Source organism: Arthrobacter saudimassiliensis, assembly GCF_059090665.1.
Genome location: NZ_JBNHFX010000002.1, coordinates 170,297 through 626,722, shown reverse-complemented (window position 1 = coordinate 626,722; position 456,426 = coordinate 170,297). Strand labels below are relative to the sequence as shown.

Genomic DNA, 456,426 nt, shown 5'->3' with positions numbered 1-456,426 from the left:
TGAGACTTTGGCATCCACGCGCTGATCTTCCCACGACCGGGCGGCACCGGGGCGGGTGGCGCCGAAATGTTGCGGCGGGTTTTCCCGCCGGATCCGCGCCGCCTCGGCGTGAATCGGTTGACGCAGCAGGCGGTACGGGGCTCTGCTGGAAGCACGGCACCGCCATGACAAGTCCACGGCCACGACAAGGGCGGCTCAGCATGACGGATTCCCCCTCCGCACCGCACGGCTCCGATCCAGCCCGCAACACCCCGCATGGGGCCTCGTCCCATCCGGCAGCTGCCACCGCGCAGCGCAGCCGCGTGCCGCGGTGGCTGCGGATCCTGCTGCCGGCGCTGCTGATCGTCGCCTGGGTGGGCATCGGCGGCTTCGGCGGCCCCTATTTCGGCCGGATCAGCGAGGTCGCGGACAACGACCAGACCTCCTATCTGCCGGCCAGTTCGCCGTCCACCCGGGTGGCAGACCTGCAGGAGAAGTTCACCGAGTCCAATGCCCTGCCCGCCGTCGTCGTATTCGTGAACGACGGCGGCCTCACCGAAACCGACCGCAGCTTCATCGAGGGCCGGGCCGGGGCGCTGGCGGAGGTGCCCGGCGTCGCGGAGGGCACTTCGCCGCCGCAGTTCTCCGAGGACGGCAAAGCTGCCGAGCTCTTCGTTCCGGTCCAGGACACCGAGGAGCTGAGCACCGCCGTGGACGAGCTGCGCAGCACGGGCGGCGAGGGCATCCCCGAAGGCCTGACGGTCTACGTCACCGGTCCGGCGGGACAGCTGGCCGACATCAGCGAGGCGTTCGGCGGCATCGACACCTCGCTGCTGCTGGTCGCGGTCATTGCGGTGCTCGTCATCCTGGTGGTGGTCTACCGATCCCCGCTGCTGCCGTTCCTGGTCCTGCTGACCTCCATCTTCGCCCTCTCGGCGGCAATCCTGGTGGTCTACAACCTGGCCCGCGCCGGTGTCGTGACCCTCAACGGGCAGGTGCAGGGCATCCTGTTCATCCTCGGCATCGGCGCAGCCACCGACTATTCGCTGCTGTACGTCGCCCGCTACCGGGAGGCGCTGCGTGACCACCAGGACCGCTGGGGCGCCACCTGGGCTGCCCTGCGCGGCACGTTTGAACCGGTGCTGGCCTCCGCCGGAACCGTGGTGGCGGGGCTGCTCTGCCTGCTGCTCAGCGACCTGAACTCCAACAAGGCACTCGGTCCGGTGGCCGCAATCGGCATCGGCTTCGCGTTCCTGGCCGCAATGACGCTGCTGCCGGCCCTGCTGCTGGTCGCCGGGCGCGCCGCGTTCTGGCCGCGCCGGCCGATGTTCGGTTCCGCGCATCCGGAGCAGGACGGCGGGGGCCGGGGCTTCTGGCCCCGGGTGGCCCGCACCGTGGAGTTCCACCCGCGGCGCACCTGGGTCATCTGCGCCGGGGTGCTGCTGGCGGCCTGTTTCGGGCTCACCCAGCTGCGGGCCGAGGGCGTGCCGCAGAGCGACTTCGTCACCGGACAGTCCGATGCCCGCGAGGGCCAGCAGGTGCTCAGCGAGCATTTCCCCTCCGGATCCGGGGCCCCGGTGCTGATCGCCGTGCCCGAGGGTGAACTGCAGCGGGCGGCGGACACCGTGCTGGGCGCCTCCGGCGTCGACTCGCTCACCGTCGCCGCTTCAGGCGGCCCCTCCGGCCAGCTGCCGGTCACGCGCGACGGCGTCCAGCAGTCCCCGATTCCCGGCGCCCCGCCGTCCACGCCCAAGGTGGTGGACGGCGTCGTGCTCCTGGAGGCGACCCTGAGCGAGGACGCCGAGTCCGACGCCGCCGAACAGACGGTGCGGGACCTGCGCAGCGACCTGTCCCCGGTGCCGGGCGCCCTGGTGGGAGGGACGACGGCGACCACCATCGACACCAACGACGCCGCCATCCATGACCGGAACCTGATCATTCCGGTGGTGCTGCTGGTCATCTGGATCCTGCTGATGCTGCTGCTGCGCTCCATCCTGGCCCCGGCACTGCTCATCGGCACCGTGATGCTCTCGTTCTTCGCAACCCTGGGCATTTCCGCCCTGGTCTTCGACTACGTGCTGGACTATCCGGGCGCGGATCCGGCCGTGCCGCTGTACGGATTCATCTTCCTGGTGGCGCTGGGCGTGGACTACAACATCTTCCTGATGACCCGGGTACGGGAGGAGTCTCTGCACCACGGCACCCGGGCCGGGGTGATCCGCGGCCTGATGATCACCGGCGGGGTCATCACCTCGGCCGGGATCGTGCTGGCGGCGACCTTCGCGGCGCTGGGCGTCATCCCCATCCTGTTCCTGGCCCAGATCGCGTTCATCGTGTCCTTCGGTGTTCTCCTGGACACGCTGGTGGTGCGCTCGCTGCTGGTTCCGGCCCTCTCCTACGACATCGGTCCGCCGATCTGGTGGCCCTCGAAGCTGGCCCGTTTCCGCCGCGAACCGGATGCCCCGCTGACGGGCCCGAAAGCCGGTTCGGTACCCTGAATGTCATGGACACAGACCAAAGCCATCAGCTTGAAGACGTCCGGACCGCCATTGATGAGATCGACGAGGAGATTGTCGGACTGATGTGGCGCCGCCAGCGCCTGGTCCGCCTGGCCGGGGGACTGAAGGACAGCGACGACGCGGTGCGTGCCCCGCAGCGCACGGCCGAAGTGCTCGAGCACGTCTGCTCAGCGGCCGAAAGCCACGACGGTGACCGGACCGTCGTCGAGCGCACCTACCGGGCCATGCTCGATGCGTTCGTCGACTACGAGCTGAAGGTCCGCCGCGAAGACGAGGCGCAGGCCCGGCTCGACGCGTTCAGCCGCAGCTGAGCGGCTGATCCCTTCAGCGCAGGCTGTCCCACTCCGGGACGTCGCGCCCCAGCGGCCCGGCGGGCACCCGCCACGCCAGGGCCGGAACGGGAACGCCCTGCGGCGCCGTGAAGCGCAGCGGCGCCGGCAGCCGGCGGCCCGGGCCCAGGTCCGTCTGCTCCGGCACCGGCGTGCGGTCCAGCTCCACGGACGCCGCCGGATCCAGTTCCCAGTGGCCGACGGCGGCGCGCCGCAGCGCCGTCGCGGTGCGGGCCAGGGACAGCCGGCCCGCAGCCGTACCGCCGGCCAGGCGCCGCCGCCACCCCTGCAGGGCCGCGGCCGCCGCCAGATAGCCGGTGGCATGGTCCAGCGCCTGCACCGGAAGCGGAACCGGCTTCTGGGCTGAGGCGGCGGCCATCCCGGCGTCGGCGATCCCTGCACTCATCTGCACCACGGAATCAAACCCGCGACGCCGCGCCCAGGGCCCGCTCCAGCCGTACGCATTGAGGCCGATGTCCACGATGCCCGGACGCCGCTCCTGCAGCTCCCGCTGGGACAGGCCCAGGCGGGCCAGGGCTCCCGGCCGGTAGCCGTGGACCACGATGTCGGCCTGCGCGGCGAGGTCCCGGAGCCTGCTGCCTCCCGCCGTCGAGGCTGCGTCAAGCCTGGCGGTGCGCTTGCCCAGGGTCATCTCCGGCTCCAGCGCCGGTTCGTTCCAGCCCGGCGGATCAATCCGCAGCACCTCGGCGCCCAGCCCGGCGAGGAACCGGGTGGCGGCGGGGCCGGCGATCACCCGGGTCAGGTCCAGTACCCGCACTCCGGCCAGCGGCTGCTGCGGCGTCGCGGAGAACGGAAGCGGGCCGACGTCGGGCACCTCCCGCCCGACGCCCAGCCAGGCCACCAGCGGCTCCGCGGCCACCGCGGCGCCCTGCGGATGCCGGTCCCATTCGGCGCCGGACCGCATGGCCGCGGCGCTTCCGCCGGCGGACACCACGGCTGTCTCCAGCTGCCCGGCATTCCAGCCGGCCACCTGGACGGACACCGCTTCCCGGGTGGCTTCGCCCTGCTGCCCTTCGTCCAGGCCGAGCACGGAGAGGGCCGCCCGGCGATGATGCGGCGCGTTGGTGTGCAGCCGGATCCACCCGTCGCGGGCCCGATAATCCCCGGCCACCGGGTCCCAGGGCGAGGGCAGCTGCCACCCGTCCGGGGCAAAGGACACCCCGAACCAGCCGTAGGCGAGGACCGGATCGACCTCGACCTCGATGTCCGTGCCGGTCATTGCGGAGACCAGGGCTGCGGCCGCCTGTCCGGCTGCCGCCACTGCCCGTGCAGCAAACTCCTCGACCGGGTAGGGGGAAAGGGCAGTCATGCAGCGAGGTTACCGCCGGTCCCGGCGCTGCCATAGCAGCAGAAGCAGCACTGGGCCGGTTGATGAACATGCGGCGGAGTCCGCACCCGGGGGAGGACCCAACCGCGCGGCGGGACGGCCACCGTTTGCCCCGGGCCTTGACTGGCCCGGCGCGCAGCCGTGCCATGGGAGATGACTGCGTCTGACTCCAACCCCCGCAGGAGGAGCGCATGGCCGAGCGGTTCACCGCCCACGGAACGAACGCCGCCCACCCGATAGCGGGCATGACCGGAGCCATGGGCGCTCCCGTCAGCACCGTCGCCCTCGCCGCCCACCCTCCGGCCGCCCCCGCCCACCCTCCGGCCGCGGGTCCTGATGCGGCGGAGCATGCTCCCGGCCGTCCGGCTCCCGGCCGTGTCGCGGCCCGCGGCGCTTCGGCGGAAGGACGCGGCGGGTCCGGGCGGCAGCCGTCCCCGCCGCACCCGCCTCACCGCGTTGCCCTGGTCTTCACCGGATTGATGCTGGCCGTGCTCGTGGCCGCCCTGGACCAGACCATCGTGGCCACCGCGCTGCCCACCATCGTCGGAGACCTGCGCGGGCTGGATCACCTGTCCTGGGTGATCACCGCGTACCTGCTCACCTCCACCATCGGCCTGCCCATCTATGGCAAGCTTGGGGACCTGCTCGGCCGCAGGAACATCTTCATCTTCGCCATCGTGGTCTTCCTCGCCGGCTCGGCCCTCTCCGGGCAGTCCCACAGCATGGCCGAGCTGATCACCTACCGCGCGATCCAGGGCGTGGGCGGCGGCGGGCTGATCATCGGCGCGCAGGCCATCATCGGGGACATCGTTCCGGCCCGCGAGCGCGGCAGATACATGGGCCTGATCGGAGCCGCCTTCGGCCTGGCCTCCGTGAGCGGGCCCCTGCTGGGCGGCTGGCTCACCGACTCCTGGTCCTGGCGGTGGGTCTTCTACATCAACCTGCCCATCGGGGCGGTTGCGCTCGCCGTCATCATCGGCGCCCTGCACCTGCCACGGAACAGTTCCAAGGGGATCCGCCTGGACTACGCCGGCGCCGCGCTGCTGGCCGTCGGCAGCGCCGCCCTGGTGCTGCTGACCAGCTGGGGCGGCAACAACTACGCCTGGACCTCACCGACCATTCTGGGCCTGGCCGCCGTCGCCGCCGTCTGCGTCGCCGTGTTCATTCCGGTGGAGCTGCGCGCGTCCGAACCCATGCTCCCGCTGCGCCTGTTCGGCATCCGGAACTTCCTCATCTGCACCCTGGTGGGACTCGCCGTCGGCCTGGCCATGTTCGGTTCCATCGCCTACCTGCCCACCTTCCTGCAGATCGTCAATGAGGCGACGCCGACCATGTCCGGCCTGATGATGCTGCCCATGACCGCCGGGCTGCTGATCACCTCGATCGGCACGGGCCAGCTGATCTCGCGGACGGGCAGGTACAAGATCTGGCCGATCCTGGGTTCGGCGACCATGATCGCGGGCCTGGTGCTGCTGTCCCGGATCTCCAGCACGACGCCGTACCTGCTTACCGCCGTCGGCATGCTGGTGCTGGGCCTGGGCATCGGGGCGCTGATGCAGAACGTGGTGCTGATCGTGCAGAACAGCGTGCCGCCCGAGGACATGGGCACCGGGGTGTCCACCGCCAACTATTTCCGGCAGATGGGCGGCTCGCTCGGGATCGCCGTATTCGGGTCATTGTTCATCCGGCGGCTCAACGACCAGCTGGCCTCGGCGCCGCCCGGTGCCGGGGACGCCGCCTCCGGGGGTGCGAACTCCATCAGCCCGGAATCCATCAGGGCGCTGCCGCCCGGCGCCCAGGAATTCATCAAGACCGCCTTCGGCGAGGCGCTGCCGCCGATTTTCCTGCTGGGCGTGCCGATCCTGGGCATGGCTTTTATCCTCACCCTGTTCATCGTCCAGAAACCCCTGTCCACAACGGCGCGGGTCACCGTGGACGAAGACGCCAGGAGCTGAGACCGGGACACAGGACCGGAACCACTCACCATCCGGAGCCGCCGAAGCGGGCTCCGCAGAAGGGATGTCGGCATGTCGCATCGGAAATTCCTGCCCCGGGCCGCTGCAGGGGCCGCCGCGGGGGCCGTACCGGCCGCTGCGCCCCGGACCGTGCCCCGCGCGCCGAGACACCGGGAGCGGACGGCTGAACCGCCCCGGCAGCGCCGCAGTCTCCGGGTCATCCTGGTCGGGCTGCTGCTCTCGGTCCTGCTCGCCGCCCTGGACCAGACCATCGTGGCCACCGCCCTGCCCACCATTGTCGGGGACCTGAACGGCCTGGAGCATCTGTCCTGGGTCGTCACCGCCTACATTCTGGCCGCCACCATCGGCCTGCCGATCTACGGCAAGCTGGGAGACCTGTACGGGCGGCGCAACATCTTCGTCTTCGCGATCGGGGTCTTCCTGCTGGGGTCCATGCTGTCGGGGCTGGCGCAGGACATGGGCCAGCTGATTGCCTTCCGCGCGCTGCAGGGCATCGGCGGCGGCGGGCTGATGATCGGTGCGCAGGCCATCCTGGGCGATCTGGTCTCGCCCCGGGACCGGGGACGCTACATGGGCCTGATCGGGGCCGCCTTCGGCCTGGCCTCAGTGGCCGGGCCCCTGCTGGGCGGCTGGATCACCGATGCCTGGTCCTGGCGGTGGGTCTTCTACATCAACCTGCCCATCGGCGCCGTCGCGCTCGCCGTCGTCATTTCCTCCCTCCACCTGCCCAGGCCCGGCGGTCCGCGGCCGCGGCTGGACTACCGCGGTGCGGCGCTGCTCGCCGTCGCCAGCGCCGCCCTGGTGATGCTCACCAGCTGGGGCGGGACCACCTATCCATGGGCCAGCTGGCAGATCCTCGGCCTCGCCGCCGTCGCCCTGGCTGCGACCGCCGCCTTCATTCCGGTGGAGCTGCGGGCCGCGGAGCCGGTGGTGCCGCTGACCCTGTTCCGGATGCGAAACTTCGTGCTCCCCGTGGCAGCCGGCATTGCGGTAGGCGTGGCGATGTTCTCCACCATCTCCTACCTGCCGACCTTCCTGCAGATGGTCAACGGGGCCACCGCCACCGGATCGGGGCTGATGATGCTGCCCATGATGGGCGGAGTGCTGGTCTCCTCCATCGGAACCGGGCAGCTGATCTCGCGGACCGGACGGTACAAGGCCTATCCGATCGCCGGCTGCGCGGTGGTGATCATCGGTTTGGTGATGCTCTCGCGGATCTCCGCCGACTCGCCGTACGCCTTCACCGCCGCAGGGATGGCCGTGCTGGGCCTGGGCATCGGGGCGCTGATGCAGAACCTGGTGCTGATCGTGCAGAACAGCGTGCCGCCCCGGGTGATGGGCACCGCCATCTCCTCCGCCAACTACTTCCGGCAGATCGGCGCCTCGTTCGGCATCGCCCTGTTCGGCTCCATCTTCATCACCCGGCTGGATGACCAGCTCGCCGACGCCCCGCCCGCGCTCGCCGGCACGGTGACCGGCGAATCCATCAATTCCCTGACCCCGCAGCTGCGGGCCGGCCTGCCGGCGCCGGTGCAGGACTTCATCGCCTCGGCCTTTGGCCAGGCGCTGCCGCCGATCTTCCTGGTCAGCGTGCCGCTGGTCGCCGCGGCACTGGTGCTGTGCCTGTTCATCAGGGAGGTGCCGCTGTCGACGACGGCGCGGGCGGAGGCGGCGGAGGAGGGGCGTGCGGGTTAGTTGAAAGCGGCGGTCAGAAGCATGAAGAACACGACCACCAGAGCCCCCAACAGCACCACCCAGGCAAGGGCCGCCCAGTTGTACAGCCGGGCCGCCAGCCTGCGGTTGCCCCGGCTGAAGGCCACGATGAACCCGACCACTCCGACGGCACATGCGGCGATACCGAAGAAGGGCACCAGCTCCAGCGCTCCGCTGCGGACGCTGTCCCTCAGGAAAAGGTCGAGGAGTTCAAACACCACAGGCGCTGACAACACCCACACGACGGTGGACAGGACGAGTCCGACAATGGCGCCGGGCCCGATCCGGCGCCGATCCGGTGCCGCCTGTTCGGAACCGGCGTGTTCGGAACCGGCCTGCCCGGAACCGGCAGGGGCGGCGCCGCCGTCGGGCCCGGGGGCCTGCCGATACGGATTGACATAGGAACCGGGATCGGGCGGGATGGGCTGGCTGTTTTCGGGCACGGGCTGTTCCTGTCCTTGAATCCAAGTCCCTGGGCGGAGTCCGGGGCGGGTGGGTCGTTTGCACCAGTGTGCCTCATGGGGTCTGCTCTTACCTGCCTGCGGGCGGGTGATGTGAATGCAGGCGCTGGTTCACGGGCCAAAGCAGCTGATCCCCGGGAGGGGTGTCCCGTTTGTCCGTAGGCGGTCGTACACTGGAATTCGAACATGTGTTCGAAGACAGGGCGTTGTGTTCGGCGTCCAATGGAAGTGTCACGTACGTATCCGAAGCCTGCGGGCCTCAGATGCATTGGACGCTGCCGGGAGGTGTCCCGACAGCGGGGCTGGAAGGAAACCGGCATGGGAGTCTTCAGCGAGGCGATAGAGGTGGTGTGCTCGCCGGCCGGCGTGCCCCTGCGGCTGCTCTGGGGCGGGCGCACCTACCGGCTGGCGGCGGATCCGGTGCGCTGGTACGAGCGCCGGAAATGGTGGGAGGAGGAAACCCGGGCAGAGCGCGGGCACGGCCCCGGGCTGGTGGACCACGAGATCTGGCGGGTGCAGGCCCGCCTGAACGGACGCTCCGCGCTGCGTACCCTGGACATCTCCCATCAGGTGGACACCGGGCGCTGGCGGCTGATCCGGGTCCATGACGCCCTGCGGGAAAGCGCCTAGGCCGAGCCCTTCATGCCCTTTACCCACCTGCACGTTGCCAGCGCCTTCAGCGCCCACTACGGAGTGTCCTGGCCCGAGGAGCTCGCCGCCGCCGCTGCCGCCGACGGAGCCGATGCGCTCGCCGTCACCGACCGGGACGGCCTTTACGGGGCGGTGAAACACCTGCGTGCCTGCCTGGACACCGGCCTTGACGCCGTCATCGGCGTCGACCTGGCGGTGCTCGACGACGGCGGAACCACCGGGCGGGTGGTCGTGCTCGCCCATGGCGGGAACCACGGGCGGGGGTACGCGGCCCTGTGCCGGCTGGTGTCCGACGCCCACGCCGGCACCTCCCCCTCCAAGGGAAGACAGGGGCCGCCGGTGGGGGTAACCCGTGAGCAGCTGGCAGCCCGCGCCGTCGGCCCGGAGGGGGAGCCGCTGCTCACCGTCCTGGTGGGCCCGTACTCCGATGTCGGGCAGGCCATGCGCAGCCGCAGCTATGCCGTGGCGCGCACCCTGTTTGCGCGTTGGCGCCGGATCCTGCCCGCCGGGGTGCTCGCCGTCGAGGTCGCCACGCATCTGAGTGCCCCGGGGGAGAACCTGTGCCTGGCCCATGCGGTGCGCATGTTCCGGCTGGCCGATGAGATGCACCTGCCCGCCGTGCTGACCAACGCGGTGCGGTATGTCGATGAGGACGGCGCCGCCACCGCCGATGTGCTCGACGCCGCGCGCTCGCTGACCGCCCTGTCCCGCCTGCAGGACCTGCAGCCCAACGGGCAGGGCTGGCTGAAGAACGCCCGGACCATGGCCGCCCTGGCCCGGGAGATCAGCGCCGAAGCCGGTTACGGGGGAGCCGGGGCCGCCCGGCTGCTCGCCGATACCGAGGCGGTGGCCGACCGCTGCCGGATGAATCCGGCGGAGGACATGGGCTGGAAACGCCCCGTGGTGCCCGAGGCCTCGGTGATCGGCATCAGCGGCGAACCGATGGCGGAGCTGCGGGCCCGCTGCGAGGCCGGCATCACCCGCCGCTTCCCGTCCCCGGACTCCGCGGGGGAGGCGGCGATCCGCACCCGGCTGGAGCATGAGCTGGGCATCATCGGCCGGCTGGGCTTCGCGTCCTACTTCCTGACCGTCGCCGAGGTCTCCGCCATGATCACCGGCATGGGGGTCCGCGCCGCGGCCCGGGGCAGCGGTGCCTCCTCGCTGGTGAACTACCTGCTGGGCGTCAGCCACGTGAATCCGCTGGCGCACGACCTGATCTTCGAACGCTTCCTCTCCCGCGACCGCTCCACACTGCCGGACATCGACATTGACGTGGAAAGCGCCGAACGCCACCACGTCTACGAGCGCATCTTCGAACGTTTCGGCGCCGAACGCGTGACCCTGATGAGCATGCAGAACGGCTACCGTGCCCGCGGGGCGGTGCGCGACGCCGGCCTGGCCCTGGGGCTGGAGGACGAGGAGATCGGAGCGGTCGCCAAACAGCTGTGGCGCTTCTCGGCGAGCAGGTTCCGTGAGGCGCTCGCCGAGAAGCCCGAGCTGCGGGAGATCTCCGGCCGGGTGGAGAAGAACAAGCAGCTGGACCTGCTGGTGGACCTCACCGAACGCCTGGACCGGCTGCCCCGGCACATCTCCATGCACCCCTGTGGGGTGATCCTGGGCGACACCACCCTGCTGGACCGCACCCCGGTCCAGCCCAGCGGCCTGGGCCTGCCGATGTCCCAGTTCGACAAGCACGACATGGATCCGATGGGCATGCTCAAGCTCGATGTGCTCGGGGTGCGCATGCAGTCCGCCATGGCCTTCGCGGTCCGGGAAATCGTCCGCATCCACGACGGGGCCCAGGACGTCGCCGACGCCGGCCGGCACCGACCCGACGCCGACGCCGGGGTTCCGGACTGGATCGGCGACGACGGGCGGATCGACCTCGATGCCGTGCCGCTGGACGATGAACCCACCTACGAGCTGATCCGCAGCACCCACACCCTGGGCTGCTTCCAGATCGAATCTCCGGGCCAGCGCGAGCTGATCGGCAAGCTCGCCCCGCGGGAATTCAACGACCTGATCATCGACATCTCCCTGTTCCGTCCCGGGCCGATGAAATCCGACATGGTCCGCCCCTACCTGGAGCACCGCCACGGCTGGTCCCCGGATGAATACCCGCACGAAGCGCTGCGTCCCGTACTGGCCGAAACCCACGGGGTGACCGTCTTCCACGAACAGGTGCTGCGCACCTTCGACGTCTTCACCGGCTGCGGGCTGGCCAAGGCCGACGAACTGCGGCGGCTGCTCGGAAACGAAGACGCCGAACCCGGCGTCGAGGCGTACTTCCGGGCCCGGTCCGCCGAACGCGGCTACACGGCCGAGGTGATCGACCGGGTCTGGGAAACCCTGAAGGCCTTCGGCAGCTTCGGCTTCTGCAAGGCGCACGGCGCGGCGTTCGCGGTGCCCACCTACCAGTCCGCCTGGCTGAAGGCACACCACCCCGAGGCGTTCCTGGCCGGAATCTTCGAACACGACCCCGGCATGTACCCGCGCCGGCTGCTGGTCGCCGAGGCCCGGCGGATGGGCATCCCCATCCTGCCGCTGGACATCAACCGCAGCGGCGAGCAGTACCGGGTGGAACGGGTTTCCGCCGAGCCCGGCCGGCCAGGACATCCGGCCCGGCCCGAACGGCTGGGCATCCGGCTCAGCTTCGCCGGCATCTACGGGCTCTCCGCCGCCGAGGTCCGCCGGATCACCGCCGGGCAGCCCTACGATTCCCTCGCCGATCTGCGGGCCCGGGCGAAGCTCAGCCGGCCCTCGCTGCAGCGGCTGGCCCAGCTCGGAGCCTTCGACTCGCTCACCCGCGAGACCGGTTCCCGCGGCAGCCGGGCGGACCTGGTGGCGCACCTGGCCGCCCAGCCGGCCCGCACGCCGTCGGCCCGCTACGCCCCGATCCCCGGCCAGCTGGCCCTGCCGCTGGGAGACACCGAGCTGGAGAACCTGGATCCGGAGCTGCCCGAGCCCAGCCTGCCCGAGAAGGTCCGCACCGAACTGGACCTGCTCGCCGTCGACGTCAGCGCGCACCTGATGGACAGCTACCGGCCGCTGCTGGAGCAGCTGGGCGTGACCCGCGCCGAGCAGCTGCTGGCGCTGCGCAACGGCACCGAGGTGCTGGTGGCCGGCATCCGCGTGGCCACCCAGACCCCGCCCATGCGCGGAGGCCGGCGGGTGGTGTTCATCAGCATCGACGACGGCACCGGCTGCATCGACTGCACCTTCTTCCACGAGGCGCAGGAACAGGCCGGCCCGCTGCTCTTCGGCACCGAACTGCTGCTGATCCGAGGGCTGACCCGGCGCACCGGTGCCCGCGGCATCAGCCTGCAGGCCACCGCCGCCTGGAACCTCGCGGACCTCACCCCCGACGACCTCCCCGCGGACCTGGCCGCGGCGATGCCCGCCGCCGAACCTGCCGGCACATCCGCCGGCGTCGTGCCCCGCCGCTCCGGCAGGCGCGGCAGGTTGGTTGGCCTTGGCGACAGCGGATAACATCGTAGGGGCGCGACCGCGGCTGACTCTGCCGCGGTATCGAAGGGAGCGATCCCACGCGCCGGACAAGCAAATCTAGGAGACAACGTGTCAGTGCCGGAACAGTTCACCCTCATCGTCGACGGCGAAGAGACCACGGTGGATACCGGCACCACCGGCGCCGCCCTGTTCTTCGAACGCCGCGACGTCGTCGTGATGCGCGTTGACGGGGTGCTGAAGGACCTGGACACCCCGCTGGTTCCCGGCTCCTCCGTGGAGGCCGTGACCATTGATTCCGAAGACGGCCTTAACGTGCTGCGCCACTCCACCGCGCACGTCATGGCCCAGGCGGTGCAGCAGCTGCGCCCCGACGCCAAGCTGGGCATCGGGCCGTACATCAAGGACGGCTTCTACTTCGACTTCGACGTCGCCGAGCCGTTCACCCCTGAGGACCTGAAGACCCTCGAGAAGATGATGCAGAAGATCGTCAACTCGAACCAGAGATTCGTCCGCCGCGTGGTGTCCGAAGACGAAGCCCGCGAGGCCATGGCCAATGAGCCGTACAAGCTCGAACTGCTGGGCACGAAGGACGGCGCCGAGGAAGCCGGCGAAGGCGCGAACATCGAGGTCGGCGCCGGCGAGATCACCATCTACGACAATGTGGACCGCAAGTCCGGCGAGACCGTCTGGTGCGACCTGTGCCGCGGCCCGCACCTGCCGAACACCAAGCTGATCTCCAACGCCTTCGCGCTGACCCGCTCCGCCGCCGCCTACTGGCTGGGCAACCAGAACAACCAGCAGCTGCAGCGCATTTACGGCACCGCCTGGCCCACCAAGGACGCGCTGAAGGCCTACCAGGAGCGCCTGGCCGAGGCCGAGCGCCGCGACCACCGCAAGCTGGGCACCGAACTGGACCTGTTCTCCTTCCCGGATGAGCTGGGTTCCGGCCTGCCGGTGTTCCACCCCAAGGGCGGCATCATCCGCAAGGCCATGGAGGACTACTCCCGCCAGCGCCACACCGAGGCCGGCTACGAGTTTGTCTACACCCCGCACATCACCAAGGGCCACCTGTACGAGGTTTCCGGCCACCTGGACTGGTACCGCGACGGCATGTTCCCTCCCATGCACGTGGACGAGGCCACCGATCCCGAGACCGGCGAGGTCACCAAGCCCGGCCAGGACTACTACCTGAAGCCGATGAACTGCCCCATGCACAACCTGATCTTCCGCTCCCGCGGACGGTCCTACCGCGAGCTGCCGCTGCGGCTGTTCGAGTTCGGTTCGGTGTACCGCTACGAGAAGTCCGGCGTGATCCACGGCCTGACCCGCGTGCGGGGCATGACCCAGGACGACGCGCACATCTACTGCACCCGTGAGCAGATGAAGGATGAGCTGACCAACACCCTGCAGTTCGTGCTCGATCTGCTCAAGGACTACGGCCTGGACGACTTCTACCTCGAGCTCTCCACCAAGGACCCCGAGAAGTACGTCGGCTCCGACGAGGTCTGGGAGGAAGCCACCCGCACCCTCGCCGAAGTCGCCGAAGCCTCCGGCCTGGACCTCGTGCCGGATCCCGGGGGAGCGGCCTTCTACGGCCCGAAGATCTCCGTGCAGGCCCGCGACGCCATCGGCCGCACCTGGCAGATGTCCACGATCCAGCTGGACTTCAACCTGCCCGAGCGCTTCGAACTCGAATACCAGGCCGCCGACGGCACCCGTCAGCGCCCGGTCATGATCCACCGCGCCCTGTTCGGCTCGGTTGAACGCTTCATGGCAGTGCTCACCGAGCACTACGCCGGCGCGTTCCCGGCCTGGCTGGCGCCGGTGCAGGTCGTCGGCATTCCCGTGGCCGAGGCGTTCAACGACTACATGTACGACGTCATCGACAAGCTCAAGGCCGAGGGCATCCGCGCCGAGGTCGACGCCGGCAGCGACCGTTTCCCGAAGAAGATCCGCACAGCGTCCAAGGACAAGATTCCGTTTGTGCTCATCGCCGGGGGTGACGACGCCGAAGCGGGAGCCGTCTCGTTCCGTTTCCGCGACGGCAGCCAGGACAACGGCGTGCCCGTCGACGAGGCTGTCAAGCGCATCGTTGACGCCGTCCGGTCCCGGGCCAAGTAGCCGGCGGGGGAGCGCAGCCATGGCGGAACAGGACCAGGATCCGGACAGTCGGCAGGAGCCGGGCGGAGCGGTGCCGTACCCGGAGGACCAGGGCCTCACCGACGGCTTCCGGCTGGCCGGCGTGCCCGATTCCTTCCAGCGTCTCTGGACGCCCCATCGCCTGGCCTACGTGAAAGGCGGGCAGGAGCAGGTGACCTCCGAGGACACCTGCCCCTTCTGCGCGGCACCGGCGCGCAGCGATGAGGAAGCGCTGATCGTGCACCGGGGCCGGCGTGCCTTCGTGATCCTGAACCTGTTTCCCTACAACGCCGGGCATCTGCTCGTGTGCCCGTACCGGCACGTGCCCGACTACACCGACATCGACCCGGAGGAGACGGCCGAAATCGCCGCGCTGACGCAGACCGCCATGCGGGTGCTGCGCAAGGTGGCGAACCCGTCCGGCTTCAACCTGGGGATGAACCAGGGCGTGGCCGGCGGCGCCGGCATCGCGGCCCATCTGCACCAGCACGTCGTGCCGCGCTGGGGCGGGGACGGCAACTTCCTGCCGATCATCGCCCAGACCAAGGCCATCACCCAGACCCTGGCCGACGTGCGGGCCCAGGTGGCCCGGGCCTGGCCGCAGGACTCCGGGAAAGAGCCCGGCGACAGTCCGGCAGCCGCCGGCGTCGCCGCTCCCGAGCCCACGGACGGCGAGGGCTGATCCGGTGCTGAACAAATACGCACGCGGGTTCTTTACCCGGCTCTTCACCCCGCTGGCGGCCTGGCTGCTGCGGCGCGGTGTGACACCCGATGCCGTCACCATCGTCGGCACCCTCGGCGTGGTGGTCGGCGGACTGGTCTTCTATCCGCTGGGCCAGCTGTTCTGGGGCACCCTGTTCATTACCGCGTTCGTGTTCTCCGACGTCATCGACGGGATCATGGCCCGCAGGATGGAACGCAAGGGCCGCTGGGGCGGATTCCTGGACTCCACCCTGGACCGGTTCGCCGACGGCGCCCTGTTCGCCGGCGTCGGCATCTGGTTCTTCACCGGCGGCGGCAATGACGCGATCGGTGTCGCGGCGGTGATCTGCCTGGTCCTGGGCATGCTGGTCTCCTACATCCGGGCCAAGGCGGAGTCGCTGGGCTTTGACGCCAACGTCGGGATTGCCGAGCGTGCGGAGCGGCTGGTGTCGCTGCTGGTCACCACCGGCCTGGTTGGCCTGGGCCTGCCGCCCGTGGTGCTCCTGGTCGTACTGGTCCTGCTGTGCGCGGCAAGCTGCGTCACCATCTTCCAGCGGATGCGGACGGTGCGCCGGCAGGCGCAGGAACAGCCGGAGGGAAACCAGGCGTAGCGGATGCCGGGCCGCAGTGATCTCCGGCATAGACTTGGCCTTTCCGTCCGCTTGTGAGGAAAGAACCAGGAATGTCAAACGCTGCAGAAACCACCCCCACCGCTGCCCCCGCCGTCGGCGGCAGCCGAGTCAAGCGCGGCATGGCCGAAATGCTGAAGGGCGGCGTCATCATGGACGTCGTCACCGCTGAGCAGGCCCGCATCGCCGAGGACGCCGGCGCCGTCGCCGTCATGGCCCTGGAACGAGTGCCGGCCGATATCCGCGCCCAGGGCGGCGTGTCCCGCATGAGCGATCCCGACATGATCGACTCCATCATCGACGCGGTCTCCATCCCGGTGATGGCCAAGGCCCGGATCGGGCACTTCGTGGAGGCACAGGTGCTGCAGTCCCTCGGCGTGGACTACATCGACGAATCCGAGGTGCTGACCCCGGCGGACTACGTCAACCACATCGACAAGTGGCAGTTCACCGTCCCCTTCGTCTGCGGCGCCACCAACCTCGGTGAGGCCCTGCGGCGCATCAACGAGGGTGCGGCGATGATCCGCTCCAAGGGTGAGGCCGGCACCGGCGACGTTTCCAACGCCACCGGGCACATGCGGGCGATCCGCACGGAAATCGCCCGGCTCTCCGCCCTTCCCGAGGATGAGCTGTACGTGGCCGCGAAGGAGCTGCAGGCCCCGTACGAGCTGGTCCGTGAGGTCGCCGCGACCGGCAAGCTGCCGGTGGTCCTGTTCACCGCCGGAGGCATCGCCACCCCGGCGGACGCCGCGATGATGATGCAGCTCGGCGCGGACGGTGTGTTCGTCGGCTCCGGCATCTTCAAGTCAGGCAACCCCGCCCAGCGGGCCGCCGCCATCGTGAAGGCCACCACCTTCTTCGACGACGCCGACGAGATCGCCAAGGCCTCCCGTGGCCTGGGCGAGGCCATGGTCGGCATCAACGTCGAGGAGCTGCCGCAGCCGCACCGCCTCGCCGAGCGCGGCTGGTAAGCACGGCGCGACGTCGTCCGCGGCGCGGCTGACAGGAAGAGGTCCCCGGAATCGCACCGGTTCCGGGGACCTCTTGCGTGTCGGGATCAGTCCAGCCCGCGGCGCTTGAGCAGCGGCTCGATCCGTGCCTCGCGGCCGCGGAAGTCCCGGAAGGCCTCCAGCGGATCCACGGAGTTGCCGCGGCTGAGCAGCAGCGACCGGAACCGGTCCCCGTTTTCCCGCAGCAGCCCGCCGTTCTCCGTGAACCACTCGACCGTGTCGGCGTCGAGCACCTCGCTCCAAATGTAGGCGTAGTAGGCCGCGGCGTAGCCGCTGGCGAAGATGTGCTTGAAGTAGCCGGTCCGGTAACGCGGCGGCACCAGATCCAGCCCCAGCCCGGCCTCCTTCAGCGCGTTTGCTTCGAAGGCCGCGGCGTCCTCCACCTGAGTGCCGGGCTCCAGGGTGTGCCAGGCCAGGTCGAGCAGCGTGGCGCCGAGGTACTCGGTGGTGCGGAACCCTTCACCCCACAGCTGCGCGGCCCGCACCTTGTCCACCGCTTCCTGGGGCAGCGGTTCGTCGGTGCGGTAGTGGCGGGCGAAGCCGGCCAGGATCTCCGGATCCAGCATCCACATCTCGTTGACCTGCGACGGATACTCGACAAAGTCACGGGGCACCGAGGTTCCGGAGAACCGCGGATAGCGGACATCCGAGAACAGGCCGTGCAGGGCGTGGCCGAACTCGTGGAACAGGGTGTTGACCTCGTCGAAGGTCAGCAGGGTCGGCTCGCCGTCGGCGGGCTTGGAGATGTTCAGGTTGTTCGCGACGACCACGGGGGACTCCAGCAGCCCGGACTGCTCCACCACCGGATTCATCCACGCGCCGCCGTTCTTGGTGCCGCGGGCATAGTAGTCGCCCAGGAACAGGCCAAGTGCCGAGCCGTCCTCGTTGCGTACCTCCCACACCCGGACGTCCGGGTGGTAGCCGGGAAGGCCGGTCCGTTCCTCGAAGGTGATGCCGTAGAGGCGGGTGGCTGCGCGGAAGACGCCGTCGTGCAGCACCCGCTCCAGCTCAAAGTAGGGGCGCAGCTCCGACAGGTCGACGTCGTACTTTTCACGCCGGACCTGCTCCGAGCACCAGGACCAGTCCCAGGGCTCCAGCTCGAAGCCCTCCCGCCGGGCCACCTGGCGCAGCTGTTCCGCCTCCTCCTCGGCGTTGCGGACGGCGGGCGGCACCAGCCGGTCCAGCATGCTGCGGACGGCGTCCAGGGACGGCGCGGTCTGGCTGTCCAGCACGTACTCGGCATGCGTTGCGAAGCCCAGCAGCCGGGCGCGTTCGGCGCGCAGGGAAGCAATTTCAGCGGCGGTGCTCAGCGTCTCGTTCCCGCCGGTGAATCCGCGGCCCGTGCTGGCCTCGAACAGGCGACGGCGGGTGTCGCGGTTGGTCAGGCGGGCAAGTGCGGGCTGCGGGGTCGGCAGGACCAGGGGAAGCAGGTAGCCCTCCTCGTGGCCCGCCGCCCGGGCGGCCGCGGCGGCGGCGGCGATGTCGTCGTCGCCCAGTCCCGCCAGATCCGCGCGATCGGCGACGTGGAGCGCCCGGTCATTGGTGTCCGCCAGCAGCCGCTGGGAGAAGGTGGTGGAGAGTTCGGAAAGCCGACGGTTGTATTCGCGCATCCGCTCCTGCCCGGCGTCGTCCAGGTCCGCACCGGCCCGCAGGAACGCCTTGCGGTATTCCGAGAGCAGCCGCAGCGCCTCCGGGTCCAGGCCGGCGTCCGGAACGGCCTGGACCCGCTCCCAGAGCGCCCGGTCCAGATAGATCGCGTCCTGGTGCTCGGCCATGAGCGGCATGACCTGCTGTTCGATCTGCTGCACGGCCTCGGTGGCGTGCGCGGCCGAGACGGTGAAGAAGGCGATGGCTGTCCTGTGCAGCACCCGGCCCGAGCGTTCCAGGGCCTCGATGGTGTTCGCGAAGTCCGCCGGCTCCGGATTGGCGGTGATCGCCCGGATTTCCTCCAGCTGCTCCTGGAAGCCGGCGTTGAAGGCCGGCAGGTAATCCTCGTCGCGGATCTCGGCGAACGGCGGCAGCTGATACGGAAGGGTGCTCTGCGTCAGGAAGGCATTGGTCATCCAGCCACCCTCGCATATGCGCCGCGCGTCACACCATTGGCCGCGCCGTGTACGATCAGCGCCGAGTGTGCAGCCGGCCCGCCCGGGTGCGGAAGGTGCTGCCTGATGCTGGAGCGGCCCCGCCCGGCACCGGAGGCGTCACCGTGGCAGGAGCTGCCACGAAAACACGAGCCGGGGCGGAAACGCCGGGGGCAGGGGGAACCGACCGTGAGGAGACAGGGCGCAGCCGAAAGGGCGCACGGCGCAGCCGCAGCCGCAGGCGCAGCCGAAAGCGCACCCGGCGCAGCCGCAGGGGACATCGAAAAGAACCCCGCCGCACCGGCCCCTGCCCGGCACGGCTTCCCGCTCTTCTCCGGTCCCGCGCGCCCCGTAGGGCCCGGCCACCGGCGGCTCGCGGCAGTGCTGGCCGCAGCCGCGCTGGTGCTTGCCGGCTGCAGCGGCGGCGACGGTTCCTCCTCAGGCGGTGGCACGTCGGCGGCTGCAGGCGCTTCGTCGTCGGCCGCTCCGGCCGGCGACGAACCGGCGCCGGCGGATTCGCCGTCGGCCACGCCCGTGATTACCCCCGGGCTCGGTGTTGCCTGCCCGGTGCCCCAGGCCGAGCGCTGCATGACCCTGATGGTTTCCGGAGACCTGCTCGTGCATCCGCAGCTGTGGGACCAGGCCGCCGCCGACGCCGCAGCAGCCGGAACCCCCGGCCTGGACTTCACCCCGCTCCTCGAGGGGCAGCGCAGGTACATCGAAGCCGCGGACACGGCCGTCTGCCACATGGAAACCCCGGTGGCCGGGGCCGAAGGGCCCTTTGCCGGATACCCGATGTTCAACGTCCCGCCGCAGATCCTGGAAGCAGCCGCAAACGTGGGCTTCGACGGCTGCACGACGGCGAGCAATCACACCGTGGATGCCGGAACAGCAGGGCTGGAACGGACTCTTTCGACCCTGGATTCACTGGGACTGCAGCACACCGGCTCGTACGCCGCTGAGGATCAGGCGGGGCAGCCGATGCTGCTGGAAACCGGCAGCGGCACCGTCGGCGTCGTCCAGGCCACGTACGGGCTGAACGGGCTCACTCCGGAACATCCTTGGCAGGTCGACATGCTGGACCCTGCCGACATGATCGAACGGGCCCGCAGCGCCCGCTCCCAGGGAGCCGACGTCGTCGTCGCCTCGATCCATGCCGGCGACGAGTACGCGTCCGCCCCCAACACGCAGCAGATCGAGACGGCACACGCCCTCGCCGACAGCGGGGAATTCGACTTCATCTACGGCCACCACACGCACTCGGTCCTGCCCATTGAGAACTACAACGGGACCTGGATCGTCTACGGCCTCGGCAACTCGGTCACCGAGCTCTCGCCCTGGTACGACGTGAACAACGAGGGGCTGATTGTGCGGGTGCAGTTCCGGCAGGACGGGGCAGGGGAGTGGAGCGTGGGCGACCTGGCCTGGGCGCCGTCGGTGATCGTGCGCGATCCGTACCGTTGGTGCTCGGTGGCGTCGGACCTGCCGCAGGGTGAGTGTGCTCCCGCCGCCCAGCGGGAGGCGGTGCGGGCGCGGACCATTTCGGTGGTCGAATCGATGGGGGCCGCCGACGCTGGGGCCCGGGAATGGCTGGTCACCCGGTATCCGGGAGCAGTGGAAGGAAAGTAAGGAAGCTCCTGGCCGGAGCGGGCCGATCGTTTTCCTGCTTAGCCCAAAACGGCTACGGGTGTGCTGATATGCGGCGGGCCATTCCACTGCAGGTGATTGTGCACAGGCGGAAAAACACCCGTTGAGAAGCCATCCCTGCAGCCATAGCATCGAACACATGTTCGAAGAATCTATGGCTCCGGTGCCGGCGTTTTCCGGCAACCCTTCTCCGCCCCGCGACGGGGCGGGGCATTGGGCGCTGACCGAGCCGAGAAGGAGGATCAGCGCCTGGATCGCCGAGCTGTCGGATGCGCGGACCCTGCGCGCCGTCGCCCTGGCTGATGACACGGAACTGATAGACCGGCTGCGTGAGCTGGAGGAGCTTAAGGCGGCGGCTTCGGCGCTGCAGGCCCGTGCAGCGGCCGCCCTGGACCGTTCCGTTCGGGAGGCGCATGCGGCCGCCGGGCTGCCGCCCGAACAGCAGGGCCGGGGCGTCGCGGCGCAGGTCGCCCTGGCGCGGCGCGAGTCGCCGGCCCGGGGCGGTCGTATTCTCGGTTTCGCCAAGGCCCTGACCAAGGAGATGCCCTGCACCCTCACCGCCCTGTCGCAGGGGAGGATCAGTGAATGGCGGGCAACCCTGCTGGTGCGCGAGACAGCGTGCCTGACGGTGGAAGACCGCGGAATCGTTGATGAAGAGGTCGCCGGAAACCTGCGCGATCTGGAGGGGCTGGGCGACGGCCGGCTGATGGCGCGCATTCGAAAGATCACGTGTCGCCTCGACCAGCAGGCCCTGGTCCGGCGCGCTGCCAAGGCGCAGGCCGACCGTTATGTTTCCTGCAGGCCCGCCCCCGACACCATGACCTGGGTGACCGGCCTGCTCCCGGTCGCCCAGGGGGTGGCCGTCTACGCGGCACTGAGCCGTGCCGCCGACTCCCTCCGGGCGAACGGTGACGCGCGCACCCGTGGACAGATCATGGCCGACACCATGGTGGAGCGCATCACCGGCCTGGCCCGGGCGGACAGGGTTCCGCTCGAAGTCCAGCTCGTGATGACCGACCGGACCCTCCTGGCCGCCGACGACGAACCGGCCTACCTCAACGGATACGGCGTGGTGCCTTCAACGTGGGCCCGGGAAGCAGTGCGGAAGGCCGGAGCAGCATCTCCGAAACCAGGGGAGGCGGCAAGCCCACCGTCATCGGCAGGGGACAGAGCATCAGGACCAGCTCGAGCGGAATGGCTTCCGGCCCCCGCTGAATGCGCAGGAGCCGGTGTCGATGACCCGGACAAATCAGTCCTGTGGCTGCGTCGGCTTTATACGGAACCCTCCACGGGTGAGCTTGTTGCCATGGAGTCCAGGGCCCGCTTCGTCCCACCCGCTCTCGCACGATTCATCGTCGCCCGGGACAGGACCTGCAGGACGCCGTGGTGCGATGCGCCCATCCGCCACCAGGACCACATCCTGCCGCACCGAAGCGGCGGGACCACCCGGGCGGACAACCTGCAGGGGCTGTGCGAGGCGTGCAATCAGGCCAAGGAAGCGCCGGGATGGAAAGCGGAAGCCGGGCTGGAGGAATCGTTCGGCGCGGATGACACATTCGGCGGGAAGCAGGAACCCGGCAACCGACACACGGTCACCATGACGACGCCGACCGGCCACAGCTACCGTTCCACCGCGCCGCCCCTGCCCGGCTATCCGCCGCCGCTGCCCGGCTATCCACCGCCGCTGTCCGGCAGTCCAAAATCCGGCGGGTAAGGGGCTAGCGGGGACGCAGGCCGGCGTGCTCGCGGGCCAACTGCGCGAGCCGCTCCAGATCGGCGAAATCCTCCTCGGAGGGCACCGGATCGAAGCTGCCGTAGCGCCGCTCGGCGGCCTTGGCGATCAGGAAGTCTGCGATCGCAGGGTTCTTGGGCAGCAGCGATCCGTGCAGGTAGCTGGCCACCACGTTGTTGTAACGGGCGCCCTCGGTGTCGTCCTTGGTGTTGTTGCCCTCGCCCTTGCGCACACGGGCCAGCGGCTCGACGCCGTCGCCCAGGAAGGTCTGTCCGCTGTGGTTCTCGTAGCCGTGGATCTCGCCGAATTCGGCGCTTTCGGACAGCACGTTGCCGATCAGCCGGTCGCTTCCGCCATGCGTCTCGATGTCCAGCACCCCGATGCCCGGAATGACGGTGCCCTCATGCGTCTTGAAGAAGCGTCCGAACAACTGGTAGAGCCCGCAGATGACCAGCATGGGCACCCCGTCGTCGGCCAGCTGCCGCAGCGTGGGAGCCAGCTGCTGAAGGTCCTGCTGGATGACCACCTGCCCGCTGTCCTGCCCGCCGCCGCCGACGACGATGTCCACGTCGGCCGGGAACGCATCACCCGGGTTGTACTCGGTCACCACGGGGGAGTAGCCGTACCACTTGAGCCGCTGCTTCAGGACCAGCACGTTGCCGAAGTCCCCGTAGATGTTCATGTCCCGGGGATAGAGCTGGACGACGTGGATCCGGCGGCCGTCCCGGTTTTCGTGTTCGCCGCTCATGAGACAACCTCCACGGTGGTGATTCGGGACAGCTCGCGGCGGATCGCGAGCATGGCGGTGTAGGTGCAGAAAATGCGCATCGGGCCGGACGACGCATCCTTGATGAAACGCTGCAGCGCGTCCGGCAGGTCCGGCTCGATGTGCCGGACCTCGACGTCGTCGTACTTCAGGCGCAGCGCCATGTCATACGCGCGGACGCCGGACACTACGTCCACACCGCCGGCGGCGAGCGAGTCGAACTCCACGTCCCAGAGCCAGGACATGTCCCGGCCGTCGGCATAGTTGTCGTTGATGGCGATCATGGTGGACCAGCCGTGCGCGGCGAACGACTTCAGGCCCAGCCGGAAGCCGCTGGGGTTCTTGACCAGCACCAGTTCCAGCGGCTGGCCGTTCACGGTCAGCGACTCGCCGCGCCCGAAGGCCGGCTCCACCTGGGACAACGACTCGATCAGAGCCGCCTGGTCAGTGTCGGCGCCGGTGATCACGCGCGCCAGCGTCAGCGCCGCAGCCGCGTTGAAGATGTTGTACACGCCGCGCAGCTTGAGTCCGGTGGTCACCAGGTCATCCCCGATGCGGAAATCGGCATCCGCCTCCGCGACCCGCTCCAGCACGACGTCGGCCTCCCGCCGCGCGTCCAGCGCGCGCTGCGCCGCCCCGGTTCCGTCGCCGCGCATCTCGTCGTCGCTGGGGAAGGTGCTGCGCAGCGATTCGTCCAGCCCGAACCAGCGGACCGCCTGCCCGCCCGTGAGCGTCTCGGCGATGCCGGCCACCCGCGGGTCCTCCCGGTTCAGCACCACCGTTTCAGTGGTCGCCGCAGCGATCTGCTCCAGCAGCCGGGTGGTCCGGTCGATCTCGCCGAACCGGTCCAGCTGGTCCCGCAGCACGTTCAGCAGCAGTGAATACCGCGGGCGGATCAGCTTCACGAAGTGCACCGCGTGCGCCTCGTCCAGCTCCAGGACGGCAATGTCCGCATCGAGCCGCCCGCGCAGGTCCACCTCGCCCAGCAGGGCCGCGGCCACGCCGCGGGTGAAGTTGCTGCCGGTGCGGTTGGTGAAGACCTTCAGCCCTTGCCCTTCCAGCAGCTCGACGACCATCTTGGTGGTGGTGGTCTTGCCGTTGGTGCCGGACACCACGGCAACGCCGAGCGGGAGGGTGGAGAGGGTGCGGCGGATGAAGTTCGGATCGATCTTCTCCACCACCAGGCCGGGAAGGGCCGATCCTCCGCCGCGAAGCCGGGAGGCTCCGCGGACTGTCTTGCCCACGAGGACGGAGAAGAAACTCATGGGTTCGAATATATCGCAGGGGCGTCATCCTCCCGCGGCCATGGGGCCGACGCCGGGGCCCGCGGGTAAGCTGTCCCGGTGACTTCAAGGGTGGGCGTGCTCGCGCTGCAGGGCGGGGTACGCGAACACATGGCGGCCCTGCAGGCCAGCGGTGTGCAGCCGGTTCCTGTACGGCGTCCCGCTGATCTCGACGGGCTCGAAGGAATCGTGCTGCCCGGCGGAGAATCGACCACCATCGGCAAGCTGCTCGGAATCTTCGGCCTCCTGGAGCCGCTGCGGGAGGCACTTGCGGCGGGACTGCCCGCCTACGGCTCCTGCGCCGGAATGATCCTGCTGGCGGACCGGCTTACCGATCCGGCGACCGACCTGTCCGGCAACCCGCAGCCCACCCTCGGCGGCCTGGACATCCTGGTCCGCCGCAATGCCTTCGGCCGGCAGCGGGAGTCCTTTGAAGCGGACCTGCACTTTAAAGGGATCGCCGATCTGCCCTCATCTGCGGGCCTGGCGCGGCCGGACACCCTGCGGGCAGTGTTCATCCGCGCCCCGCTCGTGGAGAAAACCGGTGCCGACGTGCAGGTCCTCGCCGAAGTTCCCGGACCGGTCGCTAGAATTGTGGCAGTGCGTTCGGGACAGCTGCTGGCCACCTCGTTCCACCCGGAGGTGACGGGCGAGCGGCGGGTCCACGAACTTTTTATATCGATGATCAGAGGAGAAGCGTAGAGCATGTCGGGCCACTCCAAATGGGCAACCACCAAGCACAAGAAGGCCGTGATCGATGCGAAGCGCGCCAAGGCGTTCGCCAAGCTGATCAAGAACATCGAAGTTGCCGCCCGCGCCGGCGGCGCCGACATGGCCGGCAACCCGGCCCTGGAACTGGCCGTACAGAAGGCCAAGAAGACTTCGGTGCCCAACGACAACATCGACCGCGCCATCAAGCGCGGCGCCGGGCTGACCGGCGAAGTCGTTGACTACTCCGAAATCATCTATGAAGCGCGCGGACCGCAGGGCTCCGCCCTCCTGATCGAGTGCCTCACCGACAACAAGAACCGCGCCGCCTCCGAGGTGCGCCTGGCCATCACCCGCAACGGCGGCACCGTGGCGGACCCGGGCTCCGTCTCCTACATGTTCTCCCGCAAAGGTGTGGTGAACCTGCCCAAGAACGGGCTCACCGAAGATGACCTGCTGATGGCTGTGCTCGACGCCGGCGCCGACGAGGTCAAGGAATCCGGAGACAGCTTCGAGATCATCTCCGAGCCGCAGGATCTGCGGGCCGTCGTGGCCGCGCTTGAGGAAGCCGGCATCGAGTACGAGACCGACGAAGCCGAGTTCGTACCCTCCATGCACGTGGAGCTGGACGCCGACGCCGCCCGGAAGTTCCTGAAGCTCGCCGACGCCCTCGAGGACCTCGACGACGTGCAGAACGTCTACTCGAACGCCGACATCTCGCCCGAGGTCCTGGCCCAGCTCGAGGACGACTGACCCCGTGCGGGTCCTGGGCGTTGATCCGGGCCTGACGCGGTGCGGGCTCGGCGTCGTCGACGTCGAGCCCAGCCGCCGCGCCCACCTGGTCGCGGTGGGCGTGGTGGGTACCGACTCCGCGACTGCCCTGGACGGGCGGCTGCTGACCATCGCCACCTCGATCGATGCCTGGCTCGATGAACACGCCCCGGACGTGCTGGCCGTGGAGCGGGTGTTCAGCCACACCAACGTCAGCACCGTGATGGGCACCGCCCAGGCCAGCGGCATCGTTATTGCGGCCGCCGCCCGCCGGGGCATCCCGGTGGCGCTGCACACCCCCACCGAGGTGAAGGCCGCGGTGACCGGTTCCGGCTCCGCCAACAAGGACGCCGTCGGCAAGATGGTCACCAAGATCCTGCGCCTGGCCGCGCCGCCGCGCCCGGCCGACGCCGCCGACGCCCTTGCGCTGGCCATCACGCACGCGTGGCGGCGCACGGCACTCGGACCCGGCCGTTCCACCGCGGGATCCGCCACGAAAGCCCCCGCCCGCGCCGCGGCCGGAGCGGGCGGCGGAACGGGCCTGACGGCGGCGCAGCGGCTCTGGGCCGAAGCCGAAGCCAAGGCACGGCGCACAGGTCGCTGAGCGTCCAGCCGCCGGCGAAACGCGGGCCGACGGCGTCCGGTGCGGAATCGGGGTCGGACCCAAGTAGGGTATTCGTAGCTATGTTCTATGAATCCGTTGGAGTCCTCCCATGATCAGTTCCCTTCGCGGCACCGTGGCCCACGTCGGGCTGCACGCAGCCGTCATCGAGGTGGGCGGCGTCGGCATGTCCGTCCAGGCCACGCCGCAGACCCTCAGCGGCCTGCATGTGGGCCGTGAAGCGCAGGTGTTCACGTCGCTGATCGTGCGCGAGGACTCACTGACGCTCTTCGGCTTCGCCGACGCCGAGCAGAAGGAGGTCTTCGAGACCCTGCTCGGGGTCAGCGGCGTCGGACCCCGCCTCGCCCTGGCCGTGCTGGCGGTGCACTCCCCGGAGGACGTGCGGCGGGCGGCGTCCACCGAAGACGTGAAGGCCTTCACCAAGGTCCCCGGCATCGGCCCGAAGGGTGCCCGGAAGATCCTGCTGGAACTGGCCGACAAGCTCGTTCCCCTCGACACGCCCGGCACGTCGCCGGCCGCACCGGCCTGGCAGGACCAGGTGCTGGCCGCCATGACCGGCCTCGGCTGGAACGAGAAGGACGCGACGGCGGCGATCGACGCGGCCATGGCCGAGGATCCGGAGGTCGCCGCGTCCGGGCAGGTCGCTGAAATCCTGCGCGTGACCCTGCGCCGGCTGGGCCAGGACGGCCGCCGGCCCGCGGCCCGCAGCGGGAAGGCCGGCTGATGGCGCCAGGCGCCGATCCGCTGGTCGCCGCCACCGGCGACCCCGACGACAAAGCCATCGAAGCGGCGCTGCGGCCCAAGAACCTGGACGACTTCGTCGGCCAGAAACGGGTGCGCGAGCAGCTGGCGTTGGTGCTGGAGGCCTCGAAGCTCCGCGGGCGCAGCGCGGACCACGTCCTGCTCTCCGGCCCGCCCGGGCTGGGCAAGACCACCCTCTCGATGATCATCGCAGCCGAGATGAACGCGCCGCTGCGGATCAGCTCCGGCCCCGCCATCCAGCACGCCGGTGACCTCGCCGCCATCCTGTCCTCACTGACCGAGGGCGAAGTGCTGTTCCTTGACGAGATCCACCGCATGTCCCGCCCCGCCGAGGAGATGCTCTACATGGCGATGGAGGACTTCCGGGTCGACATCGTCGTCGGCAAGGGTGCCGGTGCCACCGCCATTCCGCTGGAGCTGCCGCCCTTCACCCTGGTCGGAGCCACCACCCGCGCCGGGCTGCTGCCCGGGCCGCTGCGGGACCGGTTCGGGTTCACCGGCCACCTCGAGTTCTACTCCGCGGAGGAGCTGGAGCTGGTGCTGCGCCGCTCGGCCATGCTGATGGACATGAAGGTGAACTCGGCCGGATTCGCCGAGGTCGCCGGCCGGTCCCGCGGCACGCCGCGCATCGCCAACCGGCTGCTCCGCCGGGTCCGGGACTGGGCGCTGGTGCACGGCGTCGAGCAGATCGACTCGAGGGCGGCCTCCGCCGCGCTGGACATGTACGAGGTCGACGCCCGCGGCCTGGACCGCCTCGACCGTTCCGTGCTGCACGCGCTGGTGACCAAGTTCAACGGCGGCCCGGTCGGCCTCAGCACGCTGGCCATCGCCGTGGGGGAGGAGCCGGAAACCGTGGAAACGGTGGCCGAACCCTTCCTCGTCCGTGAGGGCCTGCTGGGCCGCACCCCGCGCGGGCGGATCGCCACGCGCGCGGCCTGGGAACACCTGGGCCTGCAGATGCCGGAAGGCGCCGCCGGCCTGGCCGCCGGAGCCTTCACCGGCGCCGCCCCGCTGCCGTTGTTTGACGACGGCGACGCCGGGACGCGGCCGGACGGGGAGCAGGGCTGATCCTGCCCGACCTGCCCGGTTCAGGAGCAGCGGGGAACAGGGCATGCCCGGGGGCCGCAGCGGATTCGCAGCAGAAAAGCCGGAAACTTAACCTCCGCCGCGTCCGTTGTCCCATAGACTGGGCACGCCCGGCCGTGTGCAGCGTGCCCGGAAGCGGTCCGTGGCCCTTGCGCCGCGGGCGTGGCCGAAGAGCCAATCATCAGCTGTCAACAAGATCGGAAATTCCTCAGTGTTCGTGAACATTCTGGCCCAGACCAACGGCGAGCAGGCCACCGGCGGCGGCCTTATCAACCTCATGCTGCCCGTGCTGCTGATCCTGCTGGTCTTCATGATGTTCCGCAAGAACAAGAAGACGCAGCAGCAGATGGCGCAGCAGCGCACCCAGATGGTCCCCGGCACCGAGGTGATGACCAACTCCGGCATCTTCGGCACCATCGTCTCCATCGACGCCGAGGAGAACAAGGCCGTCCTGGAGCTCTCGCCCGGCAACACCGCCACCGTGCACCTCCAGGCGCTGACCAAGGTCGTCACCCCGGTCGCCGAAGAGGAGCAGCCGCAGGTTCCCGACGACGCCTCCGCCCTGACCGGCGATGCCCCGGCACCTGAGCGCCCGGTCGACGTCGACCCCGCCGATCAGGCGGACCGCGACAAGAACAAAGAGAACTAGACTCTTCCGAAAGCCGCGGGCCCGGTCGGGTCCGCGGCTCCCGGCGGCCCGCCGCGGTCCGCCGGTTTCTCACGCCTGAAGGAATAACCATGTCTCGTACCGGTCCCGGATCGGCGGCGAAGAGGACACTCACCTGGCTGGGTGTCCTTTGTGCTGCGCTGGCCATGCTGCTCGGAGGTGCCTCGCTGTGGGGCGGAGCCTCCTGGACCCCCAAGCTCGCCCTTGACCTGGAGGGCGGAACGCAGATGATCCTCTCGCCCAAGGTCCAGGGCGGGGACAGCAACATCAGCGAGGAACAGCTCGACCAGGCGGTGGAGATCATCCGCCAGCGGGTCGACGGCAGCGGCGTCTCCGAGGCCGAAATCAGCACCCAGGGCAACACCTCGGGCAACCGCAACGTAGTGGTGTCCCTTCCCGGCGCCCCCGACGCCGAGACCCGAGAACTGATCCAGGCCTCGGCCTACATGGAGTTCCGCCCGGTGCTCTACGGCGGCGCGGGCATGGCCCCGGCAGCGGAAACCCCGACGCCGGATGACCAGCTTCCGCAGCCCGCGGGAGAACCCGCGGATGCCTCCGACACCAACTGGATCACCCCGGAGATCTTCCGCGAGTTCGAGGCCCTGGACTGCACCGACCCGGCGGTCCTGGAAGCAGCCACCGAACCGGCGCCGACCGACCAGCCGATGGTGGCCTGCGAGCCGGACACGATGGGCAAGTACATCCTCGGCCCCGTCGAGGTGCCCGGATCCCAGATCTCCACCGCCAGCTTCGGCATGGCCCAGGGCGGCAACGGCGCCTCCCTGAACCAGTGGGCCGTGAACATCGAGTTCAACAGCGAGGGCAGCGAGACCTTCCGCAGCGTCACCGAGCGGCTCTTCAGCCTCACCGGAGCGCAGAACCAGTTCGCGATCGTGCTGGACGGGCAGATCATCAGCGCCCCAACGGTCAACGCCGTGATCACCGACGGCAAGCCGCAGATCACCGGCAACTTCACCGAGGAAACCGCGCGCAACCTCTCCGAGCAGCTGAAGTACGGCGCGCTGCCGATCAGCTTCGACATCCAGTCCGAGCAGCAGGTCTCCGCCACCCTGGGCGCCGACCAGCTTCGGATGGGCATGATCGCGGGCCTGATCGGCCTGGTCCTGGTCGCCGTGTACTCGCTGTTCCAGTACCGCGCCCTGGGCCTGGTGACCATCGCCTCGCTCGTCGTCGCCGGCGTGCTCAGCTACCTGGCGATCACCATCCTCGGCTGGTCCCACAACTACCGGCTCTCGCTGGCCGGCGTGGCCGGCCTGATTGTGGCCATCGGCCAGACCGCCGACTCCTTCATCGTGTACTTCGAACGCATCAGGGACGAACTGCGGGACGGCCGCGGACTGGTCTCCGCCGTGGACAACGGCTGGAAACGGGCCAAGCGGACGGTCCTGGCCTCCAAGGCCGTCAACCTGCTGGCCGCCGTCGTGCTCTACTTCGTGGCGGTGGGCAACGTCCGCGGCTTCGCATTCACCCTCGGCCTGACCGCGATCGCGGACCTGATCGTCGTGTTCATGTTCACGCACCCGACCATGGTGCTGCTGGCCCGCACGAAGTTCTTCGGCCGCGGCCACAAGTGGTCCGGGCTGGACGCGAGCCGGCTCGGCGCCGTTCCGCTCTACCGCGGAGCCGGACGCCTGCGTGAACCCGGAACGGCTGCGCCCAAACAGGTCAAGGCCCGCAACAAGGGGGCACTGAAGGAAGCCGAGCGGCGCATGACGATTGCCGAACGCAGGGCCGCCGAAAGGGCGGCAGAGCAGGACAGCAGCAAGACGGATTCCATGGCCGGCAGCGGCCGCACCGGCTCCCAGGAGGACGCCAAGTGAGCAGGTTCAGCTTCTCGACCTTCGGCAACGAGCTCTATTCCGGCAAACGGTCCTACAACTTCGTCGGCAAGGCGCGGCTGTGGTTCCTGATCGCCGCCGTCGCCATGGTGATTTCGATCCTGATCCCGGTGGCGAAGGGCGGCTTCAACCTCGGCATCGACTTCCGCGGCGGCAGCGAGTTCACCATCTCCGGCGTCGAAAAGACCGACGTCGCAGCCGGTGAGGAGGCCGTCTCCTCCATCGTCGGCGGCGCCGAGGCCCGGGTGACCAACATTGCGCCCGGCACCATGCGGGTGCAGACCGAAACCCTCAGCGACGACCAGACCCTGGAGGTCAAGGACGCCCTCGGCGAGGCCTACGACGTCTCCGACGAGGAAGTGACGTCCACCTTCATCGGCCCGGTGTGGGGCGAGGGGGTGAGCCGCCAGGCGCTGATCGGCCTCATTGTTTTCGTTGCCCTGGCCGCCGTCCTGATGGCGATCTACTTCCGCACCTGGAAGATGTCGCTGGCGGCGATCACCGCCCTCGTCACCGTCATGGTGGTCACGGCCGGCGTGTACTCGCTCAGCGGGTTCGAGGTCACGCCGTCGGCGATCATCGGCTTCCTGACCGTGCTGAGCTACTCGCTCTACGACACGGTGGTGGTCTTCGACAAGGTGAGGGAAAACACGGCCGACCTCGCGAACCGCACCAAACGCACCTTCGCCGAGGAGGTCAACCTCGCCGTCAACCAGACCCTGGTCCGCTCGATCAACACCTCGGTGGTGGCGGTGCTGCCGGTGGCCTCCATCCTGTTCATCGGTGCGTACCTGCTGGGTGCCGGCACCCTGAAGGACCTTTCGCTGGCCCTGTTCATCGGCATCATCCTGGGCACCGTTGCCACGGTCTTCATTGCCGCACCCATGTACGCCTGGCTGCGCCGCAACGAACCGGCAATCGTGAAGCAGGCGAAGAAGGTGGCCCAGCGCCGCAAGCTCGAAGCCCGCGAGCAGGGCGGGCAGGCCCGGGACGGGGAGCCCGACGGCGCCCGCGCCGCCGGCGACGCGGCGGCGTCCTCCGCCTGACCCGCCTTCCCGCCCGCCGAAGCCCGGCCGGAACCCTCATCCGCGTCTGAGCGACGCGGCAGGCCGTGCACCCGCACCGGGTGCACGGCCTGTTTCGTCGCCGGCGCCGCACCGGCGGCCGCGGAGCTGCCGGGTCCGCCGGCCGCCAGGGTGACAGAATCCGCGGCATCGGAAGGTACTGGTGCGGGCCGGGGGAGGCATAGACTGGACGCTAAAGGTTTTTGCTGGCAACGAAAGGGCGGCAGTGGCCGAGAGCGCACGATCGGCGTCAAGCACGCAGAAGGTCAAGGCACCGGAGAAAGACGGTGCGGGTCCTGTTGCGCCCCCGAACGGCGCTTTGGAATCGTCCCGGCCCGGCGGCGGGGTGCCCTCTCCCGCGCCTGCCGGCGGCGGCACGTCCGACAAGGTCGTCGCCGTCCCCGCACCCGTGCCGGCCCCGACTCCTCCTCCTGCGGTCCGGCCCGGCCGGCGCACCGGTACCAGGGCGCGCCTGGCGCGCCTGGCCGGACGCAGCCAGCCCGGCTACTCACCGATGCTGGAGCCGCTGCTGCGCACCGTGCGCGCGAACAATCCGCGCGAGGACCTCGACCTGATCCAGCGGGCCTACCTGGTGGCCGAACGCAGCCACCAGGGCCAGACCCGCAAGAGCGGGGACCCGTACATCACCCACCCGGTGGCCGTGGCGACGATCCTGGCCGAACTGGGCATGAGCGGGACAACGCTCGCCGCAGCCCTGCTCCACGACACCGTGGAGGACACCAGCTACACGCTCGATGAGCTGCGGCGGGACTTCGGCCCCGAGGTCGCCATGCTGGTGGACGGCGTCACCAAGCTGGACAAGGTCACCTTCGGCGACGCGGCGCAGGCCGAAACCGTGCGGAAGATGGTCGTGGCCATGGCGAAGGACATCCGCGTCCTCGTCATCAAGCTGGCCGACCGGCTGCACAACGCCCGCACCTGGCGGTTCGTCTCGCCCCAGTCCTCGGCCCGCAAGGCCCGCGAGACGCTGGAGATCTTTGCTCCGCTGGCCCACCGGCTCGGCATGAACACGATCAAGTGGGAGCTCGAGGACCTGTCCTTCGCGGCGCTGCACCCGAAGGTGTACGAAGAGATTGTCCGCATGGTGGGGGACCGGACGCCCGAACGGGAGAAGTACCTCTCCACCGTCCGCTCCCAGATCGCCGAAGACCTGCACACGGTGAAGATCAAGGCGACCATCACCGGCCGCCCGAAGCACTACTACTCGATCTACCAAAAGATGATCGTGCGCGGCAAGGACTTCGACGACATCCATGACCTGATGGGCGTGCGGGTGCTCGTCGACTCGGTCCGTGACTGCTATGCCACCCTCGGTGCCCTGCACGCGCGCTGGAACCCCCTGCCCGGGCGGTTCAAGGACTACATCGCGATGCCGAAGTTCAACATGTACCAGTCGCTGCACACCACGGTGATCGGTCCGGGCGGCAAGCCGGTGGAAATCCAGATCCGCACCCATGACATGCACCGCCGTGCCGAGTACGGCGTGGCCGCGCACTGGAAGTACAAGGACGGCGCCCGCCGCCAGGGCGGCGCGGACCCGGCCCCGGACAACAACGACATGGGCTGGCTGCGCTCCCTCGTGGACTGGCAGCAGGAAACCTCCGACCCCGACGAGTTCCTCGACTCGCTGCGCTTCGAGATCAACGCGCAGGAAGTCTTCGTCTTCACCCCCAAGGGCGAGGTCATGGCCCTGCCCGCCGGGTCCACGCCGGTGGACTTCGCCTACGCCGTCCACACGGAGGTGGGGCACCGGACCATCGGCGCCCGGGTCAACGGCAAGCTGGTGCCGCTGAACAGCGAACTGCAGCACGGTGACTGGGTGGAGATCTTCACCTCCAAGGCCGAAGGCGCCGGGCCGAGCCAGGACTGGCAGGGGTTCGTCAAGAGCCCGCGGGCCCGGAACAAGATCCGCCAGTGGTTCTCCAAGGAGCGCCGCGAAGAGGCGATCGAAAAGGGCAAGGACCTGCTGACGCGCGGCATGCGCAAGCAGAACCTGCCGCTGCAGCGGCTCATGACGCACGACGCGCTGACCGCCGTCGCGCAGGAGCTGCATCACCAGGACATTTCGGGCCTGTACGCGGCGGTCGGTGACGGCCACACCTCCGCGCAGAACGTGATCGAACACCTGGTCTCGCTCATGGGCGGGCACCAGGGCGCCGAGGAGGACCTGGAGGAGGCGCCGATCTCCTCGCAGGTCCGCCGTCCCAAGTTCTCCGACTCCGGCGTCACGGTGCGCGGCGTCGGCGACGTGTGGGTCAAGCTCGCCCGCTGCTGCACTCCGGTGCCGCCGGATCCCATCGTCGGTTTCGTCACCCGCGGTTCGGGCGTGTCGGTGCACCGCAGTGACTGCCGCAACGTCCACGACCTGCGGGACCAGCCCGACCGCATGGTCGACGTGGAATGGGCACCGACCCAGTCCAGCGTCTTCCTGGTGGAGATCCAGGTCGAGGCACTGGACCGCAAGAGCCTGCTCTCCGACGTCACCCGGGTCCTGGCCGAGAATCACGTGAACATCCTCTCGGCGAGCGTGAACACCTCCAGCGACCGGGTGGCCATGTCCAAGTTCGTTTTCGAAATGGGCGACCCGAAGTACCTGAACCACATCCTCAACGCCGTCCGCCGGATCGACGGCGTCTACGACGTGTACCGCACCACCGGATCCCAGCGACGGCCCTGAGCCTCATCCTCCGGGCGGCATGGCCTGCCGCAGGCTGCGCAGCGCATGCTCCCGCCCGGGAGCGTGCCTGCGGGCCAGCACGACGGCGAGGACGTGCGCCAGCGGGCAGGCCAGGTCCGGATCGGTGCCCAGGAGCGCCAGGGCGGGCACCGCGCGGGCGGCCGGCTCGTGATAGGCCAGGTCCAGCGCCGTCCGCAGCGGCGAGGTGACGCGTGCCGCCCCCAGCGTCACGACGTCGGCCGGGCCGAGCCGCACCTCGTGCAGGACAGCTCCGGGCATCCACGTACTGCGGCGGGACCTGTCGGCCAGGAGGACCGGCCGTCCCGGCGCGTCGGCGCAGCCGTGGACCCAGGCAGCGCTCATCCGCCCCAGGACCGCCCGCGCCCTCACCGCGTCCGAGAGCCGCCACATCGCAGCTGCTGCACGTTCCGCAGGACCGGGCAGGGTGTGTGCCTCCGCGTAGGCGCCCGCGTAGACATACCGCAGGAGCCCGTCCCGGCGCATTCCGGCCAGCTCCACCGCTGTGAAGGGCGCGCCGGGCAGGAACAGCCGGACGCCCGGCGGCGTGCTGCGGGCATCCGGCGCGGGCGGGGGCATACCGCCCAGCGTGCCCACTGCCGCCGGGAAGCGCAAAGCCCCGGCGGCTTCCTGTGGAAACCGCCGGGGCTTAAGCGGCGGACGGCGAAAAGCCGGCCGCCGTCGGCGCGGGTTAGGAGAAGTCCTGCGCGGACTTCTGCAGCATGTCCAGCCACTGGCGGCGGGCGTCCAGCGCTTCGCGCGCCGCGGCAATCCGCCGTGCGTCACCGTTGCTCTCGGCCGCTGCCAGGTCCTCCTCGAGGGAGGCGATCACGGCCTCGAGCTGGCTCAGCGCGCTGTTGGTCCGGGCCTTGGTCTCAGGGTTGGAACGCTGCCAGTGCTCGTCCTCGGCGGCCTTCACGGCCTCCTCGACGCGGCGCAGCCCGGATTCCATCCGGCCCATGTCGGCACGGGGCACCTTGCCAGCGGCCTCCCAGCGGTCCTGGATCTCGGTCAGGGCACGCCGTGCCGCCCGGTGGTCCTTCACCGGCAGCAGGGCCTGGGCCTCCTTGAGGATCTCCTCCTTGACCAGCAGGTTCGCGGCGAACTGCTCATCAATGACCTCGTTGGCGGCCTGGCGGGCCGCGAAGAACCGGTCCTGCGCAGCCCGGAAACGGGCCCACAGTGCGTCGTCGTCCTTGCGGCTGGCCCGCTTGGAGGCCTTCCACTCGTCCATCAGGCGCCGGTACTCGGCGGCCGTGGCACCCCAGTCGGTGGAGTCGGCAAGCTCCTCGGCCCGGGCAATCAGGGCCTCCTTGGCCTTCTTGGCCGCAGCGTTCTCGTTGTCCAGCTGGGAGAAGTAGGCGCGGCGGTGGCGGTCGAAGACGGTCCGGGCGGAGCGGAACCGCTTCCAGAGGGCGTCCTCGGTGCTGCGGCCCAACCGCGGGCCGTTCTTCTGCGAGGTCTTCCAGGCGTCGAAGAGCTCGTTCATGCGGTTGCTGCTGGTCTTCCACTGCACGGTGGCGGGATCCTTGGCGGCAATTTCCTCCGCCTCGGCGACGATCGCCTCGCGGGCGGCGAGCTCGCGGGCCTTCGCTGCGTCCTGCTCGGCACGCTCGGCGGCCTCGGCCTCGGCAATGCTTGCCGACAGGGCCTCGATGCGCGCGTCCAGGGCGGCGACGTCGCCCACGAACTTCCGCTCGGCAACCTGCTCGGCGAGGTGCTTGAGGGTCTTGCCCATATCCGCGGCGGGCGCCTTGGCGGCCAGGCGCTGTTCCAGCAGCGCTGCCTGCGCGACCAGGTCGTCGTACTTGCGCACGAAGTAGGCCAGCGCCTCCTCCCGGGTGGCGTCAGGGTACTGGCCGACCGGGTGTTCGGCGCCGTCGACCAGGAGGAAGACGTGGCCGTCCTCTTCGACGCGGGCGAAGGCGGCAGCCTCCTCCAGCGTGGTCTGGTGCAGGGCAGGCGCAGCCACCACGGGCTGCGGCGCCGCAGCTGCGGCCGGGGCCGGAGCGGGATGGCGCGCAGCGAAGGCGGCGGGGCTGGGCGTGCCGGGCCGGGGTGCGGCCGGCCGGCCCGTCGTGTCGTCGGATTTCTGACTGTCTGTCACCGCAAAAAGTCTTTCGCTCGGGATAATCGGAAGCGCCCGGTTGCCCGGCCGTTTTCCGTTTAGTTCAGGGTAAACGAATCTATCGCCACCGCTGTCTTGGGCCGACCGTCCTGCAGGTCCGCCTCAATGCCGCCGGCGGCCACTGATTCCAGGACGTCCAGCCCTGACGTTACCTTACCCATTATCGTGTAGCCGCCGCCGTCCTGGGTGATGCGCGAATCCTTATATGTAATGAAGAACTGGGTGCCGTGGCTGTCCGGCGTCCCGCCCCGGGCCACCGCGATGGTGCCGGCCGGATACACGCCGTCGGCCGGGGCATTCTCGATCGGGCCCCACTGGAAATCCGGGTCGCCGCTGCCTTCTCCGTCTTCGGAGCCGCACTGCAGCACACCCATGTCCGGGGTGGCCGTCAGCCGGTGGCAGCTGCGCCCGGCCAGAGTGCCGTCGTCGGCGAGCTGCTTGAACACCGCGACGGCCTGCGGAGCGGCGCTGCCGTCCAGCTCGACGCCCAGCTCACCCACGTTCAGGTCCAGGGTGCCGGTGAAGACCCTGCCCCGGGCGGTGTCCGGGTCCGGAACGCCGGCGGCGGTCCGGGCATCGCGTTCCTGCTGGTCACGGATCAGCGCCATGTCGTCGGGCGCGGGGTCGTTGGAGAACCAGAAAGCCTGCAGGGCGACGGCGAGCACCAGGGCCAGAAGCCCCGCCAGGCCAGCGAACAGGTTGTCCCGCCGACGGCGGCGGACCTGCGCCGCCGCCAGGGCACGGCGGGCCTCCATGCGGGCGATCCGGCGTCGGGTTTCGCGGTCAACGCGTTTGGTGGGCACGCTCTCCTCCTGGTCTGCCGGGCCGCCCGGGCAGGGCGGCGGGGACGACGGCGCCTTCCGCGGCACGGGGAGCCGCCGTAGGGCTAAAATGAGTGCCGCACACAGTGTAAGCACCGTCTGCAGCACCCACCCTCCACGGAAACGGCCCCGGCCTGCCCGCGGAGGCCTCACCGATTTTCCCAAGGAGCTTCCCCGCATGGCACGCAAGGCCTCTCTGTCCGGTTTCCCTGAATGGCTGCCGCAGGAGCGCCTGGTGGAGCTGCATGTGCTCGACGTGCTGCGCCGCACCTTTGAACTGCACGGCTTCACCAACATCGAGACCCGGGCCGTGGAGACGGTGGGCCAGCTGCTGCGCAAGGGCGAGATCGACAAGGAGGTCTACGCCCTGAGCCGGCTGCAGGCCGAGGAGGGCGGGACCGGCGGCCGCCAGGACCCGAACCAGCTGGCGCTGCACTTCGACCTGACCGTGCCCTTCGCCCGGTACGTGGTGGAAAACGCCGGGCACCTGTCCTTCCCGTTCCGCCGCTACCAGATCCAGAAGGTCTGGCGCGGAGAGCGTCCCCAGGAGGGCCGTGCGCGGGAGTTCACCCAGGCCGACATCGATGTGGTGGGCGACGGCGAGCTGCCGTTCCGGTACGACGTGGAGCTGGCGCTCGTCATTGCCGAGGCGCTGGGTGCGCTGCCGATTCCTGAGTTTCGGATCCGGGTGAACAACCGCAAGCTGGCGGAGGGCTTCTACCGCGGCATCGGCCTCACCGACACCGCCGGGGTGCTGCGCAGCATCGACAAGCTGGAGAAGATCGGCCCCGAGCGGGTGGCTGAGCTGCTCCGCGACGAGCTCGGCGCCACCGATGAGCAGGCGCAGGCTGCCCTGGCGCTGGCCTCCATCCGTACGGAAGACACCTCCTTCGTGGAGCAGGTGCGTGCCCTGGGCGTCCAGGACGATCTGCTGGAGGAAGGCCTGGCCGAGCTGGCCGAGGTCATCGCCGAAGCCGGCCGCCGCGCCCCCGGCCGGGTCCTGGCGGACCTGAGCATCGCCCGCGGCCTGGACTACTACACCGGCACCGTCTACGAGACCGTGCTGGTGGGCCACGAGCAGCTCGGCTCCATCTGCTCCGGCGGCCGCTACGATGCGCTGGCCGCGAAGGGCAGCCGGACCTTCCCCGGCGTCGGGCTGTCCATCGGCGTCACCCGCCTGGTCTCGCGGATCCTCAGCCAGGGCTTCGCCGAGGCCAGCCGCAGCGTGCCGACGGCCGTGCTGGTCACCCTGACCGACGACGGGTCATGGTCGGCGGCGCAGGACGTCGCAGCGCAGCTGCGGGCACGGGGGATCAGCGTGGAGGTCGCCGCCAAGGCCGAGAAGTTCGGCAAGCAGATCAAGTACGCCGACCGCCGCGGGATCCCCTTCGTCTGGTTCACGTCCGAAGACGGCACGCACGAGGTCAAGGACATCCGCTCCGGAGACCAGGTTCCCGCCGATCCCGCCGCCTGGATGCCGCCCGCGGAGGACCTGGCGCCGCAGGTGCGCGCAGCCGCCGCCACGCCGGCACCGTAGCCGCTGAGCCGGCGCCGGCGGGGCTGGGGTCAGGCACCCCGGTAGAGCAGGGCCGCCTGCACCCGTGACGCGACGCCCAGCTTGGCCAGGACGCGGGAGACGTGCGTCTTGACGGTCGTCTCCGCGATCCCGAGCCGGGCGGAAATGTCCTGGTTGGACAGCCCGTCGGCCAGGCAGTCCAGAACGGCCTGCTCACGGGCGGTCAGTGTATCCACGGGCGCGGCCGGGCCGGTGCCGGCTGCACGGCCTGCACTACCCGCGCCGCCCGCGCCGGCGGCACCGGCCGCTGGTCCTCCGCCCAGCGCTGCGGCGATCAGCGTTCCGGTGACCTCGGGGGAGAGGACGCTGTCGCCGTCGGCCACCCGGCGGACGGCGCGGACCAGCTCCGCCGGTTCCGCGGTCTTGAGCAGGAAACCGGCCGCGCCGGCCCGCAGCGCCCGGAAGACGTAGTCGTCGATGTCGAACGTGGTGAGCACCAGCACCGCCGCATGTCCTGCCGCGATGATGGCTTCCGTGGCGTCGATGCCGTCCATGCCGGGCATCTGCACGTCCATCAGCACCAGATCCGGCCGCAGGGCGCGCGCCATTGACACTGCAGTGGCGCCGTCGGCCGCTTCGCCGACCACTTCGAGGCCGTCGGCGGCGTCGAGGATCATGCGCAGCCCGCCGCGCACCGCGAAGTGGTCGTCGGCCAGCAGTATCCGTACGCTCATTGGGGTCCTTCCGTGAGGGGGAGGCGCGCCGCGACGCGCCAGAGGCCGTCCTCGGCACCCGCCGTCAGGGTGCCGCCGAGCCGGACGGCCCGCAGCTTCATGTTCCGGATTCCGGAGCCGGCATTGATGCCGACGGCGGCGGCATCCGCACCGGCAGCGTCCGCACCGGCAGCGTCCGCACCGCCCGGGGCGGCACCGTTTGCCGGCTCCGGCGTCAGGCTGTTGGCCACCTCGAGGAGCAGCGCGCCGCCGTCGTCGGTGCCAAGGCGGACCAGCACCTCCCGGCCGGGAGCGTGCCGGATGCAGTTGGTGAGGGCCTCCTGCACGATCCGGAAGACCCCGGAGCGGAGGGCGGCGGGCGCTTCGTCAGGCAGGAGCTCTCCGCCGGTGATCCGCACCGGGGTGCCCGCAGCGGCGGCGGAGCCGGCGAGGTCTGCGAGGTCGGCCTGCCCGGAGACGGGCAGCCCGCGGCCGTCGCGGGACTCGAGCACATCGATCATGCTGCGCATCTGCTCGAGGGCGCGCAGGCTTTCGGCGCGGACCTGGCTGAGCACCCGGGAGGTCAGCGCGGGATCCGCGGCCGCCGCAGCGGCTCCGCTCTGCAGCGCGATCGCCGACAGGTGCCCCGCAATCGAATCATGCAGCTCCCGCGCCATCCGGGCCCGCTCCTCGGTGACGGCCAGCTCCAGCTGGAGGGCGGCCACCTCGCGGGCGTGGAGCGCGTCCCGGCGCTCGGCTTCGGCCCGGGCTCGGGCATCCTCGGTGCGGTCCCGCTGGGCCCGGAGGTCCCCGGCCCACCAGACCGGCATCAGGAAGACCACCAGCGCCTGGACCGTCGCCAGCACGGTCGTTTCCACGTCGCGGTAGGTCGCGGTGACGACCACCACCATGACGGCTGCGAGGGCCTGTGCCACGCGGGCCACCACCCGGCTCAGCCGCGGGCGGCCGTACAGGATGCCGGAGTAGATGGCCTCGAAGGTGAGCAGGAAACCGGCCACGCCCGCGTCGGCCAGCAGGCACAGCACCGCCGCCGGGGCGGTCAGCGCGAGCATGAGCGGGACGTTGGCGCTGCGGAAGAGCAGCCCCGCGCAGCCGAGGAGCAGATAGGCGAACCAGTCCCAGGGTGGACCGGGCAGCCCGGAACCGGGCAGGAAGGTCGCGACGTTGGCCTGCATCAGCATCAGCACCGACCCGGCGGCGAAATAGCCGACGGCGGCAACCACGCCGCCGGGCCAGATCCGGGGAGCGGGGCTGCCGGCGGTGGGCTCGGAACTGACGGAGGGCATGCCTTCACCCTAGCCAGACCCGGCACCCGGCACGTCCCCCGAACGGAGGACATGCCGAAGCCGGGCCCGGAGGACGCGGGCCGGCCGGCGCCGGTGGCCGGAGGATGGGCCGGAGCGGCGGCCCGGAGGCGCCGGCGGTACCGCTTAGTCAGGCGGCGGGAGCAGGCCCGGGGCGTCCTGCCCGCGCCGGAAGCTCAGCCGCACCACCAGCCCGAACAGCAGCACGATCCCCATCCACGCGATCACCAGCGGCGGCAGCGCCAGGGCCAGCAGCAGCGCCCCGGCCAGGCCGAGGAAGTTGAGCAGCCGCGGGGCGAACCACGGGCGGGTCCGCAGGGCGAAGGCACCCATCGCCGTCACCGCCGCATACAGGAGCAGTCCGAAGGACGCGGCTGCGAGGAGGGTGGTCAGCTCCGTGCTCAAACACAGCAGCACGACGACGGCGCCGGCCGCCGCCTCCGCCGCCCACGGCTGGGCCTGGACCCGGGCTGCCAGCGCCGACCCGGGCAGGGCCCGCCGGTTGCCTGCCGGATGCCCGGAGCCGGGGACGCTGCCGGATTCCGAACCGGCGCTGCGGAACAGCCGCGGCAGGTCGCCGTCGTCCGCCATCGACGCCGCAGTGCGTCCGATGGCCCCGATCAGTGCCCACGCGCCGCCCAGCCCGGCGACCGCGGCGGCGGCGGTGACCGCTCCCGTGCCGACCGTGCTCTGCACCGACTGGACCGGGACCAGCAGAGGGGCCTCGGCGACCGCGAGGGCGGACGGGCCGAAGAAGGCCAGCAGCGACTCGCCCACCGCCAGGTACAGGGCGAGGACGACGGCGACGGCGGCCGGCAGCGCCCGCGGAATGTTGACGCCGCTGCGCCTCACCTGCGGCCCCATGGACGCCAGCCGCGAGTAGCCTGCGAACGCAAAGAACACCACCCCCGCGGCCTGCAGCACCCCGGCGGCGGTGGGTTCCTCGGGTGCCGGCAGTCCCGCCGTCGGCCGCTCCGGGACGCTGAACGCGGCGATGGCCGCGAACCCGGCCACCGCAATCACGAAGGCCACGATGAACCTCGACGCCCAGGTGCCGCGGACGGCACCGAGGATGTTGGCCACGGTGAGGGCCGCAACGGCCGCCGCGGCGGCGATTCCGGCACGGTCACCGAAGACGTAGGTGCCGAAGGTCAGCGCCGCGGTTCCCGCGGCCGCGAGCAGCGCGCAGATCAGCAGCCAGCCGGTGAGGAAGCCGGCGTAGGGTCCCAGCAGCATGCGTGCCGCGGTGCGCGCGGCTCCGCCGTCGCGCAGCCAGCCGCGGTCCGTGCCGGGCAGCCGGTCATCGACCGCGCCGGCGAGCTGGTAGGTGGACACCGCACAGCAGTAGGCCACCAGGGCCGCGATGAGGCAGGGCGCCAGCAGCAGGCCGCCCGAGGCGGCGACGGCCGGCGGGAACACGACGAACAGCCCGGTCCCGATCATGGATCCCAGCCCGGCCATGGTGGCATCGAAGCCGCCGAGGGGACGCACGGGCTTGCTGCTGGGCATGGACCTCCTGCCGGGCCGCAGGCGGCGGCGGGGAAACGGAGCGAACACCGGTAAACTCTTGTGGAGATCTCTATTCACCTTGAGCGGGAACCGTGTTTTCCGCAAGCAATCTTTGAGAGGACTGCTTTGCTGCGCACACATGCGCTTGGCACCCTGAGGGCCGAGCATATTGGTCAGACCGTCACCCTTGCAGGCTGGGTGGCCCGGCGCAGGGACCACGGCGGCGTCGCCTTCCTCGACCTGCGTGATGCCTCCGGCGTGGCGCAGGTGGTGGTGCGGGAGGAGGAGGTCTTCCACGGGCTGCGCAACGAATACGTCCTGCAGATCACCGGCAAGGTGGAAAAGCGGCCCGAGGGCAACGAGAACCCGGCGCTGGCCACCGGCGAGGTGGAGGTCATCGCCGACGAGGTGGTCATCCTCAACACCTCCGATCCGCTGCCCTTCCAGATCGACGAGCATGTGGAGGTCGGCGAGGAAGCCCGCCTGAAGCACCGCTACCTCGACCTGCGCCGCCCGGCCCCGGCCGCCGCGCTGCGCCTGCGCTCCGAAGCGAACCGGGTGGCCCGCGAGCTGCTGCACGATGAGGGCTTCGTCGAGATCGAAACCCCCACCCTGACCCGCTCGACGCCTGAAGGCGCCCGCGACTTCGTCGTTCCGGCCCGCCTGGCCCCGGGCTCCTGGTACGCCCTGCCGCAGTCCCCGCAGCTGTTCAAGCAGCTGCTGCAGGTCGGCGGGTTCGAGAAGTACTACCAGATCGCCCGCTGCTACCGCGACGAGGACTTCCGCGCCGACCGGCAGCCGGAATTCACCCAGCTGGACATCGAGGCCAGCTTCGTCGAGGAAAACGACATCATCGCCCTGGGCGAGCAGATCGTGAAGTCGCTGTGGAAGCTGATCGGCGTCGAGATCGAAACCCCGATCCGCCGCATGACCTACGCCGAGGCCATGGCGAAGTACGGCTCCGACAAGCCCGACCTGCGGTTCGGTCTGGAACTGACCGAACTCACCGAGTTCTTCAAGGACACCACCTTCCGCGTCTTCCAGGCCCCGTACGTCGGCGCCGTCGTGATGCCCGGCGGCGCCTCGCAGGCCCGCCGCACCCTCGACGCCTGGCAGGAATGGGCGAAGCAGCGCGGCGCCAAGGGCCTGGCCTACGTGCTGGTCCAGGAGGACGGCAGCCTGACCGGCCCGGTGGCCAAGAACCTCACCGACTTCGAGCGCGAGAACCTGGCCGGCACCGTCGGTGCCAAGCCCGGCGACTGCATCTTCTTCGCCGCCGGTGACCAGTCCTCGGCCCGGGCGCTGCTCGGAGCCGCCCGCGTGGAGATCGGCCACCGCACCGGACTCATCAATCCCGGCGACTGGGCCTTCGTGTGGGTTGTCGACGCGCCCATGTTCGAGCCCGCGGCAGCGGCCGTGGCAGCCGGTGACGTCGCCGCAGGAGCGGGCGAGTGGACGGCCGTGCACCACGCGTTCACCTCGCCGAAGCCCGAGTTCCTCGACACGTTCGACACCGACCCCGGTTCCGCGCTGGCCTACGCCTACGACATCGTCTGCAACGGCAACGAAATCGGCGGCGGGTCCATCCGTATCCACCGCCGTGACGTGCAGGAGCGCGTGTTCAAGGTGATGGGCATCTCCGAGGAAACCGCGCAGGAGCAGTTCGGGTTCCTCCTGGAGGGCTTCAAGTACGGCGCCCCGCCGCACGGCGGCATCGCCTTCGGCTGGGACCGGGTGGTGGCCCTGCTGGCCGGCGCGGAGTCCATCCGCGACGTCATCGCGTTCCCGAAGTCCGGCGGCGGCTACGACCCGCTGACCAACGCTCCGGCTCCGATCAGCGCGCAGCAGCGCAAGGAAGCCGGCGTCGACTTCAAGCCGGAGAAGAAGCAGGACAAGCCTGCCGACGCTCCCGCTTCCCCGTCCGGCCGGTAACGAAGCCGGGCCTCTACCCAGGTCCGGTCTGCGACGAAGCCCGGCTGCCGTGTTGGCAGCCGGGCTTCGTGCGCTCCCGCCCCGAGGCGGCCCGGCCCGCAGGCGGGGTCAGGCGAACGCCGGCACGCTCAGGTTCCGGAACGCGGACCCGTGGAAGACCAGCGGTTCGTGCCGTTCCTCGTGCGTGGAGTAGCCGTGTACCCGCAGCAGCACCACGGCGTGGTCTCCGGCCGGGACCTCATTCTCCACCGAGCATTCAAGCCAGAGCGCAGCCTCGTCGAGGAACAGTGCGCCGGTGTCCGCCTGGTGCAGGCTGAGGCCGGCGAAACGGTCCCCGTCGCGGGAGGCGATCTGGCGGCAGACGCCGTCGTGCCCGGTGCCGAGGACCGAGACGCCGATCCGCCCGGCCCGCTTCAGGACCGGCCAGGTGCGGGAGGAGTTCTGCACGGCGAACATCACCAGCGGCGGATCGAGGGAGACCCCGACGGTGAAGGACGACGCAACGATGCCCTGCGGGCCGCCGTCGACCTCTGCGCAGAGAGCGGCGATGCCGGAGGGGAAGCGCCCGAAGGCACGGCGCAGGGCGGTCGGCTGGAGATCGGTAACAAGTGTCATGGGACGTCCTCTGCCTGAGGCGTCCTCCGCGCTGCTGCATGCGAAGGGACGCTGTACTTGCCGCAGCGGGAAATCCACCGGAGCGGCCGAATCGTCACCTGGAGCACCCCGCTACGGCGAGAGGGTTGCCGTCCAGCCGGCCAGGGCCTCTGGCTGGAACTCTTGATTCTGGCTCCCAATCTAGGGCCGGCACGGTCGAGGGGCAAACGGCCCGGCCGACGGCGGGCCCGGGCCGCAACAGTTTGTAACGCCGCCTGAACGCAGGGCGCGCGCCGTCGGCGCAGCCGCCCGGCAGCCCGGTAGTAGGGTGTGGGCATGAGAGAGCGCTGGTTCAAGCAGGTGGACGTGTTCGGCAGCAGCCCGTATCTGGGCAACCCCGTGGCCGTGGTGCTGGAGGGCCAGGACATCTCCGACCAGGCCATGCAGCAGTTCGCCCGCTGGACCAATCTCTCGGAGACCACGTTCCTGATGCCGCCGACCATCGCCGGCGCCGACTACCGCGTCCGGATCTTCACGCCGAACGGGGAGATCCCGTTCGCCGGGCATCCCACGCTGGGCAGCTGCCACGCCTGGCTGGAGGCGGGCAACCGGCCCCGCACTCCCGGCACGGTGCTCCAGGAGTGCGAAATCGGCATCGTCACCCTGCACGCCAACGCGGGCCTCGCCGCCTTCGAAGCCCCCCGGCTGCGGCGCAGCGGCCCGCTCGACGACCCCACCCTCACCCAGGCGGTGACGGCCCTGGGCCTGCGCATCGACCAGGTCCGCGGCCATGCCTGGGTGGACAACGGGCCCGGCTGGCTCGGCCTGCTGCTGGCCGACGCCGAGACGGTCCTCTCGCTCAAGCCCGACAACGCCGCCCTCGGCAGCCTGCGGGTGGGCGTCATCGGCCCCTACGAGGACACCTCGGAGGCCGATTTCGAGGTCCGCGCCTTCGTGCCGGCCCTCGGCATCGCCGAAGACCCCGTCACGGGCAGCCTCAACGCCGGCCTGGCCGTCTGGCTGATCGGCGCGGGCCTGGCGCCCGACCGCTACGTGGTGAGCCAGGGCACCGCCGTCGGGCGGAAGGGCCGGGTGCGGATCTTCCAGCGCGACGGCGGCATCTGGGTCGGCGGCGAGTCCGTCACCTGCGTCGACGGCTCCGTCCGCCTCTGACCGACCGATGACCCGAGGAGCCCGCTGTGTTCAGCCTCTATGACCTGCCGCGGCGGATCATCGCCGCCCCCATGGCCGGCGGCCCGTCCACGCCCGAACTCGCAGCCGCCGTGTCCGACGCCGGCGGCCTGGGTTTCCTGGCCGGAGGCTACCTGGCCGCCGATGTGCTGGAAGGCCGGATCGCACGCCTGCAGGACCTGACGCGGCGCCCGTTCGGAGTGAACCTTTTCGTCCCGGACGCGGCCAACACGCAGGAGACGGCGTCCACCTCCGGCACCGGCCCGGACGCGTACGAGGCGGCCGCACAGTACCGCGGCCAGCTGCTCGACGAGCAGGCCACGGGTGCCCTGCCGCCCACGCGGCAGCCGCTGCCGCTGCCTGACGCCGCCGACGACGACGGCTGGGAGGCGAAGCTGGGCCTGGTCCTGGAGATGTCGGTACCGGTGGTGTCCTTCACCTTCGGGGCGCCCACCGCCGAGGTGGTGGGGCAGCTGCACGAGGCGGGAACCGCCGTCGTCATCACCGTCACCGACCCCGAGGAGGCGGAAGCCGCCGTCGGATCCGGGGCGCGGATCCTCTGCGTCCAGGGCCCCGACGCCGGCGGCCACCGCGGCACGCTGCGCACCGCCGCCGAGCCGGGCACCGATGCGCTTCCGGACCTGCTCGAGGGTGTGCGCACCGTCCTCGGGGACGTCCTGCCCGGACCGCGCGAAACAGTGGAGCTGATCGCCGCGGGCGGGATCAGCGGGCCGGGGCAGGTGGCGGAGCTGCTGACGGCCGGGGCGGACGCCGTCCAGGTGGGCACGGCCCTGCTGCTGGCGCCTGAAGCCGGAACGCACCCGCTGCACCGCCAGGCCCTGGCGGGGGAGCGGTTCGCCGATACGTCGCTGACCCGGGCCTTCTCCGGCCGGTGGGCACGCGGCCTGACCAATGACTTCATGCGCCGGCACCGTGACGCGCCGGCCGCCTACCCGCTGGTCAACCAGATCACCCGGCCGCTGCGGGCGGAAGCCGCCGAGCGGGGAGACGCCGACCTGATGAGCCTGTGGGCCGGGCGGGGCTTCCGTGAGGCCCGCCCGCTGCCGGCTGCCGGGATTGTCGAGGAGCTCTGGGCCGGAGTGCGCTGAGCGTCAGTCCGGCAGATGGATGGTGACGGCTACGGAACACGCGTCGGATGCAGCTCTGCGTAGCGACGCGAGGTTCGGGTCCTGCACATCGACCGGGCGCAGCAGCGGCAGCCGGCTCCATGGCTGCAGGGCCCTCGCCTCCCGCAGCTGGCTGATCAGCAGCCGGTCACCGCCGGCGGCCAGATACTGGGGCGCGGCGTCCCCGGCCGATGCTGCGGCAAAGAGCACAGCGGCCGCTGATGCCGCCGCCTCCACCAGTGCATCGGCCTGTTTGGCGCGTCGTCGGGCGTAGCGCTGCTGGGAGCCGCCGCCTGCGGCGGTCCGGCCCTGCACATACCGGCTGCCCGTCTTGGAACGCAGCAGCCGTCCCTCCCTGGCCACGCCCACGGCCCAGCCGCCGCGGCGCACCAGCACCAGCCCGACGGTGCGCGACTGGCCGGCCAGCGCAGCGAGGCGCCCGACGTCGTCCGCACCGCGTCCGGGACGTCCGTCCTCGGGCCAGGGCGCAGCCAGCACGGCCCGGGCACCGTTCGCCGCTGCCGCCTCCAGTCCCTCATCGGTGGCCGTGACCGTCAGCGGCCCTTGGGCGGCGGCGAAACGGTCGAGCCAGCCGGCCAGCCGGGGGCCGGGCACGCTCGTCCGACGGGTTACGGTCATGATCAGGTCCTTGCGGTGCTGGGAGGGTCGGGGCCGGTGCTGGGAGGGTCGGGGCCGGTGCTGGGTGGATCGGTGGCGGTACGGGGTGGATCGCTGGCGGTGCGGATGCTCTGTCGAGTCTGCCAGACCCCGCCGGCCGGACCCGGCCTCGGCACTTCCGGGGGTGCCGCGCGGCCGGCGCCGCGGACTGTCCGCGGGCACCAGTAGGCTGGAACGGTGAGCGATTTGTTCAGCAGCGCCTTCGATGAGGACCGGGACGACGCCGACGAGGCACCTGCGGGAAGTGCGGCGCGGCGCCCGCGCAGTCCGCTGGCGGTCCGGATGCGGCCCCGCAGCCTGGACGAGGTGGTCGGGCAGCAGCATCTGCTCGGACCCGGCTCGCCGCTGCGGACCCTGGCTGAGTCCGCCGATGACCGGAACCCCGCAGGCCCCACCTCGGTCATGCTCTGGGGCCCGCCGGGCACCGGCAAAACCACCCTTGCCCATGTCGTGGCGCGCGGCGCCGGGCGCAAGTTCGTGGAGCTGTCCGCCATTACCGCCGGCGTGAAGGACGTCCGCCGGGTCATGGAGGAAGCCCTCACCAACCGGGACCTGCACGGCATCACCACCGTGCTGTTCCTCGACGAGATCCACCGCTTCAACAAGGCCCAGCAGGACGCCCTGCTGCCCGGCGTGGAAAACCGCTGGGTGGTCCTGATCGCTGCCACCACGGAGAATCCGTCGTTCTCCGTGGTCTCCCCGCTGCTGTCCCGGTCCCTGCTGCTGACGCTCCGGCCGCTGACGGAACAGGACATCGCCGGACTGCTCAACCGGGCGGTGGCGGACGAACGCGGACTCGCCGGCCGGGTCACGTTGAGCGACGAGGCCCTCGAACACCTGGTCCGGCTTGCCGCCGGCGACGCCCGGCGGGGCCTCACCGCCCTGGAGGCGGCCGCCGGCGTCGCGTTCTCGGAACGCGGATCCGACGACGGCGGGGTGCCGGTGATCCTGCTGCCGCACGCCGAGAAAGCTCTCGACGTGGCGGCGCTGCGCTACGACCGGGCGGGAGACCAGCATTACGACGTCGCCAGCGCCTTCATCAAATCCGTCCGCGGCTCCGACGTCGACGCCTCGCTGCACTATCTTGCACGAATGCTGGAAGCGGGGGAGGACCCGCGCTTCGTCTCCCGGCGGATCATGATCTCCGCCGCCGAAGACATCGGCATGGCTGACCCCACCGCCCTGCAGACCGCCGTCGCCGCGGCGCAGGCCGTGCAGCTGGTCGGCATGCCGGAGGCCCGGATCATCCTGGCCGAGGCCGTGGTGCACCTGGCGACGGCACCTAAGTCCAACGCCGCCTACGCGGGAATCAACGCCGCGATCGCCGATGTCCGCGCCGGCCGGGGCCAGGGGATCCCCGCGCATCTGCGCGACGCGCACTACCCCGGAGCCAAACAGCTCGGCCACGGCCGCGGGTACGTCTATTCGCATGACGCCCCGCACTCGGTGGCGCGGCAGCAGTATCCGCCGGACGACCTCGTGGGGCGGAACTACTACGAGCCCACCGGCAACGGCGTGGAGCGGGAGATCGGACCGCGTCTGGAGCGGCTGCGCGGCATCATCCGCGGCACCCCGATGCCCCCGCGGCCGGCGGCTGCGGCCCCGGCACCGGGAGCGGCTGCTCCGGAGGCGGTTGCTCCGGAGGCGGTTGCTCCGACGGCGGCCGCGCCGGCTGCTGCCGGAGACGAGGGTCCGGCAGCGGACACGGCGGCCGAGCCGGCGCCCGCCGCACCCGCACCTGAGGCAGAGAAGCCCCGGTCCAAGACCAGGACCCAGCCCGAGTCGAAGACCAAGGCCGCGCCCAAGCCCAGGGCTCAGGCAAAGTCCAAGGCTCAGCCCAAGCCCTAGGCTGCCTCTGTTCCCGCAGGCGAGGCCGCCGTCGGGCCGGATTTCCGGCGGTGCAGGCCGTGCTAACATTGACGGTTGACTGGCAAGCCCGTGCCGGACGCCTTCGTGCGCCTCGGCTCAGGACTGTAGCAGACGGCAGCGGTTGACCGGAGCTCTCCCTAATGGAGGCCAGCATGCACTCAGCAGTCGCAGATTTCGGGACCTGGTCCCGTCCTGCGGCCAAACCGCCGAAACAGTGAAAGGTTAACGTGGCTAACAACACACGTGCCCGCCGTCAGGCCCGCGCTTCGCGTGCCCTCGGCATTGCCCTGACTCCCAAGGCAGCCAAGTACTTCGAGCGTCGCCCGTACCCCCCGGGTGAGCACGGCCGTGCACGCCGCAAGCAGGACAGCGACTACGCCGTCCGCCTGCGCGAGAAGCAGCGCCTGCGCGCCCAGTACGGCATCCGCGAGGCCCAGATGGGACGCCTCTTCGAGGAAGCCCGCCGCACCGCCGGCCTGACCGGTGAGAACCTGGTCGAGCTGCTGGAAATGCGCCTCGACGCCCTGGTCCTGCGTGCCGGCTTCGCCCGCACCATCGCCCAGGCCCGCCAGCTGGTTGTGCACCGCCACATCATGGTTGACGGCCAGCGCGTGGACCGCCCGTCGTTCCGCGTCTCCGAAGGCCAGCTCATCCACGTGCACCAGCGCAGCGAGACCATGGCTCCGTTCCAGGTCGCCGCAGCCGGCGCGCACCGCGATGTCCTGCCGCAGGTTCCGGGCTACCTGGACGTGCAGCTGGAGAAGCTGCAGGCCCGCCTGGTCCGCCGCCCGAAGCGCTCCGAGATCCCCGTGACCTGCGAAGAGCAGCTCGTCGTGGAATACTACGCGCGCTAATCGCGGATCCTGGTTTCATAACCCGGCACAGCCCGCGGCCCTCTGTGGGCCGCGGGCTGTGTGGTTAACCCGGCCCCGGGCCCTGCCGCAGCAGGCCCGCCCGGCCAAAAGTAAGTGCCGGCGGCCCGCAGTAGGTAAGGTACATAGCGGAAAGCCAACAATCTTCAACTCCAAAGGAGAGCCATGTCAGGTGGAGATATCGCCGGACTGATCGCCGCCGGCGTCTTCGCCGTTCTGGTCGCCCTGCTGGCCGTACCGGTCTGGAAGCTGGGCAAGGTCTTCGACGAACTGCGCGGTGCGATCCGCACGCTCAGCGACGGCACCACCCCGCTGATCGACGAAGTCACCACCACGGTCTCGACCACCAACGCGCAGCTGCAGAAGGTGGACGGCATCTCCTCGAACGTCTCCGACGCCTCGGCCAACATTTCGGCGCTCAGCTCGCTGGTGGCAGCCACCGTCGGGCAGCCGCTGATCAAGGTCTCGGCGTTCACCTACGGCGTGCGTTCGGCCCTGGCCGCGTCCGGCAAGGGCTCGGGCCGCCGCAGGCGGAGCCGCTGACCCAGGCCGGCCACCCAGGTGCGGCTGCCCGCCGGCAGCACACCAGCCACGCACCCCCAACCGCGAGCACAGGAGCAGCAATGATCAAGCGGGTTTTCTGGATGTCAGTCGGCGTCACGATCGGCGTCATCGCCGTCCGGCGCCTTTCCGACGCACGCGCGGCCGTCGGCCCCGCCGGCCTGAACCGCGCCATCGGCAGCGCCGCCGACGCGGTGCAGAACTTCACCGAAGCCATGCGCGAGGCGATGGACCAGCGCGAAACCGACCTGCGCGCCGCCCTGGGCATGGACGACGGCGAGTCCGTCACCCGGTCCATGACCGCCGCCCGGCGCTGAGCCGCCCCACCATCTTCCGCGCGCCGCCCACACGCCGGGCGCCGCGCACACCATACGAAGGGTAAGAAAGAGCACCATGAAGTCCCACGAGATCGCCCGCCGCTGGCTGGAATTCTTCAGCGCGAAGGGACACACCGTGGTCCCGTCCGCCTCCCTGGTCACGGGGGATCCCTCCCTGCTGTTCACCGTTGCCGGCATGGTGCCCTTCATCCCGTACCTCACCGCCCGCGAGACCCCGCCCTACAGCCGCGCCACCAGCGTGCAGAAGTGCATCCGCACCGCGGACATCGAAGAGGTCGGCAAGACCGCACGGCACGGAACGTTCTTCCAGATGGCCGGCAACTTCTCCTTCGGCGACTACTTCAAGGAAGATGCGATCACCTTCGCCTGGGAGCTGCTGACCTCCCCGGTGGAGAAGGGCGGCTACGGCCTGGATCCCGAACGGCTCTGGGTCACCGTCTATGAGGACGGCGACGAGCGCGACGACGAGGCCCGCGCCATCTGGCGGGACAAGGTCGGCGTGCCGAACGAGCGCATCATCGGCACCGGCAAGGCCGACAACTACTGGAACACCGGCCAGGCCGGCCCCGGCGGGCCCTGCTCGGAGATCTACTACGACCGTGGACCGGCCTACGGCCTCGAAGGCGGCCCCGCCGTCGACGAGACCCGCTACATCGAGATCTGGAACCTGGTCTTCATGCAGTACCAGCTCTCCGCGGTCCGCTCGAAGACCGACTTCGACGTCGCCGGGGAACTGCCGCAGAAGAACATCGACACCGGCCTCGGCCTGGAGCGCCTGGCGATGATCCTCCAGGGCGTCGAGAACATGTACGAGACCGACCAGGTCCGCCCCGTCCTCGACAAGGCCGCGGAGCTGTCCGGCAAGGAGTACACCTCCGCCGAGGATCCGAAGGACCCGCACCACGCCGACGACGTGCGGATGCGCGTGGTCGCCGACCACATCCGCTCCGCCCTGATGCTGATCAGCGACGGCGTGACCCCCTCCAACGAAGGCCGCGGCTACGTGCTGCGCCGCCTGATCCGCCGGGCCGTGCGCGCCATGCGCCTGCTCGGCGTCGAAACCGCCGTGCTGCCCGAGCTGCTGCCCGTCTCCCGCGACGCGATGAAGGGCACCTACCCCGAGGTGGAGGCCGACTTCGAGCGCATCGCCCGGATCGCCTACGCCGAGGAGAAGGCGTTCCTGCGCACCATCGCCTCCGGCACCGAGCGGCTCGAGGAAGCCGTGAAGGTCTCCAAGGCCGCCGGGCGCCCGCTGTCCGGCGAGGACGCCTTCACCCTGCACGACACCTACGGCTTCCCGATCGACCTGACCCTGGAAATGGCCGAAGAGGCCGGGCTGAAGGTCGACGAAGCCGGGTTCCGCTCGCTCATGTCCGAGCAGCGCCGCCGCGCCCAGGCCGACGCCCGCGGCAAGAAGCAGGGCCACGCGGACGTGTCCGTGTTCAACGAACTGCTCAAGGCCGGCGAGACCGTCTTCACCGGCTACACCGAGCTGACCAGCGAATCCAAGGTCCGCGGCATCGTGCAGGGCGGCGCCGCCGTCACGCATGCCGGCCCGGGCACCGAGATCTCCCTGGTCCTCGACGAGACCCCGTTCTACGCCGAGGCCGGCGGCCAGGCCGCCGACACCGGCCTGATCACCGGCGACGGCTTTGTGGTCGAGGTTGCCGACGTGCAGCGCCCGGTCAAGGGCCTGAGCGTGCACAAGGCGATCGTGCGCGAGGGTGAAATCTCCACCGGCGCCCTGGTGCAGGCCGCCGTCGACGCCCAGCGCCGCCACGCCGCGGAGCAGGCCCACACCGGCACGCACATCGTGCACGCGGCCCTGCACCAGATCCTCGGCCCCGAGGCCCTGCAGCGCGGCTCCTTCAACAAGGCCGGCTACCTCCGCTTCGACTTCGCCTGGGGCGAGGGCCTCTCCGACACGGCCAAGTCCGAAATCGAGGAAGTCTCCAACCTGGCCATCCGGTCCAACTACGACGTGGTCACCCGGGTCATGCCGCTCGAGCAGGCCAAGGCGCTCGGCGCCACCGCCCTCTTCGGCGAGGCCTACGGCGACACCGTCCGCGTGGTGGAGATGAACGGCGACTGGTCCCGCGAGCTCTGCGGCGGCACCCACGTCGACGCCACCTCCCGCATCGGCTCCCTGACCCTGCTCGGGGAACAGTCCGTGGGGTCCGGCAACCGCCGGGTTGAGGCGTTCGTGGGTATGGACGCGTTCCGCCACCTCGCCGCGGAACGTGCACTGGTCACCGAGCTGTCCGAAATGCTCAAGGTGCCCTCGGCCCAGGTGCCGGAGCGCGTCGCCGCGACCCTGGCCAAGCTGAAGGCCGCCGAAAAGGAGCTCGAGCGGCTGCGCCGCGAGCAGCTCGCCGCCTCGGCCGCTGCCCTGGTCTCCAGCGCCGTGGACGTCAACGGCGTCCGCGTGCTGGCACACAACGCCGGCGAGGTCGGCGGTGCCGATGACCTGCGCACCCTCGCCCTGGACCTGCGCCAGCGGCTCAGCAGCGGCGCGGCCGTCACCGCCGTGGCCGGTGTGGCCAACAACCGACCGGTGATCATCGCCGCCACGAACGAGGCCGCCCGGGCCGCCGGCGTGAAGGCCGGCGCGCTGGTCCGCCTGGCCGCCGGGATCCTCGGCGGCGGCGGCGGCGGCAAGGACGACGTCGCCCAGGGCGGCGGCGCCGATGCGGCCCGGATCGATGAGGCGCTCACCGCGGTGCGCTCCGCCGTGGCGGCCGGGAGCTGACCTTGGGGTCCCCGGCGGCGGACATTCCCCGCGGCGTTCGGCTCGGTCTGGACGTCGGCCAGGTCCGGGTGGGCCTGGCCGCGTCGGACCCCGAGGGCCTGCTGGCCGTCCCGGTCCGGACCCTGCGCCGGGACGCCAAGAAGGACCGTGACATTGCCCTCGTGGTCCGGGAGGCCGCGGAGCGTGATGCGGTGCAGGTCTTCGTGGGCCTGCCCCGCAGCCTCAGCGGCAACGAAACGGCGTCCACGCAGATGGCCCGGGACTACGCGGACCGGCTGGCAGGCGCCCTTGCGGATGCCGGAATGGACGTTCCGGTACGGCTGGTCGATGAGCGCCTGAGCACCGTCAGCGCCCACCAGGCCCTGCGCCAAGCTGGAATGGACACCCGTGACCACCGTAGAGTGGTAGATCAGGCTGCCGCAGTGGGAATCCTGCAGCATGCCCTTGAAATGCAGCGTTCGCTTGGACGCGAAGTGGGGGAACCGGTACAACTTCGTCGGCTGCCGCGCCCGGAAGGCGCGGCTCCGGCCCCGAACCAGGAGCCAGCTATTTCCCAGCAGACCGACACCGAAGGCGGGTCCGGCCGTGAGTCATAGGTATCCGGACCACCGCCCCGCCGAAGCCGACTACGACGGCACCGGTTACCGCCGGCGTCCGTACGACGAGGACCCGCAGGGCCATGAGGAGCCCGCGTACGACCGGTACGGGTACGACGCCGGCGGGTATGAGGCGGACGACGGATACACCGACCGCGGCTATGCCCGGGGACATGCCGAAGATGAGCCGGTGGCGGCACTGTTCGAGGAGCAGCAGCTGCCCTCCCGCCGCAGCCGGCGGCCCTCCCGCGAGAAGATGCTGCGCCGGCGCCGGCGCACGATCGTGGTGGGCGGCGTCCTGCTCTTCTTCGTCGTGGTGCTGATCGGCCTCATCCTGTTCCTGCGTGACCTGCTGGGCATGAACGAGCCCAAGGACTACGAGGGCGCCGGCACCGGCAGCGTCGTGTTCACCGTGAACCCCGGAGACGGGCCCATGGTCATCGGCGGGAACCTGGTGAACCAGGACATCATCGCCAACAGCGACCGGTTCATGGAAGTGGTCGCAGCCGAAGCCGACGGGCGGGAAATCCAGCCCGGCGAATACGAAATGCGCTACCAGATGTCCGCCTCCGCCGCCTTCGACGCCCTGATCGGCGAGCAGGGCGGACTGGTGCATTACGCCGCCGTCGCCCGCGACCTGCGCCAGGGCGAGGTGTTCGAGATCCTCTCCACCTCCACGGGCATCGCCGTCTCCGAGTTCGAGGCCCTTGCCGCGTCGCCGCAGCAGTTCGGGCTGCCTGAGCAGGCACGAAGCCTGGAAGGCTACCTGCACCCGGGGGAGTACCGGTTCGACGTCAACCTCACCGCCTCCGACATCGTGTCGGAAATGGTGGCCCAGACCTTCGCGGTGCTGGAGGAGGACGGCATCACCGATCCGTCGGAGCAGTACCGGATCCTGACCAAGGCCAGCATCATCCAGGCCGAGGCAGGCGAGGCGGACTACGCCACCGTGGCGGGCTCCATCGAGAACCGGCTGAAGCCGGACAACACGGAGACGAACGGGCTGATCCAGTCCGACGCGACCGTCACCTACGGCCTGGACCGCAAGAGCTACAACCTCACCCCCGAGGAAAAGGCCGACAAGTCCAACCCGTACAACACCTACGCCAACCCCGGCCTGCCGGTGGGACCCATCGGCTCCCCGAGCCGCGAGGCGATCGACGCCGCCGCCAACCCGGCCGACGTGCCCTACTACTACTGGGTCACCGTCAACCTGGACAGCGGCGAGACGAAGTTCTCCTCCACGCTGGCCGAGCACGCCCGCTACGTGGCCGAGTACCAGGAATGGTGCTCCGGGCAGGAACCGGGCAGGTGCGACTAGGTGTCCGCCGCGCCCCTGCGGGCGGCGGTGCTGGGCCATCCCGTGGCCCATTCCCGCTCGCCCCAGCTGCACCGTGCCGCCTATGAGCTGATCGGCTTCGACTGCTCCTATGAGCGGATCGACGTGCCCGAGGCGGAGGCCGGGGCGTTTATCCGCCGGCTGCGCACCGAGCCCGGCTGGGCCGGCGTCTCGGTCACCATGCCGCTGAAGGCCGCCATGGTGCCGTACATGGATGAGGTGACCGCCGGCGTGCAGTCCGTCGGTGTGCTGAACACTGTCGTCGTCACCCCGGGCGGCGACGGCGGCCCGCGGCTCACCGGCCACAACACCGACGTCGCCGGGCTGGTGGGCGCGCTCCGGCACGCCGGAGCGGCTCCCGGCGCGCATGCCGTCGTGCTGGGCGCAGGCGGCACGGCGCAGGCGGCCGTCGCCGCCCTGGCCCGGCTTGAGGCCGCCCGCGTGGACGTACACGCCCGCAGCTTCCGGGCTGACGCCGGCGGCGCCGTCGGGGTGGCCGCCACCGCCGACCGGGCCGGAATCACCGTCAATCTGCAGCCCTGGGAATCCGCCGCCGCCGCGTGCGCCGCCGCCGACATCGTGATCTGCACCCTGCCTCCGCGCGGCGCCGACGCCCTCGCCGGCGAGTTCGCCGCCGCCGGCGCGGACCGGACCGGTGCCGTGCTGCTGGACGCCGCCTACGACCCCTGGCCCTCGGCCATCGCCGCGGCCTGGCAGGATGCCGGCGGGAGAATTGTGCCCGGACTGGAGATGCTGCTCTACCAGGCCGTGGAGCAGGTGCGGCTCTTCACCGGAGGGGCACCTGCGGACGAAGCATCCGTCATAAACGTGATGTGTGACGCAGTCGGACTCCCGCGGCGCTGAGGGCCCCGGGCGGGCATGGCAGTATGGAAACCATGTTGCGTTGGTTGACCGCCGGCGAGTCCCACGGACCTGCGCTGGTTGGAATTGTTGAGGGTGTCCCCGCCGGTGTCGAAGTCGCGACCGGCATGATCCAGGAAGCCCTGGCCCGGCGCCGGCTCGGCTACGGCCGCGGCGCCCGGATGAAGTTCGAGCAGGACCAGGTGCGGATCATCGGCGGCGTCCGCCACGGCCGCACCCTGGGCAGCCCCGTCGCCATCGAGGTCGGCAACACCGAATGGCCCAAGTGGGAGCAGGTCATGTCCGCTGATCCCGTGCCCGCCGACGCGCTGGCCGGCTCGGCCCGCAACGCGCCCCTGACCCGCCCGCGGCCCGGCCACGCCGACCTGACCGGGATGCAGAAGTACGGCTTTGACGAGGCCCGCCCGGTGCTGGAACGCGCCAGCGCCCGCGAGACGGCCGCCCGGGTCGCGCTGGGAACGGTTGCGGCGAGCTTCCTGAAGTCCCTGGGCATCGAACTGGTCTCCCACACCGTCTCCATCGCCTCCGTCAGCGTCCCCGAGGCCGCCGCGCTGCCGCTGCCGGCGGACGTCGCGGCCCTCGACGCCGATCCGCTGCGCTGCTTCGATCCGGCCACCTCCGTGGCCATGGTCGAAGAGGTGGACGCTGCCCACAAGGACGGCGAGACCCTCGGCGGAGTGGTCGAGGTCCTCGCCTACGGGCTGCCGCCGGGACTGGGCAGCTACGTGCACTGGGACCGCCGCCTCGATGCCCGCCTGGCCGCCGCCCTGATGGGCATCCAGGCGATCAAGGGTGTCGAGGTCGGCGACGGTTTCCTCACCGCGGCCCGCCGCGGCTCCCTGGCCCACGACGAGATCGTGCGCGACGCCGACGGCGCCATGATCCGCTCCGGCAACCGCGCCGGCGGCATTGAGGGCGGCATGAGCATCGGTGAGGTGCTGCGCGTCCGCGCCGCGATGAAGCCGATCGCCACCGTGCCGCGCGCCCTGCAGACCGTGGACGTGGCCACCGGCGAGCCGGCCCGAGCCCACCACCAGCGTTCCGACGTCTGCGCCGTACCGGCCGCCGGCGTCGTCGCCGAGGCCATGGTCGCCCTGGTCCTGGCCGAAGCGGTCACCGAGAAGTTCGGCGGCGACTCGGTCGCCGAAACCCGGCGCAACCTCGCCGCGTACCTGGAGAACATCCCGGCCGCGCTCACCACCGCCTCCGGCGATGCCGCTTCCCGCTGAGCAGCCGGTTGTCCTGATCGGACTCATGGCCGCCGGCAAATCCGCCGTCGGCCGTGAGCTGGCCGCCCGCCACGGCCGTCCGTTCGTGGACACCGACCAGCTGGTCGTGGACCGTTACGGGCCGATCGCCGAGCTGTTCGTCTCCCGCGGCGAGCGGTTCTTCCGTGAGGTCGAGGCGCGGGCCGTCGCCGAGGCGCTGGCCGCCCCGGGCGGCAGCATCGTCTCCCTCGGCGGCGGCGCCATCCTGGACCCCGGCACCCGGCAGCTGCTGGCCCGCGGCCCGCGCGTCGTGTTCCTGGACACCGACCTGGCCACCGTCCTGCCCCGCATCACCCGAGCCGGGCACCGGCCGCTGCTGGCCGAGGACCCGGCCGGCCGCTGGCAGGCCCTGGCCGACGCCCGCCGCCCCATCTACGAAGCCCTGGCCGAGATCACCATCGACGCCAGGGGATCCTCCGTGCCCGAGATCGCCGACCGCATCACGCGCACGCTCACTGAAGGAGAAGCCCCCGATGCCCGCTGAACCCACCGTCATCAAGGTGACCGGCGCAGCCCCCGAAGAGAACTACGACGTGGTGGTCGGCAACGGGCTGCTGCCCCGCCTGCCCGCCATGCTGGGGGAGCGGGTGCGCCGCGTGCTCGTGATCCACCCGCGGGCCCTGCGGGCCACCGGCGACGCGGTGCGCGAAGACCTGGAGGCCAACGGCTTCACCGCCCTCACGGCGGAGATCCCGGACGCCGAGGAAGGCAAGCACATCCAGGTCGCCGCGTTCTGCTGGCAGGTGCTGGGCCAGAATGACTTCACCCGCTCCGACGCCGTCGTCTCCGTCGGCGGGGGAGCGGTGACCGACGTGGCCGGCTTCGTGGCCGCCACCTGGCTGCGCGGCGTCAAGGTCGTGCACCTGCCCACCAGCCTGCTGGGCATGGTCGACGCCGCGGTCGGCGGCAAAACCGGCATCAACACCGCCGAGGGCAAGAACCTGGTGGGCGCCTTCCATCCGCCGGCCGGGGTGCTGGTGGACCTCGACGCCCTGGGCACCCTGCCGCGCAACGAGCTGATCAGCGGCATGGCCGAAGTGGTCAAGTGCGGCTTCATCGCCGACCCGGCCATCCTGGACCTGATCGAAGCGAACCCGGAGGCCGTGGCCGACGGCGGCTCCGACGTCGTGCGTGAACTGGTGGAGCGGGCCATCCGGGTGAAGGCCGAGATCGTCTCCGGCGACCTGCGCGAAGCGGGCAGGCGGGAGTTCCTCAACTACGGACACACCCTGGGTCACGCCATCGAGCTGGCAGAGCGTTACCAGTGGCGGCACGGCGCCGCGGTTTCGGTGGGCCTGGTCTTCGCTGCCGAACTCGGCCGCATGGTCGGCCGCCTGGACGACGCGACCGCGGACCGGCACAAGCGGATCCTGGAAATGCTGGGGCTGCCCGTGACCTACCGCCACGACCGCTGGTCCGCGCTGCTGGACGGCATGCGCCGGGACAAGAAGTCCCGCGGCGACCTGCTGCGCTTCGTGGTCCTGGAGGGCCCCGGCCGGCCCACCATGCTGGAGGTCCCGGACACCTCGCTGCTCTTCGCCACCTATCAGGAAATCGCCTCGGAACCGCAGGGCGGGATGAAGCTCAGCCTCTAGGCGAAGCCGTGCCGCCGGCGGCGGGGTAGAATAATCGACGGATTTGACGACGAACGACGCTAACCGACGAAAGAAGAACTGTGGCGACGACCAACGACATCAAGAACGGCACTGTGCTGAAGCTTGAAGGCAACCTCTGGAGCATCATCGAGTTCCAGCACGTGAAGCCGGGCAAGGGTGGCGCGTTTGTCCGCACGAAGATGCGCAACGTGACCTCCGGCAAGGTCGTGGACAAGACCTTCAACGCCGGCCTCAAGATCGAGACCGCCACGGTGGACCGCCGCGACTACCAGTACCTGTACCAGGACGGCGACGACTACGTCTTCATGGACACCTCCGACTACGACCAGCTGACCGTATCGGCCGCCGTCGTCGGCAACGCCGCGAACTTCATGCTCGAGGGCCAGATGGTCACCATCGCCATGCACGAGGGCTCCCCGCTGTACATGGAAATGCCGGCATCCGTGGTCCTGGAGATCACCTACACCGAGCCCGGCCTGCAGGGCGACCGCTCCACCGGCGGCACCAAGCCGGCCACCGTGGAGACCGGCTACGAAATCCAGGTTCCGCTGTTCCTGGAAGCCGGCACCAAGGTCAAGGTCGACACCCGCAACGGCGACTACCTGGGACGCGTCAACGAGTGAGTGCCCGCACCAAGGCCCGCACCCGGGCGATGGAAGTGCTCTTCGAGGCCGAGCAGCGCTCGGTCCCGGCGCACGACGTCATCCGCGCCCGACGCGAGCAGACGGACCAGACCATCAATCCCTACACGCTCGACCTGGTGGAGGGGGTCCTGGCCAAGCAGGATCAGATCGACGAATTCCTCAGCACCTATTCGCAGGGCTGGCCGCTGGAGCGCATGCCCTCCGTGGACCGCATGATCCTGCGCCTGGGCACCTGGGAGCTGCTGTACAACGATGAGATTCCCGACCGCGTTGCGGTCAGCGAGGCCATCGAACTGGCGCGCACGCACTCCACCGACGAGTCCCCGGGCTTCGTCGGCGGCCTGCTCAACCGCCTCCAGGAGCTGAAGCCCACGCTCCTGGCCTAGCGCCCTCCGCAGGCCAAAGGGGCCCGGTGCGCCGTCCACGGACGGCGCGCCGGGCCCCTCTGCCGTGCGGGCGTAGGTCAGCGCGGCGCTGCCGCCGACAGCATGTAGCCGCGGGTCCGGACCAGGTCGGCCAGCAGTGCCTGCTCGGTCTGTGCGCTGCGCTGCAGGTCCTGCCCGGCACAGATCCGCTGGCGCACCATCGCCAGCCGGGTGGAATCGCGGATGAAGCGCTTCATCGGGGCGCGGGCGCCCACACGGGAGGCCCAGGCCAGGGCGCGCCGCCGCCCCGGATGGGTGCTGAGCATGTACACCTCCTCGCCGGTGAACCAGCCGGCCCGGGCATATTCGCCCAGGCGCAGGGCGATCTGCCGGCCCTCCGCACGGCGCAGCAGCCACACGGTGACGACGACGGCGGCGAACAGCGGCACCTGCAGCAGGAAGTAGAACGTGAAGAAGTCGTTGTAGACCAGCGCCATGCCGCCGTTCCAGAACATGTGCCCCGCGATGGCCGGAACCAGCCCGGCGGCGAAGCCGAGCAGGATCCGGCCCGCCCCGCCGGCGCGGGCACCCAGCCCCACCCCGACGCCGATGCAGATGGTGAACATGACATGCGCGAACGGGGAGAACAGTCCGCGCAGCACAAAGACCATGCCCAGCTGCAGCCCGACGCCGCCGGCCTCGATGAACGCGGACCCGAAATAGAGGATGTTCTCGGTGAACGCGAAGCCGGCCGCCACCGTTCCGGCGTACACGATGCCGTCCACCGGGCCGTCATAGTGGCTGCGCCCGGTGAACACCAGGATCAGCACGCCCAGGCCCTTGGCGAACTCCTCTACCAGCGGCGCCTGGACCACCGTGCCCAGCACATCCGCGGAGGCCATCGGCAGGGCGGCGGCCAGCATGTCGGAGACCGCGGTGCCGAGCAGCAGGGTGATCGCCACGGACGCGCCGGCTCCCCAGAGGAAGGCAAAGAGCAGCGCACCCCTCGGCTCCGGCTCCCACCGGTCCACCCAGTGCAGGCCCAGCAGGCAGATGCCCAACGGCACCAGCGCCAGCACGCCGCACACGATAAACGCGGAGGCGCCCAGCGAGACGAGGAGGAACAGGCCCACCAGGACCAGCGCGAGGGCGGCGGCGACGATGAGCACGATGTTGCCCGCCGTCGTCCACCCGCGCCGGACCGGCCGCGGCGGAAAGGGGTGGTGCCACATCGGCTGCGCCGGGTGCGGCGCGGTTCCGGGCGGGGCTTGGCCGGCGTAACGGCCGGGCGCTGGTCCAGTCATAGCCCCAACAATAGGAGACAGCCGCGCTGTGATAGTTTTGACACTGCATTCAACCTTTAAGTCCGTCCTGTGAGGCGGGGAAGGAGGAAGGCAGACACATGGTCTCTCCAGGCCCGCACGGCACCGCCGTGCCCGCCCGCACCGTTCTGGCTTCAGCTGACATTGACCGCGCCCTGACGCGCATTGCCCACGAGATCCTCGAGGCGAACAAGGGAGCGCAGGACCTCGTCCTGCTCGGCATCCCCCGCCGCGGATATCCCCTCGCGCGACGGCTCGGCGACCGGATCGCCGCCGCGGACCCGTCCTTTGACACCGCCAACGTCGGCCAGCTCGACGTCACCATGTTCCGTGACGACCTCGCGCACCAGCCCACCCGGCCGCCGCACGCCACCGAACTGCCGGCCGCCGGCATCGACGGCAAGGTGGTGGTCCTGGTGGACGACGTCCTCTACTCCGGGCGCACCATCCGCTCCGCGCTCGACGCGCTGGTCGACCTCGGCCGGCCCCGGGTTGTCCGCCTCGCCGTCCTGGTCGACCGCGGGCACCGGGAACTGCCGATCCGCGCGGACCACGTGGGCAAGAACCTGCCCACCGCCGCCGCGGAAAAGGTCCGGGTCCAGGTCATGGAAGTCGACGGCGCCGACGGCGTGGTCATCGAGGCCGCCTAAGTGAAGCACCTGCTCTCGACCCTGGACCTGTCCCGATCCGACGCACTGGCCATCCTCGACACCGCCGAGCAGATGGCCGCCGTCGGGCAGCGCGAAGTCAAGAAGCTGCCCGCCCTGCGCGGACGCACCGTGGTGAACCTCTTCTTCGAGGATTCCACCCGCACCCGCACCTCCTTCGAGGCCGCCGCGAAGCGGCTCTCCGCTGACGTCATCAACTTCTCGGCCAAGGGCTCCTCAGTGTCCAAGGGCGAATCCCTCAAGGACACGGCGCAGACCCTGGCCGCCATGGGAGCCGACGCCGTGGTCATCCGGCACGGCGCCTCCGGTGCGCCCGCGCGGCTCGCCGGCTCCGGCTGGATCGACGCCGCGGTGGTCAACGCCGGCGACGGCACGCACGAACATCCCACCCAGGCCCTGCTGGACGCGTTCACGATGCGCCGGCACCGGGCCGCCCTGGCCGGCGTGCCCTCCACCGGCACCGACCTGGCCGGACTCAAGGTCGCGATCGTGGGGGACATCCTGCACTCCCGCGTGGCCCGCTCGAACCTGTGGCTGCTGAAGACCCTCGGCGCCGAGGTGACGCTGGTCGCCCCGCCCACGCTGCTGCCGTTCGGCGCCGACGCCTGGCCGTGCACCATCAGCTACGACCTGGACGAGGCGCTGGCCGCCGGCCCCGACGTCGTGATGATGCTGCGCATCCAGGCCGAACGCATGCACTCGGCGTTCTTCCCCTCCGTGCAGGAGTACTCCCGCCGCTGGGGCTTCGGCGACGAACGGCTGGCCAGGCTGGACGCCCTCGGCCTGCCGCACACCATCCTGATGCACCCGGGCCCGATGAACCGCGGCCTGGAGATCAGTTCGGCCGCCGCGGACTCGCCGCGCTCCACCGTCCTCGAGCAGGTCAGCAACGGCGTCGCCGTCCGCATGGCCAGCCTCTACCTGCTGCTCTCCGGCGAGAGCACCGCCCGCACCGCCCAGGAGACCGCCTCATGACCGCCTACCTCATCCGCTCCGCCAGCCTGCTCGGCGACGAACGCGCGGACCTGCTGATCCGCAACGGCCGCATCGACGCCGTCGGCGCGCGCCTCGACGTCCCGGCAGGCACCGAAGTGATCGACGCCGACGGCCTGGTCGCGCTGCCCGGGCTCGTGGACCTGCACACCCACCTGCGCGAACCCGGCCGCGAAGACGCCGAAACCGTCGAAACCGGCACCCGGGCGGCAGCCCTCGGCGGTTTCACCGCCGTGCACGCCATGGCCAACTCCAACCCGGTGGCGGACTCCGCCGGCGTCGTCGAACAGGTCTGGAGCCTGGGCCGCCGCGCCGGCTGGGTGGACGTCCGCCCGGTGGGGGCGGTTACCGTCGGCCTGGCGGGGGAGCGGCTGGCCGAACTCGGTGCGATGGCCGATTCCCGGGCGCAGGTCCGCGTGTTCTCCGACGACGGCATGTGCGTCCACGATCCGGTGCTGATGCGCCGCGCCTTGGAATACGTGAAGGCGTTCGACGGCGTCGTCGCCCAGCACGCGCAGGAGCCGCGCCTGACCGCCGGAGCCCAGATGAACGAGGGCGAGGTCTCCGCGGTGCTCGGGCTGCCCGGCTGGCCTGCCGTCGCCGAAGAGGCGATCATCGCCCGCGACGTGCTGCTTGCCCGGCACACCGGATCGCGGCTGCACGTCTGCCACGTCTCCACCGCCGGCAGCGTCGAAATCATCCGCTGGGCCAAGGCGGCCGGCATCCGCGTCACCGCCGAGGTGACCCCGCACCACCTGCTGCTGACCGAGGACAAGGTCACCACCTGGAACCCGGTCTACAAGGTCAACCCGCCGCTGCGCACCGCCGACGACGTGCACGCCCTGCGCGCGGCGCTGGCGGACGGCACCATCGACATCGTCGGCACCGACCACGCCCCGCACCCCAGCCAGGACAAGGAATGTGAATGGGCGCAGGCGGCCATGGGCATGACCGGCCTGGAAACCGCCCTTCCGGTGATCCAGCACACCATGGTGGAGACCGGACTGATGGACTGGACGCAGGTTGCCCGGGTGATGTCGGCCACGCCCGCCGCCATCGGCCGCACGCCGGATCAGGGCCGTCCCCTGATGGCAGGCGAGCCCGCGCATGTCACATTGATCGACCCGTCTGCGCGGCGCATCGTGGACCCCCATAAGATGGCTACGAAGGGACGCAACAGCCCCTACGCCGGGCTCGAGCTGCCCGGTGCGGTCGAGGCAGTGTTTTACGCCGGGCACCCCACGGTCCTGGGCGGCGCCCTGAACTCACCCCATCCGAGTGCAGCAGAGGAGCCCCGGTCCGCATGGACGTCGTGATCTTTGTCCTGGCCTTCATCGCGGCCGCCGCCGTCTTCCTGGCGGTGTTCGCGATCGGATGGCGGGGACGACGACGACGACAGCAGGAGATACCCGCGCCCCCCGAGCTGCCCGGGGAGCTGGCGGAACCGCTGTTCGAGTCCACCGGACAGTACGTGGTCACCACCGTTGCCGGGGACTGGCTGGACCGGATCGCCCGCCACGGACTCGGGTTCAAGTCCGAGGCGACGGCCGCGGTGTTCGACGAAGGCCTGCTCTTCGCCCGGCGGGGCGCCCCCGACCTGTGGATTCCCCGGTCCCGGCTGCGGGCGGTCCGGCTTGAACGCGGCATGGCCGGCAAGTTCGTCGAGAAGGACGGGCTGGTCACGGTGACATGGCGGCTCGGAGCCGCCGACGTCGACACCGGATTCCGCAACCGCGCAGCCAACGAAAAGACCATGCTGGTCGACGCCATTACCCAACTGCTGCCTGCTGACCAGGCAGCGCCAAGCGAGGAACAACAGTGACAGTGCACGAGAAGACCACCCCCGCCGTCCTGGTGCTGGAGGACGGTCGAACTTTCCGCGGCCGCAGCTACGGCGCCCAGGGCACGGCACTGGGCGAGGCCGTGTTCACCACCGGAATGACCGGTTACCAGGAGACGATCACCGATCCCTCCTACGCCCGCCAGCTCGTCGTCCAGACCGCGCCGCACATCGGCAATACGGGCGTCAACGACGAGGATCCCGAGTCGCGCCGCATCTGGGTTGCCGGGTACATCGTCCGCGACCCGGCCCGACGCGCCTCCAACTGGCGCTCCGAGCGCAGCCTCGACGATGAACTGACCGCGCAGGGCGTGGTCGGCATCAGCGGCGTCGACACCCGCGCCGTCACCCGCCACCTGCGCGAACGCGGCGCCATGAAGGCCGGCATCTTCTCCGGCGACGCCGCGCAGCGTCCCGAGGCGGAGCTGCTCGCCGAGGTTCAGGCCCAGGAGTCCATGGCCGGCGCCCGGCTGGCCGAAGAGGTCAGCATCGCGGAGCGCTACGTCATCGAGCCGGCCGACCACGGCTGGACCGGCGAGCCGGTCGCCACGGTCGCCGCGCTGGACCTGGGCATCAAGTCGATGACCCCGGTCCGGTTTGCGGAGCGCGGGGTGCGCACCTTCGTGCTGCCGGCGTCGGCGACCCTCGGGGACGTCCTCGCCGTGAACCCCGACGGCGTGTTCATGTCCAACGGCCCCGGCGACCCCGCCACCGCCGACGCGCAGGTCGAACTGCTGCGCGGGGTCCTGGACGCCGGCATCCCGTTCTTCGGCATCTGCTTCGGCAACCAGATCCTGGGCCGCGCCCTGGGCTTCGGCACCTACAAGCTGGGCTACGGCCACCGCGGAATCAACGTGCCGGTCCTGGACCGGCGCACCGGCAAGGTGGAGATCACCAGCCAGAACCACGGGTTCGCCGTCGACGCCCCGCTCGAAGGCCCCACCACCGCGCCGGTGGAACGCTACGGGCGGGTCGAGGTCAGCCACGTGTGCCTCAACGACGACGTCGTGGAGGGCCTCGCCTGCCTCGACATCCCCGCCTTCTCGGTCCAGTACCACCCCGAAGCGGCCGCGGGTCCGCACGACTCCGCGTACCTCTTTGACCGCTTCGTCGGCCTCATGGAAGACGCCAGGGCCGGCCGCCCGGTCGACGCCGCCGACGTCTCCAAGGCTCCCGCATCCGCTCCCGCAGTCCAGGAAGAAATCTAATGCCCCGCAGAACCGACCTTAACTCCGTCCTGGTGATCGGCTCCGGGCCGATCGTCATCGGCCAGGCCGCAGAGTTCGACTACTCCGGCACGCAGGCGCTGCGGGTGCTGAAGGAGGAGGGCCTGCGGGTCATCCTCGTGAACTCCAACCCGGCCACCATCATGACCGACCCCGAGTTCGCCGACGCCACCTACGTCGAGCCCATCACCCCCGAGGTGGTGGAGAAGATCATCGCCAAGGAGCGTCCCGACGCGATCCTGCCGACCCTGGGCGGGCAGACGGCGCTGAACACCGCGATCGCCCTGGACAAGAACGGCGTCCTGGAGAAGTACAACGTCGAACTGATCGGCGCGAACATCGCCGCCATCGAGCTCGGCGAGGACCGCGAGAAGTTCAAGGGCGTCGTCGAGCGCTGCGGTGCCGAGTCCGCGAAGTCGATCATCGTGCACAGCATGGACGAGGCCTTCGCCGCCGCCGAGGAGCTCGGCTACCCGATGGTCGTCCGGCCGTCCTTCACCATGGGTGGACTCGGCTCCGGCCTGGCCTACAACGCCGAGGACCTGCGGCGCATCGCCGGCGCCGGCATCCAGTACAGCCCCACCAGCGAGGTCCTGCTCGAGGAGTCCATCCTCGGGTGGAAGGAATACGAGCTGGAGATGATGCGGGACCGCAACGACAACGTCGTGGTGGTCTGCTCCATCGAGAACTTCGACCCGGTGGGCGTGCACACCGGCGACTCGATCACCGTCGCTCCGGCCATGACGCTGACCGACCGCGAGTACCAGAAGCTGCGCAACATCGCGATCGCGGTCATCCGCGAGGTCGGCGTCGACACCGGCGGCTGCAACATCCAGTTCGCCATCGAGCCGGACACCGGCCGCGTCGTCGTCATCGAAATGAACCCGCGCGTCTCCCGCTCCTCGGCGCTGGCCTCCAAGGCGACCGGCTTCGCGATCGCCAAGATCGCCACCAAGCTGTCACTGGGCTACACGCTGGACGAGATTCCCAACGACATCACGCAGAAGACCCCGGCCTCCTTCGAGCCGACCCTGGACTACGTGGTCGTCAAGGTGCCCCGGTTCGCGTTCGAGAAGTTCCCGGCCGCCGACCCGACCCTGACGACCACCATGAAGTCGGTGGGCGAGGCGATGGCGATCGGCCGTTCCTTCACCGAGGCGCTGCAGAAGGCCCTGCGCTCCCTGGAACAGAAGGACGCCTGGTTCTCCTTCGACCCGGTGGATCCGGCCGACGTGCCGGCCCTCGTGGAGGCGGCGAAGCGGCCCACCACCGCCCGGCTGAAGCAGGTCCAGCAGGCCCTGCTCGGCGGCGCCTCCATCGAGGAGCTGTACGAGGCCACCGGCATCGACCCCTGGTACCTGGACCAGCTGGTGCTGATCAACGAGACCGCGGAGCAGCTGCGCGGCGCCCAGCCCACCCCGGAGCTGCTGCGCCTGGCCAAGCGGCACGGCTTCTCCGACGAGCAGATCGGCCGGCTCACCAACACCCCCGAGGCGGTGGTGCGCGGCATCCGCCACGCCCTGGGCATCCGCCCGGTCTACAAGACGGTGGACACCTGCGCCGCGGAGTTCGCCGCGTACACCCCGTACCACTACTCGTCCTACGACGAGGAGGACGAGGTCGGGCAGCACGCCAAGCCCTCGGTGATCATCCTCGGCTCCGGCCCGAACCGCATCGGCCAGGGCATCGAGTTCGACTACTCCTGCGTCCACGCCACCATGGCGCTGCGCGAGGCCGGACACGAGACCGTGATGATCAACTGCAACCCGGAGACGGTCTCCACCGACTACGACATCTCCGACCGCCTGTACTTCGAGCCGCTGACCCTCGAGGATGTGCTGGAGGTCATCCACGCCGAGCAGCGCACCGGCGGCGTCCTGGGCGTCTTCGTCCAGCTCGGCGGGCAGACCCCGCTGAAGCTGGCGCAGGCGCTGGCCGACGCCGGGGTGCCCATCCTGGGCACCTCCCCGGAGGCCATCGACCTCGCCGAGCACCGCGGCGCCTTCCAGCGGGTGCTCGACGGCGCCGGGCTGGTGGCCCCGAAGAACGGCACCGCCGTGTCCTTCGAGGACGCCAAGCGGGTCGCCGACGAAATCGGCTACCCGGTCCTGGTGCGCCCGTCCTACGTGCTCGGCGGCCGCGGCATGGAGATCGTCTACGACGAGGCGAACCTCTCCCGCTACATCGCCAACGCCACCGAGATCACCCCGGACCACCCGGTCCTGGTCGACCGGTTCCTCGAGGACGCGATCGAGATCGACGTCGACGCCCTGTTCGACGGCACCGACCTCTACGTGGGCGGCATCATGGAGCACATCGAGGAGGCCGGCATCCACTCCGGCGACTCGGCCTGCGTGCTTCCGCCGATCACCCTCGGCGCCGACGTCATCGAGCGGGTCCGCGAGGCCACCCGCGCGATCGCCGCCGGCGTGGGCGTGCGCGGCCTGATCAACATCCAGTTCGCGCTGGCCAGCGACATCCTCTACGTGATCGAAGCCAACCCGCGCGCCTCGCGCACCGTGCCGTTCGTCTCCAAGGCCACCGGCGTGCAGCTGGCCAAGGCCGCGGCGCTGATCGGCACCGGCGTCACCATCGCCGAACTGCGCGCCGCCGGAAAGCTCGCGGCCGACGGCGACGGTTCGGCGCTGCCGCTGGACGCCCCGGTCGCGGTGAAGGAGGCCGTGCTGCCCTTCAGCCGGTTCCGCACCCCCGAAGGCACCGTCGTCGACTCCCTGCTCGGCCCGGAGATGCGCTCCACCGGCGAGGTCATGGGCATCGACAAGTACTTCGACACCGCGTTCGCCAAGTCGCAGGCCGCCGCGAACAGCGCCCTGCCCACCTCGGGCAAGGTCTTCGTCTCGGTCGCCAACCGGGACAAGCGCGCGATCATCATGCCCGTGAAGCTGATGAGCGACCTCGGCTTCGAGATCCTCTCCACCGGCGGCACCGCCGAGGTGCTGCGCCGCAACGGCATCGCCGCCACCGTCGTCCGCAAGGTCGCCGAGGGCGCTGGCCCCGACGGCGAGGGCACCATCGTGGACCTGGTCACCGACGGCACCGTGGACCTGATCATCAACACGCCCTCCGGCGGACAGGCCCGCGGCGACGGCTACGAGATCCGCGCCGCGGCCACCTCGGTCGGCTGCCCGATCGTCACCACCGTGTCCGAGTTCACCGCCGCCGTCCAGGCCATCGAGGCGATGCGCTCCTACCAGTGGGACGTCAACTCGCTGCAGGAGCACGCCGCCCGGCTCAAGGCCGCCGGTGCCTGAGCAGGTTTCCGCTTCCGGCGCGCACCGGGCTCCGTTCGGAGCCCGGCTGCGCGCCGCCATGGACGCCCGGGGCCCGCTCTGCGTGGGCATCGATCCGCATCCCGGGCTGCTGGCGGACTGGGGACTGGACGACGACGCCGCCGGGCTGGAGCGGTTCAGCCGCACGGCGCTCGAAGCGGTCGCCGGCACGGCCGCCGCGGTCAAACCGCAGGTGGCCCTGTTCGAACGCCACGGCTCCGCCGGCATGGCGGTGCTGGAGCGGCTGCTCGCCGACTGCCGCGACGCCGGCGTGCTGAGCATCGCCGACGCCAAGCGCGGGGACATCGGCTCCACCATGGCCGCCTACGCCGACGCCTGGCTGCGGGACGGCTCGCCGCTGGCCGCCGACGCGGTCACGCTGAGCCCCTACCTGGGCTTCGAATCGCTGCGGCCGGCACTGGACCTGGCGGCGGCCACGGGGCGCGGCACCTTCGTGCTGGCCCTGACGTCGAACCCCGAGGGGGCAGCCGTGCAGCACGTCGGCGCCGGATCCCGGGGCTCCGGCGGCTCGGTGGCGCAGCGGATCGCAGCCGCCGCAGCCGTCGAGAACGCCCGCGAACGCGGCAGGCATCCGGGGGAGGCCGCCGGGGCGTTCCTGGGCTCCACCGGGCTGGTCGTCGGCGCGACGGTGGGCACCGCCATCGAGGACCTCGGCCTGGAGCTGGCCGGGGCGGCCGCTCCGCTGCTGGCTCCGGGGCTCGGCGCCCAGGGCGCCACCGCGGCGGACCTGCGGGTCACCTTCGGCCCGGCAGCAGCCAACGTGCTGGCCACCTCCAGCCGTGACATCCTGCGGGCCGGCCCGTCGCCGTCGGCGCTGCGGGACGCGGCGGAGCGCACCGGAGCCGAACTTGCTGCGGAGCTGACGGCCTGACCGGCGGCAACCGGGCCGGGGTGCCCGGTCGGGTAACGGCGTGCATTGCATTGCGCAGCAGGTGCGGTTAGGTTCAAGACCTAAGCCAAGCAGCCGCATACGGGGGCGCCTTTCACGGCGGCCCGATGCTCGTCGTCGATGCCGGGAGTGTTGCCTTGAAACTGAAGCCGCTGACCGAAGAGGAACGCAGCCGGGCGCGGGAGAAGGCCACCGCGGCCCGGAGCGCCCGGGCCGACATCAAGGCCAGGATCAAATCCGGCGAGCTGACCGTCGAGGAAGTGATCGTCACCCACGCCTCCGACGAGGCGATCGGGCGGCTCAAGGTCGTCGACCTGCTCCGGGCGCTGCCCGGAGTGGGGGAGCGGCGGGCAGCTGGAATAATGGCTACGGTAGGTATCGCCCCCACCCGCCGCGTGCGGGGGCTGGGCGTGCACCAGCGCAAGGCGCTGATAGAACTTTTGGAATCGAGCTAGCGCTCCCGCCGGGACCGCCGCAGCCGGTTCCGCAACGAGAGCAAGCGAGGTCCACGTGTCGCAACCGCGGCTGACAGTACTGGCAGGTCCGACAGCCGTCGGCAAGGGCACTGTTTCCACCTTTATCCGTGACAACTACCCCGATGTGTGGCTGTCCGTCTCCGCCACCACCCGCGCGCCGAGGCCGGGGGAGGAGGACGGCGTCCACTATTTCTTCGTCAGCCCCGAGGAGTTCGACGAGCTGGTGGCCGGCGGACAGATGCTGGAGTGGGCCGTGGTCCACGGGCATAACCGCTACGGCACCCTGCGCCGCACCGTGGAGCAGGCCATGGCCGAAGGCCGCTCGGTGCTGCTGGAAATCGACCTGCAGGGTGCACGGCAGGTGAAGAAGTCCATGCCGGAGGCGAATTTCGTGTTCCTGGCCCCGCCCAGCTGGGACGAAATGGTCCGCCGCTTGGTCGGCCGCGGCACGGAAACACCCGAAGAGCAGCAGCGGAGGCTGGAAACCGCTAAACTGGAGCTTGCCGCCGAGCCCGAGTTCGATCACACCGTCATTAACGACGACGTGCAGCGGGCTGCGGCTGAGCTTGTTTCACTCATGGGGATCCGTCCTCGCCAGCACTGAGCCCCGGCATCCCGTACCAAGAGCTTTGGAGAATTCCTTGACGACTTCCAACGAAGGCATCATCAACCCGCCCATCGACGACCTGCTGCAGGCCGCCGATTCCAAGTACGCGCTGGTCATCTACGGTGCCAAGCGTGCCCGCCAGATCAACGCCTACTACTCGCAGCTGCACGAGGGCCTGTTCGAGTACGTCGGCCCGCTGGTGGAGACCAAGCTGAACGAAAAGCCGCTGTCGATCGCGCTGCGCGAGATCAACGAGGGCCAGCTGGTCGTCCGCGCCAACGAGTCCGCCGAGTAGCAGCCGGTTTCGGCGGGCGCGGAAGGGGCAGGTCCGGTGCGGATCGTTCTGGGGGTGGGCGGCGGCATCGCCGCGTATAAGGCCGCGCTTCTGCTGCGCCTGTTCACTGAGGCCGGCCACGACGTGACCGTCGTGCCGACCGAAGCCTCGCTGCGGTTCGTGGGGGTGGCGACCTGGGAGGCCCTGTCCGGCCACCCGGTGACCACCACCGTCTTCGACGCCGTCGAGACGGTCAACCACGTCCGGCTCGGCCACGAGGCCGACCTGGTGGTGGTGGCCCCGGCCACCGCCGACCTGCTCGCCAAAGCCGCCACGGGCCAGGCCCCGGACCTGCTGACCAACACCCTGCTGATGGCCCGCGGGCCGGTGGTCTTCGCTCCGGCCATGCATACCGAAATGTGGGCCCACCCCGCCACCCGGGCCAACGTGGAGCTGCTGCGTTCCCGCGGGGCAGTGGTGATGGAGCCCGGCGTCGGGCGCCTTACCGGCTCTGACTCCGGTCCGGGCCGGCTGCGCGAACCCGAAGAGATCTTCGCCGCCGCCCTGGACGCGGCCCGGCAGCAGTCCTCCGGGTCCTCCCAGGCCGACGCGGCGGGGCCGCTGGCCGGCCGCACGGTCGTGATCAGTGCCGGCGGCACCCGCGAACCGCTGGATCCCGTCCGGTTCCTGGGCAACCGTTCCTCCGGCAAGCAGGGCGCAGCCCTGGCCGAGGCGGCCCTCGCCGCAGGCGCACAGGTGCGGTTCGTCGCCGCCCACATGGATGTACCTCCTCCGACGGGCGCCGAGACCACCCGGGTGGAGACCGCCCTGGAACTGCGCGACGCGATGCTGAAGGCCGCCGACGGCGCCGACGTGGTGATCATGTCCGCCGCCGTCGCCGACTTCCGTCCCGCCGCGGCCTCGGACACCAAGATCAAGAAGCGCGACGACGGGCAGGACCCGGTCATCGAACTCGTCCGCAACCCCGACATCCTCCGCGAGCTGGTGATCCGGCGCGACGAACAGCGCCCCGAAGGCGGCACAGGACCGGGCTCCGGCCCGCTGATCGTCGGCTTTGCCGCGGAAACCGGCGACGACGGCTCCGATGTGCTGGCCTACGGGCGGCACAAACTCGCCCGGAAGGGCTGCGACCTGCTGGTGCTGAACCGTGTGGGCCGGAACCTGGTCTTCGGACAGGACAGCACCGAGGTCATGTTCCTCACGCCCGGAATGGACCCCGAGGCCCCGGTCCCCTCGCTGGCCGGAACCAAGGCTGACATCGCCGCAGGCATTGTCGGCCGGGTGGCTGCCGCCCTGCGCTGATCCACGCGCCCGCGCGGCCGTTCGGCCGGGTCCGGAAGGTCAGGGCCAACCGGTAGAGTTGGATCCGTGAGTCTTACTTCCCCCGTTTCCACGCCCGGGTCCGGGCTGCGCCTGTTCACGTCCGAATCGGTCACCGAAGGCCACCCGGACAAAATCTGTGACCAGATCAGCGATGCCATCCTCGACGGCATGCTCAAGGCCGACCCAGAGTCCCGCGTCGCCGTCGAGACCCTGGTGACCACCGGACTGGTCCACGTCGCCGGCGAGGTGACCACCGAAGCGTACGTGGAGATTCCCCAGCTGGTCCGCGACACGATCCTGGGCATCGGCTACGACTCCTCCGCAAACGGGTTCGACGGCGCCCGCTGCGGGGTATCCGTGTCCATCGGCCAGCAGTCCCCGGAAATCGCCTCGGGCGTGTTCAACTCCGTGGAGAACCGCTCCGGCTCCCCGGCGGACCCCAACGACGTGCAGGGCGCCGGCGACCAGGGCATCATGTTCGGCTTCGCCAGCGATGAAACGGGCGTGTACATGCCCACCCCCATCTGGCTGGCGCACCGGCTTTCCGAGCAGCTGTCCACCGTGCGCAAGAACGGTACCCTGCCCTACCTGCGCCCCGACGGCAAGACCCAGGTCACCATCGGCTACGACGGCGACCGCCCGGTATCCGTCGACTCCGTGGTGATCTCCTCCCAGCACGCGGCCAACGTCGACCTGGGGCAGCTGCGCGCCGACCTTGCCGAGCACGTCATCGCCCCGGTGCTGGCGGACACCGAACTGGACACCTCCGACGTCCGGCACATCCTGAACCCCGGCGGGCCGTTCGTCATCGGCGGTCCGGTCGGTGACGCGGGCCTGACCGGCCGCAAGATCATCGTCGACACCTACGGCGGCTTCGCCCGCCACGGCGGCGGCGCCTTCAGCGGCAAGGACCCGTCCAAGGTGGACCGGTCCGCCGCCTACGCCATGCGCTGGGTGGCCAAGAACGTCGTCGCCGCGGGTTTGGCACGCCGGGCCGAGATCCAGATCGCCTACGCGATCGGCATGGCCCACCCGGTCGGCATCTATGTGGAGACCTTCGGCACCGAGACCGTCGACCCGGCAAAGATCGCCCTCGCCATCGAGGACGTCTTTGACCTGCGGCCGCTGGGCATCATCAACGCCCTCGACCTCAAGCGCCCGATCTACCAGAAGACCGCCGCCCACGGCCACTTCGGCCGGGAGGATCCGGACTTCACCTGGGAGCGCACCGACAAGGCAGCGGACCTGCGCAGCTGGTTCAACGCCTAGGCCCGGCAATGGGAGCGCAGCCCGGACCGGATGCCGCAGGCACCCGCAACGGTGCCGCCGCCCCCGATGAGCAGCCCCGCCAGCTGAGCCTGCTGCACGGGTTCGCCGCCCCGGCCGCCCCGCCGGGCAAGGCGCGGCCCGCCGCACGGCTGCCGATTGCCCGCGTCCTGCTGGACTCGCCGCTGCCGCACCTGGACCGCCCGTTCGACTACCAGGTGCCCGCTGAGCTCGATGCCGACGCAGCGGCCGGTGCCCGGGTCAAGGTGCGGTTCGGCGGCCAGGAGCTGCCCGGCTTCATCACCGAACGCCGGGCCGAGCCCGAGCCCGGCGTCCGGCTGATCAACCTCGGCAAGGTGGTCTCCCCGCAGCCGGTGCTCAGCCCGGAGATCCTGGCCCTGGCCCAGGCCGTGGCCAGGCGCTATGCCGGAACGGTGCACGACGTCCTCCGCGTTGCCATCCCGCCCCGGGTGGCGAAGGTCGACAAGGAATACGCAGCGGCTTCCGCGGCCCCAGCGGAGCCGGACGCGGGGATCCCTGCCGCCGATGAACCTGCCGCCGCTGAACGTGCTGCAGATGAGCCTGCCGCCGGCGCCGGCCCTGACCCGGACAACCCCCAGCCGGTCCCGGCGCCTCCGGGCGGCCTGGACCGCTATCCCAGCGGTCCGGCCTTCCTGGCCCACCTGGCCGCGGGGGACAGCCCCCGCGCGGTGCTGTCCTCCCTCGGCGGCTTCGGACCGGCCGACTGGCCCCGTGAGATTGCCGCAGCCGTGCACGCCACCGTACGCTCGGGCCGCGGCGCCCTGGTCGTGGTGCCCGACCGCAAGGACCTCGACCGGGTGGTGGAGGCCCTCGACGAGGTCCTGGAGCCCGGCCAGGCCGTCCGGCTCAGCGCCGACGACGGACCGACGCCGCGCTACCGGAACTTCCTCCGGTTGCTCCACGGCGAGGCCCGGGTCGCCGTCGGCACCCGGTCCGCCGCCTACGCTCCGGTGGCGGACCTGGGCCTGGTGTGCATCTGGGACGACGGTGACGAACTGCACGCGGAGCTCCGCGCGCCGTATCAGCACGCCCGCGAGGTGCTGCTGCTGCGGGCGGGGGCGGAAGGGGCCGGACTGCTGATCGCCGGCATTACCCGCACTCCCGAGGCCCAGCGGCTGGTGGAGACCGGATGGGCCGCGTCCATCAGTGCGGACCGCACGGCGGTCCGCCGGCTGGCCCCCCGGGTGACCGCGACGGCGGACTCCTTCAACCTGGAGCGGGATCCCCTGGCCGCCCGTGCCCGGATTCCGCATGCGGCATGGAAAGCGGCCCAGGACGGGCTCTCCCGCGGCCCGGTGCTGGTGCAGGTGGCGCGGACCGGATTCTCGCCGGCCCTGTCCTGCCAGGACTGCAGGGAGCCGGCGCGCTGCCCGGACTGCGGGGGGCCGCTGGCCGCCGCCGGGCGCAACGCGGTACCCGCCTGCCGCTGGTGCGGCCATCCCCAGCCCCGCTGGCAGTGCCCCAACTGCGGCAGCGGGCGGCTGCGCGCCGCGGCCGTCGGCGCCGGACGGACCGCCGAAGAACTGGGACGGGCCTTTCCCTCCGTGCCCGTGATCTCCTCCGCCGGCGACCACATCCGCACCCACGTCTCCGCCGACCCGGCACTGGTGGTGGCCACACCGGGCGCGGAACCCGTCGCGGCGGACGGTTACGCCTCGGCCCTGCTGCTTGACGGCACGGCCATGCTGTCCCGGGAATCACTGCGGGCGGCCGAAGACACCCTCCGCCGCTGGTTCAACGCCGCGGCGCTGGTCCGCCCGGCCACCGAAGGCGGTCAGGTGGTGGTCACCGCCGAAGATACGGCCACGGTGGGACACCTGCTGCGCTGGGACCCCGTGGGTGCAGCGGAGCGGGAACTGCAGCAGCGCCGCGAGCTCGGCCTGCCGCCGGCGTTCCGCTTCGCCTCGCTGACCGGCTCCCGGGACGCCGTCGCCGCCTTCCTGGCCCACGCCGAACTGCCGGACACCGTGCGCGTCGTGGGGCCCGCCCCGGTGGCGGAGGAGCAGGACGGCGAAGGCGGAGCGCCTGAGGGCCTGAGCTGGCGCACGCTGGTCTTCTTTCCGTATTCCGTCGCGGCGGCCGTCACCGCGTCCCTGCGGGCAACCCGTGCGGCGTTCTCCGCCAGGCGGACGGGACAGCCGGTGTATGTGCGGGTCGACGGCCTGGACGTTCTCTAGGCGGACGGCGGGCAGCCCGGCACAACCCGTCCGCCGGAGCGCACCCGGACCGGCCCGCCCACCGGCCCGCCGGGGCCTGCCGGCGCGGACGTGCACGGGGGCGGCAGGTAATGGTAGACAGGCTGCTGACGACAACCATCTGCAGGAAGGCCTCCCATGACCCGTCCGGACACCGCCCGCGAGATCCACCTTGCCTCCCGCCCGGACGGCTGGCCGGGGCAGGAGAACTTCCGCTTCACCGAGGTTCCGCTGCCCGAGCTCGAGGACGGACAGGTGCTGGTGCGCAACCACTTCATGTCCGTGGACCCCTATATGCGCGGCCGGATGAACGACGTGAAGTCCTACGTGCCGCCCTTCCGGCTGGACGAGCCGCTCGAGGGCGGCGCCGTGGGCGAAGTGGTCGAGTCCCGGTCCGAGCGGCACAGGGCCGGCGACATGGTGCTGCACAACGCCGGCTGGCGGGACTGGACCGTGCTGCCCGGCAAGGCGGCCCGGGGCGTCGACACCGCAGCGGCGCCCGCATCGGCCTACCTCGGCGCCCTTGGCCTGACCGGGCTCACCGCCTACGCAGGGCTGACGAAGGTGGCTGAGTTCCGGGAGGGCGACGTCGTTTTCGTCTCCGGGGCGGCGGGGGCCGTCGGCTCCCTGGTGGGCCAGATCGCCAAGGCGCTCGGGGCCTCCCGGGTGATCGGCAGTGCCGGCAGCGCCGAGAAGGTCGCCAAGCTGCTCGACTACGGCTTCGACGCGGCGTTCAACTACCACGACGGCCCGGTGCACCGGCAGCTGCGCGACGCCGCGCCGGACGGCATCGACGTCTACTTCGACAACGTGGGCGGCGACCACCTGGAAGCGGCGATCGGCGCCATGAACCGGGGCGGCCGGATCGCGCTCTGCGGCGCCATCTCGCAGTACAACGAGACCGAGCCCTCGCCGGCCCCGCGCAACCTGGCGCTGGCCATCGGCAAGGAACTCACCCTGCGCGGCTTTATCGTGCGCAGCTACAACCAGTACGCGGCCGAATTCGCCGAGCTGATGGGCCGGTGGCTGCAGGACGGCACCGTCCGGTTCGACGAAACCGTGGTGACCGGGCTCGACAACGCGCCGCAGGCATTCATTGACCTCATGCGCGGGACCAACACCGGAAAAATGCTGGTCGATCTGCGCTGACCGGCGGCGGGCCGCCGGCTTCAGCGGTTCCGGTGCGCCTGGACGGCTTCGGCGGCGGCGGCGAGCAGCTGCTGCGCCGAGTCCTCCCAGGAGTATTCGGCCGCGCGCCGTCGGCCCGCTTCGGAGGCCTTCCTCCATTGCTCCGGGGCGGCGAGCTCCTGCACCGCGGCTGCGAACTCCGCCGGGCTGTCAGGGTCGACGAGTGCCGCCGCCCCTGCCGTGACCTCTCGGAAGATGGGTACGTCGCTGGCGATCACCGGGGTCCCCGCGGCCATGGCCTCGATCAGCGGCAGCCCGTAGCCTTCGGCCCGGGAAAGGCTCACCAGCGCCGTGGCCCGCGACAGCAGATCGGCATACTCCTCGTCGGTGACACCGTTGTGGAAGACGACGCGGCCGCCGTCGGGCACCAGCGCCTCGAGTTCGGCCCTGCGGGCATCGGTGATCCGGCTCAGCAGGTGCAGGGTCCAGCCCGGCAGCTCCCGCATGCCGCGCACCGCGGTCTCCACGTTCTTGTACGGCATGAACGAGCCCATGTAGAGCAGGCTCCGCTCCGGTTCGGCGTCGCCGCGCGGCTGCGCCCCCGGCTGCGGTGCGTTGCCGACGATCCGCACGGGCCGCCGGGTCAGCCGGTGCGTCCGGATCAGGCCGCGCGTGGTTTCGCTGATGGTGGCCACGACGTCGGCCCGGTTCAGCAGCACCCGCTGCGGCCAGTACGCCAGGTGGTACAGCCGCCAGAGCAGGCGCACCGGCGCCGGCAGGAAGCCCGGCGGTTCCGGGTTCTGGTAGTAGATCAGGTCGTGCAGGGTGAGGATCAGCGGGTACTTCCGGCCCCAGCTGCCCATGGTCTGCATCGGGCAGACGACGACGTCGCCGCGCAGCCGGTTGACCCGGGCCGCCACGAACAGCTCGGCGGGGGAGAGGGGCGAGTTGATCCGCACATGCGGCAGAGCCGGCAGCAGCTCCAGCTGCCGCTCGTCGCTGATGAGCATCAGCACCTCGGCGTGCCGGGAGACCGCCTCCATGAGGCTCGCGCCGTACCGGCTGATGCCGTCGTGCTGGCCGATCCGGGTGAACCGGGCGTCGAAAACGATCCTCATGCCGCAGCTCCCGGGCCGCGCCGCGCCAGGAACGCCTCGATCAGCGCGGCGGCCTCGGCGGGCCGCTCGTAGTGCACCAGGTGCCCGACGCCGGGCAGCACGTGCAGCTCGGCGTCCGGCATGGCCGCGGCGAGCTTCCGCTGGCCGGGAACCGAGCCGAGGTCGTCCCGTTCCGCCGCAATCAGCAGCACCGGCAGCTCCAGCTGCGGGGCGACGTCGCGCACGGTCGCCGAGATGGAGGCCTGGAACGCTTCCAGCACCACCCGCCGGCTGGTGAAGGCGCTGAAGTACGCGTCGTGCTGGCCGTGGATCCAGCGGCGCAGCCCGCGGTCCCGGGTCTTGGCCATCATGATGCTGCTGCCGCGGACCACCGCCCGGTTCCGCAGCAGCGCCAGGCCGGCGGGTTCGGGCAAAGCGGCACCGGCCCGGTAGTACAGCTCGGCCGCCTTGCTGGCCAGGCCGCGCGGCCCCTCCAGCGCCGGCTCGCAGATCGGGTTGATCAGGATCAGGGCACCGACCCGCCAGGGATCCCGCGCGGTCAGGGCGGAGGCGATGATGGAGCCGAAGGAATGCCCGAGCAGCACCGTCTCCGGCCCCAGGCCCAGGCTGTCCAGGGCGGCGGCAACGAAGTCGGCGTAGGCCGCCACGTCGTGCCGGCCGGGCAGTGCCTCCGAGCTGCCGAAGCCCGGCAGGTCGGGGATCAGCACGCGCCGGTGCGGCAGGGCCTGGGCAATGCGCAGCAGGCCGTGGTGGTCCCCGCGGAAGCCGTGGACCATGAAGACGGGAGCGGAAGCCGCCCCGGGGCCGGCCGGCGCGGCGTCGGGAGCGGCGGCCAGGGGCGCGAAGTCCCAGCAGCGCTGCAGCGTTCCCTGCACCTCGAAGGTGCGGACGGAGACCTCGCGGCCGTCAGCCGCGGGGAGCAGGGGAGCGGGCATCAGTTCACCGCATCCGGATGCGAACCGGTACGGCGGCCCGAGTCGAGGGCCGCCAGGGCCTCCCGGTGTCCCTCGGCCAGCTCAAACGAGTACACGTCGAGGTTTCCGCGGATCCGTTCCTCCGTACTGGCCTTGGGCAGGACCACGACGTCGTTCTCCACGTGCCAGCGCAGCACCACCTGCGCGGCCGTGCGGCCCAGTTCGGCTGCGATCTCCTGCACCACCGGATCCTCCAGCAGGGCGCCGCGGCCCAGCGGGCTCCATGCGGCGGTACGGATCCCGGCGTCGGCGTGGAACCGGCGCAGCTCATGCTGCTGCAGCCAGGGGTGCAGCTCCACCTGGTTGACGGCGGGGACGACGTCGACGGCGTCGAGCAGCTGCTCCAGATGTGCGGGCTGGAAGTTGGAGACGCCGATGGCGCGGATGCGGCCTTCGCGGTAAAGCTCCTCCAGCACCCGGTACGTTTCAATGAACAGGCCCCGCTCCGGGCAGGGCCAGTGGATCAGGTACAGGTCCACCTGCTCCAGGCCCAGGCGGGAAAGCGAGGCTTCGAAGGCCGGCCGGACGGCGTCGCGCCCCTGGTCCGTGTTCCACAGCTTGGTGGTGATGAAGACGTCGTCGCGGACCACGTGCCCGGCGTCGGTGAATGCCCGCAGCGCGGCCCCGACGCCCGCCTCGTTGCCGTACAGGGATGCGGTGTCGAGGTGCCGGTAACCCGCTTCGAGGGCCAGGGTGCACAGCGCCTCGGTGTCCTCGGGCGGGATCTTGTACGTGCCGAAGCCGACCTGGTCGATCTGCACGCCGTTGTTGAGCAGGAGTCTGGGCGCCGGTTGCATGCCTACGACTCTACCGAACCGGTGCCCTGCGCCGACCGCCGGCAGCCGGCCCGGGGGCGCTCCCGGGGGCTCCCGGGCAGCGCCCGGGTGGGCAGGTTCGTGCCCGGAGGGGCCAAAACCCCTAGCACAGCCGATTGCTGATGGCGAAACTGTTAATTTGCTGGTTGCATGGTTTCTGCGCAGGCCCCCGGGTTGCGCAGGACACGTCAGAGCCGGCTCGGGAAGCCTCCCGCGGCCGGCTGGGATTCCACGGATCGGAGAAGTCGATGGAGACGGTGCCTTTAGGAGAGGTTTTCGTCAGTGAGCTGGCGGGAACCGCCATCCTGCTCATTCTTGGCTGCGGCGTCGTCGCAAACGTCGCCCTGGCACGCACCAAGGGCAACGGCGGCGGTTTCCTGATGGTCAACTGGGGCTGGGGAATCGGCGTGTTCGCAGGCGTCTACGCCTCGGCCATGTCCGGCGCCCACATCAACCCGGCGGTGACCATCGGGTTCGTCGCGTCCGGCGCCGAGGAACTCGCACCCGGGGTGCCGATGGGCTTCGGAGCCGTCATGACGTACTTCGCCGCCCAGCTGGCCGGTGCGATCATCGGCGCGTTCATCGTCTGGCTTGCGTATAAGAAGCAGTTCGACGACGAGGCCGATCCGGCGAACATCCTGGGCGTGTTCTCCACCGGACCGGCCATCCGCTCCTACGGCTGGAACCTGGTCACCGAGATCGTCGGCACCTTCGTGCTGGTCTTCATCATCTTCGCCTTCGCCGGAACGGTCACCGGCCTGGGGCCGCTGGCCGTGGCCCTGCTGGTCGTCGGCATCGGCGCCTCCCTCGGCGGGCCGACCGGCTACGCCATCAACCCGGCCCGTGACCTCGGCCCGCGCATCGTGCACGCCCTGCTGCCGATCAAGAACAAGGGCGCCTCCGACTGGTCCTACGCGTGGGTCCCGGTCGTCGGCCCGCTCATCGGCGGTGCGCTGGGCGCCATCGTGGCCGGCTGGATTCCGCTGCCCGAGGTCTAGCCGTCCCCTTCACCGTCCGCCGTCCGCCGCATTTCGAGGAGCAGAACCGTGTCAGAGAACACACCCCAGTACGTCATCGCCATCGACCAGGGCACTACCAGCAGCCGGGCAATCGTCTTCGACCACGACGGCAACATCGTCTCCGTGGGCCAGCTCGAGCACGAGCAGATCTTCCCGCGCCCCGGCTGGGTCGAACACGACCCTGAGGAGATCTGGACCAACGTCCGCGAGGTCGTCGGCACCGCCCTGTCCAAGGCGAACCTCACCCGCCACGACATTGCCGCCGTCGGCATCACCAACCAGCGCGAAACCGCGGTGGTCTGGGACCGGACCACCGGCAAGCCGGTGTACAACGCCATCGTCTGGCAGGACACCCGCACCCAGCCGATGGTCAACGAGCTGGCGGCCGAGGGCGGCCTGGACCGGTTCAAGGACAAGACCGGGCTGCCGCTGGCGACCTACTTCTCCGGTACCAAGATCAAGTGGATCCTCGACAACGTCGAGGGCGCCCGTGAGAAGGCCGAGCGGGGAGACCTGCTGTTCGGCAACACCGATTCCTGGGTGATCTGGAACCTGACCGGCGGCACCAACGGGGGAGTGCACGTCACCGACGTCACCAACGCCTCCCGAACCCTGTTCATGGACCTCGAGACGCTGCAGTGGGACGACGAGATCCTCGGGATCTTCGGCGTGCCGCGGTCGATGATGCCCGAGATCAAGTCCTCCTCCGAGGTCTACGGCACCGTCGCCGGTTCGCAGCTGCTGCGCGAGACGCCGGTCGCCGGCATCCTGGGCGACCAGCAGGCCGCCACCTTCGGCCAGGCGGCGTTCGGCAAGGGCGCAGCCAAGAACACCTACGGCACCGGCTGCTTCCTGATCTTCAACACCGGCGAAGAGATCGTGAAGTCCGAGAACGGACTGATCACCACCGTCGCGTACAAGCTGGGCGACGCCGCCCCGGTCTACGCGCTGGAGGGATCCATCGCCGTGACCGGCTCGCTGGTGCAGTGGCTGCGCGACAACCTCGGCATGATCAACAGCGCACCGGAAATCGAGGACCTGGCGAGCAAGGTCGAGGACAACGGCGGCGTGTACATCGTCCCCGCGTTCTCCGGCCTCTTCGCACCCTACTGGCGCTCCGACGCCCGCGGCGCGATCGTCGGCCTCACCCGGTTCGTCAACAGAAACCACATCGCCCGGGCCGCCCTGGAGGCCACCGCCTTCCAGACCCGCGAGGTGCTCGACGCCGTGAACGCAGACTCCGGCGTTCCGCTGACCGAGCTGCGGGTCGACGGCGGCATGGTCGCCAACGACGCGCTCATGCAGTTCCAGGCCGACATCCTCGGCGTGGACGTCGTGCGCCCGGAGGTCATTGAAACCACGTCCCTCGGCGCGGCGTACGCCGCAGGGCTTGCCGTCGGCTACTGGAACGACACCGAAGAGCTCGGCCGCAACTGGAACGAAGACAAGCGGTGGACGCCGCAGATGGACCAGGCCGAGCAGGACCGGCAGATGCGGCAGTGGAAGAAGGCCGTCACCAAGACCTTCGACTGGGTCGACGACGACGTGAAGTAGGGCCGCGGAGCAGGCGGCACCTGCAGACGGCGGGCCCCGGCGCATCAGCGCCGGGGCCCGCCGTGTTTCATTCCGGCCGCCCGCGTCATGTTCGTGCCGGTGCGGCGCGTTCCTTGACCCGGTTCGCGGACTGCCGGTAGCGTCTGCGCAGCGTCAACGGTGACGCGCATCACAGAAGTGGAACCACGTGCACCTCCCAACTGCATCCCTGCCGGTGGCCGTCATCGGCGCCGGTCCCTCCGGCCTGGCCGCCATGCGCAGCCTCGACCGGCGCGGCCTGGCCTTCACGGGCTTCGAAAAGCACACCGACGTCGGCGGCCTGTGGAACATCGGGAACCCGGCCAGCACGGTCTACGAATCCGCGCATCTGATCTCCTCGCGCACCACCACGGAGTTCACGGAATTCCCGATGCCCGACGGCACACCCGACTATCCCGGACACCGCCACCTGCACCGCTACTTCCACAGCTACGCCGAGACGTTCCGGCTCCGGGAGCGGATCCGTTTCTCGGCCGAGGTGCTCTCCGCCCTCCCCGACGCCGACGGCGGCTGGCAGCTGACCTGGCGTGACCACGGCGGTGAGCACACCGAACGGTTCCGCGCCGTCGTCGCCGCCTCCGGAACCCTGCACGAACCGGCGCTGCCCGCCTTCGCCGGCAGCTTCGACGGCGACATCCGGCACGCCGCGGGGTACCGGTCCGGCACCGAACTGGCCGGCAAGCGCGTCCTGATCGTCGGGGCCGGCAACAGCGGCTGCGACATCGCCGTCGACGCAGTGCACCACGCCGCGGCCGTGGACATCAGTGTCCGGCGCGGCTACTACTTCGTGCCCAAGTACGTCTTCGGCCGGCCCACCGACACCCTGAACCAGGGGCGGCCGCTGCCCCGCCCGCTCAAGCAGTTCCTGGACAAGCGGCTGCTGCGCCTGTTCACGGGCGACCCCGCACGCTTCGGCTTCCCCAAGCCGGACTACCGCATCTACGAATCCCACCCGGTGGTCAATTCATTGATCCTCCAGCACCTGGGCCAGGGGGACCTGCGGGTGCGCGCCGACGTCGCACGCCTCGACGGATCCACCGTGCACTTCACCGACGGCGGCAGCGGCGACTACGACCTGATCCTCTGCGCCACCGGCTACCGGCTGCACTATCCGTACCTGGACTCCAAGCTGCTGGACTGGCGGGGCGCTTCGCCGCAGCTGTACCTGAACATCTTCAGCCGCTCCGCGCCCGGCCTGTTCGTGGTCGGCATGGTCGAGGCCTCCGGGCTGGGCTGGCAGGGCCGGGCCGCCCAGGCGGACCTGGTGGCCGCCTACCTCGCCGCGCAGGACGCCGAGCCGGCGGCCGCCGCCGACTTCAGCCGGCGGCTCGCCGGACCCGGCCCCGACGTCACCGGCGGCTACCGCTACCTCGGCCTCGACCGCATGAGCTACTACGTGAACAAGGACGCCTACCGCGCCGAGCTGGCCCGGCACCAGGACCTCCTGGACGAGTCCCGGGAGCACGCCGATGCCCATTGATTCCGTGGTCCTGAGCTTCAGCCCGCTGTCGCTGGTGGTGCTGAACGTCGTCCTGGGCATCATCATCCTGGGCATCGCGCTTGAGGTGAGGGCGGAGGACTTCCGCCAGGTGATCCGCCAGCCGCGCGCCATGGTGCTGGGCGTCTGCGCCCAGTACCTGCTGCTTCCCGCCGTGACCGTCGGCCTGGCCCTGGCCGTACGCCCGCCGGACTCCGTGGCGCTGGGCATGATCCTGGTGGCCTGCTGCCCGCCCGGCGGGATCTCCAACGTGCTCACCTACCGGGCCCGGGGCAACGTGGCGCTGTCGGCCTCCATGACCGCCGTATCCAACCTGGTGGCCATCGCCGTGATGCCGCTGAACGTGGCCTTCTGGGCCTCGCTGCTGCCGGGCACCGCGGCCCTGCTGCGCGACTTCGAACTCGACCGGTGGGAGCTGCTGGTCCAGGTGCTGCTGATCATCGGGCTGCCGTTCGCCCTCGGCATGCCGCTGGCCCGCCGCTTTCCGGACCTCGTGGTCCGCCTGCGCCCGTGGGTCCAGCGCATCGGGATGGTCGCCCTGCTCGCCTTCATCATCGCCGGCACCGCCTCCAACCTCCCGGCCCTCGGCGAACACTTCGGCATCATCTTCCTGGTGGTGCTGCTGCACGACGCCGTGGCCCTGGCCGTCGGCTACTTCGCCGCGGCCCTGGTCCGGCTGCCCGAGGACAGCCGCCGCGCCGTGACGTTCGAGGTGGGGGCCCGCAACACCGGACTCGGCCTGGGCATCACGCTCACGTTCTTCGCCGGGCTGGGCGGGATGGCGATGGTCACCGCCTGGTGGGGCATCTGGGACATCATCGCCGGGCTCGTGCTCGCCTCGCTCTGGCGGCGGCGCCGGCCCGCCGGCACCGAAGCGGCGGAGCCCGCCGCAGCGGAGCCGGGAAGCGCGAATCCCGGCACATCGGGAAGCACAGGGGAGAGGGCATGATGAGCAACGGACGCCGGATCTGCGTCACCGGAGGCAACGGGTTCCTCGGCAGCGCGGTGATCGCCCGGCTGGCGGCTTCCGCCGGCGTCGACCACATCCTCAGCCTGGACCTGCGCCCGCCGGCCGATGAACGGCGCCTGGCCGGCGTCGCCTACGCGGCCGCCGACGTCTGCGACCCGCAGGTCGGCGCCATCCTCGCCGAGCACCGGATCGACACGGTCGTCCACCTGGCGGCCATCGTCAACCCCGGCAAAAACACCAGCCGTGAACAGGAGTACCGGGTCGACGTCGGCGGAACCGCCAACGTCCTGGCCGGGTGTGTCGCAGCCGGCGTCGGGCGCATCATCGTCTCCTCGTCCGGCGCGGCCTACGGCTACCATCCGGACAACCCGGTGCCGCTGCGCGAGACGGACCCGCTGCGCGGCAACGACGAATTCGCCTACAGCCGGCACAAGCGCCTGGTCGAGGAGGAGCTTGCCCGGTACCGCGCTGCACACCCGGAGCTGGAGCAGACGGTCTTCCGGATCGGCACCATCCTGGGCACCGGCGTGCGGAACCAGATCACCGCCCTGTTCGACGCACCCCGGCTGCTGAAGGTCGCCGGCAGCGACTCGCCCTTCGTCTTCATCTGGGACGAAGACGTCGCCGCGTGCATGGTGCGCGCCGCGGTCGAAGGCATCAGCGGCACCTACAACGTCGCCGGCGACGGGTGGCTCGGCGTCGACGAACTGGCCAGGCTGCTGGGCAAACGCACCGTCACCGTTCCGCCGCGCCTGCTCGGCACGGCCCTGCGGATCGGCCGGCGGCTCGGCCTGACCGTCCACGGGCCCGAGCAGGTGCGGTTCCTGCGCTGGCGGCCGGTTCTGGACAACACCGCGCTCAAGGAACAGTTTGGCTACATACCCCGCTACACGTCCCGCGAGGCCTTCCTGGCCTTCCGCGACGCCCGCCGGTCATCCCCGCCCGCCACCGGCCAGGCTGCGGTACAGTGGAAAGATGACCGCACTGCTTCTCCTTAGCTAGCCGCGCACGTTCCGTGCGCGGCCGCCCCTTGCTCAGTCGAGGGGCTTTTGTGTGTCTGGGGAGGCCCGGCAACGCCCCGAGAGGGCGGCGCCGGTGCGCCAGGAGCGGTACCTGAGGATTTTCATAGAGGACAAGGGCGAAGCAACAGTGAGCACGCAGTCACGAACTGAGCAGTCGGAAGAAGCCGCATACAGCTTTGCGGCCATGGAGCGGAAGTGGCCGGCCGTCTGGGACGAGCTTGAGGTCTTCAAGCCCGCCGACGACGGTTCGCGCGAGCGCCGCTACGTCCTGGACATGTTCCCCTACCCGTCCGGGGACCTGCACATGGGCCACGCGGAGGCCTTCGCCATGGGCGACGTCGTTGCCCGCTACTGGCGTCAGCGCGGCTTCGACGTGCTGCACCCGATCGGCTGGGACTCCTTCGGCCTGCCCGCCGAGAACGCGGCCATCAAGCGCAACGCCCACCCCAGCGAGTGGACCTACCGCAATATTGACACCCAGGCGGCCTCGTTCAAGCGGTACGCGATCTCAGCCGACTGGTCCCGCCGGCTGCACACCTCCGACCCGGAGTACTACCGCTGGACCCAGTGGCTGTTCAAGCGCTTCTACGAGCGGGGCCTGGCCTACCGCAAGGACTCGCCGGTCAACTGGTGCCCGAAGGACCAGACCGTGCTGGCCAATGAGCAGGTGGTCAACGGGGCCTGCGAACGCTGCGGCACCCAGGTCACCAAGAAGTCCCTGAACCAGTGGTACTTCAAGATCACCGACTACGCGGACCGTCTGCTGGACGACATGGCCGCGCTGGAGGGCCGCTGGCCCGAGCGCGTGCTGGCCATGCAGCGCAACTGGATCGGCCGCTCCGAGGGCGCCCACGTCCGCTTCGTCATCGGCGCCGCGGGCGGCCGGGAGGAGCAGCAGGTCACCGTCTTCACAACCCGCCCGGACACCCTGGCCGGCGCCACCTTCTTCGTGGTGGCCGCCGACGCGCAGCTGGCCCTGGACCTGGTCACCGACGAACGCCGCGAGGAGCTGCTGGCCTACCGCGAGCAGGTCAAGACCCTCTCCGAGATCGAACGCCAGTCCACCGAACGCCCGAAGACCGGCGTCTTTACGGGCCGGTACGCGATCAACCCGCTCAACGGGGAGAAGCTGCCGGTCTGGGCCGCCGACTACGTGCTGGCCGACTACGGCACCGGTGCCATCATGGCCGTGCCCGCCCATGACCAGCGCGACCTGGACTTCGCCAAGGCCTTCGACCTGCCCGTCCGGGCCGTGCTCGACACCGGCGAGGAAGACCCCGCCGTCAGCGGCACCGCCACCGCCGGTGAAGGCACCCTGATCAACTCGGGCGAGCTGGACGGCCTCACCAAGGCCGAAGCCATTCCCGCGGCGATCGCCATGCTGGAACGCCAGGGCACCGGCGAGAAGTTCGTCAACTTCCGCCTGCGTGACTGGCTGGTCTCCCGCCAGCGGTTCTGGGGCGCCCCGATCCCGATCATCCACTGCCCCGACTGCGGCGAGGTCCCGGTGCCGGACGACCAGCTGCCCGTGCGGCTGCCGGACAACCTGCGCGGCGAGGCGCTGGCTCCGAAGGGCACCAGCCCGTTGGCCTCCGCCGAGGACTGGGTCAACGTCTCCTGCCCGTCCTGCTCCGGCCCGGCCCGGCGCGACACCGACACCATGGACACCTTCGTGGACTCGTCCTGGTACTTCATGCGCTTCGTCTCCCCGCACTACACCGAGGGGCCCTTCGACATCGAAGAAGCCCGCAAGTGGATGCCGGTGGACCAGTACGTGGGCGGCGTGGAGCACGCCATCCTGCACCTGCTCTACTCGCGGTTCTTCACCAAGGTGCTGCACGACATGGGCCTGCTGGAGGCCACCGAACCCTTCAGCCGGCTGCTGAACCAGGGCCAGGTGCTCAACGGCGGCAAGGCCATGTCCAAGTCCCTGGGCAACGGCGTGGACCTGGGCGAACAGCTGGACAAGTACGGCGTCGACGCCGTGCGGCTGACCATGATCTTTGCCTCCCCGCCGGAGGACGACGTCGACTGGGCCGACGTCTCGCCGTCGGGCTCGGCGAAGTTCCTCGCCCGCGCCTGGCGCCTGGGCCAGGACGTGACCAGCGAACCCGGCGTCGACTACGCGGCCGGTGACCGCAAGCTGCGCTCCGTGGTCCACCGCACCGTGGCAGACGCCGCCGAACTGCTGGACGGCGGCAAGTTCAACGTCGTCATCGCCCGCCTGATGGAGCTGGTCAACGCCACCCGCAAGGCCATCGACGGCGGCGTCGGCGGTGCGGATCCCGCCGTCCGCGAGGCGGCGGAAGCCGTGGCGATCATCCTCAGCCTGTTCGCCCCGTACACCGCCGAGGACCTGTGGAACGCGCTGGGCCGTCCGGCATCCGTCGCCAACGCCGGCTGGCCCGAGGTGGATCCTGCGCTGCTGGTGCAGGACACCGTCACCGCCGTCGTCCAGGTCAAGGGCAAGGTCCGGGACCGGCTGGAGGTCCCCGCCGGCATCAGCGAAGACGAACTGCGCGAGCTGGCCCTGGCCTCCGAGCAGGTGCAGCGCACCCTCGACGGCGCGGAGATCCGCACCGTCATCGTGAAGGCACCCAAGCTCGTCAACATCGTGCCGGCCTGATTCACCGACAATGGACTGGCGCGAACGGCTGACCTTCCCGCGAAGGTCCCGTGCGCGGGGCGCCGGAGCAGTTCCGGCGCCCCGCGTCGCCGTCGTGACCGATTCCTCCTGCGCGCTGCCGGACGGGTGGGCGCCGACCCCGGCCCTTGCCCGGCTGGTGCGGATCGTCCCGATGCCGGTGACCATCGGCGAGCAGGTGCTTTCCGAGGGCAGCGACGACGCGACGCCGGCCCTCGCGCTGGCCCTCGCGCAGGGCTCGCCCGTGCAGACCTCCCGGCCTGCGCCGGGACGGTTCGAAGCCGCCTATCGGCAGCTGGCCGATGAAGGCTTCGACGCGGTGGTCTCACTGCACCTCTCGGCGCGCCTGTCCGGGACCGCCGACGCCGCGCGCCTGGCGGCGCGGCTGGTGGACATCCCCGTCACGGTGGTCGATACCGCCAGCGTGGCCATGGGCCTCGGCTTCGCGGTCCGCGAAGCGGCTCTGGCGGCGGCGGCGGGCGGCACCGCCGTGGACATCGCGGAAGCTGCCGGGCTGACCGCCGGCAGCTGCCGCATCCTGTTCTACGTTCCCAGCCTTGAACAGCTGCGCCGCGGCGGGCGGATCGGAGCGGCCGCCGGCTGGCTCGGCACGCTCCTTGCGGTCAAGCCGATCCTGACCATCCGGGACGGCGCCGTGGTCCCGCTGGAACGGATCCGCACCGCGCCCCGGGCCCTGGCCCGGCTGCAGGAACTCGTCGTGGCCGACATCCGCGGACGGTCCGGAGGGGTCCAGGCAGCCGTGCACCACTTCGGCAACGAGCCGGAGGCGGACCGGCTGGCGGCAGCCCTGCGCGCCGCCGCGCCGGGAACCGAGGTGCTCTCGTCCCGGCTGCCGGCCGTGCTTGCCGCACACGCGGGACTCGGCGTGCTGGCCGTCGTCGTGGCCGATGGAGCCAAGGGCGGGGCAGGCCGGACCGGGCGGAGCGGGGCCGACACCCCCGCCGGCGGCGGCGCCTCCTAGCGAGGCTGCTCCTCCACAGCAGGCACGCGGGCCCGGGCAACGCGTCCGGACACCCACATCCCGAACAGCCCGCCGGGGACAAGACGGCTCTCCGGCCTACCGTCGCCTCCATGCACGAACTGCCCCGAACGCAGCCGGATCCACCCCCGCCGACGCCGTCTCCACAGTCCTCGGCCGGAACGCCAGGCCGGGCAGCGCACCGCTGGCCGACGGAGACGGAGGCTCCCCGGCGCCGCTGGGGCATCCCGCTGCGTGCCGCCGTCCTGGCCCTGATCCTGGTCGCCGGCTTCGTGCTCGGCCGGAGCCTGCTGGCCGAACCGGCAGCACGGGAGGTTGCCTCGGTGGAGCTGTCGGCCGACGCCGCGCCCGGGCCGGCAGCGGGCACAGCCTCGGCCGGCTCTGCATCGGACGCACCGGACGCAACGGCCGCTCCGCACGACGGAGGGCGCGGCGGGACCGGGCGGGACCAGGCAGCCGCCGTCGAGGACTACGTCGTGCACGTCGCCGGTGCGGTGGCCAGCCCCGGCGTGGTGCGGGTTCCCGCCGGTGCCCGGGCTGCCGAGGCCGTGGCTGCAGCCGGCGGACTGACCGGTGACGCTCATCCCCAGGGCGTGAACCTGGCGGCCCCGCTGCAGGACGGCATGATGCTCCTCGTGCCGACCAGGGACCAGCCGCCCGGACCCCAGGTCCATCCGGCGCCGGATACCGGGAGTCCACCGTCCGGCGGGAGCGGCCCGGATACCGCAGCCGGTGATACGTCCGGCGGGCCGATCAACCTGAATACAGCGGACGCGGCGCGCCTGCAGGATCTTCCCCGGGTGGGGCCGGTGCTCGCCGAACGGATTATCCAGTGGCGCGCCGAGCACGGAGGGTTCGCCTCGGTGGAGGATCTGGACGCCGTACCCGGAATCGGGGAAGCGATGATGGCGGCCCTGCGGCCGCTGGTGACGGTGTAGGCCGTGCCGCGCCGGCCGGCCTGGAGCACCTACGCGGAGGCCGCCCGGCGGAATCCCTTCCTCCGCCCCGGAGGGGAGGACGCGCCTACGCAGCCGATGCCGCTGGGAGGACACTCCCACCGGACCGGAGGCCGGCGGGCGGTTGAACGGCTGCAGCCGGCGCTTCGACGCCTGCTGGGCGCGGATGCGGTGCCCGGGATTCCCCAGGCCGTTGTCGAACTGCGCCTGGTGCCGGTGGCAGCCGCCGCCTGGGCCGCGTCGTGGGTTGCGGTCCGGGCCGCACCGGATGCAGGTGCGGCCGCTGCCTGGACGCTGCTCGGGCTGGCGGCCGGCTGCCTTGCCGCGGGGCTGGTCCCTGCGCGCAGGAGCAGGGCCGGTCCGGCCGGCCGCGGGGCCGTTGCGGCGCGGCTGCTGCTTTCGCTGGCTGTTCCGCTGGGGCTGGCCGCCGCCGTCTTCGCCGCAGCGTCGGTGCAGGCCGCGGCCCGGGCACCGGAACGCCTGCGTTCGGCGGACGGTCCGGTGAGCGCCGTGGCGGAGCTGAGCATCGGCTCAGCACCCAGGCCCGCCGGAAGGGACCGGTTTTCGGACGAGCCGCGCTGGCTGCTCGAGGCGCGGGCCGAGCGGATCATCGTTGCCGGCGAGGTCTTCGAGGAGCAGGTGCCGCTGCTGGTAGGCGGCGGAGAGGAGCTGGCAGGCCTGCGCGAGGGCCAGCAGATCCGGGCGGTCGGGCAGCTGCGGCCCGGTGCCGCCGGTGCGCGTGAGGCCTTCATCCTGGAACTGGATGCTCCGCCCGGCGCGATCGGTGGCGCGGGGGAGAACCCGGTACCACGCGCCGGGGGAGGACCGGACGAGAACGCGATCCGGCCGGCCAGCGACAGCTCCGGCAGCGGCATCACACAGTGGGCGGAGGACGTGCGCTCCCGTTTCCACACCCGTGCCACCGGTCACGCGCCGTTCGGGGAGCGGGCAGCCGGGCTGCTGCCCGGGATGGTGCTGGGGGACCGCAGCAGCCTCGACCCGGTACTGGAACAACAGATGAAGGACACAGGGCTGACCCACCTCACTGCGGTGTCCGGCAGCAACTGCGGCTATGTCCTCGCCGCAGGCTACCTGCTGGCCCGGCTGATACGCCTGCCCCGGGCGTTGGCGACCCTGGCCGCCCTGACGCTGCTGGCCGCCTTTACCCTTGTCGTGGGGCCCGACCCGAGCGTGCTGCGCGCCGCCGTCATGGGATCCCTCGGCGCCGTGGCCCTGCTGGCCGGCCGGGGCAGGGCGGTGCTGTCCCTGCTCTGCCTCGCAGTCGCCGTCCTGCTCGTCGCTGACCCGTGGCTGGGGGAGGACTACGGCTTCATTCTGTCCGTCACGGCCACGGCATCATTGATCCTGCTGGGCCCGCGGATGGCCCGGTCGCTGTCGGCCCACATGCCCTATCCGGCGGCCGTGGTCCTTTCAGTGCCGCTGGCCGCGCAGCTCGGCTGCGCTCCCGTCCTGGTCCTGCTGCAGCCCGAGGTGCCGGTCTACTCGGTTGCGGCCAACCTGCTGGCCGGGCCGGCGGTACCGGTGGTCACTCTGGCGGGCATGGCCGGCCTCGTCCTGGCGCCCCTGCCGCTGCTGCCCGACCTGCTGCTCGGCGTCGCCTCGGCCGCGGCGGCCTGGGTGGCGGCGGTGGCCGGGGTCCTGGCCGCCGCACCCGGGGCCCTGCTGCCCTGGCCGGGCGGCGCCCCGGGCGCGCTGCTGATGGCAGCGGCAAGCGCGGGTGCAACAGCCCTCCTGATGATGGTGGGCCGACGCCCGGCGCCGGCGGCGGGGGCAGGGGCCGGACCCCGCCTGACCGCGCCCGGCCGTCCGTCTGCCCGGTCCGCTGCACGCACCCGTTTTGGGAGCCTCGTGCAGTCAGGCGCCGTGCTGCTGGCGGGAATTCTCGCCGCGGCCATGCCCACGCCGTGGCCCGGGGACCCAGCAGGGGCCGTACCCGGGGACTGGGTGGCCGCGGCCTGCGACGTCGGCCAGGGAGACGCCGTCGTCCTGCGCAGCGGACCCGATGCCGCTGTCCTGGTCGATGCCGGCCCTGAACCGGAACCCGTGAACCGGTGCCTGGACCGCCTCGGCATCCGCCGGCTCGACCTGCTGGTGCTGACACACGGGCACGCAGACCATTACGGCGGCCTTGACGGCGCCCTTGACGGGCGGCCGGTGCAGCGCGTCCTCTGGTCCTCCGCCGACGGGACTCCGCCGGGAACCGTCAGCGGCCGGCCGGCTCCGCCAGAACTGGCGGTGCCGCCTGCCGCAGCGGGCGAGCAGGGCACGGCAGGGAGCGTGCGCTGGCAGGTTCTGTGGCCGCCGGCCGGGCAGGGCGGACCGGAGGAGAACGACGCCAGCCTGGTCCTGCTGGCGGAGCTGGACGCCGGCTCCGGCCCGGGCATCTCGATCCTGCTGACCGGAGACCTTGAAGAGGAGGCCGCCCGCCGGATGCTGGCCCGGCACCACGGCCTTTCCGACGGCGTCGACATCCTTAAAGTCGCGCACCACGGCGCGCGCAACGGGGGCACGGCGACCATCGACGCCGTGGACCCCGTCCTGGCACTGGTGTCGGTCGGAGCTGACAACACCTACGGGCATCCCGCCCCCGAAATCCTCGCCGGGCTGGCACGCGCCGGATCCCGGGTGGCGCGCACCGATGAGCTCGGCACGGTGGTCCTCGTGCCCGGCAGCGGAGAGGAACCGGGCTCCGCGCTTCGGGTGCTGGCGCTGGACTCCGGTTAAGCTTGGAGGGACCGGCACCCCGCCCGGCCAGGCGTCCGCCTTCGAAGCAAGTTCCAGGAGCGATGTACCCCGTGAGTCCGGCAGCCCCCTCCAAACGACGCCCCGCCGCGAAGACCGCCGGCCTTTCCTGGCGTGAGGTCGAGCCGGCCCCGGTCGTGCTGCTCACCGGGCCCGAGGACTATCTGGCGGGCCGGGCCATGGAACGCATCCGGCTCGCGCTGCGGCAGGAACGCCCGGAAACCGAGACCGTCCGGGTGGACGCTGCCGCCTACGCCGCCGGAGAGCTGACCCTCATGGCCAGTCCCTCCCTGTTCGGTGAAGCCAAGCTCATCGAGGTGCAGAACCTGGCCCAGATGAACGAGGACTTCCTGAAGGACATGCTGGCGTACCTGGGCGACACCGCCGAGGACACCACCGTGGTCCTGCACCACAGCGGAGGTAACCGCGGCAGGAAGCTGCTGGATCCCGTCAAGGCCTCGGGCGCCCCCGTGGTCGACTGCCAGCCCTTCAAGAAGGACAGCGACAAACTGGACTTCGTGCGGGGCGAGTTCAAGGCCGCCCGCCGGCGGATCGAACCGGCCGCCGCCACCGCGCTGGTAAACGCCGTCGGCTCCAAGCTGGCCGACCTGGCCGCGGCCTGCAGCCAGCTCATCAGCGACTCCAGCGGCGAAGTCACCGAGGAACTGGTCGAGCGGTACTACGGGGGCAGGGTGGAGGCCACGGCGTTCAAGGTGGCCGACGCCGCGCTGGCCGGACGCGGAGCCCAGGCCCTGACCATGCTCCGGCACGCCCTCGACACCGGTGTCGACCCGGTTCCCCTCGTGGCCGCCCTGGCCATGAAGCTCCGGTCCGTGGCACGCGTAGCAGGCCGGCAGGGATCCGCCGCCGCGCTGGCGAAGGAGTTCGGCATGGCGCCCTGGCAGGTGGACCAGGCGCGCCGCGAGGCCCAGCGCTGGGACGCCGAAGGCCTGATCCGCGCGGTGAAGGTACTCGCCGAAGCCGATGCCCAGGTCAAGGGCGCCGGCCGGGACCCCGTCTACGCCGTGGAACGCGCCGTCACCGTCATTGCCCTCGGCGGGCGCGGCTGAGCCAACGCCTGCACCCGCCGACGCCTGCACCCGGGGCAGGTCCGGACAGACGACAGGAGCCGGCCCCCAAGGGGACCGGCTCCTGTCGGTAAAGCTTTGTTTCGCTGCTGCTTAGAGCGCGTTGACCTTCTTGGAGATGGCCGACTTGCGGTTGGCAGCGTTGTTCTTGTGGATAACGCCCTTGCTGACGGCCTTGTCCAGCTTGCGGCTGGCGGTCCGCAGCGCTTCGGTGGCGGCATCCTTGTCGTTCGCCTTGAGAGCGCCCTCGACGGAGCGGATCGCAGTCTTCAGCTCGGACTTAACCGAGTTGTTGCGCTGGCGAGCCTTCTCGTTGGTGAGAATGCGCTTCTTCTGGGACTTGATATTTGCCACTTAGAGTCTTTCTTTGTAATGCGGACATGGTCGGTGAGGGAAGTTCAGGCCGGGCATTGACTGAGCGGCGTGGGGATACCGAATGGCGCCCGTCCTGAAGTGCCCGTCGACCTGCGCGGACACACAGCAGTAAATATTAGCAGAGTCCGCACCGTGGTGCGCCATTGGCGGCTGACCTTCCGCCGGCAGGGGGGGGGAGCGGCTGTGTCTTTCCGCCGGCAGGGGGGAGCGGCTGTGTCTTTCCGCCGGCGGGCAGCGGCCGGGCCGTCCCGGCTAGCCGCGCCTGCGGGCCAGGGTATCGGCGACCCGGGCAAACATGGCTTCGTCCAGGACGGCGCCGTCGCGGCGGATGTCTTCGGGGCGTATCCGCAGCACCCGATCCACCCTGACCTCGCTGGGCCTGCCCTGGCGGTCCCAGGCACCCGAGCCGACGTCGACATAATCGGGGTCGGTGCGTCGGGCGTTGCTGCGGTCCCGGGTGGTCATCATCAACGCCAGCAGGTGCTCCCCGCTGCGCCCGATCAGCAGGACCGGCCGGTCCTTGCCCTGCGTGGGGTCCTCCTCATAGGGCACCCAGGTCCAGACCACCTCGCCGGGATCGGGGAGCCCGTCCGGGTGCGGGCTGTAGACCGGGCGGACCGTGCCCCGGTAATCCCCGGGGTAGCCGGCGGTGTCTCCGTGCCCGACCCCGGCGCCGGCCGTGCCCGACCCGGGCGCGCGGGAGCCCGCACGCGGGGGAGCGGGCCGCAGGCCGGCTGGATGCCGGGGACCGGGCGCAGCTGCGCCGCGGCGGGACCCCGACCGCGGAGGCGCCTCCTGCGGCGCGGAACCGAGCAGGCGGACAGCGGACCGGGCGAGGGAAAGGAGCGAGCGGGCGTTAAAGCGCATGGCTCCACGCTAGCGGGTCGACGCCGGGCGCCGCCGGGTGATGCCGGGCGGGCGGCAGGCCGGCAGCGGGACGACGCCGGCCGGAGCCGCGGGCGGCCCTGCGGGTTCCTGTCCGGGGCCGCAAACGTGGGACACTGTTAATTCAGTATGCCCACCATCGGGTCGACCCCTGCCGGGTGGATCCGGACACCAAGCCCGTTGCGCCCGTCGCCGGTCCTCCGGCCGCCGGCGTCAACACAGTAAAGGAACCGCCCAGTGTCACCTCTGGCCCGCTTCTCACCGGTGCCTGCCGCGACGGATCCGGCGATCATTCGCAACTTCTGCATCATCGCCCACATCGACCACGGCAAGTCCACCCTGGCCGACCGCATGCTCCAGCTGACCGGCGTCGTCCAGCCCCGGGACATGAAGGCCCAGTACCTGGACCGCATGGACATCGAGCGTGAGCGCGGCATCACGATCAAGTCCCAGGCCGTGCGCATGCCGTGGGAACTCGACGGCGAGTCCTACGCGCTGAACATGATCGACACCCCGGGGCACGTTGACTTCACCTACGAGGTGTCCCGGTCCCTGGCCGCCTGCGAGGGTGCGATCCTGCTGGTCGACGCCGCCCAGGGCATCGAGGCGCAGACGCTGGCCAACCTGTACCTGGCCATGGAGAACGACCTGACCATCATCCCGGTGCTGAACAAGATCGACCTGCCGGCCGCCCAGCCGGAGAAGTACGCCGAGGAGCTGGCGAACCTCATCGGCGGCGACCCGGCGGACGTGCTGAAGGTCTCGGGCAAGACCGGCATGGGCGTCGAGGCCCTGCTGGACAAGATCGTCGCCGAAATCCCCGCTCCCGTCGGTGATGCCAACGCACCGGCCCGGGCCATGATCTTCGACTCCGTCTATGACACCTACCGCGGCGTGGTCACCTACGTCCGCGTGGTGGACGGCAAGCTCTCGCCGCGCGAACGCGTGCAGATGATGTCCACCCGCGCCAGCCACGAACTCCTGGAGATCGGCGTCAGCTCGCCCGAACCCACCCCGTCCAAGGGCCTGGGCGTCGGCGAGGTCGGCTACCTCATCACCGGCGTGAAGGACGTCCGGCTCTCCAAGGTCGGCGACACCGTCACCAACCTGGCCAAGCCGGCCGCCGAGTCCCTGCCCGGCTACGCGGATCCCAAGCCCATGGTCTTCTCCGGCCTGTACCCCATCGACGGCGCCGACTATCCGGTGCTGCGCGATGCGCTGGAAAAGCTGATGCTCAACGACGCCGCGCTGGTGTACGAGCCGGAAACGTCGGCGGCGCTGGGCTTCGGCTTCCGCGTGGGCTTCCTGGGCCTGCTGCACCTGGAAATCACCCGTGAACGCCTCGAACGCGAATACAACCTGGACCTGATCTCCACCGCACCCAACGTCGAGTACGAGGTCACGCTGGAGGACAACAAGGTGGTCACGGTGACCAACCCCAGCGAGTACCCCTCAGGCAAGATCAAAGAGGTCCGCGAACCGATGGTCTCGGCCACGATCCTGGCGCCGAGCGAGTTCGTCGGCGCCATCATGGAGCTGTGCCAGTCCCGCCGCGGCGTCCTGGGCGGCATGGACTACCTCTCCGAGGACCGGGTGGAAATCCGGTACCGCCTGCCGCTGGCCGAGATCGTGTTCGACTTCTTCGATGTGCTCAAGTCCAAGACCCGCGGCTACGCCTCGCTGGACTGGAAGGCCGACGGCGAGCAGGTGGCCGACCTGGTCAAGGTCGACATCCTGCTCCAGGGCGAGCAGGTGGACGCCTTCAGCTCCATCACGCACAAGGACAAGGCCTACAGCTACGGCGTGATGATGACCGGCAAGCTGCGCGAGCTGATCCCGCGGCAGCAGTTCGAGGTCCCCATCCAGGCCGCCATCGGCTCGCGCATCATTGCCCGCGAATCCATCCGCGCCATCCGCAAGGACGTGCTGGCCAAGTGCTACGGCGGCGACATCTCCCGTAAGCGCAAGCTGCTGGAGAAGCAGAAGGAGGGCAAGAAGCGCATGAAGATGGTCGGCCGCGTGGAGGTGCCCCAGGAGGCCTTCGTGGCCGCCCTGTCCTCCGACGAATCCGCCGCGAAGGACAAAGCCAAGAAGTGACACCCAGCGCTCTTCCCCTGGGTGATCCGGCACCGTCGGACGGCCTGCTTCCGGCTCAGGCCGCCGACGGCGCCGCGGAGCGCGGGTTCGGCCTCTACGTCCACATCCCGTTCTGCGCGGTGCGCTGCGGCTACTGCGACTTCAACACCTACACCGCCCGCGAGCTCGGCGGCGGGGCGTCGCAGGATGAATACGGCGGCACCGCGCAGCAGGAGGTCGCCTTCGCGGCCCGTGCGCTGCGCGGCTCCGGCGTGCCGGACCGGCAGCTCGGAACGGTGTTCTTCGGCGGCGGCACGCCCACCCTGCTGCCGGCCCGGGACCTCGCGGACATTCTCGGGGCTGCCGTCGCCGAGTGGGGCCTGGCCCCCGGCGCGGAGGTCACCACCGAGGCCAACCCCGACTCGGTGACCCCGGAATCGCTGCGCCTGCTGGCCGACGCCGGTTTCACCCGGGTCTCCTTCGGCATGCAGTCCGCCGTGCCGCACGTGCTGAAGGTGCTGGACCGCACGCATAATCCGGCACGGGTGCCCGATGCGGTGCGCTGGGCCCGTGACGCGGGCCTGCACGTCAGCGTCGACCTGATCTACGGCACGCCGGGGGAGTCGATGGCGGACTGGCGGCGCTCCGTGGAGGAGGCGCTCAGCTACGAGCCGGACCACATCTCCGCCTACGCCCTGATCGTGGAGGACGGCACGCGCCTGGCCCGGCAGATCCGCCGCGGCGAGGTCCCGCCGGTGGATGACGACGACCACGCGGACAAGTACCAGCTGGCGGATGAACTGATGTCCGCCGCCGGGCTGCAGTGGTACGAGGTGAGCAACTGGGCGCGCACTCCGGCCGATGAGTGCCGGCACAACCTGGCGTACTGGCGCAGCGACGACTGGTGGGGCATCGGTCCCGGGGCCCACTCGCACATGGGCGGGGTGCGCTGGTGGAACGTGAAGCACCCGGCCGCCTATGCGGCGCGGCTGCAGTCCGGGCAGTCCCCTGCGGCGGGGCGGGAAACCCTGGACGAGGACACGCGGTACCTGGAGGACGTCATGCTCCGCGCCCGGCTGGCCGAAGGCCTTCCGGTGGCGTCCCTGCGCGGCTCGGGACGGCAGGCGGTGGCCGGGCTGATCGCCGACGGACTCGTGGAGCCCGCGGCGGCTTTTGCGGGAATCCTGCGGCTGACCCTGCGCGGGCGGCTGCTGGCCGACGCCGTGGTCCGCAGGCTGCTGCCGGACTAGGCCCGCACGGCGGGCCGGCGACGGGCTGGCCCTGGCCGGGGAAGCCGGCTGGGCCGGCGTCGGGCCGTCAGCGGATCCGGCGCAGGTTCCAGCGGTAACGGTGGGGCCGGCCGCGGTTGACTTCAATGCCGGCGCGGACCGAGGCGACGGCCACGAAGATCCAGATGGCCGCGTTCAGCACGGCGAACAGGCCGCCCACGCCGGGCAGGAACGCCAGCAGCCAGGCCACCAGCGCCAGGATGGTCGGCGGGAGGGTGAAGTTCAGCGCTTCCTTGGATTCCTGGGCCGTGAACGGGCCCCGGTCACGGAAGACCAGATAGATGACCAGGGAAGGGACAAAGCCCAGGATGCCGCCGAAATGGGCCAGGGTTGCCCACTGGCGGTCCTCCGAGGCAGTGAGCGGCAGAGCGTTCGCGGGCGCGCCCTGGTACTCCGGCCGTGTTCCCGCGCCGCGCTCGTCGGGCTGCCGGGGCGGGTGGTTGGGGCGTGTGTTGGACACGGTCTGCATTCCTCCGAGCTCGTGACGCCTTGGTTCAGTGCACGATGGTTCTGATCTTACAAGGGTACTGGCTGCCGGCCGGCCGGCTCACGCTCCCGGGGCGGTCAGGAAGTCGATGACCTCCTCGACCCGGCCCAGCAGCGACGGCTCCAGGTCGGCATAGGAGCGCACGCCGGCCAGGATCCGCTTCCAGCCCGCCGCGACGTCGGCGTGGTCGGCGTGCGGCCAGCCGAGGCCGCGGAGGATGCCGGTCTTCCAGTCCTGCCCGCGGGGAACCTCCGGCCAGGCGGCCAGGCCGAGCGCGGCGGGCTTGACCGCCTGCCACACGTCCACGTAGGGATGCCCGACGATCAGCACGTTGCCCGCCGCACCCTTGGACGCCATGACCCCGGCGGCGATCCGGGACTCCTTGGAGCCGGGCACCAGATGGTCCACCAGCACCCCCAGGCGGCGCTGCGGGCCGGGCTGGAAGTCGCGGACCGCGCCGGCCAGGTCGTCGATGCCGTGCAGGGGCTCGACGACGATGCCTTCGACCCGCAGATCATCGCCCCACACCTTCTCCACCAGCTCGGCGTCGTGCTTGCCTTCGACCCAGATGCGGCTGGCACGGGCCGTGCGGGCGCGCATCCCTTCGACCTTCACGGAGCCGGAGGCGGTCCGGGCGGGCCTGGCGGGGGCCTGCGCCTGCGTCGGCGGCACCACCTCCACCGGCTGCCCGTCCACCAGGAAGCCGAATCCGAGCTCGAACGAGCGGCGCTTGCCGTGCCGGTCCTCCAGCACCACCAGGTGCATGCCGCCGGATTTCTCCACCCGCACGACGGCGCCCACCCACCCGGTCTGCACGTCTTCGAGGACCAGGCCGGGGACGGCCTGTTCCTGCGGCAGCTTCCGGCGGGCCGGGGCGGCGAGGTCCTGTGGTCCCCATTGGGAATAGTCGGGCACGGGCGTCCTTCTGTCGCAGCGGTTCACGGAGCCTGCCGGCGCAGTCGCTTCCGGGCCCTTCCGGGCGGGGCGATTCAATGCTAGCAACGGGGCCGATTCATATTAGACTTAGCACTTGAAGACTGCGAGTGCTAAAGCAGCCGGCGGCCGGCCCACGGCCCCGCCGGCCCGAGCGGACGAAGGAGGTAACGCATGAGCGAGCCGCGCCGGCTCGAGGTGCTCCGGGCCATCGTCGAGGACTACGTCCATTCCCGGGAGCCCGTCGGTTCCAAGGCCCTCGTCGAGCGCCACCACCTCGGCGTTTCGTCCGCCACCATCCGCAACGACATGGCCGCCCTCGAGGAGGACGGGCTGATCGTCGCCCCGCACACCTCCGCCGGACGGATCCCCACCGACAAGGGCTACCGGCTCTTCGTCGACCGGATCTCCGACGTCAAGCCCCTCTCGGGAGCCGAGCGCAGGGCCATCCAGACACTGCTGGAAGGCGCCACCGACCTCGACGACGTCATGGACCGCACGGTGCGGCTGCTCGCCCAGCTCACCAGCCAGGTCGCCGTCGTGCAGTATCCGCACCTGGGCGACGCCAAGGTGCGGCACATCGAATTCGTGCTGCTGGCCCCCGCCCAGGTGCTCGTGGTGCTCATCTCCACGACCGGCCGGGTGGAGCAGCGGGTGCTTGCCGTGCCGGAGACCGCCGAACCCGACCTGCTGGACCTGCGGCGGCACTTCCTCACCGCCCTCGCCGGGGCGCCGCTGAACAGCCTCGCGGCCCCGCTCAACGAATGCCTGCACACCGTTCCCGAGCGGCTGCGCCGGACCGCCGCCGCCCTGGCCCGGTGCCTGGAGCAGCTGGCGGGCAACAACCGCGAGGACCGGATCGTCATGGCCGGCACCGCCAACCTGGCCCGCTCCACCGTGGACTTCCCGCTCAGCATCGGCCCGATCCTCGAAGCGCTCGAGGAACAGGTGGTCATGCTGCGGCTGCTCTCGGAAATGCAGCAGGACGCCCGCGGCGTGTCGGTCCGCATCGGCAGCGAGAATGAGCACGGGAGCCTGGCGGAGGCCTCCGTGGTGGCAACCGGCTACACACCGGACGCCTCGGCCAAGGTGGGCGTGCTCGGCCCCACCCGGATGGACTATCCCAACACCATGGCGGCGGTGCGCGCCGTCGCCCGCTATCTGTCCAGGATCCTGAACAACTAGGTTTTGAACAATCACAGCGTCCGTGCACACCATGGAGACCGGTCAGCACCACCCAGCCGACGTGCGGGTGCCGGCAGCCGCGCCGCATGGACGCGGGCTATACAGGAAGCGATGTAACGAGTGAGCGACCACTACCAGGTCCTCGGGGTGTCCCGGGACGCCACCGGAGAAGAAATCAAGAAGGCCTACCGGAAACTGGCCCGCAAGCTGCACCCGGACGTGAACACCGCGCCCGGCGCCGCGGACGAGTTCAAGGCCGTCACCCACGCCTATGAGGTCCTCTCCGACCCCGAGAAGCGTCGGATCTACGACACCACCGGCAACGAAAACGGCACCGACAACGGGTTCGGCGGAGGCTTCGGCGGCCAGGGCTTCGGGTTCCAGGACATCTTCGACACCTTCTTCGGCGGCGCCGGCGGCGGCGGGCGCGGCCCGGCGTCGCGCACCCGCCGCGGACAGGACGCGCTGATCAACGTCCGCATCGACCTGCGTGACGCCGTGTTCGGCACCGACAAGAAGATCGACGTCGAAACGGCCGTCGTCTGCCCCACCTGTGACGGCAGCTGCTGCCAGCCCGGAACCTCCCCGCGCACCTGCGACATCTGCCACGGCACCGGCCAGGTCCAGCGCTCCGTGCGCTCCATCCTGGGCCAGGTCATGACCACCGCTCCCTGCGGCACCTGCCAGGGCTACGGCACCGTCATTCCCGATCCCTGCCACGAATGCGCGGGGGAGGGACGGGTGCGCAGCCGCCGCACGCTGACCATCCGGGTGCCCGCAGGCGTTGCCACCGGCACCCGCATCCAGCTTTCCGGCCAGGGCGAGGCCGGCACCGCCGGCGGCCCGCAGGGCGACCTGTACGTGGAGATCCGGGTCAGCCCCGACCCCACCTTCACCCGCGACGGCGACGACCTGCACGCGACCCTGACCGTGCCGATGACCGCCGCCGCGCTGGGCACCACCGTCACGCTGGCCACCTTCGACGGCGACCGGGAGGTCACCGTCAAGCCCGGCACCCAGTCCGGCGAGGTCACCGTGCTGCGCGGCCTGGGCGTGACCCACCTGCGCGGAGCCGGCCGGGGAGACCTGCACGTGCATCTGCAGGTGGAGACCCCCACCAAGGTCGACGCCGAGCAGGAGGAGCTGCTGCGCCGGCTGGCCGAGCTGCGCGGCGAGCAGTACGCCGAAGGCCGGCTCTCGACGTCCGGCTCCGGTGTCTTCGCCAAGCTGCGCGACCGCCTCGGCAACCACTGATTCATGACCAGCCCGATCTTCTACGGCGACCCCGACGCCGTCGCCGCCGCAGCGCCGGGGACGACGTTCGTCCTTGACGGACCCGAGGCCCGGCACGCGGTCTCGGTGAAGCGGCTGGCTGCCGGCGAGGACGTGGACATCGCGGACGGCCGGGGCCTGCGCCTGGCCGGACGGGTGCTTGCCGCCGCGCCGGCGCGCCTGGAGGTGGAGGTCCTCGCCCGGGTCCAGGAACCGGAACCGGAGGGCCGGTTCATCCTCGTGCAGGCCCTGGCCAAGGGGGACCGGGACCTGCAGGCGGTGGAATCCGCCGTCGAGCTGGGCGTGGACGAGGTGGTTCCGTGGCAGGCGGACCGCAGCATCGTCCGCTGGAACGCCGACAAGGCGGCGAAGGCCCGGGCCAAGTGGCAGGCCCTTGCCGCGGCCGCGGCCAAGCAGTCGCGGCGGGCACGGATCCCCGAGGTCGCGGAGGTCGCCTCCTCCCGGGCGCTGCCCGGGCGCCTGGCCGACGTCGGCCAGGTCCTGGTCCTGCACGAAGAGGCGGACGCGCCGCTGGCCACCGTGCTGGCGGCCGCCGCCGAGCGCTACAGCCGCGGGATCGCCGTCGTGGTGGGCCCGGAGGGCGGTATCTCGCCCGCGGAGCTCCAGGCGCTGCGGGAGGCGGGCGGCGTCGTCGTGCGCCTCGGCCCGCACGTGCTGCGCTCCTCCACCGCAGGCCCTGCGGCGCTGGCAGTCCTGGCCTACGAGCTGGGGCGCTGGGAAACGGCCTGAGCGCGCCATGGTGCCCTGCCCGGCGGCAGCCCGTGTGCCGGCACCCTAGCCGCCGGCTACCCGGATCAGCTTGGAATCCTCATTGGTGCCGTCCTCGCCGTGGTGGACCCGCAGCTGGTAATCGCCGGGGGGCAGCTCCACCTCGAAGCTGAAGCTGCCGGTGTCGCCGGTTTCGGCGTCCAGGTCCGCAAAGCCCTCGGCCGCCGGCTCCGGGGCGGGCCTGCCGTCCGCCGCCAGCCGGTCCACCCGCCAGGCCAGCGGCGCGCCCTGGGACACGGCGGTGCCGCTGACCTGGACGGTCCCGGCGGATCGGTCCCCGTGCTGGGGTTCGATGATCCAGATGGGTGCCGTCAGGCTGGGGTCGCGGGTCAGGGCGCCGTCCAGCGGCTCGTGCCCGAAGGCCACGTAGTCGGCCTTGCCGTCCACGAGGACCACCACGCTGGACTCCTGCCCGTAGGTGGTCAGGCCCGCATTGTGCGCCGCCGCCGTGGCGGTGTACACGAGCTGCTGCACCGCACGGTGGGCGACGCCGGCGTCCAGCGGGGCCTTGAAGGCATCCGAGGAGATGTCCACGGTGATCACGTTGCGGCCCGAGATGGAGGCGCTGACCTTCTCGGCCGGCTGCCAGGGCGTGAAGTAGTCGCTGTCCAGCGGAACCTGGCGCGTCATGGCCGCCACGGCCTCGCCGATCGGGTCCGCGGAATGCTCCGACGGGAGGAACTCCCGGTACAGCTGGATGTCGGAGCCGTTGCGGCCCAGCCAGTACACGGGGTTCAGATGCCGGGTCCGGCTGTCGTCGGCAGGGGCAGTGACGGCCATGGTCGAATCCTGGACCGCCGCGGTGCTGAAGGAGGTGGGCATGGAGGTGGTGGCGTTCTCGGCCACGACTCCGCAGGCACACAGGCCGGACAGGGCTGCTGCGGCGACGGCTGCGCGCAGCCGCCGGGCGGCGGTTCTTCCGCGGTGGGCGCCCATCGTCCTCCTCACGGATCCAGCGTTCCCTCATACGTTGTGCTGCGCCCGGCACCGGGCACGCCTTACAGCTTCGCACGGCCCGGGACGCCGGATGCCGGGATTTATCCCCCTGCGTCCGGACTGCAACACGATTGAGACAGAGCCGATGCCGGGGTGAGACCTGCCGCCGCAGGGGGAGGGGCGGTCCGTTGGCATATCCAGTAACATTAACCACGAGGCTTCGCCGCCGGACCGGCGCCGGACGCCGACCCCGCCGGCAGCCACCGGCATCCATACTTCCTAAGGGGCGATGAAAGGCCTTCCCGGGCCGCATTTATGACCGAATCTTCAGCTGGAACGCGAATTCCTGGTACGGAAACCCGCACCATTGTCTTTGACTCCACCGAACAGATGGTCCAGTCTCTGGGCGCCAACGACGAGGCGCTGAAAACGATCGAGGCCGCCTTCCCGCAGATGAGCCTGCATGTGCGCGGCAACGAGCTTTCCCTCACCGGCCCCGCCGCCGACGTCGGGCAGGCCGACCGCCTGGTCAACGAAATCCGCGTGCTCGCGCGCAGCGGAACCCGCGTCAGCCCCCAGGTGCTCGAGCAGCTGGTCATCATGCTGCGGGAACAGAGCGCCGAGCGGCCCGCCGAGGTGCTGACCCAGAACATCCTCTCCACACGCGGCAAGACGATCCGGCCCAAGACGCTCAACCAGAAAAACTACGTTGACGCGATCGACCGCAACACGGTCGTCTTCGGCATCGGACCGGCCGGCACGGGCAAGACCTACCTGGCCATGGCCAAGGCGGTCCAGGCGCTGCAGCAGAAGGAAGTGAACCGGATCATCCTCACCCGCCCCGCGGTGGAGGCCGGAGAACGGCTCGGCTTCCTGCCGGGCACGCTGAGCGACAAGATCGATCCGTACCTGCGCCCGCTCTACGACGCGCTGCACGACATGATGGACCCGGAGTCCATTCCGCGCCTGATGGCGGCCGGGACCATCGAGGTCGCCCCGCTGGCGTACATGCGCGGCCGCACCCTCAACGACGCGTTCATCATCCTCGACGAGGCGCAGAACACCACGCCCGAACAGATGAAGATGTTCCTGACCCGCCTGGGCTTCGGCTCGAAGATGGTGGTCACCGGAGACGTGACGCAGGTGGACCTGCCCGGGAACACGGTCTCCGGCCTGCGCGTGGTGCAGCAGATCCTGGAGGGCGTCGACGACGTCGCGTTCCCCCAGCTGAGCGCCGCCGACGTCGTCCGCCACCGGCTGGTCAGCGACATCGTCACCGCCTACGGAACCTGGGACGAGGAAAACCGGAAGGCACGGCAGGAAGCCGCCGCGCCGCGCAGCGGACGTGACCGCAGGCCGGCGCCCCGCGACGGCAGGGAGCTGCGATGAGCATCGAGGTCAACAACGAGTCCGCCGTTCCCGCCGACGAGGAGGAGCTCGCCCGGCTGGGCCGCTACCTGCTCGAGGCGCTGTACGTGCATCCGGAAGCCGACCTGTCCATCATCCTGGTGGACGAACCGGCCATGGAACGGCTGCACATTGAATGGATGGACCTGCCCGGGCCCACCGACGTGATGTCCTTCCCCATGGACGAGCTGCGCCCCGGCACCCCGGGACGGCCCGCCGCCGCCGGGATGCTCGGCGACATCGTCCTCTGCCCGCAGGTTGCCGCCGAACAGGCGAAGGCCGCAGGTCACGGCCTGCGGGAGGAACTGCTGCTGCTGACCACCCACGGACTGCTGCACCTGCTCGGCTACGACCACGCGGAGCCGGAGGAGGAACGGGAAATGTTCGCGCTGCAGCGGCGGCTGCTCGGGGACTACCTGGGCACCGAGGCACCCCGGGAGACCCGAAGTTGAGTATCGGCGTTCTGATCGCCATGGCGGTGGTGTTCGTGGTCCTTGCGGGCCTGCTCACCGCCGCCGAATCCGCCTACAGCTACCTGCCCCGGCATGACGCCGAAGCCCTGCTCGAGGGCCGCTCCGGCGGGTCCCTGCGACGCATCCTCGACGCGCCGGTGGCGCATATGCAGGCGCTGCGGTTCTGGCGGGTCTGGTTCGAGATGGCCACCGCCGTCTCCGTGGCCACCGTCTTCCAGCTGCTGCTCGACAACATCTGGCTGGCCGGACTGCTGGCGACGGTCACCATGGCCGCCGTCGGGTTCGTCCTGGTCGGGGTATCGCCCCGCCAGATCGGCCGCCGGCACGTGTCCGGCGTCGTAGTCCTCACCGCGGGCCTGGTGCGCGTGCTGCGCAGTGTGCTGGGCCCCGTGCCGGGCTGGCTGGTCCGGGTGGGCACCGCCGTCGCACCGGGCGCGCAGGGCCAGGACGCGGCCTTCCTCACCGAGGACGAGTTCCGTGAACTGGTCGACCGCGCCTCCGAGGCCGACATGATCGAAGACGCCGAAGCCGAGTTCATCCACTCCGTCTTTGAACTGGGCGACACCAAGGTGCGTTCGGTCATGGTCCCGCGCACCGACATGGTCTGCATCCAGTCCGGCAGCACGCTGCGCAAGGCGATGTCGCTCTTCCTGCGTTCGGGCTACTCCCGGGTCCCCGTGATCCAGGACAGCGCCGACAAGATCCTGGGCATCCTCTACCTCAAGGACGTTGCCGCCCAGCTGCACGGACACCCGCCCGAAGCGCTCGACCGCAAGGTCGACGAGGTCCTGCGCGAGGTGCGCTACGTGCCCGAATCCAAGGCGGTCAGCGAACTGCTGCAGGAGCTGCAGCGCGAATCGACCCACGTGGCGATCGTGATCGACGAGTACGGCGGAACCGCCGGCCTCGTCACGCTCGAGGACCTGATCGAAGAGATCGTCGGCGAAATCGTCGATGAATACGACTCCGAACGCCCGGAGATCGAAGACCTCGGCGACGGCCGGTTCCGGCTCTCCTCGAGGACCGGCATCGATGACCTGGGTGAGATCTTCGGGGTGGAGCTGGAAGACGACGAAGTGGACACGGTGGGCGGGCTGCTCGCCAAGTCCCTGGGCCGGGTGCCCATCGTCGGCAGCGAAACCGATATCCACGGCATCCGGCTTCATGCCGAACGGCTGGAAGGGCGCCGCAACCGGGTGTCCCACGTCCTGGCCTGGCGCGCGCCGCAGGCAGCCGACGACAACCGCGGAACCGACGCCGAGGCCGGCGCCGGTGACCGCTCCCACACGACAGAACTGGTACCACGCAATGACTGAGCAGAAGCACCGAGCCGGATTCGTCTCCCTGGTGGGCAGGCCCAACGCGGGCAAATCGACCCTGACCAACGCCCTGGTGGGGCAGAAGGTCGCCATCACCTCCGCCAAGCCGCAGACCACGCGGCACACCATCCGCGGCATCGTCCACCGTCCCGACGCCCAGCTGATCCTGGTCGACACGCCGGGACTGCACCGTCCGCGTACGCTGCTCGGCCAGCGGCTGAACGACCTCGTCGCCGACACGCTGTCCGAGGTGGACGCGATCGGATTCTGCCTGCCGGCGAACGAGCCGGTCGGACCCGGTGACCGGTTCATCGCGAACCAGCTGGCCGCCCTGCGGGGCAGGCCGGTCATCGCATTGGTGACCAAGACGGACCTGGTTGACCGTGCGGCCCTGGCGAAGCAGCTGATGGCCGTCACCGCCCTCGGCACCGAGGTGCTGGGGGAGGGCGGCTGGGCGGACGTCGTGCCGGTGTCGGCCGCCGACGGCTTCCAGGTCGACACGGTCTCGGACGTCCTGGTCTCGCACATGCCCGAGTCCCCGCCCCTGTACCCCGACGGGGAACTCACCGACGAGCCCGAAGCCGTCATGGTGGCCGAACTGGTGCGCGAGGCGGCCCTCGAAGGCGTCCGCGACGAGCTGCCGCACTCGCTCGCCGTCGTGGTCGAGGAGATCGTTCCGCGCGAAGGCCGTTCCGAGGACAACCCGCTCCTCGACGTCCGGGTGAACCTGTACGTGGAGCGGCCCTCGCAGAAGGCCATCATCATCGGCCGCGGCGGCTCCCGCCTGCGCGAAGTGGGCAGCAACGCCCGGCGCAGCATCGAGGCCCTGCTCGGCACCCGCATCTACCTGGATCTGCACGTCAAGGTGGCCAAGGACTGGCAGCGGGACCCCAAGCAGCTCGTCAAACTGGGGTTCTGACCTCCCGCGCGCTGAGATCTGCGACACAAACGTCCGCCGCCGGTGTCCCCGGCGGCGGACTTCTGCGGGCGTGGTTCCGTACGTTCTCCCAGATTCGCGCCGTACACTGTCCTCCGTTCAGCATTAGTTTCTCCGAGTGAAGGGATCGGCCATGTCCTCGCGCCGTGCCTCATCGGCAGCCGGTTCCTCCACACGGTCCGCGCAGCCTTCAGTCCGCCGGGCCCGCGTGTCCGGCGGCCGCCACCTGGGCCGGGGCGGCGGTTCCGGCCACCCTGCGCTGAAGGCCGTCGCCGCCGCCCTGTCCCTGGTGCTCGTTGCCGGCCTGGCATTCGTGGGCATCCAGCTGATCCGGCTGCAGAACAACTTCGACACCCGGCCCCTGGACCTCAGCGGCAATGACAACGCAGCCCCTGCCGCCGCAGCCAGCGACCCGCTGCAGATCCTGGTCCTGGGCACGGACAACCGTGAAGGCCAGGAGTCCAACAACTCCGACGTCATGATGCTTGTGCACCTGGGGGCCAACCGGGAGCACGTCACCGTTGTCAGCTTCCCCCGCGACCTGCTCGTACCGCTGCCGGCCTGCACCGATCCCGAAACCCAGACCGTCTATCCCGCCATGGAGCTGGGCCAGCTGAACGGCGCTTTGGGCAACGGCGGGCCGGGCTGCACCGTTGCGGCGATCAACGAGCTCACCGGACTGAGCATCGATCACTTCATGATGGCCGACTTCAATGCGGTCGAGGAGCTTTCGAACACCCTGGGCGGAGTGGAGGTCTGCGTGAACCAGGCCGTGGACGATCCGCTGTCCGGACTGAACATTCCCGCCGGCGTCAGCACCGTCCAGGGCCAGCAGGCCCTTGCCTTCCTCCGTACCCGCCACGGCTTCGGCAACGGCGGCGATGAAGGGCGCATCCGTGCCCAGCAGAGCTTCCTCTCCTCGATGGCCCGCAAGATCCAGTCTGAGGACACGCTGAACAACCTCCCGAAGCTGTACTCGATCGCCGAGACGATCACCCGGAACCTCACCGTCGACGAACAGCTCACCGACATTCCCACCCTCGTCGGCCTGGCCGGGCGGCTCAAGGACGTCGACCTGGGCCGGGTGGCCTTCGTGACGGCCCCGGTGGTGCCCTACGATCTCGATCCCAACCGCCTGGTGCTCAACGAACCTGCGTCGCAGGAACTCTTCGACGCCCTGGTCAACGATGAGGACATCACCGCCGGCGCCGAACCGGAGCCTGCGGAGACCGCCACCGCCGCGCCCACCGAGGAGGCGCCCGCCGTCGACCGCGCCGCCGTGCCCGTCTCGCTGCTGGACGCCTCCGCCGTCGGGAACCGCGACGCCGAGCTGGCCGGGTTCCTCCTCGGTGAAGGGTTCACCCAGGCCGTGGCCGGCGGCAGCACCGCCCTGGCCAACCCGGCGACGCAGGTCTTCTTCAGCCCCGGCTATGAGGAGGCAGCGGCCGAGGTCGCGGCCGCCCTGAACCTCCCGGCAGTGCAGGTTGCGGCCGGGACCGGATTCACCGGCGTGCTGGTCCAGGTGGGCCAGGACTTCGCCGAAGGCGACCGGCTTGCCGACGGCGGTACCGGCGGGCTGGGGGACCTCAGCGGCCAGACCGCCGATCAGGTTACGTGCCAGACTGCGTTTGGTTACTAGCGGTTCTGCACCCCGCGCGGACTGCGTGTTAGTCTGACGACGTGCGCGCAGAGCTCCTTCTTCTTAGCTGCCGCGGCGAGGCCTGAAGCGAACCACGCAGAGGCCGAACCCTCGTCGCGGAGTTTGTGTTGCCCGGCCGCAGTACCCCAGCTCCAAGAGAAAAGGCCGGCAGATCCATGCGCAACGCACAGCAGCCCTCCCAGATGCCCTTCCACCGGTACGTGCCCTTCCAGGACCAGATCACCGTCGAGCTGCCGGACCGCACCTGGCCCGACAAGGTCATCACCCAGGCGCCGCGCTGGTGCGCGGTGGACCTGCGCGACGGCAACCAGGCCCTGATCGACCCGATGAGCCCGGAGCGCAAGCACCGCATGTTCGACCTGCTGGTCGGCATGGGCTTCAAGGAGATCGAGGTGGGCTTTCCCTCCGCCTCGCAGACGGACTTCGACTTCGTCCGCCAGCTGATCGAGGGGGACCGGATCCCCGATGACGTCACCATCCAGGTGCTCACCCAGTCCCGCGAGCACCTGATCGAACGCACCTATGACGCCCTTGAGGGCGCTGACCGGGCCATTGTCCATCTCTACAACTCCACCTCGGTGCTCCAGCGCAAGGTCGTGTTCAACACCGACCAGGACGGCATCGTCGACATTGCCCTCACCGGTGCACGGCTGTGCCGAAAGTACGAGGAGCAGCTGCGCGGAACCGAGATCACCTACGAATACTCCCCGGAGTCCTACACCGGCACCGAGCTGGATTTTGCCCTGCGCATCTCCAACGCCGTCGCCGATGTCCTCGAGGCCTCCCCGGACCGGCAGATGATCCTGAACCTGCCGGCCACCGTAGAAATGGCGACCCCCAACGTCTACGCGGACTCGATCGAGTGGATGCACCGCAACCTCGCCAACCGGGACTCGATCATCCTGTCCCTGCACCCGCACAACGACCGCGGCACCGGCGTGGCCGCCGCCGAGCTGGGCTACCTCGCCGGCGCCGACCGGATCGAAGGCTGCCTGTTCGGCAACGGTGAGCGCACCGGCAACGTGGACCTGGTCACGCTGGGCATGAACCTGTTCAGCCAGGGCATCGACCCGCAGATCGACTTCTCCAACATGGACGAAATCCGCCGCACGGTCGAATACTGCAACCAGCTGCCCGTCCCCGAACGCTCGCCCTACGGCGGCGACCTGGTCTTCACCGCCTTCTCCGGCTCCCACCAGGACGCCATCAAGAAGGGCTTCGAATCGATGGAACGCGACGCCGCGGCGCAGGGCACCCCGGTGGAGGAAATGCAGTGGGGCGTGCCCTACCTGCCCATCGACCCGAAGGACATCGGCCGCAGCTACGAGGCCGTCATCCGGGTCAACTCGCAGTCCGGCAAGGGCGGTGTCGCCTACCTGCTCAAGAGCGAGCACAACCTGGACCTGCCCCGCCGGGCCCAGATCGAATTCTCCGGCGTCATCCAGCGGCGCACCGACACCGCCGGCGGCGAAATCACCGGAGCGGAGCTGTGGAAGGTGTTCCAGGACGAGTACCTGCCGGTCACCGAGGACTCCGACGGCGAGCCGTGGGGCCACTACCGGCTGGCCGCCGCCAATGCTGACACCGCCGAGGATGGCAGCTTCCGGCTGAACGCGACCCTCGTGGCGGACGGCGCCGCCCACCGCCGCACCGCCTTCGGCACCGGCCCGATCGACGCGCTGCTGCAGATGCTCGCCGAGGACGGCGTCGACGTGCGCCTGCTCGACTACACCGAGCATGCCCTGTCCGCAGCCGGCAACGCGCAGGCTGCCGCCTACGTGGAACTGGCGGTGGGGGAGCGCGTCCTGTGGGGCGTCGGCCTGGACGCCAACACCACCATGGCGGCGCTGAAGGCCGTCATCTCCTCGGTCAACCGGGCCATCCGCGACCGGGCCTAGAATAGCGAGAGTGGCCCCCAAATCCTTTGCCTCCCGGACCTACCGGGATGAAGCAGTGGTCCTGCGCACCCACAAGCTGGGTGAGGCGGACCGCATCGTCATCCTGCTCACCCGAGCCCACGGGCAGGTCCGGGCGGTGGCCAAGGGGGTCCGCCGGACCTCGAGCAAGTTCGGCGCCCGCCTGGAACCGTTCATGGCCGTGGACCTGCAGCTCACGCACGGCCGGACCCTGGACATCGTGACGCAGGTCCAGACCCGCGGGGCCTACGCCGGGCCGATCGCCGCCGACTACGCCCGCTACACCGCGGCCGCGGCCATCGCCGAGACCGCCGAGCGGCTCACCGACGTCGACGGCGAGTCAGCCACCGCGCACTATCACCTGGTCCTGGGCGCCATGGCCGCCCTCAGCCGCGGGGCCCACGCCCCGGAGCTGATCCTGGATTCCTACCTCCTGCGCGCCCTGGCCACCGCCGGCTGGGCTCCCAGCTTCACCGACTGCGCCCGCTGCTCAGCGCCCGGCCCGCACAGCGCGTTCGCGCCCGCACTGGGCGGCGCGGTCTGCGCTGCGTGCCGGCCCCCGGGAGCGGCGTCGCCGTCGGGTGAGACCATGGCGCTGCTGGCGGCCCTGCTCACGGGCGACTGGGCGGCCGCCGACGCCGCGGACGCCCAGCCGCGGCGCGAATCCGCCGGCCTGGTCGCCGCGTACCTGCAGTGGCACCTTGAGCGGGTCATCAAGTCCCTACAACATGTGGAGCGTGTCTAGCGTGCACCCGAAGAAGTCCGCCCCGGTCCGGCCCTGGCCCCATCCCTCCGGCGCCGTCCCTCCGTCGGTGCCCCCTGCCCTGGTGCCGAACCACGTGGCGATCGTCATGGACGGCAACGGCCGCTGGGCCAACCAGCGCGGCCTGCCCCGCACCGAAGGCCACAGGGCCGGCGAAGCCGCCCTGCTGGACGTGATGGCCGGCGCCGTGGAGATCGGCATCCGGCACGTGTCCGTGTACGCCTTCTCCACCGAGAACTGGAAGCGCTCCCCGGAGGAGGTGCGCTTCCTGATGGGCTTCAGCCGCGATGTGCTGCGCCGCCAGCGTGACCAGCTGGACGCCTGGGGGGTGCGGATCCGCTGGTCCGGCCGCCGTCCCCGGCTCTGGCAGTCGGTGGTGAAGGAACTGGAGGTCGCCGAGGAGCAGACCAGGGGGAACACCACCTGCACCCTGAACATGTGCGTGAACTACGGGGGCCGGGCGGAGATCGCCGACGCCGCCGCGGCCATCGCCGCCGACGTCCAGCGCGGCAAGCTGCGCGCCGGCTCGATCAGCGAAAAGACCATCCAGCGCTACCTCGACGAACCGGACCTGCCCGACGTCGACCTCTTCCTGCGCACCTCCGGCGAGCAGCGCTTCTCCAACTTCATGCTCTGGCAGTCGGCCTACGCGGAGATGGTGTTCATGGACACCCTCTGGCCCGACGTCGACCGGCGCACCCTCTGGGAAGCGGTGGAGATCTACGCCCGCCGGGACCGGCGGTACGGGGGCGCGGTGGACAAGGCCGCCACCGCCTGACCTCGGTGCGCGCCGGGGGAGGGGCGGCCCGGTCCGCGGTTTCTCAGGGCCGCGGAATGAAGCCGTCCAGCCACCGGCCCATCCGGGTGTAGACGAGACCGCGGACCGGCCGGGCGGAGAGGAGCACATCGTGCAGCGCCCCGTCGAAGCGGAACACCGTGACCTCGGGGCCCAGCAGCAGGCCGCGCTGGACCATCGCCGACACGTCGAGGACGGAATCCGTCTCGGTCATGTCCGGGGTCCACTTCGCGGCGATGGTGGAGCGGGCGGAGGCCAGCAGCAGGATCGGCACCCGGATGTCCAGGCCCTTGGCCACCTGCGCATGCCCGGCCAGGACGGCGGAGATCCAGCCCGCCCGCACCGGGAAGCTCATCCGCGGTTTCCACACCGGATGCGGATCCCACTCGCCGTCGGCCTCGCGGCTGATGCTGCGCCAGTAGAAGTCCAGCTCCGGCAGCACCAGGCGCGCCTTGGGCCGCATCCGCGCCAGCGGCTCCAGCAGCCCGGCGGCGGCACCGCGGACCATCGAGCTGCCCCGCAGTTCCAGCCACGGGCTGTTGAGGATCAGAGCCTCGATCCGGCCGGGATTGCGGTGTGCCCACAGGCTCGCCACCAGGCCCCCCGTGGAGTGGGCCATCAGGCTGATCCGCACCGGCACCTGCGGGCCCAGCCGGTCATGCAGGTCCAGGCGGACGGCGGCCATCGCAGCCTCGAGGTCGGCGTCATACTCGGCCAGGTCGTTCACGAAGCCCTCGGTCTGCCCCTCACGCAGCGAACGGCCGTACTTGCGCAGGTCCAGGGCGTAAAAGGACATCCCGTGTCCGGCAAAGAACTCGGCAAGCTCCGTGTGGAAAAAGTAGTCCGCCCAGCCGTGCACATAGATGACGGCATGGACCGGCTCGGGATCCCGGCGCGTGCCGGGCAGGAGGGAGCGCAGCGTCCGGCGCAGCCGTTCACCCGGGCGCTCCGCCACGGGTTCCGGCGTGAAGCTGACGAGCGTGGCCGCCAGCGGCCCCTCGTCGTCTTCGCCGAGGTCCAGCGTCAGGCACCGGTAGCCCTCGCCAAGAATGTCGGGCTCCCAGTTCAGACCCATGTCACCGAGCATATCCGACCAAAATCCGACCTCGGTGACGCGCCGGATTTGGCCCCGGACCGGGGGCGTGGAATCGTTTTAACCATGCGCGTTTATCCCGCTTTCTTCCGCCTTGTCTTCTCCGGGATGGACCCCGAGCTGGCCCATCGGATCGGTTTCACCGCCATCCGGGCCGCGGCGCTGACACCGGCCGGCCCCGCGCTGCGGCGGCTGACACGCCCGTCGCGTTCCCTGAAGACCGAGGCCCTGGGGCTCGAGTTCCCCTCACCTTTCGGACTGGCCGCCGGATTCGACAAGGAAGGCTCCGGCGTCGCCGCCCTGGCCAATCTTGGGTTCGGCCACGTCGAGGTCGGCACCGTGACCGGCCGCGCGCAGCCCGGCAACCCCAAGCCGCGGCTCTTCCGCCTCGTGGAGGACCGGGCCGTGATCAACCGGATGGGCTTCAACAACGACGGCGCCGCCGCCGTGGCGCCCCGCCTGGCCAAGGCACGGGACGTGCTGGCCCGCCGGGCCGGCCGGCCGCGGCCCGTGGTGGGCGCCAACATCGGCAAGACCAAGGCGGTGGACCTGGCCGACGCCGTGGCGGACTACGAGACCAGCGCCCGGCTGCTCGCGCCCCAGGCGGATTACCTGGTGGTCAACGTCAGCTCGCCGAACACTCCCGGCCTGCGGTTGCTGCAGGACGTGGAGGCCCTCCGCCCGCTGCTGACGGCCGTACGCGCCGCCGCGGACGAGGCTGCGGGGCGGCGGGTGCCGCTCTGCGTGAAGATCGCCCCCGACCTGGCCGACGAAGATATTGACGCGGTGGCGCGGCTGGCCCTGGACCTGGGCCTGGACGGCGTCATCGCCACCAACACGACGATCACCCGTCAGGGCCTTGCCTCGGACCCGGAGCAGGTCATGGCCTGCGGGGTGGGCGGGCTGAGCGGGGCTCCGCTGAAGCAGCGGTCCCTGGAGGTGCTGCGCAGGCTCCGCGCGGCGCTGGGGGAGGGCGGTCCCGACATCATTTCCGTCGGCGGCGTGGAGTCCGCCGACGACGTGCGCGAACGGCTGGCAGCCGGCGCCAAGCTGGTGCAGGGCTACACGGCCTTCCTCTACGAGGGGCCCTTCTGGGCGGCGCGGATCAACCGGGGCCTGGCCCGGGGCCGCTGACCCGGAGGGAATCCGATGCATGGAGAAGGGGACGCCGTACGGCGTCCCCTTCTCCATGCATCGGGCCTGAGGTGTCCGCGCCTCAGCTCGGGTACTGGCCCCGGCGGACCTGGGGCTTGGGCAGGCGGAGCCGGCGCATCTGCAGGGCCCGCGAGATGCCGTACCAGACATCGCCCCGGTCCGGGCCGCCGAACTTGTCGGTGAGCCGGCGGCGCAGGCTCCGGCGCAGCAGCAGGCTATCGGCGATGACCACCAGCAGCAGCAGCCAGAAGACCATCATGACCAGGCTCTGCAGCGTGAGGTTCGGAATGAAGGTGAGCACCACGAAGAGCAGGGCCGCGATCATGAGGAACTCGCCCACGTTCCACCGGGCATCCACCACGTCACGCACGAAGCGCCGCTTGGGTCCCTTGTCACGCAGGGGAAGGTAGCGCTCGTCGCCCGTCTCCAGGGCCTGGCGGGTCTTCAGCCGCTCCTGGCGCATGGCTTCCCGGGAGGCGTCCTTGGCCGCCTTGCGGTCGTTGGGAACCAGCGGGCGCTTCCGGGCGGCAACCTGGTCCTTGCGGCGCGGCGTGGGGGCTCCCTTGCCCGCGGCCTTGCCTGCCGCCGGCTCCGCCTCGGCAGCTCGCTGGTCTACGGTTTCCTGCGCGGTGGGCGCTTCCTTGTTTCGTCCGAACACCCATCAAGAATACCCGAGTAGGGTGCTGCTATGACTTCACACGCCGAAGAACACCCCGTGCGTCGTGACGCGGACACCCTCCGCGCCCGGATCGACGCTGATTTTGCCCGCACGGTGGAGGAGCTCAAGGCCCTGGTGGCCATCCCCGGGATCGCCTGGGACTCCTTCGACCCCGCCCGGCTGGACGACAGTGCCGCCGCCGTCGCCGACCTGGTCCGGGGCCTTGGCCTGGACGACGTCCGCGTCCTGCGCGTGGACAACGACGGCCGGCCCGGCGGCCCCGCCGTCGTGGCGCGCCGCCCCGCGGCACCCGGCAGGCCCACCGTGCTGCTCTACGCCCACCACGACGTCCAGCCGCCCGGCGATCCCGACCTGTGGGAGACCGAACCGTTCAAGGCCGTCGAGCGGGACGGCCGGCTGTACGGCCGTGGCGCCGCCGACGACAAGGCCGGGATCATGGTCCACGTCGCTGCGCTGCGTGCCCTGGCGGACGCCGGGACCGACGTCGGCGTGACCCTGTTCATCGAAGGCGAGGAGGAGGCCGGGTCCCCGACCTTCCGCACCTTCCTGGAAACGCACCGCGACCTGCTCGCTGCGGACGTCATCGTGGTCGCCGACTCCTCGAACTGGAAGGTCGGGGTGCCGGCCTTGACCACCAGCCTGCGCGGGTTGGTGGACGGCACGATCGAGCTGCGGGTGCTGGACCACGCAGTGCACTCCGGGATGTTCGGCGGACCGGTGCTGGACGCGCCCACGCTGCTCGCACGGCTGATCGCCACGCTGCATGACGATCAGGGCAATGTCGCCATCGACGGGCTGGTGGCCTACGACGACGCCGAGGTGGATTACCCCGAGGCGGACTTCCGGGCCGATGCGTCCGTGCTCGACGGCGTGCAGCTGGCCGGGTCCGGTTCCCTGGCCTCACGGCTGTGGACCAAGCCGGCGCTGTCCATCATCGGGATCGACGTACCGTCGGTGGCGATGTCCTCCAACACCATCCAGCCGTCGGCCCGGGCCAAGTTCAGCCTGCGCCTGGCGCCCGGGCAGGACCCCGCCGAAGCGATGGCCGCCGTCGAACGCCACCTCGCCGCCCACGCCCCGTTCGGCGCCCGGGTCCGGCTCCTGCCGGGGGAGCAGGGCAACGCCTTCGCCGCAGACACCACGGCGCCCGCCGCGCAGGCCGCGCTGGAGGCTTTCCGGACCGCGTGGGGCACGGAGCCGGTGGAAGCCGGCATGGGCGGTTCCATCCCGTTCATCGCCGACCTGACCGAGGTGTTCCCGCAGGCGCAGATCCTCATCACCGGCGTGGAGGACCCGGATTCGCGGGCCCACAGCGCCAACGAGTCGCTGCATCTGGGTGATTTCCGCAACGCCATCCTCGCCGAGGCGCTGCTGCTGGCCTCCCTCTAGGAGGGGCCGGCGGGACTGCCGGGGGGAAATGAAAGGACGCGCCGAACGGTTATACCGGCGGGTACCCCCCGGCGTACCATGGAGGGGACTTAGCCCCGGCGGCTTGTGCGCCGGGGCGAAGCACACCAGGAAAGAGAGAAGCCAATGAGCATTTCCAGCGAAGCGTCCGTCACCGAAACCGAGAACGAGCTGCCCACCCACGAGGTCCTGCTCAGCGACGTCGCCGCCGACAAGGTGCGGAGCCTGCTGGAGCAGGAAGGCCGCACCGATCTGCGCCTGCGCGTGGCCGTGCAGCCCGGCGGCTGCTCGGGCCTGATCTACCAGCTCTACTTCGACGAGCGGGTGCTGGACGGCGACGCCGTCCGCGACTTCGACGGCGTCGAGGTCATCGTGGACAAGATGAGCGTCCCGTACCTGAGCGGCGCGTCCATCGACTTCGAGGACACCATCTCGAAGCAGGGTTTCACCATCGACAACCCGAACGCCGGCGGTTCCTGCGCCTGCGGCGACTCGTTCCACTGACGGGCGCCGCGGCTCGGCCCGGCACGTAACATCAAAGCTGAATAACGCCCGACGCGGTGCGGTCTGTCACTGGACCGCTCCGCGTACGGGTAAGCTCTACAGGTAGTAGTAAAACTATTAGGTGCGCAGCGGGGGATGCTTTTCTGCTGCGCAGCACTTGCACGTAACAAGAGGAAGGGCCGTCTGTGAGTTCGCAGGAACGAACCAGCAGCCGACGCGCCAGGATCGTCAAGATCTCAGCCGTTTCGTCGGCCGGCGCGCTGTTTTTATCGGGTTGTTCAGAAGAGGTCCAGAAGGGCTGGCTGCCCACTGAACGGGACATGACCAACCACACCGGCCGCATCATGGACCTGTGGGTCAACTCATGGATCGCCGCGCTGGCCGTGGGCATCCTGACCTGGGGCCTGGTCATCTGGTGCATCGTTGCCTACCGGCGCCGGAAGAACGAGACCGGCTACCCGCGGCAGCTGAGCTACAACCTTCCCCTGGAAATCTTCTACACCGTGATCCCGCTGTTCATGGTGCTGGTGCTGTTCTTCTTCACCGAGCAGGACATCCGGGCCATCGAGGAACGCGATGAGAATCCCGACGTCATCGTCGACGTCCGCGGCAAGCAGTGGTCCTGGGACTTCAACTACGTGAACGAGGACAAGTACTTCTCGGGAACCCAGGTCAACCTGGACGGAACAGAGAAGAGCGAGGACGAGTTCCCCACGCTGTACCTGCCGGTCGACCAGACCGTGGAGCTGCAGCTGAACACCCGCGACGTGCAGCACTCCTTCTGGGTGCCCGCCTTCCTGCAGAAGATGGACCTTTACCCGGGACGCACGAACTACATCACCCTGACCCCGCAGGTCGAGGGCACCTATGACGGCAAGTGCGCCGAGCTCTGCGGCGAATACCACTCCGAAATGCTGTTCAACGTCAAGGTTGTCTCCGAGCGGGAGTACAACGACTACATCGCGACCCTGCCTGACGGCCAGCTCGGTGATGAGTACGACCGCAGCTACAGCTACAACGAAGCCCGACCCGAATCGATCGACGAGTAAGTAAGGAGGCAGGAAGAGCACCGTGACTACTCTCGAATACACTTCGGACGATCTCGAAACCCGGGTCGCGCCTCGAGTAACACCGGTATCCAAGGGACGCATCGTCGTCGACTGGATCACTTCCACCGACCACAAGAAGATCGGGTACATGTACCTGATCTCCAGCTTCATCTTCTTCTGCCTCGGCGGCGTGATGGCCCTGGTCATCCGGGCCGAGCTGTTTGAGCCCGGTATGCAGATCCTGCAGACCAAGGAGCAGTACAACCAGCTGTTCACCATGCACGGCACGGTGATGCTGCTGATGTTCGCCACCCCGCTGTTCGCCGGCTTCGCCAACGTCATGATGCCGCTGCAGATCGGCGCTCCCGACGTGGCGTTCCCGCGCCTGAACGCCCTCGCGTTCTGGTTCTTCCTGCTGGGCTCCACCATCGCGGTGGCCGGCTTCATCACCCCGCAGGGTGCGGCCTCCTTCGGCTGGTTCGCGTACGCGCCGCTGTCGAACACGACGTTCTCGCCCGGTGTGGGCGGTGACCTCTGGGTCTTCGGCCTGGCACTGTCCGGCTTTGGCACCATCCTGGGTGCGGTCAACTTCATCACCACCATCGTCTGCATGCGTGCCCCGGGCATGACCATGTGGCGCATGCCGATCTTCACCTGGAATACCCTCGTCACCGGCATCCTGGTCCTGATGGCGTTCCCGCCCCTGGCGGCCGCACTGTTCGCCCTCGGCGCCGACCGGCGCTTCGGAGCGCACATCTTCAACCCGGACAACGGCGGTGCCATCCTGTGGCAGCACCTGTTCTGGTTCTTCGGCCACCCCGAGGTGTACATCATCGCGCTGCCGTTCTTCGGCATCGTTTCCGAGATCATCCCGGTCTTCAGCCGCAAGCCGATCTTCGGCTACAAGGGCCTGGTCTACGCGACCATCGCCATTGCCGCCCTCTCCGTGACCGTGTGGGCACACCACATGTACGTCACCGGCGCGGTCATGCTCCCGTTCTTCGCGTTCATGACCATGCTGATCGCGGTGCCCACCGGCGTGAAGTTCTTCAACTGGATCGGCACCATGTGGCGCGGCTCGATCACCTTCGAGACGCCCATGCTCTGGAGCATCGGCTTCCTGATCACCTTCCTGTTCGGCGGCCTGACCGGCATCATCCTGTCCGCACCGCCGCTCGACTTCCACGTCTCCGACACCTACTTCGTGGTGGCGCACTTCCACTACGTCGTGTTCGGCACCGTGGTGTTCGCGATGTTCGCCGGCTTCTACTTCTGGTGGCCGAAGTGGACGGGCAAGATGCTCAACGAGCGCCTCGGCAAGATCCACTTCTGGCTCCTGTTCGTCGGCTTCCACGGCACCTTCATGGTCCAGCACTGGCTGGGCGTCATGGGCATGCCCCGCCGTTACGCGGACTACCTGGTGGAGGACAACTTCACCGCCATGAACCAGTTCTCCACCATCGCCTCCTTCGTCCTCGGCGCCTCCCTGATTCCGTTCTTCTGGAACGTGTACATCACCTGGCGCCGCGGCAAGAAGGTTGAGGTCGACGATCCCTGGGGCTTCGGCGCCTCCCTCGAGTGGGCTACCTCCTGCCCGCCGCCGCGGCACAACTTCACCTCGCTGCCGCGGATCCGGTCCGAGCGCCCCGCGCTGGACCTGCACCACCCCGAGCTCCAGCAGACGGTCACCGATGAATCGGCCGCTGCCAAGGTCTTCGGCCCCGGCGACCGGAAGGAAAAGGTCAAGTGAAGGTAGAGACAAAGCTCTTCATGTACATGGCCCCGTTCTTCGCGGTCGTGGGCGTGGTGTACGGCTTCCTGGTCGAATGGAAGGAGCCGGTGGGCTACCTGGCGCTGTTCCTCACCGCCGGCATGTCCCTGATGGTCGGGTTCTACTTCGGCTTCACCGGACGCCGGATCGGTCCCCGCCCGGAGGACCGCCTCGACGGCGAAATCCACGAGGGCTCGGGCGAACAGGGCTTCTTCAGCCCCTGGAGCTGGTGGCCGCTGGTACTGGCCACCGCCTGCGCGGGCGCCTTCCTGGGCCTCGCAGTCGGCTGGTGGGTCCTGTTCATCTCCGCCGGACTGGCCGTCATCGCCCTGATCGGCTGGGTGTACGAGTACAGCCGCGGAGCACACGCCCACTAAGGCAACAGCCCGCTTTTCACGGCAGGGGCCCTGCAGACACTCTCGTCTGCAGGGCCCCTGCCGTCTGCGTTCCACTCCCGGCGCTAATCTGGAGGTGCAGCCGCTGGCTGCCGCTGCCGTCGCCGCCGGCGTCAGTGAATCGGGAAAGGGCAGCCTACGTGTTGGACAGCAAGGTCCTCCTGCGCGCAGCGAGCGTGCGGAAATGATCAGCAGGGCACTGCGGGCCTATCCGGAGCGGATCGAGAAGATCCCCGGGAAAGCCAAGTACGTCCAGCTGCAGGAAATCCTCCGCCGTTTCGTGGAGCAGCACGCCCCGGCCGGGGCCTGCATACCCTCCGAGCGGGAGCTGGCGGAGCACTTCGGCGTCGCCCGGATGACCGTGCGCCAGGCGATCGACGCGCTGGTCGACGACGGCACGCTGGAACGCGTGGTGGGCCTGGGCACCTTCGTGGCCCGGCAGAAAATGGACCTCCAGGTGAAGCTGACCTCCTACAGCGAGGAAATGCATCGCCGCGGCATGGTGCCGGACGCACACGTCCTGAGCTTCGAACAGATCGGCGCCTCCCAGCTGGTCGCGCGGGAGCTCCAGATCGACCCGGGCCAGCCGGTGATCCGGTTCCGGCGGCAGCTGCTGGCCGACGGCGAGCCGATGAGCGTGGACGAGAACTTCATCCCGGCCCACTACGTTCCTGGCTTCCTGGACGAGGAGCCGCCGACGTCGCTCTACCGGGTACTGAGCGAGCGGTACGGGCTGGTCATGGAGTGGGGCGAGGACACCATAGAGGCGACGGCGGCATCAGCCTCCATCGCGCGCCTGCTCAACGTCGAGCTGGGTGCCCCGCTGCTGAAGATCCAGCGGCACGCCTACGTCTCCCGGTCCATGGTGGACTATTCGGTGTCGTACTACCGGGCAGACCGCTACAAGCTCTGGGTGCCCCTCCAGCGGCCGGGCGTCCGCGGGCCCCGCTCGTATCAGCCGCGCCTGCCTCCAGGCGCTTAGGCGGCCCCTCAGAGGCCCCGTCAGGGTTTCCAAGGCCTGCGCCCGAACGGACCGGCCTCCTGGTAGGGGGTACTACGGCCTGTTCGGCGGGGGAGTGCGTCTGGCCCGGAGGGGGACACGCTCCCAGGACCGGCGGGACTCCTGCACGGGAACTCAGCCGACGCGGTGAAGAAGCAGGCTGCAGCAAAGAAAAAGGAAGGCCCCCACCGGCATGCTGCCGGTGGGGGCCTTCCTTTTCAGTCCTGCAGGATCAGCGCTCCACGATGGAGGCCTGGTCCGTGCGCTCGGCTTCAACTTCAGCCGGGGACTCGTGGTGATGTGCTTCCTCGAGCTCGGCCGGGGTGACCGGAGCCACGCGGTCTTCGAAGAAGAACCGGGACAGTGCCCCGCGGCGCTTCTCCGAGCCGGTGATCTTGCCGCGTGCATTCGGCTGGGCCGGAATGTACTCGGGGGACTCGAAGTCCACCAGGCGGTAGCGCTTGTACTCGTCGAGGGGCTGGTGCACCTCGATGTACTCGCCGTGCGGCAGGCGGACGATACGGCCGCTCTCCACGCCGTGGAGGACGATCTCCCGGTCCTTGCGCTGCAGGCCGAGGGCGATGCGGCGGGTCACCATGAAGGCGATGATCGGACCGAAGAAGAACAGGAAGCGCAGCCAGTACGTCACATCGTTCAGCGACACATCGAAGTGCGTGGCGATGAGGTCGGAGGAGGCCGCGGCCCACATGACGCAGTAGAATACGACGCCGGCGGCACCGACCGCGGTGCGGAACGGAGCGTTGCGCGGACGGTCGAGCAGGTTGTGGGACCGCTTGTCCTTGGTGATCCAGGCTTCGATCCAGGGCCACGCGAACAGCAGGGTGAACACCAGACCGGCCGGGCCCAGTGCCGGGAGCAGCACGTTCAGCGAAAGCGTGTTGTCGCCCCACGGGAACGGAATGACCCACTCGAAGGGGAAGCCGAACAGCCAGCCCGGCATCAGCCGGAGCGCGCCGTCGACCCAGCCGATGTACCAGTCAGGCTGGGTGCCTGCGGACACGGGGGAGGGGTCGTACGGGCCGTAGTTCCAGATCGGGTTGATCGTGAAGGCTGCCGCCATGAAGGCCACGATGCCGAACACGATGAAGAAGAATCCACCGGCCTTGGCCGCGTAGACCGGACCGACCGGGTAGCCGACCACGTTGTTCTCGGTACGGCCGGGGCCGCGGTACTGCGTGTGCTTGTGGATCACGACCATGAACAGGTGGAGGGCGATCATCAGCAGGATCAGGGCCGGCACGAGCAGGATGTGCAGCACGTACAGGCGGCCGATGATCACGGTGCCGGGGAACTCGCCCCCGAACAGGAAGAAGCTGATGTAGGTGCCGACGACCGGGACGGCCTTGATGACGCCGTCGATGATGCGCAGGCCGTTGCCCGAGAGCAGGTCATCCGGCAGCGAGTAGCCGGTGAAGCCGGCAGCCAGGGCCAGGATCAGCAGCACGCCGCCGACAACCCAGTTCAGCTCACGCGGCTTGCGGAACGCACCGGTGAAGAACACACGCAGCATGTGGATCGAGACCGAGGCCACGAACAGCAGTGCGGACCAGTGGTGCACCTGGCGCATGAACAGGCCGCCGCGCACGTCGAAGGAGATGTCCAGCGACGAGGCGTAGGCGACCGACATCTCCACGCCCTTGAGCGGCGCGTAGGAGCCCTCGTAGTGCGTCTCCGCCATGGACGGATCGAAGAAGAAGGTCAGGAACGTGCCCGAGAGCAGCAGGATGACGAAGGTGTACAGCGCCACCTCGCCGAACATGAAGGACCAGTGGTCGGGGAAGACCTTGCGGCCGAACTCCTTGACCGCGGCGGATCCGTTGACCCGGCTGTCGACGTAGTTGGTGATGCGTCCCAGCCGCGTCTTGGGCTGGAACTGCTCGGTAGCGGTAGACATATCAGCCACGCTCCCAGTAGCTAGGTCCGACAGGTTCGTGGAAATCGCTGGTGGCGATCAGGTAACCCTCATCGTCCACCGCAATCGGCAGCTGCGGAAGCGGGTGCACGGCCGGACCGAAAATGACCTTGCATTCCTGGGTCACATCGAACGTCGACTGGTGGCACGGGCACAGCAGGTGGTGGGTGTGCTGTTCGTACAGGGCCACCGGGCAGCCGACGTGGGTGCAGATCTTGGAGTAGGCAACGATGCCGTCCACGGACCAGTCCTCGCGGCCGGGGGAGACCTGCAGCTCTTCCGGATCCAGGCGCATCAGCAGGACGACGGCCTTGGCCTTCTCCTCCAGCTTGTGCTCAGCCTCGTTGAGGCCTTCCGGAATGACGTGGAACGCCGAGCCGAGGGTCACGTCGGACGCCTTGATCGGGGTGCCGCTGGGGTCGCGGGTGAGGCGGACGCCGGCGTCCCACATGGTGTGGCGCAGGACGTCGCCGGGCAGCGGGCCCAGGTCGCGGAAGATCGCAATTGCGGGCAGGGGAGCCAGGGCCACAGCACCCAGCAGGGTGTTGCGGATCAGGGGACGGCGCTTGATGCCCGTCTCCTCCACGATGTCGCCGACCATCTTTTCGGCGACGGCGCGGCTCTCCTCGGAGCGGATCTCATGCCGCTCCTCGACGATCTCGTGGTCGGGCATCAGGGTCTTCGCCCAGTGGACGATGCCCACGCCGATGCCGAGCATGGCGAACGCGGTACCCAGGCCGAGCAGGAGGTTCTGCAGGCGGATATCCGCAATGGTGTGTTCACCTTCGAGCTTGATCCCGAAGTAGCCGAAGAAAAACAGCAGGGTGCCGATGATGGAGATGGTGAAAAGGATCGCCACCTGCCGCTCGGAACGCTTCTCGGCCCGGGGATCCGTGTCAGCCAGGCGAGGGCGGTGCGGGGGAAGCCCCGGATCCGGGAACTTCTCCTCGCTGCCCTGGCCAGCCGTAGCTACGGTGCCCGAGGTGTTCGGACTGCCGTGACTATGGTCGCCCATGATCCCCCTCATCCTTACGTTGAAACTGCATTGAATAGACCTATGTGTAACTGTGAGTCACCCGGGTGGGTGAAGTGAGTGCGGTGATTAGGATGACCGGGAGGTCAGCCAGATGGTGAAAGCGATGATCATGCCCAGACCGGCGGTCCAGACGAACAGGCCCTCGGACACGGGACCCAGCGAGCCCAGCTGCGCTCCACCGGGGGAACCGTTGGCTTCGATGTTCTTGAGGAACGAGATGATGTTCTGCTTGTCCTCGGGGGAGATGTTCGCATCGCTGAAGACAGGCATGTTCTGCGGGCCGGTGATCATGGCCTCGTAGATGTGCTTCTCGCTCACGCCGTCCAGGCTCGGTGCGAACTTGCCGCGGGTCAGCGCACCGCCGGCGGCGGCGGCGTTGTGGCACATGGCGCAGTTCACGCGGAACAGCTCGCCGCCCTCGGCGGGGTCGCCGGCGGAGGCATCGAGGTACTCGGAATCCGGAACGGAGGGGCCGGCGCCGAGGCTGGCGACGTAGGCGGCCATCTGCGCGGTCTGCTCATCGTTGAACTGGACCGGCTTCTGCTGGGCCTGCGGACCCTGCATCTGCATCGGCATACGGCCGGTGCCGACCTGGAAGTCGACCGACGCGGCGCCGACGCCGATCAGCGAGGGGGCGTTCTCCGTGCCGGAGGCATCCATGCCGTGGCAGGAGGCGCAGTTGGAGATGAACAGCTTCTCGCCCTCGGTGACGTCCTCCGCCGTGTAGGTGGGGGTTTCAGCCTTGGCCTCGTTTGCGCCGTTTGCGACTGCGTAGAGGCCACCGGTAACGAGCAGGGCCATCAGCAGCAGCGCCAGCACTGCCATGGGATGACGTCGCTTTTGCGATAGTGCCTTCACTTGGTGGTTCCTAACTTATGGGGTCTTCAGGGGTACGCGTACCACTGGCGGTTCTGGGGGTCCTGCCTGCCGGCAGGTCTACTTCAGGAAGTAGATGACGACGAACAGGCCGATCCACACCACATCGACGAAGTGCCAGTAGTAGGACGTGACGATCGCCGAGGTCGCCTCGAAGTGGCCGAAACGCTTGGCGGCGTAGGCACGGCCGATGATGAGGAGGAAGGCGATCAGTCCGCCTGCCACGTGCAGGCCGTGGAAGCCGGTGGTGATGTAGAACGCGGAGCCGTAGGCGTTGGAGGAGAGCGAGACTCCCTCCGACACGAGCACTGCGTACTCGTAGCCCTGGACGGCAACGAAGATCGCACCCAGGAGGAACGTCAGGTAGAACCACTCCACCATTCCCCAGCGGGAGAGCTGGAAGATGCCGCCGGTGCGGCGGGGCTGGAGGCGCTCGGCGGCAAAGACGCCGAACTGGCAGGTGAAGGAACTGGAAACAAGGATCACCGTGTTGACGAACGCGAACGGGACGTTCAGCTTCTCCGTCTCCATGGCCCAGAGGTCGCCGGAAGTCGACCGGAGGGTGAAGTACATGGCGAAGAGGGCGGCGAAGAACATCAGTTCGCTGGACAGCCAGACCACGGTTCCGACGGAAACCATGTTCGGCCGGTTCAGCGCAGGGTGAGCCGGGGTACTGGGGGCATGGGTCGCTGTTGTCACAGAGTCATTATGCCGGTAAATCAGGCCGGTTCACCAACAGCTGAGCGACAACGGCGCGTCCGGATGGCCGGTCACGGGCGCGGATCCCAGTAACGGCGCGGAAGTCCGCCACCGGAAACAAATCCGCTTTTTCTACCAAACGTAGATAACCTAGGGGGCGTGACTACGATCCAGAGCCCGAAGTACACCTGGCCGCAGCTGCTTTCCGTCCTGATTGCGGGCGGTGACCTGGGGGCAGAACAGACCCGGTGGGCCATGAACACGATCATGGCCGGGGAGGCCACGGACGCCCAGATCGCCGGCTTCCTGGTGGCACTGCGGGCGAAGGGCGAGACGGTGAGCGAGCTCACCGGCCTGGTCGAGGCCATGCTGGAGAACGCGCGGCCGATCGACGTTCCCGGCGACTGCCTCGACATCGTGGGCACCGGCGGCGACCGGCACAACACCGTGAACATTTCGTCGATGGCGGCCATGGTCTGCGCGGGGGCCGGCGCCAAGGTGGTCAAGCACGGGAACCGCGCGGCGTCGTCGTCCTCCGGATCGGCGGACGTGATCGAGGCCCTGGGGGTCCGGCTGGACCTGCCGGTCGAGCGCGTGGCCCGCGCGGCCGTGGAGGCCGGCATCACCTTCTGCTTCGCCCAGGTGTTCCACCCCTCCATGCGCTACGCCGCCGTGCCCCGCCGCGAGATGGGCGTGGCGACGGCCTTCAACTTCATGGGCCCGCTGACCAATCCGGCCCGTCCCGCCGCCTCCGCCATCGGCGTCGCCGACGCCCGGCTCGCCCCGCTGATGGCCGGCGTGCTGGCCGCCCGCGGTGTCCGGGCCCTGGTCTTCCGCGGCGGTGACGGGCTGGACGAGATGACGACGACGGGCCCCTCCGACGTGTGGGAGGTCCGCGGCGGCGAGGTTCGGCGCACCACGGTGGACCCGCTGGACCTGGGCATCCCCAGGGCCGGGCTTGAGGACCTGCGCGGCGGCGACGCCGAGGCCAACGCCGCCGTCGTGCGCGACGTCCTCGCCGGACAGGCCGGGCCGGTGCGCGACGCCGTCGTCCTGAACGCGGCCGCCGGACTTGTGGCGCTGGACCCGGACGCGGAAGGGCCGCTGGAAGCCCGCCTGGCGGCCGCAATCGAGCGGGCGGCGGCGGCCATCGACGGCGGCGCCGCGGCGGCCGCCCTGGCCCGCTGGGTGGCTGTTACGCAGTAAGGCAGGACGGCGCCGCGGCGCCGCTGCCGCGGACACGGTGAAGGAGGCGGCCCGGCGGGCCGCCTCCTTCAGTGTTGGAACAGGCTACTCGTCGAAGCCGAGGGAGAACGCGGCGTCGAGGTCGTGCTTGGAATAGGCGCGGAAGGCGATCTGGGTGGTGGTGCCGATGACGCCCTCCACCTTGGAGAGCCGGTTCGCGATGGTCTCCGCCAGGTCCTCATGGCGGCGGACCCGCGCAACAGCGATGAGGTCCCACTCGCCGGTCACCGAGTACACCTCGCTGATGCCCTGCAGTTCGGAGATCTCCTCGGCGCATTCGGGGATGCGGGCGGAATCGGTCTGGATGAGTACGAACGCGGTGATCATGGCGTGCCTTTCGAAGAGCTGCGGGCCGAAGTCCTGTCTCCGAGCCTATCTGAACCGTGCCGGGCCCGCCCACGGATGACGGCGGCGGCCAGCAGCCGCCAGCCCAGCAGGAAGGCGCCCAGCACGCCCAGGGTGACCAGCTGGAAGCTCAGGGCCGTCCCGCCGCCGCCCAGCCACCGCAGGCCCATGCCGAGAAGGCTGGTGACCAGCCACAGCACCACCGCGTGCGGCCAGAGGCGCAGCGGGCCGCGCTGGAGCCGCAGTCCCGCCCAGGCCAGGGCCGCCGCGGCCAGGAACGGCCAGGCCGTGCCGAGCAGCCCGCCGACATCGAGGCCGCGGGCATGCGTGTCGCGGCCGAGGCCGGCAAAGAGGAGGATCAGGGCCGCATCGGCGGCTGCGGCGGCGGGCCAGAACCGTGCGGTACGGGAGGGGGCGGGAGAGGTCATGCGGTTGCCGTCTTTCCGTCGGTGCCGCCGCGGGCCTTGAGGTCCTCGACGAACGGGCCAAGCAGTTCGGTCAGCCGGGCGCTGACCTCGCTGCGCGGTGCCCCGCCGTCGAGCAGCCGGGTGGCGGAGTGGACGATGGTGTTGATCAGCTCAGCCGTCATCGCCGGATCCGGTACCGCCAGCTCCGCCAGCGTCTCCACCAGCGGGGTCAGCAGCTGCTGGTGCATCTTGGTGCTCTCCGCGTTCAGCTCCTCGCTGGGCGCGACGTTGACCAGGGCGGTCGCGACGGCGTGTTCGCCCTCATCGACGAGGTCCACGTTGGTGAGCACGTAGGCGAGGATCCGGTCTGCGGGATGGCTGCAGGCGTCCATGGCCGCGCGGACCCGCTGCGTCCAGCGCGGGAAGGTGTCCAGGACCAGGGCATGGAGGAGATCCTGCCGTGACTTGTAGTACTGGTAGGCGCTGGGCCGGGCCAGTCCGGCAAGCGCCGCGACGTCGGCCATGCTCGGTGCGGCGCCGGTCTGCGCGAGCAGGGTGCGCGCGGCGTCGAGGAGGGCCCGTTGCTGCGCCGCCCTGTGCTCTGCCACGGTAGGGGCGGTAATGCGGGGCACGGGCCCTCCTCTTCACTGCGGATCTAGCTCATCAGACGCCCGTCCACCATCTCCACGACCCGGTCGCAGTGGTGCAGGACGTCATGATCATGGGTCACCATTACTGTAGCAACGCCCATCTCGTGGGTCTCCCGGGCCAGCAGCTCGACGACCTCCTGGCTGCGCCGGCGGTCCAGCGCGGCGGTCGGCTCGTCGACCAGCAGCAGCCTGGGCCGGTTGACCAGTGCGCGGGCAATGCCCACCCGCTGCCGTTCGCCGCCGGAGAGCTGGTCGGGCCGGCTGCTGGCCTTGTGGTCCATGCCGACGGCGGCCAGCAGCGGCAGCGGATCGAAACCGCCCTCGCCTCCGACCATCCGGTGCATCAGCACCAGCTGTTCGGCGGCCTTCAGCGACGGGATCAGGTTCCCCGACTGGAAGACGAAGCCGATGTTCTCCAGGCGGAACCGTGCCGCGGCCGAGCGGCTCAGCGAGTTCACGTCGGTGCCGTTGACGGTGACGGTGCCGGCGTCGGGGGTGGTGAGGGCACCGGCCACGGCCAGCAGGCTCGACTTGCCCGCTCCCGAGGGGCCGACGACGGCGACCAGTTCCCCGGCGCCGACCCTGAGGCTGACGTCGTCCAGCGCCTTGACGGTGTTTTCGCCGTCGCCGAGGCTCAGGTGGGCGTGGCTGATGGCCAGCCCGGTGGTGGTGAGCGTGGATGCGGTGGTGCTCATCGCTGTCCTCCAAGGGCTGTGAGCGGGTCCACCCGGGAAATCCGGATGATGGCGAGGGCGGCGCCGATCAGGCCCAGGCCGATGGTCAGGGCGGTGGCGACGGCGATCGGCCCGGTTTCCAGGGCGAACGGCGCGGCGGCGGGCATTGCGGCACCCAGGCCAAGGCCGACGGCGACGCCGACGACTGTGGAGAGCACCAGAATAATGACGGCCTGGGCCAGGCCGTCGCGCAGCAGGTAGCCCGTGGAGGCTCCCACGGCGCGCAGCACGGCGATCTCGTGGGAGCGCTGGATCGTCCACACCGTGAAGAACGCACCCACCACGAGCGCGCAGATGGCGTAGAGGAAGACCTGGATCATCTGCAGGGTCAGGGTCTCGGCGGTGTAGCCCGGGGAGGCGTCGAAGGATTCCTGGAGGGTGGAGGTCACGGTGCCGGCGGCGGCGTCGCCGGCCGCGAAGTCGAGTTCGGCGCCGTCTTCGGCCAGGATGGCGACCGTGCTGGCCGTCTCGAAGCCGACGGCGGCGATCCGCTCCTCGGTGGGCGCGCCGGCTTCGGCGAGGCCGCTGGCGATGTACTGCCAGGTCTCCAGGGGCAGGAAGCCGATGGTCACGTGCCCGAAGGTGGCCTGCTCGGCGGTGACGCCGACAATGGTCAGTTCGGTTTCGATCCGGTCCAGGGTGACGACGTCGCCGATCTGCATTCCCTCATCGAGTCCGGTGGGGGAGATGACCACCTCATCGGGCGCCTGGGCGTCGCGGCCTTCGCCGATCTCGGGCGAGACGAATGAGTCCGTCTCGACGCCGAACAGGGACAGGTCGACCTGGGTGCCGTCGTCGACGGCTCCGTTGACGATCGTGGAGCCCATCAGGGAGACCGCGTCGACGCCGGGCTGGGCGGCCCAGGCAGCGGCCTGGTCCCGGTCGACGATGCTGCGGGAGAAGGCATTGTCGGTCTTGGTGCCTTCGTTGAAGGCGAACGCGGTGACCGGCATGTTCTTGAGGCCGGAGACGCCGTCGTTGACCAGGCCAGAGGAGAGGCCGGAGAGCAGGACCACGAGGACGCTGATGAGCGCGATGACGCCGCCCATAAGGCCGAATCGGGCCCGCGCGAATCGAAGCTCGCGCAGTGCTAGGTACATGGGAAACCTCGGAGGTTGTCGGAGCAGGCATGCCGACATGATGTCAGCAAGATACTGACATCGTGTCAGACATACTCTGCGTCCGACAAAACGCCCGTCCCGTCAGGACTCCGGGCCCCACCAGACTTCCTTGGCGGCGTCATAGGTGCCGTCGGCGTCGGCCATGACGAGCCACTGGTTCACGTACTCCTGGAAAACCGTGTCGCCGAGCGGCAGCAGGTAGGCCTTCTGGGAGAAGTTGAAGGGATTATCCGGATGGACGGCGCACAGCTCCGGATACTCGTTGGCCACCCAGCGGGTCTCCGACGCATCGGTGGTCATGACATCCGCCCGGCCGGCCACGATTTCATCGAAGATCGTGTTGTTGTCCTCGAACTTGATCAGGTCGCCGTTGGGGTAGTGCTCCTCGGCGAAGACTTCATTGGTGCCGCCGATCGGCATGATGGAGCGCACGCCGGGCTGGTTGATCTCCTCCACGGTGTCGTACAGCTCTTCGTTGCCGCAGAGCGTGATCGGGGTCTTGCCCTCGGTGAGCACGGGATCGCTGTAGAAAGCCTGCTCGGCGCGGGCCAGCGAGATCGATACTCCACCGACGCCGATGTCGCATCCGGCCAGGAAGTCGGGCATCAGGTCCTTCCAGGTGGTCTGCACGAATTCCGGCTCCACGTCCAGGCGGTCGGCCAGGTCGCGGACCATGTCGACGTCGATGCCGGTCCATTCGCCGCTCTCGGGGTCCAGATAGGTAAAGGGGCGATAGTCACCCGTGGTGCACACGCGGAGCACGCCCTCGGCCTTGATGCTCTCCAGGCGGCTGTCGGCGCCCGGCCCGGCGGCCGGGGGCGCGGACTGCCCGCTGTCGGCGCCGTCCGCCTGGGCGCTGCAGGCCGTGAGGCCCGCCAGCAGGACACCGCCGGATGCCAGGACGGCAAGCCGGCGGGCGGCGGTGCGGAGGCCGGCTTTCCCGCGAGCCGGGGTGAGGGGGGTGTGGTTCTTCATGGGTGGTTCTCCTTGCGTCGTACAGGGCCGGGGTGGCCCGGGCGCGTCGTTGCGCCCATCGAGCGACGCTAGGCGCACGAGGCCGTGGCCGTCACGCAGGTAGAACGGAAATTGGATCCACTTGGTGGAAACTGCAGCCTTAGTCGTGGCGTGCAGGGCCCAATGTGTCCTGCACTGCTAAGCTATGCGGCCCGCCGGACGCCGAAAGCTGCTGCGCCGGACCCGATAACGGATCCGGCGCAGCTCCGGCGGAAGCCAGGTCTTGGTGCGGCTCCGGCCTGGACGGTACTCAGGCCTGGATATGCCTCAGGCCTGGACAGCGCTCCAGATGTCGTCGCCGCGCAGGGTGGCGTCCGCACCGCCGTCGGCGTAGATGGTCTGGCCCGCAAGGTGCGTGTTCTCCTCGCCGGCCAGCCAGGCGAGCAGGCGGGCGATGACCACGGGTTCGGAGTGACCGTTCAGCGGCATCGGCACGGAGGCGTCGACCATGGCCACGCCCTCGGGGGTGGCCAGCAGCTCGCGGGTCATGGCAGTGAGCACGGTGCCCGGGGCAACGGCGTTCAGCGGAATGCCGTTCCCGGCGTAGAGGTCGCTGATCGAGGCGCGGCGCACCCAGCGGCTGAGGGCGCGCTTGCTGGACGGGTAGTTAAGGTATCCGACCTGCGGCCCCTGGTCCGCCAGCTCCTGGCCGATCCGCCGGGCCTCGGCCTCGTCGCCGTCCAGCATGGCCTGGACGAGTTCCGGGCTGTTGGGCTGCAGCGAAGCCATGGAGGAGACGACGACGGCGCGCGGCGCGGAGCTGCGGGCCAGCACCGGGGCCAGCCTGTCGAGGAACTCGGTGACGCCGAAGTAGTTGACGGAGACGGTCAGCGGCACCGGAGCGGAGATGCCGGCGCACGCGATGACCGCGTCCACCGTGCCGCCCGCGAGTTCGACGGCCCGGTCGGCGGCGTCGCGCCGGCCCTCCGGTGTGCTCAGGTCGGCCTCGATGTCTGCGTTCCGCAGGTCGACGCCGATCACCTTTTCGCCGCGCTCCCGCAGGAGCTCGGCGGTGGCCGCTCCAATGCCGGAAGCGGACCCTGTGACGATATATGTACGTGTCATAGTTCCAGCCTAGACCCGGCCCGGCGCGCGGCCGGATGCCGCCGCTGGAAACGGCTGAGGCGTTGCCCACTTCGCCCCGGGCGGGGCCTTGTGCGGTGAGGCGGCGTCGTGTGCCGGCGCGCCCGGCAGCCCCGTTAGTGCAGGTGCTGCTGCCAATCGGCCGGCACGCGTCCGGCGGGGCCGGGCACCGGCTGGTCGAGCGGATGGTACTCCGGCGGCGCCAGCCGCGGGCCCTCGAAGACCGAGGAGTCCGCATAGCTCCAGAACCAGTCCTCACCGGGCTCGTAGCTGCGGATGACGGGGTGGCCGGTCTGCTGCTCATGCGCGGTGGCATGCCGGTTGGGGGAGGAGTCGCAGCAGCCGATGTGTCCGCATTCGGCGCATCGGCGCAGGTGGAACCACCACCCGCCGGATTGGGTGCACTCCGCACAGCCGGGGCCGCTGGGCGGTGCGGCGGGGTTGATGCCGGGAAGGGGTTCCATAACGCTCCCATACTCACATTGATGCTCATTGCCCAGGCCACCCCGTGGGCTCCACGGTAACGGCCGGGGGCGGCAGCCAACAGCCCTGCGTCGCTGCCGCCTCCGGCGTCGGCCCTGCCCGGGTCGGGGTGGGACGAACCTGGTCCGGCCTGGCCCGGTTCCGACCCGCCCGGTTAGTTCTGGCTCCGTCCGCGGCGGGGGAGCAGCATGCCCGCCGCGGCCAGGCCGACGGCGAGCGCTCCTGCCAGCGGAAGCGCCGCATCGGCCGGGTGTCCCGTATCGGATGACGTGGTGATGCCGGCGTCGGCCGCTCCGGCGGGAAGGCCGGAAACCTGCGACGGCATCAGGGTGCCGCAGGCCGCCGGCAGGGTGGCTGCCAGCGGAAGCGACGGATCCTCGGGGCTGGGCTTGGCCTGTGCAGCGGACGAGAGGAGAGCCGGGTCCACGCCGTGGACCTCAAAGGTGGCGGTGCCGGCCTGCAGCGCCTGCAGGGTGGCGGCGTCGAGAGGGACGGTGCGCTCGTAGCTGTAGGCGGGCCCTGCGGGGAAGCGGTCGACGGCGGTGGAGGACGTCGGGCCGGTGTCTCCGGAGAGCGTGAGGGAGGTGCTGATGGAGCCCGTCAGGGGCATGCCTTCCATGGAGCTGACGGCACCGTCTCCGTCGGCGTCGGCTTCCGGGCCGGCGCAGAGGCCCGCCCCGCCGATGTGGATGTGCTGGGCATGCGGGAACGGGGCGCCCTGCCATTGGGCGGCAGCCCCGCTGACGTGGACGGTCACGGTCGCTTCGGAACCGTGCACTGCCACGGAGGCGTGGCCGCTGGTACCGCTGTTGTTGGCCGGCGCGAGGTCCGCCTGCCAGACGCCTTCGTCGGCTACGGCGGGCATGGATCCTGCGGCGAGGAAGCCAAGCGTGATGACGGGCAATGCAAGGAAACGTGATGCTCTCATGGGACAGGCCTTCCGGGTGGAAACGGTCAGTTGATGAAGCACCCCCGAGAAGTGTAGGAAGCGGCGGAGGGCCTGCGGAACAGTCCGGCCCGCAGGTGCCCGGCCCGCTCCCGCTTTCAGGCCCCGCCGGCGGCGGGCAGGGACCAGGCGCCCGCCGCTGCTGCGGCGGCGGCGAATTCCGGGAAGCTGATTCCGGGGCGCCCGGTCAGGTCCCGCAGCGTCGCGGTGGGCCTGGTTCCCGCGGACAGGGCGGAGAAGGCGGTGACCGCGGCTTCGACGGCTTCGACCGGGACACCGGCGGACAGCAGCCCGCGGCGGTACGCGTCGGCGGACCCGTCGAAGGCGACCGGGCGGTCCGACGCCGCTGCGAGGACCGCGCAGGCCTGATCGAAGGACAGGGCCTCGGGGCCGGTGATCTCCAGCGTTCCCTCCGCGCCGCCGTCGGGATCCAGTGCGGCGGCTCCGGCCTCGCCCACATCCGCCGTGTCGATGAACGCGAACGGAGCTGCGCCGACGGGCAGGCTGAGGATGCCGGCGCGGATGGAGTCGGCGAAGATCCCCTCGGAAAAGTTCTGGCTCAGCCAGTCCGGACGCAGGATGGCCCAGGAACGGGCGGCGCCTCGGACCAGCTCTTCTGCCTCCAGCAGGCGCCGGTCGCCCATTTCCTCGACGCCGCGGCTGGAAAGCAGCACCAGCCGCCTGCCGTCGGCCGCCTGCTCGACGAAGCGGGGATCAGCACCCACACCCTCGGGCAGCAGAAGGAAGACGGCATCGGCGCCGTCGAGCAGCGGATGCCAGCTGACCGGATCTGTCAGGTCCAAGGCGGGGCGGCCCTGCCGCGATCCTTCCCGGACCCGCCAGCCCCGGGCACGCGCCGCAGTCGCAACCTGCCGGCCGATCTTTCCGCTGGCGCCGGTGACCAGCACGGTGAAATCGCTCATATTTCGAGGGTAGGAGGCACAGCGGTCGGATCCGGTCCTGATCGGCGTTGGATCCGGGGGCCGGCAGGGGAGAGGCGGGTCGCCGCGCATGTCCCTTCCGGCACACCCGGCCGTGAGGTTCCGCACGGCGTTCCCCATGATTCGGCGGCGTCGGCTGGAAGTGCCAAAAAAGCCGGCCGTCCCGCCGTCCTAACCTGAAAAAATGAAGTTCCTGCCCTGGGTGGCAGCGGGTTTCATGGGTGCTGCCGCGGCAGCCGGAACCCTGGCTGCCACAGTCATCGCCAACGATCCCCGACCCTCGGCCTTCTTTATCCGCAGCGTGTTCTCCAGCGGCGGCAAGCTGCAGCTTCGCAAGCTGAGGCGGCACGTTGCCGTGGGACATTCCGTGGCGCACCGCAGCCTGCCCTACCTCGATGACTCGGCCGGACCCTCCCTGGACATCTTCCTGCCGGCGGACACCGAGCCGGGGGAGTTGCTGCCCGTGGTGGTCTGGGTGCACGGCGGAGCGTGGATCTCCGGCTGCAAGGAGAACGTCGCCCCGTATCTGGAAATTCTCGCGGCCCACGGGTACGCCGTCGTCGGTGTTGGGTACTCGATCTCCCCGGAAGCCAGCTATCCGCAGGCGCTCATCGAACTGAACAGCGCCCTGGGCTACCTGCGGGAACGTGCGGGGGAGTTCGGCTTCGATCCGGAGCGGATCGTGCTGGCCGGAGATTCGGCCGGAGCCCAGCTGGCGGCCCAGCTGGCGCTCACCATCACCGACCCGGACTACGCCGAGCTGACCGGACTCGTTCCCGCGGCGGCGCCCAGGCACCTGCGGGGGATGCTGTTGTTCTGCGGCGTGTACGACCTGCAGGCGATGGCCCTGCTGACCGGCCCGCTCGGATGGGGCTTCCGCACGGTGCTCTGGGCCTACACGGGCGCGAAGGACTGGACCGCAACGGCGGCTGCCGATCACATGTCGATCCTGGACCACGTGGGCCCAAACTTCCCGCCGACCTATATATCCGGAGGTAACGGAGACTACCTGACCGAGCATCAGTCGATTCCGCTGGCGGACCGGCTGCGGGAGCTGGGTGTTCCGGTCATCGGCCGGTTCTGGCCCAAGGACCACCGGCCGTCCCTCGAACATGAGTACCAGTTCAAGCTGCAGCTGCCTGATGCCCGGTCCGTCCTGGCGGAGACGGTGGACTTCGTGGACGCCGTGACCGGCCGTCCTATGCAGTCGGACCGGACGGATCCGCAGCGGATGCAGCCGGAGCTGCCGGAGCCGCACCAGCGAGCATGGATCCGTCCGGAGCAGGTGCAGCTGGAAGGGACGCAGGCGGAGCGGACGCACCCGGAGCTGCAGGAAGCCGCCTGACCCCAGGGGGAAGGATGAGGGGGAGCCCCTTCCAGCCTTTAGTTGACATAATGTGGATTATCGGCACATAAGGCAGGGGCCAGTAGGGGTATCTGTGTGCACCCACGCGTGTCCCCCTGCGCGTGTGTGTTTTCCTGCCGTTCCGTGGCTTGCTTGGCCGCCGTCGCTCTCTTTCTTCCTTCCTCCGCCGGCGCCGCTCGTTCCGCTGCGCGCTGGACCTGATGGGTCTGCCCGGTCGACGATGCGCCGGGGCTCCGGTTCCTCGTCCAGGCCCGCCGGGTAATTGACATAATCCCCTGATCCGTAGGCCGGTGCCCGACGTCGGTCACCTTGCAGTTGACATAATCCCCCGGCGGCGGCAGCCCCAGGCTCCGGACTGCTCCGGCAGATTGACATAATCATCACGTGAAGATCAGCGCGTGAAGATCAGCACGTGCTGGCTGCCGCGGGGCCGGCACGCCGGGCTGGTTGACATAACCACGGCGGGTTCGGCGACCGGGCGTTACGTCCCGGCTTTCTTCAGGCTTTCTTCAGGCTTTCCTCCGGCCCGGAGAACCCCTGCCGTCCTCCTCCCGGCCAGGCGCAGGTGACCTCCCCCGGCCGCTCGATCCGACCGCTCGGCGACGAACCTCACAGTACTCTTGCCAAAAACCCGCGTGGCGGTTCACAATTCGCGTCCGTTTGGTGTCCCGGTGTTCCTGACGTATATGATCTACGCTCAAAACCCCCCACACATTCAGGAGACCAGTAGTTCATGGCTACCGATTACGATGCCCCGCGCGTCAAAGAAGAAGACCAGCCGACAGACTCCCTCGAGGGCCTGAAGGCGCAGCAGCGCGGCGGTGCGATGACGGCTGTCATCGACGTCGAGGAGTCCGATGCCATTGACGGCTTCGACCTCCCGGGCGCGGACCTCTCCGGCGAGGAGCTGCTGATCAAGGTCGTCCCGCCGCAGGCGGACGAGTTCACCTGCATGTCCTGCTTCCTCGTGCGTCACCGTTCGCAGATTGCGCGGGAAAAGAACGGCCAGAAGTACTGCCTGGACTGCGAAGGCTGATCTTTCCGGCAGAGCACAGGGTTCGGTGCCCAGGAACATCCTGCGGCACCGGGCCCTTTTTGCTGTCCGGAGTCCGCCGCTGTCCGGGGTCCACAGCGCTTCCCAGGCCGGCCGTCAGCGTCCCGCCGGCGCGATGTCCACGACCACTTCCGCGCGTCGTCGGCCTCTCCTGAACCGCGCTTCGGGCCGCGGCTCGAACCGGGCGAACCGCGGTGCGCCTGCGGGGCGCAGGCCCTCTCCGGCCACTTCCACCGCGAGCCGGCGGCCTGCGGCCCGGAACCCCTCATCGGTCCACTTGCCGCCCAGCCTGGCGGCGGCGCCGAGTCTGTCCGGCACCCCCCTCAGGACGACAGCGGGGTCCCTGGGAAGCGGTGCCGTGTCGAGGTCGTAGTCGGCCGGAAGTGCGAAGCCGACCAGATGGACGCCGGGCAGGCCGCCGCCACGCAGCATCAGCGGCGAGGTCATCTCCACGGCCACCGGAAGGTTCGCCACCAGGCAGTCGCGCCTGCCCGCCCGGCTGCGGTTGCCCCCGTGCAGATATCCGTGCAGGAAGCCGTAGGCGACCGTGGCGGCATCGGTGAAGGACGCGTGCACTGCCACTTCAGCCATGACATGGGCGGGATAGTGGCGAAGTTCGAATCTGCTGAACTCTTCAAGCACCGTGTAAAGCTGCTCCTTGCCCATTCTTCGAAGCGTACGGTCAGCTGCCGTCGCTGCCCAGAGTGATGCGGCACTCCGGGGCTAGGATGATCCGGTGACTCCGGAAACCGCCGCCCTGCGCCTGCTGGTGCTCTCCCTCCTGGAAAGCGCCGATGACGGCGCCCTCCCGCCGATCGTGCAGCTGGGCCATCCTGCGCTGCGGCGGCCTGCCGTGGACTTCGAGGGACAGCTCGACGACGCCGAGCTCGCAGCGTTCCTCACGCTCATGCGCAGGGTGATGCACGAGGCTCCGGGGGTTGGCCTGGCAGCGCCGCAGCTGGGGGTGCCGCTGCGCCTGGCTGTGCTGGAGGACACCTTCCCGGTCGATGAGGCGGTGGCGGAGGTGCGGGAAAGGGCACCGCTCCCCTATTTTGCGGTGATCAATCCGCGGTGGCGGGCGCTGGGGGAACAGACCGCGTCCTTCTACGAGGGGTGTCTTTCCTTTGACGGGTACCAGGGCGTGGTGGAGCGGTACCGGCGGGTCGCCCTGGACTGGACCGGCGACGACGGCGCCGCCCGCTCCGCCGAATTCGCCGGCTGGCAGGCGCGGATCGTCCAGCATGAGTGCGACCATCTGGACGGCACCGTCTACGTGGACCGCGTCGTGACCCGTTCGCTGGCCGGCACCGCGGAGTACCAGAGCCGCTGGGCCCGCCCGGATATCACCGAAGCCCGGGCCGGGCTGGGATTCTAGCCCGGCGCACGGCCGGGCCGCCGGCAGGCCCGATCCGTCAGTCCACCGGCGTCGTGCCGCCCGGCCGCTGACGCGCCCGGCCGGTCCGCCGCCGTCGAGCGTCCCGGGCGGCTCAGCCGGCCGCCGCACCCAGCGGCGCGTCCAGCTGATCGGCGCCGGTCACCGGCAGATGGGTCCGCCACCAGCGCAGGATGTGCTCGAACCGCTGCCGTCGGTGCCAGGGCGTCCCGGAACGGGAGAGCTCGTGGTTCTCGCCCGGAAAGAGCAGCAGCTCGGCAGGAACCCCGTTCCTTCGCAGCGCGGCAAAATACCGCTGCGCCTGCTCGACGGGGCATCGCAGGTCCTCCTCGGAGTGCAGCACCAGCGTGGGCGTGCGAACCTGGCCGACCTTCGCCATCGGGCTCTGACCGGCCACGCGTTCGGGGTCGGTGCCGGTGTACTGGCCGCCGAAGAACCAGCCGATGTCCGCCGAGCCGGTGAAGCTGACCGGGTCGAGGAAACCGCGCTCGACGACGGCGGCCGCGAAGCGGTGCTCGTGCGCCGTGATCCACGCGGTCAGGTAGCCGCCGTAGGAGCCGCCCATGATGCCGACCCGTCCGCGGTCCAGGACCTCCGGGTACAGCCCGAGGCCGCCGTCGAGGAAGGCCAGGACATCGGTCATGTCCACGGTGCCCATGGCCTCCTTGATGATCCGGCCATGCTGCTGTCCGTACCCGGCGGAGCCGCGGGGGTTGCACATCAGCACTGCGTAGCCTGCTGCGGCGTAAATCTGGGCCTCGTCAAAGAGGGCACCGGTGTACTGGGCGAAAGGCCCGCCGTGGATGTTCAGCAGCACCGGATGCGGGCCCTCCCCGGCGGGGCGGACCAGCCAGCCATGCACGGGGTATCCGTCCGGTCCCTCTATCACCAGCTCCTCCGGGGAAAGCACGGTGGTCCGTTCATGGAGGGCGTTGGAGAAGTCCGCCAGCACCCGCTCGGCGCTGGGTAGGTCGCTGGCCGCGCCGTCGTCGGCCGCACCGTGTCGGTTCGCTGCGCCGTCGTTATCCGCCGCAGGGAGGGGCGCGCCGACAGCGGCAACTGCTCCGGCGGTCCCGGCGTCCGTGTAGGCCAGGGCAACCATGTCTCCGATCGCCGCCGCCCCGGTAATGACGCGGTCGCCTCCGGCCAGGCACCGGACGGCGCCGTCGGCAGTGACGTGGAGCAGTTCGACCCGGCCCCGGGTGCGGTTGAACACGAGTGCGCCGTCATCCACCGGGACGACCGGCCCTTCGGCGAGGTCGATGGTCTCCACATCCGTGAGCCGCCGCAGCAGCTCGGGCTGGGCGGCAGGGGCCGTGTAAAGGGCGGTGTTCCGGGCGACGAAGTCCACGCCGCTCTCCCCCAGCTCGCCCGCCAGGCAGTAGAGCTGCGACCCGTCCGGGCTCTCCACGGGATGGGAGACGCTCAGCCGGGGGCTGCCGTCCGCGCTGGTGAGGCGCTGCAGTCCCCCGTCGGCTGGGTTCAGCGACCAGGCGTCGGTGACCAGGTCGCCGTCGTGCCCGGCCGGAAGGGACGCGGCGAACAGGATCCGGGACCCGTCCGCTGAGAACACCGGTGTGGAATGGTCGGTGGGCTCGTGGGTGAGCTGACGGACGGCGGGCAGGCCGTTGCCGGCGCCCGGGATGTGCTCGGCGGTATCTGCAGCCGGGGTGCGTCCGGCGACGTCGGCCGCCGAGATCAGCTCTGCGGCACGCCCGACGGCGGGGACCCACGGTTCGTCCTGCAGGCCCGGAAGGTCCAGCAGGAAGATCTGCAGCGGTTTGTCGGCGAGGTACCCGACGCCGTTCATGCGGTAGTTCAGGCGGGTGATCAGCCGGGGATCTTCGGCCGGGGCGGGGACACCGTCCATCGTGCCGTATCTGCCGGATTCCGGCACCCGGGCTGCGAAAACCACCTGGCGCGAGTCGGGCGAGAACCGGAACCAGGACACGCCCAGCGGCTGATCTGTCAGCTGGACCGGTTCGCCGCCGGAGGCGTCGACGACGTACAGCTGAGCGCGGCCGCCCGGCGCGGCCCGAAGAAAGCCGAGCAGCGCCCCGTCCGGGGAGAACAGGGGCTCGGTATCCCGGAAACCGCGCGTGATCCTGCGCGGCCCGCCGCTCTCCAGCGGCAGGCTCCACAGCTGTCCCACATATGCGTCCGCGCGGAAGTCGGGGCGCGTCACGGAGACAACGCACCGGTCACCGGCAGGGTGCAGGGTGGGTGTGGAAACGGAGTTGAGGAGATCCAGGTCACGTGGCTGCATGCACCCGAGCCTAGCGGCTGGCGGGAGGCGTCCGGTCGGATCCTGCAGGCGTATGGAAAGCCAGTTGCCTGCTGGTGCCATACCTAAAGGGTGCGCTCGAGTACTTGCTGTGGCTCTTTCCGCCGCCCTTGCAGGTGCCTGCTCGGGGGCATAGATTCGAACACATGTTCGAGGATAATGGCCCGCGGGTGGCCCCCTTAGCCAGCACCGGCACCGGCGGCTTCGTCCGAGCTGGCTCTGCCGCAGGCAACGGGGTCGGAGCCGCGTCTGGTGGCCGTGGCGGTCGGGCCCCGTCGGAGGTTGGGGTGTTGGTGGGGGCGGCCGGAGCCGCGGTGGCGGAGCTGATCGAGGTGCTGGGCCGGGCCTCGGTTCCTGACGTGGTGCTGGTGGATGTGCTGCGCGGGCTGGAGGACTTGAAGGCTTCCGCCGCCGCCGGGCAGGCGCTGGCAGCGGTCCGGCTGGACATCTCGCAGCGGCGGGCGCAGGAAGCAGCCGGGGTGCCGCGCGGTCAGCTGGGCCGGGGCGTGGGAGCGCAGGTCGCCTTGGCGCGCCGCGACTCCCCCGCCCGCGGCGGACGGCACCTCGGATTGGCCAAAGCCCTGGTCACGGAGCTGCCCTGCACCCTTGCCGGGCTCGCCGCGGGGCGGATCAGTGAGTGGCGGGCCACGCTGATCGCCCGCGAGACCGCCTGCCTTGACCCCGCTGACCGGGCGGAGGTGGACCGGCTGGTCGCCGGGAACCTGGACGAGGTCGAACGCCTCGGAGACCGGCAGCTCATCGGGCAGCTGCGCCGCCACACCTACCGGCTGGACCCGCGCTCGGTGGTGAACCGGTCACGCAAAGCCGAGGCCGAACGCTACGTTTCCCTCCGCCCGGCTCCGGACACCATGTGCTGGCTCACCGCCCTGCTGCCCGTCGCCCAAGGCGTCGCCGTCTACGCCGCGCTCTCCCGGGCCGCTGACACCGCCCGCACAACAGGTGCCGCCGGTACCGGTGCGGGCGGCTCGGCCGGCGCCCCTAGGGGTGGCTCGGCGGGTGCCGGCGGACAACCCCGCAGCCGAGGCCAGGTCATGGCGGACACGCTCATCGAACGCATCACCGGCCGCGACCCGTCCCAACCGCCCCGGCTGGAAGTGCAGCTGGTCATCACCGACCGCGCCCTGCTCCACGGAGACAACGAACCGGCCCTGCTGCACGGCTACGACACCGTACCCGCCCCCTGGGCCAAAGACCTCATCAACCGCGCCCTCACCGGCACGGGGACGGATACCGGTGCCTGCACCGGAACAGGCGCCGGGACAGTCATGGGAACAGGCCTCGGTGCAGGCGCAGGGGCGGGGCAGGCGGCGCCCGGGCAGCGGCGACCCTCGGACCTGACCCTGCGTCGGCTCTACACCGCGCCCGGGACCGGGGAACTGATCGCCATGGACTCCCGTGCCCGCGCCTTTCCACCCGGTCTGGCCCGCTTCATCACCACCCGCGACCAGCACTGCCGCACCCCCTGGTGCGGGGCACCCATCCGCCACATCGACCACGCGACACCCCACGCACGGGGCGGCAGCACTGCAGCGTTCAACGGCCAGGGCCTGTGCGAAAACTGCAACTACGCCAAACAGGCACCCGGCTGGACCACCACCACCCCGACCACAACCCCCACCACAACCCCCACCCACCGAACCCCGCCCGGCACCGAACCACCCGATCAGGCGGCACCCATCGGACAGCCGACACCCGAACCCACCGCCCCACCCGACCCTTCGATGCCCAGCGCCCACGGAACGATCATCACGACCCCGACCGGACACACCTACACCTCGACACCACCCGCGCTACCCGGCTCGGGCACCGCAGAAGGCCCTGTTGCGACGGCCACGACTGAGTCCGGCAGCGCCACCGCTTCGGTGACCGCGGCGTGAAGGGGGTATCTCGCCCCTTGAGGCTGCCTGCGTTCGGGGCCCTGAAGGGTCCGCGAAGGGGCAGCGAAGGGCGAGGCGGAAAGCGCGGGGTGTCCGAGGAGCTTCTGAAGTGGTCGGCAGCCTGGTCCGACTGCGTGGGCGAATGTGCCCACGCCTAGGATGGATGTATGCCTTCCTCCCGCCCTCTTCTGCTCTGCCCGGTCTGCGGAGAGGCAATCCCGGACACCCGCCGCGCGCGTGAGCTGGTCTGCCCGGCCGGCCACCGCTTCGACGCCGCCAAACAGGGGTACTTCAACCTCCTGACCGGGCAGGGCACCCGCTTCCAGGCGGACACCGCCGAAATGGTGCAGGCCCGGGTGGATTTCCTCGCGGCCGGACACTACGCCCCGCTGGCGGCAGCCCTCGCCGCCGCAGCCGGGAGAGCCGTTCCCGGCGCGGAAAGGGTGCTCGACGCCGGGGCCGGCACGGGCTACTACCTCGCGGAGGTTGCCTCCGGCCTGCAGGCGGACGGCATCGGCCTCGACATCTCGAAGTATGCCCTCCGACGCGCCGCGCGCGCACTGCCGGACGGCATCCACCTGGTCTGGGATGTGTGGCGCACCCTGCCGCTGGCCGACGGATCAGTTGACGTGGTGCTGAACGTCTTCGCTCCGCGCAACCCCGCCGAGTTCCACCGCGTGCTCTCCCCCGGCGGAGTTCTCCTCGTGGTCACCCCGCGCGCCGAGCACCTCGAGGAACTGCGCACCCTGGCCGGAATGCTCGACGTGGCAGGCGGCAAAGACGAGCAGGTCGCCGAAGCCCTGGCAGACCGTTTCCGCCTCGAGTCCAGCGAGGAGATCATCGGGCAGCCCGAACTCTCCGCTGCGGACCTGCGCAACGCGGCTCTCATGGGCCCCTCGGCGCATCACCTCAACGCGTCCCGGCTCGACGAGGCGCTGGCAGCCGCGAAGCCGCCTGTACGGGTCACCACGGCCTTCACCCTGCAGGTCTTCCGGGCCCTCTAGGCGCCGGCGCGGAAAAACGTTACCAACCCGGTTCCTCCCGCCCTGTGCCGGGCGCCGCAGGTACGGCAGAATGGTCGGACAGCAGCCTCCCGCAGCATCACCCCCTCGCATCCGCGAGGCAGCAGCAACAAAAGGAGTACGCCGAAGATGGAAGAGCTTTACCAGTGGTTGGGAACCTACGGCTGGGCAGTGTGGCTCGTGCTGTTCCTTGGACTCGCCGCGGTTGAAACGCTCACGCTGGACCTGATCTTCGCGATGCTCTCCGTGGGAGCCCTGGCCGCGATGCTCGGGGCCCTGTTCGGCGCCCCGCTCTTCCTCCAGGTCGTGATTTTCTGCCTGGTGGCGCTGCTGATGATCCTGCTGGTTCGGCCCGTGGCCCTTCGCCACCTCAAAGGCAACAGCGCGGAAACCCGCAGCAACGTGGACCGGCTCATCGGCGAGTCCGCCGTCGCGCTGGATACGGTCGGCGGCTCCGCGGGAACCGTCCGGCTGGCCGGCGAGGTATGGACTGCGCGCACCGCTGACGGTTCGACCGTGGCCGCCGGAACCCTGATGAATGTCGCCCGCATCGAGGGCGCGACCGCCGTCGTCCAGCCCGCCCACGGCGGCCACGCGGCCGACGACGGCGGTGCCGCCGCCGCCGGCGGCGAAGCCTGAACCAGGCCTGATTCAGGCCTGACCGACGGAGCGCACGCTCCAGCCACGCCGGAGGACGGCGTGCAACCACAACCCGAGGGGGGAAATGGAAACCGCAACAACCGTCACGCTCGTGATCCTGGCGATCCTGGTGATCTTCGTGCTGGTGGTGATCTCCAAAGCCATCAGGATCATCCCGCAGGCGCGGGCCGGCGTGGTGGAACGCCTGGGCAAGTACCAGCGCACGCTGACCCCGGGCCTGACCATCCTTATTCCGTTCGTCGACCGGCTGCTGCCGCTGCTGGACCTCCGCGAACAGGTCGTGTCCTTCCCGCCCCAGCAGGTCATCACCGAGGACAGCCTGGTCGTCTCGATCGACACCGTGGTCTATTTCCAGGTCACCGACGCGCGGGCCGCCACCTACGAAATCGCCGACTACATCCAGGCGGTGGAGCAGCTGACGACCACCACTCTGCGCAACGTGGTCGGCGGCCTGAACCTCGAAGAGGCCCTGACCTCCCGCGACCGGATCAACGGGCAGCTGCGCGGTGTGCTGGACGAAGCGACCGGGCGCTGGGGCATCCGGGTATCCCGGGTCGAGCTGAAGGCCATCGAGCCGCCCGCAAGCATTCAGGATTCGATGGAAAAGCAGATGCGGGCCGAGCGCGAACGCCGCGCCACCATCCTCACCGCGGAAGGCACCAAGCAGGCACAGATCCTCACCGCGGAGGGACGCCGCCAGGCGGAGATCCTCAGCGCCGAGGGCGACGCCAAGGCCGCCATCCTGCGGGCCGACGGTGAAGCGCAGGCCATCCAGAAGGTGTTCGACGCGGTCCACCGCGGCGATCCGGATCCGAAGCTGCTGGCCTACCAGTACCTGCAGACCCTGCCCAAGCTGGCCGAGGGAAGCTCGAACAAGGTCTGGATCATCCCCAGCGAGCTCGGCGATGCCCTGCGCACCATGAAGGGCGGGTTCACCGACCTGCTGCCCGACGGCATGCGCAGCGCAGCGGGCAACGGGAACGGCAGTGCCGCCGGCGCCGAAGCGGGCACCGCCGCGGCCTCCGACGCCGGTGCTTCCGCAGCCGCAGGCACCCTGCCGGCAGCAGCCGCCACCGACGGAACGGTCCGGCCCTCCTAGGCTCCGGACGCACCGGGCTTTGCCCCTGCACCGCCGGAAAGCGGGCAGGGGCGCAGCCCGTCCCGGGTATAATGGGTTGTTTGCCGGGTACTGCGCCCAGGCGGCCCGCTGCGGGAACACCTGACGGACCGCCCGCGTTATACAAACGCCGCGTCCGGGCCGGCACCACAAGCACTACACCGGAGTCCGGGCGGGACTTCGAAGCGAAGAGGGAGAAAAGATGAGCGATCGTAGCCTGCGGGGCATGCGCCTTGGCGCGCAGAGCATGGAGACCGAATCCGGCGTCGAGCCGGCTCCTCGCCAGCGTGTCGAGTACCGCTGCGAGGACGGCGAGCGAGTCTTCGTGACCTTCGCCGCCGAGGCTGAGGTGCCCCCGGTATGGGTCTCCAAGTCGGGCAAGGAAGCGGTCCTCGTGGACGGCGAACGCCCCGAGAACGCCAACGAGAAGCCGGTCCGCACGCACTGGGACATGCTCCTGGAGCGCCGCAGCATCGAGGAGCTGGAGCAGATCCTTCAGGACCGCCTGAAGCTCCTGCGCGAACGGCGCGGAGAGCGCGCCAGCGCCTGACGACGGCGCGAACAACGAGGGGCGGATCCGAACGTATTCGGATCCGCCCCTCGTTTTTGCCGTTAACGGCGGCCGGTCAGCTTCTTCCAGCGGGCGGACAGGCCCCACTTGGTGACGTTGACGATGGCTTCGACGACGATGTTGCCGCTCATCTTGGAAGCGCCGAGCTCCCGCTCCACGAAGGTGATGGGGACTTCGACGATCTTCAGGCCCATGCGTGCGACGCGGAAGGTCATGTCGACCTGGAAGCCGTAGCCCACCGACTCGACGGCGTCCAGATCCAGCTTCTCCAGGGTCGTGCGGCGGAAGGCGCGGTATCCCGCGGTGATGTCACGGGTGGAGATGCCGAGCATGAAACGCGAGTAGGTGCTGCCGGCGCGGGAGAGCAGCTTGCGGTGCAGCGGCCAGTTCACCACCGAGCCGCCCTGCACCCAGCGGGATCCGATGACCAGGTCGGCGCCGGCTTCGGCGGCCTCCAGCAGCAGGGGCAGCTGTTCGGGCTTGTGCGAGCCGTCGGCGTCCATCTCGACCAGGACGTCGTATCCGCGTTCCAGCCCCCAGCGGAAGCCTGCGATGTAGGCGGCGCCGAGGCCCTCCTTGCCCTTGCGGTGCAGGACGTGAACGGCCGGGTCCTTGGCGGCGATCTCGTCCGCGTAGGCACCGGTCCCGTCCGGGCTGTTGTCATCCGCGACCAGCACATCGGAATCGGGAACCGCCGCCCGCAGCCGCTGGAGCGTACCGGGCAGGGATTCGATCTCGTTGTAGGTGGGAATGATGGTCAGGACGCGCACGCAGGATGCCTTTCATCGGACTGAGACCCGTGGGTCCGAGGACCCGTGGGCACGCGAAGAACCGTCTTCGCGTCGGCCTTCCAGTATATGGGACCTGTTCGTGCGCCCCCGGACCGGGCGGCGGCCGAAACCGGAGCGCCGCCTTCGTGCCAGCCCTGAGGCTGTTTTCTAGTGACGGTGCCCGGCTCCGGCCTCCCGGCCCTCCTCCGGACCATGCCGGTGACGGCAGGCTCCGGAGGCGGGTCCATGTCCCCCTGAACGGTCAGGTGACGGCGGGCACTCCCCTGGGGGGCGTCCGCGCTGGCTACAGCCTAGGGCGCACCCGTGAAGCCTCCAAGCATCACCCCGAGTGTGACGCACATCTCTTCGGGCTCAGGCGCCGAAGTCCCCGGCCCGGTACAGCTCGGTGCCGTGGTGAACCGTCTGCAGGCAGCGCGGCGCGTGGTCGGTGTCCAGGGCCGGAAGCAGGGGGGTCCGGGCCCGGGGGTCGGTGCTCCAGGCCTGGACCGTCGGATCGGCGGCCTGGACCATCAGCTCCTCAACCTCCCACACAGCGAACGACGCCGGGGTTCCCGGACCGAGCTGGCCCAGCATCGGGTTGGACGAGCCGGCGGCACGCCACCCGGCGCGGGTGGACGCGATGAACGCGGCACGCGCGGAGACGCGCTCGGACCGGTTGTGGTGCATTACCGCGGCCCGCACCGCCGACCAGGGGTCCAGGGGCGTGACGGGGCTGTCCGAACCGAAGGCCACCGGAACGCCGGCGGAGAGCAGCGACGCCGTGCGGTTCATGCCGGCGGCCCGATCAGCTCCCAGCCGCTGGCCGTAGAGGCCGTCCGGTGCGCCCCACAGGGCATCAAAGACCGGCTGCAGGCCTGCCGTAACGCCGAACCTGACCAGCTCGGCGATCGCGGCGTCGTCGGCCATCTCCACGTGCTCAAACCGGTGGTGCCGGGCCCGGACCGCCTCCTCCCCCTGCAGCTTCGCAGCGATCCGGAGCGCCTCGAGGGCGACGTCGAGGCCGCCGTCACCGATGACGTGGAAGCCGCCCTGCAGGCCTGCAGCGGTGGCCGCGGCCAGATGCGCGCCGGCCTCATCGGCGCTCAGGAAGAGGGTCCCGAGCTCGTTCGGGGCGTCGGCGTAGGGTGCTCGGAGGCGGGCGGTGCGCGCGCCGATGGAGCCGTCAATGTTCAGGTCCCCGGCGAGCCCGCGCAGCCTGCCCTCGAAGAGGGCGGCGACGTCGCGTGCCTCCTGCTCGGTGGCCACGGCCTGCCCCCAGTAGCCCAGGACCTGCGGAAGCGGAGCCTCACCAAGGCTGCCCTCCAGGCCAAGCAGCTGACGCAGGTCCTCGACCGTGCCGATATGCGGTGCGGCCATTTCCGCCACGGCGACGATACCCGCAGCGGCGGCGGCCCGCAGGGCCGCCTGCTGGTATGCGGCGCGCTCGGGAAGGCTGAACTCGCGGGCGGCCCGCCGGGCAGCGGTATGCGCGTCGCGGACGACGAAACCGTCCTCCCACCCGTCATGGCCGGCCAGGCCAAGGTCCGCCGCCAGGGCGCCGGAAACGACGGCGCAGTGCACGTCGGTCCGGGCCAGGTACACCCGGCGCCCGCCGGAGGCGGCATCCAGTTCCGCAGCGGAAGGCACGCGGCGCTCGGGCCACTCGGATTCGTCCCAGCCGTGGCCGAGGATGATCCCCGCCGGCTCCGCCGCCGCCGCGGCCGCCACGGCGTCGAGCAGTTCAGTCAGGCTGCGGACCGCGGAGAGGTCCAGGGAGGACAGGCCGATCCCGGTCTCGGTCAGGTGGACGTGGGAATCCACGAACCCCGGAGCGACAAGGGCGCCCTGCAGGTCCACCACCTGCATCTTGGAGTCGAGGATGGAAGTGGCCGCGTGTTCCGAACCCACCCAGGCGACGGTGTCGCCGTCGACCAGCATGGCCGTCGCGAGGGGGTCCGCGGTGCTGTAGACCGACCCGTTGCGGTACATGGTCAGGGCGCGGTCGGAGGAAGTACTGCCGTTCAAGGAGTCACCGTGGTCTTTCTGTGCAGGAAGGGCTGGGCTATTCGCCCACGTTGGAGTAAGCGACGACGCCGCGGCGCACCAGGGCGATGGCGTCCAGGCAGCGGCGGCGGAGGCCGGCGGGGAGGTCGGGAACCTTGGCGAGCTGGTCGAGGAGGTCGATGAGCTGCTTGGCCCAGCGGACGAAGTCGCCGGCGGCCAGCTCCGTGCCGTGCAGTGCCGCCTGCAGGTGCCGCCCGGAGGCCCACTTGTACATCGGCCAGACGAGTCCAAGCTCGGGTTCGGCGGTGACGCCGATCTTCTCGGATTCCTCGACGTCCGTCAGGTTCGACCACTGGCGGACGATGATGTCCATCGACTCCTCCAGGGCGGCGGTGGGCAGCCGCGGCCGCAGGCCGCGCTCGTCGCGCTTGGCCTGGTACACCAGCACGGTCGCCAGGGACGCCAGCTCCACGGCGCTGAGATCCTCGAATGCCCCGTCCTGCAGGGAGAGGGCGACCAGGAGGTCCTTCTCGCCGTAGATCCGCCGCAGCTTCTGGCCGTCGTCGGTGACCACGAGGCGGCCTTCGGCGTCCTCCGCGACGTAGCCGTAACGTTCGAGGACGCCGCTGACCCGGTCGAAGGTCCGGGCGATGGTGTTGGTCCTGCCCCGGATCTGGGCCACGAGGGCGTCGGTTTCGCGGCGCAGCTTCCACCACCGCTCCGCCCAGCGGGCATGGTTTTCGCGGTCGCTGCAGCCGTGGCACGGGTGCGCCCGCAGCTGGCGCCGCAGGTCGGCGATGGCCTGCTCCTGCCGCTCGGTGCCTTCGGCGTGCATCGCGTCGGTTCGCCGGCCTCCCGAACGGGGCGGCCGGTGGTCGTGGATCGCGTTGCGCATCGACGAGGCGAGGTCGCGGCGGTCCTTCGGCGTGCGGGCGTTGAACTGCTTCGGAATCCGGATATGCGAGACCACCTCCACCGGTCCGGCAAGGTCCTGCACGCTGAGCCGGCGGATCTGCTTCTCATCGGTGAGGATCGTGGGCCGCGGCTCGCGCGCACCCTGGTCCGGGCTGAGCACCACTGCGTGGCCGGCGAGCCGGCCGCCGGGAAGCTGGACCACGTCGCCCGGGCGCAGCGATTCCAGTGAGGCGGACATGGCGGACCGCTGGTTCCTGGCCCGGGTTTTGGACGCCTGGGACTCCAGGTCCGACAGGCGGCGGCGCAGCGCGGCGTACTCGGTGAAGTCGCCCAGATGGCAGGTCATCGACTTCTCGTATCCGGCCAGGGACTCCTCGCGTGAACGGACCTGGCGGGCCAGGCCCACCACGGACCGGTCGGCCTGGAACTGGGCGAAGGAGGACTCCAGGATCTCCCGTGCCCGCTCCTGCCCGAACTGGGCGATGAGGTTGATGCTCATGTTGTACGTCGGGCTGAAGCTGGAGTTCAGCGGATAGGTGCGGCGCGAGGCCAGCCCGGCCACCGCCGCCGGATCGGTGCCCGGCTGCCAGAGCACGACGGCATGGCCCTCGACGTCGATTCCGCGGCGTCCTGCCCGCCCGGTCAGCTGGGTGTACTCCCCCGCCGTGATGTCGACGTGCGCCTCGCCGTTGAACTTGTCCAGCTTCTCCAGCACGACGGTGCGGGCCGGCATGTTCACGCCCAGAGCAAGGGTTTCCGTGGCGAAGACGGCGCGGACCAGCCCGGCGGCGAACAGCTTCTCCACGACCTCCTTGAACGTCGGCAGCAGGCCGGCGTGATGGGCGGCGAATCCGCGGACCAGGCCTTCCCGCCAGGTCCAGAAGTCCAGCACCTCCAGGTCATCCTGCGGAATGTCGGCGGTCGCTGCGTCGACCACCGCGGCGATGGCGCTGCGTTCGGCTTCGGTGGTGAGCCAGAACCCGGAATCGATGCACTGCCGCACCGCGGCGTCGCAGCCGTTGCGGGAGAAGATGAAGGTGATGGCCGGCAGCAGGCCGTTACGGTCCAGCTGGGCGATCACCTGGGGGCGCGAGGCCCGCTGGGTGCGGGCGAGCGGGTTGCCGTGCCGGGGCGGTCCGGCCGGCTGGCGGCCGCCGCGTCCCCGGCCCCGCGGGCCGCTGCGGGGCCCGCCCCAGTGTCCGCGCTGGCTGGTGCGGGTCTCCGCCCGGGCCAGTTCAAGCAGCTCAGGATTCACGGAGTAGCGTTCCTGCACCCCGCCGGTGGTGTCGACGGCTTCGTCGAACGCGACATCGGAGGCGAACAGGTCGAAGATCTCCCGGCCCACCATCACGTGCTGCCACAGCGGCACGGGGCGGTGTTCGGAGACCACGACGTCGGTGTCGCCGCGGACTGTGTCCAGCCAGGCCCCGAACTCCTCGGCGTTGGAGACGGTGGCGCTGAGCGAAATGACCTGCACATCCTGGTGCAGGTGGATGATGACCTCTTCCCACACCGCGCCGCGGAACCGGTCGGCGAGGTAGTGGACCTCGTCCATGACGACGTAGCCCAGGGCGTCCAAGGTGGAGGAATTTGCGTACAGCATGTTGCGCAGCACTTCGGTGGTCATGACCACTACGTCGGCTTCGGGGTTGATGCTGGTGTCACCGGTGAGCAGGCCCACCCGGTCGGCGCCGTAGGAGGCGGCGAGCTCCGTGTACTTCTGGTTGCTCAGGGCCTTGATGGGGGTGGTGTAGAAGGCCTTGAGTCCCCGCTGCAGCGCCATGTAGACGGCGAACTCGCCCACCACGGTCTTGCCGGCGCCGGTGGGAGCCGCCACCAGGACGCCGCGGCCGGCCTCCACCGCGCGGCAGGCCTCGATCTGGAACGGGTCGAGGTCGAAACCCAGGGACTGCTCGAAGACCCCCAGCGGGCTCTTGGCGTGCTCGGCCCGTTGCTTGGCGGCCAGATACCGTTCCGAGGGAGAACTCATAGCTCCCAGCCTAGTCGGTGGCTCCGGGCGGGAAGACGCGTTCACTCAGGGCCGAGCGGTCAGAGCCCGTCGATGCTGCTGGCGGTGTCCGCCGAAGCGCCCACCTCCGCCTCCCGTGCGGCTTCCCGGCGCGCCCGACGGCGGTCGTTGAGCAGGCACAGGCCCAGCGCTATGCCGAACAGCGCCAACAGCGGGATGGCGAGGTAGAACATGCTCAGCGCGTCGGCGCCCGGGGCGGCCATTGCGGCGAAGAGGCAGATCACGAAGACGGTGATCCGCCAGCCTTTGAGGATGGTCCGCCCGGGCAGGATGCCGAGGAGGTTCAAGCCCACCATGATGACCGGCAGCAGGAAGGCGATGCCGAAGGCCAGCAGCAGCCGCAGCACGAACGCCAGGTAGACCGAGGCCGTGATGACGTTGGAGCCGCCTTCGGGGGTGAAGTCGGTCAGGACGCGGACGGCGTTCGGCAGCACCAGCCATGCCAGGGCCACTCCGCCGATGAACATCGGCACGGAGATGGCCATGAACACGAGCGCCACCCGGCGTTCCCTGCGCTTGAGTCCGGGCGTGATGAACGCCCACAGCTGATACAGCCAAACGGGGCTGGAGACGATCAGGCCGATGAAGACGGAGACCTGGACCATCAGGTCGAACGAGGTGGCGACGCCGTCGAAGTTGATGGTGGCAAGCCGGCCGTCCGAGTTCCCCACCTCCAGGACGGGGTCCGTCAGCGCTTCGAATACCGGAGTGTAGAGGAAGAACCCGCCGACGGTGCCGGCAATGACGGCCAGGGCCGCCTTGAAGAGCCGGTTGCGCAGTTCCTTCAGGTGCTCCTTGAGCGCCATCCGCCCTTCGGGGTTGGCCCTGCGCTTTTTGCTCAGCGCCACTTACTCAGGCGCCGGAGGAGGGACTGTTCGTACCGCCGGTGCTGCCGGGAGTGCCCGGGGCGCCCGGGCGGGGCGGCTGGCCTGCGGTTCCGGGGGCGCCGGCGTCGTTCGGAACGATGCGGCCCTCGACCGGCTCCTCGGCGGACGCCTTGGGCTTGTCATCATCCTTCATCTGCTTCACTTCGGACTTGAAGATGCGCAGGGACTGGCCGAGGCTGCGGGCCAGGCCCGGAAGCTTGGGTGCTCCGAAAAGCAGGATTGCGATCACGATGATGATGACGATGTGCCATCCTTCTAGCCTCATGCCGGGGTCCTTTCGTTTGGTGCAATTCTACGTCAGAGGTCCGGCAGGTCGCGCAGTGCGCGCGGCTGTCCGTTGGCCCGCCGCCGTTCGACGCGCCGGGCCCGGCGCGCCTCGCGCCGGGCTGCCTTGCCCGCCTCCCAGTGGGCGCGGGCTGCGGTCGGGTCCTGGAAAACGCCCGGCAGGGGCTGCGGATGCAGCGGCAGCTCGGCTGAGCCGAAGCCGCCTTCGGGCACGAGCTGGTCCGCGGACTGCCGGGCCTGGCGCATCAGTGCCATGAAGGACTTCACAAGCCGCCACCCCACGAAGACGTAGAAAAGCAGCGCCGTCGCCGCGAGGGCAACCCACAGCAGGATCCAGAACCACCAAGGCATGCCTCCAGCATAGAGGAGCGGACGGCGAAGGCGCCTACCCGGCGTCGGCGGCGGCGCGGAGCCAGGCCAGCGTCGCCTCCCGCACCTCCGCCGGCCCGGCGACGGTGACCTCCCCGGCGAAGCGCGCGGCGAAGCCCGGCACCCAGGCCGTGTCACCGGTCGCGATCCGGGCGGCAGTGCGCCCGTCCGGCAGTTCCAGGGTCTCCTGGGCGCCGTAGGCGACCGCTATCCACGCCGCCGAGGGAGACAGGATGAGATCAACCACGACGTCGGCACCCGCCTCACCGGCTTCCGGAACGGCTGCGCCCGGCCCGGCGGTGTCGGTTCCGGTGATGCCGGACGCCGGGCCCTCGGTGCCTTCCCCTCCGGCGGGCTCGGCGTCGGACACGGAGGTAATGCGGTCCAGCCGGAAGCTGCGGCGGTCCTGGGCGCGGTGGCACCAGGCCTCCAGGTACCAGAGGTCGCCGAGGCTGTGCACGCGCAGCGGATCCACCACCCGCTCCGTGGCGCCCTCCCGGCCGGGGGTCCGGTAGCCCAGCAGCACGCTGCGGCCGGTCTCGGCGGCGGTACGCAGGCGCTCGAGCAGCTCCGGTGCGGACGGCGGTTCGGCAAGCCGGACCGACACCGAGGAGGCCGCTGCGACGGCCTCGCCGGCGGCGTCCTCGAGCTTGCGCAGCGCCGAGGCAACCGCGTCGGCGTCGGCCGCGCCGGGCAGCTCCCGGAGCGCGTGCAGCCCGACGGTCAAGGCGGCCGCCTCGTCGGCGGAAAGCCGCATCGGCTGCGAGAGGCTGTCGGCGTTGCCGATGTAGATCTGCCCGCTTTCGAAGTCCACGTCCATGAGCGCGGTCGGATAGAAGCGCGGTCCGCTGACGAAGAGCATCGACAGGTCCTTGGCCAGCTGCTCCTCCGAGACGCCGAAGCGGGCGGCCGTCTCGGCTACGGCGGCGCCCTGGTTGCGCAGCACATACGGCACCAGGTCCAGCAGCCGGGCCAGATGCGCCTGCGCCGTGTCCTGCGGAACGCGCCGGGAGGCTCCGAAGCGCAGCGCCGGCGGTTCGGCGGCATGGGCCTGCAGCGTGCGGGTCAGCGCCCGGCGCACCAGCGCGGCGAGCTCCGGAGGGCTGACCACCCTCGCGTCGGTGCCCAGGGCGGCCACTTCAGCCGCCAGGGCCTCGATGTCGCCGGTGCGGACGGTGAGCCGCTCCCATCCGCCGCTGCCCTCGACGGCGGCCGCCGCCGCAGGCAGCCGGAGCGCGGCTCCGCGCCCCGGCCGGGCCTCGAGCACCGCGGTGACCGGTTCCACGGCGTCATCCAGCCCGGCCAGCGACGCGTCGATGCTGAAGCCGGCCGGAACCTCGTACGGGGCACCCGGCAGCAGGCGGACCGGCGTCGTCATGCGGGAGAGCCGGAAGAAGCGCTCGGCCTGCCGGTCCAGGTCGAAGCCGACGAGGTACCAGCGGCCGAAGCGGCTGCCCATTCCCCACGGCTGGACCCGGCGCTCGGTCTCTTCCGCCCAGCCGGCGGCGCGGTAGCCGAACGCTACCGCCCGCCGGGTGGTGACGGCCCGCCACAGGTCCGGGAACTGCGGCTCGTCGGTGCGCAGGGCGGGACGGAACGCGTCGGAGGAGACGGCCTCGGGCGCCGCTCCCCCGTCGTGCAGCCGGCGCAGCGCGCGGGAGGCAGGGCCGCCCAGGGCCGCCCGCTCCCACAGCCTTGCAGCAAGCGACAGGGCGGCGGACTCGGCGGCGGTGAAGCGCACCTCCGGCAGGCGGTAGGCGGAGCTGCTGATGCGGTAACGGACCGTCTCCGCCTCGGCCCCGGGCTCTTCGACTGCTTCCACCGGGATACCTTCCTCCCGGAGGAAGGCCTTGTCCCGGTCGAACAGCTTCTCGCATGCCTGGGGCGTGCTCGCGAGCCGGTACGCGTCAACCTCCTCGAAGAGTTCTTGCTTCGTGAAGCCACGCTCGGAGGACATCAGGACCAGGACCAGGGTGAGCAGGCGCTCGGTTCGTTTCGCGGACACGACGCCTAATCTACCGGGCGCACGGCTGCGGACGCGGCCTCCGCCGCGGACGCCGTCACTGCGGACAACGCAGCGGCGCCCGTCCCCGGGTGGGGACGGGCGCCGTCGGCGGGAATGCGGAGGCTGCTAGCGGACGCCGAGCAGGTCGACCACGAAGATCAGGGACTCGCCCGGAGCGACGGCCGAGCCGGCGCCGCGGTCGCCGTACGCCAGGTGCGCCGGAATTTCCAGCCGGCGGCGTCCGCCGACCTTCATGCCGAGCAGGCCCTGGTCCCAGCCCTGAATGACCTGGCCGACGCCGACCCGGAAGTCCAGCGGCGTGCCGCGGTTCCAGGAGGCGTCGAACTCCTCGCCGGTGGAGAAGGCCACGCCCACGTAGTGGGTGGAGACGGTGTCGCCGGGCTTCGCCTCACGGCCGTCGCCGACGATGATGTCCTCGATCACCAGCTCGCTGGGCGCCCCGTGCTCGGGGAAGTCGATTTCGGGCTTCTGGCGGTCGTATTCACGCTTGCCGAAGGACATGGTGCTCCTTAAGGGGATGAAATGTGTCGAAACCCAACGCTACTTGACTTCCTTCAGGTCCACGACAAAGGCCAGCGGGCCGGAGACGCCGCCCGACGCCGGATCGCCGTAGGCCAGCTCGGCGGGGATGACCAGCAGCACCTTCGCGCCGGCCTTCTGGCCGCTCAGGCCGTAGGTCCACCCGGAGATGACCTGGTTGAGGCCGAACTCGGAAGGCTCGCCGCGCTCGTAGCTGGAGTCGAAGGTTTCGCCGTCGGCCAGGCCCACGCCGAGGTAGTCGGCGCTCACGGTGCTGGAGGTGTTGACCTCGGCGCCGTCGCCCTCCTCAAGCACCTTGACGATGAGCTTCTCGGGATCGACCACGTTCTCCGGAAGTTCGACGGCGGGAACGCCGTCCTCGCCGAACGTGACGGTGGGCAGCCGGCCCTCCTCCTCGAGCTTGTTCACCTCGTCATCGGACATGCGCAGATCGCCTGCGGAGTCCCGCTCGGCGGCCTCCTCCGGGCTGAGCGGGGTCACGACGTTCTCGCTGCGCAGGACGTTGATCAGCATGATGGTGACGGGCTGCTCTTCCTGTCCCTCGGTCAGCTGCTGCTGGGCCTCCGGGTAGGCGTAGGCGATCTGGGAGCCCACCTTGGCGCCGAGCAGCACGTCGTAGAGGACCGGATCCTGTTCCTTCAGCTGGTCGTTGACCGGCAGGGCGGTCGCTTCCTGGGCATAGGTGTCACCCACGGAGGTGCCGTCCTCGGAGTTGAGGGCAACGAACTTGAAGCTGACGCTCTGGCCTTCGGCGACCTCGTCGCCGTCGCCTTCGTAGACCACCTTGGCTGCGGTCTCGGTGATGTCCAGCGGGCTGTCGAAGGTCACTTCGGGAGCTTCCTCGGCATTCTCGACGCGGACCTCCATGGAGTCAAAGACGCCTTCCTGCCCGGCGGCCTTGCCGTGGGAGCCGACGTCGGAGCCGCCGCAGGCGGTCAGCAGCAACAGGAGCGGCAGGAAGATTGCCAGTACTTTTCGCACAGTGCTTCTTTCGGGGTGGTGGATACGCGGGCGCAGTGCCGGCCGCGGCCAGGCACCAGGGACCACCCTAACGCCTCCGCCTGAACGCCGCCTCGGAAAAGCCGGCCGCCGGCGGGGACGGCTGCCGTGGCGGCTGAGCCGCTACAGGGCTGCCAGCAGAGCGTCCACCCGTTCATCGACGGAAACGAAGGGGTCCTTGCACAGGACCGTCTGCTGGGCGCGGTCGTTGAGCTTCAGGTGCACCCAGTCCACCGTGAAGTCGCGGTTGGCGGCCTTGGCCCGGCGGACGAAGTCGCCGCGCAGCCGGGCCCGGGTGGTCTGCGGAGGAGTGTCGACAGCCTCCTTGATGTCGCTGTCCTCGACCACCCGCGCGGTTTCGCCCCGGGACTGCAGGAGGAAGAACAGGCCGCGGGAGCGGGAGATGTCGTGGTAGGTCAGATCCAGCTGGGCCAGCCGTGCGCTGGTCAGGTCCAGGCCGTGCCGGTCCCGGTAACGGTCCACCAGTTTCTTCTTGATGGCCCAGTCGATCTCGGTGTCGATGGTGCTGTGGTCTCCGCTTTCCACCGCGTCGAGGGTCCGCTCCCACAGGTCGAGGATCCGCTCCACATGCCGGGTGTGCGCCCCGTTGACGGCCACGAAGTCCTTCAGCCGGGCCAGGTAGAGGCGCTGGAGGTCCAGCGCGGTCACCGTGGAGCCGTTGGCGAGCTTCAGCGGGTGCCGGCCGGTCAGGTCGTGCGAGATTTCCCGGATGCTCCGGATCGGGTTCTCCAGCCGCAGGTCCCGCATGACGACCCCGGCCTCGATCATGCGCAGCATCAGGTCCACGGAGCCGGCCTTGAGCAGGGTCGTCGTCTCGGACATGTTGGAGTCCCCGGCGATCACATGCAGGCGGCGGTAGTGCTCGGCGTCGGCGTGCGGTTCGTCGCGGGTGTTGATGATGGGCCGGGACCGCGTCGTCGCGGACGAGACGCCTTCCCAGATGTGGTCGGCCCGCTGGGAGAACGCGAACAGCGCACCGGACTGGGTCTTGAGTACCTTGCCGGCGCCCACCAGCAGCTGGCGGGTGACCAGGAAGGGAATCAGGATGTCCGCCAGCCGGGAGAATTCCAGCCGCCGCGGAATCAGGTAGTTCTCATGGCTGCCGTAGGAGTTTCCCGCGGAGTCCGTGTTGTTCTTGAAGAGGTAGACGCTGCCGTTGAAGCCTTCCGCCCGAAGGCGCTCCTCCGCCTCGAGGACCAGGTCATCGAGGATCAGCTCCCCGGCGCGGTCATGGGCCACCAGCTGCGCCATGTCGTCGCACTCCGCCGTTGCGTACTCGGGGTGGGAACCGACGTCGAGGTAGAGCCGGGAGCCGTTGGTCAGGAAGACGTTCGAGGACCTGCCCCAGCTGACGACCTTCCGGAACAGGTAGCGGGCCACTTCCTCGGGGGAAAGCGGGCGCGAATCGGGGCCGGAGTAGGCGATGCCGAATTCAGTTTCAAGGCCGAAGATCCTGCGGTCCACTATTCTCCTTCCGCGCCGGACAGCAAACGGTCCAGCTCAACCGTGGTGATTCTGCGGAACGCCCGGGCGGAGCCGCGCAGGGCGGCCGGATCCCGGTCAAGCACGGCCACTTCAAGCAGCCCGGCACCCAGCGGGTCCGGCCGGGCCGACTCCCCGCCGTTGCCCCGGCGGGTCGCGGACAGGGCCTCGACGGCGGTGCGGATGGCGGCGGGGAAGTCCGCGTCCTGGGTCCAGGTCCGGGCCAGGACTTCGTTGACGACGTCGGCCTGCCCGCCCATGACGACGTAGTTGGTTTCATCGGCGATGGAGCCGTCGAAGGTCAGCCGGTACAGATGGTCGCCGTAGGGGTCGGTGCCGACCTCCGCCACCGCGAGCTCCACCTCGAACGGCTTGCCCTCGGTGGTGAACACGGAGCCCAGGCTCTGGGCGTAGACACTGGCCAGCCCGCGGGCCGAGACATCCTCCCGGGCATACGAGTACCCGCGGACGTCCGCGAACCGGATCCCGGCCTGCCGCAGCGATTCGAACTCGTTGTACTTGCCGACCGCCGCGAAGCCGATGCGGTCATAGATCTCGCTGAGCTTGTGCAGCGACGGCGAGGGATTCTCGGCGACGAGCGCGATTCCGTCCCGGCAGGTGAGGACCACGACCGAGCGGCCGCGGGCAATTCCCTTCCGGGCGAAGTCCGCCCGGTCCTTCATCAGCTGCTCGGGCGAGACGTAGAACTGCTGCGTCATGGCTCAGGCCTCCGATCCTGCAGCGGACCGGCGGGAGAGCATCTGCTCCACCAGGGTGCGCAGCTCGTGCTCGCGGACCTGCCGGGCCCCGGCGCGCGTGACGACGTAGACCACGGGCCACAGCTGGCGGACCAGGTCCGGGCCCCCGGTGGCCGAGTCGTCGTCCGCCGCGTCATACAGCGCCTCCACCGCGATCTGCACCGCCTCGTCCTCCTCGAGGCCGGGATGCCAGAGCTTCTTGAGCGCTCCCCTGGCGAAGGCGGAGCCGGACCCCACGCTGTGGTGCTCATACTCTTCGTAGCGCCCGCCCGTAATGTCGTACGAGAAGAGCCGGCCCTTGTTCCGCAGCGTGTCGTATCCCGCCAGGAGCGGGACGACGGCCAGGCCCTGCAGGGCGAGCGGGAGGTTCTGCCGCACCATGGCCGCGAGCCGGTTGGACTTCGCGTCCAGGCTCATCGGGGTGCCTTCGATCTTGTCGTAGTGTTCCAGCTCGACCTGGAAGAGCCGGATCATGTCGAGCGCCAGCCCGGCCGTGCCGGCAATGCCGAGCACGGAGTAGCTGTCGGCGGGATAGACCTTCCGGATGTGGCGGCTGGCGATGAGGTTTCCGGAGGTGGCCCGCCGGTCGCCGGCCATCACCACTCCCCCGGTGAACGTGAGCGAAACGATGGTCGTGGCCTGCGGCGAGGCCGCACCGGCTCCGCCCGGTGCCGGGCCCAGGGACCGCGCGGAGGGCAGCAGCTCCGGATGGTGCCGCCCCAGGTGGTCGCTGAAGGATGACGTTGCGGCCGCGCTCAGTGCCGCCGCGGGGTCCCTGTCCGGCATCCGCTACTGCCCGCCCTTCTGGATGAATCCCCGGACGAACTCCTCGGCGTTGCTTTCCAGCACACCGTCGATTTCGTCCAGCAGATCGTCGATGCCTTCGGTCTGTGCGCTTCCGGCGTCCTGCTCGGACGCCGCCGGCGGTGTCTGGTCCTCAAGCTCCTCGTCCTGCGGACGCGAGCCGGTGTTCCTGCGGTCCTGGGTTGCCATGATGCCTTCCCTTTCCCCGACCCGTCCCGGGCCGTGCTCCTATGGTGCCACCGTGGGTCCGCCCCCGTTGAGGAGGCGGGCGACAAAATCTTCGGCGTCGGCTGCAATATCGAACAGCTCCTGCGTCAGGGCCCTGGTTCCGCGCAGCGGTTCCCGGGTGGGAATGCGCTGCAGGCGCCGGCGCGAAGGCAGCTCGAAGATGATCGAGTCCCAGCTGGCGCCCACCACCTCCCCCGGGAACCGGGTGACGCAGCGTCCGCGGAAGTACGCCCGGGTGTCCTCCGGAGGGCTGGTCATCGCCGCGCGGATCTGCGCGTCCGTGACCACCCGTTCCATCTGGCCGTGCTGGGCGAGCCGATAGTACAGTCCCTTCTCCGGCCGCATATCCGAGTACTGCAGGTCGACCAGGTGCAGCCGGGCATCGGACCAGGCCAGCCCGTCCCGATCGCGGTAGGCCTGCAGCAGTTTGAGCTTGGCCACCCAGTCCACCTGCGCCGCCGCTTCCATCGGGTCGCGCTTGAGGGTGCCGACCAGGGCGGTCCACCGGGTGAGGATGTCCTCGGTCTCGGGATCGGCGCCGCCGGCGGACCGGCAGTGCGCGGCTGCTGCCTCAAGGTAGATCTCCTGCAGGTCCAGCCCGGTGACCCGCCGCCCGTCCTTCAGCTCCACCAGTGCCTGCAGCCCGGGATCGTGGCTGATCGCCTGCAGCGCGCCCACCGGGTCCCGCAGCTCGATCCGCGGTTCGGTGCCGGCCTCGATCATGGACAGCACCAGGGACGCGGTGCCCGTCTTGAGCAGGATGGAGACCTCGCTCAGGTTCGCGTCTCCGATGATCACGTGCAGCCGCCGGTACTTCTCGGCCACGGCGTGCGGTTCGTCGCGGGTGTTGATGATGGGGCGGCGGATGGTGGTTTCGAGTCCGATTTCGGTCTCGAAGAAGTCCGCCCGCTGGCTCAGCTGGTAGCCCGGCCGCTGGTTGCCGGGGCCCAGCCCCACCCGGCCGGAGCCGCAGACCACCTGCCGGGAGACGAAGAACGGGATGAGCCCGGTGGCCAGCCGCGCAAACGGCACCGAGCGCGGCACCAGGTAGTTCTCGTGGGATCCGTAGGAGACGCCCTTGTTGTCGGTGTTGTTCTTGTAGAGGTGCACCGGCGAGAAGCCGGGCGTGGCGGCGATGTGCCGCATGGCCGCCAGCACGACGGCGTCGCCGGCCTTGTCATACAGGACGGCCGCCTGCGGCGAGGTCACCTCCGGCGAGGAGTACTCCGGATGCGCGTGGTCCACGTACAGCCGCGCCCCGTTGCCGAGGACCAGGTTCATCAGGACCGCGGCGTCCTCTCCCGTGTCGCTGTAGAGCGCGGCCGGACCTCCGCCCTCCATCGCCACGGATTCCGTGTCCAGGCCGGGCTGGACGTCGGTCAGCTGGGAGGGTTCGGCGGCGGCGCGGGGAACCGTGAAGCCCCGGGCATCGTTCAGCGGAGCCTCGTCGGTGTAGTCCCAGCGGGTGCCGGAGAGGTTGCCCATGCCCGAGCGCACCGTCGCGGCGTAGGCGTTGACGATCTGGCTGGACAGCACGGTGGCGTTGGCGTTCGGCAGCGCCGGTGCCAGGACTCCGTATTCGGTTTCGGTGCCCATCACCCGCCTGACCGTCACAGATACTGTCCCGGGTTGGCCGTGGTTTCAATGGTCCGGCCCGGCTCCTGCCCGGCCTTGCCCTGCACGATGGTGCGGATGTAGGTGATGCGTTCGCCCTTCTTTCCGGAGATGCGGGCCCAGTCGTCGGGGTTCGTGGTGTTGGGCATATCCTCGTGTTCCCGGAACTCGTCGACGACGGCGCGCATCAGGTGATCGATCCGCAGGCCGCGCTGCCGGTTGGTCAGCAGGTCCTTGATGGCGTATTTCTTGGCCCGGTCCACGACGTTCTGGATGACGGCGCCGGAGTTGAAGTCCTTGAAGTAGAGCATTTCGGTGTCGCCGTTGGCATAGGTGACTTCCAGGTACTCGTTGGACTTGTCCTCGGCGTACATCTTCTCCACCGTCCGGCGGATCATCTCCCGGACCGTCATGCCCGGGTCGTAGCCGTGCTCGGCCAGGTCGTCTCGGTGCAGCGGCAGGTCCGCGGTGAGGTACTTCGCGAAGATCTCCCCCGCGCCCTCGGCGTCGGGCCGCTGGATCTTGATCTTCACGTCGAGCCGGCCCGGGCGCAGGATGGCCGGGTCGATCATGTCCTCGCGGTTCGAGGCACCGATGACGATGACGTTTTCCAGCTTCTCGACGCCGTCGATCTCGCTGAGCAGCTGCGGCACGATGGTGGTCTCGACGTCGGAGGAGACGCCGCTGCCACGGGTGCGGAAGAGCGAGTCCATCTCGTCGAAGAACACCACCACCGGGCTGCCGTCGGAGGCCTTCTCCCGGGCGCGGGCGAAGATCAGCCGGATGTGCCTCTCGGTCTCGCCCACGTACTTGTCCAGCAGCTCCGGACCCTTGATGTTCAGGAAGTAGCTCTTGGTGCCCAGCGAGCCGGTCTGCTCCATCACGCGGGCGGCCAGGGAGTGCGCCACCGCCTTGGCGATCAGCGTCTTGCCGCAGCCCGGAGGCCCGTACAGCAGGATGCCCTTGGGCGGCTTCAGCCCGTGTTCGCGGTACAGGTCCGGGTGCAGGAACGGCAGTTCCACGGCGTCGCGGATCTGCTCGATCTGCGGGCCGAGCCCGCCGATGTCGGAGTAGGAGATGTCCGGAACCTCCTCCAGGACCAGGTTCTCCACCTCGGAGCGCGGCACCTTTTCCAGCGCGAAGCCGATCCGCGTGTCAACCGTCAGCGCATCGCCGACGCGCACCCGTTCGGCGGCGAGGGGGCCGGTGAGGCGGATGACCCGCTCGTCGTCGGCGCGGCCCACCACCAGCGCCCGGTCCGGGCCCAGCAGCTCCTTGACCGTGAACAGTTCGCCGGAGCGTTCGAAGCCGAGGCCGGCGATCACGGTCAGGGACTCGTTGAGCAGCACCTCCTGGCCGGGCACGATGCGCTCCATGTCCAGCAGGGGGCTGACGGCCACGCGCAGCTTGCGCCCGGACTGCATGATGTCGAGGCTTTCCTGCACCGCGGCCGCGGTGGTGACGCCGGGCGCCGGCGAGGTGCGCTGGTTGACCCCGATCACCGTCCCGAAGCTGAACGGCGTGGCGCCTTCCTTCTCCAGGGCCTCCTTGAGCCGGACAATCTCCGCCCGGGCCGTTTCCAGCATCGCCACCAGGCGTGCGTTGTTATGCGTCAGCGCCGCCAGCTGCCGGTCCAGGTTGCGCAGCTTCTCCCGAAGCACGTGCAGCTGGCGGGCCTGGGCGGCGGGAACGGAAGCCATGGCCTCCGCGCCCTCGCCGGTCCCGCTGGTGTTTTCCGATCCCGCCATGCTGACCCACCGTCCTTCGCCGGTTCACGATCCAGCTCTGACGATAACCCAGCACGCTGTCCAATACATCGGCTCGGACGTCTTGTGTTTTGCGCCGCGGTGACTATGGGTGCGGGTGCTCCTGCGCGAGCCGTTCGGCACTTTCCAGGGCGCCCCGCTGGACGGTGGAGCTGGCGTCGCGCGCGGCCCGGCGGAGCTTCTTTTCGGAGACCTCGCGTTCCCCCACGGCGGCGGGCGTCCAGGCGTTGAGGTCCTCCTCGGAGAAACCGGTCTTGGAGGCCCGGCGCTTGGGCACCAGGCCGGTGGCGCCTTCGGCCAGCCGCCGCGCGGAGAGCAGGAAGCCGGTGTGCGCGACCATGCGGTGGTCCGGGCGCACGGCCAGGCCCTCCAGGTGCCAGCCGCGGACCATCGATTCCCAGCCCTCGGGCTCGGTGAACCGGCCGTCGGCACGGATCGCCTCGGCCGTGCGGGAGAGCTGGGTGACGGTGGCGACGTAGGAGATCCAGACGCCGCCGGGGGCCAGGACCGTGGCCACCGCGTCGGTGCACTCCCAGGGCGCCAGCATGTCCAGAACCACCCGGTCCACGCTGCCGGGCTCCTCGGTGCGGACCACTTCGTCCTGGAAGTCGCCCAGGCTGATCCGCCACGCCGGATGCGGGCCGCCGAAGAAGGTCTCGACGTTGCCGCGGGCGATGTCGGCGAACTCCTCGCGGCGTTCGAAGGAATGCAGGCTGCCGGAGTCCCCCACGGCGCGCAGCAGCGAGATGCTCAGCGCGCCGGAGCCGACGCCGGCCTCCACCACGCGGGCGCCGGGATAGATGTCGGCCATGGTGACGATCTGGGCGGCGTCCTTGGGGTAGACGACCGCCGCGCCCCGGGGCATGGACAGCACGAAGTCGGAGAGCAGCGGGCGCAGCACCTGGTAGGGATGGCCGGTGGTGTTCGCCACGACGCTGCCCTCGGGCAGGCCGATCACTTCGTCGTGGGGCAGGTAGCCGCGGTGGGTGTGGAAGGCCCCGCCTTCGGTGAGGGTGATCGTGTTGCGGCGGCCCTTCTCATCGGTCAGCTGCACCCGCTCGCCGGGGCGCAGCGGTCCACGGCGCCGTTCGGCTCCGTGCGGGCTGGTGGACTCGGCAGCGGCCGGGGTCTGGGGGTCCATGGTGTTCCTTCTTGTTCCGGTGCGGACTGCGGGGGCAGTCGTCGTGCAGGTAGGGGGTGGATCGTGAAAAGCGGGGGCCGGCCGGCGTATAGCCGGCCGGGGTCAGCGCGGCGCCCGTCCGGTTACAGCGCGGACGACGTCGGCCTCATGCAGCAGGCCCACGACGGCGCCGTCGCGGTTGATGACGGCATATTCGCCTCCCGCGAGGCGGGAGAGGTACTGGACGAGTTCTTCACCGCAGGCGACGTCGGGAACGTAGGCGCCCGGGGCCAGCGCGCGGGCGGCGGCGTTCACGGGCGTGCCGGCGGCCAGGTGGTCGGGAACCTGGGCCAGGGCTCCGGGATCCACCACGGCCTCGGGCTGGCCGGTGGGGGCGGTGACCACCAGTGCGGTGCCGGGCCGGGCCCGCAGCGTTTCCTGTGCCTGCCGGACGGGCGCGCCGCTGGGGATGCCAAGCGCCGGGCGCATGAGGGCCGCCGCGGTGACCGAAGGCAGCCGCCGGCGCAGCCGGGCGTTCTGGATGGCGGCGCCGGCCCCCATCCACAGGAAGCCGGAGACCAGCGCCGCCACGAGCACCAGCTGCAGGCTGGGTGACTCGCCGCGGCGCAGCGACGGCGCGAAGACCGCCGCCAGCAGGACGACGACGACGACGCGGCCGGCCCAGCCCGCCGCGATGGTGCCCTTCTCCTGGGAGCCGGTGGCCTTCCACACGATGGTCTCCACGATCCGGCCGCCGTCAAGGGGCATTCCGGGCAGGATGTTGAAGATGCCGACCAAAAGGTTCGCCCAGATGAAGATGGCGGACAGCAGGCCGGCCACGGTGCCCGGTGCGAACGCCTCCGGCGCCGCGAACACCAGGGCCCAGGCCAGTCCGGCCAGCAGGAAGTTCGCCGCGGGGCCCGCCAGGGCCACCGCGAGCGAACGCCAGGGCGTGGTGTTCACGGCTCCGAACTGGGTGTGCCCGCCCCAGAGGGTCAGGACGATGCCGGTGGTGGGCCAGCCGTAGGCGCGCGCGGACAGTGCGTGGGCCAGCTCGTGGACCAGCACGGAGAGCAGCAGCAGGACGGCGTAGCCCAGGGCGACCGCATACGCGCCGCCGCCGATGCCGGGCAGGATGGCCGCCACCTGCGGGCCGAACAGCAGCACGATGGCTGCCGCGATGATGAACCAGGACCAGGCCAGGGTGATGGGCACGCCGGCGATCCTGCCCAGCGGAATGCCGGGGCGGGTGGGCCGGTCGGGTCCGCCTGCGGTCATCGGATGGCATCCGTTTCCGCCGCCGCGAGGCCGGCCAGGTCCTCGGCGCTGCGTCCGGCGAGGGTGTCCCAGGTGTGGTGGGCGAGCTCGGGGGGCAGCGGCACGAAATGGGGCACGGCCAGGGTCAGCAGCCCCGCGGCGCGCGCCGAGCGCACCCCGGGAAGCGAGTCCTCGATGCCGATGCAGCGCTGCGGATCGAGCCCCGGCACGAGCTCCGCCATCCGGTCCATGGCCGCCAGGTAGGGTTCGGGGTCCGGCTTGCCGGCCCGGACCTGGTCGCCGGTGACGGTGAACTCAAAGGTGCCGGCCGGCAGCGCCGCGGCGACGACGTCGGCGAGGCCGGGTTCGGACATGGTCACCATGGCACAGGGAATGCCGCGGGCGCGCAGGTCCGCGAGCAGTTCCCGGGCGCCCGGCCGCCAGGGCACCGCGCGGCGCACCTTTTCGGCCACCTGCGCGGTCATGCGGTCGATGATGGCCCGGACGGGCAGGTCGACGCCGGCCTGCTGCAGGAGGCCGGCTCCCACGGGCAGTGCCTGTCCCACCATGGCCCTGGCGTCCTCATCGGTCCAGGTGCCGCCGAACTCCGCGACCAGTTCCTTCTCCGAGGCGATCCAATAGGGTTCGGTGTCGACGATGGTGCCGTCCATGTCCCAGAACACGGCCTGGAGACCGGTGGTGCTCTTCAACGGGACAGCGGCAGGGGTGACGGACATGCCTTCCAGTCTAAGGGCCGCCGGCCCGGCTGCGGCGCTGGGCCGTCTGCACCCGGGTCCGCTCTTGGCGAAGGCCCGCGGTGCGGTCCTGACACCCGGCAGCGGTCGGCATAGGGTAGGCCTGTGAGTGAGAGCGAAAAGACACCCGGGCTGCAGGATGTCCTCGGCGGCCAGGCCGGCGGCAGAGTCACCGTCATGGTGGCTGCCTTCGAGGGGTGGAACGACGCCGGCGAGGCGGCCAGCGACGCCGTGAAGCACCTGGTGCGGCTCTGGGACGCGGAGAAGGCGGCAGCCCTCGACGCCGACGAATACTACGACTTCCAGTTCACCCGCCCCGTGGTGGAACGCACATCCCGCGGCGACCGGCGCATTAAGTGGCCGGCCACCCGGATCTTCCGCGCCGGGATTCCCGGCGCCGAGCTTGATGTGGTTCTGGTCACCGGCGTGGAGCCGAGCTACAAATGGCGGGCCTACACCGCCGAGCTGCTGGCGCTGGCGCGCGAGCTCGACGTGGACTGCCTGCTGCTGGTGGGAGCCCTGCTGGCGGATGTTCCGCACACCCGGCCCATTCCGGTCACCGCCACCACGGAGGATCCGGAGCTGCGGGCCTGCCTGGGACTGGAAGCCTCGCAGTATGAGGGTCCCGTGGGCATCGTCGGGGTGCTGGCCGAAATGGCGGCGCTGGCCGACATTCCGGCGCTCTCGCTCTGGGCGGCCGTCCCCCATTACGTCGGCCAGGCGCCCTCGCCCAAGGCCGAGCTTGCCCTGCTCTACCGCATCGAGGACCTGCTGCAGGTTCCGGTCGACGTCGAGCTGCTCACCGAGGAGGCCGAGGCGTGGGAGCGCGGCGTCGACGAGCTCTCCACGGAGGACCCCGAGGTGGCCGCCTACGTGCGCCAGCTCGAGGAGGCCAAGGATACCGCCGAGCTTCCCGAGGCCAGCGGCGAGTCCATCGCCCGCGAGTTCGAGCGCTACCTCAAGCGGCGCCGACGGGACTGATTTCCCGTGGGGCCCTGCCGCCCCGCTGTGCGCCGTTGCCGAAGGGCCCCGGCGCGCGCCTGACGAGCCGGAGCCGGACGGTCTAGAGCCGGACGCCGAGCAGTGCGTCGAGTGCCGCGTGCGCCAGGTCGGTTCCGGTTCCGTTGTCGGGTGCCTGCCGGGCGTCCTCGGCCCACGCATCGGCCGCCGCCAGGGCCGCGGGCGCGTCAAGGTCGTTGGCCAGCGCCGAGCGCAGCTCGTCGAGCAGGCGCTGTGACCGGGCCTCGCCGGCCAGGGGCAGGGCGCTGCGCCAGCGCGAGAGCCGGGTCTGGGCCTGCTGCAGCACGGAGTCCGTCCAGAACCAGTCGCTGCGGTAGTGGTGCGCCAGGATGGCCAGGCGGATCGCGGCGGGCTCGACGCCCTGGCCGCGCAGCCGGGAGACCAGGACCAGGTTGCCGAGCGACTTGCTCATCTTTTCGCCGTCCAGGCCGACCATGCCGGCGTGGGCGTAGTGGCGGGCCAGCGGGTGTCCGGTGCAGGCCCAGGCGTGGGCGGCGCTCATCTCGTGGTGCGGGTAGATCAGGTCCGAGCCGCCGCCCTGTACGGTGAACGGCTGCGGAAGGAAACGCTGGGCGATGACCGAACACTCGATGTGCCAGCCGGGACGGCCGCGCCCCAGCGTGCCGCCGTCCCAGTCCGGCTCGCCCTCGCGGGCCATGCGCCACAGGAGCGCGTCCAGGGGATTGCGCTTGCCCGGCCGTTCGGGATCACCGCCGCGCTCGGCAAACAGCGGGAGCATGCCGGCGGGATCCAGGTGGCTGATCTGGCCGGGGTGCCAGGCGCCCGGATCCTGCGGGTCCAGGTCCGCTGCGGCGTCGACGGAGAAATAGACGTCGCCGTCGGGCTCGCCGCCGGTGCCCGGCACCCGGTAGGCGATGCCGCGGGCGAGCAGGTCCTCGACCGCCGGCACGATCCATTCGACGGATTCGACGGCGCCCACGTAGTGGTCCGGGGCCAGCACGCCCAGTGCCTCCATGTCCTCACGGAACAGCTGGGTCTGCGCGGCGGCCAGCTCCCGCCAGTCCACTCCGGTCTCGTTGGCCCGGACCAGCAGGGGGTCGTCCACGTCGGTGACGTTCTGCACGTACCGGACCGTGTTGCCGGCGTCGCGCCACTGCCGGTTGAGCAGGTCGAAGGCGACGTAGGTCGCGGCGTGCCCCATGTGGGTGGCGTCGTAGGGGGTGATGCCGCAGACGTAGAGTCCGGCCTCTCCCGTGGTGCGCACCGGAACGGGCGCCCCGGCGGCGGTGTCGTGCAGGACCAGTTCCGGAGAGTGTCCGGGCAGGGCGGGAACCGAGGGGGATTTCCAGGCAATCACCGTTCCACTCTACCGGGCGGGCGAAGTGGATTCCGCGCCGGGGCCTCCGGCGGGACAGGTCAGGGGGTCAGTACGCCCAGGCCCAGCATCAGGTAGATCGCCAGGCCCAGCCCGATCCGGTACCACACGAAGAGGCGGTAGCTGCGGGTGGAGACGTAGCGCAGGAACCAGCCGATGATGATGAAGCCCACGACGAAGGCGACCAGGGTGGCAAGGGCGGTCTCCGCCGGGCCGAACGGACCGGGCTCGCCGATCGACTTGAACAGCTGGAAGAAGCCGGAGCCGAAGACGGCGGGAATCGCCAGCAGGAAGGCGTAGCGTGCCGCCGCTTCACGGTTGTAGCCCATCAGCAGGCCCGCGGTGATCGTGCCGCCGGAGCGCGACACGCCCGGAATGAGGGCCAGTGCCTGCGCGAAGCCGTACAGGATGCCGTGCTTGTAGGTGAGCCTGCTCAGGTCACGGTCCTGGCGGCCGACCGCGTCGGCGACGGCCAGGATGATGCCGAAGACGATGAGCATGGTCGCCACGATCCACAGGCTGCGGAAGGTGGTTTCGATCTGGTCTTCGAAGAGCAGCCCCAGGATGACGATCGGCAGGGTGCCGACGATGATCAGCCAGCCCATCCTGGCGTCCGGATCGCTGCGGGGAACCCGCCCCGCGAGGGAGCCGAACCAGGCCTTGACGATCCGGACGATGTCCTTCCAGAAGTACACCGCGACGGCGGTCTCGGTGCCGAGCTGGGTGATGGCGGTAAACGCGGCCCCCGGATCCTGGGCGCCGGGGAGCAGCTCGCCGACGATGCGCAGGTGGGCGCTGGAGGAAATGGGGAGGAATTCGGTCAGGCCCTGCACCAGGCCCAGGAGGACAGCTTCAAACCAGTTCACGCTAACGACTCTAGGGCACGCCGAAGGGTGTGCCGGTCAGGGCCCCGGCCCGTCAGCCCCGGGCGCGGTCCTCAGCCGCGGCCGCGCAGCGACGCTCCCCCGTCGTCCTCGAGCGGCTCCTCGACGATGTCCTCGGTGCCGTAGCCCAGGGGATCAGCCGCGTCGTCGTCAATGTCCTCGTCTTCGTCGTCATAGATCTCCAGCGGGGTCACCTCGCCGTAGGCGTCGTAGAGGACTTCCTCGTAGACTTCGAAGGCATCGGCGATGGCCAGATAGGCGTTCTCCACCACAGGGTCCTTCTCGCCCCGGCGGGCCGCCGCCGCGGCCAGATGCTCCTCGAGGGCGGTCACCAGTGACTGGAGCGCGATACGCGGATCTATGCTCATGACCTAGACGTTATCGGGAAAGCGGGCAAAATTGGAGACAAATGCGTGAACAACTTCTGCAGCCGGAAGTCCGGCCACATGGTGGAGCCGTCCGTACGTATGAATACCTTGTGATCTCCGTGAGTCCTGACGAATCGCTGCCGGAGGCACGTGCCCGGGTGGCCGAACACGCCGAATACGGCAAGTGGGAGCTGCACCGCAGCTGCATCTACCAGGGCGGCGGACGCCGGTTCTGGCTCCGCCGCCGGGTGATGCGCGTGGTGCGCACCGCCTGAGGTCCCGGAAGCGGGGTCTTCCGCGCAGCCGGGTGCTACCGCCCCGCTTCCTCCACCGGCCCGAGCAGGGCCGTGGCCATCGAGGCGTGCGCCGCGTCCTCGTTGGTGGGATGGAAGATGCCCGCGAGCACGTCGCGGTAGAGGCGCTCCAGCTCGTGCCCGCGCGAGTAGGCCTGCCCGCCGGCCACCTTCACCGCCTGCTCGACGACGCCGCGCGCGGCCTCCACGGTCCGCAGCTTCAGGGCGGACAGCCGGGGAAACCAGAGTGCGCCGTGGTCGGCCCCCTCCTCCAGGTCCCGCGCAACGGCGTCGACCTGGGGCCGGACGCCGTCCATGACGATCGCCGCATCGGCCACCCGCCAGCGGATGTAGGGGTCGGCTGCGGCGGACGCGCCGCCCCTGCGCCGGGTCAGCGCGGCGTCGGCCGCCAGCTCCGCCGCACGGTCTCCGACGCCGTTGTAGACGGCGGAGAGCAGGGTCGAGAAGAGCGCGAAGATCCCGAACACAAACTGGTCCCCGTGCGGGCCGACCGGGGTCTTCCGCACGATCCGTTCCGCGGGAACGGCCGCCGAGTCCAGGATCGTGCTGCGCGACTGGCTGGCCCGCATGCCCATGGTGTTCCAGTCCTGCGGTGACTGGATGCCTGCGGTGCCGCGGTCGGCGAACCCGAAGACCAGCCGGGGCTCCTCGGGCACGGAATCGTCACGGCCGAAGATGCCCAGCCTGGTCCACGCCGGTGCCAGGCTGGTGAAGATCTTCCGTCCCGTGAAGGCATAGCCCCCATCCTCCTGTGGCACGGCGGCGGTGGCGGAGTCGAAGAGGACCGCGCTGTTGCCCGGTTCGGAGATGCCGAAGGCGAACAGCTCGCCCGCAGCTGCCTCACGCAGGATGAAGGACAGCGAGTCGTCGCCGCGCAGCGAGAGCAGATGGGCGACGCCGCACCACACCAGGTGCATGTTGACCGCCAGGGCGGTGGCCGGCGCCGCCGAGGCCAGGAGCCGCTGGCAGGCCACCACCTCAGGGATGCCGAGGCCGTGCCCGCCCCCGCTCCGCGGGGTGAACAGGGCCAGGTAGCCGGCCTCGCGCAGGTCCTGCAGGTCCTCGTCGAAGAAGGCGTTGGCGTCGTCGTAGCCGGCGGCACGGGAACGGATGCGTTCCAGCAGCGCCGGCGTCAGGATGTCAGCGGCGGGCATGGGTCCTCCTGCTTGGAGTCGATGGCGGTCAGGTGGCGGTCAGATGGCGGTCCGACGGCGGTCAGTAGGTCCTCAGCAGGCGGGAGAGGACCCGGGTGCCGAACTGCAGGGCCTCCACGGGGACCCGCTCGTCCACCCCGTGGAACATGCCGGTGAAGTCCAGGTCCGCCGGCAGCCGCAGGGGTGCGAACCCGTAGCCGGTGATGCCCAGCCGGCTCAGCGATTTGTTGTCGGTGCCGCCGGAAAGCGTGTAGGGCAGGACCGGAGCGCCGGGGTCTTCGGCCTGGAGGGCACCCACCATGGCGTCCACCAGCGACCCGCTGAAGGGAACTTCGAGGGCGATGTCCGCGTGGTCGACGCTGACCTCCACGCGGGAACCGGCGAGGGATCGGATGGTTTCCAGCACGGCCTCCTCCTGCCCGGGCAGGGTCCTGGCGTCGATCAGCGCCTCGGCGGAGCCGGGGATGACGTTGTGCTTGTAGCCGGCGGACAGGACTGTGGGGTTCGCCGTATTCTGCAGCGTCGCGCCCACGAAGCGGGCAACGGTGCCCAGTTCGGCCAGCAGGCGCTCGGGATTGTCGGGATCGAACTCGACGCCGGTCAGGTCGGTGACGCCGTCCAGGAAAGCGCGGGTGGTGTCGGTGAGTTCAATGGGCCAGGGGTGGGTGCCGATCCGGGCCACGGCCTCCGCCAGGGCGGTGACGGCGTTGTCCGTGTTGATCTGCGACCCGTGGCCGGCCCGTCCGGCCGCCCTGAGGCGGAGCCACGCGATGCCCTTTTCCGCCGTCTGCAGCAGATAGGTCCGCCGGCCGCCGATCGTGGCGGAGAAGCCGCCCACCTCGGAGATGGCCTCGCCTGCCCCTTCGAACAGCTCGGGCCGGTGCTCGACCGCCCAGCCGGCACCCTGCCGGCCGCCCGCCTCCTCGTCGGCGAACATGGCCACGATCAGGTCGCGCCGGGGTCGGACACCGGAGGAGGCCATCTCACGGACCACGGAGAGGATCATGGCGTCCATGTCCTTCATGTCCACCGCGCCGCGGCCCCAGATCAGCCCGTCCTGCAGTTCTCCGGAGAAGGGGTCGAGCGTCCAGTCCTGCTTTAGTGCGGGCACGACGTCGAGGTGCCCGTGGACCACCAGCGCAGGCAGGGACGGGTCGGAGCCCGCGAGGCGGGTCACCAGGGAGGTCCGCCGCGGGGCTGCTTCGAAGAGCGTGACGTCCAGCCCGACGTCGGCCAGCAGCGCCGCGGTGTACTCGGCCGCTTCGCGCTCCCCCGGGCCGCTGCCGTCCCCGTAGTTGGACGTGTCGATGCGGATCAGGTCGCGGCAGATGCGCGCCACCTCGTCTTCGGCCCGGTACGGCTCCACGCTGCTCCTCCTTGGTCGGTCTGCTGCCAGCCTAGCGGCCCGCCGTCGTCGACGGTCCGGACGGCGCGTCACGGTGGCTCCCGGTGACGCGCCGTCCGGCGCCTCCGGAGGCCGATTTCCACTTGGCGGATAAACCGTGTTAGAGTTTTACCCGTTGCTTTCGAGGCGCCGGGAACACCGGAGGCCGAGAAATCCACCCTGCGCGGGTGGCGGAATGGCAGACGCGCTAGCTTGAGGTGCTAGTCCTCTTATTGAGGGTGGGGGTTCAAGTCCCCCTCCGCGCACGGCGAAGGCCCTGGAACCGGTTCGGTTCCGGGGCCTTGTTCGTTGTGCCGTCCCTTTGGCTGCCGCACCCGGCCTAGGTACCCTCAGGCTATGGCCACCAACCTGCTGCTGGTGTTGTTCTTCCTCCTGCTCGGCGGGGTGTTCGCCGCCGCGGAAATGGCCCTGGTGTCCCTCTCCGAGGGACAGATCAGCGCCATCGAGCGCAGCGGGGGCCGCAGCGGAGCCAAAATCGCCGCACTGGCCCGGAACCCCAACCGGTTCCTCTCCGCCATCCAGATCGGCGTCACGCTCTCCGGCTTCTTCTCCGCCGCCTACGGCGCCTCCGCGCTGGCGCCCTCCGTCTCCCCCGTTCTGGCCGGGTGGGGCGTACCCGCGGCCACGGCGGAGGTGATCGCCCTTGTCTTCATGACGCTGCTGATCGCCTACCTCTCCCTGGTCTTCAGCGAGCTGGTACCGAAGCGGCTGGCGATGCAGAACGCTGCCTCCTTCACCCGGATCCTTGCCCCCGCGCTGAACGCCTTCGCCGTCGTCATGCGGCCGGTCATCGCCCTGCTCTCGGCTTCGACCAACGCCGTGGTCCGCCTGCTGGGAGGCAACCCGTCCCTGCGCAGCCAGCCGATGACCAGCGAAGAGCTCTATGACATCGTCAGCGCCAGCCCGGTGCTCGCGGAGGAGAGCAGGCGCATCCTCTCCGACGTGTTCGGGGCCGGAAGCCGGCTGCTCCAGGAGGTCATGCGCCCGCGCCCCCAGGTGCTGTTCCTGCGTGCGGACCTGTCGATGGAGGAGGCCCGGCGCCGGGTGCTCGAGCTGCCCTACTCGCGCTATCCGGTGATCGGGACCTCGACGGACGACGTCCTCGGCTTCATCCACGTCCGGGACCTCATGCCGGTGCGCGACGCCGGGACGCCCGCGGCCCGCGAGGGCACCCTGCGCTCGATCACCCGCCCCATCCTCTTCCTGCCGGGAACCGCCGAGGTGCTGCCGTCCCTGTCCCGGATGCGGCGGGAACAGAGCCACATCGCGGTGGTCGCGGACGAATACGGAGGCACGGACGGGATCGTCACGCTGGAGGACCTGGTCGAGGAGCTGGTCGGGGAAATCTATGACGAATTCGACGCCGGACGGGACCCGGAGGACCGCTCCCGGCGGGAGGCGGGCACCCTGGTCGTCGACGGAGCGCTGATCCTGCAGGAGTTCGGCCGGCTGTCCGGCATTGAACTGCCCGAGGGCCAGTACGAAACGGTCGCCGGCTACATCCTGGAGCGGCTGGGCAGGATGGCCCGCCCCGGCGACGAGGTCGAGGCGCCCGGCTGCGTGCTCAAGGTCGTCTCGGTGCAGGGCCACCGCATCGGCAGCGTCCGGGTCCTCCCGGTGCAGTGATCCGCGGCCCCCATTGCACCCCGCACCGGGCGGCGAGCAGAATACCCGCAGGACGGGGCACACCGATCAGCGGGAGGCCAGGACATGAGCGAGACCGCACCCACCCCCGCACCCGAGCTGAAACGGGTCATCGGCACCCGGCTGCTGCTGCTGTTCATCATCGGCGACATCCTGGGCACCGGCGTGTACGCCCTGACCGGGCAGATCGCCGGCGAAGTCGGCGGCGCGGCCTGGGCGCCGGTGCTGCTGGCCTTCGGAGTGGCCGCGGTGACGGCGCTGTCCTACCTGGAACTGGTCACCAAGTATCCGCAGGCCGCCGGGGCCGCGCTGTACACCCACAAGGCGTTCGGGCTGCACTTCCTGACCTTCCTGGTCACCTTCGCCGTGCTGTGCTCAGGCATCACCTCCGCGACCACGGCCTCCAAATTCCTCGCGGAGAACTTCATCGTCGGATTCAACCTGGACTGGGACCAGACGGGGGTGACACTGGTCGCCGTGGCCTTCCTCCTGCTGCTGGCGCTGATCAACCTGCGCGGCGTGGGCGAGAGCATCAAGCTCAACGTCGTGCTGACGCTGATCGAGCTGACCGGCCTGCTGATCGTGATCGGCATCGGCTTCTGGGCGATGGGCCAGGGCAACGTGGACTTCTCACGGGTCACCGTCTTCGAAACGGCGGAGGGCAAGGGGGTCTTCCTGTCCCTGACCGCGGCCACCTCGCTGGCCTTCTTCTCCATGGTCGGGTTCGAGGACTCGGTCAACATGGCGGAGGAGACGAGGGAGCCGGCGCGGATCTTCCCCAAGGTCATGCTGACCGGGCTGGGGATCACCGCGTTCATCTACGTGCTGGTCTCCATTGCCGCCGTCGCGGTGGTTCCGGTCGGGCAGCTCGCGGACAGCGCCACTCCCCTGCTCGAGGTGGTCCAGGCCGGCGCGCCGAACTTCCCGATCGACGTGATCTATCCGTTCCTGTCGATCTTCGCCGTCGCCAACACCGCCCTGATCAACATGCTGATGGCCTCCCGCCTGCTCTACGGCATGGCCCGGCAGGAGGTCCTGCCGCCGTTCCTCTCGAAGGTGCTGCGCGGGCGCCGCACCCCCTGGGCCGCCATCGTCTTCACGACGATCATCGCCCTCGGGCTGATCGTCTTCGTGACCAACTTCGTGGGACGCGAAACGGTCAGCGCGCTGGGCGGCACCACGGCGCTGCTGCTGCTGGCCGTGTTCACGGTGGTCAACATCGCCGCCCTGGTGCTGCGCCGCGACCCCCGGCCGGAGGGCTCCTTCCGCTCCCCCGGGATCACCCCCTACGTGGGGGTGGCCACCTGCGCGTTCCTCCTCGGCCCGTGGGCGCAGGACGCGATCGAATACCGGATAGCCGGCCTGCTGCTCGCGCTGGGGGTTTTCCTGTGGGCGCTCACCTGGCTGTGGAACCGGGGAGCACGGGCGCGCCGGACCCGGTTCAGCGATCCCGAGGAGCTGCACGGATGAGGGCGCCGGTACTGCAGGAACAGAAGGAAAGGGGAAGGCCGTGAGCGTCGTCGTCGGCTACATCGATACCCCGGAGGGACAGGCGGCGCTCCAGGCCGGCCGGGCCGCCGCGGTGCTGCTGCGGGAGCAGCTGGTCATCATCAACGTCAGCGGCCCGCACCACGGGCTGCGGCACCTGCCGACGCCGGAAGATGAGGAGCAGGCGCTGGCCGCCGTTGACCGCGCCCTGGCCGCGGAAGGGCTGGCCCACGCCATCGTCCATCCCGTCGGGGACTATGACCCGGCCGAGGAGATCCTCCGCGCCGCCGCCGACCATGCGGCGTCGCTCCTGGTGCTGGGCATCCGCCGGCGCACCCCGGTGGGCAAGCTCATCATGGGCAGCACCGCGCAGCGGGTGCTGCTGGAGGCGGACTGCCCCGTCCTCACCGTCAAGCCCGGAGACTGAGCGGGCGGCGGGCCGGAAGCCCGCCGCCCTGACTCAGTCCGCTTCAGCGGGTCCGGTGCAGTCCGTCCGGCTCAGGCCGTGCCGCCGGCGCCGAGCTGCTCCGCCCGGATTTCCGCCGGGCCGAGCGGGGCGACCGAGCCCGAGAAATGCCGACGCTGGGACCGCGGGTTCCAGCCGGTGAAGGACGATCCGGCCCAGCCGGCGTCCGTCTCCTCGTCCTGGATGGCGAGGGCGACGGTCGCGGGCAGGAACACGGGAGCTTCGAACCGGATGTCCCAGGCGAACGCGTCGGTGTGCGGGGGCACGGCCTCCTCCACCACACGCGAGGCCAGGTACATGCCGTGGGCGAGTGAGCGCTTCATGCCGAGCGCCTTGGCCGAGAGCCGGCTCAGGTGGATCGGGTTGAAGTCACCCGAGACCTTCGCATAGCTGCGGCCGGCGTCCAGGCCCAGCCGCCACTGCGCCGTCGGCGTGGGCGGCAGGAAGTCCCGGCGTTCCTGCGCCCCGGGACGGTCCAGCTCGGGCAGGAACACCCCCTTGGCCAGGTAGGTGGACCGTCCCTGCCAGACGAGCCCGCCGTCTGCGCTGACCTCGGAGACCAGCTCCACCTGGGTGCCGGCCCGGTGGCCGGCGAGGTTCTCCGCCCAGGCGGCGACGCTCAGCGGCTCGGACCAATGGACCGGACGCAGGTGGCGCACCTCGTTGCGCAGGTGCACCATGCCCAGCAGCGGCAGCGGGAAGTCCTCGCGGGCCATCACGCTCATGGCCACCGGAAAGGCGAAGGTGTGCACGTAACCCGAGGGCAGCACGTCCTGGGCGCTGTGCGCCACCAGGCGCTGGAACTCGGTCAGTTTGTCAAGGTCGACGGCCGCGTCGGCCACCTCGTGGCGCACCGCCGGAAGCGAGGTTCCGCCGTCGCCCCTGGTCAGCCGGCTGCGCGCCGCGCTGCCCAGCGCGGACAGGTAGAGCTTGCCGAGGGCGGGTATTTCGGGAAGCTGCTGCTGCCTCATGCCCCCACCATATTCTGGCCGCAGACGCGCAGCACCTGGCCGTTGACCCCGGCTGCGGCGTCGGAGGCCAGGAAGGCGATGGTCTCGGCGACGTCGAGCGGCAGCCCGCCCTGCTGCAGGCTGGACAGCCGGCGCGCCACCTGGCGGGTCAGCGGCGGAATCGCGGCGGTCATGTCGGTCTCGATGAACCCTGGCGCGACCGCGTTGATGGATCCGCCGCGCGGGCCGATCAGCGGCGCGGTGGCCCGCACCATGCCGATGACACCGCCCTTGGAGGCGGCGTAGTTGGTCTGCCCGCGGTTGCCCGCGATGCCGCTGGTGGAGGCCAGGGACACGATCCGGCCGTCGGGGCTGAACCCCTCGGAGGCCAGGAAGGCCTCGTTCATGCGCAGCTGGGAGGCGATGTTGACCGCGATGACCGAACCCCAGCGGGCCTCGTCCATGTTGGCCAGCAGCTTGTCACGGGTGATGCCGGCATTGTGGATGACGATGTCCAGCCGGCCGTAGCGCTCGACCGCGTGCGCCAGGATCCGCTCGGCGGCGTCGTCGCGGGTGATGTCCACCTGCAGCGCCGTGCCGCCGATGGAGTTCGCCACCTTCGCCAGCTGCTCGCCCGCGGCCGGGACGTCGACCACGATGACGCGGGCGCCGTCGCGGTGCAGCACCCGGGCGATGGCGGCGCCGATGCCCCGGGCGGCGCCGGTCACGACGGCGACCTTGCCGGCCAGCGGGGCGTTCCAGTCCGCCGGCAGGGTGCCGGCATCGGAGCCGACGGTGATGAACTGGCCGCTGACATATGCGCTCCTGCCCGAAAGCAGGAACCGCAGGGCGGCGGCGACCGACGGCGCTGTGGGCCGGACCCCGTTGGCCAGCACGATGCCGTTGGCGGTGGCACCGCCGCGCAGTTCATGGGCAATGGAGCGCAGCGCCCCGTCCACGCCCTGGCGCGCGGCGGCGGCCGCGGGGTCCTGGGCCTCGGCCGCCGGACGGGAGACCGTGACGACGCGCCCGCCCGCAGCCAGGTCGCGCAGCGACGCGCCGGCCGCCAGCGTCGGCTCACCGAGGTCGGCGGGCGAGGCGGCGTCGTCGAGCACAATCAGGATCGCGCCGAGCTTCTCCTTCGGGGTGGCGTGGCGCCGCACGTCCTGGTCCCAGGAGAGCAGCAGCTGCGCGAGGTCATCTGCGCTCTCGCCCTTGCCGAGCACCAGCACCGGCCCGGGGACCAGCGGCTTGGCCGGATCGAAGCGGCGCAGGATGGCCGGACGGGGCAGGCCCAGCCGCTTGGCGAGTTCCTTGGTGATGCCGGTGTTGACCAGCTTCAGATATGCATCCGCCATCTCAGCGTCCTTCCAGGATGGCGACGAGGCCCTGTCCGCCGGCGGCGCAGATCGAGATGAGGCCGCGGCTGCCCGGTCCCTTTTCGTGCAGCATCTTGGCCAGGCTGGCCACGATGCGGCCGCCGGTGGCGGCAAACGGGTGGCCGGCGGCCAGCGAGGAGCCGTTGACGTTGAGCCTGCTGCGGTCGATGCTGCCCAGCGGCCCGTCCAGGCCCAGCCGGGTGCGGCAGAACTCGTCGTCCTCCCAGGCGGCCAGGGTGGAGAGCACGGTGCCGGCGAAGGCCTCATGGATCTCGAAGTAGTCGAAGTCGTCGAAGCCCAGGCCGTTGCGCTCCAGCAGGCGCGGCACGGCGAAGGCCGGGGCCATCAGCAGCCCGTCCTTGCCGTGCACGAAGTCCACTGCGCCGGCTTCGGCGTCGATGACGTTCGCGAGCATCGGCAGGTCGTGCTCCCGGGCCCACTCCTCGGAGCCGAGCAGCACCACGGAGGCGCCGTCGGTCAGCGGGGTGGAGTTGCCGGCGGTCATGGTGGCCTCGTCGCCCAGGCTGCGGCCGAACACGGGCTTCAGCTTCCCGAGCTTCTCCATCGTGGTGTCCGGGCGCAGATTGGCGTCCCTGGACAGGCCGCGGTACGGGGTCAGCAGGTCGTCGAAGAAGCCCCGCTCATAGGCGGCGGCCAGGTTGCGGTGGCTGTTGTAGGCCAGTTCGTCCTGCGCCTCGCGGGTGATCTTCCACTGCGCCGTCGTCAGCGCCTGGTGTTCGCCCATGGACAGGCCCGTACGCGGCTCGCCCGTGGTGGGCGCGTTGGGTGAGAGGTCCTTGGGACGCAGCTTGGCCACGGCCGCCAGCTTCTGCTTGGCGGTCCGGGCGCGGGACAGGTCCAGCAGCACCCGGCGCAGCCCCTCGCTGACGGCGATGGGGGCGTCGGAGGCGGAGTCGACGCCGCCGGCGATGGCGGACTCCAGCTGGCCCAGCTTGATCTTGTTGGCCAGGGAAATGACGGTTTCGAGGCCGGTCGCGCAGGCCTGCTGCACGTCGTAGGCCGGAGTTTCCGGCGCCAGCGCCGACCCGAGGACGGCTTCCCGGGTGAGGTTGAAGTCGCGGGAGTGCTTAAGGACCGCGCCGCCGGCGACTTCGCCGACGCGCTCGCCCTGCAGGCCGAAGCGGGCCACCAGTCCATCCAGGGCAGCGGTCAGCATGTCCTGGTTGGAGCTGTAGGCATACTTGCCGCCGCTGCGGGCAAACGGAATCCGGTTGCCGCCGATGACGACTGCCTGGCGGGCCACGGTGCCCGGCCGCCCGCCCGCGGCGGTGTCGGCTTGCTGCTTCTCAGCCATGGGGTTCTTCTCCTTGGATCTGCGTCTGGGGGGATCCGCCGCAAATGTGACGGTAGTTACCGATACCCAGCGTACCTGATACGCTGGGTATCGTGAACATCGCAGTCAGGGAAACAACGGGGCCCTCCCCCGACGGCCGGTCCGCCCGCTGGGAGGCGCACCGCGCCGAGCGGCGGACCGCGCTGATCAGCATGGCGCGCCGGGCCGTGCACACGCTCGGCTACGCGGCCTCCATGGAGGAGATCGCAGCCGCCTCCGGAACCTCGAAGTCAGTCTTCTACCGCTACTTCGGCGACAAGTCCGGCCTGCAGCAGGCGATGGGCGAGGTGGTCATCAGCCAGATGCAGGAGAAGATCCTCGCCGCCGGGCGCACCGCGGCCTCTCCGCGCGCCGGGCTGCGGGCCATGGTCTCGGCCTATCTGCAGATGGCCCAGACCTCGCCGAATGTCTATGCGTTCGTCACCGGACGGGTGATCAGCGACTCCCCGGGCGCGCCGTCGGGGGCCCTCGAGAACACCCTGTCCAACTTCTTCGAATCCATCACCGCCATGATGGACCGCGCCATGCGCAGTTTCCTCGCCGGACGCACCGTCTCCCAGCAGCAGGACCTCGCAGCCGCGTTCTGGCCCACGGCGGCCCTCGGCATGGTCCGCGCCGCCGGTGAACGCTGGCTGGCCGCCGGTGACGCCCGGCCCACCGAGGAGGAAATGACGGACCAGATCACCGCCTGGCTGTTCGACGGCATCGAGCACAATCTCGTCCCCGACGCCGGCCTCTCCCCCGATTCCCGTTCCACCGCAAACCGTAAGGAACCGAAATGACGCAAACCGCCTCCCCCTCCGCGCGCCAGCTTCCCGCCAGCGCCGCCGTGGCCGACAACGACAGCGCCGTCGTCGACGTCACCGCCCTCGGCGAGGTCCTGCTCGGCCGCTGGGCCGACATCCGCCGCACCGCACGCGACCTGGCCGGCCACGACGAGCTGCACACCCCCGCCGGACTGACCCACCACGAGCACCGCGAACGGGTGCTCAAGCAGCTGCACTACCTGGTCGACGCCGGTGCGGTGCACCGTGCCTTCCCCGAATACCTGGGCGGGCAGGACAACCACGGCGGCAACGTCGCCGGCTTCGAGGAGTTGGTCATGGCCGACCCCTCGCTGCAGATCAAGGCCGGCGTGCAGTGGGGCCTGTTCGGCTCCGCCGTCATGCATCTGGGCAACCGGGAGCACCACGAAAAGTGGCTGCCGGGCATCATGAGCCTGGAGATCCCCGGCTGCTTCGCCATGACCGAGACCGGCCACGGTTCCGACGTCGCCTCCATCGCCACGACGGCCACGTATGAGCCGGAGACCGAGGAGTTCATCCTCCACACCCCCTTCCGCGCGGCCTGGAAGGACTACATCGGCAACGCCGCCCTGCACGGCAAGGCGGCCGTCGTCTTCGCCCACCTGATCACCCAGGGCGTGGACCACGGCGTGCACGCCTTCTATGTGCCGCTGCGCGGTGAGGACGGGAACTTCCTGCCCGGCATCGGCGGCGAGGACGACGGCGTCAAGGGCGGCCTCAACGGGATCGACAACGGCCGGCTGCACTTCACGCATGTGCGGATTCCGCGGACCAACCTGCTCAACCGCTACGGCGACGTGGCGGCCGACGGCACCTACACCTCCTCTATCGACAGCCCCGGGCGCCGCTTCTTCACCATGATCGGAACCCTGGTGCAGGGCCGGGTCTCCCTCGACGGCGCCGCCGTCGCGGCCAGCAAGATGGCCCTCAAGACCGCCATCCAGTACGGCGTCGAACGGCGCCAGTTCAACGCCTCCTCGGACATCCGCGAAGAGGTGCTGCTGGACTACCAGCAGCACCAGCGCCGCCTGCTGCCGCGCCTGGCCACCACCTACGCCGCTGCCTTCGCCCACGAGGAGCTGCTGCAGAAGTTCGACGACGTCTTCTCGGGCGCGCACGACACCGACGAGGACCGGCAGGACCTGGAGACCCTGGCCGCCGGCTTCAAGGCCCTGTCGACCTGGCACGCGCTGGACACCCTCCAGGAGGCCCGCGAGGCCTGCGGCGGAGCCGGCTTCCTTGCCGAGAACCGGCTGCCGCTGCTGCGGGCGGACCTGGACATCTACGCCACATTCGAGGGTGACAACACCGTGCTGCTCCAGCTGGTCGCCAAGCGCCTGCTGGCCGACTACGCGAACGAATTCGCCGGGGCCGACTTCGGCGTGCTGGCCCGGTACGTCGTCGGGCAGGCCACGGAACGCACGCTGGTGCGGTCCGGCCTGCGGCAGATGGTCCAGACGGTGGCCGACACCGGCTCCGAGAAGAAGTCCGCCGTCGCGCTGCGGGACCCGAAGACCCAGCATGACCTGCTGGCCGACCGGGTCGGCACCATGGTCGCCGAGGTCGGCGGGGCGCTGCGGGAAGCCCGCAGGCTGCCCAAGGAGAAGGCCGCGGCAGTGTTCAACGAGAACCAGCATGCGCTGATCGAAGCGGCGCGGGCGCACACCGAGCTGCTGCAGTGGGAGGCCTTCACCCGGGGCCTGGACCGGATCACCGACGAAGGCACCCGCCAGGTCATGACCCGCCTGCGGGATCTGTTCGGCCTCTGCCTGATCGAGAAGAACCTGGCCTGGTACCTGATGAACGGCCGGCTGTCGGCCCAGCGTGCCCGGACCCTGGGCGACTACATCAACCGCCTGCTGGCCAAACTGCGCCCCCACGCCGTGGACCTGGTGGACGCGTTCGGCTACGGGCCCGCGCAGCTGCGCACCAGCCTCGCCGCTGGCGAGGAGAAGGCCCGGCAGGACGAGGCGATGGAATACGCCCGGCTGATGCGCGCCAGCGGCGCCGCTCCCCTGGATGAGAAGATCCTGATTCAGCGCCGCCGCCAGCAGGAACGCGCGGCGGCGAAGGCCAAGGGCCGCAGCTGACGCACTGCCGCCTGCCTGGGCGGGGGTGGCAAGCTTTCTCTCACCCCCGCTCTGCTCAGCGCCAGGGCCCCAGGACTGGTCTCCTCAGCCCTGGGGCCCTGCCCTTTCCCACACGATGACGACTGCGCCGGCGTCTGCGTTTCCGTCCGGTCGTCGGCCTTATGAAGCCACAGGCCCGTCGCTATGCCGACCCGTCCTCGGCGCCACGACGGAAGCGCTCCCACGCGGACTGACGCGTCATGCCCAGGGCCGCCCCGATGCTCGCCCAGCTGACGTTTCGGGCGCGGGCGGCTGCGACCCACTGCCGCAAGCTCGCTTCCACCTGGTCGCGGGCCCGTGCGACCTGTGGAAGCCTGAGCAGCAACTGGGCATCGCTCAGGCGGTCCCACGGATTCCTCGCAGCAGGCACGAACGATGCTTCGGGGTGCTGATCGAACAGAGTCAGGGCGCCTGTTGCGCACTTGCGGCAGATCGAGGCGGTCGGTGCGCCTACCAGAAGCCCCGTCTCCTCCTTGGGGCGCATGCAGAAGGAGCACATGAACACCGGCTCGCCGCCGTCGTCACCGGGCTTCGCTTCGGGGGCAGCAGTCATGGCGCCAGTCTAGGTCCCCCTTGTCCTGTCAGGCATATCCTGACAGACTCGGGGTCGTTCAACTGCGGCTCAAGGGGGGAAGTCAGCATGACTGCGGACAAGGCAACCGAGGGACCGACTGCTCCGATCGACCTCCGAAACGGGAACCGGCTAAGGGCCCTGCTGGCGACAAGCGCGGCCGAAGGGTTCGGTGACGCACTGACGCGCACGGTCCTGCCCATTCTTGCCGTGTCGGCCCTGGGTCTGGGGACGGGCTACGTCGGATTGCTCAATGCGACAAGCCTGATTGCCTTTCTGCTCCTTGGCGTCCCCATCGGCCTCGCAGTGGACCGGCTCAGAAGCCGGAAGCAGGCGATGGGTGCAGCGTCCATCCTGCGCGTCCTCGTTCTCACTGCTCTGGTGGGAGCCTTCGCCTTCGAATGGCTTTCCGCCCCGGCCCTGATGACTGCAGCCGTGCTGATAGGAGTGGCGGACGTGGTGTTCACGACCGCCCAAGGGGCGATTATCCCCGCGCTTGTGGGACCGGAGCGCCTCAAAGCCGCTTTCTCGCGTCTTGCCGTTGTCAACCAGTCGACATCCACGGCGGCGGCGGCCGCGGCCAGCGCGCTGATCGGACTGATCGGTCTGCCCGGACTGCTCCTGGCTGCCGCTGCCGCCTATCTTGCCTCCTGCTGGAGTCAGATCCTGATCCGGGTCGCACCCATGGCGCCTTCGCCGGTTCAGCGGACGGCCAGGAATGGACAGCTCACCAATGGGTTCCGGACCCTGCGGTCGGTTCCCGCACTTTGGGCGCTGACAATGTCCGCTTGTCTCACCAACGCCGGGGCCATGCTCGGAAATACCCTGCTGCCGGTGTACGTCTTGCGGGACTTGTCGATTGACCCTGCCGTCTTTGCCGCCCTGGGTGTCCTCGCGGCGGCGGGAGCAATCGCCGGTTCAGCTGTTTCGCCGCGGCTGAGCGGCCTGCTGGGGTTGCGAAAACTCAGGATCCTGACGGCGCTGCTGTCGGTACCGGCCGTTTTCCTGGTTGCGGCGTGTACCTGGCTTCCGGGGGCGGAGGTCATCTGGCTGAGCCTGGAAGCCTTTGCCTGGAGTTTCCTCGTATCGGTGGCGGCTGTTGCCGGAGCGGAAGTCCTGCCGACAACTGTTGCCCGGCACGAACTGGCATCCGTCGGCTCTGCGCAACGCATGATCACTCTTGGCGTGATGCCCGTGGCGGCACTTGCCGGGGGCCTGGTTGGCGCGGTGGTTGGAACAATCCCGCTTGTGTTCGCCTGGATGATGCTGGCGGGCCTGGCGTCTGTTCCGATCCTTAGGAACAAGACCCTGTCCCGGTTCCGCTGAGCTTTGTGCCTGGCGGACCGGTAGCGGGCCACGTATCAAAGCGTTGCGGCCGACGGCGGCCGTCAGGAAAGGACCGAGCGGTAGACCTCGAGGGTCGCCTGGCCGATGGAGTCCCAGGAGAAATGGTCTCGGGCCCGCTCACGGCCGGCCCGGCCCATGCGCTCCGCCAGGGACGGGTCGGTGACCACCTCGGTAAGCGCCGCGGCGAAGTCCGCCACGAACACGTCGGGCTCCAGCGGTGTGCCGGTGCCGTCGTCGATCTGCTCCAGGGGGACCAGGAGTCCGGTGACCCCGGGATCCACGACCTCCGGTATGCCTCCGGTGGCGCTCGCGACGACGGCGGTGCCGCAGGCCATCGCCTCCAGGTTCACGATCCCGAGGGGCTCGTAGACGGACGGGCAGGCGAAGACCGTGGCGCAGCTGAGGATGCTGATCACCTCGGCCCGGGGCAGCATGCGCTCAATGACGATGACGCCGCGGCGCGTGCGCTGCAGGTCCTCGATCAGCGCCGCCGTCTCCGCTGCCAGCTCGGGCGTATCCGCCGCGCCCAGGCAGAGCACCAGCTGCACGTCCGGCGGCAGCATGGCCGCGGCACGGAGCAGGTAGGGCACACCCTTCTGCCGGGTGTTGCGGCCTAGGAACACCACCGACGGCGCCTCCGGGTCGATTCCGAAGGCGCGCACGGCCGCGGCGTCGGGGTCCGGGCGCCAGAGCTCGACGTCGATGCCGTTGTGCACCACGCGCACCTTGGCGGGATCGACTTCCGGGTAGCTGCGCAGGATATCCCGCCGCATGCCTTCGGACACCGCGATGATGGCTGCGGCGGCGTCATACGCCGTCTTCTCCACCCACGAGGACACCGCGTATCCGCCGCCCAGCTGCTCGGCCTTCCAGGGCCGCAGCGGTTCCAGGCTGTGCGCGCTGAGCACGTGGGGAATCCCGTGCAGCAGGGAGCCAAGGTGGCCGGCCATGTTCGCGTACCAGGTGTGCGAATGCACGAGGTCCGCGCCGGCCAGGTCGCCGAGCATCTGCAGGTCGGTGCCCAGGGTCTGCACCGCAGGGTTGGCCCCGGCCAGGCCGGCAGGCGTCTGGTAGGTGCTCACCTTCGCGCCGTGGAAGTCCTCCTCCCGGGGCGCCCCGAAACAGTGCACCCGCAGGTCCACCTGCCGGGCCAGGACGCGGCTGAGCTCGGCCACATGCACACCTGCGCCGCCGTAAATCTCGGGCGGGAATTCCTTGGAGACCATATCTACTCGCACTTCTCCAACGTAGTGCACGGGGTGCATGTGATCTAGTGTGATTATCAGCAGACTGACGGCGTGCGGCCCCCAACGACGCCCGAGGCCCTGCCCCGGGGCGGGGGAACCGCCCCGGACGGACGGAAGAGGACGGGATCAATGGCGTTGAAGAAGGTTCTGGCGGTCGTGCTGGCCGGCGGAGAAGGCAAGCGGCTGATGCCGCTGACCGCGGACCGGGCCAAGCCCGCGGTTCCGTTCGCCGGCCGCTACCGGCTCATCGATTTCGCACTCTCCAACCTGGTGAACTCGGGCTACCTGCAGGTCGTGGTGCTGACCCAGTACAAGTCCCACAGCCTGGACCGGCACATCTCCGAAACCTGGCGGCTGTCCACCCAGCTGCAGAACTACGTCGCTTCGGTGCCCGCGCAGCAGCGGGTGGGCAAGAGCTGGTTCCTGGGCAGCGCCAACGCCATTTACCAGTCCATGAACCTGATCGACGACGCCCGGCCCGACATCGTCGTCGTCATCGGCGCCGACCACGTCTACCGGATGGACTTCTCGCAGATGGTGGAGGCGCACATCGCCTCCGGCGCCCCGGCAACCGTCGCCGCCGTCCGGCAGCCGCTCTCGCTTGCTGATCAGTTCGGCGTGATCGAAACCGACCCCGAGGATCCGGCCCGCATTGCGGCGTTCGTGGAGAAACCGGACTCGACGCCGGGGCTGCCGGACGATCCGGGCTCGTTCCTGGCCTCCATGGGCAACTATGTGTTCACCACTGAAGCCCTCCTGGAGGCGCTGCGGGTGGACGCCGAGCGTCTGGTCAGCAAGCACGACATGGGCGGGGACATCATTCCCTGGTTCGTGGAGCGCGGCGAGGCCGGTGTCTACGACTTCACCCGGAACCGGATACCGGGCGCCACCGAGCAGGACCACAAGTACTGGCGCGACGTCGGTACCCTCGACTCCTACTACGACGCGAACATGGACCTGATCTCGCCGGTGCCGGCCTTCAACCTCTACAACCGGCAGTGGCCGATCTACACCCGGCAGAGCATTTCCCCGCCCGCCAAATTCGTGCGCGGCGCCGGCAGCGAACCGGGCACCACCTTCGATTCGATCATTTCCAACGGCGTCGTGATCAGCGGCGGCACGGTCACCGGTTCGGTCCTCGCTCCCGATGTGTACGTTGACTCGGACGCAGTGGTGGAGGGCTCGGTCATCATGGACAACGTCCATGTCGGTCCCGGGGCCGTGGTGACCCGCGCGATCCTGGACAAGAACGTCCAGGTGCCGGCCGGCGCGACGATCGGCGTCGACCGTGAGCTCGACCTGGCACGCGGGTTCACGGTGACGCCGTCGGGCCTGACCGTGCTCAGCAAGGGCCAGCACGTGGCAATGCCCTGACGAGCGGCGCCATCTGCCCGGAAGGCAGGGGCGGCGGTGTGAGATTCACCGTCCCCCTGCCCCGGATACGGGCGGACAGCGGCTTCTCCGGTAGTCTCAGGGGGCGCACCAGATGCGCCGGCGCCGTGTGTCCACCGGCACCGATGAGCAGAAGGCCCCCATGAACAACGCACGCCCGGAGCTGAGCCCGGAAGACATCCAGACCACCCTGAAGGTCCTGGACTCCATCCACACCCTGGATGAGGAACACCCCGACTACGTGGCCGTCCGGCGGGCCACCGCCAAGATGTTCAAGTCCGTGAAGAAGCACCGGAAGAACGAGAAGCGGTCCGCGGTGGCCGAGGCCGACCGCGCCGTCGTCGCCTTGACCGCCACCGGTGCCGCCGACCGCATCGACGATGAGACCCGCGGCGCCCAGCTGAGGAGCGCCGCGCACGGTCCCTCCGCCGGGACGCTGATCCGCCCGCGCAACTGCTACATCTGCAAGCAGCCCTACACGGTGGTCGATGCCTTCTACCACCAGCTGTGCCCCGAATGCGCCGCGTTCAGCCATGCGAAGCGGGACGCGCGCACCGACCTGTCCGGCAGGCGCGCCCTGCTCACCGGCGGCCGGGCGAAGATCGGCATGTACATTGCCCTGCGGCTGCTGCGCGACGGCGCGCACACCACCATCACCACCCGGTTCCCCAAGGATGCCGCCCGGCGGTTCGCCGCGATGGAGGACTCGGCCGACTGGCTGCACCGGCTGCGCATCGTCGGCATCGACCTCCGGGATCCGGCCCAGGTGCTGTCCCTCGCCGAGTCGGTCGCCGACGCCGGCCCGCTGGACATCCTGATCAACAACGCCGCACAGACCGTGCGCCGGTCCGCCAATGCCTACCGTCCCCTGGCCGACGCCGAGCTGGCACCGCTGCCGGACGGGCCCCTGCCGGAGCTGGTCACCTTCGGCCACACCTACGATGCGCACCCCACTGCGCTGGCCGGATCGGTGGCGGCGCACCCGGTGCTGGCCGCCGACGCCGTCACCTCCCTGGCGCTGACCGCAGGCTCCTCCTCGCTGGCCCGCATGGAGGCGGGAACGGCGATCGACGCCGGCGGACTGGTGCCGGACACCGCCGCGATCAACAGCTGGACCCAGGTGGTGGACCAGGTGGATCCGCTGGAGATGCTCGAGGTGCAGCTGTGCAATGTCACGGCTCCCTTCCTGCTGGTCAACCGGCTCCGCCCGGCGATGGCCGCCTCCCCCGCCCGCCGGAAGTACATCGTGAACGTCTCGGCCATGGAGGGGCAGTTCGCCCGCCGCTACAAGGGCCCGGGACATCCGCACACCAACATGGCCAAGGCGTCACTGAACATGCTCACCCGGACCAGCGCCGGTGAGATGCTGGAGACCGACGGCATCCTGATGACCGCGGTGGACACCGGGTGGATCACCGACGAGCGTCCGCATCCGACCAAGGTGCGGCTGGCCGAGGAGGGCTTCCACGCTCCCCTGGACCTCGTGGACGGAGCGGCCCGCGTCTACGATCCGATCGTGATGGGCGAATCCGGCGTGGACCAGTACGGCGTCTTCCTCAAGGACTACAAGCCCTCGCCCTGGTAGGAACGGCTACCCGGGCAGGGCCGGCGTCCGAGCCGGCCGCGGGGCTTCGCGCTGCCGTCGGCTCCGCCGTGCGGCAGCGCGCTGCACGGCCTTGCCGATCTCCGAGACCACCAGCACCGTGGAGCCGACCGCCAGGCACAGGAACCACTGGGTGGAGGTCAGCGGAACCGTATCGAAGAAGTCCTCGAAGAAGCTCAGCTGCACGACCAGGATCTGCAGCACCACCACCGCGGCCAGGGACACCCAGATCGCCCGGTTGGTGAAGGTGCGCAACGAGAAGACGCTGCCGGTTTCGGACCGGACGTTGAGCAGGTTGAAGACCTGGTAGAAGACGAACGTGGTGAACGCCATGGTGGTGGCGAACTTCGGATTGTCCGCGCTCTCCGGAAACATCTGCGGTGCGTTGACCAGCACGGCGCAGGTGCCGGCGGCCATGACGATGCCCAGCATCGCCAGCACGGCGATCCTGCGGCCGGTGAGCAGCGGCTCGCCGGCCCGCCGCGGCGGCCGTTTCATCACGTCCGGATCGGTCCGGTCCACGCCGAGCGCCAGGGCGGGCGGGCCGTCCATGATGATGTTCACCCACAGGATCTGCAGTGCCGTGAAGGGCGCTCCGCCGGCGAAGCCGAAGGTTGCCGCCGCCAGGAAGATGAGCACGAAGCCCCAGGCGGTGGTCAGCTGGAACCGGACGAACTTCACGATGTTGTCGTAGATGCCGCGGCCCTCCCGGACCGCGGCCACGATCGTCGCGAAGTTGTCGTCGGTCAGGATCATCTTGGCCGCGCCCTTGGAGACGTCGGTTCCGGTGATGCCCATCGCGATGCCGATGTCGGCGCGTTTCAGTGCGGGGGCGTCGTTGACACCGTCGCCGGTCATGGCCACCACGTAGCCGTCCGCCTGCAGCGCCTTGACGATGCGGATTTTGTGCTCGGGCGAGACCCGGGCCAGCACCCCCAGGTCCGGTACCTCGCCGCGGAGCTGGTCGTCGTCCATCCGGTCCAGCGCCGCCCCGGCGGCCGCCCGGCCCGGAATGCCCAGGTCGCGGGCGATCGCGGAGGCCGTGACCAAGTGGTCCCCGGTGATCATGTGCACATCGATGCCGGCGGCCAGCGCGGTGGCGATGGCCTCCCCCGCCTCCTGCCGGGGCGGATCCATGATGCCGACCACGGCGTACAGGACCAGGTCCGCCGCCTCGGCGAAGAGCGCCTCGGGGCTGCCCGGGGGCGGGCCGTCCAGCACCCTGCCGGCCACCGCCATGGTGCGCAGGCCGGCCTCGGCCAGGGAATCGACGTCGGCCCGGATGCGCTCCCGGTCCTCCGGAGTCATGGGGACCGCTCCGTCTTCGGTGAGCAGGAACCCGGCGCGTTCGAGCACGACGCCGGGGGCCCCCTTAACGTTGCAGTGGACCCGGCCGCTGCGTTCGGAGCGGTTGAAGGTGGCCATGAACTTGTAGTCGGAGTCGAACGGCACCTCGGCAACCCGCGGATGGGAGGCGCGGGCGCCGGCCACGTCGATGCCGCCCTTTTCGGCAAGCACCGCCAGGGCTCCCTCGGTCGGATCGCCGGTCAGCCGGCCATCCTCCACCGAGGCGTCGTTGCACAGGGCCATGGTCAGGTAGGCCTCGGTGAGGCCGGGGACGGGCTGCTCGTCGGGGCTGAGGATCTTCCCGTCGGAGGAGTAGCCGGATCCGGTGACCCGGAAGCGGCGTCCCGCGGGAGTGTACAGCCGCCGGACCGTCATCTCGTTCAGGGTGAGGGTGCCGGTCTTGTCGGTGCAGATCTGCGAGGTGCTGCCCAGGGTCTCCACGGCCGCCAGCTGCTTGATGATGGCCCCACGCGCCGCCAGCCGCGAGGCGCCCATCGCCAGGGTGAAGGCGACGACGGCGGTGAGCCCCTCCGGGATGGTGGCGACGGCCAGGGAGACGGCGGTCAGGAACAACGTCTCCCAGCTGTCCCCGCGGAGCAGCCCAAGCACGAACACCAGCGTGACCACGGCCAGGGCAATCCAGGTGAGCAGCCTGGCCAGCTGGTCGATGCTGCGCTGCAGGGTGGTCTTCTCCTCGGCGGTGCTTCCGAGCAGATGCGCGATGGTGCCGATCTGGGTGTCCATGCCCGTGCCGGTGACCAGGAGCACAGCCCGGCCCCGCGTCACGTCGGTGTCCATGAACAGCAGGTTCGTCCGGTCCGCCACGGGCAGCTGCGGATCCGGCAGCGGCCCGGCCACCTTGTTGGTCGGCTTCGACTCGCCGGTCAGCGCGGCCTCGGCCACCTGCAGCCGGACGGCCTCCAGGATCCGCCCGTCCGCCGGGACGGTGTCGCCGGCCTCCAGCAGCACGACGTCGCCCGGAACCAGCCCGGTGCGTTCCACGGTGCAGGGTGCGCCTGAACGCAGCGCCCTGCAGTCGTCGACGGACGCTTTGCGCAGCGCCTCGAGGCTGGATTCCGCCCGCTGCTCCTGCACATAGTTCAGGGCCGTGTTCAGGATAATGACCAGCAGGATCACCACGGGCGTCTCCCATTCACGGGACACGACGGCGCTGACGACCGCGGCAATGATCAGGACGATGGTCAGCCGGTCCGAGAGCAGCCGCAGGATCTTCCGCCAGGCGGGCGCGGGCTTCGCCTCCGCCAGCTGGTTGGGGCCGTACCGCTGCAGCCGGGCCTGGATGTCGTCAGCCGCCAGGCCGACGGAAGGGTCGGTGCCCAGGGCGGCCGCCACCTCGGCGGCCGGGACAAGCCAGGGAGCGGCGAGGACCTGTTCCCGGGTGGACGTGCCTGCGCCTGAACCTTCGGCCTGTGAACTCATCGGCAACTTTCCCTGGTCCGCGGATCGTCCACCCATGGTAGCAACGCGCCCGGTCAACCGGCGTGGCTGCTTCGGAATAACGCCGGGCCTGGGGCAGGGTGGAACCGTGCCCGACTCCCCCGCAACGCCCGAGCCCGCCACGCCGGAGCCGGCGCCGCCCGGAGGTGCCTCCCGCGGGTCCCGGCTGCCGCGGCCGGTTGCCGGGCTGCTGGCCGCCGCCGTCGCCGTCGGGCTGTCCCACCTCCTCCACGCCCTGCTGCCGGCGGTACCCGTCCTCACGGCCGCCGTCGTGCTGGGCCTGCTCGCCGCCAACCTTCCGGGAACCGGGAGGGCCGCCGCGGGGCCCTGGAAGCCGGGACTGGCCCTCGCGGCCCGCCGCTTCCTGCGGATCGGCATCGTGCTGCTGGGGCTCAAGGTGTCCGTGGTGGACATCGCCGGGCTCGGCTGGGCCGCACTGGGGCTGATCACCGCCCTGGTGCTGCTGGCCTTCGCGGGGACCTACGCCATCTGCCGGCTCTTCCGGCTCCCGGGTGATGAACCGCTGCTGATCGCGGCCGGGTTCTCCATCTGCGGCGTCTCGGCAATCGGTGCGATGGCCGCCGTCCGCCGCACCAGGCCAGAGGACACGGTGGTGCCGATCGCCCTCGTGACCCTCTGCGGCACGCTGGCCATCGCCGCCCTCCCCCTGGCCGGGGCGCTGCTGGGCCTGGGCCCCGAAACCTTCGGCATCTGGGCCGGGGCCTCGGTGCACGACGTCGGGCAGGTCGTGGCCACCGCCCAGACCGCCGGGGCGGCCGCCCTGGCGGCGGCCGTGGTCGTCAAGCTGGCCCGCGTGGTGCTCCTGGCGCCGATGACGGCGGCCGCCGGGCTTGCCGCGCGCCGCGCCTGGGCCCGGGAGGCCGGCGGCACGGCGGACGGGGGCCGGGGCGGCGGAAGGCCTGCGCTGGTGCCGCTGTTCGTGCTGGGCTTCCTGGCGATGATCCTGGTGCGCAGCACGGGCCTGGTGCCCCCGGCGGTGCTGGAGGGCGCAGCGGTGCTCCAGGACCTCCTGTTCGCCGCCGCCCTGTTCGCCCTTGGCGCCGGCGTGCGGATCCGCGCCCTGTTCGCCTCCGGGGTGCGGGCCGTCGCCGCCGCCCTGTCCGCCTGGGCGCTGGTCGCCGGCCTTGGGCTGGCAGTGGCCCTGCTGCTGGTGCCCGGGGCGGGCTGACCGCCCGCCGCAGCCGCCCCGCCGCCCGCCCCGCTGCCCGGCGTTGCGGCCCGGCCGGGATCCGGACGGCGGAGGAGCACGGAAGTGGTTGAATGAAATGGTGTCGAACCAGAACCTGTCCCGCGCCGAGGCGGCTGAGCGCTCCCGCCTGATCACCGTCCGCTCCTACGACGTCGAGCTGGACCTGTCCACCGCCCCGGACCTGTCGGAGCCGGCCTTCCGCTCCCGCACCACCATCCGGTTTGAGTGCGCCGAACCCGGCGCCGCAACCTTCCTCGACTTCATCCACGGCGGCGTCCATGCGGTCGAGCTCAACGGTGCGCCGCTTCCCGTAAACCAGGTGGTGGACGGCTCCAGGATCCACCTTCCGGGACTGGCGGCCGCCAACACCGTGACGGTGGACGGCGCAGCCCTCTACAGCCGCAGCGGCGAGGGCATGCACCGCTTCCAGGATCCGGCCGACGGGCAGGTGTACTTGTACACCCAGTACGAGCCGGCGGACGCACGGCGCGTGTTCGCCGACTTCGAGCAGCCGGACCTGAAGGCCTCCTTCACTTTCCACGTCACGGCGCCCGACGACTGGCAGATCCGGTCCAATGCCCCGGAGACCGCACGGACCCCCGCGCCCGGCGGGATGGTGCACGTCGACTTCGCGCCCACCGAACGGATCTCCACCTACATCACCTCGGTACTCGCCGGCCCCTATCACCGGGAGGATTCCATCTGGCGGCGGGACCGGGCCGACGGCGGCGTCCAGGAGGTTCCGCTGGCCGTCTTCTGCCGGGCCTCCCTGGCCGGGCATCTGGACGCGGACGCCGTCTTCGACGTCACCCGGCGCGGCCTGGATTTCTTCGACGACCTCTTCGACTATCCGTACCCCTTTGGCAAGTACGATCAGGCGTTCGTGCCCGAGTACAACCTCGGTGCCATGGAGAACCCGGGACTGGTCACCTTCACCGAGGCGTACGTCTTCCGCTCGCAGGCGACCGAGGCGCAGTATGAACGCCGCGCCAACACCATCCTGCATGAGATGGCGCATATGTGGTTCGGCGACCTGGTGACCATGCGCTGGTGGGACGACCTCTGGCTGAAGGAATCGTTCGCGGACTTCATGGGCGCCCTGGCCGTGGACGAGGCCACGGATTTCACCGCCTCCTGGGTGAGCTTCGCGAACCGCCGGAAGGCCTGGGCGTACGTCCAGGACCAGCTGCCGACCACCCACCCCATCACGGCGGACATCCCGGACCTGGAGGCCGCCAAGCAGAACTTTGACGGCATCACCTACGCCAAGGGCGCCTCGGTGCTCAAGCAGCTGGTCGCCTATGTGGGCTTCGAGGCCTTCCGCGACGCGGCCCGCGCCTACTTCCGCCGGCATGCCTTCGGGAACACGACCCTCGCGGACCTGCTGCAGGCGCTGGAGGAGTCCTCGGGCCGGAACATGGGCGCGTGGGCCCGGCTGTGGCTGCAGACCGCCGGCGTGCCGGTCCTGGCCATGGAACTCGACACTGACGAGAACGGCGTTCTCACCCGGGCCGCGATCCGCCAGGAGGCCGTCGATCCGGTGACCGGGCAGCAGGTGCACCGCCCGCATCGCATGCGGATCGGCCTCTACGACGCCGGAGCGGACGGCACGCTGCAGCGGACCGAGCTCATCGAACTCGACGTCGACGGCCCGCGCACCGACGTGCCGGAGCTGGTCGGCCGCCGGCGCCCGGAGTTCGTCCTGCCCAATGACGGCGACCTGACGTATGCCTCGGTCCGCTTCGACCCGGAATCGCAGCAGGCCTTCCTCGCCGCGCCGCAGCGCCTGGCCGACCCGCTGGCCCGCGCGGTGACCCTGTCCGCGCTCTGGAACGCGGTCCGGGACGGGCTGCTGCCGGCGGCCGATTATGTGCGGATGGCCCTGGCGGCCGCAGCCGCCGAATCCGGCTCCGGCGTGCTGCAGGTGCTGCTCGACAACGCCCGGCACGCCGTCGCCCGGTTCGTTCCGGCCGAGGATCGCGGGACACTGCGCGGTGAACTGTATGACGGCGTCGTGCGGCTGCTGACAGAGGCGGCCCCGGGAAGTGACCGGCAGCTGATCCTGGCCCGCGCCGCCGCCGCGCTCGGCCGCTCCTCCCGGGCCCACGACGATCTGTTGACGGCCCTGCTGCAGGATGCGCAGGAAGCGGTGCCCGGGCTGCCCGTGGCCGCGGAGCTGCGCTGGCTGCTGCTGCAGGCCCTGGCCGCCGGCGGCGTCGTCGACCGCCCCGAACTGGACGCCGAGCTGGAACGGGACCGCACCGCCGCCGGCAGGGTGGGATGGACCACGGCGATGGCCGCGCGGCCGACGCAGGAGGCGAAGGCGGAGGCATGGCAGCAGGCGGTCGCCGCCGGCGGGCTGTCGAATGAACTGCTCAGAGCCGTGCTCGAGGGCTTCTCCATCGGCGACCGCTCCCTGCGGCAGGCCTGGACGGAACCCTACTTCACGGCCCTGGACGCCTTCTGGACAGAGCACAGCATCGAGCTGGCCTCACGCCTGGTGCACGGGCTCTTCCCGGGCGACCAGGATGCGGCGGCAGGGGAAGAACCCGAGGAGAATCCGGTCGCCGTGCGGACCGCAGCCTGGCTCGCGGGGAACACGGACGCCCCGCGGGCGCTGCGCAGGATCATCATCGAGGAGCAGGACCAGCTGCTGCGCGCCCTGCGGGTCCAGCAGGCGGCCCGCAGGCGGTAAGGCCCGCAGCGGGCCGTTCCGTCGCCCTGCTCAGCGGGGCAGGGCGACGGTCAGCAGGAAGGCCGCGTCCTCCAGCGCCTCCACCGCGTGCCGTCGGTCCGGAATGACCAGGAGGTCACCGGCCATGGCATCCCAGCCGTCGCCCTCGCTGAGCAGGCGCACCCGACCGTGCAGCACGTGCAGCGTCGCCTCGCCCTGCCGGTCGTGCTCGTCCAGGGCGTAGCCCTCCTTGAGCGCAATCAGGGTCTGCCGGAGCATGTGCCCGTGGCCGCCGTGGATGGTCTGCGCGCTGCGGCCGCTGGTCGCGTGCCGTGCGCTTTCGAGCTGACGCCGCATGAGCGCGGTCAGGGATGTCTTTTCCATGGGCGCAGTCTAGGACAGGCCCGGGGCCCGGCCCGGCACACCGGCCTGCCGGTGCGCCGGGCCGGGCGCGGAGGTCAGCTGTCCCGGCCAGGTCCCTGGTAGACGTCGGGAATGCCGTCGCCGTCATCATCCACGCGCTCGGCTGCGGCAACCGCACGGTAGTGCCGGTTCCGGGCCGTGAGGACGACGGACGCCAGCAGGGCGGCCCCCACGGATGCGGCGAGGATGCCGACCTTCGCGTGGTCGTTGTGCAGGCTTTCCATCCCGAAGCTCAGCTCGGCGACCAGCAGGGAGACCGTGAAGCCGATGCCGGCCAGGAGGGCGACGCCGAAGATGTCGATCCACTTGAAGGAACTGTCCAGGCGGGCGCGGGTCACCTTGGTGACCAGCCAGGTCGTGCCGAGGATGCCGATCGGCTTGCCCAGGATCAGCCCGGCGATGATGCCCAGGGTCACCGGATCCGTAAACGCGGATCCCAGCCCGGACCAGCCGCCCACATCGACGCCCGCGGAGAAGAACGCGAAGAGCGGCACGGCGATGCCGGTGGACAGCGGGCGGAAGCGGTGCTCGAAGACCTCGGACAGGCCGGGGCCTGCTGCGGGCCCGCCCGAGGCGGCGCTGCGGGCCACGGGAATCATGAAGCCGAGCAGCACGCCGGCCACGGTGGCGTGGATGCCGGAGGCGTGCACCAGCGCCCAGGTCAGGATGCCCAGCGGCAGCAGGATCAGCCACGCGGCCGGGGCCTTCATGCCGAAGAAGCGGCGGTGGCGGTGGGCGAGGACGGCGTAGAGCAGCAGCGGAACCAGGGCCAGCAGCAGCGGAGCGGCCGCAAGGTCGCTGGTGTAGAAGATGGCGATGATCGCGATGGCGATCAGGTCGTCCACCACGGCCAGCGTGAGCAGGAAGATGCGCAGCGCCGAGGGCAGGTGCGAGCCGATGATGGCCAGGACGGCCACGGCGAACGCGATGTCGGTGGCGGTCGGTATCGCCCAGCCGCCCAGTGCCTCCGGTGAGCCGCGGTTGATGAGCACATAGATCAGCGCCGGGACCGCGACGCCGCCCACGGCCGCGGCCACGGGTACGACGGCACGAGCCGGGTTGCGCAGGTCGCCGGCGACGAATTCACGCTTGAGCTCCAGGCCGACCAGGAAGAAGAAGACGGCCAGCAGCCCGTCGGCGGCCCAGGCGCCGAGGCTGAGCTTCAGGTGCCAGGGCTCGTAGCCGATTTCGAAGTCCCGCAGGGAAAAATAGGAGGCCGAGGCCGGAGAGTTGGCCCAGATCAGCGCGACCAGCGCGGCGACGACGAGCACTGCTCCGCCGACGGTCTCGCGGCGCAGGATATCTCCGATGCGCAGCGCCTCGCGGTAGCTGCCGCGGCCCAGCACGGTGGGAGCGGAGTCCTTCTCCTGATGCCCCGAACCGGGCACGGGGGCGTTGTGGGGGTCGTGGTTCATGGTGCCTTTCAGAGGTCGACGAACGTACGTTTCGCCGACCAGACTTCCCGGCACACCATCCCCAACAGTACCTGCTGCCGGACCCGGGCGGGGAATCTGCCCGGGTCCGCCGGTTCCGTTACGGAACCCGGTTCAGCCACTCGGGAGTGGCGAACTTCTGCTGAACCTTTTCCTCGGCACGCCGCATTTCGTCCTCGGTGATGGTGCCGATCTTTGCGGAGTACCGGTCTGCGAAGGTCTGCTGCATGACGTCGATGATCTCCTCGCGGCTGATGCCGGTCTGGCGGCGGAGCGGATCGACCCGCTTCTTCGCGCTGGTCGTGCCCTTGTCGGAGAGCTTCTCCTTGCCGATCCGCAGCACCTCGACCATCTTGTCCGCGTCGATGTCATAGGACATGGTGACGTGGTGCAGCATGCCGCCGTTGGCCAGGCGCTTCTGCGCCGCGCCGCCGATCTTGCCCTGGTCGGTGGCGATGTCGTTCAGCGGCACGTACCAGGCCTTGATGCCCAGCTTCTCGAGGGAGGCCATCACCCAGGCATCCAGGAACGGGTAGGACTCGGCGAAGCTGAGGCCGTCGACCAGGGACTGCGGAACGTAGAGCGAGTAGGTGATGGCGTTGCCGTGTTCCATGAACATCGCGCCGCCGCCGCTGATCCTGCGGACCACGGTCACGCCGTGGCGGCGTGCGCCCTGGGGGTCAACCTCGTTCTTCAGGGACTGGAAGCTGCCGATCACCACCGACGGCGACTCCTGCCATTCCCAGAACCGCAGAGTGGGCCGCCGCCGGCCCGCGCCGACCTCTTCGGTGAGGACCTCATCCATGGCCACATGCAGGTGGGTGGGCAGCGGCGTCGGCGGGATGATCTCCCACTCGTGGTCCGCCCAGCCGGTGGCCTTGGCCAGCGCCCGGCGCACGGTCGTGGCCACGGCCTCCGGAGAGAAGCCGAACAGGACGGCGTCAGGACGCAGCCGGGCACGGATGGCCGCTGCGATATCGGCGGCGGATGAGTCCGCCGGCAGGCCCTCCAGGGCCGCGTTGATGTCGGCGAGGGCCTCGTCGGGCTCCAGGAAGAAGTCTCCGCCGAGGGAGACGTCGGCGAGCCGCCCGTTGACGACGTCGAGGTCGACGACGACCAGTTTGCCCCCGGAGACCTTGTATTCGCCGTGCCGGCGCGTGCTCTCTTCAGCTGTGCTGCTCAATGTCGCTGTTCCTTCTCTCTGGGAGGGAAAGGCCCCGGGTGCTGAAAGGGTCCGTCCGGCAAACCGGACGGACCCTTCCTTCATGCCATGGGCGGCGGAGCCTACTTCTTGCCGCCGAAGCCCTTGAACCGGGCGTTGAAGCGCTCGACGCGGCCGGCGGAGTCCATGATGCGCTGCTTGCCCGTGTAGAACGGGTGCGATGCGGAGGAAATTTCCACCTCGATGAGCGGGTAGGTGTTGCCGTCTTCCCACTCGATGGTCTTGGACGAGGTCGCGGTGGACTTCGTCAGGAAGGAGGTGTTGGACGCCAGGTCACGGAAGACGACCGGTGCATAAGTGGGGTGGATATCAGACTTCACAGTTGTACCTTCTCTTGGTGCCTGGATTTTGCCAGCCACAGGTGGTTTGAAAGCTTCAGGGCGGCCCCGCAGGGCCAGCAATCAAGCATACCCCACCGTCCGGATTCGCTGCCACTTCGCCGCGGCGGCGTGTCAGGGCAGCCGCCAGGCGGTGTTGACGGCGGTCAACCCGAAGTCGATGCCCTGCCGCGCCCCGCTCAGCTCGATGCGGACGGGCCGGTAGAAGTCGTCGAGCCAGAGGACCGCGTTGCGGGCCGGCGCCGCCGCCCCGTCCGCAGGCAGCCGCGCGGACAGGCGCACTGCCGGCACGCCTTGGGTTTCGACGTCGTACTGGACCGCCACCTCCTCCGCGGTGCCGAGGAAGGCGGCGAGGCGGTCGGGGCTGGTGGTCGTTTCAGCGGCGGCGACGAGCACTTCGGCGTACGCCTCCTCCGGGCTCCCGCCTGAGGAGGCGGGGACCGCCTCGCCGTCGATGATGAGTTCGCGCCGCTCCTCGTCCACCCGCACTTCGAGGTTGCCGTCGTCGGCGCCGAGCCGGAGGGAAAAGCTGCCGGAGGTCGTGAAGTCGATGCTGTACACGCCGGGGGGAAGGAGGCTGGTCCTGCTGTCCAGCTGCTGGCGCGCCCCTCCCCCGGCCGTGGCGGCGGCGGCCACGCAGGCGGCCGCTTCCGTGGCGGGCATCGGGTCCGTCTCCCGGCGCAGCAGCCACTGGCAGGCGCTCTGGACCGGCTCGGCCATGCCGGTCTGGCGGCCGCTCACGCCCACCTTCAGCGGAGCGGGCGCGGCGGTGGGGGTGGGCGTGGGAGCGGCCGGAACGGTCTGGACGGCCTCGGGTGCGGGCTGCGGGGCCGGGGCGGCCGTTGCCGTCGCGCGTTCCTTCACCTGCTCAGCGGTCGGCCCGCAGGCGGTCAACGCCAGCCCGCACCCCAAGGCGCAGATCAAGGCACCGGCGAGGCGGCGGAGTCCCGGCAGGCGGGTGTGCTCGGGCAGATCGGCGGAAATGGCTCGCTCCCGGACCGAAGGGGTGGCTGACCCGCCCGATTGTGGCATTGCAGGGCCCGCCGCAACAGGGCACAGGCCAAACCGTCAGTTCCGCGGCCGGCATTCCCAGAACGCCACCGCACTCGCCGCGGCCACGTTGAGCGAATCGACGCCGCCGCTCATCGGAATCCGTACGGTCAGATCCACCTCGGCCAGGGTGGAGGGCGCGAGCCCGTCACCCTCGGTGCCCAGGACCAGCGCGAGCCGTTCGTCCCGGCGGGCGCTGAGCTCGTCCAGCGTCAGCGAATCCGGCTTCAGGGCCAGGGCGGCGGTAACGAATCCGGCCGCACGCAGCTGCCCGAGCTGGCCCGGCCAGTCGATGAGCCGGACCCAGGGCACCTGGAAAACCGTGCCCATGCTGACCCGGATGGCCCGGCGGTACAGCGGATCGGCGCAGCGGGGGCTGACCAGCACGGCATCCACCTCCAGGGCCGCGGCGGATCGGAAGATCGCCCCGACGTTGGTGTGGTCGACGATGTCCTCCAGGACGGCGACCCGCCGGGCGCCGGCCAGCAGCGGCTCCAGGGCCAGCGGGGCCGGCCGCTCCATGGCGGCCAGGGCGCCGCGGTGCAGGTGGAAGCCGGTGATCGCCTCGAGCAGGGCCGGCTCGCCGACATACGCGGGCACCTCGGGGAAGCGCTCGAGGATGTCGGCCAGTTCCGCCACCCACTTTTCGGCGAGGAAGAAGGACCGGGGCCGGTGTCCGGCGTCGACGGCGCGGCGGAGCACCTTGGAGGACTCGGCGATGTACATGCCTTCGGCAGGCTCGCGGCGCCGGCGCAGGGCCGTATCGGTGAGGTTGGTGTAGTCGAGCACGCGGGGATCGTCGGCGCTGGCCAGGTACTGCAGGTTCACTGCTCCAACATTACTCACGGCGCGAGCATGTTCCACAGCGCGATCAGGCCCAGGACGACGATGACGGCACGGAGCACCCCGGGGCGCATCCGGCGTCCGATGGCGGCCCCGGCGAAGCCGCCGATCAGGGAACCGACGGCGATCAGCGCGACGGCGGGCCAGGCGATGCGGTCGAAGGCGAAGAGCATGTAGGAGCACGCGGCGACCAGGTTCACCGCCAGCACCAGGATGTTCTTCATGGCATTGGCCGCCTGCAGGGTCCCCTGCAGGAAGACCCCGAGGATCCCGACCAGCAGGATCCCCTGCGCGGCGACGAAGTAGCCTCCGTACACGCCGGCGAAGTAGATGAGTCCGACGAGAAGCCAGGGGCGCCCGCCGGGAGCGTCGGTGCGCTCCCGCCGCGCGCGCACCCAGGACTGCAGGCGGGGCTGGAGCAGCACGAAGAGCAGGGCCACCACGATCAGGGCCGGCGCCACGGCTTCGAAGACGCTCTCGGGCAGGTGCAGCAGCAGGGCGGCTCCGGTGATCCCGCCGAGGATCGACGCCGGCAGCAGCTGCAGCAGGGTCCGGCCCAGGCCGGCCAGTTCCCGCCGGTAGCCCCAGGAGCCGGCCAGGTTGCCGGCGATCAGGCCCATGGCGTTGCTGATCGTCGCGGTGACCGGAGCGAAGCCGACGGCCACCAGGATGGGGAACGTGACCAGGGTGCCGGAGCCCACGACGGCGTTGATGGCACCGGCCCAGAGGCCGCCCAGGCCTACCAGGGCGGCTTGCAGCGCGTCCAAGTCCTAGCTGCGGGCGGCGGCGACGGCGGCGTACCGGCCGGCGTCGCGGCGCAGGGAAAGCGGCAGATCGAAGGCGGCGGAGAGGTTCTCCTCGGTGAAGACCTCGTCAATCGGTCCGGCCGCCACGACGCCGCCCTCGCGCAGGAGCAGGGCATGGGTGAAGCCCGGGGGCACCTCCTCCAGATGATGCGTGACCAGCACCATGGCGGGGGCGTCCTCGTCGCGGGCCAGCTGCCCGAGCCGGTGGAGCAGGTCCTCCCGGCCGGCGAGGTCGAGGCCGGCGGCGGGCTCGTCGAGGAGCAGCAGCTCGGGGTCGGTCATCAGGGCGCGGGCGATTTGCACGCGCTTGCGTTCGCCTTCGCTGAGCGAGGAGAAGCGGCGGTTCATCAGCGTGGAGACGCCCCAGGTGTCCAGCAGCCGGAACGCGCGCCGCTCGTCCATTTTTTCGTACTTCTCCCGCCAGCGGCCGGTCATGCCGTAGGAGGCGGTGAGGACCACGTTCAGGACGGTTTCGTCCTCCGGGATCTGGTTCGCCAGCGCCGCGGAGGCCAGGCCGATGCGCGGGCGCAGCTCAAAGACGTCGACGGCGCCGAGCACTTCGTCCAGGATTCCCGCGGTGCCGCGGGTGGGGTGCATCCTGCCGGACGCGATCTGCAGGAGCGTGGTCTTGCCTGCACCGTTGGGGCCCATGACGACCCAGCGCTGCCCTTCTCGGACCTGCCAGTCCACGCCGTCCAACAGGGCCTTGCCGCCGCGGATCACGCTGACGCCGGCAAATTCAAGAACATCGCTCATAGCCTTAGAGACTAGGCCACCGGCGCCGCAGTTGGCGAAACGGAGGCCCGGTGGGGTACGCATATAACGGCGCCCGCGCACTTCCCGCGGCCGGGACCGCACACGGTTGCCCTCGGGCCCGCGCGGCACCCTGCGCCTGCCCTGTCGCTCCAGCCCAGAACGGACCCCCATGCCTTCGACCGATTCCCGCGAATATGCGCTCGTGAGCTACGGCGTCCGCCTTCCGGACGTGTACCTGGCCACCGTGCAGCGCGCCGTCGCCGACGCCGGGGCGCAGATCGTGGAGCTGGAGAATGCCGGCGGTCCGGGCTGGGAGGCCAGCCGCCTCCTGGTCCGCTGGGAAGGTTCCCTGGACTCGCTCCGGCTGTGCGTCCGGGCTGCGGCCGCCGCGCTGTCGGACGGAACGGGTGCCCCCGCCGCACAGACCGCCGTCGTGCCGCCGGCCCTGCTCGCCCCCGGGCGGAAACTGCTGGTCATGGATGTCGATTCGACGCTGATCCGCCAGGAGGTCATTGAGCTGCTGGCCGCACACGCGGGCAGGGAAGCCGAAGTCGCCGCCGTGACGGAAGCGGCCATGCGCGGGGAACTGGACTTCGCGCAGAGCCTGCACGCCCGGGTGGCGACCCTGGCCGGGCTTCCGGAGACCGTCATCGACGAGGTCGGCGGTCGGATCGAGCTGACGGCGGGCGCCGAGGAGCTGTTGGGCGCGTTCCTTGACGCGGGCCACGCCGTCGCCGTGGTCTCGGGCGGGTTCAACCAGGTCCTGGCCCCGCTGGCGCAGCGGCTGCGGTTGACGCGTGCGCGGGCCAACCAGCTCGGCATCGAGGCCGGTGCGCTCACGGGTACCGTGGTCGGGGATGTGGTGGACCGGGCGGCGAAGGCCGCGTCGCTGCGGGCCTGGGCCGCCGAGCTGGGCATCGACGAAGCGCAGACCATCGCCGTGGGCGACGGCGCGAACGACCTGGACATGCTGGCCGCGGCGGGCCTGGGTGTGGCCTTCAACGCCAAGCCCGCGGTGGCCGCGGCCGCCGACGCCGTCCTGGACCTGCCCAGCCTCGCCGTCATCCGGCACTTCGCGAACCTCGCCTAGGCCCGGCCCGGTACGGCAAAGGGCCCGCCGCGCACGGTTCGTGTGCGGCGGGCCCTTTGCCGTATCCGGTTGCGGGCCGGTCAGGCCTGCGGTCCGGAAGCGGCCAGGTAGTCTTCGCCGCCGATGTATTCGGTGTGCCCGCCGGGCACGTCGGCGACGGCCATGCGTGCCACCTCGGCGGCGAACTCCTCCACGGACCAGAGCTTTCCGGCCTCCTCGCGGCGGGCCTCGATGGCGCCCGGGTTGGCACGGTCCAGCAGGGTGGCGGTGACGGTTCCCTCGATCATGTCTCCGGAGACCACCACCAGCGTGATGCCGCGCTCGGCGAGTTCGGGCTCCAGGGCGCGCAGGGCGTCCTCGCCGGCGCGCTTGCTGCGCGCCACCGGCTCGTATTCGGGCATCGTGGGCACCGTCTTGATGAAATGCGCCTGGTGGCTGGTCACGAAGACGATCCGCGAGCCGGCCGGCATGGCCTCGGCCGCAGCCCGGGCCATGGCCACCTGGGCGTCGCGGTTCAGGCGCAGCGCATAGTCCTCGCCGAAGCCGGTCTCCATTCCACCCGAGGCGTTCAGGACCAGCAGGTCCAGGCCGCCGAAGTTCTCCTTCGCCGCCGCCACCAACGCCTCCGGGCCCTCCGGAGTGGTCAGGTCGGCGCCGACGGCCACCGCACGGCCGCCGGCCGCCTCGATGGCAGCCACCACCTTGTTGGCCCGGGGCGCCTTCTGCCGATAGTTCACCACCACGGCCGCGCCCTGGCCGGCGAGCAGCTTCGCGGTCTCGGCGCCGATGCCGCGCGAGGATCCGGTAACGATGGCGGTCTTTCCCTCCAGCTGGGCCATGGGAACTCCTTCAGGTCGGTGAGCTTGCGAAATCTGTCCGGCGCGCTTGTGGGAACTGTCCAGGGCGCTGGAAGCACTGTTCCCATCCTGCCAGCCGGTGCCGGTCCCGGCAGTGGAGGATTCCTCCAAGGAACCTGCGCCGAAGCTGGCAGGGCCGGGGATGCCCGGCCCTGCCGGCGCCGCGGAGCGCAGGGGCGGCGTCAGTGCCCCATGCCGAGCCCGCCGTCCACCGGAATCACGGCGCCGGAAATGTAGGCGGCCTCGTCGCCGGCGATCCAGCGGACCACCTTGGCGACCTCCTCAGGCTCGGCGAACCTGCCGGCCGGAATGGAGCCGAGGTAGTCCTTCTGGGTCTGCTCCGGCAGCGCCCGGGTCATGTCGGTGTTGATGAAGCCGGGAGCGACGACGTTGGCGGTGATGCCGCGCGAGCCCAGCTCCCGGGTCAGGGAGCGGGCGATGCCGATGAGGCCGGCCTTGGACGCGGCGTAGTTGATCTGGCCCGGCGATCCGTACAGGCCGACGACGGAGCTGATCAGCACCACCCGGCCCCTGCGCAGCCGGATCATGCCCTTCGACGCCCGCTTGATCACGCGGAAGGCGCCGGTGAGGTTGGTGTCGACGACGTCGGTGAAGTCCTCTTCGCTCATCCGCAGCAGCAGGGTGTCGCGGGTGATGCCGGCGTTGGCGACGAGGACCTCCACCGGCCCGTGGGCTGCCTCGACCTCGGTGAAGGCGGCATCGATGGACGCGGCATCGGTCACATCCGCCTTCACGCCGAGCATGCCCTCGGGCACCTCTCCGGAGCGGTAGGTGACCGCCACCCGGTCTCCGGCCGCGAGGAATTCGCGGGCAATGGCGAGGCCGATTCCTCGGGTTCCTCCCGTCACCAGTACGCTGCGGCCCTGCACGGCATCGGGCTGGGTCTGCTGGGTGTTCTGCACGAAAGAATCCTCCATGGGGGTAGGGGGCCGGGTCCGGTTCGATCCTAGCCGCGCCGAAACCGGGTTCTGCAACGCACCGGGCAGTGAGAGAATGGTCGAACGTGTTTGGAGGGTGATGAACAGGCAATCCAGCGAATCCGGCGACGTCGGGGGGATCCCCCGGATCACCGGAGCCAGGGCGGCGCACTCGGACGAGATGCGCTCCCGCATGATCAAGTACACGGTGTCGATGAGCATCCGCATGGTGTGCCTCTTCCTGCTCTTTTTCGTCCATGGCTGGATGATCTGGGTAGTGGTGGTGGGCGCCGTCGTGCTCCCCTGGTTCGCCGTGGTGATCGCCAACGGGGGAAGCGACACCCGGACCATGGACACGGGCGCCATGATCGACGCCCCGCCGATGCAGGCCCTGGGTTCGCCCGCTCCCCCGCAGCCGGCGGACGAGCGGCCCGAAACCACCGTGCTGCACGGTGAGATCATTGATGACCAGCGCAACGACGACAACGACAAGGCCTGACGGACGCTCCATGAACCTCCTCGACTCGCTCTCCGGCCCTGCCGGCCCCGGCCCCGATGAGGGCGCGCCCGTGTGCTCCCGGCGCGGCTGCCGCGCCGACGCCGCGTGGCGCCTGCTGTGGAACAACCCGCGGATCCACACCCCGGAGCGCCGCAAGACCTGGCTGGCCTGCGCCGACCACCGCGGGTGGCTGGAGGAGTACCTGCGCGAGCGGAGCCTCTGGCGCGAGACCCTCCCCCTGGACGCCGGCGTGGAGCCGGCCGAGGCGGAGGGCAGCAGGTAGATGTACCGGTTCCTGTTGTCGGGCAAGTGGCTCGGCTGGTTCCTGCTGGTGTGCCTGCTCGCCGCGGTCTGCAGCGCGCTGGGAATGTGGCAGCTGGACCGCCGCGATGCGGTGCGCGCCGACATCGGCGTCGTCGAAGACAACTACGACGCCGATCCGCTGGCCTACGACCCGGCCCTGTTCACCGGTTACGACCCGGCGAACGAGTGGCTGCCGGTGACGCTGACCGGCACCTACGACGCCGCCGAACAGCGCGTGGTGCGCAACCGCCCGCTGAACGGCCGGCCCGGCTACGAAGTGCTGGTGCCCCTGCGGCTGTCCGACGGCACGGCGGTGGCCGTGAACCGGGGCTGGCTGCCGATCGGCAATGACGAGGCCGGCCATCCGGACTCCGTGCCGGCCCCGCCGGAGGGCGAGGTCGAGGTGACCGCGCGCATCCGGCCGTCGGAGCCCGCCGTCGAGCGCGGCGCCCCGGACGGGCAGCTGGCCTCCATCGACCTGGCCGCCTATGCGGCGGAACTCGACTATCCCCTCGCCACCGGCTCCTATGGGGTGATGGCTGCGGAGAGCCCCTCAGCGGCGGAGGTTCCCCAGCCGCTGGCCGTACCTGAGCGAAGCGAGGGCACCCATCTTTCGTACGCGATGCAGTGGTTCGCCTTCGGGGTGCTGCTGTTCGTGGGCCTGGGCTACGCCGCCTACCAGGAGGCGCAGAACCGCCGCTGGGCCGCGGCCGGCCTGGACCGGGACGACGACGGGGACGGGATGCACTCCGCCGTACCGCGCGCCCGTCCCAAGCCGCAGCGTGCCCGACGCCGGCCCACCCAGGAGGAGGAAGAGGACGCCATCCTCGACGCGCAGGAGGATCTTGACGCGCGGTAAGGCCGGATAGGCCGTTCCCGGCGGCCTGCCCGCCACAGCAGCTGCCGGATCAGCGGTAGCCTCGGGAGATGGCACGATACTTTGACATCCATCCGGACAACCCGCCGCGGCGCGCCGTCGACCAGGTTGCCGCCATCCTTCGCTCCGGCGGCCTGATCGCCTACCCGACGGATTCCTGCTACGCCCTGGGCGCCCAGCTCAACAACAAGGACGCCCTGGACCGGATCCGCTCCATCCGTCATTTGGATGACAAGCACCACTTCACGCTGATGTGCAGGGACTTTGCGCAGCTGGGCCGGTTCGTCACGATGGACAATGACGTTTTCCGCGCCATCAAGGCCTCCACCCCCGGCAGCTACACCTTTATCCTGCCGGCGGTGAAGGAGGTGCCGCGCTGGCTGTCGCAGCCGAAGAAGAAGACGGTGGGCGTGCGCATTCCGGACAGCAGGGTGGTGGGTGCGCTGCTGGAGGAACTGGGTGAACCGATGATCTCCAGCACCCTGCTGCTGCCCGGCGAGGAGGATCCCCTGACCGAAGGCTGGGACATCAAGGAGCGGCTGGACCACCAGCTGGACGCCGTCCTGGACGCCGGGTTCTGCCCGCCGGACCTCACGACCGTCGTCGACTTCTCCAGCGGCAGGCCGGAGATCCTCAGGCGCGGCGCAGGAGATCCGTCCCGCTTCGAGTAGCCGGGCCGGCTCCGTGCTCAGGCGAGGGTGACGAGCTCCAGGTAATCGGAATTCCACAGGTCCTCGACGCCGTCGGGCAGCAGGACCACGCGCTCGGGGTTCAGCGCTTCGACGGCGCCTTCATCGTGGCTGACCATCACCACGGCGCCCTTGTAGTTGCTCAGGGCGCCGAGGATCTCCGCGCGGCTGGCCGGGTCCAGGTTGTTGGTGGGCTCATCGAGCAGCAGGACGTTCGCGGAGGACGCCACGATGGTGGCCAGCGCCAGGCGCGTCTTCTCGCCGCCGGAGAGCACGCCTGCCGGCTTGTTCACGTCGTCGCCCGAGAACAGGAATGACCCGAGGATGCCGCGGACCTCGGCATCGGCCATGTCCGGGGCGGCGCTGCGCATGTTCTCCAGGATGGTCCGCTCGGTGTCCAGGGTCTCGTGCTCCTGGGCGTAGTAGCCGATCTTCAGGCCGTGCCCGGCCACGACCTGGCCGGTGTCGGGCCTGTCCACGCCGGCGAGCATGCGCAGCAGGGTGGTCTTGCCCGCGCCGTTCAGGCCCAGGATGACCACGCGCGAGCCGCGGTCGATGGCCAGGTCCACGTCGGTGAAGATCTCCAGCGACCCGTAACTCTTGCTTAGGCCCTCGGCGGTCAGCGGGGTGCGTCCGCACGGCGCCGGCTCCGGGAAGCGCAGCGCGGCGACCTTGTCCGAGGTGCGTTCGGCCTCAAGCCCGCCGAGCAGCCGCTCGGCCCGCTTGAGCATGTTCTGGGCGGCCACCGCCTTGGTGGCCTTGGCACGCATCTTGTTCGCCTGGTCAATGAGAACCTGGGCCTTCTTTTCGGCGTTGGCGCGTTCACGCTTCCGCGCGCGCTCATCAGTCTCCCGCTGGACCTTGTACCGCTTCCAGTCCAGGTTGTAGATGTCGATGGTGGCGCGGTTCGCGTCGAGGCTGAAGACCTTGTTGACGGTGGCCTCCAGCAGCTCGGTGTCGTGGCTGATCACGATCAGCCCGCCGGAGTGGTTCTTCAGGAACTCGCGCAGCCAGGCGATCGAGTCGGCGTCGAGGTGGTTGGTCGGCTCGTCGAGCAGCATGGTGTCGGCCCCGGAGTACAGGATGCGCGCCAGCTCGACGCGGCGCCGCTGGCCGCCGGAGAGGGTCTTCAGCGGCTGGTTCAGCAGCCGGTCCGGCAGTGCCAGGTTGGAGCAGATGGCCGCGGCCTCCGCTTCGGCGGCATAGCCTCCGCCGGCGAGGAACTCCGCCTCGAGCCGGTCGTAGCGGTTCATGGCCTTGCGGGCGACGGCGTCGTCGTCGCTGGCCATCTCCTCCTGGCTCTTGCGCAGGTTGCGCACCACGGTGTCCAGGCCCCGCACGGAGAGGATCCGGTCCCGCGCCAGCTGGTCCATGTCCGGGGTGCGCGGGTCCTGGGGCAGGTAGCCGATCAGTCCGCTGCGGGTGATGGTGCCGGCCGCGGGCAGCGCCTCTCCGGCCAGGACCTTCGTCAGGGTGGTCTTGCCGGCGCCGTTGCGGCCCACCAACCCGATCTTGTCTCCCTTGTCCACCCGGAACGTGACTTCGTCCATCAGCAGACGGGCGCCGGCACGCAGTTCGAGTCCGGATACGGATATCACCAGGTAAAACCTTTCGGGGGTGGGGAGGGGCAGCTATCCAGTCTAGCGCTGCGGGCCGGTTTGTAGAAAACCTCCAATGGCAGGGCCGCAACCCGCCACTAGGGTCGGAAGTGCGGCGGCTGGCGCCGCACTTCGCACCGGAGGCACCGTGACCCGTTTTTCCGATGACCCCGTCCACCCGTCGGACGCGCAGACCGCGCTCCGCGCCGCCACCGCAGGTTCAGCCGCGGGTCCGGGCGGGCGGGGCAGGCAGCTCCGTTCCCGGAACCGCGGTGCGGATCTTGCCCTGACGGCGGTCTTCGCAGCCCTGATCGCGGCGCTGTCGGTGCTGCCGGGCGTCCCCGTCGGGGCCCTGGGCGTGCCGATCTCGCTGCAGACCCTCGGCGTGCTGCTGGCCGGCCTGATCCTGGGTCCGGCCCGCGCGGCGGCGGCGGTGGGGCTGTATCTGCTCGTCGGGCTTGCCGGCCTGCCGGTGTTCAGCGGTTTCCGGGGCGGGCTCGGCGTCCTGGCGCTGCCGTCCGCCGGGTTCCTGCTCGGTTTCCTGCCGGGTGCGGCAGTGGCCGGGGCCCTCTCCCGGCTGGCCTGGCGGCAGGGTGCGGGGCGCCCGGCAGGGCGAAGGGCCGGGCTGCGGACCGTGCTCCTGGTCGCTGCGGCCGCCGTCGCCTCCTTCCTGGTCATTCATCCGCTCGGCATCGCCGGCATGATGATCAATGGCCGACTCAGCCTCGAGGCCGCCCTGCTGGCGGACCTGCTGTTCGTCCCCGGTGACGTCATCAAGTGCGTGGTCGCCGGGCTGCTCGCTGCGGCGGTCTTCCGGGCGTTCCCCCGGATGGGAACCGGCGCCGAATGAGCCTGTTCCGACGCCGTACGGCTGTCCCGGGAGACGGTGCCGCAGGCGCCGCCGCAGAACGGGCGGGCGAACCTGCTTCGGGCGACCGGCCCGTGCCGGGCCCGGTGCCCGGAACGTCGCCTGCAGACGGGAGCATTGTCTTCGACTCGGTCGGCGTCAGCGTGCCCGGGCCCGACGGCGGTCCGCGGCACCTCCTGCAGGACGTGAACCTGGTACTCACCGAGCAGCGCATCGCCGTGATCGGTGCCAACGGCTCCGGCAAGTCCACGCTGCTCAAGCTGATCAACGGGCTGGTCCGCCCGACGTCGGGCGCTGTGCGCGTGCGGGGGCTCGACGTCGCCGAGTCCACCGCCGCCGTCCGGCGTGCGGTCGGGTTCGTCTTCACCGACCCGTTGTCGCAGCTGGTGCTGTCCACCGGGCGGGACGACGTCGACCTCTCCCTGCGCCGCAGCATCCCGGACCGCCGGCAGCGGGAGGCGGCGGTGGAGGCCCGGCTGGACCGGCTGGGCCTGCTGCCGCTGGCGGACCAGAGCATCTACGACCTCTCCGGCGGTGAACGCCAGCTCGTGGCCCTGGCCGGGGTGCTCGCCGTCGACCCGGCGGTCCTCCTGGCCGACGAGCCGTCCACGCTGCTGGACCTGCGCAACACCGAGCGGCTCCGGTCGCTCTTCGCCGCACTCCCCCAGCAGGTCCTCTGGACCACCCACGACCTGGATTTCGCCGCGGACGCCGACCGGGTCCTGGTGGTGGAGGCAGGACGGATTGCGTTCGACGGCGCGCCCGGACCTGCGATTGCCGAGTACCGCGCCCGCTCCGCGCAGGCCGGGGCGGTCCGCTGATGCGCAGGTTGGCCCTGTCGGTGCCGTTGCCGGCCAAGGCACTGGCCGTCGCGGCGCTGACAGCCTGGGTGCTGGCGGTCCGCACTCCCCCGGCCGCCGCGCTGGCCCTGCTGCTGGTGTACGCCGGATTCGCGGTGTCCGGGCATCTTCGGGAGCTGGTGCGCACCACGCTGCAGACACTGCCGGTGCTGGTCCTGCTCGGCGGGTTCCAGTTCTTTTCCTCCGGCTGGGAGGCAGCGGTGGCGGTGCCGGTCGGGATCCTTGCCTGCGTGGGCGCCGCCCAGCTGCTGGTCTCCACCACGCCGGTACCGGTGCTGCTGGACGGGCTGGCCGCGCTGGTGCGTCCGCTGCGGCGGTTCGGCGCCGATCCGGAACGGTTTGCCCTCGCCGTCGGCCTGATGCTGCGCAGCCTGCCGTGGCTGTCGGCTGCCCTGCGGGATGCCCGGCAGGCGGCAGCGGCACGGGGAGTGGGCCGCAGCCCGCGGGCGCTGCTGGTGCCCGCCGTCGTCGGCACCGTTGCCTACGCCCGGCGCACCGGCGACGCCCTGGCCGCCCGGGGGCTGGGCGAACGGCAGGACTGAGCGCGCGAAGCCGGCGTGCCCGGCCGTGCCCGGACGCGCAGAAGGGCCGCTCCCCTTTACAGGGAAGCGGCCCTTCGTGCTCAGCAATGCTGCAGGCGAGGCGCCCGGATCAGATGTTGAAGCCCAGGGCCCGCATCTGGTCGCGGCCGTCGTCGGTGATCTTTTCCGGACCCCACGGCGGCATCCACACCCAGTTCAGCCGCCACTCGTCGACGACGCCGTCCAGCGCCTGGCCGGTCTGCTCCTCGATGACATCGGTGAGCGGGCACGCGGCGGTGGTGAGGGTCATGTCGATGAGCAGGGCGCCGTCGTCGGCGTACTTCAGCCCGTAGAGCAGACCGAGGTCGACGACGTTCACCCCCAGCTCGGGGTCGATGACGTCCTTGAGGGCTTCCTCGACGTCCTCCAGCGATGTGCGCGCGTCAGCGGTTTCGCTCATCATCTGCTCCTTAAGTAATCGGGACGGGACGGATCAGGCTCCGACGCCCACGAAGCGGTCGTAGCCTTCTTCTTCGAGGCGGTCGGCCAGCTCGGGGCCGCCCTGCTCGGCAATCCGGCCGTCAACGAAGACGTGCACGAAGTCCGGCTTGATGTAGCGCAGGATGCGCGTGTAGTGGGTGATGAGCAGGGTGCCCATGCCGCCCTTGGCGTGCTCGCGGTTCACACCCTCGGAGACGACCTTCAGCGCGTCGACGTCCAGGCCGGAGTCCGTCTCGTCCAGGATGGCGAACTTCGGGTGGAAGAGTTCCAGCTGCAGGATCTCCACGCGCTTCTTCTCACCGCCGGAGAAGCCCTCGTTGACGTTGCGGGCGGCGAAGTCGGCGTCGATGCGCAGGTCGCTCATGGCGGCCTTGACGTCCTTGGTCCAGGTGCGCAGCGAGGGGGCCTCGCCGTCGAGGGCGGTCTTGGCGGTGCGCAGGAAGTTGGTCATGGTCACGCCGGGGACCTCGACCGGGTACTGCATGGCCAGGAAGAGGCCAGCACGGGCACGCTCGTCGACGCTCATCTCCAGGACGTCTTCGCCGTCCAGGGTGATGGAACCGCTGTCGACGGTGTAGCGGGGGTGGCCGGCGATGGTGGCGGCCAGCGTGGACTTGCCGGAGCCGTTCGGGCCCATGATGGCGTGGGTTTCGCCGGTGTTGATCGTCAGGGTCACGCCCTTCAGGATCTGCTTCGAGCCCTGTTCGGTCTCGATGCTGACGTGGAGGTCCTTGATCTCAAGAGTAGACATGCGGTCTGCTTTCTCCTTTGCACCCTCTGGCGGATGCGTCTCTAAGCTGTGGGGTTCCGCGGACCGGGTGCGGGACCGGAGGGCCCGCACCCGGCGCGGAGGGTTCTGCGTGGCGCCGATCAGTTCTCGGAAGCGGCGAGCTCGCGCTCGACGGCCTCGGTGAGCCGCTCCTCGAGGGCGGGCACCTTGATCTGCTGGATGATCTCGTTGAGGAAGCCGCGGACCACCAGGCGGCGGGCAGCCTCCTCCGGGATGCCGCGGGCCATCAGGTAGAACAGGTGCTCGTCGTCGAAGCGGCCGGTGGCGCTGGCGTGGCCGGCACCCTCGATCAGGCCGGTCTCGATCTCCAGGTTCGGCACGGAGTCGGCGCGGCAGCCGTCGGTGAGCAGCAGGTTCCGGTTCACCTCGTAGGTGTCGGTCCCTTCGGCTTCCTTGCGGATCAGCACGTCGCCTACCCAGACGGTGTGCGCGTCCTTGCCCTGCAGGGCGCCCTTGTACAGGACGTTGGACTTGCAGTTGGGAACTGCGTGGTCCACGAACAGGCGCTGCTCCAGGTGCTGGCCGGCGTCGGCGTAGTACAGGCCGTAGAGCTCCACCTCGCCGCCGGGAGCGGTGAACCGCGCCGACGGAGTGATGCGGACCAGGTCGCCGCCCAGGCTGACGGCAACGTGCTTGAAGCGGGCGTCACGGCCCACCACGGCGTACTGCGCCGAGGCGTGCACGGCGTCGTCGGCCCAGTCCTGGACGGACACGACGGTCAGCTCGGCGTTGTCGCCGACGACGACCTCGACGTTCTGCGAGAGCACGCCGGTGCCGTTGTGGTCCAGGACCACGACGGCGCGCGAGTTGGCGCGGGCGTCGATCACCAGGTGCTGGGCGGCCGGGTCGGTGCCGGCGCCGGTCACCGTGAGGGTGACGCCGCCGTCGGCCGATACGCCTTCGGGGATGGTGATGACGGTGGCCTCGGTGAAGGCCTCCCACGCTGCGGCTGCGACCAGGTCCTCGGGGATGCCGGCGGAACCGATGCGGGCGTCGTCGCGTCCCACATGCTCCACCAGCACACCGTCGGGAGCGACGACGGCCAGCTCGGGCGCGGCGCCGTCGAGCGCCTTGGTGTGCAGGCCGCGCAGGCGCTTGAGCGGGGTGAACCGCCAGTCCTCCTCGCGGCCGGTCAGCTTGCCGAAGTCCGCCCGGTTGAAGGACGTCATCCGGCCGGCGCGGGAGCTGTCGGCCAGCCCCTCGCCGCCGCCGTGGCTGTGCGCCTTGGCGCTGTCGCCGCCCAGGACCTGGCGGGTTTCGTTCAGCGGCGAGAGGTCCTCGCCTTCCTCGGTGAATCCGTCAATGAGGACGCGGCGGTCCTGTCCGTCGGCTCCGATCCGTGCCTTGACGTCTTCCACTGCATTGGCGACCTTCTCGGTCACCGTTTCCACGACGTCGTTAAGCTTCGACATTAACCGACGGCTCCTTCCATCTGGAGTTCGATAAGGCGGTTCAGTTCAAGGGCGTATTCCATCGGCAGCTCGCGGGCGATCGGCTCGATGAAGCCGCGCACGATCATGGCCATGGCCTCGTCCTCGGGCATGCCGCGGGACATCAGGTAGAACAGCTGCTCCTCGCTGACGCGCGACACCGTGGCCTCGTGGCCCATGGTGACGTCATCCTCGCGGATGTCGACGTACGGGTACGTGTCGGAGCGGGAGATGTTGTCCACCAGCAGGGCGTCGCAGCGCACGGTGTTGGCCGAGTGCTTGGCGCCTTCGCGGACCTGGACCAGGCCGCGGTACGCGGCGCGGCCGCCGCCGCGGGCGACGGACTTGGAAATGATCGAGCTCTTGGTGTTCGGCGCGATGTGCACCATCTTCGAGCCGGTGTCCTGGTGCTGGCCCTCGCCGGCGAAGGCGATGGACAGGGTCTCGCCCCGGGCCTCCTCGCCGACCAGGTAGACGGCCGGGTACTTCATGGTGACCTTGGAGCCGATGTTGCCGTCGATCCATTCCATGGTGCCGCCGGCCTCGACCACGGCGCGCTTGGTCACCAGGTTGTAGACGTTGTTGGACCAGTTCTGGATGGTCGTGTAGCGGACGCGGGCGTTCTTCTTCACGACGATCTCGACGACGGCGGAGTGCAGCGAGTCCGAGGTGTAGATCGGCGCGGTGCAGCCTTCGATGTAGTGGACGTAGGAGTCCTCGTCGGCGATGATCAGCGTGCGCTCGAACTGGCCCATGTTTTCCGTGTTGATGCGGAAGTAGGCCTGCAGCGGGATCTCGACGTGAACGCCCTTGGGGACGTACACGAAGGAGCCGCCGGACCAAACGGCGGTGTTCAGCGAGCCGAACTTGTTGTCGCCGACCGGGATCACGGTGCCGAAGTACTCGCGGAAGATGTCCTCGTGTTCCTTCAGCGCGGTGTCGGTGTCCAGGAAGATGACACCCTGCGCCTCCAGGTCCTCGCGGATCTGGTGGTAGACGACCTCGGACTCGTACTGGGCGGCGACGCCGGCGACGAGGCGGTTCCGCTCAGCCTCCGGGATGCCCAGCTTCTCGTAGGTGTTGCGGATGTCCTCGGGCAGTTCCTCCCAGGAAGCGGCCTGCTTCTCGGTGGAGCGCACGAAGTACTTGATGTTGTCGAAGTCGATGCCGGAGAGGTCTGCACCCCAGGTCGGCATGGGCTTGCGGTCGAAGTACTTCAGGCCCTTCAGGCGCAGGTCGAGCATCCATTCCGGCTCGCTCTTCTTGGCCGAGATGTCCCGGACAACGTCCTCGCTGAGCCCGCGGCGGGCGGAGGAGCCGGCGACGTCGGAGTCGGCCCAGCCGTACTCGTAGGTGCCGATCCCCTCAAGTTCGGGGTTCCTTTCGAGGATGTCCGAAATCACTGTCTGGGGCACCGACTCCGGCACCGCTGACTTTCGGGTTACTTGATCCGTCATCACGGCCTTTCTTGCTGATGAGTGGATGAGGCTGTTATCGCTTCGGCCGGTGCCGGCGCGGGGGGCGCCGTGCGGGTGCGGCCGACGGGAATGTGGGTGGTGCAGACATGTCCGCCGCGGGAGAGCGTGGACAGGCGGCGGACGTCGACTCCCAGCAGGCGGGAGAACACCTCCGTCTCCTTGTCGCAGAACACGGGGTAGGAACTGGCCAGCGCCTGGATGGGGCAGTGCCCCTGGCACAGCTGCACGCTCAGCAGGGTGCTGGGAGTGCGGGCCGTGCCGATCATCGTGGTGGATCCCACGAAGCCGTCCTTGGTCAGTTCAGCGGCCAGCGCCTCCGCGCGGTCCTCGACTGCCGGGCCGGCGGCCTCCACCGCCGGGCGGTACTTCTCCTCCAGGGCCTCGAAGCGGTCGGCGGCGAAACGCGCCACCGCTTCCGGGCCCAGGGCATCCCCCAGCTGGCGGAGCGCTTCAACCGCGATGTCCAGGTAGTCGTTGCCCAGATACGCCTGGCCCTGGGGGCTCAGCACGTATCGGCGCGCGGGCCGGCCCGCACCGGAGGAGGTGCCGCCTACGCGCTTGACCTGGATCAGTCCCGTCCCGGACAGCGCGTCCAGGTGGCGGCGGACCGCTGCGGGCGTGAAGCCCAGCAGTTCACCGAGTTCCGCGGCGCTGACCGGGCCGTGCTCCAGTACGGCACCCAGGACACGGTCTCGGGTGCGCTGCTCTGATTCGCGGGCGGTCACGGTCTTGTTCACCGCCTTCTTCTGGCCGGTTTTGCTCACGGAATACACAACACAATCATGACCTAATCTGTTCCGGCGATCTACTAAGGTCAGGCTTCCCACCTGTTTCGGCGCGGTTTGCGGCCACCCGGAACCGGGTACTACGTAACGTAGAATATCCGGGTGTCCACTGCTGATTACTGCCTGACCATCGAGGGCCTGGTCAAAGACCTGGGCCCCGTGAACGGGCTCGACGGGAAGATGATACGTGTCATCGCCGACGTCGACTTCGCCGCCCGCCCCGGCCAGGTGACCGCCCTTCTGGGCACCAACGGAGCCGGCAAGACCACCACCCTGGCCTGCGCGCAGGGCCTCATGCCGGCCGACGGCGGCACCGTGCGCCTGCTGGGCGAGGATCCCTGGAACGCGGGCGCCGACCTGCGCGCCCGCGTGGGAGTCATGCTGCAGGACGGCGGCCTCCCGCCGTCGGCGCGCCCGGTCGCCCTGCTGAAGCACCTCTCGCGGATGTACGTCTCCCCCCGGCCCGTTGAGGAGCTGGTCGAGCGGCTGGGCATCGGCAGCTTCGCCTCCACGGGCATCCGCCGGCTCTCCGGCGGGCAGAAGCAGCGTCTGGCGCTGGCCTGCGCGCTGGTGGGCAACCCGGAGGTCCTCTTCCTGGACGAGCCGAGCGCCGGACTGGACCCGCAGTCCCGCCAGATCGTCTTCGAGCTGATCCAGGAACTGCGCGACGAGGGCCTGGGCATCATCCTCACCACCCACCTGCTTGACGACGCGCAGCGGCTGGCCGACTACGTGTACATCATCGACGACGGCCGGACCGTGGCCCGCGGAACAGTGGCCGAACTCACGGCCGCCAGCGACGAAACCGCGCGCAGCCGCGTCCTGACCTTCACCGCCGAGCCCGGACTGGACCTGGCCGACGCCGGCCTCCCGCATCTTGAGTGCGGCGAAACGGCCGCCGGCCACTACACCGTTGCCGGCGGCATCCTCCCCGCCGACCTGGCCCGGCTCACCGCCTGGTGGGAACGCCGCGGCATCATGCCCCACTCGGTGCACCTGGCGTCCCGCACCCTTGAGGACGTGTTCCTCGAACTGTCCGGAAGGGACATCCGATGAGCGCCCCCGCTCCCCTTGCCACCAGGATCCTGCAGCAGGGCCGCTACGAGGCCATCACCATGCTGCGCAACGGCGAGCAGCTGATCCTCGCCGTCGTCCTGCCCATCCTTGCGCTGATCGGGCTCACCGTCACGCCGCTGCTGGACGGCTACGGCGCGTCCCGCATCGATATGGCCGTTCCGGGCGTGCTCGCCCTGTGCGCCATGTCCACCGCGTTCACCGGCCAGGGCATCGCCACCGGGTTCGACCGCCGCTACGGCGTCCTGCGCTACCTCTCCACCACGCCGCTGGGGCGCGGCGGGCTCATCGCGGGGAAGGCCATCGCCGTCGTCGCGGTCCTGATGATCCAGGTCGCGGTGATCACCGGCCTGGCCCTGTTCCTGAGCTGGCGGCCGGAACCGGCCGGCCTGCTGCCCGGCCTTGCGCTGCTGCTGCTCGGAGCGTTCGCCTTCACCGCCCTTGGGCTGCTGGTCGCCGGTACGGCCCGGCCGGAGGCTACGCTGGCGATCACCAACCTGCTGTGGATCCTGCTCGCCGCCGTCGGCGGGATCCTGATTCCGACCACCAACATGACCTCCGCCTGGACTCCCCTGGTGGAGCTGCTGCCCTCGGCGGCGCTGGGCGATGCACTGCGCAGCGCCCTGGTCGAGGCGCAGTTCAACCTGTCCGCCACGCTGATCCTGCTGGCGTGGGCAATCCTGGGCGGCCTGGCAGCCGTCCGCTGGTTCAAATGGAGTTAGTTCCCGTGTCCCAAACCCTGACCGGCCCAGCCGCCCGCCCCTCCGTCGCCGGCCGGCTCGTCATCGCCATGGCCGTTGCGTCGCTGGTGGCCAACATCGGCATCGTCGTCACCGGCGGCGCCGTCCGCCTGACCGCCTCCGGCCTGGGCTGCCCGGAGTGGCCGCTGTGCACCGCGGACTCGCTGGTCGCCACCCCCGAGATGGGCGTCCACGGCATCATCGAGTTCGGCAACCGCCTCCTGACCTTCGTGCTGACCGCCATCGCCTTCGGCACCGTGGCCTCCGTCTGGAAGCTCCGGCACGCGCGCCGGGACCTCTGGTGGCTGTCCATCGGCCTGCTGGCCGGCATCCCGGCCCAGGCCTTCATCGGCGGCATTACGGTGTGGACCGGGCTGAACCCGTGGGTGGTGGGCCTGCACTTCATCGTGTCGATGATCCTGATCGTGTCCGCCACGGTGATGGTCAACCGTGCACGGCTCGGCGAAGCACAGCTGGCGGCACAGGACGGGCCGCTGGCGCCGTCCGCCATGCGTCCGCTGCTCTGGGCGATCGGCGTGCTGTCGGCGATCGCAGTGGTGCTCGGCGTGATCGTCACCGGCTCCGGCCCGCACGCGGGTGACCACGGCGCGGCCCGGAACGGACTGGATCCCGATCTGTGGACGCGCATCCACGTGGTTCCCGTCTACCTGCTGGTCTTCGCGATCGCCGTGGCCCTGTACCTTGCCTGGCGGCGGCCGGCGGACGCGCGCCTGCGCCGTGCGCTGGTGCTGATGACGGCCGTGACGCTGCTGCAGGCCGTCATCGGCTACGTGCAGCACTTCCTCGCGCTGCCGATCGTCCTGGTGGCCCTGCACATGCTGGGCGCGTCGCTGCTGACCGCCGCCGCCGCGCACCTGGTGTTCACCGGGGTCGCGCGCCGGATCCCGGACCGGGCCGGGGCGGAAGCCGGGAAGGCAGCCGCCCGGTAGCCGCCGGACCGCTGCTGCGGAGTTTTTTGGCAGGAGGGCCGGCCCCCGAGGGGGCGGCCCTCCTGCCGTTTAAGTTAAGGCCGGCTTCCGCATCCGCCGATGGAAAGTCCTTGCCAGTCTGGAAAGTAGTTGCTTCACCGGAACCCGGCGTCCGGGCCCCGGATCCCGCCGTTCCCACCTTCCCAGGAGCATCGATGGCATTCACCGATCCGCCCCCGACCCCGAACCAGGCGCGAAACCAGCTGGCCGCAGCCGGTTCCCGAACTCCCGCCAGACCGCAGGACCGGCGCATCTACGCTGCAGCCACCGCCGTGCTCGGCTTGGTCATGGGCGTCAACGCGGTGGCGAGGCCGACCCTGGGGGTCGGCATGTTCCTGACCTGGACGGCCTTCACCTTCCTGCTCTTCCTCGCCGGAATCTGGCTTGTGCAGCGCCGGACCCGCTCGGTGCCCCGCCATGCCTGGAGGTGGGTCGGGGCCGGATACCTCACATCGTTCCTGGTGGGCCTCTGGGTGGTGTCACCCATGCTGAACCGGGTGCTGCTGGATGCGTCGGAGATCGGACCGGCGCTGGCGACGGGGGCCTGGGCCCTGACGGCAGCCCCCTGCATCCTGGCGGCTCTGATGATCCTGCGACCCGTACGGTGAGCGAAAACCCCGGCACCGGTGCACGCATCAGCCTTGATGAAGTCATCCATGCTCCGGTCCGGCTCAGCATCGCCGCGGCGCTGGCGCAGGTGGACGAGTCGGAGTTCGGACACCTGCGCGACCTCCTCGAGGTCTCGGACTCCGTGCTGTCCAAGCAGGCGGGACAGCTGGAAGCCGCCGGGTATCTGCGCATCCGCAAGGGGTACATCGGAAAGCGGCCGCGGACCTGGCTGTCCCTCACGCCGGACGGCCGGCGTGCCCTCACCCGGCACATCGCGGCGCTGCGTGCCATCGCCGAGGGGCTTGAGAACGGGCCCTGAGAAGCTGCCGCTTACCCGGCCCGCGCCATCGGCGGGGCGGGCGGTGACCCGGAAGGCCGGAAGCGGATCAGGCCAGGACGGCCGGGCCGATGAACGGATCGACCGCAAGGGCCAGGAACAGCACCGTGAGGTAGCTGATCGAAAGGTGGAAGACCTTCATGGCGGACTTGTCCGTCACCTCTTCGCGCTGGGCGCGGGCATGCAGCTTGTGCGACTCGGCGATAAACCAGATGCCGCTGAGCAGGGCGCCGAGGGTGTAGACCCAGCCGGCTCCGCCGACGGGAACCAGCAGAAGGGAGCAGGCCACGGTCGCGTAGGCATAGAGCACGACCTGCACGGACACCGTCTTGGCGCCGGCCACGGCGCCGAGCATCGGCACGCTGGCGTTGCGGTAGTCCTCGCCGTACTTCATGGACAGCGGCCAGTAATGCGGCGGCGTCCAAAGGAAGATGATCAGGAACAGGATGACGGCGGGCCACTCGACGCTGTTGGTGACCGCGGCCCAGGCGATCAGCACCGGCATGCAGCCGGCGATGCCGCCCCAGACGATGTTCTGGGTGGTGCGCCGCTTCAGGATCAGCGTGTAGAAGACCACGTAGAGCAGGATCGCGCCCAAACCGAGGGCGGCCGTCAGGAGGTTCGCTCCGGCCCAGAGAATGGCGATGGAGACCGCGCCGAGCGCCCAGGCGAAGACCAGCGCCTCGCGGGGAGTGACCTCCCCGGTCACCAGCGGGCGGTTCTTGGTGCGCCGCATCAGCCGGTCCATGTCCCGGTCCAGGTAGCAGTTGAACGCTCCGGCGCTGCCGGCGGCCAGGGCGCCGCCGACCATCGTCGCCAGGATCAGCATCAGCGGGGGCATCCCCCGCTCGGCGAAGATCATGGTCGGAAGGGTGGTCACCAGCAGGAGCTCGATGACGCGCGGCTTGGTCAGCGCAACATAGGCCCGCAGCTTACGGCCGGCCGTCATCTTCCCGGTGTACACCGGAATTTCGGCGGGGGCGTGCTGGGTAGTCACGGAGCTATCACTTGATCCTGTCTGGGCATGGGAAAGTCCGGAGTAATCATAACCTCTATCTCCTGTAGAAATCGAAGCCGCGCACGGCCCGGGCCCGGTCCGCCTCTTCCTTTGGCTTCGCATCGGGTAACCGGGGCTCCATTAGCGGTGCGGAATTGGCCCACGGCGGTGTGCTGCGGGATAAAGTGGGTAGCGATCCGCACCCCGGCCGCCGCTGTTCCGCGGCTGCCGGAACCGGCGCTGTCGCCGGCAAGCCACTACAGAGAGGGGCCCGGTCAACGTGCCGCAGATGGATGAGCAAGAACTGAGCTGGACCGAGCTGGACCGAAAAGCCGTGGACACCGTCCGCGTTCTCGCCGCCGATGCGGTGGAAAAGGTCGGCAACGGCCACCCCGGCACCGCCATGAGCCTGGCCCCCGCGGCCTATCTGCTGTTCCAGAAGCTCATGCGCCACGACCCCTCCGACCCGCAGTGGATCGGGCGTGACCGCTTCGTCCTCTCCCCCGGACACACCTCGCTCACCCTTTACGCACAGCTGTTCCTCTCGGGTTACGGCCTGGAGCTGGAGGACCTGAAGGCCCTGCGCACCTGGGGCTCCAAGACCCCCGGGCATCCTGAGTACCGCCACACCGACGGCGTGGAGATCACCACCGGGCCGCTGGGCCAGGGCCTGGCGACCTCGGTGGGCTTCGCCTACGCCCAGCGCCGGCTGCGCGGGCTGCTGGATCCCGAGGCTCCCGCGGGAACCAGCCCCTTCGACCACACCATCTGGGTGATCGCCTCCGACGGCGACCTGCAGGAGGGCGTCACCGCCGAGGCCTCCTCGCTGGCCGGACACCAGGAGCTGGGCAACCTCGTCGTCATCTACGACGAGAACCACATCTCCATCGAAGACGACACCGACATTGCCTTCACCGAGGACGTCCTGAAGCGCTACGAGGCTTACGGCTGGCACACCCAGCGCGTGGACTGGACCCGGACCGGGAACTACGTCGAGGACGTCGAAGAGCTCCACCGCGCCCTGAAGGCCGCCCAGGCCGAGACCAGCCGGCCCTCCATCATTTCCCTGCGCACCATCATCGGCTGGCCGGCGCCGAACAAGCAGAACACCGGCAAGATCCACGGCTCCGCCCTCGGCGGCAGCGAGGTGGCCGCGCTAAAGGAGGCGCTCGGCTTCGACCCGGAGCAGACCTTCGAAGTGGACGAGGCCGTGCTCGCGCACGCCCGCCAGGTGGCCGAACGGGGCCGCAGCGCCCGCCGGGCCTGGGAGGAAAGCTTCACCCGCTGGCGCGACGCCAACCCGGAAGGCGCAGCCATCCTGGACCGGCTGCAGAACCGCACCCTGCCCGAGGGCTGGGAGCAGGCGCTGCCCGCCTTCGAGGCCGGCAAGGACATGTCCACCCGCGCGGCCTCCGGCAAGGTCCTCAACGCCATCGGCCCGGTGCTGCCGGAACTGTGGGGCGGCTCCGCCGACCTCGCCGAGTCGAACAACACCACGATCGAAGGTGCTCCCTCCTTCGTGCCCGCGGGGAAGCAGACGTCCGCCTGGTCCGGCAACCCCTACGGACGGGTCCTGCACTTCGGCATCCGCGAACACGCGGCCGCGGCCATCGTCAACGGCATCACGATGCACAGCAACACCCGCGCCTTCGCCGGCACCTTCCTCATCTTCAGCGACTACCAGCGCCCGGCCATCCGCCTCGGCGCCCTGATGGGCGTGCCCTCCATCTACGTGTGGACGCACGACTCCATCGGCCTCGGTGAAGACGGCCCGACCCACCAGCCGGTCGAGCAGCTGGCCTCCCTGCGCGCCATCCCGGGGCTCGACGTCGTCCGCCCGGCCGACGCGAACGAGGTCGCCGCCGCCTGGCAGGCCATCCTGGAGAACACCGAGCACCCGGCCGGCATCGTGCTGACCCGCCAGAACGTGCCCACCTTCGCCCGCGGCGAAGGCGGCGCCACGGCCGACGCCTTCGGCTCCGCGGCCGGCACCGCCCGAGGCGGATACGTCCTCGCGGAGGCCGTCCGCGACGGCGCCGTCGTGAGCCCGGACGTCATCCTCATCGGCACCGGCTCCGAGGTGCAGCTGGCCGTCGAGGCCCGCTCCGAGCTCATGGCCGAGGGCATCGCCGCCCGCGTCGTGTCGATGCCCAGCATCGAATGGTTCAACCGCCAGGACGACGCCTACCGCGAGTCCGTGCTGCCCGGCGGGGTGAAGGCCCGCGTTTCGGTCGAGGCCGGCATCGCGCAGAGCTGGCGCGAACTCGTCGGCGACGCCGGCCGGACGATCTCCCTCGAGCACTACGGCGCGTCCGCCGACTACCGCACCCTGTTCCGCGAGTTCGGCATCACCTCGGAGGCGGTCGCCGCGGCCGCCCGCGAATCGCTCAGCGCCGTCCGCGGCGGTGACACGGCCCCCGACGCCACCCAGGCTGCCACCGGGGCCGAATCCACCCGCACCGGCGACCAGCAGTAAAGCCCATCAGAAGGAGCTGTCCCATGACTTCCAACACCGCCCGGCTCGCCGAAGCCGGCGTGTCCATCTGGCTCGATGACCTTTCCCGGGAACGCATTGTCTCCGGGTCCCTGAAGCAGCTGATCGAAGAGCGCAACGTGGTTGGCGTGACCACCAATCCGAGCATCTTCGCCGCGGCCCTGGCCAACGGCGAGTCCTACGCGCCGCAGGTGCAGCAGCTCGCCGCCGGCGGCGCCGACGTCGACAAGGCGGTCTTCGAGATCACCACCGACGACGTCATCCAGGCCTGCGACATCTTCGCCCCCGTGTTCCAGGCAAGCGGCGGCGAAGACGGGCGCGTCTCCATCGAGGTCGACCCGCGGCTCTCCCGGGACACCCAGGGCACCGTCAATGAGGCCAAGGAGCTGGCCCAGAAGATCGGCCGCAGCAACGTGCTGATCAAGATTCCCGCGACGCAGGAAGGCCTGCCCGCCATTGCCGCGGTCCTGGCCGAAGGCATCAGCGTCAACGTGACGCTGATCTTCTCCCTGGAGCGCTACCGCGAGGTCATCAACGCGTTTATGACCGGCCTGGAGCAGGCCCGCGACAACGGGCACGACCTGCGCACCATCCACTCCGTCGCTTCGTTCTTCGTCTCCCGGGTGGACACCGAGGTGGACCGCCGGCTTGACGCCATCGGCACCGACGAGGCCAAGGCGCTCAAGGGCCAGGCCGGGCTGGCGAACGCCCGCCTGGCCTACCAGGTGTTCGAGGAGCAGTTCGACACCGAGCGCTGGCAGGTGCTGGCCGCCGCCGGCGGCAACGCACAGCGGCCGCTCTGGGCCTCCACCGGCGTCAAGGACCCGAATCTGCCGGATACCCTCTACGTCACCGGACTCGTGGCCGGCTCCGTCGTCAACACCATGCCGGAGAAGACGCTGGAGGCCGTGTTCGACCACGGCGAGGTCACCGGCGACACCATCACCGGCACCTACGAGGAATCCGCGGCCCTGCTGGACCGGCTTGAGACCGTGGGCGTGTCCTATGCGGACGTGGTTGAGCTGCTGGAAACCGAGGGCCTGGACAAGTTCGTCGTCAGCTGGGGCGAACTGCTCGAAACCGTGCAGGGCGCCCTCGACGCCGCCGCCGAACCGAAGGAGGGCTAGCACCCGATGGGCACCCTGTCGTTCGAAGCCGCCGGAGCTGCGGCCGCCGCCGTCGAGGCGCACGTACCCGCGCTGGTGCGCGACCAGGTCGCCGGGCGCCTGATGTCCGCCGATGCCACCCTCTGGGGTCCCGACGCCGAGCCGGAGGCCTCGATCCGCCTCGGCTGGACGGATCCGGGCCCTGCCTCGCGGCCGCTGCTCGCGCAGATCACCGAACTGCGCGGCGCTCTGGCCGCCGAGGGGATCACCCGCGTGGTCCTGGCCGGCATGGGCGGTTCGTCCCTGGCGCCGGAGGTCATCACCCGGGCCGCCGGGGTGCCGCTGACCGTGCTGGACTCCACTGATCCCGACGCCGTGCGTGCCGCCCTGGCCGACAACCTGGCAGGGACCGTCATCGTGGTGTCCTCCAAGTCGGGTTCCACCGTGGAGACCGACTCCCAGCGCCGGGTTTTTGAGCAGGCCTTTACGGATGCCGGCCTCGACGCTGCCTCCCGCATCGTGGTCGTGACCGACCCCGGTTCTCCGCTGGACGAGGCCGCGCGCGCCGCCGGCTACCGTGCCGTCTTTAACGCCGACCCCAACGTGGGCGGCCGCTACTCGGCCCTCACCGCCTTCGGGCTGGTCCCCGCCGGGCTCGCCGGCGCCGACATCGAGGGGCTGCTGGACGACGCCGAGGAAGCAGGAGAGGTGCTGCGCGACGACGCCGAGGACAACATCGGGCTGCAGCTCGGTGCCGCCCTGGGCGGCACCGATCCGCTGCGCAACAAGATCGTCATCGTCGATGACGGCTCCGGCCTGCCCGGGTTCGGCGACTGGGCCGAACAGCTCATCGCCGAGTCCACCGGCAAGCTGGGCCGCGGGCTGCTGCCCGTGGTGGTGGAGCCGGGGGCCCCCGAGCTGGCCGCCGACGCCGCCGATGTGCTGGCGGTGCGGCTCGCCCCCGTGGACGCCGATACCGCCCTGACGGGCAACGCCGTCCAGGTGGCCGGCAGCCTCGGCGGCCAGATGATGCTCTGGGAGTTCGCCACCGCGGTCGCAGGCCGGCTGCTGGGCATCAACCCGTTCGACCAGCCCGACGTCGAAGCGGCAAAGAAGGCTGCCCGCGGCCTGCTGGACGCGCAGCCGGCACCGGAGCTGCCCACCTTCGTGGACGGCGCCGTCGAGGTCCGGGCCGACGCCGGCCTGCTCAACGGAACCACCACGCTGCGCGGCGCCCTGCAGGCGCTGCTGGCCGCGCTGCCTGAGGACGGCTACCTCAGCGTCCAGGCCTACCTGGACCGCGCAGAGCAGGCAGGGCTGGAAGCGGTCCGTCCGCTGCTCGCCGGCCTGTGCGGCCGCCCGGTGACCTTTGGCTGGGGCCCGCGCTTCCTGCACTCCACCGGCCAGTTCCACAAGGGCGGCCCGGCGCAGGGCGTGTTCCTGCAGATCACCGGCACGCCGGCGGAGGACCAGGCCATTCCCGGCCGGCCGTTCACCTTCGGTGAGCTCATCCAGGCCCAGGCCGCCGGCGACGCCCAGGTGCTCGCCGACCACGGGCGCCCGGTGCTGCGCCTGAACCTCATCAACCGGGCCGACGGCTCCTCCGAACTGGAGAACGTCGTTCGGGCCATGGCACGGGACGGCAAGCGGTAGATGGCGGCATCGACAGGCGGCGGGTCCAACCCGCTGCGGGACCCCCGCGACCGGCGGCTGAGCCGGATCGCGGGGCCCTCGGCCCTGGTGATCTTCGGCGTGACCGGAGACCTGGCCCGCAAGAAGCTCATTCCGGCGGTCTACGACCTCGCCAACCGCGGCCTGCTGCCGCCCAGCTTCTCGCTGGTCGGTTTCGGCCGCCGCGACTGGGACGATGAACGCTTCGTGGCCGAGGTGCGCGCCGCCGTCGAGGACGGCGCCCGCACCGAGTTCAACGAGGGCGTCTGGGAGCAGCTGGCCGACGGCATCCGCTTTGTCCGCGGCGGGTTCGACGACGGCGCGGCGTTCGAACAGCTGCGGCGCACCCTCGAGGACCTGGACGAAACCCGGGGCACCTGCGGCAACTACGCGTTCTACCTTTCGGTCCCCCCGAAGAGCTTTGAGCAGGTCTGCCAGCAGCTCTCCGAGCACGGGCTGGCCCAGGCCGACGACGACGCGTGGCGGCGGGTGGTCATCGAGAAGCCCTTCGGCCACGACCTGCGCTCGGCACGGGAGCTGAACGCCGTGGTCGAGTCCGTCTTCCCCGCGGATTCGGTCTTCCGCATCGACCACTACCTGGGCAAGGAGACGGTCCAGAACATCCTGGCCCTGCGGTTCGCGAACCAGCTGTTCGAACCGATCTGGAACGCCAACTACGTGGACCACGTGCAGATCACCATGGCCGAGGACATCGGCATCGGCGGCCGCGCGGGCTACTACGACGGCGTGGGCGCGGCCCGCGACGTCATCCAGAACCATCTGCTGCAGCTGCTCGCGCTCACCGCGATGGAGGAGCCGATTTCCTTCGACGCCGAGCACCTGCGGGCGGAGAAGGAAAAGGTGCTGGCCGCCGTCCGGCTCCCCGAGGACCTGTCCACCCATTCGGCACGCGGGCAGTACGCCGGAGGCTGGCAGGGCGGCGAGAAGGTCAGCGGCTTCCTGGAGGAGGAAGGGTTCAACCCCGATTCCACCACCGAGACGTTCGCCGCGCTGCGCCTGGACATCAACACCCGCCGCTGGGCCGGGGCCCCGTTCTACCTGCGGGCCGGCAAACGGCTGGGGCGGCGCGTGACGGAGATCGCCGTGGTCTTCAAGCGCACGCCCAACCTGCTGTTCCGGGACCACAACGGAGACGACTTCGGCCAGAACGCCGTCGTCATCCGGGTCCAGCCGGATGAGGGCGCCACCATCCGGTTCGGGTCCAAGGTGCCCGGCACGCAGATGGAGGTCCGGGACGTGTCGATGGACTTCGGGTACGGACATGCGTTCACCGAATCCAGCCCGGAGGCCTACGAGCGGCTGATCCTCGACGTCCTGCTCGGCGAGCCCCCGCTGTTCCCGCGCCACCAGGAGGTGGAGCTGTCCTGGAAGATCCTGGATCCGTTCGAGGAGTACTGGGCCTCGCTCGACACCCGGCCCGAGCCCTACGCCCCGGGCAGCTGGGGCCCCAAGTCGGCGCATGATCTGCTGGCGCGTGACGGAAGGACCTGGAGAAGGCCGTGATTGTCGAACTGCCCGATACGACGACCTCGAAGGTCTCGAAGAAGATCGTCGCCATGCGCGAACAGGGCGGCGTGGTCACCCTCGGCCGCGTGCTGACCCTGGTGGTGTCCACCAAGCCGGACTTCGTGGAGGAGGCCATCGCCGCCGCCAACGAAGCCAGCCGTGAGCATCCCTGCCGGATCATTGTCCTGGCCGAGGGCTCCCCTGAGGAAGCCACCCGGCTCGACGCCGAAATCCGGGTCGGCGGCGACGCCGGCGCGTCCGAGGTGATCGTCCTCAGCGGCCAGGGGGAACTGGCCGGAGAGAGCGAATCGATGGTCTCCGCCCTGCTGCTCCCGGACGCCCCGATCGTGGCCTGGTGGCCGCACGGCATCCCGGACAACCCGTCGCTGACGCCCCTGGGCCGGATCGCCCACCGCCGCATCACCGACGCCGGCAATGAACCGGATCCCCGGCAGGCCCTGCTCTCGCTCAGCGACAGCTACACGGCCGGGGACACCGACCTCAGCTGGACCCGCCTGACCAGCTGGCGCGGCCAGCTGGCCGCGGTGCTGGACCAGGCCGGCATGCCGCCGGTGACCGGCGCCCTTGTGGAAGGTGCCCCGGATTCGGCCAGCACCTATCTGATGGCCGCCTGGCTGGAGCATGCCCTGCAGGTTCCGGTGGAGATCGTCGCCGACCCCGAGGTGACCGGCCTGCGCCGGGTGCGGCTGCTCCACGCCGACGGCAGCGTGGAGCTGCACCGCCCCGGCGACACCATGGCCTTCCTGCACCAGCCGGGCCAGCCGAGGCAGCGGATTGCGCTGCCGCGGCGCAGCCTGCGGGACTGCCTGGCGGAGGAACTGCGCCGGCTGGACCCGGACGAGGTTTTCGGAGAAGTACTCACTGAGGGGCTGGCGAAGTGCCTGTCCCGGGAAGGGGCCACGCCGTGAGGAACACCCCCAAGGGCGTCAGCATCCACCCGGACTTCGACGCGCTGGCCGCAGCCGTCGCGGCACGGCTGATCACCAAGCTCATCGACGTCCAGAGCCGGCGCGGTGAGGCCACCGTGGTCCTGACCGGCGGGTCGCTGGGCATCGCCACGCTCGCAGCCGTGGCCTCGGCCCCGGCCCGCACCGCCGTCGACTGGCAGCGCGTGAACTTCTGGTGGGGTGATGAACGCTTCGTGCCCGCCGACGATCCCCAGCGTAACGCCCGCCAGGCGCAGGAGGCCATGCTCGGCCTGCTTCCGGTGGATCCGGCCCGGGTCCACCCGGTTCCCGCCGCCGGTGAGGCCGCCGACGTCGACGCCGCGGCGCAGGACTATGCGCGGGCGCTGTCCGCCGCCGCTGCCGCGGAGGAGCTCGCGCCTGGCTTCGACGAGGTGGATCCGCGGCTGCCGCGGTTCGACGTGCTGCTGCTGGGCGTCGGTCCCGACGCCCACGTGGCCTCCCTGTTTCCCGAGACCGCCGGCGCCCGCACCGTCGGTGCCACCACCGTCGCGGTGCACAACGCCCCCAAGCCGCCGCCGGAGCGGGTCTCCCTCACCATGGAGGCGATCAACACGGCCGACGAGGTGTGGCTGGCCGTGGCGGGAGAGGACAAGGCCGGTGCCGTCGGCCTGGCGCTGGCCGGGGCCGGGCCCGTGCAGGTACCGGCGGCCGGGCCCTCCGGCCGCAGCCGGACCCGCTGGCTGATTGACCAGGCCGCAGCCTCGAAGCTGCCTGAGCGGCTGTTCGAGCAGCACCAGCTGGAAGGCTGAGCTGCCCGGTCCCCCGCGCTGCGCCGCAGGCTTAAACAGGAAATCCCGCTCCGATCCGGAGCGGGATTTCCTGTATCCGCGGGCCCTGGTGCCGCCGCGGCAGGGCGGCTAGGACTCCACGGCGAAGCGCTGGATGAGGCCGAGGGCGATGATCACCAGGCCCCAGGAGATGCCGAGGACAACGGTGATGCGGTTGAGGTTCTTCTCGGCCACGCCGGAGGAGCCCAGGCTGGTGGTCATGCCGCCGCCGAACATGTCGGACATACCGCCGCCGCGTCCCTTGTGCAGCAGGATCAGCAGCGTCAGGAGCACGCTTGTGATCGCCAGCAGCACCAGCAGGATGATCTTGAGAATTTCCACTTACGGCCTTTCAGATGGCACGGTTCTTCACGGCCGGGGCAGCGGCGCCCCGGGCCGGTCACTCGGTGACCAGGTGCTGTTCAAACCTGACAATATTAGCAAACTCGGCTACGTCCAAACTGGCGCCGCCCACCAGCACGCCGTCGACGTCGCGCTCCCGGAGGATGGCGGCGGCGTTGCCGGCCTTCACCGATCCGCCGTAGAGCAGCCGGACCTTCGCGGCGGTGGCGTCGTCGTAGAGGTCCGCCAGTTCCATCCGGATGGTGTTGCACATTTCCTGGGCATCCTGGGGTCCCGCCACCTCGCCGGTGCCGATGGCCCAGATCGGCTCATACGCGATGACCAGGCGGGAAACCTGCTCGGCGTCGAGCCCGGCCAGGTCGGCGCGGACCTGCTCAAGGGTGTGCAGGAGGTGCTCCCCCGCCTGCCGGACCTCCAGTCCCTCGCCCACGCAGAGGATGGGCGTGAGGCCGTTGCGGTAGGCGGCCTTCAGCTTGCGGTTGAGCAGCTCGTCGGTTTCGCCGTGGACGGTGCGGCGTTCGCTGTGGCCCACCAGGACGTACGCGCAGCCGAGCCGGGACAGGAACTGCCCCGAGATGTCGCCGGTGTAGGCGCCCGAATCCTCCGGCGAGAGGTCCTGCGCACCGTAGGCGATCTTCAGCTTGTCGCCCTGCACCAGGGTCTGCACGCTGCGCAGGTCGGTGAACGGCGGGAAGACGGCAACTTCGACCCGTTCGAAGTCGTGGTCGGCGTCCTTGAGGGTCCAGGCCAGTTTCTGCAGCAGGGTGATGGCCTGGACATGGTCCATGTTCATCTTCCAGTTGCCCGCAATCAGTGGCGTGCGGTCGTACTTGCCGTTGGTCGAGCTGGTCATTTCTGCTCCGGAATCTACTCGGGCGGCCGGGGCCGCGACAGGCGCTGCGGCCGCCGCCCACGATCAGGCGGCGGCCGCAGCGGTGGGGAATACTAGCGGTCCAGGACGGTGAGGCCCGGCAGGTCCTTGCCTTCCAGGTACTCCAGCGACGCACCGCCGCCGGTGGAGATGTGGCCGAAGTCGCGGTCCGCGAAGCCCAGGCGGCGCACGGCCGCGGCGGAATCCCCGCCGCCGACGACGGTGAGGCCGGCGCAGTCCTTCAGCGCCTGCGCCACGGCCCGGGTGCCTTCGGCGAAGGCGGGGAACTCGAAGACGCCCATCGGCCCGTTCCAGAAGACGGTCTCGCCGCCGCGGATGCGCTCAGCGAACGCCGCACCGGATTCGGGGCCGATGTCCAGGCCGATGGCCTTGTCGCCAAAGCGGCCCGACTCCATGGCGTCCGCCGGAACGACCTCATGTTCGGCGTCGGCCGCGAAGCGGTCCGCCACCACGATGTCGGTGGGCAGCACGAACTCGCAGCCGACCTCGGCCGCCCGGGCAAGGTAGCCCTTGACGGTCTCGATCTGGTCCTCTTCCAGCAGGCTGGCTCCGACCTTGTGGCCCTGCGCCGCCAGGAAGGTATAGACCATCCCGCCGCCGATTAGCAGGCTGTCGGCCCGGGTCATCAGGTTCTCGATCACGGCCAGCTTGTCGGACACCTTCGAGCCGCCGAGCACCACGACGTAGGGCTTCGCCGGATCCCGGGTGAGGCGGGTCAGGACCTGCACCTCCTCCTTCACCAGGTCGCCCTGGTAGGCGGGCAGGATTTCGGCGATGTCGTAGACGCTGGCGTGCCGGCGGTGCACCGCACCGAACGCATCGTCGACGTAGGCGCCGTTGCCGCCGGTCAGGGCGGCGAGTTCGCGGGCGAAGGCCTGCCGCTCGGCGTCGTCCTTGGAGGTTTCCCGCGGGTCGAACCGCACGTTCTCGAGGACCAGGACGCTGCCGGCCGCCAGGGACCCGGCGAGACGCTTCGCGTCCTCACCGACGGTGTCGGCGGCGAACTCGACGGAGAACGGTGCAAGCTCGTTGAGTTCGTCCGCCGCCGGCCGCAGGGAGTACTTTTCGTCGGGCTTGCCCTTGGGGCGGCCCAGGTGCGCCATGACCATCACCTTGGCACCGTGGCCCACCAGACGCTGGATGGTGGGGATGGAGGCGCGGATGCGGCCGTTGTCGGTCACCCGGCCCTCCTCCAGCGGAACGTTGAGGTCGGAACGCACGAGCACGTAGCGGCCGTCGACGCCCTCGTTGATCAGTTCATCCAGTGTCTTGACTGTCATAGCTACCTTTGGTCGGTCGGTGGTCTGGTAGGTTGGTTGGGTTGGATCCGGGTCAGAGCTTGGAGGCCACCAGCGAGGTCAGGTCGACCAGGCGGCAGGAGTAGCCCCACTCATTGTCGTACCAGCCCACGACCTTCACTTCGTTGCCCATGACCCGGGTCAGTCCGGAGTCGAAAATGCAGGAGGCCGGGTCGGTGACGATGTCGGAGGAGACCAGGGGCTCGTCCGTGTAGCGCAGGATGCCGGCCAGCGCGCCGTCGGCCGCGGCCTGATAGGCGTCGTTGATCTGCTCGACGGTCGCTTCGCGGCTGACCTGCACGGTGAGGTCGGTGATTGAGCCGGTGGGCACCGGCACGCGGAGCGCGAATCCGTCGAGCTTGCCGTCCAGTTCGGGCAGCACCTGGCCGATGGCCTTGGCGGCGCCGGTGGTGGTCGGCACGATGTTCAGGGCGGCCGCCCGGGCGCGGCGCAGGTCGCGGTGCGGTCCGTCCTGCAGGTTCTGATCGGCGGTGTAGGCGTGCACGGTGGTCATCAGGCCCCGCTCGATGCCGAACGCCTCGTGCAGCACCTTGGCCAGCGGGCCCAGGCAGTTGGTGGTGCAGGAGGCATTGGAGATGATGTTGTGCTCGGCGGGGTTGTAATCGCCGTCGTTCACCCCCATCACGATGGTGATGTCGGCGCCCTTGCCCGGCGCGGAGATGAGCACCTTCTTCGCGCCTGCGTCGATGTGCTTCTTCGCGTCGTCGGCCTTGGTGAAGAACCCGGTGGACTCGATGACGATGTCCACCCCGAGGTCCTTCCAGGGCAGGTTCGCGGGGTCGCGTTCGGCGAGGACCTTCAGCGTGCGCCCGCCCACCACGATGTTGCCCTCGTTGACCTCGATGTCGGCCGGAATGCGGCCGGTGACGGAGTCGTACTTCAGCAGATGGGCGAGCGTCTCGGGGCTGGTCAGGTCGTTCACGGCGACAATGTCCAGATCCGCGTTCTGCTCCAGCGCGGCCCGGAAGTAGTTGCGTCCGATGCGTCCGAAGCCGTTGATGCCAACTCGAGTAGTCACTGTCCGTCTCCTTGATAGCTGGTCAATCGAAGATCACGTGACCCCGGTTGTCTGAAGGCCACCTGGGAGCTGCTTCGCCAGGGCCCGCCCGGCCGGTGGGCCGGGCGGGCAGCTGACGGTCTCATCTTACGCGTCGGGCTCCCGCGGGGTACCGGGCAGGGGCGGTTTTTGTCCCGTTCCGGGCCCCTCCGGTGCGGTGCCTAGGCCTCGTTCGGCAGGATCAGCGCCGGGGCGCCGGAGCGGGCGGCGTCGAAGCGCTGCGCGACGTCGGCCCAGTTGATGATGTTCCAGAACGCCTTGACGTAGTCGGCCTTGACGTTGACGTAGTCCAGGTAGAAGGCGTGCTCCCACATGTCCAGCATCAGCAGCGGGATGGTGCCCACCGGGATGTTGCCCTGCTGGTCGTAGAGCTGCTCGATGACCATGTTCTTACCCAGCGGATCGTAGGCCAGGATGGCCCAGCCGGAGCCCTGCAGCGAGGTCGCCGCGGCGGTGAACTGGCCGCGGAAGCCGTCGAAGGAGCCGAAGAACTCGTCAATCGCGGCTGCGAGCTCGCCCTCGGGCTTGTCGCCGCCGTCCGGGCTCATGTTGTTCCAGAAGATGCTGTGGTTGGTGTGCCCGCCCAGGTGGAAGGCCAGGTCCTTGGACAGCTTCGGGATGGAGCCGAACTCGCCCTTATCGCGGGCCTCGGCCATCTGCTCCAGGGCGGTGTTCGCGCCGGCCACGTAGGTGGCGTGGTGCTTGTCGTGGTGCAGCTCCATGATCCGCGCGGAGATGTGCGGCTCCAGGGCGGCGTAATCGTAGGGCAGCTCAGGCAGGGTGTACTTATTGTTCACAGCTTCTCCTTCATGCTCGGCGGCAGCGCCCGACCGGGCCGCTGCGGGAGTGGCCGGTGATGCCGGTGGGAAAGCCGGCGGGCTGCCTCCATCCTATGCAAAGGACCTAGCCGTCGAGCATTTCGGCCGTCACGCTCGCCTCGGTTCCCGGGATGCCCAGCTCCGCGGCACGCTTGTCCGCCATGGCCAGCAGCCGTCGGATGCGCCCGGCCACCGCGTCCTTGGTCATCGCCGGCTCAGCAAGGCGGCCCAGTTCGTCGAGGCTGGCCTGCTTATGCGCCAGGCGCAGTTCGCCCGCGTAGCGCAGATGCGGCGGCACGTCTTCGCCGAGGATTTCGAGGGCGCGCTCGACCCTGGCGCCGGCGGCGACTGCGGCCTGGGCGGAGCGGCGCAGGTTCGCGTCGTCGAAGTTCGCCAGGCGGTTGGCCGTTGCGCGGACCTCCTTGCGCATCCGCCGTTCCTCCCAGACCATCAGCGCGTCGTGGGCGCCCATGCGGGTCAGCAGTGCGGCGATCGCGTCGCCGTCGCGGATCACCACCCGGTCCACCCCGCGCACCTCGCGGGCCTTGGCGGAGATGCCGATGCGCCGGGCAGCGCCCACCAGCGCCAGCGCGGCTTCGGGGCCCGGGCAGGTGACCTCCAGCGCGCAGGAGCGGCCCGGCTCCGTCAGGGAGCCGTGGGCGAGGAAGGCCCCGCGCCAGACCGCCTCGGCGTCGGCGGCGGAACCGTTCACGACCGCGGAGGGCAGGCCGCGGACCGGCCGTCCACGGGAGTCGAGCAGGCCCGTCTGCCGGGCCAGGGACTCACCGTCCCGCACCACGCGGACGACGTACCGGTTGCCGCGGCGCAGGCCGCCGCCGGAGACGACGACGATCTCGCTGCCGTGGCCGTACACCTCGGAGATGGCCGTGCGCAGCCGGCGGGCCGTCGAGGCAAGGTCCACCTCGGCCTCAATGACGATCCGGCCGGAGATGATGTGCAGCCCCCCTGCGAAGCGCAGCAACGCCGAAACCTCGGCCTTGCGGACGGAGGACTTCAACACGTCCAGACGTGAGAGTTCCTCCTTGACGGCGGTGGTGAGGGCCACGGACACACTCCTGTTTCCTGGTGCTAGTTCTCGAAAATGTCCTGGTAGGCGGTGGCGAGCCGCAGCGGATCATGCACTGCACGGCTTCCCGCAGCCCCCACCTTACCGAAGACCGCGCGGGCACCCAGCGCGGCTGCCGCCTCCTCGAAGGCCTCGCGGTCGCCGGCCACGGCCGGGTCCGCCAGCACCGCGTCGACCTTGAAGCCGGGCGCATAGCGGCGGATCACATCCAGATGGTCCGCCGCGGTCATGCCCGCGGTCTCGGTGGTGTCCATGTTCAGGTTCATGGTCAGCAGGCGGCGGGCGTTGGTGGAGCACAGGGCGTCGCGCAGCTGCGGCAGCAGCAGGTGCGGCAGCAGCGAGGTGTACCAGGACCCGGGGCCCAGGATCACCCAGTCCGCCCGCTCGACCGCCTCCAGGGCCTGCGGGCACGCCGGAGCGTCCGCCGGTTCGAGGCGGACGTCCGTGACGTTGCTGCGGGCTCCCGCCGCGGCGAGCCGGGCCTGCCCGCGCACGGTCTCGTGCTGCAGGCCGGACACCGTTTCGCGCAGGACGTCGCCTTCAATGGTCAGCGGAACCGTCGACATCGGCAGCACCTGCCCGCGGGCGCCCAGCAGGGCGCCGGCCCACTGCAGGCCCGCCACCGGGTCCTGCAGCAGCTCCCACAAAGTGACGATGAGCAGGTTGCCCATGGCATGCCCGTCGAGGGTCCCCTCGACCCCGTCCATCGACTTGAAGCGGTGCTGCATGACATCGCGCCAGGTGCGTCCCCAGTCGGTGTCGTCGCACAGCGCGGCCAACGCCATCCGCAGGTCCCCCGGCGGGAGTACGCCCAGGTCCCGCCGGAGCCTGCCGGAGGACCCGCCGTCGTCGGCCACGGTGACCACGGCGGTGAGGTCGGTGGTCAGCAGCCGCAGGGCCGAAAGCGAAGCCGACAGCCCATGCCCGCCGCCCAGCGCGACGACCGCAGGAGCGGCCGACCGGCCGCCGGTGCCCGGACGGGCAGCCGACGTATCGGGAATCAGCGGCAGGGGGCCGGTGAGGAAGCTCACTCCCGCCCCAGGTCGCGGTGATGGGCGCTGACGGTGACGTGCGGCAGCTGGGCCAGCCGCTTCGCGAGCTCCTCGGTCACGGCGACGGACCGGTGCTTGCCGCCGGTGCAGCCGACGGCGATGGTCGCGTAGTGCTTGTTTTCCCGACGGTAGCCGTCGATCACCGGTTCCAGGGCCTCGACGTAGCGGTCCAGGAACTCCTTGGTTCCCTCGGCGTCGAGCACGAAGTCGCGGACATCGCCGTCCTGCCCGGTGTGCGGGCGCAGCTGGGGAATCCAGTGCGGATTGGGAATGAAGCGCACGTCGGCCACGAAGTTGGCGTCCACCGGCAGCCCGTACTTGAAGCCGAAGCTCATCACGTTGAGGCGGAGCACGATCGGCCCGGACTCGGTGAACAGTTCGGTGATGGTTGTCGCCAGCGCGTGGACGTTGAAGCGCGAGGTGTCGACGACGATGTCGGACGAGCGGCGCAGTTCGGCCAGCACGTCCCGTTCGGCGGCGATGCCGTCAAGGATGGAGCCGTCCTCCTGCAGCGGGTGGGGCCGGCGGCCCTGTTCGAAGCGGCGGACCAGGGTGGCGTCGTCGGCGTCGAGGAAGAGCACCCGGTAGCTGACGCCGGCGGCGCGCAGGTTCCGCAGGGCCTCCCGGATGTCCTGGAAGAGCTCCTTGCTGCGGACATCGATCACCACGGCCAGCTTCGGAATCGAATGCGGCATCCGGGACACGAGCTCGGTGAGCGTGCCGAGCATCAGCGGGGGCAGGTTCTCCACGACGTACCAGCCGTGGTCCTCCAGGGCGTTGGCGGCGGTGCTGCGCCCGGCGCCGGACATGCCGGTGACCACGAGCAGCTCGGATTCGGCCGGTTTGACGCTGGTCAGCCCGTCCACTTCAGTCATCGTCGTATTGTCCTGTCGTTGTGGCGTAGACACCGGGTTCCCAGCGTAGCTAAGATTCCACGATTTCGCCGGTGGTCATGTTTACCGCCGGGGCCGCCGCGGTGGACGCTGCGTCCAGCTGGCGGCGGATCGAGGCGGCCAGTGCGGGGCCGATGCCGGGCACCGAACGCAGCTCCTCCTCCCCTGCGCTCCGCAGCTTCTTCACTGAACCGAAGTGCTTCAGCAGGGCGGCGCGTTTGGCCGGACCCAGGCCCTGGATGTCGTCGAGCAGCGACGCGGTCATCGACTTGCCCCGCTTCTGCCGGTGGAAGGTGATGGCGAAGCGGTGGGCCTCGTCGCGGATCCGCTGCAGCAGGAACAGCGCCGGGGAGGACCTGGGCAGGATCACCGGGAATTCGCTGTCCGGCACCCAGACCTCCTCCAGCCTCTTGGCCAGGCCCACCACCTGCACGTCGGTGATGCCCAGGTCGGCCAGGGCCCGGCAGGCTGCATCCACCTGGGGCCGCCCGCCGTCGACCACCACCAGGTTCGGCGGATAGGCGAACTTCGGCCGGGCGACCGGGGTGAGGGTGTTCGCCCGGGGTGCGGCGGATCGGGCGGGCGCCTGCCGCTCCGCGCCGGCGTCGCCCGCCTGCTCCCCTGCCTCCGCCGGACCGGTTGCCTCGGCTGCCTCAACGGCTGCGGCGACTTCGTCCGGGTGGGCGTTGGGATCGAAGTTCTCCGACAGGTAGTGGCGGAAGCGGCGGCTGATCACGTCGTACATGGCCGAGGTGTCGTCGCGGGCGGCGTCGCCGGTGATGGCGAACCGGCGGTAGTCGGACTTCTTGGCCAGGCCGTCCTCGGCGACGACCATGGAGGCGACCACGTTGGTGCCCTGGACGTGGGAGATGTCGTAGCACTCGATCCGCAGCGGCGAGACCGGCAGGTCCAGGGCGTCCTGGAGCTCCTGGAGGGCAGCGGAGCGGGCGGTGAGGTCCGAGGCGCGGCGGCTCTTGTGCAGGCGCAGCGCGTCCTCGGCGTTCTGTTCCACCGTTTCCATCAGGGCGCGCTTGTCGCCGCGCCTCGGGACCCGGATCTTGACCTTGGAGCCGCGCAGTCCCGACAGCCAGGCCTCCAGGTCCTCCACGTTGGCCGGCAGCCGGGGCACCAGGACCTTGCGCGGGATGCGGTCGGTGGAGGCGGCTTCGCCGTACACCTGCTGGAGCAGGTGCTCGATGAGGTCCTCGTCTCCGGTGTCCTCGACCTTCTCGACCACCCAGCCGCGCTGGCCGCGGATCCGGCCGCCGCGGACGTGGAACACCTGGGCCGATGCCTCGAGCTCGTCCTCGCGCAGGCCGAAGATGTCTGCGTCGGTGTCCTCGCTGAGCACCACGGCGTTCCGCTCGAAGACCTTCTTCAGGGCGGAGATGTCGTCGCGGATACGGGCGGCGGACTCGTAGTCCAGCTCCGCGACGGCCTCGCGCATCCGGGCCTCGAGGTCCTGGATGAAACGCCTGCTGTCCCCTGCCATGAAGTCGCACAGGGAGGCGGCGATGTCGCGGTGCTCCTCGGCGGTCACGCGGCCCACGCACGGCGCGGCGCACTTGTCGATGTAGCCGAGCAGGCAGGGGCGGCCGGTGCGCTCGGCACGGCGGAAGACGCCGGTGCTGCAGGTCCGCACCGGAAACACGCGCAGCAGGGTGTCGAGGGTCTCGCGGATGGCCTTTGCCGGATAGAAGGGACCGAAGTACCGGGTGTCCTTCCGGCGGTCACCGCGCATCACCTGGGCACGCGGGTACTTCTCCCCCATCGTGACGGCCAGGTAGGGGTAGGACTTGTCGTCCCGGAACATGATGTTGAACCGCGGATCGTATTCCTTGATCCACGTGTACTCGAGCTGCAGAGCCTCGAGCTCGGTGCCGACGACGGTCCATTCCACCCCGGCGGCGGTATGGACCATGGTGCGGGTCTTGGGCATCAGGCCGGCCGGATTGGCGAAGTAGGAGTTCAGGCGGGAGCGTAGGTTCTTCGCCTTGCCCACGTAGATGACCCGGCCCTGGGCGTCGCGGAAACGGTAGACGCCCGGCTGGGTGGGGATTTCGCCGGTCTTGGGCCGGTAGCTTGCTGGATCTGCCACTGTTCCATCCTACGGTCGGCCCGCCGGCCGCCCGGGAGCTTTCGCGGACGGCGGAGGCGGCCCGGCCGGGCGTCAGCCTTCGGGCTTGTGCTGGTTGTAGGTGCCGGCGCGTTCCTGGCCGCTGAGTTCGGCGATGGCGTCCATCACCCGGTCGGTGGCCTGCCGCCGGGCAGGGAGGGCATGGTCCGGCCCGGTCTTTTGGAAGTACAGCGGCCGGCCTACCTTCATCGTGAAGTGCTGGGGCCGGACCATCCGGGCGCCTGCGGGCTGGAGCCGTTCCGTCCCGATCAGTCCGACCGGCACCACGGGGGCGCCGGAGGTCAGCGCCAGCCAGCCGACGCCGGTCCGCCCGCGGTAGAGCAGACCGTCGCGGGAGCGGGTTCCTTCGGGATAGATGCCGATGCCGCCGTCCTGGTCCAGGATGTCCAGGAGGGTGCGCAGCGCCGCCACGCTGGCGGCCTGTTCACCGCGCTCGACCGGAATTGAGCCGACGCCTTCGAAGAAGCTGCGCATGGCCGCGCCTTTGAGCCCGGTTCCGGTGAAGTATTCGGCCTTGGCGAAGAACGCCACCCGCCGGGGCATGAGGGCCTGGACCAGGACGCTGTCCAGGAAGGACAGGTGGTTGGCCGCCACGATGAAAGGCCCGGTGGGCGGCACGTTTTCCAGCCCGATGATGGTGGGCCGGCAGAGCCCGGCAATCAGGGCGCGGGTGCTGGTCCGGGTGAGCTTATAGACGCCCATGCGCGGCCACCTCCCGGCTGCCGTCGGCGTCCCGGAAGGGAGCGGAGGCGGAGGAAGACTCCTGCCCGGCGGAGGCAGGCTCGTGCCCCGGGAGTTCGACGGCCGGTGCGGCAGCCGTCCGGGCGATTGCTGCGGGCAGGTCCCCGGCCCGCGCGACGACCTCCGCGGCGCCGGCCTCCTTCAGCTCGCCGTCGGCGGCGAAACCCCAGGTGATGCCGATGCAGGGCAGGCCGTTGGCGGCCGCCCCGTGCACGTCATGGCTCCGGTCACCGATCATCACCGCACGGTCCCAGGCGCCGCGGTGCCGTTCGAGCGCGGCCGCGACGATGGAGGCCTTCCCGTCCGTCGCCGCCGTCCGTTCGTCGTCGGGGGAACCGTGGATGGAGGCGAAGAACCCGTCAAGGCCCTGGAGGCGCAGCAGTTCATGCGCCAGGCCTTCGGGCTTCTGCGTGGCGACGGCGAGCAGGCACCGCCCCTGCAGCTCCGCCAGGACTTCGGGAATGCCGGGGTACGGCCGGCTCGCGGCCATTCCGCTGCTGCGGTATCGGGCGCGGTAGGCTGCGATCACTTCGTCGAGGCGGTCCTCGGGAACCGCGGCGATCTCGCGCAGCGACGTCGTGAGCGCCGGGCCCACCATCGCCGAGAGCCGGTCAGGTCCGGGCACCGGCAGCCCGGCTTCCGCCAGGGCCCCGGCGATGCCGCCGGTGATACTTCCGGCGGGATCCACAAGGGTCCCGTCAAGGTCGAACAGCACCAGCAACCGCGTCTCATTCACCGGGCAAGTTTCCCACATGTGACGCCCTGCACCGAAAAACACATGCCGTCACACGCATGTATTGCCGCGGGCATATTCCTCCGCTGCCCTTCCACACCCTTCCCCGGCCGCCGCAGCGGCCGGGGAACCGGGAAGCTCAGGGCAGGATTTCAGCCAGGAAGGTGCCGGTGTGGCTGGCCTCGCTCGCTGCCACCTTTTCCGGCGTACCGGTGGCGACCACCATGCCGCCGCCGGACCCGCCGTCGGGCCCCATGTCGATCAGCCAGTCGGCGCTCTTGATCACGTCGAGGTTGTGCTCGATGGTGATGACCGTGTTGCCTTTGTCCACCAGCCCCTGCAGGACCAGCAGCAGCTTGCGCACGTCCTCGAAGTGCAGGCCGGTGGTCGGCTCGTCCAGCACGTACACGCTGCGCCCGTTCGAACGCTTCTGCAGCTCGCCCGCCAGCTTGACGCGCTGGGCCTCGCCGCCGGACAAAGTGGTGGCCGGCTGGCCGAGCCGGACGTACCCCAGCCCGACGTCGACCATGGTCTTGAGGTACCGGGCGATCGCCGTGTAGGCGGAGAAGAACTCGGCGGCCTCCTCGATCGGCATGTCCAGGACCTCGGCGATGTTCTTGCCCTTGTAGTGCACCTCGAGCGTCTCGCGGTTGTAGCGCGCTCCGTGGCACACCTCGCAGGGCACGTACACGTCCGGCAGGAAGTTCATTTCGATCTTCAGGGTGCCGTCACCGTGGCAGGCCTCGCAGCGGCCGCCCTTGACGTTGAACGAGAAGCGCCCGGCCTGGTAGCCGCGCACCTTCGCCTCGGTGGTTTCCGCGAAGAGCTTGCGGATGCGGTCGAACACGCCCGTGTAGGTCGCCGGGTTGGACCGGGGGGTGCGGCCGATCGGGCTCTGGTCGACGTGGATCACCTTGTCCAGGTGTTCCAGGCCCTCGACCCGGGTGTGCCGGCCGGGAACGTGCTTGGCGCCGTTGAGCTTGTTCGCCAGCACCTTGTAGAGGATGTCGTTGATCAGGGTGGACTTGCCGGACCCGGAGACACCCGTGACGGCGGTGAAGACGCCCAGCGGCACGGTCACGTCGATGTTGCGCAGGTTGTTTTCCTTGGCGCCGACGATCTTCAGCTGGCGCTTGCGGTCGATCTTGCGGCGCTTGGCCGGAATCTCGATTTCGCGCCGGCCGGTGAGGTAGTCCGCGGTGATCGAGCGCGGGTTCTCCAGCAGCTCCGCCAGCGGACCCGAGTGGACGACCTCGCCGCCGTGCTCGCCGGCGCCGGGGCCGACGTCGACGATCCAGTCCGCTTCCTTGATGGTGTCCTCGTCGTGCTCCACGACGATCAGGGTGTTGCCCAGGTTCCGCAGCCGGGTCAGCGTCTCAATGAGGCGCCGGTTGTCCCGCTGGTGCAGGCCGATGGAGGGCTCGTCGAGGACGTACAGCACGCCCACCAGGCCGGAGCCGATCTGGGTGGCCAGCCGGATGCGCTGCGCCTCGCCGCCGGACAGGGTGCCGGCGGCCCGGGACAGGCTGAGGTACTCCAGGCCGACGTCGAGCAGGAAGGTCAGGCGGGCCAGGATCTCCTTGAGCACCTGGTTGGCGATCTGCGCCTCCCGTCCGGTCAGCTCCAGGCCCTCCAGGAAGGACCGGACCTCGCGCAGCGGCAGGGCGGTGACCTCGGCGATGTTGCGGCCGTTGATGAGGACGGACAGGGACGTGGGGTTCAGGCGCGCGCCGCCGCACTCGGGGCATGCGATTTCCCGCATGTACTCCTCGTAGCGGTCGCGGGCGCTGTCCGACTCGGTCTCCAGGTGCTTGCGCTGGATGTACTGGACGACGCCCTCAAAGCCCGTGGTGTAGCGGCGGATCCGGCCGAACCGGTTGCGGTACTCCACCTCCACCTTGTGGTCCTTGCCGTTCAGCACCGCCTGCTGGACGTGCTTGGGCAGCGAATGCCAGGGGGTGTCCATGGAGAAGTCCATGTCCTTGGCCAGGCCCTCGAGCAGCCGGTTCCAGTACTCGGTGGTGGCGGTGCCGAGGGACCAGGGGGCGACGGCGCCGTCGCGCAGCGACTTGTCCGGATCCGGAATGACCAGCTCCTCATCGACCTCCAGCCGGGAGCCGATGCCGGTGCAGACCGGGCAGGCGCCGAACGGGTTGTTGAAGGAGAAGGAGCGGGGCTCGACTTCGTCCAGCGCCAGGGCGTGCTCGTTGGGGCAGGCCAGGTTTTCGGAGAAGGCCCGGATCCGGTCCGGTGCGTCCTCGGGCAGATCGACGAAGTCGGTGAGCACGCGGCCGTCGGCCAGGCCCAGCGCGGTCTCGATGGAATCGGTGAGCCGCTGCCGGACCCCGTCCTTGACCACCAGGCGGTCGACGACGACTTCGATGGTGTGCTTGTACTGCTTGCCCAGCTTCGGCGGATCGGAGAGCTGGACCTGCTTGCCGTCGACCCGGGCCCGGGAGTAGCCCTTGGAGGCCAGTTCCTTGAACAGGTCCACGAACTCGCCCTTGCGGCCGCGGACCACCGGGGCCAGGACCTGGAAGCGGGTGCCTTCGGGCAGCTCGAGAAGCTGGTCGACGATCTGCTGCGGGGTCTGCCGGGAAATCGGCTCGCCGCAGACCGGACAGTGCGGGCGGCCGACGCGCGCCCAGAGCAGGCGCATGTAGTCGTAGATCTCGGTGATCGTGCCGACCGTCGAGCGGGGATTGTTGCTCGTGGACTTCTGGTCGATGGAGACCGCCGGCGAGAGTCCTTCGATGAAGTCGACGTCGGGCTTGTCCACCTGCCCCAGGAACATGCGGGCGTACGCCGACAGGGATTCCACGTAGCGGCGCTGGCCTTCGGCGAAGATGGTGTCGAAGGCCAGGGAGGACTTGCCGGAGCCCGACAGGCCGGTGAAGACGATCATCGCGTCCCGGGGCAGGTCCAGGTCCACGTTGCGCAGGTTGTGCTCCCGCGCACCCTTGACGATCAGCCGGGAAAGGTCATTGCCGGTCGGTTGGCGAACCAGGCCACCGGTCTGGGAAGAAGTCGCAGTAGACACGTTTTCCACTGTAGATCAAACGCGAATCGAAGACGTATTCGAGCGGCGCCGTGTTCACCGGGAGCGTAGGGCCGCCTCCACGATGGCCAGCGCGGCGTCGGCTGCCAGGCCGTTGGCGTGCGCGGCGTCGGCGTACACCTTGGCTGCGTCGGCCACCCGGCGGCGGGCGTCTCCGGCCGGAGCGGAGACGACGGTGCCGGCGCGGGAGCGGGTCGTGACGATCTCGGCATGCTCCAGCTCGCGGTAGGCGCGGGCAACGGTGTTGACGGCCAGGCCCAGCTCAGCGGCCAGCGTGCGGACCGGCGGAAGCCTGGTTCCGACCGGCAGGCGGCCGTCGTTCGCCGCGGTGAGGATCTGCAGGCGAAGCTGCTCGTACGGCGGCACGGGGTCGGATGGATCGATCCGTACCCATGAGAGCACCTGGTCGCTCAATGATTCGTCCTCCCTGTTCCGGTCAGCGGGCCGACGGCGCCGGGGCTCACCGGCGCCCCTGCAGGCCCGCCCTCATTCTGCCACGGCGCCCCTCCGGGCAGCGGCAGTCCCGCCCGCTGCCCCGTCCGCTGCCCCGGCTCCGTCATCGTCCCCTTCCTCGTCCACGGCCGGGCCGCTGAACTGGGCGCGGTACAGATCCGCGTAGAATCCTTCGGCCTCGAGCAGCGCGTCATGCGTGCCCTGCTCCACGATCCGTCCGCCCTGGACGACCAAGATGACGTCGGCATCACGGACGGTGGAGAGCCGGTGGGCGATGACGAAGCTGGTACGGTCCTGCCGCAGGGCGTTCATGGCGAGCCGGATTGCGACCTCGGTTCGGGTGTCCACGGAGCTGGTCGCCTCGTCCAGGACCAGGATCGCGGGGTCGGCCAGCCAGGCCCGGGCGATGGTGAGCAGCTGCCGCTGGCCCTGGCTCAGCGACCCGCCGTCGTCGCCCAGCACGGTGTCGTATCCCTCGGGCAGGGAACGGACGAAGTGGTCAACATGGGTGGCGCGGGCGGCGGCAACGATCTGCTCTTCCGTGGCCCCGGGGGCGCCGTAGGCCAGGTTCTCCCGGATGGTGCCCTCGAACAGCCATGCGTCCTGCAGCACCATCCCGATCAGCCTGCGCAGGTCCCGGCGCCGCATCCGTGCCGTGTCGACGCCGTCGATGGTGATGCGGCCGGCGTCGACGTCATAGAAGCGCATCAGCAGGTTCACCAGCGTGGTCTTGCCCGCGCCGGTGGGGCCGACGATGGCCACCGTCTGTCCCGGCTCGGCCACGAAGGACAGGTCGCGGATCAGGGGCGCTTCCGGTGAGTAGCTGAAGTCGACATGCTCGAAGGCCACCCGGCCGCGCACCCGGGAGGGGGTCACCGGGTGCGCCGGATCAGGTACCTGCTCCGGTGCGTCGAGCAGTTCGAAAACCCGTTCCGCGGAGGCGACGCCGGACTGGAGCATATTGATCAGCGAGCCGATCTGGCCCAGCGGCTGGGAGAACTGCCGGCTGTACTGCACGAAGGCCTGCACTCCCCCGATGGAGAGCCTGCCGTTGGCCACCAGCAGGCCGCCGACGACGGCGACGGCCACGTAGTTGAGGTTCGAGATGAACTGCATGGTCGGCATGATGATGCCGGAGACGAACTGGGCCCGGAACGAGGAACGGTAGAGCTGCCGGTTGGCCGGCCGGAAGCCCTCCACCACCCGTTCGGACTGGCCGAAGGCCTTGACCACGTCATGGGCACTGAACATTTCCTCGATGTAGCCATTCACCTCGCCTGTGGATTTCCACTGCTGCATGAACTGCACCTGCGAGCGCCGGGCGATCAGGACGGTCACGACGGCGGACACCGGCACCGTGATCACCGCGATCAGGGCGAGCAGCGGCGAGAGCCAGAGCATCATGCCCAGCACGCCGATGATGGTCAGCGAGGCGGTCACGATCTGTGTCAGCGTCTGGGAGAGGGTCTGCGCCAGGTTGTCGATGTCGTTGGTGACCCGGCTGAGCACGTCTCCGCGCGCTTCCCGCTGGAAGTGGGACATCGGCAGCCGGAAGAGCTTGGCGTCCACGTCCCTGCGGAGCCGGTACATCGCGTTCTGCACCACCCGGGCGGTGACCCGTGCCTGCAGCCAGCCGAACAGGAAGGCTGCGAGGTAGATGCCCAGCACTCCCAGCACCAATACGGCGAGCCGTCCGAAGTCCACCCCCTGTCCGGGCACCACGTCCATGGCGGCCAGCATGTCCGCGAGCTGCTCCTGCCCCTGCCGGCGCAGCTCCTGCACCTGCTCGTCCTTGCTGACTCCCTGCTGCAGTCCGGCGCCGATCACGCCGTCAAAGATCACGTTGGTCGCCTGGCCCAGGACCGCCGGCGCGCTGACGGCGAGCGCCACGGAGACGACGGCGGCGGTCATGACCACCGCGACCCGCAGCCGGTCCGGCGCCATCAGGGCCAGGATGCGGCGCACGCCCGCACGGAAGTTCATCGGCTTGCCGCCCGGGGCGTGGCCGCCTGCGGGACGGCCGGCACCGGGCCGGCTTCCCCCATGCATTCCGCTCACGGGCCCACCTCCGTTCGGCGCGGCTGACCAGGCTCCCGGGACGTCGGGAGGGATTGCCGCAGCTGGGCATGCGTGCCCCGCCGTCCCGCCGTCACGGGACCTCCTCCGCCGTCAGCTGGGATTCGACGATCTCCCGATACGTCGGCGAAGACTCCAGCAGTTCGGCGTGCGTCCCCTGGGCAGCCACCCGGCCCTCCTCCAGCACGACGATCCGGGCGGCGTCGCTGATGGTGTTGACCCGCTGCGCCACGATCAGCACCGTGGCGTCCGCGGTGCGCTGCTTCAGGGCCGCGCGGAGCCGGGCGTCGGTGGCGAAGTCCAGGGCAGAGAAGCTGTCGTCGAACAGATAGACGGCGGGCCGGACCACCAGGGCGCGGGCTATGGCCAGGCGCTGACGCTGGCCGCCGGAGAAGTTGCCGCCGCCCTGCTCCACGCGCTGTTCGAGTCCCTCCCGGTGCGCCCGGACAAAGTCAGCCGCCTGGGCGATCTCGAGCGCCTGCCACAGTTCGGCGTCAGTGGCCTCGGGCCGGCCGAACCGGAGGTTGGAGGCAACGGTGCCGCTGAACAGATACGCCCGCTGCGGCACCAGGCCGATGCCGCTGCGCAGCGACTGCAGGGTGACGTCGCGGATGTCCTGCCCGTCCACCAGGATCCTGCCGGCAGTGGCGTCAAGGAGCCGGGGCACCAGGTTAACGAGCGTGGACTTGCCGGCTCCGGTCGAGCCGATGATGGCCGTGGTCTGCCCGGACGCCGCCGTGAAGCTGATGTCCTGCAGCACCGGCGCTTCTGCCCCCGGGTAGGTGTAGCCCACGTTGTCGAAGACCAGGGTGCCGCCGTCGTACACCAGGGGAACCGCGGTGCCGGCGTCGCGCACCGTGCTTTCGGTGTCGAGGACTTCGTAGATACGTTCGGCGCACACTGCAGCCCGCGGGAGCATCATGATCATGAACATCGACATCATGACCGCCATCAGGATCTGCATGATGTACGCGATGAAGGCGGTGAGGGCGCCGATCTGCATCTGGCCGGCATCAATCCGGTAGGCGCCGAACCAGACAACGGCCACGGACGCGAGGTTGGCGACCAGCATTGCGGCCGGGAACAGCAGCGCCATGTACTGAGCCGTGCGCAGCTGGGTCTTGGTCAGGTTCCGGTTGGCGCCGTCGAACCTCTCCTGCTCGGTGCGCTCGCGGACAAACGCGCGGATGACGGCCAGGCCCATGATCTGTTCGCGCAGCACCCCGTTCACCCGGTCGATCTGCCTTTGGACCCTGCGGAAGAGCGGGATCAGCCGGCGCAGCACCAGCCCGATGACGATGAACAGTGCCGGCAGGATCAGCAGCAGGATTCCGGAGAGGGCGACGTCCTGGTTCAGGGCCAGCAGCACCCCGCCCAGGCCCATGATCGGAGCGGAGACCATCACCGTGAAGGTCATCAGCAGCGTCATCTGAACCTGCTGGACGTCGTTGGTGGTGCGGGTGATCAGGGAAGGCGCGCCGAAAGTGCCCACTTCCCGGGAGGAGAACGACTCCACCGAGGTAAACAGCCGCTCCCGGATGTCCCGGCCGGCACTCATCGCCACCCGGGACGCGAGATAGGTGGCCGCCACGGCGCAGACCACCTGGCCGGCCGTCACGGCGAGCATCCAGCCGCCGACGTCGAGGATCACCGCGGTGTTGCCGGTGACCACTCCCCGGTCGATGATGTCGGCGTTCAGGGTCGGCAGGTACAGGGTCGCCACGGTCTGCAGCAGCTGCAGGAGAACGACGACGGCGACCGCGCCCTTATACGGCGCCAGGTTCTGCCGAACCAGCCTGAGGAGCATCCGGCCAACGTACCGCCACCGGTGGGCGCGCACAATCCCCGCGGAGCCGTCTGCCCCGTCTCACTGGCCGGGAGGGGCGGGGGGCGAAGGCGGCGAGCGCCGGGCTGTGGGACCTGTCACGTGCGGCCGCGGCACAGTGGATACACTGCCCCCATGTGGGATTTGGAGAATGTCACCATCCGTCGGGCGTCAGTCGGCGAGATGGACAACAACGTTTATGTCATTACCGCCAAGCGCTCGGGCGCCCAGGTGATCATTGATGCCGCCGACGACTTCCCGGCCATTCAGGCGCTGCTGGAGAGCGGCGCCCAGGACAGCGGCGGGCCGGCGCACGTGGAAATGATCATCACCACGCACAGCCACTGGGACCATGTGCGGGCCCTCGCTGAGGCTGCCGCCGCCACCGGCGCACGGACGGCCGCCGGCAGCGATGACATTCCGGATATCCCGTTGAGCGCGGATGTGGCCCTCAACCACGGCGACATCCTGGACTTCGACGGGTTCGACCTGGAAGTGATCCACCTGCGCGGGCACACGCCGGGTTCCGTCGCCCTGCTCTGCCGCAACGGTGCCGGCCCCGCCCACCTGTTCTCCGGGGACTCGCTGTTCCCTGGCGGGGTCGGGAACACATGGAAGGATCCTGAACGCTTCACCTCGCTCTTCAGCGATGTAGTCGAACGTGTGTTCGAATACCTTCCTGACGACACAGTGGTGCACCCCGGCCACGGAACTCACACGACGCTCGGCGCGGAGCGGCCGCACCTGCCGGAGTGGAAGGCGCGGGGCTGGTAGCCACCACGCTGGAAAGCGCGGCCGGCCGCCGGAACACCGGGGATGGTGCCTGAAAGGCGCGGGCGGAACACGCGGGCGGGAACCTGCCGAACGTGAGGCCCAGGCTGTCAGCTGCCGGACAAGAACCATGTCGAAACACGCGGGACCGCCCGGCTGCCGGGCGGCCCGGCGCTATTCCGGCTTATGCCCGACGACGAACAGTCGACGGAACGGGAACAGAGTCCCCCAGGCACGGCGGGGATAGGCTGCCCGGAGGACTGCGGAGTAGGCGGCTTCGAATTCGGCGAGGTCGGCGGCACTGAGGGCCTGCATGACCGGGCGGAAGCCGGTACCGCGGACCCACTCCAGCACGGGATCTTCTCCCTGGAGTATCTGCTGATAGGCCGTTGCCCAGGCGTCGGCTTCCCATCCTGCACTGAGCAGCAGGTCAAGGTAGTCGCTGAGGGGTGCGACGGCGTCGGCATGGCGCAGCACGCCGTCGAGCTTGTGCCGCCAGCGCTCCGAGTCGGCGAGCGCGCGCATCAGGGCGTGCGACGGGGCGTCGAAGTTGCCGGGAACCTGAAAGGCGAGCCAGGCTCCGGGCGCAAGAGCTGCGGCCCACTGCCTGAGCAGCTCGGTGTGGCCGGGCACCCACTGCAGAGCCGCGTTCGAGACGACGACGTCGGTGTCCTGGCTCGGGCTCCAGTCCTCAATGGCGGCGACGGTAAAGCTGAGATTGGGCCGGGAAGCCAGGTCCGCGCGGGCCTTTTCGATCATTTCCGGCGAGGAGTCCAGGCCGGTGACTTCGGCGTCCGGCCAGCGTTCGGCGAGCGCCGCGGTCAGGGCTCCGCTGCCGCAGCCCAGGTCCACGACGCGGCGGGGCGATTGTGCGCCGATGCGGGCGGTGAGGTCAAAGAACGGACGGTCCCGAAGGTCGGCGTACGCGAGGTACTTCGCAGGGTCCCAGTTCAGTGGTGCATCGGCCTTTCGGGGATGGTCATTTCCCGCCCCGCTGGAACCGGGCAGCCGGACTCTCCCACCCTCCTCCTGGTGCTCCGAGGGCTGGACCGTCTCCCGTGTCCCGCCCCGGAGCAGCGGCGATCCGGCGTTTCCGTTCTCTCTCTGTTCCATAGCTGCAACCCTTCGACGGACGGTTCTGCTGCCTGGCAGCCTAGTCTGTCCGATGAAAGGTGCCGAAGGGATCTACCGGCGAGCGGCCTATCTCCCGCCTCGGGGTACACCAAGGAACGAGCACCAGGGCAGGAACCAGGGGATGGACACTGGGACGGGCTAGAACGGCGGCGGAATGTCACCGGCTGGCGGGTGATCGCGCCCCGGACCGTCCGAGCCCGGGCGATTCCCTTCCGCAGGCCCTACCTTTTCGGAGGGGTTCGGTACCGGGCGAGCAAGGCTGAGCTGAGCATCGGTGCTGTACCGGCGGCCCAGGGGCGAGCGCCATTCAACCGTGCCGGCCTCCGGCTGCCGTGCCGTCCAGTATCCCTGGGTCTTGAGGCGATGGTGCTTTGGACACAGATGCTCCAGGTTCTGATGATCGGTGGGACCGTCCGCGGCGTACGGGCGCGTGTGGTCCAGCTCTGACCGGCGCGCGTTGACGCTGCACCCGGGGAACCGGCAGGTTCCGTCCCTTGCCTGCAACCATCGGGCCAGTCCTGCCGGAACACGACGGCGGCGTCCCACGGCCAGAATCTCGCCGGTCTTCGGATCCTGGATCAGTCCCGTCCAATGCCGGACCTGGCGGATGAGCCGACGGACGGCCTCGGCGCTGATGGGGCCGTAACCGTTCAGCTCGGCCGGGGCATCATCGGCCCCGAACAGAGTCTCCGCATTGATGATCACCATGACTTCCGGGCGCAGGCCGGGCAGGTCCTCGTCTGCAGCAGCTTCCATGTTCGGTGCCCCCGTTCTGCCTGGCCTGGCGCCGGACGCCGACGGATCGCGATCCGCCTCGGCCCGGCCCGCACATACCTGTCCCCGGTGGCCTCCGCTCTCCTTCCGTGCATCCGCCGGCTCTCTGCCAGGAAGCAGCCGTACGGCCTCATTCCCCGGGCCGGCCGAACCACCGCAGGAAGGAACGCTCTCTTCCTCTCCCCGGACCTGCGATCCCGCCTGCCCGCCGCCAAGCAGCGCGGAGGCCAGCAGATCGACACGCAGCTGGTCGACTGTTCGCCCGTCACCTGCCGATTTCCTTGCACGAGCCGCCCGGGACAGCGACCCGAAAACTGCCTGCCCCTTTTCGGCGGGCATCAGGGCGGTAAGGCAGGACATCCCGTCCGGCGCCGGCTCGAGCCACACCCGGCGTTTGGCCAGGGCGTCCCGGTGTCGATCGACAATGGTTTCCGGATACCTCCGCTCCCGCATCGTTCGCACCCGGCGCCCCAGCTGCGCGGCGGTCCGATTCGCCGCCGCGTCCAGTACCGCGGCTTCAAACCCGGCGGTGTCCTCCGCCGGAACGAACTCAGCCTCATCAAGCAGCACGCGGGCGTGGGAGTAGGTGATCTGCCCCTGCGACAACCCGGCCAGGGTCGCCGGAAACCGATCGACCAGCTTCCCGGACTCGGAGACCACCCGCAGCGCCGTCATGTGCGGCACCCGAAGCAGTGCCCCCACCTCCGCCGCAGTCAGAGTCAACGTCTCTCCCGGCTGCAAATGTGCGGGTGTTCCGCGGATCTCCACCTCACGGGCCAGCAGGTCCTCCAGCCGCTTCACCACCCTGGCCTGCTGCGCCTGCGCCCATCCGACAAGGGCATCCAGGCGTTCCAGCACCGCCCCTGCCTCATGCGCATCGAGCTCCTCGGCAGCGCCCAGTGACAGCTGTCCCGCCAGCCCCGCCGGCAGAGGACCAGCGGCTCCGGGGCCGGAGCCGTCGGCACCGCCCCCGCCAGAACCGCCGGCGCCAAGGCCGCTGGTGCCATGGTCACCGGTGCCAAGGCCGCCGACGTCGGCGGTCCCTGCCGCAGCCCCACCGCCCCCGGGATCACCAGGCGGCTGTGCAGAAAAGACGACGGCGAGCGCCACCGCAGCGGGCGCCCCGTCTCTGCAGCGCGCCGCGCCCACGCCGGCCTCCACGCCGGCACTCCCGTCGGCGCCGGAAGCCGGGGCCGCCCCTCCTGTGCCGCCCGTCGAAAAGGGACCCCCGAAGAGGCTGCCCTGCCCTGGGTTCTCCCGCCTGGTCATGGCCCAAGGATTTCAAGCCGGACCGACATTTTCGGCCCGGAATACCCCTTATCCACAGCCGGAGAAGCACCCGTTTTTCGCTGGCTTCGCCCCGCTATCCTCAGACCCATCTGCGGCCTGGACCCGGCACTTCACAGTCCCGCTCCGCCCGGCCCTTCCGCCCACGGCGCATCCCGCCCGCCGCCGGCCGGCCCGACGGTAGGCTGGAAGCAATGAAACTCCTTGATGCGCTTCCTTCCCCGTCCACCGGCACCCCTGCAGAGGTAGACCCGGACGAGACGTACACCTCCTTCCTCGAATGGGCCGAAGGCCGCGGCATGCCGCTGTACCCGGCACAGGACGAAGCCGTGATGGAGCTGGTGACGGGAAACAACGTCATCCTGGCCACCCCCACCGGGTCGGGAAAGTCCATGGTCGCCATCGCCGCGCACTTCCACGCCATGGCGCATGACGAGCGCAGCTACTACACCGCCCCGATCAAGGCCCTGGTCTCGGAGAAGTTCTTCGCCCTGTGCGACATTTTCGGCGCTGAGAACGTGGGCATGGTCACCGGCGACTCCGCCGTCAACAAGGACGCCCCGATCATCTGCTGCACCGCGGAGATCCTGGCCAACATCGCCCTGCGCGAGGGGCCCGATGCCGATCTCGGCACCGTGATCATGGACGAGTTCCACTTCTACTCCGATCCCCAGCGCGGCTGGGCCTGGCAGGTCCCCCTGCTGGAGCTGCCGCAGGCCCAGTTCCTGCTCATGTCCGCCACCCTGGGCGACATGACCCGCATCGCCAACGAACTGAGCGAACTGACCAACCGGGACACCGTCACCGTCTCCTCGGTCCAGCGGCCCATTCCCCTGCACTACTACTACGTGGAAACTCCGGTCCAGGAATCCCTCGAGGAACTGCTGGCCACCAAGCAGGTGCCCGTCTACGTGGTGCACTTCTCCCAGCTTGAAGCCATCGACCGCGCCCAGGCGCTGATGAGCATCAACGTCTGCACCCGCGAGGAAAAGGACCGGATCAACGAACTGATCGCCGGGTTCCGCTTCGCCCCCGGCTTCGGCAAGACCCTGAACCGGCTGGTCCGGCACGGCATCGGCGTCCACCACGCCGGCATGCTGCCCAAATACCGCCGCCTGGTCGAACAGCTCGCCCAGGCCGGGCTGCTGAAGGTCATCTGCGGCACCGACACCCTCGGCGTCGGCATCAACGTGCCCATCCGCACCGTGCTGATCACCGCCCTGAGCAAGTACGACGGCACCCGGACCCGGCTGCTGAACGTGCGTGAGTTCCACCAGATCGCCGGCCGCGCCGGACGCGCCGGCTACGACACCGCAGGGACCGTCGTCGTGCAGGCTCCCGAACACGTCGTGGAGAACAACAAGGCGATGGCCAAAGCCAAGGCCAAGTTCGGCGACGACCAGAAGAAGCTGCGCCAGGTGGTGAAGAAGAAGCCGCCCACCGGCTTCGTGTCCTGGGGCGAGGCGACCTATCAGAAGCTCGTCGACGGCACCCCCGAACCGCTGTCCTCCAGCTTCACGGTCAGCCACTCCATGCTGCTGAACCTGCTCGAACGCCCGGGAGATCCGTTCAAGGCCGCCCGCAGCCTGCTCGAACGCAACCACGAGCCCCGCGCCCGCCAGCTGAAGCTGATGCGCAGCGCCCTGGGCATCTACCGGGAGCTAAAGAAAGCCGGCATCGTCGAAAAGCTGGACACCCCGCAGGCCGACGGCCGCACCGTCCGCCTGAAGGTGCAGCTGCAGCCGAACTTCGCGCTCAACCAGCCGCTCTCCCCCTTCGCGATGGCCGCGCTGGAGCTGCTGGACCCGGAGAGCGCGTCCTACGCCCTCGACGTCGTCTCCGTCATCGAATCCACGCTGGAAAAGCCGCGCCAGATCCTCTCCGCCCAGGAGAAGAAGGCCCGCGGCGAGGCGATCGCAGCGATGAAGGCCGACGGCGTGGAGTACGAGGCGCGGATGGCCGCCCTCGAGGAGGTCACCTATCCGCAGCCGCTGGGCGAGCTGCTGTTCCAGTCCTTCGAGGTGTACCGCTCCGGCGCGCCGTGGCTGGGCGACTTCGAGCTGACCCCCAAGTCGATCGTCCGCGACATGTACGAACGTGCCATGGGCTTCGGAGAGTACGTCGCCTTCTACGGGCTGGCCCGCTCCGAGGGCATCGTGCTGCGCTACCTGGCCGACTGCTACAAGGCGCTGCTGCACACGGTTCCGCCCGAGGCGCTGCGCGAGGACCTTTCCGACATCATCGAATGGCTCGGCGAGCTGGTCCGCCAGACCGACTCCTCGCTGCTGGACGAATGGGAGGAGCTGACCTCCGGCGTGGACCCGAATGCCTCCGCCGCACCCGTGCTGCCGCCGGAACCGGCCCGCGTCACCGGCAACAAGCGGGCCTTCCGCGTGATGGTGCGCAACGAGATGTTCCAGCGCGTGAAGTATTTCGCCGACGAGGACGACGCCGCCCTCGGGGAACTCGACGGCGGCAGCGGCTGGGATGCCGACCGGTGGGCCGCCCTGATGGACGACTACTTCGCGGAGCACGAGGACATCGACGACGGCCCCGGCGGCCGCGGCCCCGACCTGCTCATCATCAAGGAGCTGCCAGGCGTCTGGGAGGTCCGGCAGGTCTTCAAGGACCCGGCCGGGCACCTGGACTGGGGCATCAGTGCCGAGGTGGACCTCACCGCCTCCGACGACGCCGGCGAGCCCGTCATCCGGATCACCGACGCCGGGCGGCTGGATTAGTCTGGAGGCATGACTTCGATCCGCCCCGCCGAACCCCGCGACGTCCCCGTCATCCTCCAGCTGATCCGCGATCTGGCGGTCTATGAGAAGGAGCCGGACGCCGTCGCCAATACGGAGGAGGCGCTGCGGGCCAACCTCTTCGGAGCGCATCCGGCGATCTTCGCGCACGTCGCGGAGGACGACGGCGGGGTCCAGGGTTTCGCGCTCTGGTTCCTGAACTACTCCACCTGGGAGGGTACGCACGGGATCTGGCTAGAGGACCTCTACGTGCGGCCCGAAGCCCGCGGCAAGGGGTACGGCAAGGCGCTGCTGCAGACCCTGGCGGGCATCGCCGTCGACCGCGGGTACCGGCGGGTGGAATGGTGCGTGCTGAACTGGAACGAACCCTCGATCCGCTTCTACGACTCCCTCGGAGCCCGCCCGCAGGACGAGTGGACCACCTACCGGCTGACCGGCGATGCGCTCGCCGCCTTCGGCAGCACGGCCGGGGCGACGGCGTGAGCACCGTTCCGCACGACGCGTCGGCGCCGTACCTGGTCCGCGGAATGCGGGTCCGGGACCACCGGTTCACCGTTCCCCTGGACCACGCGGCCCCCGACGGCGAGACCATCACCGTCTTCGCCCGCGAGTACTCCGACGCCGCGCTGACCGAGGCTGAGGCCCGGCAGCTGCCCTGGCTCCTGTACCTGCAGGGAGGCCCCGGCGGCAAGGGCAGCCGCCTGCTGCAGTTCGGCGGCTGGACCAAGGCCGCCGCCGGCAGCTTCCGCATCCTGATGCTCGACCAGCGCGGCACCGGGCTCTCGACGCCGGCCACCCGGCAGACCCTGGCCCTGCGCGGTGGCCCGGCTGCCCAGGCGGAGTATCTGGCGCACTTCCGGGCCGATGCGATCGTGGCCGACGCCGAGCTGATCCGCGCCGCCCTGGGCTCGGATCCGTGGACCATCTACGGGCAGAGCTACGGCGGGTTCTGCTCCCTGACGTACCTGTCCTTCGCGCCCGAGGGGCTGAAGGAGTCGCTGATCACCGGCGGTCTCGCCCCGTTGGAGGGGGCGGCGGACCGGGTCTATGACGCCACCTTCCGCCGGGTCGAAGCCCGCAACGCCGAGTACTTCGCCAAGTACCCTGAGGACCGGGCGCTGACCACCCGCATTGCTCGCCACCTGGAATCGGTGCCCGAGCACCTGCCGTCCGGAGAACGCCTGACCGTACGTCGGTTCCAGATGATCGGCTCCTTCCTGGGCGGCAACACCCGGATTGACGGACTGCACTACCTGCTCCAGGAGGCGTTCGTTCCCACACCCGACGGCGAGCGGCTCTCTGACACGTTCCTCACCGCCGTGCACGCCCTGGTGCAGCGGGCCGACAATCCGCTCTACGCCCTGATGCACGAGTCCATCTACGGCCAGGGACGCGCCACCGGCTGGGCCGCCTGGCGGGTGCTGGAGTCCTTTCCGCAGTTCCGGCCCGACGCCGCCGAGCCGCTGTTCACGGGCGAAATGGTGTACCCCTGGTACTTCGAGGAGGATCCCGCGCTGCGGCCCCTCGCCGAAACCGCCCGGCTGCTGGCGGACAAGGATGACTGGCCGCCGCTGTATGACCTGGCGCAATTGACGCGCAACGAGGTTCCGGTGGCGGCGGCGGTCTACACCGATGACATCTACGTGGACCGGAACCTGTCCCTGGAAACCGCGGAGACGGTGCGCGGACTGCAGGTCTGGGAATCCGCCGACTTCCACCACGACGGCATTGCCGACGACGGAGAGGCGATCTTCAACCGGCTGCTGTCGATGGTGCGCGGGGGCGCCTGAGCCGCAGTCCCTCCTCCCCGCACTCCCGCCGCAGCATCCTCATGTGTCACCGGGCGGCCGCGGGCGGCGGGCCTGGCTGACTCCGGCAGGAGGACCCTGCTTCCATGGAGCGTGGACCCGATCCGGAACCCGGAAATCACCGTCATCCTGCCCTGTCATAACGCAGCGTCCACCCTGGAACGGGCCGTCGCCAGCGTGCAGGCGCAGACGTTCCGCGACTTCGAGCTGCTCATCGTGGACGACGCGTCCACGGACGGCAGCCCCGCCTGCGCCCACCGGATGGCTGCCGCCGACCCGAGGCTGCGGATCCTGCCGCTGGCCAGGAACCTCGGGGTCGGCGCCGCCCGCAACCGCGGTATCGACGCCGCGCGGGGCAGCTACGCGGCCTTCCTGGACGCCGACGACGAGTACCTGCCCGGTTTCCTGCAGGCCCTGCACGACGCCGCGGCCGCCGCACCGGGAACGGTGGCGGTCTGCGGCCACCTGGTGGTCTCGCCAGACGGCGGGACGGCCGCCCGCACACGTCCCGCCGCTCTGCTGTCCCGGTCCGGGGCGGTGCGGCAGGCCATGCTGGGACGGCTGACCCTCTTCCCCTGGGACAAGCTGGTCCCGCTTCCGCTGCTGGAGAGCCTCCGGTTTCCCGAGGGCCTGCGGCGGTTCGAGGACCTGGCACTGCTGCTGGCCGTCTACGCCCGCGCCGCACAGGTCCGCCTGGTCCCCGAGGCGCTGGTCCGGTACCGGATCTCCCCCGGCGGCCTCACCTGGGCCGCCGAAGGATCCGAGGCGGACTTCCAGGCCGCCCGGCGGCATCTCGAAACCCACGTCGCGGAGGAGTTCCGGGCCGGGTCCTTCACCGGCCCCTACTCCGCGGTGCTGACCCTGATGCGCCTGCTCACCGCCCAGACGGCGTCGGTGGCAGCCGACCCCAACGCACGGAGCCGGGCCGCAGCTGCGGCCCGGCTCCTGCCCTGGCGGACGGTTCTCCCCGCTGTCCGCGCGGCGCCCGTCATCGGAGCGGCAGGGCTGCTCCTGAAGGCGTCGCCGCGGCTGTACGGGATGCTCTACGGCGGGTATGCGCGCAGGCGTTACGGCATCAGCGCCGCTCCCGCGCCGCCGGCCCCGGCTACTGCCGGGCTCCGCCGTCGGCGCCCTCGGCGCCGGTGGCGTCCCCGCGCGGGTCATTGGCACGCGGGTCATTGGCGCGGAACCGTGCACGGGCTTCTTCGGTGATCTCGGGCATCTCGACGTCGGCCTGCCCGTTGGTGGCGGCCTCCGCTGCCCGGTAGGTGTCCGTCACGGCGTCGTACGCCTGCACCTGCTGCTCCTTGGAGGCGTCCTCGCCCAGCGTCCGGTAGACCGCCAGGGCTTCCTCGAGGGAGGCGACGGCGTGCATGGCCTTCGCCTTGGGGCTGAGCAGGCTCGCCACGGTGGCGATCACGATGGTGCCGAGAATCACGCCGAGGGAGACGTACGTGGGGATTTCAGGAGCCCACTCGATGTGCTCGCCGCCGTTGATGAACGGCAGCTCGTTCACGTGCATGGCGTGCAGGATCAGCTTGACGCCGATGAACGCAAGGATCACGGACAGGCCGTGCTTCAGGTAGATCAGCCGGTTCATCATGCCGCCCAGCAGGAAGTACAGCTGGCGCAGGCCCATCAGGGCGAAGATGTTCGCCGTGAACACGATGAAGGCGCTCTGGGTGAGTCCGAAGATCGCAGGAATGGAGTCCACCGCAAAGAGCAGGTCGGTCATGCCGATGGTGATGAAGACGATCAGCATCGGCGTGAAGACCTTCCGGCCGTCGACCACGGTGCGGATCTTTCCCTCGTCGAACTTCTCCGTCATCGGCAGCACCCGCTGGAGCCGGCGGACCAGCTTGTTGTCGCTGCCCTCTTCCTCGTCCTCGCCTTCGTCGCGCGCCTGCTTCCACGCGGTCCAGAGCAGGAACGCGCCGAAGATGTAGAACACCCAGCTGAAGTTCTCGATCACGGCGGCACCGATCAGGATGAAGATGCCGCGCAGGATCAGCGCGATGATGATGCCGAACATCAGCACTTCCTGCTGGTACTTACGGGGTACCGAGAAGCGGGCCATGATGATGATGAACACGAACAGGTTGTCGATGCTCAGGCTGTATTCGGTGACCCAGCCGGCGATGAACTGGCTGCCGTACTCGGCGCCGGTGAAGACGAACATCAGCAGGGCGAAGACCAGGGCCAGCCCCACGTAGAACCCCACCCAGAGCCCGGCTTCCTTCATGGAGGGCTCATGTGGCCGCTTGACCACCAGCAGCAGGTCAAAAAGGAGCACGAGCCCCAGGACTATGAAGGTGCCGACCTCGAAGGCGACGGGCAGAGCGGGCATATGAGTGGGTTACCTTTCAGGCGGAAAGCCGTTTTCCGCCGCCCAGCAGCATATACCCGTCTGCCCGCGCCCCGGTGCCGGAGCCCAAAGGTCCAGGGCCGTTCAGGACCTGTCGAACTCGATGATGCCCCGGATGTTGGTTCCCGCCCGCATATCCGCGTAGGCCTCGTTGATCTCATCCAGCGTGTAGCGCTTGGTGATCAACTCGTCGAGCTTCAGCCTGCCGGCCTGGTAGAGGCGCAGCAGCATCGGCATGGCTTCGCGGGGCGAGGCCATGCCGTACAGCGCGCCCTGGATCCGCTTCTGGTACATGGCGAGGGTGAAGGCGTTCACGCCGGGTATGCCGTCGTCGGTGTCCCTGCCGATGCCGGTCACGACGACGGTGCCGCCCTTACGGATGGCGCCGTAGGCGCGGCCGATATCGTCGCCGCCGACAATGCCTATGCAGAGGATCGCCGAATCCGCGCCCTGGCCGTTGGTGATGCTCTTCACGAAGGCATCGGCCTCGTCGAAGTCCGCAAAGACCTCGGTGGCCCCGAACTGCGGGGCCAGCTCCTTCTTGGTGGGAGCGGGATCCACCACCACCACATGGGCTGCCCCGGCGCTCGCCGCGCCCTGGACGGCATTCATGCCGATCCCGCCGGCGCCGATCACCATCACGACGTCGGCCGGCCGTACCTGCGCCGCGTTGGTTGCGGAACCGAACCCGGTGGCGACGCCGCAGGCGACCAGGCAGGCGACGTCCAGCGGAATCTCCGGATCGATTTTGACCACGGAGACGTGGTCGTAGACCTGCCACTGGGAGAAAGTGCCCAGGGTGCTGGCGGTGCCCACGTCGGTGCCGTCATCGGCATGCATCCGGAAGCCGCCGGAGGGCTGCACGCCCTCCAGGATGATGGCTCCGTAGTCGCAGAGGTTCTGCATGCCCATGGCACACCAGCGGCATTTGCCGCATCCGGGGATAAAGGAAGTGACAATGTGGTCGCCTTCCTGCAGGTCGTGCACCTCCGACCCCACCCGGCGGACGATGCCCGCACCCTCGTGGCCACCGACCATCGGTGTCATGCCGATCTGGATGTCGCCGGTCACGAAGTGGTCGTCGGAGTGGCACAGGCCGGTGGCGGCCATCTCCACCAGGACCTCGGTGGGGCCCGGCTCGTCGAGCTCAAGCTCCTGCACGGTCCATTTCCCGGGAGCGTCCCACAAAACTGCTGCACGTGTCTTCATTGCTGTCCTCCACACGTCGTTGTGTGCAGCCGCAGGGTCTCCGGTTCAGGGCCGGACAGCAGCCGCAGACGGAGGCTACCCAGCCGCGCCGTGAAGCGCAGCGGGTGGTTTTGCGCGCCGGGCAGGTGGTCCCGGGACAGGAGCAGGAAGGACGCCCGTGCCGGAACCCGCTAGGCGTGCCCGGCGGACTGCATCTGCCGCAGTTCCTTCTTCAGCTCGCCCACTTCGTCACGGATCCGGGCGGCAACCTCGAACTGCAGCTCGGCCGCCGCGGCGTGCATCTGCTCCGTCATCTGGGCAATCAGCGCGGTCAGGTCCTCGGCCGGCGCCGCGGCCAGCCCGTCCTTCCGGACCCCCTTGCCCTTGCCCTTGGCGCCCTTGCCCTTCTTCGCGGCCTCCTCGAGCAGCGCCTTGGTGTCGGCGTCCTCGCGGGCCAGCTGGTCGGTGATGTCGGCGATCTTCTTTCGCAGCGGCTGCGGATCGACCCCGTGTTCCTTGTTGTAGGCCACCTGGATTTCCCGACGGCGGTTCGTCTCGTCGATGGCGTGCGCCATCGAGTCGGTGATCCGGTCGGCGTACATGTGCACCTGGCCGGAGACGTTGCGCGCCGCGCGGCCGATGGTCTGGATCAGGGAGGTCGAGGAGCGCAGGAAGCCCTCCTTGTCGGCGTCGAGGATGCTCACCAGCGACACCTCGGGCAGGTCCAGGCCCTCGCGGAGCAGGTTGATGCCCACCAGCACGTCGAAGGTGCCCATCCGCAGCTCGCGCAGCAGTTCCACGCGGCGCAGCGTGTCGACGTCGGAGTGCAGGTACTCGACCTTCACCCCGTGCTCCAGCAGGTAGCCCGTCAGGTCCTCCGCCATGCGTTTGGTCAGGGTGGTCACCAGGACCCGCTCGTCCTTCTCGACGCGGGTGCGGATCTCGCCCAGCAGGTCGTCGATCTGGCCCTTGCTGGGCTTGACGATGACCTCCGGATCCACCAGGCCGGTGGGCCGGATGATCTGCTGCACCACGCCGTCGGACTTGCTCAGCTCATACTTGCCGGGGGTGGCGGAGAGGTACACGGTCTGGCCGATGCGCTCAAGGAACTCGTCCCACTTCAGCGGCCGGTTGTCCATGGCCGAGGGCAGGCGGAAGCCGTGCTCCACCAGGGTCCGCTTGCGGGACATGTCACCCTCGTACATGGCGCCGATCTGCGGGATGGTCACGTGTGACTCGTCGACCACCAGCAGGAAGTCGTCCGGGAAGTAGTCGAGGAGGCAGTGCGGGGCGGTGCCCGGGCCGCGGCCGTCAATGAAACGCGAGTAGTTCTCGATGCCGTTGCAGAAGCCCATCTGCTGCATCATTTCGAGGTCGTAGGTGGTGCGCATGCGCAGCCGCTGCGCCTCGACCAGCTTGTTCTGCGACTCCAGCTCGGCGAGCCGCTGCTGCAGCTCGTCCTCGATGGCACGGATGGCCCGGTTCATCCGCTCCGGACCGGCGACGTAGTGCGAGGCGGGGAAGACGTACATCTCCTCTTCCTCGCGGATGATCTCGCCGGTCAGCGGATGCAGGGTGTGGATCGACTCGATCTCGTCGCCGAAGAACTCCACCCGGATGGCGAGCTCCTCGTACATCGGGATGATCTCCACGGTGTCGCCGCGGACCCGGAAGGTCCCGCGGTGGAAGTCCATGTCGTTGCGGGTGTACTGCATGGCCACGAACTGGCGCAGCAGGTCGTCGCGGTTCATCTCCTGGCCGCGGCGCAGGGTCACCATCGCCTTGATGTACTCCTCGGGGGTGCCGAGGCCGTAGATGCAGGAGACGGTGGCGACGACGAGCACGTCGCGGCGGGTGAGCAGGGCGTTGGTCGCGGAGTGGCGCAGCCGCTCCACCTCCTCGTTGATGGAGGAGTCCTTCTCGATGTAGGTGTCCGTCTGCGGGACGTACGCTTCGGGCTGGTAGTAGTCGTAGTAGGAAACGAAGTACTCGACGGCGTTGTTGGGCAGCAGTTCGCGGAACTCGTTGGCCAGCTGCGCGGCCAGGGTTTTGTTCTGCACGAGCACCAGGGTGGGCCGCTGCACCTGTTCCACCAGCCAGGCCGTCGTCGCCGACTTGCCGGTGCCGGTGGCACCCATCAGCACGACGTCCTTCTCCCCCGCCTGGATCCGCTCGGCGAGCTCCTTGATGGCCGTCGGCTGGTCGCCGGCGGGGCTGTATTCGCTGATCACCTCGAAGGGCGCCACAACACGGTTGATGTCCTGCGCAAGACTCATGGTTCAACGCTACTCCGGGATGCGGACGCCGACTGTCCGTATTGCTCACGGCGGAACTGCCCGGCCCCTATCCGCCGGAACGCATCCGTTCCTCGTTCAGCGGCACCAGGCGCGTGTGCCACAGCTCGCGGACGGCCGCCGTCAGTTCCTCCGGGGTGCCGGTGTTCTCCAGCACGACGTCGGCCACCTCCGCCCGCTGCTCCGCCGTCGCCTGGGCGGCGATCCGGGCGCGCGCGGCGTCGAAGTCCATGCCCCGGTCATGCACCATGCGCATCAGCCGGACCTCCTCGGGAGCCTCGATCACCAGCACGAAGTCGAAGCTGCCGGCCTGCCCGGTCTCCACCAGCAGCGGGATGTCCTGGACAAGGATTCCGTCCGCGGGGACTTCGGCGGCGAGCTCGGCGGCGCGGGCCCGAACCAGCGGATGGATGATGCCGTTCAGCACTCCGCGGCGCTCATCGCTGCCGAAGACGACGGCGGCCAGGGCGGGCCGGTCCAGGCTGCCGTCTTTGGCCAGCACCTCCGGGCCGAACGCGTCAACGACGGCGGCGAGGCCCTCGGTGCCGGGGGCCACCACCTCCCGGGCCAGGGCGTCGGCGTCGATCAGCACCGCCCCGCAGTCGACGAGGGTCCGGGCAACCAGGGATTTGCCGGCCGCGATGCCGCCGGTGAGGCCTACCTTCAACATGGGCACCACCTTAGCCAACTAGACTGGCAGGGTGAGTGACATCGACGCGGCGGCGGGGCGCTACACCACCCTCGCAGGCGAACACCGCAGCGAACTCGAGATCAAGCGCTCACGCTTCATCACCGTCCTGCGCCGCACCGAAACCGAAGAGGACGCTCGCGCCCTGGTGGCCGAGCTGCGCCGGGGGTTCCACGACGCCCGCCACCACTGCAGCGCGTTCGTCCTGGGACCCGACCGCGGAGTCCAGCGTTCAAACGACGACGGTGAGCCCTCCGGCACCGCGGGCCTGCCGATGCTCGAGGCGCTCACCAAACGGGAGACCTTCGACGGCGCCGCCGACCTGAGCGACATCACCGCCGTCACGGTCCGGTACTTCGGCGGGATCCTGCTCGGCGCCGGCGGGCTGGTCCGCGCCTACTCCGAATCAGTTTCCTCGGCCCTGGACAGTGCACCCCTGATCCGGCGGCAGCGCATGCGGCTGTTCGCCGTCCCGGCGGAACACGCCGCTGCCGGCCGGCTGGAGAACGACCTGCGGGCCGCCGGCTATGCCGTGCCCCGCACCGACTACGGTTCGGCCGGCGCCACCATCATCGTCGCGCTGCCGGACCTGCCGGGCGCCGCCGGTTCCTTCCGCGAACGGCTCGCCGCCATGACCGCCGGAGGAGCCGAAGCCGAGCCGCTGACCACCGAATGGATCGACCTGTGAGCTCCGCGCCTTCGTTCCCCTTCGAGTCACTCGGCCGGGCCCCGGACGTGGAGGCGGAGAACCTGCAGGCCTTCGACGCCGCCGACCGGCTCCTCCTGGACACCGCAGCCGACCGGCTGTCCCGCTGCGCGACGGCGTCGGACGCCGACGGCGGCAGCGGCGTCGTCGGCATCGGCGACGGCTACGGAGCCCTCACCCTCGGTGCCGTCGCCCACGGGCTGCGCGGAGTGCGGGTGCACCAGGATCCGCTGTCCGGCGAACTCGCCCTGGGCCGCAACGCCGCAGCCCTGCAGCTGGCCGACACCTATGCCCATTACGCGCTGGGCCCCGACCTGGTGTCGGGCGCCCGGCTGGTGCTGCTGCGGCTGCCCCGCTCGCTGGACGCGCTCGAGGAAATCGCCGAGCTGATTGCCGCCCACGCCGCCCCCGACGTCACGGTCTACGCCGGCGGCCGGCTCAAGCACATGACCACCGCCATGAACTCCGTGCTGCTGCGGCACTTCGGGACGGTCTCCGCCGGCCTGGCCCGGCAGAAATCGCGGGTCCTCACCGTCAGCGGCCCCCTGCCCGCCGACCGGCGCCCCGCCTCCCGCTTTCCCCTCGCTGAGGCGCACGACGTCGGCCTGGCGGCACCGCTGCAGCTGCGGGCCCGCGGCGCGGCGTTCGGCGGTGCGGGCCTGGACATCGGCACCCGCTTCCTGCTGCCCTTCCTGCACCAGGCACGCTCCGCGGAGCAGGCGGTCGACCTCGGCTGCGGCAACGGCGCGATCGCCGCGTACCTGGCCCTGACGCGCCCCGGGATGCAGGTCCTTGCCTCGGACCAGTCGGAGGCCGCGGTGGCCTCGACGCAGCTGACGCTGCAGGCCAACGGGGTCGCCGACCGGGCCGTGGTCCGCCGTGCCGATGCGCTGAGCTGGCTGTCCGACGCCTCGCAGGACCTGGTGGTCCTCAACCCGCCGTTCCACATCGGAGCCAGCGTCCACGCGGGCATCGCCCTGAAACTGTTCGCCGACGTCGGGCGGGTGCTGCGGCCCGGCGGCGAGCTCTGGGCGGTGTGGAACAGCCACCTGGCCTACAAGCCTGCCCTGAACCGGCTGGTCGGGCCCACCCGACAGGCGGCACGCAACCCCAAGTTCACGGTCACCGTCAGTACCCGACGGTAGGCGCCGCGGGCTCCACCCGCGACTCCCCGGCCGGGACCGGACGGCTCCCCCCCCACGACTTCCCACGGCCGGACCGGGATTCGGCACGAGACGGGGCCGCGACACACGAGAGAGCGCTCTCTTGACAGTGAGCGGTGTCACACCTAGGCTCTCTGCAAGATCAGAGAGCGCTCTCTCGCCCCTGCGGTTCCTTTGTACGGGCTGGCTCCCTGTCGACACCAACAGCTCCAGTCCCTTCCAGGACCGGCCGGCACACGCCCGGCCGGCGTCGGGAAACCCCTCGGCTAGACCCACACACAAAGGAGTGACCGTGAAGAAGTTCCGAAACCCGGCAGCGGCAGTGGCAGGCGCCGCCGCCATTGCCCTGCTCGCCGTCGGCTGCGGCGGCGGAGACAGCGAAGCCGGCACCGCCGACAACCCCATTGAACTGACCGTGACGACCTTCGGCACGTTCGGCTACGACGAGCTCTACGACGAGTACGAAGAGGCCAACCCCGGCATCAGGATCAAGGACAGCAACATCGACACCGGCGGCAACGCCCGGACCGACCTGTTCACGAAACTGGCCGCAGGCTCCGGCGTCAGCGACGTCGTCGCCATCGAAGAGGGCTGGCTCGGAGCCATCATGGAGGTCTCGGACAAGTTCGTCGACCTGAACGACTACGGCGCCGCCGACATCAAGGACAACTGGCTCGAATGGAAGTTCGACCAGGGCACCGACCCCGAGGGCCGCGTCATCGGCTACGGCACCGATATCGGCCCGCAGGGCCTGTGCTTCAACGGAAAGCTCTTCGAAGCCGCCGGACTGCCCAGCGACCGTGAAGCCGTAGCCGAGCTGTTCGGCGGCGACGAGGCGACCTGGGAGCGCTACTTCGAGGTGGGCAACCAGTACCGCGAAGCCACCGGGAAGCCGTTCTTCGACCAGGCGGGCTTCGTCTGGAACTCCATGGTGAACCAGATGGATGAGGGCTACTACACCAAGGACGGCGAGCTCAACATCGAGGGCAACGAAGACATGACCGCCCGCTTCGAGCAGCTTGCCGGCGCCATCGACGACGGCCTGTCCTCGAACCAGAAGGAATGGGACTGGGCCAACGGCCAGGCCTTCCTGGACGGCTCCTTCGCCACCATGGTCTGCCCCGGCTGGATGCTGGGCAACATTCAGGGCAAGGTGGAGTCCGCCGGCGGCGGCACCGACAGCGGCTGGGACTTCGCCGACGTCTTCCCGGGCGGTGCCTCCAACTGGGGCGGAGCCTTCCTGTCCGTCCCCGAAACCTCCGAGCACAAGGAGGAAGCCGCGAAGCTGGCAGCCTGGCTGACCGCCCCGGAGCAGCAGATCAAGCAGTCCGCCGCGGCCGGCAACTTCCCCAGCACCCTCGAGGCGCAGGAGCAGCTCGCCAGCGAAGCGACCCCCAACGAATGGTTCAACGGGGCCCCCACCGGAGCAATCCTCGCCACCCGGGCCGAGGGCGTCGAGGCCCAGTTCAAGGGCCCGGATGACTCGGTGATCCAGGAGGATGTCTTCGGTCCGGCCATTGACGACCTCGAGACCGGCTCGGCTGACGCAGACCAGGCCTGGTCCAAGGCCCTCAAGCTCCTCAACGACCTGGTGATCAACAACTAGCGGCACCGGCTGCGGGGGCCTTCGGCCGCGGCTGAAGGCCCCCGCCTGGAGCAGAAGAGTCTGCCATGACCACAACACTGAACCGAACCGTGCCACGGCCGCCGGTCAAGCAGGTGCCGACCTTCCGGCAGCGGCTGTCCCGGTGGGACATGAAAGCGTCTCCCTACCTCTACATCTCCCCCTTCTTCCTGCTGTTTGCGGTGACGGGACTGTTTCCGCTCCTCTACACCTTCTGGGTGTCGCTGCACGACTGGCACCTGCTCAAGGGGCAGGGCGAGTTCGTCGGCCTCCGGAACTTCACCGAGGTCCTGGCCGACAGCTACTTCTGGAACTCCCTGTTCAACACCTTTTCGATCTTCCTGCTCTCAGCCATCCCCCAGCTGATCGTCGCTGTTTTCCTCGCCGCGATCCTGGACCAGCACCTGCGGGCCAAGACGTTCTGGCGGATGTCGGTGCTGCTGCCCTACGTGGTGACGCCGGTGGCCGTTGCCCTGATCTTCACGAACATGTTCAACGAGCAGAACGGGCTGATCAACAATCTCCTGGACAACTTCGGCTTGGAGCCCGTCCGCTGGCTGAACGACACCTTTGCCAGCCACTTCGCCATTGCCACCATGGTCAACTGGCGCTGGACCGGCTACAACGCCCTGATCCTGCTTGCGGCGATGCAGGCCGTGCCCCGCGACCTGTACGAGTCCGCGGCCCTCGACGGGGCCGGCTCCTTCCGGCGCTTCTTCAGCATCACGCTGCCCAGCATCCGGCCCACGATGATCTTCGTGGTCATCACGTCCACCATCGGCGGGCTGCAGATCTTCGCCGAGCCGCGCCTGTTCGACCCCGCCAACGCCGGCGGCACGCAGGGCCAGTTCATGACCACCGTCCTCCTCCTCTGGGAGATGGGCTTCCAGCGGTCGAACTTCGGCAAGGCCTCCGCGGTGGCATGGCTGCTGTTCCTGATCATCATCCTGGTGGGGATCGTGAACTTCCTGATTTCCAAGAAGATCGCCACCTCCGATTCCAGGAAACCCCGTCCCGCAAGGAGCCCACGATGACTGTCCTGCAAAAGGCCCGGGCCGTCCCCGGCACCGGAGTCGGCTCGGGATCGGGCAAGCCGGCCCGCGAGCGGCGCAGGAGCCGTTCGTTCGGGTCCGCCCGCCGGCCGGGCTTCCTGACCTACGGGATCCTGATGGCCTTCCTGTTCGGTTCCGCCTATCCCCTGTGGTGGTCCACCGTCATCGCCAGCCGTTCCAACGCCGCGCTGGGCTCCGACTGGCCGCCCCTGTGGCCCGGCGGCAACTTCTGGAACAACGCCGCCGAGGTCTTCGACTCGGTGCCGTTCTGGAAGGCGCTGGCCAACAGCCTGATCATCTCCGGCACCGTCACGCTCTCCGTGGTCATCTTCTCCACGCTGGCCGGCTACGCCTTCGCGAAGCTGCGCTTCAAGGGCAACGGCGTGCTGATGGTCGCGGTGATCGCCACCATGGCCATCCCGACGCAGCTGGGCATCATCCCGCTGTTCATGGTCATGCAGAAACTCGGCTGGACCGGCGAGCTCGGCGCGGTCATCGTGCCCGGCCTTGTTACGGCCTTCGGGGTCTTCTTCATGCGGCAGTACCTGGTGGACGTCATTCCCGATGAGCTGATCGAATCCGCCCGAATGGACGGCGCCACCATGTTCGGCACCTTCCGCCACGTCGCGCTGCCCGCGGCCCGGCCGGCCATGGCCATCCTGGGCCTGTTCACGTTCATGACCGCGTGGACGGACTTCATGTGGCCGCTGCTGGTCCTGCCGAACAACCCGACCCTCCAGGTGGCGCTCAGCCAGCTGCAGTCATCGCACTATGTGGACTTCTCCATCGTGCTGGCCGGCGCGGTGCTGGCCACCATCCCCCTGCTCGTGCTCTTCGTGCTGGCAGGCAAACAACTTATATCCGGAATCATGCAGGGAGCAGTGAAGGGCTAATGACGAACAACACCCCCGAGACCAGGAACTTCCCGGCAGGCTTCATCTGGGGATCCGCCACCGCGGCCGCCCAGGTCGAAGGCGCCGCCTGGGAGGACGGCAAGGAGGACTCCGTCTGGGACGCCTTCGCCCGCACTCCCGGCAACATCATGAACGGCGATACCCTGGCGACCGCGGCGGACCACTACCACCGCATGCCCCAGGACGTGGCCCTCATGAAGGAACTGGGCCTTGACTCCTACCGCTTCTCCACCAGCTGGGCCCGCGTCCGCCCCGGCGGCGGCCCGGTCAACCGCAAGGGACTGGACTTCTACTCCCGGCTCGTCGACGAACTGCTCGACGCCGGGATCCTCCCCTGGCTGACCCTGTACCACTGGGACCTGCCCCAGGCCGTGGAGGAAGCCGGCGGCTGGGCCAGCCGCGACACCGCGTACCGGTACGTCGAATACGCCCAGGACGTCCACGCCGTGCTGGGCGACCGGGTCCGGCACTGGACCACCTTCAACGAGCCGTTCTGCTCGTCGCTGCTGGGCTACGGTTCAGGCGTCCATGCCCCGGGACGGCAGGAGCCCCGCGCAGCCATCGCCGCCGTGCACCACCAGCATCTGGCCCACGGCATGGCCGTCACCGAACTGCGCGCCCTCGGTGCCGAGCAGCTCGGCATCACCCTGAACCTGAGCAACTCCATCCCGCGCGATCCCGAGGATCCGGTGGACCTCGAGGCGGCCCGCCTCTTCGACTCGCTGCAGAACCGGATCTTCCTTGATCCGATCCTGCGCGGCGCCTACCCGGAGGACACCCTGCAGGACCTGGAGCCCTTCGGCCTGCACGAGGTCATCCAGCCCGGCGACATGCAGCTCATCGGCGCGCCCATCGACTTTCTGGGCGTCAACCACTACCACGACGACCAGATCAGCGGCCATCCGGACACCAGCGGCGCCGACGGGCACGGCGGGGGCTCCGGCCGGCCGACGGCGTCGCCCTGGATCGGCGCCGAGCACATCACCTTCCCGAGCCGCGGCCTGCCGCGGACGGCGATGGACTGGGAAGTGAACCCGGACGGCCTGCGCAGGCTCCTGGTCCGGCTCGGCGAGGAGTACCCGTCTCTGCCTCCGCTGTACGTAACGGAAAACGGAGCGGCCTATGAGGACACGGTGAGCGAAGACGGGGCGGTGCACGATCCGGAACGGACCGCCTACATCCTCGACCACATCGACGCGGTCGGACGGGCCATCGAAGCCGGGGCCGATGTCCGCGGCTACTTCGTCTGGTCGCTGCTGGACAACTTCGAATGGTCCTGGGGGTACGGCCGGCGGTTCGGCGTCGTGCACGTGGACTACGAGACGCAGGTCCGCACCGTCAAGGACAGCGGGCTGGCCTACAGCCGGCTCGCCGCCGCGGCCCGCAGCGGCGCCGCCGACGACGCCGACAGCGAGGGGCGCGAAGCCGCCCCGGCGCCGGTCGGCTGAGTGAAACTACACTGGATGCCGGGACAACCCGTGGGCCGGCACCGATACCCGACGCGACATGGAGGCCACAATGGCTGCTGACACCGGCCAGGCGCGGCCGGCCCCGACGCTGGAGATGGTGGCCGCCCTGGCCGGCGTGTCACGGGCCACCGTCTCCCGCGTGGTCAACGGCTCTCCGTCCGTGGCGCCGGAGCTTGTCCGCACCGTCCAGCAGGCGGTCAAAACGCTGAACTACGTGCCAAACCGGGCGGCGCGGACGCTCGCCAGCCGCCGGACCTACACGGTGACGCTGCTGGTGCCGGAGTCCACGTCGAAGGTCTTCGCCGACCCCTTCTTCGCCACTGTGGTGGAAGGGGTGGCGAAGTACCTCAACACCACCGACTACATGCTGAACATGGTCACCTCCTCGGAGGCGAATCCGGAAAAGACCCGGCGCTACCTGATGGGCGGCAACGTCGACGGCGTGCTGGTGGTCTCCCACCACAGCGGAGACCACTCATGGGAGCACCTGAACGATTCGCTGCCGATCGTCTTTGCCGGTCGCCCGCTGGTCAACCACCGCGACAGCTGTTACGTGGAGGTCGACAACGAGGAGGGCGCCCAGGCCGCCACCCGGCGCCTGGTTGAAACGGGGCGGCAGGCCATCGCCACGATTGCCGGCCCCCAGGACATGCCGCCCGGCGTCGACCGGCTGGCCGGGTGGCAGTCGGTCCTGCGAGGTGCGGGGCTCGACGACGCCCTGGTGGAGTACGGCGACTTCACCGTGGCCTCAGGGGCGGCTGCGATGCGCCGGCTGCTGGCCCGCGGGAAACCGCTGGACGGCCTGTTCGCCGCGAACGACCAGATGGCCGCCGGAGCGCTGGAGGTCATCCGGGAACACGGGCTGCGCGTACCCGAGGACATCGCGGTGGTCGGGTTCGACGACGACTACTTCGCCACGAGCGTGACGCCGGCCCTGACCACCGTTCACCATCCGATCTCCACCCTGGGCGAGAAAATGGCGGAGGTCCTGGTCGACCTCATCGAGGGCCGGCCGGCCCAGCGCATCACCCGGCTGCCGATCTCCCTCGTCGTGCGGGAATCCGCCTAGCCCTAGGGCCCCAAGCCGCGTGGGGCGTCCCGGAACACCGGGGCGTCCCACGGTTCACTTAACGCAACGGCGGGCAACGGCCTTCCGTGCCCGGGGCCCGCGGCTGTGACCGGTCTTCGCCCGGCCCGCTTACAACAGCATCAGCGCGCGGACGGTGACGCCCAGCCAGAGCGCCGTCCAGCCGTACACGAGTACGCACAGCGCCCAGACCGCCGGGCGGGCCCGCCGCAGAGCAAGTGCAGGCCCCGCGACCATCCAGCCCGCCGCCAGGGCCGCCAGGGGGCCCGTGAAGGAAAACCGGACGTAGTCCATGACGGCGGAGTAGTCCTCATTGGGGTTGCTCAGGGCCGCGCTGAAGCCGAGGTAGGCCGCGCAGCCCCAGTTCAGGGACAGCACAGCGAACCACACGAGGTGCGCTGCGATCAGGTTCCACAGCAGCGCTCCGCGCAGGCGGCGGGGTTCCCTGCCCGGACGCTGCTGACCGGGTGGCCGGGCGTCCCAGGTCCCGGGGCTCCCGGGCGGCACGGGGTAGGGGTGGAAAGGGGGGCCCGGGTATGCTGCGGGGCCGGCGGGCGGCGGGACAGCGTAAGGCCCGGGTGAGGGCCCCGGAGAAGCTGCGCCGCCGAACCCGGTCCGCTGCGCCGGTGCCTGCTGCCCCGGTTCCCTTGGGTACTGCGGCTCCCCCACTGTGTCCTCCTGCCCCTGGTTGTACGTTCCCCGGGAGTCTACCGGCGGCAAAGGCACCCGGGGCCCCGGTTACGCGGGACACGACAAAGGCGGGCCCCCACCGAAGTGGGGACCCGCCTTGGCTTCCGGCCGGGGCCGGAGAAGGAAACCTAGTTTCCGGTCAGCTTCTCGCGCAGAGCAGCCAGGGCCTCGTCGGAGGCCAGGGTGCCGGCGTTCGACTCGGAGACGGGCTCGGAGGAGTAGCTGGTGCCACCCTCGACAGCGTCAGCAGCGCCGCCCATGTCCTCGGACGCGTGCTGTGCGACCTGCTTCTTGTGAGCCTCCCAGCGGGCCTGGGCGTCAGCGTACTGCTGCTCCCAAGCGGCACGCTGTGCCTCGTAGCCTTCGAGCCACTCGTTGGACTCCGGATCGAAGCCCTCCGGGTACTTGTAGTTGCCGGCCTCGTCGTACTCCGCGGCCATGCCGTACAGAGCCGGATCGAACTCGGTGCCCTCGGGATCGACGCCCTCGTTCGCCTGCTTCAGCGACAGGGAGATCCGGCGACGCTCGAGGTCGATGTCGATGACCTTGACGAACAGCTCGTCGCCCACGGAGACAACCTGCTCGGCCAGCTCCACGTGGCGGACGGCCAGCTCGGAGATGTGCACCAGGCCCTCGATGCCGTCTTCGACGCGCACGAACGCACCGAACGGAACGAGCTTGGTGACCTTGCCCGGAACAACCTGGCCCAGGGCGTGGGTGCGGGCGAAGGTCTGCCAGGGATCTTCCTGGGTGGCCTTCAGGGACAGGGAGACACGCTCGCGGTCCAGATCGACTTCCAGGACCTCGACGGTGACTTCCTGGCCAACCTCGACAACCTCGGAGGGGTGGTCGATGTGCTTCCAGGACAGCTCGGAGACGTGCACGAGGCCGTCGACGCCGCCCAGGTCCACGAAGGCACCGAAGTTGACGATCGAGGAGACGACGCCCGGACGGACCTGGCCCTTCTCGAGCTTGTTGAGGAAGGTGGAGCGGACCTCGGACTGGGTCTGCTCGAGCCAGGCACGGCGGGACAGCACAACGTTGTTGCGGTTCTTGTCCAGCTCGATGATCTTGGCTTCGATCTGCTGACCGATGTACGGAGCCAGGTCACGCACACGACGCATCTCCACCAGGGATGCCGGCAGGAAGCCGCGCAGCCCGATGTCGAGGATGAGGCCACCCTTGACAACCTCGATGACGGTGCCGGTGACGACGCCGTCCTCTTCCTTGATCTTCTCGATGTCGCCCCAGGCACGCTCGTACTGCGCGCGCTTCTTGGAGAGGATCAGGCGGCCTTCCTTGTCCTCCTTGGTGAGCACCAGGGCCTCGACCTGATCGCCGACGGAAACAACCTCGCCGGGATCAACGTCGTGCTTGATGGAAAGCTCGCGGGAGGGGATGACACCTTCGGTCTTGTAACCGATGTCGAGCAGGACTTCGTCGCGGTCAACCTTGACGACAGTACCCTCGACGAGATCGCCGTCGTTGAAGTACTTGATGGTCGCGTCAATGGCGGCGAGGAAGTCTTCGGCAGATCCGATGTCGTTGATGGCGACCTGCGGGGTGCCGGACTTCTCGGTGGTGGTGATGGTCATGTAGTTGGGACTCCGATGTGGAAGTTATGAATATTTTCCGGATGAACATCCACCGCCGCCGCACGGCAGCGGACTGCCTTTGAAGCGCCAGGACGATGTGTGCGTGTCCGGAAGATGGACAGGATTGGAACTGACATGCGCCTAATAAAGCGCCCGTTCAGTCTAGCCGCAGCCTCCAACTCAGGTCAAAGGCGGCGGGCAAAGGACTACCCGGGCACCGGGACTGCGCCCCGATACACTCCCGCGCCGGCTAGAAGTGCGTGCTGCAGTACGGCGCCGGGCCGGCACTGAACAGGGCGTCCAGCATGTCCAGGGCGTCCGCCCCGGCCCGGATGCCGCCGGCGCAGGCCAGGGTGCGGGCACTGACCGCACCGAGGTACAGGGAGCCGAGCGCCGAAACGTCCAGCGCGGCCCGCGGAACGTCGGGGCGGTCCCCGTCGGCGACCGGGCTGACGGCTGCGGTGCCGCCGCGCACCTCGAGGAGCCAGCTGCCGGCGGCGTGGTCCAGGGGATCGGAGACGTCCAGGACCACCGCGCCGTCACCGAAATACCCCCGGGCCTGAAGCGCGCTCCGGGCATCCAGCACGCGCAGCCAGAGCACGTCGTCGACGCCCGTCACCCGGTAGCGGCGCCGGTTCGTGAGCATCCACGGCAGCGGGTCCTCCACCGGCGCCACGCCGAACGTCACCCGCTCGACGAGGTCCACGGCGCCCAGGTAGCGCCACAGCTCCCGGTAGGCCTCGTCACCGGCCGCCACCAGGTCGATCACCTTCAGGGTGTGCGGCTCGGTCTGCCAGCCGAGCGACTTGTAGGCGGCGTACCCATCGGGAACACCGTCACCGTTGTAGCGGATCACGCCGCGCACGCCCTTGTCCGGCTCGGTGCTTTCCTGCCCCCAGGCACCGGAGGCGCGCAGCGCATAGCTGTGCTGCCGCCCCAGGGCACCGAAGGTCCGCTCCAGGTGGGCCCGGAAGATCCCGGGGGCCAGTGCCTGCAGCTTTCCGGCGTCGGCCACCGCCACGGTGCCCGCCGCAGGGGCCCCGAAGTCCAGGCCCCCGCGGGTGTCGACCTGGATCTCCGCCGTGGAGGTCGCCGCCCCGAAGCCGAAGCGGCCGTAGATGGTGGCTTCCGACGCGGTCAGCGCGGCCAGCGGCAGGCCCGCCGCCCTGGCCGCTGCCAGGTCCGTCGTGATCATCCGGCGCAGGATGCCGCGGCGGCGATGGGTGGGCCGCACGGTCACCGCCGTCACCAGGTGCGCGGGCAGCAGCATTCCGCCGACGTTGAGGTCATTCACCATCGAGGCATAGGTGCCCACCGGAACGGACGGATCCCACGCGTGCTCGGGAGCGGCGTCGTCGTAGACCGCAGTCAGGGTCCGCCCGTCGCGCTGATAGGCCCGGATCAGCTCCGGCAGCCGTGACTCTTCGGTGCGCTCCTCATGGAAGCCGAAGTCGACGGCGTCGAACCAGTTCCGGGTACGCTCATCGGCCGCCTGCCCGGCGTCGTCCAGGCCCGGCGCGAACGAAACGAGCCGCAGCCCGCCGCTTCCGCCGCCGCCTGCCGCCTTCGTGGTGCTCTCCCCCATGTTCCGCTTCCTCTCGGTTCAGGCGCCGATCCGGTTAGTGCCCGGCCTCGTGCCAGCTGATGCCCGCGCCGACCGAGACGTCCAGCGGCACGGACAGGTCGGCCGCTCCGGCCATCTGTTCGCGCACCAGGGCTTCCACGGTCTCGCGCTCACCGGCCGCCACTTCGAGCACCAGTTCATCGTGCACCTGGAGCAGCATGCGGGACTTCAGGCCCTGCGCGCGCAGCTCGGTGTCCACGCCCAGCATGGCACGCTTGATGATGTCCGCGGCGGAACCCTGGATGGGCGCGTTCAGCGCGGCGCGTTCAGCCATCTCCCGCAGCTGCCGGTTGTCGCTGGACAGGTCCGGCAGATAGCGGCGGCGTCCCTCGATGGTGGAGGTGAAACCGTCCTTGCGGGCCTGCTCGACGACGCCGCGCAGGTAGTCCCGCACCGCGCCGAAGCGGGTGAAGTAGTCCCGCATGAGGGTCCGGGCCTCGTCCACCGGGATGCCCAGCTGCTTCGACAGGCCGAAGGAGCTCAGCCCGTAGACCAGGCCGTAGGACATCGCCTTGACCTTGGACCGCATGGCGCTGGTGACTTCCTCCGGCGCCACGTTGAAGATGTGCGAGCCCACGAAGCGGTGCAGGTCCTCGCCGTTGCGGAACGCCTCGATCAGGCCCTCGTCCCCGGAGAGGTGGGCCATGATCCGCATTTCGATCTGCGAGTAATCGGCGGTGAGCAGCTGCTCGTAGCCCTCGCCGACGACGAAGACCTCGCGGATCCGCCGGCCTTCCTCGGAGCGGATGGGAATGTTCTGCAGGTTGGGGTTCACGGAGGACAGCCGGCCGGTGGCGGCGATGGTCTGCGTGTACGTGGTGTGGATCCGCCCGTCGTCGGCGACCGACTTGTGCAGGCCCTCCACAGTGGAGCGCAGCTTCGAGGCGTCGCGGAAGGCCAGCAGCTGCTCCAGGAACGGGTGGCCCGTCTTGACGATCAGGTCCGCCAGGGCGTCGGCGTCGGTGGAGTATCCGGTCTTGATCTTCTTGGTCTTGGGCAGGCCCAGCTCGTCGAACAGGACGGCCTGCAGCTGCTTGGGCGAGCCGAGGTTGATCTCCTTGCCGATGATCCGGAACGCCTCGGAGCTGGCATTGCTGATCGTGGCGCTGAAGTCGTCGAGCAGCCGCTCCAGCTTGTCGCGGGAGACGGCGATGCCGGCCATCTCCATGTCGCCGAGCACGCGGGCCAGCGGCAGCTCGAGGCCGCCCAGCAGCTGGTTGGCGCCGCGCTGGAGCAGCTGGCCGCCGAAGTGGTCGCTGAGCTGGAGGGCGGCATAGCCGTTCAGGACGGCCGCCGAGGCAGCCGCCTCATCTTCGGCTTCATCGCCGAGGGGCAGCGCGAGCTGGTTGTCCGCCTCGGGGGCCGCCCCCAGGGCCACCTTCAGGTGGTGCTGGGCCAGGCCGGCCAGGTCGTAGCTGCGCCGGTCGGGCTGGATGAGGTAGCCGGAGATCATGGTGTCGTCGACGACGCCGGCCAGCCGCAGGCCGCGGGCCGCCAGCGCCTTGTAGGCGGCCTTGAAGTCGTGCACGACCTTCGGCGCGTCAAGGTCCTCAAGCCACGCGGCGAGGACCTTCTCGGCGTCGGCGTCGAGACGGGTCAGCGGCACGAGCGCCGACGCCTCGTCGGTCACCAGGGCCAGCGCGACGGTGTCGGCCGCGGCGCCGGTTCCCTCGACGATCAGCTGGAGGGCCGTCTTGGCCTGGTTCGTGGCGTTGATCCAGGCGGTGAGCTCGGCGGCCCCGGTGATCACCTCGTGTGCCGGCGGTTCGAAGCCGGGCTGCTGCGCCTGCTCCTCCTCGCCGTACATGTCGAAAAGGCGCTTGCGGAGCGCGTTGAACTGCAGTGCGTCAAAAAGCTCCTCGACGGCGTCGCGGTCGGGGCGGCGTGCGGTCATGGCATCGAGGTCCACCGGCAGGTCGATGTCCCGCAGCAGGTGGTTAAGCCGCCGGTTGCGCTTGACGCCCTCGATGTTGGCCCGCAGCGAATCGCCCACCTTGCCCTTGATGCTGTCGAGGTTCTCGATGATGCCCTCGAGCCCGCCGTAGAGCTTGATCCATTTCGCGGCGGTCTTGGGCCCGACGCCGGGGACGCCGGGCAGGTTGTCGGCCGTTTCGCCGACGAGCGCGGCCAGGTCGGAATACTGATGCGGCGGGACCAGGTACTTGGCCTCGACGGCGGCGGCGTCCATCCGGGGCAGGTCGGACACGCCCTTCTTCGGGTAGAAGACGGTCACCCGGTCGTTCACCAGCTGGAAGGCGTCGCGGTCTCCGGAGACCACCATGACGTCCCAGTCCTTGGCGGCGGCCTGCTCGGCGAGGGTGGCCAGGATGTCGTCGGCCTCGAAGCCGTCGACGGTGAGCGTGGGGATGTTCATGGCTTCGAGGACCTTGATGATCAGGTCCACCTGGCCGTGGAACTCTTCGGGCGTCTTGTTCCGGCCGGCCTTGTACTCGGTGTATTCCTCGGAGCGGAACGTGGGGGTGTCCAGGTCGAACGCCACGGCGAGGTGGGTGGGCTGCTCCTGCTTGACCAGGTTGATCAGCATGGAGGTGAACCCGTAGACGGCGTTGGTGTGCTGGCCGGTGTCGGTGGAGAAGTTCTCGGCGGGAAGGGCGTAGAAGGCCCGGAACGCCATGGAATGCCCGTCGATGACGAGCAGGCGGTTCCGTCCGCCGTCGGACACCGTCCCCAGGGCCTGGGCGGACTCGATGCTGCTGTCCGGAACGGTTTCTGCGGCCGGTTTGGTTGTTTCACTCACAACTGCAAGCCTAGTGGCCATGAAGGACATTTTCACGCCGGCCGATGAGGCCTCCGGCACGCCCGAGAACCCGTATGTGAGCCAGCTGACGGAGGCGGGGGTTCCCCCCGAGCTGCACGCCGGACTTGCGGCCCACGGCGTGGGCAACCTGGTCGAGCGGATGGGCATCCGTTTCCTGGAGATGACGCCCGGGCGGCTGGTCGCGACCATGCCGGTGGAGGGCAACGAGCAGGTCGCCGGCATCCTGCACGGCGGCGCGCACCTGGTGCTCGCCGAGACCCTGGGATCCTTCGGCGCCGGCCTGCATGCCGGCCCGGGCCGCCACGCCGTCGGTATCGAGATCAGCGCCACCCACCACCGCTCGGTCTCCTCCGGGCTGGTGACGGGAACGGCGACGGCGCTGCACCTGGGCCGCACGCTGACCACCCACGAGGTCGTCATGACCGATGAGCAGGGCCGGCGGCTGTCCACCGCCCGCATCACCAACATGCTGCGCGACAACCGGTAGCCGAGCGAAAAACGGCCCCGGAATAGACCGGGGCCCTCCCGTGGTTGCCGTCGAGGTACCCACGACGGCCGCGGACATCGGCGTGCCGTCCGAAAGGAAGGCCCTGCATGAACCTGTTCTCCCCGCTCACCGTCGGCTCCGTGGAGCTGTCCAACCGGCTGGTGATGGCCCCGCTGACCCGGATGCGCAGCGGCCGCGACGGCGTCCCCGGCCCCATGGTGGCCGAGCACTACCGCCAGCGCGCATCCCTCGGCCTGATCATCAGCGAGGGAACGTACCCGAGCTTCGCCGGCCAGGCCTTTACCGGCCAGCCCGGCCTGGTGACGGAGGAGCAGGTGGCCGGCTGGCGGAACGTCACGGACGCCGTGCACGCAGCCGGCGGGCGGATCTACGCCCAGGTGATGCACTCCGGCCGGGTCACGCACCCGGGCATCAACGGCGGGCGCGAGGTGCTGGCGCCCAGCGCCGTCGCCATCAACGGCCTGACCCACACCTATGAGGGCAAGCAGCCCTATCCGGTGCCGCGGGCCCTGGCCGCCGACGAAATCCCGCAGATCATCACGGAGTTCGTGGCCGCCTGCCGCAATGCGGTGGAGGCCGGGTTCGACGGCGTCGAGCTGCACGGTGCCAACGGCTACCTGCTGCACGAATTCCTCTCCCCCGCCGCCAACCTGCGCACGGACGGCTACGGCGGCTCGCCGGAGAACCGGGCCCGCTTCGTGATCGAGCTCTACCGGGCCGTCGCGGAGGAGATCGGCGCTGAGCGGACGGGCCTGCGCATCTCCCCCGAGCACAATGTCCAGGACGCCCTGGAAACCGATCCGGAGGACCTGCTGGCCACCTATGGCACCCTGGTGGACGCCATCGCGCCGCTGAAGCCCGCCTACCTGAGCATCCTGCACAGCGACCCCGCCGGGCCCCTGGTCCAGGAACTGCGCCGCCGGTTCGACGGCCCGCTCCTGCTGAACTCGGGCTTCGGCGTCGAGACCACCCGGGACGAGGCCCTGGGGATGATGGACCAGGGCCTGTGCGACGCTGTCGTCGTCGGCCGCCCCGCGCTCGCGAACCCCGACCTGGTGCGGCGCTGGCGCGATGACCTGCCGCTGAACGCCCCGGACCGGAGCACCTTCTATGCCTTCGGCCCGGAGGGCTACACGGACTACCCCGAGTACGCCGGGCAGAACTGACGCTGCCGGACACTGCCGGGAACCTGTGCAAAAGGCAGGGGACCTGCTCCGCGAAAGGAGCAGGTCCCGTGCCTTTTATGCTGTCGGGCCTTCCAGGCTGCCGGCGCTGCGGCAGGCGGGTTCAGCCGTGCAGCGCGGGAACGATGAGGTAGATCCCGGCCAGCACCGCCGCCCCCGACACGGCGAAGCAGGCGTAGGAGCCGACGCGGGCCAGGGCGAGGGTGCGCGGCGGCGTCGCCGGGTCCTCGGGATCGGTGGCGACCGCGCTCAGCCGCACGCCCAGGGAAAACAGTCCGACGACGGTCAGCGAGGCCAGCAGCGTCGCGACGGCGACGATCAGGAAAGACAGCCAGTCAATGTTCACTTTTCGTCAGCCTCCGTGGTTGCCCGGGCGCTGCCCGGATTCTGTCCTGCGCCGCCGGCGGCCTGCGCGGCGCCGACGGGCTTGTCCGTTGCCGCGGCTGCTGCGGCGGAGGCCTTGGCGGCTTTGCTGCGCCCCCGGCGCCGGCGCTTGATCTTCACGACGTCCCCGGCGGCGTCGATGTCGCTGATCGCGTTGTCGGAGCCCACGCGGCTGCGGCGGGAGTACAGGAAGATGCCGAGCATGATGCCGCCGCCGACCACTGCGTCGATGGCAACGCCGACCACGCCCAGCGACGCGGCCACCGCCGCCGCGGCGGCTCCGATCCCGGCAGCTGCCGGCAGCGTCAGCAGCCAGCCGCCGGCGATCCGGCGGGCGGTGCCCCACCGCACCGTGGCTCCCTTGCGGCCCAGGCCCGAGCCGATCACCGAGCCGCTGGCCACCTGCGTGGTGGACAGCGCGAAGCCCAGGTGCGACGAGGCCAGGATGGCGGCCGCGGTGCTGGTTTCGGCGGAGAAGCCCTGTGCCGGCTTCACCTCGGTCAGGCCGGAGCCCATCGTGCGGATGATGCGCCAGCCGCCGGCATACGTTCCGGCTGCGATGGCGATCGCGCAGGCCGCGACGACCCAGGTGACCGGCCCGCTGCCGGACGCCTGGAACCCGCCGGCGATCAGCACCAGGGTGATGACGCCCATGGTCTTCTGGGCGTCGTTGGTGCCGTGCGCCAGGGCCACCAGCGAGGAGGAGAAGACCTGTGCGTGCCGGAATCCGCCGCGGCGGCGGGGCAGCTTTGCCCCGTCCGGATCGGACCGCCGGGTGACGGCGTAGGCCAGCTTGGTACACAGGTACGCTGCGGTTCCGGCGATCACCGGGGCGAGCAGGGCAGGCAGGATCACCTTGGACATCAGCACGGAGTAATCCACGGCCCCGAAGCCGGCGCCCACCACGGCGGCGCCGATCAGGCCGCCGAACAGTGCATGGGAGGAGCTGCTGGGCAGGCCCAGCAGCCAGGTCAGCAGGTTCCAGATGATCGCCCCGAGCAGCCCGGCGAAGATCATCACCGGCGTGATCTGGATTCCCCCTTCGCCTTCCCGGATCAGGCCGCCGGAGATGGTCTTGGCCACCTCCGTGGACAGGAAGGCGCCCACCAGGTTGAGCACCGCCGCGAGGGCGACGGCGGTCTTCGGCTTGATGGCACCCGTGGCGATCGGCGTGGCCATGGCATTCGCGGTGTCGTGGAAGCCGTTGGTGAAGTCAAAAAGCAGCGCCAACGCGATCACGAGCGCGACCATGAGGGTGAGGTCCACCAGATACCTAACTCAAGAAGGATACGATTCCGCGGGCATGGGCCGGCCCAGGCTTGGATGCTCTGGAGGGCTCATGCGCCGCCGCGCTCCGGGGCCTGGTCCCGGAGGGACGGGGCTGCGGAAGAGACCTGGCAGCGGGGCTGCAGGCGGCTCGGCGCAGTCGAAATCCTATGCCCTGGGCCTTCATCGGCCAAAGCGGGGACCGCCCGCCCCGCCCGGGCCGGGGCACGCCGCGGACCGCGGCCGACCCCCGGGAAGACCTAGATCTGCAGCCCGGTCTGCGGTGTTTCGACTCCGAACTCCACATCGATCACGGGATCGGATGTGGGCAAGACCACCCGCCGGGTGTGCGTGGTCGCCCCGTCCGGCTCCACCACCGCGAGGATGTAGGTTCCGGGTCGTGGCAGCGGCAGTTCGTAGCGGCCCGCTCCGTCCGAACGGGCCGCGGCGGTGACGGCCTCGGTGGGGCGGCCCAGCACCACCAGGCAGTCCGCCAGCGGCCGGCCGGCGTGGGCCACCGTTCCGCTGAGCATCAGCCGCCGCTGGAAGCGGATGTCGCGTTCCGTGTCCTTGCCGGGAACGGTGACCACCTCGGACACGGGGCGCCAGCCGTGCTGGCCGGCCACGAACAGGTAGCGCCCTTCCCCGGGCAGGACGACGGCATACCGGCCCCCGTCGTCGGCGCGGTCCCAGTCCACCTGCGTGCCGTCCATGGACAGGACGGAGACGGTGCCGCCGGCCACGGAGGCGTCGTCGGAGGCGCGCAGCACGCCGGTGACCATCACCTCGCGTTTGACGGCTGCCGGGGCGGCGCCGGGCGCCGCATGCAGCTCCGGATGGGTTGCCTCCCGGCGGGCCGGGGCGGGCACCAGGCAGGAGATCCCGGTGGCCGCCAGCGCGGCTGCGCCGGCCAGGAGGAAGATCAGCCGGAAGGCGTCGACGCCGGGGAAGACGGCGCCGTCGATGCGGACCGTCAGCGCTGCCAGCACGGTCGCGACGGTGGCGCTGCAGGTGGAGGTGCCCACCGACCGCAGCAGCGTGTTCACGCCGTTGGCGGCCGCCGTATCGGTCAGGGGCACGTTGGACATGATCAGCGTCGGCATGGCGGACATTGCGATGGCCGTGCCGACGGAGACGACGACGGCGCCGGTGATGATGCCCGGCACGGAGTGCAGCAGCACCACCCGGGACAGATAGCCTGCGGCCATCACCGCGCAGCCCACCACGAGCGTCAGGCGCGCCCCGTGCCGGTTGGTGATCCGCGCCGCCAGCGGGGCGGCGGCCACCATGGCCAGTCCCGACGGGATCATGGTCAGGCCCGCCGTCAGCACGCTCAGCCCGAACCCGTACCCGGTCTCCGGCGACAGCTGCAGCTGCTGGGTGGTCACCAGCATGTTCGCGTACATGGAGAACCCGACGAGGATCGTGGCCGCGTTGGTGAGCAGCACCGGGCGCCGGCCCGAGGTCCGCAGATCCACCAGGGGCTCGCCGATGCGCAGCTCAAGCGGGAACCACAGCGCCAGCAGCACCGCCGCCGCCGTGAACAGCCCCAGGATCGGTCCGCTCCCCCAGCCCCAGACCCCGCCCTTCGTAATGGCCAGCAGCAGGGCCGTCATGGCCGCTGACAGCAGGATCGCTCCCGTCCAGTCGAACCGCCCCGGGGTGCGGACCCGGGATTCCGGCACGCAGAAGAAGACCGCGGCCACCAGTACCGAGGCGATGGTCGCCACCACCCAGAACGTGGCCTCCCAGCCCAGCCGCTCATAGATGAGCCCGGCCATGGGCAGCCCCAGGGCGCTGCCGATGCCGAAGCTGGCACTCATCAGGGAGACGGCGGCGGCGATCCGACGCTGCGGGAGGGCATCGCGCAGGATGCTGATTCCCACCGGGATCACCGCCCCGCCGAACCCCTGCAGCGTCCGGCCGGCGAGCACCCATTCAAAGGATCCCCCCAGCGCTGCGGCGTATCCCCCGGCCACCATGGCGGCCATGCTGATAAGCAGCATGCGCTTCTTGCCGAACATGTCCGCGAGCCTGGAGACGATCGGCGTGGCCACCGCGGCACTGAGCAGCGTCACCGTCACCAGCCAGGACACGTCGTCGCTGCTGACGCCGAAGACCCGCGGATATTCCGGCAGCAGCGGGACCACGGCGGTCTTCTCCAGCGACACCACGATGCCGCCACAGGCCAGGACCGCGGTGACCAGCCAGGCGGGGCTGCCGCCTCCACGACCGCGGGAACCCGGGGGCTCCGTTCCGCCCGCCCGGTCGGCGCCCGACGTCGGGCTGCCCCCTCGTGCGTCCCCGGACCCGCTGCCCTGCATCATGCGCGCCTCCCGGCGTCGAAGGTCAGCTCCTGGTGATCGGCACCTTCCGCCCGCTGTCCCCGGCTGCGGGCAGCGGCACCCGGACCTCGAGGACGCCGTCGCGGTAGGAGGCGGCGACGTCGTCCGCGGACGCGCCCTGCGGCAGCCGGACCTCGCGGGTCATGGAGCCGTACCGGAATTCCGTCCGGTACCCCTCCCTGCCCTGGCGGCTGCTCTCCTCCCGGCGCTCGGCATGGATGCGCAGCACGCCGTCCGCCACGGTGACGTCCAGGCCCGTATCGGGATCGATGTCCGGAAGGTCGGCGCGGACAACGAGCGCCTGGCCGTCCCTGTACTCCTCGATGGGAAAGCCGGAAGCGACGTCCCAGTCCCCCTCAAAGAAACGCCGCACGGGCTCCGGAAGCTCGAAGCGGTCGCGTCGTGAAAGTCCAGCCATGGTTCCTCCTGGGTATGCGGAAGCGGTGCCTTGCCGGCGGGGCCGGAGCCGGTATTGCCGTTCAGGCTACGCCCGCGCGCGGGCGTACCTCAACGGGTCCGGCACCGGCGGCGCCCGCCTCCCCCGCAGGTTGCCGGGGCGGGGCGGGGACCGCCCGTACCGTCTCGCGGCGCCCGCCGCCGGAACCGCTCCATTGTCTGGTATTGGCCTTTCGGCCGCGCGTATAGTCGGCACTGCGCGCTGCCCTTGGGGAATCTAGGACCGCCGCCGCGCACCGCGGCGAGGTGTCAGTTGGGGACACTGAACTGGAGGTCAAAGACCATGCCGCAAGCCGGAGAATCCCAGAACGGCCAGAGGGACTTCCTCACCGTCAATCCCGTGTTCGCCCGTCCGGGCGAAGAAACCGTCGCACCGAAGTTTTCACTGCGGGACGGGCAGATGATGCCCGAAACCGCGTATCAGATCGTGCATGACGAGACCATGCTGGACGGCAACGCCCGGCTGAACCTCGCCACGTTCGTCAGCACCTGGATGGACGACCACGCCAACCGGCTGTACTCCGAAACCTACGACAAGAACATGATCGACAAGGATGAGTACCCGCAGACTGCCGCCATTGAGCAGTACTGCTGGAAGATCCTCGCCGATCTCTGGCACTCACCGGATCCGCAGGGCACGATCGGCACCTCGACGGTCGGCTCATCCGAGGCCTGCATGCTGGGAGGCCTGGCCTTCAAGCGGCTCTGGCAGCACAAGCGCCGCTCCGAAGGGAAGTCCACCGAGAAGCCGAACCTCGTCATGAGTTCGGCGGTGCAGGTGTGCTGGGAGAAGTTCTGCAACTACTTCGACATCGAGCCCCGGCTGGTGCCCATCACGGAGGAGCACAAGTGCCTTGACGGGCACGGGCTGGAGAACTATGTCGACGAGAACACCATCGGGGTCGTCGCGATCATGGGCGTGACCTACACCGGCATGTATGAGCCGGTACAGCAGATCGCCGCCAAGCTCGACGAGATCCAGGCCTCGACCGGGCTGGACATCCCCATCCACGTGGACGGCGCCTCCGGAGGGATGATCGCGCCGTTCCTGCAGCCGGACCTCACCTGGGACTTCCAGCTCGAACGGGTGCACTCGATCAGCACCTCCGGGCACAAATACGGGCTCGTCTATCCCGGCCTTGGCTGGGTGGTGTGGCGGGAGCGGCAGTGGCTGCCCGAGGACCTGATCTTCTACGTCAGCTACCTCGGCGGGGACATGCCGACCTTCGCACTGAACTTCTCCCGGCCCGGGGCCCAGGTCGTGCTCCAGTTCTACCTGTTCCTGCGGCTGGGCCGTGACGGCTACCGCCAGGTGCAGCAGGCCTCGCAGGATGTGGCGCTGTTCCTCTCGCACGGAATCGCGGAGATCGGGCCCTTCGAACTGTGGAACGACGGCTCCGACATTCCCGTCTTCGCCTGGCGGCTCAAGCAGGGCCACACGGACAAATGGACGCTCTACGACCTGGCCGAGCGGCTGCGTTCAAAGGGCTGGCTCGTGCCCGCCTATCCGATGCCGGATGACCTCTCCAACCTCACGGTCGAGCGGATCGTGGTGCGCAACGGCCTCAGCATGGACCTGGCCTCCAGCCTGCTGGAGGACATCCGCACCGAAACCGAATACCTGGAGAACCTCTCGGCGCCCATGCCCACGGAAGCGGCCCACCCCGGCTTCCACCACTAGACCCTGGAGGTGAGTGGTATGAGCGATTCCACTGCATCGACTGACCGGCAGGCACGGGCCAAACGAACAGCGACCATCTCGATCGGCGCGCTCGCCGTGATGAACATCGTCGCCATCGTCTCCCTGCGCGGCCTGCCGGCAGAGGCCGAATACGGGCTGAGTTCCATCTTCTACTACGTCCTGGCCGCAGTCGTGTTCCTGATTCCGGTCTCCATCGTCGCGGCGGAGCTGGCGACGGGATGGCCCGAAACCGGCGGTGTGTTCCGATGGGTCGGCGAGGCGTTCGGCGCGCGCTGGGCGTTCCTCGCGATGTTCATGCTCTTCATTGAGGTGTCCATCTGGTTCCCCACCGTCCTGACCTTCGGCGCCGTGTCGCTGGCCTATACCGGCACCAACGCGAACCTGGACGCCCAGCTCTCCGGCAACAAGGCCTTCGTCCTGGCGGTGGTGCTGGTGGTCTACTGGGCAGCCACGTTCATCGCCTTCCGCGGCGCGGGCGCCTTTTCCCGGGTCGCCAAGTGGGGCGGCATTGTCGGTACCCTGATCCCCGCCGGCATCCTGATCGTGCTCGGCTTCGCCTATCTGTTCTCCGGAAACCGGCTGCAGATCCAGACCGGCTGGAATGAACTCATTCCGGACTTCACCAACTTCTCCAACGTGGTGCTGGCAGCCAGCATCTTCCTGTTCTACGCAGGCATGGAAATGAACGCCATCCATGTGAAGGACGTGAAGAACCCCACCCGCAGCTACCCGCTGGCGGTGCTGATAGCCGCCGCCGGAACGGTCGTGATCTTTGTCCTCGGCACGCTGGCCATCGCCTTCGTGGTGCCGCAGGCGGACATCAACCTCACGCAGAGCCTCCTGACGAGCTACAACGACATGTTCGAGTGGGCGGGCATCGGCTGGGCCGGGCCCATCATCGCCGCGATGCTCCTGCTCGGGGTGCTGGCCGGCGTGGTGACCTGGGTGGCCGGTCCGTCCAGCGGCCTGCTCGCCGTAGCCAAGGCGGGGTACCTGCCCCGGTTCTGGCAGCACACCAACCAGCACGGCATGGGCACGCACATCCTGCTCTTCCAGGCACTGCTCGTGACGGCCCTGGGAGTGGTGTACGTGGTCCTGCCCTCGGTCCAGGCGGCGTACCAGATCCTCAGCCAGCTGACCGTCATCCTCTACCTGATCATGTACCTGCTGATGTTCGCCGCGGCGATCTATCTCCGGTACAGCCAGCCGCACCGGCCCCGGCCCTACAAGGTGCCCGGCGGCGACGTCGGCATGTGGATCGTGGGCGGCGTCGGTTTCCTGGGCTCGCTGATGGCCTTCGCCTTCAGCTTCATACCGCCGGACCAGATCGCCGTCGGCTCCCCGGAGCTGTACGTCGGCATCCTGGTCGGCGCCGCCGTGGTCATGGTGGCACTGGCCTTCGTGATCTATGCCTTCCGCAAGCCGCACTGGCGGGACCCGGACAGCGAATTCGTGCCGTTCACCTGGCAGCTGGAGGGCAAGCACCCGGGCACCGTGAACGACTCCTCGGTGCCCACCAGCACCCTCTCCGATGAGTTCCTCAGCGGAGAACGGTCCCGGACCGGTGCGAAGGCCTCAGCCTCCGGCACCGACGACGCGCCGCAGCCGGTATCCGACAGCGGCGGACGGACCCCGGCGGCGTCGGGCGGGCGGCAGCGTCCGCGGCTGCGGCGCCGGCCCGGTCCGGCGGCAGGCGGGAGTTCAGCGACATGATGCCATCCAGACAGGACATCGAAAATGCCGTCCGGACCGCCCATGCGGACCACGTGAACGACACCGGCGGCGCCAACGCCAGCTACATCCCGTATCTGGCCTCCGTTGACCCCGCATTGTTCGGGGTGGCGGTGGTGACGGTCGACGGCGATGTGTACGAGGCCGGAGACACCCGGTTCGAGTTCGCGCTGGAGTCCATTTCCAAGGTGTTTTCCATGGCGCGCTGCATGGAGGACGTGGGGCTGGAGTCCTTCCACGACAAGATCGGCGCCGACCCGACCGGCGAGCCGTTCAACTCGGTCATCGCGCTGACGCTGCATGAAGGCAAACCGCAGTCGCCGCTGGTCAACGCCGGCGCGATGGCGACGGTGTCACTGATCCAGGCGGATTCGCCCGGGGACCGCTGGCAGAAGATCCTGCAGACCCAGAGCGACTTCGCGGGCCGGCAGATCTCGCTGAGCGATGCGGTGAACGACTCGGAGCAGTCGACCAACTTCCACAACCGCGCGATCGCCTGGCTGATGTACTCCGCCGGGACCATGTACTCCGATCCGATGGAGGCCTGCGAGGTCTACACCCGCCAGTGCTCGACGCTGGTGACGGCCGTGGACCTGGCGACCATGGGGGCGACCATCGCGGCCAGGGGAACCAACCCGGTCACCGGGAAGAAGGTCATCTCGGATCCCTCGTTCGTGCCGCCCATGCTCGCCGAAATGACGATGGAGGGCCTGTACACCGCCTCGGGCGACTGGGCCTACAAAGTGGGCCTGCCGGGCAAGTCCGGCGTGGGCGGCGGCGTGCTCGCCGTCATGCCGGGAGTCCTTGCCATAGCAGGCTTCTCTCCTCCGCTGGATCCGGCGGGCAACAGCGTGCGGGGCCGGCACGCCGTCGCCCAGGTGGCGGCCGCGTTGAAGCTGAACCTGTACAACGCCAGCGACTACGCGTCCTGATCCGGAGGGGTGGATCCGGAGGAAGGCCCTGCGGGGCGGGGGCGTCCCCGCACCGCAGGGCCTTCTCCTGTCCGCCGCCGGTCAGCCCGGCTGCGCAGCGGGGGGCCGGATGCCGTAGTCGGCGCTGATCTTTGCGGCCGCATCCCGCAGCCGGGGCAGCACCAGGGCCTCGACGGCTTCGGCGCCCCGGTGCCGGTGGAGGGAGACGTTGGCGGCAGCCACCACCCGGCTGCCGAGCCGCACCGGAACGGCGACGCCGCTCAGGCCCTCCTCCAGTTCCGCCCGGACCACGGACCAGCCCTGCCTGCGGACGACGTCGAGCTCGCTGCGCAGCTGCTCCGCCGACGACACGGTGCGCGCGGTGTACGGGCGGATGTCGCTGCGGGCGAGCCGATCCTGCAGGTCCGCGGGCTCAAGGCCGGCCAGCAGCACCCGCCCCATGGACGTGGCCCAGGCCGGGAAGGAGGTGCCGACATTCACGGAGACATTCACCAGCCGCGGTGAAATGACCCGGGCGACGTACACGATCCGGGTGTCGTCGAGGACGCACAGGGACGTCGTTTCCATCAGGTCCGAGGCCAGGGCGCGCAGGTGCGGTTCTGCCACCGCCGGAAGGGTCAGGCCGGAGAGGAAGGATGATCCGATGCTCAGCGACCGGGGAGCCAGCTCGTACCGGCCCTCATGCAGGCTCACGTAGCCCAAATCCGCCAGTGTCATCAGGAACCGGCGTGCCGCGGCCCGGCTGAGGTCCGCGGCCGCAGCAACATCGCTGACGCTCAGCCGCGGGGACTCGGCAGTGAAGGCGTCCAGCACGGCGAACGTCTTTTCGACGCTCTTGACGTACCAGCTCCGTTCGTCCCCGGCCATGCACTCCCCCTGCTGCTTCCCGGAACCGGCGCGGCCCCCTCGAAGGCGATGTTACCGAACCGGGCCTGCGGCGGCCTGCCGGACACCCGAGCGCCGGTACTGGGAGGCCAGCCGAACGGCCGCGTTGGGCGCACCGTACCCTTCGTACGAGGGACGGCGTTCGACCACTTCGAAGAAGAGGCTGCCCACGGTGGAGGTGTAGAAATGCAGGAACTCGCCCTCGGCGTCGCGGTCGTACAGCAGGTTGAGCTCCTGCAGGGTCCGCAGCAGGTCCGGTTCGAGGTCGAACCGGGCGGCGAGGTCTTCGTAGTAGTTCGCCGGGATGGGCAGGAACTCGAGGCCGCGCTCGACGGCGGTCCGGGCCACCGACACAATGTCGGTGCAGCCAAACGCGACGTGCTGCGGATACCCGGAGCCGTCGCCGGCGCCGTCGAAGACCGGCGGGGCGATGTTCAGGGCCAAGCGGACTGCTCCGCTGCGGCTGCGCATCACCTGGCTGCGCACCAGCCCCATCGGGCTGGGCACCTCTTCGCTGGGGCGCGGGGCCAGCGACAGCGTGGACTCATAGAACAGAACGGCCTCGTCGAAGTGCTGCCAGGGCTGCGAAAGGTTCACGTGATCGATGCCGGTGATCGCCCCCGTCGCCGAATCCGCCGTGGAGGGGCCGAACTCCCGGGCCCATGCCGGCTCGCCCGCCGTTGCCGGGCACAGGAAGATTTCGGTGCCGTCCGGTGCGGAAAAGGCCTGCAGCACCTGCTCGCCGGCCTGGCTGCGGCGCGGAACGGGAGTTGCCTGCAGCTGCAGCGCCCGGGAGGCCGCCGCTGCGGCGTCGGCAACGTCCAGCCCGAGCGCCGAGAGCCCGGCGGCGCGGTCCGGCTGCCGCCCGGTGCTGATCACCACACGGGCCTGGTTCTGGGTCATCAGCTCCACCGGCTTGCTGCGGTGCCGGCCCCGGGTGGTGAAACCCAGCTGGTAGAGCAGGGTGCGGATGGGCTCGGGATCGCCGGCGGTGACCTCGGCGAAGCTCACGGCGTGCGGTTCCTCGACGCCGGGCAGCGTGGCCAGGCTCATCCGCGGCGCGCCGGCACCGCCGTCCCGGCCGGCGAGGTGCAGGGAGGTCCGTTCCGAAAGCCAGATCAGCGACCGCATCGCGTCGACCGCGGTGCGGTCGACGGCGGCCTGGCGGAAGACGTCGTTGAACACCTCCAGGGAGACCGGCCCGTCATAGCCGCTGCGGACCAGGTGGCCCATGAACCCGGCCAGGTCGAAGGCGCCTTCACCGGGAAAGACGCGGTAGTGCCGGCTCCAGGAGAGCACGTCCAGGGACAGCTCCGGGGCATCGGCCAGCTGCACGAAGAAGATCTTTCCGGCGGGGATCCGCTCGATTCCCGCCGGATCCCAGCCGCGGGACAGGATGTGGAAGCTGTCCAGGCAGGTGCCCACATTGGGGTGGTCCGCCAGCTCGACGATGCGCCAGGCATGCTCGAAGTCGTTGACGAAACGCCCCCAGGCCAGCGCCTCATAGGCCAGGCGGATCCCGTATCCGGCTGCCAGCTCACCGAGGCGGCGCAGCTGGGCGGCGGCCACGGCGTCGTCGTCGATGGTCGCCGTGGCCACGTTGCTGCACACCAGCATGGTGTCGATGCCCAGCCGGTTCATCAGCGCGAACTTGGCTTCCGCCCGGCGCAGGTTGCCCGCGAGGAGCTGCTCGTCCACGCCCTCGAAGTCCCGGAAGGGCTGGTAGAGGTCCAGGCTCAGGCCCAGCCCGGCGGCCAGGTCACGGATCTCCTCCGGACTGAGGGGGCAGACAAGCAGGTCCTGCTCGAAGATCTCCACTCCGTCAAAGCCCGCGGCGGCGCAGGCGTGCAGCTTCTCTTCCAGCGTGCCGCTGAGGCAGACCGTGGCAATGGAGGTGCGCATCGTTTCGCTTTCCGTTCCGGGCCTAGAGCCCGCGGTCAATCATGTCGAGGAAGTGGGCGCGCATCCGGGCGGCGTCGGGGCGGATGCCGGTGATGAGCTCGAAGGCGTCCACTGCCTGGCCCACCGCCATGTGGCCGCCGTCGAGGACGCGGCAGCCGAGGGCCTCGGCCGCCTCGATCAGCTCTGTGCGGACCGGGCGGTAGATCACGTCGGCCACCCAGAGCTCCGGGCGCAGCAGGGCGGGGTCCACCGGCATTCCCGGATGCGAATGCATTCCCACCGGCGTCGCCTGCACGAAACCGTCGGCGGAGGCCAGGGCCACGGGGAGCTCCTCGGGCCGCACCGCCCGGACCACGGCGTCGGGGAACAGCCCGGCCAGCGCGGCGGCACGGTCCCGGACCCGGTCGAAGTCGAGGTCCACCAGGGACAGCGTGCCTGCCCCGGCCTTGAGCAGCGCATAGGCCACCGCGGCGCCGGCCCCGCCGGCGCCGAGCTGCACCACCTGGTGCAGCGGCGCGCCGGGAAGGCCGGTGGACAGCGCCGTGCCGAACCCGGAGTGGTCGGTGTTGTGCCCGACGAAACGGCCGTCGCGGATCAGGACCGTGTTGACGGCGCCCAGGGCCGCGGCGTCGTCGGAGACTTCGTCCAAGTGCTCCAGGACCAGCTGCTTGCAGGGATGGGTGACGTTGAAGGCGTTGAAGCCCAGGTCCCGCCCGTAGCGCAGCAGGTCGCCGACTTCGGTGCCGGCCCGGCCCGACGCCGTGAGGTCCACGGGGCGGTACAGGTAGTGCAGGCCGTGCTCGGCGGCCTCGCGCTCGTGCATGGGCGGGGTCAGCGAGGCGGTGATGCCCTCGCCGATCAGTCCGACGAGCCAGGACTCGGTGGTGGTGCTCACGATTCTCCTTCCAGGCCCGGTGGCGGGCACCGCCCACGCTACCGGGTGTTCACAAACTGCACAATTGTGCGCTTTACGCACACTGCTGTTGCGGTCGTCACGTGGTGCGGGTTACATTGGCTGCTGTTCGCATGAAGCACTTCTGTGCGTATTTCGCACAGAACCCCTACTGGAGGCCCCCATGAGCGCACCGGCACACGCCGGCTCGGCCACCGCCAAGACCCCCAAGAAGGCCGCCGCGGCGAGCTTCATGGGCAGCGCGGTCGAGTACTACGACTTCTTTATCTTCGGCACCGCCGCGGCGCTGATCTTCCCGCGCGTCTTCTTCCCCGACGCGGACGCCCAGGCCAGCATCATGTCGCTGGCCACCTTCGGTTTCGCCTACATCGCCCGGCCGGTGGGCGCCGTCATCCTCGGCCACTTCGGGGACCGGGTGGGCCGGCAGAAGATCCTCATGTTCACCCTGGTCCTGATGGGTGCCTCCACCTTCCTGATCGGCTGCCTGCCGACCTTCGACACCATCGGCTGGTGGGCTCCCGCCCTGCTGGTGCTCTGCCGCCTGGCCCAGGGCCTTTCCGCCGCGGGCGAGCAGGCCGGCGCCAGCTCCATGACTCTGGAGCACGCTCCCGACGGCCGCCGCGCCTTCTTCACCTCCTGGACCCTGACCGGCACCCAGGGCGGCCAGATCCTCGCCGCGCTCATCTTCATCCCCGTCATGGCCCTGCCGGACGACATCAAGTACGGCATCGGCTGGCGGATCCCGTTCTGGCTGAGCGCCGTCGTCGTGGTCGTCACGTTCTTCATCCGCCGCACCCTGGAGGAGACCCCCACCTTCCAGGAGGCCAAGGCGAAGAACGAGATCGCCAAGCTGCCGGTGGGCGTCCTGCTCAAGCACCACTGGCGCGACGTGCTGCGCGTGATCTGCTGCGCGTTCATTGCGGCGGTCTCCACCGTGTACGGCACCCTGGCCATCAAGTACGGCGAATCCGTCGGCGGCGTGGACGCCGCCATCACGCTCTGGCTGGTGGTCGCCGGCAACATCGCGGCGCTGTTCACCCAGCCGCTGTTCGGCCTTGCCGCAGACCGGTTCGGCCGCAAGCCGGTGTTCATCTACGGCGCCGTCGCCAGCGCCGTCGTGATGCCCTTCTACCTGCGGTCCATGGAATCGGGGAACTCCCTGCTGCAGTTCACCCTCTCCGTGGTGGTCTTCGGCTGCGGGTACGCCGCCGCCAACGCCGTCTGGCCCTCCTTCTACGCGGAGATGTTCAGCGCGAAGGTCCGCTTCTCCGGCCTGGCCATCGGCACCCAGCTCGGCTTCCTCATGGCAGGGTTCGCCCCGTCGATCGTCGCGGCCCTCGGCGGCCTGGAGCCCGGCGGCTGGGTCACCATCAGCTGGTTCACGGCCGCCATCTGCCTGATCGCCTCGGTCTCGGCCCTCACTGCCCGGGAAAGCTTCCGCACCCCGACGGCGGAACTCGGCCTGCGCTGATCCGTTCCACCGACAGAAGGGGCCCGGCCGGCAGCGATGCCGACCGGGCCCTGCTCTGTCTGCAGATCAGCCGCGGCTGCGCGCGGCCCGGCGCGTGCTCCAGGCCAGGTAACCGCCCAGCGCGCCGGTCGACGCCAGGCCCGCGGTCATCAGCGGCGCCTGCCAGCTCTTCCAGCGGTCGACGTCGCCCAGGGTGAGCTCTCCGACGCCGCGGATGAACGCGGCGGCGAAGATGGCCGCCACCATCCGGTTTCCCACCTTTTCCAGCCGTTCCACGAGCGGAGCCAGTTCAGAGGCCCGCAGATGCACCTCGAGGCCCTCGATGTCGAGGGTGTTGACCAACCGCCGGATCTGGTCCGGCAGCTCGGTGCCCAGCTCCAGGGCTTCCATGCCCGCCCGGGCAAGGCGCTTCGCGTATCCGGCCGGAAACAGGTGGCCCGCGGCCATCCGGCGGGCATAGGGCGCCAGTGTCTGTCCCAGGCTGAAGCCCGGATCGAGCACCTCCCCCATTCCCTCGGTCATCACCAGCATCTTCAGCAGCAGCGCCATTTCCCGCGGCAGCTGGAGGTGGTGGCGGCGCAGGATGCCCAGTGCCTGGGTGATCAGCCTGCCGATCTGCACATGTGCCAGGTCCCGGCCCTGATACAGGCGGATGAAGGGGCCCAGGTCGGTGACCAGCCGTGCGCGGTCCACTCTGGTGGGCGAGACCGACACCCGCATCAGGGACGTGGCCATGCGTTCCGGGTCCCGGCGGATCACCGCAACGAACAGCGCCGACAACTGTTCGCGCAGCCGTTCGTCGACCTTGCCCACCATGCCGAAGTCGATCAGTCCGATCGTGCCGTCCGGCTCGATGAAGAGGTTGCCCGGGTGGGGATCCGCGTGGAAGAACCCGTCCTCGAACACCATCTTGACCTCCGCGCCGGCCGCGCGCTCGGCCAGCGCCCGGCGGTCGATGCCTGCGGCGTCGAGCGCGGCCGTATCCGTGACCTTCAGCCCGCGGAGGCGCTCCAGGGTCAGGACCCGGGAGGTGGTGGCGTCCCAGTACACCTTCGGAATACGGATGCCCGGGTCCCCGGCGAAGTTCCGGGCGAACTGCTCGGCGTTCTTTCCCTCCTCCAGGTAGTCCAGCTCCCGGCGCAGGGTGTCCGCAAACTCGTCGGCAATGCCGGCAAGGTCGTAGTCGGACGCGGCTTCCCAGTGGCGGTCCAGGGTGTGGGCGAGGTTCCTGAGGATCTCCAGGTCCTCATCAACCTGTTCCACCACCCCCGGCCGGCGCACCTTGACCACCACGTCGGTGCCGTCGGCGAGCGTCGCGGCATGGGCCTGGCCGATGGACGCGCTGGCCAGGGGCGCATGCTCGAAGGAGGTGAACATGCCCTCCCACTGATGTCCCAGCTCGCTCACCAGCACCTCGCGGACCTGGCTCCACGGCACGGGCGGGGCGGCGTCCTGCAGCTTCGCCAGTTCGTCGCGGTATGCCGGGGGCAGCAGGTCGGGCCGGGTCGAGAGCAGCTGGCCGAGCTTCACGAAGGTGGGGCCGAGCTCCTCCAGGGCCGCCCTGACATATTCGGGGCTGGTCTTCGGCCGCGTTCCCTCAGCCTTGGGCGCCACCCGGGCCAGGAACGGCAGCCGGTCCTGGACCCCGGAGGCGGACACCAGCCAGCCCAGCCCGTTCCGGGACAGGATCTCCCCGATCTGGCGGTACCGGTCCAGCTGGTTTCGGATCATTACCTGTCCTGTCCTGTCCTGTCCATGTGCCTGGGCCTCCCGGCTCCGGGGGTGCGCCCCCAGCCTAGCGGCGCCCTGCGGCTTCCGAACAGGATCTCAGCCGACGGCGGGGCGGAACGCCGCCGGAGTGTGCGTGGAGGGCAGGCGGTCGCGGTCGTAGGTGATGTCGGTGTAGCCGTGGGGCGTGGGGTTGCCGGACTCATCCAGGCTGACGAAGACGATCCGGTCGATGGTCAGGATGCTGCTCCGGGTGACCATGTTGCGCACCTCGGCCCGCATGGTGAGCGAGGTCCGCCCGAAGCGGGTGGCGCGCAGGCCCATCTCGATCAGGTCGCCCTGCTCGGCGGAACTGACGAAGTTGATCTCGGACATGAACTTTGTCACCACCCGTCCGTTGCCCATCTGCAGGATCGCGTAAATGGTGGCTTCCTCGTCGATCCATCGGAGCAGGCTTCCACCGAACAGGGTTCCGTTCGCGTTCAGGTCTTCGGGGCGTACCCATTTGCGGGTGTGGAAATTGATGCTCTCTGGCTCCATATGTCCAGCGTAGCTGCGGTAATTGGGCCCCTTGGGTCCAATGTGAGGCAGCTCCACACGCCCTGCGCCCAACATCTCCCGCGGGCCCATCGTCCCTTGTGGGATGCCTCCCACGGACCCTTCGCCGGCCACCGGCCCGCGCCCTGGCCCACGTAGCCGCAGCAAAAAAATGCGCATCCCACCCGTAACGGTCACACCCATCGGCCGTCGAATGTAGGACTCCGCCCGTAGGTCCTACGTATGCCCGGCCGTTCCCCTGTTCCTAGCCTCTTCTCGATTATCCGGTCCGGCGTTTCCCGGCCTGCTGCATCGGCCGACCGGCCGCTGGGCGGGCCGTCGGGAAGGGCGCCGGGCGTACACGCTCCAGCCAATGAAGACAGGGAACTACCATGGCTCTTCCCGATCTGCACAGCCGCCCCTCACTCGGCGACACCGATTCCCCCGCAGCCGGCCTGGCCGGCACCGCCGGGTCCGACGCCGCCTTCGACTACGATGTGGCGATCGTCGGGCTCGGCTACGTCGGCCTTCCGACGGCGCTTGCCTTCCGGGAGGCGGGCTACCGGGTGCTCGGCCACGACGTCAGCAGCCGCCGTCTTGAGGTGATCCGGAGCGAAGCCGCGGATCTGCTTCCCGACGACCGGGCACGGCTCTCCCGCGCCCTCCACGACCCGGCCTTCGCCCTCACCGCCGAGCCGGCGGACATCCGGCAGGCCGCTGCGGTGATCATCGCGGTGCCCACTCCCGTTGACGAACATCTGGTCCCGGACCTGGGCATCCTGCGCAGCGCGTGCCGCACCGTGGTGGCGCAGGCCGTGCCGGGGCAGCTGCTGATGCTGACCTCGACCACCTACGCCGGCAGCACCAGGGAACTCCTCGCCGTCCCGCTGGCCGAGCGCGGCCTCATCGCGGGAACGGACGTGCACGTGGCGTTCAGCCCGGAACGGATCAACCCGGGCGTCGCCGACTTCTCCCAGGAGGACGTGCCGCGGGTGGTCGGCGGCATCACGGCCGCGTGCAGCGAGCGCGCCCGCTCCCTGCTTGCCAAGTACGTTCCCCGCGTCCACGTGGTCCCCTCGCCCGAGGCCGCCGAAATGACCAAGCTCCTGGAGAACACGTTCCGGGCGGTGAACATTGCCCTGGCCAACGAATTCTCCGATATCTGCACCCTGCTCGGCATCCCCGTCATGGACGTCATCGACGCCGCCGACACCAAGCCCTTCGGCTTCATGCGCTTCACCCCCGGGCCGGGGGTGGGCGGACACTGCATTCCGTGCGACCCCCATTACCTGCTCTGGCAGCTGAAGCGCAGCCGCGTCTCGGCCCCCGTCATTGAGCAGGCGATGCAGGGCATCGCCGGCCGTCCAGGGCGCGTGGTGGACAGGATCCGTGCCCTGCTTTCCGACCGGGGACTGGGCCTGGCCGGTTCCAAGGTGCTCGTGGCCGGGGTGGCCTATAAGCCCAACGTGGAAGACGTCCGCGAGTCGCCGGCGCTGGAGATCATAGCCGCCCTGCGCGCCGCAGGCGCCGTCGTCGGCTACATCGACCCCCTGGTGCCCACGCTGCGCAGCCACGGGCTGCCGCTGGACACGATCACGGCCCCCGCGGAGTTCCAGGCCGACGTGGCCCTCCTCCACACGCGCCACCCCGGGGTGCCGCTCGAATGGCTGGACCAGGTCCCCCTGGTCCTCGATGCCACCTACCAGCTCCGCGGGCACGACACCGCGGTGCCCCTCTGAGTCCGGACCCCTTCCCGGCCGACGGCAGTCCCGCCGGCCCCAGCCAACGAAAAGAGAAGCGCATTCCCATGAAGACAGTCATTACCGGCGGCGCCGGCTTTATCGGCAGCCACCTGGCCGAGCACCTGATCGCGGCAGGCGACGAGGTTACTGTCCTTGACGACCTCTCCACCGGCTCGCTTGCCAACCTCGCCGGCGTCATGGACCACCCCAACCTGCGCTTCGTGCGCGGCAGCATCCTGGACCGGGAACTGGTCAGCGCGGTCATCAACGGCAGCGACCGGGTGTTCCATCTGGCCGCAGCAGTGGGGGTGCGCCTGATCGTGGACCACCCCCTGGAAAGCCTGCGCACCAACATCCACGGCACGGAAGCCGTCCTCGACGCCTGCCTTGACGCCGGGGCGGTCCTGCTGCTCGCCTCAACCAGTGAGATCTACGGAAAGAACACATCCGATGCCCTCGACGAGGAAGCGGATCGGATCCTTGGCTCTCCGCTGAAGTCGCGCTGGACCTATGCCGCCGCAAAGGGCATCGATGAAGCCTTTGCCCACGCCTACTGGAAGCAGTTCGGGCTGAAAGTGGCCATTGTCCGGCTGTTCAACACCGTCGGGCCCCGCCAGACCGGCCGCTACGGGATGGTGGTGCCCAACCTGGTCGGGCAGGCCCTGCGCGGCGAACCGCTCACCGTCTTCGGCGACGGCACCCAGACCCGATGCTTCTCCTATGTCTCGGACGTGGTGCCGGCCCTGGTCAGGATCGCCGAGCACCCGGACGCCCTCGGCAACGCCTACAACCTCGGCGGCAACCGGGAGGTTTCCATCCTCGAGCTGGGCCGACGCATCGTCGAGCTGCTGGGCAGCCGCAGCACCATCACGCTGGTGCCGTACGAGCAGGCCTACGCGGAGGGCTACGAGGATATGCGCCGCAGGGTTCCGGACAACACCCGTTCCCGGGAGCTGGTCGGGTTCGCACCTGCCACCACCCTCGACGAGATCATCCTCGCGGTGGCGGCAGGTGTTGAGACCCCGACGCCGGCGGGCACCCCGGCCGCCCGGTAACCACGACCAGCACAGGCCGCCCGGTAACCACGACCAGCACAGAAGGACCACACATGAGCCCGGACATCCCGAACTCCCCGGATGCCCCTCCCCGTCAGCACAAGCGTTCCATGCAGCTCCTGGCCCTGGCGGTGGTCCTGGCGCTGCCGGCCGCCTTCCTGGCCTGGGGCTCATTCCTCCTTGCTCCCCTGGGCCTGGGTCCCGGCATCCCCGAGGGCCAGACCGTCAGCGACGACCTCGACCGGGTGCAGGCCGAGGCCCGGCTGGCAGCGGAAAAAGCCGCCGCCGACGACGCCCGCCGGGAGCGGGCCGCCGCCGTCGCGCTCCCGGTGCCCGCCTATGACCCGAATGAGTCGTTCAGCGTGGCGCCGGGACAGACCGTGGTGAGCCTGTCCTTCGACGATGGACTGGCCGGTGCAGCCAGGATGGCGGACATCTTGGGCGAGGCCGGGATGCAGGGAACCTTCTACGTCAACTCCGGCCTGCTGGACCTGCCCGGCTATCTCACCCTCCGCCAGGCGAAGGAGATGGCCGCCGACGGACATGAAATCGGCGGACACACCTTCTCCCACAAGGAGCTGGTGGGGCTGAACCAGGCGGAGGCCGCCCGGGAAATCTGCCAGGACCGGCAGAACCTCCTGACGTACGGGTTCACGCCGACGAACTTCGCCTACCCGTTCGCCTCCGGCAACGAGGGGGTTGAACAGCAGGTGGCCGCGTGCGGATACAACAGCGCCCGGGCCCTGGGTGATACGGCCAGCGAAGGATGCCTCAGCTGTCCACCCGCGGAAAGCCTGCTCCCCGCCGAGCCGTACGTCCTGAAGGCACCGGCACAGGTGGAGGCGGACTGGACCCTCGCCGACCTCCAGGGGCAGGTCCTGCAGGCGCCCCCGGGGACCTGGACGATCCTGACCTTCCACGGCCTGTGTCCCATCGAGTGCGACTACATCAGCATCGAGGAGGACCTGTTCCGCGAGTTTGTGTCCTGGCTCGCAGCACGCACCGCCGACGGCGCCGTGGTGGTGAAGCCGGTGCAGGACGTCATCGGCGGGCCGCTGAAGGAGGCGGCCGCCGCACCGGCTCCTGCCCCTCTCGCTCCGGGCGAGAACGGGGTGCGCAACGCGGATCTCGAACAGTGGTCCGGGGACCTGCCCGTCTGCTGGCAGCAGGGCGGTTTCGGCGACAACGACCGCACCTACGGCATCACCGAAGGCATGGAAGGGAGCCTCGCAATGGAGGTGAAGGTAAGCGGCTACCGGGACGGCGACGCCAAGTTCGTCACCCGCCAGGACCTGGGCGAGTGCGCGGTGTCGGTCCTGCCCGGCCAGCGCTACTCAGTGCGCGCCTGGTACAAGTCCGACGCCCGCGCGCAGTTCAGCCTGTACTACCGCGACGCGGAGGGCCGCTGGCAGTACTGGACCGCCAGTTCCCTGCTGCCGTCCAGCAGCACTTTCCGGCAGGGCAGCTGGACCACCCCGCCGGTGCCGGAGGGCGCGACCGCGCTGAGTTTCGGCCTGGGCCTGGTCAGCGAGGGAACCCTGGTCAGCGATGACTACTCCCTGTTCAACGCCGACGGTGCACCCGCTGCGGCAGCCGGCGCTGAAGAGCCGGACGCCTCCGGGCAGGACCATGGCGGATAGGCGCCGCAGTGGTGCATTTCTGCTTCCGGCAGTGCTGCTGCTGGGCGGCTGCTCGATGACTGAGCAGATGCAGCCGCTGGACGGAGAGTCGGACTATCCGTGGCATACCGACATCGTTGCGACCACATTCTGGGTCGGAGAAATCCACGACCCCGACGCCGTCGACGGGAGCCAGGTGCAGTCCGCGTATGACAGCTGGTGGCAGGAGAGCTACGGCGGATGCGACGGGGTCGTCCAGGCGGACGGAACGTGCGCCACGGAGCCCCGGACCGCGGCCAACCGCTACATGCCGACAAGCATGACCCCGCTGGAGAATCCCTTCTACCTCGACCTGCCCTTCGACGACATCAACAACCCCGCCGCGTTCGCGATGCGCGGGGACGTGGTCCCCTGGGCCGGGGACCCGGGCTACGCCGGCCTGGAAGCCGATCGGTCCTTCAGCTACATGAAGAACCGCTGGGTGCGGCTCCGCATGGACGGAAGGGTCTGCTACGGGCAGATCCAGGACGCCGGGCCGGTTATTTACGACGACGCGGCCTACGTTTTCGGCGACGACGACGAGCGGCCGGCCAACACCGAGTACAACGGCGCCGGCCTGGACGTCTCCCCCGCCCTGAACGGGTGCCTCGGCTTCCGGGAACTCAACGGAGCCTCCGACCGCGTCGACTGGCAGTTCGTCGAGGAGGACAACGTCCCCGACGGACCATGGACGGACATTGTCACCACCAGGCAGGTCCAGCAGGGACCTCCGCTCGAATCACCCGCCCCCGACCCCACCAACGATTGAAGGACATTACATGGAGCCATGGACGCTGTTGCTGATCATTCTGCTGGTCCTGGGCATCAGCACCCCGCTGTGGAGCGTGGTGGGCTTCCTCCGGGTCGTCGGTGAATGGCAGAACAAGACCAATCCGCGCCAGCGGGCCGCACGGCGGGAGTCCATCCTGCGCCCCGATCAGGTGGCCGTGGTGATAGCGGCACGCAACGAGGAGCTGGTCCTGGCGGAGACCGTGCGCAGCGCGGCCGTGCAGGTGCCGCGGAGCAATATCCACGTGGTGTCCGACGGTTCAACGGACGGCACCGCTGAGGTCGCCCGCAGCGAGGGGGTCAACGTCCTGGAGCTGTCCCCGAACCGGGGGAAGGCGGGCGCGCTCGCCGCCGGCATCGACCACTTCGGCCTGGATACCCGCTACGAGGTGGTCATGCTGCTCGACGCCGACACGCGTCTGGCCGGCAACTACCTGCGAACCGGGCTGCCCCTGTTCAACGACCCCGAGGTGGTCGCCGTCGCGGGCCGTGCCCGTACCCTGGCCGATCCGGGCCGGCAGCGCCTGGTGGCCCGGATCCTGCTGGCCTACCGGGAACGCCTGTATACCGTGGTCCAGCTGCTGATGAAGTACGGGCAGGCCTCACGGCCGGCGAACGTGGTCAGCATCGTCCCGGGTTTCGCCAGCATGTACCGCGCCAGGGTGCTGCCGCAGATCGACATGACGGCGCCGGGCCTGCTCATCGAGGACTTCAACATGACGTTCGAGGTGCACGCCAAGCAGCTCGGGCGCATCGAGTTCCACCCCTCCGCCGCCAACGCGTTCACCCAGGACCCGAACACCATCCGGGACTACACCCGGCAGGTGCGTCGGTGGAGCCTGGGCTTCTGGCAGACGGTGCGTCGTCACGGCCTGCACCGGGGCCGGTTCTGGATGGCCCTGCTGCTGCACATTGTGGAGCTGATCGCCTCATCCCTGCTCCTGGTGCTGACGCTGCCCCTGGCGGTCCTGTCGATGGCCACGGGGAGTTCCTTCCTGCGTCCCGAACATCTGCTGCTGGGAGTGCTCCTGCCGGACTTCCTGCTGACCGTCATTACCGCCATGGTCCTTCGGCGGCCGGGCGTGCTCCTGCTCGGCCTGGCTTTCCCCCTGGTGCGGGTGGTGGACGGCTGCATCTGCCTCGCCACCGTCTGGCAGGCCTGGACGAGCCGGACCAGCGGCACCTGGACCAGTCCGTCGCGGCGGGTGCAGGAGTCCGGAACCGGCGGCGGCGTTCAGATGGCAGCGGCCCGGGCGCAGGGCTAGCGCGCGCAGGCCGGCCGTCGGTGCGCAGGTCGGCCGCCAGCCGGCCTGCGCACCGGCCCTAGAAGTTGATCATGTGGCCGGTGAGGCCGTGGAATGCCTCCTGCAGCGCCTCGCTCAGGGTCGGGTGGGTGTGGACATTCCGGGCGAGCTCGGCGGCGGTCAGGTCCCACTTCTGTGCCAGGGTGAGTTCGGGCAGCAGCTCGGAAACGTCCGGGCCGATGAGGTGGCCGCCAAGCAGTTCGCCGTATTTCGCGCTGGCGACCAGCTTCACGAAGCCGACGGGCTCTCCCAGGCCATGGGCCTTCCCGTTGGCGGTGAAGGGGAACATGCTGACGACCACGTCGTGGCCCTCGTCCCTCGCCTGCTGCTCGGTGAGGCCGAAACTGGCCACCTGCGGCTGGCAGAAGGTGGCCCGCGGCATCATGCGGTAGTCGCCGAGCGGCATCGTTTCGGCCTTGCCGATGGTCTCGGCCGCCACGACGCCCTGGGCCTCCGCGACGTGGGCGAGCTGCAGCTTGCCGGTGACGTCGCCGATGGCAAAGATGTTCGGGACGTTGGTCCGCATGTAGTCGTCAATCGCGATCGCCCCGCGGTCGGTGACTTCAACTCCGGTCGTCTCGAGTCCGTAGCCCTCAACGCGGGGGGCGAATCCGACGGACAGCAGCACCCGGTCCGCCTCCACCATTCCTTCGCCGCCGTCCTTGCCGGTGTACCTGACGGTTACGGAGCTGCCGTTGTCGGTGATGGAGTCCACCTTGGTGGACGTGAGGATCGGGATGCCGAGCTTCTTGTACTGCTTGGCGAGTTCCTTGGAGACGTCGGCGTCCTCATTGGGCAGGGCCCTGTCCAGGAACTCGATGATCGTCACCTCAACGCCGTAGCTGCGCAGCACGTAGCCGAACTCCATGCCGATGGCGCCGGCGCCCACAATCACTATCGACCCGGGCAGGTCGCGGTCGAGGATCTGGTCTTCGTACGTGACCACGTTTTTGCTCAGTTCGACCCCGGGCAGGAGCTTGACCACCGCACCCACGGCGATGATGGCGTTGTCGAAGGTGATCCGTTCGGTGCCCCCGGAAGAGAGCGCGACGTCGAGTGAATGGTCGTCCACGAAGGTGCCCCGGCCGTCGAACTCGGTGATGCCGTTCTTCTTCATCAGGAAGTGCACCCCCTTGACCCGGCCGTCAGCCACCTGCCGGCTGCGGTCGTAGGCCGCGCCGAAGTCGAAGGACACGTCGCCGGAGATGCCGAACGTATCGGCCTGCCGGGTGAAGAGCTGGGCCAGTTCGGCGTTGCGGAGCAGCGCCTTGGACGGGATGCAGCCGACGTTCAGGCATACCCCTCCCCAGAATTTCTCCTCCACCACGGCCACGCTCAGGCCCAGCTGGGCGGCACGGATCGCAGCTACGTAACCGCCGGGACCGGCGCCAAGGACGACGACGTCGAAATGTGCGCTCATGCTGTCTGCTGTCTCCTTCATCGGTGGTTCATCGATGGTTCATAAGCCTGCTTAAGAGTCTCACGGCCGCCCGCAGGACTCCATGATTTCTTTTCCGCCCGGCCCGACGGGCGGCGGTGCAGCCCGCCTCAGATCCAGCCCCGGTAGCCTTCCCACGCCCTGCGCCGCTCGGGAAAGGGATCCGACTCGATCCGGTCGGTCTTGTCGAAGATCCGGGTGTGCCGGAGCACCGCATCGAACCGGGGCCAGTCCGGGCCGGGGTGCCCGTGCCGGGCCAGGTGCAGCAGGCTGCCCTGGAACCGGCGGGACAGTTCCCTCAACTCTGCGGCGCCGCCCAGGAGCGTCAGGGCCCGGGTGGCGGGCTCGCCGGTTTCGCCGAACATGACCGGCACGTCGAAGGCATGGGTTGCCCCGAAGCCCAGCCGGTTCATCAGCGGCGTCGCGTAGTCGTAGCGGTAGGACCAGGTCGGCGCGATCCGGGAATGGCCCTCCGCCACCATCTGGCTCGGATACCAGAACACAAGGTCGCCGCTGATCTGCACAGACCGGGCCCGGCTCGGGTAGCCGGGATAGGCAGCTGCGATGCGGTCCCGTGCGCCGGGATCGGTGGCTGCGAACATGCGCTCCAGGCGGTCAGGCGTCGACGGGAGAATGTCATCGACCTTCGCAAACAGGGCACCCTCATTGGCCATCGTGCCGATGACGAACGGAACCGGGGCGGCGTCGCCGTCCCGGAAGGTGTCGATCGGGTGCCGCGGCAGGAAATCGCCGTCGACGACCGGGGAGACGCTCAGCGTCCCGGGGTACCGTGCCGGCCCGATCCTGGTGGTCAGCCGGGTCGTCGCGTCGACAAGTTTCCGGGCGGGCAGGTCCGTCAGGGCTCCGGCGGCGTCGGTTTCATCGATGCCCAGGATCTGCAGCAGGTCACGCGCCCAGGCGGCATGCATATCGGGATAGTAGGCGCCGGACGGCGCCGGGCTCTGGGCGAAGGCGCGGTGGAACAGTCCCCGCGCGGCGGGGATGCACATGAGGGCGGTGACCGATATGCCGCCGGCGGATTCGCCGAAGACGGTGACATTTCCCGGGTCTCCGCCGAAGGCGGCGATGTTCGCCTGCACCCATTCGAGGGCCGCCACCTGGTCGCGCAGGCCGAGGTTCGCGTCAAAGGGACGCGCGGGCGTCGACCAGTCCGTGAAGTCCATGAACCCCAGCGCGCCGATGCGGTAGTTCATCGCGACGTAGACGACGTCGCCGGTCCTGACCAGGTTGGCCCCGCGGTAGGTGCGGACGGCCGCCGAGCCGGAGCTGAACGCTCCGCCGTAGAAGTAGACCAGAACCGGCAGGGCATGCCCCGGAGGCTCCAGGGGCGCCGATACGTTGATCGTCAGGCAGTCCTCGGCCATGGGCTGCCGCCGTCGGGATCCGGTCAGCGCCAGTCCCCTGCTCTGCGGAGGCACCGCCCCGAACCGGTCCGCATCGCGGACCCCGGCCCATGGCACCGGCGGCCGGGGTGCCCGAAGCCGCAGCTCTCCCACCGGCGGGGCCGCGTAGGGAATGCCCCGCCATGTCCGCACGCCCCCGTCGATGATTCCGCGGACGGCGCCGTCGGCGGTCTCCACCACGAGCGAGGAAAGATCGACGGACATGGTGGCCTCGCTTCCATTGGCGCGCCGTGCCGCGGCTCCTCCCGGGGATCCACGGTCAGCGGACGCCCGTCCACCATAGGACCCGGAAGGGCTGCGCGGTAAGGATGCGGGCCCGGAAAACGGCCGCGGGAATCCGGATCGGCCGCGCAGGGCCTGCTCCGGAGCAGCCGCTGCCGGATGCCGCGGTCAGCCGGCGGCTGCTCCGACCAGGGTCAGCCGCGGAGACGGTGCAGCCACCTGTCCGCGGACCTGCCGCAGGTGCAGCGCCACTTCCTTGGCGCACAGCAGTGCCACGGCAGCCGCGTTCAGGGCCACCTTCGCGCCGGTCGACCAATCAGTGAGCACGCACAGCATCCACACGGTTCCCAGCACCGCGAGGTCCAGCCTCCGCAGCGCCTTCACCGGACGGGCCGATCCGTACGGACGCGCCCGGGTCCCGCTCCGGGTTCGCACATCTGTTCAGGCATGGTGGAACTCCCTTCCCCCTGATCCGGACGCTCCCCTGCACCCGTCCGTCACATTTACCACAGCAGTTACCTCAAGGGTTATCGGCAGGGCGTCCCGTTACGTAAGGAAAACGAAAGTGAAGGGCAGGATCGGCTCAAGATCAGCGCATCGCTCCCGTGTCGGCATGACAGAACGGAGAACTGATGGTCGCGTCCGGAGGCAGGAACGGCCGGCGCCGGCGGAGTGTCCCGAGCGGCATGTCGGGGCTGCCCGGGGAACTCACTCCCCGAGCGTGAGGGCGTGCCAGGTCTGCCGCTGCAGCCGCCGCGGGTCCATCTCCAGTCCCCCGCGCACATCGAAGATGCGCGTGCGGCGCTCCCGGGGGCTGTAGCGGGGCCACATGGGGCCCGGGTCATCGGTTCGGACGAAACGCAGCAGCGCACCCTGGAAGGACACGGCGACGTTGCGGGCGGAGGCGCGTCCGCCGGCGGAGGTCAGGAACCGGCCCAGCCCGGAGTCATAGGTGTCGAAGAAGGCGGGCAGCTCGCTGCCGTGCGTGGCCCCGAACCCGAGCAGCCGCAGCAGGCGCGGCGCAAAGTCGAAGCGGTACATCCAGGTTCCGGCCCGGGCGGAGTGGGCCTCGGCCAGTTCCACGCTCGGGTGCCAGAACACGGCATCCGCCCCCAGCGAGACCGTGGCCGACCCGGCAGGGTAGCCCGGATAGGCGGCGAGCAGCCGCTCCCGGGCGGCCGGGGCAGCGGCGTCGAGCATCTTTTCGATGCGTGCGGCGGATGTGGGAAGGATGTCGTGCAGCTTGTCGAACAGGGTGCCCTCCGCCGCCATGGTCCCGAGGACCAGGGGAACCGGATGCTGGCGGCCGGCTCGAAAGGCGGAGACCGGGTCCTCCGGCAGCCAGCTGCCGTCCACCACCGGAGCAGCGGCGAGTGTTCCCGGATCCTCGTCCGGCACGATGTCGTCGGACAGTTTCGCGGTAGCTGAGACAAGGGACCCCCAGGGGAGCTTCTCCAGCGTCCGCCGTGCCGCGCCGGCGTCCCCGGGGGCAACGTCCAGCAGCGCCAGGAGCCGGTCGGCGCGCCACCTGGCCCGGGCCGTATCAAGGGCGGCCGCCGGTGCGGAGCTGAGGGCGAAGCCACGGTGGAACAGGCCGGCCGCGGCGGGGACGCACATGAGCGTGGTGATGCTGACACCGCCGGCCGATTCCCCGGCGAGGGTGACGTTGTCCGGGTCTCCGCCGAAGGCGGCGATGTTCCGCCGGATCCATGCCAGGGCGGCGACCTGGTCCTTGAGCCCCACGTTGGCGTCGAACGGCCGCTCGGCACTGCCCAGGTGCCGGAAGTCGAAGAACCCCAGGGCCCCCAGCCGATAGTTGAGGGTTACGAAGACCACGTCGCCCCGACGGACAAGCGCGTCGCCCCGGTACCCCGGCACGGAGCCGGCGCCTGCGGTAAAGGCACCCCCGTAGAGCCATACCACCACAGGCAGCCCGACCGGCGTTTCCGGCCTGTCCGGCGCGCTGACGTTCAGGGTGAGGCAGTCTTCACTGACCGGTGTCCGCCGCCCGGCGCCAAGATGCACCGATACGCGGCGCTGCGGAGGAACCGGACCATGGGCCGTCGCGTCCCGGACCCGGGTCCAGGGCCGCGCCGGCTGCGGGTCGCGAAGCCGCAGCGGGCCGACCGGGGGCTGGGCGTAGGGAATTCCACGCCAGGAGCGCACGCCGTCGGACACGCTGCCGCGCACCGGTCCCTCCGCGGTGTGGACTACCAGGCTTTCGGTGGCGGGCGTCATGGTCACGGTGTCTCCTCCCGGGCGGCGGGCTGCCGCGGCAGCGATCATAGCCGCCGGCCCGCGGCGCCGCTACGGCGCCGGCGCTTCGCCTTCCTCCCAGCCGCGGATCAGGGCGAGCATCTCCTCGCGCCGTCCGGGCTCGGCGAACGAGCCCCGGAACGAGTTGGCTGCAAGCGCGGCGATATCCGCCCGGGTCAGTGCGAACTCCTCGACCAGGCAGCGGAAGTTCTCGTCGACGTATCCGCCGAAGTACGCGGGGTCGTCCGAGTTCACCGAGACGTTCAGGCCCAGCCGCAGCATTTCGGGAATCGGGTGCTCCTCGAGGGAGGCCACGCCCCTCAGCCTGACGTTCGATAGCGGGCAGACGGTGAGCGGAACCTGTTCGGCCACGAGGCGCCGGACGAGGGCGTCGTCCTCAAGGCAGCGGATCCCGTGGTCCACCCGGTCCACGCGCAGCAGATCCAGGGCCTAACTGACGTAGCCGCACGGCCCCTCCTCCCCGGCGTGGGCCACCAGCCGCAGTCCGGCATCCCGTGCGCGGTCGTAGAGGGCCACGAACTTCTCCGGCGGATTGTCCACTTCCGCCGAATCGAGCCCGATGGCATCAATGGGGGCGCCCATGGCCAGCAGCTCCTCCAGCACTTCCAGCGCCTCCTGGACCGGGTGGTCCCGGAGGAACGCGGCGATCAGGACGGTGGAGATGCCGTAGTCCTGCTCGGACCGGGCCAGCACATCCGCCACCCCGCCGATGCTGGTGGCCAGGTCCACTCCGCGGTGCAGGTGCGCCTGCGGGTCCACCATGATCTCGGCGTGCCGGACGCCGGCCTGCCGGGCCCGCTCCAGATAGGCGCGGGTCATCTCGGCGAAGTCCTCCCTGCGCTGCAGCACCGCCATGTTGGCGTAGTAAAGGTCCAGGAAGTGCTGCAGGTCTTCGAACCGGTACTGTTCCCGCAGTTCCTCGAGCCCGGCCCAGGGAAGGTCGACGCCGTTGCGCGCCGCCAGTTCCATGATCAGCTCCGGTTCGAGGGTGCCCTCGATGTGCAGGTGTAGTTCTGCCAGGGGCGGCAGGTTCACGATGGGGGCTCCTTCAGCAAGGGACCGGCGTCCGCCGCCGGCCGTCGGTCGGCTCTGAATCCACCATATCGGCGTGCCGCGGCGGGAGCCCTAGTGTGGTGCCATGAACCACATCGGCACCTCCGGCTTCAGCTACCCCCACTGGCGCACCGTGCTCTACCCCCGCGGGCTGCCGTCGGGCCGCTGGCTGGAGCACTACGCACAGGAATTCGACACGGTGGAGCTGAACGGAAGCTTCTACCGCTGGCCCCGCGAGGAAAACTTCGCCGCGTACCGGGACCGTGTTCCCGGCCGGTTCCGCCTGACGGTCAAGGCTCCGCGCGGACTGACCCACGCCCGGAAGCTCCAGCGCGCCGACGAGTGGATTGAACGGATCGGCCGGTGCTGGCAGGTGCTCGGGGACCGGGCCGGGATCCTGCTGCTGCAGCTGCCGCCGGACCTGGAGCGGGACGACGCCCTGCTGGATGATTTCCTGTCCCGGCTGCCGCAGGGACTGCGGGCCGCCGTCGAGTTCCGCCATTCCTCCTGGCAGCAGGAGGAATCCTTCCAGGTGCTGCGGCGCCACGGCGCCGCGTACTGCGTCATGAACGGCGCCGGGCTGCCCGAGATTCCGTCCCTCACCGCGGACTTCGCCTATGTCCGGATGCACGGCCCGGACCCCGACCGGCTGTACGTCGGCTCCTACTCCGACCGGCAGCTGGCCGCCTGGGCGGAGCGGATCCGCGGCTGGAACGACGCCGGGGTGCCGGCCTGGGTGTACTTCAACAACGACGCCGGCGGCGCGGCCGTCGAGGACGCGCGCCGGCTTCGGAGGCTGCTGGCCTGAATGCGGACCGGTCAGCGGTGGCTGAACCCGGGGCTGCGCTTGTCGATGAAGGCCGCCATCCCCTCTTTTTGGTCCTCGAAGGCGAACAGCGAGTGGAAGATCCGCCGTTCGAACCGCACGCCCTGCTCCAGGGTGGTGTCGAAGGCGGCGTTGACCGCCTCCTTCGCGAGCATCGTCACGGGCTTGGAGTAACCGGCGATCTGTTCCGCGGCCGCCAGCGCCTCCTCCAGCATCTCCTCGGCGGGAACCACCCGGGAGACCAGGCCGCAGCGTTCCGCTTCCTCCGCGCCGATGGTCCGTCCCGTCAGGATCAGGTCCATGGCCTTTGACTTGCCGACGGCGCGGGTGAGCCGCTGCGAGCCGCCCATTCCGGGAATGACGCCGAGGCGGATTTCCGGCTGGCCGAACTTCGCGGTGTCCGCGGCGATGATGAAGTCACACAGCAGCGCGAGTTCGCAGCCGCCGCCCAGGGCGTGCCCGGCGACGGCCGCGATGACCGGGGTGCGGACCCGCGAGAGCGCGTCCCATCCGGCGAACCAGTCGGCCTGGTACATGTCGATGTAGCTCCGGCTGGACATTTCCTTGATGTCGGCGCCGGCGGCGAAGGCCCGGTCGGATCCGGTGAGGACGATGGCCCCGATGTCCGCGCTGCCGTCGAGGTCCCCGGCGGCGGCAACCACCTCCTGCATGGTGCGCAGGTTCAGTGCATTGAGGGCCTTGGGCCGGTTCAGCGTGATCACGCCGACGCGTCCGCGCCGGTCGACAAGGATGTTCTCGTACTGGCTCATATGTGTCCGTTCTCTGCGGGGGCGGCGAAGAGGTCGCCGTGCGGTGCGGGGGCGAAAAAGGCTTCGACGGCGGCGTCGGGAACCTGCCCGGGATCGGCCGGAGACCACTGCGGACGCCGGTCCTTGTCGATGACCCGGGCGCGCACGCCTTCGGCGAAGTCGGGCGTGTGCAGCGCGTGAAGCGAGACCCGGTACTCCTGCGACAGCGCAGCCTCCAGGTCGGGCAGGCGGCGGGCCCGCCGCAGGGCGGCCAGCGTCACTTTGAGCGCGGTGGGTGATTTGGCATCCAGCTCCGCGGCCGCGGCGGCGGCTTCAGGTTCCGGACGGGCCCGGAGGCGGGCGAGGATCTCCTCCACGGTGCCGGCACTGAAACAGGCGTCGATCCAGGCGCGCTGCGCAGCGAGCGGCGCTTCCGGCACGGGCCGTGCCGCAGCGGAGAGGACCGTGCCCGGATCCGTTGTCTCGAGATCATGGGCGATCTGCGGCAGATCATCGGCGGCAACGCAGACATCGGCGAGGCCCAGGAGAATGGCGTCTGCCGGGCCGAACTGCCCGCCGGTCAACGCCGCGTAGGTGCCCAGCTCCCCCGGCGCACCCGCGAGCAGCCAGGTGCCGCCGACGTCGGGGATGAAACCGATGCCGGTTTCGGGCATGCCGACCCGGCTGCGCCCGGTGACGACCCGGTGCCCGACGTGCGCGGAGACTCCGACCCCGCCGCCGAGGACGATGCCGTCCATGAACGCGGTGATTGGTTTCGGATAACGGGCCAGCCGGGCATTGAGCAGATACTCATCACGCCAGAAGGCGGCCGACGCCGTTCCCTCGGTCCGGTCGCGGTAGAGCGCCACGATGTCGCCGCCGGCGCACAGGCCCCGTTCGCCGGCGCCGCTGATCAGGACGGACGCGACGGCGTCGTTGTCGGCCCACTCGTCCAGGGCCCGGGCGATGCGCTGCACCATGCCGTGGGTGAGTGCGTTCAGGGCGCGGGGCCGGTTCAGGAGGATATGCCCCAGCCGTCCGCGCACCTCGGTGAGCACCTGGCCGTCGTCCTGGGCCTCCTGCTCGGGTGCCTGCTGCACGTTCCCCCCGTTGGTCGTCGCAATGAGCTGCGGCCCGCTCCGGCCACGAATGTGCCGCCGGACACACTGCCGCCGGCTCCACTAAACCACGGGCCGCCGGGGGCGGTCCAATGACGCGCGCCGACGCCCGGGGTGTTCCGATGAGCGTCCGTCGGGGGCCCGACCCCGGCCCGGGGGCCCTGGGCATGGACAGCGGCGGTGCGGCGGGCACACCGTAGAGGTCAGTGCCGGACAGAGTGGAACCGGGCAGGCCGTGGCCGCACCGGGCGGGACCGCCCGGCCCGGCCGGAGAAGGAGGGAGGGCGGTATGCCGGATAAGGCGGAGACAGCGACGGCGCTGCGCGAAGGCGCCCATGCAGCACGGACCTGCGGGGACGCACCGGCCGGCACCGCGGGCCCCTCCGCCGCGTCCGGGGGCACCGCCGCCGGGCCTGCTCCTGTCGGGCCCGGTATCCGCGGCAGCGCGCGGAAGGCGGCCGCCGCCAGGGACGCCGCCCTGGGCCCCGTCGACTGGGCCCGCCCGCCGGACGGCTCCCGGCGGCTCGCGTTCGAGGTTCCCAGCGGCCGCCTCGCGGCACTCGAGCTGGGGTCGGACGACGGCGTTCCGGTGGTTCTGGTGCCGGGAGTCATGGGGTCCAAGGAGGACTTCACCCTGATGCTGCCCCGGCTGGCAGCGGCCGGCTACCGGGCGCTCTCATTCGACATGGCCGGTCAGTATGAGTCGGCGGCGTCGGGCCCGGAGCAGTTGGACCCGCCGGGAAGGCGGTACGACCTGAGCCTCTTCGTGGGCGATCTGCTGGCCGTCCTGGAGCGGACCGGACCCGCGCACGTCACCGGATACTCCTTTGCCGGTGTGGTGGCACAGGCCGCGCTGGTCCTGCGGCCGGACCTGTTCCGTAGCCTGACGCTGCTGAGCTGCCCGCCGGTGCCCGGGCAGAGCCTGGCCAGGGTCCGGTGGATCGGCTGGCTCAGCCCGCTGGTCGGCCGGCGGCTCAGCGCCGCCCTCATCGTCTGGGGCGTCCGGCGGAACTTCGTGCCGGCACCGCCGGACCGGCTGGCCTTCGTCGAGCGGCGGTTCGCCCGGACCAGGCGCAGCTCCATTGCCGACATTGTGGGGTTGATGAAGGCTGTGCCCGATCTCCGCGGCGCCCTCAGGAATGTTCCGGTGCCTCTGTTCGTGGCCGTGGGCGGAAGCGATATCTGGCCGTTGGCGCTGCACCGCAGGTTCGCCCGCTCCATCGGCGCGCGGCTGGGCATCTACCGCACCGGGCACAGCCCCTGCGAGAACTCTCCCCATCTGCTCTCACTGGACCTGCTCCGCCTGTTCGCCTCGGCTTCCTGAGGACAGAAGGCCTACGCACCGCGCCGCCGAACCCGGGCCGGCCCTGTGCGCGGGAGCCGACCGCGGCGGCGGTGGATCCGCTGCCGCCGCCGGGCCAGCGGCGGCTGCCGGCCGAAGTCGAGCCGGAACGTCGCATACGCCATGGCGAGCCGGCGCCGCAGTCCCGCCCAGCTCTGCAGGGGACGCGCTGAGACACCGACGCGCAGGTCCGGGTCCCAGCAGACCGCCATGTCCGGCTCGATCAGATAGGAGATGTGCAGGTCGTCGTGCACCCGCGGGTCGGTCCGCACCACACGTCCGCTGATCCGCCGCCAGGCCCCGGCCCGGATGGCGAAGTTGGATCCGAAGAGCGGCGGGTGGCCCAGCAGCAGCCCCACCACGCGGTGGTAGCCGCCGATGTAGACCGTGCGCCCGGCCAGGGCCGCCAGCGGCCCGCCGCCGTAGAACTCGCCCGGCCCGGTGGCGGCGGCCAGCTCCGGGTCGGCGTCGAAGAGGCGTTCCAGCTGCTCCAGCCATCGGGGCGGCGGCACCGAGTCGGCGTCAAGCCGGGCCAGCAGGTCTCCGGAGGCGGCATCCAGACCGGCTGCGGTGGCGGCGGTGACGCCGGGAACCGGCTGCAGCAGGCGCCGCACCCCGGCCTCGGCGCAGACCTGCGTCGTGGAGTCGGTGCTGGCGTTGTCCACGACAAGCACCTCGTCCGCCGGCCGGGTCTGGACGGCGAGGGCCGCCAGGCAGGCGCTGAGGTAGGCCGCATCGTTCCGGGAAGGGATGACCACTGAGATGGCTGCCATGATCCCCCGACTCTAGCTTCGGCCGCGCGGCCGCGCAGGGCCTCAGGCACGGAACGCCGCCGGGGACCGGAAACCACCGCCCGACGGCGTCTGCCCGGTGCCTAGGCCCGGCCGCTGCGGTTGCGGCCGGCCAGGGATTCGGCGACGCCGATCAGCAGCACGGCGCAGATCACCGCGATGATGAACCCGAGGATGTTCAGCTCGAAGATGTCTCCGGTGCCCAGGAACGACGCGATGCTGCCGCCGATGACGGAGCCGGCCAGGCCCAGCAGCAGGGTGGCGACGATGCCCAGGTTCTGTTTGCCGGGCTTGAACAGGCGGGCCAGGGCGCCGATCACGAGGCCGGCCACGATGAATCCGATCATGTTGTGCTCCTTTGTCCGGTGGTGGCCGCCCTCCCCCGGCAGGCGGCGTTTGCTCCTGCCAGCCTATGCCGGGTCGGGTCGCCGCGCCCGGCTCGGCTGCACCCGCGGCGGCTCGCCGGGCATTTTGGGATAGTCGGGCGGGAACGGCTCCTCCCCCAGCCCGTCGGCCAGGTCCCGTTCCCACCACTGCAGCAGAGTGTCGATCCGGCCAGGGGACCGGCCGAACTCCGCCCACGGGTCGCCGACGGAGCGAAGCCGTTCCGGAACGGTCCGGACCGTGAACTGTGCAGGCTGCACATGTTCGAGTTCCTCCCAGACCAGGGGGCAGGACACGGGGGCGTGCGGCAGGGCCCGGGGACTGTAGGCACCGGCCATGGTGCGGTCCCGGTTGGCCTGGTTGAAGTCCACGAAGACCCGTTCCCCCCGCTCCTCCTTCCACCAGGCGGTGGTCACCTGGCCCGGCATCCGCCGTTCAAGTTCACGGGCGGCGGCGATCACTGCGTGCCGGACGTCGAGGAACTCCCACTGCGGTTCGATCGGCGCGAACACGTGCAGGCCGCGGTTGCCGGAGGTCTTGATCCACGCCTCCAAGCCGGCCTCGGCCAGGACCCTCCGCAGTTCCAGGGCGGCGGGCACCGCGTCGTCGAACCCGGTGCCCGGCTGCGGATCCAGGTCGATCCTCAGCTGGTCAGGATTGTCAGTGTTCCCGGCGCGCGAGGGCCAGGGATGGAACACTACTGTGTTCATCTGCACCGCCCACACCGCGGCAGCCGGCTCGGTGAGCACCACCTGCGGATGCGAGCGCGCGCTGGGATAGACCACGGTGACGGCCTGAACATAGTCCGGCGCGCCGCGGGGCGGGTTCTTGGAGAAGAACATCTCCCCGTCGATGTCGCCGGGAAACCGCTGCAGCGACACCGGCCTGTCGCCGTTCGCGGCCAGGAAGGGCCCGCTGACCTCCAGCACGTACCGTGCCAGGTCCAGCTTGGTCAGCCCGGCCTCCGGGAACACGATGCGCCCGGGGCTGGAGATACGGACCTCCCGGTCTCCCGAGGGACCGGGAACGGTCAGGGTGGTGGCTTCGCTCGGCATGCGTCCACGCTACTGCACCGATGTGGTGCCGGTCACCGCTGCCGGGCGGGCGGCGCGGAGCCTGTGCCGGAGCGGAGTAGATTGCTGGTAGGCGGCTGCGGTCTGGCTCCGGCCCGCCCGGTGTTTCCGCGGCGCCGGTCCCGTTCCTGCCCCCGGGGGCAGGCTGGCAAGGAAAGGCTGATCCGCGTGGGCGCACCGTGCACCTGCATCTGTTCCCCCCGGCCGCTGACCGGGCGGCTGGAACCGGCGGTCTACGATCCGTTCTGTCCCGAGCGCCGGCACCGGATCTGCGCCTGCACCCTGCGGGAGCCCACCTACCGGCTGCACTGACGGCTTAGACCACGGCCTGCCCCTGCCGTCCGCGCGGCCCGGTCCCTAGACTGGCGGTACGCACCGCCCCGGCGGTTCCGGCGTCGTTCTCCCGAAGAGGAGCGAAAGGACCGGCGGCAGATGAGGAACCCGTACCGTCCGGCCTGGTGGACCAATGCGGTGGTCTACCAGATCTACACCCGCAGCTTCGCGGACACCACCGACGACGGCGTGGGCGACGTTCCGGGAATCATCGCCCACCTGGATCACCTCAGCGACCTGGGCGTGGATGTCCTCTGGCTCTCGCCCATCCATCAGTCTCCGCAGATGGACAACGGCTACGACATCAGCAACTACCGGCGGATCGATTCCCGGTTCGGAACCGAGGAGGAGTTCGAGGAACTGCTGAGGCAGGTGCATCGCCGCGGCATGAAGCTGATCATGGACCTGGTGGTCAACCACACCTCCGATGAGCACCAGGCCTTCCAGGTCTCCGCTTCCTCACGGCAGAACATCTCCCGCGACTCCTACTTCTGGCGGGAGCCGCGGCAGGGATTCTCCCCCGACGAACCGGGCGCCGAACCCAACAACTGGGGCTCCTTCTTCGGCGGCTCGGCGTGGACCTATGATGCGCGGACCGAGCAGTACTACCTGCACCTGTTCAGCCGGCACCAGCCGGACCTGAACTGGGAAAGCACCAGGGTGCGGACGCGCATATACGAAATGATGAACTGGTGGCTGGACCGCGGCGTCGATGGTTTCCGCATGGACGCCATCAACTTCATCTCCAAGGTGCCGGGACTGCCGGACAGCTCCGTCCAGGGCACCGGGATGTACGCCAACGGCGCCCCGTACTTCACCTCCGGGCCCAGGGTCCACGAATTCGTCCAGGAGATGGTGCGGGCCGTGTTCGGTTTCCGGGACGAGGGCTACCTCGCGGTGGGTGAGACCGAGGGCGTGACCGTGGATGAGGCGGCCCTGTTTACCGATCCGCTTCGCGGCGAACTGGACATGGTCTTCCAGTTCGAGCATATGCGGGTGGACCAGGGCCCCGGCGGCAAGTGGGAGCACCGCCCGCTGGATCTCCTGGCGCTGAAGGCCGTGTGGAACCGCTGGCAGCGCGGTCTTGCCGAGCGGGGCTGGAACAGCCTCTACCTCGGCAACCACGACCAGCCGCGCCTGGTGTCGCGGTTCGGCGACGACGGCCGGTACCGGTACGAGTCCGCCACCCTGTGGGCCACGCTGCTCCACCTGCAGCGGGGCACGCCCTTCATTTACCAGGGGGAGGAAATCGGCATGACCAATGCCGGTTTCACCGGGATCGACCAGTACCGGGACCTGGAGTCGATCGGGTACTACGAGGAGGCCCTGCGCAACGGGATCAGTTCCGCGTCCGCGCTGCGTACGCTCGCCCGCAGCAGCCGTGACAACGCGCGGACACCGATGCAGTGGTCCGACGCCCCCAATGCCGGCTTCACGAACGGCACGCCCTGGATCGACGTCAACCCGAACTACCGCCGCATCAATGTCGCGGCGGACCGGGCAGCGGAGAAGTCGATCTTCCGCTACTACCGGCGGCTGATCCGGCTCCGGCACAAGTCCAGGGTGGTCTCTCTCGGCGAATTCCGGCTGGTCCAGTCAGCCCATCCGCGGCTGCTCGCCTATGTGCGTTCGCTCGAGGGCGAGGAGCTGCTCGTGCTGGGCAATGTGTCGGCGGAGGACCTGGAGCTTCCCGCCGGCCAGCGCACGGGCGTCCGGATGCTCGGCAACTATACGGACATCGGCGATGCCCGTGTCCTGCGCCCGTGGGAGGTGCGGGTGGAACAGCTTGCCCCCGGCCCCGACCTGCCCTGACGCCGAAGGGCGGGGCGACGTCGGGCGGGGAACCCCGGGCGCAGGCGCCGGATCCCGGCCGGCGGGCGCTTAGACGGACGGCCCCGGAGGCGGCGCAACGGAGCCCGGTCCGCTTCCGGGCTCGGAGCCCAGGTCCAGCGCCTCGGGGACGAGCCCCACGCCCACGGAACGCCGGACGTCGAGTTCCCCGATCCGCAGCCGCTTGACGACGACGTCGCCCAGGGCGGCCCGGCGGACTGCCAGTTTGCCGATGGCGGCTGCCCCGACGGCCAGCCCCGCGAGGGCGACCCCGCTGACGGCCAGCCCGCCGATCATCACGCCGCTGACAAAATCCGATCTGCTCTCCATGACCTCTCCCGTATCCCTGTTCGTCGGTCCCTCTTCGTCCCGGTGGCAGGACTTTCCCCTGCCCGGGGAGGCAGGAGGCCGCATTCTCCGGCACCCATGGGCATTGTGCCCCTCAACGGCGCCCTTGCCCACCGCGTCCGTTCTTCCCAAGGACAGGCGGCCATCAGGCTGCCGGGGCGCGCGGGACGGTTAGGCCTAGAGCCGGTCGAACCTCTCAACGCTGGCGGCGGGACCGGCCACCAGCACCGTGTCGTCCGCCTCGAGCACGGTCTGCGGCGTGACGAAGCGCCAGGCCCCGGTTCCCTTGCGGACAGCGACCACCGCGACTCCGTAGCGGTCCAGGATCGCGGCCCGCTGCAGGGGAATATCACGGATGGCCCGGTGGGGTGCGGTTTCCACCACGGCGAAGTCCCCGCCGATCTGCGAGTAGTCAAGCACGCTGCCGCTGACCAGGTGGGCGACCCGCCGCCCCATGTCGGCCTCCGGAAAAACCACGTGCCGGATGCCCAGCTGATCGAGGATGGTGCCGTGCGCTTCGCTGACCGCCTCCGCCCAGATCTGCGGGATCCCGAAGCGCAGCAGCAGCGACGTGGTGAGCACGCTCATGCCGACGTCGCTGCCGATCGCGACCACCACGCGTTCGAAGTCGGGGATGGAAAGGTCGCGGAGGACCTGTTCGTCGGTGGCATCGGCCGTCACAACGTAGGTCAGCCGGCCGTCCAGCGTTTGGACCACCTGGGGGCGGTGGTCGATGCCCAGGACGTCCGTGCCGTGCGCCATCAGTTCCAGTGCCACCGAGCGGCCGAACCGGCCGAGGCCGATGATCGCGACCGCATCCGTCCCCGCCATCCGTGCCGGCCGGTTTCCCGACAGGAGCCTGCGCTTAGCCAATGATCGGCCTCTCTTCCGGCAGCTCGTAGCGGGAGGTGCGGCTGCGCAGGGCGAGGCCGGCCGCCAGCAGGAGCGGGCCGAGCCTGCCGATGAACATCAGGACGACCAGCACGGACTGCCCGACCGGCCCGATGGCGGCGGAGATGCCTGCGCTGAGGCCGACCGTTCCGAAGGCGGAGGTGGTTTCGAGCAGCAGGACGTCGAGCCCGAAGTCGGTCACAGCCATCAGGAAGGCGGTGGCGGCCAGGACCAGGGCGGCCGCCGCCAGCAGCAGGGTGATCGCCTCGCGCGGCACGTGGCTGCCGAGCCGCTTGCCGAGCATGGTCACGGACGCGCCGCCGCGCAGTTCGGCGGCCACCACGTAGACCAGCACCATAAAGGTGGTGACCTTGATGCCTCCGGCCGTGCCGGCCGGGCCGCCGCCGATGAACATGAGGATATCCATGCCGAGCCAGGACAGCGGGTCCATCTCCGCGATGTCGATGCTGGAGAACCCGGCCGTTCGGGCCTGCACTGACTGGAAGAAGGCGGCCAGCAGGCGGTCCGGCCAGCTCAGGGGTTCCAGGGTCCGCGGGTTGCCGCTTTCGACCAGCAGCACCAGCAGGGTGCCGGCAGCCAGCAGCAGGCCCGTTCCCAGCAGAACGAGGCGGGTGTTCAGCGACCAGGCCAGCGGCGTGAACAGATGGCGGCGCAGCTGCATCAGCACCGGGAAGCCCAGTCCGCCAAGGATGACCGCGGCGCTGATGGACAGGCAGACCACCGGATCCGCCGCGAAGCCCGCAAGGTTGTCGCTGAACAGGGAAAAGCCTGCATTGTTGAAGGCCGAGACAGCGTGGAAAACCCCGTACCACAACGCCTGCCCAAAGGGCATGCGGTAGGTAAGGGCGAACTGCAGCGTAAGGATCACCGCGACGGCGGCCTCGGTCAGCAGAGTGATGCGGACGACGCCGAGGATCACCGCGGGCGCGTTCACCGGCCGCCCTCCACCGGCTTCGGCCGCCGCGGTGAGCCTGGTGCGCAGGCTCAGCCGACGCGCGACCGCCAGGCCGATGACGGCGCCGGTGGTCATCACGCCCAGTCCGCCGATCTGGATCAGCACGAGGATCACGGACTCGCCGAAACTGCTCCAGTGCCCCGGGGTGTCGACGACGATCAGGCCGGTGACGCAGAGCGCGGAAACCGCGGTGAACAGCGCCTCGATGAACGACGCCCCGCCCGGCCCTTCGGCGGCGCCGGGAAGGAGCAGCAGCCCTGTTCCCGCAGCGGCCGCGGCTGCGAATCCTCCCAGCACGGTCCGGGCGGGAGGAGAACGGCGGCGGGGATGTCCGTGGAGCACGCCCGGGGGTCTGGCCACGTTTTGACGCTACCGCGGCCCGCCCTCTGCAGTCAGCGTGAGGCGTGCGCTTCCCCGCGGAGGAAGGCTCAATCCGTCCCGGGACGGTCCTGCGGCACGTCGAGCGGATCACTCCCGCAGGATGCGGTCAAGGGCAGGCCGTAATCTTTGCCGCCGGAGCGAATCCGGGCGTTTCGCCGGCCCGTGACCCGCACTCCCGCCCTGACCTGCGACGACGTTTTGGCTATCGGCTACGAGTCGTTGCGTCAAGTTCTGAGAGCTTAATAACAAACTCGATATCCAATGGTTATCAAACCGTGATAGATGTGTAGTGTTCTTCGAGTGCCGCTCCCCCAGCGCGGCACCCTCGGCCGGATACCGAACCTTGCCACCGGTTCCGAGGTCCAAAGATCAAAACCATGGCAGGGGCGGGGGAACCAGTTCCGGGTTCCACGAATCCTAGGGGTTAAGCCTGCCGGCCTTCCGGCAGCCGGGTGACTCCCATCCGCATCCGACAGCTCACCTCGCAGGTACAGGGAGAGGTAACAACATGTCCAACACCCGTGCACGCCACCGCGCAGAGACTTCCGCCTGGCTGACCATCTCCAAGGCCGCCCTCGGCCGCGGACGCACCATCGGAGGAACCGCTGCCGCAGTTGCCGCAGGGTCCGGCCTGATGCTCGGCATGGCCGCCCCGGCCCAGGCCGGCGTCATCGCCAACGATTCCTACACCCCGGCTCCGGCTGCGGCACCCGCCGCTCCCGTAGCCGCCGCACCTGCCCCGGCTGTGGAGACCGTCGCCGCGGACGCAGCGCCGGCCGGCACCCACACCGTGGTCGCCGGAGACACCCTCGGCCAGATCGCCGCCACCTACGGCGTGAGCCTGGACAGCATCTTCAGCCTGAACGGGCTGGGCATGGAGTCCATCATCTACCCGGGCGACGTCATCACCTACGCCGGCGAGGCCACCGCCGCACCGGCAGCGGTCGAGTACGCCGCCGCCTCCTACACCGAGACCTACGCCGCTCCTGCACCTGCAGCCGCTCCGGCTGACCTGGGCACCTTCAGCACCCAGTCCGTCGACGTGACCCCGGCCCCCGCGGCCACCGCGGCCTCGGCCACCAACCAGGTCATCCTCAACTCGGCCTACGCCCAGATGGGTGCCGTCCAGGACTGCACCGTCCTGGTCGAGGTGGCGCTGCGCGCCGCCGGGCACTCCGTGGGCGACCTGGCCCCGGCCCAGCTGGCTGCCTACGGCACCCCCGTCTCCGACCCGCAGCCGGGTGACCTGATCTACTACGCCGACGGCGGCATGGGCTTCGCCCACATCGCCATCTACATCGGCGACGGCCAGGCCATCCACAGCGGCTGGAACGGCAACCAGACCGTCATCAACTCCGCCAACGTCGGCTCCGGCGCGGCCTACTACCGCGTAGCGTAGCTGCTGCTCCGACGCCCGGCGCCGGAACAGCAGGAGCAGGAAACGGACATGCGGTCCCCCTCGGGGCCGGATGTCCGTTTTCGTTTAACCGCCGTGGCGGTGTGACCGGCGTTCCGGTTCAACCTCCGTGGGAGCCCGCCTTCACCCGGCCGGCTCCTCTGCCGTGATCGGCTCGTATCAGGCCCGCGGCTTGGTGCGGGCCGTAGCCGGCACCGACCACGGATCCTCCGGCCAGGGATGCCGGGGGTACCGTCCACGCATCTCCGCCCTGACCTGCCGGTACGGGCCGTTCCAGAAGGACTCCAGGTCATCGGTCACCGCCAGCGGCCGCCGTGCCGGTGAGAGCAGGTGGAACAGCACCGGGACCCGGCCACGCACCAGCCGCGGGGTCCGGGCCCAGCCGAAGCATTCCTGGAGCTTCACCGCGACGACCGGCCGTGCCTGCGGGTCCCCGGGCTCCGGGTAGGCGATCCGTACCCGGGAGCCGCTGGGAACCTGCAGCCGTTCCGGTGCGAGCTCGTCGAAGTCCGCCGCCTGGGGCCACGGCAGCAGGCGGCGCAGTGGTTCAGCCAGGTCCGTGGCCGCCGCCGTCCTGCCCTGCGCCAGGGCCTCCAGCTCCGGGAGCAGCCAGTCCTCCAGGTTCTCCAGCAGGGCGGCGTCGGAGACGTCGGGCCACGGCGCCCCGAGTTCGCGGTGGAGCAGGGCCATCCGGCGGCGCAGGCCCTCGGATGCCTCCGAGAAGCCGATGATGCCCAGGCCGGCCTCGCGCAGCGCCTGGGCGACGGCCGCCCGGCCCTCCTCCCGCGAGGCGCGCACCGGCGTATCGGAGAGGGTGATGGCGCCCAGCCTCCGTATCCTCCGGGCGGTGACCCGTCCGTCGGTAAAGCCCGCGTGAACGTGCTCGGTCACCAGGGTCCGGCCTGCTGCCTCGGCGTCGGCCGGTTCGAGCGGAGCCGCGGCCCGGATCAGCGCGCCGGTACCGGCCGCCGATCTGCCGGCCGCGCGGCTGACCTCGGCCACGGCCAGCCACGGATGTCCGGCGAGCCGGCTGCCGGCCGGCAGGCCCGCACGGGTGCCCGAGGCCAGCAGGTACTGTTCCGGCCCGTCGCCCGGCACCCGGCGGGCGACCCGGTCCGGGAAGGCGAGGGCCACCACCTGCCCCGCAGCGTTGCCCGCTGCCGCCCGCTGTCCCCGGATGGAGCCGACGAGGCCGGACAGTCGGCGCACGTCCCCGCGCCATTTCGCTGCTCCCGGCGCGCTGCCGCGGCGGAGGGCGGCCAGCAGTCCGGCCAGGTCCGCGCCTTCCGGGCGGAGGTCCGAGGACACCATCGCGACCACTTCGGCCGCAGCCGTGGGGCCCACCAGTGCGGCGCCGTCGAGCAGGGCGCGGGCGAGCCGCGGGTCGGCGGGCACCTCCGCCAGCCGGCGGCCCAGCGGGGTTGCCATGCCGGAGCCGTCGACGGCGCCCAGTTCCCGCAGCACGGCCACGGCGTCGGCCATCGCGGCGGCGGGCGGGGCGTCCGGCAGCGCCAGGCCGCGGCCCTCCGGCGTGCCCCAGCAGGCCAGCAGCAGGGCCGCGCCGGCCAGGTCGGCGGCGGCGATCTCCGGCGTCGGATGGGCCGGGGCTGCCGCGTAGGCCGCCTGGTCGTAGCAGCGGATCACGGTCCCCGGCCCCTGCCGGGCGGCACGGCCGGCCCGCTGGTCCGCGGAGGCCCGGGACGCGGATACCGTGACCAGCCCGCTCATCCCCCGCGCCGCGTCCCGGCGCACCTCCCGGGACAGTCCGGAGTCGATGACCAGCCGCACCCCCGGCACCGTCAGCGAGGACTCGGCCAGCGCCGTCGAGACGATGATGCGGGAGGGATCGCCCTCCCCGCGGCCGCCGACCGCGCGGTCCTGGAGGGCGGCGGCGACCTGGCCGTGCAGTTCCAGGACCTCGACGGCGCCGGCGGCCGCGCTGCGCAGCCGGGCGGCGGCGTCGGCCACCTCCCGCGCTCCCGGAAGGAACACCAGGGTGTCAGCGCCCGGCTCGGCGAGGTTCAGCTGTGCATGTCCCGCCGCGGCGGTGGCAGCCACGTGCGCCAGGAACTCCCGCCGCACGCCGCGTTCATCGAGCCGCGGGCCCCGGCCGGGCGCCCATCTGATGTCAAGCGGATGCAGCGCGGCCGGAGTGTCCACCACCGGCACCGCCCCGGGCTCCCCGTCGCCGAGCAGTGCGGCAAAGCGGGCCGCGTCGAGGGTGGCGGACATCGCGGCCAGGGTCAGGTCGGGGCGCAGCTGGCGGACTTCGCCGAGCAGGCCCAGCAGCAGGTCCGTGTCCAGGCCCCGCTCATGGACCTCGTCGAGTACGACGGCCGACGCGCCGGCCAGGCCGGGATCCGCCAGCAGCCGGCGCAGCAGCAGGCCCGGAGTCAGGAATTCGACCAGCGTCTCCGCGCCGGCACGGTGTTCCCCGCGCACGCTGTAGCCGACCCGGCCGCCCACCGCGCTTCCGTCGAGGGCGGCCAGCCGGCGGGCGGCGGAGCGCACGGCCACCCGCCGGGGCTGGGTGACCAGCACCCTGCCGCCGCTGCCCTGGCCGGCGGCGAGGTTCGCCGCCAGCGGCGGAACCAGGGTGGTCTTTCCCGTGCCGGGCGGTGCCTGCACCACGGCGGCCGAACCGGGCGTTCCCAGGGCCCGCGCCAGCTCCGGCAGGGACCGGGCGAAGACCAGTCCGCTGCCGATGCGGGAGAGGTCGAAGGGGCCAGGGACGGAGTCGGGCTGTGGGAACACCCTTCCATTCTGCCCGAGGCCGTACCATCAGCCTGGGCCGGACGGACCGGCGGGCAGGAGGCACCATGGCCGTGCAGAGCGCCGGAATCCTGTTGTACCGGCTGCGGGCCGACGGCCCGGAGTTCTGGCTGGGACACATGGGCGGCCCGTTCTGGGCCCGGAGGCAGGAGCATGCCTGGTCGATTCCCAAGGGCGAGATCCTTCCGGGCGAGGATCCCCTCACGGCGGCCCGGAGGGAGTTCGCCGAGGAGATGGGCCACGCCGCCCCGGAGGCGGACTACGCCGGACTTGGGGCGTTCCGGCAGTCCTCCGGCAAGGTCGTGACCGTGTTCACGGCCGAGGCGGACTTCTCCCCCGCGGCGATTTCCAGCAACACCTTCCAGCTGGAGTGGCCCCGCGGCTCCGGCCGGTTCCGCGAGTACCCGGAAATGGACGACGCCGGCTGGTTCGGGGCGGCGGATGCCCGCCGGCTGCTGGTCAAGGGCCAGCTGCCGGTCCTGGCTGCCCTGCTGCGCCGGCTGGACGGATAGCACCGCGGCCGGGGCCGACGGCGGCGCCCTCAGTGCTGCTGAAGCATTGCCGTCGTGCGGTTCCACAGGGCCAGGTCCAGGGTGCCGCTGCGCGCCTGCCGGTTCGGCCGGGCCGGCCGGCAGCGGGCGAAGTAGCGGCCGGTGGGGTAATCCTCGCCGGGGGTGCCGTCGGCCAGGAATACCAGCGTCCGGGCGCCCTTTTCCGGGGTGCCGAGCAGCCTGCGCAGCGGCGTATGGTAGGCCGCGTGCATGGCCGAGCCGGCCGCCCCGGAGAAGTTGCTCGCAATGACTCCCGGGTGGAAGGCGGTGGAGGTCAGCCCGTGGCTGCGGTACCGCCGGTCCAGCTCGAAGGTGAACATGATCTGTTCCAGCTTGCTGTTCCCGTACGCGCGGCGCGGCTCGTAGTTCCGCTCGGATTCGAGGTCGTCCAGGTCCACGTTGCCGAAAAGCCGGTTGGCCGTGCTCGAGGTGTTGATGACGGTGCCGCGGGATTCAATCAGCCGGTCGGTCAGCAGCCGGGTGAGCAGGAACGGTGCGAGATAGTTCACCTGGAACGTCATCTCATGCCCGTCGGCGCTCACCTGGCGCTCCCGTCCGAAGATCGCCCCGGCGTTGTTGGCGAGCACGTCGATGCTCGGATAGCCGGCCAGCAGGTCCATGGCCAGCGCACGCACCGAGGACAGGTCCGCGAAGTCGGCCAGATGCCAGGGCGCCTCCAGCTGCCCGGCCACCTGCCGTGTCTTCTCCGGGGAACGGCCCACCAGCACCACCCGGTGTCCGCGTCGGCGGAGCTCAGCGGCAGCGGCGGCGCCGATCCCGTCGCTGGCTCCGGTCAGGACGATCGTCTTTGCGGCCATTGACCCACCTCACTGCATTCGACGGCACTTGGCAAGATGCAGGTACGCCCGGCAGGCAGCCGGCAGGTCGGGCTCAGTCCCCGCGGGCCGCCCGCTGCGCCGCCGGCCTGGAGGCGAAGAGGTTCAGCCCAAGCCGGGCGGAGAGGAAACCCGCGGCAAGCTGGCCGCGGACGCTGGTGCCGGCGTCGTCCAGCGGGGCCGAATACGTGGCAAGTCCGCCCTTTCCCGGTGCCACGGTGACGACGCCGCCGGACACCCCGCTCTTGGCCGGCAGCCCGATCTCGAACAGCCAGTCCCCGCTGGCCTCGTACATTCCGGTGGAGGCCAGCACCGCCAGGGTGTCCCGGGCGACTTCCGGGCCCACCACCTCGTCGCCGGTGACCGGGTTCACGCCGCCGGCGGAGAGGGTGGCTCCCATGGCGGACAGGTCCTCAGCCGTAACGAGCAGCGAGCACTGACGGGTGAAGAGGTCGGTGGCGTCGGCTGCGTCGAAATCCATCCGCCCGTGGCTCTCGAGCAGCCTCGCGATTCCGGTGTTGCGCTGGTTGGCCGCCTGTTCCGAGGCCCAGGCGTCTTCGTCCAGCTCCAGCCTCCGGCCGGCGAACCTGCTGAGCCCGTCCCGGATGAAGGCCCACTTCGCCTCGAGGTCCTCGCCGGGCACAAGCGCGGAGGTCGCCAGCGCCCCGGCGTTGACCATCGGGTTCATGGGGTGGCCGCCGTTCAGTTCCAGGGCCATCACCGAGTCGAACGGCAGCCCGGTGTTGTTCACGCCCACGGTGCTGCGGACCGGTTCGTGGCCCAGCTCCCGGCAGGCCAGCGCGAAGACGAAGGCCTTGGAGATGGACTGGATGGTGAAGGTATGGGCCGTGTCTCCGACGCTGTAGACGTCGCCCTCGATGCTGGTCAGGCTGATGCCGAAGAGGCCGGGATCGGCCTCCGCGAGGGACGGGATATGGTCCGCCACCGCGCCGTCGTCGTCCTTGGCGTATCTGCGGTGGGCCTCGCGGAGGAGGCGGCGGATGGTATCGGCGTCGGGCAGGCTTCCCGTGGAGATGGTTTCGGTGGCCTCGTGGTCATCCACTTCGCCCAGCTCGTCGTGGGCCTGTCCTGGGTTATCCGCCACGCCGACCTCCGGGATTGGGAACCTGGTGCCCGAAGTGGGACTCGAACCCACACACCTTTCGATACCGCATTTTGAGTGCGGCGCGTCTGCCAATTCCGCCATTCGGGCGCGTGATGTGGCGCGGATCAAAAAAGGATCGCTGCCGGTCTTACGCAGATCCACTGTACATGGCGATAGGCTGAATGGGAGAAACCGGCGGCAGCGCCGGCCAGTGACGAATCCGCACCTGAGGAGCACCTGTGTCCGAGTCTTCCGAAACCCCCGCCGCCGCGGCGCCGGCCCGCCGCGTCCTCGTCGCCGAGGACGAAACCCTGATCCGCCTCGACATTGTCGAAATCCTCCGCGGCGAGGGCTACGAGGTCGTCGGCGAGGCCGACAACGGTGAGAAGGCCGTGCAGATGGCTGAAGAGCTCAAGCCCGACCTGGTGCTGATGGACGTGAAGATGCCGGTGATGGACGGGATCAGCGCCGCGGAAAAGATCGTCAAGGCCCGCATTGCCCCGGTGGTCCTGCTGACCGCCTTCAGCCAGAAGGAACTGGTGGAGCGTGCCCGCGAGGCCGGGGCCATGGCCTACGTGGTCAAGCCCTTCACGCCGGCGGACCTGACCCCCGCCATCGAGATTGCGCTGTCCCGCCACGAGGAGATCCGTGCACTGGAGCAGGAGGTCGGCGACCTGAAGGAACAGTTCGCCACCCGCAAGCTCGTGGAGCGTGCCAAGTCGCTGCTGACCACCAAGATGGGCCTGACCGAGCCCGAGGCGTTCAGGTGGATCCAGAAGACCTCCATGGACCGGCGCCTGAGCATGCGCGAAGTCGCCGAAACGATCATCAACCAGGTCAACTAGCACCCGCCCCGCTCCTCCGCCGTCGGCGCGGACGCACGAAGAGCCCCGTCCGTAAGGGACGGGGCTCTTCGCGTACCTAACCTGCCTTAGATCGGGCGGGCCTTGGTCTTCTTGGACGGCCAGGGGCCGACCTTTTCCTTGATCTTCTGCTGGCCTTCGAACCGCTGCCCGGCGTCGGCAATGTCGCCGACCTTGTGCACCTTCAGCGAGTTCGTGGAGCCGGCCTGTCCGGGCGGGGACCCGGCGGCGATGACCACCAGGTCATCGAGCTCGACCAGCCCGCCCTCGTAGAGAGTGCGGTCCACCTGGGCGGTCATCTGGTCGGTGTGCTCGGCGAACTCGACCAGCATCGGCTGGATGCCCCAGAACAGCGACATGTAGTTCAGCGTCGACTCCATCGGGGTGAACGCAAACACCGGCTTGACCGGCCGCAGCCGGGCCAGGCGGCGGGCGGAATCGCCGGACTGGGTGAAGGTGCAGATGTACTTCGCGTCGAGCTGGTCTGCGATCTCGACGGCGGCGCGGGTGATCGCTCCGCCGCGGGTGCGGGGTTTGGAGCCCAGCGGGGGCACCCGGTTCAGGCCGTGCTCCTCGGTGGACTCGATGATGCGGGCCATCGTCTTCACGGTTTCGATCGGGTACTTGCCCACGGAGGTCTCGCCGGAGAGCATTACGGCGTCCGCGCCGTCGAGCACCGCGTTGGCGCAGTCCGAGGCCTCGGCCCGGGTCGGCCGCGGGGACTCGATCATCGATTCGAGGACCTGCGTGGCGACGATGACGGGCTTGGCCCAGCGGCGGGCCAGTTCGATGGCCCGCTTCTGGACGAGGGGGACGTCCTCCAGGGGAAGCTCGACCCCGAGGTCGCCGCGGGCCACCATGATGGCGTCGAAGGCGTCGATGATTTCCTCGAGGGCATCCACGGCCTGGGGCTTCTCGATCTTCGCGATGACCGGGATCCGCCGGCCTTCCTCGTCCATCACTTCATGCACGCGGCGGACGTCGACGGCGTTGCGGACGAATGACAGGGCGATCATGTCGACGCCGCGGCGCAGGGCCCAGCGCAGGTCCTCCTCGTCCTTGTCGCTCAGGGCGGGGACGTTGACGGCCACACCGGGCAGGTTGATGCCCTTGTTGTTGGACACCGGACCGGGGACCACCACTTCGGTGACGACCTTGGTGTCGTCGACGGCGGTGGCCCGCAGCGAGACCTTGCCGTCGTCGATCAGCAGCGTGTCCCCCACCTGCACGTCCTGGGGCAGGCCCTTGTGCGTGGTGGATACGATTTCGGCGGTTCCGGGCACATCTTCGACGGTGATGGTGAAGGTGTCGCCGACGTTGAGGAAGTGGGGGCCGTCCTCGAACCGGCCGAGCCGGATCTTCGGGCCCTGCAGGTCGGCGAAGATACCGACTGCCTTGCCGAGTTCCTCGGACGCCCGGCGGACGTTCTCGTAGGTGTTGTTGTGTACGGAATGGTCGCCGTGACTCATGTTCATGCGGGCGACATCGACGCCTGCCCGCAGCACGGCAACCGTGTTCTCGTAACTGGCTATTGCGGGACCGAAAGTGGCAACAATCTTTGCGCGTCTCATAGTCCTCCAGCCTAGTCCGAATCACGCATTTGTGCAGGCTGTCCGGGGCCCCTCCGGGCGTGTCCGCCCGGAGGCACCGCACCGGCGTTCCGGCCCCGGGCAGCGCCGCGCACGGCGGCGCACGCTTATGAGTTCGAGGCCAGCAGCTCCGAGGCGTCAACGGACGCGTCGGGGCCGCGGTCCTCTCCGCCGGGCACCGCCAGCACGCAGTGCGTCTTTCCGTAGACGGTGAACATGCAGCGGTTGCAGTGGATGCACAGGCCGGGCTTCGCCGGGTCCTCGGCCAGGCGCTGGACCAGGTCGGGTTCGCGCAGCAGGGCCCGGCCCATGGCGGCGAACTCGAATCCTTCGGCCATGGCGGTGTCCAGGTGCTCCATTGTGTTGATGCCGCCCAGCAGGATGAGCCGGGCGTGCCTGACCACGGGCCGGAACTGCCGGGCGGCCTCAAGCATGTACAGGTCTCGGTACGGGTATTCGCCCAGGATCTGCCGCCCGAGCACCTTCACGCCGGTCTTGAACGGTTCCTTCATGACCGCGGCCATGCCGTCGACGGGAACGTCGCCGCGGAAGAGGTACATCTGCCGCTTGACGGAGGAGCCCATGGTCAGCTCGATCGCATCGAGGGTGCGGTCCTGGTCCAGCAGCTGGGCGGAGCGCAGGGATTCGTCGAGCCAGATGCTGCCCTTGATCCCGTCGTCCATGCTCATTTTGGCGATGACCGCCACCCGGTCCCCCACCGCATCGCGTACGGCCGAGGCAATTTCGCGGGCGAAGCGGGTGCGGTTTTCGATGCTGCCCCCGTATTCGTCCTTACGCTTATTGATCCAGGGGCTCATGAAGGAACTGGGCAGGTACAGGTGCCCGAAGTGCAGTTCGAGCGCGTCGAAGCCCGAGTCGGCGGCTCTCACGGCGGCGTCGCGGAACTGTCCGACGACGGCGCGCATCTGCTCGCGGGTGATTTCCCGGCAGAGCTGGAAGGATGTGGGGTTGACGAAGCGGCTGGGCGAGAGGGGGGCCTGCCCGGTCACGGCCTTGCTGGCGACGACGCCTGCGTGGCCCAGCTGGGCGGAGATGGCGGCGCCCTCGGCATGGACGGCCGCGGTGAGCCGCTCCAGCCCCGGCTGCGCCTCGCGGGACATGATGATCTGTCCCGGCGCGCTGCGTCCCTCCTGCGCAACGGAGCAGTATGCCACCGTGGTCATGCCCACCCCGCCGCGGGCAAAGTCCACGTGGAAGTCAATCAGGTCCTGTGTGACCAGGCCCTCCGGGGAGCGCCCCTCGGAGGTGGCGGCCTTGATCACCCGGTTGCGGAGCTGGACCGGACCCAGCCGGGCCGGTTCCAGGGCGCTGGGGACGGGCGGGCGGGCGGTAAGCCGGACGTGTTCGGGCATGCGGTGCTCCTACTAGGCTGGACGGAACGGACGCGGCGTCGCTGCCGCCGCCGTTATTCGAAAAACCGGTACCGGGTACAAAATGACACTCGGTACCGGAACTGTAGCCCACGAGGTCCGGAGAGCCCATGCCCGCTGCCGTGTCGTCCGCACATCCCGCTGCGCGCCCGGGCCTCCGGGAGCGCAAACGCGAGCAGGTGCAGGCGCTTCTGCTGGACACGGCGCTGCGCCTGTTCGCCTCCCGCGGCTACTCCGCGGTGACTGTGGAACACATTGTGCAGGAGGCCGGGGTGTCCCGATCGACGTTCTTCCGTTACTTCGACACCAAGGACGCCGTGCTCTTCCACCGCTCTGCTCAGGCCCTGGACGACATGCTGGCGGATTTCAACGCCAGGCGCCGGGCCGGAACCGCACGCCGTAATGCCCTCCGCGAGGCCATCCTGGCCGCGTCCGTCCCGTTTGAAGCGCAGCGGGATTATTTCCGCCTCCTGCATCGGCTGATGGAGCAGGACCGCTCGCTGCGCCTGAGCTACGCCGAGAACAACCGGGCCGTCACGAGCCGGGTGGCCGGCGTGTACCTTGCGGACGCTGCCGATCCCGCGGCCACGCTGGCCGGGCAGGTGGAGGCCGCCGCCCTGTGGAGCGCCTCACTGGTCGCCATGGAAGCCTGGATCAGCAGGGAGGGTGTCGACCTGCACGCCTTGACCCGTGAGGCCTTTGCCGCCCTGGACCGCCCTGCCCGTGAGGCCGGTCCGGCCGATGCGGGCGGCCCCGGCTGATCCTGCGGCGGCAGCGGGGAACGGCACCGCCGGTGTGCCCCCCTCCCGTCCGGAATGGAAAGAGGCGCAGGCTTTCGCCTGCGCCTCTTCCAATGCCCGTACCGCCGCGTTACAGCGGGGCGATGGCCTGATCGGTCGGGGCCACCGGTGCCGGCAGACGGGTGGAGCCCATCAGCCACTTGTCGACGGCGGCCGCGCAGGCCCGGCCCTCGGCGATCGCCCAGACGATGAGCGACTGGCCGCGGCCGGCGTCGCCCGCGGCGAAGACACCGGGGCGGCTGGTCATGTAGTAGCCGTCGCGGACCACGTTGCCGTGCCCGTCGAACTCCGCGCCGACCTGTTCGGCGAGGCCGGCCGGTTCCGGGCCGGTGAAGCCCAGGGACAGGAAGACCAGGTCAGCCGGGATGATGCGCTCGGTGCCGGCCTTGGGCAGGCGGCGCCCGTCGACGAACTCGGTTTCAGCGACCTTGACGCCGGTCAGCACGCCGTTCTCCCCCACAAACTCCACGGTGGAGGCCAGGTAGGTCCGTTCGCCGCCCTCTTCATGGGCGCTGGCGACCTCGAAGAGCGTGGGGTACATCGGCCAGGGCTGGTGCGCGGGCCGTTCCAGCGGCGGCTGCTTGCCGATCGCGAGGGTGGTGACCGACGCGGCCTGCTGCCGGTGCGCGGTGCCCAGGCAGTCGGCGCCGGTGTCGCCGCCGCCGAGGATGACGACGTGCTTGCCTTCGGCGCTGATCTGCCGCTTGACGGTGTCCCCTGCGACGACGCGGTTGGCCTGGACCAGGTAGTCCATGGCGAAGTGCACGCCCTCCAGCTCCCGGCCCGGAATGGGCAGGTCCCGCGGAACGGTCGCGCCGGTGGTGACCACCACGGCGTCGTACCGGCGGCGCAGCTGTTCCCAGCTGATGTCGCGGCCGACCTCGACGCCGGTGCGGAACCGGGTGCCCTCGGCGCGCATCTGCTCCAGCCGGCGGTCCAGGTGAACCTTTTCCATCTTGAAGTCCGGAATGCCGTAGCGCAGCAGCCCGCCGATCCGGTCGTCCCGCTCGTAGACGGCCACGGTGTGCCCGGCCCGGGTGAGCTGCTGGGCGACGGCGAGCCCGGCGGGGCCGGAGCCGACGACGGCGATGGTCTTGTCGGTGAGCCGTTCGGGGATGTGCGGCTCGACCCAGCCCTCGCCGAAGGCCTGGTCGATGATCGAGACCTCCACCTGCTTGATGGTCACCGGCGGCTGGTTGATGCCGAGCACGCAGGAGGCTTCGCAGGGTGCCGGGCAGAGCCGGCCGGTGAACTCGGGGAAGTTGTTCGTGGCGTGGAGCCGTTCAATGGCCTCCTCGCCTTTGTCCCGCCAGGTCAGGTCGTTCCACTCAGGAATCAGGTTGCCCAGCGGGCAGCCCTGGTGGCAGAACGGGATGCCGCAGTCCATGCAGCGCCCGGCCTGGGACTTGAGCACGCCCTTCTCCTGCGCCTCGTAGACTTCCTTGAAGTCCATGATGCGCACGGGAACGGGCCGGCGCGGCTGGGTGACCCGCTCGCGCACCTTCAGGAATCCGCGGGGATCAGCCACCGGTAACCTCCAGAATCTTGGTCCAGGTCTCGCTGCCGTCGGGGTCCAGCCCCGCGTCCGCAGCCGAGGCCCGGGCATCGAGCACCGCCGCGTAGTCCCGCGGCAGCACCTTGGTCAAACGGGAAACCGTGTCCTCGAACCGCTCCAGCAGGTCCGCTGCGAGCCGGGATCCGGTTTCCTCGACATGCTTGATCATCAGGGCACGGACAATCTCCGTGTCCTCGGCATCCAGCGGCTGCAGGAGCAGCTCACCGGATTCCAGGGCCTCCTTGTTGACCCGGACTTCCGGCAGGTCCAGCACGTAGGCCGTGCCGCCGGACATGCCGGCGCCGAAGTTGCGGCCGGTGCGGCCCAGGATCAGGGCCTGGCCGCCGGTCATGTATTCGCATCCGTGGTCGCCGATGCCCTCGACGACGGCGGTGGCCCCGGAGTTGCGCACCAGGAAGCGTTCCCCCACCTGGCCGCTGAGGAACATCTCACCGCTGGTGGCGCCGTAGCCGATGACGTTGCCGGCGATGACGTTCCGGTCCGCTTCGAAGGTGTTGGCGCGGTCCGGGCGCACGATGATCCGTCCCCCGGAGAGGCCCTTGCCCACATAGTCGTTGGAGTCCCCGAACAGCCGCAGGGTGATGCCGGCCGGCAGGAACGCCCCGAGGGACTGCCCGGCCTGTCCGGTGAGGGTGACGTCGATCGTGTCGGTCGCCAGGGCATCGGTGCCGAAGGTCTTCGTCACCACATGGCCGAGCATGGTGCCCACCGACCGGTCGGTGTTGATCACGTCCAGCGCGATCCGCACCGGCGCCCGGCGCTGCAGCGCGTCGGCGCTCATCTCGATGAGCTTTTTGTCGAAGTGCGCATCCAGCTCGTGGTTCTGGCCCACCATGTTGCGCAGCGGCGCGCCGGGGTCCACCTCGTGGCCGCGCAGGATCGGCTCCAGGTCCAGCCCGTCGGCCTTCCAGTGGTCCACGGCGGCCTGCACGTCGAGCATCTCGGAGTGGCCGATGGCCTCCTCCAGGGAGCGGAAGCCCAGCTCGGCGAGGATCTCGCGGACCTCTTCGGCAAGGAATTCGAAGAAGTTGACCACGAACTCCGGCTTGCCGGAGAACCGGGCCCGCAGCTCGGGATTCTGCGTGGCCACGCCCACCGGGCAGGTGTCCAGGTGGCAGACGCGCATCATGATGCAGCCGGAGACCACCAGCGGGGCGGTCGCGAAACCGAACTCCTCGCCGCCGAGCAGGGCGGCGATGACGACGTCGCGGCCGGTCTTCAGCTGCCCGTCCACCTGCACCACCACGCGGTCGCGCAGGCCGTTGAGCATCAGCGTCTGCTGGGTTTCGGCCAGGCCGAGCTCCCACGGCGCGCCGGCGTGCTTCAGCGAGTTCAGCGGCGAGGCGCCGGTGCCGCCGTCGTGCCCGGAGACGAGCACGACGTCGGCCTTGGCCTTGGTCACGCCCGCCGCCACGGTGCCGATGCCGGCTTCGGAGACCAGCTTTACGTGGACCCGGGCGCTCGGGTTGGAGCGCTTGAGGTCGTAGATCAGCTGGGCGAGGTCCTCAATGGAGTAGATGTCGTGGTGCGGCGGCGGGGAGATCAGGCCGACGCCGGGCGTGGAGTGCCGGGTGCGGGCCACCCAGGGGTAGACCTTCTGCGCCATCAGCTGGCCGCCCTCGCCGGGCTTGGCGCCCTGGGCCATCTTGATCTGCAGGTCATCGGCGTTGGTCAGGTACAGGCTGGTCACGCCGAACCGGCCGGAGGCGACCTGCTTGATCGCCGAGCGCCGCTCCGGATCCAGCAGCCGGTCCACGTCCTCGCCGCCCTCGCCGGTGTTGGACTTGGCGCCCAGGCGGTTCATGGCGATGGCCAGCGTCTCGTGTGCCTCCTTGGAGATGGAGCCGTAGCTCATCGCCCCGGTGGAGAAGCGCTTGACGATGCTCTCGACCGGTTCCACCTCCTCCAGCGGCACCGGCGGACGCTGCCCGGTGCGGAAACCGAGCAGGCCGCGCAGCGTCATGAGGTTCTTCGACTGGTCGTCCACGCCGCGGGTGTACGCCTTGAAGATGTCGTAGCGGCGTTCCCGGGTGGCGTGCTGCAGCCGGAAGACCGTCTCGGGGTTGAACAGGTGCGGCGGGCCTTCGCGGCGCCACTGGTACTCACCGCCGTTGTCCAGGGCGCGGTGCGGCTGCTCAAGCCCGTCGGAGGGGTAGGCCTCGGCGTGCCGGGCGGCGGCTTCGGCGGCGATGACCTCGAGTCCGACGCCGCCGAGCTGGGTCTGCGTGCCGTGGAAGAACTCGTCCACCAGTTCCTGGCCGAGGCCGATGGCCTCGAAGGTCTGCGCGCCGCAGTAGGAGGCGACCGTGGAGATGCCCATCTTGGACATGATCTTCAGGACGCCCTTGCCCAGGCCCTTGATCAGGTTGGCAACGGCCTGCTCCCGGGTGACGCCGGGCAGGTCCCCGCTGCGGACGAGCTCCTCGCAGCTTTCCATCGCCAGGTAGGGGTTCACGGCGGAGGCGCCGTAGCCGATCAGGGCGGCGACGTGGTGCACCTCGCGGACGTCGCCGGCTTCGACCAGCAGCGAGATCTTGGTGCGGTTGGCGCTCTTGAGCAGGTGATGGTGCACCGCGGAGAGCAGCAGCAGCGACGGGATCGGCGCCCACTGGGCGTTGGAGTCGCGGTCGGAGAGCACGATGTAGTGCACCCCGCGGTTGACGGCGCCGGAGACCTTCTCGCAGATCTCGGTGATCCGGGCGCGCAGCTCGGATTCGCCGCCCTCGGGGCGGTAGAGGCCCCGTACCTTGAGGCTGAGCTTCTCGCCGTCGTCGCCGCGCAGGTTGACGATCTTGGCCAGTTCGTCGTTGTTGATGACCGGGAACTTCAGCGCGATCTGCCGGCTGCGGACCTGGCCGGAGGCCAGCAGATTGCCGTTGGGCCCGATCGAGGCGCGCATGGACGTAACGAGTTCTTCGCGGATGGCGTCCAGCGGCGGGTTGGTGACCTGGGCGAAGGACTGCACGAAGTAGTCGAAGAGCAGCCGCGGGCGCTGCGAGAGCACGGCGATGGGCGTGTCGGATCCCATGGCGCCCAGCGGTTCGGCGCCGGTGCGGGCCATCGGCCCGAGCAGGATCCGCAGCTCCTCCTGGGTGTAGCCGAAGGTGCGCTGGCGGCGGTTGATGGACGCGGAGCTGTGCAGCACGTGCTCGCGTTCGGGCAGGTCCTCCAGCGAGACCTGGTTCTCCCGGACCCAGTCCGCCCACGGGTTGGCGGCGGCGACCTCGGCCTTGATCTCGTGGTCCTCGATCAGCCGGCCCGCTTCGGTGTCCACCAGGAACATCTTGCCGGGCGAGACGCGGCCCTTGCGGACCACCTTGGCGGGGTCGATGTCGACGACGCCCACCTCGGAGGCCAGGACCACGAGGCCGTCCTCGGTGACCCAGTACCGGGCCGGGCGCAGCCCGTTGCGGTCCAGCACGGCGCCGACCTGCGTGCCGTCGGTGAAGGAGACGGCGGCGGGGCCGTCCCACGGCTCCATCAGCATGGAGTGGTACTGGTAGAACGCCCGGCGGGCCGGATCCATGGAGGCGTGGTTCTCCCACGCTTCGGGGATCATCATCATGATGGCGTGGGCGATGGGCCGCCCGGAGAGCATCAGCAGCTCGGCGACCTCGTCGAAGGACGCGGAGTCGGAGGCCCCTGGGGTGCAGATGGGGAACAGTTCCTCGGGGGTCTCGCCCAGCAGCGGGTGGCTGAGCTGGGACTGCCGGGCCCGCATCCAGTTCCGGTTGCCCTTGACCGTGTTGATCTCCCCGTTGTGCGCAATGGTGCGGAACGGCTGCGCCAGCGGCCAGGACGGGAAGGTGTTGGTGGAGAACCGCGAGTGGACGATGCCCAGGCGGGACTTGAACCGGGGATCGGACAGGTCCGGGAAGAAGGGCTCCAGCTGGGCGGTGGTGACCATGCCCTTGTAGACCATGGTCCTGGAGGACAGGGACGGGAAGTACACGCCGAACTTGTTCTGGCTGCGCTTGCGCACCCGGAAGGCGCGGGCGTCCAGGTCCTCCACCGCGGCGCCGTCGGCCGGGGCCAGGAACACCTGGGCGAAGTGCGGCATGCAGGCGCGGGACATGGGGCCGACCAGGTCGGCGGCCACGGGGACCTCACGCCAGCCGAGCACCTGCAGGTCCTCGGATTCGGCGATGGCTTCGACGCCGGCCCGGGCGGTGGCCTGCTCGGAGGCCTCGGTGGGCAGGAACGCGGTGCCGGCCACGTACCGGCCGGCCGGCGGCAGGTCGAAGCCGACGACGGCGCGGAGGAACTCGTCCGGCACCTGGGTCAGGATGCCGGCGCCGTCGCCGGTCCCTTCGTCGGCGCCCACGGCGCCGCGGTGTTCGAGGTTGCGCAGGGCGGTGAGGGCGGCGTCGACGATATCGTGGCCCGGTGTTCCGCGGAGCGTGGCGATGACGGCGAGCCCGCAGGCGTCCTTCTCGTTTTCGGAGCGGTAGAGCCCGGTATCCGCCGGGTACGCGGCAAAGCGTTCGAACGGTGAAGGCACGGAGCCCCCGGTAGGCAGGGAATCAGTCATGAGAGGTAGGTCCTTCCCCTGGATAAGCACGGGAGGGGACGACGCTGGCCCCGGCGGAGGACGGGGTCCTCCGCGGCGTGTTGATGATTGTACGGTCCGCCGACGGGTCAAGGCCCGGAATTTACGCGGGGCTTTGCCTCAGCTGGCGGTCGCCTGTGCCTGCGCCCGTCCCCTGGTTGTTCGGGGCGGTGCACAGCGGTCGAGCCACGCCGGTGTGGCGGCCATGTCAGGCCGGGAGGTGACCCGGTACTGCTCTCTGGCTGGCCCGGGGGAACCGGGCGCACGGGGAGCCTATGAGTGACGGATCACTTCTCCCCGTTTTTTGTCTCTGCGACATTAGCACGCGGGGTGGCCTGCGTCGCATCTCCGGAGCCTTCCGTTTCGGAAGTGTTATCGGCCGATGACGTGGCGGTTTCCCCGGCGGGGGCGCGCCCCGGCAGGTACGGGGACGGCTCCTGCGCGCCCCGGGCCCGCACCGACAGGACGATGAGCACGGCGACCGAGACCAGGAACAGTCCGGCGCTGGTGAACACGTTCAGCCGTTGTGTGACGCCGAGCAGCGTAATCATTTCGGCCTCGTCGATGCGCAGCAGTTCGATCCAGGTCCGGCCGGCGGTATACACGGCGGCATACAGCCAGAACAGCCGGCCGCCGCGCAGCCGGAACCGCCGGTCCACGAGGAGCAGGAGCCCGACGCCGGCCAGGTTCCACAGCGACTCGTAGAGGAAGGTGGGGTGGAACAGGGTGCCGGGCAGTTCCCCGGCGGGGAAGTTCGGATTGTCTGCGTCAATCTGCAGGCCCCAGGGCAGGTCGGTGGGCCCGCCGAACAGCTCCTGGTTGAACCAGTTGCCCCAGCGCCCGACCGCCTGGGCCAGCAGCAGCCCCGGGGCGGCGGCGTCGGCGAAGGTGGAGAGCTTGATCCCGGCCCGGCGGCAGCCGATCCAGGCGCCCACCGCACCGAGCGCGACGGCGCCCCAGATGCCCAGTCCCCCGCGCCAGACCTGCGGGATCAGCGCCAGGTCGCCGTCGGGCCCGAAGTAGGCATCGGGCGAGGAAATGACGTGGTAGAGCCGCCCGCCGATGATGCCGAAGGGAATGGCCCAGATCGCGATGTCCCAGACGGCGTCGGCCGGCAGCCCGCGTTTCTTCCAGCGGGCGCTGGTCAGCCACAGGCCGAGGGCGATGCCGGCCAGGATGCACAGCGCGTACGCGTGGATGGTCAGGGGGCCCAGCGAGAAGCTGCTGAAGTCGGCCGGGGGGCTGGGGATCGCGGCGGGCACCATCCCGGAGATCAGGGGCATCAGTTGCTCTTTCGTGTTCCTGTGCTCAGGTTGCGGGCAAGGGCGCCCACGGCGTCGGGGCCGCCGTCACGAAGCGCGGCGACAAGCGCCGTACCCACGATAACGCCGTCGGCGTAGGAACCGATCTCCGCCACGTGGCCGGCGTTGGAAACGCCCAGGCCCACGCAGACCCGCTCCGCGCCGGCGTCGCGCGCCGACTGCACGACGCCGCGGGCGGCGTCGGACACTGCGGTCCGGGCGCCGGTGACGCCCATGATGGAGACGGCGTAGACGAAGCCGCGGCTCGCGGCCACGGTGCTCTTCATCCGTTCCGGCGTCGAGGAGGGCGCCACGAGGAACACCCGGTCCAGGCCGTAACGGTCGGAGGCGGCGATCCACTCCTCCGCCTCGTCCGGGATCAGGTCGGGGGTGATCAGCCCGGCACCGCCGGCGTCGGCCAGGCGGCGGGCGAATTCGTCCACGCCCATCCGCATGACCGGGTTCCAGTACGTCATGACCAGGACGGCGGCGTCGGTCTCGGCGGTGATGCCGGCGACGACGTCGAACACCTCGCTGACCCGGAAACCGCCGGCCAGCGCTTCGGTGGTGGCGGCCTGGATGACCGATCCGTCCATGACGGGGTCGGAGTACGGGATGCCGATCTCGATGAGGTCGGCGCCGCCCCGGGCCAGTTCGATGCCTGCGGCGATCGTGGACTGCACGTCCGGGTAGCCGGCGGGAAGGTAGCCGATCAGGGCGGCGCGGCCGTCGGCCAGGGCCCGGTCGATGGCCAGGGCGGATTTGCTCTGCGGTGCGGCCGGGTTCACAGCTGCTCCCCTTCCTTGCCGATCTCGGCCTCGGCCGAGGGCTGGTCCAGCAGGTCGAACCATTCCGCGGCGGTGGCGACGTCCTTGTCACCGCGCCCGGAGAGGTTCACGATGACGATCTTCTCGCCCGGTTCGCCGTCCTCGGCGGCCAGCCGGTGGCCGACCTTGATGGCGCCGGCCAGGGCGTGCGAGGACTCGATCGCGGGAATGATGCCTTCGGTGCGGCACAGCAGCCGGAAGGCCTCCATGGCCTCGGCGTCGGTGATCGGCTCGTAGGCGACCCGGCCGATGTCGGCGAGATACGAGTGCTCCGGACCGACGCCGGGGTAGTCCAGGCCGGCGGAGATGGAGTGCGACTCCACGGTCTGCCCGTCCTCGTCCTGCATCAGGTAGGAGCGGGCACCATGCAGCACACCGGGCCGGCCGAGGGTGATGGTGGCGGCGTGGCGGCCGGTTTCGACGCCGTCGCCGCCGGCCTCGAAGCCGAAGATCCGCACCGAGGGGTCATCCAGGAAGCCGTGGAAGATGCCGATGGCGTTGGAGCCGCCGCCGATGCAGGCGCACACGGCGTCGGGCAGCCGGCCGGCCTGCTCCAGGATCTGGGCGCGGGCCTCCTCGCCGATCACTTCGTGGAAATAGCGGACCAGGGCCGGGAACGGATGCGCCCCGGCGGCGGTGCCCAGCAGGTAGTGGGTGGAGTCGACGTTGGCGACCCAGTCCCGCAGGGCCTCGTTGATGGCGTCCTTGAGCGTCTTCGAGCCGTTTTCCACCGGAATCACGGTGGCGCCGAGCAGCTCCATGCGGGCCACGTTCAGCGCCTGCCGGCGGCAGTCCTCGGCACCCATGTAGACGACGCACTCCATGCCCAGCAGGGCCGCGGCGGTGGCGCTGGCGACGCCGTGCTGGCCGGCGCCGGTTTCGGCGATCAGCCGGGTCTTGCCCATCCGCTGCGCCAGCAGCGCCTGCCCGAGCACGTTGTTGATCTTGTGCGAGCCGGTGTGGTTCAGGTCCTCGCGCTTGAGGAAGATCCGCACTCCCCCGGCGTGCTCGGAGAACCGCTTGGCTTCGGTCAGCAGCGACGGGCGTCCGGAGTAGTTCCGGTTCAGTTCCTTCACCCGTGCGGTGAACTCCGGGTCGGACTTCGCCTTTTCGAAGGTGTCGGTGAGCTCGTCGAGCGCGGCGATCAGCGACTCGGGCATCCACCGCCCGCCGAAGCTGCCGAAGTAGGGGCCGGGGGCGTGGCGCAGCGACCCTTCCCGGCCCAGGAAGGCCGCGACGGCCTCCTCGTTCATCGCATCTGCTGCGGCGTCCGGCTCGGCGGCGGTGCTGCCGGCGGGCTCCGGGTTCCCGGTCATTGTGGGCTTCCTGTCCTGCTAGGGCCCGGTGCTCCGGGCGGTGTCAAGGCGCGGCGGTCAGCGTGCCGCGGCGGGGCGGTCAGCGATGGCGTCGCGGCCGGCCCGGGTGAAGGCGTTGATGGTGCCCAACGGGTCGTTGTGCCGTACGAGGGCCTCGCCGACGAGCACGGCGTTGGCGCCCTCCCGGGCGTACTGCGCGACGTCGGCCGCATCGCGGACACCGGATTCGGCGACCAGCAGCGGGCCGGCGGGGATCTGCCCGGCCAGCCGCGCGAAGACCGAACGGTCGACGTCGAGGGTCTTGAGGTTGCGGACGTTGACGCCGATGATGCGGGCGTCCACGGCCAGGGCGCGCTCCACTTCCTCAGGGGTGTGGGTCTCGACCAGGGCGTTCATGCCCAGCTCGTGGGTGAGCTCGAGGAAGCCGCGCAGCCGGGCGTCGTCGAGCGCGGCAACGATCAGCAGCACCAGGTCGGCGCCGTGGGCGCGGGCCTCGTGGATCTGGTACTCGTCGACGGTGAAGTCCTTGCGCAGCAGCGGCACGTCCACGGCGGCGCGGACGGCGTCGAAGTCCGCCAGCGACCCGCCGAAACGCCGGGCTTCGGTGAGGACGCTGATTACGGCGGCGCCGCCGTCGGCGTAGCGGGAGGCCAGGGCCGCCGGATCGGCGATCTCGGCCAGGGCCCCCTTGGAGGGGCTGCTGCGCTTGACCTCGGCGATGACCTTCAGCTCCGCGCGGGCCGGATCCGTGCCGCCCAGCGCAGCCCAGGCGTCCCGCGGGGCGGGCGCCTGGGCTGCCTGTGCACGCAGGTCCGCGAGCGAAACCTCTCGGCGCCGGGACTCCATGTCCTCGCGGACGCCGACGATGATGTCGTCGAGGACGCTCACTTAGTGGCCGGAGTTCTTCAGCTTCGAACCGTTGACGCCGTAGCCGGCCTTCTTCATGATCCAGCCGACGATGAGGCCGGCGCCCATGACGGCCAGGCCGATCACGAACCACAGGACGCTGGCGATGATGTAGCCCACGCTGGAGATGCCGGCGCCGACGATCATGATCAGGACGCAGGTCCACGCGGCCGGGGTGTTGCCGTGGCCGATGGTCTCATCGTGGATGGAAGCGTGGGTGTTCGGCTCCCCGCTGTTGGCAGCCTTGTCGTTGCTGGCTTCCAGGTGGCGTTCGGTGGCGTTTGCGCCCATGGTGTTTCTCTCCCTCAAAAAACGGACTGTTCCCATTCTGCCATTAGCTGCCCGTTTCCCGGTCACATGTGTCGGACCGGGTGAGCCGCGGCGGCGGGACGATCAGCGGCCGGTGGGGTCCTCGCCGCGGCTGAGCCGGTCCCAGCTGTCGATGTCGTCGATCGGCTCGCCGTCGGTGTTCGCGGCGGCGGTGCTGTAGCGGCGCGAGGTCTTCCAGCCGCGCCCGGCCACGGCCAGCCAGACGGCGGACAGGAGGATCAGCACGCCGGCGGCCAACGCGAGCCACGGCATGACGGTCATGTGCACCTCGATGCCGGCACCGCCGCTGACCCCGGTGGCTTCGCCGATCGCGCCGGCGGCGCCCTGGGCGGGGTCCCGGATGATGACCCAGCTGGCGACGACGACGCCGGCGCCGGCAAGCAGCAGGACCACGGCAATGACGGCGCGGGCGATCCGTCCGGCGATCGACGCCGCGAGGGCGGCCGCCAGGGCCACCAGGGCGAAGGCGGTGACGGACGTCGCGGCGTCGGACCCGGGCACGGCGACCTGCGGGGTCTGCACCGCGGCCTCCGGCAGGGTGACGTCCAGCCAGGTGCGGGTGGTGGTGGCGAATGCCAGGACGGCGGCGGCCACGGCGCCGAGGACCACGGTGCCCTTGCGCTGCCAGGCCTTCACAGGGGTGCTCATCGGAGGGCCTCCTCGGGTGTTGCAGTGGTCGGCAGCGGCGCGTCGGCCGGTGCCGGGGCCGCTGCCGGGTCCGCGGCCGGGACGGCTGCGGGGTCTGCCGGGTCGGCGACGGCGTGCAGCCCGGCGGCGATCAGCGCCGCGCGCAGCGGCGCCGCGGCCTTGTTGACGGTTTCCTGCGCCTCGGCGTCGAGGTCGGAGTCGTTGACGATGCCGCCGCCGGCCTGCACGTAGGCCCGGCCGCCGCGCAGCAGCGCGGAGCGGATGGCGATGGCCATGTCCATGTCGCCGGCGAAGTCGAGATAGCCGACCACGCCGCCGTAGATGCCGCGGCGGTGCGGTTCCAGCTCATCGAGCAGCCGCAGGGCCCGGGGCTTCGGGGCCCCCGAGAGGGTGCCGGCGGGGAACGTGGCAGCCAGCACGTCGTAGGCGGCCGAGGCGGGCGAGAGTTCCCCGATCACGGTGGAGACCAGGTGCATGATGTGGCTGAAACGCTCCACCTCCATGAACTGGGTGACGTCCACGCTGCCGGGCCGGCAGACCTTGGAGAGGTCGTTGCGGGCCAGGTCCACCAGCATCAGGTGCTCGGCGCGTTCCTTCTCATCGGCGAGCAGGTCCTCGGCGAGGGTACGGTCCTCCTCGAGGGTCTTCCCGCGCGGCCGGCTGCCGGCGATGGGATGGGTGATGACCTCCCGCCCGGTCACCGTCACCAGGGCCTCCGGGGAGGACCCGACGATGGCGAACGGCTCCCCCGCGGCGTCGGTGAAGTTGAACAGGTACATGTAGGGGCTGGGGTTGGTGGTGCGCAGCACCCGGTAGACGTCCAGCGGATCCGCGGCGCACTCGGCCTCGAAGCGGCGCGAGACGACGACCTGGAACACTTCGCCGTCCACGATCGCTTCCTTGGCGCGTTCGACGGCGCGCAGGTACTCGGGACGCGGCCAGCGTTCCTGGACGCGGGACAGGTCAGGGGCGGCCCGGCCGCCGTCGAGCACGGACACCGGCTGCGGGGTGGGCGCGGCGAGCCGGGCGCGCATGTCCTGCAGGCGGGCGACGGCGTCGCGCCAGGCCTCGTCCACGCGCTCGTCGGTGCCGTCGAAGTTGATGGCGTTGGCGACGAGGGTGACGGTGCCGTCGCTGTTGTCATGGATGGCCATGTCGGTGACCAGGTTCATGGCCAGCTCGGGCAGGCCCAGGTCGTCGGCGGGCGGGGAGGTGAGCCGCTCCCAGTGGCGGACGCTGTCCCAGCCGATGAAGCCGACCAGCCCGGACGTGAACGGCGGCAGTCCCTCGAAGCGTTCGGTGCGCAGCAGCTTCACGGTGTCCCGCAGCGCGTCCACGGGGCTGCCTCCCTGCGGCACTCCGGCGGGCGGTTCGCCGAGCCAGTGCGCCTCGCCGTCGCGGGTGGTGAGGGTGGCCCGGGAACGGGCGCCGATGAAGGAGTAGCGGGACCAGACGCCGCCGGACGCGGCGGACTCCATCAGGAACGTGCCGGGGGCACCGCCGCCGAGCTTGCGGTAGATGCCGATGGGCGTGTCGGCGTCGGCCAGCAGCACCAGCCGCACCGGGACCACACGGTGGTCGGCGGCCAGGGAGCGGAACTCCTCGAGGCCGGGGGTAATCGTTCCTAGGTCCTGCATGCTGCTCTCTTCGTCAAAGGGTCTGGGCGGGCGGCGGGGCAGCCGCCGGTGGCGGGAAGGTCAGCCGGCGACGGCGGGCAGGTCGCGGCCTTCGAAGCAGGTCCGGGTGCCGGTGTGGCAGGCGGCCCCGACCTGGTCCACGCGGACCAGCAGGGCGTCTCCGTCGCAGTCGAGGGCGACCGACTTGACCCGCTGGATGTGGCCGGAGGTGTCGCCCTTGCGCCAGTACTCCCGGCGGGAGCGGGACCAGAAGGTCACCCGGCCGGTGCTGAGGGTACGGTGCAGGGCCTCATCGTCCATCCAGCCGAGCATGAGCACCTCGTTGGTGTCGTACTGCTGGATGACGGCGGCCACCAGGCCGGCGTCGTCGCGCTTGAGGGCGGCGGCGATAGCCGGATCGAGGCCGGGCACGGCGGGGGAAACGGGGGCGGGGGTTTCGGAAGGCATCGATACCGATTCTAGTGTCATCCGCCGCCTCGGCGGTCGGTGTGTCCGGGATGCGTCCGCACGGCTCCCGGCCGCCGCGGAGCCGTGCGGGCGGGGCTGCCGGGAGAAGCACGCCGTTTGGCGGCCGCAGCGGGCGCGTTCAGGAGCTAAAGCACGGGAAGCATGCTAGTTTCACATTGATGCACTTCGTACAACCCTCCCGTGAAGTCCTGGCCGAGACCCTTCTCGCGGCCGGGCCCGAAGCGCCGACCCTTTGCGAGGGGTGGCGCACCAAGGAGCTGGCTGCGCATCTGTATCTGCGTGAGCATCGCCCGGCCGCTGCCGCGGGCATTGTCTTCAAGCCGCTGGCCAAGCGCGCGGAGAAGGCCGTCCGGGACCTGGCCGAGCGCTCAGCCGAGCCGAAGGCGTATGAGAAGCTGGTCCGCAGCTTCCGCTCAGGTCCGCCGGCCCTGTCCCCCATGAACCTGAAGTCCGTGGACAACAGCGCCAACCTGACCGAGTACTTCGTGCACACCGAAGACGTCCGGCGCGCCGGTGACCGGTGGGCGCCGCGGTCCCTGGACCCGGCCTACGCCGACGCCCTCTGGGGTGACCTGATCCGCCGCGCGGCACTGCTCTACCGCGGCGTCGACCTCGGCATTGTTCTCGTCCGTCCTGACGGTCCGCGGCACGTGGCCAAGCGGGCCGCCGTGTCGGTGGCCATCGTCGGTGACCCGGGCGAGCTGCTGCTGCACGCGCACGGCCGGACGAAGCAGTCGCTGGTCATGTTCGAAGGCCAGCCCGACGCGATCGCCCTGCTGCAGAGCGCCGACATCGGCATTTAGCCGCCCCGCCCCACAGTGCCAAGCGCCCGCCGACGGCATGTCGGCGGGCGTTCGGCGTTCGTGCCGCGTTGTGCGGTTTAAGGCCGGGTGCAGGTGGTCCGCCCGGATTCCCTCCAGTTCCCCGCGATCACCTCCGCTTTGCATCATTCCCCTCCACTTTGGGCAGCTCCTCCGGTTGCAGGCGGAGGAAACGCGCGAACCGGAGAGACGCAACCCAAAGTGGAGGAACTCCGGCCGCCGTGAAGCCACCGGGCCCGCGTACGACAAAGGCGCCCCACCGAATGGTGGGACGCCCATGCCTGCTCCGGAACCGTCAGATGGTCGCGGCGTCGATGACGAAGCGGTAGCGGACGTCGGACTTCAGCACCCGCTCGTAGGCGGCGTTGACGTCCTCGGCGCTGATCAGCTCGACCTCGGGGGCGATGCCGTGTTCGGCACAGAAGTCCAGCATCTCCTGGGTCTCGGCGATGCCGCCGATGTTGGATGCGGCGTAGGAGCGGCGCTGGTTCATCAGGGTGAAGACCGAGACCGGCAGCGGCTCGGGCGGGGCGCCGACACTGACCATCGTTCCGTCCAGGCGCAGCAGGGACAGGTACTGCTGCAGGTTCACCGGGGCGCTGACCGTGTTGATGATCAGGTCGAAGGTGTTGGCCAGCTTGTCGAAGGTGCTCTCATCACTGGTGGCGTAGTAGTCCTTCGCGCCGAAGCGCAGCCCGTCCGCCTGCTTGCTCAGGGTCTGGGACAGGACGGTGACCTCGGCGCCCATGGCGACGGCGATCTTGACCGCCATGTGACCGAGACCGCCCATGCCGACGACGGCGACCCGCTTGCCCGGACCGGCGTTCCAGTGGGCCAGCGGAGAGTAGGTGGTGATGCCGGCACAGAGCAGCGGCGCGGCCGCTTCGTAGGGGATGTTCTCCGGGACCCGGAGCACAAAGTCGTCATTGACGACGATGGAATCGGCGTAGCCACCCTGGGTGATGCTGCCGTCCACGTCCTTGCTGGCATACGTGCCGACGTTGCCGTTCAGGCAGTACTGCTCCATGCCGGCCTTGCAGTTCTCACACTCGCGGCAGGAGTTCACCAGGCAGCCCACGCCCACCCGGTCCCCGACCTGGTGCCCGGTGACCTCGGAGCCGACTTCGGCGACCGTGCCGACGATTTCGTGGCCGACCACCTGCGGATAGGCAATCGGGCCCCACTCGCCGCGGACCGTGTGGATGTCCGAGTGGCAGATGCCGGCGTAGGCAATGTCGATGCGGACGTCGTGCGGGCCGACGGCGCGGCGCTCGATGGTGGTGGGAACCAGCGGGTCGGTGGCGGAGGTAGCCGCGTAGGCGCGTGCAGTGCTCAAGGATTCTCCAGACTGTGGGGTGTCCGTGCCGGTGGGCACTTAAAAAGCCAAGTCCGCTTCGGGGGAGTTTATTTCCCCGAAGCGGACTTTTCTTCAGCCTAGCTTCAGCTGTTGCCAGCGGTGGGCGGGCCTCAGCGGACCGGGTGCCCGGCGTCGCGAATGGCCTGCTTGACCTCGGCGATGGCGCTGTCCGGGCCAAAGTGGAACACGCTGGCGGCCAGGACGGCGTCGGCCCCGGCGTCCACGGCCGGCGGGAAGTGCTCGGGCTTGCCGGCGCCGCCGGAGGCGATCAGTGGAACCTTCACCGCGGCGCGGACGGCGCGGATCATTTCCAGGTCGAAGCCCTCGCGGGTGCCGTCGGCGTCGATGGAGTTCAGCAGGATCTCCCCCACGCCGCGGTCCGCGGCTTCCTTCGCCCAGGCGACGGCGTCGATCCCGGTGCCGCGGCGGCCGCCGTGGGTGGTGACCTCGAAGCCCGACGCCGTGGCGCCCTCGGGCGCGCGGCGCGCGTCCACGGAGAGCACCAGCACCTGGGAGCCGAAGTGCCGGGTGATCTCATCGATAACGTCCGGCCGGGCGACGGCGGCGGTGTTGATGGACGCCTTGTCCGCGCCGAAGCGCAGCAGCCGGTCCACGTCCTCGATGGTCCGCACTCCCCCGCCCACGGTCAGCGGAATGAAGACCTCCTCGGCGGTGCGGGAGACGACGTCGAACGTGGTCTCCCGGTTGCCGGAGGTGGCGGTGACATCGAGGAAGGTCAGTTCGTCGGCGCCGGCGCGGTCATACCGGTGCGCGAGCTCCACCGGGTCGCCGGCGTCGCGCAGGCCCTCGAAGTTGATGCCCTTGACCACCCGGCCGTTGTCCACGTCCAGGCAGGGGATCACACGAATTGCAACGCTCATGGTTTTTCTCCTGTCGGTTTCTGTCCGGGGGCGGGTCAGATACGGCAGGCGTGGATGGAGCTGACCAGGATGGCGCGGGCACCCAGGTCGTACAGCTCGTCCATGATCCGGTTGGTTTCGCTGCGCTTGATCATCGAGCGCACGGCCACCCAGGCGTCGTCGCGCAGCGGGGAAACCGTGGGCGACTCCAGGCCCGGCGTCAGCGCCGCGGCCTGCTCCACCAGTTCGCGGCGGATGTCGTAGTCCATCATCACGTACTGGCGGGCGACCAGGACGCCGCGCAGCCGGCGGATGAGCACGTCCAGGCCCGGGTGCGGGTCGCCGCCGGTGCGGCCGATGAGCACGGCTTCGGACTTGAGGATCGGCTCGCCGAAGATTTCCATGCCGGCGGCGCGCAGGGTGGTGCCGGTTTCGACGACGTCGGCGATGGCGTCGGCGACGCCGAGGCGCACCGAGGATTCCACGGCGCCGTCGAGGCGGACGACGGAGGCGTTGATGCCGCGCTCGGCGAGGTAGGCGCGCAGCAGGCCGTCGTAGCTGGTGGCCAGGCGCTTGCCTTCAAGCTGCGCGACGTCGGCGAAGTCCCCCACCGGGCCGGCGAAGCGGAAGGTGGAGGCGCCGAAGCCCAGGCTCATCAGCTCCCGAGCTTCGACCTGGGCGTCGAGGAAGAGGTCACGGCCGGTGATGCCGACGTCGAGGGTGCCCGCGCCGACATAGACCGCAATGTCGCGGGGGCGCAGGAAGAAGAATTCGACGTCGTTGTCCGGGTCCACCATGACCAGCTCGCGGGTGTCGCGGCGCTGGCGGTAGCCCGCCTCGGAGAGCATCTCGGAGGCGGATTCGGAGAGTGAGCCCTTGTTGGGCACGGCTACACGGATCATGGGTCAGGCTTTCTGTTCGCTTGAGGGCTGGGAGGACAGGCTGCTGCCGGGCCACGCGCGGGGCGCGTGGCTACAGATGCTTGTAGACGTCCTCAAGCGTCAGGCCCTTGGCGATCATCAGGACCTGCAGGTGGTAGAAGAGCTGGGAGATTTCCTCGGCCGCGGCTTCGTCGGATTCGTATTCGGCCGCCATCCACACTTCGGCGGCTTCCTCGACGACCTTCTTGCCGATGCCGTGGACTCCCGAGTCCAGCTCGGCCACGGTCCGCGAACCGGCGGGCCGGCTCGCTGCTTTCTCGCTCAGCTCCGTGAAGAGGTCTTCGAAGGTTTTCACAGGTCAAGGGTACGCTGTGGCGCCGGTTGCGGCGGAATCGGGGTGGCGGGTGTGACGGATCGTCCTTCAGCAAACGAGCCCGGGCGGCGCCGCGACGGCCGAGTCAGGAGTTCCTCAAACCGCGACCGCAATCGGGGCGATTAATGTGACCGGGTACGACCCCCGCCCTCGATCATGGCGCGGGCCTGGGTATTCTGTGTTCGACTCATCCCGGCTTCCGACCGCCGGTCCTGCCACGGTTGCCAGCTGCCTCCAATCTTTATTGGTGCGCTCCACAATCAAGTCATGCTCGAACTCGGCCACCGCCGCGAGCACGTGAAAGACCAATCGCCCACCCGGCGTCGTCTTATCGATCCCCTGGACAACGCGCGCAGCCCAACACGCCACCGGTCTTCCCCCGCCGTCGTGCAGCCGGTCCTCGACGCTTTCGAACCGGTCCACGAGAAGCGGCGCATCGGATCGCTGCTAGGCGCCGTCACCGACAAATACGGGCCGTCCGCACTGGGCCTGGGTCTGGCCGGCATGCGCTCCCAGCAGCCCGACTGGACCATGACGCGGCGGATCGCCTCGCCCCGCTACACCACAGAATGGACGGAGCTGCCCGTCGTGAAAGCCGGCGAAGGGCAGTACCTGCCCGGGGAATGAGAAACGGGTACCCGCTACGCGGACGAATCCGGTCAACCGAGGCAAAACTTCCCCTCATCCGGACACTTCCGTCCGGTGCTCAGTCTCCCATCCCCGGGGGATCCAATGACGCAATTGGCCTTATCCCGCCGCGCCCGCAGGGCCGGTCCTCTCACTGCAGCTGCCACGGCGGCCGCGCTGATCTTCGCGCTCGCCGGCCCGGCTCAGGCATTCGCTCCGACGGCTGTTCCAGGCACACCGACGGGCGCCCAGTCCACGATCGGGCTGCTGGGAAACCGGCCCGGCGCGACCAGCCTGCCGGTGCCGGTCAACGACTCGGTGAACGCCGCTGTCGATGTCGGCACCGGCAACCTCTCCGTCACGGTCAACGCCCTGCCGCTGCCCGGGGTGAACGGGGGCACTGCACTGGGCATGGTCTACAACTCCCGGGCCACCGATGACGCCCAGGGCTTCGCCGGCCCACGCTGGACCCTGGCTTTGGCTTCCGCCGGGAAGCTCTCCACCACGTCCAAGGGCGTGCTGTTCACGTCCGGGGACGGCTACTCGGCCCTGTTCACTCCCGTGTCCGGATCCGACACGGCCTTCACACCTCCCAAGGGCGTGAAGGCGGACCTGGTGAAGACCTCCACCGGCTACACGCTCACCTCCCGGACCACCGCCGAGGTGCAGACCTTCGACGCCGACGGCAAGGCCGTGTCGATCGCGGACCGCAACGGCAACACGACCACGCTCACCTACAGCGGTGCCCGGCCCACCAAGGTCGTCGGCACCCGCGGTACCGCCGGCGCCAAGACCGTCGACCTGACCTACGGCTCGGCCTCGGGCCTGCTGGAGCGGATGAGCCAGTCCAGCTCCGGCGCCGCCCGCTACGCCGGATTCACCACCGACCCGTACGGTGAGAACACCATCGAGTTCCGCGACCCGGCCGGGAAGGTCACCAAGTTCGCCTACAGCGGCAGCCTGCTCACCCGCATCACCTCCCCGACCGGCTCCCAGGTGAACTTCACCTACGACAACCAGGGCCGGGTCACCAAGATCGACCGACCCAACACCAGCGCCGGCTCCCCCGGCAGCTCCATCACCCGGATGAGCTACCCCTCGGCGACCCAGACGCTGCTGGCCGGTCCGAACACCAACCAGTCCGCCGCAGTGAACACCGTCCCGAGAACCACCTACACCCTGGACGGCAACGCCCGGGTGACCAACGTCGTGGACGCTGCCGGACGCACCCGGTCCAAGACCTACACCGGGGACTTCGACACCCTCACCGCGACCCGCGGCACCGGCACGGACGCCTCAACCACGACCAACACCTACGGGTCCAATGCCGGGCAGTCGCTGACAGCCTCGGCCTCCTCCACCGGAGCCACCGGCAAAGCCGAGTACGGCAACACGGCAGCGAACACCAAATACCTGGCCACCTCAACCACCGACGACGCCGGGAACAAGAGCACCTACACCTTCAACGGCGCCGGCAACCAGCTCACCACCTCCGACGCGCTGGCCGCCCAAGCAGAGCTCACCTACAACGCCGACGGCACCGTCGCCACGGCCCTGGCCCCGGGCAACGGGTCCAACACCACCAAGTACACCTACAACGCGGACAAGCAGCTCACCCGCGTCACCCCGGTCACCGGCTCATCCCTGGGGGTCAAAGACTTCACCTACGACCAGTGGGGCCGGGTAAAGACAGCAGGCGACGGCAACGGCAACTCCGTCTCCTACACCTATGACGCGATGGGCAGGGTCACCGGAGAGGCCTACTACGACCGGAACGTCACCTACGCCTACGACGCGGACGGCCGGATGACCAAGCGGGTGGACCCCTCCGGGACCACCACCTTTGGCTACGACCAGCTCGGCCGGCTGACCTCCCGCGCCAACACCGCCGGCGGCGGGACCATCGCCTACGGCTACGACAATGCCTCCAACCTGGTCTCCACCACCGACAGCCGCGGCACCACCACCTACACCTTCGACGACGCCGGCGTCCCGACCGCGCTGAACTACCTGCACAACGGCGTGGTCAAAACCCTAGCCTTCGCCGTCGACAACAAGGGCCGGCGCACCGACTCCTGGATGCAGGCCAGCACCGACCGCACCGTCTGGGCGGCCCGGACCCACACCGACTACGACAAGGCCGGCAAGGTCACCCGCGTCACCGCCCACACCGGGCCGGGCAACAACGACAACACGCCCGTCATGGACCTCACGTACTGCTATGCAGCCGGAACCAGCGCCGGCAACTGCAGCACGACGGCGGCCAACGACCGCTCCAAGGTCCAGTGGGTCAAGGACAACCTCACCGGGGCGGTCAGCACGTACACCTACGACAAGGCGGGGCGGCTCACCAAGGCCGTCGTTACCGGCGGGCCATCGCCTGCCACGTACACCTACACCTACGACGCCCGCGGCAACCGGCTCACCGCCGGCGGCCCCGCAGGGACCCAGACGCTCACGGCCAATGCGGCGAACCAGATCTCCAGCAACGGGTACACCTTCGACGGCGCCGGGAACCTCACCAACGACCCGTCCGGGGCGTACTCCTACAACACGGCCCAGCAGATGACCCGGGCCACCATCGGTGACAAGTCCTACTCCTACACCTACGCCGGATCCTCCCAGGTTGAGGTGCTTTCCCAAACCACCCCGAACGGGAACTACCAGCTCACCTACGGCCGCACCGACGCCCAAGGCCTCCCCATCGTCGAGCAGCTCACCCGCATGGGGCAGACAGCCTACGTCGAGCACGACCCCGTCACCGGAGAGCCGCTGATGCTACGCACCAGCACCGGGATGCAGTCCCTGTACGTCTATGACGGGACCGGCAACCCAGCCGCCCTGCTTACCAGCGGAGAGTACGCCGCGTTCGTCTACAACTACGACCCCTACGGCAAACCCACCCTCACCGAAGACTCCGGCGGCCTCGGCGTCCCGCAAAACCCGTACACCTTCAAAATCGGGCTGCAGGACCGGGCCACCGGATGGGTAAAGTACGGCCAACGCTGGTACAACCCCGACACCGGACGATGGACCCAAATGGACACCCTCGATGCACCACTGGACCCCGCAAACGCCAACCGCTACGCCTACGCCGCCAACGACCCCATCAACAACTCCGACCCCCTCGGGCTGAGTGTCTGCACTGTCACAGTGGGCGGCATCACCCTCGTGGTGTCATCGGCTGTCGGCGTCCTCAATCCACCCGCTGGATTCCTGATCGGCGCTGGGGGACTGCTGGCGAGTGAAGTCGGTTGTGGCTTTGACCCAGAACCTCCTGTGAACCAGGTTGATCCCCCAGATGCCAACGGTTGCCAAGTGAGTCCTTCAAATGGCTCGCGCTGGTGTTTCTAGGAAGGATGCATGCCAATGCGTAAGAGAATTCAGAGGGGTCTATGGGGTGGCATAGCGGCTCTGTCCGCCATGTCTATGGGTTTTGGCATAATCCGTCTCGTAGACCGCGGCATCCCTACTGGGGTCGCAGTCAGCTTTCTCGTTGTCGGAGTTGGGCTGTTCGTCTTGTTCGTCCTCTGCAGGAGCAAATGGATGAGCAATGAAGAAGGCTGAACAACTCTGACACCGGCAGCGCTGCGGATGCACGACCGTTGGGGTTTCCGTGACGCTTGGCTGAGCACAAACAAGGGCCAGGTCGCCCGTATTCGGGCGACCTGGCCCTTGTTTGTGCCGGAATGACCGCACGAAATCCGGCTGCCGGGAGACCACGAGAGGCGTGACGGTGTCGTTGCACTGCTGTGTGCCTCTCCCGCGGATGCCCCCTCCCAGAACCCGTGGAGCTTGATTCCCCGGGAGCGGCGGTCCAGGGACCGCTCGAAGGCGGCGTCGGCGAGGCCCGGCGTGTCGGCGCCGCAGTCATGAATGCCCAAAGGCTCCAAGTCCAGCGGCAATGACTTCCCCGGCTCCAGCCGGCGCAGCCGAGCAGCAGCAGGGGCCACACGAGGCGGGCCAGGACTGTTCGACGGGCCGCCACGGCTACTTCTTGGTGGCCGTGGCGCTCGGGCTCGGCGAAGCGGACGGATCTGTATCGGCCGGGAAGGCGATCAGCCATTCCCCGTCGACGAGGACCAAGTCCTGCAGGTGGGCTGCGAGCTCATCGTCGTTGGCGACTTCCTTGCCGTCCCGGGTGATGGAAACCGCTTCCGCGGGGATCTGCGCAGCCTCGTCCTTGAACTCCACCTTGGCTTCGTCGATGGCGATGGCCAGCTTCTCCATCATGGAGTTCGACTCCAAGGAGAGCTTCCTCGCCTGGCTGACGTCCGACTCCTTCAAGGCCTCGCATTTCGGACGACCGGGTGCCGGGAATGCAGGCACCCAACACAGTCGCTTCCTACACTGTCATTAAGGACACCGCCGCCTAGGACGGCCGACCCCCGGGAACGCAGCGGGAGCTGCCGGCACGGTCCGCCGCTAGCCGTCCTCACCCTCCGAGAACAGGGCAATGAAGGGGGTCCCGCTGGCCTTCAGCTGGCCGAAGAGATCCGAGGCGACAGGCGTCGTCACTGCGGCGGAGGCATCCTCGTAGCTGTCGAAGTAGAGGTCAAGCGTCCGATGGGCAGGCGTGGGCGACCCGTCCTCCTTCGGCCAGACCTTGCCGGCCTCGTACCGACGCCGGCCGGCGGTTTCCGGCGGGCCGGGCCGGGTTTCGCTGATCGTAGGGCAGGCAGGCATCACGTGCCAGAGCGGGCCCGGCGGCTTCTTATACGGTTAAGGGGTACGCCGCCACGACCCGGCGCGGCAACGCAGGCGCCACGCCGCCGCGACACCACCCGTACAGCCACAACCGGCGCAGAGACAGAGGCACCACCCATGAGCACCAATCCGGACGTTCCCGGCCGCACCCTCACCGCGTGGGAAGACGGCACGGAGCTGGACTTCACCTTCGCCGACTGCATGAAATACCACGGACCGGGTTTCCCGGGCGGAGTCGCCCATGCCTTTGCCGCGCTCGGCCGGGCGCTGCCGGAGCTGGCCGCCCGCACCCCCGGCGGCCGTGTGGAGCGCCGCGGAATCCGCGTCCGCACCCCGTTCGGCGGGCCCGGCGCCCGGGACGCCTTCGAACTTGTGACCCGCGCGGTCACCGGAGACCGCTACACCGTGCTGCCCGAGCTGGCCCGGCCCGAGCGCGGCAGCACCCTGGCCCGCTACGTATTCGAGATCAGCGCGGGCGACGCCACCGTCACCTGCGTGCTGCGCGACGACGGCATCGTCACCGACGAATTCATCGCGCTGGGCGCCAAACCGGACAAGACCGTGGCGGAGCTCGCCCACCTGGAGGTCCTGAAGGCCGAAATGCGGGACCGGATCCTCGAGCGGAACCCGGCACAGGTGTACGACCTGGAGGGCTGAGCCTTTGCGCCGCCCGGGGCGCGGCGGGCGGCTCCCCGGTTCAGGGCCAGGTGCCCGCCGAGGAACCCCGATCCGGCCAGAACCACGTTTGCGCCCAGGCTGAGGAGGACACCGAGCCCATGGCGGTCCCGGGTGCGGGCGATGACCGAGCCGATGTTGGCGAAAACGGCGATGTCGGTGCCCAGCGCGTGCACCGCGCCGATGCGCCGCTGGTCCCCGGTCATGTCCGCCCAGTCTCCGGCGCCGGCGATGGCCGTCGGCACGGACGCAGCCAGCCCGGCGGCAACGAGCAGGGTGGCCCCGGACCGGGCGGCGGGCCCGCCCGCCAGGTCAAGGATGGTGGCGCTGAGCCAGCAGCCCGAGGTGAGGTCGGTGAGCGGCGGGTGGACCGAGTGGCCCAACACGCCGCTGTGGAACGGGCTCTGCCGAGCCCAGTCGAGGATGGGCCGGTAGAGCTTTTCCTGCGCAGCAGCGACTTTCTCGGCGGCCTGGCTCTTGCCCACGGCCCGCGCGAAACCCAGCGGCTGCGACACTTCCCTCACGGATCTGACGGTACGCCGCTGCGCGCAGGCTGGACAGGTCCTCCGCCAATATGCGCCGTCGCCGGCGCCATCACAGAGGGACGACGTCGGCTGGTCCATGGACTGACGTGTCACCTGCCCGGTGCCACCATTGAAATACGCGACCCGGACGGCGGATGGTGGCAGGCAGGGACGGCCGGACGAAGGGTGGTGAGCCGATGGCAGCTGCGCCAGGCCGTTCCCTGCCCGGATCCCGGCTGCTCGCCGTGGCGGTCCTCGCCTCCTTCGTGGCGTTCCTGGACGGCACCATCGTCACGGTGGCCCTGCCCGCGATCAGCTCGGCCCTGGGCGGCGGGCTGGCCACCCAGCAGTGGACCGTCAACGCGTACCTGCTCACGCTCGGTGCCCTGATTCTCCTCGCCGGCTCACTCTCGGACACGTTCGGACGGCTGCGGATCCTCCGCCTGGGCCTGCTCGGGTTCGGCGTCGCCTCGGTGGGCTGCGCGCTGGCATGGAACCCGGAGGCATTGATTGCCGCCCGGGCGGTGCAGGGGGCTGCGGGCGCCCTGTTGGTGCCGGGATCCCTGGCCCTGATGACCTCCGCCTACGAGGGACAGGCCCGCGCCCGCGCCATCGGGCGATGGACGGCGTGGACCGGCTCCGCCGCCATCATCGGCCCGCTGCTGGGCGGCGTCCTGGTGGATGCGGCGGGCTGGCGGTGGATCTTCGCCGTGAACGTGCTGCCGGTTGCCGCGACGCTCCTGTTGATGGCGCCCCTGCGCGACGGCGGCCGTCTCAGGACCACCGCCCTGGACCTTCCCGGCGCCGGACTGGCCGTCGTCGGGCTCGGGGCTACGGTGTACGGGCTGGTCGAACAGGGGCGGCTGGGCTGGAGCGCGGCGCCTGTCGCCGTTCCGCTGGTGCTCGGCGTCGCGGCTCTCGGTCTCTTCCTGGTTCGTGAAGCACGGGCACCCGAACCGATGATGCCGCTGTCGCTGTTCGGAGCGCTCAATTTCCGCGTCGGAAATCTGGTGACGGCGGCCGCCTACGCCGCGATTTCCCTGGGTTCCTTCGCCGTGACCGTCTTCGTGCAGGAAACCGCCGGGTTCACCGCCGTTCAGGCCGGGCTCATCTCCCTGCCGCTGCCGGCTGCGCTGCTGCTGCTCTCCGGCTGGTTCGGGTCCCTGGCCGGGCGGCACGGGCCGCGGGCGTTCATGAGCGCCGGGCCGGCCGTCGCCGGCGCCGGGTTCCTGCTGATGCTCACCGTGCAGCCTCCGGTGCGGTTCCTCACCGAGCTGCTGCCCGGACTGCTGCTGTTCGGCCTTGGCCTGGCGGCCCTGGTGGCTCCGCTGACGACGGCGGTGCTCGGGGCACTGCGTGAGGAGGAAGCCGGCATCGGATCGGCCGTCAACAACGCCGTCTCCCGGGTGGCGGGGCTGATCTCCGTGGCGTTGGTCGGCACGATCTCCGGCGGGGCGCTGGGCTATCCGGGCTTCCGGCAGGCGGCCCTGGCCACGGCCGTGCTCTTCTTAGCCGCCGGGTTCACCGCGCTGCTCGGGATCAGAAATCCGGAGCGGCAGGGGCCACCGCCCTGACCCGCCGCGCCCAGAGCAGCACCGGCAGCAGCGCCACGGAAAGGATGCCGCCGGCGAGGGCGAGCACGGCGTAGCCGGCCCCGGCCATGACCACCCCGGACAGTGAACCGCCGCCGGCCCCGGCGAGGGCCACCAGGACGTCGATGCGTCCCTGCACCCGGGGCCGGATCGACGGGTCGGTGAAGTCCACCACCAGGGCTGTACCGGCGATCAGGCCGAAGTTCCAGCCGACGCCCAGCAGAGCGAGGGCCAGGATCAGCAGGCCCAGGGACTCTGCCGGGGCCATCGCGGCCACCACCCCGGCGAGCAGCAGAGTCACGCCCGCTGCCGCCGCCATCGGGGTGCGGCCCACCCGGTCCACCAGCACCCCCGTCACCAGCGACGGCAGATACATGGCGCCGATGTGCACGGAGATGACCAGGCCGACGTCGGCCAGGCCGTGGCCGTGGGCGCGCATGTGCACCGGAGTCATGGTCATGATCGCCACCATCGCGATCTGGGTCAGCACCATCACCGCGGCGCCGACGTACACGCCGGTTCCCGGCCGCGGCGCGGTGCCGGAAGCCTCCCCGCCCCCCGAAACAGCCGTACCGGCGTCGGCCTCCAGCCGGCGGGCCAGCAGGAACGGATCGGGGCGCAGCAGCACCAGGAGAACGACGGCGGCGGCCAGGAACGCGGCGCCGGCCAGCAGGAAGGGCCCGGCCAGCGCAGGAAAGCCCAGCTCGGCGGCGACACCGCCCATGGGCATCACCAGGTTCGGCCCGGCGACGGCCCCGAGCGTGGTCGACACCATCGCCACGCTGATGGCCCGGCCCCGGCCGGACGGCGGGGCGAGATCCGTGCCCGCATAGCGCGCCTGCAGGTTTGTCGCCGTGCCGGCCCCGTAGAGGACCAGCGCCGCGAAGAGCAGCACGGGACTGTCGATCACGGCAGCAATGACCACGCCCAGGGCACCCGTTCCACCGGCGGCAAAGCCGGAGCCCAGCCCGATCCGCCGTCCCGCCCGCTGGGTGACCCCGCCGACCAGGTAGGCGGCCAGCGCGGAACCGAGGGTGATCAGCCCGGCGGGAAGGCCGGCGAGCGAGTCCGAGCCCAGCATCTCCTGGGCCAGCAGGGCGCCCACCGTCACGCCGGCCGCCAGCCCGGCGCCGCCCAGGACCTGGCTGAGGACCACCACGGCGAGAATCCGCCGCTGGACGCGGGCCGTTTCCGCACTATCGGCTGGTCCGATATTTCCTCGTGCCATGGGGCACCTTTCCGTGGCTGGTCCGGGGTGGGCTGTACCGGGCCGTACCGTCCCGGCCGGAGTCGGCGGCCTGTCGTCGGGGCCGCAGCCGCCCTCCCCACTGACAATAGCCACGGGAGGCGGTGATGTGCGCTGCCTGCAGCCGGCGCGGTGCGGGACGACGATGTCGCACCGGGCCGGCCGCGGGCAATTGGGTTTCGGACGTGCCGGTTTCAGCCTTCTCCCCGCGCTGGCCCGCCTTCCCGGGGTATACGCTTCCGCCATGACACGACGTCGGTCGGGTGCTGTGCTGTGGATCCTGTGCCTCGTTGCTTTCCCGGCCCAGCTGGCCGCCGCCCTCCAGTGGCCGCGGCCCTACTCCTGGCGTGCCAACACCATCAGCGACCTGGGTGTCACGGGCTGTGCAACGTTCGACGCCGGGACCCGGATGGAGCGGTACATCTGCTCGCCTGCGCACGTGCTGGCCAATGCAGGCACGGTCGCCAACGGCGCGCTTCTGGCCCTGGGAGCCGTCCTGTTGTGGTCGGCCTGGCGGCACCAACGGAGCGGTCGGGCGGCCATGGCGCTGCTCGCCGTGAGCGGGGTCCTGCTGATGCTGGTGGGGTTCTTTCCGTGGGACCAACAGCCCGAAGCGCACAACCTGGCCGCCCTCGCGCAGGCTCCGGTGCAGTGGGCCGGGATGGTCTTCCTGGTTTTTGCGCTCAGGGGAAGCTCCGCCGCACGCTGGGCGACGGCCTGGACCATCCTCTGCCTGGTCGTCTCTTTTGCGGGGCTGGTGCTGTTCATCGACGCGATCGGCGGCGGCCCTTCGGCTGCGGTCGGCGTGGGGGTCGCCGAACGGCTCTCCTTCGACACGCTGACCCTCTGGACGGCAGGGCTCGGGTTGTACCTCCTGCTCTCCCGGCCCCGCGGAACCGCCGCCTGACCGTTCTCCTGATTACGTATCCGACTGTCAGCCGGGTGCCGGAAAGGGCAAAGCGGCGCGGTGGCGGGTTTCGGCCCGAAGGCCCAGATAGGTGCCCGCAACGATCAACGCTGCGCCGAGGAAACCGAGCGGCGCCAGGGACTCCCGGCCCAGGGTGAGTCCGATAAGCACCGCCCAGATGGGTTCGGTTCCCATCAGCAGGCTGGCCCGGGCGGCGGAGGTCTGCTGGATCGCCCAGGTCTGGACCAGGAAGGCGAAGACGCTGCAGACCAGGCCGAGGTAGAGGACGGCGATCCACTCCCCCGGGTCGAAGTTCCGCACTGCCTGCAGCACGCCCCGATGGTCGGCCAGGGTATAGATGAGGGCACATACCGCACCCTGGATAAGGGTCAGGTTCAGGGCGCTGTAGCTGCGCCCCCGGGTCAGGCCGGAGACGGCGGTGACGTGGACGGCGCGGACCACCGCCGCTGCGAGGACAAGCAGGTCCCCGCGGCCGGGCGCGGCGAACCCATCGCCCGAGACCAGCAGGCAGACGCCCACCAGGGCGACGACGCCGGCGCCGAGTACCGCCCGCGGCAGCCGCACCCGAAAGGCGATGCTCTCGGCGACGGGGGTGAACACGATAACCAGGCTGATGATCAGCCCGGCGTTGGTGGCACTGGTGCCGGCAATGCCGTGGGTTTCCAGGAGAAGCACGCCCGCCTGGGTACAGCCCAGGACGATGCCGACCACGGTTTCGCGGCGTCCGGCCCGCCGTCGGGCCCGGAACAGCCAGATCACCGCCAGGGCGGCAGCGGTGATCAGAAAGCGCAGCGAGAGGATGACCGTGACGCCGACCGTATCGGTCAGGGACTTCGCCGCCAGGTAGCTGCTGCCCCAGGCCGCTGCGACCAGGAGCAGGAGGAGGTCGACCCGGCGTTCGGCCAGGAACGCACTGAGGGCTGGTGGCTGCAGCAGCGAGGGTCCCCGTTCAAGGGGAGGAAGTGGGAAAGGCACTCCTGAAGTGTGCGTGCTGCCCACCGGTAAGACGAGAGGGCAAAACTTGACCCGTTGGTTTAGTCTGCGCTTATGGATCTGCGTCAGTTGCAGCTGCTCAGGGAACTGGGTGAGCGGGGAAGCCTCGCCGCCGTAGCGCGGGCGTTGCATGTCTCGCCGTCGGCGGTGTCACAGCAGCTCGGTGCGCTGCAGCGCCGAATCGAGGTGCCGCTGACGGAGCGCAGGGGGCGGAACCTCGTCCTTACCGGCGCGGGGCAGGCCCTGGCGTCGGCTGCCGCGGACATCAGCATCGCGATGAGCTCGGCCGAGCAGGCCGTCAGCCGGTACGTGCAGGACCCCGCAGCGACGGTGAGCGTCGCCGGATTCAACAGTGCCGGCCTGACCTGGTTCGGCCCCTTGATCCGTGCATTGTCGGATGAGGGCAATCCGCGGGTGGTGTGCCACGACCGGGACGTCGCACAGGAGACCTTTCCGGCCCTGACCGCTGACTTCGACCTGGTCATAGCGCACCGCCTGGCGCACAGCGCACCGTGGCCGACGAGCATCAGGGCGACACCGCTGATCCGCGAACCTCTTGACGTTGCCATGTCGGAGCAGCACGTGCTGGCCGCCGAAGCCGAAGTGCGGGTCCGGGATCTTGTCGACGAGGAATGGGTTTCTGTGCAGGACGGGTTTCCGCTCATCCAGGCGCTGCAGGCCGTGGCGGTCCACGCCGGCCGGCCGCTCAACGTCACGCACCGCATCAACGAGTTCTTCATCGCCGGCACGCTTGTCGCCGCGGGCGCCGCCGTGGCGCTCATGCCCCGCTGCACGGCAGCACCCCAACCCGGCGCCGGACTGGTCCTCAAGCCGCTGAGCGACCTGCACCTGGTCCGGTGCGTCGATATTCTCTGCCGACCCGAAGCCCTGCACCGGGCGGCCGTCCAAAAGGTCATTGCCGCCCTCCGGGAGTGCTCGCCGCCCGACGCTTCCTGAGGCACCAGCCCAGATCCAGCCGCCTGGCCGGACATCGTTGAGATGCACCTGCTTAAAACGATTCCGGCAGTCCTCAGGCGCCGGCGCCGCGCAGGGCCGCCACGGTGTTGACCGCCGCGGCGAAGGCCTCGTAGCCCTTGTCCTCGCTGGACCCCTCGAGGCCGGCACGGTCCAGGGCCTGGTCCTCGGTGTCGCAGGTCAGCACGCCGAAGCCCACCGGCTTGCCGGTCCGGATGCTGACCTCGGTCAGTCCCGTGGTGGCTGCGGAACACACATAGTCGAAGTGCGGAGTCCCGCCGCGGATGACGACGCCGAGCGCCACCACCGCGTCAAAGTGCGGTGCCAGCCGGGAGGCGGCGACCGGCAGTTCGAAGCTGCCCGGCACCCGGACCAGCTCGATCTCCAGCCCGGCGTCCTCGGCGGCGCGCAGGGCGCCGTCGATCAGCCCGCCCATGACCTCTTCGTGCCAGGACGCGGCGACCACCGCCACCCGCAGGTGCAGGCCCTGGGCCTTGATCGAACTGACGTCGTTGGCCGGTGCTCCGTGCCCGCTCATGTGGTCTCCTCGTGTTGTGGGAATGTGCTGTGTGGTGCCTGCGCACCGGTGCCGGCTGCGGCCTTCCGGCAGGGTCAGCTTTGCTGGACCGGCTTGCTGCGCAGCAGGGACAGATGATGGTCCATCCGGTCCCGCTTGGTCTGCAGGTAGCGTTCGTTTTCCGCCCGGACCGGCACCTCGGAGGGCACCATGGCCTCGACGTCGATGCCGAACCGGCCGAGCCAGTCCCGCTTGGCCGGGTTGTTGGTCAGCAGCCGGATCCGGTGCAGGCCCAGCTCGTGCAGGATGGCGGCGGCTGCCCGGTAGTCCCGGGCATCGACGGGCAGGCCGAGCTGTTCGTTGGCCTCCACGGTGTCGGCGCCCTGTTCCTGCAGCGCGTAGGCACGCAGCTTGTTCGCCAGCCCGATGCCGCGGCCCTCCTGGCCGCGCAGGTAGAGCACGGTGCCGCCGTGCAGCTGCACGAGTTCCAGCGCCTGTTCGAGCTGCTCGCCGCAGTCGCAGCGGTAGGACCCGAACACGTCACCGGTGAGGCACTCGGAGTGCAGGCGCACCAGCGGGGCGGCGTCGGCGGCGTCCGGACTGGTGCCGGGCGCGCTCAGGCTCATGTGTTCGGTTCCGGTGGCAGGGTCGGTCCACGCCTGCGCGGTAAAGTCGCCGAAGGCCGAGGGAAGGCGCACCTCCGGGCCGGCCAGGATGCCTGCCGGGACCTCCCCGCCGGCCGGCACCGCGTGCAGCGCCTCACTCATCGCCGGCCTCCCGTGCCGCCCCGGAGCCGGTGCCGCCCGCGTCCAGGTGCCGCACCAGGTCCTCGATGCTGATCAGCACCAGGCCCTCGCGGTCTGCGAACTCCCGCAGCGCGGGCAGGCGCATCATGTCGCCGTCGTCGTGCACGAGCTCCGCAATCACGCCCACCGGCTGGCAGCCGGCCAGACGGGCCAGCTCGACGGCGGCCTCGGTGTGCCCGCGGCGGGCCCGGACGCCGCCGTCGTGGGCGCGCAGCGGAAAGATATGCCCGGGCCGGGTCAGCTGGCCCGGAGCGGTCTCCGGATCCGCCAGCAGCCGCGAGGTCAGGGCGCGGTCGGCGGCGCTGATGCCGGTGCTGATGCCTTCGCCGGCGTCGCAGGAGACCGTGTAGGCGGTGCCCTTGGCGTCCTCGTTGACGGCGGTCATCGGGGGCAGGCCCAGCCGGTCCGCCCGCTCGCCCGGCAGCGGCACGCAGACGACGCCGGAGGTGTGCCGGATGGTCCACCCCATCAGCTCCCGGGTGGCGTGCTCGGCGGCGAAGATGATGTCGCCTTCGTTCTCGCGGTCCGCGTCGTCCACCACCACCACGGGCCGTCCGGCGGCGATCGCCGCCACGGCGTCGGTCACGGCGTCGAGCCGGATGTCGTCCTGCACTTCGATTGCGCTCCTCACTGTCCGTTCCCCTGTCCGGCGGGCGCGGCGGCGAAGGCCAGCAGCCGCTCGGCGTACTTGGCCAGGACGTCCACCTCCAGGTTCACCGGCGCGCCGGGAGCCAGGGCCCCGAGGTTGGTTTCGGCCAGGGTGGTGGGAATCAGCCCGACTTCGAACCAGGGCTCGACGGCGGCCGGCTCCGACACCGCGCTGACGGTGAGCGAGACGCCGTTGACGGCGATGCTGCCCTTCTCGGCGATGTTCCGGGCCAGCGGGCCGGGCACGGCGAAGCGCAGGCGCTCCCAGCTGCCCAGGTGCTCGCGCTCCAGCAGCGCGCCGACGCCGTCCACGTGTCCCTGCACCACGTGCCCGTCCAGCCGGCCCCCGGCGGGCACGCAGCGTTCCAGGTTGACCCTGCTGCCGGGGCGCAGGGCGCCGATGGTGGTCCGGGCCAGGGTTTCGCCCATCACGTCCACGGTGAGCCGGGTCCCCGCGGGGACGGCGGCGCCGGGTCCTACGGCGGTGAGGCAGACGCCGTCGACGGCGATGGAGCCGCCGGGCTCGAGTCCGGCGGCGGCGCGCGGGACGTCGATGACGAGCACGCTGCCGGTTCCGGCGGCGTCCGGGGCCAGGGACACCACGGTTCCCTGTTCTGCGACAATTCCGGTGAACATCATTTTCCTTACGTTTGGCGGGACGTTTCGGTGCCCTCGGCGGGCGTGGTCCTGGTCTCCCCTGCGCCGGGAGCCGGGGCCGGCTCAAGCCGCAGCACCAGGTCCTCTCCGGCGGCGGCCACGGCTCCCCCGGCCCGGGAATCCCAGCGCCAGCGCCGGGCTGCGGAGAGGGTGGGCACGGTGAGGTCGGCGGCCGGGAGCCCGTGGCCCAGCAGCAGCGGGGCGGTGCAGCAGACCAGTTCATCCACCAGGTCCGCGGCCAGGAACGCACCCGCGACGGCCGGCCCGCCCTCGACCAGCAGGTGGCGGACTCCGGCGTCGTACAGTTCCCGGGCGGCGCGGAGGGGATCGCGGTGCGCCAGCTGCAGGAAGCGCCCGTCGGTGCCGCGGACCGCAGCCCCGGCGGGCACCTCCCGGGCGCCGAGCACGACGCGCAGCGGCTGGGTGCCGGCCTCCTCTCCGGCCGGCGTGCGGGCGGTCAGCCGGGGATTGTCCGCCAGGACGGTGCCGGTGCCGGCCAGCACGGCGTCGGCCCGGGCGCGGATGGCGTGCCCGTAGGCGCGGGCCCGGGGCCCGGTGATCCACTGGCTGGTGCCGTCGGCGGCCGCGGCCCGCCCGTCCACCGACTGGGCGGTTTTCAGGGTGATGAAGGGCCGGCGCTCCCGTGCGGCTGCGCTCCAGCGGTGGTTCAGGTCCGCGGCGTCGGCGGCCATCAGCCCGGCCTCGACGTCGACGCCGGCTGCGGCCAGCCGCGCCGCCCCGCCCGCTGCCGCGGCGGTGGGATCGGCTGCGGCGTACACCAGCCGGGTGATGCCGGCGGCGAGTACGGCCTCGCTGCACGGCCCGGTCCGCCCGGTGTGGTTGCAGGGTTCAAGGGTCACCACCATCGTGGCACCGGCGGGGTCCTGCCCGGCGGCGCGGACTGCGGCCAGGGCGGCGGCCTCGGCGTGGGCGGTGCCGGCACCGCGGTGATATCCGGTGCCGAGCACCGCGCCGTCGGGCCCCAGGACCACCGCGCCGACCAGCGGGTTCGCCCCGCGCACGCCGCGGCCGGCCAGCTCCAGGGCCAGCGCCATGGCTTCGGTTTCAGTGAGCCGCCCGGCGGCCGCCGCGGCCCCCGACCGGCCGTGGGCTGCGGCGTCGAGCTGCGGCGGTCCGCCGCCTACGCCGGGTTCCAGGGCGTGCCGGCCCATCAGCGCACCGTGGGATCGGGCATCAACGTCTGCACCTGGGGCTTGGAGTTGTTGTGCGCCCGCCACCAGACGAAGAAGCCGATGAGCGTGAAGGCGCCGTAGAAGACGTACATGAAGGCCGTGGCGTAGTAGCCGGCGCTGAACAGCAGGGGTACGCCCACGATGTCCACGGCCACCCAGATCAGCCAGAACTCCACCCAGCCGCGGGCCATGCCGTAGGTGGCCAGCAGGGATCCGACGAACGTCCACGCGTCGGCCCAGACCGGCTCGTAGGAGCCCAGGATCCGGAACAGCGGGGTCAGCGCGGCGGTGCCGAGGATCAGCGTGGCGACCAGTCCGATCCGCGCCTTCGTCGATGCCCACTGCGGGGTGACGGCGGCGCCGTCACCGTCGCGGGCGCTGCGCCAGCGCCGCCAGCCGTAGACGGCGACGGCGATGAACATGACCTGGCGTCCGGCCTGCCCGAGCAGGTTGGCGGTGTTGGCTCCGCCGAACATGGAGCCGAGGAAGACGGTCAGCAGCAGGGCGTTGCCGACGATGCCGACGGGCCAGGCCCAGACACGGCGGCGCATGCCGCCAAGGGCGCTGAGCAGGCCGAAGATGTTGCCCAGTACTTCACGCAGCAGCAGCGAGCTGCCGCCAACCGGGATCTGGGCTTCGAAGAGCCACCGCAGAAATTCCAATGTCGTTCCCATCCGTGAGCGGCGGCTCCGGGGGTACGAGCATACGGTGCACGGTGCCGGCGGGGGACGCCGAAAGAGGCGTCCGCGCAGGCAGCCGCGAACAGTACGTGCTTCTCCCATCCAGACTTTAACTGTCGGTACCGGAATTCCACCGGTTCAACCGAGCCTCCGTTCCGGGTGGGAACGGGAGCTGCGGGTCGCGGACTATAACCGCCGGTTCGGACTTACACCGACCCCGGAGCACGTTGTTTTGCTAGGAACATTCTTGCACATGGGACAGGCAGCGGACGCAACTCCACGTGACCTGCGTAACATTCAGCGCCCGCCCGGCGGCACCCGGAGGGCGGCACACGCCCGGCTACGGCGCCGGCGACGCCGCCTCGGCCAGCGACCGGAGCCTGGTCACGGCCTCCGCCGGATCCTCCGCGCCGTACACGGCGGAGCCGGCCACGAACACGTTGGCACCGGCCTCCGCGGCCCGTTCGATGGTCTCCGTGGAGATCCCTCCGTCCACCTGCAGCGCCAGCGGCAGGCCCGAGCCGCGCACCGCGGCGGCGGCGCGGCGGATCTTGGGCAGGGTGATGTCCAGGAACTTTTGGCCGCCGAAACCCGGCTCCACGGTCATGATCAGCAGCATGTCCAGCTCGGGCAGCAGGTCAAGGTACGGTTCCACCGGCGTGGCCGGGCGCAGCGCCATGCCGGCCCTGGCACCGTTGCTGCGCAGGTCGCGGGCGAGCTTGACCGGCGCGGTCGCGGCCTCCACATGGAAGGTCACCGACGCCAGGCCGGCCTCGGCGTAGGCCGGGGCCCAGCGGTCCGGGTCCTCGATCATCAGGTGCGCGTCCAGCGGCAGCCTGCTGACCTCCTGGATGCGCTGCACCACCGGCAGTCCGATGGTCAGGTTCGGCACGAAGTGGTTGTCCATGACATCCACGTGCACCGCATCGGCGGTGCCGATCCTGGCCAGCTCGGCCTCAAGGTTGACGAAGTCGGCCGAGAGGATGCTCGGGTTGATGCAGCACTTTCCCAATGGATCTCCTAGATCTTGCGGCGGATCAGCGCCAGGAACATGGCGTCGGTCTGGTGGATGTGCGGCCACAGCTGCGCGGTCTTCCCGTTCCCCGCCTCCAGCGTCCCGGGCAGGCTGACCTCGTCGAGGGCGGCGCCGGCGTCGAGCAGCTCCAGGTCGTTGCGGCGGCGCAGCACGTCGTTGACGACGGCGGTCGTCTCGGCGGGGTGCGGGGAGCAGGTCACGTAGGCCACCACTCCCCCGGGCCGCACGGCGTCGACCGCGCCGGTGAGCAGCTCGCGCTGCAGCGCGCCGAGGTCTCCGACGTCGCTCGGCCGGCGCCGCCAGCGGGACTCCGGGCGGCGGCGCAGCGCGCCCAGGCCGGTGCAGGGGGCGTCGACGAGGATGCGGTCGAATTCGTCCGGATGCTCCGCGGCGAGGGTGCGCCCGTCGCCGGTGCGCACCCGCCAGGTGTCCTCGGGCACGGCCTCCAGGGCCTGGCGCACCAGCTTGGCGCGGTGCTCGGCGGGTTCGTTGGCCAGCAGCGTGGCGTCCTGCTGCCGGGCCAGGGCCGCCAGCAGGGCAGCCTTGCCGCCGGGGCCGGCGCACATGTCCAGCCACTTTTCGCCGCCGTCGCGGCCGGCCGGCAGCACCTCGGCGGCGCCCAGGGCCCGGGCCACGAGCTGGGACCCGACATCCTGGACGCGGGTGGTTCCGCTGCGCACCGATTCCAGGCGCCCGACATCGCCGGCGGCGTACAGCGCGGAGTCGGCGACCAGCTCGCCGTCGGCGGCACCCGCCGCACGGGCCTCGTCGAGGCTGCCCAGTCCGGGCAGGGCCACGAGGTTCACCACGGGGGCGGCGTTGTCGGCCCGCAGCAGGTCATCGATCTCCTCGACGCTGCGCCCGTGGGCCACCAGGGACTGGCGCAGGGCGCGCACGATCCACTCCGGGTGGGCGTGCTCGACGGCGGCCCGGGCGACGGCGTCCGTCTCGCCGCGGGTGAGCTCGTCGGTCCAGGCGGCCAGGTCACGGGCGGAGACCTTGCGCAGCACGGCGTTGATCAGGGCGGCCGGTCCGGCGCCGATCACCGCGCGCGCCAGTCCCACGGTCTGGTCCAGGGCGGCATGGGCGGGAACCCGCATGGCCAGCAGCTGGTGGACACCCAGGCGCAGTGCATCCAGGATGGCCGGATCCAGCTTCTCCAGCGGCCGGTCCACGCAGCGGGCAAGGATTGCGTCATACGTGCCCTGGGCGCGCAGCGCACCGTAGGCAAGCTCGGTGGCGAAGCCGGCGTCGCGGCGGTCCAGCCGGTGCTTTCGAATGGCCTTGGGCAGCACGAGGTTGGCGTAGGCGTCCTCCCCGGATACCGCGCGGAGCACCTCGAAGGCCGCCAGCCGGGCGGGATCGGCGCTGCGGCTGCGCCGGCTGGGCGCATTGTCCGAGAAGTGCCGCTCGCCTGAGCGGTTGCGTTCGCGGCCTTTCTCGTTGCGCCGGGACGGGGCCTGCCGTTCAGCCCGGCCGGCGCCGCCGTCGCCGCGCCTGTTGCCCGCGCCGCCGTTGCCGCCGTTCCTGCCAGGTCGGCCCGGGCGGCCGCCCGGGCCGCGCCCGGCTCCGCCGCCGGAACCGTTTTCCGCCGCACTCACTCGAACACCACTTCCTCACGGGCCAGTCCGCGAGCCCAGTCGGGGCCGGCCATCATCTTGCGTCCGGCAGGCTGTACCTGCCGCAGTTCCAGGGCATGGGACCCGGTGCCGACCAGCGGTCCGGCTCCGGTGCCCGTCCGGACCCGGCCGGGGGCCAGGTCGGTGACCTCGGGTCGGTCGGCAACGGCGCCGACCTTGAAGCGCTGCCCGTCCAGCGTCGTCCATGCGCCGGGCTCGGGGGTGACCCCGGCGATCCGGCGGCGCAGGGCCAGGGCAGGCTGCCTCCAATCCAGGCGTCCGTCCTGAAGGGTCAGCTTGGGCGCGAACGTCGGCTCGCCGTGCTGCGGTTCGGGCCGGGCGGTGCCGGCCTCAACGGCGTGCAGGGTCTGCACCAGCAGCACCGAGCCGCTCTGCGCCAGCCGCGCCAGCAGGTCTCCGGCCGTGTCGTCGGGGCGGACGGCCTCGGTGAGCTGCCCGTACACGGGCCCGGTGTCCAGGCCCTTCTCGAGCAGGAAGGTTGAGGCGCCGGTGACGTCGTCGCCTGCGATCAGGGCGTGCTGGACGGGGGCGGCGCCGCGCCAGGCCGGCAGCAGCGAGAAGTGCAGGTTGATCCAGCCGTGCGCCGGGATGGCCAGCGCAGCCTCGGGGACCAGCCCGCCGTAGGCCACGATGGCCGCCACGTCGGGGGCGGCCGCACGGATGGCCTCCTGCGCGTCGCCGTCGATCCGGGCGGCGCGGATCACCGGCAGGCCGAGCTCTTCGGCGCGCGCGGCGACCGGGGACGGCGTCAGGACGCGCCTGCGGCCCAGCGGCGCATCGGGACGGGTGAGGACGGCAACGACGTCGAAGCCGGCGTCGACCAGGGCATCAAGGGAGGCGACGGCGACGCCGGGCGTGCCGGCGAACAGTACCCGCACTTGGGTCAGGCCCCCGTCGGCTGGCCGAAGCTGCCGACGGCGCCGGCGCCGCCGAAGCTGGAGCCCACGCTGCGGGCCCGCTCGGCGGTGGTCCGTCCGGCCACGGCGTCGTAATCGCTGTTCCGGATCGCGCGCAGGGCCGCCTTGCGGTCCTCGCCCTTCAGCCGGTCGATGTAGAGGATGCCGTCCAGGTGGTCCGTTTCATGCTGGAAGCACCGGGCGAGCATGCCCTCGCCCTCGATCACCACCGGGTTGCCGAACTTGTCCTGCCCGCTGACCTTGGTCCAGCGGGCCCGGGGCACGGGAAAGCCGAGGCCGGGGATGGAGAGGCATCCTTCGACCTGGTCCGGCTGCAGATCCTCGCTCAGTTCCAGCACCGGGTTCACGATGTGCCCGGCCTGTCCGTCGATCCGGTAGGTGAACACGCGGAGGCTGACGCCGACCTGCGGCGCGGCCAGGCCGGCGCCGTCGACGTCCTCCATGGTCTCTTCCATGTCGGCGACCAGCTTGGCCAGCTCCGGACCGAAGTCGGTTACGTCCTCGGCCCTGGTCCGCAGGACGGGATCGCCGATGATCCGGATGTTCAGGATTGCCATCTGGGGTGTGTTCCTCACTGTCGCTTCGGTGGCTCGGTCATCCAGTCTAGTTCCGGACGGGCGCCCGGGGACACGCCGGAGCTGCGGTTCAGCGGAGGCCGGCTGCAGCTTCCGTTGCCGCCGGGCCCGCCGCCGACCCCGCGGCCGGCCCGGGTGCGGCGTGCGCGCCCGAGGGGAACGCCGCGTGCGACGGCGCGGGCGGGGGTGCGATGGGCAGCAGGGCGGGCCCCGCCTGGGCGGCTTCGATGCTGGTCTGCCAGACACGGCGCAGGGCACAGAATTTGTACCAGTGCTGGGGCAGCACGGCCGGGTTGGCCCGGACGGGACGCACTTCGGTCTGCCCGACGGCGACCCCCAGCAGCACGGGGGCGTCGCCGTGCGCCCACGGCTCCCAGGTGCCGGCGGCGGCGTCGACCAGTGATTCCTCGGCCTTCAGGCCGGCGACAAGCTGCATGACGACCTTCTCGTCGAGCGCCTTGACCATCCCGTCGCGGTCGGTGTTCTTGGTCTTGTAGTCGATCAGGCAGACGCGGCCGCCGATCCGGGCCACCAGGTCCAGGGTGCCGGCGTAGCCGAGCTCGTGGTTCCACACGGTGATTTCAGCGGCGATGGGCTCCACCTGGTACAGCTGCCACCACTCATCGAACCGGTCGGCGAACTGGTGTTCGCCGTGTTCACGCAGGGCCTCCCGGGCCAGCTGGACCTGCTCGGGCAGGCCCAGCGCGCGCAGCGCGACCTGTTCGCAGTAGTAATGGACCCGCGTACCCCGCTCCGCCGCCTCGTCACGGTAGCGCTCCGAGGCGCGGCTGGCCTCCTTCACCAGGGTGCGCAGCTGCGGCGGGCTGCCCAGGGCCGGGCCAAGGCGGGGATCCTTCACCACGGCGTTGGCCGCCATGTAGCTGTGCCAGCCGCCCAGGTCACTGGAGGCCTGGGAGATCACGGTGGTGATGGATGGGACCGCCGGAGGTTCACTCAGCGAGCGTGAATACATCCGCCCGAAGTCCGTTGCGTGCGCCAGAGCCGGTTCAGTCATGTCTTTAGTCTGTCATTGTCCGCTGACAGAACCGCCGCCGCCGCGTCCAGGCAGCCCCGGCAGGCAGCCCGCCGGACGCACAAAAGGCCGCCCCTGGCGGGACGGCCTTTCCTTGGTGGGCGATACTGGGTTCGAACCAGTGACCTCTTCGGTGTGAACGAAGCGCGCTACCACTGCGCCAATCGCCCGTCTGCGCTGATGCTTTCCAGCGCCGCGGTGCGTAGAAGACTCTAGCCCACATCCGCCCCAAGTTCCAAACCGGCCCAAAACCCGTTCCGTTCGCGCAGTCCCCGCGCGCGATCAACTCCTGCAGGATGATCGGGCTCCTCCTCCGGCGCAGCCGGCGCAGGACCTGCCCGCGACGGCACAGCGGTCGCGCCGCGCCGCACCGGGCGGAGCGCCGATTGGACGAACCGAAAATCCTCCTATAGAGTCTTTCTTCGTTGGAAAGCAGCGCTGACCACTTCCGGAACACTTCACCGGGAGCGGGATTCGCGGCTGGAATCAACATGCGGACGTAGCTCAGCTGGCTAGAGCACCACCTTGCCAAGGTGGATGTCGCGGGTTCGAATCCCGTCGTCCGCTCGCAAGTCACTGTAGAGACCGGCTATCCCAAGCCGGTTGACCTATGCTTAGGCAAGGGTCACGGTGGGGTGGCCGAGAGGCGAGGCAGCGGCCTGCAAAGCCGTATACGCGGGTTCGAATCCCGTCCCCACCTCCACGGTGATAACTGCACAGCCCACATGGGCGCGATTGGCGCAGCGGTAGCGCGCTTCCCTGACACGGAAGAGGTCACTGGTTCGATCCCAGTATCGCGCACGAACAGTTTCGACTGTTTCTTTTTGCGGACGTAGCTCAGCTGGCTAGAGCACCACCTTGCCAAGGTGGATGTCGCGGGTTCGAATCCCGTCGTCCGCTCTCCTGATCCTGGGGTTCCGGTTTCGGATTCCCAGGTCCAGGCGCGATTGGCGCAGCGGTAGCGCGCTTCCCTGACACGGAAGAGGTCACTGGTTCGATCCCAGTATCGCGCACGAACAGTTTCGACTGTTTCTTTTTGCGGACGTAGCTCAGCTGGCTAGAGCACCACCTTGCCAAGGTGGATGTCGCGGGTTCGAATCCCGTCGTCCGCTCCACGTCTGCGATGGACCGGGTTCTCCCGGTCCATCGGCGTTTAACCGGCCCTGCGTTCCGCTGCGGCCCGCACGGCGGAGCACGCGGCCGTTCCGCCCGCCCGGCGGCGTTTTCAGCTCTGGACTGAAGCCCTTGGCTGCCCTTCGGCACCGACCTACCATGGAAGCGAACGGGAAACGAACGGGTTTCCCCGGCGAAGGGAGGTGATCCGTGTCTATATTTGACGAGCTCAAGGGCAGGACCGGAGAGCTGAAGGACAAGGCGGCGGGGCTGGTCAGCCAGAACTCCGGCCGCATCAAGGACGGCATTGGTCACGCCGGCAGCTTCGTCGACCAGAAGACGGGCGGCAAGTACACCGACAAGATCGAGGGCGTCCGCCACAAGGCCTCCGGCATGGTCGACCGCGTTGAACGCGATCGCCGCGGAGACCAGGACGGCGGTCCTTCACAGACACCTCCGGCCGGATAGGCCCGGAGCCCGACAAAGAGGCCCCTGCCCCGCCATCGGCGGGTCAGGGGCCTTTGTCATGCCACCGGGCGCTAGGACGCTTCTCCGGTCTGGCCTTCCCGGGCCAGGGCCGTCAGGCGGGAGACCGCGCGGAAGTACTTCTTCATGTAGCCGCCGGCCATCATGTCCTTGGTGAACAGGCTGTCGAACGGCACGCCGCTGGCCAGGATGGGCACGTCCTTGTCGTAGAGCCGGTCCGCGAGGACCACAAAACGCAGGGCCACGGACTGCTCGGTGATCGTCTCCACATTGCGCCACACCACGGCATCGATGCCGTCGATCAGCTGCCGGTACCGGCTCGGATGGACGTCGGCCAGGTGCGCGACCAGCTCGGAGAATTCGTCCATCGCCACGGTGCGGCCGGAGAACTCCGCCTCCATGCGCTGCTCCAGTTCGTCGTCGGGCAGCGGGTCCGGTGACTGCGGCAGCCCGCGGTGGCGGTAATCCTCGCCGTCGATGCGGATGACGTCGAACTGATCCGCCAGGACCTGGATCTCGCGCTGGAAGTCGACGGCGGCGAAGCGCCCCTCGCCCAGGGAACCGGGCAGGGTGTTGGAGGTCGCGGCGAGCTTCACCCCGGCGTCGGCCAGTTCCCGCATGAGGCGGGACATCAGCACGGTGTCCCCCGGGTCATCCAGCTCGAACTCGTCGATGCAGACCAGCTTGTAGGTGCTCAGCGCCTCCACGGTTTTGCGGAAGGACAGCGCACCCACGAGGTTCGTGTATTCCACGAAGGTGCCGAACGCCTTCTGCCCGTCGACCGAGTGCCAGAGCGAGGCCAGCAGGTGGGTCTTGCCGACGCCGAAGCCGCCGTCGAGGTACAGGCCCGCCTTGGTGTCGGGCCGCTTTCCGCCGCCGAACAGCCGGCGCAGGCCCGACGCCGCCGGCCGCCCGGCTGCCTCGCCGAACCCGCGCATCGCCTCCACGGCCTGCGCCTGGGACGGCTGGGCGGGATCCGGACGGTAGCTGTCGAAGGAGACCTCACCGAAGCGCGGGGAAGGGTGGAACCCCTTCAGCAGCTCATCGACCGATACCTGGGGAGTCCGCTCTGCAAGGTGCTCCACTTGTGCCACAGCTAAATACCCGTCCATCCGTTAGCAGTAATCCTGTGCGGCCGGCCGGTTGTCCCCGGCACAAACGCCACCGGCCCACAATACGCCAACCGGCCCGCCCCGGCGCGTTCATGAAAGGCGGCGAAGCGGGCCGGGCGGCGCGGCGGCGCTAATCGCGCAGCGGAATGCCCCTGGCGTCCCGGCGGAAGGACTCAGCGCCGCAGAGGATCATGATGCCCTCCACGAAGCCCCAGACGGCCACGCCGAAGCTGGCCAGGCCCAGGGTGAAGATGCCGCCGACCAGACCGCCCAGCAGCTGGATCAGGCCCACGTTGGTGTGGCCCAGGTAGAAGCGGTGGATGCCCAGCCAGCCGAGGAAGATGCCGAGCAGGCCGGCGACGATTTTCGACTTCTGTTCCCCGTAGGCGGGGTAATAGCCCCCGCCGTACGGGTTCGGGGGGACCTGCGGGTTGTAGGAGGCCTGACCGTAGGGATTCGGCGGGGCCTGCCAGCCCTGGCCGGCCTGCCCGTAGGCGCCCGGCGGCATCTGCTGTCCCTGCCCCCAGCCCGGCTGTCCGTACGGATTCGGTGGAACCTGCCCGCCGTATCCGTGCTGTCCGTGGCTGTCCCGGCCGTAGGGCCCGGGGGCGGCCTGCGGCCTTTCGCCGTCCACGGCGAACGGGTCGGCGGCGAAGGAATCCGGGGGCGGAGCCGGCGCGTCAAACGCGTACGGATCCCGCCCCGTGCTCCCGGTACCTGCATCCCCGGGAAGCCCCGCGTCGCGGCCGGAACCGTGCGGCTCGCCGTCGCCTGCTCCGGGCTGGCTGGTCGGCTTTTCGGATGACATGCGGTCCCCTCGGTTGTGGATCGGCGGCGTGCTCCGACGGCTTGCCGGGCGCACGGCGAGTATATCGGCACGGCGGCCCGCGCTCCGGGGAAGTTTCCGGGGGCGGGCTTCGTTAGGCTTAGGAAAGATCCGTCCGCTTTATCACCCTGCAGGAAAGAGGCACCGCACCATGGCTGCAGCCGCAGATCCCCACCCCAAGTTCGCCGGCTACGCGCATCCGGACCGGCTGGTTTCCACCCAGTGGCTGGCCGACCATGCCGGGGAAGAGGGCCTGGTGGTGCTGGAGTCCAATGAGGACATCCTCCTCTACGAAACCGGTCACATCCCCGGGGCGCTGAAGATTGACTGGCACACCGACCTGAACGACCCGCTGACCCGCGACTTCGTGGACGGCCCCGCCTTCGCGGAGCTGATGTCCCGGCTCGGAATCAGCCGCGACACCACCGTGGTCATCTACGGCGACAAGAGCAACTGGTGGGCGGCCTACGCCCTGTGGGTCTTCACCCTGTTCGGCCACGAGGACGTCCGGCTGCTCGACGGCGGCCGGGACAAGTGGATCGCCGAGGGCCGGGAGCTGAGCACGGAGCGGCCCGCCCCGGCCCGCTCCGACTACCCCGTCGTCGAGCGCAACGACGCCGCGGTCCGCGCGTTCCTGCCCGACGTCCTCGACCATCTGGGCAAGGGTCCGCTGGTGGACGTCCGCTCCCCCGCCGAGTACACCGGCGAACGCACCCATATGCCGGACTACATGGATGAGGGCGCGATGAAGGGCGGCCACATTCCCACCGCCGTCTCCGTACCCTGGGGCAAGGCCGCCGCCGAGGACGGAACGTTCCGTTCCCGGGAGGAGCTGGAGGCGCTGTACCGGCAGGAGGCCGGCCTGCAGGAGGGCGACGACGTCGTGGCCTACTGCCGCATCGGCGAGCGTTCCAGCCATACCTGGTTTGTGCTGAAGCACCTGCTCGGCTTCGAGAACGTCCGGAACTACGACGGATCCTGGACCGAGTGGGGCAATGCGGTGCGGGTGCCGATCGCGTCCGGAAGCGAGCCGGGCCAGGCACCGGAACGCCGCTGAGGCGGGCAGGTCCGGCAGCATTGACGACGAGAGCAAAGGCGAAGCATTGAGTACCACCGACACCTCCGGCAGCACCCTTCCGGCGCAGCTGGCCGACATCATCGAGGACTTCCAGGCGATGAGCGAACAGGAGCGGCTGGAACTGCTGCTGGAGTTCTCCCGCTCCCTGCCCGATCCGCCGGCGGCCGTGGCGGACCGCCCGGAACTGATGGAGCAGGTGGTCGAATGCCAGTCTCCGGTGTTCCTCAGCCTGGACGTCGCCGATGACCCCGAGCAGACGGTCCAGCTGTACTTCTCCGCTCCGCCGGAGGCGCCCACCACCCGCGGATTCGCCGGGGTGCTGCATGAGGGCCTCAACGGCCTGCCCGCCGCGCAGATCCTCGCCGTTCCGGCCGACGTGCCGGACCGCCTCGGGCTGACCCGGGCCATCACCCCGCTGCGGATGCGCGGGATGGCCGCCATGCTGGGCCGGATCAAGCGCCGGCTGGCGCAGGATCCGCGGGTGGCGGCGGAGGGCTGACCCGGTGGCCCGGAAACAGCAGGGCAGCGCGACGCCGGCCACCCGGGCCCTCGACGCGGCGGGGGTCCCCTACCGCACGTCGTCCTACGGCCATGATGCCTCCGCCGCCTCCTACGGCCTGGAGGCCGCGGAGAAGCTGGGGCTGCCGCCGGAGCAGGTCTACAAGACGCTGATGGTCTCCGTCGACGGCCAGCTGGCCGTGGCGATGATCCCGGTCGCAGCCACCCTGGACCTGAAACGGTTCGCTGCCCTGATGGGAGGACGGCGCGCCGCGATGGCCGCCGCCTCGGATGCCGAGCGGCGCACCGGCTACGTCGTGGGCGGCATTTCTCCGCTCGGGCAGAAGCACCCGTCTCCGGCCGGCCTGCATGCCGCCGCCCTGGAGCTGGAGAGCATCAACGTCTCCGGGGGCCGGCGCGGTTTCGAAATCACGCTGGCGCCTGCCGACCTGGTCCGCCTGACCGGCGCCCGGACCGGGGACATCGCCGTCGAGCGCTGACCGGCGGCGCCGTTCCGGGCCGGGGAACCCGGTTCGCCCGGTCCGGAACTGAAGTGTATGAGCCGCGTGTCCCGGCCGGATCACCGGCCGGTCCGGCGGGATTCACGACGTCGGGGCCGGCGCCGGCTGCCCCGAGCCGCTCCGGCTCCCCTGCCGCCGCATCGCCGCCAGACCGCCGGCCAGGCACAGGCCGGCCGCCAGCCCCGCCAGCAGGACCGGCGGCAGCTGGTCCCGGGCCACGCCGAAGCCTGCGGAGCCCAGCGCCTGCCCGACCGCCAGGGCGATAAAGAGGATGGAGGTTCCGGCTCCCGGATCGTTCCGGCGGACCTGGCGGGCCCACAGGATCAGCACTGCGGACAGGCCCATGTAGCCGGCACCGAACACTGCCATTGCGGCGTAGGCGGCCCACGCGCTGCCGGCGGACACGGCCACCGCCAGGGCGGCGTTGGCCGCGGCCAGCGCCGCGGCGCAGATCAGCCAGCCGGCGCCGCGGCCGGCCCGGCGGACGAGCGTACCCGCGAGGGCACCCAGGAAGCCGCCCGCGCCGAGTGCTATCCAGAGCCAGCCGGTCCGCTCCGCGGCCACCGCTCCTGTCTCGGTGACCAGCAGCGGGCCGAAGGTCCAGATCAGCGCCGAGCCGATGCCGGCAACGACGGCCGCGATCCCCGGCAGGGCCAGTGCCTTCCATCCTCCCGGGGAGGAGGCCTCCGTGCCGTGCGCGGAGGCCCGGTCCGGTGCGCGGCTCAGGTCCGCATTGCGGACCGGGTACCAGGCGGCGGCGGTCGTGGCGGCGCAGATCAGCGCCATCGCCGCCCAGGCCGGGCCGATGGAGGCGGCGGCGAAGGCAGTCAGCCCCGCACCGATGACTCCCACCGCCGTGCCGGCGTTCACCACGGACTGCGCCGTCGCCGAAGCCGCGGGCGCCACAACCGCGTCGATGATCGGGACCAGCGCCGGTGAGGCGAAGCCGCCGCCCATGCCGCCCACCAGGACCGCGATCACGAAGGTGACCGGGTCCGCGGCCAGCGCCACGCCCACGCACCCGGCCGTGGCCGTCAGCCCGGCCAGCAGCAGGCCGGTGCGCGGATGCCGGTCCACCAGCCGGGCGGCCACGACGGCGGCCACGCAGTAGGCGGAGAACTGGGCCGCGGCGGCCCATCCCAGCACCCCGGCGAGCTGCGGCCGCTCCGAGGCCAGCAGCGGCGCGAACAGGCCCACGCCGAACCGGGCCATGCCGTAGGTCGCGGCGATCAGGGCCATTCCGGCCAGGGCGGTGCCCAGGCCGCTGCCGGCGCGCAGATCAGACAGCTTCATGCGGCACCTCCTCCGTATAACGATCGTTTCACTGTAACGGTCGTTACACTAGTGGCATGGCCAATCCGCAGCAAACCCGCAGCCGTCTGCTCGACGCCGCCGAGCGGCTCTTCTTCCAGGAGGGCATCGCCGTCACCGGCGTGGACCGGGTGGCCGCCCTGGCGGGCACCAGCGTGGTCACGCTCTACAAGCACTTCGGGTCGAAGGAGAACCTGCTCCGGGACGTGCTGGCCCGCCGGCTGGCTGCCTGGACGGACCACTGGGACGCCGCGCTGGCCCGCGCCGGATCGCCGCAGGAACGCCTGCTGGCGGTATTCGACGCCGTGGACACGTTTCGTGCGGAGGCCGGCGAAACCCAGTGGTGCTGCTTCCTGGCCACCGCGTCGGAACGGCCCCCCGCCGCGCCGGGCCCCCGGGATCCCGTGGCGGACCTGCTGCACGCGGACACCCGGATGGTCACCGAACGGCTCGCCCGGCTGGCCCGGGAGGCCGGCTGCCCCGATCCTGTAGCGGCGGCCGCGGCCCTGCTGCTGCTCTACAACGGCGTGCTGAGCAGCCTGCTGCGCGGGGCGCCGTCGGACCCCGCCCGGCGCGCCCGGCAGGCCGCGCAGGCCCTGGTTCCGGCCGGGAGCTGACGCGGCCGGAGGAAGGGCTCAGGCGCGGTGCTCGGCGGGGTGCCGGGTCCGGCCGAGGGTCTGTTCCAGCCAGCCCAGCACGGTCCGCTCCCACCGCTGCGGATCCACGTTGTACTCCTTGGTATGCCGGGCACGGGTGAACCCTTCGAAGGTGACCACCTCCGGGTTTTTCCGCGCCAGCTCGGCGGACGGGCCGACGGGGACGAAGTCGTCGTCCTCGCTGTGCAGGATCAGGGTGGGGGTGCGCACCTCTTCGGCCCGGGCGGTCCAGTCCATGCTCTTGAGGTCCAGCGGCGCCGCCAGCCCGGTGAGGGTGCGCCCGGCCTGGTTGGAAATCAGCCACTGGCCCAGCCGCCCGGCCTGCACGGGGACGTTGTTCAGGCGGGCCTGGTAGGCCAGCACGTCCACCCAGTTCACCACGGGTCCGTCCAGCACCATCGCGCGGACATACCGGCCCAGCGCGGACCGGTCCGCGGCCTGCAGGCAGATGGCCCCGCCCATGGACCAGCCGAACAGCACGACGTCGCGGGCGCCGTGGTCGAGGGCGTAGCGGATCGCCGCCTCGACGTCCCGCCATTCGGTCAGGCCGAGCCCGTACCGCCCGTCGGCGGCACCGGGGGCCTCGCCGTCGTTGCGGTAGGAGATGAGCAGGCTGGTCAGCCCGGCTGCCTGCGCCGAGCCCACCGCGCGGATGCACTCGGCCCGGGTGGCGCCGCGGCCGTGCACCATCACCGCCCAGGTTCCGGTTTCGGAGGCGGCGGCGCTGTCGGCCGGCACCAGCCACGCCGGCGCCTCGCCGCCCTCGACCGGGATCAGCACGTCCTGCTGCGCGAATCCGGCGGCCGCGGGGGTGGGATGGATGGAGCCGCTCCACCAGCCGCGCACGGCCTTGGCCAGGTCGCCGCTGTAGACCTCCTCGACGTCGCGCTGCACCGTGCCCTCACGCGGCACGTAGGAGCGGATCGCCCCGATCCGGACATGTCCGCCTCCGCCGTCGAAGTAGAGGCTGTAGGTGCCGTCCACGGTGGTGTCCGCGTTGGCGGGCAGGATCACCTGGCGCCCGTGCGCCGCGGAGGTGGTAACGGCCAGGATCTCCAGGTTCTCGTCGCGCACATGCCGCGGGGTGACCACCTGCCGGGCGAAGTAGACCCCCAGGCCACTGGCTGCGGCCAGGACCGCCGTGGAGGCGGCCACTCCGACGCCGGCGCCGAAGGCGGTCCAGCGCATCCAGGGGGCGGTCGTCGTGAGGGCGCCGTCCTCGGCCTGCGGGCCGCCGGCGGAAGCAGTGTTAACCATGGAACCTTTCTACCCTCCTTCGGCTGCGGGTTCCCATTTCGGCGTGCCGGTGTCGGCGGACGCTTCGCCTCCTCCCCTGTCGGCGGTCCCTGCTGCCTGCCCCGGCTCCGGCTGGGCCGGGGCATTCGGGCTCCGGGAGGACACCCGGCGGGTACTAGGCTGTGCGCATGAGCGGAACAATCCTTGTGCTGACCGAAGAGGCCCTGAACTCCGTGGACGTCGCCAACCTGGCGTCCCTGGCCGAGGTGGAACCGGCCGCCTTCGAGCTCCTGGTGCCCGCCGAAACCGGCGGCAACCTGCTGGTGGAGTTCCTCGACAGGCTGAGCCTGCTGGAATTCGCCGAGGCGTTCCGGAACCTCTCGGGAGACCGGCCGGGGCCGGCGGAGCAGCAGCGCGAGGCAGGCCTGGACCTGGCTGCCAGCCTGCGCCTGCTGCACGAGGCCGGGCTGGACGCCCGCGGAGCCGTGGTGGACGGGGACCCGGTGGCCGCCGTCGTCGACGCCGCCCGCCGCACCGCGGCCAGGCAGGCGGTGGTGATCACGACGCCGCACGCGGTGGAGGACACCCTGCGCACCGACTGGGCGAACGAGGCCCAGGAACGGCTGCAGATTCCGGTGCTGCACCTGTACTCCGGATCGGGATTTATTGGCGACGCTTAAGCGTTGTCGCTGTCATGACCACACCCGAGACCTCCCCCCAGGACACCGCCGCCGCCACCGGTGCCGTGCGGAAGACCGATGAGCAGTGGCGGGCCGAACTCAGCCCGCAGGAATACCAGGTGCTCCGGCAGGCCGGCACCGAGCGGCCCTACACCGGCGAATACTGGGACACCAAGACCGCCGGCGTCTACCAGTGCCGGGCCTGCGGCGCCGACCTGTTCACCAGCACGGAGAAGTTCGATTCGCACTGCGGCTGGCCTTCCTTCTTCGCGCCCCTCGCCGAGGACCGCGTCCGCTACCTGCACGACCGGTCGATGGGCATGGACCGCATCGAGGTCCGCTGCGCCGCCTGCGAGTCGCACCTCGGCCACGTCTTCGAGGGCGAGGGCTTCCCGACGCCCACCGACCAGCGCTACTGCATCAACTCCGTATCGCTGAAGCTCGTTCCGCGCGGCGACACCTCCGACGCCCCGGCCTGAACCTCCTGCCCGAGCCCCGGCGGCCTTCCCGCTGCCGGGGCTCCGCTGTGCCACGGGCGTGGCCCCGGCCCCGGACCGCAGCCGGACGGGCGCGTGGCGGGGGTCCGGCGCCGGCCGGAATGGTCAGGACCCATTGTGTGCCCCGAGGCGCGAAACGTACGCTCGATGAGTTACTGATCTGCACCGCCGGGGCCCTGCTCCAAACGGCCCGGCGGCCTTTCAAGGGAGCCGTCATGGGCACCGAGCAGTATCACGAACCGCCGGAGGAACTGCCGGCAGAAACCAGGACCTTCGCCAGGATGTGCGCCTCGCTGGCCGAGGAGGCCGAGGCGATCGGCTGGTACATGCAGCGGATGGCCGTGGAGCCGGACGCGGAATCCCGGGCCATCATGCACGACTCCCTGGGCGAGGAATACAAGCACTTCTGCATGGAGCTGGAGTTCCTGCTCCGGCGCACCCCGCTGTGGCGCGACATCGCCCGGGGCATCCTGCTGGTGGATGGCGACATCGTCCGCAACGGCGAAGCCGCCGAGGCCCGGGCGACGGGCGACTGACCCGATGGCCAGGCGCAGCCTGCTGGACCGTTTCAGGCCCGTCGGCGCCCCGGGGCCGGCAGGGCCCGCCGCCGTTCCCGCCGAGGACCGCCCGGGACCGGAGGCGGAACTTGGACCGGTGTTCGCCGCCCTGCAGCCCGACGTCGACGCCGCCGCCCGGCGGATCGAGGAGGCGCGCCGCGCCGCCGAGCAGCACCTTGCGGCCGCCCGCACCCAGGCCGCCGGGATCCTCGAAGACTCCCGCCAGGCCGCCGCGGCAGCCCGGGCCGCGGCCGCAGCGGAAGCGGCCGACGCCGTCGAGGCGGCCGACGCGCGGCGGCTCGCCAAGGCGCGTGGCCGGGCCGAACAGCTCCGGAACCGGGGCCGCACCCGGCTCGGTCCCACCGCCGCCGCGCTCCTGGATCGGATGGTGGCGCAGATGCAGGCCGGAATGCCGCAGGACGAGCCCGCCGGAGGGGACGGAAGAGCGTGAATTCGGACTGGGTGGCCGCCGCTGTTCGGTCCCGCTCCATGGCCCGGCGCCGGGCCGGCAGCGGGCTGATCGACCGGGTGGCCCGATCCGGCAGCCTCACCGCGGCGCTGGACCTGCTCCGGGACACCGGATACGCTGCCCGGCTGGCATCAGCGGACACCCTGCTTACCGCCCAGCGTGCCACCCGGGACGCGGTGCTCTGGGAAGTACGGGTGCTGGCAGGCTGGGTGCCCCCGGGCGGCACGGCGCTGCTGCGCGCCGTCGCGTCCGCCTACGAAGCGGACAACATCGTTCAGCTGGCCCGGCGGCTGGCCGCCCCGCCTTCCGAGCCCGCCGGCCGGACCACCCTGAACGGGCAGGACGAAGCGGCGCCGTTCGAGCTCGGGAGCCTCGCCACCGCCTGGCCCCGGATCTCAGCGGCGGATTCCCCCGCCGAGCTGGCCGACCTGCTGCGCCGCTCGCCCTGGGGTGACCCGGACTCGGACCTGCCCGCGGTGCTCACCGCGGTCCGCCTGCGCCGCCTCGGCGCGGCGGCCCCGGAAGCCGCCGACAGCACCGCCCGGGCCGCTGCCCTGCTCGCCGCCCGGGTGCGGCTGGCGGGCGGCACCCCGCCGGCCGCCCGCCTGGTGTCCCTGCTGCGGCCGCTCCTCGGCATCGGCTGGACCGAGGCGCGGAGCCTGCCCGAGCTGCGCGAGGCCCTGCCCGCACGGCTGCAGCCGCTGCTCGCGGACCTGTCCACCCCCGCGGACCTGTGGCGGGCCGAGTCCACCCTGCCGGTGCTGGAGGAGGCGGAGGGTTTCCGCCTGCTGCGCTCCGGGGTGCCCGGCCCGGAGATCGTGTTCGGCGCCGTGCAGGTGCTGACGTCCGACGCATGGCGCCTGCGGGCCGCGCTGGCGGCCGCCGCGGGCGAGACCGGATCCAGCGAGGTGCTCAATGCCGTGGCGTGAGGAGCTCTCCCCGGTGCGCATGGAGCGCGTATCAGTGGTCTGCCCGAAGGAACGCCGCCGCGAGGCACTCACCGAAGTCGCCCGGCACGGGACCGTGGAACTGGACCTGCCCTATGAGCCCGGCACCGACGCGGGCGAGCTGGACCGGGCGGAGGCGGCCGCCGTCGTGCGCGGCCCGGTCGCCGCGTGGGCGGGCTGGTCCCCCGCCCACGACGTGCCTGCCCTTGCCGATGCGCTGGCACCGCGCGGCGCCGGCCTGGTTCCGCTGAAGAACCCGCGTGGGGTGGATCCGCCGACCTTGCTGGCCGGCGGCGCCTCGAAGCAGGCCGCCCCCCGGCCCTCGCGGCTGCTCGTGGACACCTACACCACGGTTCCCTACGGCGGAGTGGACCCGGCGCTGCTGGCGGCCCTGGCCTACGTGATCATGTTCGGGATGATGTTCGGCGACGCCGGGCAGGGCCTGCTGCTGGTGGCGGCCGGCCTGGTCCTGCGCAGCGGGCGGGTGGCACGGCTGCGCCGCTGGCGGGGCGCCTGGCTGTTCGTCACCGGGGCGGGGATGGCCGCCGTGGTGTTCGGGGTCCTGTACGGCGAGTTCTTCGGCCCCACCGGTGTGCTGCCGGTGCTCTGGCTCGATCCGCTCGAGGAGCCGATTCCGCTGCTCATCGCCGCCGTGCTGTTCGGCGCCGTGCTGCTGGCCGGGGCCTACGCGCTCGGCACGATCAACCGGGTCCGCGAGGGCGGATGGGGCTACGCCCTGTACGCCCGCTCCGGGCTGGCCGGGTCCGCACTGTTCCTCGCCGTGGGACTCCTGGCCTGGGGGCTCGTCGCCGGCGCGGGGCCCCTGGTCCTCGCCGCGGCGATCCTGGGCGCGCTGGCCCTGGGCCTGATCTTCGTCGGTCTCTTTACCGAATCCGGCGGCGGAGCGGGCGGCGGCCTGCAGGCGTCCGTGGAGCTGGTGGACACGGTGGTGCAGCTTGGCTCCAACCTGGTCTCCTTCACCCGGCTGGCCGCCTTCGGGCTCACCCATGCCGCGCTGATGGGCGTCGTCTGGGACGGCACCACCGCGCTCTGGGCCCCGGACTGGCGGGCCGCGGCCGCGGTCCTGGTGTTCCTTATCGGCAACGCCGTCACCTTCGCCCTCGAGGGCCTGGTGGCGGGCATCCAGGCACTGCGCCTGGAGTACTACGAACTGTTCTCCCGCGTCTTCCAGGCCGAGGGGCGGCGCTTCCGGCCCTGGGCGCCGGACCTGGACGGAACCCCACCGGCCGCGGACGGCACCACCGCTCCGGCCGGCACCACCGCCGTCACCGCGGAAACCGCCACCGGGAATCCCCGGTCCAGTGAAAGGCATCAGCCGTGAACCCCTGGCTTACCGCACTTCCCGCCGTCCTGCTGCTGGCCGGGCTGTTCGCCGCCAGCCTGGTGCTGCTCGCGCGCAGGCACCGCCGGTCCGGCCTCCGGCTGCTTGCCGGCACCAACGCCGCGCTCATGCTGGGCGCCCTGGTGCTGCTCGCGGCAGCACTGACCGCACCCGAGGCCGCCGCCGATCCGGCGGCCGCACAGACCGCGGTGGACACGGCGGTGCCCATGCAGACCGAGTCCGACGGCGGCCGCGGCGCCGCCCTGATCGCGGCGGCCATCGCCGTCGCCGGGTCCTCCATCGGTGCCGCCATCGCCGTGGCCTACACGGGCTCCGCCGCTCTGGCGGCGATGAGCGAACGGCCCGAAATCTTCGGGCGCGCCATGGTGGTGCTCGGGCTGGCCGAGGGCATCGCCATTTACGGGCTCATCATCTCCATCATCCTGATCGGCCAGGCATGAGCGGGCGCGGGCAGGACGGCCGGGTGGCCGCCATCGGCGAGGACTACCGGATCGCCGGCTACGCGCTCGCCGGGGTGCAGCTTCATCCGGCCGCGGATGCCGCCGCCGCCCGGCGGGCCTGGGCCGGGCTGGCGGCCGACGTCGTGCTGGTGCTTTTGACGCGGGCCGCTGCGGACGCGCTCGCGGACGGCGCCACGGCCGGCCCGTCCGCCCCGCTGACGGCGGTCCTGCCGTGATGGGGCTGCCCCGCGAAGCCGGCCCGGCCCTGGACCCGGTACGTGCCGCGCTCGCGGACGACGCCGGCGCCCAGGCCCGACGGATCACCCTCGCGGCAGGGGAAGAGGCCGGGCGTATCCTCGACGGCGCCCGGCGCCGGGCCGGGGAGACGGTACGGCAGGCCCGGGCGGAGGGAGCCGAGGCCGGGCGGGCGGACGCCGCCCTGCGTTCGGCGCGGGCCCGGAGGGAGGCCGGCGCCCTGGTGCTCGCCGAACAGGAGCGCCTGCGCACCGCACTTCAGGAGGAACTGCTCGCCCAGGCCGCGGCCCTGCGCAGCGACCCGCGCTATCCCCTGCTGCTCCAGGCGCTGCGGCGCCGCGCCGTGGCCCTGCTGGGCCCGGAGGCGGAGATCACCGAGGCTCCCGGGGGCGGGCTGCACGCCCGCGCCGGTACCCGCACCCTGGACCTGTCCCTGCCGGCGCTGGTGCGCCAGGAACTGGCAGCCGATCCCGTGGAGGTGAGCCGGCTGTGGGCGGCATGAATCAGGACCGAACGGGCCGCGTGACCCGGATCAACGGCCCGCTGGTGGAGGTCCAGGGCCTGCCGGAACTGTCCATGCTCGAGGTGCTGGCCCTGGGCTCGGAGCGCATTGCCGCCCAGGCCGTCTCGATCAGCGGCAGCCGAGCCACCCTCCAGGCCTACGAGTACACCGGCGGGCTGCGCGCCGGCGATGTCGCCGAGCCCACCGGCCGCCAGCTGTCCGCGCTGCTGGGCCCGGGGCTGCTCGGCCGGGTCTTCGACGGGCTGCTGCGTCCGCTCTCCACGGCCCCGCTGTGGCTTTCGGCGGACCGGCAGTCCGCCACCGATGACCCCGCCGTGCTGGACGAGCGCTGGCTGTTCCGGCCCACTGCCCGGCTGGGCGGGGACGTCGGGCCCGGTGACGTGCTCGGCGTGGTGGCCGGCGCCGGGGCCGTCGAGTTCCGCGTCCTGGTGCCGCCGCATCTGAGCGGTACGGTGCACTGGCTGGCGGAGGGCAGCGTGCGCGCCGCCGATCCCGCCGCCCGGGTCGGGGACACGGACATCCCGCTGGCCCAGCCGTGGCCCGTGCACCGGCCGCGTCCGTTCCGGGAGCGGCTCGCCGGAGCGGTGCCGCTGCACACGGGCCAGCGCGTGCTGGACCTGCTGTTCCCGCTGCCGCGCGGCTCGGCGGCAGCGGTGCCCGGCGGCTTCGGCACCGGCAAGACCCTCCTGCTGCAGCAGATCGCCAAGTACTCCGATGCCGACGTCATCATCTACGTGGGCTGCGGCGAGCGCGGCAACGAAATGTCCGACGTCCTGGACGGGCTGTCCCAGCTGGAGGACGAACGCACGGGCGGCAGGCTGATCGACCGGACGGTGATTATCGCGAACACGTCCAACATGCCGATGATGGCCCGCGAAGTGTGCATCGACACCGGGGTCACCGTCGCCGAGTTCTTCCGGGACATGGGCCACGACGCCGTGGTGATCGCCGACTCCACCTCCCGGTGGGCCGAGGCGCTGCGCGAGTTCGCCAACCGCAACGGGGACCTGCCCGCCGAGGAGGGCTACCCGGCGAACCTCGCCAGCGAGCTGGCGTCGTTCTACGAGCGGGCCGGGCGGGTCCGCACGCTGGGCGGGCCGACGGCGTCGGTCACCGTGATCGGGGCCGTCTCACCCCCGGGCGGAGACATGAGCGAACCGGTCACCACCGACACGCAGCGGTTCGTCCGGTCGCTGTGGCTGCTGGACCGGGAGCTGGCCTATTCACGGCACTATCCCGCCGTCAGCTGGCGGGGCTCCTTCGCGCGCGACGCCGAGGAGCTGGGCCGCTGGTACGCGGACCAGGGCGACCCCGGCTGGGCCGGACGCCGGGCCCGGGCCCAGCTGCTGCTGGCCGACGCCGACCGGGTGGCTGCGCTGGCCGAGATCATCGGCGCCGGATCCCTCCCGGGACATGAACAGATGGTGCTGCTCGGCGCCCGGCTGCTGCGGGACGGGGTGCTGGTGCAGAATGCGCTGAGCCGCAACGACGGCTACTGCTCCGCCGCCAAGGGCGCGGCGCTGCTGCAGGCCGTGCTGGACACCGTGCAGGCCTGCCAGGACCTGGTCGGACGCGGGATCCCGCCGTCGCGCATCGAGGAAGTGGACTTCACCCCGCTGCTGCGGCTGCGCGAGGACACGGGCCCCGAGGACGCCGACGGCGCGGCCCGGGGCGGAGCGGACTTCCTCCGGACCCTGCAGGAGCTGGCATGAGCAGCGCCGCCGGACGGCCCGAACCGGACCGGCAGGATCCCGCCGGCGCGGATTCCGCGCTGGCCGCCGCGCGGCGCCTCGTGGGCTACACCGACGTCCGGGAACTGCGCGGCCCGCTGCTGGTGATGGGCGGGGTGCAGGGCGTGGGCTGGGACGAGTTCGCCGTCGTCGAGGTCGACGGCGCCCCGGACCGCCATGCACTGGTGCTGGAGGTCGCCGGCTCCGACGCGGTCCTGCAGGTGCTGGAGGGCACGGGCGGGCTGGCGCCGGGCGGGCTGCAGGTCCGCTTCGAGGGCCGGCCGCTGCACGTGGCGGTGGGCACCGGCTGGCTGGGTCGGGTCTGCAACGGCCGCGGCGAGCCGCTGGACGGCGGGCCGCCGGTGGCTGCCCAGGATGCGGCGCCGGTGAGCGGCTGGCCGCTGAACCCCGTGTACCGGGAGCCGCCGCGGGATCCGGTGCTGACCGGCGTGTCGGTGATCGACGCGCTGACCACCCTGGTGCGCGGGCAGAAGCTGCCGATCTTCTCCGTGGCCGGGCTGCCGCACCTGGACCTGGCCACCCAGCTGGCCGCGCAGGCCACCACCGCCGGCCGGCCGTTCCGGGTGGTGTTCGCGGCCATGGGAATGACGCACTCCGACATCGCCTACATCCGGGACCGGCTGGAGGAGCGGTCCGCCGCCGGTGAACTGGTCCTGCTGCTCAACGCCGCGGACGATCCGGTGATCGAGCGGATCCTCACTCCCCGCATCGCCCTGACCATCGCCGAGTACCTGGCCTATGAGAACGGCGACGACGTCCTCGTCGTGATGAGCGACATGACCAGCTACGCCGAAGCCGTCCGCGAGGTGTCCGCGGCCCGCCGCGAGATCCCGGCCCGGCGCGGCTATCCGGGCAACCTCTACAGCGACCTGGCCACCCTGTACGAGCGGTGCGGGCGGGTGCGCGGACGTGAGGGATCGGTGACGATCGTGCCGGTGCTGACCATGCCCGGCGGGGACATGACCCACCCGGTGCCGGACCTCACCGGCTACATCACCGAGGGGCAGGTCGTCCTTTCGCCGGACCTGGATGCCCGCGGCATCTATCCCCCGGTGGACGTGCTCTCCTCGCTCTCGCGGCTGATGCGCAGCGGTGCCGGTGCCGGGCGGACCCGGGAGGACCACCTCGACGTGTCAGCGCAGATCCTCTCTGCGATGGCCCGTGCCCGGCAGGCCGCCGAGCTCGCCGAGCTGGTCGGAACCGCCGCCCTCAGCGACACCGACCGGGCCTACATCGAGTTCCGGACCGCGGTCGAGCAGGAGCTGTTCAACCAGGGCCGCAGCGAGGCGCGCACCCTGGACCAGACGTTCGACCTGGCCTGGCGTGCCCTTTCCGTGCTGCCCAGGCGGGAACTGATCATGCTCAGCCCGGAGCTGATCGCGCGGTACCTGCCGGCGCCCGACGCCGACGACGCCCCGGCGGAGGGCGGCGTCGGCTCAGGAGCCGGAACGGCGGGAAGCGGCGCCGACGGCCCCGGTGCCGGGAGCCCGGAGGACGACGGCGGCACCCCCGGACGCGCGGCATGAGCCCGGCCGCCGGGCGGGCCGGGCGGGCCGAGGCGGAGCGCCGGCTGGAGACGGCACGGCGGGGCGCGGAGCTGCTCGAACGCAAGCAGCGGATCCTGGAGCACACGGTGTCCCGGCTGCGGGGCCGTGCCGCGCAGGCGCAGCGGGCCTGGGAGGACGCCGCCCGTGACGCCGCGGTGTGGCTGCAGCGGTCCGCGGCGCTGGACGGCATGGAGCGGATCCGCGAAGCCGCGCCGCCGGCCACGGCCCGGGTGCACGTCCAGCTGGCCGTTGCCATGGGGATCGAGTATCCGGAGTCCGCCGGCTGCGAGCTTCCTGCCTTCACTGTCCAGGCGGGCTCCTCAGCGCTGGTCTTCGCCGCACAGTCCCACGGCGAGGCGCTGCGGACCGCCGCGGCGTCCGCAGCGGCCCGGCGGTCCCTGGAGCTCGTCGAAGCGGATCTGGGGGGAACCCGCGCGCGGCAGCGGGCCGTGGAGAACCGGTGGATTCCGCGGCTGGAGCGCGCCCTGGAGCAGATCGTTCGGCGCATTGAGGAGCAGGAGATGGAGGAAACCCTGCGGCTGCGCTGGGCCGCGGACCGGTCCTGAGCCGGTTCCGCCGGCGCCGCGGGCTCAACGGAGCGGACGGGCGGAGCCGGGCGCCGTCAGGCGCTGAAGGCGACCGCCCGGACCGGGGAGCCGTCAGCCCCGTCCAGCCGCAGCGGCAGCACGGAGACCAGCGGATCGGGCCAGGTGACCTCGGCGAGGTTGGCGAGGTTCTCGATGATCGCCCCGCCGGCCCCCAGGAACACGTCGTGGAAGGGCAGCGCGGGCGCACCGTCGGGCAGGGCCGGAGCCGGGTACGAAGGATCCGGCGTCGGATCCGGGTTCAGGGTGTCGAAGCCGACCACCCGCACCCCGGCAGCGACCAGGATCCGGGCGATGTCGGCGTCGAACACCGGATGGGCCAGATACCGCGCGGTGCCGAACCACAGGGAGAACCCGGTCTCGAAGAGCACGATGGTCCCCGGAGCCAGTCCCGTCAGCTGGTCCGCAACCTGGGACCAGCTGACGAGCGAGTGCGGCGCCGCCTCGGGAAGCCGCACGATCCGGGCCGGCCCGATCAGCCGGTCCAGGGGCAGCTCATCGATGGCCGCACCGCCGTCAACGGTGTGCCGGGGCGCGTCGAGGTGGGTGCCGCTGTGGCTGCCCAGGTGCAGCTCGGCAACCTCGAAGCCGTCCGCCGGGACCGTTGCCGCCTGCTGCACACGGACCTGCGGGTCTCCCGGAAAGACCTGCATGCCGGTGCGGATCGGATGGCTGAGGTCAACGACCCGCACGTGTCGCCGCTTCCGGTTCCTCACCCGCGCTGTCGTCGTCGCACAGGTGGCGTGATGCCGGCCGGCCGCGCACGACCTTCCTGGCCGCGGCGCACCAGCCCAGGTACAGGACGAACGTGAGGGCGAACGTTGGAATGGTGGCGCCCACGGGGCTGGGCAGGACGTAGGTCAGCAGCAGGGAGGCCGCTGCGCCGACCAGCCAGGCCAGCAGTGCGGCCGGGTTGATGCCGCCGCGGTACCAGTAGCGGCCGCCGCGGCCGAGCAGGATGTCCCTGGTGTAGGAGCCCTTGTTGACCAGGTAGTAGTCGGCGATCATCACCGCGAAGACGGGAATGAAGAGCGCCCCGATCACGGTCAGGAAGGAGGTGAAGCTGTCCAGCAGGCCCAGCCAGGTGGACCCGAGGATGGACACCGCGCCGAGCACGAGGGCGGTCGGCAGGAAGCGTACCCGCCGGGAGGGCACCATGTTCACCACGGACGAGACCATGCCGTAGACCACCATGGTGTTCGTGGCCATCACGGACAGGAAGATCACCACGGCCAGCGGCGCGCCGAAGACCCCCACAATCAGGGCCGGGTCGAAGCCGACCGCTTCGCCGCCGTCGAGCACCACGTAGCCGATGGCGGTGGCGCCCAGGGCCATGGCGAGGACGGTGGAGAGGGTGTAACCCACCGCCGAGCCGACGGTGCCGGCCGCCTGGCTGCGGGCCAGGCGGTTGAACTCCGCCGAGAGCACGGTCCAGGAGATGGCAGTGGAGATGACGATGTCGAGCACGATGACGCCGGTCAGCCCGGCGTCGGGATCAACCGGGATGGCGGCGAAGTCCGCCGCCGGGAACTCGGTGAAGGCCACGGTGAAGATCCAGCCCATGATGGCCAGGATCACCAGGGCCAGCCACGGCTCGACGCGGGCGATGCCCTTGTGCCCGAAGATGGCCAGCGCCACCACGAGCAGCTGGCACAGCACCGAGAACAGGATGGGGCTGGAGAACCCGGTGGCGCGTTCGACCAGGAAGTTGACGGTGACGCCGGCGAGCATGGCCTGGACCCAGCTCCATCCCATCAGGATGACGACGTTGGCCGCCACGGCCAGGAACGAGCCGCGCAGGCCGAAGGCGCCCTTGGTCAGGGACATGGTCGGCAGGCCGGTGCGGGTGCCCATGTTGCCCACCAGCACCAGCACGGCGCCGCCGATCACCGTGCCGAGAACGATCATGCCAAGGGCGAGGGGCCAGCTGACACCCGGAACGAACAGGGTGCCGGTCAGCAGCGTGGTGACCACCAGGTTGGCGGCCAGCCAGATCATGCCGATGCGGCCGGTGCCGAGGGTGCCGCGGAGCGGACCGTAGCCTTCGGAATCTTCATCCAGGCGGCGGGAGAGCCGCGACCAGGCGGAGGGTTGGGTAGACATGGGGCCTCGAATCTAGGCGTCGGCGCCGGCGGACGGCCGGGCGGAAGCGGGCAGGGCGGAGAGGTGCTCGTGGACGGCGAGCAGGCGGCCGTCACGGCGGGCAAACACGATGGTTTCGCGTTCGCTGGTGGTCTCCGGGGCGGCGGCGGGGCCGGCCGTGGTGCGCACCGTGTGGCTGAACACCGCGGTTTCGCCCAGGACCTGGACCAGGATGTCGCTGCTCCGGCACGCGGTGACGGACCACCCGTCGGCGAGCCAGGAGTTCCACAGCGCTTCGTATTCGGCCCGGCTTTCCAGCCGCCGGTCTTCGGTGTGGAACACGAACGTCGCGTCGGGGGCGAAGGCCGCGAAGTACTCGTCGGTGCGGGTGGCGCCGAAGGCCTCAACGAGGGCCGCGGCCGCGGCCAGGACTTCGTCTTCGGTCAGGGGTGCGGGGCTGGAAGGCATGGCCGGCTTTCGGACGGGGCGCCGCGTGCCTGCGCCGGTGACGGCCATCGGCTGAGGTAAACACGCGATGCATATTTGAAAACTGTCACCTCAGTTTTGGGTGGCCCGCGTCACCTGTCAAACATCGCCGGAATATGACGCGGGCGACGATCTTCGCTCAGCGGTTCATCACCCGGGCCGCGGCCGTGCGGCCTTAACGCGCCGGGGCCGGGGGCGCGGCGTGCATGCCGCTCCCCCGGCCCCGGCGACGTGGACCTCCCGGCCGATCCGGTCCGGCCCGTTACGGCCGGAAGCCCTCGTCGAGGCGCTCAATGATGGTGACGTTCGCCTGCCCGCCGCCCTCGCACATGGTCTGCAGGCCGTAGCGGCCGCCGGTGCGCTCGAGCTCGTGCAGCAGGGTGGTCATGATCCGCGCTCCGGTCGCGCCGATGGGATGGCCAAGGGAGATGCCGCCGCCGTTGACGTTCACCTTGGCCATGTCGGCGCCGACCTCCCGCTGCCAGGCCAGGACCACGGAGGCGAAGGCTTCGTTGATCTCCAGCAGGTCGATCTCGTCCAGGCTCATCCCGGTGCGCTTGAGCGCGTGGCGGGTCGCCTCGATGGGCGCGCTGAGCATCATGATGGGGTCGTCTCCGCGGGCGGTGATGGAGTGGATCCGCGCCCGGGGCTTCAGCCCGTAGCGGCGCACCGCAGCCTCCGAGGCGAGCAGCAGCACCGCCGCGGCGTCGGAGATCTGGGACGACGTCGCCGCCGTCAGCGAGCCGCCTTCCGCCAGTGGTGCCAGGGTCGCGATCTTCGCGCGGTCCGGATCCCGCGGGCCCTCATCGGCGGTGACGCCGTTCATCGGCAGGATTTCCCGGTCGAAGCGCCCCTCGGCCTGCGCGGCGATGGCCCGGACATGGGACTCGACCGCGAAGTCCTCCATCTCCTCCCGGGTCAGGCCCCACTGCTTCACCATCATCTCGGCGCCGATGAACTGGGACACCTGCTGGTCCCCGTAACGCTTTTCCCAGCCCGCCGAACCGGCAAACGGGTTGGGGAAACCCAGTTCCCGGGCGGCCGTGTTGGCGAAGGACAGCGGCACCGAGGACATGCTCTGCACGCCGCCGGCAATGACCAGGTCGCTGGTGCCGCTCATGACCGCCTGCGCCGCATAGGAAATGGCCTGCTGGCCGGATCCGCACTGGCGTTCGACCGTGGTGCCGGGAACGCGTTCCGAGAGGCCGGCCGCCAGCCAGGAGGTACGGGCGATGTCCATGGCCTGGGGCCCGACCTGGTCGATGGCACCCAGGATCACCTCGTCGTATTCCTCCGAGTCGATGCCCGCCCGGCGGACCGTCTCGGCAATGACGTGCGCGGCAAGGTCTGCAGGGTGGATCCCGCTCAATCCGCCCTTCCGCTTGCCGACGGGGGTACGGACGGCGTCGATGATGAACGCTTCAGGCATTGCTGTGAACCTTTCGTTGAGCCGGCCGCCCGAAGGACTGCCGGAGGATTGCGTCCCGGCGGATGCGAGGTAACCGGCCTCCACCCTAGGCCCCGGATGCGGGTTGTGTCCCGGCCCACACCACTGAATGGGACAGTTGTTTTCGGAGGACTCCCGTGGGGCCTGCCCTGAACCTCCGGCTCGTGCACAGCCGCTAGACTGGAAAGGCTGTGTCCGCGCAGCCGTTCGCTGCGCTTCCGCAGCACCCACCACCTCAGCCGTCACCGGAAAGCAGCCTCGTGTCCCAGGCCTCCACCACCTCCAGCTCAGCCCCCGCCGCAGCGCAGATCCGCAGGGAAGCATCGCGGCGGCGCACCTTCGCGGTGATCTCCCACCCCGATGCCGGCAAGTCCACGCTGACCGAAGCACTGGCCCTGCATGCCCGGGTGATCGGCACCGCCGGAGCCACCAACGGCAAGGACAACCGCCGTGAGACGGTCTCCGACTGGATGCAGATGGAAAAGGACCGCGGCATCTCGATCAGCTCCGCGGCCCTGCAGTTCGCCTACCGCGACACGGTCATCAACCTCCTGGACACCCCCGGTCACGCCGACTTCTCCGAGGACACCTACCGGGTGCTGGCCGCCGTGGACTGCGCCGTCATGCTCGTCGACGCGGCCAAGGGCCTGGAGACCCAGACCATGAAGCTTTTCGAGGTCTGCCGGGCACGGAACCTGCCCATCATCACGGTCATCAACAAGTGGGACCGGCCGGGCCTGGATCCGCTGGCGCTGATGGACGAAATCAACGAGCGCACCGGCCTGACCCCGATGCCGCTGACCTGGGCCGTGGGTTTCTCGGGCGATTTCCGCGGCGTCTGGGACCTGCGCGGCGACGAGTTCGTCCGTTTCACCCGGCAGAACTCCGGCGCCTCGCTCGCCCTGGAGGAGCACCTGGACCTCGACGCCGCCGCCGAGCAGGAGGGTGAGGCCTGGTCCACCGCCCGGGACGAAGTGGAGCTGGTGACCGATTCCGGCGCCGAGTTTGACCGCGACCTCTTCCTGGCCGCCAAGGGCACGCCCATCCTCTTCTCCTCGGCCGCACTGAACTTCGGCGTCAGGCAGATCCTCGACACCCTGGTCGACATCGCTCCCCCGGCCACCGACCGGCAGGATAAGGACGGCGACCGGCGGCCCGTCGAAGCTCCCTTCTCCGGCTTCGTGTTCAAGGTCCAGGCGGGCATGAACAAGGCCCACCGCGACCACGTCGCGTTCATCCGGGTCTGCTCCGGCGTCTTTGAACGCGGCATGGTCGTCACGCACGCCAACACCGGGAAGACCTTCGCCACCAAGTACGCCCAGCACCTGTTCGGGCGGGAACGGGAAGTGATTGATGAGGCCTGGCCGGGCGACGTCGTCGGGCTGGTGAATGCCTCCGCGCTGCGGGTGGGCGACAGCCTATATCTGGAGGAGCCGGTGCAGTACCCGCCGATTCCGCTGTTCAGCCCCGAGCATTTCCGGGTGGCCCGGTCCAAGGACCCGAGCCGCTACAAGCAGTTCCGCCGCGGAATCGACCAGCTGGAGCACGAGGGCATCATCCAGGTGCTGCGCTCGGACCGGCGCGGCGACCAGGCCCCGGTGCTGGCCGCCGTCGGCCCCATGCAGTTCGAAGTGGTCGAGGACCGCATGACCCAGGACTTCAACGCGCCCATGCGCTACGAGCAGCTGCCCTATTCGCTCGCCCGGCTGACCACTCCCGACGCCGCCGAGGTGCTCTCCAACGTGCACGGCGCCGAGGTGCTGCAGCGCTCCGACGGCGAGTTCCTGGCCCTGTTCAACGATGTCTGGGCGCTGCGCCGTGTGGAGAAGAACCACTCGTCCGTGCAGCTGACCCCGATCGGCACCGCGGCGCCGACCAGCACCGCCTACTAGTCCGCCCGGGCGCGCGGGTCGAGCAGGTCGACCGCCTTCCGCAGCCGGCGCTCCCGCACGGCCGCGTTCGGCGCCGTGATGATCGGATGCAGGACGGCGTAGCGCTTCTGCCCGGTCAGCGCGGCGAAGGCCTCCGCCGCCGCGGGTACGGCAGCGAGCGCGGCGGCCAGATCCTCCGGGACCTCCGCCCGGCCCGGCCCGGGGTACGCCCGATCCCATCGTCCGTCGGCCTTGGCGCGGTCAATCTCGGCGTGGCCCCTCGGACGCATCCTGCCTTCCGCGATCAGCCCCGCCACCAGGCCCAGGTTCCGCTCCGACCAGAGCGAACGCGCCCGGCGCGGGGTGAACCGCTGCCGGAACGTGGCGGCGTCATGCCCCTGCCGTTGGCCGTCGATCCATCCGCTGCACAGCGCCTCGGCCAGGGCATCGGCGTAGCTCAGGGAGGTCGGCTCCACAGTCCCCTTTTTGGCCAGCAGGAGCCAGACGCCGTCGGATGTCTCCTCGTGCTCATCGAGCCACGCCCGCCATGCCGGTGCGTCAGCGAGCACCAGAAGCTCCGCACTCCCGACCGTTGCCATCGTGCCCTCCCCTGCTTCGACCTGTCTCAGGCTGCAAGCGTAGACGCGGCCGTCGGCCGTCGCCCCGTGCATTGCGGACAGCATCCGTCCGCGGAGGGCGGGGAATGCCGGGCCCGAGCTGCAGTGCTCTTTGCCGTTACTGCAGCCTCGGCGCGCCCATGCATACGACTTCCTAACGGGTGGCCCCCTTTTCCATAAGCAACGCTGTGCCGTTGGTAGCGTCGTCGGCATCACGGCAGCGGCTGTATCCGCCGCTGCCGCACCGCACGCCGGGAGCCCGGCTCCCCGTCCTGGAAGGGTCAGCGCCATGTCCTCCACCGCCGTCCGACATCCCGCCGCCGCAGCCCACGGGATGTCCGTGTCCCCGGAGACCACCGAAGCCTGGCAGCGCCTCAAGGAGGCCGCCACGGCCCTGCAGACGCTGCAGAACCGCGACGGTTCGGTGGAAACGGAGCACCGGGACCGGGCCGAAGCCCTCATCGCCGGGATCACCGCCGCCATCCGGGAGCTCGCCCCGCTCTTCCCGCATGACGCCGACTACCTGGACCTGGCCGTCGCCGACTTCCAGCGCTGGGTGGACTCCGGGCTCGGGGAGCCGGACTTCCTGGACTCCCTGATGGCCTTCCAGCCGCAGCAGCAGCGCACCCACGGCCTGCGCCACCTGGTGGTCTTCCCCATGTACACGCAGAACGGCAGCTCCAACCGCCTCGTCGAGGCCGTGCTCGTGGAGGTCCTCTGGCCGGAGTTCGTGGCCGAGCTGGAGGCCGGGGAGTACTCGAACAAACTGTTCGTGCCCATCCGGTTCCTGGACTTCACCCCGGGCTACGACACAAACTCGGCCGTACTGTTCCCCGAGACTGTCGCCGTCCGCTCCACCCCCACCTTCACCTGGGGCGCCATCTTCGCGGACCGCGAGGCCGCCCGGTTCCGCCGCGTGCTCCGCGCCGCCGCCGAGATCACCAGCCTGGAGCTGCCCGACGACGCCGCGCAGCTGCTGGACGATCAGCAGCTGACCGAGCAGACCTTCGTGATGTGGGACCTCATCCACGACCGCACGCACATGCGCGGAGACCTGCCCTTCGATCCCTTCATGATCAAGCAGCGCATGCCCTACTTCCTGTACTCCCTGGAGGAGCTGCGCTGCGACCTGACCGCCTTCCGCGAAGCGGTCCGCGTCGAGGCTGACGAGGATGCCTCCCCCGAGGCCCGCAGGCACGCCGCCCTGGTCCAGTACGCGGTGATCTTCGACCGCATCTTCCGCTTCGCCATCACCGGGTCCCGGGTACGCAACTACGACGGGCTGGGCGGCCAGCTCCTCTTCGCCTGGATGCACCAGAACCACGTCCTGCACTGGACCGACGGCAAGCTCAGCATCGACTGGGACGAGGCCGCCCCCGTGGTGGTGCGCCTGGGCGCCGCCATCGAGGAGCTCTACTGGCGCTCCATCGACCGACCCAAGGTCGCCCACTGGCTCGCCGCCTATGACCTGGTCTCGGCCACGCTGACGCCCAACCCGGCCTCCACCTGGGCCAAGGGCCCGGACGCGCTGCCGCTGGACGGGCCGCCGCGGGCGCTGACCGACCTGGTGATGGATGACGAGTTTCCGCTGTCCATGTTCTACGAGGCGCTGTCCAGGAAGATGGCTCCGGTCATCGAGTCCACCTGCGGAATCACCGGCAGCAGCCGGGCATGAGCAGCGGCGGCGGGGCGCAGGGCGCCGTCGTCCTGGTGGCGGGGGCGGGCAGCCCCAGCGGCGTGGCCGTCTGCGACGCGCTGACGGCTGCGGGGGCCCGGGTCGTCGCCGTCGGCAGCAGCGGGCCGAGGCTCGAGGCCGCCCTCGGGCACCTTGCCGACGTCGACCTGCGCACCTGCGACCTGGCCGAGGCCTCCGAGGTCCGCTCGCTGGCCTCGGACCTGCAGGAGGCCTACGGCGGGGTGGACGGCCTGATCCATCTGGTCGGCGGCTGGCGCGGCGGCAACGGCATCGGCGGGCAGAGCGACGAGGACTGGGACTTCCTGGAGCGCAACATCCTGCGCACCCTGCGCAACGTCAGCCGCAGTTTCTACGGCCAGCTGGCCGCCTCCGGGCGCGGCCGGCTGGCGATCGTCTCCTCCACCGCGGTGGACTCCCCCACGGCGGGCGGTGCCGGATACGCCGCGGCCAAGGCGGCCGCCGACGCCTGGGTCCGGGCACTGGCCCACGGCTTCCAGAAGGACCAGCCGGGCAGGAAGGCCCATCCGGTGCCGCTGCACTCGGCCGCCGTGGTCTTCGTGGTCAAGGCCCTGGTGGATGAGGGGATGCGCCGGGAGAATCCCGAACGGGCCTACCCCGGCTACACCGACGTCGACCGGCTGGCCGCGGCCGCCGTCGACCTCTTCAACCAGCCCGCCGACCGGATCAACGGCCGGCGGATCAGCCTCATCCCCGCAGGCTGACCCGCGCGTCCCGATCCGGGCGCGGCAAGAGAGATACTGGAACCGTGACTGACTACGCACCCCTGCATGACATCGCCCTGCGCGCCTTCGCCTCGGACAACTACTCCGGGGTCCACCCGGAGGTCATGGCGGCACTCAGCGCCGCCAACCTCGGCCACCAGGTGGCCTACGGCGAAGACGCCTACACCGAACGGCTGCACCAGGTGATTGCCGAACGCTTCGGCCCCCGCGCCCGCCCGTTCCCGGTCTTCAACGGCACCGGCGCCAACGTGGTGGGCCTGCAGTCGCTGCTGCCCCGCTGGGGCGCGGTGATCTGCCCGACGACGGCGCACATCAACGTGGACGAGAACGCCGCACCGGAGCGGGTGGGCGGCATGAAGCTGCTGACCGTCGAGACCCCGGACGGCAAGCTCACGCCCGAGCTGATCGATAAGGAGGCGTGGGGGTGGGGTGACCAGCACCGGGCCCAGCCCCTGGCGGTCTCCATCACCCAGTCCACCGAGCTGGGCACCCTCTACACGGTGGAGGAGATCCGGGCGATCGCCGAGCATGCCCACGCCCGCGGCATGAAGCTGCACATGGACGGCGCCCGCCTGTCCAACGCCGCCGTCGCCCTGGGCGTAAGCCTGCAGGAGATGACCACCGACGCCGGCGTGGACATCCTCAGCCTGGGCGGAACCAAGAACGGGATGATGTTCGGCGAGTGCATCGTGGTCCTCAATCCCGAGGCTTCCACCGGCCTGGAATACCTGCGCAAGCTGAACATGCAGCTGGCGTCGAAGATGCGTTTCGTGTCCGCCCAGCTGATCTGCCTCTACGAAGGGGATCTGTGGCACCGCTCCGCGGCCCACGCCAACGCCATGGCCCGCCGGCTCGCGGACGCCGTGGGACGGATCGACGGGGTGCGGATCACCCAGCCGACGCAGTCGAACGCGGTGTTCGCCGCGCTCCCGGCCGGCGTCGCGGACCGGCTGCGCGGCGTGTTCCGGTTCTACGACTGGGACCAGGCCACGGGCGAGGTGCGCTGGATGTGCACCTTCGACACCAGCGAAGAGGACGTTGACGCCTTCGCGGAGGCCATTGCCCGGGAGGTCGCCGCAGCCGGACTCGCGGTGGGCGGCGGGCAATAGCACCCCGTTCCTGTCGGCCGCAGCGGGACCCGGCGTAAGCTGGATCACGTAACGAATGGGACACGGCGGCGAGCCTGCCCACCCGCCGTGCCCGGCCGGCCGTAATCTGCGGGGGTGAGTGCAATTGGTGACCTCTCCCAGGTGCCCCCGGATTTCCTGACCGCACTGGGCGATCTGCGCCGCGCCGAGTGCAGGCCCGAGCTGCTGCTCGAAGAGATCCCGGCCCCCACACGCCTGGCTCCGTTCGCCGTGTCCCTGGGCGCCGAGGTCCGGGCCCCGGGCCCGGGCGGCGGACGTCGTCGGCTGGGCCTGCCGGACCCGGGCAGCGAGCCCGAACTGGCCACCGGACGCTTTATCCTGCTGCACGACCCGCAGGGGTCTCCGGTGTGGAACGGCACGTTCCGCGTGGTCACCTACATCCGCGCCGAGCTGGAGCCCGACATGGGCAACGACGAACTGCTCGGGCCGGTCGCCTGGACCTGGCTGGTGGAGGCCTTGGAGCAGCACGGCGCGGCCTACACCTCGGCCGGCGGCACCGCCACGCGCATCCTCTCCGAAAGCTTCGGCACGCTGTCCGGGCGCGGCGGGGCGATCGACATCGAGCTGCGTGCCTCGTGGACCCCGGCCGGCCCGGCCGTCCGCGCCCATCTGGAGGCCTGGTCGGACATGGTGTGCTCCTTCGCCGGCCTGCCCCCGCTGCCCGAGGGCGTTACGCCGCTGCCGCGCCGCCGCCCCTAGCTTCCGCCGCCGCCGAGCGCCTGATCCGGCCCTCCCACGCAGCCAAGGGGCCGTCGACGGCGCGGATGGCCTCCCTCTCGATAGACTGGAATCCTTATGACCGCCCAAACCCCCGCTGCCGCTGCCCGCACCCCCGACACGGATGCCGACGCCGGCCCCCCGGAGCAGCCCCTGCCCCTGCTTGAGGCCCCGCGGGACGGGGTTCCCCTGATCATCGACACGCCGCAGGGACTGGAACGCGCCGCGGCCGCGCTGGCGGCGGGCACCGGCCCCGCCGGCGTGGACGCCGAGCGTGCCTCCGGCTTCCGCTACGGCCAGCGGGCCTTCCTGGTCCAGATCCGCCGCGAAGGCGCCGGCACCTGGCTGATCGACCCGGAGCCTTTCTCCGACCTGCGCATCATCGACGAGGCGCTGCGCGGAACCGAGTGGATCCTGCACGCCGCCAACCAGGACCTGCCCTGCCTGGCCGCCCTGGGCATGCGGCCGGACCAGCTGTTCGACACCGAGCTGGCCGCCCGGCTGGCCGGGCTGCCGCGCGTGGGCCTGGCCGCCGTCATCGAGCAGCTGCTCGGCTTCACCCTGGCCAAGGAACACTCGGCGGCGGACTGGTCCACCAGGCCCCTGCCGGAACCGTGGCTGCGCTACGCCGCCCTCGACGTCGAAGTCCTGACGGATCTGCGGGTGGAGCTGATCCGTCTGCTCCAGGACGCGGGCAAGCTCGGTTTTGCCGAGGAGGAGTTTGAGGCGGTACGGCTCGCGGCCCCGACGCCGCCGCGCACGGATCCGTGGCGGCGCACCTCCGGGCTGCATCAGCTCAAGGACCGCCGCCAGCTGGCCGCCGTCCGGGAACTGTGGCTGGAGCGGGAGCAGCTGGCCGAGCGGCGCGACACCGCCCCCGGCCGGCTGATTCCGGATTCGGCCATCATCGCCGCCGCCCGCGCCATGCCGTCCACGGTGCCGCAGCTGCTGAACACCCCCGGCTTCCACGGGCGGGCCGCGCAGCGCGAGGCACCGCGGTGGCTGCGCTGCATTTCCGCAGCCCGGTCCGCGGAGGATCTGCCGCCGCTGCATGTGCCCACGAACGCACCGCCGCCGCCGCGGACCTGGGCCCGCACCGATCCCGAGGCTGCGGCCCGGCTGCAGACGGCCAAGACCCGGCTCGCTGCGACAGCGGCCCAGCTCGACCTGCCGGTGGAGAACCTGCTGACCCCGGATTACCTGCGCCGCGTGGCCTGGCGGCCGCCGACGCCGATCGATTTGGAGTCCATCAGCCAGGCCCTGCGGGACCTGGGTGCGCGTGAGTGGCAGATCCGGCATACAGCGGCCGTGATCACCGTGGCGTTCCTGGACCCCGATCCCCTGCCCGAGAAGGACGGCGGCACGGATTCGAGGGCCTGAGCCGCGGCGGTCCCGGCCCGCGGGGCCGGTGGAGCTGCCCGCTCGGCTCCGACGCTAGGCTGGTAGGGCAGGGTGAACGGCGGCGGAAAGGCAGCAGATGAGCGCGGATCAGGCCCGGAGCCGTTCCCGGCTGCACCGGTTCAGTCCGGCGGCCGCGGCTGCGGGGCGTTACGCGGTCGCCGTCGTCGCCGTCGCAGCTGCCGTCCACCTGGTCAAACCCCTGCAGATGCTGCTGTCGGCCGGTCTGATGCCGATGGAACGGCAGGCGGTCTCGGCGCTGTCCGCTGCGCTTGTTCCCACGTTGGCCCTGGCGTACTGGGCGCTCCTGCTGCGCTGGGAGCGCCGCCACGACACCCGCGGCTACGCCGGGCCGGCCATGTTCCTGCTGGCCCTTGCGCTGGCATTCGCCGTGCTTACCCTCGGCGGCACCGCGTTCAGCTACTTCTATCCCGTGTTCCTCTTCCTGGTGGGGCTGAGCACCGGGCAGCTGATGCTGTCGTCGGTGGCCCTGCTGGCGGCCTTCGCCGCTGTCCAGGAACGGTTCGTGCTGGTGCCCTGGCTGCCGCCGACCATGGTGTTCTGGGTGCTGGCCGTGGCCTGCGTGGGCGCCTGGCTGCGCCTGCGCTCTCCGCCGCCTCCACCGGGCTCCGCCGACTGACTCCGGCCGTCCCGCCGCTCAGCGGCGGCGCAGCCAGCCCCAGCGCCGACGCCGGGCCGCCGCGGCTGCCGCTTCCTCGGCCGCCTGTGCCTGCCGGGCAGCGTCGGCGCGCACCTGGCGCCGTTCCTGCCAGCGCCGCACCTCCTGCTCGACGTCGCGCAGCTTGGTGGTCACGGGCGGTCCGCCCTGAAGCTGCCGTCGGGCGTCGATGACCCGGGCGTTGAAATCCTCGACCACCGCCCGCGCCTGTGCCTCGGTGTACCGCCGGTCGAGGGTCTCGTCCAGTTCGGCATCCTCGGTGCGCAGCAGCAGGGCACGCGGCCCGAGGCCGGTGAGGTTCTCGCGCTGGATCAGCCCTTTCAGCCACCAGTCCGGATCCGGGTCCCCGACCGTCTGCGGCAGCGGTTTTCCGGCGTACTTCAGGTTGTCGAAGGCTCCCTGCGCCATCGCGTCGCGGACCAGGTAATCGGCCCGGGCGGCGGGGTCCACCCGCCGCTTCTCCTCCTCCTGCGTGTCCCGGCCGTACTCCGCGTCTCCGCTGGCGCGCAGGCCGGCAATCCGTTCCAGCCGCCGACGCCGTTCTTCGGCTTCCCGTCCCATGGTCAGCACCGTCCTTCCGCCAGGTGTGGGAACACCTGCACTCCGACCAGTATTTCGGCCGCCGGGGGCACCGGCAACACCGGCCGCGGAGGAGCCGCGCCGCCGAGGGCCCGGTCAGCGCAGCGCCGTCGGTTCAGGCAGTCGGCGGCCAGACGAAGTCGAAACGCTCGAAGACAATCTCGTCCTCCACGCTCCAGGCCGCGCCGCGGGCCGCTGCCGTACGCTCCCAGAAGCTCCGGTGGGCCTGCTGCCAGGCCGCGAGCGAGCCGTCATCCTCCCCCTCATCACGGGCGAAGCCGGCGTCGGCGTCCGCGAAGGTGCCCAGCCTCAGTTCCACCGTCCGCAGCACCGCGCGCGGCCGCCCCCGCCCGTCGCAGGCAATCCAGTGCGCCCCGATGCGTGGAAGCTGGGCTCCCTCCTGCAGATACTCGGCCACCAGGGATGACGTTGCCCGCTTTTGGCCGGTGAGGACCAGTTCCAGCAGTGCGTCGGCCATCTCCGGCCCATCGCCGAACATCTCCACTTCGTATTCGGGATCGGCGGCTGCCTGCTCCGGCCTGGCCTCCGCGTACTCGTCCCACAGGACAGCTGCGGCTTCAAAATCCGGGCCCCCGGCCATCTCATCGCTCATGGCCGCCAGTCTGCCACGGGCAGCGCGGCGGCGTGCCCCTGCCCGCGCATCTGCCGGGCCCGATCCTCAGTGAACTTGCCGTTGGGTACGCGGAACCGAAAGGATGGAGGCTGACGGCACGAGGAGCGGGACGGCAATGCAGACGCAATCTGACCAGGAGATCTGGGATCGGCGGTACTCCGGCCGTCCCGTCTGGAGCGGCGAACCCAATCCGACGCTGGTCGCCGCCGCCGAATCCCTGGAGCCGGGCCGTGCCCTGGACCTTGGCTGCGGTGAGGGGGCCGACGCGATCTGGCTGGCGGGCCGTGGCTGGGAGGTCACCGGCGTCGACGTCTCCCCCGTCGCCCTGCGCCGCGCCGCGGTCCAGGCCTACGAGGCCGGCGGCCGGCTCGCCGGCCGGACCCGGTGGCTGCACCGCAACGTGGCGACCTGGCTGCCGACGACCGGCGGTTTCGACCTGGTCACCATGCATTTCCTGCACCTGCCGGCGGAGCGGTTCCGGCCGGTGCTCCGCCGCGCAGCGGCCGCTGTGTCCCCCGGCGGCGTCCTGCTGGTCGTCGCGCATCACCCCGACGATGCCCGGGCCGGCGTGCCCCGGCCCGATCCGGACCTGCTGCCCGCCCCCGGCGACCTGCGGGCGGCGCTCGATCCCGCACTGTGGCAGGTCCTGGCCTGTGAGGCCCGGCCGAGGCAGGTCCCCGGCCCGGAGGGCGAACCCGTTACCGTGCAGGACACGGTCCTGCACGCGTCCCGCCGGCCTTCCTGACCGGGCCCCCAGCCGTTTCGCCCGGCGGCTGCGACCTTCCGATGAGAAGAGGTGAGCGGATACCCCTTCAGGTAACCGACCGCTCAGTATAGTGTGGGCCACGTAACAGCACCCGACATCCCGCCGTCCGACAGCAGGCGCGCTCCGGTCGACGGCCGACGGCACGGCCGGCCTGTTGCGGCCTAAGTTACTCACGAGTAACATCGAGGCGGACCTTGTGCCGTATTTCATATCTCTCAAAGAGGAGTTGGACGTGAGCCCACAGAGCCGGAACCGGCAGATCAGGGACGTTGTATTCGTGGACGGCGTGCGCACACCCTTCGGCAAGGCCGGTGAAAAGGGCATGTACCACGGCATGCGCGCCGATGACCTGGTGGTCAAGTGCATCCGCGAACTGCTCCGCCGCAACCCGCAGCTGCCCAAGGACCGCATCGACGAGGTGGCCATCGCCGCCACCACCCAGACCGGAGACCAGGGCCTGACCATCGGCCGCACCGCGGCCCTGCTGGCCGGCCTGCCGCAGACCGTTCCGGGCTTCGCCATCGACCGCATGTGCGCCGGCGCGATGACCGCCGTAACCACGACCGCCGCAGGCATCGGCGTCGGCGCCTACGACGTCGTCATCGCCGGCGGCGTCGAGCACATGGGCAACCACCCGATGGGCCAGGGCGCGGATCCGAACCCGCGCTTCATGACCGAGCGCATCGTGGATCCGGCAGCCCTGAACATGGGCAACACCGCAGAGAACCTGCACGACCGGTACCCGCACATCACCAAGGAGCGCACCGACGCCTACGCGGCCGCCTCGCAGGAGAAGCTGGCCAAGGCGTACGCCGGCAACCACATCCAGCCGGACCTGGTGCCGGTGGCCGTGAAGAAGCCGGGCCAGGGCTGGGCCCTGGCCACCCGGGATGAGCCGCCGCGGCCGGGCACCACCGTGGAGGACCTGGCGCAGCTGCGCACCCCGTTCCGTGCGCACGGCCGGGTCACCGCCGGCAACGCGGCCGGCCTGAACGACGGCGCGACGACGGCGCTGCTGGCCTCCGCCGACGCCGCCGAAGAGCTGGGACTGCCGGTGAAGATGCGCATGGTCGCCTCGGCGTTTGCCGGCGTCGAGCCCGAGGTCATGGGCTTCGGCCCGGTCCCCTCCACCGAGAAGGCGCTGCGCCTGGCCGGTCTGGAGATCTCCGACATCGGCCTGTTTGAAATCAACGAGGCCTTCGCCATCCAGGTCCTGGCCTTCCTGGACCACTTCGGCATCGCCGACGACGACCCCCGGGTGAACCGCTGGGGCGGGGCGATCGCCGTCGGGCACCCGCTGGCCTCCTCCGGCGTGCGCCTGATGACCCAGCTGGCCCGGCAGTTCGAGGAGGATCCCTCCGTGCGGTACGGCATGACCACCATGTGCATCGGCCTGGGCATGGGCGGCACCGTCATCTGGGAAAACCCCAACCACCCCGACTACACCACCGATCCGGAGGCCTAGGACCCATGACTTCTTCCGAATTCACCCGCCTGGCGGAAATGTTCCCCCACGAGGTCGTCACCCACTCCTACGTCCAGGACGTGGAACTGCCCGGCGGCGCCGGCACTTTCGCGCTGATCGCCCTGGACAACGACGCCGACCACCGCCGTCCCACCACGCTCGGCCCGAACACGCTCATCGAGCTGGGCAACGTGCTGGACGCCCTGCGCGGCCGCGCCGACGCCGGCGAGATCGTGGGCGTGGGCGTGACCGGCAAGCCGCACTACCTGGTCGCCGGGGCCGATCTGTCCTCCACCAAGTCCCTGGTCGGGGAGGCCGACGGCCGGGCCATGGCGGCCCTGGGCCACGAGGTCTATGAGAAGCTCGGCACCCTGGGCGTGCCCAGCTTCGCCTTTATCAACGGCGTCGCCCTGGGCGGCGGCCTGGAGATCGCCCTGCAGTCCGACTACCGCACCGTCTCCACCGGAGCCGGCGCCCTGTCGCTGCCCGAGGCGTTCATCGGTCTGGTCCCGGGCTGGGGCGGGGTCTACCTGCTGCCGCGCCTGATCGGGCCCGCCAACGCGGTGAAGGTGATGATCGAGAACCCGCTGAGCAACAACCGCACGCTCAGCGGCCCGGCCGCCTACAAGCTCGGCATCGCCGACGCACTGTTTGAGCCGGCGGACTTCGTGGAGCAGTCCCTGGCCTGGGCGGCGCGCGTGATCACCGGCCAGGAGACCGTGAACCGGCCCAACGCCGTCGCCGATCCCGCCGCCGTCTCCGACGAGTGGGACGCCGCCGTCGCCGCCGGGCGCGCCTTCGTGGAGAAGCGCACCTCCAACGCCGCACCGGCGCCCGCCAAGGTCCTGGACCTGATGGAGGCCGGGAAGAACTGGACCGAGGAGCAGTCCCGCGAGGCCGAGTGCGACGCGCTGGCCGAGCTGATGCAGACTCCGCAGTTCTCCGACACGGTCTACGCCTTCCTGGACCTGGTGCAGAAGCGCGGCAAGAAGCCCGCCGGCGCCCCGGATCCCAAGCTCGCCCGCCCGGTGACCAAGGTCGGCGTCGTCGGCGCGGGCCTGATGGCCAGCCAGCTGGCGCTGCTGTTCGCGAAGCAGCTGAAGGTGCCGGTCGTCATGACCGACATCGATCAGGCGCGGGTGGACAAGGGCGTGGGCTACGTGCACGCCGAGGTGGACAAGCTGGCCGCGAAGGGCCGGATGTCCGCCGACGCCGCGAACCGCACCAAGGCGCTGGTCACCGGCTCGGTGTCCAAGGACGTGTTCGCCGACGCGGACTTCGTCATCGAGGCCGTGTTCGAGGAGATGAGCGTCAAGAAGCAGGTGTTCGCCGAGGTGGAGGCCGTGGTCTCCCCCGAGTGCATCCTGGCGACCAACACGTCCTCGCTGTCCGTGACTGAGATGGCCGCGGATCTGCAGCACCCGGAGCGGGTGGTCGGCTTCCACTTCTTCAACCCGGTGGCCGTGATGCCGCTGCTGGAGATCGTGCGTGCGCCGAAGACCGACGACGCCGTCCTGGCCACCGCCTTTGCCCTGGCCAAGCAGCTGAAGAAGACCGCCGTGCTGGTCAAGGACGCGGCCGCCTTCGTGGTCAACCGCATCCTGGGCCGCATGTTCGGCGAGATCACCAAGGTGTTCGACGAGGGCACCGACGCCGCCGTCGCGGACAACGCGCTGCGCCCGATGGGCCTGCCCATGACGCCGTTCAACCTGCTGGCCCTGGTGGGCCTGCCGGTGGGCCAGCACGTGCAGGAATCCCTGCACGCCGCGTTCGGCGACCGGTTCCACGTCTCCGCCAACCAGCAGAAGCTCATCGACAACGGCATCAAGTCGCTGTGGCAGCAGGGCGGGGACGGCTCGCAGTACATTCCGCAGGAGACGCTGGACCTGCTCGAATTCGGCGACTCCCCCTCCACCTCCGAAGAGGTGCTGCGCCGTGCGCAGGACGCCCTCGCCGAGGAAATCGGGCTGATGCTCGAGGAAGGCGTGGTGGCCGGGCCCGAAGACGTCGACCTGTGCGTCATCCTGGGGGCCGGCTGGCCGATGCACCTGGGCGGCATCACCCCGTATCTGGACCGGGTGGGCGCCTCGGAGCGGGTTCTCGGGCACCGCTTCCACGCTGAGCGGGAACCGGCTTCCGTGTAGGTTCCCCTCGCACTAACGCGCGCCGGACGGACCGGACGGCCGCTGCCGCATTTCCCCTTCCAGGAAACGTGGCGGCAGCCGTCCGGGCCGTCCGGCGCATTTTTCGCAGGAGTATAAGCATCTTCATCTTCTTGGAGTCCCCGGGCACCGATTGATAAGGTTCCTTCGTCCGTTGCCGGCCTGCAGAGCCGGTACACATTTTTTTGAGGGGGATTTTCATGTCTCGGGTGTTGTCCACGGAGCAGGCGAAGACTGCCATCAACCAGGTGCAGTCGATCATCAACGGCGGTTTTACGGATCAGATCTCGGCCCTGGACGCGCAGGGGAAGATCCTTTCGGATCCGAACGTGTGGGACGGCCCGCTGGCGGCACAGTTCCGCGGCTCGACCTGGCCCGAGACCAAGGCCGCCCTGGACAAGGCCCGCGAGGAGCTGGAGCAGCTGCGTTCTCAGCTGCAGCAGATCTCGCAGAACATCTTCTCCGCAGGCGGCGGCGCCTAAGCGTACGTGCCGACGCGCCAGGGCCGGGCATTCCCGCCGCTCCTGCGGCATGCCGGATGCCCGGCCCCTTGGCGCTCCCGGTACTTGGTACCGGTTTCGGACGGTTGACGACGAGGCAAAAACCAGCGTGTTCGCTCCCCATCGTCGACCCGACAAATCTTTCATTTCGAGCTGTGTTTTTCTCTGGGGGCCCTGACAGTGACGTTCGTTGAGATGCCGTTGTTGCCGGACGATTCGCGTGGACGATTCGTGTACGGCGTGGCAGCCGAGATGAAGTCTGCCTTCGAGTCCGCAGCGTCGCGGCTCGAAATGCAGTTGGGTCCCCGCCTTTCCTACGCCACGGACGCTGGACAGGACTTTTTGGGCCGCTTTTCCGAAGTCTTCCAGGCCAACGCCGCAATCGCCCGTCAGGATGCCGGTGCCCTCGCTGAGGCTCTGCGGACAGTCGCCGGGTACGTCGACGTCATGGTCAGGGCAGCGAAGGAAGAAGACGCCCGCCGGGAAGAAAACAACGACTGGGTCCGCCGGAACAACGACCGCAGCTGGCTGGAGGAGATCGGCGACTGGATCTGGGGCGCGGACCCGCGGCCGAACATGGACCCGGCACCCGCACCCTCCTTTCCCCAGGCGGCACCGACCAACGGCGTCCGGCAGACCCCTGCCCCGGGCAGCGGAGGCGACGCCGGAGGCGGCACCTCCTCGGCGCGGCCGTCGCATCTGCGGACCTTCGCCGCCCGTTCCCGCAGTCTCGACGATGCTCTGGCCTCCACGCCGGGAACTTTGGAAGGCCACTTGGCCTCCTTTGCCACTCAATGCACTTGGGGCCACATCGACGCCGGCGGGGTCGTGCGTGCCTTCCGGCAATACCTGGAAGCCAACGAACACGACGCCGTCTGGGCGGTAACGGTGGCGGATGCCTTCGCTGCTGCCGGCGGTGAGGGGAACGTGTCGACGGTGTCCGATGCGGCGTTGGCGGAGGCGCTGGCTGCGGCGGGGGTGAGCGCCACCCGCACGTCGCTGCAGATTGATCCGCCGACGGCGTGGGGCGCGAAGCCGACGACGGGGTATGCGAATGATCCGGTGAACACGGCGACGGGCAACTTTATTGAGCCGGAAACCGATCTGGGTTTTGCCGGGGTCGCGTCGAACCTGGTGCTGTCCCGGATGTATAACTCGCTGGCCGTGGCGGCGCAGGACGCGGATGAAGTTTCGGCGGCGCCGGGGGTGTTTGGTCCGGGCTGGGCGTCGGTGCTGGATCAGCGCCTGGTGTTCAGTGATGAGGGTTGCCGGTGGGTGATGGCCGACGGTCGGGCGGTGGACTTCCCGCGCGAGGGTGAGGGCTGGGGCCGGGCGGTGGAGGAGAACTACTGGCTTTCCCGCGAACCGGTCCACGTACCTTCCCTGACGGAGCTGGCGTCGGTTCCTGCCGGGACCGCCCACCTCATGGTGGTCCGGGACAACAAGGGTTCCTGGTGGGCCTACACCCTCACCGGCGCCTGGCTGGGCGCCGGCTCCGGGCCAGGGCGCACCATGTCGGTGTACCGCCAGGCACCTGCCCCCGCGGACACTGTTGCGGACGGTGCCGCGGACGGACAGACCATGCCCACCGGCGCCGACCTCGGTCACACCGGTTCGGTGTCGCGCCTGTCGCATGTGCGGGGCCGGTTCCTGGAGGTGGAGTACGTGGGCGGCCGGGTGGCCGTGGTGCGGGCCTCGGATGGTCGCCGGGTGGAGTATGGGTATGACGACGCCGGCCGGCTGACCGAGGTGAGCACGGCGGCGGGGACCCGCCGGTACCGGATCAACGGGGACGGCCTGATCGACGCCGTGTACTCGGCCGCCGGGATGCTGGAGGCGGAGAACAGGTACGACGCGCAGGGCCGGGTGGTGCTGCAGGTGACCCAGCATGGGCGGCGGACCCGGTTCGCCTACCTGCCCGGCCGGGTGACCGTGGTTTCAGACGAGGACGGCACCCGCTCGAATTCCTGGATCGCGGACGCCCGCGGCCGGCTGGTCGGGGTCCGGGACTCGCATGATGAGCGGCAGTCCATGGCCTATGACCGGCACGGGAACCTGGTCTCCTTCACCGAACGCGACGGGTCGGTCACCGTCCACGCCTATGACGAGCGGGGCCGGCGGATCCGGACGGTGACGCCGGAGGGCGCGGACTTCACCTACGGGTGGGACGAGCAGGACCGGATCACCACCCTGGTCACCGACACCGGGTCGGTCATCACCTACGAGTACGCCGATGAGGTCACCCGCGACCCGTCCGTCGTCACCGACGCCCTGGGTGGGCGGACCGAACTGGTGTGGGAGCAGGGCCTGCTGGTGCAGGTCACCGACCCTGCCGGAGTCACCATCGGCTTCACCTATGACCAGTTTGGTGATCTGATCGCCAGCACCAACGCGGCCGGGGACACCGCGGTCATCGTCCGCGATGCGGCGGGCCGGCCGGTGGAAGCGACCACCCCCTCCGGGGCCCTGACCCGCTGCGCGTACAACCCGGCCGGGCTGCTCACCCGCCGCGAGGACCCGGACGGAGCGGTCTGGGCCTTCGAGCACGACGACGCCGGCCGGCTCACCGGCGTCACCGCACCGGACGGGGGCCGCACCGCACTCGAGTACGCGGCTAACGGGGAACTGGTGCGCACCATCGACCCGCTCGGCCGGTCCGTGGAACGGGTCTTTGACGACCTGGGCAACGTGGCCGCGGCGGTCCTGCCCGACGGCGCCCGCTGGGGCTTCACCCACGACTCCCTGTCCCGGCTGACCCGGATCACCGACCCGGCCGGGAACGACTGGATCCGCGAGTACGACACGGTCGGGAACCTGACCGCCGTCATCGACCCGACCGGCGTCCGCGCCGATGCCGCCACGGACCGCAAGACCGGCACCGCGACCCTGCGGGACGCGTTCGCGTCCACCACCTACACCTTCGACGAGTACGGGCGCCCCACCCGGGTCCAGTCCGAAGACGGCACCGCCGAACTGATCACCTACGATGCCGCCGGCAACCCGGTCGAACTGCTCGACGGGGAAGGCGGGCTCACCGTCCTGGCCCGCGATGTTGCGGGCAGGATCACCTCCATCACCTCACCCACGGGGGCTGTCACCCGCTACGAATACGACAACTGCGGCCGGCCCTGGAAGACGATCGACCCGTTGGGGGCGGTCACCGAACTGGCCTACGACGCGGACCAGCGTGTCATTTCCCGGATCCTGCCGACCGGGGAAACCGAGACGTTCAGCTATGACGGGGCCGGACGGTTGACCGGCCGCCGGACCCCGGGCCAGGGTGTGGCCAGGTACGGGTATGACAAGGTCGGGCGGCTGACCTTCGCCCAGGACACCTGGTACGGCACCCGCCGTTTCAAGTACAACACCGCCGGTGAACTCGTCGAAACGGTCAACGGGGTCGGCGGGCGGACCCGGTTCGAGTACGATCCCCGCGGCCGGCTGGTGAAGATCACCGACCCGTTGGGCGGGGTCACCACCCGCACCTACACCGACACCGACAAGGTCGCCTCGGTCACCGACCCGCTGGGCCGGGTCACCACCGCGACCTATGATCCGGCCGGCCGGCAGCTGTCCCAGACCGACCCCGACGGGAACACCACCACCTGGACCTACAACACCGCCGGGCAGGAAACTGCCACCGCGTTCAACGGCCGGATCATGGCGGAGATCCGCCGCGACAAGCTCAACCGGCGCATCGTGATCGCGGACTCCACCGGCACCGACGGGCTGGTCATCGAGCACGAACTCGGATTCAACCGGCGCGGCCAGCTCACCACCCGCACCCGCGGCAGCCAGGGCATGACCTGGGCGTATGACGCGGACGGACACCGCACCGCCTACACCGACCCCACCGGAACCACCACCACCTACACCCGCGACCCCGCAGGCCGCGTGGTCACGGTCAGCAACCCCCGCCTCGGTGAGGCCGCCTTCTCCTACGACCCGTCCGGGCGGCTCACCACCGCCACCGCCGGGAACCTCGCCCAAACCTGGGCCTACCGCCACGGGTACCTGGCCGAGCACACCCGCACCACCACCAGCACCGACCAGCGCGGCGCATCCGAGCACGACACCACCCTCATCGGCAGGGACGACGACGGACGGATCACCGGCCTCACCCGCAGCGGAACAACAACCCGCTACGCCTACGACGGCGCCGGGCAACTCGTCGCCGCCGCCACCACCGGGCAGGAGGGCAGCCTGCCCTCAACCAGCTCCGACACGGTGTCGGAATGGCAGTACGACGCCGGCGGACGCCTGATCCGCGAACTGAGCCCTGCCCGAACCCGGACCTACCGCTATGACTCATCCGGCCAGCTCGCAGCCGTCCTCACCTCCGATGGGTCCGGCGTGGAGTACATGTATGACGGGCTGGGCCGGCGGACCCGGCTCATCCGCGCCGACGGGTCCGCAACGGATTACGCCTGGGGCCCCACCGGCTACCTCGCGGCAGTCATCGAACGCTCACCAAGCGGAAGCGCCGTTTCCCGTCATCAGCTGTGGGTCGACGCCCTGGGCGAGCTGACCGCCGTCGACGGCTGCGACCTGTGGTGGGACACCGCCAACCCCGTTCCCACCCTCGCCGGCATCGCCGACCAGCAGGTCCTGAACCTGCCCGGCGGCATCACCGGCGTCGGCAGCACCTGGCTCTCCCCCACCTGGCGGGCCGCCCGCCCCACCGATCCGGCTGATCCCTGGGCCGTCGTCGGCGCGTCACCGGTTCCGCAGCCGGGAGCCGCTGCGCAGGTCGGTGGGAGCACGCTCGGCGCCCTGGCGGCCCCTGCCCTTCCCCCGGAACTCAGCCTCACCGCCGGAGGCGGGCTCGGCGTCGCCGGTCTGGAATGGCTTGGGCGGCGGGCGTACGACCCCTCGACGCCCGGGTTCCTCTCCACTGACCCGCTTCCGCCCGTGCTCGGGGCCGGGTGGGACGGCAACCCCTACGCCTACGCCGGCAACAACCCCCTCAACGCCAGCGACCCCACCGGCCTGCGCCCCATGACCGATGCGGAACTAAAGGCCTATGATCAGCAGGCCGGCAGTCATTGGGAAACCCTTTTGGGGGCGGCGGCCGTCGTCGGCGCCGTAGCGGTGATGTTCGTACCCGGCGTCAACCTGATTGCCGCCGGAGCCATCGCGGGCGCCCTCGCCTCCGGAGGCCTGTCGATGGTGTCCCAGGACCTGCAAACCGGAACCGTGGACTGGTGGTCGGTCCTCGGCAACGCAGCAATCGGCGGTGCCGTCGGTGCCGCAGGCGGTGGAGCAGCGCTGTGGACCAAGAACCTGCTGGCCGCAGCTCCCGCAGGCCAGGCCGCTGCGGCCCTGGGGGTCAGTGCCGGCGCCAACGGAGCCGTCGGCGCCGGGGCGGGCGCGCTGGGCTACCTCTACCAGAACGGCTGGCAGATCAAGGACGGGTGGGATTTCGCCGGGAAGGTGACAGGCAGCGCGTTCGCCGGTGCCGTCGGCGGCCTGGCAGGGCCTGCCGGCGGGAGCCTGGCCCGCGGCATGTCCGCCTCCTCCACCGGCGGAATAGCCCGGCTCGGCACCATGGGGATCAGCGGCGCCGGAGCCGCTAGCGGGTCCATGCTGGAGAACGTGGTCGCCGGAGACTCGATCGACCTCACCAAAGCCGGAGCCACCGGCCTGTTTGGCGCCGGTGCAGCGGGCCTGCCGCTCGGCTCGGTCCCGGGGCTGGGACAGACCGGCGTCAGCACGCTGAAACAGATGCCCTACTTCGCTCCCCGCACCTGGGGCGGCATGTTCAACGTGGGTCAAACGAATACAGTTGGTTTGTGGGGCGGCGGCCTGTCCGGAGCCGGCGTCGGCTTTGGCGGCGAAAAGCTGCAGGAGGCCGTGGGCTGGTAGACGCCCCCCCCCGACGCAACATGACTGAGAAGAGTAAGTGTGCAAGCTAGGCAGCAGGTCAGGAACGCCCTGGCCTTTTCCGGCGGGTTGCTGGCCGCAACCGCCGCAGTAATTCTGGTCGGCCCGCAGGACCACGCACCGCAGGAGTGGCTCGCCCTGGCGGCCGGCCTCGCGGCGGGGATCTGGCTGCTCCGCTTCGCCCCCGCCTGGCGGTGGCTTTCCGCCCTCGTCCTGCTGCTCGCCTTCGTGCTCCTCCTGGTCCTGGGCCCCCTCGGAATCGCCTGGATCGGCGGTTTCGTATCCGGAACACAGGCGGGGCTCGCCTGGCGGCAGCACGTGCGAGCCGGCAGGAAAAGCGCAGGAGGCGCACGGTCCCGGGCCCCGCGTTCCGCAGCCGGGCGGCAGCAGCTGTGGACAGTGGACGGTCGGAGCTTCACCTCTTCCGAGGAGGCCAGGAACGCGGCGCGCGCCGCCGTGCAGGCCCTCGATCCGGTGACCGGCGGAACGGTAAAGGCCGAATACGGCCCCGCGCGCCTGGAGATAGCCGGCAGCCCTCAAGCCGGCGTGGTGTGCCACCGCAACCCCCGGTCCGATGACGAATCCACCTGGACCGTCCTGGGCCGGACCGGTCCGGGCCCGGACGCAACCGTTGAAGTGCCCATGGGCCGAAGGACCGCCGTGCTTCCCGCGCGGCTGGTGCAGCAGCCTGCAGCCGCCGAGGCCGTCATCGAGGACTTTTTCGCCAACCCCGGCGGAACGCCGTCCGGCCCGGGCTGGCTGACAGGCGACGAGGCTGAGTCCTCCCGCCTGACCACGTACTGAGCCCTCCGGTGCGACCTCCCCCTGGTCCAGCGGCCCGGACGTGTTCGAGCTGAGGTTCGGCCAGGGCAGCGCCTCGGCAGCAGCCGCGCCGTGCCGGCGGGCGTGCCTGGAAGACGTAGCATGGCCGGATGACTTCTTCTCCCCTGGCCGGACGTACCGCCGTCGTCACCGGCGTCAGCCGCCGCGCCGGCATCGGTTCTGCCGTTGCCGCCCGTTTGGCGGAGATGGGCGCCAGCCTGTACCTGCAGCATTACGCGCCGCATGATGCCGAGCAGCCGTGGGGCGGGGACGACGTCGACGCCGTCATGGACGAGCTGCGCGACCGCCTGCAGCCCGGAGCCCGGCTGGCGCATGGGGAGCACGATTTTGCCGAGCCCCACGCCCCCGCCGCCATGCTCGACGCGGCCGCCTCGGCGCTGGGCCATCTGGACATCCTGGTCTGCAACCACGCGCGCAGCGGCGGGGACGGTCCCCTGCAGTCCCTGGACGCAGCGATGCTCGATGCGCACTGGGCGGTCAACGCCAGGTCCGTCCTGCTGGCCACGGCCCGCTTCGCCGACCAGCATGACGGACGCCCGGGCGGGCGGGTGATCTGGTTCACGAGCGGGCAGCTCCTGGGGCCGATGCCCGGGGAAATCGCGTACGCCGCGTCGAAGGCTGCCCTGGCCGGGATCACCGCCTCAGTGGCTGCCGACCTCGCCGACGGTGGCATCCTGCTCAACACCGTCAATCCCGGCCCGGTCAACACCGGTTACCTGGACGCCGAGACGGCTGACCGTCCGCTGGAGGTCCTTGATGACGTCCGCGCCGCGTTCCCCGCGGGCAGGATGGGTGCACCCGATGATCCGGCGCGCCTGATCGCCTGGCTCGTCTCGGATGAGGGACGGTGGGTGGTGGGCCAGACGATCAGCAGCGAAGGCGGGTTCCGCCGCGGCTGAGACCGCGCCGGGGCCGCCGCGCCTCAGGCCAGGCGTTCCAGCGCGGCGGTCAGGTACGGCGCCGTGCGGCTTGCCCTGCACGCGGCGACATCCCCGGCGGTGCCGGCGCAGATGATCCGGCCGCCCTCGTCTCCGCCGGCCGGGCCCATGTCGATCACCCAGTCGGCCGCCGCCACCACGTCCATGGCGTGCTCGACCACGACGACGGTGTTGCCGGCATCCACCAGCCGGTTCAGCTGGGCCAGCAGCAGCTGCACGTCCTGCGGGTGCAGGCCGGTGGTGGGTTCATCCAGCAGGTACAGGGTATGGCCGCGCCGGGCCCGCTGCAGTTCCGTGGCCAGCTTGATCCGCTGCGCCTCACCGCCGGAGAGTTCGGTGGCCGGCTGACCCAGCCGCAGGTAGCCGAGGCCGACGTCGAGCAGCGCGCCCAGGCTGCGCGCCGCGGCCGGCACATCGGCCAGGAACTCCGCGGCGGTTTCGACCCGCATGCCCAGCACGTCCGCGATGGTCCTGTCCCGGTAGGTGATCTGCAGGGTCTCTTCGTTGTAGCGGGCACCGTGGCACACCGGGCAGGGTCCGTACGTGCCGGGCAGGAACAGCAGCTCGACGGCGAGGAATCCCTCCCCCTGGCACGTTTCGCACCGCCCGCCGGCCACGTTGAAGGAGAACCGGCCGGCGGTGTAGCCGCGTGCCTTCGCCTCGTCGGTACCGGCGTAGAGCTTCCGCACGGCGTCGAACAGACCTGTGTACGTCGCCAGGTTGGAGCGCGGCGTGCGGCCGATGGGCCGCTGGTCCACCCGCACCAGGCGGTCAAGATGCTCGAGGCCGGAAATGCTGCGGACCCTTGCCGTTTCCCGGGCCGTGTCAGCGCCGGCTTCGGCGCCGACGTCGCCCTCGCCGTCCTCCTGGTCCTCGGCGGCCGGCGGGGCGCCGTTCACCTCGGTGCCCACGGTCTCGGCCAGGACCTGGCTGACCAGGGTGGACTTGCCCGAGCCCGACACCCCGGTGACGGCGGTCAACACGCCGAGCGGTATCTCCGCGTCCAGGTCCTGGAGGTTGTGCCGGGTGATGCCCTTCAGCGACAGCCACTGCTCGGGCCGCCGGCGCGGCGGCGCCGGCCGGTCGGCCTCCCCGAACAGGAACGGGCGGGTGGCGCTGTCCTCCACGTCGGCCAGCCCGGCCACGGGGCCGCTGTACAGCACGGTGCCGCCGCCGTCGCCGGCCTGCGGACCGACGTCGACGACCCACTCCGCGTTGCGGACCACATCCATGTTGTGTTCGACGACGAAGACCGAGTTGCCGGCGTCGCGCAGCTCCTGCAGCACCTCCAGCAGCGGCTCCGCGTCCGCCGGGTGCAGGCCGGCCGACGGCTCGTCCAGCACGTAAACGACCCCGAACAGGCCCGAGCGGAGCTGAGTGGCGATCCGCAGCCGCTGCATTTCCCCCGGTGACAGGGTGGGAGTGGCGCGGGCGAGGCTGAGATATCCCAGGCCCAGGCTGATCAGCACGTCGAGCCGGGCGAGCAGGTCGCGGGTGATGGTGACCGCCACCTCGGTGTCCTCGTTGGAGGCCGCGGAACGGGACGCGGTGCCCGCGGCCTGCAGTTCAGCCGTGGGGCGGATGATGTCCGCCAGCTCGGCCAGCGTGGCGCTGTTCAGTTCGGCTATGTTCCGTCCGGCGAAGGTGACGGCCAGGGCCTCCGGCCGCAGGCCCGCTCCCCCGCACACCGGGCACGGTCCGGACACCATGTACTCCAGCACCCGCTCACGCATCTTCGCGCTGGCGGAGTCGGCGAGGGTGTGCAGCACGTAGCTGCGGGCGCTCCAGAAACGGCCCTTGTACGGTTTGGCCACCCGGTCACGCTGCGGGGTGATCGTCACCACCGGCTGCTCCTCGGTGAACAGGATCCAGTCCCGTTCCTTCTTCGGCAGCTTCCGCCAGGGCACATCGACGTCATAGCCCAGGTGGATCAGGATGTCGCGCAGGTTCTTCCCCTGCCAGGCCCCCGGCCAGGCGGCGATCGCACCCTCGCGGATGGTGAGGTTCGGGTCCGGGACCAGCGAGTCCTCGGTCACGGTGTGCGCGACGCCGAGGCCCGAGCACTCCCGGCAGGCGCCGGCGGCGGTGTTCGGCGAGAACGCGTCGGAGTCCAGGCTGCCGGGCTCGAGGTCCGCGGGGTAGGTTCCGCCGCGGGAGAAGAGCATCCGCATCGAGTTGGACAGCGTGGTGAGGGTGCCGACCGTGGACCGTGAGCTGGGCGTGCCGCGGCGCTGCTGGAGGGCGACGGCGGGCGGCAGCCCGGTGATCTGTCCAACCTTCGGGTTGTGTCCCTGGGCGAGCAGCCGCCGGGCGTACGGAGCCACGGACTCGAAGTAGCGGCGCTGGGCTTCCGCATAGATGGTGCCGAACGCCAGGGACGACTTTCCGGAACCCGAGACCCCGGTGAAGGCGACGATTGCGTCCCGGGGGATGTCGACGTCGACGCCGCGCAGGTTGTTCTCCTCCGCGCCCCGGACACGGACCATGCCGGCTTGGGTGGCTGCGGACCTGGGGGCCGGACCGGAGGACGGCCGCTGCTTGGATCGGTTGGAAGTACTCACCCTTCGACCCTAGCCGCGGACCCCGGCGGAATAATAATCAGCACCCTTAGGACGCCTGTCCCACCGGGCGTCGTCCCGGCGGGCAGGCGTCCCGGAAGCGCTAGAACAAAGCCACCTTCGGTGTCTTCGGGAAGATCCGGTCCAGCTCCTCGAGGTCTTTTTCATCCGGCACCCAGGACGCCGCGTCGGCGTTCTGCTTCACCTGTTCCGGCTTTGTTGCTCCGGCGATGACCGATGCCACGGACGGGCGGGACGCCAGCCAGGAGAAGGCGACCTGCACTTCGGTCAGCCCGCGGTCCCGGGCGAAGGCACCGAACTCGGCCAGCTGCTCCAGATCGGCCTTCTCCAGCAGGTTCTGCCGCGAGTGCGTCAGGCGGCTGCCCTCCGGCGCCTGGCCGGAGGAATACTTGCCGGTCAGCAGGCCGTTGGCGAGCGGGAAGTAGGGCAGCACGCCGAGGCCGTAGGCCTCCGCCGCCGGCGTGACTTCCAGCTCGGCCCGGCGGTCCAGCAGGTTGTAGTGGTTCTGTGCGGAGATGAAGGGGGTGTATCCGCCCATCCGGGCCGTGAACTCGGCTTCGGCGATCTGCCAGCCGGCACGGTTGCTGTGCCCGATGTAGCGGACCTTTCCGGCGGTCACCAGGTCATCGAGGGCGGCAAGCGTCTCCTCGATCGGCGTCAGGTCATCCGGGGTGTGGAACTGGTAGAGGTCGATCCAGTCCGTGCCGAGGCGGCGGAGCGACGCCTCCGCGGCCCGCACGATGTACCGGCGGGATCCCCGTGCGCCAAAGTCGGGCCCGTTGGCCCCGGCCATGTCCATGCCGAACTTGGTGGCCACCACGACGTCCTGCCGCCGGGTGCCCAGCGCCTTGCCCAGCATCTCCTCGCTGAGGCCCGGGTGGGCTCCGTAGCTGTCGGCCACGTCGAAGAGCGTGATGCCGGCGTCGAGGGCGGCGTTCACCACCGCGTCGGTGCCTTCCTGGGTTCGGGTGGCGGTTCCGGTGCGTCCGAGATTGTTGCAGCCCAGGCCAACAGTGGAGACGGTCAGGCCGGAGCGGCCCAGTCGTGTGTAAGAGGTCATGGGCCCTACGCTACCAAGCCTGATTCAGGTCCCCGGAAGCAGGTTCAGGGAGCTGTTGAGGCTGGGCGGTTTGTCCGTTTCGAGGATGTACTGGATGGGTATGGGCCCGGTGGGCAGCACTCCCGGGTACACCTGCTCCTGGTGCCGCCGCTGCGGTTCCAGGCCCTGGCCCCGCGCGGCAGCTGAGAACGCCTGCACCGAAGCCGGGGTGCCGCCCGCCTGTTCACACCAGATGATGTACATGCCGTAGAGGTCTGCGGCGGGGGTGGCGGCGGTGTCGTCGAGGCCGCCCACGGTGCAGTCCGCGAGGAACCGGGCAATGTCCTCAGGGGTTTCACCGGCGTCCGGCGCCCCTTCCGATGCGGGGACATGGGTATAGGGATGCATCTCACTCACCATGTCCCCGACCCTAGTCCGGCGTCCGGACGCCCGCCAGAGGCCAGGCGGGAACCGGGGCCCTGTTCACCAAAGGTTCATTGAAGCAGGTAGCGTTCGAGCCGGATCGGCGGGGAACCGGTGAGCTGCTCCACGTCCTGGCTGACGGCGGAAAGCTGCCCGGCGGCGACGGCTGCGTAGGTGCTGGCCCAGGCCTCGGCCTGCCACGGTGAGGCGCCCGCGGCCTGCCGGGACTCGATGGCCTCCGGAAGGGTCTCGTTGTGATAGCTGACCCGGGACCCGGTCACCCGCGTCAGGATTGCGGCGATCTCGGTAAAGTTCAGCGCCTGCGGGCCGGTAAGCGTGTACGTCCGGTCCCGGTGGGCCTCCGGCGCGGCAAGAATCCGGGCCGAGGCCCTGGCGATGTCGGCGCGGGCCACCGCTGCCAGCCGGCCCTCCCCCGCGGGTCCGCGGATCACGCCGTCGGGACCGGCGAAACCGGGCAGCACATCCTGATACAGGCAGCTGCGGAGGAAGGTGTGGGTGATCCGGTAGCCGCGGATGTGCTCCTCGGTGTCCCAGTGATCCCGGGCCAGGGTGAACACGGCGTCCGGGGCGGCCGCCATGAACGAGGTGTAGACAATGTGCCGCACGCCGGCCTCGGCGGCAGCGTCCACGAAGGTCCGCTGTTCCTCCCAGCGGCGCGGGTGTTCGTCCACGGACACCATGAACAGGACCTCGACGCCGCGCAGCGCCTTCTCCGCGGCGGGGCGGTCTGCGTAGGTGACGGCGTACACCGGGACGCCCGGCAGCGGAGGCAGCCGCGCCGGATGGCGGGCGAGCAGCCGGTGCGCGACGCCGGCCTCGGCCAGGAGCCGGGCGACGGCACCGCCCAGCGCGCCGGTGGCGCCGGTGACAGCGAGTGCGGGAAGGTTCTGTGCCATGGTGTTTCCATCCTTCGCTCACTGCCCCCGGCCGGCGGCCGGCGGGCTACTGGATCTTGGGTATCTGCCCGGTGGGCAGCTCCTGTCCCGGCAGCGGCCGGGCGAAGGGAACCTTGGTTCCGAGCACCTGCGCCGTGACGTCCTGCGCAACCTGGCGGGCGGTCAGGCCCACCCTTTCGAGCACCTCGGCGCGCGTGCCGTGGTCGAGGAACTCCACCGGCAGGCCCACCTCGTTCAGTGCCGTGTCCACGCCCGCCGCGCGCATTTCCTGCCGGATGCGGGAGCCGACGCCCCCGGCCCGCACGCCGTCTTCAATGACGATCACAATCCGGTGTTCGGCGGCCAGGCTGATAATTGAGCGCGGCACCGGAAGCACCCAGCGGGGGTCCACCACGGTGGAGCTGATCCCCTGCGCGGCCAGCCGCTCCGATACCTCAAGCCCCATCTCGGCCATGGCGCCCACGGTGACGATGAGCACGTCGGCGTTGTCGCCGTCGGTCCGGCGCCGGCGGAGGACGTCCACGCCGTCCGCGGTGCGTTCCTCGGCATTGATGTCCGCACCCACGGTGCCCTTGGAGAAGCGCACCACGCTGGGCGCGTCGGAGATCTGCACCGCCTCGCGCAGCTCCTCCTTGAGCCGGGTGGCGTCGCGGGGCGCGGCCAGGTGCAGGCCGGGAACGATCTGCAGCATGGACATGTCCCACATGCCGTGGTGGCTCGCGCCGTCGGGCCCGGTCACGCCGGCACGGTCGAGCACCACGGTGACGCCGGCCTTGTGCAGGGCCACGTCCATCAGCAGCTGGTCGAAGGCGCGGTTCAGGAAGGTCGCATAGACCGCCACCACCGGGTGCAGCCCGCCGTAGGCCATGCCCGCCGCGGAGGCGAGGGCATGCTGTTCCGCGATGCCGACGTCGAACACCCGCTCGGGGTACTTCTCGGCAAACCGGTGCAGGCCCACGGGAATCAGCATCGCGCCGGTGATGCCCACGATGTCGGGCCGTTCCTCGGCGATCTGGGCGATCTCGGTGGCGAAGACGGAGGTCCAGGACTCCTTGCCGCCCGGCGCAACGGGCGCCCCGGTCTCGGGGTCGATCACGCCGACCGCGTGGAACTGGTCGGCGACGTCGGCCCGCGCCGGAGCGTAGCCGCGCCCCTTCTCGGTGATGGCGTGGACGATCACCGGACCGCCGTAGTTGCGGGCCTTCTGCAGCGCCTGTTCGACGGCGGCCAGGTCGTGGCCGTCCACCGGCCCGACGTACTTCAGCCCCAGGTCCTCGAACAGGCCCTGCGGGGCCCACCAGTCCTTGATGCCCTTCTTGGCTGCGTGGAGGCTGTGGTAGGCCAGGCGGCCGACCGGTCCGCCGCTCTGCAGCCGGCTCTTCCAGTAGTTAAGGGTGCGCTCATACACACGGTGCGTCCGCACCGAGTCGAGCGTGGGCCGCAGCGACGCCAGGTAGTCGGCGACGCCGCCGATGGTGGGGGCGTAGGACCGTCCGTTGTCGTTGACGACAATGACCACGCGGCGCCGCTGATCGGCGGCAATGTTGTTCAGGGCCTCCCAGGCCATGCCGCCGGTGAGCGCACCGTCGCCCACCAGGACGACCGTGTAGCGCTCCGAGTCCCCTGACAGCTGCCGGGCCCGGGAAATCCCGTCCGCCCAGGACAGCGAAGACGAGGCGTGCGAGCTTTCCACGATGTCGTGGACCGACTCGGCACGGGAGGGGTATCCGGACAGGCCCCCCTGCTGGCGCAGCGTGGCAAAGTCGCGGCGGCCGGTGACGATTTTGTGCACGTACGACTGATGCCCGGTGTCGAAGATGAAACTGTCACGCGGGGAGTCGAAGACCCTGTGCATGCCGAGCGTGAGTTCCACCACGCCGAGGTTGGGGCCGAGGTGCCCGCCGGTCTGCGCAACGTTCCGGATGAGGAACGTGCGGATCTCTTCAGCCAGGTTCTCGAGCTGCCGCTGCGAAAGCCGGCTAAGGTCCCGGGGATCTTGGATTGTTTCCAGAAGTCCCAAAAGGGTTGCCTCCCTTGTTCGAAGGGCGACGGTAAGCGCCGCCGCATCGGTTAACTTTAGCGCGTCGGCCCGGCCCCGGCACGCGGAAGGCCCCGGGCCCGGCCTCCGTCCGCGTGATGCGGATGGTGGCCGGACCCGGGGCCTTCGCCCGCCTGAAGAGGCTGGACGCGCCTGGCGCTGCTACTTGGCGGAAATCTGGCGCAGCACGTACTGCAGGATGCCGCCGTTGCGGTAGTAGTCGGCCTCGCCCGGAGTATCGATGCGGACAACCGCGTCGAACTCGATGGCCTCGCCGTTCTCGGGCTGGGCCGTGACCTTGACGGTCTTCGGGGTGGTGCCGTTGTTCAGCTCGGTGACACCCTCGACGGAGAAGGTCTCGGTGCCCGTCAGGCCCAGGGTCTCGGCGTTCACGCCGGCCGGGTACTGCAGCGGCAGGACGCCCATGCCGATGAGGTTCGAGCGGTGGATCCGCTCGTAGCTCTCGGCGATGACGGCCTTGACGCCCAGCAGCGCGGTGCCCTTGGCGGCCCAGTCACGCGAGGAGCCCGAGCCGTATTCCTTGCCGGCCAGGACGACCAGCGGGGTGCCGGCGGCCTGGTAGTTCATCGCGGCGTCGTAGACCGTGTTCTGCGGTCCGTCGGCCTGCGTGAAGTCGCGGGTGAAGCCGCCCTCGACGCCGTCCAGGAGCTGGTTCTTGATGCGGATGTTCGCGAACGTACCGCGGATCATCACCTCGTGGTTGCCACGGCGGGAGCCGTACGAGTTGAAGTCCTTGCGCGCAACACCGTGCTCCAGCAGGTACTTGCCGGCGGGGGTGTCGGACTTGAAGGAGCCGGCCGGGGAGATGTGGTCGGTGGTGACCGAATCGCCCAGCTTCAGCAGCACGCGGGCGCCGTCGATGTCGGAAACCGGCTCGGGCTGCGCCTGCATGCCCTCGAAGTACGGGGGCTTCCGCACGTAGGTGGACTCGGGGTTCCACTCGAACGTCGCGCCCTCCGGCGTCGGCAGGGACTGCCACCGCTCGTCACCCTCGAAGATGGTGTTGTAGCTGTCGGTGAACATCTCCTTGTCGATGGACGAGTCGATGATCTGCTGAACCTCGTTCGGGTTCGGCCAGATGTCCTTGAGGAAGACATCGTTGCCGTCGGCGTCCTGGCCCAGCGGATCGTTCTCGAAGTCGAAGTCCATCGTGCCGGCGAGGGCGTAGGCGACCACCAGCGGCGGGGAAGCCAGGTAGTTCATCTTCACATCGGGGTTGATGCGGCCCTCGAAGTTGCGGTTGCCCGAAAGCACCGCGGTCACGGCGAGGTCGGCCTCGTTGATCGCGTCGGAGATCTCCTGCTCCAGCGGACCGGAGTTGCCGATGCAGGTGGCGCAGCCGTAGCCGACGATGAAGAAGCCGAGCTTCTCCAGGTACGGGATCAGGCCCGACTTCTCGTAGTAGTCGGTGACCACCTTGGAGCCGGGGGCGACCGAGGTCTTGACCCACGGCTTCGAGGCGAGGCCCTTCTCGACCGCGTTGCGGGCCAGCACCGCGGCGGCCATCATCACGGACGGGTTGGACGTGTTCGTGCAGGAGGTGATCGACGCGATCGTGACGGCGCCGTGGTCCAGCTCGAAGCTGCGGCCGTCGGCCATCGTGACCGGCACCTGGTGGGAGGCGCGGCCGTCGACGTGGTGGGCGTGGTCCTCGCGCGGGCGATCCTTCTCGGACTGCTCGTCCGTGGCGTCGAACGCCGGGGCGTCGGAGGCCGGGAAGGACTGGGCGGAGGCGTCGTCGGCGGTGTCGCCCGCGGTGACGTCTTCATCCACGTGGGTGACGTAGTTCTTCAGGTCGTCACGGAACTGCGCCTTGGCGTTCGTCAGTTCCACACGGTCCTGCGGCCGCTTCGGGCCGGCGATGGACGGCACCACGGTGGACAGGTCCAGCTCGAGGTACTCGGAGTACTTGACCTCGTTGGACGGGTCGTGCCACAGGCCCTGTTCCTTGGCGTAGGCCTCGACCAGGGCGACGTTCTCCTCGGAGCGGCCGGTCAGGCGCAGGTAGTCCAGGGTCACGTCGTCGATCGGGAAGATCGCGGCGGTGGAACCGAACTCGGGGCTCATGTTGCCGATGGTGGCGCGGTTGGCCAGCGGCACGGAGGCAACGCCTTCGCCGTAGAACTCGACGAACTTGCCGACGACACCGTGCTTGCGCAGCATCTCGGTGATGGTCAGGACGACGTCGGTGGCGGTGGCGCCGGCGGGGATCTCACCGGTCAGCTTGAAGCCGACAACGCGCGGGATCAGCATGGAGACGGGCTGGCCGAGCATGGCTGCCTCGGCCTCGATGCCGCCGACGCCCCAGCCGAGCACGCCCAGGCCGTTGACCATGGTGGTGTGGGAGTCGGTGCCGACACAGGTGTCGGGGTAGGCGCGCAGCACGCCGTCAACTTCGCGGGTCATGACCGTGCGGGCCAGGTACTCGATGTTGACCTGGTGGACGATGCCCATGCCCGGGGGGACGACCTTGAAGTCGTCGAACGCGGTCTGGCCCCAGCGCAGGAACTGGTACCGCTCGCCGTTGCGCTGGTACTCAATCTCCATGTTGCGCTCGAGGGCGCCGGAGTTGCCGAAGGCGTCGATCTGCACGGAGTGGTCGATGACCATTTCCGCCGGAGCGAGCGGGTTGACGCGCTTGGGGTCGCCGCCGAGGTCGGCGACGGCTTCACGCATGGTCGCCAGGTCAACGATGCAGGGAACACCGGTGAAGTCCTGCATGATCACCCGGGCCGGGGTGAACTGGATTTCGGTGCTGGGCTCTGCATCTGCGTCCCACTGCGCCAGGGCGCGGACGTGGTCGGCCGTGATGTTGGCACCGTCTTCGGTGCGCAGCAGGTTCTCCAGCAGTACCTTGAGGCTGAACGGAAGGCTCTGGGCGCCTTCGACCGAATTCAGCCGGAAAATTTCGTACTCGGATCCACCGACGTTTAGAACGCCTTTGGAACCGAAGCTGTCCACATTAGTCATAACAGGACTCCTCTCGCCACCGTCTTATCTTTGTCCAGCGCTCCACCACCCGCCAGTTAGGTTTTCCTAACCGGCTCCCTTATGGGCAGCAGGCAAAACGGTGGTCTGTTTTCACTGCCGGGGCACCTGCCTGCGCGCCGGCGGGAGCCGATTTCACAGTCCGGCAGCCGTGCCGGGCCATATTATGCAGCAGGCTTTCCCCAGGCGGAACGGGACAACTGGTCCCCATCCTATCGGTTTCGGACCCGGTTGGGGCTGAATGTCGGACGCTCCGCGAGTTGTGCCCAGGCTGCTCAGTCCCGCGTCAGGACGGCAAAGGACTCCATGTGATGGGTATGCGGGTACAGATCGAAGACCCGCAGTGAACGCAGCCCCCATCCTGCACGGCGCAGGTCGCCCAGGTCCCGGGCGAACGAGGCCGGGTCGCAGGAGACGTATCCGACGGCGCGCGGCGAGGCCGCGTCGATCTGCGCGATGACCGGTTTTCCGGCGCCGGCGCGGGGCGGATCCAGCAGCACCAGGTCCAGGGCCCGGCGGTCCCGGCCCAGCACCCGGTCCACCCGGCCCTGGACGATGTCCACCTGCGGCTGGTCGAACAGGTTCTTCCGGGCGTCGCGGCTGGTGCCGGGTGAGCCTTCGACCGAAAGCACCGAGCCGCCGGGCCCGACGGCGGCGGCCAGCGGGGCGGTGAACAGGCCCGCCCCGGCGTACAGGTCCGCGGCGCGCTCCCCGGGCTCCGGCTGCAGGCCGCCGAGTACGGCGTCGACCAGGGTCTGCGGGGCGCTGCGGTGGATCTGCCAAAAGCCTGCCCCGGTGACCCGGTAGCGGTGCCCGGCGGCCTCCTCGCGCACCCAGGTGCGGCCGCGCAGGCGGGTCAGCCGGTGGGTCTCCGGTTCCCAGGCGGCCACGGAGCAGGTGTCCGGCAGCTCGGCGGCGATCCGGGACAGGCGTGCGGCACGCGTTCCGGCGGCCGGGATCAGCAGGACCAGGGGGCTGTCGCCGGCTGCCGGAGCCGCGACCTCGACCCGCTCGACGCCGGTGAAGTCCGTCTTCCACAGGTCCAGGGCGTTGATCGCCGGCACGGCCAGCGGCATTGCCTCCACCGGCACCAGGGACTCGGAACGGTGGGGGTGCATGGCCAGCCGCCCGTCGGGCGTCACCGAGAAGGAGGCCCGCGTCCGCCAGCCCAGCCCGTCCGGGGCCTCCGCCAGGGCGGGTTCGACCTCGACGGTGTGGTCCAGGCCGGCCAGCCGGGCCAGCTGCTCTTCGAAGATGCGGGCCTTGAGCCGGCGCTGTTCGGCCAGGTCGATGTGCCCGAACTCGGCGCCTCCCACCGGGAGGCGGTCCGCGGCGGCGGCGCGAAGCGCGTCGGCCTCGGCCCAGAAATGCTCCCTCCGGCCCTCGGCCGGCTCCAGAACCTCGACGGTGTCGGCGCGCCAGAATTTCGCGTCCGGGCCGCCGTCGGTCAGGCGTGCCCTGACCCGCTCGCCGGGCAGGGCATGGCGGACGAAGACCACGCGCCCTTCATGGCGGGCCACGAAGTGGCCGCCGTGCGCCGGGGCCTCGACGGTGAGCTCGAGGGTTCCCTGGTTGTCTGTGTTCACGTTCGTTGTGCCGTTCATGGTGCCGGTGCTTCTTCCTTGCTCGATGACTCCATCTCACCACGGCGCCGCCGCGGAGGCGGAATGCCTCCGCCCTCAACTAAGCTTTCGATACGTATCAGCCCGGCGCGGCATGCCGCAGCCGCCGGGCAGCGCAGCGGCCGCCCGCGCAGGCGGCCGGGAAAATCGAGGTGGAACGGGCGTGGCCCACTACGTGATCATGGGGTGCGGCAGGGTTGGGATGACGCTGGCCCACACCCTGGACAATGCCGGCCATTCGGTGGCCGTGATCGATCAGGACGAGAGCGCCTTCCGGCGGCTGCGCCACACCTTCTCCGGGCGGCGGGTGACCGGCGTCGGCTTCGACCGGGACACCCTGCAGGAGGCCGGCATCGACCAGGCCTACGCCTTCGCCGCCGTCTCCAGCGGCGACAACTCCAACATCCTGGCCACCCGCGTGGCCCGCGAGACCTTCCACGTGCCGCACGTGGTGGCCCGGATCTATGATCCCGGCCGGGCCGAGATCTATCAGCGCCTCGGCATCCCCACCGTCGCCGCCGTGCGCTGGAGCGCGGACCAGGTGCTGCGCCGGATCCTGCCCGAGCAGAGCATCAACGGAGACTTCCGGGAGTCCTCCGGACGGCTGATCCTGGGCGAACTGACGCTGGCCGAGGCCTGGCTGGGCCGGCCGCTGAGCCTGATCGAGGCTGCCGCCGATGTCCGGATCGCGTATCTGACCCGGTTCGGGGAAGGCATCCTGCCCGGGGCCGAAACGCGTTACCAGCAGGGAGATACGGTCCACGCCATGATGGCCGTGGAGCGCACCGCGGAGATTTCCCGGATATTGGCCAAAGGGCCGGACGGAGGGAACGGCTAGATGCGGGTAGTGATTGCCGGAGCAGGCAGCGTCGGTTCCTCCATTGCCCGGGAACTGCTCTCCCACGGGCATGATGTGCTGCTGATCGACCGGAAACCCGAGGCGGTGGGGCGCAGCGAAGTGATCGGCGCCCGTTGGCTGATCGGTGACGCCTGTGAGTTCAGCACCCTGCAGGACGCCCATCTGGAGGACGCCGACGTCGTCGTCGCCGCGACCGGTGACGACAAGGCGAACCTGGTGCTCTCCCTGCTCGCCAAGAGCGAGTTCGGCGTGGCGCGCACGGTGGGCCGGGTGAACAACCCGAAGAACGACTGGATGTTCGATGACTCCTGGGGTGTCGACGTCGCCGTCAGCACTCCCCGCCTGATGACCGCCCTGGTCGAGGAGGCCGTCGAGGTGGGCGACCTGGTGCGGCTGCTGACACTGCAGACCGGGGTCTCCTCCATGGTGGAGTTCACCGTTCCGGACGGTTCCGTGCTCACCGGGCGGACCCTGGGCGAGGTGTCCTGGCCCGCGGACTCGACCGTCGTCGCCATCCTGCGCGACGACGTGCCGATCACGCCCAGCCCCGATGACGTGATCGAGCCCGGGGACGAGCTGTTCTTCGTCACGACCATCGCCGCTGAGGACGAGCTGCGGGCGGTGCTGGGCGGGCGCACCGCGGCGGGAGACGAAGGAGCGGCCTAGCGCCCCGCGGCGCCGTCGCTGCCGGGTGCTTCGCCGGCCCCGTCCGGGGCGGCCGGCACCGGCGGGCGGGAGACCATCCACGCCAGCCACAGGCCCAGGGCGTACAGGGGCACACCCATCGCCAGCCGCAGGGTGCCCAGCGCGGCCACGTTGTCGGCCAGGTAGAGCGGGAGCTGGACGGCCAGGCGAAGCGCGAAGACGGCGGCGATGATCCAGGTGGCGAGCTGGTAGGAACGCACCCTGGCCCGGCTGGCGCGCCAGTCGATGCCCTCGCCGCGGATAACCCCGAACAGGAGCCCGGCCACCGGCCAGCGGACCGCGATCGAGACGATAAAGGCCAGCACGTAGGCGCCGTTGGTGTAGAAGCCCGGGAGGAAGTACGTGGTCCCGCTGCCGCTGCGGAGGGCGAAGACGGCGCAGATGAGGACGCCGATCAGCCCGGTGAGGGACTGCATCAGCGGCCGGCGGGCGATCAGCGAGGCGATCGAGAACCCGGCGGCGGACACCACGGCGACGGTCAGGGCCGCCCCCAGGCCTGCACCGACAGTGAACAGGACGGTGAACAGCAGCCCGGGCACCACGGCCTCGACGAGGCCGCGGACCCCGCCGACGGAGGCCAGGACGTCGATCTGCCCGTCGCCGCGGCGCTCCACCCCGGCCCGCTCGGCGTACTGCCGGGCCAGGTCGGCCGCAGAGGGCACGGGCGGTTCGCCGGCCGGACCTGCTGTGCTGCCTGGTTCCTTGCTCATGCTGTGCCCTCCGGGCGTCCGAGGATCTCGTAACGGGGGTTGTAGATGGTGGGCAGCCCCTTCGCGGTGCTGACCATGCCTTCGAAGGCCAGCAGCGTCCCGGCCTCGATGCCGCTGATCCGGCGCTGCCCGATCCACACCAGCCGCACGCGGCGGCGCGGACCGCGGGACCCTGGATCGGCGGCCGTGTCCTCCACATAGGCGGTGAACCGCGGCGGTTCCGACGCCGGCACCAGGGTCAGGGCCTGGACGTAGCCGCTGCACCGGACGCGTCCGCGCGAAGGCAGCTGCGCCACCGGGCAGGAGCGGGGCGCCTGCGAGAGGAGGCGCTCAGCCAATGGTTGTGATCTCCGGGCCGCGCTGCGGCGGAACCGGCGGCTCCTTGCGGCGCGGCAGCGGCGAGGCGTCCCGGGGCAGCCGCAGCTGCAGCAGGTCGCGCGGCGGCAGCGGCTGCTCCCCGCGGACCACCACCACGTTGCGGAAGACGTCCTCGAGGGCGGCCGCGGCCTTCGGGTCCACCGCGGCGGGTCCGCCGAAGACCCCGCGCAGGAACCAGCGCGGCCCGTCCACGCCCACGAAGCGGGCGACCCGGAAACCGCGGGACCCGTCCTGGGCCTGAGCCGGAACCTTGGCCAGAAGCTGGGTGCCGAACGGGCCGTCCAGCTCGTCCACGGTGCCGCCCTGCGATGCGACGGAGGCGCTGATCTGGCCGCGGATCTCGTCCCAGAGCTGCTCGGAGCGGGGTGCGGCAAAGGCCTGCAGCTGCAGGCTCGAGCCTTCGAAATCCAGGGTCACGGCCACGACGCGCTGGCTGCGCTCCTCCACTTCAAGGCGCAGCTGCAGCCCCTGGGTGGCCGCGATCCGAAGCGCGCCGAGGTCGATGTAGCCCTCCTCGCCGGGCTTGTCGGCTTCATCCCAGGGTCCGGCGGCGTCGTCGGCGTGCTGTTCGGGTTCGTTGGGGACTGCGGCAGCCTCGTCAGGCTGCTGCTCTGCGTTCTTCTTCCGGCGCCCAAATGCCATGGCCGGTTCCTTTCCGTAGTGGGTGGGACCAGTGGTTCGGGGCTAGCGCGGACCCGCGCCGAAGCCTCCGGTGGAGCCGAAGCCGCCGGCGCCGCGCGCCGTGCCGTCGAGCTCGTCCACGGTCTCGAACCGGGCGGTCTCCACCCGCTGGATCAGCAGCTGGGCGATCCGGTCGCCGCGGCGGAAGCTGATCGGCTCCGTCCGGTCCGTATTCACCAGTGTGACCGAGATTTCACCGCGATACCCCGCATCGACGGTTCCCGGCGCGTTGAGGACGGTCACGCCGTGCCTGGCCGCCAGCCCCGACCGGGGGTGCACCAGGGCGACGTAGCCGAACGGCAGGGCAATGCTGACGCCCGTCGGGACCAGCCGGCGCTCCCCGGGGCCGAGCGTAAAGTCCTCGCGGGTGCACAGGTCCGCGCCGGCGTCGCCCGGGTGGGCGTAGGCGGGGACGGCAAGGCCGTCGTCGAGCATCTTCAGCTTCACCGTCATGGTGGCACCGGATTCCGTAGCCGTCATTTTGTGCCTGTTCCTGCCTTGTCGTACCGAGCGTGGCCGCGGCACGCGGCCGCAGCACCCTACTTTAGCCGGTCCGATCGGCCGCAGCCGCGGCGCTCCCGGCCCGGCCCGGGCAGCCCGCGGGAGCTCCGCGCCCCGGCGGCCCGATATGAAATCCTGCGGCCGAGGTGGGATGCTGGGATCATGCCCAACTCCGCACAGCAGACCTCCCCCACCGCCCCGATCTACACCGAAAGGCTGCTGCCGTCGTTCTGGATCTGGCTGGTCGTGGCCGGCATCGCCGCCTCATGCGTGCTGGTGTTCGTGCCCATCAGCCTGCAGGCGGGGATCATTGCGGCGATCGTGGCCGCGATCATCATGGCGGTGCTCCTGCTGCTCTCCACCCCGGTGATCGAGGTGACGCCGACGACCCTGCGGGTGGGCCGCGCGCAGATCGAGCGCCGCTTCGTGGGCGACGTCGAGGCCTTCACCGGCGATGAAGCCACCGCCGAGCGGGGCACCCGCCTCAACGGCATCGCCTACCTGTGCATCCGGGGATGGATCTCCCCCGTGGTCCGGATCGAAATCACCGACCCGGCCGACCGCACGCCGTACTGGCTGACCTCCACGCGCCGCCCCGAACAGCTCGCGGCCGCCCTGCGGACACCCCTGGCGGACTGAACCGCGGCGGCCGGGCGCCGCTGTCAGGCGGCGCAGTCGCTGCAGTAGAGCAGGCCGTCCTTTTCGGCTGCTATCTGTGAGCGGTGCCGGACCAGGAAGCACGAGGCGCAGGTGAACTCGTCCGACTGCGCCGGGAGCACGCGGACCAGCAGCTCCTCGCCGGAGAGGTCCGCCCCCGGCAGCTCGTAGGCGTCCGCCGCCTCCGCTTCGTCTTCGTCCACCACCGCGGACCGGGTCTCGGTGCGGCGGGTCTTGAGCTCCTCGAGGGAGTCCTCCTTGATGTCCTCTTCGGACTTCCGCGGAGCGTCGTAGTCTGTTGCCATAATCCGTTCTCTGCGTTCCCTGGAGTCGGAGCCGCGGCGCCCTTGCACCGCAGCCGGCCGCCTCCGGACCAAGAGCGTCCGGGAAGCGGCTTAGGTGTACAACGCCGTCTGCCTCCCCTTCGTGCCCGGTGTGAGCCATTATTTGCAGTTTGTGAGCAAAGAGGCGCCGGGGCGCGGCCCGGATCACCTGCCCGGCCCGTCCCGGGCCCGCGGATCCGCGCCACACCCGGGCAAAGCGTAGGTTTTCCCCCCGGAAAATGGCATTGTGTCAAGAAGGAACTTGTTACCGGCTGGAGGATTTTTCATGCAGGATCTGCGGCTCGTCGGGGTCCACGAAGATGGGGAGCACCTGCTGCTCAGCGGCAAGGGCGGCGAAACCTTCCGGCTCCGCATCGATGAGGCGCTTCGGGTTGCCGCCAACCGCCCGACGCATCGGCCCGTCCAGGCGGGCGAGTCCGACGGTCCCACCATGACGCCCCGCGATATCCAGGCCCGCATCCGTGCCGGCGCCAGCGCCGAGGAGGTCGCCCGGCTTTCCGGGCACGATCTGGCGCATGTGCTGCGTTATGAAGGCCCGGTCCGGGCGGAGCGGGACTACATTGCCCGCCAGGCGCAGGGCGTGGAGGTGGCTGCCCCGGGCGCCGCTCCCGGCGAACGGCACCGGACGGCGTTCGGCGAGCGTCCGGTCAGCCTGGGCGAGATGGTCGCCTACCGGCTGCGTGACTTCGCGGTGGACCCCGAGGACGTGGAGTGGGACGCATGGCGGCGTCCGGACAATTCCTGGGAGGTCGTGGCCGGCTTCTCCCTGCCGGAGGACTCCGCGGTCTCCGTGGGCGAGGAGCCTCCCGCCAAGTGGATCTTCAGCCCGCTGCGGCGCAGCGTCTCCAACGCCAACCGGTGGGCCCAGCTGCTCAGCGAGCTGGAGCCCCTGGACTCCCCCGTTCCGGCCCGCCGGCTGTCGGCCGTGGCGGACCGGGTGTTCGACATCGAAGCGGAAGCCGACGCCGAGGGCGTCGATCCGGACGACACCGACAACCTGCTCAGCGTCCTGCGCTCCCGGCGCGGGCAGCGGCTCGGTGCTGATGAGGACGCCGACGACGCCCTGGCGGCCATGCTGGCCAAGGGCAGCATTCCGGCTGCCCATCCGCGCCCGGGCCAGGCAGCTGATGACGAGGGAACCGCTGCTCCGCGCACCGGCCGCCTCAACCTGGTGACCCCGGCCGATGACGCCGATGAGGTCGACCCGCTGCACCTGCCGGCCGGCAGCGAACCGACGCGGGAGATCACCCTCCTCGCACGGCCCTTCCGCCGTCGCGGCGCCGTTCCCGCAGAGCCCGCCGAGTCCACAGAGCATGCCGACACCGGCCGGGATGAGGCGGACGGCGCGGAGGACCAGGCGGCGGATCAGGCTGAGGAAGAAGCCGTCCAGCCGACGGCGGACCGCCCGGAGCCGGCCCCGGCACGGGCAGGGGCCCGCAGCGGCGGGTTCCCCTGGGACAAGGTTGAACCCGCACCCGGGCATGAGGAGGCCGAGGAGGCCCGCAGCGGGCGTGGCGGGGAGAACGCGCGGGAGCGCCGGACGATCAAGCCCAAGCGCTCCTCCGTGCCCAGCTGGGACGAAATCGTCTTCGGTACCAAGAGCGACTGACCGGCCCCTCCGGCGCGCCGGTCCGCGGCGACTCGGCGGCCCGGTGCCCGGCGCCGCCGTCGAATCGGCCGGCAGGAACCTGCCGGTGCCGTCAGCGCCGGCCCGGAGCGGCCAGGGTCAGCAGCGGGACCTCCCGCTCGGCGCGGGTCAGCGATCCGTGGTAGCCCACCATGTCCAGGGCGGTCTCGGGCTGGCGCCGGGTGTCGAACAGCGCGATCGGTTCCCTCGCGGCCACCAGAACATCACCGATCCGCGGCCGGACCGCCGGATCGACCTCGGCGCCGAAGAGGCCGGCGGACAGCGCCTGGTCCCGCGTGAGGATCCATGCCCGGCTGCCGTAGGCATTCCGCCATGCGGCGAGCAGCGCGTCCCGGTGAGCTTCGGTGGCATCGGGCTCCAGGTAGAGGTGGAGCATGCGCGGCTCCCCGGCCGTGTGCCGTACCCCGGCCACCAGGGCGGGATCCGCTGAGAAGTCGTACCGGTGCCGGGCCTCGACGTCGAGCATCCCGTGGTCGGCGGTCAGGACCACCAGGGTATCCGCCGGCACCCGCCGGACCAGGGTGCGCAGCGCGCCGTCGAGCTCCTCCAGCTGGTCCCCCCAGCGGCCCGACTGGCAGCCGTACCGGTGTCCCGCCTTGTCCAGCTCATTCCAGTACAGGTACATCAGCATGCTCTTCTCGGAGGCCAGGGCCTCCGAAGCGGCGGCGACCCGGGCGTGCATCCCCTCCGCCGAGATGAACCGGCCGCCGCGCAGCGCCGCCCGGGTCATGGCCGAATCGGCAAACCGCGGCAGCGAGACGGTCACGGTGGGCACGTGCTCCTCGGCGCGCTCAAAGACGGTCGGGTGCGGCTGCCAGACTTTCGGATCCACTCCGGGATCCCAGCCGCCGAGCTGGTTGACCACGCGGTCCTGCGCCGGGTCCAGCACGTCGTAGCCGACCATGCCGTGCCGTCCGGGCGGCAGGCCGGTGCCCAGCGAGGCCAGCGACGCCGCCGTCGTGCTGGGAAAGGCCGCGGAGAGCGTCCGGCCGGTGGAGGCCAGGCCGCGCAGGAACGGGGCATGGCCGGCCCGCTGCCGCAGCAGGGACTGGCCGAGGCCGTCCACCATGACCACGCAGACCCGCCGCGCCGGCGGCAGTGCCAGCGCGTTGGCGAAACCGGGCACGCCGACGACGGCGGCCGCGCTGGAGAGCACCTCCGCAACGGTCCGGGACCCGAAGGGCGGAGCCGCCGGCAGGTCCTGGGCGGAACCGGTGTCCTGGAGCACCGCCGCTACCGCTGGTGGTGGCCGCGGTTGAACCGGACGCCCGGCATCCGGCGGTCCAGTCCGGCGTCCAGGGGCCGCGCCGCGGTGGTGGCGTCGGTGTTGACCTTGCGCAGCGCCCTGGCGAACGCCTTGGCGTTCTGCACCGCCTGCAGCCCGTCGGCCTCGGCGCTGACCCGCAGGACGATGTCCTCCTGGGCGACGGTGCCGGTGTAGCCGTGGTCGGCGTCGCACTGGGGATCGGCGCAGCCGGCCGGGCCCATGTCCAGCCGCTGCCCGCCGGACCACGCAATGGCCAGGGTGAGCTCGCGCGCCTGGTCGGACGGCTTGTAGTTCTGCGGCTGGGCGTAGATGTAGCCCAGGACGACGGAGCGGATCTGGGCCACGGGGACCGACTCGGTGGAGACCTGGGCCATCATCTGCTCGCCCGCGTCGTCCAGCTGCTGGTCATCGACATGGGTGACCACCAGCATGTCCTCGGTGAGCACGAGCACGGTGATGTGCCGGTGCACCTCGGTGCGGTCGAAATGGGTTTCCAGGTGGATCAGGTGCGAGAGCGGCTCGCGGTCGTCCAGGGCGTCATGGACGACGTCGGCCAGCAGGGTCGGGTAGAAACCCGCCCGTTCGATCGAAGCGTCGAGGCTGCGTCGGGCAGCGGAAAGTAGCGGAGCCATGCAACCAGTTTCCCCCGTCCCGGCCCCCATCGCCTAAACGGACGCGCCGGACTGTGGGCAGCTGCGCCGCCGGACCGCCGCTCAGCCGCGCAGGGCCCGCCTGGCGCTGTCGGTACGCCGCTGCGGGTTGCCCAGCCGGATGTCGGCGCTGAGCACCGTGACCCCGCTGGCGGAGACCAGGACGGGGTTGATTTCCAGCAGGGCGACCTGCGGATGCTCGTCCTTGAGCAGGGCCAGGCGCGCCACCAGGTCCTCAAGGGCGGCGACGTCGGCCGGCGGCAGGCCCTGGTAGCCGAACAGCTTGGTGGAGGCCCGCGGGGCGCGGATCAGGTCCGCGACGTCGACGTCGGTCAGCGGCGGAATGCCGTGCGCCCAGTCGTCGAGCAGGTTCACCGCATCGCCGGCCAGCCCGAAGGACAGCACCGGGCCGAGCAGCGGATCCTCGATGGCGCGGATGGTGCAGCCCTGGCCGGTGGGTGCCATCGCCTGCACCTCCAGCTCGAAGCTGCCGTAGGGGGTTAGGGCCTGGTGCATGTGTTCGATGTTGCGGCGCAGCGACTCCGGCGTGGAGATGTTCAGGCGCACCCCGCCCAGGTCCAGGCGGTGGCGCAGATGTTCGTCCATGGTCTTGATCGCCACCGGCCAGCCCAGCCGGTCGGCGGCGGCCACCGCCTCATCGGCGGTCCGGAACGGAACGGAGGGCAGCACCGAGACCCCGTAGCAGCCCAGCAGCTGCGCCGTCTGCGCGGCGTCCAGGCGCATCAGCCGATCCCCCGGCACCTGGTCCATCAGCGCATCGATCAGTTCCTGCGCCGCCGCGGGATCCGTGTTGTCCGGCTCAACAAAGTGGCCGTGCTCGCGGGAGGCCCATTCGGTGTACCGCATCACGGCCGCCAGGGCGCTGACGGCCGCGCCGGGGCTCGCGAAGCAGGGCAGCCCGTGCTGGCGGCCGTTGCCGCCGTCGTCGCGGGTGGCGAGCAGGCCCTCGACGTGCGCCATGGGCTCCATGATGCCGGTGAACGCGGCGACCACGGGCTTGCCGAGTTCCTCCACGCATTCGGCGAGGCAGTCGGCGATGGCGTCCATGGTCAGGCCCGGCGAGGGCAGCAGCGTGACCACGGCGGCGTCGACGGCGTCGTCGCCCATCACCTTGGTAATGGTGGCGCGCAGCTGCGGCAGGGCAACGCTCATGCCGGTGTCCAGCTCCAGGTCCGCCTCGACGCGGGCCACCTCCAGGTCCAGCGACACCGCGGCGTCGGCCACCACCCGGCCCAGGGCGGCGGAGTTGCTGAACACCGCGAGCCGGCGGCCGCGCGGCAGCGGCTGGCTGACGGCGATCTGCGCCACATCCATGAGCTGTTCGTTGGTGTCCACCCGGATCACTCCGGACTGGCGGAACATGGCATCGAGGGCCCCGGGCGGCGCCTGCGTGGTGCGGACGGCGTGCCCGGGCGGCAGCCGCAGGCCCGTGACGTCGGACTTGGCGACGATCACCGGTTTGGAGGTGGCCAGCCGGCGGGCGATCCGGGAGAACTTGCGGGGATTGCCCACCGACTCGAGGTACAGGCCCACCACGCGGGTGTCGGCGTCGTCCTCCCAGTACTGCATGGCGTCGTTGCCGGACACGTCGGCCCGGTTGCCGGCGGAAATCGTCGAGGAGATGCCCAGGGACCGCCGCTGCGCCGCGGCGTAGAGCAGCACGCCGATGGCGGCCGACTGGCTGAACAGGCCCAGCCCGCCGCGGCGCGGCAGCTCGGGCGCCATGGACGCGTTGAGGCAGACCCCGGGCCGGGTGTTGATCATGCCCAGCGACGCCGGGCCCACCACGCGCATGCCGTTCGCCCGGGCCCGCCGCACCAGCTCCCGCTGCCGTGCCAGGCCCCGTTCGCCGTCGCCGGCGAATCCCGCCGTGGCCACCAGCAGCCCCTTCACCCCGGCCGCGGCGCATTCATCGACCACGGGAAGGACCTGCTCGTAGGGCACGGCGATGACGGCCAGCTGCACCGGCTCCGGCACTTCGGCGATCCGCGCGTAGGACACCATGCCGGCCAGCTCGAAGGCCTCCGGGTTGACCGCGTACACCGGCCCGTTGAAGCCGCCCTCAATGATGTGTTCCAGCAGCTGGTAGCCCACGGTGCCCCATTCGCGGCTGGCGCCGATGACGGCCACCGACGACGGCGCGAGCAGGTCCGCGACGCTGCGCGCCTCGGCGCGGTGCTCGCGTGCCTCCATCACCGCCCGGGACTTTTCGGTGGGGTCGATGTTGAAGTCCAGGGCGATCACGCCGTCGTCGAAGTGGCGGCGCACCTCGTAGCCGGCATCGGCGAAGACGCCGATCATCTTCCGGTTCTCGGGCAGCACCTCCGCGGAGAACCGGCGGATCCCGTTCTCGCGGGCGGCGTCGGCGAGATGCTCCAGCAGGATGGAGCCCAGGCCGCGGCCCTGGTGGTCATCTGAGATATTGAACGCAACCTCGGCCTCGGCCGGGTCGTCGAGGCGGTCATACCGGCCGATGCCCACGATCTCCGAGCCGATGGTGACCACCAGCGCCACCCGGTCCCGGTGGTCGACCTTGGTGAAGCGGGCCAGCTCCTTGCTGCTCAGTTTGGCCTTGTAGGTGAAGAAGCGCAGGTAGATGGAGTTCTGCGACTGGCGCATGTGGAAGGCCTGCAGGGCTTCGGCGTCGTCGGGGTGCACCGGCCGAAGGTGGGCCGTGCCGCCGTCGCGCAACACGATGTCCGCTTCCCAATGTTCGGGGTACTGTCCCTGGTCCGCCATAGACTCAGGGTAGTGGGATTTTTCCCGCACTGTCAGCAAACCTGCCGGGCGGGTCCGTCAGCCAGGCCCCGGCGTGCCGCCGCGGGCCGCGGCGCATGTCGGGCCCTTGCCCGGCGGGACCGCCCAACCGACCGCAAGGACACAACCCCAGCATGGCCCGGCGCTCCTCCCCGTCCAATCCTCCCGAGCAGATCGCTGAGAACATCGTCGACATCGACGTGACCAGCGAGATGGAGGGCTCCTTCCTGGAGTACGCCTACTCGGTGATCTACTCGCGTGCGCTTCCCGACGCCCGCGACGGCCTGAAGCCGGTGCAGCGGCGCATCCTCTACATGATGGCCGAGATGGGCCTGCGCCCGGACCGCGGCCACGTCAAGAGCGCCCGCGTGGTGGGCGAGGTGATGGGCAAGCTGCACCCCCACGGCGACACCGCCATCTACGATGCGATGGTCCGCATGGCGCAGGACTGGGCGCTGCGGCTGCCGCTGATCGACGGCCACGGCAACTTCGGCTCGCTCGACGACGGCCCGGCCGCCGCGCGGTACACCGAGGCGCGCCTGGCCGCCCCGGCCCTGACACTGACCAGCCACCTCGACGAAGACGTGGTGGACTTCGTTCCGAACTACGACAACCAGCTGCAGCAGCCCGAGGTGCTGCCCGCCGCGTTCCCGAACCTGCTGGTCAACGGCGCCTCCGGCATCGCCGTCGGCATGGCCACGAACATGGCCCCGCACAACCTGGGCGAGGTCATTGCCGCGGCCCGGCACCTGATCCTGCACCCGGACGCCACGCTTGAGGACATGATGCGCTTCGTGCCCGGGCCCGACCTGCCCTCCGGCGGCCGGATCGTGGGCCTGGACGGGATCCGCGACGCGTACGCCACCGGACGCGGTTCGTTCAAGACGCGGGCCAAGGTGGAGATCGAGCAGATCAGCCCCCGGCGGACCGGCCTGGTGGTCACCGAACTGCCCTACATGGTGGGCCCGGAAAAGGTGATCGAAAAGATCAAGGACGCCGTCACCTCCAAGAAGCTCGCCGGGATCTCCGACGTCGTGGACCTCACCGACCGCACCAACGGGCTGCGGCTGGTCATCGAGCTGAAGAACGGCTTCAATCCGCAGGCGGTGCTGGCGCAGCTGTACCGGTACACCCCGCTGGAGGACTCCTTCGGCATCAACAACGTTGCGCTGGTCGACGGCCAGCCGCGCACGCTGGGCCTGCTCGAGCTGCTGCAGGTGTACGTCGCCCACCGCCTCGGCGTGGTGCGCCGCCGCACCGCGTTCCGCCTCGGCCGGAAGAAGGACCGGCTGCACCTGGTCGAGGGCCTGCTGGTGGCCATCATGGATATCGACGAGGTCATCCAGATCATCCGGTCCTCCGACGAGACCGCCCAGGCCCGGGAACGGCTGATGGCGATCTACGACCTCTCCGAGGTGCAGGCCAACCACATCCTGGAGCTGCGGCTGCGCCAGCTCACCCGTTATTCGCGGATCGAGCTGGAGAAGGAGCAGGAGGAGCTGCGCCGCGACATCGCCGAGCTCGAGGAGATCCTGGCTTCGGACACCCGGCTGCGCGCCCTGGTCTCGGAGGAGCTGGCGGAGATCGCCGACAAGTACGCCACGCCCCGCCGGACCCTGCTGCTGGAATCGGAGGCCGACGGCGGAGCCGCCGCGGCGGCGTCGCTCACCGCCAAGGGCAAGGCCGCCAAGGCCGTCCTGCCGCTGGAGATCGCCGACGACCCGTGCTGGGTGATCCTGTCCACCTCCGGCCAGGTGGCCCGCACCGCGGACCAGCAGGAGCTCACCGAATCCGGCAAGCGGTCCCGCCATGACGCGTTCCGCTCCGTCGTGCGGGCCACCGCGCGCGGGGAAATCGCCGCCCTGACCTCCACGGGCCGGATGGTGCGGGTGCAGGTCATGGACCTGCCCGTGCTCGCGCCGGGCATCGGCCTGCCGAACCTGGCCGGCGGGGTGCCGGTGAAGGAGTTCCTGTCCCTGGGGAAGAACGAACGCCTGGTGGCCCTGGTCCCGCTGAACCAGGTCCTCGCCCTGGGCACGCGCAACGGAGTGGTGAAGCGGGTCAATCCCGACTATCCGCTGAACCGTGATGAGTGGGAGGCGATCGCCCTCAAGGACCGCGATGAAGTGGTGGGCGCAGCCGTGGCCGTTGAGGACAGCGATGAGCTCGTGTTCGTCACCACCGGCGGGCAGCTGCTGCGGTTCCCCGCCGCGGCGGTGCGGGCGCAGGGCCGGACCGCGGGAGGCATGGCCGGCATCAGGCTCGCCGACGGCGACCGGGTGGTGTTCTTCGGCGTGGTGTCCGCCGAGGACCCGCAGGCGGTGGTGGTGACGGTGTCCACCGGGGCCGAGACCCTGCCCGGCACGCCGGGAGGCTCGGTGAAGGTCACCCCGCTGCAGGAGTACCCGGTGAAGGGCCGCGCCACGGCCGGCGTGCGTGCGCACCGGTTCCTGAAGGGCGAGGACACGGTGTCGCTGGCCTGGGCCGGGCACGGCCCCGCCAAGGCCGCCGCGGCCAACGGCGTGGCCCGGGCGCTGCCCACCGAGCACGGCCGCCGTGACGGCTCCGGTGTGCCGCTGGCCAGCCAGGTCGACGCCGTCGGCCCCAGCCTCGGATAGCTCAGCGCCGCCCGGCTGCGGGCACCGGAGACGGACAACGGGCCGGCCGCCACCTGGAAGGGTGGCGGCCGGCCCGTTTCATATCTCCGGCCCCGCGTCAGGCCTCCGCTGGCCGGGCGGTCACCGGCCCGGGGCCGGACCCCGGGGCGTGAACCGGCGCAGGCGCAGCGAGTTGGCGACCACCAGGACCGAGGAAGCCGCCATGGCGGCCCCGGCGATCATCGGGTTGAGCAGCCCCAGCGCGGCGACCGGGATGCCGACCGCGTTGTAGAAGAAGGCCCAGAACAGGTTCGTCTTGATGGTGGCCAGGGTCTTCCGGGACAGCTCGATGGCGCCGGCCACCTGGGACAGATCCGAGCCCATCACGGTCAGGTCGGCCGCTTCGATGGCGACGTCGGTGCCCGAGCCCATGGCGATGCCCAGGTCGGCCTGCGCCAGGGCGGCGGCATCGTTCACCCCGTCGCCGGCCATGGCCACGGTCGCTCCCCCGGCCTGCAGCTCGCGGACCACCTCCACCTTGCGGCTGGGCAGGACGTCGGCGTGCACATCCGTGATGCCGACGGCGGCGGCGACCTGGGCCGCGACGGCGGCGTTGTCGCCGGTCAGCAGCACCGGGCGCAGGCCGAGTTCACGAAACCGGGCCACCGCGGCGGCGGAGCTGTCCTTGATCGTGTCCTGCAGGCTGAGGATGCCGGCGGCCCGGCCGTCGACGGCGATGAGCACCGCCGTGTTCCCGGCCTCCTGCTCGCGCAGCAGCGCGGCGCGGGCGGCGTCGGTGAGGCCGATGCCGTTGTCCTCAAGCCACCCGGTGCGGCCGACCACCACGCTGCGGCCGTCCACGGAGCCGCGGACACCGCCGCCGGGAGCGGACTCGAACCCCGTGACCGGGGCAGGTTCCGCGACCGCCTCGGCGATGGCCCGGGCGATGGGGTGCTCGCTGGCGGCTTCGACCGCCGCGGCGAGCCCCAGCAGCACGCCGTCGTCGAGGTCCTGGTCGTCGAAGGCCCGCACATGGGCCAGCGAGAGGCGCCCGGTGGTGACCGTGCCGGTCTTGTCCAGCACGATCGTGTCCACGGTGCGGGTGTCTTCAAGGACCTGCGGGCCCTTGATCAGGATGCCCAGCTGCGCGCCGCGGCCGGTGCCGGTCAGCAGGCCCACCGGGGTGGCCAGCCCCAGGGCGCAGGGGCAGGCGATGACCAGGACGGCGACGGCGGCGGTGAAGGCCGCCTGCAGGTCGCCGCTGAACAGCATCCAGAGCGCGAAGGTCGCCACGGCGACGGCCAGGACCACGGGCACAAACACGGCGCTGATCCGGTCCGCGAGGCGGGCGATCGGGGCCTTGCCGGACTGCGCCTGGCTGACCAGGCGCCCCATCTGCGCCAGCGTGGTCTCCGAGCCCACACGGGTGGCTTCGACGATGAGCCGCCCGGAGGTGTTCAGGGTGGCGCCGGTGACGGAGTCACCGGGTCCGGTCTCCACCGGAACGCTCTCGCCGGTCAGCAGTGAGGCGTCGACGGCGGACCTGCCCTCGAGCACGATCCCGTCCGTGGCCACCTTCTCGCCGGGCCGGACGACGAACACATCGCCGACCGCCAGGCGGTCGGCGGGCACCATGACCTCCCGGCCGTCGCGCAGCACCGCCGCCTCGCGGGCTCCCAGATTGAGCAGGGCACGCAGGGCCGAGGACGCGCGGGCCTTGGCGCCGGCCTCCAGCCAGCGTCCCAGCAGGAGGAACGTGACGACGACGGCAGCCACTTCGAAGTACAGCTCCACGCCTGCGCCCATCCCGTCCATGCCGGGATCGGCGGTGGCTGCGGGGTCCAGCAGCAGTTCGGTGAGGGAGAAGAGGTAGGCGGCGATCACCCCGATGGACACCAGCGTGTCCATCGTGGAGGCTCCATGCCGCGCATTGACCGCGGCGGCACGGTGGAATGGCCACGCCGCCCAGGTGACGACGGGAGTGGCCAGGGCGGCCACCACCCAGCCCCACTGCGGGAACTGCAGTGCCGGCACCATGCTGATCATCAGCACCGGCAGGGACAGCACGGCGGCGGTGACCAGCCGGGGCCGCAGGTCGGCCGCGGTCCCGCCGTGAGCCATGTGGTCCTCGGGGGCGGGCCCGCCCCCGTGCCCGTCATGGTCAGGCTCTTCTCCGCCGTGAGCGTGCGGTTCCGGTGCGGGCCGGCGCAGCCGGGCGCGGTAGCCGGCGGAGTTGACCGCCTCGACGACCTGCTCATCGGTGACATCCTCGGGGACGTGCACCACCGCGGACTCCAGCGGCAGGTTCACCGAAGCGGAGACTCCCTCGATCCGGCCCAGTTTGCGCTCCACCCGCCCCACGCAGGAGGCGCAGGTCATGCCCTCGATGTCCAGTTCCAGGACCCGGGCGGGACGTTGATTCAACAGTTCTTCGGTGCTCATCCAGAACCCCTCCTTTCGGGGCGGAGCGCCGGGCTCAGGAGCCGGCGACGACGGTGTACCCGGCTTCGGCGACGGCCTCGCTCAGCTGCTGCCGGGTGACGTTGGGGTCATGGCGGACCACCGCGGCGGAGGCCTGCCCGCTGTTGAGGGTGACGTCCACGCCTTCGACGCCGGGCACTGCGGTGAGCTCCTCGGTGACGGAGGAGACGCAGTGGCCGCAGGTCATGCCGGTGATGTTGAGCACGGTTTCCATGGTGGTGCCTTTCGGTAGGTTCGGTGGGTTCGGCTTCTTCGGTGGGGGCGGCGGCCGGCGCGCGCTCAGCGCAACAGGCGGCCGATGGCGTCGGCGGCTTCCTGGACCTTTTCCTGGACGACGGAGGGGTCGCCGGTGGCCTGCGCCTGCTCGGCGGCCCCCACCACGCAGTGCGACATGTGGTCGCGGACCAGGCCGAGGCTCACCGCGTGCAGCGCCTTGTTGATCGCGGCAACCTGCGTGAGGATGTCGATGCAGTACTTGTCCTCCTCGACCATCCGCGCGATGCCGCGGACCTGCCCCTCAATGCGGCGCAGCCGCCGCAGATAGGCTTCCTTGTCCTCGGAGTAGCCGTAGCCGTGCCCGGAGGCTGCCGATCCCTCGGGCTGCAGGTCGATGTCCATGGCGGGCTCCTCGATGAGGTCGGCGGCGTATGTCTACAGCCCTCAAGGTATACCCCCGGAGGGTATCAGTCAAGTACCCCCAGGGGGTATCAGCAGCCCCGCCTCCGACCGGCTCCACGGGCTCTGGCGTATGGTGGACGGGTGCCCGATATCCAGCTTTCAGCCGCCGCTGAGGACTACCTGAAGGTCATCTGGACAGCGCAGGAGTGGACCAGCGCGCCGGTGACCATCTCGGCCCTGTCCGCCCATATGGGCTTTTCCCCGTCCTCGGTTTCCGAGGCGGTGAAGCGCCTGACCCGGCAGGGCCTGCTGCAGCACGCCCGCTACGGCTCCATCGCGCTCACCGAGGCCGGGCACCGGGCAGCGGTCGCCATGGTGCGGCGGCATCGGCTGATCGAAACGTTCCTCGTGGAGTACCTCGGCTATGGCTGGGACGAGGTGCATGACGAGGCGGAGCAGCTTGAACACGCTGTCTCCGACAAGATGGTCGATGCCCTGGCCGAGCGCCTTGGCCACCCGCTGCGTGATCCGCACGGCGACCCCATCCCCGGCCGTGACGGCAGCTTTCCACCCCTGGACGCCCGCAGGCTCAGCCGCTGTGAACCGGGCGAGCAGGTGCAGGTGGCACGCGTTTCGGATACCGACCCCCAGCTGCTGCGCTACCTGGCCGGGCTGGGCCTGAACCTCGACGTCGGGCTGCAGGTCCTGGAGCGGCAGGCCTACGCCGGCACCGTGACCCTGCTGGCCGCCGGGAAGCGCCTGGACCTGGGCCTGCCCGCGGCCGAAGCCATCTGGGTGGTTCCGCGCGCCGCGGATCCGGCTCCCGCCGACTGACCGCCCCGGCGCTTCAGCGCAGGGGGAAGTCGAACACCACTTCGCGGTGCGTGGGCCGGTAGCCGAGGTTCTCATACAGGGCCAGGGCTCCGGAGGGATTCTCCGTATCCACGGCCAGCGCCGCCTCCTGCATCTGCGAGGCGGCGTAGCGCCGCATCGCCTCGGCCAGCATGGCGGGCGCCAGGCCCTGGCCGCGCCAGCCGCGCCGCACGCCGAGCAGTTCGGTGTAGCCCTCGGTGTGCCCGTGGATACGCTCGCATTCCGGGTCATAGCTGGCCAGGTGGTAGCCGGCGACCTGCCCCTCGCCGTCGAGCACCGCGAAGCTCCAGTCCCGCCGGAAATGCGGGTGCGTGGTGGTGAACTTCCAGCGCTCCAGGTCCCGCGGCTCGCTGCCCCAGTGGTCCCGGAAGGCCTCGTTGTGGGCCTGCCGGATGGGTTCGGAAAGCCGGTTGCTGAACGTTGCGAAGCTCATGCCGTCCGGCAGCGGAGCCTCGGGCGGAGCGGAGTCCAGGGAGCGGGTCATTTCCGTGAAGTACCGGGACACCGATCCTCCGGCCGCGGCCAGCAGCCCGACATGCCCGGCGTTGGCTTCCTCGGCGTAGACGCGCAGCACCGGGCGGCGGTGCCCCGGGCCGTGCAGCCGCTGCCGGGCGCGCTCCAGCTGCCAGCGCAGCACCTCCCGGCCGATCCGCCGGCCGCGCAGTTCGGGGTCGACGCCGCCGTACCCGTCAGCGGTTTCGGACCCGCGGTTGAGCGCCACGCGGCCGAAGGCCCGCAGCGCCCCGGTGCGGTCGAAGCCGGCCAGGGTGTCGCGTGCGGGATCGTTGCTGCTGTTGGCCAGGGCGTGTTCCAGATCCGCCGTGGTGTCGGTCCACGGCGGCCGGTCGGCGGCCGCCATGCGCTGTACCAGCGCGTGCCAGGCCGGGACATCGGCGGTTTCAAGGGCGCGCCAGCGCAGGCCGGTCTCCGGGCCGGGGCGGCGGGGTTCGATGGGTGCCGTCATTCCTACAGCCTAGCCAGAACCTCCGCCGGGGGCTCCATTCGGCCGTGCTCCAGGTGCATGCGGCGCTCACACCACGCTGCATCGTCGGGATTGTGGGTGACCATGACGACAGTCCGACCGGCCAGGCCGCTGCGCAGGTCGGCCATCAGCTGCCGTCCGGCTTCGGCGTCGAGGTGAGCGGTCGGTTCGTCCAGCAGCACGACGTCGGCGTCCGTGAGCAGCGCGCGGGCCACCGCGACCCGCTGCCGCTGGCCGCCGGAGAGGAAGTGGCCGCCGGCACCCACCCGGGTATCGAGTCCTTCAGGCAGCCGCTCGAGCAGCGGGCCGAGGCCCACGGCCTGCAGCGCCTGCTCCAGCTCCGGTTCCGTGGGGGCGTGCCCGCGGTCGCGCGCCAGCAGCAGGTTCCCGCGCAGCGTGGAGTCGAAGAGGTGGGCCTCCTGGGGGCACCAGGCCATGCGTCGGGCCGCCGGGGGCAGGTCGTCCGCCGGGCGCCCGTTGATCAGGATCCGGCCTTCCTCCGGCCTGAGGAAGCCGAGCAGGACGCCCAGCAGCGTGGACTTCCCGCTGCCGGAGGGCCCCGTGACGGCCAGCCAGTCGCCGTTCTCCAGCGTCAGGTCAATGCCCTGCAGCGTGGCTGCCGGTGCGCCCGGATAGCGGTAGCCGACGCCGTCGAGCTCCAGGGTGCGGACCGGCGCGCCATCGGCGGCCGGCTGGGACTCCGCGGCTGCGGCGCCGGTCCCGGTGGTTCCGGCGTCGTCGACGTCCGGGCTGCCGAGGTCGGGCAGCACCCGGTCCCCCAGGGTGCGCCAGGCGCTGAGCTGCTGGATGGAGCCGTTGACGGCCACGAAGGGTTCAATCAGGGCGAGCTGCATCAGGATGATGACCGCTGCGATCGACGGCGCGGTGCCGCCGGTGTGCAGGCAGGCCCAGAGGGCGGAGCCGGCGCAGGCCAGTGCGGTGAGCGCGTTGGCCAGGCCCTCGGCCCAGGCGCTGCGGCGCACGGCTGCGGAGGCCTGCGCCTCGAGCGCGCGCTGCCGGGCCAGCACCGGGCCGGCGGAGCCGTTGGCCTCCAGGTCGGGGGCGGCCGCCAGCAGGCGGGCCATTGCGGCCATGGCGGAGGACTGCAGGCGGACCGTCCGTGCCCGGGCGGCCGCATCGGCGGCCAGGGCGAGCAGCGGGGATAGAACCAGCCCGAACAGGCACAGCAGCAGGACGCCGGGCAGGGCCGCCGGCATCAGCAGCCCGGTGGCGAGGCAGGCGACGGCCGCGGTGAGCAGGCCGGTCATCGGGGCGAAGACCACGCGCGGCGCGATGTCGCGCAGCTCGTCGACGTCGCCGACCAGGCGTTCCAGGGCGCCTCCGCCGCGTGCCAGCCGCCGCCACCCGGCCGGGCGCTCAAGCAGTCCGTTCCAGAGCCGGATGCGCAGGGCGTTGGTGGCGCGGAAGACGGCGTCGTGCAGGTGCAGGCGTTCGCGGTAGCGCAGCACCGCACGGCCGATGCCGAAGAAGCGGACGCCGACGATGGCGGTCAGCAGGTAGAGGATCGGCGGCTGTTCGCTGGCCCGGACGATGAGCCAGCCGGAGAGCGAAGACAACGCGACCGCGAAGAGCGTGGCCCCCGTGCCCAGGAGCAGGGCCAGCAGGAACTGCGGGCTCCACGGCCGCAGGACCAGCAGGTTGAGCCGGAACGGCTGCCGGGCGGGGGTTTCCTCCGCCGCGTCGGCCGTTCCCGTCGCCGCGCCGGGAGCCGTGAAGTCAGCAGCGGGATCGGCGGCGTCCACGACGGGGGCCTCCGGCGCAGCGGCGCCGGGGTGCACCGGGATGTGCAGGTCCGCGGCGGCGGCGGTGGCCGCGTCGTGGGCCACGAGCAGGACCGTGGCCCTCCCCCGCAGCCGCTGCAGGGCGGCGATGACGGCGCGGGCGCTGGCGGCGTCGAGGTGGGCGGTGGGTTCGTCGGCCAGCAGCAGCGTGACCTCCGGCCGGTGCGCCAGCCGCGCCAGCGCCCGGGCCACCGCCACGCGGCGCTGCTCGCCGGGACTGAGGTCTCCGGTCGAGGCATCGATGAGATGGCCGGCGTCGATGTCGGCCAGCGCCCGGACGGCGGCCGCGCGTCCCTCCGCGGCGGTGGCGGCGCCGGCGTAGAGCGCGATCTCGGCGGCTACGGTGTCCTCGACGAGCACCGGGTGCTGCGGAATCCAGGCGGTGGTGTCCGCGGACGCACCGGTCACCGTCCCGGTGATGGCGGCGCCTTCGGACGGGGAGTCCGAACCGCCGGATCCGGCGTCGGGAACGGCCCGGCGCAGGCCGGCCAGGACTTCGAGCACGGTCGTCTTGCCGGTCCCGCTGGGGCCGGTGAGCGCGGCGATGCGGCCGGCGGGAACGGTAAAGCCGAGGTCCTGGACCACGGCGCCCTCCCGGGCGGGATAGCGGACCGTCAGGCCGGTCACGGTGAGGTCGCGTGGCCCGGCGCTCCCGGCGGCGGCGTCGGCAGCCGCCGGCGCGGCGGCCGGAACCAGCGGCGTGGAGGCGGGCGCCGTCAGCACCCCGTCGGTGCGCCGCAGCGCTTCCAGCCCGTCCTCGCTGGCGTGGTGGGCCGTGCCCAGGTCACGCAGCGGCTGGTAGCACTCGGGCGCCAGGATCAGGGCCAGCAGGCCCAGCTCCAGGGACATGTCGCCGTTGACCAGCCGGATGCCGATGAAGACGGCCACCACGGCCACCGAGATGGTCGAGATCAGCTCCAGGGCCAGCGAGGACAGGAAGGCCACGCGCAGGGTCTGCAGCGTCGTCTTCCGGTACTCGTCGGCCACGTCGCGCAGGGCGCGGGCCTGGGCACGGGCCCGGCCCAGGCCCACGAGCACGGGCAGGCCGCGGACCAGCTCCAGCATGTGGTCGGAGAGGCGGTGCAGGGCGTCGATGGCCTGGGCGGTGCGGTCGCCGGTATGCAGGCCGATCAGGATCATGAACACCGGCACCAGCGGAACGGTGAGCACAATGACGACGGCGCTGACCCAGTCCGCCGCCAGGATCCGCAGGCCCACCAGGGCGGGAACGACGGCGCAGGTCACCAGGGCCGGCAGGTACTTTGAATAGTAGGTGTCCAGGCCGTCCAGCCCGCGGGTGAGCAGCACGCTCAGCGCGCCGTTGCCCATGCCCGGCACGGTGCCGCCCTCGGCAAGGATCCGGTCGGTGAGCCGGGCACGCAGTTCGTCCTTGACGCCGACGGCGGCCCGCTGGGACACCGATTCCTGCGCCCACATGGCCAGGGACCGCAGCACGGCGCCCGCGGCGCCGGTGCCGAGGGCGTGCGCCCAGTCGACGCTGCCCGCGGCGATCCCGGCGATCGCCTCGGCGGCGCCGCCGGCGAGGAGCACCAGGCCCACGGCCTTGACCGCGGCTACGAGGCCCAGCAGGTACAGTGCGCGGCGGCTGGCGGCACTGACGGGCAGGACCGGCTTCACTGGGCGCTGAAGGTATGGGCCGCCGGGATGGAGTCCGCGGAGACACGCTTGCGGAACACCCAGTAGGTCCAACCCTGGTAGAGGATCACGATGGGCAGGCCGAGCAGCGACACCCAGCTGATCACGGTGAGGGTGTAGGAGCCGGAGGAGGCGTTCTGAACGGTCAGGTCCCACGCGGCGTCGAGGCTGCTGGGCAGCACCACCGGGTACATGGCGGTGAAGATCGACGCCGCTCCGGCCACCAGGAACGTCCCCAGGGAGGCGAAGGCGAACCCTTCACGTCCCCGCCGGGCGAAGTCCCAGGCCATGGCGACCGCCACCACCGCGACGGCGAGCAGCACCAGCGAGGCCAGGCTGCCGCTGTCCAGGTTGACGCCCACCGCCCAGACGGCCATCGGCGCGATGCCGAGCGGAAGCCAGCGCACCAGGGCGCGGCGGGCCCGCAGGCGGATGTCGCCGTCGGTCTTCAGCATGAGGAACGCCAGGGCGTGCACGAGGGCGAAGCCGACCACGGCCAGGCCGCCGATGACTGCCCACCCGTTGAACCAGGCAAACGGTCCGCCCACCCGGTCGCCGTTCTCGTTCAGCGGCAGTCCGGTGCTGGTCAGGGCCAGCGCGGCGCCCACGCCGAACGCGGAGACGAAGGAGCCCAGGGACAGTGCCCAGTCCCAGCGGCTGCGCCACCGGTCGTCGTCGTGCTTGCCGCGGTACTCGATGGCCACCGCGCGGAAGATCAGTCCGAGCAGGACCAGCACCAGCGGCAGGTAGAGGGTCGAGAAGAGCGAGGCGTACCAGAGCGGGAAGGCGGCGAAGGTCATGGCGCCCGCGGTGACGAGCCAGACCTCGTTGCCGTCCCAGACCGGGCCGATGGTGTTGAGCATGACCCGGCGGTCCTTGTCGTTGCGCGCCATCAGCTTCATGAGCATGCCGACGCCGAGGTCGAAGCCTTCCAGGAAGAGGTAGCCCATCCACAGGAAGGCGATGATGATGAACCACAGAGTGGGAAGCGTCACGTCAGTTCTCCAGGAGTCGGTCGCGGGTCAGTACGCGAAGTCGAGGACATCGTCGGCCTTCTTCCGGCCGCCGTCCGGGTCATCGCTGCCGGCCGAGTCGAGGCCGCCGGACGGGCCGTCGTCGCCGTCGTGGAGCAGGCCCGGCATTGAGGACGGAACGCCGCCGCGGACGAACTTGACCAGCAGGCGCACCTCGACCACCAGCAGGGCGAAGTAGACCAGCGTGAACGCGATGACCGAGAACAGCAGCTCGCTCAGTTCGACGCCCGGTGAGACGGCGGCGGCGGTGAACATGAAGACTCCGTCGTTGCCGCCGAAGGCCAGAGCGGCCGGGTTGGGCGCCACCACGAAGGGCTGGCGGCCCAGCTCGGTGAAGACCCAGCCGGCGGCGTTGGCGCCGAAGGGCGCCAGGATGCCGAAGACGGCCAGGCGCATCAGCCACTTGGACTGCGGAACGGTGCCCTTCCGGGTGACCCAGAGCGCGGCGGCGGCCGCCGCGGCGGCAACGGCGCCGAACCCGATCATGATGCGGAAGGCCCAGTAGGTGGCCGCCAGGTCGGGCACGTAGTTGACGGGCGCACCCGAGTAGTCGCCGTACATCTCACCTTCGGGCAGGAACTCGCCGTAGGCCTCCTGATACTCCGGGATCAGGGTGTTCACGCCCTTGACCTCGGTGGTGAAGTCGCCGTTGGCCAGGAAGGAGAGCAGGCCCGGAACCTCGATGAGGTTGGTGACGTCGTTGCAGTCCGTGGAACCGACGTCGCCGACGGCGAGCACGGAGAAGCCGGTGCCGTCGTGGCAGGCGGATTCCGCCGCGGCCATCTTCATCGGCTGCTGCTCGAACATCAGCTTGGCCTGGAGGTCGCCGGTGACGGCGACTCCGGCGAATGCGATGACGGCGATCCAGG

397 protein-coding genes, 9 tRNA genes, 2 pseudogenes and 3 riboswitches (2 of these 411 only partly in view) are annotated in these 456,426 nt (G+C 70.3%); of the genes and pseudogenes, 203 read left to right on the top strand and 205 right to left on the bottom strand.

Annotated features, from left to right (window positions below; all coding sequences use genetic code 11):
• A protein-coding gene (locus AC5RV6_RS10030) for a VOC family protein (RefSeq protein ID WP_494007158.1) crosses the window boundary here: on the bottom strand, positions 1-18 show its start. Its footprint begins 462 nt before the window's first position; the window shows 18 of its 480 coding nt (coding positions 1-18); the start codon lies at positions 16-18; its stop codon lies beyond the left edge, outside the window.
• A 182-nt stretch (positions 19-200) separates the two neighbouring features.
• Here AC5RV6_RS10030 and AC5RV6_RS10025 point away from each other — a divergent pair, with 182 nt between their 5' ends.
• Positions 201-2,477 carry an MMPL family transporter gene (locus AC5RV6_RS10025; protein ID WP_494007157.1) on the top strand — a complete coding sequence of 759 codons (2,277 nt, stop codon included), beginning with the start codon at positions 201-203 and terminating at the stop codon, positions 2,475-2,477.
• Between the two features lie 5 nt (positions 2,478-2,482).
• A complete protein-coding gene (locus AC5RV6_RS10020; protein ID WP_494007156.1) occupies positions 2,483-2,809 on the top strand; it encodes a chorismate mutase in 327 nt (108 codons plus the stop codon).
• A gap of 13 nt (positions 2,810-2,822) precedes the next feature.
• Here AC5RV6_RS10020 and AC5RV6_RS10015 read toward each other — a convergent pair whose 3' ends face one another.
• The gene (locus tag AC5RV6_RS10015; protein ID WP_494007155.1) at positions 2,823-4,157 is read right to left on the bottom strand and encodes a CoA transferase; all 1,335 of its coding nucleotides are present in this window, start codon (positions 4,155-4,157) and stop codon (positions 2,823-2,825) included.
• A gap of 209 nt (positions 4,158-4,366) precedes the next feature.
• On the opposite strand from AC5RV6_RS10015, the gene AC5RV6_RS10010 reads away from it, so the two are divergent.
• Positions 4,367-6,130 (top strand): MDR family MFS transporter, encoded by a 1,764-nt coding sequence (locus tag AC5RV6_RS10010; protein ID WP_494007154.1) that lies wholly within the window; start codon positions 4,367-4,369, stop codon positions 6,128-6,130.
• Between the two features lie 72 nt (positions 6,131-6,202).
• Positions 6,203-7,846: an MDR family MFS transporter gene (locus tag AC5RV6_RS10005; RefSeq protein WP_494007153.1), complete on the top strand. Its 1,644-nt coding sequence runs from the start codon at positions 6,203-6,205 to the stop codon at positions 7,844-7,846.
• Here the strand turns inward: AC5RV6_RS10005 and AC5RV6_RS10000 are convergent.
• The gene (locus AC5RV6_RS10000) at positions 7,843-8,307 is read right to left on the bottom strand and encodes a hypothetical protein (protein WP_494007152.1); all 465 of its coding nucleotides are present in this window, start codon (positions 8,305-8,307) and stop codon (positions 7,843-7,845) included. The two genes, AC5RV6_RS10005 and AC5RV6_RS10000, sit on opposite strands and share 4 nt — an antisense overlap.
• 336 nt (positions 8,308-8,643) lie before the next feature.
• Here AC5RV6_RS10000 and AC5RV6_RS09995 point away from each other — a divergent pair, with 336 nt between their 5' ends.
• The 6 genes from AC5RV6_RS09995 to pdxS all read left to right on the top strand — a co-directional run bounded on the left by AC5RV6_RS09995 (position 8,644) and on the right by pdxS (position 16,885).
• Positions 8,644-8,955 (top strand): DUF6504 family protein, encoded by a 312-nt coding sequence (locus AC5RV6_RS09995; RefSeq protein WP_494007151.1) that lies wholly within the window; start codon positions 8,644-8,646, stop codon positions 8,953-8,955.
• Between the two features lie 12 nt (positions 8,956-8,967).
• Positions 8,968-12,465 (top strand): DNA polymerase III subunit alpha, encoded by a 3,498-nt coding sequence (locus AC5RV6_RS09990; RefSeq protein ID WP_494007150.1) that lies wholly within the window; start codon positions 8,968-8,970, stop codon positions 12,463-12,465.
• Between the two features lie 87 nt (positions 12,466-12,552).
• Complete coding sequence (thrS, locus tag AC5RV6_RS09985) at positions 12,553-14,565, top strand: threonine--tRNA ligase (RefSeq protein ID WP_494007149.1); 2,013 nt, start codon at positions 12,553-12,555, stop codon at positions 14,563-14,565.
• A 19-nt stretch (positions 14,566-14,584) separates the two neighbouring features.
• Complete coding sequence (locus AC5RV6_RS09980) at positions 14,585-15,265, top strand: HIT family protein (protein WP_494007148.1); 681 nt, start codon at positions 14,585-14,587, stop codon at positions 15,263-15,265.
• Between the two features lie 4 nt (positions 15,266-15,269).
• Positions 15,270-15,896 (top strand): phosphatidylinositol phosphate synthase, encoded by a 627-nt coding sequence (gene pgsA, locus AC5RV6_RS09975; protein WP_494007147.1) that lies wholly within the window; start codon positions 15,270-15,272, stop codon positions 15,894-15,896.
• 71 nt (positions 15,897-15,967) lie between these two features.
• Positions 15,968-16,885, top strand: a complete 918-nt coding sequence (gene pdxS / locus AC5RV6_RS09970; protein ID WP_494007146.1) for a pyridoxal 5'-phosphate synthase lyase subunit PdxS — start codon at positions 15,968-15,970, stop codon at positions 16,883-16,885.
• 86 nt (positions 16,886-16,971) lie between these two features.
• Here pdxS and AC5RV6_RS09965 read toward each other — a convergent pair whose 3' ends face one another.
• Positions 16,972-18,987, bottom strand: a complete 2,016-nt coding sequence (locus tag AC5RV6_RS09965) for a M3 family metallopeptidase (protein WP_494007145.1) — start codon at positions 18,985-18,987, stop codon at positions 16,972-16,974.
• A gap of 207 nt (positions 18,988-19,194) precedes the next feature.
• On the opposite strand from AC5RV6_RS09965, the gene AC5RV6_RS09960 reads away from it, so the two are divergent.
• Together AC5RV6_RS09960 and AC5RV6_RS09955 are read left to right on the top strand one after the other, a co-directional pair.
• Positions 19,195-20,634 (top strand): CapA family protein, encoded by a 1,440-nt coding sequence (locus AC5RV6_RS09960; RefSeq protein ID WP_494007144.1) that lies wholly within the window; start codon positions 19,195-19,197, stop codon positions 20,632-20,634.
• Between the two features lie 157 nt (positions 20,635-20,791).
• Complete coding sequence (locus AC5RV6_RS09955; RefSeq protein WP_494007143.1) at positions 20,792-22,366, top strand: HNH endonuclease; 1,575 nt, start codon at positions 20,792-20,794, stop codon at positions 22,364-22,366.
• A gap of 4 nt (positions 22,367-22,370) precedes the next feature.
• On the opposite strand, the gene AC5RV6_RS09950 is transcribed toward AC5RV6_RS09955, so the two are convergent.
• Both AC5RV6_RS09950 and AC5RV6_RS09945 read right to left on the bottom strand, forming a co-directional pair.
• Positions 22,371-23,132, bottom strand: coding sequence for a type 1 glutamine amidotransferase (locus tag AC5RV6_RS09950; RefSeq protein ID WP_494007142.1), 762 nt, complete (start codon positions 23,130-23,132; stop codon positions 22,371-22,373).
• The gene (locus AC5RV6_RS09945; RefSeq protein WP_494007141.1) at positions 23,129-24,415 is read right to left on the bottom strand and encodes a MurT ligase domain-containing protein; all 1,287 of its coding nucleotides are present in this window, start codon (positions 24,413-24,415) and stop codon (positions 23,129-23,131) included. Before AC5RV6_RS09945 ends, AC5RV6_RS09950 begins: the two co-directional genes overlap by 4 nt.
• A 129-nt stretch (positions 24,416-24,544) precedes the next feature.
• Here AC5RV6_RS09945 and pdxT point away from each other — a divergent pair, with 129 nt between their 5' ends.
• From pdxT to AC5RV6_RS09900, 9 genes are all read left to right on the top strand, one after another.
• Positions 24,545-25,135 carry a pyridoxal 5'-phosphate synthase glutaminase subunit PdxT gene (gene pdxT / locus AC5RV6_RS09940; protein ID WP_494007397.1) on the top strand — a complete coding sequence of 197 codons (591 nt, stop codon included), beginning with the start codon at positions 24,545-24,547 and terminating at the stop codon, positions 25,133-25,135.
• A gap of 3 nt (positions 25,136-25,138) precedes the next feature.
• Positions 25,139-25,894, top strand: coding sequence for a YebC/PmpR family DNA-binding transcriptional regulator (locus tag AC5RV6_RS09935; RefSeq protein ID WP_494007140.1), 756 nt, complete (start codon positions 25,139-25,141; stop codon positions 25,892-25,894).
• Positions 25,895-25,898: 4 nt separating this feature from the next.
• Positions 25,899-26,516 (top strand): crossover junction endodeoxyribonuclease RuvC, encoded by a 618-nt coding sequence (gene ruvC / locus AC5RV6_RS09930; protein WP_494007139.1) that lies wholly within the window; start codon positions 25,899-25,901, stop codon positions 26,514-26,516.
• Positions 26,517-26,625: 109 nt separating this feature from the next.
• Complete coding sequence (gene ruvA, locus AC5RV6_RS09925; protein ID WP_494007138.1) at positions 26,626-27,258, top strand: Holliday junction branch migration protein RuvA; 633 nt, start codon at positions 26,626-26,628, stop codon at positions 27,256-27,258.
• Positions 27,258-28,364 (top strand): Holliday junction branch migration DNA helicase RuvB, encoded by a 1,107-nt coding sequence (gene ruvB / locus AC5RV6_RS09920; RefSeq protein WP_494007137.1) that lies wholly within the window; start codon positions 27,258-27,260, stop codon positions 28,362-28,364. The genes ruvA and ruvB overlap by 1 nt, the downstream gene beginning before the upstream one ends.
• A gap of 229 nt (positions 28,365-28,593) precedes the next feature.
• A complete protein-coding gene (gene yajC, locus AC5RV6_RS09915) occupies positions 28,594-29,031 on the top strand; it encodes a preprotein translocase subunit YajC (protein WP_494007136.1) in 438 nt (145 codons plus the stop codon).
• Positions 29,032-29,120: 89 nt separating this feature from the next.
• Complete coding sequence (secD, locus tag AC5RV6_RS09910; RefSeq protein WP_494007135.1) at positions 29,121-30,890, top strand: protein translocase subunit SecD; 1,770 nt, start codon at positions 29,121-29,123, stop codon at positions 30,888-30,890.
• A complete protein-coding gene (secF, locus tag AC5RV6_RS09905) occupies positions 30,887-31,954 on the top strand; it encodes a protein translocase subunit SecF (RefSeq protein ID WP_494007134.1) in 1,068 nt (355 codons plus the stop codon). Before secD ends, secF begins: the two co-directional genes overlap by 4 nt.
• A 532-nt stretch (positions 31,955-32,486) precedes the next feature.
• The gene (locus AC5RV6_RS09900) at positions 32,487-34,670 is read left to right on the top strand and encodes a RelA/SpoT family protein (protein WP_494007396.1); all 2,184 of its coding nucleotides are present in this window, start codon (positions 32,487-32,489) and stop codon (positions 34,668-34,670) included.
• Between the two features lie 3 nt (positions 34,671-34,673).
• Here the strand turns inward: AC5RV6_RS09900 and AC5RV6_RS09895 are convergent, their stop codons facing one another.
• From AC5RV6_RS09895 to AC5RV6_RS09885, 3 genes are all read right to left on the bottom strand, one after another.
• Positions 34,674-35,267, bottom strand: coding sequence for a hypothetical protein (locus AC5RV6_RS09895; protein WP_494007133.1), 594 nt, complete (start codon positions 35,265-35,267; stop codon positions 34,674-34,676).
• Between the two features lie 112 nt (positions 35,268-35,379).
• Positions 35,380-36,819 (bottom strand): DUF349 domain-containing protein, encoded by a 1,440-nt coding sequence (locus AC5RV6_RS09890; RefSeq protein WP_494007395.1) that lies wholly within the window; start codon positions 36,817-36,819, stop codon positions 35,380-35,382.
• Between the two features lie 35 nt (positions 36,820-36,854).
• Positions 36,855-37,619 (bottom strand): peptidylprolyl isomerase, encoded by a 765-nt coding sequence (locus tag AC5RV6_RS09885; protein ID WP_494007132.1) that lies wholly within the window; start codon positions 37,617-37,619, stop codon positions 36,855-36,857.
• Between the two features lie 196 nt (positions 37,620-37,815).
• Between AC5RV6_RS09885 and hisS the strand changes: the two genes are divergently transcribed.
• Positions 37,816-39,174, top strand: a complete 1,359-nt coding sequence (hisS, locus tag AC5RV6_RS09880) for a histidine--tRNA ligase (RefSeq protein ID WP_494007131.1) — start codon at positions 37,816-37,818, stop codon at positions 39,172-39,174.
• A 29-nt stretch (positions 39,175-39,203) separates the two neighbouring features.
• Here the strand turns inward: hisS and AC5RV6_RS09875 are convergent, their stop codons facing one another.
• The 3 genes from AC5RV6_RS09875 to AC5RV6_RS09865 form a co-directional block, all read right to left on the bottom strand.
• A complete protein-coding gene (locus tag AC5RV6_RS09875) occupies positions 39,204-39,887 on the bottom strand; it encodes a response regulator (protein ID WP_494007130.1) in 684 nt (227 codons plus the stop codon).
• On the bottom strand, positions 39,884-41,173 hold the full coding sequence (locus AC5RV6_RS09870; RefSeq protein ID WP_494007129.1) for a sensor histidine kinase: 1,290 nt from the start codon (positions 41,171-41,173) through the stop codon (positions 39,884-39,886). Before AC5RV6_RS09870 ends, AC5RV6_RS09875 begins: the two co-directional genes overlap by 4 nt.
• A 144-nt stretch (positions 41,174-41,317) precedes the next feature.
• Positions 41,318-42,700 (bottom strand): APC family permease, encoded by a 1,383-nt coding sequence (locus AC5RV6_RS09865; RefSeq protein WP_494007128.1) that lies wholly within the window; start codon positions 42,698-42,700, stop codon positions 41,318-41,320.
• Between the two features lie 126 nt (positions 42,701-42,826).
• Between AC5RV6_RS09865 and aspS the strand changes: the two genes are divergently transcribed.
• Positions 42,827-44,632, top strand: a complete 1,806-nt coding sequence (gene aspS, locus AC5RV6_RS09860) for an aspartate--tRNA ligase (protein WP_494007127.1) — start codon at positions 42,827-42,829, stop codon at positions 44,630-44,632.
• Positions 44,633-44,740: 108 nt separating this feature from the next.
• Here the strand turns inward: aspS and AC5RV6_RS09855 are convergent, their stop codons facing one another.
• On the bottom strand, positions 44,741-45,247 hold the full coding sequence (locus AC5RV6_RS09855; protein ID WP_494007126.1) for a flavin reductase family protein: 507 nt from the start codon (positions 45,245-45,247) through the stop codon (positions 44,741-44,743).
• Between the two features lie 48 nt (positions 45,248-45,295).
• Positions 45,296-45,415: riboswitch (SAM riboswitch) on the bottom strand.
• Between the two features lie 147 nt (positions 45,416-45,562).
• Here AC5RV6_RS09855 and AC5RV6_RS09850 point away from each other — a divergent pair.
• Entirely contained in the window at positions 45,563-46,399 is an 837-nt protein-coding gene (locus tag AC5RV6_RS09850; protein WP_494007125.1) for a PhzF family phenazine biosynthesis protein, read from the top strand.
• A 26-nt stretch (positions 46,400-46,425) separates the two neighbouring features.
• Positions 46,426-47,526, top strand: a complete 1,101-nt coding sequence (locus tag AC5RV6_RS09845) for a nitronate monooxygenase (RefSeq protein ID WP_494007124.1) — start codon at positions 46,426-46,428, stop codon at positions 47,524-47,526.
• A gap of 3 nt (positions 47,527-47,529) precedes the next feature.
• On the opposite strand, the gene AC5RV6_RS09840 is transcribed toward AC5RV6_RS09845, so the two are convergent.
• Positions 47,530-48,183, bottom strand: coding sequence for an acVLRF1 family peptidyl-tRNA hydrolase (locus AC5RV6_RS09840; protein ID WP_494007123.1), 654 nt, complete (start codon positions 48,181-48,183; stop codon positions 47,530-47,532).
• Positions 48,184-48,399: 216 nt separating this feature from the next.
• Between AC5RV6_RS09840 and AC5RV6_RS09835 the strand changes: the two are divergent.
• From AC5RV6_RS09835 to nusB, 13 genes and pseudogenes are all read left to right on the top strand, one after another.
• Positions 48,400-49,791, top strand: a pseudogene (locus AC5RV6_RS09835) (replication-associated recombination protein A); the annotation flags it as partial.
• A 527-nt stretch (positions 49,792-50,318) separates the two neighbouring features.
• On the top strand, positions 50,319-50,945 hold the full coding sequence (rpsD, locus tag AC5RV6_RS09830) for a 30S ribosomal protein S4 (protein ID WP_494007122.1): 627 nt from the start codon (positions 50,319-50,321) through the stop codon (positions 50,943-50,945).
• Between the two features lie 183 nt (positions 50,946-51,128).
• Positions 51,129-51,506 (top strand): DUF948 domain-containing protein, encoded by a 378-nt coding sequence (locus AC5RV6_RS09825; RefSeq protein ID WP_494007121.1) that lies wholly within the window; start codon positions 51,129-51,131, stop codon positions 51,504-51,506.
• An 80-nt stretch (positions 51,507-51,586) separates the two neighbouring features.
• Positions 51,587-51,841 (top strand): hypothetical protein, encoded by a 255-nt coding sequence (locus AC5RV6_RS09820; protein WP_494007120.1) that lies wholly within the window; start codon positions 51,587-51,589, stop codon positions 51,839-51,841.
• A 76-nt stretch (positions 51,842-51,917) separates the two neighbouring features.
• Positions 51,918-54,611: an alanine--tRNA ligase gene (gene alaS / locus AC5RV6_RS09815; protein WP_494007119.1), complete on the top strand. Its 2,694-nt coding sequence runs from the start codon at positions 51,918-51,920 to the stop codon at positions 54,609-54,611.
• A gap of 2 nt (positions 54,612-54,613) precedes the next feature.
• Entirely contained in the window at positions 54,614-55,207 is a 594-nt protein-coding gene (gene ruvX / locus AC5RV6_RS09810) for a Holliday junction resolvase RuvX (protein ID WP_494007118.1), read from the top strand.
• Positions 55,197-56,528 carry an endolytic transglycosylase MltG gene (gene mltG, locus AC5RV6_RS09805; RefSeq protein WP_494007117.1) on the top strand — a complete coding sequence of 444 codons (1,332 nt, stop codon included), beginning with the start codon at positions 55,197-55,199 and terminating at the stop codon, positions 56,526-56,528. The genes ruvX and mltG overlap by 11 nt, the downstream gene beginning before the upstream one ends.
• Positions 56,529-57,410, top strand: a complete 882-nt coding sequence (locus tag AC5RV6_RS09800) for a shikimate dehydrogenase (RefSeq protein WP_494007116.1) — start codon at positions 56,529-56,531, stop codon at positions 57,408-57,410.
• Positions 57,411-57,442: 32 nt separating this feature from the next.
• Complete coding sequence (gene aroC, locus AC5RV6_RS09795; protein WP_494007115.1) at positions 57,443-58,657, top strand: chorismate synthase; 1,215 nt, start codon at positions 57,443-57,445, stop codon at positions 58,655-58,657.
• Entirely contained in the window at positions 58,641-59,180 is a 540-nt protein-coding gene (locus AC5RV6_RS09790; RefSeq protein WP_494007114.1) for a shikimate kinase, read from the top strand. The genes aroC and AC5RV6_RS09790 overlap by 17 nt, the downstream gene beginning before the upstream one ends.
• On the top strand, positions 59,170-60,291 hold the full coding sequence (aroB, locus tag AC5RV6_RS09785; protein WP_494007113.1) for a 3-dehydroquinate synthase: 1,122 nt from the start codon (positions 59,170-59,172) through the stop codon (positions 60,289-60,291). The genes AC5RV6_RS09790 and aroB overlap by 11 nt, the downstream gene beginning before the upstream one ends.
• 80 nt (positions 60,292-60,371) lie before the next feature.
• A complete protein-coding gene (gene efp / locus AC5RV6_RS09780; protein ID WP_494007112.1) occupies positions 60,372-60,935 on the top strand; it encodes an elongation factor P in 564 nt (187 codons plus the stop codon).
• Complete coding sequence (nusB, locus tag AC5RV6_RS09775) at positions 60,932-61,342, top strand: transcription antitermination factor NusB (protein WP_494007111.1); 411 nt, start codon at positions 60,932-60,934, stop codon at positions 61,340-61,342. The genes efp and nusB overlap by 4 nt, the downstream gene beginning before the upstream one ends.
• A 77-nt stretch (positions 61,343-61,419) precedes the next feature.
• Here nusB and AC5RV6_RS09770 read toward each other — a convergent pair whose 3' ends face one another.
• Positions 61,420-62,625 (bottom strand): PrsW family intramembrane metalloprotease, encoded by a 1,206-nt coding sequence (locus AC5RV6_RS09770; protein ID WP_494007110.1) that lies wholly within the window; start codon positions 62,623-62,625, stop codon positions 61,420-61,422.
• A 98-nt stretch (positions 62,626-62,723) separates the two neighbouring features.
• On the opposite strand from AC5RV6_RS09770, the gene pyrR reads away from it, so the two are divergent.
• From pyrR to AC5RV6_RS09700, 14 genes are all read left to right on the top strand, one after another.
• Positions 62,724-63,293 carry a bifunctional pyr operon transcriptional regulator/uracil phosphoribosyltransferase PyrR gene (gene pyrR, locus AC5RV6_RS09765; RefSeq protein ID WP_494007109.1) on the top strand — a complete coding sequence of 190 codons (570 nt, stop codon included), beginning with the start codon at positions 62,724-62,726 and terminating at the stop codon, positions 63,291-63,293.
• Positions 63,294-64,286, top strand: coding sequence for an aspartate carbamoyltransferase catalytic subunit (locus tag AC5RV6_RS09760; RefSeq protein WP_494007108.1), 993 nt, complete (start codon positions 63,294-63,296; stop codon positions 64,284-64,286).
• Complete coding sequence (locus AC5RV6_RS09755; RefSeq protein ID WP_494007107.1) at positions 64,283-65,620, top strand: dihydroorotase; 1,338 nt, start codon at positions 64,283-64,285, stop codon at positions 65,618-65,620. Before AC5RV6_RS09760 ends, AC5RV6_RS09755 begins: the two co-directional genes overlap by 4 nt.
• The gene (locus AC5RV6_RS09750; RefSeq protein ID WP_494007106.1) at positions 65,608-66,126 is read left to right on the top strand and encodes a PH-like domain-containing protein; all 519 of its coding nucleotides are present in this window, start codon (positions 65,608-65,610) and stop codon (positions 66,124-66,126) included. The genes AC5RV6_RS09755 and AC5RV6_RS09750 overlap by 13 nt, the downstream gene beginning before the upstream one ends.
• The gene (gene carA, locus AC5RV6_RS09745; RefSeq protein WP_494007105.1) at positions 66,123-67,352 is read left to right on the top strand and encodes a glutamine-hydrolyzing carbamoyl-phosphate synthase small subunit; all 1,230 of its coding nucleotides are present in this window, start codon (positions 66,123-66,125) and stop codon (positions 67,350-67,352) included. Before AC5RV6_RS09750 ends, carA begins: the two co-directional genes overlap by 4 nt.
• Positions 67,352-70,642: a carbamoyl-phosphate synthase large subunit gene (gene carB / locus AC5RV6_RS09740; protein WP_494007104.1), complete on the top strand. Its 3,291-nt coding sequence runs from the start codon at positions 67,352-67,354 to the stop codon at positions 70,640-70,642. The genes carA and carB overlap by 1 nt, the downstream gene beginning before the upstream one ends.
• Positions 70,635-71,552: an orotidine-5'-phosphate decarboxylase gene (pyrF, locus tag AC5RV6_RS09735; RefSeq protein ID WP_494007103.1), complete on the top strand. Its 918-nt coding sequence runs from the start codon at positions 70,635-70,637 to the stop codon at positions 71,550-71,552. Before carB ends, pyrF begins: the two co-directional genes overlap by 8 nt.
• A gap of 155 nt (positions 71,553-71,707) precedes the next feature.
• Complete coding sequence (gene mihF, locus AC5RV6_RS09730; RefSeq protein ID WP_494007394.1) at positions 71,708-72,025, top strand: integration host factor, actinobacterial type; 318 nt, start codon at positions 71,708-71,710, stop codon at positions 72,023-72,025.
• A 55-nt stretch (positions 72,026-72,080) separates the two neighbouring features.
• Positions 72,081-72,650 (top strand): guanylate kinase, encoded by a 570-nt coding sequence (gene gmk, locus AC5RV6_RS09725; protein ID WP_494007102.1) that lies wholly within the window; start codon positions 72,081-72,083, stop codon positions 72,648-72,650.
• Between the two features lie 37 nt (positions 72,651-72,687).
• Positions 72,688-72,948, top strand: a complete 261-nt coding sequence (rpoZ, locus tag AC5RV6_RS09720) for a DNA-directed RNA polymerase subunit omega (protein ID WP_494007101.1) — start codon at positions 72,688-72,690, stop codon at positions 72,946-72,948.
• A gap of 36 nt (positions 72,949-72,984) precedes the next feature.
• Positions 72,985-74,250: a bifunctional phosphopantothenoylcysteine decarboxylase/phosphopantothenate--cysteine ligase CoaBC gene (gene coaBC, locus AC5RV6_RS09715; protein WP_494007100.1), complete on the top strand. Its 1,266-nt coding sequence runs from the start codon at positions 72,985-72,987 to the stop codon at positions 74,248-74,250.
• Positions 74,251-74,316: 66 nt separating this feature from the next.
• On the top strand, positions 74,317-75,540 hold the full coding sequence (gene metK, locus AC5RV6_RS09710; protein ID WP_494007099.1) for a methionine adenosyltransferase: 1,224 nt from the start codon (positions 74,317-74,319) through the stop codon (positions 75,538-75,540).
• Positions 75,541-75,548: 8 nt separating this feature from the next.
• Positions 75,549-77,756, top strand: coding sequence for a primosomal protein N' (locus AC5RV6_RS09705; RefSeq protein ID WP_494007098.1), 2,208 nt, complete (start codon positions 75,549-75,551; stop codon positions 77,754-77,756).
• 156 nt (positions 77,757-77,912) lie between these two features.
• Complete coding sequence (locus AC5RV6_RS09700) at positions 77,913-78,923, top strand: NADP-dependent oxidoreductase (RefSeq protein ID WP_494007097.1); 1,011 nt, start codon at positions 77,913-77,915, stop codon at positions 78,921-78,923.
• Between the two features lie 20 nt (positions 78,924-78,943).
• Here AC5RV6_RS09700 and AC5RV6_RS09695 read toward each other — a convergent pair whose 3' ends face one another.
• From AC5RV6_RS09695 to AC5RV6_RS09685, 3 genes are read right to left on the bottom strand one after another with little or no spacing between them, the layout of a single operon-like run.
• A complete protein-coding gene (locus tag AC5RV6_RS09695; protein WP_494007096.1) occupies positions 78,944-80,020 on the bottom strand; it encodes a glycosyltransferase family 4 protein in 1,077 nt (358 codons plus the stop codon).
• On the bottom strand, positions 80,017-80,955 hold the full coding sequence (locus AC5RV6_RS09690; protein WP_494007095.1) for an alpha/beta fold hydrolase: 939 nt from the start codon (positions 80,953-80,955) through the stop codon (positions 80,017-80,019). Before AC5RV6_RS09690 ends, AC5RV6_RS09695 begins: the two co-directional genes overlap by 4 nt.
• A complete protein-coding gene (locus AC5RV6_RS09685) occupies positions 80,955-81,791 on the bottom strand; it encodes an aldo/keto reductase (protein WP_494007094.1) in 837 nt (278 codons plus the stop codon). The genes AC5RV6_RS09690 and AC5RV6_RS09685 overlap by 1 nt, the downstream gene beginning before the upstream one ends.
• Before the next feature lie 275 nt (positions 81,792-82,066).
• Here AC5RV6_RS09685 and AC5RV6_RS09680 point away from each other — a divergent pair, with 275 nt between their 5' ends.
• From AC5RV6_RS09680 to holA, 10 genes are all read left to right on the top strand, one after another.
• Positions 82,067-82,807 (top strand): MIP/aquaporin family protein, encoded by a 741-nt coding sequence (locus tag AC5RV6_RS09680; RefSeq protein WP_494007393.1) that lies wholly within the window; start codon positions 82,067-82,069, stop codon positions 82,805-82,807.
• Between the two features lie 48 nt (positions 82,808-82,855).
• Positions 82,856-84,382 carry a glycerol kinase GlpK gene (gene glpK, locus AC5RV6_RS09675; protein ID WP_494007093.1) on the top strand — a complete coding sequence of 509 codons (1,527 nt, stop codon included), beginning with the start codon at positions 82,856-82,858 and terminating at the stop codon, positions 84,380-84,382.
• A 187-nt stretch (positions 84,383-84,569) separates the two neighbouring features.
• The gene (locus AC5RV6_RS09670) at positions 84,570-85,901 is read left to right on the top strand and encodes a flavin-containing monooxygenase (RefSeq protein WP_494007092.1); all 1,332 of its coding nucleotides are present in this window, start codon (positions 84,570-84,572) and stop codon (positions 85,899-85,901) included.
• A complete protein-coding gene (locus AC5RV6_RS09665; protein ID WP_494007091.1) occupies positions 85,891-86,868 on the top strand; it encodes a bile acid:sodium symporter family protein in 978 nt (325 codons plus the stop codon). The genes AC5RV6_RS09670 and AC5RV6_RS09665 overlap by 11 nt, the downstream gene beginning before the upstream one ends.
• Positions 86,865-87,887 (top strand): SDR family oxidoreductase, encoded by a 1,023-nt coding sequence (locus AC5RV6_RS09660; protein WP_494007090.1) that lies wholly within the window; start codon positions 86,865-86,867, stop codon positions 87,885-87,887. Before AC5RV6_RS09665 ends, AC5RV6_RS09660 begins: the two co-directional genes overlap by 4 nt.
• 127 nt (positions 87,888-88,014) lie before the next feature.
• Positions 88,015-90,537 (top strand): leucine--tRNA ligase, encoded by a 2,523-nt coding sequence (gene leuS / locus AC5RV6_RS09655; protein WP_494007392.1) that lies wholly within the window; start codon positions 88,015-88,017, stop codon positions 90,535-90,537.
• 10 nt (positions 90,538-90,547) lie between these two features.
• A complete protein-coding gene (locus AC5RV6_RS09650) occupies positions 90,548-91,537 on the top strand; it encodes a DegV family protein (RefSeq protein WP_494007089.1) in 990 nt (329 codons plus the stop codon).
• 110 nt (positions 91,538-91,647) lie between these two features.
• A complete protein-coding gene (locus AC5RV6_RS09645) occupies positions 91,648-92,493 on the top strand; it encodes a ComEA family DNA-binding protein (protein ID WP_494007088.1) in 846 nt (281 codons plus the stop codon).
• A gap of 189 nt (positions 92,494-92,682) precedes the next feature.
• On the top strand, positions 92,683-95,256 hold the full coding sequence (locus AC5RV6_RS09640; protein WP_494007087.1) for a ComEC/Rec2 family competence protein: 2,574 nt from the start codon (positions 92,683-92,685) through the stop codon (positions 95,254-95,256).
• A gap of 62 nt (positions 95,257-95,318) precedes the next feature.
• Complete coding sequence (gene holA / locus AC5RV6_RS09635; RefSeq protein WP_494007086.1) at positions 95,319-96,344, top strand: DNA polymerase III subunit delta; 1,026 nt, start codon at positions 95,319-95,321, stop codon at positions 96,342-96,344.
• A gap of 111 nt (positions 96,345-96,455) precedes the next feature.
• On the opposite strand, the gene rpsT is transcribed toward holA, so the two are convergent.
• Together rpsT and AC5RV6_RS09625 are read right to left on the bottom strand one after the other, a co-directional pair.
• Positions 96,456-96,716: a 30S ribosomal protein S20 gene (gene rpsT, locus AC5RV6_RS09630; RefSeq protein ID WP_494007085.1), complete on the bottom strand. Its 261-nt coding sequence runs from the start codon at positions 96,714-96,716 to the stop codon at positions 96,456-96,458.
• A 273-nt stretch (positions 96,717-96,989) separates the two neighbouring features.
• Positions 96,990-97,604, bottom strand: a complete 615-nt coding sequence (locus tag AC5RV6_RS09625) for a type II toxin-antitoxin system PemK/MazF family toxin (RefSeq protein WP_494007084.1) — start codon at positions 97,602-97,604, stop codon at positions 96,990-96,992.
• Positions 97,605-97,859: 255 nt separating this feature from the next.
• Here AC5RV6_RS09625 and lepA point away from each other — a divergent pair, with 255 nt between their 5' ends.
• Together lepA and hemW are read left to right on the top strand one after the other, a co-directional pair.
• The gene (lepA, locus tag AC5RV6_RS09620) at positions 97,860-99,719 is read left to right on the top strand and encodes a translation elongation factor 4 (protein WP_494007083.1); all 1,860 of its coding nucleotides are present in this window, start codon (positions 97,860-97,862) and stop codon (positions 99,717-99,719) included.
• Complete coding sequence (gene hemW, locus AC5RV6_RS09615; RefSeq protein WP_494007082.1) at positions 99,716-100,948, top strand: radical SAM family heme chaperone HemW; 1,233 nt, start codon at positions 99,716-99,718, stop codon at positions 100,946-100,948. Before lepA ends, hemW begins: the two co-directional genes overlap by 4 nt.
• Positions 100,949-101,015: 67 nt before the next feature.
• On the opposite strand, the gene AC5RV6_RS09610 is transcribed toward hemW, so the two are convergent.
• Both AC5RV6_RS09610 and AC5RV6_RS09605 read right to left on the bottom strand, forming a co-directional pair.
• Positions 101,016-101,456, bottom strand: a complete 441-nt coding sequence (locus AC5RV6_RS09610) for a DUF4870 domain-containing protein (RefSeq protein ID WP_494007081.1) — start codon at positions 101,454-101,456, stop codon at positions 101,016-101,018.
• A gap of 78 nt (positions 101,457-101,534) precedes the next feature.
• Positions 101,535-102,389, bottom strand: a complete 855-nt coding sequence (locus AC5RV6_RS09605; RefSeq protein ID WP_494007080.1) for a DUF3097 domain-containing protein — start codon at positions 102,387-102,389, stop codon at positions 101,535-101,537.
• Between the two features lie 192 nt (positions 102,390-102,581).
• Here AC5RV6_RS09605 and hrcA point away from each other — a divergent pair, with 192 nt between their 5' ends.
• From hrcA to AC5RV6_RS09590, 3 genes are all read left to right on the top strand, one after another.
• Complete coding sequence (hrcA, locus tag AC5RV6_RS09600) at positions 102,582-103,592, top strand: heat-inducible transcriptional repressor HrcA (RefSeq protein WP_494007079.1); 1,011 nt, start codon at positions 102,582-102,584, stop codon at positions 103,590-103,592.
• 120 nt (positions 103,593-103,712) lie between these two features.
• Entirely contained in the window at positions 103,713-104,846 is a 1,134-nt protein-coding gene (dnaJ, locus tag AC5RV6_RS09595; RefSeq protein ID WP_494007078.1) for a molecular chaperone DnaJ, read from the top strand.
• A 3-nt stretch (positions 104,847-104,849) separates the two neighbouring features.
• Entirely contained in the window at positions 104,850-105,614 is a 765-nt protein-coding gene (locus tag AC5RV6_RS09590) for a 16S rRNA (uracil(1498)-N(3))-methyltransferase (RefSeq protein ID WP_494007077.1), read from the top strand.
• Positions 105,615-105,659: 45 nt separating this feature from the next.
• On the opposite strand, the gene AC5RV6_RS09585 is transcribed toward AC5RV6_RS09590, so the two are convergent.
• The gene (locus AC5RV6_RS09585; RefSeq protein ID WP_494007076.1) at positions 105,660-106,589 is read right to left on the bottom strand and encodes a GerMN domain-containing protein; all 930 of its coding nucleotides are present in this window, start codon (positions 106,587-106,589) and stop codon (positions 105,660-105,662) included.
• A gap of 315 nt (positions 106,590-106,904) precedes the next feature.
• On the opposite strand from AC5RV6_RS09585, the gene AC5RV6_RS09580 reads away from it, so the two are divergent.
• From AC5RV6_RS09580 to AC5RV6_RS09545, 8 genes are all read left to right on the top strand, one after another.
• The gene (locus tag AC5RV6_RS09580; protein ID WP_494007075.1) at positions 106,905-107,978 is read left to right on the top strand and encodes a PhoH family protein; all 1,074 of its coding nucleotides are present in this window, start codon (positions 106,905-106,907) and stop codon (positions 107,976-107,978) included.
• Positions 107,975-108,448 (top strand): rRNA maturation RNase YbeY, encoded by a 474-nt coding sequence (gene ybeY, locus AC5RV6_RS09575; protein ID WP_494007074.1) that lies wholly within the window; start codon positions 107,975-107,977, stop codon positions 108,446-108,448. The genes AC5RV6_RS09580 and ybeY overlap by 4 nt, the downstream gene beginning before the upstream one ends.
• Before the next feature lie 20 nt (positions 108,449-108,468).
• Complete coding sequence (locus AC5RV6_RS09570) at positions 108,469-109,785, top strand: hemolysin family protein (protein WP_494007391.1); 1,317 nt, start codon at positions 108,469-108,471, stop codon at positions 109,783-109,785.
• Positions 109,778-110,707 (top strand): GTPase Era, encoded by a 930-nt coding sequence (gene era, locus AC5RV6_RS09565; protein ID WP_494007073.1) that lies wholly within the window; start codon positions 109,778-109,780, stop codon positions 110,705-110,707. The genes AC5RV6_RS09570 and era overlap by 8 nt, the downstream gene beginning before the upstream one ends.
• A gap of 151 nt (positions 110,708-110,858) precedes the next feature.
• Positions 110,859-112,364, top strand: a complete 1,506-nt coding sequence (locus AC5RV6_RS09560) for an LCP family protein (RefSeq protein ID WP_494007072.1) — start codon at positions 110,859-110,861, stop codon at positions 112,362-112,364.
• 176 nt (positions 112,365-112,540) lie between these two features.
• Positions 112,541-114,283, top strand: a complete 1,743-nt coding sequence (gene leuA / locus AC5RV6_RS09555) for a 2-isopropylmalate synthase (RefSeq protein ID WP_494007071.1) — start codon at positions 112,541-112,543, stop codon at positions 114,281-114,283.
• A 10-nt stretch (positions 114,284-114,293) separates the two neighbouring features.
• A complete protein-coding gene (gene recO, locus AC5RV6_RS09550) occupies positions 114,294-115,046 on the top strand; it encodes a DNA repair protein RecO (RefSeq protein ID WP_494007070.1) in 753 nt (250 codons plus the stop codon).
• Positions 115,039-115,842: an isoprenyl transferase gene (locus AC5RV6_RS09545; RefSeq protein WP_494007069.1), complete on the top strand. Its 804-nt coding sequence runs from the start codon at positions 115,039-115,041 to the stop codon at positions 115,840-115,842. Before recO ends, AC5RV6_RS09545 begins: the two co-directional genes overlap by 8 nt.
• Before the next feature lie 43 nt (positions 115,843-115,885).
• Here the strand turns inward: AC5RV6_RS09545 and AC5RV6_RS09540 are convergent, their stop codons facing one another.
• Entirely contained in the window at positions 115,886-116,935 is a 1,050-nt protein-coding gene (locus AC5RV6_RS09540; protein WP_494007068.1) for an alpha/beta hydrolase, read from the bottom strand.
• An 84-nt stretch (positions 116,936-117,019) separates the two neighbouring features.
• On the opposite strand from AC5RV6_RS09540, the gene AC5RV6_RS09535 reads away from it, so the two are divergent.
• Positions 117,020-118,087: a quinone-dependent dihydroorotate dehydrogenase gene (locus tag AC5RV6_RS09535; protein ID WP_494007067.1), complete on the top strand. Its 1,068-nt coding sequence runs from the start codon at positions 117,020-117,022 to the stop codon at positions 118,085-118,087.
• A gap of 82 nt (positions 118,088-118,169) precedes the next feature.
• Here AC5RV6_RS09535 and AC5RV6_RS09530 read toward each other — a convergent pair whose 3' ends face one another.
• Positions 118,170-118,766, bottom strand: coding sequence for a DUF3043 domain-containing protein (locus AC5RV6_RS09530; protein WP_494007066.1), 597 nt, complete (start codon positions 118,764-118,766; stop codon positions 118,170-118,172).
• A gap of 30 nt (positions 118,767-118,796) precedes the next feature.
• Here AC5RV6_RS09530 and AC5RV6_RS09525 point away from each other — a divergent pair, with 30 nt between their 5' ends.
• The 6 genes from AC5RV6_RS09525 (at position 118,797) to AC5RV6_RS09500 (ending at position 124,895) form a co-directional block, all read left to right on the top strand.
• Positions 118,797-120,176: a dipeptidase gene (locus tag AC5RV6_RS09525; RefSeq protein ID WP_494007065.1), complete on the top strand. Its 1,380-nt coding sequence runs from the start codon at positions 118,797-118,799 to the stop codon at positions 120,174-120,176.
• Positions 120,177-120,320: 144 nt separating this feature from the next.
• On the top strand, positions 120,321-120,698 hold the full coding sequence (locus tag AC5RV6_RS09520; RefSeq protein WP_494007064.1) for a HesB/IscA family protein: 378 nt from the start codon (positions 120,321-120,323) through the stop codon (positions 120,696-120,698).
• A 185-nt stretch (positions 120,699-120,883) separates the two neighbouring features.
• Positions 120,884-121,747 carry an aa3-type cytochrome oxidase subunit II gene (gene ctaC / locus AC5RV6_RS09515; protein ID WP_494007063.1) on the top strand — a complete coding sequence of 288 codons (864 nt, stop codon included), beginning with the start codon at positions 120,884-120,886 and terminating at the stop codon, positions 121,745-121,747.
• Positions 121,748-121,769: 22 nt separating this feature from the next.
• Entirely contained in the window at positions 121,770-123,497 is a 1,728-nt protein-coding gene (ctaD, locus tag AC5RV6_RS09510) for an aa3-type cytochrome oxidase subunit I (RefSeq protein ID WP_494007062.1), read from the top strand.
• On the top strand, positions 123,494-123,895 hold the full coding sequence (locus tag AC5RV6_RS09505) for a cytochrome c oxidase subunit 4 (protein ID WP_494007061.1): 402 nt from the start codon (positions 123,494-123,496) through the stop codon (positions 123,893-123,895). The genes ctaD and AC5RV6_RS09505 overlap by 4 nt, the downstream gene beginning before the upstream one ends.
• Before the next feature lie 202 nt (positions 123,896-124,097).
• Complete coding sequence (locus AC5RV6_RS09500; protein WP_494007060.1) at positions 124,098-124,895, top strand: GntR family transcriptional regulator; 798 nt, start codon at positions 124,098-124,100, stop codon at positions 124,893-124,895.
• Positions 124,896-125,145: 250 nt separating this feature from the next.
• Here the strand turns inward: AC5RV6_RS09500 and qcrB are convergent, their stop codons facing one another.
• From qcrB to ctaE, 4 genes are all read right to left on the bottom strand, one after another.
• The gene (gene qcrB, locus AC5RV6_RS09495; protein WP_494007059.1) at positions 125,146-126,828 is read right to left on the bottom strand and encodes a cytochrome bc1 complex cytochrome b subunit; all 1,683 of its coding nucleotides are present in this window, start codon (positions 126,826-126,828) and stop codon (positions 125,146-125,148) included.
• 1 nt (position 126,829) lies between these two features.
• Positions 126,830-127,861 (bottom strand): cytochrome bc1 complex Rieske iron-sulfur subunit, encoded by a 1,032-nt coding sequence (gene qcrA / locus AC5RV6_RS09490; protein WP_494007058.1) that lies wholly within the window; start codon positions 127,859-127,861, stop codon positions 126,830-126,832.
• Positions 127,862-127,948: 87 nt separating this feature from the next.
• Positions 127,949-128,740, bottom strand: coding sequence for a cytochrome bc1 complex diheme cytochrome c subunit (gene qcrC / locus AC5RV6_RS09485; protein ID WP_494007057.1), 792 nt, complete (start codon positions 128,738-128,740; stop codon positions 127,949-127,951).
• Positions 128,741-128,818: 78 nt separating this feature from the next.
• Positions 128,819-129,457 carry an aa3-type cytochrome oxidase subunit III gene (gene ctaE, locus AC5RV6_RS09480; protein ID WP_494007056.1) on the bottom strand — a complete coding sequence of 213 codons (639 nt, stop codon included), beginning with the start codon at positions 129,455-129,457 and terminating at the stop codon, positions 128,819-128,821.
• A 159-nt stretch (positions 129,458-129,616) separates the two neighbouring features.
• Here ctaE and trpD point away from each other — a divergent pair, with 159 nt between their 5' ends.
• Positions 129,617-130,663 carry an anthranilate phosphoribosyltransferase gene (gene trpD / locus AC5RV6_RS09475; protein ID WP_494007055.1) on the top strand — a complete coding sequence of 349 codons (1,047 nt, stop codon included), beginning with the start codon at positions 129,617-129,619 and terminating at the stop codon, positions 130,661-130,663.
• A gap of 84 nt (positions 130,664-130,747) precedes the next feature.
• On the opposite strand, the gene AC5RV6_RS09470 is transcribed toward trpD, so the two are convergent.
• From AC5RV6_RS09470 to AC5RV6_RS09425, 10 genes are all read right to left on the bottom strand, one after another.
• A complete protein-coding gene (locus AC5RV6_RS09470) occupies positions 130,748-131,029 on the bottom strand; it encodes an Lrp/AsnC family transcriptional regulator (RefSeq protein ID WP_494007054.1) in 282 nt (93 codons plus the stop codon).
• Complete coding sequence (locus AC5RV6_RS09465) at positions 131,026-131,475, bottom strand: DUF3054 domain-containing protein (protein WP_494007053.1); 450 nt, start codon at positions 131,473-131,475, stop codon at positions 131,026-131,028. Before AC5RV6_RS09465 ends, AC5RV6_RS09470 begins: the two co-directional genes overlap by 4 nt.
• Positions 131,472-132,062, bottom strand: a complete 591-nt coding sequence (locus tag AC5RV6_RS09460; RefSeq protein ID WP_494007052.1) for a TetR/AcrR family transcriptional regulator — start codon at positions 132,060-132,062, stop codon at positions 131,472-131,474. Before AC5RV6_RS09460 ends, AC5RV6_RS09465 begins: the two co-directional genes overlap by 4 nt.
• Positions 132,063-132,109: 47 nt before the next feature.
• Positions 132,110-132,799 carry an ABC transporter ATP-binding protein gene (locus AC5RV6_RS09455; protein WP_494007051.1) on the bottom strand — a complete coding sequence of 230 codons (690 nt, stop codon included), beginning with the start codon at positions 132,797-132,799 and terminating at the stop codon, positions 132,110-132,112.
• Entirely contained in the window at positions 132,796-133,938 is a 1,143-nt protein-coding gene (locus AC5RV6_RS09450) for an ABC transporter permease (RefSeq protein WP_494007050.1), read from the bottom strand. Before AC5RV6_RS09450 ends, AC5RV6_RS09455 begins: the two co-directional genes overlap by 4 nt.
• 102 nt (positions 133,939-134,040) lie before the next feature.
• A complete protein-coding gene (locus tag AC5RV6_RS09445; RefSeq protein WP_494007049.1) occupies positions 134,041-134,934 on the bottom strand; it encodes a transporter substrate-binding domain-containing protein in 894 nt (297 codons plus the stop codon).
• Between the two features lie 306 nt (positions 134,935-135,240).
• Entirely contained in the window at positions 135,241-136,038 is a 798-nt protein-coding gene (locus AC5RV6_RS09440; RefSeq protein ID WP_494007048.1) for an SDR family oxidoreductase, read from the bottom strand.
• Positions 136,039-136,172: 134 nt separating this feature from the next.
• On the bottom strand, positions 136,173-136,520 hold the full coding sequence (locus AC5RV6_RS09435) for a UBP-type zinc finger domain-containing protein (RefSeq protein ID WP_494007047.1): 348 nt from the start codon (positions 136,518-136,520) through the stop codon (positions 136,173-136,175).
• Between the two features lie 173 nt (positions 136,521-136,693).
• Positions 136,694-137,467, bottom strand: a complete 774-nt coding sequence (locus AC5RV6_RS09430) for a hypothetical protein (protein ID WP_494007046.1) — start codon at positions 137,465-137,467, stop codon at positions 136,694-136,696.
• 116 nt (positions 137,468-137,583) lie between these two features.
• Positions 137,584-138,408, bottom strand: a complete 825-nt coding sequence (locus AC5RV6_RS09425) for an SDR family oxidoreductase (RefSeq protein WP_494007045.1) — start codon at positions 138,406-138,408, stop codon at positions 137,584-137,586.
• 202 nt (positions 138,409-138,610) lie between these two features.
• On the opposite strand from AC5RV6_RS09425, the gene AC5RV6_RS09420 reads away from it, so the two are divergent.
• Both AC5RV6_RS09420 and AC5RV6_RS09415 read left to right on the top strand, forming a co-directional pair.
• Complete coding sequence (locus tag AC5RV6_RS09420; RefSeq protein WP_494007044.1) at positions 138,611-139,771, top strand: alpha/beta hydrolase; 1,161 nt, start codon at positions 138,611-138,613, stop codon at positions 139,769-139,771.
• A gap of 754 nt (positions 139,772-140,525) precedes the next feature.
• Entirely contained in the window at positions 140,526-140,828 is a 303-nt protein-coding gene (locus tag AC5RV6_RS09415) for a DUF4193 domain-containing protein (RefSeq protein WP_494007043.1), read from the top strand.
• Between the two features lie 114 nt (positions 140,829-140,942).
• Here AC5RV6_RS09415 and AC5RV6_RS09410 read toward each other — a convergent pair whose 3' ends face one another.
• Entirely contained in the window at positions 140,943-141,512 is a 570-nt protein-coding gene (locus AC5RV6_RS09410; RefSeq protein WP_494007042.1) for an SOUL family heme-binding protein, read from the bottom strand.
• A gap of 70 nt (positions 141,513-141,582) precedes the next feature.
• Between AC5RV6_RS09410 and AC5RV6_RS09405 the strand changes: the two genes are divergently transcribed.
• Positions 141,583-142,221, top strand: a complete 639-nt coding sequence (locus AC5RV6_RS09405; RefSeq protein WP_494007041.1) for a peptide deformylase — start codon at positions 141,583-141,585, stop codon at positions 142,219-142,221.
• Positions 142,222-142,333: 112 nt separating this feature from the next.
• Here the strand turns inward: AC5RV6_RS09405 and AC5RV6_RS09400 are convergent, their stop codons facing one another.
• Positions 142,334-144,505, bottom strand: coding sequence for a S9 family peptidase (locus tag AC5RV6_RS09400; protein WP_494007040.1), 2,172 nt, complete (start codon positions 144,503-144,505; stop codon positions 142,334-142,336).
• A gap of 305 nt (positions 144,506-144,810) precedes the next feature.
• Here AC5RV6_RS09400 and AC5RV6_RS09395 point away from each other — a divergent pair, with 305 nt between their 5' ends.
• The 5 genes from AC5RV6_RS09395 to AC5RV6_RS09375 all read left to right on the top strand — a co-directional run bounded on the left by AC5RV6_RS09395 (position 144,811) and on the right by AC5RV6_RS09375 (position 149,770).
• Entirely contained in the window at positions 144,811-146,421 is a 1,611-nt protein-coding gene (locus AC5RV6_RS09395) for an HNH endonuclease (RefSeq protein WP_494007039.1), read from the top strand.
• Between the two features lie 167 nt (positions 146,422-146,588).
• Positions 146,589-147,425, top strand: coding sequence for a methyltransferase domain-containing protein (locus AC5RV6_RS09390; protein ID WP_494007038.1), 837 nt, complete (start codon positions 146,589-146,591; stop codon positions 147,423-147,425).
• Between the two features lie 147 nt (positions 147,426-147,572).
• Complete coding sequence (locus AC5RV6_RS09385) at positions 147,573-148,082, top strand: NfeD family protein (protein WP_494007037.1); 510 nt, start codon at positions 147,573-147,575, stop codon at positions 148,080-148,082.
• Between the two features lie 85 nt (positions 148,083-148,167).
• Entirely contained in the window at positions 148,168-149,202 is a 1,035-nt protein-coding gene (locus tag AC5RV6_RS09380) for an SPFH domain-containing protein (protein ID WP_494007036.1), read from the top strand.
• Positions 149,203-149,422: 220 nt separating this feature from the next.
• Positions 149,423-149,770, top strand: a complete 348-nt coding sequence (locus AC5RV6_RS09375) for an RNA polymerase-binding protein RbpA (protein ID WP_494007035.1) — start codon at positions 149,423-149,425, stop codon at positions 149,768-149,770.
• Positions 149,771-149,832: 62 nt separating this feature from the next.
• Here the strand turns inward: AC5RV6_RS09375 and AC5RV6_RS09370 are convergent, their stop codons facing one another.
• From AC5RV6_RS09370 to AC5RV6_RS09285, 18 genes are all read right to left on the bottom strand, one after another.
• The gene (locus tag AC5RV6_RS09370; protein ID WP_494007034.1) at positions 149,833-150,561 is read right to left on the bottom strand and encodes a polyprenol monophosphomannose synthase; all 729 of its coding nucleotides are present in this window, start codon (positions 150,559-150,561) and stop codon (positions 149,833-149,835) included.
• 372 nt (positions 150,562-150,933) lie between these two features.
• A complete protein-coding gene (locus tag AC5RV6_RS09365) occupies positions 150,934-152,550 on the bottom strand; it encodes an amidohydrolase (protein ID WP_494007390.1) in 1,617 nt (538 codons plus the stop codon).
• A 73-nt stretch (positions 152,551-152,623) separates the two neighbouring features.
• Entirely contained in the window at positions 152,624-155,470 is a 2,847-nt protein-coding gene (locus tag AC5RV6_RS09360) for a DEAD/DEAH box helicase (protein WP_494007033.1), read from the bottom strand.
• Positions 155,471-155,529: 59 nt separating this feature from the next.
• Positions 155,530-156,315: a twin-arginine translocase subunit TatC gene (gene tatC / locus AC5RV6_RS09355; RefSeq protein ID WP_494007389.1), complete on the bottom strand. Its 786-nt coding sequence runs from the start codon at positions 156,313-156,315 to the stop codon at positions 155,530-155,532.
• A gap of 46 nt (positions 156,316-156,361) precedes the next feature.
• Positions 156,362-156,661 (bottom strand): Sec-independent protein translocase subunit TatA, encoded by a 300-nt coding sequence (gene tatA, locus AC5RV6_RS09350; protein ID WP_494007032.1) that lies wholly within the window; start codon positions 156,659-156,661, stop codon positions 156,362-156,364.
• A 32-nt stretch (positions 156,662-156,693) separates the two neighbouring features.
• The gene (locus tag AC5RV6_RS09345; RefSeq protein ID WP_494007031.1) at positions 156,694-157,032 is read right to left on the bottom strand and encodes a hypothetical protein; all 339 of its coding nucleotides are present in this window, start codon (positions 157,030-157,032) and stop codon (positions 156,694-156,696) included.
• Between the two features lie 34 nt (positions 157,033-157,066).
• The gene (locus tag AC5RV6_RS09340) at positions 157,067-159,055 is read right to left on the bottom strand and encodes a helix-turn-helix transcriptional regulator (protein ID WP_494007030.1); all 1,989 of its coding nucleotides are present in this window, start codon (positions 159,053-159,055) and stop codon (positions 157,067-157,069) included.
• Positions 159,056-159,181: 126 nt separating this feature from the next.
• Entirely contained in the window at positions 159,182-159,577 is a 396-nt protein-coding gene (locus AC5RV6_RS09335; RefSeq protein ID WP_494007029.1) for an FKBP-type peptidyl-prolyl cis-trans isomerase, read from the bottom strand.
• Positions 159,578-159,616: 39 nt separating this feature from the next.
• A complete protein-coding gene (locus tag AC5RV6_RS09330; protein ID WP_494007028.1) occupies positions 159,617-160,597 on the bottom strand; it encodes an FKBP-type peptidyl-prolyl cis-trans isomerase in 981 nt (326 codons plus the stop codon).
• A 141-nt stretch (positions 160,598-160,738) separates the two neighbouring features.
• Positions 160,739-162,100: a Pup--protein ligase gene (gene pafA / locus AC5RV6_RS09325; protein WP_494007027.1), complete on the bottom strand. Its 1,362-nt coding sequence runs from the start codon at positions 162,098-162,100 to the stop codon at positions 160,739-160,741.
• A complete protein-coding gene (prcA, locus tag AC5RV6_RS09320) occupies positions 162,100-162,837 on the bottom strand; it encodes a proteasome subunit alpha (protein ID WP_494007026.1) in 738 nt (245 codons plus the stop codon). The genes pafA and prcA overlap by 1 nt, the downstream gene beginning before the upstream one ends.
• A gap of 3 nt (positions 162,838-162,840) precedes the next feature.
• Positions 162,841-163,662 (bottom strand): proteasome subunit beta, encoded by an 822-nt coding sequence (prcB, locus tag AC5RV6_RS09315; protein ID WP_494007025.1) that lies wholly within the window; start codon positions 163,660-163,662, stop codon positions 162,841-162,843.
• 3 nt (positions 163,663-163,665) lie between these two features.
• Positions 163,666-163,869 (bottom strand): ubiquitin-like protein Pup, encoded by a 204-nt coding sequence (locus tag AC5RV6_RS09310; RefSeq protein ID WP_494007024.1) that lies wholly within the window; start codon positions 163,867-163,869, stop codon positions 163,666-163,668.
• Positions 163,870-163,908: 39 nt separating this feature from the next.
• Positions 163,909-165,504, bottom strand: coding sequence for a depupylase/deamidase Dop (gene dop, locus AC5RV6_RS09305; protein ID WP_494007023.1), 1,596 nt, complete (start codon positions 165,502-165,504; stop codon positions 163,909-163,911).
• A 14-nt stretch (positions 165,505-165,518) separates the two neighbouring features.
• Positions 165,519-167,270, bottom strand: coding sequence for a proteasome ATPase (gene arc, locus AC5RV6_RS09300; RefSeq protein ID WP_494007022.1), 1,752 nt, complete (start codon positions 167,268-167,270; stop codon positions 165,519-165,521).
• 103 nt (positions 167,271-167,373) lie between these two features.
• Positions 167,374-168,429, bottom strand: a complete 1,056-nt coding sequence (locus tag AC5RV6_RS09295; RefSeq protein WP_494007021.1) for a tRNA (adenine-N1)-methyltransferase — start codon at positions 168,427-168,429, stop codon at positions 167,374-167,376.
• Between the two features lie 102 nt (positions 168,430-168,531).
• Positions 168,532-169,686, bottom strand: coding sequence for a site-2 protease family protein (locus AC5RV6_RS09290; RefSeq protein WP_494007020.1), 1,155 nt, complete (start codon positions 169,684-169,686; stop codon positions 168,532-168,534).
• The gene (locus tag AC5RV6_RS09285) at positions 169,683-170,402 is read right to left on the bottom strand and encodes an HAD family hydrolase (protein ID WP_494007019.1); all 720 of its coding nucleotides are present in this window, start codon (positions 170,400-170,402) and stop codon (positions 169,683-169,685) included. Before AC5RV6_RS09285 ends, AC5RV6_RS09290 begins: the two co-directional genes overlap by 4 nt.
• 123 nt (positions 170,403-170,525) lie before the next feature.
• Between AC5RV6_RS09285 and AC5RV6_RS09280 the strand changes: the two genes are divergently transcribed.
• Positions 170,526-171,401 carry a PAC2 family protein gene (locus tag AC5RV6_RS09280; protein WP_494007018.1) on the top strand — a complete coding sequence of 292 codons (876 nt, stop codon included), beginning with the start codon at positions 170,526-170,528 and terminating at the stop codon, positions 171,399-171,401.
• Between the two features lie 82 nt (positions 171,402-171,483).
• On the opposite strand, the gene mshC is transcribed toward AC5RV6_RS09280, so the two are convergent.
• The 3 genes from mshC to AC5RV6_RS09265 form a co-directional block, all read right to left on the bottom strand.
• Positions 171,484-172,758, bottom strand: coding sequence for a cysteine--1-D-myo-inosityl 2-amino-2-deoxy-alpha-D-glucopyranoside ligase (mshC, locus tag AC5RV6_RS09275; RefSeq protein ID WP_494007017.1), 1,275 nt, complete (start codon positions 172,756-172,758; stop codon positions 171,484-171,486).
• 59 nt (positions 172,759-172,817) lie between these two features.
• Positions 172,818-173,642 (bottom strand): undecaprenyl-diphosphate phosphatase, encoded by an 825-nt coding sequence (locus AC5RV6_RS09270; RefSeq protein ID WP_494007016.1) that lies wholly within the window; start codon positions 173,640-173,642, stop codon positions 172,818-172,820.
• A gap of 71 nt (positions 173,643-173,713) precedes the next feature.
• Positions 173,714-174,028 (bottom strand): hypothetical protein, encoded by a 315-nt coding sequence (locus tag AC5RV6_RS09265; RefSeq protein WP_494007015.1) that lies wholly within the window; start codon positions 174,026-174,028, stop codon positions 173,714-173,716.
• 41 nt (positions 174,029-174,069) lie between these two features.
• Here AC5RV6_RS09265 and AC5RV6_RS09260 point away from each other — a divergent pair, with 41 nt between their 5' ends.
• A complete protein-coding gene (locus AC5RV6_RS09260; protein ID WP_494007014.1) occupies positions 174,070-174,303 on the top strand; it encodes a DUF5703 family protein in 234 nt (77 codons plus the stop codon).
• A 35-nt stretch (positions 174,304-174,338) separates the two neighbouring features.
• Here the strand turns inward: AC5RV6_RS09260 and AC5RV6_RS09255 are convergent, their stop codons facing one another.
• Both AC5RV6_RS09255 and AC5RV6_RS09250 read right to left on the bottom strand, forming a co-directional pair.
• Complete coding sequence (locus AC5RV6_RS09255; RefSeq protein WP_494007013.1) at positions 174,339-175,496, bottom strand: acyl-CoA dehydrogenase family protein; 1,158 nt, start codon at positions 175,494-175,496, stop codon at positions 174,339-174,341.
• 61 nt (positions 175,497-175,557) lie between these two features.
• The gene (locus AC5RV6_RS09250; protein ID WP_494007012.1) at positions 175,558-176,862 is read right to left on the bottom strand and encodes a M20/M25/M40 family metallo-hydrolase; all 1,305 of its coding nucleotides are present in this window, start codon (positions 176,860-176,862) and stop codon (positions 175,558-175,560) included.
• 200 nt (positions 176,863-177,062) lie between these two features.
• Between AC5RV6_RS09250 and AC5RV6_RS09245 the strand changes: the two genes are divergently transcribed.
• From AC5RV6_RS09245 to AC5RV6_RS09230, 4 genes are all read left to right on the top strand, one after another.
• Positions 177,063-177,146 (top strand) — tRNA-Leu (locus tag AC5RV6_RS09245).
• A 91-nt stretch (positions 177,147-177,237) separates the two neighbouring features.
• Positions 177,238-178,527 (top strand): hemolysin family protein, encoded by a 1,290-nt coding sequence (locus AC5RV6_RS09240; RefSeq protein WP_494007011.1) that lies wholly within the window; start codon positions 177,238-177,240, stop codon positions 178,525-178,527.
• Positions 178,528-178,611: 84 nt separating this feature from the next.
• A complete protein-coding gene (locus tag AC5RV6_RS09235; protein ID WP_494007010.1) occupies positions 178,612-180,015 on the top strand; it encodes an APC family permease in 1,404 nt (467 codons plus the stop codon).
• Positions 180,016-180,055: 40 nt separating this feature from the next.
• On the top strand, positions 180,056-180,460 hold the full coding sequence (locus AC5RV6_RS09230; protein ID WP_494007009.1) for a universal stress protein: 405 nt from the start codon (positions 180,056-180,058) through the stop codon (positions 180,458-180,460).
• A gap of 71 nt (positions 180,461-180,531) precedes the next feature.
• On the opposite strand, the gene AC5RV6_RS09225 is transcribed toward AC5RV6_RS09230, so the two are convergent.
• The 3 genes from AC5RV6_RS09225 to AC5RV6_RS09215 are packed head-to-tail and all read right to left on the bottom strand — an operon-like array spanning position 180,532 to position 184,143.
• Complete coding sequence (locus AC5RV6_RS09225; RefSeq protein ID WP_494007008.1) at positions 180,532-181,470, bottom strand: MaoC family dehydratase; 939 nt, start codon at positions 181,468-181,470, stop codon at positions 180,532-180,534.
• Complete coding sequence (locus AC5RV6_RS09220) at positions 181,467-182,807, bottom strand: 3-oxoacyl-ACP reductase (RefSeq protein WP_494007007.1); 1,341 nt, start codon at positions 182,805-182,807, stop codon at positions 181,467-181,469. Before AC5RV6_RS09220 ends, AC5RV6_RS09225 begins: the two co-directional genes overlap by 4 nt.
• Before the next feature lies 1 nt (position 182,808).
• Positions 182,809-184,143 carry an acetyl-CoA C-acetyltransferase gene (locus AC5RV6_RS09215; RefSeq protein ID WP_494007006.1) on the bottom strand — a complete coding sequence of 445 codons (1,335 nt, stop codon included), beginning with the start codon at positions 184,141-184,143 and terminating at the stop codon, positions 182,809-182,811.
• Positions 184,144-184,235: 92 nt separating this feature from the next.
• Between AC5RV6_RS09215 and AC5RV6_RS09210 the strand changes: the two genes are divergently transcribed.
• Positions 184,236-184,964: a TetR/AcrR family transcriptional regulator gene (locus tag AC5RV6_RS09210; RefSeq protein WP_494007005.1), complete on the top strand. Its 729-nt coding sequence runs from the start codon at positions 184,236-184,238 to the stop codon at positions 184,962-184,964.
• Positions 184,961-187,078, top strand: a complete 2,118-nt coding sequence (locus tag AC5RV6_RS09205; protein WP_494007004.1) for an acyl-CoA dehydrogenase family protein — start codon at positions 184,961-184,963, stop codon at positions 187,076-187,078. Before AC5RV6_RS09210 ends, AC5RV6_RS09205 begins: the two co-directional genes overlap by 4 nt.
• A gap of 181 nt (positions 187,079-187,259) precedes the next feature.
• Here AC5RV6_RS09205 and AC5RV6_RS09200 read toward each other — a convergent pair whose 3' ends face one another.
• The gene (locus tag AC5RV6_RS09200) at positions 187,260-187,670 is read right to left on the bottom strand and encodes a ClpX C4-type zinc finger protein (RefSeq protein ID WP_494007003.1); all 411 of its coding nucleotides are present in this window, start codon (positions 187,668-187,670) and stop codon (positions 187,260-187,262) included.
• A gap of 87 nt (positions 187,671-187,757) precedes the next feature.
• On the opposite strand from AC5RV6_RS09200, the gene AC5RV6_RS09195 reads away from it, so the two are divergent.
• Positions 187,758-189,014: an MFS transporter gene (locus tag AC5RV6_RS09195; protein ID WP_494007002.1), complete on the top strand. Its 1,257-nt coding sequence runs from the start codon at positions 187,758-187,760 to the stop codon at positions 189,012-189,014.
• Positions 189,015-189,076: 62 nt separating this feature from the next.
• Here the strand turns inward: AC5RV6_RS09195 and glgA are convergent, their stop codons facing one another.
• On the bottom strand, positions 189,077-190,273 hold the full coding sequence (gene glgA, locus AC5RV6_RS09190) for a glycogen synthase (RefSeq protein ID WP_494007001.1): 1,197 nt from the start codon (positions 190,271-190,273) through the stop codon (positions 189,077-189,079).
• 138 nt (positions 190,274-190,411) lie between these two features.
• On the opposite strand from glgA, the gene glgC reads away from it, so the two are divergent.
• Both glgC and AC5RV6_RS09180 read left to right on the top strand, forming a co-directional pair.
• Positions 190,412-191,656 (top strand): glucose-1-phosphate adenylyltransferase, encoded by a 1,245-nt coding sequence (gene glgC / locus AC5RV6_RS09185; RefSeq protein WP_494007000.1) that lies wholly within the window; start codon positions 190,412-190,414, stop codon positions 191,654-191,656.
• Between the two features lie 160 nt (positions 191,657-191,816).
• Positions 191,817-193,259 (top strand): SDR family NAD(P)-dependent oxidoreductase, encoded by a 1,443-nt coding sequence (locus AC5RV6_RS09180; RefSeq protein ID WP_494006999.1) that lies wholly within the window; start codon positions 191,817-191,819, stop codon positions 193,257-193,259.
• Positions 193,260-193,265: 6 nt separating this feature from the next.
• On the opposite strand, the gene AC5RV6_RS09175 is transcribed toward AC5RV6_RS09180, so the two are convergent.
• On the bottom strand, positions 193,266-196,064 hold the full coding sequence (locus tag AC5RV6_RS09175) for a cation-translocating P-type ATPase (protein ID WP_494006998.1): 2,799 nt from the start codon (positions 196,062-196,064) through the stop codon (positions 193,266-193,268).
• A gap of 106 nt (positions 196,065-196,170) precedes the next feature.
• On the opposite strand from AC5RV6_RS09175, the gene AC5RV6_RS09170 reads away from it, so the two are divergent.
• Together AC5RV6_RS09170 and pepN are read left to right on the top strand one after the other, a co-directional pair.
• On the top strand, positions 196,171-197,271 hold the full coding sequence (locus AC5RV6_RS09170) for a YeiH family protein (RefSeq protein WP_494006997.1): 1,101 nt from the start codon (positions 196,171-196,173) through the stop codon (positions 197,269-197,271).
• Between the two features lie 100 nt (positions 197,272-197,371).
• Complete coding sequence (pepN, locus tag AC5RV6_RS09165; RefSeq protein ID WP_494006996.1) at positions 197,372-199,987, top strand: aminopeptidase N; 2,616 nt, start codon at positions 197,372-197,374, stop codon at positions 199,985-199,987.
• 30 nt (positions 199,988-200,017) lie between these two features.
• On the opposite strand, the gene AC5RV6_RS09160 is transcribed toward pepN, so the two are convergent.
• The 8 genes from AC5RV6_RS09160 to AC5RV6_RS09125 all read right to left on the bottom strand — a co-directional run bounded on the left by AC5RV6_RS09160 (position 200,018) and on the right by AC5RV6_RS09125 (position 206,837).
• Positions 200,018-200,350: a cupin domain-containing protein gene (locus AC5RV6_RS09160; RefSeq protein WP_494006995.1), complete on the bottom strand. Its 333-nt coding sequence runs from the start codon at positions 200,348-200,350 to the stop codon at positions 200,018-200,020.
• A gap of 74 nt (positions 200,351-200,424) precedes the next feature.
• Entirely contained in the window at positions 200,425-201,804 is a 1,380-nt protein-coding gene (nhaA, locus tag AC5RV6_RS09155; RefSeq protein WP_494006994.1) for a Na+/H+ antiporter NhaA, read from the bottom strand.
• A 118-nt stretch (positions 201,805-201,922) separates the two neighbouring features.
• Positions 201,923-203,005, bottom strand: a complete 1,083-nt coding sequence (gene lplAB / locus AC5RV6_RS09150; protein ID WP_494006993.1) for a lipoate-protein ligase LplAB — start codon at positions 203,003-203,005, stop codon at positions 201,923-201,925.
• A 101-nt stretch (positions 203,006-203,106) separates the two neighbouring features.
• Positions 203,107-203,364 carry a type B 50S ribosomal protein L31 gene (locus AC5RV6_RS09145; RefSeq protein WP_494006992.1) on the bottom strand — a complete coding sequence of 86 codons (258 nt, stop codon included), beginning with the start codon at positions 203,362-203,364 and terminating at the stop codon, positions 203,107-203,109.
• Between the two features lie 132 nt (positions 203,365-203,496).
• Positions 203,497-204,246, bottom strand: coding sequence for a hypothetical protein (locus AC5RV6_RS09140; RefSeq protein WP_494006991.1), 750 nt, complete (start codon positions 204,244-204,246; stop codon positions 203,497-203,499).
• Between the two features lie 204 nt (positions 204,247-204,450).
• Complete coding sequence (locus AC5RV6_RS09135; protein ID WP_494007388.1) at positions 204,451-205,260, bottom strand: TrmH family RNA methyltransferase; 810 nt, start codon at positions 205,258-205,260, stop codon at positions 204,451-204,453.
• A 14-nt stretch (positions 205,261-205,274) separates the two neighbouring features.
• Positions 205,275-206,042, bottom strand: a complete 768-nt coding sequence (locus AC5RV6_RS09130) for a sulfite exporter TauE/SafE family protein (RefSeq protein WP_494006990.1) — start codon at positions 206,040-206,042, stop codon at positions 205,275-205,277.
• A gap of 3 nt (positions 206,043-206,045) precedes the next feature.
• The gene (locus tag AC5RV6_RS09125; RefSeq protein WP_494006989.1) at positions 206,046-206,837 is read right to left on the bottom strand and encodes an ABC transporter ATP-binding protein; all 792 of its coding nucleotides are present in this window, start codon (positions 206,835-206,837) and stop codon (positions 206,046-206,048) included.
• A gap of 169 nt (positions 206,838-207,006) precedes the next feature.
• Between AC5RV6_RS09125 and serB the strand changes: the two genes are divergently transcribed.
• Positions 207,007-207,927, top strand: a complete 921-nt coding sequence (gene serB, locus AC5RV6_RS09120; protein WP_494006988.1) for a phosphoserine phosphatase SerB — start codon at positions 207,007-207,009, stop codon at positions 207,925-207,927.
• Between the two features lie 80 nt (positions 207,928-208,007).
• Here serB and AC5RV6_RS09115 read toward each other — a convergent pair whose 3' ends face one another.
• Together AC5RV6_RS09115 and AC5RV6_RS09110 are read right to left on the bottom strand one after the other, a co-directional pair.
• Entirely contained in the window at positions 208,008-208,766 is a 759-nt protein-coding gene (locus AC5RV6_RS09115; RefSeq protein WP_494006987.1) for an SDR family oxidoreductase, read from the bottom strand.
• 200 nt (positions 208,767-208,966) lie between these two features.
• Positions 208,967-209,707: a beta-ketoacyl-ACP reductase gene (locus tag AC5RV6_RS09110; protein ID WP_494006986.1), complete on the bottom strand. Its 741-nt coding sequence runs from the start codon at positions 209,705-209,707 to the stop codon at positions 208,967-208,969.
• 115 nt (positions 209,708-209,822) lie between these two features.
• Here AC5RV6_RS09110 and AC5RV6_RS09105 point away from each other — a divergent pair, with 115 nt between their 5' ends.
• From AC5RV6_RS09105 to AC5RV6_RS09090, 4 genes are all read left to right on the top strand, one after another.
• On the top strand, positions 209,823-210,221 hold the full coding sequence (locus AC5RV6_RS09105; RefSeq protein WP_494006985.1) for a DUF3099 domain-containing protein: 399 nt from the start codon (positions 209,823-209,825) through the stop codon (positions 210,219-210,221).
• A gap of 10 nt (positions 210,222-210,231) precedes the next feature.
• The gene (locus AC5RV6_RS09100; RefSeq protein WP_494006984.1) at positions 210,232-210,504 is read left to right on the top strand and encodes a hypothetical protein; all 273 of its coding nucleotides are present in this window, start codon (positions 210,232-210,234) and stop codon (positions 210,502-210,504) included.
• Positions 210,505-211,383: an SURF1 family cytochrome oxidase biogenesis protein gene (locus tag AC5RV6_RS09095; protein WP_494006983.1), complete on the top strand. Its 879-nt coding sequence runs from the start codon at positions 210,505-210,507 to the stop codon at positions 211,381-211,383.
• Between the two features lie 68 nt (positions 211,384-211,451).
• Positions 211,452-212,072 carry an L-threonylcarbamoyladenylate synthase gene (locus AC5RV6_RS09090; protein WP_494006982.1) on the top strand — a complete coding sequence of 207 codons (621 nt, stop codon included), beginning with the start codon at positions 211,452-211,454 and terminating at the stop codon, positions 212,070-212,072.
• Between the two features lie 17 nt (positions 212,073-212,089).
• Here AC5RV6_RS09090 and AC5RV6_RS09085 read toward each other — a convergent pair whose 3' ends face one another.
• The gene (locus tag AC5RV6_RS09085) at positions 212,090-213,688 is read right to left on the bottom strand and encodes an ABC-F family ATP-binding cassette domain-containing protein (RefSeq protein ID WP_494006981.1); all 1,599 of its coding nucleotides are present in this window, start codon (positions 213,686-213,688) and stop codon (positions 212,090-212,092) included.
• 148 nt (positions 213,689-213,836) lie between these two features.
• Between AC5RV6_RS09085 and AC5RV6_RS09080 the strand changes: the two genes are divergently transcribed.
• From AC5RV6_RS09080 to AC5RV6_RS09070, 3 genes are read left to right on the top strand one after another with little or no spacing between them, the layout of a single operon-like run.
• A complete protein-coding gene (locus AC5RV6_RS09080) occupies positions 213,837-214,538 on the top strand; it encodes a biotin transporter BioY (RefSeq protein WP_494006980.1) in 702 nt (233 codons plus the stop codon).
• Entirely contained in the window at positions 214,535-215,377 is an 843-nt protein-coding gene (locus AC5RV6_RS09075; RefSeq protein WP_494006979.1) for an energy-coupling factor ABC transporter ATP-binding protein, read from the top strand. Before AC5RV6_RS09080 ends, AC5RV6_RS09075 begins: the two co-directional genes overlap by 4 nt.
• The gene (locus AC5RV6_RS09070; protein WP_494006978.1) at positions 215,377-215,958 is read left to right on the top strand and encodes a CbiQ family ECF transporter T component; all 582 of its coding nucleotides are present in this window, start codon (positions 215,377-215,379) and stop codon (positions 215,956-215,958) included. Before AC5RV6_RS09075 ends, AC5RV6_RS09070 begins: the two co-directional genes overlap by 1 nt.
• Before the next feature lie 109 nt (positions 215,959-216,067).
• On the opposite strand, the gene AC5RV6_RS09065 is transcribed toward AC5RV6_RS09070, so the two are convergent.
• The 5 genes from AC5RV6_RS09065 to AC5RV6_RS09045 all read right to left on the bottom strand — a co-directional run bounded on the left by AC5RV6_RS09065 (position 216,068) and on the right by AC5RV6_RS09045 (position 220,909).
• Positions 216,068-216,397 carry a metal-sulfur cluster assembly factor gene (locus AC5RV6_RS09065; RefSeq protein ID WP_494006977.1) on the bottom strand — a complete coding sequence of 110 codons (330 nt, stop codon included), beginning with the start codon at positions 216,395-216,397 and terminating at the stop codon, positions 216,068-216,070.
• 33 nt (positions 216,398-216,430) lie between these two features.
• Positions 216,431-217,189, bottom strand: coding sequence for a Fe-S cluster assembly ATPase SufC (gene sufC, locus AC5RV6_RS09060; protein ID WP_494006976.1), 759 nt, complete (start codon positions 217,187-217,189; stop codon positions 216,431-216,433).
• A gap of 119 nt (positions 217,190-217,308) precedes the next feature.
• Positions 217,309-218,640 carry a Fe-S cluster assembly protein SufD gene (gene sufD, locus AC5RV6_RS09055; protein ID WP_494006975.1) on the bottom strand — a complete coding sequence of 444 codons (1,332 nt, stop codon included), beginning with the start codon at positions 218,638-218,640 and terminating at the stop codon, positions 217,309-217,311.
• A complete protein-coding gene (gene sufB, locus AC5RV6_RS09050; RefSeq protein ID WP_494006974.1) occupies positions 218,640-220,115 on the bottom strand; it encodes a Fe-S cluster assembly protein SufB in 1,476 nt (491 codons plus the stop codon). The genes sufD and sufB overlap by 1 nt, the downstream gene beginning before the upstream one ends.
• A complete protein-coding gene (locus AC5RV6_RS09045; RefSeq protein WP_494006973.1) occupies positions 220,115-220,909 on the bottom strand; it encodes a helix-turn-helix transcriptional regulator in 795 nt (264 codons plus the stop codon). Before AC5RV6_RS09045 ends, sufB begins: the two co-directional genes overlap by 1 nt.
• A 192-nt stretch (positions 220,910-221,101) precedes the next feature.
• Here AC5RV6_RS09045 and AC5RV6_RS09040 point away from each other — a divergent pair, with 192 nt between their 5' ends.
• The 5 genes from AC5RV6_RS09040 (at position 221,102) to AC5RV6_RS09020 (ending at position 224,652) form a co-directional block, all read left to right on the top strand.
• Positions 221,102-221,977, top strand: coding sequence for an ABC transporter ATP-binding protein (locus tag AC5RV6_RS09040; protein ID WP_494007387.1), 876 nt, complete (start codon positions 221,102-221,104; stop codon positions 221,975-221,977).
• Positions 221,974-222,717, top strand: coding sequence for an ABC transporter permease (locus AC5RV6_RS09035; protein WP_494006972.1), 744 nt, complete (start codon positions 221,974-221,976; stop codon positions 222,715-222,717). The genes AC5RV6_RS09040 and AC5RV6_RS09035 overlap by 4 nt, the downstream gene beginning before the upstream one ends.
• 68 nt (positions 222,718-222,785) lie before the next feature.
• Entirely contained in the window at positions 222,786-223,685 is a 900-nt protein-coding gene (locus AC5RV6_RS09030) for a COX15/CtaA family protein (RefSeq protein WP_494007386.1), read from the top strand.
• 194 nt (positions 223,686-223,879) lie between these two features.
• Positions 223,880-224,332, top strand: a complete 453-nt coding sequence (locus tag AC5RV6_RS09025) for a hypothetical protein (protein ID WP_494006971.1) — start codon at positions 223,880-223,882, stop codon at positions 224,330-224,332.
• Complete coding sequence (locus tag AC5RV6_RS09020) at positions 224,329-224,652, top strand: winged helix-turn-helix domain-containing protein (protein WP_494006970.1); 324 nt, start codon at positions 224,329-224,331, stop codon at positions 224,650-224,652. Before AC5RV6_RS09025 ends, AC5RV6_RS09020 begins: the two co-directional genes overlap by 4 nt.
• 67 nt (positions 224,653-224,719) lie before the next feature.
• On the opposite strand, the gene AC5RV6_RS09015 is transcribed toward AC5RV6_RS09020, so the two are convergent.
• The gene (locus AC5RV6_RS09015; protein ID WP_494007385.1) at positions 224,720-225,619 is read right to left on the bottom strand and encodes a heme o synthase; all 900 of its coding nucleotides are present in this window, start codon (positions 225,617-225,619) and stop codon (positions 224,720-224,722) included.
• 337 nt (positions 225,620-225,956) lie between these two features.
• Here AC5RV6_RS09015 and tkt point away from each other — a divergent pair, with 337 nt between their 5' ends.
• The 6 genes from tkt to pgl are packed head-to-tail and all read left to right on the top strand — an operon-like array spanning position 225,957 to position 234,203.
• Positions 225,957-228,143 carry a transketolase gene (gene tkt / locus AC5RV6_RS09010; protein ID WP_494006969.1) on the top strand — a complete coding sequence of 729 codons (2,187 nt, stop codon included), beginning with the start codon at positions 225,957-225,959 and terminating at the stop codon, positions 228,141-228,143.
• A 23-nt stretch (positions 228,144-228,166) separates the two neighbouring features.
• Entirely contained in the window at positions 228,167-229,288 is a 1,122-nt protein-coding gene (gene tal / locus AC5RV6_RS09005) for a transaldolase (RefSeq protein ID WP_494006968.1), read from the top strand.
• 6 nt (positions 229,289-229,294) lie between these two features.
• Positions 229,295-230,920, top strand: coding sequence for a phosphoglucose isomerase-related protein (locus AC5RV6_RS09000; protein WP_494006967.1), 1,626 nt, complete (start codon positions 229,295-229,297; stop codon positions 230,918-230,920).
• Complete coding sequence (gene zwf / locus AC5RV6_RS08995; RefSeq protein WP_494006966.1) at positions 230,921-232,462, top strand: glucose-6-phosphate dehydrogenase; 1,542 nt, start codon at positions 230,921-230,923, stop codon at positions 232,460-232,462.
• A complete protein-coding gene (locus AC5RV6_RS08990; RefSeq protein WP_494006965.1) occupies positions 232,459-233,394 on the top strand; it encodes a glucose-6-phosphate dehydrogenase assembly protein OpcA in 936 nt (311 codons plus the stop codon). Before zwf ends, AC5RV6_RS08990 begins: the two co-directional genes overlap by 4 nt.
• A complete protein-coding gene (pgl, locus tag AC5RV6_RS08985; RefSeq protein WP_494006964.1) occupies positions 233,391-234,203 on the top strand; it encodes a 6-phosphogluconolactonase in 813 nt (270 codons plus the stop codon). Before AC5RV6_RS08990 ends, pgl begins: the two co-directional genes overlap by 4 nt.
• A 108-nt stretch (positions 234,204-234,311) precedes the next feature.
• Here pgl and secG read toward each other — a convergent pair whose 3' ends face one another.
• The 15 genes from secG to AC5RV6_RS08910 all read right to left on the bottom strand — a co-directional run bounded on the left by secG (position 234,312) and on the right by AC5RV6_RS08910 (position 252,707).
• Positions 234,312-234,563 carry a preprotein translocase subunit SecG gene (gene secG, locus AC5RV6_RS08980; protein ID WP_494006963.1) on the bottom strand — a complete coding sequence of 84 codons (252 nt, stop codon included), beginning with the start codon at positions 234,561-234,563 and terminating at the stop codon, positions 234,312-234,314.
• 58 nt (positions 234,564-234,621) lie between these two features.
• Complete coding sequence (gene tpiA / locus AC5RV6_RS08975) at positions 234,622-235,437, bottom strand: triose-phosphate isomerase (protein WP_494006962.1); 816 nt, start codon at positions 235,435-235,437, stop codon at positions 234,622-234,624.
• A 92-nt stretch (positions 235,438-235,529) separates the two neighbouring features.
• Positions 235,530-236,756: a phosphoglycerate kinase gene (locus AC5RV6_RS08970; protein ID WP_494006961.1), complete on the bottom strand. Its 1,227-nt coding sequence runs from the start codon at positions 236,754-236,756 to the stop codon at positions 235,530-235,532.
• Positions 236,757-236,808: 52 nt separating this feature from the next.
• Positions 236,809-237,813 carry a type I glyceraldehyde-3-phosphate dehydrogenase gene (gene gap, locus AC5RV6_RS08965; protein ID WP_494006960.1) on the bottom strand — a complete coding sequence of 335 codons (1,005 nt, stop codon included), beginning with the start codon at positions 237,811-237,813 and terminating at the stop codon, positions 236,809-236,811.
• A gap of 200 nt (positions 237,814-238,013) precedes the next feature.
• Complete coding sequence (locus tag AC5RV6_RS08960) at positions 238,014-238,649, bottom strand: superoxide dismutase (protein WP_494006029.1); 636 nt, start codon at positions 238,647-238,649, stop codon at positions 238,014-238,016.
• Positions 238,650-238,755: 106 nt separating this feature from the next.
• Complete coding sequence (whiA, locus tag AC5RV6_RS08955) at positions 238,756-239,736, bottom strand: DNA-binding protein WhiA (protein ID WP_494006959.1); 981 nt, start codon at positions 239,734-239,736, stop codon at positions 238,756-238,758.
• 23 nt (positions 239,737-239,759) lie between these two features.
• The gene (locus AC5RV6_RS08950) at positions 239,760-240,788 is read right to left on the bottom strand and encodes a gluconeogenesis factor YvcK family protein (protein ID WP_494006958.1); all 1,029 of its coding nucleotides are present in this window, start codon (positions 240,786-240,788) and stop codon (positions 239,760-239,762) included.
• Positions 240,785-241,684, bottom strand: coding sequence for an RNase adapter RapZ (gene rapZ / locus AC5RV6_RS08945; RefSeq protein ID WP_494006957.1), 900 nt, complete (start codon positions 241,682-241,684; stop codon positions 240,785-240,787). Before rapZ ends, AC5RV6_RS08950 begins: the two co-directional genes overlap by 4 nt.
• A 49-nt stretch (positions 241,685-241,733) precedes the next feature.
• Positions 241,734-243,800 carry an excinuclease ABC subunit UvrC gene (gene uvrC, locus AC5RV6_RS08940; RefSeq protein WP_494006956.1) on the bottom strand — a complete coding sequence of 689 codons (2,067 nt, stop codon included), beginning with the start codon at positions 243,798-243,800 and terminating at the stop codon, positions 241,734-241,736.
• Positions 243,801-243,872: 72 nt separating this feature from the next.
• Positions 243,873-244,541, bottom strand: coding sequence for a lysophospholipid acyltransferase family protein (locus AC5RV6_RS08935; RefSeq protein WP_494006955.1), 669 nt, complete (start codon positions 244,539-244,541; stop codon positions 243,873-243,875).
• Positions 244,528-245,316, bottom strand: a complete 789-nt coding sequence (locus AC5RV6_RS08930; RefSeq protein WP_494006954.1) for an HAD hydrolase-like protein — start codon at positions 245,314-245,316, stop codon at positions 244,528-244,530. The genes AC5RV6_RS08935 and AC5RV6_RS08930 overlap by 14 nt, the downstream gene beginning before the upstream one ends.
• Positions 245,317-245,452: 136 nt before the next feature.
• On the bottom strand, positions 245,453-248,353 hold the full coding sequence (uvrA, locus tag AC5RV6_RS08925) for an excinuclease ABC subunit UvrA (RefSeq protein ID WP_494006953.1): 2,901 nt from the start codon (positions 248,351-248,353) through the stop codon (positions 245,453-245,455).
• 54 nt (positions 248,354-248,407) lie between these two features.
• A complete protein-coding gene (locus tag AC5RV6_RS08920) occupies positions 248,408-248,785 on the bottom strand; it encodes a GntR family transcriptional regulator (RefSeq protein ID WP_494006952.1) in 378 nt (125 codons plus the stop codon).
• Between the two features lie 72 nt (positions 248,786-248,857).
• Positions 248,858-250,873, bottom strand: coding sequence for an ABC transporter ATP-binding protein (locus tag AC5RV6_RS08915; RefSeq protein ID WP_494007384.1), 2,016 nt, complete (start codon positions 250,871-250,873; stop codon positions 248,858-248,860).
• Between the two features lie 100 nt (positions 250,874-250,973).
• The gene (locus tag AC5RV6_RS08910) at positions 250,974-252,707 is read right to left on the bottom strand and encodes an ABC transporter ATP-binding protein (RefSeq protein ID WP_494006951.1); all 1,734 of its coding nucleotides are present in this window, start codon (positions 252,705-252,707) and stop codon (positions 250,974-250,976) included.
• A gap of 153 nt (positions 252,708-252,860) precedes the next feature.
• On the opposite strand from AC5RV6_RS08910, the gene AC5RV6_RS08905 reads away from it, so the two are divergent.
• Positions 252,861-253,499, top strand: a complete 639-nt coding sequence (locus AC5RV6_RS08905; protein WP_494006950.1) for an MBL fold metallo-hydrolase — start codon at positions 252,861-252,863, stop codon at positions 253,497-253,499.
• A gap of 171 nt (positions 253,500-253,670) precedes the next feature.
• Here AC5RV6_RS08905 and AC5RV6_RS08900 read toward each other — a convergent pair whose 3' ends face one another.
• Both AC5RV6_RS08900 and AC5RV6_RS08895 read right to left on the bottom strand, forming a co-directional pair.
• The gene (locus AC5RV6_RS08900; RefSeq protein WP_494006949.1) at positions 253,671-254,609 is read right to left on the bottom strand and encodes a trans-aconitate 2-methyltransferase; all 939 of its coding nucleotides are present in this window, start codon (positions 254,607-254,609) and stop codon (positions 253,671-253,673) included.
• A gap of 159 nt (positions 254,610-254,768) precedes the next feature.
• Entirely contained in the window at positions 254,769-256,565 is a 1,797-nt protein-coding gene (locus AC5RV6_RS08895) for an HNH endonuclease signature motif containing protein (RefSeq protein ID WP_494006948.1), read from the bottom strand.
• Positions 256,566-256,885: 320 nt separating this feature from the next.
• Between AC5RV6_RS08895 and AC5RV6_RS08890 the strand changes: the two genes are divergently transcribed.
• The 4 genes from AC5RV6_RS08890 to AC5RV6_RS08875 all read left to right on the top strand — a co-directional run bounded on the left by AC5RV6_RS08890 (position 256,886) and on the right by AC5RV6_RS08875 (position 262,467).
• Positions 256,886-259,429 (top strand): DEAD/DEAH box helicase, encoded by a 2,544-nt coding sequence (locus tag AC5RV6_RS08890; protein WP_494006947.1) that lies wholly within the window; start codon positions 256,886-256,888, stop codon positions 259,427-259,429.
• A gap of 9 nt (positions 259,430-259,438) precedes the next feature.
• A complete protein-coding gene (locus AC5RV6_RS08885) occupies positions 259,439-259,930 on the top strand; it encodes a GNAT family N-acetyltransferase (RefSeq protein ID WP_494006946.1) in 492 nt (163 codons plus the stop codon).
• Between the two features lie 44 nt (positions 259,931-259,974).
• Positions 259,975-261,237: an alpha/beta fold hydrolase gene (locus AC5RV6_RS08880; RefSeq protein ID WP_494007383.1), complete on the top strand. Its 1,263-nt coding sequence runs from the start codon at positions 259,975-259,977 to the stop codon at positions 261,235-261,237.
• Between the two features lie 111 nt (positions 261,238-261,348).
• Entirely contained in the window at positions 261,349-262,467 is a 1,119-nt protein-coding gene (locus AC5RV6_RS08875) for a glycosyltransferase family 2 protein (RefSeq protein WP_494006945.1), read from the top strand.
• Here the strand turns inward: AC5RV6_RS08875 and AC5RV6_RS08870 are convergent.
• The 4 genes from AC5RV6_RS08870 to coaE all read right to left on the bottom strand — a co-directional run bounded on the left by AC5RV6_RS08870 (position 262,361) and on the right by coaE (position 267,772).
• The gene (locus tag AC5RV6_RS08870; RefSeq protein WP_494006944.1) at positions 262,361-263,602 is read right to left on the bottom strand and encodes a TerC family protein; all 1,242 of its coding nucleotides are present in this window, start codon (positions 263,600-263,602) and stop codon (positions 262,361-262,363) included. The two genes, AC5RV6_RS08875 and AC5RV6_RS08870, sit on opposite strands and share 107 nt — an antisense overlap.
• 102 nt (positions 263,603-263,704) lie before the next feature.
• Positions 263,705-264,829, bottom strand: a complete 1,125-nt coding sequence (locus AC5RV6_RS08865; RefSeq protein ID WP_494006943.1) for an NDMA-dependent alcohol dehydrogenase — start codon at positions 264,827-264,829, stop codon at positions 263,705-263,707.
• A gap of 170 nt (positions 264,830-264,999) precedes the next feature.
• Positions 265,000-267,084, bottom strand: a complete 2,085-nt coding sequence (gene uvrB / locus AC5RV6_RS08860) for an excinuclease ABC subunit UvrB (RefSeq protein ID WP_494006942.1) — start codon at positions 267,082-267,084, stop codon at positions 265,000-265,002.
• A 67-nt stretch (positions 267,085-267,151) separates the two neighbouring features.
• Positions 267,152-267,772 carry a dephospho-CoA kinase gene (gene coaE / locus AC5RV6_RS08855; RefSeq protein ID WP_494006941.1) on the bottom strand — a complete coding sequence of 207 codons (621 nt, stop codon included), beginning with the start codon at positions 267,770-267,772 and terminating at the stop codon, positions 267,152-267,154.
• A gap of 31 nt (positions 267,773-267,803) precedes the next feature.
• Here coaE and AC5RV6_RS08850 point away from each other — a divergent pair, with 31 nt between their 5' ends.
• From AC5RV6_RS08850 to AC5RV6_RS08820, 7 genes are all read left to right on the top strand, one after another.
• The gene (locus AC5RV6_RS08850) at positions 267,804-268,478 is read left to right on the top strand and encodes an IMPACT family protein (RefSeq protein ID WP_494006940.1); all 675 of its coding nucleotides are present in this window, start codon (positions 267,804-267,806) and stop codon (positions 268,476-268,478) included.
• Entirely contained in the window at positions 268,463-269,641 is a 1,179-nt protein-coding gene (locus AC5RV6_RS08845) for a class I SAM-dependent methyltransferase (RefSeq protein WP_494006939.1), read from the top strand. The genes AC5RV6_RS08850 and AC5RV6_RS08845 overlap by 16 nt, the downstream gene beginning before the upstream one ends.
• A 304-nt stretch (positions 269,642-269,945) precedes the next feature.
• Positions 269,946-271,265, top strand: coding sequence for an ABC transporter substrate-binding protein (locus AC5RV6_RS08840; protein ID WP_494006938.1), 1,320 nt, complete (start codon positions 269,946-269,948; stop codon positions 271,263-271,265).
• Positions 271,266-271,330: 65 nt separating this feature from the next.
• Positions 271,331-272,317 carry a carbohydrate ABC transporter permease gene (locus tag AC5RV6_RS08835; protein WP_494006937.1) on the top strand — a complete coding sequence of 329 codons (987 nt, stop codon included), beginning with the start codon at positions 271,331-271,333 and terminating at the stop codon, positions 272,315-272,317.
• Positions 272,314-273,228 (top strand): carbohydrate ABC transporter permease, encoded by a 915-nt coding sequence (locus AC5RV6_RS08830; RefSeq protein ID WP_494006936.1) that lies wholly within the window; start codon positions 272,314-272,316, stop codon positions 273,226-273,228. The genes AC5RV6_RS08835 and AC5RV6_RS08830 overlap by 4 nt, the downstream gene beginning before the upstream one ends.
• Positions 273,228-274,697 (top strand): GH1 family beta-glucosidase, encoded by a 1,470-nt coding sequence (locus AC5RV6_RS08825; RefSeq protein WP_494006935.1) that lies wholly within the window; start codon positions 273,228-273,230, stop codon positions 274,695-274,697. Before AC5RV6_RS08830 ends, AC5RV6_RS08825 begins: the two co-directional genes overlap by 1 nt.
• 70 nt (positions 274,698-274,767) lie before the next feature.
• Positions 274,768-275,787: a LacI family DNA-binding transcriptional regulator gene (locus AC5RV6_RS08820; protein ID WP_494006934.1), complete on the top strand. Its 1,020-nt coding sequence runs from the start codon at positions 274,768-274,770 to the stop codon at positions 275,785-275,787.
• 129 nt (positions 275,788-275,916) lie between these two features.
• Here the strand turns inward: AC5RV6_RS08820 and AC5RV6_RS08815 are convergent, their stop codons facing one another.
• From AC5RV6_RS08815 to polA, 4 genes are all read right to left on the bottom strand, one after another.
• A complete protein-coding gene (locus AC5RV6_RS08815; protein ID WP_494006933.1) occupies positions 275,917-276,312 on the bottom strand; it encodes a hypothetical protein in 396 nt (131 codons plus the stop codon).
• Between the two features lie 311 nt (positions 276,313-276,623).
• Positions 276,624-278,090 carry a 30S ribosomal protein S1 gene (gene rpsA / locus AC5RV6_RS08810; protein ID WP_494006932.1) on the bottom strand — a complete coding sequence of 489 codons (1,467 nt, stop codon included), beginning with the start codon at positions 278,088-278,090 and terminating at the stop codon, positions 276,624-276,626.
• 250 nt (positions 278,091-278,340) lie between these two features.
• On the bottom strand, positions 278,341-279,675 hold the full coding sequence (locus AC5RV6_RS08805) for a GNAT family N-acetyltransferase (RefSeq protein WP_494006931.1): 1,335 nt from the start codon (positions 279,673-279,675) through the stop codon (positions 278,341-278,343).
• Between the two features lie 34 nt (positions 279,676-279,709).
• Positions 279,710-282,472: a DNA polymerase I gene (polA, locus tag AC5RV6_RS08800; protein ID WP_494006930.1), complete on the bottom strand. Its 2,763-nt coding sequence runs from the start codon at positions 282,470-282,472 to the stop codon at positions 279,710-279,712.
• 19 nt (positions 282,473-282,491) lie between these two features.
• Here polA and AC5RV6_RS08795 point away from each other — a divergent pair, with 19 nt between their 5' ends.
• Together AC5RV6_RS08795 and AC5RV6_RS08790 are read left to right on the top strand one after the other, a co-directional pair.
• The gene (locus tag AC5RV6_RS08795; RefSeq protein ID WP_494006929.1) at positions 282,492-282,980 is read left to right on the top strand and encodes a hotdog fold thioesterase; all 489 of its coding nucleotides are present in this window, start codon (positions 282,492-282,494) and stop codon (positions 282,978-282,980) included.
• Between the two features lie 107 nt (positions 282,981-283,087).
• Complete coding sequence (locus AC5RV6_RS08790; RefSeq protein ID WP_494006928.1) at positions 283,088-284,167, top strand: alkene reductase; 1,080 nt, start codon at positions 283,088-283,090, stop codon at positions 284,165-284,167.
• 121 nt (positions 284,168-284,288) lie between these two features.
• Here the strand turns inward: AC5RV6_RS08790 and AC5RV6_RS08785 are convergent, their stop codons facing one another.
• The 4 genes from AC5RV6_RS08785 to AC5RV6_RS08770 all read right to left on the bottom strand — a co-directional run bounded on the left by AC5RV6_RS08785 (position 284,289) and on the right by AC5RV6_RS08770 (position 288,598).
• Positions 284,289-284,531 (bottom strand): hypothetical protein, encoded by a 243-nt coding sequence (locus AC5RV6_RS08785; protein ID WP_494006927.1) that lies wholly within the window; start codon positions 284,529-284,531, stop codon positions 284,289-284,291.
• Positions 284,528-285,835, bottom strand: a complete 1,308-nt coding sequence (locus AC5RV6_RS08780; RefSeq protein ID WP_494006926.1) for an inorganic phosphate transporter — start codon at positions 285,833-285,835, stop codon at positions 284,528-284,530. The genes AC5RV6_RS08785 and AC5RV6_RS08780 overlap by 4 nt, the downstream gene beginning before the upstream one ends.
• Before the next feature lie 260 nt (positions 285,836-286,095).
• A complete protein-coding gene (locus AC5RV6_RS08775; protein WP_494006925.1) occupies positions 286,096-288,162 on the bottom strand; it encodes an MFS transporter in 2,067 nt (688 codons plus the stop codon).
• A gap of 22 nt (positions 288,163-288,184) precedes the next feature.
• Entirely contained in the window at positions 288,185-288,598 is a 414-nt protein-coding gene (locus tag AC5RV6_RS08770) for an Hsp20/alpha crystallin family protein (RefSeq protein ID WP_494006924.1), read from the bottom strand.
• Positions 288,599-288,919: 321 nt separating this feature from the next.
• Between AC5RV6_RS08770 and gad the strand changes: the two genes are divergently transcribed.
• From gad to glsA (AC5RV6_RS08755), 3 genes are read left to right on the top strand one after another with little or no spacing between them, the layout of a single operon-like run.
• On the top strand, positions 288,920-290,317 hold the full coding sequence (gad, locus tag AC5RV6_RS08765; protein ID WP_494006923.1) for a glutamate decarboxylase: 1,398 nt from the start codon (positions 288,920-288,922) through the stop codon (positions 290,315-290,317).
• A gap of 18 nt (positions 290,318-290,335) precedes the next feature.
• Positions 290,336-292,051, top strand: coding sequence for a glutamine/gamma-aminobutyrate antiporter GadC (gene gadC / locus AC5RV6_RS08760; protein WP_494006922.1), 1,716 nt, complete (start codon positions 290,336-290,338; stop codon positions 292,049-292,051).
• Entirely contained in the window at positions 292,048-293,001 is a 954-nt protein-coding gene (glsA, locus tag AC5RV6_RS08755) for a glutaminase A (protein ID WP_494006921.1), read from the top strand. The genes gadC and glsA (AC5RV6_RS08755) overlap by 4 nt, the downstream gene beginning before the upstream one ends.
• Positions 293,002-293,082: 81 nt before the next feature.
• Here glsA (AC5RV6_RS08755) and AC5RV6_RS08750 read toward each other — a convergent pair whose 3' ends face one another.
• From AC5RV6_RS08750 to AC5RV6_RS08740, 3 genes are read right to left on the bottom strand one after another with little or no spacing between them, the layout of a single operon-like run.
• Positions 293,083-293,868 carry an IclR family transcriptional regulator domain-containing protein gene (locus AC5RV6_RS08750; protein ID WP_494006920.1) on the bottom strand — a complete coding sequence of 262 codons (786 nt, stop codon included), beginning with the start codon at positions 293,866-293,868 and terminating at the stop codon, positions 293,083-293,085.
• 51 nt (positions 293,869-293,919) lie between these two features.
• A complete protein-coding gene (locus AC5RV6_RS08745; protein WP_494006919.1) occupies positions 293,920-295,788 on the bottom strand; it encodes a bifunctional sugar phosphate isomerase/epimerase/4-hydroxyphenylpyruvate dioxygenase family protein in 1,869 nt (622 codons plus the stop codon).
• A 22-nt stretch (positions 295,789-295,810) separates the two neighbouring features.
• Complete coding sequence (locus AC5RV6_RS08740; RefSeq protein WP_494006918.1) at positions 295,811-296,683, bottom strand: shikimate dehydrogenase; 873 nt, start codon at positions 296,681-296,683, stop codon at positions 295,811-295,813.
• Positions 296,684-296,864: 181 nt separating this feature from the next.
• On the opposite strand from AC5RV6_RS08740, the gene AC5RV6_RS08735 reads away from it, so the two are divergent.
• On the top strand, positions 296,865-298,172 hold the full coding sequence (locus AC5RV6_RS08735; RefSeq protein WP_494006917.1) for an MFS transporter: 1,308 nt from the start codon (positions 296,865-296,867) through the stop codon (positions 298,170-298,172).
• Positions 298,173-298,238: 66 nt separating this feature from the next.
• On the opposite strand, the gene AC5RV6_RS08730 is transcribed toward AC5RV6_RS08735, so the two are convergent.
• Both AC5RV6_RS08730 and AC5RV6_RS08725 read right to left on the bottom strand, forming a co-directional pair.
• A complete protein-coding gene (locus tag AC5RV6_RS08730; RefSeq protein ID WP_494006916.1) occupies positions 298,239-299,903 on the bottom strand; it encodes an ABC1 kinase family protein in 1,665 nt (554 codons plus the stop codon).
• A 96-nt stretch (positions 299,904-299,999) separates the two neighbouring features.
• Positions 300,000-300,440 carry an acyl-CoA thioesterase gene (locus AC5RV6_RS08725; RefSeq protein ID WP_494006915.1) on the bottom strand — a complete coding sequence of 147 codons (441 nt, stop codon included), beginning with the start codon at positions 300,438-300,440 and terminating at the stop codon, positions 300,000-300,002.
• Between the two features lie 389 nt (positions 300,441-300,829).
• Between AC5RV6_RS08725 and AC5RV6_RS08720 the strand changes: the two genes are divergently transcribed.
• The 5 genes from AC5RV6_RS08720 to AC5RV6_RS08700 all read left to right on the top strand — a co-directional run bounded on the left by AC5RV6_RS08720 (position 300,830) and on the right by AC5RV6_RS08700 (position 306,946).
• Positions 300,830-302,176, top strand: coding sequence for a nucleotide sugar dehydrogenase (locus tag AC5RV6_RS08720; protein ID WP_494006914.1), 1,347 nt, complete (start codon positions 300,830-300,832; stop codon positions 302,174-302,176).
• 68 nt (positions 302,177-302,244) lie between these two features.
• Positions 302,245-303,234 (top strand): dTDP-glucose 4,6-dehydratase, encoded by a 990-nt coding sequence (locus AC5RV6_RS08715; RefSeq protein ID WP_494006913.1) that lies wholly within the window; start codon positions 302,245-302,247, stop codon positions 303,232-303,234.
• A 53-nt stretch (positions 303,235-303,287) separates the two neighbouring features.
• On the top strand, positions 303,288-304,874 hold the full coding sequence (locus AC5RV6_RS08710; protein WP_494006912.1) for a polysaccharide deacetylase family protein: 1,587 nt from the start codon (positions 303,288-303,290) through the stop codon (positions 304,872-304,874).
• A gap of 55 nt (positions 304,875-304,929) precedes the next feature.
• Entirely contained in the window at positions 304,930-305,661 is a 732-nt protein-coding gene (locus AC5RV6_RS08705) for a hypothetical protein (RefSeq protein ID WP_494006911.1), read from the top strand.
• Between the two features lie 10 nt (positions 305,662-305,671).
• Positions 305,672-306,946, top strand: coding sequence for a glycosyltransferase family 2 protein (locus AC5RV6_RS08700; RefSeq protein ID WP_494006910.1), 1,275 nt, complete (start codon positions 305,672-305,674; stop codon positions 306,944-306,946).
• A gap of 58 nt (positions 306,947-307,004) precedes the next feature.
• Here the strand turns inward: AC5RV6_RS08700 and lpdA are convergent, their stop codons facing one another.
• The 5 genes and pseudogenes from lpdA to AC5RV6_RS08675 all read right to left on the bottom strand — a co-directional run bounded on the left by lpdA (position 307,005) and on the right by AC5RV6_RS08675 (position 313,384).
• Positions 307,005-308,405 (bottom strand): dihydrolipoyl dehydrogenase, encoded by a 1,401-nt coding sequence (gene lpdA / locus AC5RV6_RS08695; protein WP_494006909.1) that lies wholly within the window; start codon positions 308,403-308,405, stop codon positions 307,005-307,007.
• Between the two features lie 128 nt (positions 308,406-308,533).
• A complete protein-coding gene (locus AC5RV6_RS08690; RefSeq protein ID WP_494006908.1) occupies positions 308,534-310,051 on the bottom strand; it encodes a carboxylesterase/lipase family protein in 1,518 nt (505 codons plus the stop codon).
• 186 nt (positions 310,052-310,237) lie between these two features.
• Positions 310,238-310,453, bottom strand: a complete 216-nt coding sequence (locus AC5RV6_RS08685; protein WP_494006907.1) for a hypothetical protein — start codon at positions 310,451-310,453, stop codon at positions 310,238-310,240.
• Positions 310,454-310,777: 324 nt separating this feature from the next.
• Entirely contained in the window at positions 310,778-312,307 is a 1,530-nt protein-coding gene (locus tag AC5RV6_RS08680) for a carboxylesterase/lipase family protein (protein ID WP_494007382.1), read from the bottom strand.
• A gap of 69 nt (positions 312,308-312,376) precedes the next feature.
• A pseudogene (locus AC5RV6_RS08675) lies at positions 312,377-313,384 on the bottom strand (adenosine deaminase).
• A gap of 100 nt (positions 313,385-313,484) precedes the next feature.
• On the opposite strand from AC5RV6_RS08675, the gene AC5RV6_RS08670 reads away from it, so the two are divergent.
• Positions 313,485-314,207, top strand: a complete 723-nt coding sequence (locus AC5RV6_RS08670; protein WP_494006906.1) for a DUF72 domain-containing protein — start codon at positions 313,485-313,487, stop codon at positions 314,205-314,207.
• Positions 314,208-314,218: 11 nt separating this feature from the next.
• On the opposite strand, the gene AC5RV6_RS08665 is transcribed toward AC5RV6_RS08670, so the two are convergent.
• A complete protein-coding gene (locus AC5RV6_RS08665) occupies positions 314,219-314,995 on the bottom strand; it encodes an enoyl-CoA hydratase (RefSeq protein WP_494006905.1) in 777 nt (258 codons plus the stop codon).
• A complete protein-coding gene (locus AC5RV6_RS08660) occupies positions 314,992-316,074 on the bottom strand; it encodes an enoyl-CoA hydratase/isomerase family protein (RefSeq protein WP_494006904.1) in 1,083 nt (360 codons plus the stop codon). Before AC5RV6_RS08660 ends, AC5RV6_RS08665 begins: the two co-directional genes overlap by 4 nt.
• Positions 316,075-316,381: 307 nt before the next feature.
• Here AC5RV6_RS08660 and AC5RV6_RS08655 point away from each other — a divergent pair, with 307 nt between their 5' ends.
• Positions 316,382-317,416: an alpha/beta fold hydrolase gene (locus AC5RV6_RS08655; protein WP_494006903.1), complete on the top strand. Its 1,035-nt coding sequence runs from the start codon at positions 316,382-316,384 to the stop codon at positions 317,414-317,416.
• 11 nt (positions 317,417-317,427) lie between these two features.
• On the opposite strand, the gene AC5RV6_RS08650 is transcribed toward AC5RV6_RS08655, so the two are convergent.
• The 3 genes from AC5RV6_RS08650 to ligD form a co-directional block, all read right to left on the bottom strand.
• Positions 317,428-318,207 carry a glycosyltransferase family 2 protein gene (locus AC5RV6_RS08650; protein ID WP_494006902.1) on the bottom strand — a complete coding sequence of 260 codons (780 nt, stop codon included), beginning with the start codon at positions 318,205-318,207 and terminating at the stop codon, positions 317,428-317,430.
• 101 nt (positions 318,208-318,308) lie between these two features.
• Positions 318,309-318,572: a GlsB/YeaQ/YmgE family stress response membrane protein gene (locus AC5RV6_RS08645; protein ID WP_494006901.1), complete on the bottom strand. Its 264-nt coding sequence runs from the start codon at positions 318,570-318,572 to the stop codon at positions 318,309-318,311.
• A 63-nt stretch (positions 318,573-318,635) separates the two neighbouring features.
• On the bottom strand, positions 318,636-319,664 hold the full coding sequence (ligD, locus tag AC5RV6_RS08640) for a non-homologous end-joining DNA ligase (protein WP_494006900.1): 1,029 nt from the start codon (positions 319,662-319,664) through the stop codon (positions 318,636-318,638).
• A 186-nt stretch (positions 319,665-319,850) separates the two neighbouring features.
• On the opposite strand from ligD, the gene AC5RV6_RS08635 reads away from it, so the two are divergent.
• On the top strand, positions 319,851-319,994 hold the full coding sequence (locus AC5RV6_RS08635; RefSeq protein ID WP_494006899.1) for a hypothetical protein: 144 nt from the start codon (positions 319,851-319,853) through the stop codon (positions 319,992-319,994).
• 120 nt (positions 319,995-320,114) lie between these two features.
• Positions 320,115-321,827 carry a glycoside hydrolase family 13 protein gene (locus AC5RV6_RS08630; RefSeq protein WP_494006898.1) on the top strand — a complete coding sequence of 571 codons (1,713 nt, stop codon included), beginning with the start codon at positions 320,115-320,117 and terminating at the stop codon, positions 321,825-321,827.
• Between the two features lie 69 nt (positions 321,828-321,896).
• Here the strand turns inward: AC5RV6_RS08630 and AC5RV6_RS08625 are convergent, their stop codons facing one another.
• The 3 genes from AC5RV6_RS08625 to AC5RV6_RS08615 all read right to left on the bottom strand — a co-directional run bounded on the left by AC5RV6_RS08625 (position 321,897) and on the right by AC5RV6_RS08615 (position 324,420).
• A complete protein-coding gene (locus AC5RV6_RS08625) occupies positions 321,897-322,175 on the bottom strand; it encodes a hypothetical protein (RefSeq protein ID WP_494006897.1) in 279 nt (92 codons plus the stop codon).
• 195 nt (positions 322,176-322,370) lie between these two features.
• A complete protein-coding gene (locus tag AC5RV6_RS08620) occupies positions 322,371-323,024 on the bottom strand; it encodes a potassium channel family protein (RefSeq protein ID WP_494006896.1) in 654 nt (217 codons plus the stop codon).
• A 34-nt stretch (positions 323,025-323,058) separates the two neighbouring features.
• Complete coding sequence (locus AC5RV6_RS08615; protein WP_494006895.1) at positions 323,059-324,420, bottom strand: TrkH family potassium uptake protein; 1,362 nt, start codon at positions 324,418-324,420, stop codon at positions 323,059-323,061.
• Positions 324,421-324,799: 379 nt separating this feature from the next.
• Positions 324,800-324,946: riboswitch (cyclic di-AMP (ydaO/yuaA leader) on the top strand.
• Positions 324,947-324,949: 3 nt separating this feature from the next.
• Here AC5RV6_RS08615 and AC5RV6_RS08610 point away from each other — a divergent pair.
• A complete protein-coding gene (locus AC5RV6_RS08610; RefSeq protein ID WP_494006894.1) occupies positions 324,950-325,840 on the top strand; it encodes a LysM peptidoglycan-binding domain-containing protein in 891 nt (296 codons plus the stop codon).
• A 177-nt stretch (positions 325,841-326,017) separates the two neighbouring features.
• On the opposite strand, the gene hrpB is transcribed toward AC5RV6_RS08610, so the two are convergent.
• Complete coding sequence (gene hrpB / locus AC5RV6_RS08605; RefSeq protein WP_494006893.1) at positions 326,018-328,612, bottom strand: ATP-dependent helicase HrpB; 2,595 nt, start codon at positions 328,610-328,612, stop codon at positions 326,018-326,020.
• Positions 328,613-328,677: 65 nt separating this feature from the next.
• Here hrpB and AC5RV6_RS08600 point away from each other — a divergent pair, with 65 nt between their 5' ends.
• Positions 328,678-329,142 (top strand): NUDIX hydrolase, encoded by a 465-nt coding sequence (locus AC5RV6_RS08600; protein ID WP_494006892.1) that lies wholly within the window; start codon positions 328,678-328,680, stop codon positions 329,140-329,142.
• Between the two features lie 29 nt (positions 329,143-329,171).
• On the opposite strand, the gene AC5RV6_RS08595 is transcribed toward AC5RV6_RS08600, so the two are convergent.
• The 3 genes from AC5RV6_RS08595 to AC5RV6_RS08585 all read right to left on the bottom strand — a co-directional run bounded on the left by AC5RV6_RS08595 (position 329,172) and on the right by AC5RV6_RS08585 (position 331,230).
• On the bottom strand, positions 329,172-329,999 hold the full coding sequence (locus tag AC5RV6_RS08595) for an SDR family NAD(P)-dependent oxidoreductase (RefSeq protein WP_494006891.1): 828 nt from the start codon (positions 329,997-329,999) through the stop codon (positions 329,172-329,174).
• Positions 330,000-330,072: 73 nt separating this feature from the next.
• Positions 330,073-331,122, bottom strand: a complete 1,050-nt coding sequence (gene glsA, locus AC5RV6_RS08590; protein WP_494006890.1) for a glutaminase A — start codon at positions 331,120-331,122, stop codon at positions 330,073-330,075.
• 23 nt (positions 331,123-331,145) lie between these two features.
• Positions 331,146-331,230: transfer RNA gene (locus tag AC5RV6_RS08585), tRNA-Leu, on the bottom strand.
• Positions 331,231-331,361: 131 nt separating this feature from the next.
• Here AC5RV6_RS08585 and AC5RV6_RS08580 point away from each other — a divergent pair.
• On the top strand, positions 331,362-331,967 hold the full coding sequence (locus AC5RV6_RS08580) for an ANTAR domain-containing response regulator (protein WP_494006889.1): 606 nt from the start codon (positions 331,362-331,364) through the stop codon (positions 331,965-331,967).
• A gap of 86 nt (positions 331,968-332,053) precedes the next feature.
• Here AC5RV6_RS08580 and pyk read toward each other — a convergent pair whose 3' ends face one another.
• Both pyk and AC5RV6_RS08570 read right to left on the bottom strand, forming a co-directional pair.
• On the bottom strand, positions 332,054-333,556 hold the full coding sequence (pyk, locus tag AC5RV6_RS08575) for a pyruvate kinase (protein WP_494006888.1): 1,503 nt from the start codon (positions 333,554-333,556) through the stop codon (positions 332,054-332,056).
• Positions 333,557-333,681: 125 nt separating this feature from the next.
• On the bottom strand, positions 333,682-334,947 hold the full coding sequence (locus AC5RV6_RS08570) for an NADH:flavin oxidoreductase (RefSeq protein ID WP_494006887.1): 1,266 nt from the start codon (positions 334,945-334,947) through the stop codon (positions 333,682-333,684).
• Positions 334,948-335,075: 128 nt separating this feature from the next.
• Here AC5RV6_RS08570 and AC5RV6_RS08565 point away from each other — a divergent pair, with 128 nt between their 5' ends.
• Positions 335,076-335,726: a TetR family transcriptional regulator gene (locus AC5RV6_RS08565; protein ID WP_494006886.1), complete on the top strand. Its 651-nt coding sequence runs from the start codon at positions 335,076-335,078 to the stop codon at positions 335,724-335,726.
• Positions 335,727-335,835: 109 nt separating this feature from the next.
• Here the strand turns inward: AC5RV6_RS08565 and AC5RV6_RS08560 are convergent, their stop codons facing one another.
• The 10 genes from AC5RV6_RS08560 to hisI form a co-directional block, all read right to left on the bottom strand.
• Positions 335,836-337,293, bottom strand: coding sequence for a glutamate synthase subunit beta (locus AC5RV6_RS08560; RefSeq protein WP_494006885.1), 1,458 nt, complete (start codon positions 337,291-337,293; stop codon positions 335,836-335,838).
• Positions 337,286-341,872, bottom strand: coding sequence for a glutamate synthase large subunit (gene gltB, locus AC5RV6_RS08555; RefSeq protein WP_494006884.1), 4,587 nt, complete (start codon positions 341,870-341,872; stop codon positions 337,286-337,288). Before gltB ends, AC5RV6_RS08560 begins: the two co-directional genes overlap by 8 nt.
• A gap of 305 nt (positions 341,873-342,177) precedes the next feature.
• Complete coding sequence (gene lgt, locus AC5RV6_RS08550; RefSeq protein ID WP_494006883.1) at positions 342,178-343,173, bottom strand: prolipoprotein diacylglyceryl transferase; 996 nt, start codon at positions 343,171-343,173, stop codon at positions 342,178-342,180.
• Positions 343,173-343,979, bottom strand: a complete 807-nt coding sequence (gene trpA, locus AC5RV6_RS08545) for a tryptophan synthase subunit alpha (RefSeq protein ID WP_494006882.1) — start codon at positions 343,977-343,979, stop codon at positions 343,173-343,175. Before trpA ends, lgt begins: the two co-directional genes overlap by 1 nt.
• Positions 343,976-345,271 carry a tryptophan synthase subunit beta gene (trpB, locus tag AC5RV6_RS08540; protein ID WP_494007381.1) on the bottom strand — a complete coding sequence of 432 codons (1,296 nt, stop codon included), beginning with the start codon at positions 345,269-345,271 and terminating at the stop codon, positions 343,976-343,978. The genes trpA and trpB overlap by 4 nt, the downstream gene beginning before the upstream one ends.
• Before the next feature lie 120 nt (positions 345,272-345,391).
• Positions 345,392-346,222 carry an indole-3-glycerol phosphate synthase TrpC gene (gene trpC, locus AC5RV6_RS08535; protein WP_494006881.1) on the bottom strand — a complete coding sequence of 277 codons (831 nt, stop codon included), beginning with the start codon at positions 346,220-346,222 and terminating at the stop codon, positions 345,392-345,394.
• Positions 346,223-346,531, bottom strand: a complete 309-nt coding sequence (locus AC5RV6_RS08530; RefSeq protein ID WP_494006880.1) for an HGxxPAAW family protein — start codon at positions 346,529-346,531, stop codon at positions 346,223-346,225.
• Between the two features lie 102 nt (positions 346,532-346,633).
• A complete protein-coding gene (locus tag AC5RV6_RS08525; protein ID WP_494006879.1) occupies positions 346,634-347,218 on the bottom strand; it encodes a Trp biosynthesis-associated membrane protein in 585 nt (194 codons plus the stop codon).
• The gene (locus AC5RV6_RS08520; RefSeq protein WP_494006878.1) at positions 347,215-348,855 is read right to left on the bottom strand and encodes an anthranilate synthase component I; all 1,641 of its coding nucleotides are present in this window, start codon (positions 348,853-348,855) and stop codon (positions 347,215-347,217) included. The genes AC5RV6_RS08525 and AC5RV6_RS08520 overlap by 4 nt, the downstream gene beginning before the upstream one ends.
• A gap of 60 nt (positions 348,856-348,915) precedes the next feature.
• Positions 348,916-349,302, bottom strand: a complete 387-nt coding sequence (gene hisI / locus AC5RV6_RS08515) for a phosphoribosyl-AMP cyclohydrolase (protein WP_494006877.1) — start codon at positions 349,300-349,302, stop codon at positions 348,916-348,918.
• A 179-nt stretch (positions 349,303-349,481) separates the two neighbouring features.
• On the opposite strand from hisI, the gene AC5RV6_RS08510 reads away from it, so the two are divergent.
• The gene (locus AC5RV6_RS08510) at positions 349,482-350,126 is read left to right on the top strand and encodes a TIGR03085 family metal-binding protein (protein ID WP_494006876.1); all 645 of its coding nucleotides are present in this window, start codon (positions 349,482-349,484) and stop codon (positions 350,124-350,126) included.
• A gap of 313 nt (positions 350,127-350,439) precedes the next feature.
• Here AC5RV6_RS08510 and AC5RV6_RS08505 read toward each other — a convergent pair whose 3' ends face one another.
• From AC5RV6_RS08505 to AC5RV6_RS08485, 5 genes are all read right to left on the bottom strand, one after another.
• Positions 350,440-351,480 carry an NAD(P)-dependent alcohol dehydrogenase gene (locus tag AC5RV6_RS08505; RefSeq protein WP_494006875.1) on the bottom strand — a complete coding sequence of 347 codons (1,041 nt, stop codon included), beginning with the start codon at positions 351,478-351,480 and terminating at the stop codon, positions 350,440-350,442.
• A 131-nt stretch (positions 351,481-351,611) separates the two neighbouring features.
• Positions 351,612-352,382, bottom strand: a complete 771-nt coding sequence (hisF, locus tag AC5RV6_RS08500; RefSeq protein ID WP_494006874.1) for an imidazole glycerol phosphate synthase subunit HisF — start codon at positions 352,380-352,382, stop codon at positions 351,612-351,614.
• A 35-nt stretch (positions 352,383-352,417) separates the two neighbouring features.
• Entirely contained in the window at positions 352,418-353,263 is an 846-nt protein-coding gene (gene hisG / locus AC5RV6_RS08495) for an ATP phosphoribosyltransferase (protein ID WP_494006873.1), read from the bottom strand.
• A 70-nt stretch (positions 353,264-353,333) separates the two neighbouring features.
• Positions 353,334-353,597, bottom strand: coding sequence for a phosphoribosyl-ATP diphosphatase (locus AC5RV6_RS08490; protein WP_494006872.1), 264 nt, complete (start codon positions 353,595-353,597; stop codon positions 353,334-353,336).
• A 114-nt stretch (positions 353,598-353,711) separates the two neighbouring features.
• Positions 353,712-353,912: a hypothetical protein gene (locus AC5RV6_RS08485; RefSeq protein WP_494006871.1), complete on the bottom strand. Its 201-nt coding sequence runs from the start codon at positions 353,910-353,912 to the stop codon at positions 353,712-353,714.
• Here AC5RV6_RS08485 and AC5RV6_RS08480 point away from each other — a divergent pair.
• Together AC5RV6_RS08480 and AC5RV6_RS08475 are read left to right on the top strand one after the other, a co-directional pair.
• On the top strand, positions 353,883-354,242 hold the full coding sequence (locus tag AC5RV6_RS08480) for a DUF4113 domain-containing protein (protein ID WP_494006870.1): 360 nt from the start codon (positions 353,883-353,885) through the stop codon (positions 354,240-354,242). The genes AC5RV6_RS08485 and AC5RV6_RS08480 overlap by 30 nt on opposite strands.
• A 114-nt stretch (positions 354,243-354,356) precedes the next feature.
• The gene (locus AC5RV6_RS08475; RefSeq protein WP_494006869.1) at positions 354,357-357,596 is read left to right on the top strand and encodes an RHS repeat-associated core domain-containing protein; all 3,240 of its coding nucleotides are present in this window, start codon (positions 354,357-354,359) and stop codon (positions 357,594-357,596) included.
• A gap of 636 nt (positions 357,597-358,232) precedes the next feature.
• On the opposite strand, the gene AC5RV6_RS08470 is transcribed toward AC5RV6_RS08475, so the two are convergent.
• The 3 genes from AC5RV6_RS08470 to AC5RV6_RS08460 form a co-directional block, all read right to left on the bottom strand.
• Positions 358,233-358,490, bottom strand: coding sequence for a hypothetical protein (locus AC5RV6_RS08470; protein WP_494006868.1), 258 nt, complete (start codon positions 358,488-358,490; stop codon positions 358,233-358,235).
• 177 nt (positions 358,491-358,667) lie between these two features.
• The gene (locus AC5RV6_RS08465) at positions 358,668-358,928 is read right to left on the bottom strand and encodes a hypothetical protein (protein ID WP_494006867.1); all 261 of its coding nucleotides are present in this window, start codon (positions 358,926-358,928) and stop codon (positions 358,668-358,670) included.
• 473 nt (positions 358,929-359,401) lie between these two features.
• On the bottom strand, positions 359,402-360,148 hold the full coding sequence (locus AC5RV6_RS08460) for a DUF2231 domain-containing protein (protein WP_494006866.1): 747 nt from the start codon (positions 360,146-360,148) through the stop codon (positions 359,402-359,404).
• A gap of 197 nt (positions 360,149-360,345) precedes the next feature.
• Here AC5RV6_RS08460 and AC5RV6_RS08455 point away from each other — a divergent pair, with 197 nt between their 5' ends.
• On the top strand, positions 360,346-361,722 hold the full coding sequence (locus AC5RV6_RS08455; RefSeq protein ID WP_494006865.1) for an MFS transporter: 1,377 nt from the start codon (positions 360,346-360,348) through the stop codon (positions 361,720-361,722).
• Here the strand turns inward: AC5RV6_RS08455 and AC5RV6_RS08450 are convergent.
• A complete protein-coding gene (locus tag AC5RV6_RS08450) occupies positions 361,688-362,968 on the bottom strand; it encodes an MFS transporter (RefSeq protein WP_494006864.1) in 1,281 nt (426 codons plus the stop codon). The genes AC5RV6_RS08455 and AC5RV6_RS08450 overlap by 35 nt on opposite strands.
• 262 nt (positions 362,969-363,230) lie before the next feature.
• Between AC5RV6_RS08450 and AC5RV6_RS08445 the strand changes: the two genes are divergently transcribed.
• Positions 363,231-363,893: a DUF998 domain-containing protein gene (locus tag AC5RV6_RS08445; RefSeq protein WP_494006863.1), complete on the top strand. Its 663-nt coding sequence runs from the start codon at positions 363,231-363,233 to the stop codon at positions 363,891-363,893.
• Positions 363,894-363,920: 27 nt separating this feature from the next.
• On the opposite strand, the gene AC5RV6_RS08440 is transcribed toward AC5RV6_RS08445, so the two are convergent.
• Positions 363,921-364,889 (bottom strand): DMT family transporter, encoded by a 969-nt coding sequence (locus AC5RV6_RS08440; RefSeq protein ID WP_494006862.1) that lies wholly within the window; start codon positions 364,887-364,889, stop codon positions 363,921-363,923.
• Between the two features lie 72 nt (positions 364,890-364,961).
• Here AC5RV6_RS08440 and AC5RV6_RS08435 point away from each other — a divergent pair, with 72 nt between their 5' ends.
• Positions 364,962-365,864 carry a LysR family transcriptional regulator gene (locus tag AC5RV6_RS08435; RefSeq protein WP_494006861.1) on the top strand — a complete coding sequence of 301 codons (903 nt, stop codon included), beginning with the start codon at positions 364,962-364,964 and terminating at the stop codon, positions 365,862-365,864.
• 73 nt (positions 365,865-365,937) lie between these two features.
• Here AC5RV6_RS08435 and ribH read toward each other — a convergent pair whose 3' ends face one another.
• From ribH to AC5RV6_RS08375, 12 genes are all read right to left on the bottom strand, one after another.
• Complete coding sequence (ribH, locus tag AC5RV6_RS08430) at positions 365,938-366,420, bottom strand: 6,7-dimethyl-8-ribityllumazine synthase (protein WP_494006860.1); 483 nt, start codon at positions 366,418-366,420, stop codon at positions 365,938-365,940.
• A gap of 74 nt (positions 366,421-366,494) precedes the next feature.
• Entirely contained in the window at positions 366,495-367,166 is a 672-nt protein-coding gene (gene ribA / locus AC5RV6_RS08425; RefSeq protein WP_494006859.1) for a GTP cyclohydrolase II, read from the bottom strand.
• Entirely contained in the window at positions 367,159-367,836 is a 678-nt protein-coding gene (ribB, locus tag AC5RV6_RS08420; RefSeq protein ID WP_494006858.1) for a 3,4-dihydroxy-2-butanone-4-phosphate synthase, read from the bottom strand. Before ribB ends, ribA begins: the two co-directional genes overlap by 8 nt.
• Positions 367,833-368,489 carry a riboflavin synthase gene (locus tag AC5RV6_RS08415; protein ID WP_494006857.1) on the bottom strand — a complete coding sequence of 219 codons (657 nt, stop codon included), beginning with the start codon at positions 368,487-368,489 and terminating at the stop codon, positions 367,833-367,835. The genes ribB and AC5RV6_RS08415 overlap by 4 nt, the downstream gene beginning before the upstream one ends.
• Positions 368,490-368,497: 8 nt before the next feature.
• Positions 368,498-369,682 (bottom strand): bifunctional diaminohydroxyphosphoribosylaminopyrimidine deaminase/5-amino-6-(5-phosphoribosylamino)uracil reductase RibD, encoded by a 1,185-nt coding sequence (gene ribD, locus AC5RV6_RS08410; RefSeq protein ID WP_494006856.1) that lies wholly within the window; start codon positions 369,680-369,682, stop codon positions 368,498-368,500.
• Complete coding sequence (gene pnuC / locus AC5RV6_RS08405) at positions 369,682-370,365, bottom strand: nicotinamide riboside transporter PnuC (protein ID WP_494006855.1); 684 nt, start codon at positions 370,363-370,365, stop codon at positions 369,682-369,684. Before pnuC ends, ribD begins: the two co-directional genes overlap by 1 nt.
• Before the next feature lie 104 nt (positions 370,366-370,469).
• Positions 370,470-370,612: riboswitch (FMN riboswitch) on the bottom strand.
• Positions 370,613-370,723: 111 nt separating this feature from the next.
• Positions 370,724-371,395, bottom strand: coding sequence for a ribulose-phosphate 3-epimerase (gene rpe / locus AC5RV6_RS08400; protein ID WP_494006854.1), 672 nt, complete (start codon positions 371,393-371,395; stop codon positions 370,724-370,726).
• An 8-nt stretch (positions 371,396-371,403) separates the two neighbouring features.
• Complete coding sequence (locus AC5RV6_RS08395; RefSeq protein ID WP_494006853.1) at positions 371,404-373,020, bottom strand: RsmB/NOP family class I SAM-dependent RNA methyltransferase; 1,617 nt, start codon at positions 373,018-373,020, stop codon at positions 371,404-371,406.
• Positions 373,017-373,937, bottom strand: a complete 921-nt coding sequence (gene fmt, locus AC5RV6_RS08390; RefSeq protein ID WP_494006852.1) for a methionyl-tRNA formyltransferase — start codon at positions 373,935-373,937, stop codon at positions 373,017-373,019. The genes AC5RV6_RS08395 and fmt overlap by 4 nt, the downstream gene beginning before the upstream one ends.
• A 5-nt stretch (positions 373,938-373,942) precedes the next feature.
• A complete protein-coding gene (gene def, locus AC5RV6_RS08385) occupies positions 373,943-374,533 on the bottom strand; it encodes a peptide deformylase (RefSeq protein ID WP_494006851.1) in 591 nt (196 codons plus the stop codon).
• 88 nt (positions 374,534-374,621) lie between these two features.
• Positions 374,622-375,566 (bottom strand): cytochrome, encoded by a 945-nt coding sequence (locus AC5RV6_RS08380; RefSeq protein ID WP_494006850.1) that lies wholly within the window; start codon positions 375,564-375,566, stop codon positions 374,622-374,624.
• A 113-nt stretch (positions 375,567-375,679) separates the two neighbouring features.
• Positions 375,680-375,754 (bottom strand) — tRNA-Val (locus tag AC5RV6_RS08375).
• Positions 375,755-376,077: 323 nt separating this feature from the next.
• Here AC5RV6_RS08375 and AC5RV6_RS08370 point away from each other — a divergent pair.
• From AC5RV6_RS08370 to AC5RV6_RS08340, 7 genes are all read left to right on the top strand, one after another.
• Positions 376,078-376,151: transfer RNA gene (locus tag AC5RV6_RS08370), tRNA-Gly, on the top strand.
• Positions 376,152-376,213: 62 nt separating this feature from the next.
• Positions 376,214-376,287, top strand: a tRNA-Cys gene (locus tag AC5RV6_RS08365).
• 26 nt (positions 376,288-376,313) lie between these two features.
• Positions 376,314-376,385, top strand: a tRNA-Val gene (locus AC5RV6_RS08360).
• A 25-nt stretch (positions 376,386-376,410) separates the two neighbouring features.
• Positions 376,411-376,484 (top strand) — tRNA-Gly (locus tag AC5RV6_RS08355).
• A 41-nt stretch (positions 376,485-376,525) separates the two neighbouring features.
• A tRNA-Val gene (locus tag AC5RV6_RS08350) sits at positions 376,526-376,597 on the top strand.
• A gap of 25 nt (positions 376,598-376,622) precedes the next feature.
• Positions 376,623-376,699, top strand: a tRNA-Gly gene (locus tag AC5RV6_RS08345).
• Between the two features lie 208 nt (positions 376,700-376,907).
• Complete coding sequence (locus tag AC5RV6_RS08340; protein ID WP_494006849.1) at positions 376,908-377,165, top strand: antitoxin; 258 nt, start codon at positions 376,908-376,910, stop codon at positions 377,163-377,165.
• A gap of 71 nt (positions 377,166-377,236) precedes the next feature.
• Here AC5RV6_RS08340 and zapE read toward each other — a convergent pair whose 3' ends face one another.
• Both zapE and AC5RV6_RS08330 read right to left on the bottom strand, forming a co-directional pair.
• Complete coding sequence (gene zapE / locus AC5RV6_RS08335) at positions 377,237-378,277, bottom strand: cell division protein ZapE (protein WP_494006848.1); 1,041 nt, start codon at positions 378,275-378,277, stop codon at positions 377,237-377,239.
• Between the two features lie 148 nt (positions 378,278-378,425).
• Entirely contained in the window at positions 378,426-379,103 is a 678-nt protein-coding gene (locus AC5RV6_RS08330; protein ID WP_494006847.1) for a TM2 domain-containing protein, read from the bottom strand.
• A gap of 169 nt (positions 379,104-379,272) precedes the next feature.
• Between AC5RV6_RS08330 and AC5RV6_RS08325 the strand changes: the two genes are divergently transcribed.
• The 3 genes from AC5RV6_RS08325 to ybaK are packed head-to-tail and all read left to right on the top strand — an operon-like array spanning position 379,273 to position 381,197.
• Complete coding sequence (locus AC5RV6_RS08325) at positions 379,273-380,178, top strand: sulfurtransferase (protein ID WP_494006846.1); 906 nt, start codon at positions 379,273-379,275, stop codon at positions 380,176-380,178.
• Between the two features lie 46 nt (positions 380,179-380,224).
• Positions 380,225-380,698 (top strand): SufE family protein, encoded by a 474-nt coding sequence (locus tag AC5RV6_RS08320; protein WP_494006845.1) that lies wholly within the window; start codon positions 380,225-380,227, stop codon positions 380,696-380,698.
• 4 nt (positions 380,699-380,702) lie between these two features.
• Complete coding sequence (gene ybaK / locus AC5RV6_RS08315; protein WP_494006844.1) at positions 380,703-381,197, top strand: Cys-tRNA(Pro) deacylase; 495 nt, start codon at positions 380,703-380,705, stop codon at positions 381,195-381,197.
• A 102-nt stretch (positions 381,198-381,299) separates the two neighbouring features.
• Here ybaK and AC5RV6_RS08310 read toward each other — a convergent pair whose 3' ends face one another.
• Positions 381,300-382,511 carry an MFS transporter gene (locus AC5RV6_RS08310; RefSeq protein ID WP_494006843.1) on the bottom strand — a complete coding sequence of 404 codons (1,212 nt, stop codon included), beginning with the start codon at positions 382,509-382,511 and terminating at the stop codon, positions 381,300-381,302.
• A gap of 56 nt (positions 382,512-382,567) precedes the next feature.
• Between AC5RV6_RS08310 and AC5RV6_RS08305 the strand changes: the two genes are divergently transcribed.
• Positions 382,568-383,146, top strand: coding sequence for a TetR/AcrR family transcriptional regulator (locus AC5RV6_RS08305; RefSeq protein WP_494006842.1), 579 nt, complete (start codon positions 382,568-382,570; stop codon positions 383,144-383,146).
• Between the two features lie 18 nt (positions 383,147-383,164).
• Here the strand turns inward: AC5RV6_RS08305 and AC5RV6_RS08300 are convergent, their stop codons facing one another.
• Positions 383,165-384,442, bottom strand: a complete 1,278-nt coding sequence (locus AC5RV6_RS08300) for an alpha/beta hydrolase family protein (RefSeq protein WP_494006841.1) — start codon at positions 384,440-384,442, stop codon at positions 383,165-383,167.
• A 167-nt stretch (positions 384,443-384,609) separates the two neighbouring features.
• On the opposite strand from AC5RV6_RS08300, the gene AC5RV6_RS08295 reads away from it, so the two are divergent.
• From AC5RV6_RS08295 to AC5RV6_RS08240, 12 genes are all read left to right on the top strand, one after another.
• Entirely contained in the window at positions 384,610-385,101 is a 492-nt protein-coding gene (locus tag AC5RV6_RS08295) for a hypothetical protein (protein ID WP_494006840.1), read from the top strand.
• Between the two features lie 14 nt (positions 385,102-385,115).
• On the top strand, positions 385,116-385,580 hold the full coding sequence (gene msrB, locus AC5RV6_RS08290; RefSeq protein ID WP_494006839.1) for a peptide-methionine (R)-S-oxide reductase MsrB: 465 nt from the start codon (positions 385,116-385,118) through the stop codon (positions 385,578-385,580).
• Positions 385,581-385,813: 233 nt separating this feature from the next.
• Positions 385,814-386,134, top strand: a complete 321-nt coding sequence (locus AC5RV6_RS08285) for a ferritin family protein (RefSeq protein WP_494006838.1) — start codon at positions 385,814-385,816, stop codon at positions 386,132-386,134.
• 4 nt (positions 386,135-386,138) lie between these two features.
• Positions 386,139-386,606 carry a hypothetical protein gene (locus AC5RV6_RS08280; RefSeq protein WP_494006837.1) on the top strand — a complete coding sequence of 156 codons (468 nt, stop codon included), beginning with the start codon at positions 386,139-386,141 and terminating at the stop codon, positions 386,604-386,606.
• Entirely contained in the window at positions 386,603-387,553 is a 951-nt protein-coding gene (locus tag AC5RV6_RS08275; RefSeq protein WP_494006836.1) for a hypothetical protein, read from the top strand. Before AC5RV6_RS08280 ends, AC5RV6_RS08275 begins: the two co-directional genes overlap by 4 nt.
• The gene (locus AC5RV6_RS08270; protein WP_494006835.1) at positions 387,540-388,913 is read left to right on the top strand and encodes a V-type ATPase 116kDa subunit family protein; all 1,374 of its coding nucleotides are present in this window, start codon (positions 387,540-387,542) and stop codon (positions 388,911-388,913) included. Before AC5RV6_RS08275 ends, AC5RV6_RS08270 begins: the two co-directional genes overlap by 14 nt.
• On the top strand, positions 388,910-389,374 hold the full coding sequence (locus tag AC5RV6_RS08265) for an ATP synthase subunit C (RefSeq protein WP_494006834.1): 465 nt from the start codon (positions 388,910-388,912) through the stop codon (positions 389,372-389,374). Before AC5RV6_RS08270 ends, AC5RV6_RS08265 begins: the two co-directional genes overlap by 4 nt.
• Entirely contained in the window at positions 389,371-389,610 is a 240-nt protein-coding gene (locus tag AC5RV6_RS08260) for a hypothetical protein (RefSeq protein WP_494006833.1), read from the top strand. The genes AC5RV6_RS08265 and AC5RV6_RS08260 overlap by 4 nt, the downstream gene beginning before the upstream one ends.
• Entirely contained in the window at positions 389,607-390,131 is a 525-nt protein-coding gene (locus AC5RV6_RS08255) for a hypothetical protein (RefSeq protein WP_494006832.1), read from the top strand. Before AC5RV6_RS08260 ends, AC5RV6_RS08255 begins: the two co-directional genes overlap by 4 nt.
• Entirely contained in the window at positions 390,128-391,864 is a 1,737-nt protein-coding gene (locus AC5RV6_RS08250) for a V-type ATP synthase subunit A (RefSeq protein ID WP_494006831.1), read from the top strand. The genes AC5RV6_RS08255 and AC5RV6_RS08250 overlap by 4 nt, the downstream gene beginning before the upstream one ends.
• Positions 391,861-393,429 carry a V-type ATP synthase subunit B gene (locus tag AC5RV6_RS08245; RefSeq protein WP_494006830.1) on the top strand — a complete coding sequence of 523 codons (1,569 nt, stop codon included), beginning with the start codon at positions 391,861-391,863 and terminating at the stop codon, positions 393,427-393,429. The genes AC5RV6_RS08250 and AC5RV6_RS08245 overlap by 4 nt, the downstream gene beginning before the upstream one ends.
• A complete protein-coding gene (locus tag AC5RV6_RS08240) occupies positions 393,426-394,016 on the top strand; it encodes a V-type ATP synthase subunit D (RefSeq protein WP_494006829.1) in 591 nt (196 codons plus the stop codon). Before AC5RV6_RS08245 ends, AC5RV6_RS08240 begins: the two co-directional genes overlap by 4 nt.
• Before the next feature lie 56 nt (positions 394,017-394,072).
• Here AC5RV6_RS08240 and AC5RV6_RS08235 read toward each other — a convergent pair whose 3' ends face one another.
• From AC5RV6_RS08235 to AC5RV6_RS08220, 4 genes are all read right to left on the bottom strand, one after another.
• A complete protein-coding gene (locus AC5RV6_RS08235; protein ID WP_494006828.1) occupies positions 394,073-394,747 on the bottom strand; it encodes a cyclase family protein in 675 nt (224 codons plus the stop codon).
• Positions 394,734-396,158 carry a purine-cytosine permease family protein gene (locus AC5RV6_RS08230; protein WP_494006827.1) on the bottom strand — a complete coding sequence of 475 codons (1,425 nt, stop codon included), beginning with the start codon at positions 396,156-396,158 and terminating at the stop codon, positions 394,734-394,736. Before AC5RV6_RS08230 ends, AC5RV6_RS08235 begins: the two co-directional genes overlap by 14 nt.
• 12 nt (positions 396,159-396,170) lie before the next feature.
• Positions 396,171-396,605 carry a YybH family protein gene (locus AC5RV6_RS08225; protein ID WP_494006826.1) on the bottom strand — a complete coding sequence of 145 codons (435 nt, stop codon included), beginning with the start codon at positions 396,603-396,605 and terminating at the stop codon, positions 396,171-396,173.
• A 280-nt stretch (positions 396,606-396,885) separates the two neighbouring features.
• Positions 396,886-398,052, bottom strand: coding sequence for an acetyl-CoA C-acetyltransferase (locus AC5RV6_RS08220; RefSeq protein ID WP_494006825.1), 1,167 nt, complete (start codon positions 398,050-398,052; stop codon positions 396,886-396,888).
• A gap of 278 nt (positions 398,053-398,330) precedes the next feature.
• Between AC5RV6_RS08220 and AC5RV6_RS08215 the strand changes: the two genes are divergently transcribed.
• A complete protein-coding gene (locus tag AC5RV6_RS08215) occupies positions 398,331-399,962 on the top strand; it encodes a peptide chain release factor 3 (protein WP_494006824.1) in 1,632 nt (543 codons plus the stop codon).
• On the opposite strand, the gene AC5RV6_RS08210 is transcribed toward AC5RV6_RS08215, so the two are convergent.
• Positions 399,959-400,540, bottom strand: a complete 582-nt coding sequence (locus AC5RV6_RS08210) for a YdeI/OmpD-associated family protein (protein ID WP_494006823.1) — start codon at positions 400,538-400,540, stop codon at positions 399,959-399,961. The genes AC5RV6_RS08215 and AC5RV6_RS08210 overlap by 4 nt on opposite strands.
• A gap of 307 nt (positions 400,541-400,847) precedes the next feature.
• Between AC5RV6_RS08210 and AC5RV6_RS08205 the strand changes: the two genes are divergently transcribed.
• From AC5RV6_RS08205 to AC5RV6_RS08180, 6 genes are all read left to right on the top strand, one after another.
• On the top strand, positions 400,848-402,233 hold the full coding sequence (locus AC5RV6_RS08205; RefSeq protein ID WP_494006822.1) for a DUF6421 family protein: 1,386 nt from the start codon (positions 400,848-400,850) through the stop codon (positions 402,231-402,233).
• Positions 402,230-402,976, top strand: coding sequence for an SDR family NAD(P)-dependent oxidoreductase (locus AC5RV6_RS08200; protein ID WP_494006821.1), 747 nt, complete (start codon positions 402,230-402,232; stop codon positions 402,974-402,976). Before AC5RV6_RS08205 ends, AC5RV6_RS08200 begins: the two co-directional genes overlap by 4 nt.
• Before the next feature lie 44 nt (positions 402,977-403,020).
• A complete protein-coding gene (locus AC5RV6_RS08195) occupies positions 403,021-404,106 on the top strand; it encodes a threonine aldolase family protein (RefSeq protein ID WP_494006820.1) in 1,086 nt (361 codons plus the stop codon).
• Between the two features lie 123 nt (positions 404,107-404,229).
• Positions 404,230-404,844, top strand: coding sequence for a DUF3000 domain-containing protein (locus AC5RV6_RS08190; RefSeq protein WP_494007380.1), 615 nt, complete (start codon positions 404,230-404,232; stop codon positions 404,842-404,844).
• A gap of 96 nt (positions 404,845-404,940) precedes the next feature.
• Positions 404,941-406,242 carry an HRDC domain-containing protein gene (locus tag AC5RV6_RS08185; RefSeq protein WP_494006819.1) on the top strand — a complete coding sequence of 434 codons (1,302 nt, stop codon included), beginning with the start codon at positions 404,941-404,943 and terminating at the stop codon, positions 406,240-406,242.
• A gap of 97 nt (positions 406,243-406,339) precedes the next feature.
• Positions 406,340-406,900 carry a hypothetical protein gene (locus tag AC5RV6_RS08180; protein WP_494006818.1) on the top strand — a complete coding sequence of 187 codons (561 nt, stop codon included), beginning with the start codon at positions 406,340-406,342 and terminating at the stop codon, positions 406,898-406,900.
• 18 nt (positions 406,901-406,918) lie between these two features.
• Here the strand turns inward: AC5RV6_RS08180 and AC5RV6_RS08175 are convergent, their stop codons facing one another.
• Positions 406,919-407,500 (bottom strand): DnaJ family domain-containing protein, encoded by a 582-nt coding sequence (locus AC5RV6_RS08175; protein WP_494006817.1) that lies wholly within the window; start codon positions 407,498-407,500, stop codon positions 406,919-406,921.
• Positions 407,501-407,633: 133 nt separating this feature from the next.
• Complete coding sequence (locus AC5RV6_RS08170; RefSeq protein WP_494006816.1) at positions 407,634-408,131, bottom strand: ASCH domain-containing protein; 498 nt, start codon at positions 408,129-408,131, stop codon at positions 407,634-407,636.
• A gap of 136 nt (positions 408,132-408,267) precedes the next feature.
• On the opposite strand from AC5RV6_RS08170, the gene AC5RV6_RS08165 reads away from it, so the two are divergent.
• The 7 genes from AC5RV6_RS08165 (at position 408,268) to AC5RV6_RS08135 (ending at position 420,670) form a co-directional block, all read left to right on the top strand.
• Positions 408,268-408,897, top strand: coding sequence for a class I SAM-dependent methyltransferase (locus tag AC5RV6_RS08165; protein ID WP_494006815.1), 630 nt, complete (start codon positions 408,268-408,270; stop codon positions 408,895-408,897).
• A gap of 253 nt (positions 408,898-409,150) precedes the next feature.
• Complete coding sequence (locus tag AC5RV6_RS08160; RefSeq protein ID WP_494006814.1) at positions 409,151-410,383, top strand: thiolase family protein; 1,233 nt, start codon at positions 409,151-409,153, stop codon at positions 410,381-410,383.
• A 5-nt stretch (positions 410,384-410,388) separates the two neighbouring features.
• Positions 410,389-412,527: a 3-hydroxyacyl-CoA dehydrogenase NAD-binding domain-containing protein gene (locus AC5RV6_RS08155; protein ID WP_494006813.1), complete on the top strand. Its 2,139-nt coding sequence runs from the start codon at positions 410,389-410,391 to the stop codon at positions 412,525-412,527.
• Between the two features lie 218 nt (positions 412,528-412,745).
• Complete coding sequence (locus tag AC5RV6_RS08150; protein ID WP_494006812.1) at positions 412,746-413,027, top strand: pyrophosphorylase; 282 nt, start codon at positions 412,746-412,748, stop codon at positions 413,025-413,027.
• 213 nt (positions 413,028-413,240) lie between these two features.
• Positions 413,241-418,910, top strand: coding sequence for a DUF6531 domain-containing protein (locus AC5RV6_RS08145; RefSeq protein ID WP_494006811.1), 5,670 nt, complete (start codon positions 413,241-413,243; stop codon positions 418,908-418,910).
• 39 nt (positions 418,911-418,949) lie between these two features.
• Positions 418,950-419,732 carry a hypothetical protein gene (locus AC5RV6_RS08140; protein ID WP_494006810.1) on the top strand — a complete coding sequence of 261 codons (783 nt, stop codon included), beginning with the start codon at positions 418,950-418,952 and terminating at the stop codon, positions 419,730-419,732.
• Between the two features lie 128 nt (positions 419,733-419,860).
• Entirely contained in the window at positions 419,861-420,670 is an 810-nt protein-coding gene (locus AC5RV6_RS08135) for an SDR family oxidoreductase (RefSeq protein ID WP_494006809.1), read from the top strand.
• 23 nt (positions 420,671-420,693) lie between these two features.
• On the opposite strand, the gene uvrA (AC5RV6_RS08130) is transcribed toward AC5RV6_RS08135, so the two are convergent.
• From uvrA (AC5RV6_RS08130) to AC5RV6_RS08100, 7 genes are all read right to left on the bottom strand, one after another.
• A complete protein-coding gene (gene uvrA / locus AC5RV6_RS08130; protein WP_494007379.1) occupies positions 420,694-423,195 on the bottom strand; it encodes an excinuclease ABC subunit UvrA in 2,502 nt (833 codons plus the stop codon).
• Between the two features lie 175 nt (positions 423,196-423,370).
• The gene (locus AC5RV6_RS08125; protein ID WP_494006808.1) at positions 423,371-424,348 is read right to left on the bottom strand and encodes an aldo/keto reductase; all 978 of its coding nucleotides are present in this window, start codon (positions 424,346-424,348) and stop codon (positions 423,371-423,373) included.
• A 24-nt stretch (positions 424,349-424,372) separates the two neighbouring features.
• Positions 424,373-424,747, bottom strand: a complete 375-nt coding sequence (locus AC5RV6_RS08120; protein ID WP_494006807.1) for a hypothetical protein — start codon at positions 424,745-424,747, stop codon at positions 424,373-424,375.
• Positions 424,748-424,821: 74 nt separating this feature from the next.
• Positions 424,822-425,667 (bottom strand): SDR family oxidoreductase, encoded by an 846-nt coding sequence (locus tag AC5RV6_RS08115; RefSeq protein ID WP_494006806.1) that lies wholly within the window; start codon positions 425,665-425,667, stop codon positions 424,822-424,824.
• 46 nt (positions 425,668-425,713) lie between these two features.
• Positions 425,714-427,687: a 1-deoxy-D-xylulose-5-phosphate synthase gene (gene dxs, locus AC5RV6_RS08110; protein WP_494006805.1), complete on the bottom strand. Its 1,974-nt coding sequence runs from the start codon at positions 427,685-427,687 to the stop codon at positions 425,714-425,716.
• 180 nt (positions 427,688-427,867) lie between these two features.
• Positions 427,868-430,696, bottom strand: coding sequence for an aconitate hydratase (locus AC5RV6_RS08105; protein ID WP_494006804.1), 2,829 nt, complete (start codon positions 430,694-430,696; stop codon positions 427,868-427,870).
• Between the two features lie 293 nt (positions 430,697-430,989).
• Positions 430,990-432,318 (bottom strand): class I SAM-dependent RNA methyltransferase, encoded by a 1,329-nt coding sequence (locus AC5RV6_RS08100; RefSeq protein ID WP_494006803.1) that lies wholly within the window; start codon positions 432,316-432,318, stop codon positions 430,990-430,992.
• Between the two features lie 181 nt (positions 432,319-432,499).
• On the opposite strand from AC5RV6_RS08100, the gene AC5RV6_RS08095 reads away from it, so the two are divergent.
• A complete protein-coding gene (locus AC5RV6_RS08095) occupies positions 432,500-433,174 on the top strand; it encodes a potassium channel family protein (protein ID WP_494006802.1) in 675 nt (224 codons plus the stop codon).
• Positions 433,175-433,861 carry a potassium channel family protein gene (locus tag AC5RV6_RS08090; RefSeq protein ID WP_494006801.1) on the top strand — a complete coding sequence of 229 codons (687 nt, stop codon included), beginning with the start codon at positions 433,175-433,177 and terminating at the stop codon, positions 433,859-433,861. It begins immediately after the preceding gene.
• On the opposite strand, the gene AC5RV6_RS08085 is transcribed toward AC5RV6_RS08090, so the two are convergent.
• Genes AC5RV6_RS08085 through dut form a run of 4 tightly spaced genes read right to left on the bottom strand, consistent with a single transcriptional unit; the run spans position 433,858 to position 436,149 of the window.
• On the bottom strand, positions 433,858-434,610 hold the full coding sequence (locus tag AC5RV6_RS08085; RefSeq protein ID WP_494006800.1) for a DUF3159 domain-containing protein: 753 nt from the start codon (positions 434,608-434,610) through the stop codon (positions 433,858-433,860). The genes AC5RV6_RS08090 and AC5RV6_RS08085 overlap by 4 nt on opposite strands.
• Positions 434,607-434,948 carry a single stranded DNA-binding domain-containing protein gene (locus tag AC5RV6_RS08080; protein WP_494006799.1) on the bottom strand — a complete coding sequence of 114 codons (342 nt, stop codon included), beginning with the start codon at positions 434,946-434,948 and terminating at the stop codon, positions 434,607-434,609. The genes AC5RV6_RS08085 and AC5RV6_RS08080 overlap by 4 nt, the downstream gene beginning before the upstream one ends.
• Entirely contained in the window at positions 434,941-435,630 is a 690-nt protein-coding gene (locus AC5RV6_RS08075; RefSeq protein ID WP_494006798.1) for a DUF3710 domain-containing protein, read from the bottom strand. The genes AC5RV6_RS08080 and AC5RV6_RS08075 overlap by 8 nt, the downstream gene beginning before the upstream one ends.
• Before the next feature lie 42 nt (positions 435,631-435,672).
• Complete coding sequence (gene dut / locus AC5RV6_RS08070) at positions 435,673-436,149, bottom strand: dUTP diphosphatase (protein WP_494006797.1); 477 nt, start codon at positions 436,147-436,149, stop codon at positions 435,673-435,675.
• Positions 436,150-436,332: 183 nt separating this feature from the next.
• Between dut and AC5RV6_RS08065 the strand changes: the two genes are divergently transcribed.
• Entirely contained in the window at positions 436,333-436,809 is a 477-nt protein-coding gene (locus tag AC5RV6_RS08065; protein ID WP_494006796.1) for a DUF3093 domain-containing protein, read from the top strand.
• 23 nt (positions 436,810-436,832) lie between these two features.
• Here the strand turns inward: AC5RV6_RS08065 and AC5RV6_RS08060 are convergent, their stop codons facing one another.
• On the bottom strand, positions 436,833-437,132 hold the full coding sequence (locus AC5RV6_RS08060; protein ID WP_494006795.1) for a DUF4193 domain-containing protein: 300 nt from the start codon (positions 437,130-437,132) through the stop codon (positions 436,833-436,835).
• Positions 437,133-437,436: 304 nt separating this feature from the next.
• Between AC5RV6_RS08060 and sepH the strand changes: the two genes are divergently transcribed.
• On the top strand, positions 437,437-438,780 hold the full coding sequence (sepH, locus tag AC5RV6_RS08055; protein WP_494006794.1) for a septation protein SepH: 1,344 nt from the start codon (positions 437,437-437,439) through the stop codon (positions 438,778-438,780).
• Positions 438,781-438,871: 91 nt separating this feature from the next.
• Here sepH and AC5RV6_RS08050 read toward each other — a convergent pair whose 3' ends face one another.
• The 3 genes from AC5RV6_RS08050 to AC5RV6_RS08040 all read right to left on the bottom strand — a co-directional run bounded on the left by AC5RV6_RS08050 (position 438,872) and on the right by AC5RV6_RS08040 (position 443,496).
• Positions 438,872-440,047, bottom strand: coding sequence for an alkaline phosphatase family protein (locus tag AC5RV6_RS08050; RefSeq protein ID WP_494006793.1), 1,176 nt, complete (start codon positions 440,045-440,047; stop codon positions 438,872-438,874).
• A 5-nt stretch (positions 440,048-440,052) separates the two neighbouring features.
• Positions 440,053-440,718, bottom strand: coding sequence for a DUF5998 family protein (locus tag AC5RV6_RS08045; RefSeq protein WP_494006792.1), 666 nt, complete (start codon positions 440,716-440,718; stop codon positions 440,053-440,055).
• A gap of 81 nt (positions 440,719-440,799) precedes the next feature.
• Positions 440,800-443,496 carry a bifunctional acetate--CoA ligase family protein/GNAT family N-acetyltransferase gene (locus tag AC5RV6_RS08040; protein WP_494006791.1) on the bottom strand — a complete coding sequence of 899 codons (2,697 nt, stop codon included), beginning with the start codon at positions 443,494-443,496 and terminating at the stop codon, positions 440,800-440,802.
• A 152-nt stretch (positions 443,497-443,648) separates the two neighbouring features.
• Between AC5RV6_RS08040 and AC5RV6_RS08035 the strand changes: the two genes are divergently transcribed.
• Positions 443,649-446,132, top strand: a complete 2,484-nt coding sequence (locus AC5RV6_RS08035) for a DNA gyrase/topoisomerase IV subunit A (protein ID WP_494006790.1) — start codon at positions 443,649-443,651, stop codon at positions 446,130-446,132.
• 120 nt (positions 446,133-446,252) lie between these two features.
• Here AC5RV6_RS08035 and AC5RV6_RS08030 read toward each other — a convergent pair whose 3' ends face one another.
• From AC5RV6_RS08030 to AC5RV6_RS08020, 3 genes are all read right to left on the bottom strand, one after another.
• Entirely contained in the window at positions 446,253-448,553 is a 2,301-nt protein-coding gene (locus AC5RV6_RS08030; RefSeq protein WP_494006789.1) for a heavy metal translocating P-type ATPase, read from the bottom strand.
• A 34-nt stretch (positions 448,554-448,587) separates the two neighbouring features.
• Positions 448,588-448,806, bottom strand: a complete 219-nt coding sequence (locus AC5RV6_RS08025) for a heavy-metal-associated domain-containing protein (RefSeq protein ID WP_494006788.1) — start codon at positions 448,804-448,806, stop codon at positions 448,588-448,590.
• 65 nt (positions 448,807-448,871) lie between these two features.
• Complete coding sequence (locus tag AC5RV6_RS08020) at positions 448,872-449,210, bottom strand: metal-sensitive transcriptional regulator (RefSeq protein ID WP_494006787.1); 339 nt, start codon at positions 449,208-449,210, stop codon at positions 448,872-448,874.
• 141 nt (positions 449,211-449,351) lie between these two features.
• On the opposite strand from AC5RV6_RS08020, the gene AC5RV6_RS08015 reads away from it, so the two are divergent.
• A complete protein-coding gene (locus AC5RV6_RS08015) occupies positions 449,352-450,044 on the top strand; it encodes a metal-dependent transcriptional regulator (RefSeq protein ID WP_494006786.1) in 693 nt (230 codons plus the stop codon).
• Positions 450,045-450,057: 13 nt separating this feature from the next.
• Here the strand turns inward: AC5RV6_RS08015 and AC5RV6_RS08010 are convergent, their stop codons facing one another.
• The 4 genes from AC5RV6_RS08010 to AC5RV6_RS07995 all read right to left on the bottom strand — a co-directional run.
• Positions 450,058-451,047 (bottom strand): GNAT family N-acetyltransferase, encoded by a 990-nt coding sequence (locus tag AC5RV6_RS08010; RefSeq protein ID WP_494006785.1) that lies wholly within the window; start codon positions 451,045-451,047, stop codon positions 450,058-450,060.
• A 2-nt stretch (positions 451,048-451,049) separates the two neighbouring features.
• Positions 451,050-454,505: a thiol reductant ABC exporter subunit CydD gene (cydD, locus tag AC5RV6_RS08005; protein WP_494006784.1), complete on the bottom strand. Its 3,456-nt coding sequence runs from the start codon at positions 454,503-454,505 to the stop codon at positions 451,050-451,052.
• A complete protein-coding gene (gene cydB, locus AC5RV6_RS08000) occupies positions 454,502-455,473 on the bottom strand; it encodes a cytochrome d ubiquinol oxidase subunit II (RefSeq protein ID WP_494007378.1) in 972 nt (323 codons plus the stop codon). Before cydB ends, cydD begins: the two co-directional genes overlap by 4 nt.
• Before the next feature lie 72 nt (positions 455,474-455,545).
• Positions 455,546-456,426, bottom strand: the 3' portion of a protein-coding gene (locus tag AC5RV6_RS07995) for a cytochrome ubiquinol oxidase subunit I (RefSeq protein WP_494006783.1). 739 nt of this gene lie beyond the right edge of the window; the window shows 881 of its 1,620 coding nt (coding positions 740-1,620); its start codon lies beyond the right edge, outside the window; the stop codon is at positions 455,546-455,548.

Bases quoted from the DNA above. Each gene is read 5' to 3' on its own strand.
- AC5RV6_RS10025 (WP_494007157.1), top strand. From the start codon at position 201: ATGACGGATTCCCCCTCCGCACCGCACGGCTCCGATCCAGCCCGCAAC.
- AC5RV6_RS10020 (WP_494007156.1), top strand. From the start codon at position 2,483: ATGGACACAGACCAAAGCCATCAGCTTGAAGACGTCCGGACCGCCATT.
- AC5RV6_RS10015 (WP_494007155.1), bottom strand. From the start codon at position 4,157: ATGACTGCCCTTTCCCCCTACCCGGTCGAGGAGTTTGCTGCACGGGCA.
- AC5RV6_RS10010 (WP_494007154.1), top strand. From the start codon at position 4,367: ATGGCCGAGCGGTTCACCGCCCACGGAACGAACGCCGCCCACCCGATA.
- AC5RV6_RS10005 (WP_494007153.1), top strand. From the start codon at position 6,203: ATGTCGCATCGGAAATTCCTGCCCCGGGCCGCTGCAGGGGCCGCCGCG.
- AC5RV6_RS09995 (WP_494007151.1), top strand. From the start codon at position 8,644: ATGGGAGTCTTCAGCGAGGCGATAGAGGTGGTGTGCTCGCCGGCCGGC.
- AC5RV6_RS09990 (WP_494007150.1), top strand. From the start codon at position 8,968: ATGCCCTTTACCCACCTGCACGTTGCCAGCGCCTTCAGCGCCCACTAC.
- AC5RV6_RS09980 (WP_494007148.1), top strand. From the start codon at position 14,585: ATGGCGGAACAGGACCAGGATCCGGACAGTCGGCAGGAGCCGGGCGGA.
- pdxS (WP_494007146.1), top strand. From the start codon at position 15,968: ATGTCAAACGCTGCAGAAACCACCCCCACCGCTGCCCCCGCCGTCGGC.
- AC5RV6_RS09965 (WP_494007145.1), bottom strand. From the start codon at position 18,987: ATGACCAATGCCTTCCTGACGCAGAGCACCCTTCCGTATCAGCTGCCG.
- AC5RV6_RS09955 (WP_494007143.1), top strand. From the start codon at position 20,792: ATGTTCGAAGAATCTATGGCTCCGGTGCCGGCGTTTTCCGGCAACCCT.
- AC5RV6_RS09950 (WP_494007142.1), bottom strand. From the start codon at position 23,132: ATGAGCGGCGAACACGAAAACCGGGACGGCCGCCGGATCCACGTCGTC.
- AC5RV6_RS09945 (WP_494007141.1), bottom strand. From the start codon at position 24,415: ATGAGTTTCTTCTCCGTCCTCGTGGGCAAGACAGTCCGCGGAGCCTCC.
- pdxT (WP_494007397.1), top strand. From the start codon at position 24,545: ATGGCGGCCCTGCAGGCCAGCGGTGTGCAGCCGGTTCCTGTACGGCGT.
- AC5RV6_RS09935 (WP_494007140.1), top strand. From the start codon at position 25,139: ATGTCGGGCCACTCCAAATGGGCAACCACCAAGCACAAGAAGGCCGTG.
- ruvA (WP_494007138.1), top strand. From the start codon at position 26,626: ATGATCAGTTCCCTTCGCGGCACCGTGGCCCACGTCGGGCTGCACGCA.
- ruvB (WP_494007137.1), top strand. From the start codon at position 27,258: ATGGCGCCAGGCGCCGATCCGCTGGTCGCCGCCACCGGCGACCCCGAC.
- secD (WP_494007135.1), top strand. From the start codon at position 29,121: ATGTCTCGTACCGGTCCCGGATCGGCGGCGAAGAGGACACTCACCTGG.
- AC5RV6_RS09900 (WP_494007396.1), top strand. From the start codon at position 32,487: ATGCTGGAGCCGCTGCTGCGCACCGTGCGCGCGAACAATCCGCGCGAG.
- AC5RV6_RS09895 (WP_494007133.1), bottom strand. From the start codon at position 35,267: ATGCCCCCGCCCGCGCCGGATGCCCGCAGCACGCCGCCGGGCGTCCGG.
- hisS (WP_494007131.1), top strand. From the start codon at position 37,816: ATGGCACGCAAGGCCTCTCTGTCCGGTTTCCCTGAATGGCTGCCGCAG.
- AC5RV6_RS09875 (WP_494007130.1), bottom strand. From the start codon at position 39,887: ATGAGCGTACGGATACTGCTGGCCGACGACCACTTCGCGGTGCGCGGC.
- AC5RV6_RS09870 (WP_494007129.1), bottom strand. From the start codon at position 41,173: ATGCCCTCCGTCAGTTCCGAGCCCACCGCCGGCAGCCCCGCTCCCCGG.
- AC5RV6_RS09865 (WP_494007128.1), bottom strand. From the start codon at position 42,700: ATGCCCAGCAGCAAGCCCGTGCGTCCCCTCGGCGGCTTCGATGCCACC.
- AC5RV6_RS09855 (WP_494007126.1), bottom strand. From the start codon at position 45,247: ATGACACTTGTTACCGATCTCCAGCCGACCGCCCTGCGCCGTGCCTTC.
- AC5RV6_RS09850 (WP_494007125.1), top strand. From the start codon at position 45,563: ATGAGAGAGCGCTGGTTCAAGCAGGTGGACGTGTTCGGCAGCAGCCCG.
- AC5RV6_RS09840 (WP_494007123.1), bottom strand. From the start codon at position 48,183: ATGACCGTAACCCGTCGGACGAGCGTGCCCGGCCCCCGGCTGGCCGGC.
- AC5RV6_RS09825 (WP_494007121.1), top strand. From the start codon at position 51,129: ATGTCAGGTGGAGATATCGCCGGACTGATCGCCGCCGGCGTCTTCGCC.
- AC5RV6_RS09820 (WP_494007120.1), top strand. From the start codon at position 51,587: ATGATCAAGCGGGTTTTCTGGATGTCAGTCGGCGTCACGATCGGCGTC.
- alaS (WP_494007119.1), top strand. From the start codon at position 51,918: ATGAAGTCCCACGAGATCGCCCGCCGCTGGCTGGAATTCTTCAGCGCG.
- aroC (WP_494007115.1), top strand. From the start codon at position 57,443: ATGTTGCGTTGGTTGACCGCCGGCGAGTCCCACGGACCTGCGCTGGTT.
- AC5RV6_RS09790 (WP_494007114.1), top strand. From the start codon at position 58,641: ATGCCGCTTCCCGCTGAGCAGCCGGTTGTCCTGATCGGACTCATGGCC.
- aroB (WP_494007113.1), top strand. From the start codon at position 59,170: ATGCCCGCTGAACCCACCGTCATCAAGGTGACCGGCGCAGCCCCCGAA.
- AC5RV6_RS09770 (WP_494007110.1), bottom strand. From the start codon at position 62,625: ATGACTGGACCAGCGCCCGGCCGTTACGCCGGCCAAGCCCCGCCCGGA.
- pyrR (WP_494007109.1), top strand. From the start codon at position 62,724: ATGGTCTCTCCAGGCCCGCACGGCACCGCCGTGCCCGCCCGCACCGTT.
- AC5RV6_RS09755 (WP_494007107.1), top strand. From the start codon at position 64,283: ATGACCGCCTACCTCATCCGCTCCGCCAGCCTGCTCGGCGACGAACGC.
- AC5RV6_RS09750 (WP_494007106.1), top strand. From the start codon at position 65,608: ATGGACGTCGTGATCTTTGTCCTGGCCTTCATCGCGGCCGCCGCCGTC.
- carB (WP_494007104.1), top strand. From the start codon at position 67,352: ATGCCCCGCAGAACCGACCTTAACTCCGTCCTGGTGATCGGCTCCGGG.
- AC5RV6_RS09705 (WP_494007098.1), top strand. From the start codon at position 75,549: ATGGGAGCGCAGCCCGGACCGGATGCCGCAGGCACCCGCAACGGTGCC.
- AC5RV6_RS09700 (WP_494007097.1), top strand. From the start codon at position 77,913: ATGACCCGTCCGGACACCGCCCGCGAGATCCACCTTGCCTCCCGCCCG.
- AC5RV6_RS09695 (WP_494007096.1), bottom strand. From the start codon at position 80,020: ATGAGGATCGTTTTCGACGCCCGGTTCACCCGGATCGGCCAGCACGAC.
- AC5RV6_RS09690 (WP_494007095.1), bottom strand. From the start codon at position 80,955: ATGCCCGCTCCCCTGCTCCCCGCGGCTGACGGCCGCGAGGTCTCCGTC.
- AC5RV6_RS09685 (WP_494007094.1), bottom strand. From the start codon at position 81,791: ATGCAACCGGCGCCCAGACTCCTGCTCAACAACGGCGTGCAGATCGAC.
- AC5RV6_RS09665 (WP_494007091.1), top strand. From the start codon at position 85,891: ATGCCCATTGATTCCGTGGTCCTGAGCTTCAGCCCGCTGTCGCTGGTG.
- AC5RV6_RS09660 (WP_494007090.1), top strand. From the start codon at position 86,865: ATGATGAGCAACGGACGCCGGATCTGCGTCACCGGAGGCAACGGGTTC.
- AC5RV6_RS09650 (WP_494007089.1), top strand. From the start codon at position 90,548: ATGGACTGGCGCGAACGGCTGACCTTCCCGCGAAGGTCCCGTGCGCGG.
- AC5RV6_RS09645 (WP_494007088.1), top strand. From the start codon at position 91,648: ATGCACGAACTGCCCCGAACGCAGCCGGATCCACCCCCGCCGACGCCG.
- holA (WP_494007086.1), top strand. From the start codon at position 95,319: ATGTACCCCGTGAGTCCGGCAGCCCCCTCCAAACGACGCCCCGCCGCG.
- AC5RV6_RS09625 (WP_494007084.1), bottom strand. From the start codon at position 97,604: ATGCGCTTTAACGCCCGCTCGCTCCTTTCCCTCGCCCGGTCCGCTGTC.
- AC5RV6_RS09610 (WP_494007081.1), bottom strand. From the start codon at position 101,456: ATGCAGACCGTGTCCAACACACGCCCCAACCACCCGCCCCGGCAGCCC.
- hrcA (WP_494007079.1), top strand. From the start codon at position 102,582: ATGAGCGAGCCGCGCCGGCTCGAGGTGCTCCGGGCCATCGTCGAGGAC.
- AC5RV6_RS09590 (WP_494007077.1), top strand. From the start codon at position 104,850: ATGACCAGCCCGATCTTCTACGGCGACCCCGACGCCGTCGCCGCCGCA.
- AC5RV6_RS09585 (WP_494007076.1), bottom strand. From the start codon at position 106,589: ATGGGCGCCCACCGCGGAAGAACCGCCGCCCGGCGGCTGCGCGCAGCC.
- AC5RV6_RS09580 (WP_494007075.1), top strand. From the start codon at position 106,905: ATGACCGAATCTTCAGCTGGAACGCGAATTCCTGGTACGGAAACCCGC.
- ybeY (WP_494007074.1), top strand. From the start codon at position 107,975: ATGAGCATCGAGGTCAACAACGAGTCCGCCGTTCCCGCCGACGAGGAG.
- AC5RV6_RS09570 (WP_494007391.1), top strand. From the start codon at position 108,469: ATGGCGGTGGTGTTCGTGGTCCTTGCGGGCCTGCTCACCGCCGCCGAA.
- era (WP_494007073.1), top strand. From the start codon at position 109,778: ATGACTGAGCAGAAGCACCGAGCCGGATTCGTCTCCCTGGTGGGCAGG.
- AC5RV6_RS09560 (WP_494007072.1), top strand. From the start codon at position 110,859: ATGTCCTCGCGCCGTGCCTCATCGGCAGCCGGTTCCTCCACACGGTCC.
- leuA (WP_494007071.1), top strand. From the start codon at position 112,541: ATGCGCAACGCACAGCAGCCCTCCCAGATGCCCTTCCACCGGTACGTG.
- AC5RV6_RS09540 (WP_494007068.1), bottom strand. From the start codon at position 116,935: ATGGGTCTGAACTGGGAGCCCGACATTCTTGGCGAGGGCTACCGGTGC.
- AC5RV6_RS09535 (WP_494007067.1), top strand. From the start codon at position 117,020: ATGCGCGTTTATCCCGCTTTCTTCCGCCTTGTCTTCTCCGGGATGGAC.
- AC5RV6_RS09525 (WP_494007065.1), top strand. From the start codon at position 118,797: ATGACTTCACACGCCGAAGAACACCCCGTGCGTCGTGACGCGGACACC.
- AC5RV6_RS09520 (WP_494007064.1), top strand. From the start codon at position 120,321: ATGAGCATTTCCAGCGAAGCGTCCGTCACCGAAACCGAGAACGAGCTG.
- AC5RV6_RS09500 (WP_494007060.1), top strand. From the start codon at position 124,098: ATGATCAGCAGGGCACTGCGGGCCTATCCGGAGCGGATCGAGAAGATC.
- qcrB (WP_494007059.1), bottom strand. From the start codon at position 126,828: ATGTCTACCGCTACCGAGCAGTTCCAGCCCAAGACGCGGCTGGGACGC.
- qcrA (WP_494007058.1), bottom strand. From the start codon at position 127,861: ATGGGCGACCATAGTCACGGCAGTCCGAACACCTCGGGCACCGTAGCT.
- AC5RV6_RS09470 (WP_494007054.1), bottom strand. From the start codon at position 131,029: ATGATCACCGCGTTCGTACTCATCCAGACCGATTCCGCCCGCATCCCC.
- AC5RV6_RS09465 (WP_494007053.1), bottom strand. From the start codon at position 131,475: ATGACCTCTCCCGCCCCCTCCCGTACCGCACGGTTCTGGCCCGCCGCC.
- AC5RV6_RS09455 (WP_494007051.1), bottom strand. From the start codon at position 132,799: ATGAGCACCACCGCATCCACGCTCACCACCACCGGGCTGGCCATCAGC.
- AC5RV6_RS09450 (WP_494007050.1), bottom strand. From the start codon at position 133,938: ATGTACCTAGCACTGCGCGAGCTTCGATTCGCGCGGGCCCGATTCGGC.
- AC5RV6_RS09445 (WP_494007049.1), bottom strand. From the start codon at position 134,934: ATGAAGAACCACACCCCCCTCACCCCGGCTCGCGGGAAAGCCGGCCTC.
- AC5RV6_RS09440 (WP_494007048.1), bottom strand. From the start codon at position 136,038: ATGACACGTACATATATCGTCACAGGGTCCGCTTCCGGCATTGGAGCG.
- AC5RV6_RS09435 (WP_494007047.1), bottom strand. From the start codon at position 136,520: ATGGAACCCCTTCCCGGCATCAACCCCGCCGCACCGCCCAGCGGCCCC.
- AC5RV6_RS09430 (WP_494007046.1), bottom strand. From the start codon at position 137,467: ATGAGAGCATCACGTTTCCTTGCATTGCCCGTCATCACGCTTGGCTTC.
- AC5RV6_RS09425 (WP_494007045.1), bottom strand. From the start codon at position 138,408: ATGAGCGATTTCACCGTGCTGGTCACCGGCGCCAGCGGAAAGATCGGC.
- AC5RV6_RS09420 (WP_494007044.1), top strand. From the start codon at position 138,611: ATGAAGTTCCTGCCCTGGGTGGCAGCGGGTTTCATGGGTGCTGCCGCG.
- AC5RV6_RS09415 (WP_494007043.1), top strand. From the start codon at position 140,526: ATGGCTACCGATTACGATGCCCCGCGCGTCAAAGAAGAAGACCAGCCG.
- AC5RV6_RS09410 (WP_494007042.1), bottom strand. From the start codon at position 141,512: ATGGGCAAGGAGCAGCTTTACACGGTGCTTGAAGAGTTCAGCAGATTC.
- AC5RV6_RS09400 (WP_494007040.1), bottom strand. From the start codon at position 144,505: ATGCAGCCACGTGACCTGGATCTCCTCAACTCCGTTTCCACACCCACC.
- AC5RV6_RS09390 (WP_494007038.1), top strand. From the start codon at position 146,589: ATGCCTTCCTCCCGCCCTCTTCTGCTCTGCCCGGTCTGCGGAGAGGCA.
- AC5RV6_RS09385 (WP_494007037.1), top strand. From the start codon at position 147,573: ATGGAAGAGCTTTACCAGTGGTTGGGAACCTACGGCTGGGCAGTGTGG.
- AC5RV6_RS09380 (WP_494007036.1), top strand. From the start codon at position 148,168: ATGGAAACCGCAACAACCGTCACGCTCGTGATCCTGGCGATCCTGGTG.
- AC5RV6_RS09375 (WP_494007035.1), top strand. From the start codon at position 149,423: ATGAGCGATCGTAGCCTGCGGGGCATGCGCCTTGGCGCGCAGAGCATG.
- AC5RV6_RS09365 (WP_494007390.1), bottom strand. From the start codon at position 152,550: ATGTACCGCAACGGGTCGGTCTACAGCACCGCGGACCCCCTCGCGACG.
- AC5RV6_RS09360 (WP_494007033.1), bottom strand. From the start codon at position 155,470: ATGAGTTCTCCCTCGGAACGGTATCTGGCCGCCAAGCAACGGGCCGAG.
- tatC (WP_494007389.1), bottom strand. From the start codon at position 156,315: ATGGCGCTCAAGGAGCACCTGAAGGAACTGCGCAACCGGCTCTTCAAG.
- tatA (WP_494007032.1), bottom strand. From the start codon at position 156,661: ATGAGGCTAGAAGGATGGCACATCGTCATCATCATCGTGATCGCAATC.
- AC5RV6_RS09345 (WP_494007031.1), bottom strand. From the start codon at position 157,032: ATGCCTTGGTGGTTCTGGATCCTGCTGTGGGTTGCCCTCGCGGCGACG.
- AC5RV6_RS09335 (WP_494007029.1), bottom strand. From the start codon at position 159,577: ATGTCCTTCGGCAAGCGTGAATACGACCGCCAGAAGCCCGAAATCGAC.
- prcA (WP_494007026.1), bottom strand. From the start codon at position 162,837: ATGACGCAGCAGTTCTACGTCTCGCCCGAGCAGCTGATGAAGGACCGG.
- prcB (WP_494007025.1), bottom strand. From the start codon at position 163,662: ATGCCGGACAGGGACCCCGCGGCGGCACTGAGCGCGGCCGCAACGTCA.
- AC5RV6_RS09310 (WP_494007024.1), bottom strand. From the start codon at position 163,869: ATGGCAACCCAGGACCGCAGGAACACCGGCTCGCGTCCGCAGGACGAG.
- dop (WP_494007023.1), bottom strand. From the start codon at position 165,504: ATGGGCACCGAAACCGAATACGGAGTCCTGGCACCGGCGCTGCCGAAC.
- arc (WP_494007022.1), bottom strand. From the start codon at position 167,270: ATGGCGGGATCGGAAAACACCAGCGGGACCGGCGAGGGCGCGGAGGCC.
- AC5RV6_RS09295 (WP_494007021.1), bottom strand. From the start codon at position 168,429: ATGGACCCCCAGACCCCGGCCGCTGCCGAGTCCACCAGCCCGCACGGA.
- AC5RV6_RS09290 (WP_494007020.1), bottom strand. From the start codon at position 169,686: ATGACCGCAGGCGGACCCGACCGGCCCACCCGCCCCGGCATTCCGCTG.
- AC5RV6_RS09285 (WP_494007019.1), bottom strand. From the start codon at position 170,402: ATGTCCGTCACCCCTGCCGCTGTCCCGTTGAAGAGCACCACCGGTCTC.
- AC5RV6_RS09265 (WP_494007015.1), bottom strand. From the start codon at position 174,028: ATGAGCATAGATCCGCGTATCGCGCTCCAGTCACTGGTGACCGCCCTC.
- AC5RV6_RS09260 (WP_494007014.1), top strand. From the start codon at position 174,070: ATGCGTGAACAACTTCTGCAGCCGGAAGTCCGGCCACATGGTGGAGCC.
- AC5RV6_RS09255 (WP_494007013.1), bottom strand. From the start codon at position 175,496: ATGCCCGCCGCTGACATCCTGACGCCGGCGCTGCTGGAACGCATCCGT.
- AC5RV6_RS09240 (WP_494007011.1), top strand. From the start codon at position 177,238: ATGGCCACCAACCTGCTGCTGGTGTTGTTCTTCCTCCTGCTCGGCGGG.
- AC5RV6_RS09235 (WP_494007010.1), top strand. From the start codon at position 178,612: ATGAGCGAGACCGCACCCACCCCCGCACCCGAGCTGAAACGGGTCATC.
- AC5RV6_RS09225 (WP_494007008.1), bottom strand. From the start codon at position 181,470: ATGAGGCAGCAGCAGCTTCCCGAAATACCCGCCCTCGGCAAGCTCTAC.
- AC5RV6_RS09220 (WP_494007007.1), bottom strand. From the start codon at position 182,807: ATGGCGGATGCATATCTGAAGCTGGTCAACACCGGCATCACCAAGGAA.
- AC5RV6_RS09215 (WP_494007006.1), bottom strand. From the start codon at position 184,143: ATGGCTGAGAAGCAGCAAGCCGACACCGCCGCGGGCGGGCGGCCGGGC.
- AC5RV6_RS09205 (WP_494007004.1), top strand. From the start codon at position 184,961: ATGACGCAAACCGCCTCCCCCTCCGCGCGCCAGCTTCCCGCCAGCGCC.
- AC5RV6_RS09200 (WP_494007003.1), bottom strand. From the start codon at position 187,670: ATGACTGCTGCCCCCGAAGCGAAGCCCGGTGACGACGGCGGCGAGCCG.
- AC5RV6_RS09195 (WP_494007002.1), top strand. From the start codon at position 187,758: ATGACTGCGGACAAGGCAACCGAGGGACCGACTGCTCCGATCGACCTC.
- glgC (WP_494007000.1), top strand. From the start codon at position 190,412: ATGGCGTTGAAGAAGGTTCTGGCGGTCGTGCTGGCCGGCGGAGAAGGC.
- AC5RV6_RS09180 (WP_494006999.1), top strand. From the start codon at position 191,817: ATGAACAACGCACGCCCGGAGCTGAGCCCGGAAGACATCCAGACCACC.
- AC5RV6_RS09175 (WP_494006998.1), bottom strand. From the start codon at position 196,064: ATGAGTTCACAGGCCGAAGGTTCAGGCGCAGGCACGTCCACCCGGGAA.
- AC5RV6_RS09160 (WP_494006995.1), bottom strand. From the start codon at position 200,350: ATGGAAAAGACATCCCTGACCGCGCTCATGCGGCGTCAGCTCGAAAGC.
- nhaA (WP_494006994.1), bottom strand. From the start codon at position 201,804: ATGAACCACGACCCCCACAACGCCCCCGTGCCCGGTTCGGGGCATCAG.
- AC5RV6_RS09125 (WP_494006989.1), bottom strand. From the start codon at position 206,837: ATGAGCGATGTTCTTGAATTTGCCGGCGTCAGCGTGATCCGCGGCGGC.
- serB (WP_494006988.1), top strand. From the start codon at position 207,007: ATGCCTTCGACCGATTCCCGCGAATATGCGCTCGTGAGCTACGGCGTC.
- AC5RV6_RS09115 (WP_494006987.1), bottom strand. From the start codon at position 208,766: ATGGCCCAGCTGGAGGGAAAGACCGCCATCGTTACCGGATCCTCGCGC.
- AC5RV6_RS09105 (WP_494006985.1), top strand. From the start codon at position 209,823: ATGAACAGGCAATCCAGCGAATCCGGCGACGTCGGGGGGATCCCCCGG.
- AC5RV6_RS09100 (WP_494006984.1), top strand. From the start codon at position 210,232: ATGAACCTCCTCGACTCGCTCTCCGGCCCTGCCGGCCCCGGCCCCGAT.
- AC5RV6_RS09095 (WP_494006983.1), top strand. From the start codon at position 210,505: ATGTACCGGTTCCTGTTGTCGGGCAAGTGGCTCGGCTGGTTCCTGCTG.
- AC5RV6_RS09090 (WP_494006982.1), top strand. From the start codon at position 211,452: ATGGCACGATACTTTGACATCCATCCGGACAACCCGCCGCGGCGCGCC.
- AC5RV6_RS09075 (WP_494006979.1), top strand. From the start codon at position 214,535: ATGAGCCTGTTCCGACGCCGTACGGCTGTCCCGGGAGACGGTGCCGCA.
- AC5RV6_RS09070 (WP_494006978.1), top strand. From the start codon at position 215,377: ATGCGCAGGTTGGCCCTGTCGGTGCCGTTGCCGGCCAAGGCACTGGCC.
- AC5RV6_RS09065 (WP_494006977.1), bottom strand. From the start codon at position 216,397: ATGAGCGAAACCGCTGACGCGCGCACATCGCTGGAGGACGTCGAGGAA.
- sufC (WP_494006976.1), bottom strand. From the start codon at position 217,189: ATGTCTACTCTTGAGATCAAGGACCTCCACGTCAGCATCGAGACCGAA.
- sufD (WP_494006975.1), bottom strand. From the start codon at position 218,640: ATGTCGAAGCTTAACGACGTCGTGGAAACGGTGACCGAGAAGGTCGCC.
- sufB (WP_494006974.1), bottom strand. From the start codon at position 220,115: ATGACGGATCAAGTAACCCGAAAGTCAGCGGTGCCGGAGTCGGTGCCC.
- AC5RV6_RS09040 (WP_494007387.1), top strand. From the start codon at position 221,102: ATGATACGTGTCATCGCCGACGTCGACTTCGCCGCCCGCCCCGGCCAG.
- AC5RV6_RS09035 (WP_494006972.1), top strand. From the start codon at position 221,974: ATGAGCGCCCCCGCTCCCCTTGCCACCAGGATCCTGCAGCAGGGCCGC.
- AC5RV6_RS09030 (WP_494007386.1), top strand. From the start codon at position 222,786: ATGGCCGTTGCGTCGCTGGTGGCCAACATCGGCATCGTCGTCACCGGC.
- AC5RV6_RS09025 (WP_494006971.1), top strand. From the start codon at position 223,880: ATGGCATTCACCGATCCGCCCCCGACCCCGAACCAGGCGCGAAACCAG.
- AC5RV6_RS09015 (WP_494007385.1), bottom strand. From the start codon at position 225,619: ATGACGGCCGGCCGTAAGCTGCGGGCCTATGTTGCGCTGACCAAGCCG.
- tkt (WP_494006969.1), top strand. From the start codon at position 225,957: ATGGATGAGCAAGAACTGAGCTGGACCGAGCTGGACCGAAAAGCCGTG.
- tal (WP_494006968.1), top strand. From the start codon at position 228,167: ATGACTTCCAACACCGCCCGGCTCGCCGAAGCCGGCGTGTCCATCTGG.
- AC5RV6_RS09000 (WP_494006967.1), top strand. From the start codon at position 229,295: ATGGGCACCCTGTCGTTCGAAGCCGCCGGAGCTGCGGCCGCCGCCGTC.
- zwf (WP_494006966.1), top strand. From the start codon at position 230,921: ATGGCGGCATCGACAGGCGGCGGGTCCAACCCGCTGCGGGACCCCCGC.
- tpiA (WP_494006962.1), bottom strand. From the start codon at position 235,437: ATGACCAGCTCGACCAACGGCAAGTACGACCGCACGCCACTGATTGCG.
- AC5RV6_RS08970 (WP_494006961.1), bottom strand. From the start codon at position 236,756: ATGACAGTCAAGACACTGGATGAACTGATCAACGAGGGCGTCGACGGC.
- rapZ (WP_494006957.1), bottom strand. From the start codon at position 241,684: ATGACTGAAGTGGACGGGCTGACCAGCGTCAAACCGGCCGAATCCGAG.
- AC5RV6_RS08935 (WP_494006955.1), bottom strand. From the start codon at position 244,541: ATGGGCGTCTATAAGCTCACCCGGACCAGCACCCGCGCCCTGATTGCC.
- AC5RV6_RS08915 (WP_494007384.1), bottom strand. From the start codon at position 250,873: ATGCATGGGGGAAGCCGGCCCGGTGCCGGCCGTCCCGCAGGCGGCCAC.
- AC5RV6_RS08910 (WP_494006951.1), bottom strand. From the start codon at position 252,707: ATGCTCCTCAGGCTGGTTCGGCAGAACCTGGCGCCGTATAAGGGCGCG.
- AC5RV6_RS08905 (WP_494006950.1), top strand. From the start codon at position 252,861: ATGTGGGATTTGGAGAATGTCACCATCCGTCGGGCGTCAGTCGGCGAG.
- AC5RV6_RS08900 (WP_494006949.1), bottom strand. From the start codon at position 254,609: ATGGAACAGAGAGAGAACGGAAACGCCGGATCGCCGCTGCTCCGGGGC.
- AC5RV6_RS08890 (WP_494006947.1), top strand. From the start codon at position 256,886: ATGAAACTCCTTGATGCGCTTCCTTCCCCGTCCACCGGCACCCCTGCA.
- AC5RV6_RS08885 (WP_494006946.1), top strand. From the start codon at position 259,439: ATGACTTCGATCCGCCCCGCCGAACCCCGCGACGTCCCCGTCATCCTC.
- AC5RV6_RS08880 (WP_494007383.1), top strand. From the start codon at position 259,975: ATGCGGGTCCGGGACCACCGGTTCACCGTTCCCCTGGACCACGCGGCC.
- AC5RV6_RS08870 (WP_494006944.1), bottom strand. From the start codon at position 263,602: ATGCCCGCTCTGCCCGTCGCCTTCGAGGTCGGCACCTTCATAGTCCTG.
- AC5RV6_RS08865 (WP_494006943.1), bottom strand. From the start codon at position 264,829: ATGAAGACACGTGCAGCAGTTTTGTGGGACGCTCCCGGGAAATGGACC.
- uvrB (WP_494006942.1), bottom strand. From the start codon at position 267,084: ATGAGTCTTGCGCAGGACATCAACCGTGTTGTGGCGCCCTTCGAGGTG.
- coaE (WP_494006941.1), bottom strand. From the start codon at position 267,772: ATGTTGAAGGTAGGCCTCACCGGCGGCATCGCGGCCGGCAAATCCCTG.
- AC5RV6_RS08845 (WP_494006939.1), top strand. From the start codon at position 268,463: ATGGATCGACCTGTGAGCTCCGCGCCTTCGTTCCCCTTCGAGTCACTC.
- AC5RV6_RS08835 (WP_494006937.1), top strand. From the start codon at position 271,331: ATGACCACAACACTGAACCGAACCGTGCCACGGCCGCCGGTCAAGCAG.
- AC5RV6_RS08830 (WP_494006936.1), top strand. From the start codon at position 272,314: ATGACTGTCCTGCAAAAGGCCCGGGCCGTCCCCGGCACCGGAGTCGGC.
- AC5RV6_RS08825 (WP_494006935.1), top strand. From the start codon at position 273,228: ATGACGAACAACACCCCCGAGACCAGGAACTTCCCGGCAGGCTTCATC.
- AC5RV6_RS08820 (WP_494006934.1), top strand. From the start codon at position 274,768: ATGGCTGCTGACACCGGCCAGGCGCGGCCGGCCCCGACGCTGGAGATG.
- rpsA (WP_494006932.1), bottom strand. From the start codon at position 278,090: ATGACCATCACCACCACCGAGAAGTCCGGCACCCCGCAGGTCGCCATC.
- AC5RV6_RS08805 (WP_494006931.1), bottom strand. From the start codon at position 279,675: ATGGGGGAGAGCACCACGAAGGCGGCAGGCGGCGGCGGAAGCGGCGGG.
- AC5RV6_RS08795 (WP_494006929.1), top strand. From the start codon at position 282,492: ATGAAGGACATTTTCACGCCGGCCGATGAGGCCTCCGGCACGCCCGAG.
- AC5RV6_RS08790 (WP_494006928.1), top strand. From the start codon at position 283,088: ATGAACCTGTTCTCCCCGCTCACCGTCGGCTCCGTGGAGCTGTCCAAC.
- AC5RV6_RS08775 (WP_494006925.1), bottom strand. From the start codon at position 288,162: ATGATGCAGGGCAGCGGGTCCGGGGACGCACGAGGGGGCAGCCCGACG.
- AC5RV6_RS08770 (WP_494006924.1), bottom strand. From the start codon at position 288,598: ATGGCTGGACTTTCACGACGCGACCGCTTCGAGCTTCCGGAGCCCGTG.
- gad (WP_494006923.1), top strand. From the start codon at position 288,920: ATGCCGCAAGCCGGAGAATCCCAGAACGGCCAGAGGGACTTCCTCACC.
- gadC (WP_494006922.1), top strand. From the start codon at position 290,336: ATGAGCGATTCCACTGCATCGACTGACCGGCAGGCACGGGCCAAACGA.
- glsA (WP_494006921.1), top strand. From the start codon at position 292,048: ATGATGCCATCCAGACAGGACATCGAAAATGCCGTCCGGACCGCCCAT.
- AC5RV6_RS08750 (WP_494006920.1), bottom strand. From the start codon at position 293,868: ATGGCCGGGGACGAACGGAGCTGGTACGTCAAGAGCGTCGAAAAGACG.
- AC5RV6_RS08745 (WP_494006919.1), bottom strand. From the start codon at position 295,788: ATGCGCACCTCCATTGCCACGGTCTGCCTCAGCGGCACGCTGGAAGAG.
- AC5RV6_RS08735 (WP_494006917.1), top strand. From the start codon at position 296,865: ATGAGCGCACCGGCACACGCCGGCTCGGCCACCGCCAAGACCCCCAAG.
- AC5RV6_RS08730 (WP_494006916.1), bottom strand. From the start codon at position 299,903: ATGATCCGAAACCAGCTGGACCGGTACCGCCAGATCGGGGAGATCCTG.
- AC5RV6_RS08725 (WP_494006915.1), bottom strand. From the start codon at position 300,440: ATGGAGCCAGAGAGCATCAATTTCCACACCCGCAAATGGGTACGCCCC.
- AC5RV6_RS08720 (WP_494006914.1), top strand. From the start codon at position 300,830: ATGGCTCTTCCCGATCTGCACAGCCGCCCCTCACTCGGCGACACCGAT.
- AC5RV6_RS08715 (WP_494006913.1), top strand. From the start codon at position 302,245: ATGAAGACAGTCATTACCGGCGGCGCCGGCTTTATCGGCAGCCACCTG.
- AC5RV6_RS08710 (WP_494006912.1), top strand. From the start codon at position 303,288: ATGAGCCCGGACATCCCGAACTCCCCGGATGCCCCTCCCCGTCAGCAC.
- AC5RV6_RS08705 (WP_494006911.1), top strand. From the start codon at position 304,930: ATGACTGAGCAGATGCAGCCGCTGGACGGAGAGTCGGACTATCCGTGG.
- AC5RV6_RS08700 (WP_494006910.1), top strand. From the start codon at position 305,672: ATGGAGCCATGGACGCTGTTGCTGATCATTCTGCTGGTCCTGGGCATC.
- lpdA (WP_494006909.1), bottom strand. From the start codon at position 308,405: ATGAGCGCACATTTCGACGTCGTCGTCCTTGGCGCCGGTCCCGGCGGT.
- AC5RV6_RS08690 (WP_494006908.1), bottom strand. From the start codon at position 310,051: ATGTCCGTCGATCTTTCCTCGCTCGTGGTGGAGACCGCCGACGGCGCC.
- AC5RV6_RS08680 (WP_494007382.1), bottom strand. From the start codon at position 312,307: ATGACGCCCGCCACCGAAAGCCTGGTAGTCCACACCGCGGAGGGACCG.
- AC5RV6_RS08670 (WP_494006906.1), top strand. From the start codon at position 313,485: ATGAACCACATCGGCACCTCCGGCTTCAGCTACCCCCACTGGCGCACC.
- AC5RV6_RS08665 (WP_494006905.1), bottom strand. From the start codon at position 314,995: ATGAGCCAGTACGAGAACATCCTTGTCGACCGGCGCGGACGCGTCGGC.
- AC5RV6_RS08655 (WP_494006903.1), top strand. From the start codon at position 316,382: ATGCCGGATAAGGCGGAGACAGCGACGGCGCTGCGCGAAGGCGCCCAT.
- AC5RV6_RS08650 (WP_494006902.1), bottom strand. From the start codon at position 318,207: ATGGCAGCCATCTCAGTGGTCATCCCTTCCCGGAACGATGCGGCCTAC.
- AC5RV6_RS08645 (WP_494006901.1), bottom strand. From the start codon at position 318,572: ATGATCGGATTCATCGTGGCCGGCCTCGTGATCGGCGCCCTGGCCCGC.
- ligD (WP_494006900.1), bottom strand. From the start codon at position 319,664: ATGCCGAGCGAAGCCACCACCCTGACCGTTCCCGGTCCCTCGGGAGAC.
- AC5RV6_RS08630 (WP_494006898.1), top strand. From the start codon at position 320,115: ATGAGGAACCCGTACCGTCCGGCCTGGTGGACCAATGCGGTGGTCTAC.
- AC5RV6_RS08625 (WP_494006897.1), bottom strand. From the start codon at position 322,175: ATGGAGAGCAGATCGGATTTTGTCAGCGGCGTGATGATCGGCGGGCTG.
- AC5RV6_RS08620 (WP_494006896.1), bottom strand. From the start codon at position 323,024: ATGGCGGGGACGGATGCGGTCGCGATCATCGGCCTCGGCCGGTTCGGC.
- AC5RV6_RS08610 (WP_494006894.1), top strand. From the start codon at position 324,950: ATGTCCAACACCCGTGCACGCCACCGCGCAGAGACTTCCGCCTGGCTG.
- AC5RV6_RS08600 (WP_494006892.1), top strand. From the start codon at position 328,678: ATGGCCGTGCAGAGCGCCGGAATCCTGTTGTACCGGCTGCGGGCCGAC.
- AC5RV6_RS08595 (WP_494006891.1), bottom strand. From the start codon at position 329,999: ATGGCCGCAAAGACGATCGTCCTGACCGGAGCCAGCGACGGGATCGGC.
- pyk (WP_494006888.1), bottom strand. From the start codon at position 333,556: ATGAGACGCGCAAAGATTGTTGCCACTTTCGGTCCCGCAATAGCCAGT.
- AC5RV6_RS08570 (WP_494006887.1), bottom strand. From the start codon at position 334,947: ATGCCCGAACACGTCCGGCTTACCGCCCGCCCGCCCGTCCCCAGCGCC.
- AC5RV6_RS08565 (WP_494006886.1), top strand. From the start codon at position 335,076: ATGCCCGCTGCCGTGTCGTCCGCACATCCCGCTGCGCGCCCGGGCCTC.
- gltB (WP_494006884.1), bottom strand. From the start codon at position 341,872: ATGACTGATTCCCTGCCTACCGGGGGCTCCGTGCCTTCACCGTTCGAA.
- lgt (WP_494006883.1), bottom strand. From the start codon at position 343,173: ATGCCCCTGATCTCCGGGATGGTGCCCGCCGCGATCCCCAGCCCCCCG.
- trpB (WP_494007381.1), bottom strand. From the start codon at position 345,271: ATGAACGAGGAGGCCGTCGCGGCCTTCCTGGGCCGGGAAGGGTCGCTG.
- AC5RV6_RS08530 (WP_494006880.1), bottom strand. From the start codon at position 346,531: ATGGGCGCAAACGCCACCGAACGCCACCTGGAAGCCAGCAACGACAAG.
- AC5RV6_RS08525 (WP_494006879.1), bottom strand. From the start codon at position 347,218: ATGAGCACCCCTGTGAAGGCCTGGCAGCGCAAGGGCACCGTGGTCCTC.
- AC5RV6_RS08520 (WP_494006878.1), bottom strand. From the start codon at position 348,855: ATGCAGGACCTAGGAACGATTACCCCCGGCCTCGAGGAGTTCCGCTCC.
- hisI (WP_494006877.1), bottom strand. From the start codon at position 349,302: ATGCCTTCCGAAACCCCCGCCCCCGTTTCCCCCGCCGTGCCCGGCCTC.
- AC5RV6_RS08510 (WP_494006876.1), top strand. From the start codon at position 349,482: ATGCACTTCGTACAACCCTCCCGTGAAGTCCTGGCCGAGACCCTTCTC.
- hisF (WP_494006874.1), bottom strand. From the start codon at position 352,382: ATGAGCGTTGCAATTCGTGTGATCCCCTGCCTGGACGTGGACAACGGC.
- hisG (WP_494006873.1), bottom strand. From the start codon at position 353,263: ATGATCCGTGTAGCCGTGCCCAACAAGGGCTCACTCTCCGAATCCGCC.
- AC5RV6_RS08480 (WP_494006870.1), top strand. From the start codon at position 353,883: ATGCTCGAACTCGGCCACCGCCGCGAGCACGTGAAAGACCAATCGCCC.
- AC5RV6_RS08465 (WP_494006867.1), bottom strand. From the start codon at position 358,928: ATGCCTGCCTGCCCTACGATCAGCGAAACCCGGCCCGGCCCGCCGGAA.
- AC5RV6_RS08455 (WP_494006865.1), top strand. From the start codon at position 360,346: ATGGCAGCTGCGCCAGGCCGTTCCCTGCCCGGATCCCGGCTGCTCGCC.
- AC5RV6_RS08450 (WP_494006864.1), bottom strand. From the start codon at position 362,968: ATGGCACGAGGAAATATCGGACCAGCCGATAGTGCGGAAACGGCCCGC.
- AC5RV6_RS08445 (WP_494006863.1), top strand. From the start codon at position 363,231: ATGACACGACGTCGGTCGGGTGCTGTGCTGTGGATCCTGTGCCTCGTT.
- AC5RV6_RS08435 (WP_494006861.1), top strand. From the start codon at position 364,962: ATGGATCTGCGTCAGTTGCAGCTGCTCAGGGAACTGGGTGAGCGGGGA.
- ribH (WP_494006860.1), bottom strand. From the start codon at position 366,420: ATGAGCGGGCACGGAGCACCGGCCAACGACGTCAGTTCGATCAAGGCC.
- ribA (WP_494006859.1), bottom strand. From the start codon at position 367,166: ATGAGTGAGGCGCTGCACGCGGTGCCGGCCGGCGGGGAGGTCCCGGCA.
- AC5RV6_RS08415 (WP_494006857.1), bottom strand. From the start codon at position 368,489: ATGTTCACCGGAATTGTCGCAGAACAGGGAACCGTGGTGTCCCTGGCC.
- ribD (WP_494006856.1), bottom strand. From the start codon at position 369,682: ATGGGCCGGCACGCCCTGGAACCCGGCGTAGGCGGCGGACCGCCGCAG.
- def (WP_494006851.1), bottom strand. From the start codon at position 374,533: ATGGCAATCCTGAACATCCGGATCATCGGCGATCCCGTCCTGCGGACC.
- AC5RV6_RS08380 (WP_494006850.1), bottom strand. From the start codon at position 375,566: ATGACTGAACCGGCTCTGGCGCACGCAACGGACTTCGGGCGGATGTAT.
- AC5RV6_RS08330 (WP_494006847.1), bottom strand. From the start codon at position 379,103: ATGTCATCCGAAAAGCCGACCAGCCAGCCCGGAGCAGGCGACGGCGAG.
- AC5RV6_RS08325 (WP_494006846.1), top strand. From the start codon at position 379,273: ATGGCTGCAGCCGCAGATCCCCACCCCAAGTTCGCCGGCTACGCGCAT.
- AC5RV6_RS08310 (WP_494006843.1), bottom strand. From the start codon at position 382,511: ATGAAGCTGTCTGATCTGCGCGCCGGCAGCGGCCTGGGCACCGCCCTG.
- AC5RV6_RS08305 (WP_494006842.1), top strand. From the start codon at position 382,568: ATGGCCAATCCGCAGCAAACCCGCAGCCGTCTGCTCGACGCCGCCGAG.
- AC5RV6_RS08300 (WP_494006841.1), bottom strand. From the start codon at position 384,442: ATGGTTAACACTGCTTCCGCCGGCGGCCCGCAGGCCGAGGACGGCGCC.
- AC5RV6_RS08295 (WP_494006840.1), top strand. From the start codon at position 384,610: ATGAGCGGAACAATCCTTGTGCTGACCGAAGAGGCCCTGAACTCCGTG.
- msrB (WP_494006839.1), top strand. From the start codon at position 385,116: ATGACCACACCCGAGACCTCCCCCCAGGACACCGCCGCCGCCACCGGT.
- AC5RV6_RS08285 (WP_494006838.1), top strand. From the start codon at position 385,814: ATGGGCACCGAGCAGTATCACGAACCGCCGGAGGAACTGCCGGCAGAA.
- AC5RV6_RS08280 (WP_494006837.1), top strand. From the start codon at position 386,139: ATGGCCAGGCGCAGCCTGCTGGACCGTTTCAGGCCCGTCGGCGCCCCG.
- AC5RV6_RS08270 (WP_494006835.1), top strand. From the start codon at position 387,540: ATGCCGTGGCGTGAGGAGCTCTCCCCGGTGCGCATGGAGCGCGTATCA.
- AC5RV6_RS08260 (WP_494006833.1), top strand. From the start codon at position 389,371: ATGAGCGGGCGCGGGCAGGACGGCCGGGTGGCCGCCATCGGCGAGGAC.
- AC5RV6_RS08250 (WP_494006831.1), top strand. From the start codon at position 390,128: ATGAATCAGGACCGAACGGGCCGCGTGACCCGGATCAACGGCCCGCTG.
- AC5RV6_RS08245 (WP_494006830.1), top strand. From the start codon at position 391,861: ATGAGCAGCGCCGCCGGACGGCCCGAACCGGACCGGCAGGATCCCGCC.
- AC5RV6_RS08240 (WP_494006829.1), top strand. From the start codon at position 393,426: ATGAGCCCGGCCGCCGGGCGGGCCGGGCGGGCCGAGGCGGAGCGCCGG.
- AC5RV6_RS08230 (WP_494006827.1), bottom strand. From the start codon at position 396,158: ATGTCTACCCAACCCTCCGCCTGGTCGCGGCTCTCCCGCCGCCTGGAT.
- AC5RV6_RS08225 (WP_494006826.1), bottom strand. From the start codon at position 396,605: ATGCCTTCCAGCCCCGCACCCCTGACCGAAGACGAAGTCCTGGCCGCG.
- AC5RV6_RS08220 (WP_494006825.1), bottom strand. From the start codon at position 398,052: ATGCCTGAAGCGTTCATCATCGACGCCGTCCGTACCCCCGTCGGCAAG.
- AC5RV6_RS08210 (WP_494006823.1), bottom strand. From the start codon at position 400,540: ATGGCAACGGTCGGGAGTGCGGAGCTTCTGGTGCTCGCTGACGCACCG.
- AC5RV6_RS08205 (WP_494006822.1), top strand. From the start codon at position 400,848: ATGTCCTCCACCGCCGTCCGACATCCCGCCGCCGCAGCCCACGGGATG.
- AC5RV6_RS08200 (WP_494006821.1), top strand. From the start codon at position 402,230: ATGAGCAGCGGCGGCGGGGCGCAGGGCGCCGTCGTCCTGGTGGCGGGG.
- AC5RV6_RS08185 (WP_494006819.1), top strand. From the start codon at position 404,941: ATGACCGCCCAAACCCCCGCTGCCGCTGCCCGCACCCCCGACACGGAT.
- AC5RV6_RS08180 (WP_494006818.1), top strand. From the start codon at position 406,340: ATGAGCGCGGATCAGGCCCGGAGCCGTTCCCGGCTGCACCGGTTCAGT.
- AC5RV6_RS08175 (WP_494006817.1), bottom strand. From the start codon at position 407,500: ATGGGACGGGAAGCCGAAGAACGGCGTCGGCGGCTGGAACGGATTGCC.
- AC5RV6_RS08170 (WP_494006816.1), bottom strand. From the start codon at position 408,131: ATGAGCGATGAGATGGCCGGGGGCCCGGATTTTGAAGCCGCAGCTGTC.
- AC5RV6_RS08165 (WP_494006815.1), top strand. From the start codon at position 408,268: ATGCAGACGCAATCTGACCAGGAGATCTGGGATCGGCGGTACTCCGGC.
- AC5RV6_RS08155 (WP_494006813.1), top strand. From the start codon at position 410,389: ATGACTTCTTCCGAATTCACCCGCCTGGCGGAAATGTTCCCCCACGAG.
- AC5RV6_RS08150 (WP_494006812.1), top strand. From the start codon at position 412,746: ATGTCTCGGGTGTTGTCCACGGAGCAGGCGAAGACTGCCATCAACCAG.
- AC5RV6_RS08145 (WP_494006811.1), top strand. From the start codon at position 413,241: ATGCCGTTGTTGCCGGACGATTCGCGTGGACGATTCGTGTACGGCGTG.
- AC5RV6_RS08135 (WP_494006809.1), top strand. From the start codon at position 419,861: ATGACTTCTTCTCCCCTGGCCGGACGTACCGCCGTCGTCACCGGCGTC.
- uvrA (WP_494007379.1), bottom strand. From the start codon at position 423,195: ATGGTCCGTGTCCGGGGCGCGGAGGAGAACAACCTGCGCGGCGTCGAC.
- AC5RV6_RS08125 (WP_494006808.1), bottom strand. From the start codon at position 424,348: ATGACCTCTTACACACGACTGGGCCGCTCCGGCCTGACCGTCTCCACT.
- AC5RV6_RS08120 (WP_494006807.1), bottom strand. From the start codon at position 424,747: ATGGTGAGTGAGATGCATCCCTATACCCATGTCCCCGCATCGGAAGGG.
- AC5RV6_RS08115 (WP_494006806.1), bottom strand. From the start codon at position 425,667: ATGGCACAGAACCTTCCCGCACTCGCTGTCACCGGCGCCACCGGCGCG.
- AC5RV6_RS08105 (WP_494006804.1), bottom strand. From the start codon at position 430,696: ATGACTAATGTGGACAGCTTCGGTTCCAAAGGCGTTCTAAACGTCGGT.
- AC5RV6_RS08100 (WP_494006803.1), bottom strand. From the start codon at position 432,318: ATGAACGGCACAACGAACGTGAACACAGACAACCAGGGAACCCTCGAG.
- AC5RV6_RS08090 (WP_494006801.1), top strand. From the start codon at position 433,175: ATGCGGGTAGTGATTGCCGGAGCAGGCAGCGTCGGTTCCTCCATTGCC.
- AC5RV6_RS08085 (WP_494006800.1), bottom strand. From the start codon at position 434,610: ATGAGCAAGGAACCAGGCAGCACAGCAGGTCCGGCCGGCGAACCGCCC.
- AC5RV6_RS08075 (WP_494006798.1), bottom strand. From the start codon at position 435,630: ATGGCATTTGGGCGCCGGAAGAAGAACGCAGAGCAGCAGCCTGACGAG.
- dut (WP_494006797.1), bottom strand. From the start codon at position 436,149: ATGACGGCTACGGAATCCGGTGCCACCATGACGGTGAAGCTGAAGATG.
- AC5RV6_RS08065 (WP_494006796.1), top strand. From the start codon at position 436,333: ATGCCCAACTCCGCACAGCAGACCTCCCCCACCGCCCCGATCTACACC.
- AC5RV6_RS08060 (WP_494006795.1), bottom strand. From the start codon at position 437,132: ATGGCAACAGACTACGACGCTCCGCGGAAGTCCGAAGAGGACATCAAG.
- sepH (WP_494006794.1), top strand. From the start codon at position 437,437: ATGCAGGATCTGCGGCTCGTCGGGGTCCACGAAGATGGGGAGCACCTG.
- AC5RV6_RS08045 (WP_494006792.1), bottom strand. From the start codon at position 440,718: ATGGCTCCGCTACTTTCCGCTGCCCGACGCAGCCTCGACGCTTCGATC.
- AC5RV6_RS08040 (WP_494006791.1), bottom strand. From the start codon at position 443,496: ATGGCGGACCAGGGACAGTACCCCGAACATTGGGAAGCGGACATCGTG.
- AC5RV6_RS08035 (WP_494006790.1), top strand. From the start codon at position 443,649: ATGGCCCGGCGCTCCTCCCCGTCCAATCCTCCCGAGCAGATCGCTGAG.
- AC5RV6_RS08030 (WP_494006789.1), bottom strand. From the start codon at position 448,553: ATGAGCACCGAAGAACTGTTGAATCAACGTCCCGCCCGGGTCCTGGAA.
- AC5RV6_RS08025 (WP_494006788.1), bottom strand. From the start codon at position 448,806: ATGGAAACCGTGCTCAACATCACCGGCATGACCTGCGGCCACTGCGTC.
- AC5RV6_RS08020 (WP_494006787.1), bottom strand. From the start codon at position 449,210: ATGGACATCGACCTGCAGCCCGAGGGATCGGCAGCCTCCGGGCACGGC.
- AC5RV6_RS08010 (WP_494006785.1), bottom strand. From the start codon at position 451,047: ATGACGGCACCCATCGAACCCCGCCGCCCCGGCCCGGAGACCGGCCTG.
- cydB (WP_494007378.1), bottom strand. From the start codon at position 455,473: ATGGGCTACCTCTTCCTGGAAGGCTTCGACCTCGGCGTCGGCATGCTC.